The organism is Limimaricola hongkongensis DSM 17492 (genome assembly GCF_000600975.2).
Lineage (GTDB): Bacteria > Pseudomonadota > Alphaproteobacteria > Rhodobacterales > Rhodobacteraceae > Limimaricola > Limimaricola hongkongensis.
Map to the genome: position 1 here is coordinate 1 of NZ_KK088650.1, position 442488 is coordinate 442488.

Consider the following 442488-nt stretch of genomic DNA (forward strand, 5'->3'; position numbering starts at 1 on the left):
CGCGTAGAGCAGGATCGGCGCGATCGAGGCGTAGATCCCCGCCTCTGGCGGCATGCCTGCGAGCAGCGCATAGGCCAGCGATTGCGGGATCAGCATGATCGTCACGATCACCGCGGCGACCATGTCGCCGGTAAAGGCCGAGCGGTCGTAGCGCCGTCCCCAGTCGAGGATCGGCAGGTAACGCGACAGCGGGGGCAGGGTCATCTCGGTCCGTCCGGCATGTGGGGAATGGTAAGCGGGCGGCCAACAGGCCGCCCGGGAGGGCCTCAGTCGAAGCGGTTCACCGGCAGCTTCAGGTAGTGATGGCCGTCATCCTCGGCCTCGGGCAGCCGCCCACCGCGCAGGTTGATCTGCAGCGCCGCAAGGATGCGGTTCGGCAGCGCCAGCGTCTTGTCACGGGTCTGACGGCGCTCGATGAAGGCTTCGCGCTCGGTGCCATCCTTGACGTGGATGTTGTGCGCACGGTGCTCGTCGACCGTGGCCTCCCACATCGGCTCCTTGCGCTCCTTGGTGCCGTAGTCATGGCCCACGTTCAGGCGGGTGTTGCCGGGCAGAGCGAGGATGTCCTGAATCGAATCCCACAGCTCGGCGGTCTTGCCACCCGGAAAGTCCGAGCGCGAGGTGCCGGCATCGGGCTGCATCAGCGTGTCATGCACGAAGGCCGCGTCGCCGCAGACATAGGTGATCGAGCCCAGCGTGTGGCCGGGCGAGAGCATGACCTTCGCCTCCAGATCGCCGATCTGGAAGGTCTCGCCCTCTTCGAACAGGTGATCGAAATCGCGGGAGGGCGCGAAGGCCTCGGGCAGGTTGTAGATGTCTGCCCAGATCTTCGCGATCTCGGGCACCAGCGCGCCGATCGCGTTGGGGGCGCCGGTGCGCTCCTTGAGATGCGCCGAGGCCATGACGTGATCGGCATGGGGGTGGGTGTCGAGCACCCACTGCACCTTCAGGTCGTTGTCGCGCACGATGTCGAGGACCTGATCCATGCTCTCCGTGGAGAAGCGGTAGTTTTTCGGGTCGAAGTTCCACACCACGTCGATCAGCGCCGCCTGACGGGTCGCGGGATCGGCGCAGATATACTGGATCGATCCGGTGTCGGGCTCGTAGATGCCCCAGACGTCGGGGCTGCCTTCGCCGGTCGAGGGCGAATGGCGGACGACGCGGCTCTTGAGGGGGTCGGTCATTGGGTGGCTCCTTTGCTGAGGGGCATGGAGAGGTCGGGGGTATGCCGGGCCAGCCACATGCCGGCCAGCATGAAGGGCACGAAGATCAGCGTCCCGGTCGCCGCGATCGGCAGCGCGGTGAGCGCCGGGCCGGGGCAGAAGCCGCCGAGCCCCCAACCGGTGCCGAACAGCACCGCGCCGGTCAACAGCTTGGGGTCGAGGTCGGTGCGGCTCGGGATGCGGAACTCGGTGTCGAAGAACGGGCGCGAGCGGCTGCGGGTGAGCCAAGCAAAGCCCGGCGCGGTCACCGCGATGGCGCCGCCCATGACGAAGGCGAGGCTCGGATCCCAGGTGCCGAACACGTCGAGGAAGTTCAGCACCTTGGCCGGGTCGGACATGCCCGAGATGATCAGGCCGAAGCCGAAGATCAGGCCGGAGAGAAGCGCGAAAACCTGTTTCATCTCAGCCTCCGATCAGGTGACGGGTGACGAAGACCGTGACGAAGGCCGCGGCCATGAAGGTGACGGTGGCGGTGATCGAGCGCATCGAGCCGCGGCTGATGCCGCAGACGCCGTGGCCGGAGGTGCAGCCATTGCCATAGGTGGCGCCGAAGCCCACCAAGAGACCCGCGGCGGCCATCAGGAGCGGGCTCGACGGCACCCATTGCTGCGGCCATTCGCCCGAGACCAGCAGCCAGATCGGCGCGGCGAGCAGCAGGCCCAGCACGAACAGCGCCGAGACGCCGCGCGCCTCGCCATCGGTGGCGCGCGCGAAGATCCGCGAGGTGAGACCGCTGATGCCGGCGATGCGGCCATTGGTGGCCATCAGCAGCACCGCCGAGGCCCCGATCATCATGCCGCCGCCGAGCGACAGCCATGGGGTGAACTCTGTTTCCATCTCTCGACTCCGTGATACGACGGCCAACGCCGTCGGACTTGTCTTGTTTCAGAACATCTATATATTCCTGATGAGTAATATTCAATGGGGCGCATATGAAAATCACCGACGATTTCCTCGACGGCGACATCACGGGTGCCGCGGCGCTGATGGGGATGCTGGCCTCGGAAGCGCGGCTGCAGATCCTGTGCCGCCTTGTCGATGGCGAACGGTCCGTGGGGGAGCTGGCCCGGATCTGCGACATGTCGCAGCCGACCATGTCGCAGCAGCTCAAGCGGCTGAAGGAGGCCGGGCTGGTCGAGGGGCGCCGCGACGGTCAGACGATCTACTACAGCGTGACCGGCGACGAGGTCGCCGCTGTCCTCGAGACGCTGCACAAGCTCTACTGCGCACGCTCCGCGGACTGAGAGCCTGCGCCCGGACCTTCCGGGTGCAGGGTAGGGATCAGGCCCCGGATTTGCGGTCGGCGTAGGCCTTCACGAACTGGCCGATCTGCTCCTGCGACAGATCGAGGCCGTTCTCGCGCCCCATGTCTATGACTGCGTCGCCATCGAGGCCCTTCTCCGCCGCCAACGCCATCAGCGTCATCGCGCCCGCGCGCTTGCCAGAGGCGCAGTGCAGCAGCACGGGTTGGGGCAGGTCGTCGAGGGAACGGCGGAAATCATCCACCAGCGCGTCGTCGAGCGCCTCCGGCGAGACCGGGTGATGCAGGTAGGTGAGCCCGGCGTCTTCGGCGATGCGCCGTTCCTCGTCAGGTGCGACCTCCTGCTTTTCTTCCGCGGTGCGGAAGTTCACGACGCTGCGAAAGCCCTTCTCGGCGGCCTGACGCAAGGCGGCCTCGTCGGGGGCAAAGCGGGCGATGCTATGATTGCTGTCAATCTCGACGACATTTTCCATCTTGATCCTCATGTGTTGCCTGGGGTTTCGGTCGGGTAGCCGGCGGCGCTCCACGCCTTCCAACTGCCCGGCACGTTGTGGATGTTCTCGAAGCCGTGCGCCGCGAGCAGGCTCGACGCGATGCTCGCGCGAAAGCCGCTGGCGCAGTAGGTCGCGTAGGGCGCGGAGCGGTCGAGATCGTTCATCTTCTCGCGCAGCTTACCGAGGAAGGCATGCGTCGCGCCCGGCACGTGGCCACCCTCCCATTCGTCGGGCTTGCGCACGTCGAGCGGGGTGAGGTCCTTCGCACCCTTCAGTTCATGCACCGAGATCTGCGGGATCTGCGCGAAGTCGCGCCCCGCCTCGCGCCAGGCGCTCATGCCGCCGGCGAGATAGCCGCCGAACTCGGTGAAGCCGGTGCGCCACAGCAGCTTCACGACCTCGGGCAGGTCGCCGTCATCGCCAAGCACGAGGTGGATGGGCTTTTCCGGGTCGAGCAGCCAGCCTGCCCAAACCGACAGCTCGGGCCGCGCGCCGATGTTGAGGCTGCCCTTCACGTGGCCTGCACCGAAGTCCATCATGTCACGGGTGTCGACGATTTGCGCACCGCGCTCAGTGGCCTTGGAGAACTGCTCGACCGTCAACGGCGGCACGCGCGGCAGGTTACGCAGCACCTCGGGGCCCTTGGCGTTCACCTTCTTGAGCCGGGGGTAATGCGTCGGCACCGGCGGCGCGTCCGCCTGCATCACCTTCTTGAACTCCTCGAGGCTCTCGATCTTCGCGTAGTCGTTGAAACGCCGCTCGTAGCCGATGGTGCTCGACATCCGGTCGCCGATGTCGGGCCCGCAGGCCGAGCCCGCGCCGTGGCAGGGATAGATGATGACGTCGTCGGGCAGGGCCATGAACACGTCGCGCACCGTGTGGAACAGCTTCTCGGTCAGCTCCTCGGTCTGGTCGTCGCCCATCAGGTCCGGCCGTCCGATGCTGTCGACGAAGAAGGCGTCGCCTGAGAGCACACCCCAGGGCGTCTCGGTATCGCCGTCATACAGGAAATAGGACATGTGCTCCGGGGTATGGCCGGGGGTGAAGCGCGCCTTCATCCGCAGCCCGCCAAAGCGGAACTCGTCGCCGTCGCGCACCGTCTCATGGTCGAAGCCGTATTCGGCGCCGCCCTCGGTGCTGACGTAGAGCTTGGCCTGCCCGCCGAGCCGGTCGACCAGCTCGCGCGCGCCGCTCATGAAGTCGGCGTGGATGTGAGTTTCGAAGACATGGGTGATGGCGAGGCCGAAGCGCCGCGCCGCCGCGAGGTAGATCTCGACGTCCGGGCGGGGGTCGACGATGGCGCAAACATGCGCGGCATCGTCACCCAGCAGGTAGGAGCATTCGGCGACGCCGTCGGCCAAAATCTGTTCGAAGCGCAGGGTCATGGCGGGTCCTCCTTTATATGCGAAAACTGGAATGCATCGGGCGGGGTTCCATGGCGGGTGAGGCAGTGGCGCCTCCCCGCCGAGGCCCGAGACAAAGCTGGACAGGTGACCAATACGTAGTTGAATGTGTGAATGCGTCGAAATGGCGCAGCCGGACGGGCGCAGCAACGAGCGCCGCCCCAGTCCGGCGCGGTGGGGCATGCCGCCCATGCCCGCTCAAGGGAGGACGAGATGACGATACTTAAACGGATGCGTGGCGCCCTCGCTGCCGGGCTGGCGGTGCTGACCCTGATGGCAACCGGGCCTGCCGCGGCCGAAAGCGATCGCTACGGCCAGCAGAAGGTGGTCTACCACATCAACGGTATTGGGGGTGAGGAGGACAAGGCCTATCGTGGTGCGCTGCGCAATGTACAGAACCACATCAACGCTGTCGGGCGCGACAACATCGAGGTCAAGGTCGTGCTGCATGGCAATGGCGTCGGACTCCTGCAGAACGCGATGAGCAACGAGCAGCTGCAGATGGACGTGACCAGCCTGCGCGGCCAGAACGTCTCCTTCCTCGTGTGCAACAACACCCTTGTCGGGCGCGACATCAGCTACGAGGAGGACCTGTTCGAGGTGTTCGAAGACCAGATCGTGCCCTCGGGCGTGGCCGAACTGAGCTACCTGCAGGGGCAGGGCTACACCTACGTCAAGCCGTGACTTTGCTGCTGGGCCGCGACCTGCGGCTCAGCGCCCCTCGGCCACGGTCAAGCCGAGAAGGCGCCAGACCTGCATTCCGCCCCGGTAGTAGTTGATCTTCTCCGCCGGATAGCCCGCACCGATCATCGCGCGAATCGCGGTGGGCGACTGGCCGCACCATGGGCCGTTGCAGAACAACGCGACCTCGGGCGCTTCGGAACAGTCCCAACCCTCGAAATCCGGCTCGCAGCCCAGCTCGCCCAGTTGGTCGGTGATGCGCTCCCATGGCATGTGGATCGCGCCGGGAATGGTGCCGCCCTCGAACCATTCGCGGGTGCGGCTGTCGATCACCACCGCCTCCGGGTCCTCCAGCATGTCGAGCAGCTCCAACTCGCCGATCGTGGTGACGCCCTCGGCCGGCGTCATTGGCTGGATGCAGAAGGGCGGGCAGGCGCGCGAGGTCTTAGCGAAATCGCCGGTGATGACGGCGTCGTTGTCCTGTCCGCGCATGATTTCGATCGGCCCGTCGGGCGTCTCGACCGTGATGGCCATGCGTTCGGCGTCGATGCCGACCGGGTCGGCCAGGGCCGGGGCGGCGAGCAGGGCGAGGGCAATTGCGATGCGGATCATGGTGATCTCCCTTATTGCGCGGCCATCGGCACGCGGGCGATGCGGCAGCGGTCCCAGAGCGTCGCCAGCGCCGAGGTGAGCCGGTCGAGGTCAGCCTCGGAATGCACCGGCGAGGGCGTGATGCGCAGCCGCTCGGTGCCGCGTGGGACGGTGGGGTAGTTGATCGGCTGGATGTAGATGCCGAATTCGTCGAGCAGCAGATCCGAGATCCAGCGGCACTTCACCGGGTCGCCCACCATCACCGGCACGATATGGCTGGGGTTGGGCTGGTGCGGGATGCCCACCGCGTCCAGCCGTTCGCGCAGCGAGGCGACCCGTCCGGCCTGCAGGCGGCGCTCGGTGTCCGAGGTCTTGAGATGCCGCACCGCGGCCTGGGCGCCCGCGGCGACGGCCGGGGGCAAGGCCGTCGTGAAGATGAAGCCCGAGGCGAAGCTGCGCACGAAATCGCACAGCGCGGCGGAGGCGGCAATATAGCCGCCCATCACGCCATAGGCCTTTCCCAGCGTACCCTCGATCACGTCGATGCGCCCCATCAGCCCCTCGCGCTCGGCGACGCCGCCGCCGCGGGGGCCGTAGAGGCCGACGCCATGCACCTCGTCGAGATAGGTCATCGCGCCATAGCGCTCGGCAAGGTCGCAGATGCCCGCGATGGGAGCGATGTCGCCATCCATCGAGTAGACGCTTTCGAAGGCGACGATCTTGGGCGTCTCGGCCGGCAGGGCGGCGAGCTTCGCCTCTAGATCGGCGAGGTCGTTGTGCTTCCAGATCACCTTCTTGGCGCGACTGTGGCGGATGCCCTCGATCATGCTGGCATGATTGCCAGCATCCGACAGTACCACGCACCCGGGAATGCGCGATGCCAGCGTGCCGAGCGCCGCCCAGTTCGACACGTAGCCGGAGGTGAACAGCAGTGCCGCCTCCTTGCCGTGCAGATCGGCCAGCTCGCGTTCGAGCGCCACATGGTGGCGCGTCGTGCCCGAAATGTTGCGGGTGCCGCCGGCGCCCGCGCCGACCTCGTTGATGGCCGCGTGCATCGCGGCCAGCACCTTCGGGTGCTGGCCCATGCCGAGATAGTCGTTCGAGCACCAAACCGTCACCGTGGAGGGAGACGGTCCGTCATGCCGGGTGGCGGCGGGAAAGGCGCCGCGATGGCGCTCCAGTTCGGCAAAGCGGCGGTAGTTGCCCTCGTCGCGAAGACGATCGAGCTCGGCGTTGAAGAAGCTGTCGAAGGCCACCCGCTACTGCCCCGCCGCCTCTTTGGCGATGTCGTCGAGCAGCGCCTGCACCTCCTGCATCGGGCCGTCGGGCATCGCCCGATAACCGATCTCGACCGCGCCATCTTTGTCGGTGACGAAGATCCCGTAGGGGCAGTGCGCGATGTTGGCCGGGTCGGCCTCCATGACCTTGCGCGACACCACCGCCGAGCAGAACAGGAAGACGTCGGCGGCGTCGAAGATGGTCACGTCGCTGCCCACGTCCTCGCCGGTGCGGTTGAGCATCTCGCCGACATGGCTGACATAGTCGACCACCAGCCCCTCGCCGACGATGGCGCTCTCGACGCTGAAGGTCGCGTCCTCGAAGCTGCCGTCGAAGGGGTATGTGACGATCTCCTGCGCCGAGGCGACGCTCCCCGCGACGGCGGCGGCCGCCGCCCAAAGGAATACTCTCATGGTCTTCATCCTCCCCTGTTGCGAGTCGGGCCGGGCATGGCCCGGCTGTCTCCCCTGCCGCGCTCGGCGGCGATGCGGATGGCCCGGCGCGGGCCACCCGGAATGGCTCACTCGCCCTGCGCCTCGAGGAAGGCGGTGATGGCGGCGATGTCCTCCTCGCTGCGCAGCCCGGCGAAGGACATCTTGGTGCCCTTCATGTAGCCGCGCGGATCGGCGAGGAAGCCCGCAAGGCTTTCGTGATCCCAGACCAGCCCGTTGGCACCGGCCTCTTCCATCGCGCCGGAGTAGCGGAAGCCCTCGACCGTCCCGGCGGTGCGGCCGACGATGCCGTTGAGCTTCGGGCCGCTGCGGTTCGTGGCGTTCTCTCCGACCTGGTGGCAGGCGGCGCATTTCTTGAACACCCGCTCGCCGGCGGCGACGAGTTCGGGGTCGGGCCCGGCGCTCGCCTCCTCGACGGGAGCGCCCTCCGACGGGGCCGCTTCCGCGTCGGCGGCCTTCGGCGGAGGCTTGGCCTGCCTCGTCTTCCGCGGCCGTGGGCTGGTCGCCCGCCACCGCCTCTTCGGCCGGTTCCGCATCCGCGGGCTGCGCCTCGGCCTGTTCCTCGACCTCGATCGCCGTCTCCTCGACCGAGGCGTCGCCCTCGTCCGAGCCCGGCGTCACGTCGAGCACGGCGGCGCGCATGGTGATCTCGACCTCGTCTTTGCAGCCCTCCATGCAAGCTTCTCCGCCGAAGGCGGCCAGCTCGGTCTCGGGCCGGTCATCGGGCTTGAAACCCTCGACATTGGGCATCTCGACCTCGGCGAAGTTCTCGCTCGAGAGCTCGAAGTCGTCCTCGACCACGTTGTTGAGGTAGAGCAGGTAGGCGGTGATCGCGTAGACCTCGTCCGGCGTGAGCGACTGCGCGTCGCCGAAGGGCATGGCGCGGTGGACGTAGTCCCAGACGGTCGAGAGATAGGGCCAGTAGGAACCGATGGTCTTGACCGGGTCCTTGCGGTCAAGCGTGCCCATTCCGCCGGCGAGTTGCGGCCAGCGGCCAACGGCCTCGCCGAAATCGCCGTGGCACGAAGCGCATTTCGCGACGAAAACCTCCTCGCCGGTCCAGACGTCGCCTGAGCCCACAGGCAAACCCTCTCCATCCGGGCGGATGTCGATGTCCCAGGCGGCGATCTCTTCGGACAGCGCCTCGCGGCCGAGCCCGTAGCCGCCTTCGCGGGCAGGGGCAGGGCTCTCCGTCGGGCTGGCTTGAGCCAATGTTTCCGTAGCGGGGGCTTCGGGTTGAGCTTCGCTTTCCTGCGCGTTTGCGGAGGCCACGAAGGACACGCGCGCGGGCGCGGGCATGTCGACCACGAACTGGTCGGCCAGCACGTAGGCCAGTGTCAGCACGCTTGCCGTGCCGGCGGAGGCGGGAGCGAGGATCTTAAGAAACTTCGACATTTTCCGCCTCGCCGCGTTCGTTGACATGCCAGGTCTGGATGCCGTTGTTGTGGTAGATGGAGTTCTCGCCGCGGATCTGCCGCAGCTCGTCCTTGGTCGGCTGGACGTAGCCGGTGGAATCATGCGCCCGGCTCTGCAGCAGCAGCGGTTTCCCGTCCCAGTCGAACTCGAAGTAGAAACGGTGCATCGACTTGTCGAAGCTCGGCCCCGACATCCGCGCCTGGTGCCAGTTCCTGCCGCCGTCGAGCGTCACGTCGACCCGCGGGATGGTGCCGCGGCCCGACCAGGCGATGCCGGTCAGCACGGTCGGCCCCTTGGAATGCAGGATCGGCGCCTGTGGGCTGGGGTTGGTGATCACCGACTTGGCGTCCATCTCCCAGGTGAAGCGGCGGGCGATGCCGTTGTCGAGAAGGTCGGTGTATTTCGACGTCTCCTCGCGGTGGTGCCAGGGCTGGTCGCCGACCTCGATCCGACGCAGCCACTTGATCCACATGTTGCCTTCCCAGCCCGGCACGACGAGGCGGACCGGGTAGCCCTGCTCGGGGCGCAGCGCCTCGCCGTTCATCTTGAAGGCAACGAGGCAGTCGTCCATCGCCTTTTCGATCGGGATCGAGCGGGTCATCGCGCTCGCGTCGGCGCCCTCGGGCATGATCCACTTGCCGTTGGTTTTCACGCCCGCCTCTTCGAGCAGCAGCCGCAGCGGCACACCGGTATAGACCACGTTGTGGATCATGCCGTGCGTGTACTGGCAGCCATTGAGCTGCGCGCCGGCCCATTCCATGCCGGAATTGGCCGCGCATTCGAGGAAATAGACCCGGTTCTCGCGCGGGAAGCGCATCAGGTCTTGCATGGTGAAGACGAGCGGCTTGTCGACGAGACCGTTGATCATCAGCCGGTGCGCGGCGGGGTCGACATCGGCGATGCCCGCATGGTGTCGCTCGAAGCACAGCCCGTTCGGGGTGATGATGCCGTCGAGCTCGTGGATCGGCGTGAAGTTCACCGAGGAGACCGGGTCGGCGGTCAGCCACTCGACGTTGCGGCGCACCACATGCGCCTCGTGCTGCGAGGGCGTGCCATAGGGCCGGGCGTCGACGCCGTCGCCCAGATACTGCATCCAAGGCTGCAGCTCAGTGATCGCGGGATCGGGCGCCTGCGCGGCCACGCGGCTGCCCGCGATCGCACCGCCGGCGGCGAGCGCGCCGGTCAGGAAGCCGCGCCGCGAGGGGGCGGGATCTTTGCTCATGCTCGGGGTCCTCTTGTCTTCTGTATCGGTGCGGCGGCTCATCCGGCCACCACGTCGACGCTCGTGTTGGGGTCGATGGACACGGTGCCCTGATTGCGGATGTGGCTTTCGACCACGTCCCAAATCGCCGGGCCCTCGGTGCCCTCGTTGACGCTGGCCCATCCGGCCACGACGTAGGTCTTCGACGGATCGATCTTCTCGCCCGACGACAGCAGCGTCATCTCGGTGACCCGGCTGCCGACGGGCTGGCCGATATCGATCCGGTAGCCCATGCCGCCGACGCGGACCATGTCGCCACCCTGCTGGTAGTAGGGGTCGGGGTTGAACAGGTTGTCGGCCACGTCCTCGAGAATGAGCTTCAGCGTCTCGCCGGTCATTTCGGAGCGGTAGGCCTCGGGGTAACTCATCGCGGTGGCGTTGAAGACGTCCTCGCGGGTGATCTCCTGGCCGGGCATCAGCGAAGCGCCCCAGCGGAAGCCGGGCGAGAGCGCGATGTCGGCCTCGCGCTCGGAGATCAGCGCGTTGCAGATCAGGTCGTCCCAGGTGCCGTTGAAGTTGCCGCGCCGGTAGAGCAGCGACTCGGTGGTGCCGAGCACCTCGGCCATCTCGTCCTTGAACGGGGCGCGGGTCTCCTCGACCAGCGCGGTCATCTCCGGGTCGGGCGCGATCACGTCCGAGAAGATCGGGATGAGGCGGTGCGTCAGCCCCTTGAGCGCGCCGTCCTGCACGTCGAGATCGACGCGGGAGACGAACTTGCCGTGGCTGCCCGACGCGATCAGATGCGTGTTGCCGACCAGCACCGGCTCGGGCAGGGCGTCATGGGTGTGGCCGGTCAGGATCACGTCGATGCCGGGCACCTGCGCGGCCATCTTGCGGTCCACGTCGAAGCCGTTATGCGACAGCACCACCACGACCTCGGCGCCGGCGTCGCGGGCCTCCTGCACCACCTCGGCCATCCGCTCCTGCCGCACGCCGAAGCTCAGATCGGGGAACATCCAGCTCGGGTTGGCGATAGGCAGGTAGGGGAAGGCCTGGCCGATCACGGCGATCGAGGTGCCGCCGCGTTCGAACAGCTTGAACGGCTCATAAGCCGGTTCGTCCCACATCGCGTCGAAGATGTTGGCGCCGAGGAAGGCGGGGTCGAGCTCGGTCTCGATGATCTCGTTCACGCGGTCGATGCCGAGCGTGAACTCCCAATGCGAGGTCATCGCGTCGGTGCCCAGCGCGTTGAACAGCCGCACCATGTCGGCGCCCTCGGTCCTGAGCGCGGGCAGCGAGCCCTGCCAGGTGTCGCCGCCGTCGAGCAGCAGCGCGTCGGGGCGCTCGGCCCGGATCGCCTTGAGGACGGTCGCGATGCGGTCGAGACCGCCCATGCGCCCGTATTCGCGGCCTAGGGCCACGAAGTCATCATAAGTCAGCGCGTAGTCGAGCGGCGAGCCGTCCTCGATGCCGTAGAGCTTGCGGAAGGCGGCGCCGGTCACATGCGGCACGAGCCCCTGCGCCTCGCCGACGCCAAGGTTGATCTCGGGCTCGCGGAACCAGATCGGCTGGGTCTGGGCGTGGATGTCGGTGATGTGGATCAGCGTGACATTGCCGGGGCCACCCGTGCCGATCAGGTCGTCTTGGCCGAGCCGCTGCTGGGCCGCGAGCCGGGACCAGTTGCCGAAGCCAGAAGCGCCCCAGAGGGCGGAGGCGGCGAGGCCGGCCTGAAGAAAGTGGCGGCGGGCGATCATGGGCGGTTCCCTGTCATCAGATGCGTATTATTGAATATGTTCGGGCGAAAGCACCCCGCCGGGCGAGAGCCGGGCGGGGTGTCGTTCAGTTGCGGACCGAGGGACCCTCGACCGAGAGGCCGTTGCCGCGCGAGGCGACATAGAGCTCCAGCGCCACGAATTCGGGGCTGCCCGGTGCGAAGGTCTCGGCGCGGGTGTCGCGCACGCAGCCCTTGAACCGGTCATGCACGGCGTTGAGCTTGCCGTTCTTCAACCGGTAGGTCGGGAAGCCGTTGATCTGGCCCTGGCTCAGATGGTCGGCCCGGATCATGTTGTCGTAGTTGTCCTCGTGGCAGTTCGCGCAGGCGAGCTCGAGTTGGCCGTAGCGGGTGTAGTAGATCTCCTTGCCCTGCTCCCAGGTCTCCTGAGCGGGGCCGTCGATCGCCACGTTCACCGGCATGCCGCGCGAAACAGACGAAATCAGCGCGACCATTTCGGTCATCCGGTCGCCGGTGTAGTCCCAGGCCTCGGCGCCCGCGCGCTCGGTCACGCATTCGTTGACCTGCATCTCAAGCGTCTGCACCTCGCCCTTGGCCTCGTCCCACTTGGGATAGACCGCGCGCACGCCTTCGAGCGCCTCGGGGGTATCGTGGCAGGATGCGCAGGACTGTCCGTCCGCACCCATGGCGGTGTCGAAATCGGCGCGGGCGTTGTCGACGCCGATCATGCCGGGGTTCTCGAAATCGTCCATCTGCAGCGTCTGCGTCTCGGGCGAGCGGTATTCCCAGCCTGAGAAGATCTCCCGGACGTATTCCATGTGCTCGGGCGCCGGCGCCCGCGTCACGATCTCGATCTCGTCGTTGATGACGAGGTTCGTTTCCTGCGCCATCGCGGTGGGGGCAAGGGCGGCCGACCCGGCCAGCCCGAGCGCCGCCCACGCGGCCCCGGTCCTTAGCATCTGTCTCATCAAGGTCTCCTCCCTTGCCCTGTTCGCGTCGAGCCGTCAGGCGACGGCGATCTCCTTGGTGTCCTCGTAGGTCGACCCGTCATCGTCGATCCAGGTGAAGGTGAAGGTGCCGCTCTCGGGGACCTTGGCCTGGAACTCGAAATACGGGTTGGTCGAGATCGCAGGCTCCATCGCCACGTCGATCACGGTCTTGCCGTTGAACGTGCAGGTGAAGCGGTTGATGATCGAGCGCGGGATGAGGTTGCCGTCCTTGTCCTTGCGCTGGCCCGACTCCATCGGGTGGCTGATCAGGGTTTTGATGGTGATGACCTCGCCGGCGGCGGCCTCCTTGGGGACGCGGACGCGGGGGGTGACGTTCTCTGCCATGTCTCTTGCTCCTTGTCCCGAACTCAGCCGCCGCAGCCGCCGATGGTCACCTTCACCTCCTGCGCGGCGCGCGCGAAGCTGCCGTCGGACATCTTGGCGATGGCGACGACCTCCTGCGTGCCGGCGAGGCGGATCCGGGTCGAGGCCATCTGCGCGCCCGCAAGGGGGCCGAAATGGAACACGCCCACATCGGGGTTGGGGTTGCCGGTGGCCAGCAGGATGATGGCCTCGGCGCCGGGGGCGTCGACCTCCACTGGAACGGTGTTGCCGTTCTCGGCGATCTCGGGCGCGGTGAGGGTCAGACCCTCGCCGGTGATCTCGGCGCCGCCGGTGAAGTTGGCGATCAGCTCCTCGGTCGGCGTGGCTAGCGCCATGCGCCCGCCCAGCATCACCGAGAGCCCGCTGCCGGCCATGATGGCCAGGGTCTGTCTGCGTGAAAAGCTCATTTCTCTCCTCTCCTGCCGCGCGTTCACTCGTCGCGCAGCGTCATCAGGTAGGCGACCACGTCCTCGACCTGCTGCGCGGTGAGCAGCGGCGGCAGCGGCTCGGTCCCGGCCTTGCCGGTGAAGCCGTCGCCGGGACGGATGAAGCCCGTGGTCTTGTAGAAGGCGGGCATGATCGTGCCGGGGAAGGTCATCTTGGCGTTCGCCACGATCCCGCGCAGGTCCGCCTCGGTCCAGCGATCGGCGGCACCGTCGAGCGGCGGGCCGACCTCGCCGTGGAACGGCACCTCCTCGAGCGTGCCGACCGCATGGCAGGCGACGCAGTTGCCCAGGCCCCGATTGGCCATGACCTCGGCGCCCGCCTTCGGATCGCCGGGGGTGCCGCTGAGGGAGGCCTCGATGGCGCCGTATTCGCCATAGGCCACCTCCTGCGGCGCGACCTCGGCCTGCGCGGCTGCGCCGATAAGCGCGAGCGCCACGGCAAGGGTGATTTGTCGCGACATAAGTCCTCCCTGCGGCATTTTGTCCTCCAAAGCGACGTTACTCTGGACCGAGCGTTCCAATCAACATCATATTTAATTTCTTGAATACGGCTTGGGTCGGCCTGAAGCCAAGCTGCTATTCAGCTTGGCTTTCAAGCATTCGAGCGTGGTATTTCTGAAACGGCTCGTCGCCCGCGTAGCCATGCTCCAGCACCCAGCGCAGCAAGTTGCGGGTGGTTGCGGGGCCGAACGCGCCCGGCATGATCGCCACTGCCGACTCGGCCGCCATGCTCTCCTGCGGCACTTGTTCGGGCAGGAACATCATCGTCGGCGTGAATAGCAGGCCCCAGCGCGCAATCATCTCCTTTTCCGGCAGGATGGTGCCGTCGAAATCGGTCACCTCAAGGTCGCCGAACATGTTGAGCTGCACCACGAAGTAATCTTCGTCCAATGCCTGCGCGATCTCGGACAGGGCGAAGACCTCCTCGTGCATCTTGCGACAGTAGATGCAGCCGCGCTGCTCCACGAGCAGCATCAGCCGCCGCCCTGCGGCGTTCGCCTCGGCGAGATCCTCGCGCAGGTCGAGAAAGGTCTGGCGCATCCAGGACGCCTTGTGGAGCCCGTCATCGCCCAACTCCGCCGCGGCGGGCAGGGCGGAAAGGAGAAGCAGCGCGAGCGCGTATCTGAAGCGGATCATGGCGGGCTCCTGTCATCCATAGCGGCTGAAGATGGTGAATTCGTCGAGCATCCATTGCGCGATCAGGTTCACCGAGTCGGTGGCGATCAGCAGCCCGAAGGCCACGAGCAGCGCGCCGGTCAGTTTCTCGATGGCCCCGAGGTAGCGCCGGAAGCGGCGCATGAGGCGGGTAAAGGGAGCCACGAAGACCGCCGCCAGCAGAAAGGGCAGGGTCATGCCGATTCCGTAGGCCAGCAGCAGCCATGCGCCCTGCGCGGCGGTCTGCAGGCTGCCTGCGGTGAACAGGATCACGCCGAGCACGGGGCCCACGCAGGGCGTCCAGCCGAAGGCGAAGGCCAGCCCCATGATGAACGCACCCGCAAGCCCGATGTCGTGAGCGGACCCTGTGCCCCCGTCGAGGCGGAACTGCCTATAGAGGAGGCCGATCGGCAGCAGGCCCAGAAAGTGAAACCCCATCAACATGATGATTGCAGCCGCGATCCAACGCAGCAGGTCGAACCAGTCGCGCAGGAACTGTCCAGCGAAAGATGCCGAGGCGCCAAGCGCCACGAAGACGGTGATGATCCCGGCCGAGAACAGCGCGGTGAAGAGCAGCGTCCGGCCGCGTCCGGGCGGGGTGGCACCCATTTCGGCCTGCCGCGCGCCGGTGCCGGCGAGATAACCGAGATAGAAGGGCACCATCGGCAGGATGCAAGGAGATAGGAAGGACAGCAGCCCCGCCAGCACCGCGCCGCCCAGCGTGACCTCGAACATGCCGCCTCCGATTGCTTATATCATATTGCAATACTATTATGGGATGGCGGCGGTCAGTCAATCGAGCGCCGCCCCCGCCCCGATCGAGGATCCGCATGTCGCGCGTTGCAGCCATCTGCCTTTGCCTGTTCATGGCCGTCCAGCCCGGTGTCGCTGCAGCGGCGCTGGAGCTCGTCATGGTCGAGCAGGTTGGGTGCCCTTGGTGCGCGCGCTGGAACGACGAGATCGGGCCGATCTATCCTAGGACCGACGAGGGCGAGGCCGCGCCATTGCGGCGGATCGACATCGGCGAGCTGCCGGGTGGCATGGAACTCGACGGCAAGGTGGTGTTCACCCCGACCTTCCTTCTGGTCGATGACGGCCGCGAGCTGGGCCGGATCGAGGGCTATCCGGGCGAGGATTTCTTCTGGGCTCTGCTGGCACGTCTCCTGGGCGAGACGCTGGGCGCGACTTTGGTGCCTCAGGACCGATCCAGATGACCGGATCGCATTGTTATGCGGGGCCTGAGACCATAGATTGCTGGCCTGACATCGGGCGGAGCCGCTTCGCCGAAACGGAGAGCGCAGCGATGGCCCTGCCGAAGATCACGGAGAGTATGAGCGAAGCCGACATGGACCTCATGATGCGCAACGCGCAGGAGGCCTCGGACTTTCTCAAGGCGCTCGGTCACGAGGGCCGGCTGATGATCCTGTGCCACCTCGTCACCGGAGAGAAATCCGTGACCGAGCTGGAGCAGCTGCTCTCAGCGCGGCAGGCTGCCGTCTCACAGCAACTCGCGCGGCTCAGGCTCGAAGGGCTGGTGACACCGCGCCGCGAGGGAAAGACCATCTACTACAGCTTGACCGATGATCGGCCGCGCCGGATCATGGAGCTCGTCTACGAGCTGTTCTGCCGCTCGGCTTGACAGGCGCGCCGGGGAGGGCGCGCAGGGAGGATCTCGATATGCTGGATTGGCTCGACGAGCCGACCGTCGCCGCGCTCATCGGCATGGGCAGCGGCGCGGTGCTGGGTGCGGCCGCGCGGCTGGGACGCTTCTGCACGCTCGGTGCCATCGAGGACGCGCTCTATGGCGGCAGCCTTGGGCGGCTCAGGATGTGGGGCATCGCCATCGGCGTCGCGGTGATCGTGGCCTTCGGACTGATGGCCGCAGGGCTGTTCGACCCAATGGACAGCTTCTACCTCGCCCAAGGCTGGAGCCTGCCGGGCACGATCCTTGGCGGGCTGGTCTTTGGCTACGGCATGGCGCTGGCGGGCAATTGCGGCTACGGCGCACTGGCGCGGCTAGGCGGCGGCGACATGCGCTCCTTCGTGATCGTGCTGGTCATGGGGCTCGCGGCATACGCGACCCTCTCAGGTCCGCTCTCCGGGCTTCGGGTCGCGCTCTTCGCGCCAGGCGAAGGGCCGACGCCGGGCATCGGACACTGGTTCGCGCAGGCCTCCGGCCTGCCGCTCTGGACCTGCGGTGTGCTCGTCGGTCTGGCTATCCTCGCCTTGGCGCTTCGGAGCGGGGCGGCGCTGGGCCGGGGTGCCCTCTTCTGCGGCGCGTCCGTCGGGCTGGCCATTGCCATGGGATGGGCGGGTACGGCCTGGCTGTTCCGGACCGGGTTCGACGCGCTGCCCGTCGCGTCGCACAGCTTCTCGGCGCCCCTGGGCGAAACCATGCTCTATACCATGACCTCGAGCGGCACCGCGCTGAGCTTCGGCGTCGGATCGGTGGTCGGCGTGCTGGCGGGCGCCTTCGCGGGCAGCCTCTGGAAGGGGCATTTCCGCTGGGAAGCCTGCGAGGACCCGCGCGAACTCAAACGCCAGATCCTCGGCGCGGGGCTGATGGGATGGGGCGCGGTGACGGCGGCGGGCTGCAGCATCGGCCAAGGCATCACTGCCTTCTCGGTCCTCGCGATCAGCGCCCCGGTGACGTTGGCCGCGATCGCATTGGGCGCCGCGATCGGGCTGCGGCAATTGATCGACGGCTTCGCGATGGCCGAGTGATCCCCCTCGACGCTGCAACGATTTGCATGCAATGATGCGAATGTGTTTTTTCGGGGAGGGGTGATGAGGATTACTAGACGCAAGGTCTTGCGTGGCGCGGCAGGGTTCGGCGCCACCGTCGTCTTTGGTCGTGCTTGGGCCGCGACAGAGATGGATCTCGGCGATCTGCGGATCACGACGCTGAGCGACGGGCACCTGCAACTGCCTGAGAGCTTCTTGATTGGCGACCTCCCGCAGGACGAAGCGCGCGCGATCCTCGACGCGGCTGGTGTGGCGGCGGGGGGCTATGAGCCGCCTTGTAATGTGACGCTTCTACGATCGGGCGAGGATGTCGTACTGTTCGACGCCGGCGCCGGTTCTACCTTCATGCAAAGCACTGGGCGGCTACCCGAAGCGCTCGCCGCTCTCGACCTGTCGCCGGACGACATTACCCATGTCGTGTTTACCCATGGCCACCCGGATCATCTCTGGGGCGCGATTGATGATTTCGACGAACCCCTGTTCGTGAATGCGCGACATCTCATTGGTCGGATCGAGCGCGACTATTGGGTTGATCCCGAGACGCCGGAAACGATCGGCGCCGAACGGCAGAGTTTCGCCGCGGGTGCCGCGCGCCGGATCGAACTGCTCGCAGACAGGCTGGAGACGTTCGAGGACGGGGACGAGGTGCTGCCCGGCGTCGTGGCGCGGGCCAGTTTCGGACATACGCCGGGGCACATGTCTTTCGAGATCGGCGGTGGCCAAGCGTTGGTTGCTGGTGATGCCATCGGCAACGCGCATCTGGCCTTCGCGCGCCCCGAATGGCCAATGCCCGCCGATCAGGATCCGGAGAAGGCCGCCCGGACCCGCTTGGCTTTGTTGCAGGACTTGGCTGAGCGTGGGGTGCCACTAATCGGTTTCCACCTTCCAGCGGGCGGAATGGGCAGTGTAAAGAAGAACGGCGACGGCTATGCGTTCGTCCCAGGGAGGTAGTTTCTGAGATTGTACGAGTGGTTATCGTACCTTGTCCGTCGTCAGATGATTTGGGACATGTTGGTCTGATGCCGAACGGATGCTCCGGTTGTCGATGCCACTCCTCGCTTCCGACTAGGTGAGTTCGAGCGAATGTGGGCGGCTACGTGGATTCACTTGTTGTCAGTCGAGGCCGAACACTCGCGGGAGCCGTTCGATGGCGGGTCTGAGGATGCTGATGGGTAGCGTGTCCCCATAGCGCTCCTCGGTCTCGTCGCGCCCCGCATGCCCGACGAGATCTTTCTCATGGCCCGCCTTGAGTTCAGGATCTCGCTTGAGCTGGTTGATCACGTAGTGGCGAAGAGAGTGGAAAACCTGTTCTGGTGAATTGCCGTTCTCCTCGTTCCCGAGTTGTTGCGCGACGATCCTTCTCCAGTTTCGATCAAGCCGATCACCATAGATGCCTTTGGCGTGCTTCGGCCGCATGTCGGGGAATAGCTCGGCGCCTTTCGATTTCCTCTGGGTGTTCAGGAGCTCGATCAATCCAAGCTCGATGAGGTGACTGTGAACCGGCACCTTGCGGATCGACGCTTCGTTCTTGAGACGTCGAAGATTTGAAAAACGGATATCGAAAAACCAGAAGCCATTCTCGTCTTGGCGCAGATCATCGATCGAAAGGCCGGCGATTTCAGCTCGACGAGCGCCGGTATATGCAGCAATGAGGGGAACCCAGAACAGGCCGTCCTTGATGACCTTTTCGCCCGGAAGTAGGCGGCGGGTGGATCCGCGGCAACCTGTCCAGACGGGATGCTCGAAGACCTTGCGGATCTCGCTAATACTAAACGGCTTTCGGTCGTCACGGGCCCGGCGATGGGATCGAACGCGCAGTTTGTCTAGCTTGATACTTGAGCTAATCGGAATGCCGTCGCTTTCCGCTCTGTCGAGCAACTGTTTCAGCAGGCCGATATTACGGTTGATGGTTGCAGCGCTCAGTCCTTTTTTCTCGGCAGGCAAGTGCGTTGCAGCCTCGATGATCTGTGGCACCGTTAGCTCACGATCTTTCGGGCTTTTTCCCCAGCTTTTGGGAAGCTTGTGGTGAGAGTCCCGGAAGCGGGCGCAATGCCTGTGGTTCAAGTCTCGGACATCTCTGATATCTGTGACCTGCTGAAGGATGCGGGCCGCAGTCATGATCTGCGTTTGGAATTTTTCGTCGACGCCATCTCGGCTTTTGTCGTCGATCAAACGAGCACAAACTGCATCGATCCGGCTGTCGTATTCGAGATCGTTGGAAAGCACGCCTTCATTGGTTTTCGCAATCGCCGATACATTGCCTGGGCCCTCAGGCGTACGCGCCTCGTTCTTCCCTTCGGACTGGGCTTGTAACGGAATGGTGCTATGATCCGTTGCTGGAACCGCGCAAGGCGGGGCGTAGGCTACGCTTGTTGCTTCTCTCCTGATTTCAGCAGCGAGAGTGATCGCAGGGTTGATATCGTCCGAAGCATTCGAGGCCACGCTTTCGAGATAGGCGGCGGCGCGCCCTTTCAAAATGATCTGTCGGGCATTGATCAGATCGAGGGAAGACAGGTTTCGCCGGCCAATGGCGTCAAAGGCCTTCCGACCGATCAGGCCCGCCCATGATTCAGAGAAATACACATCCCGCAGGACATCCATATGTGCGGCGACGGCACCGCATTCCTTCTCGCTCAAGCCCTCTCGTGCAAGAGACTGCCTTTCCTGTTCGCCGAGGCGTGCCGACTGGCCGCGGATCGCCATCAGCCTATGCGCATGTCCCGACACGAGATCGGCCCGGCGTTCCGCTTCGGCTGCGTTCGGCGCGCCATCTGCGAGGGCGAGAAGCTCTTGCTTTGCAATCTTAGCCTGCGCGTCGCGCAAGCTATGCTCCAGCAAACGCCGGGCCTCTTCGGGGGAAAGGTTTTCGTGTTCCATGGCCCAAAATACAGCTTCGCTCTGCGCTGTCACAATAGCGGCGAGACGCCTAGCTGCCGGTAATCCACAGGTTTGTAAGCTCAACTGCATTGCGGCAGGCGCTCCACGCCTGACCAGCGTGCGAGGCAGTCGACGGCGCCACGTATAGACGGCGCCTCTTCGGAAGACATGGTTCATTGCGGTCATGCCGCCCTCCATCGAGAGCAGGCCGTCCGAGATCCCCGTCATCCAGTGCTGCACCGTGGTGTGACAGCTCTGTGTGACATGCCCCAGTCACGTTTCGGGACATCAACAATATCAATGACTTGGGGAAAACCTGGCTGGGGTGGTAGGATTCGAACCTACGGTACACGGTACCAAAAACCGCTGCCTTACCACTTGGCTACACCCCAGCAGGTGTGGCGGCTGTCTAACCTTGTCGGCTGGGGGCCGCAAGAGCCGGAAGCAGGATTTTTCGACTTCCGCAGGGGCATTTTTCATGGCGACCCCTGCGCATGACCGCGGGCCTGTAGGGCCCGCGGCGCGGCGGTTCACAGCCGGATCGGATCGGCCTTGGCGAGACGGTCGAACCCCATCAGCGTCTCGATCAGCTTTGGCATCTGGTCGATCGGGATCATGTTCGGCCCGTCCGACGGTGCCGTGTCGGGCGCCTCGTGGGTCTCGATGAACACCGCCGCGATGCCGAGGGACACGGCGGCGCGCGCCATGACGGGGGCAAACTCGCGCTGCCCGCCCGAGGCGCCGCCAAGCCCGCCGGGCTGCTGCACCGAATGCGTGGCATCCATCACCACCGGGTAGCCGGTCTTCATCATCTCGGGCAGCGACCGCATGTCGGCCACCAGCGTGTTGTAGCCGAAGGAGACGCCGCGCTCGGTCAGCATGAGGCGGGTGTTGCCGGTCGAGGCGATCTTCTCGGCGACGTTCGCCATGTCCCACGGGGCGAGGAACTGGCCCTTCTTGACGTTGATCGCGGCGCCGGTTTCGCCCGCCGCCAACAGCAGGTCGGTCTGGCGACACAGAAAGGCCGGGATCTGCAGGATGTCGGCCACCTCGGCCACCGGCGCGCAATGCTCGGCCCCGTGGATGTCGGTCAGCACCGGGCAGCCGACGGCGCGCTTGACGCCCTCGAGCACCTTGAGCCCCGCCTCCATCCCGAGACCGCGCTTGCCCGAAAGCGAGGTGCGGTTGGCCTTGTCGTAGCTGCCCTTGAACACGAACTGCGCGCCATGCGCGGCGCAGGCCTCGGCCATGCGGCCGGCGATCATCTGGGCGTGATCGTCGGATTCGAGCTGGCAGGGCCCGGCGATCAGGGTGAGCGGGCGGTCATTGCCGACCGTGAGATTGCCGATTTGGACGTCGATCATGGGAGAGGTGCCTTTCGCTGCGCGGTCCGGCCTTGGTCTAGCGCGCGCGGCGGGCGGCGTCACGCGCCGCCCGCACCGGGCCTAGCCCGAAACCTGTTCGCGCAGGATCGACACGGTGAGCGACAGCATCAGGTAGATGCCCGAGAAGATCAGCAGCGCCAGCGCCGTGTTCTCCAGCGCCTTGGGATAGGTCGCCTCGTCCGGGGCCACCGGCTCCACCCCGAGCGACAGGTAGCGCACCTGCCGGTTGGCCTCGATCTGCGCGGCCTCCATCTGCTGCAGCGCCTGCTGCACCAGAAGCGTCTGGAAGCCGTAATCCTCCTCGGCAAGCCGCAGCTCGGTGTTGCGCGCGGCCAGCGACGAGCCCGCCTCGGAGGCTTCGGTCATCTGGCGGCGCAGATCCGCGATCAGCGCCTCGATCCCCGAGATCTGGCTGCGCAGGGAATTCACCTGCGCCTCGTTGGGACGGCGCACCGCGAGCCGGGTCTGCAGCTCCAGCTGAAGCTGCTGGCGCTGCGTCTCCAGCGCCGAGATCTGCTGGGTGCGGGCCGCGGTTTCGCCCACCGGGTCGATCTGCTGCACCTCCTGCTGGATTTGCAGCCAGTTGTCGAGCGCCTCGGCCCGGCGCGCCTCGGCCGCCTCGTAGCTGTCGCGCGCGCCTTGCATCTGGTCGTTGCGTAGCCGCGCGGTGAGCTGGTCGACCTGCTCCTCGGCATAACCCAGAAGGGCTTCGGAAAACCGCTGCGAGGTGTCGGGGTCGGGGGCGATCACCTCCATCTTCACGATGCCCTCGGTCGGGTCGTAGGAGATCTGCACGTGATCCTGGTAGACCGCGTAGGCCGCCTCGTTGGTCGCGGGCGGCGACAGCCGCTGCAACGGGTCGATCGCGGGGTCCGAGAACACCTCCTTGAAGCCTTCCTCGCGGTCGAGCCGCAGCATGGCGGCGCGCGAGGTGAGATAGGACTGCACGGTGATGCTGTCTTGCTGGGTCGCCATGGAGGTGCCCTGAAACAGCCCGCCAAGCCCGCCGCCCGCCTGCGGTTCGGCCTGCTGGATCACGAATTCCGACCGGGTGGCGAACATCGGCGTCGCCACGGCGAAGAAATAATACCCCGCCAGCACCGTCGGCAGCGCCACCAGCAGCATCAGTCGCAGTCCCAGCATTGCCATGCGGCGGCGGCGGCGGCGGGCGAGATCGCGCTGGATGCCGCGGATTTCCGAGGCGCGGCGCTCGGCCGGATCGGCGCGCTCGGTCGAGGGCAGGGTGCGGTCGGGGTCGGGCAGGGTGGAGGGCAGCTGCACCCGCGGCTCGGCCGAGGTCTCCGGCGCGTCCTCCGGCCTCGGCACCACCAGTTCGAGAATGTTGGAGCGCTGGAACGGGTCGATGCCGAGATCGCGCAGCTGCCGCACCGCGTCGTAATCCGACGCGATCCGCAGCCCCTGTTTCTGCGCCACGCGGCGCGCCATGCGCAGCTGCCGTCCCGTCAGCCCCTCCTGGCGGATACTTTCGACCCGTGCGCCCTCATCGCCCCCGGTGCTTTCCGGCGGCGGGGGCGGCGGCGGTTCGGGCCGGGTCGCCGTGAGTTCGTCCGCCGGGGCGGCATCGGCCCGCTGTTCTTCGGCGACCCATTGCTGCACGGGTCGCATCGCCATCGCGGTGCCGGTGCGGCGGCGCGCCGTGTCGTCCTCGCTTTGCGCGACGGTCTCGTCGGAAATCTCGTCGGCGGAGGCGATCCGTTCGGCGGTGTCCGGCGCGAGGGGCGCGCCCGCCCGAAGCCGGTACCGCGTCACCCTAGGCTTGGTAGTCATAAAGCTCGCGCGCCTCCTCGAGACTGTCGAACATCCGTAGCCGGCCATGCCGCAGCACGGCGGCGGAGCGGGCAAAGCGCTCCAGCGTCTGCGGCTGGTGCGAAACGATGATGACGGTGGTGGTCTCCAGCCGTTCGCGCAGGATCTCGCCCGCCTTGCGGTTGAACTCGGCATCCGTGGTCTGCGGCATGCCCTCGTCGATCAGGTAGATGTCGAAATCGAGCGCCAGCATCAACGAAAAGGCAAAGCGCGCGCGCATGCCCTGGCTGTAGGTGCCGACGGGGCGGTCGAAATACTCGGCGATGCCGCAGAGCCAGCGGCAGAACGCCTCGACGTAATCGGGGTCGAGCCCGTAGAGCCGGGCGATGTAGCGGGCGTTCTCGCGCGCGCTGTGGCGCGGCACGACGCCGCCCATGAAGCCCAGCGGAAAGGAAATGCGCGCGCCGCGGGTGATCCGGCCCTCGTCGGGTTTTTCCAGCCCCGCCATCATGTTGATCAGCGTCGTCTTGCCGGTGCCGTTGGGCGCGAGAATGCCGAGCGAGCGGCCAAGCTCGACGCGGAACGACGCCCGGTCGAGGATCACCTTGCGCTGCGTGCCGGTCCAGAAGGACTTGCTGACCTGATCGAATTCGAGCATCCGCTCCTCGCTTTGGGCCCTCGCCGGCTGACCCAACCACACAGGTGGCGCCGGGGTTGCCCTGCCTGTGTGATCTAGGCGGGGTTTATGGCGAAAGGGCGCCGAAATCCTTACCAAACTGGGGGAATGTTTCCAGCGTTCCGCCGCGCGACACGGGCGGCGTCATGGACCCTTGGCGGGGGCCTGCGCGTTTGGCGATCAAACCCCGTTCACCGCAGGAGACATGTCATGCGCAAGCTCTTCAAATATGTCGCGATCTGGAAACTGGTCCGCAAGGTGCTGCGCCGCGGGCGCCGGGCCTGAGGCGTGGTCTTGCGCGACGTCCTGCGCGATGACGCCGCGCGCGCCGGGCGCATGTGATGGAGCAGCTTCGGACCGAGCTTTCCGCCTGCCGCCTGTGCGCCGACCGCTTTGCCGCCACCGCCACGCGCCATGCGCCGCGCCCGGTGGTGTGGTTCCGCCCCGGTGCCCGGCTCTTGATCGCGAGCCAGGCGCCGGGGCTGCGCGTGCACGAGGCGGGCACGCCGTTCTGGGACCGGTCGGGCACGCGGCTGCGCGACTGGCTCGGGCTCGACGAAGAGAGCTTCTACGACCGGTCGCGCGTGGCCATCGTGCCGATGGCCTTCTGCTTTCCCGGCTATGACGCCAAGAATTCGGATCTTCCGCCACCGCCGATCTGCGCGCGGGTCTGGCGCGACCGGGTGCTGTCGGAGCTGACGGATATCCGCCTGACCGTGCTGATCGGCGGCGCGGCGATGAACTGGCATCTGGGCCGCGGGCCCGGCGTCACCGAACGGGTCCGCGCGTGGCGCGACCATGCGCCGGACCTCTTTCCCTTGCCACATCCGTCATGGCGCAATACCGCGTGGCTCAAGCGCAACCCGTGGTTCGGCGAGGAGGTGCTTCCCGCGCTGAAATCGCGGGTCCGCGAGGTGATGGAGGACGCATGATGGAAACCGGTCTCGACGTGGCCTCGGCCGCCATGGATGCCGCGCCCGAGGATGACGCGGCGCGGCTGCGCTATTACGGCCGTCTCGCGGATGCCGAGCTTTACATGCTGCTCTCCGAGGCGGCGGAGGAAGACAGCGTCTCGCCGGTGCTGATCGAGGAAGACGGGCAGAGCTACGCCGTGGTCTTCGACAGCGAGGAGCGGCTGTCGGACTATGCGGGCGGCGCGGCCTACCACGCCGCGGTGCCGGGCCGGGCGCTGGCGCAGATCCTGGGCGGGCAGGGGCTTGGCCTCGCGCTCAACCCGCGCGTGGCGCCCTCGGCGCGGCTTTTGCCGCCCGCGGCGCTGGGCTGGCTGGCCGACACGCTGACCCATGCGCCGCGCGAATCCGCCGACCGCCCCGTCGCGGTGAACCCGCCCAAGGATTTCCCCGAGACGCTTCTCGCCGCGCTCGACGAAAAGCTCACCTCGGCGCGCGGCATGGCGCGCGAGGCGTGGCTGGTGCGGGTCGAATATGCCGATGGGCGCGAGGCGCCGCTTCTGGCCTTTCTCGACCCCGCGCCGGTGGCCGAGCGCGGCCTTGCCGTCGCCGTTGGCGAGGCGCTGACATTCTCCGGGCTGGAGGAGGGCGCGCTCGATGTGACCTTCTTGTCGAGCGGTTCGGAAACCGCCCGCCGCATCGCCCGCGTCGGCCTGCGGCTGAAGCTGCCGCAGCCGCATGTCGCGCCCGGCCGGAAAGCCCCCGGCACCGACCCCGACAAGCCGCCGCGCCTGCACTGAGGCCACTTTGTTCCCCAAATACGCAAATTCCCCGGCCGCCCCGCGCGGCCGGTGTCAGTAACCGCGCGCCCGGTCCACCAGATACAGCAGCGGCGCGCCCGCCTCCGAGCGCCGGATATTCTCCACGATCACCTGCGCGGCGGTGGCGGGTCGCGTGGCCGAGGCGACATGCGGTGTCACGGTGACGCGCGGATGCGCCCAATAGGGGTGATCCGCGGGCAGAGGCTCGGTGCGGAACACGTCGAGCGTCGCATGCCCGATCCGGCCCGCATCGAGCGCCGCGAGCAGCGCCGCGTCGTCGATCAGCGGCCCGCGCCCGGGGTTGATCAGCGCCGCACCGGGGGCGGGCAGGGCGAGGCGGCGCGCGTCGAGCAGGTTCTCGGTCCCGGGCGTCAGCGGCAGCAGCGTCACCACGATCTCGGCCCCGGTGAGCGCCCGTTCCAGCCCGTCTTCGCCCGACAGGCAGCGCAGCCCGTCGATCTGCTTTTGCGTCCGGCTCCAGCCCGTCACCGGAAAGCCCAGATGCGCCAGCGTCTGCGCGCAGGCCCGGCCCAGAGCGCCGAGCCCCAGCATGGTCACGGGCCTGTCGGCGGCAAGCGGCGGTGCCACCGGGCGCCAGCCGCATCCGGGGTTCACCACATGCGCGTCCATGCCGAGATGATGGCGCAGCACGTGACCGGTCACGTATTCGACCATGCCGCGCTCCAGCCCGGCATCGACCATCCGCGTCAGCGGCTGGGTCAGGGTGGCGTTGCCGACGATCCTTTCGACCCCGGCCCAGAGGCTGAGCACCGCGCGGGTGCGGCTGTAGGGCGTGAAGTCGCGCAGGTCGTCATTGGGCGCATAGACGATGTAGTCGATCGTTTCGGGCGCGGCCTCGCGCACCAGCTGCGCCTCGATCCCGGCCTCGGTCAGCATGTGTGGCAGCAGGTCGCGATAATCGGCCCAATCGCTGTCGGGCGCGGAAAACAGGATCTTCATGTTACCTCGGCTTGTGGACATGGGCGCTTTGTACCAGCCCGAAGGCCAGAAGCAGCACCAGCATCGCCGATCCGCCATAGCTCACCAGCGGCAGCGGCACGCCGACCACGGGGGCAAGCCCCATCACCATCGACATGTTCACCGCGAAGAACAAGAAGAAGGTCATGGTGATGCCGAGCGTGAGCAGCGAGGCAAAGCGGTCGCGGTTGTTCACCGCCGAGACGACGCAGAAGAAGATGATCAACGCATAGAGCGCCAGAAGGGTCGACGCGCCGACGAAGCCGAACTCCTCGGCCAGCGTGGTGAAGATGAAATCGGTGTGCTTTTCGGGCAGGAAGTTCAGCCGCGACTGCGTGCCCTGCATGAAGCCCCGCCCGGTCCAGCCGCCCGATCCCAGCGCGATCTTGGCCTGGGTGATGTGGTAGCCCGCGCCCAAGGGATCGTTGGAGGGGTCGATGAAGGTGTCGATGCGGCGGTACTGGTAATCCTTCAGAAGCTGCCACGACGTCCCGCGCGAGACGAACACCGCATAGACCGTGCCGAGCCCGGCGGCGATCACCGTCAGGAAATAGGCCCAGTGGACCCCGGCGGCGAACATCACCGTCGCCCCGCCGATCAACAGCAAGAGCGCGGTGCCCAGATCGGGCTGCGACAGCGTCAGCAGCGTCGGGATCGAGATGAACACCACCGGCAGCAGCACCCAGAAGATATGCGAGGTACGCCGGATCGGCAGCCAGTCGTAATAGGCGGCGAGAAACATCACGAGGCTGACCTTCATCAGCTCGGAGGGTTGCAGGCGAATGGGGCCGAGATCGATCCAGCGCTGCGCGCCCATGCCGACCTCGCCGAACATGTCGACCGCCACCAGAAGCGCGAGCGAGCCGCCATAGGCCAGCAGCGCCATGTTGCGCCAGAACCAGATCGGCACCATGGCGACGACGATCATCGCCACCATGCCGACGCCAAAGCGCTTCATCTGCGGCTCCATCCAGGGCCGGGGCGAGCCGCCCGCGACCGAGTAGAGCATCAGGAAGCCAAAGCTGCACACGGCCGCGATCAGCAGGATCACCGGCCAGTTGAGATAGAGCAGCTTGCGAAAGCCCGTGGGGACGAACTTGGCGTTGGTTTCGAGATAGCTCATGTCAGGCCCTGTCCGAGGCGCTGGTGCCGCGCGCCACGTGGTTCTCGATGCGCTTTTGCTGCTCGGCGATCTCGTCGCGCAGATGCGACGGGTAGGCGTCGAGCGGCGGCGGCCCGTCATAGAGCGCCTGCAGCGTCACGTCGCGCGCGATCGGCGCCGCGACCGAAGAGCCGCCGCCGCCATGCTCGACCACCACGGCCACGGCGTAGCGCGGGTTGTCATAGGGCGCGAAATTGACCCACAACGCGTGGTCGCGCCGCTCCCATGGCAGGTCGGCATTCGATGTCACGCCACGCGCCCGTTCCTCGGCGGTGATGCGGCGCACCTGGCTGGTGCCGGACTTGCCGGCCATCTCGAAGCCCTCGGCCACGATCCGGGCGCCGAACCCGGTGCCGCGCCGGGCGTTGGAGACGTCGTTCATCGCCGCGCGCACCCGGCGCAGGTAGTTCTCGTTGAGCCCCATCGGTTCGCCCGCGCCCGAGGGCTGGATCTCGCCGCCGATCGAATGGATCAGCCGGGGCCGCACGTCGCGCCCCGTGGCCAGCCGCGCCGTCATCACGGCGAGCTGCAACGGCGTCGCCAGAACGTAGCCCTGGCCGATCGAGGCGTTGACCGTGTCGCCGATGCGCCAGCTTTCGCCATAGCGGTCGCGCTTCCACTTGGTGTCGGGGGCGACGCCCTCGCTCACCGCCGACATCGGCACGTCATGCGCGACCCCGATGCCGAGACGGCGCGCCATCTCGGCGATCCGGTCGATGCCGATCTTCTGGCTCACCTCGTAGTAATAGACGTCGCAGCTTTCCTGCAGGGAGCGGTGCATGTTGACGTTGCCATGCCCGCCGCGCCGCCAGCAATGGAACCGGGTGCCGCCGACCTCGGTATAGCCGGGGCAGTACTCGGTGTCCTCGGGGCCGACGAGCCCCGATTCCAGCGCCGCCAGCGCCACCACCATCTTGAAGGTGGAGCCGGGCGGATAGGCGCCCTGCACGGTCTTGGCCGAAAGCGGGCGATACTTGTTCTCGTTCAGCCCGGTCCAGTCCTTGACCGAGATGCCGCGCACGAAGAGGTTCGGATCGAAGGTGGGCGCCGAGGCCACGGCGCGCAGATCGCCGGTCTCCAGATCCATCACCACCACCGAGGCGCTTTCGCCTTCGAGCCGGGCCTCGGTGTAGCTTTGCAGCTTGCTGTCGATGGTGAGCTGGATGTCGGCGCCGGACTTGCCTTCCTCGCGGTCGATCTCGCGCATCACGCGGCCCGCGGCGTTGACCTCGATCCGCTTCGTGCCGGCGGCGCCGCGCAGCGGTTCCTCGAACTTGGCCTCGACGCCGGTCTTGCCGATCTGAAAGCGCGGGATCTGCATCAAGGGGTCGGGGTTGTCCATCTTCGACAGGTCGTAATCCGACACCGGGCCGACATAGCCCACCACATGCGCGGTGTCCGAGCCGCGCGGGTAATGGCGCGACAGCCCGACCTCGGCGGTGATGCCGGGCAGGGCGGGGGCGTTGACCGTGACGCGCGCCACGTCGTCCCACGGCACCCGTTCGGCCACGGTGACGGGCACGAAGGCCGAACGCCGCCGCATTTCGGTCTTGGCGCTTTCGATCGCTTCGGGGGGCAGCGAGATCAGCCGCGCCAGCCGGTCGAGCGTGTCGTCGACATCGCCCGCCTCCTCGCGGGTGATGACGATGCGGTAATTCTGTTCGTTGACCGCGAGCGGCACGCCGTTGCGGTCGAAGATCAGCCCGCGGGCGGGCGGAATGAGCCGCATGTTGATGCGGTTCTCCTCGGCGAGCGAGCGGTAGATCTCGCCCTCCTCGACCTGCATGGAGCGCATCCGCCAGCCCAGCACGCCGACCATGCCGAGCTGCGCCGCGCCGATGACGAGACTGCGCCGCCCGATGCGGCGGGCGCTTTCGGCGGTTTCCTTCGGCGGTCGCTTCATGCGGAGATCCTCCGGCGGGTGTCGGTCGGGTTGCGGTCGAGACGCAGCAGCCAGCGCGCGGCGACGGCCACGACAGGGGTAGACCAGCGCCGTCGCGATCGCCTGGCTCGTCACCAGCGCCGCGGGCGGCGCGGGCACCATCGTCACGAGCAGCACCAGCTGCGCCGCGGCGAGGATGCCCGCCACCGCGAGACCGGCCGCGCCCCATTCGACCGCGAAGCCGCCCGCGCGCAGCCGGTGATGCCGGCGCCGGAGCATCTCGGTCGCGATCACCGTCAGCGCCGCCATCAGCCCCGGCGGGCGCTGGAACAGGAAATCGGTCAACAGCATGATCGCCGCCACGAGCCAGACCGGCGCCAGCGCCGGGCGCCGCAGGGTCCACAACAGCACCACCGCGAGCAGCAGGTCCGGCCCGGCCCAGCGCGGCGGCAGCGTGTCGAGCGGCAAGAGCCGCAGGAAGATCAGCCCCATGGCGAGGCCCGCGAAGCCCGCGCGCCCCAGCCAGAGCCGGGCCTGGCGCGGGTTAGCCATCGCCGGCCTCCTCCGCCGCGTCGGGCGTGTCGAGGGCCGGGGCGGGCGGGCCGAAGACCTCGCGCGGCTCAGGCACGATCAGGCGGCCCGTTTCGTCCACCGTCTCGGCCTGGTGGCTGCGCAGCACCCGCAAAAACTCCAGCCGTTCGTAATCGGCGGCCAGCCGGATCCGCAGCCGCCCGTCGGCGCCCATCGTCACCTGTCCGACCAGCAGGTCGGCGGGAAACATGCCGCCATCGCCCGAGGACACGACCCGGTCGCCGGGGCGCACGAGGTCGGGGTTCTCGAGAAAATCGATCGGCGGATAGATCGTGTTGTCGCCCGCGAGGATCGCGCGCTGCCCCGAAGGCTGGATCGTCACCGGGATGCGGCTCGACGTGTCGGTCAGGAGCAGCACCCGGCTGGTGGCGTGGCCCACGCCCGAGATCCGGCCCACCAGGCCGATCCCGTCCATCGCGGGCCAGCCGTCGAGCACGCCGTCGCGCGCCCCGACATTGACCAGCACCGATTGCCGGAAGGGCGATCCGCTGTCGGCCATCACCACGCCGGTGATGTAGGTCAGCCGCGGATCGAGCCGGACATTGTTGAGATCCAGAAGCTTGGCGTTCTCCTGTTCGAGCTGCAGCGCCGCCTCGCGCCATGCGCGCATCTGCTGCAATTCGCGCCTGAGCTGCTGGTTCTGCTCGTGCAGCCCGGCATAGCTGTGGAAATTGCCGACCATGGTGACCAGCCCGGTCACCGGCGCCAGCGCCCAGTCGAAGGAGGGCAGCACCCGGTCGACCACCTCCGCGCGCATCCGTTCGACGCGCGGGCTGTCGATGCGCCACAGCGCGAACAGCGCCAGCAGCGCCAGCAAAAGCAGCCCGACCAGCAGCCTGCGGATCGGGCGGGCAAATTCCTCGCCGCTGTTCTTAGGTCTCGCCAAGGAGCGCGCACCCCCTCGTGATATGGCATGTCAGCCCCCGCGGGGGCGGGGACGGGACACCCGGGCCGGGTGCCGCGATCAGCTGTCGTAGTCTATCACATGGCGCAGCTGTTTTTCGTATTCCAGCGCCTTGCCGGTGCCCAGCGCCACACAGTTGAGTGACTCGTCGGCCACGGAGACCGCAAGCCCGGTCTGCTCGCGCAGCGCGAGGTCGAGCTGCCCCAGAAGCGCGCCGCCGCCCGTCAGCATCACGCCGCGATCGACGATGTCGGCGGCGAGATCCGGCGGCGTCGCCTCGAGCGCGGTCATCACCGCCTCGCAGATCTGCTGCACCGGCTCGGCCAGCGCCTCGGCGATCTGCGCCTGTGAGATCTCGGTTTCCTTCGGCACGCCGTTCAGGAGGTCGCGGCCCCGGATATGCATCGACTGGCCGCGCCCGTCATCGGGCATCCGCGCGGTGCCGATCTGGGTCTTGATCCGCTCGGCCGTGGCCTCGCCCACCAGAAGATTGTGCTGACGGCGCAGGTAGCTGACGATCGCCTCGTCCATCCGGTCGCCGCCGACCCGCACCGAGCGGGCATAGACGATGTCGCCAAGCGAGAGCACCGCGACCTCGGTGGTGCCGCCGCCGATGTCCACGACCATGTTGCCGGTGGGATCGGTGATCGGCATGCCCGATCCGATCGCCGCGGCGATCGGCTCGGCGATCAGGCCCGCGCGCCGCGCGCCCGCCGACATCACCGATTGCCGGATCGCGCGCTTTTCCACCGGGGTCGCGCCATGCGGCACGCAGACGATGATCTTGGGCTTGGAGAAGGTCGTCCGCTTGTGCACCTTGCGGATGAAATACTTGATCATTTCCTCGGCGACGTCGAAATCGGCGATCACGCCTTCGCGCATCGGCCGGATCGCCTCGATCGAGCCCGGCGTCCGGCCCAGCATCAGCTTGGCGTCCTCGCCGACGGCGAGCACCTTCTTGACGCCGTCCTTGACGTGGTAGGCCACCACCGAAGGCTCCGACAGCACGATGCCGCGGCCCTTGACATAGACCAGCGTGTTCGCCGTGCCGAGGTCGATCGCCATGTCAGACGAAAACAAGCTGCCCAATCCGAACATGGCGTGATCTATCCCGCTTCCAGTGCTGTGATGTTCCGCGACTCCGAGCGCCTGCGGACCTCGGGCCTTATAGGCATGACGGCCCCTCGCGGAAAGGCCTGCAACCGATGCGGTCAGCGCATTTTCGCCGTTTCCCGCAGTGTCGTTGCGTTCCGGCCCCGGCCCCGACCCCGGACGCCCCCGGCTCTGGGCGGCGCCGATGCGCCGCCCGGGGCCGGGGACACCGGCTCAGCTGTTCGCGTCGTAATAGCCGATATCCTTCATGTCGGCCCCCGGCGCGGTCTTTTCGCGCCGCACCAACAGCCGGTTCACGGCGTTGATATAGGCCTTGGCCGAGGCGACGACGGTGTCGGTGTCGGCCGACTGGCCGGTGCCGATGCGCCCGTCCTCCTCGAGCCGGACCGACACGGTGGCCTGCGCGTCCGTGCCTTCGGTCACCGCCGCCACCTGGTAGAGCTGCAGCCGCGCCTCGTGCGGGAACAGCGCCTTGATGGCGTTGAAGGTGGCGTCGACGGGGCCGTCGCCGGTCGCGTCGATCGAGCGGTCCTCGTCGTCGATGCTCAGCGTCATCTCGGCATGCTGCGGGCCTTCGGTGCCGCAGATCACCTTGAGCGATTTCAGCCGCACCCGGTCCGAGACCGCCTCGTTCTGGCGCACCAGCGCGATCAGGTCCTCGTCATAGACCTCCTTCTTGCGGTCGGCCAGCTCCTTGAACCGCACGAAGGTGTCGTTGAGCTGGTTGTCGGCCATCTCGAAGCCCAGATCCTTGAGCTTGGCGCGCAGCGCCGCGCGGCCCGAATGCTTGCCCAGCGGCAGCGAGGTGCCCGACAGGCCCACATCCTCGGGGCGCATGATCTCGAAGGTCTCGGCGTTCTTGAGCATCCCGTCCTGGTGGATGCCGCTTTCATGCGCGAAGGCGTTCTTGCCGACGATCGCCTTGTTGAACTGCACCGGGAAACCCGAAACGGTCGCGACGCGGCGCGAGATGTTCATGATCCTGCGCGTGTCGACGCCGGTGTCCCACGGCATGATGTCGTGGCGCACCTTGAGCGCCATCACCACCTCTTCGAGCGCGGTGTTGCCCGCGCGCTCGCCCAGGCCGTTGATCGTGCATTCGATCTGCCGCGCGCCGCCCTCGACGGCGGCCAGCGAATTGGCCGTCGCCATGCCCAGATCGTTGTGGCAGTGGGTCGCGAAGATGATGTCCTCCGCGCCCGGCACCTCCTTGATCAGCCGGCGGATCAGGTCGGCCGATTCAACCGGGGCGGTATAACCCACCGTGTCGGGGATGTTGATCGTCGTGGCGCCCGCCTTGATCGCGATCTCGACCACGCGGGCGAGGTAATCCCATTCGGTCCGGGTCGCGTCCATCGGCGACCACTGCACGTTGTCGCACAGGTTGCGCGCATGGGTCACGGTCTCGTGGATCCGCTGCGCCATCTCGTCCTGCGACAGGTTGGGGATGGCGCGGTGCAGCGGCGAGGTGCCGATGAAGGTGTGGATGCGCGGCGAGCGGGCGTGCTTCACCGCCTCCCAGCAGCGGTCGATATCCTTGAAATTGGCGCGGGCGAGGCCGCAGATCGTGGCCTGCTTCGACTGCTTGGCGATCTCGCTCACCGCCTTGAAATCGCCCTCCGAGGCGATCGGGAAGCCGGCTTCGATGATGTCGACGCCCATCTCGTCGAGCAGCTCGGCGATCTCCAGCTTCTCGGCATGGCTCATGGTGGCGCCGGGCGATTGCTCGCCGTCGCGCAGCGTCGTGTCGAAGATCAGGACGCGGTTCTCGGGGCGGGTGTCTGGGGTCGTGATCATGTCGGATTGTCCTTCTGGTCCGGGTGCTTGTCCGGCGCGTTCATCCCCTCTGAGCGGTCGCGCCGAATGGCACGCTCAGAGGCGCGTAAGGAGAAGGAGGGTCCGAAGCGCGAACGGGGCCGCAGGGGACGAAAGGGAAATGTTCCGGCTCATGAGCGGGACTATATCGCCCGATTCCGCGATGAAAACCCCTAAGAGACGAGAAGTCCCAACTCCGCATCCGAGGCGACGCGGTCATACTTGTCAGACGGCGGCATCGGGCGGTCGCGCCAGTCCGGCTCGAACGCGAAGCTCGACCTCTCGCGCCCCTCGGGCCGCGCGCCGTTGCCCGACCCAACGGCGTAATCGTAATAGAGCTTGACGATCTGGTCGTAGCGCACCTGCTGCGCCGCTTCGTGATCGAGGCAGGCCGCGCGCCAGCGCCGGACCCGCGCGAACTCCGGCGTGTCGGGCAATTCGAAGCCCTCGTAATGATCGAGAAACCAGAACCGCATCATCAGCGGCGTGTAGACGATCTCGGGCAGGCCGAAGCGGTCGAACAGCCACGTGCCGTCAGGGTTGTGCCGCTCCAGCATGTCGCCGAGCCAGCGGTAATGGCCGAGCAGCGCCGCGCGCTTGTCATCGGTCCGGGTCCGGTCGGTGTTCATCACGAAGCCGTAGCCCGCCATGCCGAACGGCCCCTCGCGGGTGATGAACAGCCGCTCGATGCCGCGCTCGAACGGGTCTTCGCGGGCGATGCGCGGCGTGGCCCAGCGTTCCTCGACATAGCGCAGGATCACGAGGCTTTCCTTGAGGATGCCGCCCCCTTCGGTCTCCAGCACCGGCAGCGCGGTGGTGCCGCCGGTCTTCTCCAGAAGCCAGCCGGGGCGTGGCTCGGTGATGTCGATGACGCGGAACGCGACCGCGTCGGACAGCCCCTTGAGCGCGAGCAGGATCTCCACCCGTTGCGAAAACGGGCAGACCGGGATGTGGTAGATGACCGGCTTGTTCATGAACGCCCCTCCCTCGTGCGCCATCATGCCACGCTGCACCGATGCCTGCCAAGAATTGACCGGCGGCGGGGGGCGGCTAGGTCGCTCTGACATGACACAGGACATCAAACGGGCGCTCGTCACCGGCGGCGCGAAGGGCATCGGGCGCGGCATCGTCGCGCGGCTGGTGAAGGAGGGCTGGCAGGTCGCGGCCATGGATCGCGACGCGGCGGCGCTTGCCGATCTGCCGACCGGCGCGCGCGGCATCGAGGCCGATGTCTCGGACGAGGCGCAGGTCGCGGCCGCCATCGCCGCGACCGGCTGGGACGGGCTCGACCTTCTGGTCAACAATGCCGGGCTGGCCAGCCCGGAGGTCGGCCCGATCGAGGAGTTGGACCTCGCGACGTGGAACGCCTTCATCGGCACCAATCTCACCGGCGCCTTGCTGATGGCCAAGCATGGCGTGCCGCTCTTGCGCGCGCGGCGCGGCGCCATCGTCAACATCACCTCGTCCCGCGCGGTGCAGTCCGAGCCGCAGACCGAACCCTATGCCGCTGCCAAGGGCGGTCTGACCGCGCTGACCCACGCGCTCGCCGTCTCGCTCGGCCCCGAGATCCGGGTGAACGCCATCGCGCCGGGCTGGATCGTCACGACGGGCTGGGACGAGCTGCGCGAGATCGACCACGCCCAGCACCCGGCGGGCCGCGCAGGCCGCCCCGAGGACGTGGCCGAGGCGGTGCTGTGGCTGGCGCAGGCGGGCTTCATGACCGGCGAGAGCATCCTTCTCGACGGCGGCATGACCCGAAAGATGATCTATGCCGAGTGACGCCCCCGCCACCGCGCTGGTGATCGGCGCCTCGGGCGGCATCGGCGCCGCGCTTGCCGCCGCGCTGGAGGCGCGCGGTTCGGCGGTGACGCGGCTGTCGCGCAGCGCCGACGGGTTCGACGTGACCGACCCGGCCTCGGTCGAGACACATCTGGGCGGGCTGGGCGGTTCGTTCGAGCTGATCCTCGTCGCGGTGGGCCTCCTCGCGCCAAAGGGGCAGGGGCCCGAGAAATCGCTCGATGCCATAGAGGCCGGGACGATGGCGCGGGTCATGGCGGTCAACGCCATCGGCCCGGCGCTGATCCTGCGCCATGTGCCGCGGCTTCTGGCGGCGGGTGGGCGCTGCGGCGTGTTGTCGGCGCGGGTCGGCTCGATCGGCGACAACGGTATCGGCGGCTGGCATTCCTACCGCGCGTCCAAGGCGGCGCTGAACCAGATCGTGCACGGCGCCGCGATCGAACTGAGGCGCCACGACAAGGGCGCGGTGCTCGCCGCGCTGCATCCCGGCACGGTCGAAACGGCGTTCACCGCCCCCTATGCCGGACGCCACAGCATGGTGACGGCGAAAGAGGCGGCGCAGAACCTGCTGCGGGTCATGGGACGGCTCGGCCCGGCGCAGTCGGGCGGATTCTTCGACTGGCGCGGCGAAGAGGTGCCGTGGTGATACCGGCGCCGGCGTGGCAGGTGCGGTCTCCGATGTAGATGCCGCGCGGGGCTGAACGCTAGTTCGCGGTCGTCTCGTCGGTCTGCGCCTCGGCTGCCTCGTCCTCATCCCCGTCCGGGGCAGGGGCACCGTCTTCGGGCGCCGTCTCGCCGGTCTCCGGCGCATCGGTCGCGCCGTCGGTGCCGGGCGCGGCCTCGTCGGCCCCGGCGGGAGCGTCCGGGGTGCGCGGTGTCTCTTCCGCGCCATCCTGCGGCGCGTCTTCCGTTTCGGCGTCGCTCTCGACCGGGGCGTTGCCGACAAAGGCGCCGTCGCGCCAGCCGCCATCCTCGGTCTCGCCGGTGGCATAGCGCATCACGCCGCGCCCCTGCCTGCGCCCGTCGCGGAACGCGCCTTCGTAGACGTCGCCATTGGCATAGGTCGCCACGCCTTCGCCCTCGATTTCACCTTCGGACCACTGGCCTTCATAGGTGAAACCGTCGGGCATGGTGATCTTGCCTTCCCCGTGCCGTTGCCCGTCCTCGAAGCCGCCTTCATAGACGGTGCCGTCGGCATAGGTGGCGATGCCCTGTCCCTCGCGCTGGCCGCCGACCCAGCCGCCTTCATAGCTGTAGCCGTCGGCATAGGTCATCCTGCCCTGCCCGTGGTTCTGCGCGTTGAGGAATTCGCCCTCGTAGACGAGACCGTTGGCGTATGTGGCGGTGCCCGTGCCCTCGATCACGCCCTCGCGCCAGTCGCCCTCATAGGTGGAGCCGTCGGGATAGGTGATCTTGCCGGTGCCGTGGGCGAGATCGTTCTCGAACCGGCCCTCATAGACCGACCCGTCGGGATAGGTGACCTTGCCCATCCCCTCGATCCGCCCCTCGGCCCAGGCGCCGACATAGCGGTAGCCATCCGTGCCGGTGAAGCTGCCCTGCCCATGGCGGCGGTCATTCTCGAAATTGCCTTCGTAGACGTCGCCATTGGCGTATTCGACCCGGCCCTCGCCTTCGCGCTTGCCCGCGACGAAGCGGCCTTCGTAGACATCGCCATTGGGCTGTTCGAGCCGGCCTTCGCCCTCGATCTGCCCGTCGCTCCAGCCGCCTTCGTAGACCAGCCCGTCGGGCATTTCGAGACGGCCCTGGCCGTCGCGCTCGCCGCCCCTGAGCGTGCCCGCATAGGTGGAGCCGTCGGGATAGGTGATTTCGCCTTCGCCTTCCTTGACGCCGTTGATCCACTGGCCGTCATAGACATAGCCGTCCGGGCTGGTGAGCGTGCCGCTGCCGTGATGCATGGCGTTGCGGAATTCGCCCTCGTAGCGGGTGCCGTTGGCGTATTCGGCGGTGCCGCGGCCGGTGATCTTGCCGTCCTCCCACTCGCCCTCATAGGTGCCGCCATCGGCAAAGGTGATCCGGCCCACGCCCTCGGGCTTGCCGCGCGCGAACTGGCCCTCATAGACCGAGCCGTTGGGAAAGGTGGCGCGGCCCTCGCCGCGGATTTCGCCTTCGAACCATTCGCCCTCGTAGGCATAGCCATTGGGCAGCCGGTAGCTGCCCTGACCATGCTGGCGGCCATTGAGAAAGGTGCCCTCGTAGACGCCGCCATCCTCGTATTGCTTGGTGGTGATCTCCTGCGCATGGGCGCCCGGCGCCTGCGCAAGCGTCGCCGCCGCCGCGAGAGTGAACGCGCGCATGGCTCGTGCCGACATGACCGATTGCCCCCGATCGCTGGGCCCGGTTCGACCGGTCCCTGTTTCCGCTTTCGCGTTAGAGTAGCGGTGCCCCCGGCCCAAGACAACAGCCCCCGGCAGGCGCGCCGGGCGGGCTTGCGCCGGCGCCGCGCGCCTCTAATCTGCGATCGACCCCGACCGTTGCCGGAAAAGCCGCCATGCCCGAGAACAAGACCATGCCCACCGGCGCAAGCGTGTCCGCCTTTCTCGACGCGGTGACGCCCGAGCGCAAACGCGAGGACGCGCAGGCGCTCGATGCGCTGTTTCGCGAGGTGACGGGCTACGTGCCGCAGATGTGGGGGCCGTCGATCGTCGGCTACGGCGCCTATGACTACGTCTATGACAGCGGCCGGACAGGGCGTTTCCTCGCCACCGGGTTTTCGCCTCGAAAGGCGAACCTCGTGCTCTACATCATGCCCGGCTACGACGCGGCCAACCCGATCCTCGACCGTCTGGGCAAGCATCGGCTGGGCAAATCGTGTCTTTACATCAACAAGCTCGCCGATGTGGATCGCGGCGTTCTGGCACAGCTGATCCGGCACGGGCTCGACCGGCTGGCGGGCTACTGGCCGGTGCATCCGATCTGATCCGGGCCCGCCCGCAAGGACCGACATGACAGAAGACGACACGCCCCTCAGGGGCCGCTGGATCGCCATGGCGGCGCTTTTGGTGGCGGGGTTCATGAACCTGATCGACGTGACCATCGTCAACGTCGCGATCCCGTCGCTGCAGGCGGCCTTCGATGCCACCGACAGCCAGATCGAATGGGTCGTCGCCGCCTATATCCTGAGCTTCGCGCTGTTCTTGCTGCCCGCGGGCCGGCTGGGCGACGTGGTCGGGCGGCGGCGGATGTTCGTGATCGGGGTCACGGTCTTCACCATCGCCTCGGCGCTGTGCGGGCTCGCGCCGGGCATCGGCGGCCTCGTGGCGGCGCGGGTGTTGCAGGGCATCGGCGGCGCGATGATGACGCCGCAGACGCTGGCGCTGGTGCCCGCGCTGTTCCCGCCGCGCGAACGCGGCGCGGCCTTCGCGCTGTTCGGCCTTTCGGCGGGGCTTGCGAGCGTCACCGGGCCGGTGCTGGGCGGGTTCCTGATCGGCGCCGACATCGCGGGGCTCGACTGGCGGCCCATTTTCCTCGTCAACATTCCCGTGGGCGTGATCGCGGTTCTGGCCGCGATGCGCTTCGTGCCGAAGATCCCCGGCGACAAGGCGCTGCGCCTCGATCTCGTCGGCATGGCGCTGGCGGGCACGGGGCTGATGCTGCTGCTGTTTCCGCTGATCGAGGGGCGCCAGCTCGGCTGGCCGCTGTGGTGTTTCGCGATGATGGCCGCCGCCATGCCGGTGGGCGTGGGCTTCGTGCTGTGGCAACGCCGCCAGGCCCGCGCGGGCGCGCCGCAGCTGATCCCGGCAAGCCTTCTGGCCAATGGCGACTATGTGACGGGCTCGATGCTGGCGACGCTGCTCTTCGCGGGCATCCCGGGGTTCTTTCTCGTCTTCGCGATCTTCCTTCAGGTGGGCTTCGGGCTGACGCCGCTGCAATCGGGGCTCACCACCATGCCGTTCTCGCTCGGCGTGCTGGGTGCGTCGGTGCTGTCGGGCCGCCTCGGCACGCGCTGGCCGCGCGAGCGGATCACGGCGGGGGCGGTGCTTCTGGTGACCGGGATGACGGCGCTGCGGCTGGTGCTGCCCGACGAGGACGGGGCGCTGTCGCGCCTGGCCTTCGTGCTGCCTCTGGGTCTTGCCGGGCTCGGGCTCGGCACCGCCGTCTCGCCGTTGTTCCAGACGGTGCTCGCCAACGTGGCCGACCGCGACACCGGCGCGGGATCGGGCGCGCTGCAAAGCTTTCAGCAGGTCGGCGGCGCGCTGGGCGTGGCGGTGATGGGGCAGCTGTTCTTCGGGATGCTGCGCGCGGGCGGCGGCCACCCGGACGCGCTCTCGGCTTCGCTGTGGTTCAACGCCGCCGCCTTTCTCGCCGTGGCGCTGCTGGTCTGGCGGTTGCCGGAACCGCGCCTCGTGCCGGGGCGGGGCACGCCGGGGCAGGGCGGCAGGTCCGCCCCCGCCCCGGCGGAGTGATCAGAGCGTCAGCTGGTAGCTGTGCGGCACCCATGCAAAGCCGTCATCCACCGCCATGACATAGCCCGCTCCGGGAAAGGGCATGTGGTAGCCGATCACCGGCATCTTGCGCTCGGCCGCCATCGACAGCACCCGGCGCCGGGTCTCGACCGCCATGTCCTTGTCGGTGTCGAAGCTGACATGCCAGTCCGGCTCGCCCACCGACCAGACGTAATGGTTGGCGGTATCGGCCATCAGCAGCAGCTCGCCCTCGCTTCCCGTCACGGTGAAGACGAGGTGGCCCGGCGTATGGCCAAAGGCCGCCATCGCGGTGAGCGGGCCGAGCTGGTCGCCATCCTCGATGAATTGCAGCTCCGCCTCGAGCGGCCGTACCTTGGCCTCGAAGCCTTCGTTGTCCTGCCCGGCCCAGTGGTCGAACTCGACCCGCCCGGCGTGGTGCGAGGCGTTGGCAAAGGTCTTTTCCCCGGCCTCGGTCATCAGCCCGCCGATATGGTCGCCATGCATGTGGGTCAGCACCACATGGGTGACATCCCCGGGCGAGCGGCCTGCGGCCTCCAGCGCGGCGGTGATGCCCGCCGCGTCGAGGCCGGTATCGACGAGGATCACGTTTTCGCCCGCCTCGACCAGCACCGGGTTGAAGAAGAACCGCGCCTCCTCGGAGGGGATGAAGTTCTCCTCGCTGACCTGTGCGAAGGTCGCGTCGTCGACATTGAGCCCGAAGATGGCGTGCGGCTCGGGCACGACGCGGCTGCCGGCGAGCAGGGTGGTCACCTTGACGTCGCCCAGCGTGAAGGCGCGGTGCGTCGGAAGCGCGACGCCGTTCTCGGCCGGGGCGGACTGGGCGCGGGCGGTGCCGGGCAGGCCCGCGCTCGCGGCCAGTGGCAGTGCCGCACCGGCCATGAGCGCCGCGCGGCGGCTGATGGAATGGGACATCTGAGGTCTCCTCTGCGGTATGTCCCGCCAGAGGATAGGGCGCGCCGGGGGCTTTCCCAGCGTCAGCTCGCACGCAGGTTGTGCGTCACAGCCACCATTGATCGATCGCGGCGATGTCGTCGTCGGACCAGCCGAAATGATGCGCGAATTCATGCACCGTCACATGCGCCACCATCTCGGCCACCGTGACATCGCCGCGCTCGGCCCATTCGTCGAGGATCGGCCGCCGGAACAGCCAGACCACGTCCGGCCCGTGCGGCACGTCCCAGTTGGATTTCTCGGTCATCGGAATGCCGTCATAAAGCCCGGTCAGCTCGAACGGCTCCATCTCCATCTGGTCGAGAATGTCGTCGGGGGCGAAATCCACCACCCGCAGCGCCACCGCGCGCGCCGCCGCCCGGAACGGCGCGGGCAGGGTGTCGATCACGTGGCGGGCGATCGCCTCCATCTCGTCGAGAGAGGGGGCGAGCGGGCTTTGGGCAAAGGGGTCGGGCGTGCTCTCCATGCCCCCGATATGGACAAAACGCCGTCCTTGTGAAAGAGCCCATGGCGAACAGGAGAGCCCCATGACAACGACCCGTTTCGCCCCGTCCCCCACCGGCTGGATGCATATCGGCAACCTGCGCGCCGCGCTGTTCAACCACGCCATCGCGCGGCAACAGGGCGGGGAATTCATCCTGCGCATCGACGACACCGACCAGGAACGCTCCAAGCCCGAATATGTCGACGGCATCCTCGAGGCGCTCGACTGGCTTGGCATCACCCATGACCGGGTGGAGCGGCAGTCCGACCGGATGGAGCGCTACACGGCGGCGCGCGAGAAGCTGGTCGCCGACGGGCGGCTCTACGAATGCTTCGAGACCCCGGCCGAGCTGGATCTCAAGCGCAAGAAGCAGCTCAACATGGGCAAGCCGCCGGTCTATGACCGCGCCGCACTCGACCTCAGCGACGCCGAGAAGGACCGCCTGCGCGCCGAGCGCGGCAGCCATTGGCGCTTCAAGCTCGACCGCGAGCGGATCGAGTGGGAGGACGGCATTCTCGGCCCGATCTCGATCGACGCGGCGAGCGTGTCGGACCCGGTGCTGATCAAGGAAAGCGGGCAGGTGCTCTATACCTTCGCCTCCTCGGTCGACGACGCGGAAATGGGCATCACCGACGTGGTGCGCGGCTCGGACCACGTGACCAACACCGCGACCCAGATCCAGATCATCCGCGCGCTGGGCTTTGAGCCGCCGCGCTTCGCGCATCACAGCCTGCTCACCGGACCGCAGGGCGAGGCGCTCTCCAAGCGGCTCGGCACGCTGAGCTTGCGCGATCTGAAGGACGCGGGCATCGAGCCGATGGCGATCCTGAGCCTGATGGCGCGGCTGGGCTCGTCGCAGCCCGTGGAGCTGCGCCAGACGCCCGAAGAGGTGATCGAAGGGTTCGACATCGCCAGCTTCGGCGCCGCGCCGACCAAGCTCGACCCCGCCGATCTGGAGCCGCTCACCGCGCGCTGGCTGTCGCAGCAACCCCTCTCCGAGGTGCGGGCCGATGTCGCCGCCGCGGGCGTGCCGGACGACTTGGCCGAACCGTTCTGGGCGGCGGTGCACGAGAACCTCAAGACCCGAGCCAGCCTCAAGGAATGGTGGGCGGTGTTCCGCGACGGCCGCGCGGGCCGAGCCGAGCCCGAGGATGCCGAGTTCGTGGCGCAGGCGCTGGGCCTTCTGGGCGAGCCGCCCTACGGCCCCGAGACGTGGAAGCAGTGGACCGATGCCGTGAAGGCGGAGACGGGCCGCAAGGGCAAGGGGCTGTTCTTGCCGCTGCGCCGCGCCGTCACCGGCATGGATCACGGCCCCGAAATGGCGGGCGTCATGGCGCTGATGCAGGTCAAGCCGCAGCTCTGATCCGAAACGCGACCGGCACCGCCCGCACCCAATGGGAGGCGGGCGGGGCCGGTCATTTTTCCTACCATGGCCGACCGGCGCGCCGCAGGGCGACCCGCCGAACCGGGCCGGTTCAGTCCTGCGCCCTGAGCACCTGCGCCGGGCGGACCTTCAGGGGCCGCCACGCAAAGCCCAGCCCCGCCATCAGGCTGGCGATCGCCCCACCCAGCACGATGCCGATGGCCGAGGTCCAGATCACCGCGAAATCCGTCTCCATCACGAAGCGCGCCACCGCCCAGCCGCCAAGCACGCCCGCGCCGAGCGCCACCAGCCCGGCGGCGGCGCCCAGGAGCGCCGCGCGCAGCGCAAAGCTCGCGAGGATGCGGCGGCGCGAGGCGCCGAGCGTCTTGAGGATCGCCGCCTCGTAGGTGCGCGACCGCTCACCCGCCGCCGCCGCCCCGATCAGCACCAGAAACCCGGTGAGCAGCGTGGCCGCCGCGCCATAGCGGGTGGCCGCCGCGATGCCGTCGATCACCCGTGTCACCTGCGCGATGGCGTCGCGCACGCGGATCGCGGTGATGTTGGGATAGGCATCGGCCAGGTCGCGCAGGATCGCGGCCTCGGCCTGCTCCTCGGCATAGACGGTCGAGATCCAGCTATGCGGTGCCCCCGCGAGCGCGCCGGGGTTCATCGACATCACGAAGGCGATGGCCGCCGATCCGAAATCGACGCGGCGCAAATTGGCGATGGTCGCCGTCACGTCGCGGCCCAGTACGTTGACGGTGATCTCGTCGCCGACGCCGAGCCCGATCTCCAGCGCCTCTTCCTCGGCAAAGCTGATCAGCGGCGGGCCGTCATAGCCTTCGTCCCACCATTCGCCCGCGACGATCTCCTCGTCCTCGGGCGGCGTGGTCGAATAGGTCAGGCCGCGGTCGCCATGCAGCACCCAGTGATCGGCCACCTCGCGCGCGGGGCGGCCATTGATGCCGGTGATGATGCCGCGCAGCATCGGCGCGCTGTCGACGCGGGAGACCTGCGGATCGCCGTCGAGCCTTTCGCGAAAGCCGTCGATCTGCTCGGGTTGGATGTCGACGAAGAAATAGGCGGGCGCGACCTGTGGCAGATCGTCGGTAATGGCGCGGCGCAGGTTGCCGTCGATCTGGCCCACCGCGGCCAGCACCGACAGGCCGAGCCCGAGCGACAGCACCACCGAGCCGGTTTCACCGCCGCGCTTGCCGATCGCGCCGAGTGCCAGCCGCAGGCCGGGCCGCCCGCGCAAGCCCCGCCCGAAGCGCCGCGCCAGCGCCTGCACGCCCAAGGCCGCGAGCGACAAGAGCACCAGCGCGCCCGCGATGCCGCCCGCGGTCGACAGCGTCAGCCGCCATGTGCCCGAAAACAGCACCGCCGACGCCAGAAGCACCGCCACGAGCCCGAGGATGGTGCTTAGGTAACGCCGCCGGGGCAGGGCGCCGCCCGCGCCCATCGCGTCGCGAAACAGCGTCGCGGCGCGCACGTTTTCCGTCCGCGCCAGCGGCCAGAGCGTGAAGATCCCCGCCACCAGCGCGCCGTAAAGCGCCGCCTCGACCAGCGGGCGCGGATAGATCCCGAACTCCGCCGGGATCGGCAGCCGCGCGGTGATCAGCGGCGCCAGCGCCAGAGGAGCCAGCACCCCGAGCGCCAGCCCGATGGCAAGGCCCAGAAGCGTCAGCGCGCCGATCTGGAAGAAATAGGTCAAAAAGATCGTCGACCGCGTGGCCCCAAGCGTCCTGAGCGTGGCGATGGTCGCGGTCTTGCCCGACAGATAGGCCCGCACGGCGGCCGAGATGCCGACCCCGCCCACCGCGAGACCCGACAACCCGATCAGCACGAGAAACGAGCCGAGCCGGTCGATGAACACCTCCGTGCCGCCCGCGCCGCGCCGCGCGTCGCGCCAGCGCAGCCCGCTGTCGCGAAACCGCGTCCCTGCCTCGTCCTCGAGCGCCTGAAGATCGGCGGCGGGGGGCAGGTCCATGCGGTACATGGTCGAGAACAGCGTGCCTTCGGCCAAGAGCCCCGACGCCGCCAGATCCGCGCGCAGCACGAGGCTGCGCGGCCCGAAGTCGAAGCCGCCCGAGGCGCTGTCGGGATAGCGCGCGAGCACCGCCGAGAGCACGAAATCCTGCGTGCCGAGCCGGACGCGATCGCCGGGCGACAGCGCCAGCCGGTCCACCAGGGCCCGCTCCATGACGATGCCGGGCAGGCCGTCTGCACCCGCGAAGGCCGCCTCGAGCGGCATCTCCGGCTCCAGCCGGACCTGTCCGATCAACGGATAGGCATCGTCCACCGCGCGGATCTGGGTCAGCGCGCGCTCGGCCTCGCCGCCGCGATCGACCACCGCCATGGAGCGGAAATCGACCACCTCCGAGACGGTTTCGGCCACGCCCCGCATCCAAGCCAGCTCGTCATCGGTGGCGTAGCGATAGGTCAGCTCGATCTCGGCGTCGCCACCGAGGATCGCGGCGCTTTCGCGCTCCAGCCCGGCCTGGATCGCGGAGCGGACCATGCCGACGGCGGCGATGGCGGCAACGCCGAGCGCGAGGCAGGCGAGAAAGATGCGAAAGCCGCGCAGGCCGCCGCGCAGTTCGCGCCGCGCGAGGCGGGCCGACAGCGCGAGGCTCATGCCGCCACCCGCCCGTCATCGAGCCGCACCACCCGGTCGCAGCGTTCGGCCAGCTCGGGCGCATGCGTCACCATCACCAGCGTCGCGCCATGCCGGTCGCGCAGATCGAACAGGAGATCCATGATCTGCGCGCCGTTGGCGGCATCGAGATTGCCGGTGGGCTCGTCGGCCAAAAGGATCTTGGGATGCGGCGCGGTGGCGCGGGCCAGCGCCACGCGCTGTTGCTCGCCGCCCGACAGCTGGCCGGGATAATGGCCCGAGCGATGGCCGAGCCCGACCGCCTCGAGTTGCGCCTCGGCACGATCATGCGCATCGCGCAGCCCGGCAAGTTCCAGAGGGATTGCAACATTTTCCAGCGCGGTCATTGTCGGGATCAGGTGGAAGGACTGGAACACCACACCCATATTGTCACGGCGGAACCGGGCCAGCGCGTCCTCGTCCAGCGCGGTGAGATCATGGCCCAGCGCCGCGACGGAGCCGCCGGTGGCGCGCTCCAGGCCGCCCATGAGCATGAGGAGAGACGACTTGCCAGAGCCACTCGGACCGACGAGCCCCAGCGTCTCGCCCGGCGCCACGTCGAGCGTGATCCCGTGCAGGATCTCCACCGGGCCGGCATTGCCCGACAATGTCAGCTCGGCATCAAGAAGGGAGAGGACGGGGTCGGTCATGGCTCGGGCCTTTCATCGCGCACGCCCCGAGCGATATGGCGCAAGCGCCGCGATGCGCAAGCTGTTGGCGTTGCTGCTGATCGCCGCAGCCCCCTTGGCCGCGCAGGCCGAGGATCTGGTCATCGCGGCGCTGGGCGACAGCCTGACCGCGGGCTACGGGCTGCCGCAGGATGACGGGCTGGTGCCGCAGCTTCAGGGCTGGCTCGACGCGCAGGGCGTGGAGGTGCGGCTCGTCAATGCGGGGGTGTCGGGCGACACCTCGGCGGGCGGGCTGGCGCGGGCCGACTGGACGCTCACGCCGGAGGTCGACGCGATGATCGTGGCACTGGGCGGCAATGATTTCCTGCGCGGGCTCGACCCGGACGCGATGGCGGCCAATCTCGACGGCATTCTCGACAAGGCCGAGGCGGCGGGGGTCGAGACGCTTCTGGTGGGGATCAAGGCGGGGCCGAATTACGGGCCCGATTATGCCGCGGAGTTCGACGCGGCCTATGCCGACCTCGCCGCCGCGCATGGCGTGCCGCTCTATCCCGATTTCTTCGCACCGCTGCAAGGCGGGCGCGGCGTCGAGGCGGCGCGGCGGGCCTATCTGCAGGCCGACGGTATCCACCCCAACGCCGACGGCGTGGCGCTGATCGTCGAGGCGCTGGGGCCCGAGGTGCTGAAGCTGGCCGAACGGGCGCGCGGCGATGGATCGCGGGCCGAGGCGCGCTAGATCTGAGGAGGTCGCAACAGGGAGGATCACGTCATGTCCGTCGCCAAGGTCACGGAGATCATCGCCGCCTCGCCCGACAGTTTCGACGACGCCGTGCGGCAGGGGATCGCGCGGGCGTCCGAAACGCTCAAGGGCATCACCAGCGCCTGGGTGTCCGAGCAGAAGGTCGCGGTGGAGAACGGCCAGATCAGCGAATACCGCGTGACGATGCGGGTCACCTTCATCCTCGGAGACTGAGCCCGAACGAGAACGGGCGCGGCCATGGCCGCGCCCGTTCCGAGATCCTGGCGAAAGGGGCGCGCGGCCCCGCCGCTTACATCGGCTTGAGGTTCACCGCCGATTCGCGGCCATCGCGGCCGGCTTCGATGTCGAAGCTGATCTTCTGGTTGTCGGCGAGGCCGGTCAGGCCCGAGCGCTCAACGGCGGAAATGTGGACGAAAACGTCCTTGCTGCCGCCATCGGGGGCGATGAAGCCGTAGCCTTTGGTGGTGTTGAACCATTTCACGGTGCCGGTAGCCATCGTGCTGTCTTCCTTACAAGTCTCCGCGCGCGGTATTGCGGCGGTTTCGGCTCTGTCAGTGCTGATCGAGGGACTGAGGCCGTAAAGGAGACAGTGGTCGATAGAGGTAACGTCGCCTTGTCCAGTTAATCCGAATCGGCCAGAAAATCAATTCGCATTCGGGGGCCGTTCGGGCCGGTTCGGCGGGTCTTCGCCCGGATCGCGCGCCGCGCCGGCCGCCGCGGGGGGAGCGCGATGAAAAGCGAGATCTGCATCTGGCGCCGCGATGGCGGCGTGACGCTGCGCCATGGCTGCGAGGGCCGGGTCGAGGCGCCGAACTGGTGCGCGGACGGGTCGATCCTCGTCAATGCCGCGGGGCGGTTGTGGCGGCTCGCACCGGGCAGCGCACGGCTCGACCCGGTCGAGACCGGCTTTGCCGACCGGCTCAACAACGATCACGCCCCGTCGCCCGACGGCACGCTGATCGCGATCTCCGACAAGGTCGAAACCGGCGCTTCCTGCATCTACCTGGTGCCGATGGCGGGCGGCGCGCCGCGCCGGATCACCCGCACCGTCCCGTCATGGATGCATGGCTGGAGCCCGGACGGGCGCTGGCTGGTCCATGCCGGGGCGCGGGGCGGCGGGCCGGTGGGGATCTATCTCACCGAGGTGGAAACCGGCGCGGAGCGCTGCGTGACGGATGAATTCGACCACGCCGACGGGCCGGATTTCTCGGTCGACGGGGCGTGGATCTGGTTCAACGGCGAACGCGACGGCGCGGTGGACATCTGGCGCATCCGCCCCGATGGCACCCGTGCCGAGCGGATGACGCGGGGCGCGGGCGTCGACTGGTTCCCGCACCCTTCGCCCGATGGCCGCGAGGTCGTGCATCTGCGTTATCCGCCGGGCACGGTCGGGCACCCCGCCGATCTCGACGTGGCGCTGTGGCTGATGCCGCAATCGGGCGGGCCGGGCCGCGAGATCGCGCGGCTGCGCGGCGGGCAGGGCAGCCTGAACGTGCCGTGCTGGGCGCCCGACAGCTCGGGGTTCGTGTTCATCCGGTACCGGGCATGAGCGCGGGCTGGCCGCGCGGGCGCGCCGGGCAGGCGATCGGGCTCTTGGGCGGGTCGTTCGATCCGGCGCATGAAGGCCACATGGCGATCACGCTGGAGGCGATCCGCCGGTTCCGGCTCGACCGGGTGTGGTGGATGGTGAGCCCGGGCAACCCGCTCAAGACCCGCCGCCCGGCGCCGATGGCGCGGCGTATCGCGCAGGCCGAGCGGGTGGCGCTGCACCCCAAGATCCGCGTCACCGACATCGAGGCGCGGCTTGGCACGCGCTATACCGCGCAGACCATCGCCCGGCTCACCGCGCGCTATCCGGGGGTCGATTTCGTCTGGCTGATGGGGGCCGACAACCTCGTGCAACTGCATCGCTGGCAGGATTGGCGCCAGATCGTGGACACGGTGCCGATGGGCGTCTTCGCGCGGCCCGGCGACCGGCTGGCGGCGCGGCTGTCGCGCGCGGCCCGCGTGTATCGCGGCGCGCAGCTGCCGATGCGCGCCGCCGAGGGGCTGGCCCGCGCCCGCGCCCCGGCATGGTGCTTCGTGAACCTGCCGATGTCCGCCGTCTCCTCCACCGCGATCCGCGCCGGCGGAGACTGGCCCGCCGGGTGAATTCTTGCGAAAGCGTGAGACGCAAGCCGTTGCCCCGGCCATCCGGCGCGCTCTATCTATCGGGTATGAAAGCACGACTGACCCGACGCGGGCTGCTCATGGGTGGCCTATCGATGACCGCCTCCGCCGCGATGGCGCAGGCGCCGCTCACCGCGCTGCGCCCGCGCCCGCGGCCCGGAGGCGCGGAGGCGACGGACGCGGCCCCGAGCGGGCTGCGCCCCGTGGCACGCGATTCCACCGCCCGCTTCGTCGAGGAGGCGCGGCTGGGCGGCCGGACCGGCTATGTCGCGCTCGATGCGCGCTCGGGCGAGATCCTCGACCAGCACGACGCCTATACCCGCCTGCCGCCCGCGAGCGTGGCCAAGTCGATCACCGCGCTTTACGCGCTCGAGACGCTGGGCGGGGATTTCCGGTTCGACACCACCCTCGTCGCCACCGGCCCGATCGAGAACGGCATCGTGCAGGGCGACCTGGTGCTGGCGGGCACGGGCGATCCGACGCTGGACACCGATGCGCTCGACGGCATGGTCGCGCGGCTCAAGGAGATGGGCGTGCGCGGGGTCGCGGGCGGTTTCGCGGTCTGGGGCGGCGCGCTGCCGCAACAAAGCCAGATCGACCCGGTGCAGCTGGCGCATCTGGCCTACAACCCCGCCGTCTCGGGGCTCAATCTCAACTACAACCGCATCTATTTCGGCTGGTCGCGGGGCGCGGAGGGTTATGAGCTGACGCTCGATGCGCGCGGCACCAACAGCCGGCCCGAGGTCGGTCTCGCCACCATCGAGGCGGTGGATCGCGGCACGCCGGTCTATACCTACGCGCAACAGAACGGCCGCGACGTCTGGACCGTGGGCCGCCGTTATCTCGGCGACAGCGGCGCGCGCTGGCTGCCGGTGCGGCGGCCCGCGCTCTATGCCGGGCAGGTCTTCGCGGCGCTGGCCGAGGCCGAGGGCATCGATCTCGGCCCCGTCTCCGAGGCGGCTTCGGCACCGCGCGGCACGGTGCTCTTGCGCCACCAGAGCGCCGAGCTGACCCGGCTCGTGCGCGACATGCTGCTCTATTCGACCAACCTGACCGCCGAGCAGATGGGTCTCGCGGCCTCGGTGGCGCGCGGCACGGGGGTCGCCGACCTGCCGGGATCGGCGCGGGCGATGTCGGACTGGGTCGAGGCGCGGTTCGGCGCGACGCCCGAGCTGGTGGATCATTCGGGGCTGGGCGGCGCGTCGCGGATCAGCGCCATGCAGATGGCCAAGATCCTCGCCGATCCGCTCTCGCGCGAGGAGCTGAAGCCGCTGTTGAAATCGATCCGTCTTTACGGTCCGCGCGGCGAGGCGCTGCCCAAGCCGCCGGGCGTGGTGGTGGCCAAGACCGGCACGCTCAATTTCGTCAGCGCGCTTGCGGGCTATGAGCGCACGCTTGGCGGGCGCGACGTGGCCTTCGCGATCTTCTCGGCCGATGTGGAGCGCCGGATCGACGCGCAGGACGACGAGGAGGAGCGCCCCGAGGGCGCGCGCAGCTATAACGGCCGGGCGAAATGGCTGCAGCAGAGGCTGTTGCAGCGCTGGGGCATCGCCTATGAGGCGCGGGCCCAAACCACCAACTAAGGCAGGCCACCGATTGGGGCGGACAGCCGATCAGGCGGTCGGATCAGATCCGGGCGCCGCGGCCGCGCGGCCCCATGAAGAACCACACGATCAGGCCGAGCACCGGCAGGATCAGGATGGCGAGTGTCCAGATCACCTTCTTGGCCGTGGAGGTCGAGGAGGTGATGACGTTCCAGATCGCGTAGAGGTCGAGCAGGAAGACGATCAGTCCGAGGATGCGCATGGCGTGGTCCTTTCAGGAGGTGCTGCGCCTGAAACGCCTCCCGCCCGGTCGCGGGTCCGTCAGAGCGTCAGGTGCCGCGCCCGCGCGCCGCGCTCGATCGCGGCGGCGTGCAGCCGGTCGACCTTCAGCTCGTAGCGGATCTCCTCGAGCATCCGGCCTTCGCCCTCGGTGACGTTGCCATCGGCGGCGGCGACGTCGCAGGCCAGCGCATAGGCGGTCTCGTAGAGCCGCTCGGGCAGCGCCTCGCGGATCAGCCCGAACAGCGCGTCGAGCCCGTCCTCCTGTTCGAGCAGGTCGAACACGGTGCTGGAGATGCCCGACAGGTTGTCGCCATACTCGGCGAAGACCGGCAGGTGATTGACCATGTTGGAGATCTTCACCAGCTCCGAGGTGCGGATGTTCTCGTCAGAGGCCGAGACGGCGATCATCAGCGCCACCAGCGCATCCTGCGCGGTCAGGGAAGGGGTGTCGCTCATCGGTCGGGCTCCTTGTGTTCACGGCCCAATTTATTGACGCCGCGACCCCCCCGCAATAGGAGAGCCGGATCATTCCCAAGAGGTGACACGATGTCCGAATTGCGCGACGTGGCGATGCAGAGCAAGGCCTGGCCCTTCGAGGAGGCGCGCGCGCTGTTGAAACGGCTGGGCGGCAAGGCGCCCGAAAAGGGCCACGTGCTGTTCGAGACCGGATACGGCCCGTCGGGCCTGCCGCATATCGGCACCTTCGGCGAGGTGCTGCGCACCACGATGATCCGCCGCGCCTTCGAGGTGATCTCGGACATCCCGACGCGTCTGGTCTGCTTTTCCGACGATCTCGACGGCATGCGCAAGGTGCCCGAGAACGTGCCCCAGCAGGAGATGATGCGCGACAACCTGCAGCGCCCGCTCACCTCCGTGCCCGATCCCTTCGGCACGCATGACAGCTTTGGCGGCCACAACAACGCCATGCTGCGCCGGTTTCTCGACACGTTCGGCTTCGACTACGAGTTCATCTCGGCCACCGAGTTCTATGGCTCGGGCCAGTTCGACGACACGCTGCGCATGGCCACCGAGCGCTATGACGACATCATGGCGATCATGCTGAAGAGCTTGCGCGACGAGCGGCGCGAGACCTATTCGTGCTTCCTGCCGATCCACCCGGAAACGGGGCGCGTGCTCTACGTGCCGATGAAGCATGTCGATCCCAAGGAACACACCGTCACCTTCGACGACGAGGAGGGGCGCGAATGGACGCTTCCCGTCACCGGCGGCAACGTGAAGCTGCAATGGAAGCCCGATTTCGGCGCGCGCTGGGCCGCGCTGGGCGTCGATTTCGAGATGTATGGCAAGGACCATTCCACCAACACGCCGATCTATGACGGCATCTGCAAGGTGCTGGGCGGCCGCGCGCCGCATCACTTCACCTACGAGCTGTTCCTCGACGATCAGGGCCAGAAGATCTCCAAGTCCAAGGGCAACGGCCTGACCATGGACGAATGGCTGAGCTACGCCTCGACGGATAGCCTGAGCTACTTCATGTATCTCAAGCCCAAGACCGCCAAGCGGATGCATTTCGACGTCATCCCCAAGATGGTCGACGAATATCACCAGCAGCTGCGCGCCTATCCGGGGCAAGATCTCAAGGCGCAGCTCGCCAACCCGGTCTACCACATCCATCAAGGCGACGTGCCCGAGAGCGACATGGTGGTGCCGTTCCAGATGCTGCTGAACCTCGTCTCGGTGTCGGGCGCCGAGGACCGCGAGACGCTGTGGGGCTTCATCCGCCGCTACGCGCCCGAGGCCGCGCCTGAAACCCATCCCGGTCTCGACGACGCGGCGGGCTTCGCGATCCGCTATTACGAGGACCGCGTGAAGCCGACCAAGACCTACCGCGCCCCGACCGAGGAAGAGCGCGCGGCGCTCGAGGACCTGCGCGCGCGTCTGGCCGCGTGGCAGGGCGGGGCCGATGCCGACGGGCTGCAATCGGAGGTCTTCGCGGTGGGCCGCGAGCGGCAGTTCGAGCCGATGCGCGCATGGTTCAAGGCGCTCTACGAGGTGCTCTTGGGCGCCTCCGAAGGTCCGCGTTTCGGCGGCTTCGTCGCGCTTTACGGGGTCGAGAACACGGTTGCGCTGATCGACCGGGCGCTGTCGGGCGAATTGTCGGGCTGACGCCCCGCCCGGCGCCGGGGCTGCGCGATGCGCGCCCTTTCGCCGCCGGGCTCTCCAAGCCGTGATGCCCCGAATCCGGCGTCTTTTCCGCCGGTTGCGCCGCCCCGGACAGGGGCGGGGCGCCGGGGGTGAAACCTTCCGGCCTGCCGCGACGTAGCTTCTACAGGCAAAACAGGGGAGGATGGGCGATGCGGATGACAGCGATGGCACTGGCTCTGGCCGCGATGCTGCCGGGCGCGGCGGTGGCGCAGGCAAAGCCGGACGGCGCGATCACGGCGGTGATCGGCGACCAGCTTGCGGATTTCACGGCGCGCGATCTCGACGGGGCGTTCGATCATGCGAGCCGGACCATCCGGCGGATCTTCGGCAGCCCGGAGAATTTCGGCCGCATGGTCGAACGGGGCTACCCGATGGTCTGGGACCACGCCGAGGCGCGTTACCTCGACCTGCGCGAGCAGGGCGGGGTGTGGTGGCAAAGGGTGCTTTTGCGCGATGCGCGCGGCGTGCCGCATGTGCTCGAATACAAGATGATCGAAACCGAAGATGGCTGGCGCATCGACGGCGTGGCGCTCTTGGCGGGGCCCGATCTCGGCGTCTAGGCCGTTGCGCGCCCGGGCCGGGCACCGCGCGCCGGCATAGCGGCGTCTTCATGCCGGTGGCGTAGAGCTGTCGCCTGTCCGACGGCCCCGAGGGGCGCGGACGAGGGACCGGGCGGGCCGGTGGGCGGCGGGCAGGGGGGGCCTTGCCGCCCCTGACCCGCCCCAGCGACAGGGGCCAGACCGCCATGCCGATTTCAGATGCACTCAACCCGACGCCGTTCGCCGATGGTCTGGAGGTCTGGTCGCGCGGCGACGGCACGCCCGGATCGGACACCTATGCCCAATCGGGCGCGGGCGTCTTCGTGCCCGCCGATCAGGATTTCGGCGGCGCGCTGGAGATCCTCAAGACCGCTTCGGTGCAAAAGCTGCGCTACATGGGCGAGACGCCGATGCGCCCCGGGCTTTATGTCCGCGTCACCGCGCGGGCCAAGGCGCTGTCGGGGCCGCTGCCGGGTCTGCGCATCGCGGGCTGGGCCGGGCGCGGCGATGGCAGCCATCTGGGCGGGGTGAGCGAGACCGGCCCGGTGACGCAGCTCGACGCCTATGGCGTCGTGGCCGAGGTTTCGGCGATCATCGGGCCGGGGCGGCAGCCGGGGGGTCGACCTCGTCTGGACGGGGGGCGGATCTGGGGCATCTCGGGCTCGATCTCACCGGGCCGTCGGGCGGGGTGGTGCGGATCGACGACCTGGTGTTCGAGGACGTCACCCATCTTTTCGCCGCCGATCTGGCCGGGCTCGTGGACGTGCGCGATTACGGCGCGCGCGGCGACGGGACCGGCAACGACGCGGCCGCCTTCGAGGCCGCCGATGCGGCGGCGGGCGGGCGAACGGTGCTGGTGCCCGAGGGCCGCTTTCGTCTCGCATCCGATGTGACGTTCCGCAGCCATGTGCGTTTCAACGGCACGGTGGAGCCGGTCGGCGCGGCCAAGCTGATCCTGCAGCGCGATTTCCGTTTCGGCGCCTATCTCGACGCGCTGGGCAACGAGGAGCTGGCCTTCACCAAGGCGTTCCAGGCGCTGCTGAGCTTTTCGGATCACGATGGGCTCGATCTCGAAGGCCGCCGGATCGGTCTGTCGAAACCCTTCGACATGGCCGCCGCCGTGCCGGATCGCGACAGCTTCGCCACGCGGCGGGTGATCCGCAACGGCCAGTTCCAGCCGATCGAAGGCCCCGGCTGGACGCCCACGAGCCTGACCGCGCAGGCGAGCTACAGTGCCGCCACGCCGCTCCGGCTCGACGATGTGGCCAACATCGCCGCGATCGCGCCGGGCAGCCTCGTGACCGGCAACGGGGTGGGGCGCGAGGTCTATGTGAAATCGGTCGACGTGGCGAACCGCCGGATCACGCTGAGCCAGCCGCTTTTTGATGCCGAAGGGGTGCAGCCCTTCACCTTCACGCGGTTTCGCTACCTGATCGATTTCTCGGGCTTCGGGGATCTGAGCCAGTTCACCTTCGACGACGTCGAATTCCAGTGCAACGGCGTGGCCTCGGGCATCCTGTTGCCGCCCGCAGGCCTCACCTTCCACCTGCGCGACTGTTTCGTGACCCGCCCGCGCGATCGCGGGCTCACCTCGCATGGCGGCGGCTGCCAGGGGATGATGATCGACCGCTGCCAGTTCCTGTCGAACGAGCAGGGGCTGCCGGTCGAGCAGCGCCGCACGCTGTGCTTCAACGCCAACGCCAACGACGTGAAGATCCGCGACAGCCGGATCGTGCTGTTCGAGCATTTCTGCGTGCTGGCGGGGACCGGCAACCTCGTGGCGAACAATCACTGGTTTCACGGCGATTCCGTCTCGGACGGGGTGCGCAAGGGCGGGATCATACTGACCCGGCCCAACCCGGCCTCTCTGATCGTCGGCAATTACATCGACAACAATTTCATCGAATGGAGCAACGAGCACGACGAAAGCCCGGCACTGGGCCAGCAGTTCAGCTTCGGCGGGCTGACGGTGAGCGGCAACATCTTCATCTGCACGGATGCGGCGCGCTGGTTCAACTGGATCGTGGTCAAGCCGCGCGGGCCGGGGCATTTCATCCACGGGCTGCACGTCACCGGCAACGTGTTCCGCACGTTCAACGGCAATATCGACCGGGTCGAGCATGTCGACACCGGTTTTGCCGATCTCGATTACGGGCGGATGCGCGACATCACCTTTACCGGCAACGCGTTTCACGGCGTGAACCAGCCCGCCCGCAACCCCGTCAGCCTGACCCATGCCGAGGCCACGCCCGAGCGGATCTGGGTGGTCGACACGGCGCCGCATCTGCCGTTCGGCGGGCGGGCGCGTGTGGTGGAGGCGGCGGTGCCGGTGGGGCGGCTCGCGGATGGGGCGGGCCAGAGCGTCTATGAACAGCCCTGGATCGATCCCGAGCATGGCGGCGACAAGCGGCGCTTTCGCATCGTGTTCGACACGCCCGTCTCGGGCGAGATGCGGTGCAGTGTGCGGATGGATCGCCCCGTGTGACACGAAAAGGGCCGGGGGAACTTTGGCGGGGCTGGCGCGTCATGTCCGGTCAGCCCGCCTTCGCGGGCCTTTGCCCCGGAGCCACTGATGAGCAAGATCGCGACCCCCGCCGAACTGGTGCGCACCTCGATGACCTTCTGGACGCTGATGGCTGAAACGCAGGCCGTGATGGCCTATCGCGTGATGGGCATGGCGGGGATCTGGGCCGTCACCGGCACCGAGAACGCCCGCATGGTCGACGAGAAGGGCCCGGCCTTTGCCGAGGCGATGCTGGCGGGCAGCCGCGCGGCATGGGGCGGCAAGCGGCCCGACCAGATCGCCATGGCCGCGATGCAGCCGCTGCAGCGCCGTACCGCCTCGAACAACAGGCGCCTGTCGCGGCGCGGCCCGAACGTCCCGCGCTTTCCGCTCTGAAAACCGGCCCGCCAAACCCGCCGGAATGCGGCCTGACGGCGCATGCAAAGACATGGGCCGTGCCGCGCCGTGTCGTGTTCGAAGGGGGAGAATTTGGTGGAGTCGAGGGGGATCGAACCCCTGACCTCGTCATTGCGAACGACGCGCTCTCCCAACTGAGCTACGACCCCACTGGCGGCGTATCTGGCCTGTCTGCCGCCCGGTGTCAAGCCGGTCGGTTCAGTTTTCCAGATCGGCGGGGACCAGATCGAAGGCGCGCCCGAAGCCGCCCACCAGAAAGCCGCGCCGCAGCGTGAGCCGCAGCAGCCGGAAATCGGCGAAATCGTAATACAGCGCCGCCTTCGGGTGCCGGTCGAGCCAGATGTCGCGCAGCGCCGCCTTGTCCGCCGCAGTGGCCTGCAGGGCGAGCGTCAGGCGCGGCGCGGCCAGCGGATCGCCCATTGGGCCCGGCTCCCCGATCAGCAGCGAACACTCGCCCCCGGCGTCGAGCGCGGCCCAGTGGCGCGACAGGGTGGAGACCAGCGTCAGCAGGTCGACCCCCGCCGGGCACAGCGCCACGCGGCTGACCTGCGGGGCGCCGGTGGCCGGGTCGATCACGCCCAGCGCGCCGTGGCGGGCCGCGGCGAACAGGCGCCGGGCCTGTTTGCGGGCGCCGTCATCGGTGGGGCGGATCGGGTCGGTCATGCCCGAAGCCTGTCGCGCCGCGCTGGCGCGATCAAGCCCCTAGAAGCGCCACCATGTCTCGACGCTCAGCCCGGCATCGGGATCGCCGGTGATGGCGCGGCTCAGCCCGATCCGCAGGTCGAGATCGGGCGCGACATGCAGCACAGCGGATGCGCCGAGCTTGGCATAGGCGTCTCCGTCCAGCCCGTAGCCGACCTGTCCTTGCAGCATGCCGGTCCAGCGCGGCGACAGGCTCTGCCCCCATGTGGCGTCGATCTTGGCCTCGTGCGACAGGCTGGAGAGCGCGAGCAGGGCCTGCGCGTCGATCGACAGCCAGCCTTCTTCGATCCCGCGCCCCCAATGCAGGCCAAGCCGCGCCGCGGCCTCGGTGTCGTCCTCGTCGACCAGCACCGCCCCGGCCCCCGCCGAGATGGCCGCGACATCGCCGTTCGCCCCGGTCGCCAGCGGCAGCCGCGCCCAGCCGAACAGGTTGCCCGAGCCGCCGTCATCGGCGGCATAGCCGTCGAGCCCGAGCGTCAGCCGTTCGGTCAGGCCGTATTCGAGGTAGATCGTCGGATCGATCCGCGACAGCGCGCCGTCCTCCTCGGACAGCGCGACGATGCCGCCAAAGGACAGGAACGTCTCGCCCGCCTCGCGGGGCCAGGCCCCGGCCTGCGCCGCGCCCCCCGCGAGTCCGGCCCAGGCGGACAGCAGCATGACCGGGACAAAGGCTCGTTGCATCGGCACCCTCACTTGCGCTCCCGATCAAAGGTTTCGCCGTCAGCTTTACGGGGTGCCGGGTGCCGCCGCAACCGCCACAGGTAGAAGGCGCAGGCCGGAATTTCGCGCAGGCCCATGCGGATCTGCACCGCCACTCGCGCGCCGCCGCGCGGGGCGCTGCCGCGCGCGACGAGACCGAGCCTGCGCGCCACCATGAGCGCGCGGGGCAGATGCTGGGGCGTCGGTGACGATGACGACCCGCCGCGCGCCGATCCGGTCGAGGATCGGGCGCGCGTTGCGGATGTTCTCGAGCGTGTCGCGCGAGGCGGTTTCAGGGTGGATCGCCGTCTCCGGCACGCCCGCCGCGACCAGCAGTTGGCGCATCGCCTCGCCCTCGCTCGGCGGGTGGTTCCCCAGCCCGCCGCAGGGCACGAGATGCGACACCCGCCTTGCGTGAAAGAGCGATGCCGCATGACCGGTGCGCCGCCGGAGCGTGGGGGAGGGGCCGTCCTCCCAGACGGCGGCGCCGAGGATCAGCGCGGCGGTGATGTCGTCGCTTGTCTGCACGGGCGGAACCTAGCGCCCGCCACCGCCGCGCCAAGACGGCTTTTCCGGCCCGCGCCGCGCGCTAGGCTCGGGGGGACGGAACGGGAGAAACGCGATGGAAGAAGTGTTGCAGGGCATCGGGATCGTGGCGCTGGTGGTGCTGGCGCTGGTCGGGTTGGCGGTGGGCTGGCTGGCGAGCCTGATTTCGGGCGGGCGCAGGCGGGCGCTTTACATGGGGGTCGGGGCGCTGGCGGCGATGGCCACGCCCTTCGTGCTCGCGGCTCTGGGCGTGACGGTGCTGGCGGCGGGCGGGCTGCTGCTCGTGGTGGTGGTGGCGCTGATCGGCGCGGGGCTGGCGCTGGCGCTGCTGCGCGCCATCGCCAAGTGAGGGCAAGCCGCGCCTAGCGCGGCTTGCGGTTCTTGGTCCGGCGGGTGGTGCCGCCGCGCTGGCCGGGCTTGCCGGCGGTGGAGCGGCCTTGCGACTTGGTCGCCTCGGCGCTGGCGCGCTCCACCGCCTGCTGGCGCGCCATGGGATCGTCCGACACCATGAGATCCACCGCTTCGAGCCGTTTCACCTCGTCGCGCAGCCTTGCCGCCTCCTCGAATTCGAGGTTCTCGGCGGCCTTGCGCATGTCGGTCTTGAGCCCGTCGAGCACCGCCTGCAGGTTGGCGCCCGCCATCGGCTTGTCGACCTTGGCGGTGACGCGGTTCATGTCCACGTCGCCCTTGTAGAGACCGGCGAGAATGTCCTCGACGTTCTTCTTCACCGTGGCCGGCGTGATGCCATGCGCGGTGTTGTAGGCGATCTGCTTTTCGCGGCGGCGCTCGGTCTCGGCCATGGCGCGCTCCATCGACCCGGTGATCCGGTCGGCATACATGATGACCCGGCCTTCGGCGTTGCGCGCGGCCCGGCCGATGGTCTGCACCAGCGAGGTTTCCGAGCGCAGAAAGCCTTCCTTGTCGGCATCGAGGATCGCCACCAGACCGCATTCGGGAATGTCGAGCCCCTCGCGCAGAAGGTTGATGCCGATCAGCACGTCGAAGGCGCCAAGCCGCAGGTCGCGCAGGATCTCGATCCGCTCGATCGTGTCGATGTCGGAATGCATGTAGCGGACCTTGATGCCCTGCTCGTGCAGGTACTCGGTCAGGTCCTCGGCCATGCGCTTGGTCAGCGTGGTGCACAGCGTGCGGTAGCCATTCGCCGTCACGCGCCGGATCTCGTCGAGAAGATCGTCCACCTGCGTCTTCACGGGGCGGATCTCGATCTGCGGGTCCAGAAGGCCGGTGGGGCGGATCACCTGCTCGGTGAACACCCCGCCCGCTTGGTCAAGCTCCCACGCCGCGGGGGTGGCGGAGACGAAGATGGATTGCGGGCGCATCGCGTCCCATTCCTCGAATTTCAGGGGCCGGTTGTCCATGCAGGACGGCAGGCGGAAGCCATGCTCGGCCAGCGTCATCTTGCGCCGGAAGTCGCCCTTGTACATGCCGCCGATCTGCGGAACCGAGACGTGGCTTTCGTCGGCGAAGACGATGGCGTTGTCGGGGATGAATTCGAACAGGGTGGGCGGCGGCTCGCCCGGCGCGCGGCCCGTCAGGTAGCGCGAATAGTTCTCGATGCCGTTGCACACGCCCGTCGCCTCCAGCATTTCGAGATCGAAATGCGTGCGCTGCTCCAGCCGTTGGGCTTCGAGCAGCTTGCCCTCGCCCTGCAGCTGTTCGAGCCGGATGCGCAGCTCTTCCTTGATGCCCTTCACCGCCTGGTTCATCGTCGGGCGGGGCGTGACGTAGTGGCTGTTGGCGTAGATGCGGATGCGCTCGAATTCATCGGTCTTCGAGCCGGTGAGCGGGTCGAACTCGGTGATGCTCTCCAGCTCGTCGCCGAAGAAAGACAGCCGCCACGCCCGGTCTTCGAGGTGGGCGGGCCAGACCTCGAGGCTGTCGCCGCGCACCCGGAAGGAGCCGCGCTGGAACGCGGCGTCGTTGCGCTTGTATTGCTGCGCCACGAGATCGGCCATCACGGCGCGCTGTTCGTAATTGTTGCCCTTGTGCAGGTCGACCGTCATCGCGCCATAGGTCTCGACGCTGCCGATGCCGTAGATGCACGACACCGAGGCGACGATGATCACGTCGTCGCGCTCCAGAAGCGCGCGGGTGGCCGAGTGGCGCATCCGGTCGATCTGCTCGTTGATCTGGCTCTCCTTCTCGATGAAGGTGTCCGAGCGCGGCACATAGGCCTCGGGCTGGTAGTAGTCGTAGTAGGAGACGAAGTATTCCACCGCGTTGTCGGGGAAGAACCCCTTGAACTCGCCATAGAGCTGGGCCGCGAGCGTCTTGTTCGGGGCGAGGATGATGGCGGGGCGCTGGGTCTCCTCGATCACGCGGGCCATGGTGAAGGTCTTGCCGGTGCCGGTCGCGCCCAAAAGCACCTGGTCGCGTTCGCCCGAGGTGACGCCGCCGGTCAGCTCCTCAATCGCGGTGGGCTGGTCGCCCGCGGCGCTGAATTCGGTCTGCATGCGAAACCGCTTGCCGCCTTCGAGCTTTTCGCGGTCGCTCACCTGCGGGGCGGGCGCGTGCAGCATCGGCATCTGCTGGGGCGAATTGTTGTGCATCGGGGGCCTCCTTCGGTGCGAACCAATCTGGTCGCTTTTCGTTCCCGTGCAAGAGGGGGCGGCGTCTTTGCCGCCTTGCATGACGCCCCGGTTTTGCCGATAACGCCGCCCAGACCAGAAGGGATGCACAGATGCGCGCACGGATCTACAGACCCGCCCGGACCGCGACCCAGTCCGGCTCCGCCAAGACCGAGGCCTGGATCCTCGAATTCGCGCCCGCCTCGAAGCGCGAGGTCGATCCGCTGATGGGCTGGACCAGCTCCACCGACACGCAAAGCCAGGTGAAGATGAGCTTTGACAGCCGCGAGGCCGCGGTCGCCTATGCCGAGGCGCACGGGCTCGACGCGATCGTGCAGGAGCCGCAGCTGCGCAAGCACAACATCCGCCCCGGCGGCTATGCCGAGAATTTCTCGACCACGCGGCGCGGGGCGTGGACGCACTGAGGTTGTAAACCGCAGCCAAGCCGAGGCGGCTTCGCGGTCGGGATCCGGCGAAGGGGCCGGGCGGCCCGACATCGGGTGTTCGACCGATCGGATGCCACAGACTTCTACCGAGGGCGGCCTGACGGCCGCCCGTTTCGTTTCAGGGATCAGCCATGACCATCACCCATCTCGTCACCCATTCGGGCGGCTTTCATGCCGACGAACTCCTCTCCTCGGTCATCCTGACCCGGCTGTTTCCCAAGGCGGAGCTTGTCCGCAGCCGCGACAAGGCGTGGATCACCCCCGCAGAGGAGCGGATCATCTACGACGTGGGCGGCCAGTTCGACGCCGAGGCGCGGATCTTCGACCACCACCAGAAGCCTAACCCGCTGCGCGAGGACGGCCAGCCCTACAGCTCCTTCGGGCTGGTCTGGGCGCGGTACGGCCGCGACTACCTGCGCGCGCTGGATGTCCCTGAGCATGACGTCGAGAAGATCCACGCCTCGTTCGACCGGGGCTTCGTGCTGCCCGTGGACCTGCTCGACAACGGCGCGGTGGACGCCTCCGCCGCGGGGCCGCTGTTCTCGGGGCTGACGCTGCCGGCGCTGCTCGAAAGCCTGAAACCCGCCTTCGACGACCGCGAAGAGGGCGCCGACGACCGCGCCTTTGCCGCCGCCGTGCCGGTCGCGCGCGCCTTCGTCGAAGCCCGCATCCGCCGCTCGGCCGCGAAATACCGCGCCGAGGCGATGGTGCTGGCGGCGATCGAAGCGGCGGGCGAGGGGCGCGTCCTCGAGCTGCCGATGGGCATGCCCTTCCGCGCCGGTGTCGAGGCGGCGGGGGCCGATCAGCTGCTGTTCGTCGTCCATCCGCGCGGCGCGGACTGGGCGCTGACCACGATCCGCACCGGCGACGACACCTTCGAGACCCGCGCCGACCTGCCCGCCGCATGGGCGGGGCTGACGGACGAGGCACTGGAAGCGGCGTCGGGCGTGAAAGGCGCGAAGTTCTGTCACAATGGCCGCTTCATCGCCGTGGCCGACAGCCGCGAGGCGATCATGGCGATGGCGGAGCTGGCGGTGGCGGAGAATTCCGTCCGCTAGCCTCCGCCCAAGGCGGCGCGCGGGCCGGTGTCGTGCCTCGGACCGCGCCGCGCAGCCGCGCGCGCAGCCGGGCGGGGCCGCTTGGCGATATCCTGCCGTGCCGCCCCGGCGTCCCGTCCGGCCGCGCGCACGCGGCCAATCCGGGTGAGGCGGCGGTAACGTCTTGGCGGGCGCCCCTGTTTTCGGCCCCTGCATGGCCCCCCTTGGCTCGGTGACGGGCCGGGGGCGCGCCACCGGGCCAGGGGGCGGGCCGAAAGTCACGGCGCCGGGCTCTTCCCGAACCGCCGGAATTGTGGCTTATGCGCCGGCATGATCTCCCGGATCCTGCAACTTCTCGTGCTGATCGGCGTCGTGCTCGGCGTCACGCTGCCGCAAAGCTCGGCGGCGCTGTCGGCGATTCGGTTGATCGACGCGCGGACGGTCGTGATCTGCACCGGCCACGGGATCGAAGCGATCACGCTCGACGCCGATGGCAACCCGGTCGAGGCGGGCGCAAAGCTGCCGCATCACTGCCTGCTCGTGGATGCGGTGGGCACGGCGCAGCCGCCGCGGATGCCGTCCCGCCCGGTCCGGGCAGCCCCCGTGGCGACCCTGTCGCGCATCGACGGGCCGGCGCTCGCGTGGCGCGGCCATGACGGGCAGCCCCGCGCACCGCCGCCGGCGTGATGTCGACACGATCCACCTGACATCATGCATTGCCGGTCGCGGCCCCGCCCGCCGGCCAGACGGAGTTTTCCGATGACATCGCATTTCGCGACAGCGCCCCGCTGCGTTCGTTTTCCTTTGGGCGGCCACGCCGCCAGCGCCGGTCAAGAGGCCCGCCCGTGACCGCCATCGACACCACCCCCGCCTCTTCCCCGAGCACCGATCCGGGGCGCAGTGCCAGCCTCTACCGCGCCGCGTGGCGCTGGCACTTCTATGCCGGGCTCTACGTGATCCCGTTCTTCCTGATGCTGGCGGTGACCGGCATGGCGATGCTCTGGATCGCCTGGATCGACGGGCGCGACGGCGAACGCACGCGCGTCGTGCCGCAGGAGACGGCGCTGCCGCTGTCGCGGCAGGCCGAGGCGGCGCAGGCGCTCTGGCCCGAGGGCGAGATCGCGCAATACATCGCGCCGCGCGGCGACGATCTCGCCGCGATCTTCCGGGTGAACACCGATGACGGGGCGATGATGGCCGTGATCGATCCCTATACCGGCGAGGTGCTGGAGAGCTTTGCGCGCCGCAGCGGCTGGTACGACCGGATGGAGAGCTTTCATGCCGATGTGATGCTGGGCGTCACCGGCGACCGGATGATCGAGCTTGCGGCCTCGCTCGGCGTGGTGCTGCTGGCGACGGGTCTCTACCTGTGGTGGCCGCGCGACGGGCAGGGGCTTCGGGCGCTGTGGCCACGTTTCGGCGCGCGCGGGCGGGCGCTGTGGAAGTCGCTGCATGTGACCATCGGCATCTGGGTGTCGGTGGCGCTGCTGTTCTTTCTGGTTTCGGGCCTGTCCTGGGCCGGGATCTGGGGCGAGAAGATGGTGCAGGCCTGGTCGAGCTTTCCGGCGGGCAAGTATTCGGGCATCCCGGTGAGCGACGTGTCGCATGCCAGCCTGAATGGCGGCCGCCACGAGGTGCCATGGGCGCTCGAACAGACGCCGATGCCGGCGTCGGACCCGCATGCCGGTCATGGCGGCGGCGGGCATGTCGCGCCCGTGGCCGAGGACCGCTCCGCCGGGGCGATGCCCGATGCCGACGCGGTCGACCGGTTTGCCCGCGAGATCGGGATGACGGGCCGCTACCAGCTCAACTGGCCCAAGGGGGAAACCGGCGTCTGGACCCTGAGCCGCGATTCCATGAGCACCGACAGCCTCGATCCGACCAGCGACCGGGTCGTGCATCTCGACCGTTACTCGGGCGCGATGCTGGCCGATATCCGGTTCTCGGATTACGGGCTGATGGGCAAGGCGATGGCGATCGGCACGGCGCTGCACATGGGCACGCTGGGGCTGTGGAGCGTGCTGGCCAACACGCTCGTCTGCCTGTCGGTGATCTTCTTGTGCCTGTCGGGCATCGCGATGTGGTGGAAGCGCCGCCCCGGCGGACGGCTGCGGCTGGCCGCGCCGCCCGCGCCGCGCGACATGCCGCAATGGAACGGGGCGATGGGCGTCGCGCTGGCGCTGAGCCTTGCCTTTCCGGTGGCGGGGGTCGCGCTGGCGGCGGTGCTGCTGGTCGACGGGCTGGTGCTGCCGCGCCTGCGCCGGGCCTGAATGCGCGGGGGGCCGCCCGATCCGTCGGGCGGCCCCCTTCGTCGGTTCAGCCGTCGCGCAGCAGCGGCTCGATCGTGCGGGCCGAGGCCAGCAGCGCCTCGTCGGCCCCGTGGCCCGCGACCAGCATGAGGCTCAGCAGCACGCCCGCGTGGCGATAGGGCAGCGCGATGCTGCAGCCATCGCCGATATTGGCCAGCGTGGTGTTGCGCAGCGCCAGGAGGTTCAGCCGGTTGAACGCCGCGTCATCGGCAAGATCGCTCGGCGCGGGCGGCAGGATCGCCACCGTCGGCAGCAGCAGCGCCTGGCCGTCGAGCGCCGCCGACAGCGCCGCGGCAAAACGGGTCCGGGCATTAAGCGTCTGGCGATAGCTCACCGCCGACACTTCGTCGGCGCGCCCCATGCGGGCATGCACGCGCGGATCGAACTGCGCCGCCTCGGTCTGGAAGGCCGTCTCGTGATGCGCCCGGCATTCGACCGAGGTGAGATGCCAGGGCGGGATCGCGGCATAGTCCGACAAAAGCGGCAGCGGCGTGTCGTCGATCTCCACGCCTGCGGCGCGCAGATGCGCCAGCAGCGCCTCGAAGCCCGCCGAAACCTGCGGGTCGAGATCGTCGAAGCCAAAGCCCCGCGCCACGCGCAGCCGCAGCGGCGCGGGCGCTGTCTCGGGCGCGTCCCGCCCGGCCATCACCCGCCATGTCGCGGCGCAGCCCGCCACGTCGCGGGCGATCGGGCCGAGGCTGTCGAGGCTGTCCGAAAGGGTCACCGTGCCGTCGCGCGGCACGCTCGACTGGGTCGGCTTGAATCCGGTCAGGCCGCAGAACGCCGCCGGGATGCGCAGCGAGCCGCCCGTGTCGCTGCCGATCGCCACGTCGGCGAGCCCCGCCGCGACCGAGGCCGCCCCGCCCGAGGTCGAGCCGCCGGGGATGCGCCCCGGCCAGGCCGGGTTGTCGGCGGTGCCGTGATGGTCGTTCAGCCCGAGACCGGAATAGGCCAGCTCGGACATCGCGGTATGGCCGGTCATCACCGCGCCGGCCGCGCGCAGCCGCGCCACGGCGGGGGCGTCCGTTTCCGCCGCAGGATTCTTTTCGAGAAAGCGGGTGCCGGCATGGGTCACTTCGCCCGCCACGTCGTAGAGCCCCTTGACCGACACCAGCGCCCCGGCGAGCAGGCCGTCGGCGCGCGCGGCCCGCGCCGCGTCCTCGCGCGCGTTCTGCGCGAAGACGGAGGTGTAGATGCCGCGCGGGCCACCTTCTGGCCCGAGCCGGTCAAGCAGCGCTTCGAGCCGGGCCGGGGCCTTGGCCGCGCTCCAGCCCGCGCCGTTCATGCCATCACCGGCAGCACGCGGATCGCGTATTCGGTCGCGATCTCGCGGCCCAGCACCGGGTCGGTCAGCCGCATCCGGAACCGTTCGGCCGGGCGCACGCCGCCCTTTGCGCCGAGCGTGCCGCACAGCATCGCGCCGCCATCGGCCAGACCGCCACCCTGCGCCAGGTCGGCCAGCGGCCGGATCGAGGCCAGCGTGCCGCTCTGGTAGACGACCCAGGCGCCGTTCTCGAAGATCTCGGAGGCCAGCTCGATCCGGTCGAGATGGTCGGCCACCTCGTCGAAATCCCAAAGCGCGGCGGCCACCGGCTTGGGGCAGACCTGCTTGGAATGGGCGACCGAATGCGCCTCGAGCGCGCGGTCGGTCTGGTCCGAGCCGAGCCCGAGCCATGTCTTGCCATCGGCGCGGATCAGCAGCGGCTCGGCCTCGCCCGAGGTGTCGGGGCCGAGCACGTCGATGCGGTCGGACTGCACCAGAAGCTCGGGGCCGCAGCGGTAATAGAGCGGCACCTGGCTTGGCGGGGCGACACCGAGCGCGGCCAGCTCCTCGATGTGGTGGTCGACGGCGGCGCGGTCGCGGCCGGTCCAGCCGGCGACGATCAGGTCGGTGAGGGTCACGTCGAGCGCGCCTTGGGTCGTGTCGAACTGCATGTGATGCGTCCTTCGGGGTCAGCGGTGTCAGAATGTCGAGGGCAAATAGAGCGCGAGCCACGGCGCGATGATCAGCATGCCCACCATGGCCAGCATCACCAGCGCGTAGGGAATGCAGCCCAGCATCACGTCGGTGAAGGGCCCCTTGCGCGCCGATTGCACGACATAGAGGTTGAGCCCGACCGGCGGGGTGATCAGCGCCATCTCGACGAGGATGATCATCAGCACGCCGAACCAGATCTTGTCATAGCCAAGCTCGACCACGATCGGCACGATGATCGGGATCGTCGCCACCATCAGCGACAGCGTTTCGATGAAGAAGCCGAGCACGATGTAGATCGCGATGATCACGAACAGCGTCGCCAGCGGCGAGATGTCGAGACCGCCCAGCATCGATTGCAGTGCCCGGCTGACGCCGGCGGCGGTCAGCACGTAGTTCAGCACATAGGCGCCGATCACCACCAGCATCACCATGGCCGAGGTGCGCACCGCGCCGCGCAGCGCCTCGCGCAGCATGGTGAGCGACAGCGCCTTTTGCTGCGCCGCGATCAGCACCGCGATGGCGACGCCGATGGCCGCGGCCTCGGTGGGCGTGGCCCAGCCGGCATAGATCGAGCCGACGATCGCCACGAACAGCCCGAGGATGGGAAGCAGGTCGGCAAGGCTGCCGATCCGCGCGCGCCAGCTGAATTCCGGGCGCGGGCCGCCGAGGCTCGGGCGCCACAGGCACAAGATCGCGGTCATCGCCATGAAGGCCAGCGCCATCAGAAGCCCCGGCAGAAGCCCCGCGAGAAACAGCTGCGGGATCGAGCTTTCGGTGAGAAAGCCGTAGACGATCAGGTTGATCGAGGGCGGGATCAGGATGCCCAGCGTGCCGCCCGCCGCGATGGCGCCGGAGAACAGCCTCTGGTCATAGCCCAGACGCTCGGCCTGCGGCATCGCCACGGTGGCGACGGTGGCGGCGGTCGCCACCGAGGAGCCGGAGGTGGCCGAGAACAGCGTCGAGGTCGCGATGTTGGCGTGGATCAGCCCGCCGGGCAGCCACGACACCCAGGTGTTGAGCGCCTCGTAGGTGCGCGCGGCGACGCCGCTGCGCACGAGGATCTCGCCCAAGAGCACGAAGAAGGGGATGGCGATCAGCGTGGCGCTGTTGGAGGACGACCAGACCACCTGACCCAGACCGCGGATCAGCGGAAAGGGGCTGAAGAAGATGTCGAGCCCGAAGCCCAGAAGGAACAGCACGATCCCGACCGGGATCGACAGCGCGAGCAGGCCCAGAAGGCCGATGGCGGTAAAGGCGATCATGTCGCGGTCTCCGTTCCGACGATAGTCTCGACGCTGTCGAAGCGTCCTTTCAGCATCAGCACCACGGCGCCGATCGACAGCACCACCGCCGAAAACGCGAACCAGCTCCAGCCGGCCCACCAGATCGCCTGCGGAATCCACAGCGGCGTCTCGAGCGCGGTGTTGGCGCGCGCCCCGGTGCCGAGCGTCTTGTCCAGCACGCCCCAGCCATGCCACGCGGTGATCAACGCGACCCCGGCCATCGACAGCATGGCGAGGCAGTCCATGCCCGCGCGAAAGCGCGGCCCGCCCTGCACCCGCAAAAGGTCGATGCGGACATGCGCGCGTTCGGTCAGCGCGTAGCTGATGCCCCAGCTCGTCACGCCAGCCATCACGTAGCCCGAGATTTCGTCGGTGCCGCCCAGCGGCGCGCCGAAGCGGCGCGCCACGATCTCGGCGAGGATCAGCACGACGCAGGCCAGAAGGCCGAAGCCCGCCAGCAACGCGACGCCGTCATTGATCCGGCCCAGCCATCGGATGATCCTCGCCATGACCGGTCAGCCCCCGATCGACACGCCGACCACCTGGCCGACGCTGTCGTTCCAGCGCTGCGCCCAGTCGTCGCCGGCGCGCGCCGCCCAGTCGGGCAGAACCTCGGAGACCAGCGCCTCGCGCGCGGCCTCGTTGTCCTCGGCGGTCGCCTCGACCAGCGTCATGCCGCGGGCCTCGCCCGCCGGGCAGTCGCCATTGCCGGTCAGGCAGGCGATGTCGTTTTCGAGCGCGTCCTGCGCGGCGTCCCATGCGGGCTCCTGCAGGTTGTCGACCACCGCCGTCTCCAGCTGCTGCTGCTGTTCTTCGGAGAGGCTGTTCCAGCGGTCCATGTTGACCGCCGTCACCACCGGGTCCCAGCCGCCGAGCGGCAGCGGCAGAAGATGGGTCGACACCTCCCACCAGCCGGCGGAATAGCCCGAGCCGGCGCCGGTCACGGCGCAATCCACCACGCCGCGCTGCAACGCGCCGGGCACTTCGCCGAAGCTGACATTGACGCCCTCGGCGCCGAGCGCCTCCAGAAGCTTGGCGGTCATGCGGCCCGAGGCGCGGACCTTCTTGCCCTCCAGATCGGCAAGGCCGGTGATCTCGCCGTTGCAGAACACGACCTGCGGCGGGTAGGGCGCGATGCCGAGCACCTTGGCGTTGAAGACCTCGGCATAGATGTCGTCGACCATCGGCCGGGCCGCGTCGACCATGGCGCGCGCGGTGGCGGCGTCGGGGGCGACCAGCGGCACGTCGAGCGATTCCAGCGCCGCGCTGTCGGCCACGGCGTAATCGGCCACGGTCATGCCGATGTCGAACACGCCGTCGCCCAGCATCCGGTACACGTCGCCGCCATCGATGCCCATCTGGTCATGCGTGGTCAGCGTCGCGGTCAGCGCGCCGCCGGTCGCCTCGGGCAGCGTTTCGGTCCACAGCGGGGCCTCGTATTGCTTGTGCAGCGGCAGGCCGCTCCAGCTGCCGACCACCGACAGCTCCTCGGCGTGCAGCGCGGTGCCGCCCATGAGCGCCGCGGTAGCGCCCAGTGCAAGAAGGGTGCGTGTCATTGTTCTGTTTCTCCCTGTTGTCATTCGTTGTCGTCGTCGTGGCCCGTGCCCGAGCCTGTGCCCGTGCCGTCGTCGCGGTCGGTGATCAGCATCGCGCCCGGCGCGTGGCTGATGCACAGCGGCAGGCGCGCGCGCATCATCGCCACCTGCGGTGTCACCCCGCAGGCCCAGAACACCGGCAATTCGTCGCGGCCGACCGGCACCGCGCTGCCCCAGTCGGGGCGGTCGAGATCGATGCCGATCGCCGCCGGGTCGCCGACATGCAGCGGCGCGCCATGCGCCATCGGAAAGCGCGCGGTCAGGTCGCGCACCTCGTCGATGCGGTCGCGGTGCACCGGGCGCATCGACACCACCACCGCGCCGCCGAACGGGCCCGCGGGGGTGGTCTCGATGGTGCTGCGATACATCGGCACGGTCACGTCGCGCTCGATGTGGCGCATCGGGAACCCGGCCTTCAGAAGCGCCGCCTCCATGGTGAAGGAGCAGCCGATGGCAAAACCGACCATGTCGTCGCGCCACAGATCCGAGATGTCGTGCGGCCGGTCGACCAGCGCGCCGTCGCGGTAGACGTGATAGAGCGGCACGTCGCGGCGCAGGTCGATGTCGCGCCCCAGCGCCGGAAATCCCGGATCGCCCGCAGCGCTCTGCCCCGCGAGCGGGCAGGGCACCGGGTTCAGCGCGCAGAATTCCTCGAAGGCGCGCGCCTCGGCCAGCGGCATGATGGCGAGATTGCATTGCAGGCGGCCCGGCGCGAGCCCGGCGGTGTGCCCGCGATAGCCGCCGTCGCGGAAGACGCGGCGCAGGGCCTGCGGATCGAGCCCGGCGAGATCGGCGCGGCGAAGTGCGTCTGGCATGGCGGTCCTCCTTTGGCCGACACGCTAGACAATTCGCCGCTATAAGATCAAATCGTGATTTTCTGTAAGATGTGATCCAATAATTCGATCACTTCGCTTTGCACCGCCGATCATCAGCCCCGCACAGGAGACCGCCGCCATGACACTCGACCAGCTCAACACCTTCTTGTGGGTCGCGCGTCTGGGCGGCGTGCGGCGGGCCGCGCAGCAGATGAACCTGTCGCAGCCGGCGATCTCGGCGCGGATTTCGGGGCTGGAGGAGACGCTGGGCGTGGCGCTGTTCACGCGCGGGCCGCGCGGCGTGACGCTGACCCGGCAGGGGGTCTTGCTGCGCAACCATGCCGAGCAGATCGCCGCGTCGGTCGAGCGCATCCGCGCCGAGATCGTGCCACCCGCGAGCCTGTCCTCGCTGCTTCGGATCGGCGCCGCCGAAACCATCGTGCAGACTTGGCTTCCGGCCTTTCTGAGCCGCCTGAACGCCACCTATCCCAAGCTCAAGATCGAGGTGATGGTCGACATCTCGATCAACCTGCGCGAGGCGCTGCTCGACCGGGCGCTCGATCTGGCGCTGCTGATGGGGCCGGTCTCCGAATACAGCGTCGACAATATCGAGCTGCCCAAGGTGTCGCTGGCATGGTACCGCCCGGTGGCCATGACCGAGCCCGACATCTCGCAGGTGCCGGTGATCACCTACAACCGGCAGTCGCGGCCGCATCGCCACCTCGCGGCGGAGCTTTATGCACGCCACGGTGGCACGGCGCAGATCTTTCCGTCGAACTCGCTCTCGACCGCGATCGAGATGGTCGCCGCCGGTCTCGGCGTCGGGGTGATGCCCGAGGTGCTCGGGCGGCGTCACGTGGCGGCGGGCCGGATCGTGGAGTTCGACCCCGGCTGGCGGCCCGACGCGCTGCAATTCTCGGCCTCCTTCATCGGCGACACCGAGGACGCGCTCGTGCAGGGCGCGGCGCGGTTGGCGCGCGAGGTGGCCGTCGACTACGGCTGACCGGAGGCATGGCCGTGTCGCCGGGCGGCTCGGACATGGCGCCGGGAGGCGGGGCCTTTCGCTCGCAAGGCGCGCCGTGACGGGTGGGAAGCCCGGCGCGGCGCGAATATTGCCTTGATGTCAAGGACGGGTTTTTGCACCTTCGCGCAAGCCCGAGTCGGGTGTGAACACCCGCCCCGGATGGCCGGGGCAGGGGCGCGCGGTCCCATAGCTCAACTGGATAGAGCAGCCGACTTCTAATCGGCAGGTTCGGGGTTCGAGTCCTCGTGGGACCGCCATCTTTTCACGACATCTCTGGCCGACGCCCGGATCTCAGCCCTTTTTCTGCAGGCGCGCGGCGCGCAGCGCGGCGGTCTTGGCGCTGCGGCTGGCGGCTTCGGCGTCGAGGATCTCGCGCGCGGCGCGGGTCGTGATGTCGCCCTTGGTCTCGGGGGCGGCGGCGGGCGCGGGGCGCGGCGCGGCGGTGCCGGCGGCGCGGTTCATGCGGGCTTCGAGATTGGCGAAGGTGGTTTCAAGGGCATTCATTCAAAGCGTCCTTTGGTCGGTTGAGCGAGGCGCCGCAGCGACGTGCCGGGGCGCCGCCCTGCCATCATGCAACCTATACCGGCCAAGACGTTCGGCAAGCTCTCGCGCATGCGCGGGCGGGCGCGCCCAAAAGCGGATCTGCGCGCGAATAGGGCTGTGGCCGCGCCCCGGCCCGGTGTAGAACCGGCCCCGCAAACGGCACCAAGACCAATCAACGGGACAGAGCAGATGATCACACGGGCAATCATGGCGGCGGCATTCGGCCTCGTCGCGGCAGGGGCGCAGGCGCAGGGCTTTGCCGGCGGCGTGCTTTCGGTCGAAACCTCGGCCTTCTTCGAAGAGGGCGATATCGGCTACACGACCTATGCGGGCGGGCTGCAATTCGACATCGGCGCGGGCTTCGGCGTCGAGGCCGATCTCGCCTCCTACGGGTTTTCGGGCTTTGGCTCGGATGGCAGCAACGCGACGCTGCACGCGATCTTCGACATCGGCCCGCTGATGGTGCTGGGCGATACCAGCGTCGGCGCCTTCGTCGGCCGCGACGGCTATGACGACGGCGATTCCACGATCTTCGGGATCGAGGGCAAGGGCGAGCTTTACGGCCTGCGCAGCGAGGCCTATCTCGCGCGGCATGACGGCGATCTGGGCGAGATCACCCTGGCCGGCCTGGGCGCGCGCTATGACATCACGCATGACATCTATGCCATGGGCGATCTCGGCCTGGCCGATGGCGGCGGCGAGGGCGAATTGCTGCGCGCGGCGCTGGGCGGCGGCTACCGCATCGATGGCGGCCCGCGGCTGTGGGGCGAGCTGGGCCGGATCGAGGCGGATGACGATGCCTTCACCGGCGACGAGACCTATCTCGCCATCGGGGCCGAGATCGGCTTCGGTCCCAATGCGGGCACCACCTTCGGCAGCCGCAGCCTGTTCGACATAGTGCCGGGGCTGTGACCGGTCAGGGCGCGGCCTGGTCCGCGCCCGCATGCCCCGTCGCGCGCAGGAATTGCGCGACATGGGCGGCCCAGTCTTCGGGCCGCTCGGCCGGGGCGAGATGGCCCGCGCGACGGATGATCTCGAACCGCGCGCCGGGGACCAGCTCCACGGTTTCGCGCATCAGGTCGGCGGGCACGGAGCGGTCCTCGGACCCCGCGAGGCCCAGCACCGGCAGGCGCAGCCCCGACACGGGCGTCCAGAAATCGGTGCCCGAAACGGCAGCACTGGCGCCCACATAGCCTTCGATCGCGGTGCCGGTCAGCACCCGGCGCGCCCGCGCCGCCACCGGGCCGTGGCGCGCGTCCCGCCCGAGCCAGCGGTCGAGCACGGCGTCGGCCTGCGCCGCGATCCCGGCGCGGCGGATCGCGGCGATCCGCTCGTCCCAGAGCTTCGGCGTGCCGATCTTGGCCGCGGTGTTCGACAGAACCAGCCCGCGCACGAGGTCGAGCCGCTTGACCGCCAGCCCCTGCGCCACCATCCCGCCGAGCGACAGCCCGGCGAACACCGTGTCGCGCAGGCCGTGCGCCTCGATCACCGCCTCGGCGTCGGAAATCATCTGCCCCATGGCATAGGGGGCCTCGGGCGCGTCCGAGCCGCCATGGCCGCGCAGGTCGTAGCGCAGCACCCTCACGTCGCCCGGCAAGAGCGGCAGCACCGCGTCCCACAACGTCATGTCCATGCCGAGCCCATGCGCCAGCACCAGCGCGGGCGCGCCTTCGGGTCCCTCGATCCGGGTGGCGAGGCGGCAGCCGTCGCGCGCCGTGACGATCACGTCGCCCGCTCCAGCGCGCGCGCGAATATCGGCGCGTCGACATTGCCGCCCGTCGCCACCGCGATCACCGTGTCGCCCTGCGCCGCCTCGGGGCGGAACAGCGCCGCCGCCAGCGCCACGGCGCCGCCCGGCTCGATCACGATCTTCAGGTGGCGGAAGGCGAGCGCCATGGCGCGCAGCACCTCGTCCTCGGTGACGACGAGGCCGGGGCCGCAGAGCCGCTTCAGGATCGGGAACGTGATGTCGCCCGGCTGCGGCGTGATGATGGCGTCGCAGATCGACCCGTTCAGCCGGTCGTTGCGCCGGATCTCACCGGCGGCGAGGCTGCGCGCGGTGTCGTCGAAGCCATCGGGTTCGCAGGGGCGCACCCGCAGGCCCGGCGCCTCGGCCTCCAGCGCCAGAGCGATCCCGGCGGTCAGCCCGCCACCGCCGCAGCAGACCAGCACATCGGCCTCGGCCACGCCCAGATCGGCGGCCTGTTCGGCGATCTCCAGCCCCGCCGTGCCCTGTCCCGCGATCACCAGCGGCGCGTCGAAGGGTTTGACCAGCGTCAGGCCGCGCTTTTCGGCCAGCGCCGCGCCCATGGCGTCGCGGTCGTCGGTCTCGCGGTCGAAATGCACGATTTCGGCGCCCAGCGCGCGGGTGCCGTCGACCTTGGCGCGCGGCGCATCCTTGGGCATCAGGATCACCGCCGGGATGCCGTGTTCGCGCGCCGCATGCGCCACGCCCTGCGCGTGGTTGCCCGACGAGAACGCGATGACGCCGCGCGCGCGGCGTTCCTCGGGGATGGCCGAGATCGCGGACCAGCCGCCGCGCGCCTTGAACGACCCGGTGACCTGCAGGCATTCGGCCTTGACCAGAACGCGCCGCCCGGCCACCGCGTCGAGCGCCGGAGAGGACAGGATCGGCGTGCGCCGCAGGTGTGTGCCGATACGCGCGCGCGCGGCGCGGATCATGTCGATGTCGCTCAAGCCTCGTCTCCCCTTGCGGCGCGGCAGCGCGCCAGCCAGTCGTTCAATGCCGCGAGCGCCTGCGGTTCGTCAAGGAACGGCACGTGACCGCGGCCCGGCACTTCGGCAAAGATCATCTCGGGGTTGCGTTCGCGCATCCGTGCGGCGGTGTCGGCGCTCAGAAGTTCGGAATTCGCGCCGCGGATCAACGCCGTGGGCAGGGTCGTGGTCGCGTCGAAGAGCGGCCAGAGATCGGGGGCGGGCTGCACCGCGCCGCCCAGCACCGCGTTGCGCAGCCGCGCGTCGTAGCGCAGCTTCAGCCCCTCTGGCGTCTCCTCGTACTGGCCGCGCACCTCCGCCAGCCAGCGGTCATGCGGCACGCCCTCGAAGCCGGTCCACGCGCGGGCGCGGGCGCGGGCCGCCGCCTCCCATGTCGGCTCGCGCGGCGGCAGGCCGAGATAGCCCTTGATCGTCTCCAATCCTGCGGGCGCGATCTCGGGGCCGATATCGTTGAGCGCCACGCCCGAAAGCCGGTCGCGCGCGGTCGCGGCCAGCACCATCGCGATCAGCCCGCCACGCGAGGTGCCGAGGATCGCGGCCCGCCGCAGCCCGAGATGATCCATCAACGCCAGCACGTCGCGCGCCTCCTGCGCGACCGTGTAGGTCGAGGGATGGGCCCAGTCCGACCGACCCCGCCCGCGATAATCGGGCCGGATCAGCCGGACGCCGCCCAGATGCGGCGCCACGTGGTCGAAATCGGCGGCGTTGCGGGTCAGGCCGGGCAGGCACAGGACCGCCATCCCCGTGCCTTCATCGAGATAATGCAGCCCGGTGCCGTCCTCGGCCTCAAGCCGGGGCATCGGCGAACTCGGCCAGATGGGTGAGATCGGGCAGCACGTGGGTGGGCCGCGACCAGAGCCGGTCGCGTGGCTCGCCGCTGCGGTTCACCCATGCGGTGGTGAAGCCATAGCCGGTGGCGCCCGCCACGTCCCAGAAGTTGGAGCTGACGAACAGCACCTCCTGCTTTTGGCAGCCGAACCGCTCCAGCACGAGGTCGTAGACCCTCGGATCGGGCTTGTAGACGCCCGCCTCTTCGGCCGAGAGCACCGCGTCGAGGCTGTCTGCGATGCCGGCGGATGTCACCGCGCTGTCGAGCATTTTGGGCGAGCCGTTCGACAGGATCGCGACGTTGCGATTCTTGGCCTTCAGGTCGGCCAGGACCTCGCGCGCCTCCGGGTAGGCGGGCAGCGTGTCGTAAAGCGCCAGCAGCCGGGCGCGCAGGTCCGGGTCCGACAGCCCGGATTTTTCGAGCGTCCAGGTCAGCGCGTCGGCGGTGACATGCGCGAAATCGACATGGTTGCCGCTGATCGTGCGCAGCCATGTGTATTCGAGCTGCTTGATGCGCCAGTCGCGCGAGACCGTCTCCCAGTTTTCCGCCAGGGCTTCGCCGCCCGGCTCGGCGCTGGCGATGCGGGCGGCGCCCGCCACGTCGAAGATCGTGCCATAGGCGTCGAAGACGATGGTGCTGATGGTCATGAAATCCCCCTTGTCAGGGCGAGGCTGGCATGCCCCGCCTCCTAGGGAAAGACTTCTGGGGGCGATCGGGTTGCGAACAGCGCCAAGGCTTCCTACCTAGGGCGTGACCCAAGAGGAGCACCCGCAAGCGGCGGCCTCCGGAAATTCACCCTACGATCCCAGCTCAAGGAGAGGCTCATGACGCAAGTCAAGCAGGGCGACACCGTGCGCATCCATTACACCGGCACTCTGAATGACGGCCAGACCTTCGATTCGAGCGAAGGCCGCGAGCCGCTCGAATTCCAGGTCGGCTCCGGCCAGATCATCCCCGGTCTCGACAACGCCATGCCCGGCATGGAAGTCGGCGAGAAGAAGACCGTCGAGGTCGCCTGCGACAACGCTTATGGCCAACCCGACCCGAACGCGCGCCAGGCCGTGCCGCGCGATTCGATCCCGGCCGACATCCCGGTCGATCCGGGCACCCGCCTGCAGATGCAGACCCCGCAGGGCCAGGTCGTGCCGGTGACCGTCATGGAAGCCACCGAGGAGCAGGTCGTGCTCGACGCGAACCACCCGCTCGCTGGTCAGGATCTGACCTTCAACGTCGAGCTGGTCGGCGTCGACCCGGCCTGAGCCGCGACATCATGTTCGGGAAAAGGCCCCGGCAGCACCCGCTGCCGGGGGCCTTTTTCATGTGAAACCCGGCACGAAAGAGCCTAAGGGGGCGCATGCAGAGCCTGACCCTTTACCTCCTCGCGGCGCTTTTCGAGATTTCCGGCTGTTTCGCGGTCTGGGCGTGGTGGCGCGCCGGGGCCTCGATGCTGTGGCTGGCGCCCGGCGCCGCGGCGCTGGCGGGCTTCGCGTTGTTGCTGGCGTTCAGCCCCGCCGCCTTCGCGGGCCGCGCCTTCGCCGCCTATGGCGGGGTCTACATCGCCGCCTCGCTGGGCTGGCTCTGGGTCGTGGAGGGGCAGCGCCCCGACCGGTTCGACGCGGGCGGGGCGCTCGTGTGCCTGATCGGCGCGGCGCTGATCCTGTGGGGGCCGCGCGGTTAGCCCTTTTGCGCCGCCATCATGGCCTGCATCTTCTCGGCATCCATCCAGCCGGTCTCCAGCACGTTGCCGTCCGGGTCGCGGATGGTGCGGCCATACATGACATCGCCATGCTCGACCTTCTTGCCGGTATCGGCGCCGCCATGCGCCAGCGCGGCCTCGACGATGGCATCGACCGCGGCGCGGCTGTCGCGCGGGATCGCGACCAGCACGCCGGTGCTCTCGCGCGGATCGGCGACCGGGCCGGGCGCGAAGCCCGCAAAGGTCTCGCGGTCGAGCAGCATCAGGCAGGCGCCGTCGGTGATGCGGATGCAGGTGGTGTGCTCGCCGGTGAACTGCGCCACCACGGAAAAGCCCAGGCCTTCGTAGAAGGCGCGGGCGCGCGCGGCATCGGCCACGGGCAGGTTGATGTAGACGGTCTGTGACATGAAAAAACTCGCGACAGGTGAACCCTGCCGCGAGCTTATCCTGCCCGCGTCACCGCGCAAGCGGTCAGAGGTTCTCGCTCTGCGGCATGCCGAGCACGTGGTAGCCGCCATCGACATGCACGATTTCGCCGGTGGTGCAGGCCGCCGCGTCCGAACACAAATAGAGCGCGGTGCCGCCCACCGCCTCCAGCGTCGCGTTCGAGCGCATTGGCGCGTTGGCGTCGGTGTGCTTGAAGGTCTTGCGCGCGCCGCCGATCGCCGCGCCCGCCAGCGTCTTCATCGGACCAGGCGAGACCGCGTTGACGCGGATGCCCTCGGGGCCGAGATCGTTGGCGAGGTAGCGCACGGACGCCTCCAGCGCCGCCTTGGCCACGCCCATGACGTTGTAGAACGGCGTCACCTTGTTCGAGCCCTGATAGGTCAGGGTGACGATCGAGCCGCCGGCGCTCATCAGCGGATGGGCGCGCCGCGCGATGTCGATCAGCGAGTAGCAGGAAATGCCGAGCGAATTGCGGAAGTTCTCGCGGCTGGTGTTGATGAACCGCCCCGTCAGCTCGTCCTTGTTGGAATAGGCGATGGCGTGGATCACGAAATCCAGCCGGCCCCAGCGCTCCTCGATCTTCTTGAAGGCCGCGTCGAGCGAGGCGTCGTCGGTGACGTCCACGTCGAGCAGGAAGTCCGAGTCGAGCTGCGCCACGAGCGGCGCGACGCGCCGCCCGAAGGTTTCGCCCTGATAGGAGAAGGCCAGCTCCGCCCCCGCGCCGTGCAGCGCCTTGGCGATGCCCCATGCGATCGAGCGGTCGTTCGCGACCCCCATGACAAGGCCGCGCTTGCCCACCATCGACATCATGTCCGTCTCTCCCGCCTCTGCGTCAGTCTTTGTAGCGCGACAGCAGCATCGAGCCGTTGGTGCCGCCGAACCCGAAGCTGTTGGTCATCACCGTGTCGAGGCCGGCATTCTCGCGCAGCTCGGTCGCGATTTCGCCTTCGTTGATGCCTTCGGCGAGGTTCTCGACGTTGATCGACGGCGCGATGTAGTCGCCCTTGAGCATCAAGAGGCAGTAGATCGCCTCCTGCGCGCCGGTCGCGCCCTGGCTGTGGCCGGTCATCGACTTGGTCGAGGAGATCGGCGGGGTGGCGCCGGTCCCGAAGACGCGGCGCACCGCCTCGACCTCGCCCACATCGCCCACCGGCGTCGAGGTGCCATGCGCGTTGATGTAATCGACGCTGCGGCCTTCGGGCAGGGTGGACAGCGCGATGCGCATCGCCCGCTCGCCGCCTTCACCCGAGGGCGCGACCATGTCGTGCCCGTCGGAGGTCGCGGCGAAACCGGTCACCTCGGCATAGATCTTGGCGCCGCGGGCCTTCGCATGCTCCAGATCCTCGAGCACCACCATGCCGCCGCCACCGGCGATGACGAAACCGTCGCGGTCGCGGTCGAACGCCCGGCTGGCCTTTTCGGGGGTGTCGTTGAACTTCGACGACATCGCGCCCATCGCGTCGAACAGGCACGACAGCGTCCAGTCGAGCTCCTCGCCGCCACCGGCGAACATCACGTCCTGCTTGCCCATGGCGATCTGCTCGGCGGCGGCACCGATGCAGTGCAGCGAGGTCGAGCAGGCCGAGGTGATCGAGTAGTTGATGCCCTTGATCGCATAGGCGGTCGACAGGTTGGCCGAAACCGTGGACGACATGCCGCGCGGCACCATCAGCGGGCCGATCCGCTTCGGCGAGCCGGATTTCAGCACGGTCTGGTGCGCCGAGAACAGGTTCGAGGTCGACGGCCCGCCCGAGCCCGCGATCAGGCCGGTGCGCTCGTTCGAGATCTCCGCCTGCTCGAGCCCCGCATCGGCGATGGCCTGGCGCATCGAGAGATAGGCATAACCCGCGCCCGGCCCCATGAAGCGCAGGGTGCGCTTGTCGATCTCGTCCTTGAGATCGACCTTCAGCGTGCCCGCGACACGGCTGCGAAAGCCGTATTCGGCCATTTCCTCGGAGGCCTCTATCCCTGAGCGGCCCGCGCGCAGCGCGGCATCCACTTCGGCGGCCGAATTGCCGATGGGCGAGACGACCCCGAGGCCGGTGACGACGACGCGACGCATGGCGCCTCCTTCCTTGACGGGTTCAGCTCTCGGAGAGAGCGACCTTCATGTCCTTGACGAGATAGATGGTTTCACCGTCGGCCTCGACCCGGCCATCGGCGACGCCCATGGTCAACCGGCGGGTCTGCACGGCCTTGGTGAAATCCACGTAATAGGTGAGCTGTTTGCGATCGGGGCGCACCATGCCGGTGAGCTTGACCTCGCCGACGCCGAGCGCGTAGCCGCGGCCCTTCCAGCCGCGCCACCCGAGGTTGAACCCGGTGAGCTGCCACAGCCCGTCGAGCCCGAGGCAGCCGGGCATGATCGGGTTGCCCGGAAAGTGGCAGTCGAAGAACCACAGGTCGGGGGTGATGTCGAACTCGGCCACGACATGGCCCTTGCCATGCGCGCCGCCATCGCCGGAAATGTCGGTGATGCGGTCCATCATCAGCATCGGCGGTTCGGGAAGCTGGGCGTTGCCCGGGCCGAACAGTTCGCCCCGCGCGCATTTGAGAAGCGCGTCCCTATCGAACTGGGTCGGATATTCTGACATGGGGCCCCGTCGGTGTCTTGTGGTTTGTCTGACCCAAGCCTCTACCACCGTGCCGCGCAATAGGGCAAGGGCGCCGGGGTGGCGGGGGGTGTCGGGCGACATTGAATTCGCGGGCGATAAAGGGCATATCTTGACGGACATGACGCACACGCCTCCTTCACGCGCCCGCCGCGGCGCCGACTGGCTCGCCACGGCCGGGCTGCGCCCGACGCGGCAGCGGCTCGCGCTCGCCACGCTGCTCGTGGGCGACGGGCAGAACCGCCACGTCACCGCCGAAAGCCTGTTCGAAGCGGCCTGCGGGGCGGGGCACAAGGTCTCTCTCGCCACGGTCTACAACACGCTCTCGGCCTTTTGCGCCGCAGGGCTGATGCGCGAGATCACGGTCGATGGCTCCAAGAGCTATTTCGATACCGACATGACCGATCATCCGCATTTCTACTGGGAAAACGACGCGCGCCTGTCGGACGCCCCCGCCGACCAGCTGGTGATCGCGCAGCTGCCCGACGCGCCCGACGGGGCGGAGATCGCCAAGGTCGACGTGGTGATCCGGCTGCGCCGCCGCTGATCCTTTTCACCATTCCTTCAATACGCATGGCGCGTCACCGGCAGCGGGGCGCCCGGCCGGGATGTCGGAACAATGCGTATTTATGGAATGGTGAAACGGGGAAGGGTGCCCTGACCTTTGACCATGCCCCGAATACGCCGCGCGCGGCCGGTCTTGCGCGGGCCTTCGGGGCATCTGCTTGCAGCCCGGCCCGCGCGCGCCTAGCCTCCGGCGCAAACTCAACGGAGGATGCGCCATGCAGATGGAAGACGTTGCGCGCCGGGGCCTCGTGCTCCTTGGCTGCGGCAAGATGGGTTCGGCGATGCTGGCGGGCTGGCTCGAAGGCGGGCTGCCGAAGCAGTCGGTCACCGTGCTCGACCCCAAGCCCTCGGAGTGGCTGCAAAGCCAAGGCATCCGGCTGAACGAGGATCTGCCCGAGGATCCGGCGATCGTGCTGGTCGCGGTCAAGCCGCAGATGATGGGTGACGCGCTGCCCTCGATGCAGGCCAAGGGCAACGGCACCACGCTGTTCGTCTCGGTCGCCGCGGGCACCCCGATCGCCAAGTTCGAACAGGCGCTGGGCGACAAGACCCCGATCGTGCGCGCCATGCCCAACACGCCCTCGGCGATCGGGCGCGGCATCACCGCGATCATCGGCAACGCCCATGCCAGCGCCGAGCAGGTCGATCTCGCCGAGGCGCTGCTGAAAGCGGTGGGGCAGGTCGTGCGGCTCGACAGCGAGGACCAGATGGATGGCGTCACCGCCGTCTCCGGCTCCGGCCCGGCCTATGTGTTCCACCTGATCGAGACGATGGCAAAGGCGGGCGAGGAGCAGGGGCTGAGCCCCGAGCTGGCGCTGCAGCTGGCCTCGGCCACGGTGGCGGGGGCGGGCGCGCTGGCGGATGGCTCGGAGGAGCATCCGGGCAAGCTGCGCGAGAACGTGACCTCGCCCAACGGCACCACGCAGGCCGCGCTCGACGTGCTGATGAACGAGACCGACGGCTTCCCGGTGCTTCTGAGCCGGGCGCTCAAGGCCGCCGCCGACCGCTCGCGCGAGCTTGCGAATGGGTGAAGCCCCGTCCCCGGAGATCGTCTTCGACGATTTTGCCAAGGTGGACATCCGCGCGGGCATCGTGACCCGCGCGGAGCCCTACCCGGAGGCCCGCAAGCCCGCGATCAAGCTGTGGATCGATTTCGGTCCCGGTCTCGGGGAAAAGCGGTCCTCGGCGCAGATCGCGACGCATTACGACCCCGCCGACCTGGAGGGGCGTCAGGTTCTGGCGGTGGTGAATTTCCCGCCGCGCCAGATCGGCAAGTTTCTTTCCGAAGTGCTGGTGCTCGGCCTGCCCGACGCGGATGGCGCGATCGTCCTGATCGAGCCGGACCAGCCCGTGCCGTCTGGGGGGCGGCTGTCATGAAGAAGACCCTACTCGTCACGCGGCCCCTGCCGCAATCGGTGCTCGACGCCTGCGCGCGGGAGTTCGACGCCACCTTCCGCGACGCCGATCATGGCCTGACCGAGACCGAGGCGGCCGAGGCGCTGGGCGCCTATGACGCGATCCTGTGCACGCTGGGCGACCGGTTTAAGGCGCAGGCCTTCGCGCAGGCGGGCGAGATCCGCTGCGGCGTGCTGGCCAATTTCGGCGTGGGCTACAACCACATCGACGCAGCCGCCGCGCGCGAAGCCGGTGTCGCGGTGTCGAACACGCCCGACACGGTCACCGACGCCACCGCCGATATCGGCCTGACGCTGCTTCTGGCCACCGCGCGCCGCGCGGGCGAGGGCGAGCGGCTGGTGCGCGCGGGGCAATGGTCCGGCTGGGCGCCGACGCAGATGCTGGGCAGCCACGTCACCGGCAAGACGGTGGGCATCGTCGGCATGGGCCGGATCGGGCAGGCGGTGGCCAAGCGCTGTGCGCTGGGCTTCGACATGCAGCTTCTGTATCACAGCCGCTCCTCCAAGGCGGTGCCGCTGCCGGCGATGCAGGTGGACGATCTCGACGAGCTGATGGGTTCGGCCGATTTCATCGTGGTCACCGTGCCCGCGACGCCACAGACGCATCACCTGATCAGCCGCGAGATGATCGGGCTGATGAAGCCGGGCGCCATTCTCATCAACATCTCGCGCGGCGACGTGGTCGATGAGACGGCGCTGATCGAGGCGCTTGAGGCGGGGGCCATCGGCGGCGCCGGGCTCGATGTCTACGAAAACGAGCCGGAAGTGCCCGAGCGGCTGCGCAAGCTCGACAACGCGGTGCTGCTGCCGCATCTCGGCACCGCGGCGCTCGAGGTGCGCGAGGCGATGGGGCGAATGGCGCTCGACAATGCCCGCGCCTGGGCCAAGGGCCTGACGCTGCCCAACCTCGTCAACTGACCCTCACGCGGGGCGGTCGCCGATCGCCTCGCGGAAATGCCGACGGCACAGAGAGACGTAGCGGTCGTTGCCGCCGATCTCGACCTGGTCGCCCGCCATCGCCACCCGGCCTTGGGCATCCTTGCGCACCACCATCGTCGCCTTGCGCCCGCAATGGCAGATCGTGCGCACCTCGCGCATCTCGTCGGCCAGCGCCAGCAGCGTGGCCGAGCCGGGAAACAGCTGGCCGAGGAAATCGACGCGCAGCCCGTAGCACATCACCGGCACGCGCAGATCGTCGACCGCGCGGGCGAGCTGCCAGACCTGGTCGGGCGACAAAAACTGCGCCTCGTCGACGAAGACGCAGGCGCAGGGGCTTTCCAGCCGTGTCCTGATCTTTTCGAACAGATCGTCGCCCGCGTCGAAGGTGTCGGCCTTCGACCCGATGCCGATGCGGCTCTTGATGAAGCCTTCGCCGGCGCGGTTGTCGAACTTGGCGGTGAGCAGGTAGGTCTGCATCCCGCGCTCGGCATAGTTGTGCGCCGCCTGCAACAGCACCGTCGACTTGCCGGCGTTCATCGTCGAGTAATTGAAATAGAGCTTGGCCATGGGCCGGTCACATACAAAGGGCGGCGCGTCGTGACAACGCGCCGCCCGTTCGGGAGGCGGGAGTTTTGCAAAACTCCCGCACCGATCCTTGCAAGGAGCCGTCTCAGGCGTGGGAGGGCACGTCGCCGTTCATCTGCATCTGGCGGATCGGGCGTACGGAGCTTGCCTGCGGCCCCATGCCGTTGGCGCCGTCATCGACGATCGACAGCTCCACCGGCGCGCCTTCCTCGAGCTTGTCGAAGGCGTCCTCGGCGACGCTGGCCTTGTGGAACCAGATGTCGCGCCCGTCGAGAGTTTCGATGAATCCGTATTCGGTGAAAAGCTGGCGCACCCGGCCCTGCGGCGGGCCGTCATGCGTCTTCACGTCGCCCTGCACCTTCTGCGCCGCGTGTTCGAGCTGCCGCTCCATCGCGTAGAAGGCATCGCGCACCGCGAGATAGGGATCGTGCTTGTCGCCCTTGCCGGGGTCGTGGCTGACCACCAGCTCCTTGCCCGGAACGCGGGCCTCGACGCGCACATGATAGCCCTGGGCGCCCGCCTGGCTGCGGTTGGGGACCTCGACCACGACATGGCAGCTGGTGATGTGGCCGTGAAAGCGCTCCAGCTTGGCGGCGCGTTCGCGGATGCGGGCCTCCAGCCCGTCCGAGCTGTCCATGTTGTGGAAGGCGATCTCGAGGGGGGTGTCCATGCGTCTCTCCCTTCTGCTTGGTCCGGGAGAAACGCATGGGTCATCGTGCCGTTCCGGGTGACGTCACGCCTGCAGCGACCTCACGCCGACCTCGCCCTCCTGCCGCGCCAGCATCGCCTGCGCCGCGGCCTGCGCCGCGGCGGCGGTGGTGAAGTAGGGGATCTTGGCATGCAGCGCCGCCGAGCGGATGTCGCGGCTGTCCTCGATCGCCTGCGCGCCTTCGGTGGTGTTCATCACCAGCGCGACATGCCCGTCCTTGAGCCGGTCGACGATGGTCAGCCCGCCCTCGTAGAGCTTGTTCACCAGCTCCGCCTCGATGCCGTTTTCCTTGAGCCAAGCCAGCGTGCCGCGGGTGGCGAGGATCGACAGCCCGAGCCCGGTGACGCTGCGCGCCGCCTCGGCCATGGCGGGGGTCTTGTCGCCGTCGCGGATCGACAGGAACACCCGGCCCTCGCGCGGCAGGTCCGAGCCCGCGCCCATCTGCGCCTTGAGGAAGGCCAGCGCGAAGCTGCGATCCCAGCCCATCACCTCGCCGGTGGAGCGCATCTCCGGCCCGAGGATGGTGTCGACGCCGGGGAAGCGGGCAAAGGGCAGCACCGCCTCCTTGACCGAGAACCACGGCATGTTCGGGTCCGCCAGCGTCATCGGGTCGGCATAGGGCAGGGGCGTGTCGTAATCGACGTTCTCGTAGGCCGGGCGGAAGGGGAAAGCCGAAAGCTTCTCGCCCGCCATCAGCCGCGCGGCGATGCTCGCGATGGCGCTGTCGGTCGCCTTGGCGACGAAGGGCACGGTGCGGGAGGCGCGCGGGTTCACCTCGATCAGGTAGACGGTGTCGTCCTTGACCGCGAACTGCACGTTCATCAGGCCCACCACGCCGAGCGCCAGCGCCAGCGCCTGCGTCTGGCGGCGGATCTCGGCCTGAATGTCCTCGGTCAGCGAATGCGGCGGCAGGCAGCAGGCGCTGTCGCCCGAATGCACGCCCGCTTCCTCGATGTGCTGCATGATGCCGGCGACATGCACCTGTTCGCCGTCGCACAGCGCGTCGACATCCACCTCGGTCGCGCCCGAGAGATAGCTGTCGAGCAGCACCGGGCTCTTGCCCGACACCACGACGGCGTCGCGGATGTAACGCTTGAGATGGTCCATGTCGCGGACGATCTCCATCGCCCGGCCGCCCAGCACGTAGGAGGGACGGATCACCAGCGGGAAGCCGATGCTCTCGGCGATGTCGAGCGCCTGTTCGTCGGTCGAGGCGATGCCGTTCTTGGGCTGCTTGAGCCCGAGCCGGTTCACGAGATCCTGGAACCGCTCGCGATCCTCGGCAAGATCGATCGCGTCCGGCGTGGTGCCGAGGATCGGGATGCCTTCGGCTTCGAGATCGTTGGCCAGTTTCAGCGGCGTCTGGCCGCCGAACTGCACGATCACCCCGTGCAGCGTGCCCTTTTCCTGCTCGACGCGCAGGATTTCCATCACGTGCTCGAAGGTCAGCGGTTCGAAATAGAGCCGGTCGGATGTGTCGTAATCGGTCGAGACGGTCTCGGGGTTGCAGTTGACCATGATGGTTTCATAGCCCGCATCGGTCAGCGCGAAGCAGGCGTGGCAGCAGCAATAATCGAACTCGATGCCCTGTCCGATCCGGTTCGGGCCGCCGCCCAAGATCACGACCTTCTTGCGGTCCGAGGGGCGCGCCTCGTCCTCGACCTCGCCCATGACGGGGGTTTCGTAGGTCGAATACATGTAGGGCGTCTGCGCCTCGAACTCGGCGGCGCAGGTGTCGATCCGCTTGAACACGGCGTTGACGCCGAGATTGCGGCGCGCGCGGCGGATATTGGCCTCGTCGCGCCCGGTGAGGGTGGCGAGGCGGGCATCGGTGAAGCCCATCATCTTGAGGTGGCGCAGGCCGTCCTCGGTGACGGGCAGGCCGTCGCGGCGGATCCCGGCCTCGGTCTCGACGATCTCGCGGATCCGGGCGAGGAACCACGGGTCGAACTTGGTGACGGCCTGGATCTCGTCATCCGAGAGCCCCTCGCGCATCGCCTGGGCGATGACACGCAGCCGGTCGGGGGTGGTCTTCGACAGCGCCTTGGTGATGGCGGCGCGGTCGGGCGCGCCCGCGATCTCGATCTCGTCGAAGCCGGTCAGCCCGGTTTCCAGCGAGGCTAGCGCCTTTTGCATCGACTCGTGGAAGGTCCGGCCGATCGCCATCGCCTCGCCCACCGATTTCATCGCGGTGGTCAGATGCGGCTCGGCGCCCGCGAATTTCTCGAAGGCAAAGCGCGGGATCTTGGTGACGACGTAGTCGATGGTCGGCTCGAAGCTCGCGGGCGTGACCTTGGTGATGTCGTTGTCGAGCTCGTCCAGCGTGTAGCCCACGGCGAGCTTGGCCGCGATCTTGGCGATCGGGAAGCCGGTCGCCTTGGAGGCCAGCGCCGAGGAGCGCGAGACGCGCGGGTTCATCTCGATCACCACCATGCGGCCATCGGCGGGGTTCACCGCCCATTGCACGTTCGAGCCGCCGGTCTCGACGCCGATCTCGCGCAGCACGGCGATCGAGCCGTTGCGCATGTGCTGGTATTCGCGGTCGGTGAGGGTGAGCGCGGGCGCCACGGTGATCGAATCGCCGGTGTGCACGCCCATCGGATCGACGTTCTCGATGGCGCAGACGATGATGGCGTTGTCGGCGCGGTCGCGCACGACTTCCATCTCGTATTCCTTCCAGCCGAGCAGGCTTTCGTCGACGAGGATCTGGCCCACGGGCGAGGCATCCATGCCGGTGCGGCAGTAATGTTCGTATTCGGCGCGGTTATAGGCCACGCCGCCCCCCGTTCCGCCCAAGGTGAAGGCGGGGCGGATGATCGCCGGAAGGCCGATCTCCTCGAGCGCCTCGACGGCGAGGCTGACGCCCGCGTTCAGGTCGCGCTTGCCGTTGTCGAGCTTGGGCGCGGTGATGATGGTCGCCTTGGGGTTTTCGAGCCCGATCCGGTCCATCGCCTCGCGGAACAGCTTGCGGTCCTCGGCCATCTCGATGGCCTCGCGGTTGGCGCCGATCAGCTGCACGCCGAACTTTTCCAGCACGCCCATGTCGGCCAGCGCGAGGGAGGTGTTGAGCCCGGTCTGACCGCCCATGGTGGGCAAGAGCGCGTCGGGGCGTTCCTTCTCGATGATCTTGGCGACGACCTCGGGGGTGATCGGCTCGATGTATGTGGCGTCGGCGAGACCGGGATCGGTCATGATCGTCGCGGGGTTGGAGTTGACGAGGACGACCCGGTAGCCTTCTTCGCGCAGGGCCTTGCAGGCCTGGGCGCCCGAGTAGTCGAACTCGCAGGCCTGGCCAATGACGATCGGCCCCGCGCCGATGATCATGATCGAGCGGATATCGGTTCTTTTCGGCATGGGACCCTCGTGTTTCTCGCGCGGCCTCAAGGGGAGGGGGCTGCGCAAATCGTCGCGGTTATAGAGATGGGCGGGCGCGTTGCAAGACCTCGCGGTCCCGCTAGGGAAAGCAATTGCCCCGCCCCCTGTCGCCTGCGCCCGCGGCGATGTATCGGAGAGGCGCAAAAGAGTGTGGGCGAACATGCGGATCGGCTTCGACAGGGGCCCCGGCGGCGGGGCGGTGCGGTTTTCGCGGCCAAGGCGGCTGATCGAGGCGTGGCAGCCCGCGGGCGTGCCGCTGGCGCTCGCCGCCGCCGAGGCGGCGCGGGCCGAGGGCGCGTGGATCGCGGGGTATGCGAGCTACGAGCTTGGCTATGCGCTGGAACGGCGGCTGACGCCGTTGATGCCCGAAAAGCGCCGCCTGCCGCTTTTGCGGTTCGGCGTGTTCGAAAAGGGCCCCGAAGACTGGAGGCCCGCGCCCGGCCCGGCCGGCTTGGGCGAGTTCACGCCGCGCTGGCAGGCCGCGGATCACCGGGCGGCGCTGGAGCGGGTGCGCGGCTATATCGGGGCGGGCGACATCTACCAGGCGAACCTGACCTTTCCGCTCGATGCGGCCTGCTCGGGCAGCGCCGAGGCGCTCTATACCGCGCTGTCGCGCGGCCAGCCGGTGGCGCATGGCGCGCTGGTCGAGCAGGAGGGGCTTCCGGCGCTGGTGTCGCGTTCGCCCGAATTGTTCTTTGCCACCGACGGGGCGGGGGGCATCGAGACGCGCCCGATGAAGGGCACGCGCCCGCGCGGCGCGACCGAACAGGAGGACGCCGCGCACCGCGCCTTTCTCGCCTCGGACGACAAGAACCGCGCCGAGAACCTGATGATCGTCGATCTGCTCAGGAACGACCTGAGCCGCGTGGCGCAGCCCGGTTCGGTCGCGGTGCCAAAGCTGTTCGACATCGAGACCTATGCCTCGGTGCACCAGATGGTCAGCCACGTCACCGCCCGCCTTGCGCCGGGTGCGGGGCTGGCGGCGATCCTCGCGGCGCTGTTTCCCTGCGGCTCGATCACCGGCGCGCCGAAGCTGCGCGCGATGGAGATCATCCGCGAATTGGAGCCTTGGCCGCGCGAGGCCTATTGCGGCGCGATCGGCTGGGCCGCCCCCGATGGCCGGTCCTCGTTCAACGTGGCGATCCGCACGCTGTTGGTCGAGGCGGGCCGCGCGACGCTCAATGTCGGCGGCGGCATCGTGTGGGACAGCGAGGCCGCGTCGGAATGGGACGAGGCGTTGTGGAAGACGCGCTTCGCCCGCATTCTGGGCTGATCCGTTTCACCATTCTCCAAATACGCAAAGACCGCCGATGCCGCCCGAGACGCCGCCGAAGATCATCGAGACGCTGGGCGCCCATCCGGGCGAGGGCCCGCGCCGTCTGTCCGCGCATCTCGACCGGATGGCGCGGACGGCGGCGGTCTTGGGGTACCCGTTCGAGCGCATCCGCGCCGAGGCTTTGCTCGATCTCACGCCCGAAGCGCCGCTGCGCTGCCGGTTGACGCTCGATCCGGCGGGCGAGCTGGATCTGACCACCGCGCCGCTTGGCCCCAACCCGTCCGAATGGCGCGTGGCGATCCACCCCGAGCGGCTCGACGCGGATGATCCGTGGCTGCGGCGCAAGACGACGCGCCGGGCGCTGTATGACGATGCGCGCGCGGATCTGCCCGATGGGGTGGACGAATGGCTGTTCCTGAACCGGGCAGGCGAGGTCTGCGAGGGCACGATCACCAATCTCTTTGCCGGGGAGGCCACACCCGCGCTGTCCTGCGGGCTGCTGCCCGGCGTGCTCCGGGCCGCGCTTCTGGGCCGGGGCTGGCGCGAGGCGGTTCTCCATCCGGGCGATCTCGACGGGGTGGGCTTTTGCATGGGCAATTCGCTGCGCGGTCTCATTCCGGCGCGTCTCGTCGCCGCCTGACCCCTCGGCTTGCTTGACATCAAGGCCCCAACCCGGTGTATCGGCGCGACACCCGCCACAAGGGATATCCTTTCATGCACGCCTACCGCACCCACACCTGCGCCGCCCTGACCTCTGACAATGTCGGCGATACCGTCCGGCTGTCGGGCTGGGTGCATCGGATCCGCGATCATGGCGGCATCCTGTTCATCGACCTGCGCGATCATTACGGCATGACGCAGGTGCTGTGCGATCCCGACAGCGCCGCCTTCGCCGATGTCGAAAAGCTGCGCTCGGAATGGTGCATCCGCATCGACGGCGAGGTGAAGGCCCGCGCGCCCGAGCTGGTGAACCCCAAGCTGCCGACCGGCGAGATCGAGGTCTTCGTGCGTTCGGTCGAGGTGCTCGGCGCGTCGAAGGAGCTGCCGCTTCAGGTCTTCGGCGACCAGGAATACCCCGAGGAGACGCGGCTCAAGTACCGTTACCTCGACCTGCGCCGCGAGCAGATGCAGGCCAACATGACGCTGCGCTCGGACGTGGTGCGTTCGATCCGCCAGCGGATGTGGGACCAGAAGTTCCGCGAATACCAGACCCCGATCATCACCGCGTCTTCGCCCGAGGGCGCGCGCGACTTCCTCGTGCCGAGCCGCCTGCATCCGGGCAAGTTCTACGCGCTGCCGCAGGCGCCGCAGCAGTTCAAGCAGCTCCTGATGGTGTCGGGCTTCGACAAGTATTTCCAGATCGCGCCGTGTTTCCGCGACGAGGATCCGCGCGCCGACCGGTCGCCCACCGATTTCTACCAGCTCGACATGGAGATGAGCTTCGTCGAACAGCAGGACGTGTTCGACACGATCCAGCCGGTGATGGCGGGCGTGTTCGAGGAGTTCGGCGGCGGCCGCAAGGTCGACCAGGAGTGGCCGCTGATCTCCTACAAGGACGCGGCGCTGTGGTACGGCACCGACAAGCCCGACCTGCGCAACCCGATCAAGATGCAGGACGTTTCCGAGCATTTCAAAGGTTCGGGCTTTGCGATCTTCGCCAAGCTCTTGGAGCAGGACGGCACCCAGATCCGCGCCATCCCCGCGCCGACGGGCGGCAGCCGCAAGTTCTGCGACCGGATGAACGCCTTTGCCCAGAAGGAAGGCCTGCCGGGCATGGGCTATATCTTCTGGCGCGATCAGGGCGACGGCATGGAAGCCGCCGGCCCGCTGGCCAAGAACATCGGCCCCGAGCGCACCGAGGCGATCCGTCAGCAGCTGGGTCTCGGCGTCGGCGACGCGGCGTTCTTCCTCGGCGGCAAGCCCGAGGCGTTCGAGCGCGTCGCGGGCAGGGCGCGGGTGGTGATCGGCGAGGAGCTGGGCCTGACCGAGACCGACCGCTTCGCCTTTGCGTGGATCGTCGATTTCCCGATGTACGAGAAGGATGACGAGGGCCGGATCGACTTTTCGCACAACCCCTTCTCGATGCCGCAGGGCGGGATGGAGGCGCTTCAGGGCGATCCGCTGGAGGTCTTGGGCTACCAGTACGACCTCGCCTGCAACGGCTACGAGCTGATTTCGGGCGCGATCCGCAACCACAAGCCGGAGATCATGTTCAAGGCGTTCGAGCTGGCGGGTTACGGCGAAGACGAGGTGCGCAAGCGCTTCGGCGGCATGGTCAACGCGTTCCAGTACGGCGCCCCGCCGCATGGCGGCTGTGCCGCGGGCATCGACCGGGTGGTGATGCTGCTCGCCGACGAGGCCAACATCCGCGAGGTCATCCTCTTCCCGATGAACCAGCGGGCCGAGGACCTGATGATGGACGCGCCCTCCGAGCCCAGCAACGAGCAGCTGCGCGAGCTGCGCCTGCGCGTTCTGCCGCCCGAGAGCTGATCGGTCTTCGCATCGAGACAACGGCCGCGCCCCCGGGCGCGGCCTTTTTCGTGCCGCTGGGTCGCGGCGCGCGGCCTAGAACACCAGCCCGCCCAGCACGCACAGCCATGCGAGGCCCACGGCCGCGCCCGCCACGGCGACGGCGGCGGAGCCGGAATCCTTGGCCTGCTTGGCCAGCGCGCGCCGTTCTTCGGAGACGTCGTCGACCACCCGTTCGATCGCGGTATTGAGGCATTCGAAGGCCAGCACCATGACCCCGCCCATCAAGAGCATCCCGCGTTCGCCCGCCGAAAGCGGCAGCAGGAAGGCGAGGCCCGCCGAGACGATGTTGGCCCACATCCATTGATGCAGGCTGCCTTCGGTGTTCCAGACATGCCTGAGCCCCTGCCAGGACCACAGCGCACGCAGGCGCACGCGTTCGAAATGTTCGCGCATGGGGCGCCTCTCGGTTCGGTTCGCGCAAGATGGCGCCTGCAAAGAACAAAGCCAAGGCCGCAAGAGTTGCGCGTTTCGGCGATGACACGCGGATGTGTCACCACATATCCGCATGCCCCCCTGCACGCCGCCCGCAAACGGGCTAGATTTGTCGCATGACACCACAGCATGACGAATACCCTGCCTATGCGCGCTCCGAGCGTATCGCCGATGGCGTGATCCACGCGCTCGGCGTGACCTTCGCCTTGACCGGCGCGGTGCTCTTGATCGTGTTCTCGGCGCTGGCCGCGGAGGCGAGCGCCGATCGGATCATCGCCGTCGCCGTCTATGGCGGCGCGCTGATCGCGACCTTCACGGCCTCGGCCTTTTATCACATGACGCCATGGACCGGGCTGCGCCCGGTGCTGCGCCGGTTCGACCACGCGGCGATCTATCTCAAGATCGCGGGCACCTACACGCCGCTGGTGGTGCTGATCGGCTCGGCCTTCGCTTACGGCGTGCTCGCGGTGGTCTGGGCGGTGGCGCTGGGCGGGGCGGTGGCCAAGCTGTTCTTCTGGAAAAGCCCCGGCCGGCTCGGGCCGACGCTGTATCTCGTGCTGGGCTGGCTCAGCGTGGCGCTGGTCTGGTCTCTGGCGCTGACCCTGCCGGTGGCCTCGACCGCGCTGGTGGTGATCGGCGGGCTGCTCTACTCGGCGGGGGTGATCTTTTTCTTGTGGGAAAAGCTGCGCTTTTCCAACGCGATCTGGCACGGCTTCGTGCTGGCCGCCTCGGGGTGCTTCTTTGCGGCGATCGCAATGGGGGTGCTCGGCTGAGCCCCCCATCGCCGCGGCTCAGAGCCCGGCGGCGGTGCGCCGGACGATTTCCATGCGCTGCGCGTTCGGCGGGTGGGTGCCGAGAAACCGGTCGCCGGGATCGGGAATGCGCAGGAAGAACTGCGCGCCCCTGACCGGATCGTAGCCCGCGCGCTTGGCGATGGTCGCGCCGAGCGCATCGGCCTCGAGCTCGAACTCCTTGGAATAGCTGCGCGCGCCGACGCCCGCGCCGATCTGCTGGGCGGTGCGCACCAGGCCTTCGTTGCCACCGCCGAGCCCTGTGGCGAGCTGGCCGAACACGGTGGCGCCGATCGCGGCGTTGCGGCTTTGCCGGTCGAGATGGCCCGCGATGTGGTGCGCCGCCTCGTGGCTGAGCACGAAGGCCAGCTCGTCGGCGTTGCGCACCTCGTTCAACAGCGCGACGGTAAAGGCCAGCAGTGGCCGGCCCTGCGCGTCGCGGGTCTGAAAGGCGTTGGCGGGCTGGCCGGGGCGGTCATCGACGACGATACGGAAATCGCAGTCGAGCTGCGGCGCGTTGACCCGGCAGACCTGTTCGGCCACCGGTTCCAGCCGCTCGACCACGGCGACGAAATTGCGCGCGGCGCTGCGCGCGGCCGCCGGATCGGTCACGGCGCCGGGGCCCTTGGAGATGCGCACATCGGCGGGAGCGGGGCTGCCGGGGCGGGTGACGGTGGTGGTGCGCTGCGGGCCGGTGGCGACGACAACGGGCGGCGCGCAGGCCGACAGCCCGAGACCGGCGGCCAGGGCGAGAGCAGTGAGACGTGACAGCATCGGCGGGGATATCCGGTTGTCTGAAATGCGGTTAGGCCGATCCTAGCCGCCCCCCGGCGGCCCGGCCAGCCCCGCGCGGGCCCGCTTCACGCGATCGGCATGGGCCCGCCGCCAATGCTTGCGCCGCCCCGGCGCCGCGCCTAGGCTCGGGGCATGTTCACCATCGAGCACGATTTCGACGCCACCGTGGTCACGCTCGTCGACGAAGGCAGCGTGTCCTTGCAGGAGGACGTCACCGTCTGCGCCTTCGAGGATTGCGTGACGGTCGAGCAATACGATCCGCGCCGCGACGCGGTGGTGCGCATCACCCTGTCGCTGCACCAGGCGCGCGAACTGGCGGCGGCGCTGAACCTGCCCGAGGGCGTCTACCGCGCCAAGGGAGGGGCCTGAGGCCCCCCGTGGCGCGCGCGCTTGCCTTTCACCATTCCCCAAATACGCATCGATCCGCCGACGCCGGCGTGACCTTGAAGGTGCCACGCGACGGCAGCCATCCGCCATGCGTATTTGAAGAATGGTGAAAAGGGGGCGTCAGCGCGTTTCGGACCCGGCGGGCACGGCCTGGCCCGCATCGCGCCAGATCTCGGCGCCGCGCCGCGCCAGCGGGGTGAGCGCGTCGGCCTCGTCCGTCTCCATCATCGCGAAGAGCCGGTCGCGCATGCGCGGCTCCCAGAAGCTGCGCAGATGCGCCGCCACCCGTTCGGCGCGGTCGCCCTCGGGCTGGCTTTCGAAGAAGGTGGCGATCTGGTTGGCCATGCGGATCAGCTTGAGATCGGTGCTAGAGGACATGGGCGCTTCCGATGCGGTTGGGGTGGGTATAAAGCCGCGTGCCGTGGCGGTTATGGGTGACGAGCGCGATGCCCGCGGCCTCGGCGAGCCGCACGGCATGGGCCGTGGGCTGCGACACCGACAGCAGGACCGGCGCGCCGATCATCGCCGTCTTCTGCACCATTTCGAGCGACAGCCGCGAGGTCAGCACCACCGCGCCCGCGCCCGGATCGATCCCGGCGGCGGCCATCGCGCCCGCCAGCTTGTCGAGCGCGTTGTGGCGGCCGACATCCTCGCGCGCCAGCACGATGCCGTGGCCGGGACGGTAGAAGCCCGCCGCGTGCACGGCGCGGGTTTCGTCGTGGAGCGGCTGCAACGCCCGCAGCCCGTCGAGCGCGGCGGCTACTTCGGACGGCGCCAGCACGAGGGAGGAGGCGGGGACCGCACGCACCTCGCGCGCCGCTTGCGCGAGGCTGTCGATGCCGCACAGCCCGCAGCCGACGGGGCCCACCTGCGCACGGCGGCGCGCGTCGAGCGCGGCGCGGCGGGTCTCGGGCAGCCAGATCCGGGCCTCGATGCCATTGGGCTGATCGACGATCTCGACCTCGCCGATCTCGGGCGCCTCGGCGAAGCCCTCGGTGATGGTGAAGCCGCGCGCGAAATCCGCGATATCGGCGGGGGTGGCCATCATCACCGCCTGCGTCGAGCCGTTATAGACCACCGCCACCGGGGTCTCCTCGGGCAGCGAGACGGGGCCGGACGGGGCCGCGCCCGCATCATGCGCCGTGACGCGGGCGAAGGGCGGCGGCGTCCCGGTCATTCCGCCGCGGGCAGGATGCGGCGCGACTTTTCGGCCTGCGCCTCGTAATCCTGCTGCCACTCGGAGGGACCGTTCGACGGGCTGACCTGCACCGCCGTCACCTTGTATTCCGGGCAGTTCGTGGCCCAGTCCGAGAAATCGGTGGTGATGACGTTGGCCTGCGTCGTCGGGTGGTGGAAGGTGGTATAGACCACGCCGGGGCTGACCCGGTCGGTGATCTCGGCCCTGAGCGTCGTCTCGCCCGAGCGCGAGGCGAGGCGGACGAAATCGCCATCCTTCACGCCGCGCGTTTCGGCATCGTGCGGATGGATCTCCAGCACGTCCTCCTCGTGCCACGCCACGTTGTCGGTCCGCCTTGTCTGCGCGCCGACATTGTATTGCGACAGGATGCGGCCCGTGGTGAGCAAGAGCGGAAAACGCGGGCCGGTCCTTTCATCCGTCGCCACGTATTCGGTGCGGATGAACCGCCCCCGACCGCGTACGAAACCGTCTATATGCATGAGCGGCGTGCCCTCGGGCGCGGCGTCGTTGCAGGGCCACTGCACCGAGCCCTTCTCCTCCAGAAGCTCGTAGCTGACATGGGCAAAGCTCGGCGTCGTCGCGGCGATCTCGGCCATGATCTGCGCGGGGTGGGTGTAGGTCCAGCCGCCGCCCATCGCGTTGGCCAGAAGCTGCGTCACCTCCCAGTCGGCATAGCCGTTCTTCGGGGCCATCACGCGGCGCACGCGGTTGATGCGCCGCTCGGCATTGGTGAAGGTGCCGTCCTTTTCGAGAAAGGTCGAACCGGGCAGGAAGACATGCGCGTAATTCGCGGTTTCGTTCAGGAACAGGTCCTGCACGATCACGCAGTCCATCGCGGCGAGACCGGCGGCGACGTGCTTGGTGTCGGGGTCGGATTGCAGGATGTCCTCGCCCTGGCAGTAGAGCCCCTTGAAGCTGCCATCCACCGCCGCATCCAGCATGTTGGGGATGCGCAGCCCCGGCTCATGGTCGATCTCGACGCCCCAGAGGCTTTCGAACACCTCGCGCGCCTCACCGCCCGAGACGTGGCGATAGCCCGGCAGCTCGTGCGGGAACGACCCCATGTCGCAGGAGCCCTGCACGTTGTTCTGGCCGCGCAGCGGGTTCACCCCCACGCCCTTGCGGCCGATATTGCCGGTCAGCATGGCGAGGTTGGCGATGCCGATGACGGTGGTCGAGCCCTGGCTGTGCTCGGTCACGCCGAGGCCGTAATAGATCGCGCCGTTGCCCCCCGTGGCATAGAGCCGCGCCGCCTCGCGCAGCTCCTGCGCCGGCACGCCGGTCAGCATCTCGACCGCCTCGGGCGCGTGGCGATCCTCGGCCACGAAGGCGACGTAGTCCTGAAATTCCTCCCAGTCGCAGCGGCTGCGGATGAACTCCTCGTCGTAGAGCCCTTCGGTCACGATCACATGTGCCATCGCGGTGACGACGGCGACATTGGTGCCGGGGCGCAGGGCCAAGTGATGCGCGGCCTCGACATGCGGGGAGCGCACCAGATCGATCCGGCGCGGGTCGATCACGATCAGCTTCGCGCCCGCGCGCAGCCGCTTCTTCAGGCGGCTGGCAAAGACCGGGTGGCCGTCGGTGGGGTTGGCGCCGATGATGACGGCGACATCCGTGTCCTCGACCGAGTCGAAATCCTGCGTGCCAGCCGAGGTGCCGTAGGTCTGGCCCAAGCCATAGCCTGTGGGCGAATGGCAGACCCGGGCGCAGGTGTCGGTGTTGTTGTTGCCGAAGACGGCACGCGCCATCTTCTGCACGAGGTAGGTCTCCTCGTTGGTGCAGCGCGACGAGGTGATGACGCCGATCGACTTCTTGCCATGGGTCTTCTGGATGCCGCGCATCCGGTCGGCGGCAAAGCCGATCGCCTCCTCCCACGACACCTCGCGCCACGGCTCGTCGATGCGGTCGCGGATCATCGGGTTGAGAATCCGGTCGCGATGCGCGGCATAGCCATAGGCGAAGCGGCCCTTGACGCAGCTATGGCCGCGATTGGCCTTGCCGTGCTTGTAGGGGGTCATGCGGACCAGCTCGTCGCCGCGCATCTCGGCCTTGAACGAACAGCCGACGCCGCAATAGGCGCAGGTGGTGACGACGGCGCGGTCCGGCGTGCCGATCTCGGCCACCGATTTTTCCTGAAGCGTCGCGGTGGGGCAGGCCTGCACGCAGGCGCCGCAGGACACGCAGTCCGACGTCATGAAATCGTCGAGCTTCATCCCCGCCGAAACCCGGCTGTCGAAGCCGCGCCCTTCGATGGTCAGCGCGAAGGTGCCCTGCACCTCGTCGCAGGCCCGCACGCAGCGCGAGCAGACGATGCATTTCGACGGATCGTAAGTGAAATAGGGGTTGGAATCGTCCTTGGGGGTGAATTGCGGGTTGGCGATGCCCTCGGGCTGGCGCAGCCGCGCCTCGGCCTGGCTTCGCGCGCCGGTGCCCGACGGGTCGTAATGGTTCTGGCCGGGCGTGAAGCGCACGTCGCGCAGGCCGACGGCGCCGGCCATGTCCTGCAATTCGCAATCGCCATTGGCCGCGCAGGTCAGGCAATCGAGCGGGTGGTCGGAGACGTAAAGCTCCATCACCCCGCGCCGCAGGCGGCGCAGCTTCTCGTTCTGGGTGCGCACCACCATGCCCTCGGCCACCGGCGTGGTGCAGGACGCGGGCGTGCCGCGACGGCCCTCGATCTCGACCACGCAAAGACGGCAGGAGCCGAAGGCCTCCATGTTGTCGCTGGCGCAAAGGCGGGGCACCTCGATGCCGATCTCGGCGGAGGCGCGCATGACGCTCGTGCCCTCGGGCACCGTCACCTCGAAACCATCGACCGTCAGCGTCACCATGGTGGCCGAGACGCGGGCGGGCGTGCCCATGTCGGTGTCGTTCTTGAGCCCGGTGCCGCCGGGCCCGTCGAAGGGGATCAGGAAATCCTTCATTCCGCCGCCTCCTTGCCGCGTGCGTGGAAATCATCCGGGAAATGCATGAGCGCCGACAGGACGGGGTAGGGGGTGAAGCCGCCCAGCGCGCAGAGCGATCCGTCCTTCATCGTATCACACAGATCGGTCAGAAGCGGGATCGCGTCGGCGTCGCCGCGCGCGATCCGGTCCACCGTCTCGACCCCGCGCACCGCGCCGATCCGGCACGGCGTGCATTTGCCGCAGCTTTCGACCGCGCAGAACTCCATCGCGAAGCGCGCCATGCCGAGCATGTCGGCCTGCTCGTCGAACACCACCACGCCCGCATGACCGATCAGCCCGCCCTCGCCGTCGAACTCCTCGTAGCCGAAGGGCGTGTCGAACAGCGCGCGCGGGAAATAGGCCCCCAAGGGACCGCCGACCTGCACCGCCTTGACGGGGCGGCCCGAGGCGGTGCCGCCGCCGATCTCGTCGACCAGCGCGCCCAGGGTGGTGCCGAAGGCGGTCTCGAACAGCCCGCCGAACTTCACGTTGCCCGCGATCTGGATCGGGATGGTGCCGCGCGAGCGCCCCAGCCCGAAATCGCGGTAATGCGCGGCGCCCTTTTCGAAGATCACCGGCACGGTGCCGAGCGAGATGACGTTGTTGACCACCGTGGGCTTGCCCAAGAAACCCTCGATCGCGGGCAGCGGCGGCTTGGCGCGCACCACGCCGCGCTTGCCCTCGAGGCTGTTGAGAAGCGAGGTTTCCTCGCCGCAGACATAGGCGCCCGCACCGACACGCACCTCCATGTCATAAGCGAAACCCGAGCCCAGCACCGAGGCGCCCAAGAGCCCGTGCGCGCGGGCGATGCGGATCGCCTCGCGCATGACATGGATCGCCTCGGGATATTCCGAGCGCAGGTAGACATAGCCCTGCGTCGCGCCGACACAGATCCCGGCGATGGCCATGCCTTCGATCAGGCTGAAGGGGTCGCCCTCCATCAGCATCCGGTCGGCGAAGGTGCCGCTGTCGCCCTCGTCGGCATTGGCGACGATGTACTTTCTGTCGGCTTGCGCCTTCTGCACGGTGTCCCACTTGATGCCGGTCGGGAAACCGGCGCCGCCGCGGCCCCTGAGCCCGCTTTCCTTCATCTCCTCGATCATCTCAGGCCCGGTCATGCCGAGCGCACGGCGAAGCCCCTTGAGCCCGCCATGCGCCTCGTAAGCCTCCAGCGAGAGCGGGTCGATCACGCCGACGCGGGCAAAGGTCAGCCGGGTCTGGCGCTTCATCCAGTCGATCTCCTCGGTCGGGCCGAGCGCGAGCGCGTGATCGCCCCATTCCGCGTCGAACAGCGCCGCGACATCGCGCGGGCTCACCGGGCCGAAGGCATGGCGCACCCCGTCGCGCTCCACCTCGACCAGCGGCTCCAGCCAGAGCATCCCGCGCGAGCCGTTGCGCACGAGTTCCACCTCGGTGCCGCGGATCTTCGCCTCGGCCAGCACCGCCTCGGCGACCTTTTCGGCATCGACCGCGAGGGCGGCGGCATCGCGGGGGACGTAGAGCTTCAGGCTCATGCCTCGACCTCCGCCAGAAGCGCGTCGAGCCGCGCCTCGTCCACCCGCGCCACGACGCGGCCATCGAGCATCACCGCCGGGCCGGTGGCGCAAAGCCCGAGGCAGTAGACCGGCTCAAGCGTCATGCCGCCGGTCGCCGTGGTCTCGTGCCAGTCGATGCCGAGCCTGGCGCGCGCCGCGTCCTCGACCGCGCGGCCACCGCGCGCCTGGCAGGCCTCGGCGCGGCAGACCTTGAGCATGTGGCGCCCCGCCGGAGCCTCGCGGAAATCATGGTAGAAGCTGACCACGCCATGCAGTTCCGCCCGGCTGATGTTCAGCGCCCCCGCGATGATCGGCAGCGCCTCTTGCGGCACGTGGCCCCATTCGGCCTGCACCGCGTGCAGGATCGGCAGCAGCGGTCCCTCGCACGCGGCGTGATCGGCGAGGATCGCGCCGAGGCGGCCCTCCAGATCGGCGAGAGCGGGCGGTGTCGGCATCGGCTGGCTCCTCATCGGCTTGCGCGATGATCAAGCCGGGTTTCGAGTGGTATATCAATATCGCGGTTCCGTTTCGCGATAGAGAAAGCCTATCGATCACGGGCAAATCTTCGCGCTTCGGACAGCAGCGCGTCGAGCAGCGGCGTGTGCGGCTCGCGCCATGGCGCGATGAGCCCGATTTCATGCGCGGCGTCGGGCGCGGTGAGCGGGCGCGCCAGCAGCGGCTGGCCGTCGAGAAAGATCGCGGCGCCGCGTTCGGGCAGGATCGTGATCCAGCCGGTGGCAAGCACATGCGAGATCAGCGCGACGGTCGAATTGGTCTCCAGCACGGGCCGCACCTCGACCCCGGCGGCGGCGAGATGGCCCGCGACGATCCGGCGGTTCTGCATGTCCGGCGTCAGCAGGCACAGCTCGGCGCCCGACAGGTCGGCCCATCGCAGCCGCTCATGCGTCGCCAGCGGCGCATCGGCGCGCATCACCGCGACGTAGCGCTCGGTATAGAGCGGCACGGTCACGACCCGGCCCAGCGGTTCGTTGTCGAGATAGCCGATCCCGGCATCGGCCTCGTGATCCTCGATCATCGCCAGAAGCTGCGCCGTGGTGGCCGAGCGCACCGAAAAGCGCATCTTCGGATGCGCGGCGGCGAAACGCTGGCAAAGCGGCGCGATCGCGCCCAGCGCCGTCGGCACCACCGCGAGCCGCAGCATCCCGCTCAGCCCTTCGCGCGCGGCGCGCAGCTCGTCCTTCATGCCACGCACATCGCCCGAGATGCGCCGCGCCCAGCCCAGCACCCGTTCGCCTTCGGGCGTCAGCCCCTGGAACCGCGAGCCGCGCCGCACCAGCATCACGCCGAGGCTGTCCTCGAGCTGGCGGATCGCCGCCGACAATGTCGGCTGCGTCACCCCGACCGCTTCGGCGGCACGGCCGAAATGTCGCGCCTTGGCGAGCGCGATGAACATCTCCAGCCGGTCGATCATGCGCGCCCCCCGATGCCGGGCCGGGGCGGCGGGCAGGCACCGGGCGCGCGCCATGGATTCGCGCGATCCGGCGCCGCGAGGCGCGGCGAGGGCGGGGCGGCGGGGCTGTCTGGCAGGCGCATGGGTCAGGTTCTCCTTGCCTGAAGGCAGGCGGTTGGCGGTCCCGGCGGGCCGGTCGCGGAAATTCGCCGCCCGGCATCGATCACGATTTTAGGCGCGACAGGCCGGTCTTGAAACGCGAAGTTGTCGGCGCGGGTGTTGCGCCCGCATCATTCGTTCGAAAGCCGCGCCGGATCCGCCGGAAGGTTGCGCCGGGTGGGTGACGTTGCGGAAGCCGGGCGGTCGTGCTGTCGCGCGGTCATTCGGCGATATGTCTTGCATTGCAAGGCGCATCGCAAAAGGATCGTGCCACAACCACGCCCGCAAAGGGCGGATCTCCATCCGGCGGCGGGGGCGACCTCGCGCCACAGACACAGGGATGACCTCATGACCTTGAAGACCCATCTTCTCGCGGGCACCGCGGCGCTCTTCGCGCTGAGCGGCGCGGCCCATGCCGAAAGCCACGCGATGATGGAGCACCCCGAGACCGGGGAGAAGCTCGCCGCCGACCAGACCTTCACCTACCGCGTGCTGGATGAATTCCCGTCGATCGACCCGAACCTGATCGAGGACGTCGAGGGCAGCCATATCGGCCGCAACCTGTTCGAAGGCCTGATGAACCAGGACGAGACGGGCGAAGTGGTGCCCGGCGTGGCGACCGGCTTCGAGGTTTCCGAAGATGGTCTGACCTACACCTTCACCCTGCGCGACACCGCCAAGTGGTCGAACGGCGAGCCGGTCACCGCGAACGACTTCGTCTATTCGTGGCAGCGCGCCGCCGATCCGGCGACCGCCTCCGAGTACCAGTGGTACATGGGCCTGATGAAGATCGCCAACATCGACGAGGTGATCGCGGGCGACAAGGCGCCGACCGAGCTCGGCGTCAAGGCCGTGGACGACCACACGCTCGAGGTGACGCTGTCGCAGCCGTTGCCCTATTTCCCGCAGATGGTGACGCACACCACGACCTTCCCGGTGCCGCAGGCCACCATCGAAGAGCATGGCGACGCCTGGACCCAGCCCGGCAACATGGTCTCGAACGGCGCCTATGTGCTGTCCGACCGCGTGCCGCAGGAATACCTGACGATGACCAAGAATCCCGAATACTGGGATGCCGAGAACGTCATCATCGAGGAAGTCACCGCGCTCGTCATCAACGACGAGAACCAGGCGCTGACCCGCTACCTCGCCGGCGAGTTCGACCAGACCGACGTGCCCGCGGGCCAGTTCCCGCGGCTGAGCGAGGAATATCCCGAGCAGGCGATCTCGGTGCCGAATCTCTGCTCCTACTACTACAACCTGAACGTCTCCGATTCGGGCCCCGAGGCGCTGGCCGATCCGAAGGTGCGCGAGGCGCTCTACCTCGCCATCGACCGCGACGTGATCACCGAGAACGTGCTCGGCGGCGGCCAGGAGCCGGCCTACACGCTGACCCACTGGGCCACGGCGGGCTTCGAGGTGCCGTCGATCGAGGTCGCGCAGATGAGCCAGCAGGAGCGCAACGCGCGCGCCATGGAGCTGATGTCCGAGGCCGGCTACGGCAAGGACGGCGAGGCGCTCGAGCTCGACATCCTCTACAACACCTCCGAGTCCCACAAGCAGGTCGCCACCGCGGTCAGCCAGATGTGGAAGCAGACGCTGGGCGTCGACACCACCATGGCCAACATGGAGTGGCAGACCTTCCTGACCGAGCGTCACGAGAAGAACTACGAGGTGGCGCGTGCCGGCTGGTGCGCCGACTACAACGAGGCGTCGTCCTTCCTCGACATCATGCAGACCCAGTCCTCCTACAACGACTCGGGCTTCACCAGCGAAAAGTATGACGGGCTGATGGCCGACGCGACCACCGCCGAGGATCCGCTGCCGCTCTACACCGAGGCCGAGACGATCCTGACGCAGGAATTCCCGATCCTGCCGATCTACCATTACGCGACCGTGTTCATGATGGACGAGAACATCAAGGGCTACCCGCTGGAGAACGCGCAGGACAACTGGTACGCCAAGGATCTCTACCGCGTCGCGGCCGAGTAACTCCTGACAGAAAGAATGCCGCGCCCCCTGGCTTGCGCGCCGGGGGGCGCAGTCCATTTCCGCAAGGCGCGGAAACGAGGTATCATCCCCCATGCTGAATTACGTTCTCAGGCGCATCGCCATCGCGATCCCGACGATCCTGTTGCTCGTCGTCATCTCCTTCGTGCTGATGTACGCGGCCCCCGGCGGCCCCTTCAATTCCGAGCGACCGCTGCCGGCGCAGGTCATGGCGAACATCGAGGCGCGCTACGGGCTCGATCAGCCCTATTGGAAGCAGATGGCGAACTACGTCTGGAACGTGGTCGTGCATTTCGATTTCGGGCCGTCCTTCCAGTACCGTGACCGCACGGTCAACGACGTGATCGCCCAAGGCTTTCCGGTGACGCTCACCTACGGGTTCTGGAGCTTCATCTTCGCGCTCGTGGTGGGCGTGGCGCTCGGCGCCGCCGCCGCGATCAAGCACAATTCCTGGCTCGACTACCTCGCCGTCGGCATCTCGATCGGCGCGCAGGTGCTGCCCAACTTCGTGATGGCGCCGATCCTGGTGCTCGTGTTCACGCTGTGGCTGGGCTGGCTGCCGGGCGGCGGCTGGCAGGGCGGGCAGATCGAATACCTGATCCTGCCGGTGATCGCGCTGTCGACCTCCTACATGGCCTCGATCGCGCGGATCACCCGCTCCTCGATGCTCGAGGTGCTCAATGCCGGTTTCATCCGCACGGCCCGCGCCAAGGGCCTGCCCACGAGCCGCATCATCTGGAAGCACGCGCTCAAGCCGACGATGCTGCCGGTCCTGTCCTATCTCGGGCCCGCCTTCGTCGGCATGATCACCGGCTCGGTGATCATCGACGTGTTCTTCTCCACCGGCGGCATCGGCCAGTTCTTCGTCAACTCTGCCTTCAACCGCGACTACTCGGTCATCATGGGGATCACCATCCTCGTCGGTGTGCTGACCGTCACGTTCAACCTCGTGGTCGACCTGCTCTATGCGTGGATCGATCCGAAGATCCGCTACTGAGGAGGGGTCCCATGTCGCTCAATCCCGATCCCGACACCGCCGACCGCCTGCTCGCCGCGCAGGCCGCCGCCGACGTCAAGGGCCGCTCGCTGTGGAAGGACGCGCGCCAGCGTTTCATGCGCAACCGCGCCGCCGTGGCCGGTCTCGTGGCGCTGGTGCTGATCTGCATCTTCGCCTTCTTCGGCGGGTTCCTCGCGCAATACGAACCCGATTACGTCGATTTCTCGCTGATCGGCGCCAACGCTTCGCAAGGCGTGCCATCCTTCGAGACGGGCCATTATTTCGGCACCGACAGCTCGGGCCGCGATCTTTACGCGCGCACCGTGCAGGGCACGCGGATCTCGCTGCTGGTCGGCATCGTCGGCGCCGGCGTCGCGGTGATCGTCGGCACGCTCTACGGCGCGATCGCGGGCTATACCGGCGGGCGCACCGACGGCGCGATGATGCGCAGCGTCGATATCCTGATGTCGGTGCCGTACATGTTCGTGCTGATCCTGATGCTGGTCATCTTCGGCCGCTCGATCCTGATGCTGTTCATCGGCATCGGCCTGATCTCGTGGCTCGACATGTCGCGCATCGCGCGCGGCCAGACGCTGACCATCAAGGGCAAGGAATTCGTCGAGGCGGCGGTCGCCACCGGCGTGCGGCCGATGACCATCATCCTGCGCCACATCGTGCCGAACCTTCTGGGCCTGGTGATCGTCTATGCCACGCTTCTGGTGCCGCAGATGATCATCACCGAAAGCTTCATCAGCTTCCTCGGCCTCGGCATCCAGGAGCCGAACACCTCGCTCGGCGCGCTGATCTCGAACGGCGCGAGCAACATGCAGTACGGGGTGATCTGGCAGCTGGCCTTCCCGCTCTTCTTCTTCGTGATCACGCTCTTCGCCTTCTTCTTCGTAGGCGATGGCCTGCGTGACGCACTCGACCCCAAGGATCGCTGATGGCACTGCTCGACATCGAAGACCTCCGCGTCACCTTCACCACCGGCGACGGCGAGGTGAACGCCGTCAACGGCGTGAACTTCTCCATCGAGGAGGGCGAAACGCTCGCCATCGTCGGCGAAAGCGGCTCGGGCAAGAGCCAGACCGCCTTTGCCGCGATGGGCCTTCTGGCGCGCAATGGCCGCGCCACGGGGCAGATCCGCTATGACGGGCGCAACCTGCTGGAACTCAAGCAAAAGGAGCTGAACCGGGTCCGCTCCGAGGAGATCGGCATGATCTTCCAGGACCCGATGACCTCGCTCAACCCGTATATGCGGATCTCCGAGCAGATGGCCGAGGTGCTGACCCTGCACAAGGGGCTGAGCAAGAAGGCGGCCATCGACGAGGCCACCAAGATGCTCGACGCGGTGAAGATCCCCGACGCCAAGAACCGCATCACCATGTTCCCGCACGAGTTTTCGGGGGGCATGCGGCAGCGGATCATGATCGCCATGGCGCTGCTGTGCCAGCCGCGGCTTCTGATCGCCGACGAGCCGACCACCGCGCTCGACGTGACGGTGCAGGCGCAGATCATGGAGCTGATGGCCGAGATCCGGCAGGAATTCGGCACCGCGATCATCCTGATCACCCATGATCTCGGCATCGTCGCCGACACCTGCGAGCGCACGCTCGTCATGTATGGCGGCCAGATCATGGAAAAGGGCCCGACCGAGCAGCTGTTCGAGCGGCCGACCCATCCCTACACGCTGGGGCTTTTGCGCGCCGTGCCGCGAATCGACCGCGACGACGAGACGCTGTCGACCATCGCGGGCGAGCCGCCGGACATGTCGAGCCTGCCCAAGGGCTGCCCCTTCACGCCGCGTTGCAGCTTTGCGCATGGGCCGTGCCCGACGGTGCGCCCCGAGCTGGTGCCCGCCGATGGCTTCCCGGCGCTGCGCCGCGCCTGCCATGCCCCCGTTGCGGAGGTGAAATGATGACCGATCCCACCGATCCCAAGAACGACAAGTTCACCAAGGCCAGGGGCCGCGACGAGGCGGGCGACCCGCTCCCCGCGGCACCGCCCGCCTCGGGTACCCCTGTCGCGACCCCGCCATCGCCGGCGCCTTCGGACGTCGCGCACAAGGACGCGCCCGTTGCCGCCGACGGGGGGGCGCACGCCCCCGCGCAGCCCACCGGCGCGATCGAAAAAACCGATCCTGCGGGTCGACGACCTGCGCGTCGCCTTCGACATCCGCCCGCGCGGCGCCTGGCCCTGGACGCCGTCGAACAAGCTGCACGCCGTGGGCGGCATCAGCTTCGATCTCGCGCCGGGCGAAAGCCTTGGCGTGGTGGGCGAAAGCGGCTCGGGCAAATCGACCCTGGCGCGCGCCATCGTCGGCACGATCCCCTCCACCGGTGGGCGGATCGAATTCGAGGGGCAGGACCTCGCCTCCATGTCCGACCGGCAGCGCCGGGTGCACCGCAAGGACGTGCAGATGGTGTTCCAGGACCCTCTGGCTGCGCTCAACCCGCGCATGACCGTGGGCGACATCATCGCCGAGCCGCTGGTCACGCACGAGCCCAAGACCCCGCGCAAGGAGGTCCGCCGCCGGGTGGCCGAGCTGATGGAGCGGGTGGGCCTGCTGCCCAACCTCGTGAACCGCTACCCGCATGAATTCTCGGGCGGCCAGTGCCAGCGCATCGGCATCGCCCGCGCGCTGATTCTCAAGCCCAAGCTCCTGATCTGCGACGAGCCGGTCTCGGCGCTCGACGTCAGCGTGCAGGCGCAGGTGGTGAACCTTCTGAAGGAGCTGCAGCGCGACATGGGGCTGGCGATGATCTTCATCGCGCATGACCTCAGCGTGGTGAAGCACGTCTCCGACCGGATCGTGGTGATGTATCTGGGCCGGGTGATGGAAGTGGCGAAATCCAAGGCGCTGACCACCAACCCCGAGCACCCCTACACGCAGGCGCTGATCGCCTCCGTTCCGATCCCCGACCCGGTGCTGGAGCGCCAGCGCCAGCGCCCGGTGCTCGGCGGCGAGCTGCCCTCGCCGCTCAGCCCGCCTTCGGGCTGCGTGTTCCGCACCCGTTGCCCCAAGGCGCATCCCGATTGCGCCGAGCGGCCGCCGCGCATGGTCGATCTGGGCGACGGGCACCGCGTGGCCTGCCCGTATCACCAAGAGCCCAGCGTGCTCGACGCGGCGCGGCAGATGGCGGGCTGACCGTGTGCGCGATCGCCCCCCCGTGGGGCGGCCGCGATACATTTTCGACCATGGCGTGAAGGGGCCCGCAGGAGCGGGCCCCCGCGCGTTTCAGCCGCGCAGCGCCGCCCGCGCCGCGGCGAGAAGCTGGTCGGGATCATAGGGTTTTTGCACGCAGCGATGCGCCGCGAAGGCGCCCGGCAGCCCCGCCGCCGCATAGCCCGTGGCGAAGATGAACGGCGTGTTGTCGCGCGCCAGCCGCTCGGCCACCGGGTAGCTGGTTTCATTGCCGAGATTGACGTCGAGGATCGCCACGTCGAAGGCGATCTCCTCGGCCGCCCGCAACGCTTCGCTCAGCCGCATCGCCACCGTGACCTCGCAGCCCGCCTCGCTGAGCACGTCCTCGCCCAGCATCGCGACGAGGCTTTCATCCTCGACGAACAGCACCCGGATGCCCTGAAGCGTTTCATCCATGCGCGGCTCCGGGCGCCGGGTCGAGCACCACCGGGTCGGGCAGCTGCGGCAGCAGCATCTCGATCCGGCAATGCAGCCCCTCGGGGCGGAACTCCACCCTGGCCGTGCCGCCGAACTCCATCGCGACCTGCCGCTCGATCAGCCGCAGCCCGAAGCCCTTGCACGTGGGCTCGGCGACGCGCGGTCCGCCGTGCTCGGTCCATTCCAGCACGAGCGCGGTGCGGCCTTCATCGGCGGGGGCGGCGGTCCAGGCCAGCGTCACCTCGCCCTCGGGCCGGCTCAGCGCGCCATGGGCGAGGGCGTTGACGCCCAGCTCGTGCATCGCCATCGACAGGCTGACCGCCGCCTTGGGGTGGATGTCGAGATCGGGGCCGTTCACGACGACCCGCTCGGGGGCGATCTCCGCCGCCACGGCGTCGGCGATGACGCGCAGCGGCGCGCGCGCCCACGCGGTTTCGGTCAGCACGTTATGCGCCCGCGACAGCGTCGTCAGCCGCCCCGAGAACCGCTCGAAGGTCGAGGCGTCGCTGCTCTTGAAGCTCTGCCACGCAATCGATTGCACCGTCGCCAGCGTGTTCTTCACCCGGTGGTTCAGCTCGTTGACCAGCAGCCTCTGGCGTTCCTGCGCGCGCTTCTCCTCGGAGATGTCGCGCACCTCGATGATGGTGCCGATGGTCTGGCTTTCCTCGTCGCGGATCGGGCTGGCGGTGAAGCCGACGGGATAGAAATGCCCGTCGCGATGCACGAAGACCTCTTCGCCCTGCGTCTGGTTGTATTCGGGAAAGGCGCGGTCGATGGCGCATTCGTGCAGCGGAAAGGGGCGGCCATCGGGATAGGTGTGGTGGATGATGTCGTGCAGCGGCCGGTCGAGCGCCATGACCTCGTCGAGCGACCAGCCCGTCAGCTTCTCGGCGGCGCGGTTCATGTAGACGCAGCGTTGCCGGTCATCCATCAGGAAGATCGAGACGGAGGCGTTGTTCAACACGGCCTGAAGCCGTCTTTGGGCGTCGTCGAGCGGGCGCGCCTGCGGGGTCTGCATCTGGTCCGGGTCTCCATCGGGGCGCCACCCGTACGATCATGCCCCTTGGGTGCGATCGCGGCCAGCCGCCATTTGTCGTCGATCTAGCGCGCGACGCCGGGCGGCAACACCGCCCCGGCGTCACATGCGATCAACTCCCGACCATGCGGCCCCAGAGGTCGTATTCATCCGCCTCGTCCACCTCGACGGTGAGCATGTCGCCGGGCTTGAGGATGTCGTGGCCGTCATCGATGAACAGGTTGCCGTCGATCTCCGGCGCGTCGGCCATGGTGCGGCAGGTCGCGGCTTCCTCGTCGACCTCGTCGACGATCACCTGCAGGTGCTGGCCGACCTTGGCGGCGAGCTTGGCCTCGGAAATCGCCTGCGCCTTCTGCATGAACCGTTCCCAGCGCTCCTGCTTGACCTCTTCGGGCACGTGATCGGGCAGGTCGTTCGAACGGGCACCGGCGACGTTCTCGTATTTGAAGCAGCCGACCCGGTCGAGCTGCGCCTCGTCGAGCCAGTCGAGCATGTAGTCGAACTCGGCCTCGGTCTCGCCGGGGTAGCCGACGATGAAGGTCGAGCGCAGCGTGATGTCGGGCGCCATCGACCGCCACGCCGCGATCTCGTCGAGCGTCTTTGCGGACGCCGCCGGCCGCGCCATGCGCTTGAGCACGTCCGGGTGCCCGTGCTGGAACGGGATGTCGAGATAGGGCAGCAGGCCGGAGTTCGGATCGGCCATCAGCGGGATCAGGTCGCGCACATGCGGGTAGGGGTAGACGTAGTGCAGCCGCACCCAGGCCCCGAGCGAGCCCAGATCGCGCGCCAGATCGGTGATGTGGGCGCGGTGCCCGCGATCCTCGGCGTGGCGGATGTCGAGCCCGTAGGCGCTCGTGTCCTGGGAGATCACCAGCAGCTCGCGCACCCCCGCCTCGACGAGCTTTTCCGCCTCGCGCATCACCGCATGGGCGGGGCGCGACTGAAGCCGCCCGCGCATGTCGGGGATGATGCAGAACTTGCACTTGTGATTGCAGCCCTCGGAGATCTTCAGGTAGCTGAAATGCCGCGGCGTGAGCGAGATGCCGCGCGCCGGCAGCAGATCCACGAAGGGATCGGGCGCGGGCGGCACCGCGCCATGCACCGCGTCGAGCACCTGCTCGTATTGATGCGGGCCGGTGACGGCGAGCACGCGTGGATGCGCGCCGGTGATGTAATCGGGCTCGGCCCCGAGGCAGCCGGTGACGATCACCTTGCCGTTCTCGTTCAATGCCTCGCCGATCGCGTCGAGGCTTTCGGCCTTGGCGCTGTCGAGAAAGCCGCAGGTGTTGACGATCACCGCGTCGGCCCCGGCATAGTCGGGGCTGATCGCGTAGCCCTCGGCCCTGAGCCGGGTCAGGATGCGTTCGCTGTCGACCAGCGCCTTGGGGCAGCCGAGCGACACCATGCCGATGGTCGGCTGGCCGGGACGGGCGACATCGTTGAAGCGCGCCTTGGGGGCGAGGTCGGGACGGAGATCGGGAGGATTCTGCATCCGCGCGATCTAATCGCTCTCAGCCCGTCTGGGAAGCCCTCCCGTTCTCGGCCCGGCGGATCGTGATCGACTTCCAGACAAAGGCCATGATGAAGATCAGCGTCAGCCCGAGGATGATCGTCGGCGCCGGCGCGCTGTCGATCCAGAAGCTGGCATAGACCCCGCCCCAGCTCGCCACCAGCGTCACCGCCACGGCGACCATGAGCATCGCGCCGAAGCGGCGGGTGACGAGAAAGGCGATGGCGCCCGGCGCGATCAGAAGCCCGATGGCGAGGATGATGCCCACCGCCGAGAGCGTGCTGACGATGGTCAGCGACAAGAGCCCCAGCAGCCCGTAATGAAACAGCCCCACCGGCATCCCAAGCGCCCGCGCCTGTCCCGGATCGAAGGCGTGCAGCATCAGGTCGCGCCAGCGCGCCATCAGCGCAAGGCTGACCAGCCCGCCGACGATTCCGGCGGTCCACAGGTCGGTCGCATCGATGCCGAGCATGTTGCCGAACAGGATGTGGTCGAGATGCACCTCGCTCTCGATCCAGGTGTAGAGCACGAGGCCGATCCCGAACATGCCCGAGAAGACCACGCCCATCACCGTGTCCTGCTTGATCCGGCTGTGATCGGTCAGAAACCCGGTGGCGAGCGCGCAGGACATGCCCGCGACAAAGGCGCCGATCAGCAGCGGGATGTTCAGGATATAGGCCAGCACCACGCCGGGCAGCACCGCGTGGCTCACCGCGTCGCCCATCAGCGACCAGCCCTTGAGCACCAGGAAACACGACAGAAGCGCGCAGGGCACCGCGATCAGCCCGGCGATCACGAAGGCGTCGCGCATGAAGTCGAGCTGGAAGGGAAGCAGAAGCTCGTTCATAGCGCCGCCCTCGCGCGGGCCTTTGCTGCGAGCCAGCCATGCTTGGGCGCAAAGACGAAGGCCAAAAGGAAGATCAGCGTCTGCAGCGAGATGATCACGCCGCCCGTGGCGCCGTCGAGAAAGAAGGAGATATAGGCCCCGAGAAAGCTGGTGACGCTGCCCAGCGCGACCGCGATGGCGATCAGCCGCGGGAAGCGGTCGGTGAGAAGATAGGCGGTGGCGCCGGGCGTCACCACCATCGCGATCACCAGAAACGCGCCCACCGTCTGCAGGGCCGCGACGCAGGCCGCCGACAACAGCACGAAGAACACGAAGCGCAGCAGGCCGGGCCGCAGCCCGACCGAGCGGGCATGGGTTTCGTCGAAGAAGGCGACCATCAGGTCCTTCCACTTCAAGAGCAGCACCACCATGCAGACCGCGCCGATGATGGCGAGCTGGAGCGTGTCCTCGGGCGTGATGGCAAGGATGTTGCCCAAGATGATGGTCTGCACGTCCACCGGCGTGGGCGAGACCGAGACCATGAACAGCCCCAGCCCGAAGAAGCCGGTGAAGATCAGCCCGATGACGGTGTCTTCCTTCAGCCCCGTGCGCTGGTTGAGAAACAGCATCGCGCCCGCGGCCAGACCGCCCGACAGGAACGCGCCCAGCGCGAAGGGCAGGCCGAGCATGTAGGCGCCGGCGACGCCCGGCACGATGGAGTGCGACAGCGCGTCGCCGATCAGCGACCAGCCCTTGAGCATGAGATAGGCCGACAGGAACGCGCAGACCGCGCCGACCAGCGCGGAGACCCACATCGCGTTGAGCATGTAGCCATAGGTGAAGGGGAGCAGCAGTGCCTCGATCATCGGCCGCCGCCCCCCGAGCGGTGCTGGTCGTCGTAGAACACCAGCGGGCGTTCGTCGTCCGACAGGATCCGCAGCTTGCGCGCATCCTCGTCCTGGTGCAGCTCCGCCCCGCCCAGCACGAAATGCCGCAGCACGCCGCCGAAGGCGTGCTCCAGATTGTCCCGCGTGAACACGTCGCGCGTCGGCCCATGCGCCAGAACCGTGCCCTTCACGAGCACGGTGCGGTCGCAGAACTCCGGCACGCTCCCGAGATTATGGGTCGAGACCAGCATCACCCGGCCCTCGTCGCGCAATTCGCGCAAAAGCCGGATGATCGCTTCCTCGGTGGCCACGTCGACGCCGGTGAAGGGCTCGTCCAGAAGGATCACCCGCCCGTCCTGCGCCAGCGCGCGGGCGAGAAAGACGCGCTTGCGCTGGCCGCCCGACAACTCGCCGATCTGGCGGTGGCGAAAGGCGGTCATGTTGACCCGCTCCAGCGCCGCCGAGACGGCCTCGTGGTCGGCCGCGCGCGGGCGGCGCAGAAAGCCCATGCGCCCGTAGCGGCCCATCATCACCACGTCCTCGACCAGCACCGGAAAGGACCAGTCGACCTCCTCGGCCTGCGGCACATAGGCGACGAGGCCGGATTTCAGCGCCCGCTTCACCGGCTGGCCGAGGATCGAGATCGACCCCCTGGCCAGCGGCAGAAACCCCATGATCGCCTTGAACAGGGTGGATTTGCCCGCGCCGTTGACACCCACCAGCGCCGAGATCGTGCCGACCGGCAGGGCAAAGCTCGCCTCGCGCAGCGCCGTGACGCCGTTGCGGTAGGAGACGGTGACCCCGTCCGCGGTCAGCCCCGCGCCCGTGGCCTGCGCATGTTCGGGAAAGGCGCGGGCATCCATCATTCGCCCCCGTTCAGGCCGCGCGCGACGGTTTCGGTGGTGACGCGCAGAAGGTCGAGATAGCTCGGCACCGGGCCGCCTTCCTCGGACAGCGAATCGACGTAGAGCTCGCCGCCATAGCTGGCGCCGGTTTCGCGGGCGACCTGTTTCGCCGGGTCGGTGTTGACCGTGCTTTCGCAGAACACCGCCGGAATGTCGTGCTCGCGCACCCCGTCGATCACCCGGCGCACCTGCTGCGGCGTGCCGGTGGCATCGGCGTTCATCGGCCACAAGAACAGCTCGCTGAGCCCCAGGTCGCGGGCGAGATAGCTGAAGGCCCCCTCGCAGGAAACGAGCCAGCGCTTTTCCTCGGGCACGCGCTCGATCTCGGCCTTGAGCGGCGCGATCATCGCGGCGATCTGCTGCTTGTAGGCATCGGCGTTGGCGGCGTAGGTCGCGGCGTTGTCCGGGTCCGCCTCGCTCAGCGCCTCGCGGATGTTGTCGACATAGATCACGGCGTTGTCGGGGCTCATCCAGGCATGCGGGTTCGGCTTGCCGTCGTAATCGCCGCCCGAGATCGAGATCGGCTCGATCCCGTCCGAGATGACGGCGGCGGGCCGCTCGCCCGCATTGTCGAGAAACTGCTCGAACCACAATTCGAGGTTCAGGCCGTTCCACAGCACGAGATCGGCGTCGCGCACGCCCAGGATGTCGCGCGGGGTCGGCTGGTAGTTGTGGATCTCCGCGCCGGGCTTGGTGATCGACACCACCTCGGCGGCCTCGCCCGCGACGTTGCGCGCCATGTCGGCGATCACGGTGAAGCTCGTCGCCACCTTGATCTTGTCATCGGCGGCGGCGGGCAGGGCCAGCAGCGATGTGCCGAGGGCGAGAAGGGGCAGGATGCGCATGTGGGTCTCCGGGTGATGTGAACCTTCGCGGGCATAAGATGCGAACCATTCGCAAGAAGTCAACTGGATTGCGAATAATTCGCAACTTTGGCCTTTCTCCGCCGCGGCGCCGTCGACAGGCGGGGGCGGCCACGAAAAAGGGGGCCGCGCGGTGGCGGCCCCCTTCGGGTCGTTCCTTGAAGATCGGCTCAGCGGCGGCGATCGCGGCGCGAGCTCATCGGCTGGAAGGCGACGCCGACATGCGCCTCGCAATAGGGCTTGCCCGATTGCGTCGGCAGGCCGCAGAACCAGAAATTGTCGGTGGCGGGATCGCCCACCGGCCATTTGCAGGTCTTTTCGGTCAGCTCCATCAGCGTCAGCTTCTTGGCGCCCTTTTCCACCTCGGAAACCTTGGCGAGCGCCTCGGGGCTGATCTCGTTGGCCGAGGGCTGCGGCGGCAGCGGCTGGCCGGCGGGGATGATGGCGCGGCGCGCGGCGCTCATCGGGATCGGGCTGTCGTCCTCCTCCGCGGGCTTGGCGGCTTCGGGCGCGGCGGCGGGTTCGGGCCGTGCGGCGGCGGGCGCCGCCGGCTGGGCCGGGGCGGGCGCCGCCTGCGGGGCGGCGGGGGCGGGCTGCGGCGCCACGCCGGTGCGGTTCGACAGGCCGAGGCGATGCACCTTGCCGATCACGGCGTTGCGCGTCACGCCGCCGAGCTCCTTGGCGATCTGGCTCGCCGACTGGCCCTCGTTCCACATTCTCTTGAGCGTTTCGACGCGCTCGTCGGTCCAGGACATGCAATGCCTCCGATCGGTTGGGCGGTGGCCCGCCGTTTCAGTTGCGACGTGCCGATTTACCCGGCCAGACGCCGCAGTTCAACCCGCACCGCGCGTCGCGATGCGATCATCTGCGCCGCACCGGCCTTGTCACCGACCGCATGGCGGCTACAACCCCGACCGCAGGAGGCGCACAACATGAGCATCGACACAGATCAGGGACTCCGCCGTTTCGGCCGGTTCAACAGCCTGGGCACCGCGACGCTGGCGCATCGCGAAACCCGCCGCTTTCTCAACGTCTGGGCGCAGACGGTGATGGCGCCGCTGATCAACGCGGCGTTGTTCCTTCTCATCTTCACCATCGCGATCGGCCCGCGCCGCGGCGACGTGATGGGGGTGGAATTCCTGCATTTCCTCGCGCCCGGCCTGTTGATGATGACGGTGATCCAGCAGGCCTTCGCCAACACCTCGTCGTCGCTGGCCTCGGCCAAGGTGCAGGGCAACATCGTCGACACGCTGATGGCGCCCTTGTCCTCGGCCGAGATGCTGGCGGGCTATGTCGCGGGCGCGGTGGCGCGCGGGCTGATCGTCGCTGTGGTGATCGCGCTGGGCGTGTGGATCTTTCTCGGCGTGGGTCTGGCGCATCCGCTCTGGGCGCTGACCTTCTGGCTTCTGGGCTCGGTCTTCATGGGGGCGCTGGGGCTGATCGCGGGGATCTACGCGCAGAAATTCGACCAGCTCGCCGCGATCACCAATTTCCTCGTGACGCCGCTGGCCTTCCTGTCGGGCACCTTCTACTCGATCGAGGCGCTGCCGGGCGTGATGCAGACCCTGAGCCGGATCAACCCGTTCTTCTACCTGATCGACGGCGCGCGCTACGGCATGATCGGCGTCTCCGACGGCTCGCCCTTTCTGGGCCTCGCGGTGATGCTGGTCTCCTGCGCGGCGATCCTCGGCTTTGCCTGGACCTGGCTCGAACGCGGCTACCGGCTCAAGCCGTGAGCCTGCTGCGCGCCGCCGTTCCCGCCGATTTCGAGCGTCTGGCGGTCGGGCTGCCGCCGCAGGGGCTGTTTCTGCCCGAACCGGGTCTGGTGACGGCGCCGGTGGCGATGCTGCTGGCGCGGCGCTGCGAGGATCTGCGCGCGGCGCAGGGCTGGGGCGCCTGCCTGATCGTGGAGGACGACCTGCTGGTCGGCTTCGTGGTGCCCAAGCTCCCCGATTCCCGCGGGCTGGCCGAGTTCGGCTATGCCGTCTCGCCCGCGCAGCGCGGGCGCGGGCTCGCGGGGCGCGCGGTGGCGGCGTTTTGCGATCTGGCGACCGCGCGGGGGCTGGCGGCGCTGACCGCCCGGACCGATCCGGGCAACGCCGCCTCGATCCGGGTGCTGGAGCGCAACAGCTTCACCCCGGTCGCGCCATGTCCCACGGGCCTGCTGCGCTGGCGGCGCTATTTGCGCCGGTAGAGCCAGAGCACCAAGGGCGCCAGCGCCAGCGTCAGCAGGGCGGGCGACAAGAGCGCGAGGCCGATCTCGGGCAACGCGGCCGTGCCCGCCATCAGCGACCGCATCGCCGTGGTCATGCTCGAAATCGGGTTCACCGCCACGAAGGCCTGCAGCCAGCCGGGCATGGTCGCCGGGTCGACCATGATGTTCGACGCGAAGGTGACCGGGAACAGCACCGCGAAGCCGAGCGTCATCACCGTCATCGGCGTGCGCAGCACCAGCCCCAGCACGATGAAGATCCAGCCCCAGCCGAACCCCACCGCCATCAGCAGCAGCCACGAGCCGAGAATGCCCGAAAGCCCCGCCTCGGGCCGGTAGCCAAGGCCCAGCCCGATCCCGAGGATGATCGCGCCCGCGATGGTGTGGCGCAGCATGTCGCCCGCCATCAGCCCGGCAAAGGGCGCCAGCGACCAGATCGGCAGGCTACGGAACCGGTCGAACAGCCCCTTGGACAGGTCGGTCGACAGCCCCATGCCGGAATAGACCGTGTTGAACACCGTCGTCTGCACGAGAATGCCGGGAATGAACCATTGCAGGTAGGCGGTCGACGACCCCGCCAGCGCGCCGCCGAAGATGAAGGTGAACAGCAGCGTGAACATGATCGGCGTCATCACCAGATCGAACAGCTGCTCGGGCACGTGCCGGAACTTCAGCACCGCGCGCCACGCGAAGGTCAGCGCCGTCGAGGCGGGCGAGGGGGCGGCGGGGCGCGGGCCGCGGGGCAGGGGGATGCTCATGCCGCCTCCCGGCCCGTCAGGGCAAAGAACACCTCGTCGAGGCTGGGCGCGCCGAGAGAAAACTCCGCCAGCCGGATATTCGCCTCCGCCAGCCGGGCCAGATGCGCCGAGGCCTCGGCATCGTCGGCCACCGGCACCGAGATCCGCCCGCCCTCGGGGTCGGACTGCGCCGCCTCGCCCAGAAGGCCGAGCGCGATCTGGCGGTTGCCCGGATCGAGCGGCGTGACATGCAGCATGCCCGAGCCGGTCTGCGCCTTCAGCTCGCGGCTGGTGCCTTCGGCGATCTTGCGGCCATGGTCGATCACCGCGATCCGGCCCGCCAGCTGGTCGGCCTCCTCGAGATACTGGGTGGTGAGCAGGATCGTCACGCCTTCGGCGGCGAGCCCGCGGATGAGCCGCCAGACGCCCGCGCGCGCCGACGGGTCGAGCCCGGTGGTCGGCTCGTCGAGAAACAGCACGCCGGGTGTCACGATCAGCGAGGCGGCGATGTCGAGCCTGCGGCGCATGCCGCCCGAATAATCCTTCACCTGCTTCTTCGCGGCATCCGAAAGATCGAAGGCGGCGAGCAGCTCGGCGGCGCGTCCGCGCCCCGCGCGCCAGCCAAAGCCCCACAGCCGCGCCAGCATGACGAGGTTCTCGTGCCCGGTCAGGTCTTCGTCGAGCGAAGCGAACTGCCCGGTCATGGCGATGGCGGCGCGCACCCGTTCGGGGTGGCGCGCGAGATCGTGGCCCATCACCTGCGCCGTGCCGTCATCGGGCCGGGTCAGCGTGGCGAGCATGCGCAGCAATGTCGTCTTGCCCGCGCCGTTCGGCCCGAGGATCGCGAAGATCATGCCGCGCGGCACGTCGAGATCGATGCCGTCCACCGCCTTGAGGTTTCCGAAGGCGCGCCGCAATCCGCGCGCCCGGATCGCCAGATCCGTTTCCATGCCGTCCCCCGTGCTTTTGCGCCGACGCTAGCACGCCCCGGCGCGGGCCGCGCGATTTTGCGCTTTCCATCCCCGATTTCGCCGCCTAACGTCGCCATGATGACGCAGATCGCCGCATATTCCGCGCCCCGACGCCGACGCTGAAGCCCCAATTCGCTTCGCGGCGCGGCCAATCGCGTCATGCCCCCACCCGACAATTGACTCGCCCTTGCCGCTGCGGCACCAACGGGGCCTCTTACAGGACCATTGCCATGATCTCCTCGATCCTGCCGACCTACAACCGTGCGGACCTCGCCTTCATCAAGGGTGAGGGCGTCTGGCTGGAGGCCGAGGACGGGCGGCGATATCTCGATCTCGGCGCGGGCATCGCGGTCAACGCGCTGGGCCATGCCAACCCCGATCTCGTGGACGCGCTGACGACGCAGGCGGGGGCGCTGTGGCACGTCTCCAACCTCTACCGCATCCCGGCGCAGCAGCGGCTCGCCGATGCGCTGGTCGAGGCCACCTTCGCCGACACCTGCTTCTTCACCAATTCGGGCACCGAGGCGATGGAGCTCGCCGTGAAGATGGCGCGCCGCTACTGGCACGATCACGGCCAGCCCGAGCGGACCCGCATCCTGACCTTCGAGGGCGCCTTTCATGGTCGCTCCTCGGCGGCGATCGCCGCGGTCGGCACGGAAAAGATGACCCATGGCTTCGGGCCGCTGCTGCCGGGCTTCACCCAGCTGCCTTGGGGCGATCACGACGCGCTGCGCGCCGCCGCCGCGCAACCGGATGTCGGCGCGATCCTGATCGAGCCGGTGCAGGGCGAAGGCGGCATCCGCCCGGTGCCGGATCACTGCCTGAAGGGCCTGCGCGAGATCTGCGACGAGACCGGCACGCTGCTGATCTTCGACGAGGTGCAATGCGGCATGGGCCGGACCGGCAAGCTGTTCGCGCATGAATGGGCGGGCATCGCGCCCGACATCATGATGGTCGCCAAGGGCATCGGCGGCGGCTTTCCCCTTGGCGCGGTGCTGGCGACCGAAAAGGCCGCCGCGCCGATGACGGCGGGCACGCATGGCTCCACCTATGGCGGCAACCCGCTGGCCTGCGCGGTCGGCGCGAAGGTGATGGAGATCGTCTCTGACGAAGGCTTCCTTGAAGCCGTGCGCGCCCGGTCGGGCCAGCTGCGCCAGGGCCTCGAAAGCCTCGTCGCCTCGCACCCGCAGGTGTTCGAGAGCGTGCGCGGCACGGGGCTGATGCTGGGGCTGAAATGCAAGGGCGCGCCCGCCGATCTGGTGCAGGCGGGGTACGGCGAAGCCGTGCTCACCGTGCCTGCCGCCGACAACGTGGTGCGGCTTCTGCCGCCCTTGAACATCACCGCCTCGGAGATCGACGAGGCGCTGTCCCGGCTCGACCGGGCGGCGGCGCGGGTCGGGTCCGATGCCGGGTAGGTACCGCTTCAGGCCGCTGGTCGCCTCGGACCGGCGGCTGTTCGACCGCTGGCTGGCCGAGCCGCATATCGGCGGCTGGTGGGGCGACGCCGCGACCGAATGGGCCGAGATCGAAAACGACTGGACCACCGGCAACACCGGCACCGACATGCGCATCGTCGAGCATGAAGGGCACCCCTTCGCCTATGTGCAGGATTACGAGGCGCATTTCTACGACATGCCGCATTACGCGCATCTGCCCAAGGGCGCGCGCGGCATGGACATGTTTCTGGGCGACCCCGCCTATCTGGGCCGCGGCCACGGCGCGGCCTTTTTGCGCGAGCGGGCGTTGCAGCTGATGGCGGCGGGGGCGCCGCTGGTGGCGGTGGACCCGTCACCCGACAACGCCCGCGCCATCGCCGCCTATCTGCGGGCCGGTTTCACGGGCGAGGCGATCCTGCCTTGCGAAGACGGCACGCCGATCCGGCTGATGACGCTGGGTCCGGCATGATTTCACCATGCCTCACACACGCCGGGGGAAGCCGCGCCAGCGGCGCGGGGCTGCCCCCTCTCCGCCATTCGATCCGAAAGACTGACATGACCCATTTTCTCGACATCCTGCCCACGCCCACCGCCGATCTGCGCCAGATGATCGACCATGCCCGCGCCATGAAGGACGCGCGGCAGGGCCGCCCGCGCGGCATGCGCGACGACGAGACCCCGCTCGAGGGGCGGATGGTCGCGCTGATCTTCGAAAAGCCCTCGACCCGCACGCGGGTGAGCTTCGATGTCGGCGTGCGGCAGATGGGCGGCGAGACCATGGTGCTGTCGGGCGCCGACATGCAGCTCGGCCATGGCGAGACCATCGCCGACACGGCCCGCGTGCTGTCGCGCTATGTCGATCTCATCATGATCCGCACCTTCGAGGAGCAGACCCTGATCGAAATGGCCGAGAACGCCACCGTGCCGGTGATCAACGGTCTGACCAACCGCACCCACCCGTGCCAGATCATGGCCGACATCATGACTTTCGAGGAGCATCGCGGCCCGATCAAGGGCCGCAAGGTGGTCTGGTCGGGCGACGGCAACAACGTCTTCGCCAGCTTTGCCCATGCGAGCGCGCAGTTCGGCTTCGACCTGGTCTTCACCGGGCCCAAGCCGCTCGACCCCGAGCCCGAGATCATGGAGGCCGCGCGCGCCGCGGGCGCCAATATCGAGATCATCCGCGACCCGATGGCCGCGGTCGAGGGCGCCGATCTCGTCGTCACCGACACATGGGTGTCGATGCACGACCCGCAATCCGCCAAGGAGCGGCGCCACAACCAGCTGCGCGGCTACCAGGTCAACGCCGAGCTGATGGGCCGGGCCAAGCCCGACGCGCTGTTCATGCATTGCCTGCCCGCGCATCGCGACGACGAGGCGACAAGCGAGGTGATGGACGGCCCCGCTTCGGTGATCTTCGACGAGGCCGAGAACCGGCTGCATGCGCAAAAGGCGGTGATGCGCTGGTGCCTGGGCGCGTGACGCCCGCCTTTCGCCTCGTGCCGCTCGAGGTCGACGACGCCGAGGCGCTGTCGGCCTTCGAGCTGGCGAGCCGCGACTGGTTCGAACGGCGCGTGCCGCCGCGCCCGGCGGGCTATTTCGACCCCGGCACGCTGCGCGGGATCCTGCGCGAGATGCTGGAGGGGCCGGAGGCCGAAAAGGCGCGCTTCTTTCTCGTGCGGGCGCCGGAGGGCATGATCATGGGCCGGGTCAACCTGACCGGCATCACCGACGGGCCCGGCGGGCGGCGGGCCGAGGTGGGCTACCGGATCGGCCCCGACCATGCCGGGCGCGGCCTGGCGCGCGCGGCGCTGGGGGCGGCGATCCACGTGGCGCGCGAGATCGGGCTCGACCGGCTGGAGGCGAAGGTGGCGGCGGGGCACGCCGCCTCGATCCGGGTGCTGGAGGCCAATGGCTTCGAGCGCACCGGGCAGGCGCTGCCGCAGGCCGAGCTGCACGGCGCGCCGCTGCCGCTCTTGCACTATGCCCGCGCGCTGTAGCGCGGCGCGCGGTCAGGTGCCGCGCGGCTTGGCGCGCAGCGTCGGCGCGGCTTCGGTCGGGTCTTCGGGCCAGGGGTGGCGCGGGTAGCGGCCGCGCATGTCGCGGCGCACATCCGCATAGGAGCTGGCCCAGAAGCCCGGCAGATCGTCGGTCACCTGCACCGGGCGGCCCGCCGGCGACAGCAGCGTGAGCTTGAGCGCGGTGCCGCCCACGCTCGGGTGGTGGGTCACGCCGAACAGCTCCTGCAGCCGCAGCGCGATCTCGGGCGGCTGGCTGTCGTAATCGATCGGCACCTTGCGCCCCAGCGGCGTGGTGAAGGCGGGCGGCGCCTCGCGGTCCAGAAGCTGCGTCTGCCCCCAGTCGAGCATCGCCCGCCACGGGCCGAGAAGGTCGAAGCCCTTCCAGTCGGCAGCATTCCTGACGCCGCCGAGAAACGGCAAAAGCCAGTCTTCGAGCGTCTCCATCAGCGCGGCGTCCGACAGGTCCGGCAGATCCGCGCCGCCCGCGCGCACCAGCATGACGCGCGCGCGGAACCGTTCGGCGGCGGGCGAGGGGCGCAGCCCGAGCTGGCGCACCCCGTCGAGCATGGCGGCCGCCACCTGCTCTTCGGGCGCGTCGCGCCAGATCCGGTCGCTGAGCGCGATCGCGCCCAGCCGCTCCTGCAGCCGCGCCACCACCCGGTTGTCGCGCTTCGACCATGCGCAGGCGGCGACCTCCTCGATCCGGTCGCCGAAGAGATCGCGCAACTCGGCTTCCTCGATCCGCGCGGCGAGCCGGATCTTCGCCTCGGGCACGTCATTCGACAGGTCCGTCGCCACGATCAGCCGCGCGCCCGCCAGCGCGTCCGCGCCCGCCATCGCCGCGCCGCGCCCGCCCGACAAGAGCCAGCGCGGATCGTCGCCCGGACGGCGCAGCCCGATCCGGTCGGGATAGGCCAGCGCGGCCATCGCGCCGGGCGACAGGGCGGGGCCCTGCGGGCGGCCCCGCGACAGGCGTTTCGCCTCGTCGCGGATGCGGGCCAGCGCGCCCATGTCCGGGGCACCCGGCAGGTCGCGGCGCCCGGCGATGGCGGCGAGCCTGTGGCCCAGGTCGCAGCCCGCGCCGCGCAGCGGGTCGCGCTCGCCCATCAGCGCGGCCAATGGCGCGGCCTGCGCGCCCGCCACCTCGAGCATGTGCCCAAGCCGCGGATGCAGCGGCAGCGCCGCGAGACGGCGGCCATGCGCGGTGATCGAACCCGCCTGGTCGAGCGCGCCCAGATCGCGCAGCAGGCTCTGCGCCTCGGCCAGCGCCGGGGCAGGGGGCGGCGTCAGGAAAGGCAGGTCCTGCGCCCCCCATTGCGCCAGCTCCAGCGCCAGCGGCCCGAGATCGGCGCTGGCGATCTCGGGGTCGGGAAAGGCCGAAAGCGCGCCGTCCTCGCCGCGGGTCCAGAGCCGGTAGGCCACGCCCGGCGCGACCCGGCCCGCGCGGCCCGCGCGCTGCGCGGCCTCGGCGCGCGTCACCTTTTCGGTGACCAGCCGCGACATGCCCGATCCGGGATCGAACCGCGCCCGCCGTGCCTTTCCGGCGTCGACCACGACGCGGATGTCGGGGATGGTGAGCGAGGTCTCGGCAATGGCGGTGGCCAGCACCACGCGGCGGCCCGCGCCCGGCTCCAGCGCCTCGGCCTGCCGCGCCGGGGGCAGCGCACCGTAGAGCGGCAGGACCGGGCAGCCCAGCCGCCCCTCCAGCGCCGATTGCACGCGCCGGATTTCGCCCTCGCCGGGCAGAAACACGAGAATCGAGCCGTCATTCTCGCGGGCCGCGCGTTCGACCAGCGCCGCCGTCTCGGCCTCCAGCCGCGCGCGCGGCGCGAGCGGACGGTCGAGCCAGCGCGTCTCCACCGGGAAGCTGCGGCCTTCGGAGACGACCACCGGCGCGCCCATCAGGTCGGCGACCGGCTGCGCGTCGAGCGTCGCCGACATCGCCACGAGCACCAGGTCCTCGCGCAGCGCCGCCCGGATTTCGAGACACAGCGCCAGCCCGAGATCGGCGTTGAGCGAGCGTTCGTGAAACTCGTCGAAGATCACCGCGCCGATGCCCGGCAGTTCGGGGTCGGATTGCACCATCCGGGTCAGGATGCCCTCGGTCACGACCTCGATCCGGGTCGCCTTCGACACCTTCGCCTCGCCACGGATGCGAAACCCCACGGTGCCGCCGGGCTTTTCGCCCAATGTCGCCGCCATGCGCTGCGCCGCCGCCCGCGCGGCGAGCCGGCGCGGCTCCAGCATCACGATCCGGCCGGGGATGCGGTCGAGCAGCGCCAGCGGCACCCGCGTCGTCTTGCCCGCGCCGGGCGGCGCCATCAGCACCGCCTGCCCGTCGCGCTCCAGCGCCGAGAGCAGGTCGGGGATCGCGTCGTCGATCGGCAGTCGGGTCATGGCGCGCCCTCGTCAGGCCGGGCAGGGGGCGCTGCCCCCGTCGCCTGCGGCGACTCCCCCGGCGTATTTGGGGAATGGTGAAGGGAAGACGCGAAAAGGCCCGGCGCCTCGATCGAGGGCCGGGCCTTGCATTCGCGGTCCCCGAGGGATCAGGCGGTCGCCGAAGCGGCCTTCGCGAGCTCTTTCTTGACCTTCAGCGCGGCGGCCGAGAGATCCTCTTCCTTCGCCTTGGCGAGGAAGGCGTCGAGACCGCCACGGTGATCGACCGAGCGCAGCGCGTGCGACGAGACGCGGAACTTGAAGCCCCGGCCCAGAGCGTCGGACAGCAGCGTCACATCCTGCAGGTTCGGCAGGAAGCGGCGGCGGGTCTTGTTGTTGGCGTGGCTGACATTGTTGCCAGTCATCGGGCCTTTTCCGGTCAGTTCGCAACGGCGCGACATGGTCTCATCCTTCGTGTCTCGGGGCCTGGCAGAAATCCGAGCCCGCAGGCACGGATACGGCGTCGGCAACGGGGCCGGGCCATGAATTCGGTCAGGGGGCCTTACGGGGATTCCTCGGGCGCGTCAAGCGTCCCGCAACGCCCGCGCCAGCGGATCGAGCGCCGCCCGCGCCGCCGCCCCCGGCGCCGCGCGGCCCGCCTCCACCTCGCCGCGCAGCCGGTCGAGCCGGGCGGTGAGATCGGGATCAAGCGCCAGCAGCGCCTCGATGCCCGCGCGCAGCTCGTCCTCGAACCACTGGCCCGCCTGCGCGGCGCGCAGCCGCGCGGTCACGCCGCTGTCGCGCCGCCACGCCGCCAGCCGCTCCACCTCGGCCCATGCCTCTGCCAGCCCGTCGCCGGTCAGCGCCGAGATCGTGCGCGCCGCCGGGATGCCCTCGGGGTCGGTGTCGCGCCTGCGCATCAGCCGCAGCGCACCGGCGTAATCGGCGCGGGTCCGCATCGCCTGCGCCGCGAGACCGCCGTCCGCCTTGTTGACCAGCACCAGATCCGCGATCTCCATGATGCCGCGCTTGACGCCCTGCAGCTCGTCGCCGCCCGCCGGGGCCAGCAACAAAAGGAACACGTCCGTCATGCGCGACACCAGCGTCTCGGACTGGCCCACGCCCACCGTCTCGACGATCACCACGTCGAAGCCCGCCGCCTCGCACAGCATCATCGCCTCGCGGGTGCGCCGCGCCACGCCGCCCAGCTGGGCCGCGGCGGGAGAGGGGCGGATGAAGGCCTGCGGGTCGCGGCTCAGCCGCTCCATCCGCGTCTTGTCGCCCAAGATCGAGCCGCCCGAGCGGGCCGAGGACGGATCGACCGCCAGCACCGCCACGCGGTGACCGGCCCCGGTGAGCCGCAGCCCCAGCGCCTCGATCACGCTCGACTTGCCGACGCCGGGCGTGCCCGACAGCCCGACCCGCAGCGCCATGCGCGACGGGTCGGCCAGCCGGTCGAGCAGCGCCTCGGCGCGGGCGCGATGCTCGGGCCGGGTGCTTTCCACCAGCGTGATGGCGCGCGCCAGCGCCCGCCGTTCGCCCGCCGCGACCCGCGCGGCCAGCTCCTCGATCTCGATATTCATGGGGGTGTTGTCGCGGGGCGCGGCGCATGTGTCCAGAGGGCGCGCGCCCCGTCCCGTTTCAGCGGCAGATCGCCTCGGCCCGGTTGGCAAAGGCCTTGTAGCGGCTCCAGAACGCGCCCGAGCCGTCCTCTTGCCGGGTGTCCTGCGCCCGTTGCGGATCGTCGAAGAACTTTGCCGCGCGCCGCTGCTCGCTGCCCGACAGGGTCGCGTCCGCCGCGCCCTGCACGCAAGAACACAGCGCCACGTTGGCGCCGGGCCGGTCGCTCGCCTCGCAGGCGCGGCTGATCGGACCCGAAGGCCGCCCGCTGCCGCAGGCCGCCAAGGCCGAAAGCGCGATGATGGAAATGATGATGCGCATGCCCGTAATCCCCGTCTGGCCGGCCCGGGTTCTGCCCGGATCGCGGTGCTGCTCTGCCGAAAGCGCCAAGATGCCGCACTCCGGGGGGCGGTGCAATTCGACCGCGGGGCGGCTGCGCCCCGCCTGCCTCACGATGGCGTGAGCCATTGCCGACCATGCCACCGGCACGCCCCATTGACCGAACGCCCGAAGCCCTGCATATGCGGGCCATGACCGAGCTTTCGCACATCCGCAACTTCTCCATCGTGGCGCATATCGACCACGGTAAATCGACGCTTGCCGACCGGCTGATCCAGTCGACCGGAACGGTGCAGGACCGCGAGATGAAGGCCCAGCTGCTCGACAGCATGGACATCGAGCGCGAGCGCGGCATCACCATCAAGGCGCAGACCGTCCGCATCGACTACAAGGCGCTCAACGGCGAGACCTACGTGCTCAACCTGATCGACACGCCCGGCCATGTCGATTTCGCCTACGAGGTCTCCCGCTCCATGCGCGCGGTCGAAGGCTCGCTGCTGGTGGTCGATTCGACCCAAGGGGTCGAGGCGCAGACGCTCGCCAACGTCTACCACGCGCTCGACGCGGATCACGAGATCGTCCCCGTCCTCAACAAGATCGACCTGCCGGCGTCGGAGCCCGACCGGATCAAGGAGCAGATCGAGGACGTGATCGGCATCGACGCCTCCGAGGCGATGCTCGTTTCGGCCAAGACCGGGCAGGGCATCCGCGAAACGCTCGAAGCCATCGTCCACCGCCTGCCCGCGCCCAAGGGCGACCGCGACGCGCCCTTGAAGGCGATGCTGGTCGATTCGTGGTACGACCTCTATCTCGGCGTGGTCGTGCTGGTGCGGATCATGGACGGCAAGCTGCGCAAGAACGACCGCATCCGCTTCATGCAGAACGGCACCGTCCACCAGGTCGACCGGATCGGCGTGTTCAAGCCCGGCATGCTGCCGGTCGAAGAACTCGGTCCGGGCGAGATCGGCTTTCTCACCGCCTCGATCAAGCAGGTGCGCGACACCAAGGTCGGCGACACCATCACCCACGAGAAGAAGGGCACCGAAACGCCGCTGCCGGGCTTCGCCCCTTCGGTCCCGGTGGTGTTCTGCGGCCTGTTCCCGGTCGACAGCGCCGAGTTCGAGGATCTGCGCAACGCGATCGAGAAGCTCGCGCTCAACGACGCCTCCTTCTCCTACGAGATGGAAACCTCCGCAGCGCTCGGCTTCGGCTTCCGCTGCGGTTTCCTCGGGCTGTTGCACCTTGAAGTCATCCGCGACCGGATCGACCGCGAATACAACATCGACCTGATCACCACCGCGCCCTCGGTCGTCTACAACGTCCACATGAAGGACGGCGAGATGATCGAGCTGCACAACCCCGCCGACATGCCCGACCTGACCCATGTCAGCCATGTCGAGGAGCCGCGGATCAAGGCGACGATCATGGTCCCCGACGATTACCTCGGCGACGTGCTCAAGCTGTGCCAGGACCGGCGCGGCATCCAGCAGGAGCTGACCTATGCCGGCTCCCGCCCGCTGGTGGTCTATGACCTGCCGCTCAACGAGGTGGTGTTCGATTTCTACGACCGGCTGAAATCGGTGACCAAGGGCTATGCCAGCTTCGACTACCAGATCACCGGCTACCGGCAGGACAACCTCGTGAAGATGTCGATCCTCGTCAATGACGAGCCGGTCGACGCGCTGTCGATGATGGTGCATCGCGACCGGGCCGAGATGCGGGGCCGGGCGATGGTGGAAAAGCTCAAGGAGCTGATCCCCCGCCACATGTTCAAGATCCCGATCCAGGCCGCGATCGGCGGCAAGGTGATTGCGCGCGAGACGCTCTCGGCGATGCGCAAGGACGTGACGGCGAAATGCTATGGCGGCGACGCGACCCGCAAGCGCAAGCTTCTGGACAAGCAGAAGGCGGGCAAGAAGAAGATGCGCCAGTTCGGAAAGGTTGACATTCCGCAGGAAGCGTTCATCTCTGCGTTGAAGATGGATAGTTAATATGTTCTGAAAGGATGACCTATATGCTCGCTGACTGGATTGACTTCGGACAGGTCTCGGCTGAGCGTGATGAGAACCTTTCAGAATACTTCTTCGAGAACGGCGTACTAGAGGCGGTTCTCGGCGATCGTCACCAATTTCTCGTGCTTGGGCGAAAAGGCGCAGGAAAAACCGCTGTTTTCCAGCATTTCAAGAATAACCCACGCAAGTACATTGGCGTGGGTGACTTCTCTGATAGCCTATCGCTCCAAGATTACAGTTGGGATGTGCACTCGCTTTTGGCCTCCAAGGGCAAGGCAACGTCGTTAGCTTATATTCAGTCTTGGAAGTATGTTATTTATCTAAACGCGATAAAGTGCCTGCATAAAAAAGGCGCACGCGGGAAAAAGATAGATGCCGCCATCAAGTTGGTGCAGAGAATATATAGCTCGCCGAGCCCTACTCTTTCTCAAATGATTGGCAGTAAGATATTTCAGCTTACTTCATTGAAGTTGCCGGCAGGTGGAGTGGATCTAGCGGAGGGTAACCTCGATGCGCTTAGCGTTAGCGGTGGCGAGATTAGTTTTTCCGATGTCCAGAAAGATGAAAGTCTTCAGAATTCTCTGAATCAGTCAATTGAACGGCTTTCTGAAATTTTTGAGGAAGCTCTGCTCGATACCATATCAGAGGAATCTAAAGTCTTTATTACATTTGATCGTGTGGATGAGGCTTGGGATAGGGATTCTTTTGGGGAGAGCCAGAAGGTTATTGCGGGCTTGATAGGGGCTGCGGAAACTATAACGTCCAAGTTCCGCGGCGCCCTGCGTCCAGTTGTTTTCCTACGTGAGGACATATTTGACTCACTGGATATTAACGACAAGAACAAGCTGAGAGCAGATTGCGGTCAACTACTTGCTTGGACCAAGGATAGTCTGTCGCGAATGTTGCTCGAAAGGGTGAACTACTTTGCCAGAAAGAGCGGCGTTGCTGAGTATGAGAAAGTAGATGCACTTTTCGATCGCCCTCAAATGAGACAGGGCAGGGCGCCGTTTGACTATATTAATCTGCGCACGATGGTTCGCCCAAGAGACTTCATACGCAGCTTTCAGCTCATTAAAGGGGACATGCTTTCTAGAAAGGAGAATCCTTACGATCCTGAAGCTGTTAATGAGGAGTATCTGGAGTGCCAGTCGATATATAACTCAGAAAGCGCTTATTCAGAGTGGCTGGTTGAAGAGCTGAAAGATGAATGGCGGGTTCAGTATCCGGCGATAAATGATCTATTTGCAGCCCTCCAGAATAATGGAGCTACAACTCTGTCAATAGGGGATTTGTCGGATAGTCTTGCAAAGGCTGGAATAAAATCTGGTCGATCAGATCTGACATCGTATTTGAGATTTCTTTACGACAATTCTATTATTGGGTTTCGTGTTGGCGCTTCCCAGCAGTGGAGGTTTAGGTGCTTTTTTAAGGCGCAGGGATTTATTGAGGCCGACGTTTACAAGGTCCATGATGGCTTGCATCGAGGCTTGAATCTCACGGAAAGCCGTAGTCCTAGCCAGAAAAAGTAGGATTTAGTGGCGGGGGTCACCCCCGCCCACTCTTCTCCTGCAACTCATCGATCCGCTCGCTGGCTTCGGCCTTGGTCAGCCCGTCATCGAACTCTTCCCCGGCCTCCTCGCACAGCGTCTTGAGATAGCTCGCCTGCGCGCCGGTCATCTTCTCGTCGCCGGTCACCCAATCCTCGGGGTCCTTCTCGGCATTGCCCTGCGGATGGCTCTTGGGGTCGTCAGTCATGTCGCGCTCTCCTGTGATGGAGTTCGTACAATGTTCCGCGCCGCGAAGAGTTCCCCGCGCCACCCGTCACGGCGGCGCGGGGACATGTTCAATCTTCCAGAAAACCCCTGACCGCCGCCTCGACCTCGCGCGGCTTTTCCGCGTGCAGCCAGTGCCCCGCGCCCTCGATCACCTCGAAGGACGGCGTCGGAAACAGCGCCCGGATCGCGTCGTGATGCCGCTCCTCGACGTAAGACGAGTTCGCCCCCGACAGGAACAGCGCCCGCCCGTCGAACCGCCCCTCGACCTCCGGGAAGCCCAGAATGGTCTCCATGTCGCGCTCCAGCACGTCGAGGTTCAGCTTCCAGCGTTTCTCCTGCAGGTCGAGCGATTGCAGAAAGAACGCCGCCGTCGCGGCCTCCAGATCCTCGCCCATCATCTCCGCCGCCTCCGACCGGCTGGCGATGGCCTCCAGGTCGACCTGTTTCATCTTGCGGATGTTGTCGATCTGGTCGTGGCCGTATGCCACCGGCGCGATGTCGGCGGCGACGAGACGGCGCACGAGATCGGGCCGGGTCAGCGCCAGCACCATCGACGCCTTGCCGCCCATCGAATGGCCCAGCACGTCGGCGGGCCCGTGCACTTCGAGCACCTCGGCCAGATCCTCTGCCATGCCGAAATAATCATGGCTCTCGGTCCAGTGGCTGTCGCCGTGGTTGCGCATGTCGACCGAGATCACCTGGCGGTCGGTCCCGAGGCGGCGCGCGATGACGCCCCAGTTGCGGGCCGAGCCGAACAGGCCATGGACGATCAGGAGGGGCGGGCGGTCGGAGGGCTCTCCGGTGAGGATGGTATTGAGCATGACCGCAGTTGTAGCGCACCGCGCGATCGGCGCCAGCCCCACGCCGCCCATTGAGTGCCGGGGCAGGGGGCGCTAACAAAAGACATGGACCGCACCACGATAACCGGCTGGACGCGCGAGATTTCCCGGCTTCTGTCCGACAGGGCCGGGGTGGAGGGTCGCTCCTTGGGCGATTGTCTCGACCGCGCCGCACCCGCCCTGCCGCCAGAGATCCTGTCGCGCGCCCGCTTTCTCGCCGCCGCCGAAGCCGTGGCCCGGCTGCCCGGACGCGCCGAGGCGATCGACATGGAACGGGTCGAAACCGCCTATGTCACCGTGCAAAGCTGGCTGATGGCCGAAGAGCCCGACGAGCTGCGCCACGCGCTGCGCCGGGCCGTGTGGATCAAGCGCGCGCGCACCGCCGCCACGATCCTGATCGCCGCGATCATCGCGGGCGTGCTGTGGCGCGAGGTCCTCTGACCCCGCGCCCGCGTTTTCAAAGCTCGGGGTAGAGCGGGAAGCGCTTGCAAAGCTCTTCCACCTCGCCGCGCACCTTGGCCTCGACCTCCGAATTGCCCTCGGGCCCGTTCTTGGCGAGCCCCTCGGTCACCTCGACGATCCAGTCGGCGATCTGCCGGAACTCCGCCTCGCCGAAACCGCGCGTCGTGCCCGCCGGGGAGCCGAGACGGATGCCCGAGGTGATCGCCGGTTTCTCCGGGTCGAACGGGATGCCGTTCTTGTTGCAGGTGATGTGGGCCCGGCCCAGCGCGTCCTCGGTCGCGTTGCCCTTCACGCCCTTGGGGCGCAGGTCCACCAGCATCAGATGGCTGTCGGTGCCGCCCGTCACGATGTCGAGCCCGCCCTTCATCAGCTGATCCGCGAGCGCCTGCGCGTTCTTCACGACCTGTTCCTGGTAGGTCTTGAACTCGGGGCGCAGCGCCTCGCCAAAGGCCACGGCCTTGCCGGCGATGACATGCATCAGCGGCCCGCCCTGGATGCCCGGGAAGATCGCCGAATTGACCTTCTTGGCGATGGCCTCGTCATTGGTGAGGATCATGCCGCCGCGCGGGCCGCGCAGGGTCTTGTGCGTCGTCGTGGTCGCCACATGCGCATGCGGGAAGGGCGAGGGGTAGATGCCCGCCGCCACCAGCCCCGCGAAATGCGCCATGTCGACGAGCAGATACGCGCCCACGCTGTCGGCGATCTCGCGCATCCGGGCGAAATCGATGATCCGCGGAATGGCCGAGCCGCCCGCGATCAGCATCTTGGGGCTATGCTCGGTGGCCAGCTCCTGGATCCGGTCGTAGTCGATCTGCTGGTCCTGCTGGCGCACGCCGTATTGCACGGCGTTGAACCACTTGCCCGACTGGTTCGGCTTGGCGCCATGGGTCAGGTGGCCGCCCGCATCGAGGCTCATCCCGAGGATGGTGTCGCCGGGCTGCAAGAGCGCCTGGAACACGCCCTGGTTCGCCTGTGAGCCGGAATTGGGCTGCACGTTGGCGAATTCGCAGCCGAACAGCTCCTTCGCGCGGCTGATGGCGAGGTTCTCGGCCACGTCGGCGAATTCGCAGCCACCGTAATAGCGCCGGCCCGGATAACCTTCGGCGTACTTGTTGGTGAGCACCGACCCTTGCGCTTCGAGCACGGCGGCCGAGACGATGTTCTCGCTCGCGATCAGCTCGATCTCGTGGCGCTGGCGGCCCAGCTCGTCGGTGATGGCTTGCGCGAGCTCGGGGTCGCGGGTGGCCAGCTTCTCGGTGAAGAAGCCGTCGTCGCGGGTGGGGGCATTCATCTCGGACACCTCGTGAGGGATTGCGTCGCCGCCCTCTTAACCCAGCGACAAGGAGGCCAAAAGCCCCGAAACCGTCGCAGCCCGGGCCATTCGCGGCAGGGCGGGCGCGCCGCTTGCCTTTCGCGGGGTGGTGGCCGACAACCTATGGGCCGCATTCGAGGGGGGACACGACTTGGGCACCGACCGCATCGCCTTTCTGGCCAGCGAAACCGCCGTGGCGCAGGACACCCGCGAGCGGCTGGCGGCGCGTTATGGCGACCATCCCCTGCAAGAGGCCGACATCGTGGTGGCGCTGGGCGGCGACGGCTTCATGCTGCAGACGCTGCACGCCACCGAGGCGCGCGACCTGCCGGTCTACGGCATGAACCGCGGCACCGTCGGCTTTCTGATGAACGCGTTTTCCGAAGACGATCTGCCCGACCGGCTCGCCGCCGCCGAAGAGGCGATCGTCAACCCGCTCGCCATGACCGCCGAAACCGTCACGGGAAAGGTGCATCGCGGGCTCGGGATCAACGAGGTGAGCCTGCTGCGCGCCGGGCCGCAGGCCGCCAAGCTCAAGGTGATCGTCGATGGGCGGGTGCGGCTCGAGGAACTGGTCTGCGACGGCGCGCTGCTGGCGACACCGGCGGGCTCGACCGCCTACAACTATTCCGCCTACGGGCCGATCCTGCCGATCGGGGCCGATGTGCTGGCGCTCACCGCGATCGCGCCGTTCCGGCCCCGGCGCTGGCGCGGGGCGCTTCTGCCGACCCGCGCCACCGTGCGCTTCGAGGTGCTGGAGGCCGAGAAGCGGCCCGTCATGGCCGATGCCGACAGCCAGCTGGTGCGCGACGTGCTCGCGGTGGAGATCCGCTCCGAGCCGCGGGTGCGCCACCGCATCCTGTTCGACCCCGGCCACGGGCTGGAGGAACGGCTGATCCGCGAACAGTTTGCCTGACCGCGATCAGCCCACCGCCGCCGGGCGCGCCCCGTAGCCCAGCGGCGCGATCGCCGCGCGCAGCTCGTCGAGGATCGCCGGATCGTCGATCGTCGCCGGGATCGCGACATCGCCGCCATCGGCGATCTGCGCCATGGTCGCGCGCAGGATCTTGCCCGAGCGCGTCTTGGGCAGCCGCTCCACCACCACCGCCAGCTTGAACGCCGCCACCGGCCCGACCCGCTCGCGCACCAGGTCCACCGCCTCGCGCACGATCTCCTGCGCCGGTCGCGCGCAGCTGCGGTTGAGGCACAGGAATCCCATCGGCAGCTGGCCCTTGAGCGGATCGGCCACGCCGATCACCGCGCATTCGGCGACATCCGGGTGATCGGCCAGCACCTCCTCCATGCCGCCCGTCGACAGCCGGTGCCCGGCGACGTTGATCACGTCGTCGGTCCGCGCGAGGATCGAGACATAGCCATCCTCGTCGATCATCCCGGCATCGCCCGAGGCGTAATACCCCGGATAGGCCGAAAGATAGCTGCGCCGGAACCGGTCCTCGTCGCCCCAGATCCCCGACAGCGTGCCCGGCGGCAGCGGCAGCCGGATCGCCACCGCGCCAAGGCTGCCGCGCGGCTTGTCCTGGCCCGCCTCGTCGAGAATGTGCACGTCGTAGCCCGGCATCGGCACCGTGGCCGATCCGTCCTTCACCGGCAGCTTCTCGATCCCCACCGGGTTGCCGGCGATGGCATAGCCGGTCTCGGTCTGCCACCAGTGGTCATAGACCGGCACGCCCGCCACGTCGCGCGCCCAGGCCACCGTGTCCGGGTCGGCCCGTTCGCCCGCAAGAAAGATCGCGCGCAGCCCCGACAGGTCGTGTTCGCGCGCCAGCCGCCCGGTGGGATCCTCGCGCTTGATCGCGCGCAGCGCGGTCGGCGCGGTGAAGAAGCTGCGCACCTTGTTGCGCGCGATCACCCGCCAGAACGCCCCGGCATCGGGCGTGCCGACCGGCTTGCCCTCGTAGATCAGCGTCGTGTTGCCATGCAGCAGCGGCCCGTAGCAGATATAGCTGTGGCCCACGACCCAGCCGACATCCGAGGCCGCCCAGAACACCTCGCCGGGGTCGGTGTCATAGACGTTCTTCATGGTCCAGTGCAGCGCCACGAGATGTCCGGCCGTGGGGCGCACCACGCCCTTGGGCTTGCCGGTCGTGCCGGAGGTATAGAGGATATAGGCCGGGTGATCGGCCTCCACGGGCAGGCAATCGGCGGGCTCGGCCTCTTCCTGGAAATCATGCCACTCCATGTCGCGGCCATGCTCGATACCGGCCATCGCCTGCGGGCGTTGCAGGATGACGCAGAAATCGGGCTTGTGATCGGCCTCGCGCAGCGCCGCGTCCAGAAGCGGCTTGTAGGCGACGACGCGGTTCGGCTCGATCCCGCAGGAGGCGGCGAGGATCGCCTTGGGGCGGCAGTCGTCGATCCGAACCGCCAGCTCGCGCGCCGCAAAGCCGCCGAACACGACGCAGTGGATCGCGCCGATCCGGGCGCAGGCCAGCATCGCCTCGATCGCCTCGGGGATCATCGGCATGTAGATGACGACCCGGTCGCCCTTGGCCACGCCGCGCGCCTTGAGCGCGCCCGCCAGCCGGGCGACGCGGCCCAGAAGGTCGGCATAGGTGATCTCGCTGCGGGTTTCGGTGACCGGGCTGTCATGGATGATCGCCACGTCATGCGCGCGCCCCTCGGCCACGTGCCGGTCGAGCGCGTTGTGACAGCCATTCACCATGCCGTCGGGATACCAAGTCGGCACCGGGCCCGCCTCCTGCGACAGCGCCCGGCTCGGGAAGCGGTGCCAGTCGATGGCGCGCGCCGCCTGCAACCAGAAGCCTTCGGGGTCGGCGCGCCAGCTCTCGTAGACGTCGGTATATGTCATGTCCGTCCTCCCTCGGGACGGAATCCTACGCCCGCCCAAGGGCTTCGGGCAAGCGCCACGCGCATGGGGCGGGGCGCGCGCAAGGGCCGGCGCGCGCGCATGGGGCGGGCGGCGGAGTGTGCGTATTTGAAGAATGGTGAAAGGGGGGAGGGGCGCTCCCCCCTTTTTGGCAAGCGCGCGGCGTCAGCCGTAATGCGCGACCGGCGTGCCCGCGATGGCCGACATGTTGAGCAATCCGCGCGCGGTGATCGACGGCGTCACGATATGGGCGCGGTTGCCCATGCCCATCAGCACCGGCCCGACCTCCAGCCCCGCGCCCTTCATCTTCAGGATGTTGCGCACGCCCGAGGCCGCGTCGGTATTGGCAAAGACGAGGCAGTTCGCCGCGCCCGAGAGCCGCGCGCCGGGCAGGTTGCGCGCGCGCAGCGCGGGGTCGAGCGCGGCGTCGACATGCATCTCGCCCTCATAGGCGAAATCGCGCGGCTGCGCGTCGAGGATCTCCAGCGCCGCGCGCATCCGCCGGCCCGAGGAAATGTCGAGATTGCCGAACTGCGAATGCGAGCACAGCGCGATCTGCGGATCGATGCCAAAGCGGCGGATATGGCGCGCGCAGCCCTCCACCGTCTCGGCGATCTGCTCGGGGCTGGGCTCGGCATGGACCTGCGTGTCGGCCACGAAGAGCGGGCCGTCCTCGAGGATCATCAGGCTCAGCGCGCCGACCGGGCGCAGCGCTTGGGTGCCCAGCACCTGCTCGATATAGTTCAGGTGCCACAGATACTGCCCGAAGGTGCCGCAGATCAGGCTGTCGGCCTCCTCGCGCTGCACCATCACCGCGCCGATCGCGGTGGTGTTGGTGCGCATGATCGCCTTGGCGAGATCGGGGGTCACGCCCTTGCGGGCCATGATCTCGTGATAGGTGCCCCAGTAATCGCGGTAGCGCGGGTCATTCTCGGGGTTCACGATCTCGAAGTCGATGCCGGGGCGGATGGTGAGGCCCGCGCGCTCGCAGCGGGTTTCGATCACCTCCGGCCGCCCGATCAGGATCGGCGTGTCGGTGGTCTCCTCGATGATCGCATGGGCGGCGCGCAGCACCCGCTCGTCCTCGCCCTCGGCAAAGACGATTCGGCGCTCGGCCGAGCGGGCGGCGTCGAAGACCGGCCGCATCAGCAGCGCCGATTTGAACACCGAGCTGTCGAGCCGGCGCTTGTAGGCCTCCATGTCGGCGATCGGACGCGCCGCGACGCCGGTTTCCATCGCGGCCTTCGCCACGGCAGAGGCGACGACGCCCATCAGCCGCGGGTCGAACGGCTTGGGGATCAGGTAATCGGCGCCGAAGCTGAGCTGCTCGCCGCTATAGGCGGCGGCGGCCTCGGCGCTCGTCGTGGCGCGCGCCAGCGCCGCGATGCCCTCGATGCAGGCGATCTTCATCTCGTCGTTGATCGTCGTCGCGCCGACATCGAGCGCGCCGCGGAAGATGAACGGAAAGCACAGTACGTTGTTGACCTGGTTCGGAAAATCCGACCGGCCCGTGGCGATGATCGCGCCCGGCTGCACCTCGCGGGCGAGATCGGGCATGATCTCGGGCGTCGGGTTGGCCAGCGCGAAGATGATCGGCCGCTCGGCCATCCGCCCGACCATTTCGGGCTTGAGCACGCCGGGGCCGGACAGGCCGAGAAACAGGTCCGCGCCGTCGATCACGTCATCGAGGCTGCGCGGCCCGCCGGGTTGCGCATAGGCGGCCTTTTGCGGGGTCATGTCCGCCTCGCGGCCCTCATGCACGAGACCGGCGAGATCGCACAGATAGACGTTCTCGCGGCGCACCCCGAGCTTCAGCAGCATGTCGAGACAGGCGATGCCCGCCGCCCCGCCACCCGTCGAGACGACCTTGATGTCGGCAAAGCTCTTCTTCGCCACGCGCAGCGCGTTGCTGGCGGCGGCGCCGACCACGATGGCGGTGCCGTGCTGGTCGTCGTGAAACACCGGGATGTTCATCCGCTCGCGGCAGATCTTCTCGACGATGAAACAGTCGGGCGCCTTGATGTCCTCAAGGTTGATCGCGCCGAAGGTCGGCTCCAGCGCGCAGACGATCTCGGCGAGCTTCTCGGGGTCCTTTTCCTCGAGCTCGATGTCGAAGCAGTCGATATTGGCGAATTTCTTGAAGAGCACCGCCTTGCCCTCCATCACCGGCTTGGAGGCCAGCGCGCCGATATTGCCAAGGCCCAGCACCGCCGAGCCGTTGGTGACCACCGCCACGAGATTGCCGCGCGAGGTATAGTCGCGCGCGGTGTCGGGGTCGGCCTTGATCTCGAGACAGGCCTCGGCGACGCCGGGGGAATAGGCGCGGGAAAGGTCGCGACCATTGGCCAGCGGCTTGGTGGCGCGGATCTCCAGCTTGCCGGGCTTGGGCAGCCGGTGATAGTCGAGCGCGGCCTGGCGCAGCCCGTCCGGGCCCCCGCGGGCTGTGTCGTCTTTGCTGTCGGCCATCGCGTCGTCTCTCCCCTGATCGGAATGGTTCAGCATTAAACCTTTCTGACGGGGGCGCGAAAGACCTATCGCGCGTCGCGCTCGTCCTGCAACGCGCGGATCCGCTCATCCGCCTGCGCCTCGGTCAGCGAGGCGTCGAATTCCGCGCCGGTCTTGTCGCACAGGTCGCGCAGCAGCACCGCCTGTTTCGGATTCATCGGCGCGTCGGGATCGTCTGGCGTGCGGGCCTCGGTCTCGGGCAGCACGGATTTGGTCGGCTCGATCATCGCTCATCCTCCGGGGTTGGGCCGCAAGGGCCAAACCCCTCCATGCGGGGCGAGGTTCCGCGAGGGTGGGCTTGCATCAAAAGGGGCCGCGCGACACAGTTTCCGGCAAACCGCCCGGAGGAGGATCCCCATGTCGCTGGTCGACGATGCGCGCCGCGTGCGCGAAAACGCCTATGCTCCCTATTCCAACTTCAAGGTCGGCGCCGCGATCCGGGCCGTCTCGGGCAGCGTCTATCTCGGCGTCAATGTCGAGAACGTGGCCTATCCCGAAGGCACCTGCGCCGAAGCCGGGGCCATCGCCGCGATGTGCGCCGCCGGAGACGCCGAAATCGCCGAGGTCGCGGTGATCGCCGACAGCCCGGTGCCGGTCTCGCCCTGCGGCGGCTGCCGCCAGAAGCTGGCCGAGTTCGGCCGCGGCGACGTGAAGATCACGCTGGCGACCACCGACGGCACCACCACCGAGACCACGCTCGGCGCGCTGCTGCCCGGCGCCTTCGACCAGAGCCAGATGGAGCGCGCCTGATGGATGCGCGCCGCCTGATCGCCGCGCTGCGCCGGGGCGAGACGCTCGCCCCCGACGACATCGCCGCCTTCGCGCGCGGCCTCGCCGATGGCACCGTCTCGGACGCGCAGGCCGGGGCCTTTGCCATGGCCGTCTGTCTCAACGGACTCGGTGAGGCAGGGCGGGTCGCGCTGACCACCGGCATGCGCGACAGCGGCGACCGGCTGTCATGGGACCTGCCGGGGCCGGTGCTCGACAAGCATTCGACCGGCGGGGTGGGCGATCCGGTGTCGCTTTTGCTCGCGCCCGCGCTCGCCGCCTGCGGCGTCTATGTGCCGATGATCTCGGGCCGGGGCCTGGGCCATACCGGCGGCACGCTCGACAAGCTCGAGGCGGTGCCGGGGCTGTCGACCCAAGTTGACGAAGCGAAGCTGCGCGAGATCACCCGGCAGACGGGCTGCGCCATCGTCGGTGCGACGGGCCGCATCGCCCCCGCCGACAAGCGGCTCTATGCCGTGCGCGACGTGACCGGCACGGTCGATCACGTCGATCTCATCACCGCCTCGATCCTGTCCAAGAAGCTCGCCGCCGGGCTCGAAGGTCTCGTGCTCGACGTGAAGGTCGGCTCCGGCGCCTTCATGAAATCTGAAGCCGAGGCGCGCGAACTGGCGCAGGCGCTGGTGGCGACGGCCAATGGCGCGGGCTGTCCGACCGCGGCCTTCCTGACCGACATGGACCAGCCGCTCGCCCCCGCCTTGGGCAACGCGACCGAGATGGCGGTGATCATGGCCGTGCTTTCGGGCGACCGGCTCGCCGCGCCGCGGCTGCACGACCTGACCGTGGCGCTTGGCGGGCGGCTGATGGCGCTCGCGGGCGGCGCCGAGGGTGAGGGCGAGGAGAAGATCGCCGAGGCCATCGCCTCGGGCCGCGCCATGGAGCGTTTCGCGGCGATGCTGCATGATCTCGGCGGCCCCGCCGACATGGCACAGAACTGGCGCGCGCATCTGCCACAGGCCCCGGTGGTGCGCGAGGTGACGGCGACCGAATCCGGCCATCTCGCCGCCATCGACGGCGAGGCGCTGGGCCATGCCGTGGTCGCGCTCGGCGGCGGGCGAAAGGTCGAATCCGACCGGATCGACCCGGCGGTCGGCCTGTCGGATGTGGCGCGGCTCGGGGCAAGGATCGCCCCCGGCGACCCGCTGGCCCGCATTCATGCCGCGACCGACACGGATGCCGACGCCGCCGAGGCCGCGCTGCGCGGCGCCATGACGATCGGCGATGCGCCGCGGCTCAATGATCTGGTGAGAGGAAGGGTGGACCCATGACGCGCGTATTCCTGCTGGTGATGGACAGCGCCGGGATCGGCGGCGCGCCCGATGCCGACAAGTTCTTCAACGGCGATGTGCCCGACACCGGCGCCAACACCATCGGCCATATCGCCGAGGCCTGCGCCGCCGGAAAGGCGGAGCAGGGGCGTTCGGGGCCGCTGGCCCTGCCCACGCTCGACGCGATGGGTCTGGGGCGCGCGATCGCGCTGGCCTCCGGGTTCGATGCGCCGCATCTCGGGGGCGAACCGACCGGCGCATGGGGGGCCGCGACCGAGGTATCGATGGGCAAGGACACGCCCTCGGGCCACTGGGAACTCGCCGGCGTGCCGGTGCCGTGGGAATGGCACTATTTCCCCAAGGAAACCCCCGCCTTCCCGACCGAGGTGACCCGCGCGCTGATGCAGGCGGCGGGCACCGACGGCATTCTCGGCAATCGCCACGCCTCGGGCACCGCGGTGATCGAGGAGGAGGGGCCCGAACACCTCCAGACCGGCTGGCCGATCTGCTATACCTCGGTCGACAGCGTGTTGCAGATCGCCGCGCATGAAGAGAGCTTCGGTCTCGACCGGCTTTTGGACATGTGTCGCGCCGTGGCGCCGATGCTGCACGACATGAAGGTGGGCCGGGTCATCGCGCGGCCCTTCCTGGGCGACGAGGCGACCGGTTTCACCCGCACCGCCAACCGCCGCGATTTCGCCATCGCCGCCCCCGGACGCACGCTCCTGGACAGCGCCAGGGCGGCGGGGCGCGACGTGCACGCGGTGGGCAAGATCGGCGACATCTTCTCGATGCGCGGCATCACCGACCTGCGCAAGGGACCGGACGCCAAGCTGATGGACCACCTGTCGGATCTGGTGGACGAGGCCGCCGACGGCGCGCTGGTCTTCGCCAACTTCGTCGAGTTCGACACCAATTTCGGCCATCGCCGCGACGTGTCGGGCTATGCGCGCCAGCTCGAATGGTTCGACGCCGCGCTGGGCCGCATCCTGCCGCGGCTGCGCGAGGGCGATCTCGTGATCGTCACCGCCGATCACGGCAACGACCCGACCTTCACCGGCACCGACCACACGCGCGAGCGGGTGCCGGTGCTGTGCCACGGGATCGGGGCGCAGGAGCTCGGGCTGATGGGCTTCGTCGATGTCGGCGCGCTGGCCGCCCGGCATCTGGGCATCCCGGCCCCCGACCCGGACGCCGCGCCATGAGCTGGCGCGCGCTCCCCAAGGTGGAGCTGCACCTGCATCTCGAAGGCGCGGCGCCGCCCGCCTTCATCAAGGGGCTCGCGCGCGAGAAGTCGATCGACATCTCGCGCATCTTCGATGATCGCGGCGGCTATGTCCGCGGCGATTTCGACTGGTTCCTGAAGGCCTATGACGCGGCCTGCACGGTGCTGCGCGGCCCCGAGGATTACCGCCGCCTGATGGCCGCCGTGCTGGAGCAGAGCGCCGGGCAGGGCGTGGTCCATACCGAGCTGTTCCTGTCGCCCGATTTCTGCGGCGGCGGCGATCTTTCGGCGTGGCGCGATTACGTCGACGCGATGGCCGATGCCGCCGAAACGGCCGAGCGCGACCTCGGCATCACCGCGCGCGGCATCGTCACCTGCCTGCGCCATCTCGGCCCCGAGGCCGCGAAACCCATCGCCCGCTGCGCCGCCGAGACGGCGGGCGGCTTCGTCACCGGCTTCGGCCTTGCGGGCGACGAGATGATGCACCGCCCCGGCGATTTCGGCTGGGCTTTCGACTGCGCGCGCGAGGCGGGGCTGGGGCTGACCGCGCATGCGGGCGAATGGGGCGGGCCGGACATGGTGCGCGAGACCGTCGATCTTCTGGGCTGCAGCCGCATCGGCCACGGCATCAACGCGGTGGGCGATCATGCGCTGTGCGACCACCTGATCGAAAAGGGCGTGACGCTCGAGGTCTGCCCGGTCTCGAACCTCGTGCTCGGCGCGGTCAGGGATTGGAAATCCCACCCGATCGAGATCCTGCGCGATCGCGGCGTGCGCGTGACGGTCTCGACCGACGACCCGCCATGGTTCGGCACCTCCATGAGCCATGAATACGACATGCTGGAGCGGCATTTCGGCTGGGAGGAAGAGCGGCTGCGCCGCGCCAACGATGTTGCCGCCGGGGCCGCTTTCTGCGACGAGGACACACGCGCACAGATCCTGAAGAAACTGGAGGCGGCATGAGCCACACAGACACCCATTTGACCGTCGTGACGCACCCCTTGGTGCAGCATAAGCTCACCCTGATGCGCAAATCCGACGCCTCCACCGCGAGCTTCCGGCGGCTGTTGCGCGAGATCAGCCTGCTTCTGGCCTATGAGGTGACGCGCGACCTGCCGGTCACCATGACCACCATCGACACGCCGATGCAGCCGATGCAGGCCCCGGTGATCGAGGGCAAGAAGCTGGCGCTGATCTCGATCCTGCGCGCGGGCAACGGCCTGCTCGACGGCATCCTCGAACTGGTGCCCTCGGCCCGCGTCGGTTTCGTCGGCCTCTACCGCGATCCCGAAACGCTCAAGCCGGTGGAGTATTACTTCAAGGTGCCCGGCGGGCTCGACGAGCGGCTGACCATCGCGGTCGACCCGATGCTGGCCACCGGCAACTCCTCGGTCGCGGCGATCGACATGCTCAAGAAGAACGGCGCCAAGGACATCATCTTCCTGTGCCTTCTGGCCGCGCCCGAAGGCGTCGCCCGGATGAAGGAGGCGCACCCGGATGTGCCGATCGTGACGGCGGCGCTCGACGAGCGGCTCGACGATCACGGCTACATCGTCCCCGGACTGGGGGATGCGGGTGACAGGATCTTCGGAACCAAGTAGCGCCAGCTTTACAGCGCAGCGGGGCTGCGCCATGGTTTCGGAAAAACATCCCGAGGGCAGGGCGCAGCATGTTCAGGACGATACTCGCCGTGTCGGCGGCGGCGTTGGCCGTGGCCGGACCGGCCATGGCGCAGGACCGGCTTCCGGCGGAATTCCCGCCCGAAAGCTACGCCGCCAACCAGTATGTCGACAGCAAGGGCTGCGCTTTCATCCGCGCCGGCATCGGCGGCATGACCAACTGGATCCCGCGCATGAGCCGCGACCGCGAACCGCTTTGCGGGTTCCAGCCAAGCGGCGTCGCCGCCGTTGCGGAGGCGCCCGCGCCCGCAGCCGAACCGGCCGAGGCCCGCCCCCCGGCGGCCAAGCCCGCGCCCACCCGCCGCGCCGAGGCCGCGCCCGCTTCGCCCCGGCCCGCCCCCGCTTCGCCCCGGATCGTCACGCCCGCGCCCGCCGCCGTGCGCCCCGCGCCGCCGGTGCTCACCCGGGCCGCGTTCTGCGAAGGGCGCGAGGGGCCGCAGCCGGGCTATGTCAGCAGCCGCACCGGCGAGACCATCATCTGCGGCGACACCCGCGCGGCCGCCGCGCCCCGGCCCGGGGCGCCGCTGCGCGGCGCGGTGACGCTGGCCGCCGTCTGCGCCGACATGGCCGCGACCGGGCGGCGCTACGTGCTGCAAGACAGCGGCGCACCGGTGAGCTGCGGGCCGCAGGACGCCACCGCGCCCCGGCCCGGCACCCGGCTGGCCGCGACGCGTCTGCCCGCGCCGCCCGCCGCGCCGATGGCCCCCGCCATGGCGGGGCAGGCCGCGGCGCCGCGCGTGGCGAGCGCCAGCATCACCGCCTGTGATCTCGGGCCGGAATCGGGCTTTGCCCTTCTCGGGCCCGCCAGCCGTCCGCGCCGCTGCGGGCCGCAGGCGCAGTCGCCCTCCGGGCTCGGCAACGCGGCCCGTCTCGCGCCGCAGCCGACCGGCGTGGCGGGGGCGATGCGGTTTCTCGACCCGCAGGCCGGTCTGCGCCGCGCCGCCGGGGCCGTGCCGCTGCCCGACCCGGTCGCACCGCCCCCCGGCTATCGCAGCGCCTGGGAGGATGGCCGCCTGAACCGCCATCGCGGCGTGCGCATCGTCGAGCGCCCCGATGCCGGTCAGCTGCGCGCCCCGGTGGAGGCGGCGCCGGTCACGGTGCCCGAGGCGCTGGTGGGGCGCGTCTCGACCCGCTCCACGCCCGCCAATACCCCCGCGGCCACGCAGGGCCGTTTCGTGCAGCTCGGCGCCTTTGCCGTCGCGGCCAATGCGGATCGCGCCGCCGCACGGCTGCGCGCGCTCGGCCTGCCCGTGGCGAAGGGCCGCCTCAATCGGGACGGGACCGAATTGCGGGTCATCGCGACCGGCCCGTTCGCGGATGCGGGAACGCTTGGCCGGGCCTTGGGGGCGGTGCGCGCGGCGGGATACGCCGACGCCTATGCCCGCAGATAGAACCGGAACCGGCGCCGGGGCTCAGCCCCGGCAGATGCCCTGAAGGCTGACCCAGTCGCCATCCGACAGCACCGGCCCGGCGGCGCTGGCCGGTTCCGCCGCGACCAGCACCGCCGAATCCGGGTCGTCGGCGGCCGTGGCCTTGGCCCACGGGCCGATCGGCACCCCGGCGGCGGCAAAGCGGTCGAGCAGCTGCGCGTCATCGGCGCGCGGGGCGGGGGTGTCGACCAGGTGCCGCGCCTGCGCCTGCAGCTTTTCGGTCGCGATGTCGCCCGTGGTCAGCAGCCGCAGCACCGTGCCGAACCCCGCCTCGCGCAGCAGCGCGTCGAGCGGATCTATGGTCTCCCGGCTCGCCGCGGTGGCAAGGACATGGCCCGCCGCCACCGCCGGATCCTCGGTTTCCGTCAGCACCGCTTCGGGCAGCACGATGATGCCGCCGGGCAGATAGAGCGGCCCGGCAAGCCCCTCGGGCACCACCACGATCTGGCCGCCGCCGCGCCCCAGAAGCCGGTCGCGCATCCGGCCCAGCGCCTCGCTGCCCAGAGGATCGCGGCAGGTCGGGCCGGTGATCTCCTGCACCATGCCCAAGAGCGTCGCGCCGAATTCGGATCGCTTGCCCTGCGGCACCACGCTCAGCGTCTGCTGCATCAGCGCGCCGGGCAGCCAGAACGCCGCGAGGCCGAGCGCCAGCGCCGTGCCGCCCCAGATCGCGCCCTGCCGCAGCCGTCCGGGGCGCGGCTGGCGGGCGGCCACGGCGTGGCGCACTTTTTCGAGCGCGCCGACCATGATGTCGTCATCGATCTCCAGCGTTTCGCTGGCCTCGGCATCGGGGGCGTAAAGCGCCGGGCTCTTGCCGGGATTGAGCCGGTGCAGCGCCGGCAGCGACCAATGCGTCACCGGCAACCCGCTGTCATCCGACAGCACCAGCGTCGCCTCGCCGAAGGAGACCGTGACGCCACGCGGTTCGGCGTCGGGCGCGGCGCGCCAGCTGCCGAGCGTCTCGAGCCGGGAGAATTCCTTCAGTGCGGTCATCGGTCCTTTCGCGGCCCGTCGCTGCGCCGGGTCGTTCAGGGCGACCATAGCCGGGTGAATCGTAGAGGAACAGGGGCCTGCGTGGCCCGGGCGCCGGGATTCGCATCCCGCCCGGGACAGCGGGGCAGGCGGCGGCGCCGGGCCGCCGCCTGCCGGTGGGCCTCAGGCCGCGGCGGCGCGCCCGTCGCCAAAGCGGTCGTAGAAGGACGCGCCCTGCGCCGCCATCTCGCGCAGGAGCTCGGGGCAGGCAAAGCGCGGCCCGTGCGCCTCGGTCAGCGCGTCGCAGCGCTCGGCGGCAAAGCCCGCGCCGATCATGTCGAGCCACGAGAACGGCCCGCCCGACCACGGCGCGAAGCCCCAGCCGAGGATCGCCGCCACGTCGCCCTCGCGGATGTCGGTCAGCACCCCGTCCTCGAAGGCGCGCACCGCCTCGAGCACCTGCGCGAAGATGAGCCGCTGCTGCACCTCCACGAGGTCGGGCTGGTCCTCGGCCACGGCAAAGCGTTCCGACAGCCCGTCCCACAACCCCGTGCGCTGGCCCTTGTCGTCATAGGCGTAAAAGCCCGAGGCCGACTTGCGCCCCATCCGGCCCTGATCGGCCATCCAGAACAGCACCTCGTCCACCGCCCCGTCCGGGTAGGCGTCGCCCATCGCGGATTTGGTCGCCTTGGCGATCTTCACGCCCAGATCGATCGAGGTCTCGTCGACGAGCTGCAGCGGCCCCAGCGGCATGCCGACAAGGCGCGCCGCGTTCTCGATCAGCGCCGGTTCGACCCCCTCGGCCACCATGCGGATGCCTTCGTTGATATAGGGGATGATGCAGCGGTTAGCGTAGAAGAACCGCGCGTCGTTGACGACGATCGGCGTCTTGCGGATCTGCCGGGTGAAGTCGAGCGCCTTGGCTACCGCGACGTCGCCGGTCTTTTCGCCCTTGATGATCTCCACCAGCATCATCTTGTCGACGGGCGAGAAGAAGTGGATGCCGATGAACCGCTCGGGGCGCGCGCTGGCCTTGGCCAGCTCGGTGATCGGCAGGGTCGAGGTGTTGGTGGCAAAGATCGCGTCCTCGCCGATCACCGCCTCGACGCGCCTGGTCATCTCGGCCTTGACGCCGACATCCTCGAACACCGCCTCGACAATCAGGTCGCAGCCCTTGAGCGCCTCGATCTCGGTGGTGGCGTTGATCCGGCCCAGCACCTCGTCCTTCTTCTCAGGGCTCACCTTCTTGCGCTTGATGCCCTTGTCGAGCAACGCCTCGGAATAGGATTTGCCCTTGTCGGCGGCGGCCTGTTCGCGGTCGATCAGCACCACCTCGATCCCGGCATTGGCCGAGACATAGGCGATGCCCGCGCCCATCATGCCCGCGCCGAGAATGCCGACCTTCCTCACGCTCTGGTCGGGCGCCTCGGGCCGGTTCGCGCCCTTCTCAAGCGCCTCCTTGTTGAGAAAGAGCGAGCGGATCATCGCGGTGGAGGAGGGGTCCATCAGCACCCGCGTGAACCAGCGCGCCTCGATCTTGAGCGCGGTGTCGAACGGCACCAGAGCGCCCTCGTAGACCGCCGAGAGGAGCGCCTTGGCCGCCGGGTAGACGCCCTGCGTCTTGCCATGCACCATCGCGGAGGCACCGACGAAGGTCATGAAGCCCGCCGGGTGATAGGGCGCGCCGCCGGGCATTTTGTAGCCCTTGGCGTCCCACGGCTTCACCAGGTCGGCGTCCTTGGCCCCGAGCACCCAGGCCTTGGCGGCGGCCAGCGGATCCTCGACCACCTCGTCGATGACGCCGAGCGCCTTGGCCTTCCTGGGGTCGTTCATCTTGCCTTCGAGCAGCAGCGGGCTCGCCCCCATCGCGCCGAGCTTGCGCACCAGCCGGGTGGTGCCGCCCGCGCCCGGAAAGATGCCGACCATGATCTCGGGCAGGCCGATCTTGGCCTTGGGGTTGTCGGCCACGAAGATCCGGTGGCAGGCCAGCGGGATCTCCAGCCCGATGCCCAGCGCCGTGCCGGGCAGGGCGGCGGCGATCGGCTTGCCGCCCTTGTTGGTCTTGGGGTCGAGACCGGCGCGCTCGATCTTGCGCAGCACGCCATGCATCCGCATCACGCCGTCGAACACCGCCTTCGCGGGCTCGTCGCCGCCCGCCTGCTTCATCCCCGCGATCACGCCGAGATCCATGCCCCCGGCGAAATCCTTCTTGGCCGAGGTGATGACGATGCCCTTGACGGCCTCGTCGGCGAGCGCCTCATCGATCAGCGCGTCGAGTTCCTCGAAGCCCTGCATCGACATGACGTTCATCGAGCGGTCGGGCACGTCCCAGGTGATGACGGCCACGCCCTCGGCGTCGCGCGCAATGGTGAAATCGGTCATGACGACCTCCTGTTCGCGAAATGTTTGGAAGAATGGCGGCGGAGGGGCCGCGTCAGTCGTTCGGGTCCGGCGCCGCGCCGAACTCGATCATCTCGATCACCGGCCGCGGCGTGTCGAGGCGGCAGTAATAGATCACCGCCAGGTCGACCCGGTCGCAGCCGGGATTTTCGAAGCTGCGCTCGATCCAGACCCGGAACTTGCCGGCGCGCGGCAGCTCCAGCGTGTGAATGCGCAAGGTCTCCTCGTGCAGCTCGCGGGTGCCCAGGTCGCGCTGCCAGCCCTGCAGCCATTCGCGGTAGGTGTCGCGGGTGGCCAGCACCTTCAGCCCGTCCGCCCCCTGCACCGCCAGAGGGTAGTCGCAATCGTCGAGCATCTCCTCGATCCGTCCCTCGCGGAACAGGCGCGCGTGGCGTTCTATGAACTCCGACATCAGGCGGGACATGGCAACGGCCCTCCGAAGCGATCGATTGAGGCGTCCGGCAAAGGGTAATCCGCCGCGAGGCAAAGTCCATCTGACGGCGCCCCCCGCAAGAGGCGCCGGGGGCGCATGACGGCATGTCTCAAACCCGCTCGATGATCGTGGCCGCGCCCATGCCCGAGGCGACGCAGAGCGTGGCGAGACCGGTCGACCGGCCGCTGCGCTCCAGCTCGTCGAGCAGGATGCCGATGATGATCGCGCCGGTCGCGCCCAGCGGATGGCCCATCGCGATGGCGCCGCCATTGGGGTTGAGCCGGGCCGGGTCGATGTCGAAGGCCTGCTGGAACCGCAGCGCCACCGCCGAGAAGGCCTCGTTGACCTCGAACAGGTCGATGTCCGAGATCGCCATGCCGCTGTCGGCGAGGATCTTCTCGGTCACCGGCACCGGGCCGGTGAGCATGATGGTCGGGTCGGTGCCGATCTTGGCGGTGGCGCGGATGCGCGCGCGCGGCGTGAGCCCATGCGCCTTTCCGAACGCGGCATCGCCGATCAGGATGCCCGCGGCGCCATCGACGATGCCCGACGAATTCCCGGCGTGGTGGACGTGGTTGATCCGCTCCAGATGCGGGTATTTCATCAGCGCGACCTTGTCGAAGCCGGGCATGACCTCGCCCATCGCCTTGAAGCTGGGATCGAGCGCGCCGAGCGCCTGCATGTCGGTGCCCGGCCGCATGTATTCGTCATGGTCGAGGATGGTCAGCCCGTTGGCATCGCGCACCGGCACCACCGATTTCGCGAAATGGCCCGCATCCCATGCCGCCTTGGCGCGGCGCTGGCTTTCGACGGCAAAGGCGTCGGCCGCCTCGCGCGAAATGCCGTACTGGGTCGCGATGATGTCGGCCGAGATGCCCTGCGGCACGAAATAGGTCTTCATCGCGATCGACGGATCGACCGCGATGGCCGCCCCGTCCGATCCCATGGGCACGCGGCTCATCGCCTCGACCCCGCCCGCGATATAGGCGCGGCCCGCCCCGGCGCGGACCTGATTGGCGGCAAGGTTCACCGCCTCCATGCCGCTGGCGCAAAAGCGGTTGATCGACAGGCCCGGAATGCGCTCGTCGAGATCCGAGGCCAGCACGGCCGAGCGGGCGAGACAGCCGCCCTGTTCGCCGACCTGCGTGGCGTTGCCCCAGATCACGTCCTCGATCACGTGGCCCTCGATGCCGTTGCGCTCCGCCAGCGCGTCGAGCACGCCCGCAGAGAGCTTCAGGCTCGTGACCTCGTGCAGCGACCCGTCCTTGCGGCCCTTGCCGCGCGGCGTGCGGATCGCGTCGTAGATGAAGGCGTCGGTCATGTCGTCTCCTTTTGCGCCCCATCGGCGGGCGCGTCTTTGTCCGCCCGGTCGGCGGGCGAGCCGGGCATCAGGTCATAGGGGTGTTTCCAGCCGGGCAGGGCCGCGATGCGGTCGAGCCAGCGGTCGGTGTTGGGGTGCGCGGCGCGGTCGAAGCCGAAAGGCTCGGGGTAGAACAGGTAACCGCAGCAGGAAAAATCGGCATGGGTCGGGCCGTCGCCCACCAGCCAGTCGCGGCCCGCGAGCCCGCGCTCCAGCGTCTCGTAGGCGGGCTTCAGGCGGCCATGCAGCCACTTGATAACCTGCTCTGGCCGCTTTTCGGGCGGCAGGAAATGCATCAGGAAGCGCAAGGATCCCGCCTGTCCCGAAAGCTTGTGGTTGTCCCACAGCACCCAGCGCAGCACCTCGCGCTGCAAGGCGCGGTCGGTCCCGCCGCCAAAGCGCCCGGTCTTCTCGGTGATCCAGTCCTGGATCGCGCCCGACTGGCTCAGCCGCAGCCCGTCGCCGGTCTCCAGCACCGGCACCTCGCCCATGATGTTGAGCGCGCGGAACGCGTCGCTGCGCGCGGCACCGGCGAAGAAGTCGACCTTCACCGGTTCCCAGTCGAGCCCCGACAATTCGAGCGGCAGCGCCGCCTTGTAGGCGTTGCCGCTTTCGCCAAAGCAATGCAGCCGGATCATTGCGCCTCCCTGTCTCGTGGCACCCGGCGGACACCGGGCGTTTGCGTATTTGGAGAATGGTGAAATGCAGGCGCCGGGCTTAACACCCCGTCAATCTTTGCGCTGCATCCTCGGCCTCGCGGTACAGGCTGGCGAGCCGATGACCGCGAGTGGTGAAACCCGGACCGTGCGTCGCGCGAAGCGATCCTCGTCCGGTCCGGGTGGATCGCCGGCCCTTTCACCATTCTAAAAATACGCAGTTCCTCCATCGGCCCTCCCCGTGGCCGTCCTACCGCTTGCGCGCCTCCAGCTCGGCGTTGAACAGCCGCAGCCTGTGGCCGAACCTCTCCTCGTCGAGCACGCTGTCGAAATTCTCGAACAGAAAGGACAGCGCCTCGCCCTCGTCGAGCCCGGCCTCGCGCGCAAAGCGTTTGAGGCGGCGATAGCCGTCCTCGCTCATCGCGACGGGAAATCTGCGGGTCAGTCTCAGGCGCTTGGGCATCTCGTCCTCCGGTCATGTCCGGGGCGAGCCTCGCCCCGGACACGGCCTTCGTCCATCAGAAAGCGTCGGCCTCCAGCGCCATCACCGGCGCGGCGCCGCTCTCGATCCGGGCGAGATGCATCTTCGTCGCCGGAAGCTGGCGCGCCATGTAATAGCGCCCCGTCGAAAGCTTGGTCTCGTAGAAGGCGCGGTCGCCCGTGCCCGCCGCAAGGCCCGCCTGCGCCGCCCTGGCCATCCTGGCCCAGGTCCAGCCCAGGCAGACATGCCCCATCAGGTGCATGAAATCGGTGCTGCCCGACAGCGCGGCGTCGGGATCCTTCATGCCGCTTTGCATGAAGAACATCGCCGCCTGCTGCATGTCCTTGGAGGCGGATTTCAGCGGCTCGATGAAGTCGCGCGCGAACGCCTCGTCACCGGCGTTCTGCTTGCAGAACACCTTGATCTCCTCGATCAGCGTCATCATCGGCCTGCCGCCCTGCGCGGCGAGCTTGCGGCCCACCAGATCGAGCGCCTGCACGCCGTTGGCGCCTTCGTAGATCATCGCGATCCGGGCATCGCGCACGAATTGCGACATGCCCCATTCCTCGATGTAGCCATGCCCGCCGAACACCTGCTGGGCCTGCACGCACATCTCGAAGCCCTTGTCGGTCAGGAACCCCTTGATGATCGGGGTGAGCAGCGAGATCGTCGCCTCGGCCTCCGCGTCGCCGGTCTTGTGGCTGCGGTCGATCAGCGAGGCGCCCCAATAGGTGAAGGCGCGCGCCGCCTCGTTGAAGGATTTCTGGTCCATCAGGCTGCGGCGGATGTCGGGGTGCACGATCAGCGGATCGGCCGCGCCCTCGGGGTTCTTGGCGCCGGTCACGGCGCGGCCCTGCAGCCGGTCCTTCGCATAGGCCAGCGCGTTCTGGTAGGCGGCTTCGGACTGCGCCCAGCCCTGCAGGCCGACGCCGAGACGGGCCTCGTTCATCATGGTGAACATGGCGCGCATGCCCTTGTGCGCCTCGCCCAAGAGATAGCCCTCCGCCTCGTCGTAGTTCATGACGCAGGTGGCGTTGCCGTGGATGCCCATCTTCTCTTCGAGATTGCCGCAGGCGACGCCGTTGCGCGCGCCCAAGCTGCCGTTTTCGTTCACGAGGAACTTCGGCACGATGAACAGCGACACGCCCTTGATGCCCTCGGGGCCGCCGGGGATCTTGGCCAGCACGAGGTGGACGATGTTCTCGGCCATGTCGTGCTCACCCGCCGAGATGAAGATCTTCTGCCCCGAGATCCGGTAGCTCCCGTCCTCCTGCGGCACCGCCTTGGTGCGCATCAGGCCGAGATCCGTGCCGCAATGCGGCTCGGTCAGGTTCATCGTGCCGGTCCATTCGCAGGACCCAAGCTTGGGCAGCCAGCGCGATTTCTGGTCGTCGGTGCCGTGGATGTTGATCGCCGTATAGGCGCCGTGGGTCAGGCCCTGATACATGTTCAGCGCCATGTTGGCCGACACCATCGGCTCGTTGGCGGCGGTGTGCATGAGGTAAGGCAGGCCCTGTCCGCCGAACTCCTCGGCGACGTCGATGGCGGTCCAGCCGCCGTCGCGGATCTGGTCGAAGGCGGCCTTGAAGCCTTCGGGCGTGCGCACCACGCCGTTGTCGAGGCGGCAGCCCTCGCGGTCGCCCGACAGGTTCAGCGGCGCCAGCACCCCCGAGGAGAGCTTGCCCGCCTCCTCGAGGATCGCGGCCGTGAAATCGGCGTCGAGATCCGCATATCCCGGAATGTCCTGGCCCGAGATGTCGAGCACCTCGTGCAGGACGAACTGCATGTCACGGATCGGCGCGGTGTAGCTTGGCATTCCCTTGGTCTCCTCCGGCGGGCATGGCTGGCCCGGTCTGGTCCGATACACGCGGCCCGGGCTCCCCCGCCCGGACCGCGCCATGTCATCTCGACCAGTCGAAAGGAGAGGGCGGTCAGGCCGCCTTCGCCCGTGCGCGCAGCTGGTTCAGCCGCTCCGCACCCCAATTCATCTGCGCTTCGAGCTCCCGGATCGCTTCGTCCAGCGCGGCGCGCTGCTCCTGCATCTCCTTGAGATGCCGTTCGGCCACCTCGTAGGTGCGCGCAAGCTGCACCTCCTGCTGGTCGTCGGTCTCGTAGAGATCGAGCAGCTGGCGGATTTCCTCGAGGCTGAAGCCAAAGCGCTTGCCGCGCAAAATCAGCTTGAGCCGGGCCCGGTCGCGCCGGGTGAAAAGCCGCTTCGTGCCTTCACGAATGGGAAACAAAAGCTCCTTTGCCTCGTAGAAGCGTAATGTGCGGGGCGTCACATCGAAGCTGTCGCACATCTGGCGGATGGTCATGGTCTGGTCGGTCATATTTTTAACCCTCGGTGTCCGGTCAGACGATCCACCTGAAGGCTCTGAAGAGACCATACAAGCAAAGGTGACGCGAACGTAAATATGACGCCACGTCAGAGATCGAATGACGAAAGGTCAAGAAAAATGTGGGGCTTTCGGAGAAACTTTGTTCTCTTGGTCAAATTTGGCAACACGACCGCGGGTTGCCCGACCGGGGGGAACTTCACCCCAAAGATGCGACGGATTCGTCGCGCAGCTTGCGCAGCTCGCGGATCGTGTCCTCGAGCTCGTCGCGCTGCTTTTCGAGCACGCCGAGCTGCCGGTTCGCCATGCCGACCCAGACCTCCATCTGCCCCTTGGTGCCCTCGACCTCGTAGATCATCAGGAACTGCCGGATTTCCTCGAGCGAAAAGCCGAAACGGCGGCCGCGCAGGATCAGCGTCATCCGCGCGATCTCGCGGCTGCCGTAGAACCGCGACCGCCCTTCCTTTCGGGGCGCCAGCAGCTCGATGTATTCGTAATAGCGCAAGGTCCGGGGGGTCACCTCGAAGCGGTCGCACATTTCCTTGAAATTCAGAGTGGTATCGGACATTTCTGGCGCTCCTTCAGGCGGACTTTCGAGCCGGGATGCCGTGACGGCAACACACCCCCAAGCCTTCTCTTTGCCAGATAACGCTTGCGAGCGTCACCCGGATCGCCAAGCTGACGTCATGAGCTCCGATTTCAACCCCGATCCCGATCACGACACCGATCTTGCGCGTGCCCAGCAATTCATCGACGCCCTGCCGCATGCGCAGGCGCTCGGGCTGCGCATCCGCGCGCTGCACGATGGCCATGCCGAGATCACCATGCCCTACGACGCCAAGCTGGTGGGCGACCCGGCGACGGGAGTGATCCATGGCGGCGCCGTCTCGGCGCTGATGGACACCTGCGCGGGGGCGGCGGTGATGTCGCATCCCGCCGCCCCGCTGAGCACCGCGACGCTCGATCTGCGGATCGACTACATGCGCCCCGCGACGCCGGGCCAGAAGGTCACGGCCCGCGCCGAATGCTGGCACGTGACCCGCTCTGTCGCCTTCGTGCGCGCCATCGCCACGGATGAGGACGAAGCCCGCCCCGTCGCCACCGCCACCGGCGCCTTCACCATCGAGAAAAAGGCCGACACCGCATGAACCGCCCGCGCCCCGAACCGGTCCAGGTCATCAAGACGCGGCGCGACGCCGCGTTGCAGCGACTCGTCGAGGGCGTGCCCTACATCGCCTTTCTCGGCATCCGCTTCGAGCGACACGGCGATGAGCTGACCGCCGTGATGCCCTATGCCGACCGGCTGATCGGCAACCCGATGCTGCCGGCGCTGCATGGCGGCGCGACGGCGGCGTTTCTGGAAACCACCGCCATCGTCGAGCTGGCCTGGAGCCGGATGTGGAGCCTGATCGAGGCCGGCACGCCCGAGGCGCAGGCCGAGGCCGAGGCCCGGCCCAACTGGCCGCGCACCATCGACATCACCGTCGATTACCTGCGCTCGGGCCTGCCGCGCGACGCCTATGCGCGCGCCCGCATCAACCGCTCGGGGCGGCGCTATGCGAGCGTCCATGTCGAGGCATGGCAGGACAACCGCTCGCGGCTTTTCGCGCAGGCGACGGGGCATTTCCTGATGCCGGGGCGGGATGGCTGACACCGCCCTGCCGCCGGGCCGCCCGCTGACCCATACCCGCGTCCTGAAGATCGCGCTGCCGATCGTGCTGTCGAACGCCACCGTGCCGATCCTCGGCGCGGTCGACACCGGCGTGGTCGGGCAGATGGGGGCGGCGGCGCCGATCGGCGCGGTGGGCATCGGCGCGGTGATCGTCTCGGGCATCTACTGGATCTTCGGCTTTCTGCGGATGGGCACGACCGGGCTCGCGGCGCAGGCGCTGGGCCGGGACGACCGGGCCGAGGTGTCGGCGCTGCTGAGCCGCGCGCTGATGATCGCCTTCGCGGCGGGCGCGGCGCTGATCGCCTTGCAAAGCCTCGTCTTCACCGCCGCCTTCGCCGTGGCCCCCGCGAGCGACGAGGTCGAGGGGCTGGCGCGCGACTACCTCGCGATCCGCATCTGGTCGGCGCCCGCCGCCATCGCGATCTACGGGCTGACCGGCTGGCTGATCGCGCAGGAGCGCACCGCTGCCGTGCTGGTGCTCCAGCTGTGGATGAACGGCGTCAACATCGCGCTCGACCTGTGGTTCGTGCTCGGCCTCGGCTGGGGCGTGCCGGGGGTGGCGGTGGCCACCTTCCTCGCCGAATGGTCCGGCCTCGCGCTCGGCCTCTGGCTGTGCCGCGACGCCTTCGCCACGCCCGCGTGGCGCGACAGGCTGCGGGTGTTCGACCCGGCGCGGCTCAGGCACATGGCGGCGGTCAACACCGACATCCTGATCCGCTCGGTGCTGCTGCAATCCATCATCATCAGCTTTCTGTTCTGGGGCGCGGGCTTCGGCGACGTGCCGCTCGCCGCCAACCAGGTGCTTTTGCAGTTCCTCAACATCACCGCCTTCGCGCTCGACGGCTTCGCCTTCGCCGCCGAGGCGCTGGTGGGCCAGGCGATGGGGGCGCGGGCGGTGATGCGCCTGCGGCGCGCGGCGATCCTGTCCTCGATCCATGGCGGGGTGGTGAGCCTCGCGCTCGCGCTGGGCTTCTGGGTTTTCGGGCCGAGGGTGATCGACCTGATGACCTCCGCGCCCGAAGTCCGCGAAGCGGCGCGGGCCTACCTGCCATGGATGGTGGCGACGCCGATCTTCGGGCTGATCCCGTGGATGCTCGACGGCATCTTCATCGGCGCCACCCGAAGCCGCGACATGCGCAACATGATGCTGCTCTCGGCGGCGATCTATTTTGCCGCCGCGATCCCGCTCACCGCGACCTTCGGCAATCACGGGCTCTGGGCCGCGATGCTGGTGAGCTACGTGGCGCGCGGCGCCACGCTGGCCGCGCGCTACCCGGCGCTGGAACGGGCGGCGGCCTAGAGCCAGTCGGCCCGGCCCGTGCCCACGGCCTCGGCCACGCTGGCAAAGCCGTCGCGCTCCAGCAGCGCGTCGAGCCCGCGCGCGATGTCCCCCGCGAGGCTGACGCCGCCATAGACCAGCGCGGTGTAAAGCTGCACCGCGCTCGCGCCCGCGCGGATCTTGGCATAGGCCTGCTCGGCCGAGCCGACCCCGCCGACGCCGATCAGCGGCAGATCGGTGAGCGAGGACAGCCGCGCCAGAACCCGGGTCGACCGTTCGAACAGCGGCTGGCCCGACATCCCGCCCATGTTGTCGCGCTGCGGATCGGTCAGCCCCGCGCGCGACAGCGTGGTGTTGGTCGCGACGATGGCCGAAAGGCCGGTTTCCCCGGCCACCCGCGCCACGTCCTCGATCTCGGCTTCCGACAGGTCCGGCGCGATCTTGAGAAAGACGGGCAGGGGCCGGGCCAGACCGGCATTGGCGGCCATGACGCCGTTCAAAAGCGCGCTGAGCGCCGCGCGCCCCTGCAGGTCGCGCAGTTTCTCTGTGTTGGGCGAGGACACGTTGACGGTCGCGAAATCGAGATGCGGGCCGCAGCGGCTCAGCACGGTGGCGAAATCGGCGGCGCGGTCGGCGCTGTCCTTGTTGGCCCCGAGATTGAGCCCGATGACACCGGCGGGCCGCCGCGCCAGCCGCGCCGCGATCGGCTCCATGCCCTCGTTGTTGAAGCCAAAGCGGTTGATCGCGGCGCGGTCCGCCGCCAGCCGCCACAGCCGGGGGCGCGGGTTGCCCTCCTGCGGGCGCGGCGTGGCGGCGCCGACCTCGACGAAACCGAAACCGGTGCGCGCCAGCGCGTCGAGCGCGACCGCGTTCTTGTCGAACCCCGCGGCGAGCCCCACCGGGTTGGGCAGGTCGATCCCGGCCAGACGGGTCTTCAGCCGCGCGCTCGTCACCGGGCCGCCCTTGGGGCCGAACCCGGCGCGCAGCGCCTTGAGCGCCAGACCGTGACCGGTTTCGGGGTCGATCCGGTGCAGCGCCGCGAGTCCGATCCTTTCAAGCGTGCTCACGCCATCTCCTCCGGAAAGTCGTGCCGCCCCTGCACGAGAGGCAGGTCTTTCGACCACAGCACCTCCGCGCGGCGCAGCGGCCTGTAAAGATGCGGGAACAGCTGCCCGCCGCGCGACGGCTCCCATGTCAGGTCGTCGCCCAGAGCCCCGGCCTCGATCGCGGCGAGGATCAGCCCGTCCTCGCCCGCGAAATGCTTTGCCGCCGTCTCGCGCGCCTGCGCGGCGGTGGAAAAATGGATATAGCCGTCGGCGAGATCGACGGGGGCGCCGCGGGTCTGGCCCGCCTGCTCCAGTTCGGCCCATTCGGGCGCGCGGAAAATCTTGTAGATCAGCATGACCGCCTCATGGCCGCGCCCCGCCGCCACGTCAAGCGGCACGGCAGCGCGGGCGCCCTGCCGCTAGGGCAGCTTCATCCCGGCTTTGACAGGCGCGCCGCGCTTGGCGCAGGCTCTCAACCATAACGAAACCGACAGGGGCACCACCATGAAACTCGGATTTCTGGGCACCACCGCCGCGCTCGCGCTCGCGGCCGGGGCCGCGCAGGCGGAGTACAGCCTGACCATCCTGCACACCAACGATTTTCACGACCGCTTCGAGCCGATCTCGAAATACGATTCGACCTGCGCGCCCGAGGACAACGAGGCGGGCGACTGCTTCGGCGGCATCGCGCGGCTCGTCACCGCGGTGCAGGAGGCGCGCACCCGGGCCGGGGACAACATGTTGCTGGTCGATGGCGGCGACCAGTTCCAGGGCACGCTGTTCTACACCTATTACAAGGGCAAGATGACGGCCGAGTTCATGAACCGGCTCGGCTATGACGCGATGACCGTGGGCAACCACGAATTCGACGACGGCCCCGAGGTGCTGCGCGCCTTCGTCGACAATGTCGAGTTCCCGGTGTTGATGTCGAATGCCGACGTCTCTGGCGAAGAGCAGCTCGCCGACGCGATCCAAAAATCGACCGTGATCGAGCGCGGCGGCGAGAAGATCGGCCTGATCGGCCTGACCCCCGAGGACACCGACGAGCTCGCCAGCCCCGGCCCCAACGTGATCTTCACCGAGCCGGTCGGCGCGGTGCAGGCCGAGGTCGACCGCCTGACCGAGGAGGGCGTCAACAAGATCGTCGTGCTGAGCCATTCGGGCTTCGAGACCGACAAGCGCGTGGCCGAGGAGACCACCGGCGTCGACGTGATCGTCGGCGGCCACTCCAACACGCTTTTGTCGAACGAGCAGGAAGGCGCGGTCGACGTCTACCCGGTGATGATCGGCGACACGGCGATCGTGCAGGCCTATGCCTATGGCAAGTTCCTGGGCGAGCTGAACGTGACCTTCGACGATGAAGGCGTGATCACCGAAGCCGTGGGCGAGCCGGTGCTGATCGACGGCCAGGTGGCCGAGGACCAGGCGGCGGTGGACCGCGTGACCGAGCTGGCCAAGCCGCTCGACGAGATCCGCAACCGCGTCGTCGCCAACTCCACCGGCCCGATCGAGGGCAACCGCGACGTCTGCCGCGCGCAGGAATGCGAAATGGGCAATCTCGTCGCCGACGCCATGCTCGACCGGGTGAAGGATCAGGGCATCGTCGCCGCCATCGCCAATTCGGGCGGCCTGCGCGCCAGCATCGACGAAGGCGAGGTGACGATGGGCGAGGTGCTGACCGTGCTGCCGTTCCAGAACACGCTCTCGACCTTCGAGGTGACCGGCGCCGACATCAAGGCGGCGCTCGAAAACGGCGTCGGCCAGATGGAGGAGGGCGCGGGCCGCTTCCCGCAGGTCGCGGGCATGAGCTTTGCGGTCGATCCCGCCGCCGAGGCCGGCAACCGCATCTCGGACGTGATGATCGCGGGCGCGCCGCTCGACCCGGAGGCGAGCTACGGTCTCGTGTCGAACAACTATGTCCGCAATGGCGGCGACGGCTACAAGATGTTCGTCGATGCCGACAAGGCCTATGATTTCGGCCCCGATCTTGCCGATGTGACCGCCGAATACATGGCGGCGCAGGGCGATTACAAACCCTACACGGATGGCCGGATCACCGTGAAGTAAACCGCCCCGACAGGTGGCATTGGGGCGCGCGCCGGTGACGGCGCGCGCCTTTTGCTTGGGAATGGCGGTGCTCGGAGCGCCCGCGTCGCGGGCAGGGCGCCATGCGGCGCGCCGGTCAAAGATCCGACAGGTAATCCTCGGAGACGTGCCCCGTGATCCCCGGCGCATCGGCGAGCGAGACGCGGCACCACAGCTGGCCCACCTCGGTCACGCAGTCGCGCCGGATGAGCCGGGTGCCGTCCGGCAGGCCGAGAATCACGTTGTAGCCAAGCCCCGGCCCGGCCCGCAATTTCAGCAATTCGTCGGGGCCGGCCCCGTCGACCACCGTCTGGCGCCCGGACATCCCGCAACCGGAAACGAGCATCAATGTCAGGATCGCGGCAATGGCGGGGCGGTGCATGGGAGGACCTCGGCTATCTGCTTTCCAAACCCTTCTGTCAGCCGGATCGCCGGGCGTGAAGCCCGAACTTGCCGGATCGCGGCGGCAGATGTTTCGCGCGCGAAACATCTGCCGCCGGTGGCTACCTCGCCATGCCGCATCGGTGCTATGCCTTGGCAAAGCGACAGGAGCCCCCCGATGTGCGGACGCATGGCCATCACGCTGCCCCATGACGCCATGGCGCGGATCTTCGACGCCAGCCCGGCCAACGACCTGCCGGACGTGCCCGATTACAACGTCTGCCCGACCGTGCAGGTGCATTGCGTCACCTCGGATGCGGAGGCGCGCCGCCTGCGCCCGATGCGCTGGGGCTTCATCCCGCATTGGTACAAGGCGCCGGGTGACGGCCCGCTGCTGATCAACGCCCGGGCCGAGACGGTCGCCGAAAAGCCCGCCTTTCGCGCCGCCGCGCGCGCACGGCGCTGCCTGATCCCGGCGAGCGGGTTCTTCGAATGGACCGTGGATGCCGAAGGCAACAAACTGCCATGGTTCATCCACCGCGCGGATGGCGATCCGCTGGCCTTCGCGGGGCTGTGGCAGGACTGGGAGCGCGAGGGCGAGCGGCTCACCACCTGCGCCGTCGTCACCACCGCCGCCGCCGGGGCGATGCGCGACATCCACACCCGGATGCCGGTGATCCTCGAGCCGCGCGACTGGCCGCTCTGGCTTGGCGAGGCGGGGCATGGCGCGGCGGTGCTGATGACCGCCAACCCGGATCCGCTGGCGTTTCACCGGGTCGATCCCAAGGTGAACTCGAACCGGGCGCGCGGGCCCGGGCTGATCGAACCGATCGACGCAGATTGACGCGCCGGGCGTCTTGAAGCCCCCCGCGCGAGCCGCTATCAACACCCCCGAAGCGGGCGTGATGTAGTGGTAGCCTGTCAGCCTTCCAAGCTGAACGTGCGGGTTCGATTCCCGCCGCCCGCTCCAATCCCCATCCAGACGACCGGCTCCATCCAGGCGACCGAGCGGGCAGGGGCGGACAGGCCGCCCCCGCGGCGTGTCAGGCCGAAACCGATGTCGGGCGCGGGCCGGGCTGCGCGCTCTCCTGCCAGTCGCCCTCGAAATCGCGCGGCACCAGCAGGTTGTGCGCGCCGAGATCGGCCACGTCGCGCTCGCCGCACAGCGCCATGGTGAGATCGAGCTCCTTGCGGATCACCTCGAGCGCGGTCGTCACGCCCCGCTCGCCCATCGCGCCGAGACCATAAAGCCAGGCCCGGCCGATCATCGTGCCATCCGCGCCCATCGCCAGCGCCTTGAGCACGTCCTGTCCCGAGCGGATGCCGCTGTCGAGCCAGACCTCGGTTTCGCCCTTCACCTCGCGCAGAATCGACGGCAGCACCCGGATCGAGGACAGCGCCCCGTCGAGCTGCCGCCCGCCATGGTTCGACACCACGATCGCATCGGCGCCGCACTCCACCGCGCGGCGCGCGTCATCGGCGTCGAGAATGCCCTTCAGGATCAGCTTGCCGTCCCATTTCTGCGCGATGCGGCGCACCTTGTCCCAGTCGAGCTTGAGATCGAACTGCTCGGCGGTCCATTTCATCAGCGAACTGGCATCCTCCACATCCGCCGCATGGCCGACGATGTTGCCGAAAAAACGCCGCTTGGTGCGCAGCATCTCCAGGCCCCATGTCCACTTGGTCGACAGGTCCAGAAGCGTGGCGGGGGTGAGTTTGGGCGGGGCCGAAAGCCCGTTCTTGAGATCCTTGTGGCGCTGGCCCAGAAGCTGGAGATCCAGCGTCAGCACCAGCGCCGAGCAACCGGCCCGCTTGGCGCGTTCGAGAATCCGGTCGACGAAATCCTCGTCGCGCATCACGTAGAGCTGGAACCAGAACGGCGCCGACGTGTGCTCGGCCACGTCCTCGATCGAACAGATCGACATGGTCGACAGCGTGAAGGGCACGCCGAACTTCTCGGCGGCGCGCGCGGCCTTGATCTCGCCATCGGCGTTCTGCATGCCGGTCATCCCCACCGGCGCGAGCGCGACCGGCATCGCCACCTTCTCCCCCAGCATCCGGCCCGCGGTGGAGCGGTCGGACATGTCCACCGCCACCTTCTGGCGCAGGCGGATCCGCTCGAAATCGGTGGTGTTCTCGCGGAAGGTCTGCTCGGTCCAGCTGCCGGATTCGGCATAGTCGAAGAACATCTTCGGCGCGCGGCGCCTGTGCAGCCGCTTGAGATCCTCGATGCTGGTGATGACTGGCATGGCGCTCCCCCCGATTGGTAAGGATGAATTACCAGCCGTCACCGGGCGCCGCAACGTCAGACGGCGCCGCGAAGGGGCGCCGTCGACCGTCACCGGGCGCTGCAACGACAGACGGCGCCGCGAAGGGGCGCCGTCTGATTTGCGTATTTGCGGAATGGTGAAAGGATCAGGCGGAATGCGCCCCGTCGGCCAGCGCCTTGACGAAATCGAGGATCTCCGCGACCGGCTTGCCTTCGGCGATCTGGTTCACGATGGCCGAGCCGACCACGGTGCCGTCGGCGATGCCGGCGATCGAGCGGGCGGTGTCGGGCGTCTTCACGCCGAAACCCACGATGATCGGCAGGTCGGTCTGCGACTTGATCCGCGCGACCTCGGGGGCGACGGCGTCGGCCTGCGCCTCGGCGGCCCCGGTGATGCCGGTGATCGAGACGTAGTAGACGAAGCCCGAGGTGTTCTGCAGAACCTTGGGCAGGCGCGCGTCGTCGGTGGTCGGCGTGGCGAGACGGATGAAGTTCAGCCCCGCCTTCTGCGCCGGGATGCACAGCTCCTCGTCCTCCTCGGGCGGCAGGTCGACCACGATCAGACCGTCGATCCCGGCATCCTTGGCCTGTTCGAGGAATTTGGGCACGCCGCGCGAATGGATCGGGTTGTAATAGCCCATCATCACGATCGGGGTGGTGGTGTCGGTCTTGCGCAGATCGCGCGCGATCTCGAGCGTCCGGTCAAGCGTCATGCCCTGCGCCAGCGCCCGCTGACCGGCAAGCTGGATCGTCGCGCCATCGGCCATCGGATCGGTGAAGGGCAGGCCCAGCTCGATGATGTCGACGCCCGCGCCGGGCAGGCCGCGCACGATCTCCTTGGAGGTCTCGAAATCCGGGTCGCCGGCCATGACATAGGCCACGAAGGCGCGGCGTCCTTCGGTCTTCAGCCGCGCGAAAGTGTCGTCGATGCGTGTCATGCCCGTCCCCTCTGGCCCGTTGCTTTCGGGGTTTGGGCCAAAGGGGGGCGGAAATCAATGGGGGCTCAGGTGTCGGGCTGGTCCGGCATGGGCGCTTCGACGCCGATCATCCAGCGCGTGCCAAAGCGATCGGTCAGCGTGCCGAAGCCCTCCGACCAGAAGGTCTTTTCGAAATCCATGTGGATCTGGCCGTGATCGGCCAGCGCGTCGAAGGCGGCGCGGGCGCGCGCCACGTCCGGCAGATCGACCGCGATCGAGCAGCCCGCCATCTCGGGCGCGCCGCCCATGATGTCGTCGCTGGCATAGAGCCAGCCGCCGCCGATCTTCAGCGCCGCGTGCATCACCGCCTGCGGGCTGGCCTCGGGGATGGAGTCGCGCATCTCCTGCGGCGCCTCGGAAAAGGTCATCACGCTGGCGGGGGGCGCGTCGAAGATCCGGGCATATTCGGCCAGCGCCTCGGCGCAGTTGCCGTGAAAGGTCACATAGGGAATCGGGATCATCTAAGGCGCCTCCTTGCTGTCTTGTCGTCGGGCAAAGCATGGCACGCGGCCCCCGGCGCACCAAGCCTTGGCTTGCGCGAGGCCGCCCGTGCGGATAGGACCGCCGCGATGTGCTGATAGGAGGCGTGACATGGGCTTTCGCATGGGGATCGTGGGGCTGCCGAATGTCGGCAAGTCCACCCTGTTCAACGCGCTGACGCGCACCGCAGCGGCCCAGGCCGCCAATTTCCCGTTCTGCACGATCGAGCCGAATGTCGGCGACGTCGCCGTGCCGGACCCGCGGCTCGACAAGCTGGCCGAGATCGCCAAGTCCAAGCAGGTGATCCCGACCCGGATGACCTTCGTGGACATCGCCGGGCTGGTGAAGGGCGCGTCGAAGGGCGAAGGGCTTGGCAACCAGTTTCTTGCCAATATCCGCGAAACCGACGCCATCGCCCATGTGCTGCGCTGCTTCGAGGATGGCGACGTGGTGCATGTCGACGGCCGCGTCGACCCGGTGGCCGATGCGGGCGTGATCGAGACCGAGCTGATGCTCGCCGATCTCGAATCGGTCGAAAAGCGACTGCAGAACATCACCCGCAAGGTGCGCGGCGGCGACAAGGAGGCCGTGGACCAGGAGCGGCTTTTGAAGGACGCCCTCGCGATGCTGTCCGACGGCAAGCCCGCCCGCATGGTCGAGGTCGCCCCCGAGGACGCCAAGGCGTGGAAGATGCTGCAACTGATCACCGCCAAGCCGGTGCTCTATGTCTGCAACGTCGAAGAGGCCTCGGCTTCGTCGGGCAACCAACATTCCGCCAAGGTGGCCGAGATGGCCGCCGCCGAGGGCAACGCCCATGTCGTGATCTCGGCCCAGATCGAGGAGGAGATCAGCCAGCTCGACGCCGAGGAGGCCGAGATGTTCCTCTCGGAGATGGGGCTGGAGGAGGCGGGTCTCGACCGGTTGATCCGCGCGGGCTACGATCTTTTGCATCTCGAGACCTATTTCACCGTCGGCCCCAAGGAGGCCCGCGCCTGGACGATTCGCCAGGGCACGCTGGCGCCGCAGGCCGCCGGCGTGATCCATGGCGATTTCGAGCGCGGCTTCATCCGCGCCGAGACCATCGCCTATGACGATTTCGTAAGCCTGGGCGGCGAGTCCGCGGCCAAGGAAGCGGGCAAGATGCGCGCCGAGGGCAAGGCCTATACCGTCAAGGACGGCGACGTGATGCATTTCCTGTTCAACACCTGAACGGGATCGGCGCGGCGCGGCCTGTTGCGCCGCGCCGCCCGAATCTGGCAGGCCTCTCTCCGTCGTCGAGAAAGGAGCCCTGCCATGCCCAAGCTGACCACCCGCCGGAACCGCGAGGGCGATCTTGCGCCGCTGGCCCGGCTTCTGGCCGATCCCGATGATCTCACCCTCATCAACCCCAATGCCGGCCAGCCCTTCGATCCGCGCGAATGGCAGGAAAAGTGGCTTGGCGATCTCGACGACACGTCCTTCTACGTTCTCGACGAGGCGGGCCGCGAGGTCGGATTTTTCGCGCTGCGCGTCGGCATCGGCCCGGAGGTGCGGCACCTCACTTACGTCTTCCTCGAAGAGAGCGTGCGCGGCGGGGCGGGGGCGGAGCTGACCGCCCTGATCGAGCAGGCGGCGCGCGATCTCGGTGCTCTGTCGATCACGCTCAAGGTCGAGCTCGACAACGCGCCCGCGCGCAACGCCTATCTTTCGGCGGGTTACGAGGAGCTGGGCCGCAGCAACGGCATGGCGACGATGCGGCGCGATCTCGGCTGAAGCTCAGGCGGTGCGCAGCGCCTCCAGATGCGCCTGTGCGGCGCGCAAGTCGGCGCGGAACTTGTCGGTTTCCGCCTCGCGCAGCGCCGGGTCGGGCAGGCGCAGCAGGTAGGAGGGGTGGACCGTCAGGAAGACCGGCACGCCGTCTTCCGTCGCCTCGATCGAGCCGCGGCGCGCGAGAATGCCCTTGCGCGATCCGGTCAGGCTTTCGGCCGCCGTGCCGCCCATCGACAGGATCAGCCTCGGGCGGATTAGCTCGATCTCGGAGGTCAGCCAGAAGCGGCAGGCCTTGATCTCGCCAGCGTTGGGGTTCTGGTGGATGCGCCGCTTGCCGCGCGGCGTGAACTTGAAGTGTTTCACCGCGTTGGTGACGAAGGCTTGCGCGCGGTCGATCCCGGCCTCTTTCGCGATGCGGTTGAACATCTGGCCCGCGGGCCCGACGAAGGGCCGACCGGCCAGATCCTCCTGGTCGCCCGGCTGTTCGCCCACCACCATCAGATCGGCGTCGCGTGGACCGATCCCCGGCACCGCCTGCGTTGCGGTCTCGTAAAGCGGGCAACGGGTGCAGGCGTTCTCTTCCGCCTTCAGTTGATCGAGATCGTCGGCCATCGGGCGCGGAACGCCGGGCGCGGCAAGCCGTTCGGTGATCTTGGCTGCGCGCAGCGGCGGCAGGGTCGGGGCGGCGTCCTGCATGGCGCGGGCGCGGGGTTCGGCGCCCGCGATCATCTCGGGGATGTGCCGCGCCTCTGGCAGGTTCTTCCAGTATTTCTTCGGCATCTCCGAGGTCATCGCCCCGATCTTGAGCCGGGCGGGGTTGAAGATGTTGCGAAAATAGGTGCCCCAGAGCTCCTCGGTCGCGTCCTCGGGAATGTCGGGCTTGGGCTGGCCCTCGGCGAAGCCGAGTTGGCCACCCTCGAAGATCGCCGTGAGATCCGGCGTCGCGATCATCCAGTCCATGTCGGCAAAGCGGCGCGCAAAGAACGGCGCGGTGGGCTCCAGCGTGTGATGCGTCGGCTCGAACCACGCGGCAAAGCGGCGGCGCGCGGCATCCGGCGCGCCGATTTCGCGAAACCGCACGAAGGCGGTCATCTTGTGGCGATCCCGGCGCACCGCCTTTTCCATCGCGCGCAGCTTGGCAAGACCGGCATCGCCGCGATCCTCCATCAGGCCCTTTTCATGCCTCAGCCGCCACAGCACGGCGTAGAGCCGGGCGAAGCGCTCGGGGTCGCTGTGCCAGACCACCGTCCTGGCCAGATCGACGAAGTCGCGCGGCACCTTGATGGTGGATCGCGCCGGCGCGACCGCCTCGGGCGGGGTGGCGAAGAGATCCTGCGCCGCGTCGCCCCGGCTCCACGTCACCTCCTCTGGCGGCACGCCGCGCGCCAGAAGCCCCCGTGCGGCGTCGCGCCATGCGGTGTCGGTCTCGGTCCGGGGGAGGGCGATATGCGGCATGGGCGGCAAACGTCAGAACAGCGAGAGCTGTTCCGGCCGGGGCGCGAAACGCGCGGCGAGATCGGGGCTGTCGAGCAGCGCGCCGGGCGTCCAGTCCGCGAGCGTCACGAAGGGGCGGGCGTTCTTCATGTTGGCGCCCATCCGCGCCAGGTCGTCCCAGCGCAGCCGCCGGTGCCGCCGCGTGTCGATGATCCGCTGCACCGTGCGCGCGCCGAAACCGGGCACCCGCAGCAGCGTCTCGCGATCCGCCCGCATCGGATCGACCGGGAAGGCATGTCGATTGCGCAGCGCCCAGGCCAGCTTGGGGTCGATCGAAAGATCGAGATTGCCATCCGTCCCGGCGGTGATCTCGCCCGCATCGAAGCCGTAGAACCGCATCAGCCAGTCGGCCTGGTAGAGCCGGTGCTCGCGCATCAAGGGTGGCTTGATCAGCGGCAGCTTGGCGGTGGCGTCGGGGATCGGCGAGAAGGCGGAGTAGTAGACCCGCTTGAGGCCGTAGGAGCTGTAGAGCCGCGTCGATTGCCCGAGGATGGTCGCGTCCGAGGAGCCGTCGGCGCCGATGATCATCTGCGTCGACTGCCCGGCGGGGGCGAATCGGGCGGGGCGCCTGCCGGTATGGCTGCGATCCTTCGACGCCTCCTTCCTGAGCCGCACATCGGCCATGGCGCGGCGGATCGTGTCGGGCTTCTTCTCTGGCGCGTACTGCGTCACGCTGGCATCGGTCGGCATTTCCACGTTGATCGACACCCGGTCGGCATAGAGCCCGGCCTGCTCGATCAATTCGGGAGAGGCCTCTGGGATGGTCTTGAGGTGGATGTAGCCGCGGAAGTTTTCCTCTTCGCGCAGCTTTCTGGCGATGCGGACCATGTCCTCCATCGTCCTGTCGGGGCTCTGGATGATGCCCGAGGACAAAAACAGCCCCTCGATGTAGTTGCGCCGGTAGAACTCCAGCGTCAGCGTCACCACCTCGTCGACGGTAAAGCGCGCCCGTTCGGTGTTGGACGACACCCGGTTCACGCAATAGGCGCAGTCGAAGATGCAGAAATTGGTCATCAGGATCTTCAAAAGGCTGATGCAGCGTCCGTCCGGCGCGTAGGCGTGGCAGATGCCCGACCCTTCGGTCGAGCCGAGGCCCTTTCCGTCCTTGGAATCGCGCCTGGACGTGCCCGACGACGCGCAGGAGGCGTCGTAACGCGCGGCGTCCGAGAGGATGGCGAGCTTGCGCTCAAGGCTGTGCGTTGTCATGGTGTTCATATAATGTTCCTCTCCATGCGAGGCAAGCTCATGCGCTGTGATCCCGCGATCCCGTGATCCCCGTCGCGCGCCGGGTCCGGGCGGGATCCGGGCCGGGTCTGGGCCGGCCCCGAACCGCGGCAGCCGGCTTGGCCGCTGGCCCTATGCCGCGGCCTTGTCGGCGAAGGTGCCGCGATCCGGTCGGGCGTCGGCGTGATCCGGCAGCGATCGGCGCATGGCCGGTTCGTGCCTGCGGCAGCGTGCGTGGCCATCGGTGCAAAACATTGCCGGGCAGGTTGGTTTTCCCCTTGTTTCCCGTTGGCCGCTTGCATAGACACACCGGCGGAGACGTGGCCGAGTGGTCGAAGGCACACCCCTGCTAAGGGTGCAGGCGGGAAACCGTCTCGAGGGTTCGAATCCCTTCGTCTCCGCCATTTCCCCTTTCATCCAGCAGTGGAATGCATGGCATCGCGGGCGTTTCCGGGATGTGTCGGCAGGCCTGTCCGCCAGCGATGCGGGCCGGGGCTTCGTTTCGACCTGCCGCGCCGCGCGAAGGGCTGCGTTGCGCACAAGGCCGCCGGGGCGTGCGGACCGTTCCTTGCCCGACCGGCGGGGCATGCGTTGGTCGCATGGCGGCATTGACTGGCTTTTGGCGGGGGATGGGGCCATTTGGGAGGCGTGGGCGATGAAGCCCGCAGATGTTCCCAAAGAGCCGAAGATGACCCAGATCGTTCGCTACACCCACCCGACCCAAGCCGAAATCGAAGCCGTCATGGCCGAAGCCCGCGAAATGCGCGCCGCGTTCATCGCGCGCTTTTTCCGCGATCTCGGCCAGAAGCTGCGCGGCTTTCATGCCGGCGGCAAGGCGCCCGCCGCGGCCTGATCGCGACCGGCGGAGCGGCACGGCGCCGCTCCGCCGCGCCCACGCGGCTCAGGCCAGCTTGGCGCGCAGCGCCTCGACGCGGGGCTTCACCCGCGACACCGCCTCGGCCTTGACCGGGCCGAAGCCCCGGATCTCCATCGGTGCCGCGAGCAGCGCCCGGCTGGTGTCGAGATCGCCGCTTTGGGCCGCCTTGCGGCCATCCGACATGACCGCTTCGAACCAGCCGATCAGGTCGCGCTCCATGCGCCGCTCGGCGGTGTAGCCGAACGGGTCGAGCGCGGTGCCGCGCAGCCGCTTCATGCGCGAAAGCATCCGGAAACCCGGCTTGATCCACGGGCCGAAGGCGCGCTTGCGCGGGCGGCCCCGGCTGTCGGTCCCAAGCGGCAGAAGCGGCGGGGCGAGGTGGTGCTTCACGGTGAAATCGCCCTCGAACTCGGCCTTCAGCCTGTCGTCGAAGCCGGTCTCCTCGTGCAGCCGCGCGACCTCGTATTCGTCCTTGTAGGACATCAGCTTGAACAGCGATTTCGCGGCGAGGATGGTCAGCTCCTCGACCTGTTCGGCGGGCAGGTCGAGCCCGGTGCGGAACGCCGTCAGACGGTCGTGGTAGCGTTGGGCCCAGGCGCCGTCCTGATAGTCGGCGAGAAAGTTGCCGCGCCGCTCGATCACGTTCTGCATGGTCTCGGCTTCGGCAGGCTTGCGGTCCAGCGCCGTGTCGAGCGCCGCCGGGGTCGCGGCCAGAATCCGCCCGTAAGCCAGCGCCAGGCGGTTCTTTTCGATCGCGACGCCGTTGAGTTCCACCGCCTGCTCCAGCGCGGCGAGGCTGACCGGCACCATGCCGCTCTGCCACGCATGGCCGAGCATCATGACATTGGAAAAGACGCTGTCGCCCAGAAGCGTCTCGGCCACGGCGTTGGCGTCGAAGGCGTCGAGCCTTTCGGCGCCGACGGCCTGCGCGATCGCCGCCTCGCGGGCGTCGACCTTCAGATCGGCGTCGCGGTGCAGCACCAGATCGCCCGTCGGCATCTCGGCGCGGTTGAGCACCACGCGCGTGCCCTTTCGGTAGCAGACGCTGGCCTTGGGCGAGGAGGAGGCGACGATGTCGCAGGCGATCACCGCATCCGCCGTGCCGGCCTCGATGCGGACCTGATGGATCTCCTCGGGGCTGCGGGCGAGGCGGATATAGGACAACACCGTGCCGAATTTCTGCGCGAAGCCGGTGAAGTCGAGCACGCTCGACCCCTTGCCCTCCAGATGCGCGGCCATGGTGATCAGCGCGCCCACCGTGACGACGCCGGTGCCGCCGACGCCCGAAACCAGAAGCTCGTAGGGTTTCGAGAGGCTGGGCAGGTCGGGCAGCGGCAGCTCGCGCGCCAGCGCCAGCGCGTCGATGCCGGCACCCTCGCGCTTGCGGCGCGTCGCGCCCTCGACGGTGACGAAGCTGGGGCAGAAGCCTTCGAGGCAGGAGAAATCCTTGTTGCAGCTCGACAGGTTGATCTTCCGCTTGCGACCGAACTCGGTCTCCTTGGGCTCGACCGAGAGGCAGTTCGACGCGACCGAGCAATCGCCGCAGCCCTCGCAGACGAGCTCGTTGATATAGGCGAAGCGCTTGGGGTCCTCCATCGTGCCGCGCTTGCGGCGGCGGCGCTTTTCGGTGGCGCAGGTCTGCTCGTAGATCAGGACGGTGACGCCGGGGATCTCGCGCAGCTCGCGCTGGATGCGGTCGAGCTCGCGGCGATGGTCGATGGTGGTGCCGCGCGGCAGCTCCGAAGGCTCGAACTTCATCGGGTCGTCCGAGACCAGCGCGATCCGCTCCACGCCCTCGGCGCGGCAGGATTGGGCGATGGCCTGCACGCTGACCGGCCCGTCGACCGGCTGGCCGCCGGTCATGGCGACGGCGTCGTTGTAGAGGATCTTGTAGGTGATGTTGGTTTTTGCGGCGACGGCCTGCCGGATCGCGAGCGACCCCGAGTGGTACCACGTGCCTTCGCCCAGGTTCTGGAAGATGTGGCGGTTGCCGTTGAACTTCGAGGTCACGGCCCAAGGCACGCCTTCGCCGCCCATCTGCGCGTAGCCCAGCGTCTCGCGGTCCATCCACGACGCCATGACGTGGCAGCCGATGCCGGAATTGGCCTGGCTGCCCTCGGGCAGCTTGGTCGAGCTGTTGTGCGGGCAGCCCGAGCAGAAATAGGGCGTGCGGGTCGCGCCCGGGATCGTCAGCACCGGGGGCGGCGTCTCGGTCAGGGCCTTCGCCTTGGCCGGGAAGCCCTCGCCGGGGAACAGCTTGTCGAGGCGCTGGGCGAGAACCGGCAGCAGCACCTTGGGCGACAGCTCGCCCGTCCATGGCAGGAGCGCGTTGCCCGGCCCGTCGGACTTGCCGACCATGCGCTCGGGCTTGTGGCCGGGCCAATCGTAGAAATACTCCTTGAGCTGGCTTTCGATGATGCCGCGCTTTTCCTCGACGACGAAGACCTCCTGCTTTTCCTGCACGAAGTCGAGCGCCGCGCGGCGCGCCAGCGGCCAGACCATGCCGACCTTGTAGACGTCGATGCCGAGCCGGCGGCATTCGGCCTCGGTCAGACCCAAGAGTCGCAGCGCCTCCATCAGGTCGAGATGGCCCTTGCCGGTGGTGACGATGCCGAAGCGGGCGTCTTCGATGCCCCAGATCGCGTGGTCGATCGGGTTGGCCTCGGCAAAGGCCTGCACGGCGGCGAGCTTGTGCTGCATCCGCGCCTCGATCTGCGGCGAGGGCAGGTCCGACAGCCGCACATGCAGCCCGCCTTCGGGCGCGGTGTAGTCGGGCTGGGCGAAGTCGCGCGGCGGCAGAAGCTCCACCGACTGGCCGCTCTCGACCGTCTCGGACACCGCCTTGAAGCCGACCCATGTGCCGGAAAACCGCGACAGCGCGAAGCCCCATTCGCCGAAAGGAAGGTATTCGCCGACCGAGGCCGGGTTCAGCACCGGCATGAACCACGACATGAAGGCGACGTCGGACTGGTGCGACATCGACGACGAGACGCAGCCATGATCGTCGCCCGCCACCACCAGCACGCCGCCCCTGGCCGATGAGCCATAGGCGTTGCCGTGCTTGAGCGCGTCGCCGGAGCGGTCCACGCCCGGCCCCTTGCCGTACCACATGGAGAACACGCCCTCGACCTCGCGCTGCGGGTCGAGCGCGACCTGCTGGGCGCCGAGCACCGCCGTGGCGCCGAGATCCTCGTTCACCGCGGGCAGGAACTCGATGCGGTGGTCCTTGAGCTGTTTCTCGCCGCGCCACATTTCCATGTCGAGCGCGCCCAGCGGCGAGCCGCGATAGCCCGAGACGAAGCCTGCGGTGTTCATCCCCGCCGCGCGGTCGCGCCGGGCCTGGTCGAGCATCAGGCGCACCAGCGCCTGCGTGCCGGTCAGGAAGACGCGGCCCTCGGTCCGCTTGTAGCGGTCCGACAGCTTGTAGCTTTGGAAGCTGTGCGATTGATCGGTCATGGCGAGGTCCTCCCTCAAGGCTCCGGCTGGGGCCAGCATGGACTCCACGGGCTGGATATTGCTTTCAGTTTCGCGCGATCAGCGGTAGTTTGCGGAAAGCTGTTTCGCAGAAATCCCCATTCCCGGAATGCCATGGTCACGCCGCTCGACCCCGCCGATATCCGCATCCTGACCGCGCTTCAGGAGGATGGCCGGCTGTCCAATGCCGACCTGGCGGAGCGCGTCGGCATGTCGGCCTCGTCCTGCTGGCGGCGGGTGCGGGCGCTCGAGGAGGCGGGCGCGATCGAGCGGCCGGGCGTGCGGCTCAACCCCGAGGCCTGCGGGCTGGGCTTCCAGGCGATCGTGCATGTCAGCCTCGTGCGCCACGAGATGCGGCCCGTGGAGGATTTCATCCGCGCGGTGCGGGCGCGGCCCGAGATACAGGAATGCTACGCCACGACCGGGCAGGCGGATTACCATTTACGCGTGCTGTGCCGCGATCTCGCCGCCTATAACGCGTTTCTGGAGGAATTCCTGTTTCGGCAGCCGGCGGTGGCGAGCGCGCAGACCAACATGGTGCTGCGCGCTATCAAGACGCGCGGCGTGCTGCCGATCTAGTCGTTCGGCGTGGCGAGGTATTTGGGATCATAGGCCGGGGCCTCGATCCGTTTGCGGCCCGCTTCGGCGCGGGGCAGCGGATCGCAGGGCGCGAGCTTTTCGCCCGCCTCGGCGGCGAGCCGGGTGTAGATCGCGGTGCCCTGGCTTTTCCACGCGACCTCGTCCTCGGTCAGCTCGCGGATCACCTTGGCGGGCATGCCGACGACCATCGAGCGCGGCGGGATCTGCATCCCGGCCTTCACGAAGGCCAATGCCGCAACGATGCTCTCGGCCCCGACCACCACGTCGTCCATGACGACCGCGTTCATGCCGATCATGGCGTTTTCGCCGACGCGGCAGCCATGCAGCACCGCGCCATGCCCGACATGGCCGCGTTCCTCGATCACCACGTCCTTGTTCGGAAAGGCGTGCATGACGCAGGTTTCCTGCAGGTTGGCATTGGCGCCGACGATCACCCGCCCGAAATCGCCGCGCAGGATCGCGCCGGGGCCGACATAGGCGCCGGGTCCGACATGCGCATCGCCGATCAGCACCGCCTCGGGGTGGACGAAGGCCGACGGATCGACCACCGGGACCACCCCGTCATAGGCATAGACACGTCCCATCAGAGATCGCGCGGCTCTTTGGCGACCAGCGTCAGCACGTCGTATTGCGCCACCACCTCGGCATCGTCGCGCAGCACGGTGCAGTCCCAGCGGACCTCGCCGTAATCATCCGTTTCGCGCGGGTTGATCTGCTTGGCGGTGAGCTGGACGCGCAAGCTGTCGCCCGCGTTCACCGGGGTCATGAAGCGCAAGCTGTCGACGCCGTAATTGGCGAGCACCGGGCCCTCGTCGGGCTGCACGAACAGCCCGGCGGCGAAGGAGACGATCAGGTAGCCATGCGCGACGCGGCCCTCGAAGAACGGGTTCCGCGCGGCGGCGTCCTCGTCCATGTGGGCGTAGAAGGTGTCGCCGGTGAAGTTGGCGAAATGCTCGATGTCGTCGAGCGTGACCTTGCGCGCCTCTGTCACGATGGTGTCGCCGATCTCCAGCTCTGCCAGCGATTTGCGGAACGGGTGGATGTCGGTTTCGCGGCGGGATGCGCCGGGCATCCACTGGCCGATGATGGCGGTGAGCTGGTCCGGCGTGCCCTGCAGCGCGGTGCGCTGCATGAAGTGCTTGACCGCGCGCATGCCACCCAGCTCCTCGCCGCCACCGGCGCGACCGGGGCCGCCATGCACCATCTGGGGCAGGGGGGAGCCGTGGCCGGTCGAGGTCTTGGCGCTGGCGCGGTTGCCGAAGAGCACCCGGCCATGCAGCTTGGCGATGCCGCGGCCCAGCGTCTTCGCGACCTCCGTGTCGTCGGTGAAGACCGAGGCCACGAGCGAGCCCGCGCCGCGATTTGCGATGGCGATGGCGTCCTCGAGCGTGTCATAGGGCATCAGTGTGCAGACCGGGCCGAAGGCCTCGATCTCGTGCGGCGCCTTGGCGGTGAGCGGCTCGTCGCAGACCAGCACGCAGGGCGACACGAAGGCGCCTTTCTCCGGCACCGGCCCCGGTGCGATGGCGACGCGGGCCTCGGCGCCGATCGCCTCGACGGCATTTCGCACCTCCTCGACCTGATCGGTCGAGGCCAGCGCGCCCATGCGGGTGGCGGCGTCGCCGGGATGGCCGATGGTGGTCTTCTCGATCCGGGCGCGCAGCGCCTCGATGGCCGGCTCAACCAACGCGCGCGGCAGGATGGCGCGGCGGATCGCGGTGCATTTCTGGCCCGCCTTGGCGGTCATCTCGCGATGCACTTCCCTGACGAACAGATCGAATTCAGGGCTGTCGGGGGTGGCGTCCGCCCCGAGGATGCAGGCGTTGAGGCTGTCGGCCTCGGCGGTGAAGCGCACCGCGTTCTCGATGATCGCCGGGGTATTACGCAGCTTGCGCGCGGTCGCCGCCGAGCCGGTGAAGGTCACGACGTCCTGACAGGCCACGCGGTCCAGCAGGTCGCCGGTGCGGCCGCAGATCAGCTGCAGCGCGCCTTCGGGCAGCTCGCCGGTTTCAAGGATCAGCCGCACGCAGGCCTCGGTCAGGTAGGCGGTCTGGCTGGCGGGCTTCACGATGGCGGGCATGCCCGCGAGCCAGGTGGGGGCGAGCTTTTCCAGCATGCCCCAGACCGGGAAATTGAAGGCGTTGATGTGGATCGCCACGCCTTCGAGCGGCATCAGGATGTGCTGGCCGATGAAGCTGCCGTCGCGCGACAGGATCTCGGGCGCGCCATCGGGGATGACATGGGCGTTGGGCAGCTCGCGGCGGCCCTTCGAGGCATAGGAGAGCATCGTGCCGATGCCGCCCTCGATGTCGATCCAGCCATCCGAGCGGGTGGCGCCGGTGGCGGTGGAGATCGCGTAAAGCTCCTCCTTGCGCTCCATCAGCGCCAGCCCGATGCGCTTCATCATCATGGCGCGCTGATGCGTCGTCATCTCGCGCAGGGCGGGGCCGCCGACCTCGCGGCCATGGCGCAGCATTTCGCCCATGTCGATGCCGGTCGCATCGATGCGGGCGACCGGGTCGCCGGTCGCGGCATCCGCGACGACCTGTCCCTCGCCGGTGCCGGCCTGCCAGCGGCCCGCGACATGGCTTTCGAGGCGGCGCGGTTCGGTGGGGATGGCGTCCAGCATGGCTCAGTGTCCTTCGTATTCGATGACGATCTCGTCCGAGAGCGGCAGGCACTGGCAGGTCAGCACCAGCCCGTCGGCCACCTCGTTGTCCTCGAGAGCGTAGTTCTGCATCATCTCGACCTCGCCCGATTTTACCCGGCCGATGCAGGTCGAGCAGACCCCGGCCTTGCAGGAGAAGGGCGCGTCGATGTCGTGTTCGCGCGCGGCATCCAGCACCGATTGGCCGCTGCGCGGCATGGTGAAGCTGCGCGACACGCCGTCGAGGATCACGGTGGCGCGGACCATGTCGCCGCTGTCGCGCGCGGCCTGCGCCGCTTCGCGCATCTTGGCGCGGCCCGGCTGGGCGGCGCCGAACAGTTCGAACTTGATCTTTTCCTTGGGCATGCCCGCCTCTTCGAGCGCGCCCGCCACGTCCTTCATCATCGCCTCGGGGCCGCAGATGAAGGCCATCTCGGCCTTCGGGCTGACCCATGGGCCGAACAGCGCGTGGCATTTCTCGGCGTCGATCCGGCCCGAGAACAGCTCGATCTCCTGCGCTTCGCCCGAGAAGACATGCACGACGTTCAGCCGGTCGAGATAGCGGTCCTTGAGGTCGCCCAGCTCGGACTTGAACATCACCGACGACAGCTGCCGGTTGCCGTAAACCAGCGTGAAGCGGGCCTGCCGCGAGCCTTGCAGGATGCTCTTGGCGATCGACAGGACGGGGGTGATGCCCGATCCGGCGGCGAAGCCGAGGTAGTGCTTCTCGCCCGCCTCCTCGGGGGCGTGGAAGCGGCCCTGCGGCGGCAGTGCGTCGAGCGTGTCGCCGACCTTCAGCTCGTGCTTGGCAAAGCTGGAGAACGCCCCGCCATCGACCTTCTTGATGCCGACGCGAAGCCCCTCTTCGGGGGTGGCGCAGATCGAGTAGGAGCGGCGCAGCTCCTCGCCATCGAAGTCGCGGCGGAAGGTGAGGTACTGGCCGGGGCGAAAGCGGAATGTCTCGCAATCGCCCTTGGCGGGGGCGAGAGAGACGACGACCGCGTCGCGCGTGTCGTGGTCGATGCCGGTGACGGTCAGCGGGTAGAACTCTTGCATCAGATCGCCTTGAAATAGTCGAAGGGCTCGCGGCAGTCGCGGCACCGGAATTGCGCCTTGCAGGGGGTGGAGCCGCGCGCCGCGATGGCTTCGGTGTTTTCCGAGCCGCATTGCGGGCAGGCGGCGGTCTGGGCCGAGAGCATGCCCGCGCAGTTGGCCGCATTCAGCTGCGGCGGGGCGATGCCGTAATCGAGCAGCTTCTGCCGCCCCTCGGCACTGATCCAGTCGGTCGACCATGCGGGCGACATCTTGCGGCGCACGTCGATCTTGTCGATGCCGCGTTCGCGCAGCGCCGTCTCGATGTCGAGCGCGATCACCAGCGTGGCGGGGCAGCCCGCATAGGTCGGCGTGACGTCGACGACCAGCGTGTCGTTCTCCCAAGCCACGTCGCGGACGATGCCGAGATCGACCACCGAGATCGCCGGGATCTCGGGGTCGGGCACCTCGCCCAGCCAGTCGCGCACGGTGTCGGTGTCGGGCCGCATCGCGATCACCAGCGGGCGTCGGGGAAGGTGCGCGGCACCGACTGCATCTCGGCGAGGATGTAACCCATCGTTTCGGTGTGGATGCCGGTGCGGCCGCCGGTGCGGGCATGGCCGTTTTCGGGGATGGTGAGCGTCGCGCGGTCGAGCGTGGCGGCGGTTTCGGCGTCGAACGCGCGGCGCACCCGATCGAGCCCCGGCAGTACGCCCTGATCGGCCAGCGCCGCCTCGACCTCGTCGGTCGCCATGAGGTCGGCGGCATAGGGCCAGAGCGCGTCGAGCGCGGCCTGCATCTTGGCGCGGCTTTCGTCGGAGCCGTCGCCCAGCCGTACGATCAGGTCGCGCGAGCGGTCGATGTGGTAGCGCACCTCCTTGACCGATTTCTGCGCGAGGTCGCGGATCGCCTCATGGCCGCTGTCGCACAGCGCCTCCTGCATCGGCAGGTGCCACGCGTCGAACAGATATTGCCGCATCAGCGCGTGGGCGAAATCGGTGTTGGGCCGCTCGACCAGCTGCGCGTTGAGAAACTGCCGCTCGGTGCGGAAGAAGGCGAGATCGTCGGGCGTGCGGCCCTTTCCCTCGGTCTGGGCCGCGATCTCGTACCAGAGCTGGGTCTGGCCGATCAGGTCGAGCCCCATGTTCGCAAAGGCGATGTCCTCTTCGAGCACCGGCGCATGGCCGCACCACGCCGCTGTCTGCTGGCCGAGGATCAGCGTCGTGTCGCCCATGCGCAGGCAGAAGGTGACGAGCGGCTCCATCACATCGCTCCCACGTCGTCGGGGATCTCGAAGAAGGTCGGGTGGCGATAGACCTTGGATTTCGGCGCGGCGAAGTTGTGCTCGGCGGTGTCGGGATCGAAGGCCGCGATCTTGTTGGATTCGACCACCCAGATGCTCACGCCCTCGTTGCGGCGGGTATAGACGTCACGCGCGTTCTTGAGCGCCATCTCGCTGTCGGGCGCGTGCAGGCTTCCGACATGCCGGTGCGACAGCCCGTGCTGGCCGCGAATGAAGATCTCCCACAGGGGCCATTCCTTGCTCATCTCGTTCACTCCGCCGCGATGTGTTGGATCTGTTTCTCGGCATGGGCGGTCAGCCCGTCGCGAAACCACGCGCCGTCGTCCCAGGCCTTGTTGCGGGCCGCGAGACGGTCGCGGTTGCACGGGCCGTTGCCCTTGATGACCTCGAAGAACTCGGACCAGTCGGGCTCGCCGAAATCGTAGCCGCCCGTCTCCTCGTTCCATTTCAGGTCGGGGTCCGGCACGGTCAGGCCGAGCCATTCGGCCTGCGGCACGGTCTGGTCGACGAATTTCTGCCGAAGCTCGTCATTGGTGTTCTGCTTGATGCCCCAGCGCATCGATTGTTCGGAATGCACCGAATCCTTGTCGGAGGGGCCGAACATCATCAGCGACGGCCACCACCAGCGATTGAGCGCGTCCTGCGCCATCGCCTTTTGCTCCTCGGTGCCCTCGCAGAGCTGGCGCATGATGTCGAAGCCCTGCCGCTGGTGAAAGCTCTCTTCCTTGCACACGCGGATCATCGCGCGGCTATAGGGGCCATAGGAGCAGCGCTGCAGCGGCACCTGGTTCATGATCGCCGCGCCATCCACGAGCCAGCCCACGGCGCCCATGTCGGCCCATGTCAGGGTCGGGTAGTTGAAGATCGAGGAATACTTGGCCTTGCCCGACAGAAGCTGCGCGGTCATCTCGTCGCGGCTGATGCCGAGCGTCTCGGCGGCGCAGTAGAGATAGAGCCCGTGCCCGGCCTCGTCCTGCACCTTGGCCAGAAGGATCGCCTTGCGCTGAAGGCTCGGCGCGCGGGTGATCCAGTTGCCTTCGGGCAGCTGGCCGACGATTTCGGAATGGGCGTGCTGGCTGATCTGGCGGATCAGCGTCTTGCGATAGCCCTCGGGCATCCAGTCATTCGCCTCGATCCGCACGCCGCGGTCGATCTTCTCCTGGAACTCACGGTCCTTTTCCGAAGCCTCGGCGGCGCCGGTCTCGACGAGCTGTGCGTACATGTCGGATCTCCTGCGGCTGGCAAAATCCCCTCACGGGAATCGCTGTGCGTTGCAAAATATGTGACATGTGAAGTGGCACATTTCAAGTCACAAGATCTGTCATGTGTGATGTATTGCGTCATGGTTCCGCATGGCGGAACCGCCATGCCGTTTCAGTCGTAGGAGAGATCCGCGATGCGCCGCGCGATGCGGGTCGGGTCGGCCCTGAGCGGGCCGTCGCGATCGACGAAATCGCGCGCCACGGCGGCATCGGCGCCGGGGGTCAGGTGCAGGTAGAGCCGCGCGAAAAGCGCGCGCACCGCCGGGCCCTGCCAGCCCTCGGGCAAGAGACCCAGCGGCAAGGCGGGGTCCGACAGCGCGATGTCGCGGTAGACATGCACCAGCAAAAGCCGCAGCCCGAGCGCCTCTTCGGGGCTGCAGGACACGTCTTCGAGCGGCGCGAAACCTTGCATGAAGCGCGCCATCCGTTCGGCCAGCGCGTCGAGCGGCCAAGCGGCGCGGGCCATCTCCGTGAGATCATCCTCGGTGGTGGCGCAAAAATGCGGCGCGCCCAGCGGGGGCAGGGGATCGCCCCGGTCGGGCAGGATCGCGAGATAGGGCTCGGCCATGCCGAAGCGCAGCCGCGTCAGCCGCGCCACCAGCGCCTCGCGCCCCGGCCCCTGCGGCAGCGCCACGAGGTGCCAGCCCCTGAGCGGGGCGGCGCGCGGGCGGCGATAGATCAGCCGGGCGGCGCGCTGGAACTCCTTTTCCGCCGACGGGGTGAGCCGGTAGAAGCTGCGCCGCCCGTCCTTCACGCCTTCGATCCGTTCGGCGGCGACGAGCCGCGAGACGGCGGTGCGCACCCGGCTTTCGCTCAGGCCGACGGCGGCGCAGGCGGTGATGATGTTGCCCATCCAGATCTCGCCGCCGCGCGGCGCCACCACGTCGCCATAAAGCGTGACGATGAAGGCGCCGGCGCTGACCGGGTGGGCGGCGAGGGCGTGGTCGAGGGCGTCAGGCGACATGTCGGCTCCGGGTTGTGCGCGCGCACTTGTGTAAGGCGCGCGCAGGGCGGGCACAATTCAGCCTTTGGGCCGCGCGTCGACGACGCGTTTCGCCTTGCCCTCTGAGCGCTGGATCGTGCCGCAGGGCTGGATCTCGACCTTGCACGACACGCCGACCACGCTTTTCACATGGCCGATCAGCTCGCGCGCGGCGGCCTGCGCCCCGGCCTCGTCGCCATCGACCTTGCACTCGCAATGGATGCACATCTCGTCCATCCGGCCCTTGCGCGACAGGTGGATCTGGTAATGCGGGGCGAGGCCCGCGCATTTCAGGATCTGCTCCTCGATCTGGGTCGGGAAGACGTTGACGCCGCGCAGGATGATCATGTCGTCGCTGCGCCCCGTCACCTTCTCCATCCGCCGCATCGATCGCGCGGTGCCCGGAAGCAGCCGCGTCAGGTCGCGGGTGCGGTAGCGGATGATCGGGAAGGCCTCCTTGGTGAGCGAGGTGAAGACCAGCTCGCCTTCCTGTCCGTCCTCGACCGGCTCGCCGGTCTCGGGGTCGATGATCTCCGGGTAGAAGTGATCTTCCCAGATATGCAGCCCGTCCTTGGTCTCGACGCATTCCTGCGCCACGCCCGGTCCCATCACCTCAGACAGGCCGAAGATGTCGACCGCGTCCATGTCGAAGGCCTGCTCGATCTCCTCGCGCATCGCGTTGGTCCAGGGCTCGGCGCCGAAGATGCCGGTCCTGAGCGAGCTTTCGCGCGGGTCGAGCCCGGCGGCGCGGTAGGCGTCGAGGATCGACAGCATGTAGGAGGGCGTGACCATGATGATCGAGGGCTTGAAATCCTCGATCAGGGTGATCTGCCGCTCGGTCATGCCGCCCGAGACCGGGACCACGGTGCAGCCCAGACGCTCGGCCCCGTAATGGGCGCCAAGGCCGCCGGTGAACAGGCCGTAGCCATAGGCGACGTGGCAGATGTCGCCCGGCGCGCCGCCCGCGGCGCGGATCGACCGGGCCATCACGTCGGCCCATGTGTCGATGTCGTTTTGCGTATAGGCCACCACGGTCGGCTTGCCGGTGGTGCCCGAGGAGGCGTGCAGCCGCGCGATCTGGCTTTGCGGCACGGCGAACATGCCGAAGGGATAGTTGTCGCGCAGATCCTGCTTCACGGTGAAGGGGAATTTCTTCAGGTCCGACAGGCTGTGCAGGTCGTCGGGGTGGACGCCCGCCGCGTCGAATTTCGCGCGGTAGAAGGGCGAGCCCTCATAGGCGCGCTGCAAGGTCTGCTTCATTCGTTTCAGCTGCAGCGCCGCGATCTCGTCGCGCGAGGCGGTCTCGATCGGATCGAGGGGCGCGCGCGCCCCGGTGGGTCTGGTGAGCATGTCGTCCTCCCTCTGGCGCCCTCCCGAGGCGCCGCATCTGTTCACTTGGCGCGCGGTGTCACCACGCGCGAATTGCCGCGAAAGCTGGCGATCAGCGTGCCGTCCTCGCGGTGCACCGCCACGTCGTAGAGCCCCGACCGCCCGGCCCGCGTCACCTCCCGTCCGGTGCCGGTCAGCACGTCGCCCAGACGCCCCGGCGCGTGGTAGGTGATGTCGCATTGCACGCCGACGGCCCTGTAATCATAGCTGTTGGCCGCGAAGGCAAAGACGCTGTCGGCAAAGGCGAAGGTCAGCCCGCCATGCAGCGTGCCATGGCCGTTCACCATGTCCTCGCGCACGCGCATCCGCATCACGGCGGTGCCGGGGCCGACCTCCACGAGCTCCATCCCCATCGCCTTGCTGGCGGTGTCCTCGTCCCACATTTCCTGCGTGCGCTTTTCGGCCTGCGCCTGCGGGGTGAGCACCGTTTCCACCGCGCCGCTCATTGCGCGCGCCCGGTGAAGACCGGCTCCCGCTTTTCGGTGAAGGCGCGCACGCCCTCGGCGTAATCGGGCGAAAACCCCGCCTGGCGTTGCAGGTCGCGTTCGAGGTCGAGGCTCGCGTCGAGATCCTGACCGCCGGCGGCCTGGATCGCCTGCTTGGTCAGCCCGTAACCATGGGTCGGCCCCTTGGCCATCGACGCGGCCAGCGCGCTGGCCTCCTCCATCAGTGCCGCATCCGGCACCGCGCGCCAGATCAGCCCCCATTCGGCGGCCTGGGAGGCGGGCAGGGGGGCGCCGGTCAGCGCCAGCGCCTTGGCCCGCGCCTCGCCCAGCGCCCGGGTCAGGGTCCAGGTGCCGCCCGAATCCGGCACGAGGCCGAGCTTGGCAAAGGATTGGATGAAGCGCGCGCTTTCGCCCGCCAGAACGATGTCGCAGGCGATGGCGAGGTTCGCGCCCGCGCCCGCCGCCACGCCGTTGACCGCGCAGATCACCGGTTTCGGCAGCGCCCGGATCGCGCGCACCAACGGGTTCCACAGATTGCCGATCGTCTCGCCGAGATCGGGCGCGCCGCCTTCGGCGTCGGGGTGCCGCTGACCCAGATCCTGCCCGGCGCAAAACCCGCGCTCCGCACCGGTGAGCAGCACCGCACGCACCGCGTCATCCTTGGCCGCCCGACCGATCGCCGCGCGCAGGGCCGCGTGCAGGTCGGGGGTGAAGGCGTTCAGCCGCTCGGGCCGGTTCAGCGTCAGGCGCAGCACGCCATCCGTCAGGTCTTCGAGCAGAACAGGCTCGGTCATGGTCCCTCCCACAGGTCGTGCAGGCCCCGGTTTCGCGCCGGGCCTTCTCCTCAAAGGGGCACGGAAACGAGGTTTCTTCGGAAAAAATGTGTTGCATGGGGGACGCGGCTGGTCAATGAATAAAGCGTCACGGAATGCCGAAAATGCTTTGCCGGATGTGACGAAAGGGAGGAATGACATGACAAGACAAGCCGTTGCCGCCGGCATCTCGGCGCTGGCCCTGCTGGCGGGCGCCCCCGCCCTGGCCGAGATCAGGATCGGCGCCTCGCTCGCCATCACCGGCCCCGCCGCCTTTCTGGGCGACCCCGAGGCAAAGACGCTGGAGATGCTGGTCGAGGAGCTGAACGCATCGGGCGGCATCAACGGCGAGGAAGTCGAGCTGATCGTCTATGACGACGGCGCCGACCCCAACAAGGCGCGCACCTTCGCGACCCGTCTCATCGAGGAGGACGAGGTGGTCGCGGTGATCGGCGGCTCCTCCACCGGGGCGACCATGGCGATGGCGCCGCTTTTCGCCGATTACGAGATCCCCTTCATCAGCCTCGCGGGCGCGGTGGTCATCATCGACCCGGTGCAGGAATTCGTCTTCAAGACGCCGCATACCGACCGCATGGCCTGCGAGAAGATCTTTGCCGACATCACGTCGCGCGGGCTCTCCAGGGTCGGGCTGATCTCGGGCACCGGCGGCTTCGGCGCCTCCATGCGCGAACAATGCCTGTCGGTGGCCGAGGCCTCCGGCGTCGAGATCGTCGCCGATGAAAGCTATGGCGGCTCCGACAGCGACATGACCCCGCAGCTCACCAACATCGCCGCCACCGACGGGATCGAGGCGATCGTGAACCCCGGCTTCGGACAGGGCCCGGCGGTGGTCACCCGCAACTACGCCCAGCTCGGTCTCGACCTGCCGTTCTACCAAAGCCACGGCGTCGCCTCGGACGAGTTCATCAAGCTCGCCGGTGACTCGGCCAACGGCGTGCGCCTGCCCGCCACGCCGCTCTTGATCCCCGATCAGCTCGCCGAGGACGACGTGCAGCGCCAGCCGGTGCAGGACTACATCGCCGCCTACGAGGAAGCCTACGGCGAAAAGCCCTCGACCTTCGGCGGCTATGCCTATGACGCGTTCCACCTGCTGGTCGACGCAATCGAGCGGGCCGGATCGACCGATCCGGTCGAGATCCGCGATGCGCTCGAGGCGACCGAGGGGCATGCGGGCGTCACCGGCGTCTATTCCTTCTCGCCCGAGGACCACATGGGCCTCGACCTTTCGGCCTTCCGCATCCTCGAGATCGAGGATGGCGGCTGGACGCCGGTCGAACAGTAAAAGGGACGCATCTTGTCGGAGCTTCTGCAATTTCTCGTCTCGGGGCTCACGGTGGGCGCGATCTACGCGGCCATCGCCCTCGGCTTCACGCTGATCTACAACGCCTCGGGCGTGGTGAACTTTGCCCAGGGCGAGTTCGTGGTGATCGGCGGCATGACGGCGGCGGCGCTGATCGGCGCGGGCGTGCCGGTCTGGATCGCAGCACCCCTGGCGGTGGTCGCGGGCATGCTGGTGGGCGTCGCGCTTTACCGCGCCGCGATCAGGCCCGCGCGCGAGGCGCCTCTGGTCTCGCTGATCATCATCACGATCGGCGCCAGCATCTTCCTGCGCGGCGCCATGCAGGCGGTCTTCGACAAGCAGATCCATCGCTATGACGGCTTCTCCGGCGACGCGCCCCTGCGCGTCGGGGGGGCCACCATCCTGCCGCAGAGCCTGTGGATCATCGGCGGCAGCATCGCGGTCTTTGCCTTTCTCGCGTGGTTCCTGAACCGCACGCGGGCCGGGCGGGGCATCAAGGCCACGGCTTCGAACCGCATGGCCGCGGCGCTGGTCGGCATCAACACCGGGCGGGCAATGAACCTGTCCTTCGCGCTTTCGGCCGCCATCGGCGCGCTGGCGGGCGTGCTGGCGACGCCGGTCACCTTCACCAGCTACGATGTCGGCGTTCTGATGGCGCTCAAGGGCTTTTCGGCCACCATGCTGGGCGGCGTCGGCTCGCCGCTGGGTGCGCTGGCGGGCGGGCTGCTGATCGGGCTGATCGAGGCGATGACGGCGGGCTACATCTCGTCGGACTACAAGGACGCCTCCGCCTTCGTCGTCATCCTCCTGGTGCTGTTTTTGCGACCCCAGGGCCTGTTCGGCGCGCGCATCACGGAGCGGGTGTGATGGCGGGGCAGGGGACGACCACCGATGCCGCGCCGGCCGACACCGGGCGCCATGCGTATTTGAAGAATGGTGAAGCAAGACGGCCGCGCATCGGGCCGGGGCTGCGCACCTTCCTGATCTTTGCCGTGCTGGTGGGCCTGGGCGCGCTCATCTTTCCATCGAGCTACTTCTACCGGGTCGGCACGCTCGTGTGGATCAACACGCTTGCCGTCACCGGCATCGTCGTGCTGCTGGGCTATGTCGGCCTCGTCAGTCTCGGCCATGCGGGGTTCTTCGCCATCGGCGCCTATGCCACCGCGATCCTGCCCAGCTATGGCATCCCCTCGCCGCTGGCGATGCTCGCGGGCGTGGGGATGGCGGGGGGGCTGGCGCTCATCGTCGGGCGGCCGATCCTGAAGCTCTCGGGCTATTACCTCGCCATCGCGACGCTGGGCTTGGGCATGCTGATCTGGATGGTGCTGTCCAAGGAGGCGTGGCTCACCGGCGGGCCTGACGGCATGGTCGTGTCGGGGATGAATGCGCGCAACCTGTTCAAGCTGGTGGGGCTGAAGCTCAAATCCGCCGAGGCGTGGTACTGGGTCGCGGGTTTTGCCGCCGCCACCGGCGCGGCGATCGCCGTGAACCTCGCAAGGAGTCCCTCGGGGCGGGCGCTGCGCGCGATCCACGACAGCGACGTCGCCGCGCGCTCGCTCGGCGTCGACGTGGCAAGGGCCAAGTCGCGCGCCTTCGTGATCTCGGCCATCTACGCCGCCGTGGCGGGCGCGCTCTTGGCATTGGCCAACGGCTACATCACGCCGGAGACCGGCGGTTTCATGCATTCGGTCGAAATGGTCACCATGGCGGTGCTGGGCGGCGCGACATCGGTGTTCGGCGCGCTCGTGGGCGCGCTGATCCTCACCGCGCTGCCGCAGGTGCTCACCGTCTTCGCCGATTACGAGCACATGGTGCTGGGCGGCATCATGGTCGTCACCATGATCGCGATGCGCCGCGGCCTCGTGCCCTTCATCGCCGACCTGTGGAACCGGAGGAAATCATGAGCCTCGAGATCGACGGCATCGGCATCGCCTTCGGCGGCATCAAGGCGGTGGATGATGTGAGCTTCACCGCCAAGCCCGGCGAGGTGACATCGATCATCGGCCCCAACGGCGCGGGCAAGACGACGCTCTTCAACCTCGTCTCGGGCGTTTATACCGCCAGCGCGGGCCGCGTGCGCATCGACGGGCAGGACGTGACCGGCCTGCCGGCCCACGCGCTGGCACGCCGCGGCATGGCGCGCACCTTCCAGAACCTGCAGGTCTTTCCGCAGATGTCCGCGCTCGACAACGTCATGACCGGCTGCCACATGCAGGAGAAATCGAACCTGCTGGCCGACCTGCTGGGCCTTGGCTCGGCACGGCGCGAGACGCAGAAAAGCCGCGCCAGCGCCATGGCGGCCTTGGCGCGCGCGGGGCTGGCCGAGCTGGCGCACCGCCCGGCCTCGGAAATGTCCTATGGTCAGCTCAAGCGGCTCGAGATCGCCCGCGCGCTCGTCACCGGCTGCACCATCCTGCTGCTCGACGAACCGGCGGCGGGCTGCAACGCGGTCGAGACCCGCGAGGTCGACGACCTCATTCATGCCATCGCCGCCGAAGGAAAGACCGTGGTGCTGATCGAACACGACATGCGCATGGTCATGCGCATCTCGTCGCATATCGTCGTGCTCGACCAGGGCCGCAAGATCGCCGAAGGCGGCCCCGAAGAGATCCGCCAGAACCCCCACGTCATCGCCGCCTATCTCGGCGCCCATGGCGCCGCCGAAGCCGAGGCCGCCGCCCATGCATGATCCGCTATTGTCCATCGAGGGCCTGCGCACCGCCTATGGCCCGATCGAGGTGCTGCACGGGGTCGACCTCATCGTCAACGAGGGCGAGATCGTCTCGCTCGTCGGCGCCAACGGCGCGGGCAAGACCACGCTGATGCGCTGCATCTCGGGCGTGCAGCCGGTGAAGGCGGGCGCGATCCGGCTCGCGGGCGAGGATCTCACCCGGCGCCCCGATCACGCGCGCGCGGGCTTGGGCATCGCGCATTCGCCCGAGGGGCGGCAGATCTTCGGCGATCTGAGCGTGGCCGAGAACCTGCGGCTCGGCGGCTATCACCGGACCGACGATCTCGGCGCGGATCTGGAGGAGGTCTATGGCCTTTTCCCGATCCTGCGCGACAAGGCGGCGCTGCCCGCGGGCGGGCTCTCGGGCGGGCAGCAGCAGATGCTCGCCATCGGCCGCGCCATCATGGGGCGGCCCAAGCTCATGCTGCTCGACGAGCCGTCGATGGGCCTCGCGCCGGTGCTGGTGGACCAGGTTCTTGCGGTCGTGAAATCGCTGCGCGATCGCGGCGTCACGCTGCTGATGGTCGAGCAGAACGCCTATGCCGCGCTGTCGATCGCCGATCGCGGCTATGTCATGGAGCAGGGCGAGATCACGCTCTCGGGCGCAGCGTCGGAGCTGATCGCCGATCCGCGCATCCGAGAGGCCTATCTCGGGGCCTGACGGGCGGGGCTTGTTTCGCCTGGAAATTGCGAGGAAGGTCGCCCCGACAGATCTGGCGGGGGACCTTCGAGCATGACGATTTTCACCGGCCTCTCGGCCTTTCCGATCACCCCGGCGGACGAGGCTGGCCGCATCGACACCTATGTGCTCTCGCGCCTGCTGGACCGGCTCTGCGTGGCCGGGGTCGATTCCATCGGCCTTCTGGGCAGCACCGGCAGCTATGCCTATCTGTCGCAGGCGGAACGCGGGCGCGCGGTTGCCGCCGCCGTGGAGGCCGTGGCGGGGCGGGTGCCGCTGATCGCGGGCGTCGGCACGCTGCGCACCGATGACGCCGTCGCGCTGGCGCGGGACGCAAAGCGGAAAGGGGCCGACGGGCTGCTTCTGGCGCCCATCTCCTATACGCCGCTGACCGAGGGCGAGGTGTTCGAGCATTTTCGCGCCGTCGCCGCCGCGACCGATCTGCCGCTGTGCATCTACAACAACCCCGGCACCACGCATTTCACCTTTTCCCTGCCGCTGCTGCGGCGGCTCGCCGATCTGCCCGGCATCAGAGCCGTGAAGATGCCGCTGCCGGGCGAGGGCGGTCTGACAGAGGATCTGGCCCGCCTGCGCGGCGCGCTGCCAGAGGGTTTCTCGATCGGCTACAGCGGTGACTGGGGCTGCGCCAAGGCGCTGCTTGCGGGCGCGGATGCGTGGTTCAGCGTCCTGGGCGGGATGCTGCCCGAAACGGCGCTGAAGCTCACCCGCGCGGCGCAGGACGGGCAGAGCGCCGAAACCGCGCGGATCGACGCGGCGCTTGGCCCGCTTTGGGCGTTGTTCAGGGAATTCGGCAGCCTGCGGGTGGTCCATGCGGCGGCCAATCTCATGGGGCTGACGCAGGCGCAGCCGCCCCGCCCGATCCTGCCGCTTCAAGGGCGCGATCTCGACCGCGTCGCGGCGGCGCTCGATCCTCTCGGCCTCCGCTGAACGAAAAACGCCGCCCCGAAGGGCGGCGTCCGGCGACAGGCGCAAAGCCTCCGCCGGTTTCAGCTTTCGGGCGCATCCGCCGAAGGTACGCCGTCGCCCTCGGGAAAGAAGCAGGCCGATTTCTGCACGGCCCCGTCGAGCAGGGGGCGCGTCTTGCGGCACTTGTCTTGCGCCTTCCAGCAGCGCGGCGCGAAGGCGCAGCCCTGCGGCACCGCCAGCGGCGAGGGCAGCTCGCCCTCGAGCTTGATCCGCTCCTTGGCGGCCTCGGGGTCGGCGCGCGGCGTCGCCGAGAGAAGCGCCTTGGTGTAGGGGTGCTGCGGGTTGTCGAAGATCATGTCCTTCGGGCCCGTCTCGACCGCCCGGCCCAGATACATCACCTTCACCTCGTCGGCGACGTGGCGCACCACCGACAGATCGTGGCTGATGAAAAGATAGGCCAGCTGCATCTTTTCCTGCAGGTCGATCAGCAGGTTCAGCACCGAGGACTGGATCGACACGTCGAGCGCCGAGACCGGCTCGTCGAGCACCAGCACCTCGGGCTCCAGCATCAGCGCCCGGCCGATGGCGATGCGCTGGCGCTGCCCGCCCGAGAACATGTGCGGGTAGCGGTCGAAATGCTCGGGCCGCAGACCCACGAGGCGCAGCATCTCGCGTGCCTTTTCCTCGCGCTCGGACGCCGGCATCTGGGGGCGGTTGATGAGCAGCGGCTCCATCAGGATCTGGCCGATCCGCTGGCGCGGGTTGAGCGAGCCGTAGGGGTCCTGGAACACGATCTGCACCTTGGAGCGCAGCCCCTTCCACGCATCCGGCGTGGCATTGGTGCCCGAGATCGACAGATCGCCGCGGGTCGGCTCCTCGATCAGCGTCACGACGCGGGCGAGGGTGGATTTGCCGCAGCCCGATTCACCCACCACCGCCAGCGTGCGGCCCGGCGTCAGCTCGAAATCGAGATCCGACAGCGCGCGCACGGTGCGGGGCTTGGAGAACAGCCCGCCGCCCACCTCGTAGTGGCGGGTGAGGCCGCGGGCGGTGACGACGGGGCCGGTCTTGGCGGTCGGGGCGTCTGTGGTCACGGCACTCACGAGGCGAGCCTTTCATCGGTGTTGAGCGGGTAGTGGCAGCGCGCGAGCCCGAGATCGGCCCCGCGCGGCGTGGGCGGCACTTCGCGGCAGTGATCATCCGCGAACTGGCAGCGCGGCGAGAACAGGCACCCCTTGGGCCGGTCGAACTGGCCGGGCACCACGCCGGGAATGGTCGGCAGCCGCTTGTCGGTGGCCCGCTCGGGCAGGGCCGCCAGAAGCGCCGAGGTATAGGGGTGGTGCGGCGCGCGGAACAGCGGGCGCACCGGCTGTTCCTCCACCTTCTGGCCCGCGTAATGCACCGAGACCCGCTGCGCCGTCTCGGCCACCACGCCCATGTCGTGGGTGATCAGCACCAGTCCCATGCCGGTCTCGTCGCGCAAGCGGACCAGCAGGTCGAGGATCTGCGCCTGGATCGTCACGTCGAGCGCGGTGGTCGGCTCGTCGGCGATCAAAAGCTTGGGGTTGCAGGAGATCGCCATGGCGATCATCACCCGCTGGTTCATGCCGCCCGACATCTGGTGCGGAAAGGCTTTCAGCCGCTGCTCGGGATCGGGGATGCCGACCAGCTCGAACAGCTCCACGGCGCGGGCCTGCGCCGCGCGGCGGTCCATGCCGAGATGGATGCGCAGCGCCTCGCGGATCTGGAAGCCCACGGTGAAGCAGGGGTTGAGCGAGGACATCGGCTCCTGGAAGATCATCGCCAGATCCTTGCCGACGATCTTGCGGCGGGCGCGGGCCGACATCTTCGACAGGTCGTGCCCGTCGAAGACCATCTCGTCCGCCGTCACCTTGGCGGTCCAGGGCAAAAGCCCCATCAGCGCCAGCATCGACACCGATTTGCCCGATCCGCTTTCGCCGACGATGGCGAGCACGTCGCCCTTGTCCACGTCGAGATCGACCTGGTCGACGGCGCGGAAGCGGCCGCCGGTGGTCGCGAATTCGACGCTGAGGTTGCGCAGTCTCAGAAGGCTCATGAGATCAGCTCCGCTTCAGTTTCGGGTCGAGCGCGTCGCGCAGGCCGTCGCCCATCAGGTTGATGGCCAGAACGGTGATCAGGATCGCGAGGCCGGGCAGGGTGACGACCCACCACGCGCGCAGGATGAATTCGCGCGCCTCGGCCAGCATGGTGCCCCATTCGGGGGTCGGCGGCTGCGCGCCCATGCCCAGAAAGCCCAGGGCGGCGGCGTCGAGGATCGCGGTCGAAAACGACAGCGCCGCCTGCACGATGATCGGCGCGAGGCAGTTGGGCAGCACGGTGACGAACATCAGCCGCCACAGCCCGGCGCCCGCGACGCGGGCCGAGGTGACGTAATCCTTGCCCATCTCGCCGATGACGCTGGCGCGGGTGAGGCGCACGTAATGCGGCTGCAGCACGATCGCGATGGCGATCATCGCGTTGGTCAGCGACGGGCCGAGGATCGCCACCAGCACCAGCGCCAAGAGCAGCGACGGGAAGGCGAGGATGATGTCCATCAGCCGCATGATCAGCGCGTCGAGCCATTTCGGCGAAAAGCCCGCCAGAAGGCCCAGAAGGATGCCGCCGGAGGCGGCGACCACCACCACGACGATGCCGACGAAGAACGAATAGCGCGCGCCGTTCAGAAGCCGCGACAGCATGTCCCGACCCAGAGGGTCGGTGCCCAGCGGAAAGGTCCAGCTGCCGCCCTCCTGCCAGACGGGGGGCAGAAGGGTGAACTCGCGGAACTGCTGGGTCGGGTCGTGCGGCGCGATCCACGGCGCGGTGGCGGCGATGATCACGAAGACGACGAAGACGTAAAAACCGAACACGGCGCCGCGGTTCTCGCGGAAATAGAACCAGAACTCGGCGAGGCGACCGGGGCGCTTCTCGACCTGGGTTTCCACCTCTTTGGAAAGTGCGTGGTCCATCAGCGTTTCCTGATCTTGGGATTGATGAGGCCGTAGAGCAGGTCGACGGTCAGGTTCACCACCATCACCATCACGGCGATCAGCAGCAGACCGCCCTGCACGACCGGGTAGTCGCGGCGGAAGATGCTATCGACCATCCACTTGCCGATGCCCGGCCAGCTGAAGATGGTCTCGGTCAGGATCGCGCCCGCGAGCAGCGTGCCGACCGACAGACCGATCACGGTGATCACCGGGATCAGCGCGTTGCGCAGCGCGTGCATGCCGTTGATCCGGCCCGGCGGCAGGCCCTTGGCGCGGGCGGTGCGGATGTAGTCCTCGCCCAGCACCTCGAGCATGGCCGAACGGGTCTGGCGCGCGATCACCGCGAGCGGGATGGTGCCCAGAACGATGGTCGGCAGGATCAGGTGCCGCACGGCGGAGGTGAAGGCGCCGTCCTGCCCCGACAGCAGGCTGTCGATCAGCATGAAGCCGGTGGTGTCGGGGAAATAATACAGAAGGTCGATCCGGCCCGAGACCGGCGTCCAGCCGAGATTGCCCGAGAACACGATGATCAGCAGCAGCGCCCACCAGAAGATCGGCATCGAGTAGCCGACCAGCGCCGTGGACATCAGCGTCCGGTCGAAGAACTTGCCGCGGTTCATCGCCGCGATCACGCCCGCCGGCAGGCCCAGCGCCACGGCGAAGATCATCGCGCAGATCGACAGCTCGAGCGTCGCCGGGAACAGCGCGAAGAATTCGTCCCAGACCGGGCGCTTGGTGACGTAGCTGTTGCCCAGATCGCCCTGCAGCACGCCGGTCAGGTAGTCCCAGTATTGCGACAGGATTGGGCGGTCGAAGCCGAACTGGGTGACCAGCTCGTCATAGCGCTCCTGCGTCATGCCGCGTTCGCCCGCCATGACGATGATCGGATCGCCCGGCAGCACGCGGATGAAGGCAAAGGAAATGAGGGTCACGCCGATGAAGGTCGGCAAAAAGGTCGCGAAGCGCGACAGCATGTAGCGCAGCATCTAGCGGCCCGCCTTGCTTTGGCCCGGGCGCGCGGAGGCGGCGGGGCCGGTGAATGGGAGGATGACCATGCCGGTACGGGTCTCCTGTTGCTTGGCAATCGGGGTCTCGGACGGCGGCGGCCCCGTTCGGGCCGGCCCATGAAGCGCGGCGCATATCACGCGTATCAAGGATCTGTCGAGTTTTCGTGATCCCTGACGCGGGGTCTGTTTCAGACTGCGCCCGGGCTGACGCCTCGGTCAAGCGGCGCGGGCCGGATACGCGAAGGGTCCGGGGCCTTCACGGCCCCGGACCCTGTTGTCGATCCCGCGCGGATTACTCGGCGATCGAGACGTTGTCGAAGATGTGGCCGCCCAGCGGGTGGACGACATAGCCTTCGACCTCGGAGCGCATCGGCATGGCGACGACCGAATGGGCGATGGTGGCCCAGGGCGCCTGCTCCTTGAAGACCTGCTGCGCCTGCTCGTAGAGCGCGGTGCGCTCCTCTTGCGAGCTCTTGGTCTTGGCGTCCTGGATCAGCGCCTCGAACTCCTCGTTGCACCACTGCGCGCGGTTGGAGCCGCCGACACCGTCACAGCCCAGCAGCACGGCGAGGAAGTTGTCCGGGTCGCCGTTGTCGCCGGTCCAGCCCAGAAGCACCGCGCCGTCGCGATCCTCGTCCTTGGAGCGGTCGAGATACTCGCCCCACTCGTAGGAGACGATCTCCACGTCGACGCCGATCTCGGACATGTCTTCCTGGATCAGCTCGGCCATGCGCCGCGCGTTGGGGTTGTAGGGGCGCTGCACCGGCATCGCCCAGATCTTCATCGACAGGTCCGAAACGCCGGCCTCTTCGAGCATCGCCTTGGCGGCCTCGGGATCGTAGGCGTCATCCTCGACCGCGTCGTTGTAGGACCACATGGTCGGCGGGATCGGGTTCTTGGCGACCTCGCCCGAGCCCTGAAACACCACGTCGAGGATCGCCTGCTTGTCGATCGCCATGTTGAGCGCCTTGCGGACCTCGGGCTGGTCGAACGGCGCCTGCTTGGTGTTGTAGGCGAGGTAGCCGACGTTCAGGCCTTCCTGCTCCATCACCTCGATATCCGCGTTTTCCTTCATCGCGGAAATGTCGGCGGGGTTCGGGTAGGGCATGACGTGGCATTCGCCCGCCTGCAGCTTCTGGTAGCGCACGGAGGCATCCGGCGTGATCGCGAAGATCAGGTTCTCGACCTTGGCGGGCTCGCCCCAGTAGTCGTCGAAGCGCTCGAAGCGGATCACCGCGTCCTTCTGGTAGGCCACGAACTCGAACGGGCCGGTGCCGATCGGCTGCTGGTTCAGCATCTCGGGGCTGTCGGCCACGGCGTCGGCGTATTCGGCCGAGAGGATCGAGGCGAAATCCATCGCGAGGTTGGCGATGAAGGGCGCCTCGGGGCGGGTCAGCTTGAACTTGACGGTGTAGTCGTCGACCTTCTCGATGCTCTCGATCAGGTCGGGCATCGACATGCCCTGGTAATATTCCCAGGTGCCGCCCGAGGCCATGTGGAACGGGTGGTCCTCGTTGCCCTGGCGCTCGAAGGTGAACAGCACGTCATCGGCGTTGAAGTCGCGCGACGGCGTGAACCGGTCGTTCGAGTGGAACGGCACGCCCTGGCGCAGCGTGAAGGTGATCTCGGTGCCGTCCTCGGAGACCTCCCAGCTCTCGGCGAGGCCGGGAACCACCTCGGTGGTGCCGGTCTTGAACTCCACGAGCTGGTTGTAGACCGTGTGCGACGAGGCGTCGAAGGTGGTGCCGGAGGTGTAGAGCGCCGGGTCGAAGCCCTCGGGGCTGCCTTCCGAGCAATAGACGAGGTTCTGCGCCTGGGCGGCGCCCGCGAGCGCGAGGGTGGCGGCGCCGGCGGCGAGCCATGTCTTCATCTTCATGTCGTTCTCCCTGTCAGCCCGGCCATTTCCGGCGCGCGAGGCGCCGATCGGCCGATGCGTTGTGACGGCAGGTTGTCCCAGCCGGGCGCGTCAGGCAAGACCCTGTGTCCCTCTGACCCTGCGGAAACGGGACGGATCGCCCGCATTCGGGGGCATCGCCTTCCTTGCTTGCGGCGGCTGTCGCGCCCGGTCATGGTGCGCGGCGCATATCCCCGGACCCGCATCATGGTATTCCCGTTCCGCCCCTCCGCCCGGCGTTCCGCGCCCGCCGCCCCCGTTGCGCGCGGGACGGGCGGGCGCGCCGAACCGCTGCTCGGCGCGGCGCTGATCGCGCTGACGGTTCTCGTGACGCTCGATGACTGGGCCCCGGGCCAGCGGGGCGGGGCGGGCCGCGGCGCTGATGGTGCCGCCGGTGGTGCTGCTGCTGGCGCTCAGGCTTCGGGGGCGGCGGCTCGGCTTCGTCTGGGTGGCGCTGGCGGTGACGGCGGCGCTCTGGGCGCAGGGCGGCGACTGGGGCGCCAGGGTGATGGCGGGCCTGGGCGCGGCGGCCTTCATCGGCGCCTTCTTCTCGGCGCTCGCCACGCTGCGCGCCGCCGCCGAGACGTCGCCCGCGATCCGCGCCTGCGGGCAATATCTCGCGGCGCAGCCGCCGGGGCGGCGCTATCTCGCGCTGACCACCGGGGCGCAGGCCTTTTCGGTGCTGCTCAATTACGGCTCCATCGCGCTTCTGGGCAGCCTTTCGGTCGCCAGCTCCGAGCGCGAGAGCGATCCCGAGATCCGCTTTCACCGCACCCGCCGGATGCTGCTCGCGATCCAGCGCGGCTTCGTCTCGGTGCTGCCATGGTCGCCGCTGTCGTTTTCCGTGGCGATCACCGGCGCGCTGCTGCCGGGCGCGCCCTATCGCGACACGGTCGGCCCGGCGCTGGTGACGGGGCTGATCGTCGCCGGGACCGGCTGGGCGATGGACCAGATCTTCAAGCCGAGGCTCAGCCGTCCGCCACGGCGCCACAAGCCCGAGGGCGGGCCGTCGGCGCTGTTGCCGCTGGCGCTGCTGCTGGCGCTGCTGGGCGGGCCGGTCTGGCTGCTGCATGTGGCGTTCGGGGTGCGGGTCGTCGGCGTAGTGCTCCTGGTGGTGCCGCTCCTGGCGCTGGGCTGGGTGATCTTGCAGGAGGGCGCGGGCGGTGCCGTGCGGCGGGCCGGGCGTTTCGCCGCGCAGGAGGTGCCGCGCTACCGCCCCGAGCTGACGCTCCTGATGATGGCGGGCTATATCGGCACCGCCGGGGCCGGGCTGCTGGCGCCGCACATGGCCGGTGTCGCGCCGGTGATCGCGGCGCTGCCCGGCCCGCTGATCCTCGGGCTTCTGGTGTGGTTCATCCCGGTCACAGGCCAGCTCGGCATGAACCCGATCCTGGGCGTGACGCTGCTGTTTCCGCTCCTGCCGCCGCCCGAGGCGATGGGGGTGAGCCCGGTTGCGCTGTTCATCGCCATCACCGCCGGCTGGGCGCTGTCGGGCATCACCTCGCCCTTCACCGCGACGACGCTGCTGACGGGCAATTTCGCGAACAAGAGCGCGCTGCATGTCGGGCTGAAGTGGAACGGAGCCTATGCCGCCGTGACCGGCACGCTGCTGACGCTCTGGGCGGTGGGTTTCGGGCTGTGGGCGTGACGCGCGATCTGGAACTTTGCCCGGCGCCGCTGTATGAGGCAGCTCCAACCGGCTGACGCGAGGTGAAGCACATGTTCGAGACACGCATCATGCGCGAGGAACTCGCGCGGCATTACGACCTCGCGCCATCGGTCGAGGCCGCCGAGCGGCAGGCCGATCTTTTCGCGCGCATGGACAAGGTGCTCAGCCCGGTCGACTGGGCCATGCACGCCCCCTATGTGGAGGCGATCAACAAGCTCAAGCGCGAGCGGGGCGCGGTGATCCTCGCCCACAACTACATGACGCCCGAGATCTATCACGGCGTGGCCGACGTGGTGGGCGACAGCCTGCAGCTCGCGATCGAGGCGACCCGCGTCGAGGCGCCGGTGATCGTGCAATGCGGCGTGCATTTCATGGCCGAGACCTCGAAGATCCTGAACCCCGCGAAAACCGTGCTGATGCCCGACATGGAGGCGGGTTGCTCGCTGGCCGAAAGCATCACGGCAGAGGGCATCGCCGAGATGCGCGCGAAATATCCCGGCGCGCCGGTGGTGAGCTACGTCAACACCACGGCAGAGGTGAAGGCGGCGTCGGACATCTGCTGCACCTCGTCCAACGCGCTGCAGATCATCGAGGCGCTCGACGCCGAGACGATCATCATGACCCCCGACCAGCATCTCGCGCGCAACGTCGCCAAGGCGTCCTCGAAGCGCATCGTCTGGTGGGAGGGCAGCTGCATCGTGCACGAGCAGTACACGGCGGAGGAAATGCGCGCCTATCGCGAGGCCGACCCCGAGGTGAAGATCATCGCCCACCCCGAGTGTACCACCGAGGTCACGGCGGAAGCGGATTTCACCGGCTCGACCAGCGGCATCATCGACTGGATCGACCGCGAGCGCCCGAAGAAGGCGCTTCTGGTCACCGAATGCTCGATGGCCTCGAACATCACCGACGCCTTCCCGGACGTGACCTTCCAGAAGCCGTGCAACATGTGCCCCTACATGAAGATGATCAGCCTCGAGAAGGTGCTGTGGTCGCTGCATACCATGTCGCCCGAGGTCGTGGTGCCCGAGGAGGTCGCGATCCCGGCCCGCCGCGCGGTGGAGCGGATGATCGAATTGTCGCGCAGCCTGGCGAAGGCCTGAGCTTGGCGATGACCCGCCTGCGCACCGAGCGCATCGTCATCATCGGTGCCGGTCTTGGCGCGATCTCGGCGGCGCTGGCGCTGGCGCCGCGCCCGGTGCTGATGATCGCGCCCGAGCCGCCGGGGCAGGGGGCAAGCTCGGCCTGGGCGCAGGGCGGCGTCGCCGCCGCCATGGCCGCGACCGACAGCGCCGCGGCCCATGCCGCCGACACGGTGGCGGCGGGGGCGGGCACGGTGGACGCGGCCATCGCCGACATGGTCACCCGCGCCGCGCGCGAACACATCGCCGAGCTGACCGATCTCGGCACGCCGTTCGACCGCGACGCGCAGGGCGGCTACGTGCTGTCGCGCGAGGCGGCGCACAGCGCCGCCCGCGTCGTGCGGGTCAAGGGCGACCAGGCGGGCCGCCAGATCATGGACGCGCTGATCGCCGCCCTGGCGCGCACGCCGTCGGTGCAGGTGCTGCCCGGCGCGCTGCTCACCGGGATCGAGGCGCGGGATGGCCGTGCCACCGGCGTGGTGATCGAGGCGGCGGGCGGCTCGGCCCCGGTCACCATCGAGGCGCCCGCCGTGCTGCTGGCGGGCGGCGGATCGGGCGGGCTGTGGCTGCACACCACCAATCCGCCCCGCATCCGCGGACAGGTGATCGGCGCGGCGGCCCGCGCCGGCGCGGTGATCGCCGACGCCGAATTCGTGCAGTTCCACCCCACCGCCATCGCCAGCGGCGAAGACCCGCTGCCGCTTGCCACCGAGGCGCTGCGCGGGGAGGGGGCGTGGCTCGTCAACGATAACGGCGACCGCTTCATGACGGCGATTCACCCCGACGCCGAGCTGGCCCCGCGCGACATCGTCGCCCGCGCCGTATTCGCCGAGCGGCAGGCCGGGCGCCACCCGGCGCTCGACACCCGCGCGGCCTTGGGTGCCAGCGTGGTGGAGCGGTTCCCGGCGGTGGCCGAGGCCTGCGCGCGCGCGGGCATCGACCCCGTGCAGGGCACCATCCCCGTTGCCGCGGCGGCGCATTACCACATGGGCGGGATCGAGACGGATGCGCGCGGACGCAGCAGCCTCGAAGGTCTCTGGGCCTGCGGCGAAGCGGCCTCGACCGGGCTGCATGGCGCCAACCGTCTTGCGTCGAACGGGCTTCTGGAGGCGCTTGTCTTCGCGCGGCGCTGCGCCGGGGACATCCTTGCCGAAACGCCCGCCCCGGCGCATTGCCCGGAGGTGGAGATCGCCTTTGCCCCCGGCGGCCACGCCCCCGCGCCCGAGGCCGTGGCCCGGCTGCGCCGCCTGATGACCGACCATGTCGCGGTGCTGCGCGATCGTGCCGGGCTGCGCCGGGCGCTGGCGGGGATCGCCACGCTGGAGGCCGAGGAGCCCGCGCCGGTCTTTCACGCCATGACCGCGACCGCCACGCTGATCGCCGCGAGCGCGCTTTCGCGCACCGAAAGCCGGGGCGGCCATTGCCGCACCGATCACCCCGAACCCGATCCCGCGCAGGCGCGCCGCAGCCGCCTGACGCTCGACGACGCCCTGAGCATCCGCGCGACCTGCGCGGCCACGGAGACCGCATGACCCAGATCCCCGACCTGCTGTTCGAACCGATGCTGCGCCACGCGCTGCACGAGGATCTCGGCGTTTACGGCGACGTCACCACCCGCGCCGTGATCCCCGCCGGCACGACCTATGCCGCGCGGATCAACGCGCGCGAGGCGGGCGTGGTCTCGGGGCTTCAGATCGCCGCCATCGCGTTCCGTCTCGTCGATCCGGCGCTGAAGATCACGCCCCGTGTCTCCGACGGCCAGCCCTGCACCCCCGGCGACACGCTGATGGAGATCGAAGGCGCGGCGGCGTCGATCCTCTCGGCCGAGCGGGTCGCGCTCAACTTCGCGGGACGGCTTTCGGGCATCGCCACGCTGACCGCGAGCTTCGTGGCCGAGACGCGCGGCACAAAGACCCGCGTCACCTGCACCCGCAAGACCACGCCCGGCCTGCGCGCCGCCGAGAAGCTCGCGGTGCTGCATGGCGGCGGGTTCAACCACCGCTACGGGCTGTCGGACGCGATCCTGATCAAGGACAACCACATCGCCGCGGCGGGCGGCATCCGCGCCGCGCTGGCGGCGGCGAGTGCCTCGGCCTCGCACATGCTGAAGATCGAGATCGAGGTCGACACGCTCGACCAGCTTTCCGAGGTGCTAGAGGTCGGCGGCGCGGATGTCGTGCTGCTCGACAACATGTCGACGCCCGATCTCGCCCGCGCGGTCGAAATGGTCGCGGGCCGTCTGGTCACCGAGGCCTCGGGCAACATGAAGCGCGAGCGGGTGGCCGAGGTCTGCGCCACCGGGGTCGACTACGTGTCGTCGGGCGCGCTGACCCATTCGGCGCGCACCCTCGATCTCGGTCTCGATTTCTAGGCGGCGCGCGCCAGCCCCGCGGGCGGTGTCGGGGCCGGGACGGCGCGGGCCGCGCCGCCGCGGTCGGCGGGCCAGTGCTGCCGCGCCGCCGCGAAGGCGAGCTGCAACGCCAGCCCCGCGCCGAGCATCATGGTGTCGAGCGCGAAATTCTCGCCGGTCCCGGTCTTGATCCCCTGGATCAGGTAGATCGAGATCGAGCCCAGCGCGAAGACCGGCAGCGCCTGCCGCCCCAGCAGCGCGAAAGGCGCCGCCGCGCGCGACGCGCAGGCGTCCCGCACCGCGCTCCACGATGCCAGGACGTAGAACAGCGCCAGCAGGTGCAACAGGCGCGGCAGGTTCAGATAGGGCTTGTTGAAGCTGGTCATGAAGCCCGGCACGCCGTTCTGGTTGGCCATCCACAAAAGATGGTTGCCGGTCTTGCCGATCACCGGAACGGTCATCCAGGCCAGCGACAAGAGCAGGAACGCCACCGCCAGCGCCATGATCCAGCGCCGGGCCGGAACGAGACGGCGGCCTTGCTTGGCGGCGATCCCGGTGACGAGGCCGAGCACGAACAAAAGCTGCCATGCGGGTGGGCTGAACTGCCATCCCCCGGTGGGATAATTGGGCAGGGTCAGCCGGAAATACGTCGCCGCCAGCCACAGCGCGACAGAGGCCGCGAGCGTCCAGAGCGGGCGGCGCACCGCGCACCAGATCACCAGCGGCGCCGCCATCAGCAGCACGAAGTAAAGCGGCAGGATATTGGCATAGCCGATCTGGAAGCCCAGCGTCGGCACGCCGATCAGGAACCCCAGAGGGTCGCGGAACAACAACCCGATGCCGTGCTTCCACAGCATCGCGGGCATGTCGGCGAACACCGCCAGCGCCGCCGCGATCGCCAGCGCCCCGAAGGTGACCAGAAGATGCACGAGGTAAAGCGTCCAGGCCCGGCGCCAGATCTTCGCCACGCCCTGCCAGGGCCAGCGCACCCGGAAGCCCGAGGAATAGGCGAGACCGGCCGAGATCCCGGCCATCAGCACGAAGCCCTCGGCGGCGTCGGAAAAGCCGAAATTGCGGCTGGTCCAGTCTTCCCAGAAATTGCCCGGCACGTGGTTGATGAAGATCATCACCAGCGCGATGCCGCGCAGCACGTCGAGCCGCGGATCGCGAAGCTTGGGCTGGCCGCGCGCCACGGGGATCGAGACGGGGGCGTCAGACATGTTGCGGCTCCTGCGCGGGCGCGGCGGTCGCGGGGGTCTCATCGGTGCCGGGGGCGGGGCCGCGGCTCCAATCGGCCATGATCGCGTCCTGCCGGGCGAGAATCGGGTCCGGGCGGGTTTCCGACGGCACGGCAAAAAGCGCGCGCGAGGGCAGCGAGGTGGCCCAGATCACCAGCGGCGCCGCGATCATCGGGCCCGCCACCGGGATCAGCCAGCCCACCAGCTCGGGCGACAGCCGCCACGTGATCGCCAGCCCGGCCAGCCCGACGACCGAGATCCAGCGGCTCGCTTGCCAGCTTTCGATCAGGCCGAGCCGCCCTTCGCCGCGCGCCGAGGCCGGCCAGCCGCCATCGCGGCCCGACAGCACCTGAAGCACCGATCTGGTCTGGAACATCAGGAAGATCGGCGCGGTGACGCTCGACAGGGCGATCTCGGCCAGGGTCGAGCCCATCAGCCGCGCCGCCCCGCCAAAGCCCGCCGCCCGGCCCGAGCGGATCGCCTGCACGGCGATCATCAGCTTGGGCAGGATCAGAAGGCCGAGCACGCCGATGATCAGCCCGGCGGTGCGGGTGGTCTCGTTCGGCGGCAGCACCGGAAAGGACCAGCCGTCGAGCGGAAAGTAATCGGGTTCGACCCGCAGCGCCGGGGCGAGGATCGTGGTGGCGAGAAAGCCCAGCCAGAACAGCGAGGAGACATAGGCGAGGATGCCTTGCACGAACACGAAACGGCTCCATGGGCGCAGCCCCGGAGCGGCCAGAAGCCGCGCGTGCTGCAGGTTGCCCTGGCACCAGCGCCGGTCGCGTTTGGCATGGGCGAGGATGTTCTCGGGGCCTTCCTCGAAGGAGCCCGAAAGATCCTCGTCGAGCCGCACGATCCAGCCCGCGCGCGCCAGAAGCGCCGCCTCGACATAGTCGTGGCTCAGGATATGGCCGCCGAAGGGCGGCGGCCCGGCAAGATCGGGCAGCGCGCAGCTTTCGGCGAAGGCGCGCACCCGCACCATGGCGTTGTGGCCCCAAAAGGGGCCCGTCTCGCCCTGAAGCCGGGCGACGCCGCGCGCGAAAATCGGCGAATGCAGCGCCGCCGAGAATTGCATCGCGCGGCCGAAGACCGAACTCGCGCGGATCACGCCGGGCAGGCTTTGCAGCAGGCCGAGCCGCGGTTCGGCCTCCATGCGGCGCGCCATCTCGATGATGGTGTCGGGCGCCATCAGGCTGTCGGCATCGAGGATCAGCGCGAATTCATAGGCCGCGCCGGAGGTTTTCAGGAAATCCTCGATATTGCCCGCCTTGCGGCCCGCATTCGAGCTGCGGCGGCGATAGAAGATGCGGCCTTCGGCGTCGCGGCTGCGCAGCAGCTCGAGATACCACGCCGCCTCGCGCGCGGCCCCGTGCGCCGAGCGGGTGTCGGACAGGATCGCGATGTCGAACAGCCCGGCCTGCGGCGTGTCGGCCAGCGCGGCGTCCATCGCGGCGATGCGGGCGAAGGTGGCCTGCGGGTCCTCTTCATGCACCGGCACGAGGATCGCGCAGCGCCCGCGCGGCGTGGCGCGGCGCGGCTGCGGGGCGGGGGCGGGCCAAAGCCCCAGCGCCGCCTGCGCCGCGCCCCATGCGAGCCAGAAGGTCGCCATCAGGATCAGCAGCGCGCGCGTCAATTCGACCCACAGCCCGCCGGTCTGGCGCTGGGCGAAGAACAACGCGAACGCGCCCGCGGCCAGCGCCAGGCTTGCCCCCAGCGCCACCATGCGGGCCCGGGTCACCGGGCCGATCGAGCGGGTCATCTCAGGCGTCCAGCCGTGGCGTCAGCAGCGCCCGCAGGCGGGCCAAAAATGCCGGGGCGAGATCGCGTTCGAGCTGCTGGCGCGGCATCGCGAGCGGCGCATCGGGCAGCGCGCCGCGGCGGGCGGCCTCGGCCTGCGGGGCCGGGGCGTCGGGGCGGTGGGTGGTCTGGTCGAGCATCAGGCGTTGATCCACTGGTAGAGCCAGGTTTCCGAAAGCTTGCGGCCGAACCCGGCCACATGCGCGCTCAATTCGACCGTGGCCCCTTCGGGCGCGGCGACGTCGAGCACCGCGCGCCACTGGCCGCTGGCCTCGATCCGCTCCAGCGTCTGCGACAGGATCTCGCCGCCTTGGGCCTGTGCCCGCAGCGCGATCTGCGCATCCGCCGTCAGCCGGTCGAGCGCGCCGCCTTCGAGATCGATCACGAACTTGCGGGTGCCGGCCTCGCTTTCGACGCCGGACACGCCGCCGGCACCGGCGCGCGTTTGGGCCACATAGGCAATCTCGGCGTCGGGGCCAGGGGGCAGGTCGCCCCAGCGCATCCGGTAGGCGAATTCACGCTCGTCACCGGCGGCGATCTTCGCTTCGGGCACCCAGAAGGCGACGATGTTGTCATTGGCCTCGAGCTCGGTCGGGATCTCCACCAGCCGCACCGCGCCGCGGCCCCAGTCGCCGATCGGCTCGATTCTCAAGGAAGGCCGCCGGTCATAGCGCGCGCCGCTGTCTTGGTAGGAGGCAAAGGCGCGGTCGCGCTGGTGCAGCCCGAAGCCGCGCGGGCTTTGCTCGCCGAAATAGGAGCTGGCGAGCCGCGGCGGGTTGCTGAGCGGACGCCACAGCACGTCGCCGTCGCGCCGTTCGATCCTGAGCCCGTCGCTGTCATGCACGGCGGGGCGGTAATCGTCGAAATCGGCGCGGTTGGTCTCGGAGAACAGGTACATGGAGGTCAGCGGCGCGATGCCGAGCTGTTCGGGCGCACGGCGGAAGAACAGCCGCGCCGTCACCTCGATCTCGGTCTCGGCGCCGGGCCGGACCACGAGCCTGTAGGCGCCGGTCAGCGTCTCGCTTTCGAGCGCGGCATAGATCGTCACGGTTTCGGCGCCCGGCTCCAGCCAGAACCGGGTGAAGCGGGGGAATTCCTCGGCGTTCGAGGTGGCGGTGTCGATGGCCACGCCGCGCGCGCTCAGCCCGTAGCGGCTGTCGCGGCCCAGCGCCCGGAAATAGCTCGCGCCGAGAAAGGCGACCAGCTCGTCCTCGCGGTCGGGCCGGTTCAGCGGCGCGTTGAGCCGGAAGCCCGCGACGCCGGGCAGCTCGGCCACGTCGCGGGCCTTCTCTGCCAGGCGGCCGTGATACTCGAAATCCTGCGTGCCGAATTCCATCGGGTGCGCCATGCCGTCCTGCAGGTGGTAAAGCTGCACCGGCTCCTCGAACAGCCAGCCCATGTGAAAGGCATGAAGCTTGAACGGCGTCTTGGCCTCGCGCCAGCGGGCGCGTTCGGGTTTGAAGCCGATCAGGCGATAGTCGTCATAGCCCAGCGGGCCAAGCGGCAGGGCCGGCTTCTCGACCGGGGCGGGGTCGCGCGCGGCGCGCGCGCGCATCTGCGCGGTCAGCATGTCGAAATCGAACGGCGTCGGCGCGTCCGTCCCGGCCGGCGGGATCACCCGCGGCGCCTCACCCTGGGCGCGCAGCGGGGCGCCGCCGAGACCGGCGAGCAGCGTGGCGGAGGCCCCGATGGCGCGCAGCAGGGAACGTCGGTCGAAACGGGGAGGCGAAGTCGAAAAATCGGGCATGGCTGGTCTTTTAGGCATGGGGGGTGGCGGGGAAAGCTCCCCGCGCTTTGCGTCTTCCCATGATCCAGACGGGCGCCTGTTGCAATGCGTGAGTGCCGCGGTCGGCCATGCACCGCCACTTCGGGCGGCAGGTGATCAAGCGGGCAGCGGCAAATGGATCTCGTGCCGCATTCCGGGCAGGCTGCGGCTGTCGATGCGGGCGCTGATCTGCGCGCAGAGCCCGGCCACCAGCCGCGTGCCAAGGCCCGACCCCGCAGTCGAAACGGCGGATCGCTCGGGGCCGCGCCCGTCATCCTCGACCACCACCAGCACGCCGCCATCCGCGGTGCGCGACAGCCGCAGCGCGATCCGGCCGCCGCCCTGCGGAAAGGCGTATTTGATGGCATTGGTGACCAGCTCGTTGACCACGATCCCCAGCGGCACGGCCCGGTCGAGGTCGAGCTCGACCGCCGCGGCGTCGCAGTCGAGCGCGATGCCGGTGCCCTCGAGCACCGAGCGGCGCAGCTTGGCCGCGAGATCCCTCAGATAGGCCCCGAAATCGACCCGGCCCGGCCCCTCGTCGAAATCGAGCTGGGCATGCAGCGCGCTGACCGCCTCGATCCGCTCGATCGCCGCGGCAAAGGCCTTGGGGCCCGGATCGCGCCCGGCTTCGAGCCGCAGCATCGATAGGATCAGGTGCAGGTTGTTCTTCATGCGGTGGTTCAGCTCGGCCAGAAGCGTCTGGCGATGCGCCAGCGCCGCCTCGCGTTCGGCCTCGATCCGCTTGGCCTCCGTGATGTCGGTGATCGCGCCGATCAGGCGCCGGCTGCCATCGGCCAGCCGCACCATCCGGCCACGCGTGCTGACCCAGCGCAGGGCGCCGCCGCCGGGCGACAGCCGGTAGGTGCGCGACGCCTCGCCGCCCTCGGGGCAGCCGCCCAGAAGATCGCGCAGCGCCGCGCGGTCGTCGGCGTGCACCTGCCCGAGATAGGTCTCGACCGGCCGCGGCGCGGAGGCGGCGGGCAGGCCGAACATCTCCTGCGTGCGGGCCGAGGCAGTGACGAGACCGGTTTCGGGGTCGAACTCCCAGGTGCCGATGGCGGCGATCTCGAGGCTCATGCCAAGCATCATCGCCGCGCGTTCGCGCGCCGCCTCGCGGTCGCGCTGCGCGGTGATGTCGAGCATGACCCCGTCCCAGACCAGCGCCCCGTCGGCGCGCGGATGCGGGCGCGCAACCGAGCGGATCCAGCGGTCGGGGCCGTCGGGCCGCCGGAACCGCGCCTCGCAGTCGAGCCGTTCCATCGATGCCGCGGCCTCGGCATAGCGGGCGGCCATGGCGGGGCGATCCTCGGGATGGATCAGCGCATCCGGGCTTTCGGGGGGGACAAAGGCGTCCGGGGCGCCGCGAAACAGCGGGTACTCGCTGCGCCCGTCGGGGTGGACGACGCGCCGGAAGATGTAGCCGGGCAGGTTCTCGGTCACGCTGCGCAGCCGCGCCTCGCTTTCGGCCAGCGCCGCCTCGGCCTCGCGCCGCGCGGTGATGTCGACGCAGCTGCCGATGAAACCGGTCAGCCGCCCCTCGGGATCGAAGCGCGGCGCCCCGGAATCGAGCATCCAGCGCCATGCCCCGTCATGCCGCAACAGCCGGTATTCCACCTGGAAGGCGCGGCCCTCGGACAGCGCGTCGGCGTAATCGCCCAGCCCGTCGAGATCCTCGGGATGGATGCCGCGCAGCCAGCCGCCGCCGATCTCCTGCGACAGGTCGCGGCCCCGGAAGGCGAGCCAGGCGCGGTTGAAATAGCTGCCCTCGTAATCGGCATCCGACAGCCACATCGGAAGGGGCGACTGGTCCAGCGCCGCGAGAAAGGCCGCGTCCTCGGGCTGCGGGGCGCAATGGCGGAGATCTTCTGCGCTGCTCGTATCCATCCAAACGCCCACTGCCCGATCCCATACTTTGGTATAGCCTCATCCCTGCGTTGCAGCCAAGCTTTGTCATGCCCGGCATGGAACCGGCGGGTTCCCGCCATCCCCGCCCCGGCCCCGGCGGGATATCGCCCAATCGCGAAGGTCGTTTTCGAACCTGCAGGCGCCGCCGATGGCATTGACCGGGGCGGGCGCGCCGGGCTCGGCTGGACCGGGATGCAGGAGGGCTTCATGGGACCGCACGCCGCCGCTTTCGATCGCGCCGAATACGACCGCCGCCTTGCCGCGACCCGCGCCGCGATGGCGCGGGCCGGGATCGACATTCTCTTCGTCACCGACCCGTCGAACCAGAACTGGCTCACCGGCTATGACGGCTGGTCCTTCTACGTGCATCAGGGCGTGATCCTGCCGCTCGACGGCGATCCCTGCTGGTGGGGCCGGATGCAGGACACCGCCGGGGCGCAGCGCACCGTCTGGATGCCCGAGGCCTGCATCCTGGGCTATGACGACCGCTACGTGCAGTCGGCCACCCGCCACCCGATGCAGGATCTCGCCGCGCGGCTGATCGGCATGGGGCAGGGCCGCGCGCGGATCGGCGTGGAGATGGACAATTACTATTACTCGGCCAAGGCCCATGCCGTGCTCGGGACGGCGCTGCCCGACGCGGCGCTGGTGGATGCCACCGCGCTGGTGAACTGGCAGCGGCTGGTGAAATCGCCGCCCGAGATCGCGACGATGCGCCGCGCGGCCCGGATCTCCGAGCGCATCGCGCGGCTCGCGATCGAGCTGGCCGAACCGGGATTGCCCAAGAACGAGCTGGTGGGCGAGGTGATGCGCGCCGCCGTGCGCGGCGTCGGTGACGATTGGGGCGATTACGCCGCCATCGTGCCGCTCATGCCCTCGGGCGCGGATGCGAGCGCGCCGCACCTGACGTGGAACGGCGAAGCGATGCGGCGCGGCGAGGCGACCTTCTTCGAATTGTCGGGCTGCGTGCGCCGATATCACGCGCCGTTGTGCCGCACCGTGCATCTGGGAACGCCGCCCGACGAGATGGCCCGCGCCTCGGACGCGCTGTGCGAGGGGCTGGAGGCCGGGCTTGCCGCGGCGCGGCCCGGCAACACCACGCAGGACATCGCCGCCGCGCTGCACGCGCCGCTCCGGCGGATCGGCATCCACCGGCCCAATCGCTGCGGCTACCCGGTCGGGCTGAGCTATCCGCCGGATTGGGGCGAGCGCACGGCGAGCCTGCGCAAGGGCGACCTGACGGTGCTGGAGCCGGGCATGACGTTCCATTTCATGCCGGGGCTGTGGATGGAGAGCTGGGGGCTGGAGACCACCGAGACGATCCTGATCCGCGAGGACGGCCCGGCGGAGACGCTGTGCGATCTCGACCGCACGCTGTTCGTGAAGCCATGAGCAGATTTGAGGAGACCGTCGCGCTGCTGGCCGAGATGATCGCGCATCCGACGGTGTCGGACCGGTCCAACCGCGATCTCGCCAAGCTTTTGGCGGCCCGGCTCGGGGAAGCGGGCGCGCGGTGCCGGTTGTTGCCCGATGCTTCGGGGGAGAAGGTCAATCTGCTGGCCTCGCTCGGCCCCGAGGCGGAGGGCGGGCTGATGCTGTCGGGCCATCTCGACGTGGTGCCCGCGGGGGCGGGCTGGTCCTCGGACCCGTTCCGGCTGCGCCGTGCCGATGGGCGGCTGTATGGTCGCGGCAGCTGCGACATGAAGGGCTTCGTCGCCGCCTGCGTGGCGATGGCGCCGCGGCTCGGGGCCTGCGGCGTGCCGGTGCATGTCGCGCTGACCCATGACGAGGAGATCGGGTGCCTCGGCGCCCGCGCGCTGGCCAGGGCGATGGCGCGCGACGGGCCGCGCCCGGCCATGGCGATCGTGGGCGAGCCGACGCGCATGGCGGTGATCGACGGGCACAAGGGCTGCTTTGAATACACCACCCGCTTTACCGGGCGCGACGGCCATGGCTCGGCCCCCGACCGGGGGATCGATGCCGGGCTGGCGGCGGCGCGCTTCGTGCTGCGGCTCGACGCACTGGCGCAGGAGCTGAAGCGGCTGCGCCCCGAGGGCGCCTTCGATCCGCCATGGGCCACGATCAACCCCGGGCGGATCGTGGCCGGGGCCGCGCGCAACGTGATCGCGGGGCAGGCGGAGGTGGACTGGGAGATGCGGCCCGTGACCGAAGCCGAGGCGTCGCACGTGAAACGCGCGCTCGCCGCCCATGAACGGGCCGAGAGGGCGGCGCATCCGGGGCTTGGGATCGAAACCGAAACCCTTGGCGAAGTCGCGGGGCTGGAGCCGCGGACGGCCAACGCGGCGCGCGACCTGCTGACCGGGCTTTTGGGCGGGACGGCCGGACGGGTGCCCTTCGGCACCGAGGCGGGGCTCTGGCAGGGGGTGGGGATCGACACGGTGCTGTGCGGCCCCGGCGATATCGCGCAGGCGCATCGCCCCGATGAATTCGTCGAGGAGGCGCAGATCGCCGCCTGCCTCGACATGCTGGACCGGGTGGCGGCCCGGCTCGGAGCCGGGCCGGGGTGAGGGTCTATTCGGCGGTGTCGTGATCCATCTCGCCGTGATTCATGTCGTCATGATCCATCTCGTCGTGATCCATCCCGGCGGCGCTGGGGTCGGGGCGCGGCTCGACATTGAACTCGACCGCGATCTCGCCCGCCTTTTCGAAGACCAGCGTGGCGTCGAAGGACTCGCCGATCTCGAACGGCGCCTCCAGCCCCATGAACATCACGTGCCCGCCTTCGCCGGGGGCAAGGGTCACGGTGTCGCCCGGCGCGATCTCGATCCGCTCGAGCGGCTGCATCGTCATCATGCCGTCGGCCTCGACCGACGTGTGCAGCGCCACCTTCGGGAAATCGGCCTCGACCGCGATCAGCGTGTCGGCGGTGTCGCCATCGTTGCGGATCTCGAAATACCCGGCGCCGGTGGTGGCGCGCGCGGCGGTCTCGATCGCGAAGGGATGCAGCACGGTCAGATCGCCGGCCTTGTAGTCATGCGCCTGCGCGGCGGTGGCGAAACCAAGGACGGCAAGAACGGCGAAAGGGCGAATGGTCATGAGATCTTCCTTGAGGCGAATGCGCCGAAGGCGCTCGGTCTGCACATAACAGCGTCGTCGCATGCGGAAAAAGCGGCCACTCGTCGCATCGCGTTCAAATCGCGGGGTGCCGCGCATTGACCATGCGCCCTTCCTCTGCGCCTCTGGCGGCCTAATCTGATGCACGACACCGACGAAAGGGCCCGATGCCATGACCCAGCCGACCGTATCGCCGCCCGCCGCGACCGCGCTTGCGCCCTTTGTCGGCGCGGTGGCGCGCGGGCCGGGGCGGGGCCGCCAGCTGTCGCGCGAGGAGGCGGCAGAGGCGCTGCGGCTGATCCTCGACGGCAGCGCGGCGCCCGAGGCGGCGGGCGCATTGCTGATGGTGATGCGCTATCGCGGCGAGGGACCGTCCGAGATCGCGGGCTTTGCCGACGCGCTGGCCAGCGGCGCGGATTGGCGCCGCGCCGCGCCCGATCTCGACTGGCCCTCCTATGCCGCCGGGCGCACCCGCGGCCTGCCGTGGTTTTTGCTCGCGGCCAAGCTGGTGGCGGGGGCGGGGCACCGCGTGGCGCTGCATGGCTGGAACGCGCATCGCGTTGAGATCCGCGACGCGCTGCCCGGTCTCGGCATCCCCGTGGCCGAGAGCGGCGCGGCGCTGGCCTCGGCGCTCGACGCGGCCTCCATCGCCTATGTGCCGCTGGAAGCATGGTCGCCCGGCGGCCACAAGCTGATCCGCCTGCGCGAGGTGTTCGGGCTGCGCTCTTGCATCAACACGGTGCTGCGCGTGGCCAACCCCTTTGGCGCGGGCGCGCAGGTGCAGGGCGTGTTCCACCCCTCCTATCGCGGGTTGCAGACCGACACCGGCGCGCTGCTGGGCCAGCGCAACCTGATGATCCTCAAGGGCGCGGGCGGCGAGTTCGAACGCAACCCGTCAAAGGAGATCGAGCTGTTCGGCCTGCTCGACGGCGCCGAGGTGGACCTGACCGCGCAGGCGCTCCGGGACGAAACCCGCCGCCTCGCCGATCCGGGCGGGCGGCCCGGCGATTTGCAGCGGCTCTGGCGCGGCGAGAGCGACGATGCCTTTGCCACGGCGCTGGTCACCGGCACCGCGGCGCTGGCGCTGCTGGCCTTGGGCGCGGCGCCGGGCCTCGCCCGGGCCGAGGCGCTGGCCGAGGCGCTGTGGCAGGCGCGCGACCGCGACGCGCTGCCCGCGGGGGCGGCGGCATGAAGGCTTTTCCGATGTTTCTCGCCACCTCCGGGCGGCGCATCGTCATCCTCGGCGGCGGCGAGCAGGCGGCGCAGAAGGCCCGGCTCGTGATCCGCACCGATGCCGAGATCGTGGTGGCGGGCTTCGAATTCGACGACGAATTGCATGCGCTGGCCGATGAAGGCCGGGTGCGGCTGGTCGATGCGCACGAGATCCACGCCGATTTGTTCGAGGCCGCGGCGATCACCTTCGTCGCCACCGGATCGGCGGGCGCCGACGGGGCGCTGCACGCGCTCGCCAAGAGCCTGGGCGCGCCGGTGGTCAACGTGGTCGACCGGCCCGCGCTGTGCGACGCGCTGACGCCGTCGATCGTCGATCGCGATCCGGTGGTGGTGGCGATCGGCACGGAAGGCACGGCCCCCGTGCTGGGCCGCCAGATCAAGACCGCGGTGGAGACCATGCTGGAGCCGCGGCTTGGCGCGCTGGCGGCGCTGGCGGGGCGGATGCGCGGCGCGGTGGGACAAAGGCTGTCGGCCCGCGCCCGGCGCGATTTCTGGGTCTGGGTGTTTTCGGGCCCGGTGCGCCGCGCCCATGCGGCGGGCTCCGAGCGGCGCGCGGCGCAGATCCTCAAGGCGCGGCTGGAGCAGGGGCCGGGCCCGTCCGAAGGGTCGATTGCCTATGTCGGCGCGGGGCCCGGAGAGGCGGATCTACTGAGCCTGCGCGGCGTGCGGCGGATGCAGGAGGCCGACCTGATCGTGCATGCGCCGGGGCTCGCGCCCGAGATCCTCGAACTGGCGCGGCGCGACGCGGAACGGCAGGTCGCCGCCGACCCGGTCGCGGCGGCGCTGGCGGCGGCGCGGGAAGGCGCGCGGGTGGTGCTTCTGGTGCCGGGCGGCGCCGCCGAGCTGCCCTCCGCCTTGCGCGACGCGGACACGCTGTCGGTCGAGCACGTGCCCGGAATCGCCTGACCCCGCGCGGGGTCAGACCACGGTGACGTGGCTGCCGATCGACACGCTGTCATACAGCGCCATCACGTCCTCGTTGCGCAGCCGGATGCAGCCATTCGACACCGAGGAGCCGATGGTCTCGGGGTTGGTGGTGCCGTGGATGCGGTAATAGGTGTCGCGCCCGTCGCGGTAGAGATAGAGCGCGCGCGCCCCCATGGGATTGTCCGGCCCGCCGGGCACGCCATCGGCGTATTTCGCATATTTGTCCGGCTCGCGCGCGATCATCGCGTCGGTCGGGCGCCATGACGGCCATTCGGCCTTGCGCTGGATCACCGCCGCGCCCTTGAATTCCAGCCCGGCCCGGCCGACGCCGACACCGTAGCGCATCGCCACGCCGGGGCGGCGGATGTGATACAGGTGGAAATCCTCGGGGATGACGTAGATGTCGCCCGGCGCAAGCCCTGGATGCACCCGCACCTCGGTCGGCAGGAGCCCGCTGCGCTGTTGCGCGGCGAGCGGGCGCGACAACGGCGTGGCCAGCGCCGCGAGAAGCAGGCTGCGACGTGTGATGCTCATGGCGATCCTCCTGTCTGTCGGTTCTGTGGCGTCCGCGCCCCCGATATGAGCGGGCGCGGGGCGGCCCGGTCAAGCGATGCCCCTTGTTATCGGATGACAGGCGCCGGGCGGGCTTGACCTTCCCGTGACTGGAACCTTTATCTGTCTTGCGGACCAGCCAGAGGATCGCCGGATGACCGCCCAGCCCACCATTTTGCGGATCGACAACATGTCCTGCGCCTCTTGCGTGGGCAGGGTCGAGCGCGCGCTTGCCGCCGTGCCCGGCGTGACCGAAGCGCAGGTCAATCTCGCCACCGAGGCGGCCACGCTGCGGGGCGGCCAGCCGGGCGAGATCGTGGCCGCGCTCGACCGGGCGGGCTACCCGGCCCGGCGCGACAGGGTGCGGCTCGGGATCGACGGCCTGTCCTGCGCCTCCTGCGTGGGGCGGGTCGAACGCGCGCTCGCCGCCGTGCCGGGCGTGATCGAAGCGCGCGTCAACCTCGCCACCGCGACGGCAGAGGTGGATCGCCTCGCCGGGGGGGCGCCGGTGGCCGAGCTGATCGCGGCGGCGCAGGCGGCGGGATACGCGGCGCGCGACGCCGATGACCGCCCGTCCGGCAACGGCGCGGGGGCCACCGGGGACCGCAAGCCCGCCGAGGCCGGGCAGCTCATGCGGCGCGCCGGGGTGGCGGCCGTGCTGACGCTGCCGGTCGTGGGGCTCGCCATGGGCGCGCATGCGATCCCGGGCGTTCACGCGGCCATCGCGCAGGGCATCGGCCACTGGACCAGCTGGCTGATCCAGTTCGTGCTGACGACGCTGGTGCTCGCCGGGCCGGGGCGGATTTTTCTGATGCGCGGGCTGCCGGCGCTGTGGCGCGGCGCGCCCGACATGAACAGCCTCGTGGCGCTGGGCACGTTGGCGGCCTGGGGCTATTCGACCGTCGCCACATTCGCGCCGGGGCTGCTGCCCGAGAGCGCCCGCGCCGTCTATTTCGAAGCGGCGGGCGTCATCGTCACGCTGATCCTTCTGGGCCGGGCGCTGGAGGCGCGGGCCAAGGGGCGCACCGGCGCCGCGATCCGGGCGCTGGTCGATCTGCAGGCGCCCGTGGCCCGGATCGAGCGCGGCGGCGAGACGGTCGAGATCGACGCGGGCGCGCTGCGCCCCGGCGACGTGATGCTGGTGCGCCCCGGCGACCGCATTGCCACCGATGGCGAGGTGATCTCGGGCGAGAGCCGGGTCGACGAGGCGATGCTGACCGGAGAGCCGGTGCCGGTGGCCAAGCGCGCGGGCGATGCCGTCACCGGCGGCACCGTCAACGGCAATGGCGCGCTGCGCGTCCGCGCCACCGCCGTGGGCGCCGAGACCCGGCTTGCCGAAATCATCCGCATGGTCGAGGCGGCGCAGGGGGCAAAGCTGCCGATCCAGGGCCTCGTCGACCGGATCACCGCGTGGTTCGTGCCCGCCGTGCTCGGTCTTGCGGTGCTGACGGTGGCGGCGTGGCTTCTTCTTGGCCCCGCGCCCGCGCTGACCCATGCGCTGGTCGCGGGGGTGTCGGTGCTGATCATCGCCTGCCCCTGCGCGATGGGGCTCGCGGTGCCGGTGTCGATCATGGTGGGCACGGGGCGGGCGGCCTCGCTCGGGGTGCTGTTTCGGCGCGGCGATGCGCTGCAGGCGCTCGACGGGGTGCGCGTGGTGGCCTTCGACAAGACCGGCACGCTGACCCAAGGACGCCCGGCGCTGACCGATCTCGATGCGCTGGCCGGGCAGGACGAGGCCGCGATCCTCGCCGATGTCGCGGCGCTCGAGGCGCAGTCCGAGCATCCGATCGCGGCGGCCATCGTCGCGGCGGCCCGCGCGCGCGGGCTTGCGCCGCAGGGGGCCGAAGGCGTGGAGGCGGTGCCGGGGCGCGGGCTGAAGGGGCGGGTCGGCGGGCGCGCGGTGCTCGTCGGCAATGCGCGGCTTCTGTCAGAGGCGGGGGTCGATCCCGCGCCGCTCGAAGATCTGGCCCGCGCGCAGGCCGGGCGGGGCCGGACGCCGGTGCTCGTCGCCATCGACGGCGCGCCGGTGGCGGCGCTCGCGGTGGCCGACCCGCTGCGGCCGGAGGCGCGCGCGGTCGTCGGCACGCTCAGGTCGATGGGGGTCGAGGTCGCGATGATCACCGGCGACAGCCGCGTCACGGCCCGCACCATCGCCGCCGAGCTGGGCATCGATCTGGTCGAGGCCGAGGTGCTGCCAGAGGGCAAGGTCGCCGCGGTGCAGGCCCTGCGCGACCGCGGCCCGGTGGCTTTCGTGGGCGACGGCATCAACGACGCGCCGGCGCTGGCGGCGGCGGATGTCGGCATCGCCATCGGCAGCGGCACCGAGGTCGCCATCGAAAGCGCCGAGGTGGTGCTGTCATCCGGCCGGATCGGTGCGGTGGCCGACGCGCTGTCGATCAGCCGCCGGGTGATGCGCAACATCCGCCAGAACCTCGGCTGGGCCTTCGGCTACAACATCGCGCTGATCCCGGTCGCCGCCGGGGCGCTTTATGCGGTAAACGGCATGATGCTGTCGCCGGTGCTGGCGGCGGCGGCGATGTCGGTCTCCTCGGTGCTGGTGCTGACCAACGCGCTGCGGCTGCGCGGCATGCAAAGGATCGTGGAGGAGGGGTCATGAATATCGGAGAGGCCGCGACGCGGGCCGGGCTGCCCGCCAAGACGATCCGCTACTACGAGGAGATCGGCCTCGTGGCACCGCCGCGCGACGGCAATGGCTATCGCCGTTTCGGCGAGCGGGAGGTGCACAAGCTGGCCTTTCTCGCCCGCGCGCGGTCCTTGGGCTTTTCGATCGAGGATTGCCGGGTGCTCTTGTCGCTCTACGAGGATCGCGACCGCGCCAGCGCCGAGGTGCGCCGCCTCGCGCAGCGCCATGCCGAGGAGATCGAGGCGCGCATCGACCGGTTGCAGCAGATGCGCGCCACGCTGGGCGACCTGATCGAATCCTGCGCCGGCGACGACCGGCCCGATTGCCCGATCCTCAAGGATCTGGCGGGGAAATGACGGCTCAGAAGTCGCGCGGGGCGTTGCCGTCCTGCCAGGGCTTCACGAGGTTGCCGAAACGGGTGAAGCGGCCCTCGAAGCTCAGATCGACCGAGCCGATCGGGCCGTGGCGCTGCTTGCCGATGATGACCTCGGCGCGGCCATGCAGGCGCTCCATCTCGTCCTGCCAGACGGCCATCTTGTCCATCTCGTGGTCGCCGGGCTTCTCGCGTTCCTTGTAGTATTCCTCGCGGAACACGAACATCACCACGTCGGCATCCTGCTCGATCGAGCCGGATTCGCGCAGGTCCGACAGCTGCGGCCGCTTGTCCTCGCGGCTTTCCACCTGGCGCGACAGCTGCGACAGCGCGACCACGGGAATGTCGAGCTCCTTGGCGATGGCCTTGAGGCCCTGGGAGATCTCGGAGATCTCGTTGACGCGGTTGTCGCCCTTGCCGGTGCCCTTCACCAGCTGCAGATAGTCGACGAACAGCGCGTCGAGCCCATGCGTCCGCTTGAGCCGCCGCGCCCGCGCCGCGAGCTGGGAAATCGGCAGGGCAGGTGTGTCGTCGATATAGAGCGGGCAGCTTTCGAGCTGCTTTGCGGCATCGACGAAGCGGCGGAACTCGGCCTCGGTCATGTCGCCGCGGCGGATCTGCTCGGACGGCACCTCGGAGGCCTCCGACAGGATACGCGCGGCGAGCTGTTCGGCCGACATCTCCAGTGAATAGAAGCCGACGACGCCGCCATTGACCGCGCCTTCGGTGCCGTCATGCGTCATGCCGCGCTTGTAGGCCTTGGCGATGTTGAAGGCGATGTTGGTCGCCAGCGACGTCTTGCCCATCGAGGGACGCCCGGCGAGGATCAGAAGGTCCGAACGGTGCAGGCCGCCGAGCTTCTTGTCGAGATCGACGAGGCCGGTGGAGACACCGGCGAGACCGCCATCGCGTTGATAGGCGGCGTTGGCCACCTTCACCGCGTCGGTGACGGCGCGCAGGAAGGACTGGAAGCCCGACTCCGAGCTGCCCTGCTCGGCCAGCTTGTAGAGCTTCTGCTCGGCCTCGACGATCTGCTCCTTGGGCTCCGACGACACCTCGACCTTGGCGGCGCGGTCGGCGATGTCGCGGCCCAGACCGATCAGCTCGCGGCGAATCGCGAGGTCGTAGATCATCTGCGCGTAGTCGCGCGCGGCAAAGCCCGAGATCGCGGCGCCGGCGAGGCGCGCCAGATAGGCCGGGCCGCCGAGCTCCTTGAGCCCCTCGTCGTCTTCGAGAAAGGTCTTGAGCGTCACCGGCGAGGCGAGCGCGTTCTTGGCGATACGCTGGGCCGCGACGTCGAAGATGCGGGCGTGAACCGGATCGTAGAAGTGATCCTTCGACACGATCATCGCGATCCGGTCGAACACGTCGTTATTGGTCAGGATCGCGCCCAGAAGCTGCTGCTCGGCCTCGATCGAATGCGGCATCTGGTCCGGTTTCGCCTCTTCGAGCGCGCCCGGACGGAATGTCGTGATCTCGTTCATCGCTGCTACCCCTTGGCCCGCGCGCCGTGCCCGCGACGCGTATCGCCGCTGATAGACAACGACGGGGCGGGGACGCAACTTGTATAAGGCTGTGGATAACCTGTGGAGACGCCGCGCCCTGCCATATCTTGGCGCGGTCGCGGGGTTCAGGTCAACATCTTGTTTACGTAAGGGCAGGCGGGTCGGCTATTCCAAGCCGACCGTCACCTCTCAGCCACGCGCCGCGGCCCATCCGGCGGGGTTGCGCAGGTAGCGCTCCACCTCGTCGAGGGTGGCCGCGTCGAAGGCCTCGCTGCTTCGCGCCTCGGCCAGGACGTCCCACCAGGTGCACAGGTGAATGAGCCCGATGCCATGTTCGGCGAGGGATTCCGTCACGCCTTCGAAGATGCCGTAATAGAAGATGACGGCGGTCCAGTCGCAGGTCGCGCCGGTGTCGCGGATCGCCTCGACGAAGCTCAGCTTGGAGCCGCCATCGGTGGTCAGATCCTCGACCAGAAGCGCGCGCTGGCCTTCGCTCATCGCGCCCTCGATCCGGGCGTTGCGGCCATAGCCTTTCGGCTTCTTGCGCACATAGCTCATCGGCAGCGCCATGCGCTCGGCCACCATGGCGGCAAAGGGAATGCCCGCCGTCTCGCCGCCCGCAATGTTGTCGAACGCCTCGAAGCCCGCCTCGCGCATGATCTGGATGCTGAGGAAATCCATCACCGTGGCGCGGATCCGCGGGAAGGAAATGAGCTTGCGGCAATCGACATAGGTGGGCGCCTGCTTGCCGGAGGCATGGGTGAAGGGCTCGGTCGCGTTGAACTGGACCGCGCCGATCTCCAGCAGCATGCGCGCGGTCAGCCGCGCGATCTCGTCCTTCGGGGGGTAGCCGGTGGGAATCATCATTGTCTCTTTGTCGTGAGGGTCAGTCTTCGACGCGCCAGTGCAGCGCGAATCCGGGATCGAACACGGTCACGGGGCCGTCGCCGGTCTCGATCCGCTCGGGGTAGGTGACGGGCGCGCCCTTGACCAAGGTGATCGTGTCGTCATTGACCGGCAGCTTGTAGAAACGCGGCCCGTTGAGCGAGGCAAAGGCTTCGAGATGGTTCAGCCGACCCGCGGCCTCGAACACCTCGGCCAGGCAGGACATGGTGTTGGGCGCGGTGAAGATGCCCGCGCAGCCGCAGGGCTGCAGCTTGGCCGGATCGCTGTGCGGCGCGCTGTCGGTGCCGAGGAAGAACCGCGGATCGCCCGAGACGGCGGCCTGCACCAGCGCCACGCGGTGGCGTTCGCGCTTGGCCACCGGCAGGCAGTAGTAATGCGGCTTGATGCCGCCCGCGAGGATGTGGTTGCGGTTGATGATCAGGTGATGCGTGGTGATCGTCGCGGCGAGGTTGCGCGGGCTGTCGCGCACGTAATCCACCGCGTCGGCGGTCGTGACGTGCTCCATGACGACGCGCAGATCCGGCACCTTGCGGCGCAGCGGCTTGAGCACGCGGTCGATGAACACCGCCTCGCGGTCGAAGATGTCGACAGTGCCGTCGGTCACCTCGCCATGCACGCAAAGCGGCATGCCGATTTCGGCCATCGTCTCCAGCACCGGGCGCACGCGGTCGAAATCGCGCACGCCGGAGGCGGAGTTGGTGGTCGCCCCCGCCGGGTAGAGCTTCACCGCGGTGGCGATGCCGTCGCGATGGGCCTGGCGCACATCCTCGGGGTCGGTGTCCTCGGTCAGGTAAAGCGTCATTAGCGGCGTGAAGCGGCTGCCTTCGGGCAGGGCGGCGCGGATGCGGTCGCGATAGGCGGCGGCCTGCTGGGCGGTGACCACGGGCGGCACGAGGTTGGGCATGATGATGGCGCGGCCGAAATGGCGGGCGCTTTCGGGCGCCACGGCGTCGAGCATCGCGCCGTCGCGCAGATGCAGGTGCCAGTCATCGGGGCGGCGGAGGGTGATCCGGGTGGGGCGTGCGTCTTTCATGGGCGTTGTCCTACACCGGCCCGCCGGGCCTGACCATAGGTCACGGGCCGCCCGGCCGCCGGGTCAGCCGGCGCGCGACACCGGGCCCGCCGGACGGGGCCGGGCCACCGGCGGGGTCTTGAGCTTCGAGGCGAAATGCTGCGCCTCGGAGGTGGTGAGCCCGTGGCGGCACAGCCGTTCGGCGCGGCCCGGATGGCCGCTCTGTTCGAGCTGGCGCAGCAGGCCGCGCAGATACAGCGCATTGTCGCGCCGCGCCCGCCAGATCCGGGCAAAGGCCGCGCGGTCGAGCCGGTCCTCCATCGCCAGCTCCAGAAGCGGCGCGAGCGCGCCGGCCTGTTCGAGGATGGGGTCGAGCCGGCTGCCGGCATGGGCGGCGCGCAGCCGCGCGACATTGCTCCGGCGAAACAGCGCGGCATGGACCGCGTCGGCGGCGTGGTTGGGGTCGAAGATCACGGTGACGCGCTCGGCCGCCTCGGCCATGTCGGGCGCATAGCCGTAGCGGCTGTTGAAATCGAGCCGTCGCGCGGCGAGATGGCGCCGGTCCCAGCCCGCGATCTCGGGATCGAGCGTGGCGACCGGGCGCAGCGCCAGCACCCGCGCGCCGGGCGAGGCGACCGAATAGGCGGCGGCGGCATAGCCGGTTTCGTGGTGACCGAAGAACAGCACCCGCTCGAAATCCTCGAAGAAGCCCTCATCCACCAGCCGGTCGACATAGCCCCAGACGCGCGGCGCGCGAAACCAGCCTGGCCCGTCCGAGATCAGCACCAGGACCGACCAGCCCATGCGCGTGGCCATCTCGAAGCCGCGGGGCCGGGCGCCGGGCCTGCGCCGGATCTGGTCGCGGGTCTCGAAGCTGACCATGAGCCGCGGCCCGGCATCGATGAACAGCGCCGCGTGACCGGGGCCGAGCCGTTCGTAATAGCCATGCTCCTCGCCGATCCGGTCGAGACTTGCCTGCCAGTCGTCGACGGGCAGGCCGCTCAGATCGGTTTCCAGATCAGGCAACATTTCGGTCATCTGGCGCTCCAAGTCGCGAGGCCGCGATGCGCGGTCCCCTGGCTTGTTAAAATCCTGCGCGAATACGGCGGAAATTGGCAAGGGCGGTGCTCTTTTTCCGTCTGTTTTCGTGCAGCCGCAGCCGATGGCAGCGGCGTGTTATTGCATAGCATGGCCCCGCCGGGATCCATGGCGCGGCTGTCCGCGTTGCACCGGCAATGCCTGTCCCGCCGCGAGGCGCAGGGCGGCCCGAGAGGAGAAATTCATGAAACGAAGCTATCGCACCACCACGGCGCTGGCAGCCGGCCTGTCGCTGATGCTGCCGCATCTCGCCCCGATTGCCGCGGCCCAGCAATCGGGCGGGGCGCTGTATTGTCTTGATGGCGACACGCCGCCTTGCGACGACGAAGCCGTGACGCAGGGTGTGCCCCTGGCCGATCTGAAGCCCAAGGTGCTTCAGCGACTTGCCGAATCCGGCGAGATCGACGCCGAGGCCGCGGCGCAGGCCGGGCTCGATTTCGAGCTGTTGACCAGCGGCGATCGCAAGGCGATCCGCCAATCCCTGCGCGCGCTGCGCGGCGATGCGGATGATGCGGTTTCCGACCTCACCGACGCCGTGGAAGACGCCGCCGAAGCCGCGACGTCCGAGGTTCGGGCCGGTGCGGACGAGGCGCAGGCCGCGACCGAGGCCGCCGAAGCCGAAGCTGCCGCCGCAGCCGAGGCGCAGGCTGCCGCCGAGGCGGAACAGAAAGCCGCTGCCAAGGCCGAGGAGAAGGCCGCGAAGAAGGCCGCGCGCAAAGCTGAAAAGCAGGCCGAGGTCGAAGCACAGGCCGCCGAAGAGGCGGCGCGCGAAGCCGAACTGCAGGCCGAGGCGGACGCTCAGGCCCAAGCCGAGGCAGACGCTGCCGCACAGGCGGAGCAGCAGGCCGTGGAGCAGGCCGAGGCGGAGGCCCAAGCCGAGGCAGACGCTCAGGCCGAGGCCGAAGCCGAAGCTCAGGCTGCTGCCAAAGCGGAGCAGAAGGCCGCCGACAAGGCCGCGCGCAAGGCTGAAAAGCAGGCCGAGGTCGAAGCGCAGGCCGCCGCTGCCGCCGAGGCGGAACAGCAGGCCGCCGAAACCGCCGAGGCGGATTCCGACGCCGAGGCGACCGATGAGACCGCGGCGGGCAAGCTGACCAAGGAAGAGCGCGCCGAACGCCGCGCGAAGCGCGAAGCGCGCCGGGCCGAGCGCCGGGCCGAGCGCGACGACGTCGACCCGACCGCCGATGAGCCGCAGACATCCGTGGCCGCCGCCGCGTCGGACGAATCCGCCGCCGCCGAGGTCACCGAGACCGAGATCGACGAGGAGAACTCGCGCCAGAGCGACGAGGAATTCGAGGCCGAGGTCGGTGCCGAGGCGAACGCCGAGGCCGAAGCCCAGCAGGAAGCCAGGAAGGACAAGGATGACGGGCTGTCGGATTTCCAGAAGGCCCTGATGCTCGGCATCGGCGCCGTGGCCGTCGGCTCGCTTTTGAACAATGGCCGCGAGGTCGTGGCCAATACCGGCGACCGGGTCGTGGTCGAGGGCGATGACGGGCTCGAGATCTACCGCGACGACGACGCGCTCTTGCGCCAGCCCGGCGCCGAGATCCGCACCGAGAGCTTCGATGACGGCTCCAGCCGCACCACGCTCACCCGCGAGGACGGCACCAAGGTGGTGACGATCCGCGACGCGCAGGGCCGCGTGCTGCGCCGCAGCCGGGTCTTTGCCGACGGCACCGAGATCGAGCTGTTCGACGATCTCGCGCAGTCCGAGCCGGTCGATGTGCGCAGCCTGCGCGAAGCGGAACCGGCGCCGGTCACGCTGACCACCGCGGAGGCCGACCGCGCGGCGCTGATCGAGGCGCTGCGCGCCGAGGCGGCGGTCGATACGGGCCGCAACTACAGCCTGCGGCAGGTGCGCGAGATCGAAGCGGTGCGCGCGCTCGTGCCGGCCATCGATCTCGACACGCTGACCTTTGCCACCGGTTCGGCGGCGCTGCGCCCCGAGCAGGCCGCGACGCTGGTGGATCTGGGGCTCGCGATCGAGGACCGGCTGGCCGAGAACCCGCGCGAGGTGTTCTTGATCGAAGGGCACACCGATGCCGTGGGCAATGACGCCTACAACCTCGCCTTGTCGGATCGCCGTGCCGAAACCGTGGCGCTGGCGCTGACCGAAACCTTCGACATCCCGCCCGAGAACCTCGTGGTGCAGGGCTATGGCGAACGGTTCCTGAAGATCGAGGATGAGGGCGACGTGCAGGCCAACCGCCGCGCCACCGTGCGCCGGATCACGCCGCTGCTGCAGCAGGTGGCCTCGGCGCAGTAAGGCCCCGGCCTGACATGAGAGGATGACGGGCCGCCCTTCGGGGCGGCCCGTTCGCGTTTGCGGGCGACGGCGCAGCGGCGGGGGAGGCTGGCGGGCCCTGCCGTGCGCCATGCGCCGGGCGCCGGGGGCGTCGACGGGCCCGCCATCATGCGCCGGGCGCCGGTGGGGCATGGTGGCCCTGCGCGGCTTCGGCGGGCCGGGACGAAAAAGGCCGCCCCGAAGGGCGGCCTCTGGCATCGGCGGCTTGGCACGACGCGGTTATTTCTGGCTCGGCCCGATCATCATGACCATCTGGCGGCCTTCCATCTTGGGCATGTTCTCGACCTTGCCGATCTCGGAGACGTCGCTGGCGACGCGCTGCAAAAGCTCGCGGCCCAGTTCCTGGTGCGCCATCTCGCGGCCGCGGAAGCGCAGCGTGACCTTCACCTTGTCGCCCGCCTCGAGAAACTTCAGGACGTTCCGCATCTTCACGTCGTAATCATTCGTGTCGGTGTTGGGGCGGAACTTGACCTCCTTGATTTCAAAGGTCTTCTGGTTCTTGCGGGCCTCGGCCTCTTTCTTCTGGGTCTCGTATTTGAACTTGCCGAAATCCATGATCTTGCAGACCGGCGGCGCGGCGTTGGGCGAGATCTCGACGAGGTCGAGACCGGCCTCTTCGGCGAGAGCCAGGCCACGCTCGGGGCTGACGACGCCGATGTTTTCGCCGTTCTGTCCGATCAGTCGGATTTCGGCCACGCGGATACGATCGTTGACGCGGGGGCCGGTGTCGCGCGTTGGCGGCGCGTTATGAGGTCTGCGGGCTATGGTGCAAGTCCTTCGGTTGTTCGATTGGCTGGTCGAAAGGTAGTCGCCCCGGTAGAGCGTTTCAAGCCGCAAAACAAGGGCGGAACGCCATCCGAATGCGGCCCGCGACATGGCTTCTGCTGCCGCGCGTGCTATGACATCGGGCAAAGCTTCAGGAATTTCAGCAAGGATGAGCACAATGATGAAGATACTCGGTATCGTCGCCGCCGCGGTGCTCGCGGTGATCGTGGTGACCACGCTTTGGGGGGGCGACGAGACGGAGCTGTCGACCGGCGACGACGACATCGGCCAGCTGGCCGAAACGCCCACCGCCGATATCGGCGACGAGGGCGAGGGCGAGATCAACCCCGATCCGGTCGAGGACATGGGCGAGGAGCCGGTGCCGGCGATCGACCAGCCCACCACCGAGGCGCTGACCGACGAAGTCGAGGAAGAGACCGTGCCCGCCCCCGAAGGCAATGAGCCGACGATCCTCATGGACGATGTCAACCGCGCCGAGGAGGTCGAGGAGGCCGCCGAGGACGCCGCGGGAACCGAGGCCGCGGGCACCAATGAGGGGCTCGCCATTCTCGAAGAGGCGCTGCGCCCCGAAAGCTTCGATTACGAGGCCGTGCAGCAGGCGATCTCCGACAGCGCGCTCGAGCAGGACCGCAAGGACCAGCTGGCCACGGCGCTGGAGCGGGCCCGCCGCTATCCCGCGATCCGCGATTCGCTTCTGGAGGACATTCGCGTCGAGCTGGGCGTCGAGTGATCCGCCCCCCGCGCGCCGCGTCGTCCGGACGCGCGGGGCCGCAAACGAAAACGCCGCGCGGATCGCTCCGCGCGGCGTTTTTGTTCGGCGCTGACGGGCGGATCAGCCGACGAAGGCCTTTTCGATCACGAACTCGGCCGGGTCGGAATTGGCGCCCTCGCGCAGCCCAGCCTGCTCCAGCAGCGCCTTGATGTCGAGGTTGAAGGCGAGGCTGCCGCAGACCATGGCGCGGTCGGTGGCCGGGTCGAGCGGCGGCAGGCCGAGATCGGAGAACAGCTCGCCATTCTCGATCAGATGCGTGATGCGGCCCATCTTCGGGCTCTCTTCGCGGGTGGTGGTCGGGTAGTAGACCAGCTTGTCGAGGTTTTCCTCGCCGATCAGCTCGCGCAGCATCTCGTCGGATTTGACGCTCTCGACCAGTTCGCGGCCATAGGTCAGCTCTGCCACGTCGCGGCAGGTATGGGTGACGATCACCTGCTCGAACTTCTCGAAGGTTTCCGGGTCGCGCAAGAGCGAGGCGAAGGGCGCGAAGCCGGTGCCGGTCGAGAACAGCCACAGCCGTTTGCCGGGCACCAGCGCGTCATGCACCAGCGTGCCGACGGGCTTGGGCCGCAGGATGATGTGGTCGCCTTCCTGGATGTGCTGAAGCCGGGAGGTGAGCGGGCCGTCGGCGACCTTGATCGAGTAGAACTCCAGCTCCTCGTCCCAGTTCGGCGAGGCGATGGAATAGGCGCGCATCAGCGGCTTGCCGTTGTCGCCCATCAGGCCGATCATCACGAATTCGCCCGAGCGGAAGCGCAGGCTCGCGGGGCGGGTCACGCGGAACGAGAACAGGCTGTCGGTGTAGTGACGCACGGCGGTGACGACCTGCGCGTCGGGGGATTTGGCCACGTGGGTGGCGTTGGTCTGGGTCACGGGGCTTTGCTCGGTCATTACTCTCTCGCTCGGCTCAATAGGGTATGGGGCGCGAAAAGGACAGGCGGCTCAGCCGCGCAGCCGCGCCTGGTAGTTGTGCGATTGCCAGTCGGCGCGGGCCAGCCACTGCTCTTCGGCCTGGCGCGCGGCCAGGTCGTCGGAGATCTCGACCTCGTCGAACCCCGACCGGCGGGCCATGGCGTATTGATCCGCGATCACGTGGCCGGCCGCGCGCAGCCGCCCCGTGAAGCCCAGGGAGCGCAGGTCGCGCGCATGGGTGAACCCGCGCCCGTCGGAAAAGGCGGGGAAGGTCACGCGGATCGCCGCGATTTCGCCCAGACGGCCCACCAGCTCGCGCGGGTCGTCGGCGGGGGCGATCTCGACGGCGGTGTCGGTGTCGCCGAACTCGGCCAGCGGCACGAAGCCGCCTTCGAAATCATCGGGGCCAAAGCCCTTGTCGGTCACGATCACGGTCATCTCGTCCTCTCGGGGCCGCGCCCCTGTTCATCACTCCGAAAAATACGCAGGTCCGGCGTGTCGGTTTCAGGCCTCGGCGGGTTTGCCGCGCACCATCTTTCCGTTCACGAAATGGATGCCGCATTCTTCCTTGTCGCTGTCGCGCCAGCGTCCGGCGCGGGGGTCTTCGCCGGGCGCGACCTTGCTGGTGCAGGGCGCGCAGCCGATCGAGGGGTAGCCCTGCGCCACCAGCGGGTGCCGCGGCAGGCGGTTCTCGGCGATATAGTCCTGCAGGTCGGTGCTGGTCCAGTGGGCCAGCGGGTTGATCTTGACCCGCAGGTCGTCCTCGTTCTCGAAGAAATCGAGGGCGGCGCGGGTCTTGCCCTGGTAGCGCTTGCGCCCGGTGATCCAGCTGTCGAAGCCCGACAGCGCGCGTTGCAGCGGCTCGGTCTTGCGGATCGCGCAGCACAGGTCGGTGTTCGATTTGTGCAGCACGCCGTCGGGGTCGTGCTCGGCCAGCGCCTCGGGCCGGGCGCGGATGGTGCGCACGTCCTTGAGGTTCAGCCGCTCGGCAAGCTCCATCTGGTAGGTCAGGGTTTCGGCGAACAGCATCTCGGTGTCGATGAACAGCACCGGGGTGGTGCGGTCGATCACCGAGACGAGGTGCAACAGCACCACCGATTCCGCGCCGAAGGAGCTGACCATGGCGATCCGGCCGAGCGCGTGCTCGGCCAGCGCCTTTTCGAGAATGGCGGTCGCGCCGTGGTGGCGGTAGCGGGCGTTCAGGTCACGGACGGTCTCGTCGATGCGGTGCGGTGTGTCATGCAGCATCGGCCCGCTCCGGTTTCGCCGCCTGCTCGGGGTAGAGCACGGATTTGAACGGCGCGGGCCCGAGGCGGCGATAGGCGTCGAGGAAGGTCTCCTCGGGGCCTGCGCGCAGGTCGAGATAGCCCAGCACCAGCCGCTCGATCGCGGGCACGATCTCGTCCGCCGAGAAGCCGGGACCGGCGCGCTCGCCGATGCTCGCCGTCTCGTCGCCCGAGCCACCCAGCGTCACCTGGTAGTTCTCGACGCCGGCGCGATCGAGCCCGAGGATGCCGATATGGCCGACATGGTGATGGCCGCAGGCGTTGATGCAGCCCGAGATCTTGATCTTGAGCGGGCCGACATCGTGTTCGAGCTTCAGCTCCTCGAAGCGCAGCGCGATCTGCTGCGCGACCGGGATCGAGCGGGCCGTCGCCAGCGCGCAGTAATCCATGCCGGGGCAGGCGATGATGTCCGAGACCAGCCCGATATTGGCCGCCGCGAGATCGTGCTTGCGCAGGGCGGCATGCAGCGCCGGCAGGTCGTCCTTGTGGACATGCGGCAGGATCACGTTCTGCTCGTGGCTGATGCGCAGCTCGTCATGGCCATAGGCTTCGGCCAGATCGGCCAGCACCCGCATCTGTTCGGCGGTGGCGTCGCCCGGCGTCTGGCCCGGCTTCTTGAGCGACACGCTGACGATGGCATAGCCTTGGGCGCGGTGCGCGGTGAGGTTGGTGTCGGCCCAGCTGCGGAACAGCGGGTCGGCGGCATAGGCCGCGTCATAGGCGTCGGTCGGGGCCGCGCGGAAGGCGGGCGGGGCGAACTGGGCGCGGATCTCTTCGAACAGCTTCACGTCCACGCCCGAGAAGGCGGGCTTGGTGCGGGTGAACTGTTCGTTCACCGCCGCTCGGAAACCGTCGAGACCGTTTTCGAACACGGTGATCTTGAGCCGCGCCTTGTACTTGTTGTCGCGCCGGCCCAGCAGGTTGTAGGCGGCGACGATGGCCTCGCAATAGGGCAGCAGGTCTTCCTGGCTGACGAAGTCCTCGATCACCTTGCCGATCATCGGGGTCCGGCCGAGGCCGCCGCCGACCAGAACCTTGTAGCCGATCTCGCCCGCGGCGTTCTCGACGATCTGGATGCCGATGTCATGCGCCTGGATCACCGCGCGGTCGGCGCTGGCGCCGGTCACGGCGATCTTGAACTTGCGCGGCAGGAACTGGAATTCCGGGTGGTCGGTCGACCACTGGCGCAAGAGTTCGGCGACGGGGCGCGGATCGGCGATCTCGTCCTGCGCGGCCCCGGCGAAGTGGTCGGCGGTCACGTTGCGGATCGTGTTGCCCGAGGTCTGGATCGCGTGCAGCCCGACATCGGCCAGCGCCTGCAGCATGTCCGGCACGTCGCGCAGGGCGGGCCAGTTGTACTGGATGTTCTGGCGGGTGGTGAAGTGGCCGTAGCCGCGATCCCATTTCTCGGCCAGAAGCGCCAGCGTGCGCATCTGGTCCGAGCGCAGCGTGCCGTAAGGGATCGCCACGCGCAGCATGTAGGCGTGAAGCTGCAGGTACAGTCCGTTCATTAGCCGCAGCGGACGGAACTCCTCCTCGGTGAGCGAGCCGTCGATCCGGCGCTCCACCTGGCCGCGGAACTGGTTGACGCGCTCTTGCACGAAGGCGCGGTCGAAGTCGTTGTAGTGGTACATGTTCAGAGCTCCACCTGCTTGCCGTGGGCGTAGTTCGACGGACCGCGGGTGCGGAAGGTTTCGCGGAAATGCGTGGGCTCGGGGCCGTCGGCACCCGGCACGGCATCGGCGAGATAGGGGCCGACGACGATGTCGGCCTGGGCCTGTGCCGCCAAGAGCCGCAGCTCGGCATGGGCTTCCTCGTCGAGAAGCTCGGCCTCGCGCATGTCCGGGGTCCAGCGCCCGTCGGCGGTCAGCCAGACGGCATCGCCTTCGAGAAGGCGGTTGGCGGTCACGACCTTGGGCGTGAACTTGCGGGGCATGGCGCGATCTCCGTCCTGTGTATTGGCCCTGATATAGGACGAATGTCTTGCTTTTGGCCACCGGGCCGGGCAGATAAGGAATGTGTGTTCCGTCATGCTCGCCTGGGCGGACATGCGTTCCAATATCGAGGAGAGCCACGAATGTCGTTCCAGCCCGACGAGATCGACCGGAAGATCCTGATCGAGTTGCAGCGCGATGCCGGGCGGTCGCTCGACGAAATCGCCAAATCGGTGGGATCGTCCAAGACGCCGGTATGGAACCGGATCCGCAAGATGCGCGAGCGCGGCATCATCGGGCCGCAGACCGTGGTGCTCGACGCCGAGGCGCTGGGCTTCGAGGCGTGTTTCTTCGTGCTGATCCGCACATCGGCCCACGAGGCCGATTGGCAGGCCAAGTTTCTCGCCACGCTGCGCGACCGGCCCGAGGTGCAGGAGGCGCACCGGCTGGCGGGGGATATCGACTACATCCTGAAGGTACGGGTGCGCAACGCGCGCGCCTATGACGCCTTTTACCAGGCGTTGATCGCCGAGGTGCGGGTGCAGAGCGTCACGGCGCTCTTGTCGATGGAGGAGATCAAGTCGACGGTGGCCCTGCCGCTCTGAAAGAGCGCACTAAGCCTGCCGCTCTGAAAGAGCGCGCCAAGCCTGCCGCCCTGACGGCGCGGAAAGGCGGCGGCGCTAGAAGGCGCGCACCATCAGCCGCTCCAGACCGTGGAAATGGTAGAGATCGGCATAGCGCGGCGTCTCGGCGAGCGCGAGGTCCGGGCAATGGCGCATCAGCGATGACAGCGCGATCCGCATTTCCAGCCGCGCGAGCGGCGCGCCGACGCAGAAATGGATGCCCGCGCCGAAGGCCAGATGCGCGGGACCGCCCCGGCCGGGATCGAAACGATCCGGGTCGGGATAGACGGCGGGGTCGCGATTGGCCGCGCCCAGAAGGCAGCCGATCCTGTCGCCGCGCGCGAAACGCTGGCCGAAGATCTCCAGATCCTCATAGACCCAGCGGGTGAACATGTGCAGCGGCGGGTCGATCCGCAAAAGCTCGTCGACGCAGGCCGCGTCGATTTCGCGGTGATCGTGCTCCAGCAACGTCTTCACCGCGTTGCCGAGCCCGTGCACCGTCGCCTCGTGGCCCGCGTTGAGCAGCAGGATGCAGGTCGAGACCAGCTCGTCCGTGCTCAGCCTGTCGCCCTGTTCTTCGGCGGCGATCAGCTCCGAGATCAGGTCGTCGGCGGGGTTGCGGCGCTTTTCGGCGATGTAGACGGCGAGAAAATCGCAAAAGGCCTGCGTCGCCATTTCGGCGGCGTCTTCCTTTGTCCGGCTGCGACCGGCCTGGTACATGCCGACCATGGCGTTGGACCAGGCGAGCAGCTCGTCGACCCGGCTTTCGGGCAGCCCCATCAGCCGCGCGATGACGATCACCGGCACCAGCTTGGCATAGCTGTCGATCAGGTCGAAGGGCCCGCGCGGAAAGCCGTCGATCAGCCGGTGGCACAGATCCTCGATCCCCGGCGCGAGCGCGTCGATGCGGCGCGAGGTGAAGGCGTGCAGCACCAGCTTGCGCAGGCGGGTATGGGCGGGCGGCTCCAGCTCCAGCATGGAATGCGCCTCGCAGGCGTAGAAGGCGGCGAGATGCTGGGGAATGTCGGGGGCGCGTCCGACCGGCGCCTGGCGGCCCATGCGCCGGTCGCGCAGGATCAGGGACACCGCCTGATGCGAGCTGGCGCAGGCCATGCCGTAATCGGCCCAGCGAAACAGCGGCCCGGCGGCGCGGGCGCGGTCGTAGAACGGGTAGGGGTCCTGGACGAAATCGGGATCGGTGGGTGATTGGGTCAATTCCTGCATGAAGATCAGCGTGGCGCGTGGCACTGGTCTTGGCAAGCGCGCAGGCGATATGATGCGCCGATGAATGCTTCGCGGATCAGGCGCGCCTTGCGGGCGATCGGGTTTCTGGCGCTGGTGGCGGCGCTGGCGCTGGCGGTGCAGCATTGGGGGTTTCGCGCCGCGCTGGCCGAAATGTCGCGCCGCGGCACCGCCGATCTGGCGCTCGCCTCCGACCGGCTCACCGGGGAGCTGCAACGCTACCGCCAGCTGGCGGTGCTGACCGCGCGCCATCCCGATCTCGCGCCGCAACCCGGCGATGACAAGGGCCGGGCCGGGGCGCTGTTGCGCCGCACCGCCGACGTGACAGGCGCGCTCGACATCGTGCTCCTTGACACGCGCGGCCGCGAGATCGCCGGGGCGGGGCGCGCGGCGCCGCGCGGCCATGCGGGCATGGCGTGGTTCGAACGGGCGATGGACGGGGCGCTGGGCGTTGCGCATCTGTCGAGCCGCCGCTACGGGCGCCGGGTCTTTTTGTTCGCCGCCCCGATCTTTTCCGAAGCCGGGCCGGTCGCGGGCGCGGTGGTGGTGGTCACCGACATCGAGGCGATCGAGGCGGGCTGGCGCGGCGACCGCCCGGCGCTGTTCTTCACCGACCCGGCGGGCCGGGTCTTCGTGTCGAACCGCTCCGAGCTTGTCGGGCGCGCCGATCTGGGGCGGGTGTCGCGTGCGCGCGTGGCGGGCCACGAGGTCTGGCGCATGCGGGCGGGGCCCTATCTGCCCGAGCGCGGCCTGCACCTGACGCAGCCCTTGCCGGTGATCGGGCTGACCGGGGAGGCGCTGCTCGACACCGCGCCGGCGCGGCGCATCGCGCTGTTGCAGGCCGCTGCCGCCGCAGCACTCTGTCTCGCCTTCGGGGCGATGCTGTTTCTCGCCACGATCCGGCGGCGCACGCTGGCGCGCGCCAATGCGCGGCTGGAGGAGCGGGTGGCGCAACGCACCGTGGCGCTGCAGGCGGTCAATGCCAACCTGCAGCGCGAGGTGGCCGAGCGCGCCGCCGCCGAGTCAAGGCTCCGGCAGGCGCAGGCCGATCTGGTGCAGGCGGGCAAGCTGTCGGCGCTGGGCCAGATGTCGGCGGGCATCAGTCACGAGCTGAACCAGCCGCTGATGGCGATCCGCAGTTTCGCCGAGAATGCGGGCACCTTTCTGGAGCGCGGCAACGCGCAGGCGGCGGGCCGCAACCTCGAGCGCATCTCGGAGCTGGCGCGCCGCATGGGACGGATCATCCGCAACCTGCGCGCCTTTGCCCGTCAGGAAAGCGAGGCGGTGGTCGATGTCGATCTCGGCGCGGCGGTCGACGCGGCGCTGGAGATGGCCGCCGCCCGCGCCCGTCAGGCCGAGGTGGAGATCATGTGGACCGCGCCGCGCCCGCCGGTGATCGTGCGCGGCGGCGAGGTGCGGCTTCAGCAGGTGGTGCTCAACCTCGTCGGCAACGCGATCGACGCGATGGAGGGCCGCGCAGAGAAGCGGCTGGCGCTGTCGATCACCCGCGAAGGCGGGCGGGCGCGGCTCACGGTGCGCGACAGCGGGCCGGGGATCGGCGCGCCGGACCGGATCTTCGATCCGTTCTACACCACCAAGGAGGTCGGCGCCTCGGAGGGGATGGGCCTCGGCCTGTCGATCTCCTACGGGCTGGTGCAGAGCTTTGGCGGCGCGATACGGGGCCGCAACCACGAAGAGGGCGGGGCCGAGTTCACGGTGGAGCTCGATCTCGCGCAGGCGAGCGAGGCGGCATGACGATCAGGGTTCTGCTGGTGGATGACGACCGCGCCGTGCGCGAGGCGCTGGGACAGACGCTGGAGCTGGCGGATCTCGACCCGATCCTCGCGGGCTCCTATGTCGCGGCCAAGGATCACATCGCGCCGGATTTCGACGGCGTCGTCGTCACCGATATCCGCATGCCCGGACGCGACGGGTTCCATCTTCTGGAGCGGGCGCGCGAGGTCGATCCCGATCTGCCGGTGATCCTGCTCACCGGCGAGGGCGACATTCCGATGGCGGTGCGGGCGATGGAGCGCGGCGCGCATGCCTTTCTCGAAAAGCCCTGCGCCCCGGCGGAGCTGGTCGCGGCGGTGAAGCGGGCGCTGGGCCTGCGCGCCGAGGTGCTGGCGGCGCGGCGCGCCCGCGCCGCCAGCGTGGCGGGGGATGCGGCGCGGCGGATGCTGGTGGGCCGCTCGGCGCAGGCCGAGGCGATGCGCGAGCGGGTGCGCGCCATCGCCCGCGCCTCGGCCGAGGCGCTGGTCTGCGGCCCGCCCGGCTCCGGCACCTCCAAGGTGGCCGAGGTGATCCATCTCATGTCGGCCTCGGCCCGCGCGCCTTTCGTCAAACGCGCGGGCGCCGGGCTCGACGAGGCGGCGCTTCGGGCGGCGTTCGAGGAGGCGGAGGGCGGCACGCTTTATCTCGACGAGATCACGGCGCTGCCGCCGGGCACGCAATACGCGCTGCTCGACCGGCTGGAGGGGGGCGGCGCGCGCCCGCGCGTGATCGGCGGCAGCACCCGCGATCCGGGCGCCGAGGCCGAGGCGGGGCGGCTCAACCCCGAACTCTACTGGCGGCTCGACCTGATGCGGGTCACGATCCCGGCGCTGCGCGAGCGGCCCGACGACATCCCGGTGCTGTTTCGCCATTACGTCGCGCAGGCCTGCGAACAGGCCAACCTGCCAATGCCCGAGATCGGGCCCGAGCTGCTCGCCCGGCTGATGGCGCGCGACTGGCCCGGCAATGCCCGCGCGTTGACCTCGGTGGCGATGCGGGTGGCGATGGGGCTCGACCCCGGTCTCGACGCGCCGCAGCAGGATGCGGGCGCGCCGGGCCTGACCGAGCAGCTCGCCCGCGTCGAGCGGTCGCTTCTGATCGAGGCGCTGCGCCGCCATGCCGGCCACGCCACCCGGACGGCCGAGGCGCTGAAGCTGCCGCGCAAGACCTTTTACGACAAGCTGGCCCGCCACGATCTGCGCCCCGAGGATTACCGCCGCGATTGAGTGTGTGGATTTCCACACATTCACCCCCTGCCGTTGTGCGGATTGTCGCGCATCAAGGCGGGGCACCCCGCCGATCCCGTGCAAAGACCGGCTTTCAACCGCCTGTTTTTCGGTCGCTTTCCGGATCCTTTGCGGATGCGCGGTTTCCGGCTTGAGCGGCGAAGATCCCGGCTGTCTTGTCGTCACGACGCAACGACAGTCTCATGGGAGGAGACACATGAAATACCTTTCCCTCGCCGCCACCGCCGCCGCCCTGTCGATCGCCGCGCAGGCCGCGCAGGCCGACCCGATGGGCTGTGACGCGGGTGAGACCGTGGTCAAGTTCAGCCATGTCACCAACACCGACAAGCACCCCAAGGGCATCGCCGCCGAGCTTCTCAAGACCCGCGTCAACGAGGAGATGGACGGCACGATGTGCATGGAGGTCTTCCCGAACTCCACGCTTTACACCGACGAGCAGGTGATCGAGGCGATGCTGCGCGGCGACGTGCAGATGGCCGCGCCCTCGCTGTCGCTGTTCGAGAGCATCACCAAGGCCTACCGCCTGTTCGACCTGCCGTTCCTGTTCGACGACATCGCCGCCGTCGACGCGTTCCAGGCCTCCGAGGAGGGCCTCGCGATGCTCGACAAGATGCAGCGCCGCGGCGTGCAGGGCCTGGGCTTCTGGCACAACGGCATGAAGCAGATGTCGGCCAACACGCCGCTTCTGGAGCCGGGCGATGCCGAGGGGCTGAAGTTCCGCGTGCAGCCCTCCGACGTGCTCGTGGCGCAGATGGAGGCGCTCGGCGCCAGCCCGCAGCCGATGGCCTTTGCCGAAGTCTACGGCGCGCTGCAGACCGGCGTCGTCGACGGGCAGGAGAACACCTGGTCCAACATCTATGGCCAGAAGTTCTTCGAGGTGCAGGACGGCATCACCGAGACCAACCACGGCGTGCTCGACTACATGGTCGTGGCGAGCGTCGACTTTCTCGACAGCCTCGACCCGGCGGTGCGCGACCAGCTCGTGACCATCACCGAGGAAGTGACCGCCGAGCGCAACGCCGCCGTCACGCAGGTCGATGCCGAGGCGCGGCAGGCGATCCTCGACGCGGGCGGCGAGATCCGCGAGCTGTCGGACGAGCAGCGCGCGGCCTGGGTCGAGACCATGAAGCCGGTCTGGGCGCAGTTCGAGGACGAGGTCGGCGCCGACATGATCGAGGCGGCCCAGAGCGCCGGCCAGTAAGCACCGGTCATGGAAAGCAGGGGGCCGGGCCGCCGCCGCGCGGCCCGGCCCCTTGCATGTCCGGGGCCCGCAACACGCCGCAAATTGAGGGGAGAGAGGGGATGAACGCCGTCCACACCACGCCCGGCAGGGGGCGCCTGGGGCGCATCGTCGAGGAGTTCGAGGAGGGCATGATCGCCTTCCTGCTCGGGGCGATGACGCTTTTGACCTGCACCAATGTCATCATGCGCTACGGCTTCAACAGCTCGATCATCTGGAGCCTCGAGACCGTGCTGATCCTGTTCGCCTGGCTGGTGCTGTTCGGCATCGCCTACGGCTTCAAGATCACCGCGCATCTGGGCGTGGACGCGGTCATCAACCTGCTGCCCGCCCGCGGCCGGCGGGTCGTGGCGCTGATCGCCTGCGCCGCCTCGCTCGCTTACGGCGTGCTGCTTTTGAAGGGCGCGTGGGATTACTGGGCGCCCTTTGCCGACCTGCCCAAGACCACCGGCATCTGGCTGCCCACCGGGTTCGACACGGCGGCCCGCACCACGTCCTATTTCGAGACCGACCAGATCCCGATGTTCGACTGGCTGCGCTTTCTCGAAGGCTGGATCAACTACGACGAGCGCTATTCCAAGATGCCGCGCGTGATCCCCTACCTGATCCTGCCGATCTCGGCCGCGCTGATCCTGTTTCGCCTGATCCAGGCCACGATCCGCATCTGGAAGGGCGAAGCCGAGAGCCTGATCGTCAGCCACGAAGCCGAGGACGCGGTGGCCGACGCCGCGCATATCAACCGGGAGATCTCCTGACCCATGGAAGTCGCAATCCTCTTCCTGATGATCGTCGGGCTGTTGCTGATCGGCGTGCCGATCGCCATCGCGCTGGGCCTGTCCTCGATCGTCTTCCAGCTCGTGTTCTCCGAAACCTCGCTCGCCTCGATCGCGCAGTCGCTCTATCAAGCCATGGCAGGGCATCCCTCGCTCTTGGCCATTCCCTTCTTCATCCTCGCCTCCTCCTTCATGTCGACGGGCGGCGTGGCGCAGCGGATCATCCGTTTTGCCATCGCCTGCGTCGGCCATTTCAAGGGCGGGCTCGCCATCGCGGGCGTGCTGGCCTGCATGATGTTCGCCGCCCTTTCGGGCTCCTCTCCGGCCACCGTGGTCGCGATCGGCTCCATCGTCATCGCGGCGATGCGGCAGGTGGGCTATACCCGCGAATTCGCCGCGGGCGTGATCTGCAACGCCGGCACGCTGGGCATCCTGATCCCGCCCTCGATCGTGATGGTGGTCTATGCCTCGGCCACCGACGTGTCGGTGGGCCGGATGTTCCTCGCCGGTGTCATCCCCGGCATCCTCGCGGGCGTGATGCTGATGATCACCATCTACGTGATGGCGCGGATCAAGGACATGCCCGCGGGCGACTGGCTCGGCTGGGGCGAAATCTGGGCCAGCTTCCGCGAGGCCTTCTGGGGCCTGTTCCTGATCGCGATCATCATGGGCGGCATCTATGGCCATCCGTGGGTCGATTTCTCGGGCGGCTTTCCGATCGTCTGGGCGCCGGGCGCCTTCACCCCGACCGAGGCCGCCGCCGTCGCCGCCGTCTATGCCTTTCTCGTGGCCACCTTCGTCTATCGCGACATGGGGCCGCTGGCAGCGAAGGCCGAGGGCGACCGCCCGACGCCGCTCTACCGCGCGCCATGGGCGCTGGTGACGGGCTTCGTGCACCGCGACACGCGCAAGACGCTGTTCGAGGCCGGCAAGCTGACCATCGTGCTGATGTTCATCATCGCCAACGCGCTGATCCTCAAGCACGTGCTGACCGACGAACAGATCCCGCAGCACATCGCCGAGGCGCTCTTGGGCGCCGGTCTCGGCCCGATCACCTTCCTGATCGTGGTCAACGTGATCCTGCTGATCGGCGGCCAGTTCATGGAGCCCTCGGGGCTTCTGGTGATCGTGGCGCCGCTCGTGTTCCCGATCGCGATCGAGCTGGGGATCGACCCGATCCATCTCGGCATCATCATGGTCGTCAACATGGAGATCGGCATGATCACGCCGCCCGTCGGCCTCAACCTCTTCGTCACCTCGGGCGTGGCGGGGATGTCGGTGATGGGCGTGGTGCGCGCGGCGCTGCCGTTCCTCGCGGTGCTCGCGGTGTTCCTGTTGATCGTGACCTACGTGCCGTGGATCTCCACCGCGCTGCCCAACGCCACGATGGGGCCGGAGATCATCGTCAACTGACGTCCCGGCCACCAGGAACGCGAAAGGGCGCCCCGCGGGGCGCCCTTTTTCATGTCCGGCAAAACCGTGTCAGACGGTGGATTCGAGCGCCGAGATGATCGGCGAGAAATCGGTGGATTTCAGGCTCGCCCCGCCGACCAGCGCGCCGTCGACATTCTCGACGGCAAAGATCTCGGCGGCGTTGTCGGGCTTGACCGAACCGCCATAGAGCAGGCGGATGCCGTTCCCGTCCTCGCCGAAGCGCTCGGCCAGCCTGGCGCGCAGCGCGCCGTGCACCTCGCCGATCTGCGCGGTCGAGGGCACCTTGCCGGTGCCGATCGCCCAGATCGGCTCGTAGGCGACGACGGTGTTGGCGGCGGTGGCGCCATCGGGCAGGGAGGCGGCGAGCTGGCCCGCCACCACGTCGAGCGTCTCGCCCGCCTCGCGCTGCGCGAGGCTTTCGCCAAGGCAGACGATCGCGGTGAGACCGGCCTTGTGCGCGGCCTCGGTCTTGGCGCGGACCATGTCGTCGGTCTCGCCGTGATCGGCGCGGCGCTCGGAATGGCCGGTGATCACGTAGCGCGCGCCCGCATCCTTGAGCATCTCGGCCGAGATGTCGCCGGTATGGGCGCCGCTTTCGGTGGCGTGGCAATCCTGCCCGCCGACGCGGATCGGCTGGCCGCCGAGCGAGAAGGCCATGCGCGAAACCAGCGTCGCGGGCGGGCAGACCACGATGTCGACGCGGGGTGCCGCCCACGCGATGCCCAGCGCCTCGATCTCCTTGAGATCGGCGTTGGTGCCGTTCATCTTCCAGTTTCCCGCGACCAGTTTGCGACCCATGTGCCGTCCTTTCCTGTGTGAAGAGTTGCGCCTGTGTAGACCAATTGCCGTTTGGGCAAAAGCCGAGGGGCCGGCCCCTCGCGGAACCGGCCCCCTCGAATGCCATGCGGCGGGCGGTCTCAGCCGATCCCGCGCTCCGCGGCCAGCTCGTTCACATCCTTGAACTTGATCGATTCGCCGCAGCCGCAGGCGTCCTCGACATTCGGGTTGCGGAACTTGAAGCCGCTTTCGAGCAGCGAGGTTTCATAGTCGATCTCGGTGCCGAACAGGAACATCTGCGCCATCGGCGCGATCATCACCCGCGCGCCGTCCTGCTCGACCGTCTCGTCATTGGGATCGGCGGCATCGACGTAATCCATGGTGTATTCCATGCCCGCGCAGCCGCCTTTCTTGAGACCGATGCGCAGCCCCGCATGGCCGCCCTTTTCCATCAGCCGGGCGATCTGCTTCGCGGCGGCGGGGGAAATGCTGACGGCCTGCTTGCCGGGAATCGAGAACATGCGTGCCTCCTGTTTGGGCTCGCCTTCTACATAAGGGCAGGGGGCGCGCGTCTCAAGCCGGGCTCAGGCGCTCTCTGCCGGGGTGGCCTGCGGGAACATCGAACGTCCCTGGCCTTCCAGCTCGGCCATCCGCTCCAGCAGCTTTTCGCGCATCGCGCAGGAGGTGGTCCACGAGCCGTTGGCATCGGCGCAGGCGGTGCAGAAGGTGACGGTCTTGCCGAACACGTCATGCCCGGTGGTCAGCACCATGTGGCTGTCGCGCTCGCCCAGGCCCTCGATCTCGCCTGAATCGACGAACTCGTAGAAGGCGATGCGCAGCGCCTCGACATCGGCGTCATGCGCCAGCCGGATCTCGACCTTGCGGATGATCGAGGGCTCGCGCATGGTCCAGTTCTCGAACGGTTCGGCCACGAATTCCGACACCGGCACCACGATCCGCGCGCCGGTCCAGCTTCGAAGCTGGACATAGGTGAAGTTGATCCGCTCCACGTTGCACCAGTAATCGCGGTAAAGCACCGTGTCGCCGATCTTGGCCGAGCGGTTCATCGCGATCTGCAGGCTCGACAGGATGTTGCCGAGGATGTGCCGCGCGGCAAAGCCCAACAGCAGCGTCAGCGCCCCCGCCGAGGCGAGGAAGGAAATGCCGAGCGCGCCGGTCAGGTTGGCCTCGGCCAGAACGATGCCGCCGCCGATCAGCGTGATCAGCACGATCAGGATGCGCCGCCCGGCGGCGAGACGGGTGGCGAGGTTGCGGCGGTTTTCCATGCTGGCGTCGAACAGCTGGTCGTCGTCGAAGGGCACGATGCGGTTGAGCACCGCGTCGACGCCGTTCAGCACGAAGATCACGGCGGCTGCGGTGAACCCCACCGCGATCAGCGGCGTCAGCACCGTGTCGATCCGGCCCGAGAAGACGAAGATGGCATCGGTGATCAGCATCACCGCCCCGGTCATCACCGCGAGGATGATCGGCATGCGGGTGGCGCGCAGGATATCGGTGAGCGAGCGCGAGCGCACCAGATGCGCGACCGCCGCCTGCGCCTGCCCGGTGAGCCAGCCGGCGAGACCGGCCAGCGCGAACATGATCGGCAGCCCGGCCAGTTCCCACCACATCAGCCCCCAGGCCACCTCGGCGCGCCAGCTGCCGGGAAGCTCTTCCTCGAGCCAGCTTGGCCCGTAGAGCGCGTGCATTTCCGGGATGTTGGCCACGGTCTGCCGCGAAAACACCCAGACCGGGTCGCCATCGGCTGGCTTGAGCCGGTTCAGGCGGATCGCCACGGGCCGGCCCGGAAGATCGACGAGATCGATCAGGATCGAACGCTGTGCCTGGCCCGCCACCGGGTTGTCGCTGCTGCCGCGCGCCTCGAGCGAGTCCGGGCGTTCGAGAAGCTCGGACCAGTTGATCACCGCCTTGCGGTCGAGCACCTGAACGAGATCCGCGGCAAGGCGGGGGCCGCGTTTTTCCTGCTCCTCGGGCGGAATGTCCGACAGGTCGAGCAGATGCGCCGCCGCCGCGCGCTCTCCCGCCGCCATGAGATCGAGCAGCGCCTCCATGGAGGATTGCGGCGTGGCGCGATCGAGACCGTCCGGCGGAGCGCCGAGCCCCTCGTTCAGGGTTTCGATCTCGAAATAGCCCGATCCGTCCTGCGCTGCGGCACCGCAGGCCGTGACGAGCCAGATCAGGGCGACGGCGATCAGGCGCCACGGGGCAATCGGCGTGTTCAACATGCGAAGGCAACAGGCCGGGGCGGTCGGGGTTCCCTGACATCGCATGCGATGTGCGGGCCCGTACCGCGCCGCACGCCTGTCACGGTCACGAAAAAGGGCGCCCGAAGGCGCCCCATGTCAGTCCGTTGCAAACGTCGCCGCGCTTACATGAAGCCCAGTTCGAGCCGCGCCTCGTCGGACATCATCTCCATGCCCCATTGCGGCTCCCAGACCAGCGCGACGTCGACCTGCTTGACGCCTGGCACGGCACCCACCGCGTCGGCGACCCAGCCCGGCATTTCGCCGGCGACGGGGCACCCCGGCGCGGTCAGCGACATCTTGATGTCGACCGCGCTCTCCTCGTCGATATGGATCGTGTAGATCAGGCCGAGATCATAGATGTTCACCGGGATCTCGGGATCGTAGACCGAGCGGCAGGCCTCGACGATCTGGTCGTAGAGCGCGTGGTCGGTCGTGGAGGGCGCGATCAGCGGCGTGCCTTCGAGTTGGGTGTCGGGCATGGGCTGTCCTTGGGCTGGAGCGGGGCGCGCTTTGGCGGCGCCGATACCTGAGCGATCATATAGGAAAAGAGGGGCACGGGGTAAAGGGCGGCGCGGCGGGACGGGATGTCGCGCATGGTGGCTGGTGGCGGGATCTGCGTATTTGGGGAATGGTGAAAGGGGATCGCGCCCCCCGGATGCGCGGCGCATGGATCATGGGCGCGCCGTGTTCCATTTCACCATTCTCCAAATACGCAAATCCGCCCGTTGCGGCCGGAGCCGCCGCCCGGGCCCCGAAGCGCTCAGCCGACGCGGCGCCCGTCGGCGTCGATCACCGGCGTCCCGTCTTCCTTGAAAAGCGGGCCGGGCGGCAGCGCGTCGAGCAGGTCGAGCACGGTTTCGGACGGGCGGCACAGCCGCACCCCCTTGGGGCTCGCGACGATGGGCCGGTTCACCAGCACCGGATGCGCGACCATGGCGTCGAGCAGCGCGTCGTCGCCGACGCTCTCGTCCAGCAGCCCAAGCTCGGCCGCGGGCGACTTCGAGGTCCTGAGCGCCGCCCGCGGGCTGAGACCGGCGGCGGCGAACAGGGCGAGAAGCTGCGGTTTCGTCCAGCCGGTGTCGAGATATTCGATCACGACCGGCTCCGTGCCCGAGGCGCGGATCAGGTCGAGCACGTTGCGCGAGGTGCCGCAATCGGGGTTGTGATGGATGACGATGCTCATGCGGAGGTCTCCTGTCGGGCGTTCGGGGCAAAGAGCCAGCCCGCCACCGCCACGCCGATCATCGCGCCCGCCAGCTGCGCCACGACGAAGCCGGGCAGGTCGAAGGGCCGGATGCCGGAAAAGGTGTCGGTGAAGCTGCGCGCGATGGCGACGGCGGGGTTGGCAAAGCTGGTCGAGGCGGTGAACCAGTAGGCGGCGGTGATGTAGAGCCCCACCAGCCACGGCACCGCGGCGGGCGCCTGCCGGACCCCGGCAAGGATGGTGAAGACGAGGCCGAAGGTCGCCACGATTTCCGCAAGCCATTGCGGCCCGCCGGTGCGGATCCTGGTCGCGGTCTGCAATACCGGCAGGTCGAACATCCCGTGCGCCAGCAGCGCCCCCGCGATGCCGCCCGCCACCTGCGCGAGGATATAGGGCGCGACCTCGCTCCACGGCGCCTGTCGGCGCACCGCGAAGGCCAGCGTCACGGCGGGGTTGAAATGCGCGCCCGAGATCGGCCCGAGACAGGTGATCAGCACCACGAGGATCGCCCCGGTGGGCAGCGTGTTGCCCAAGAGCGCCAGCGCCACGTCGTCGGTCAGGCTTTCGGCCATGATCCCCGAGCCGACCACCGCGCAGACCAGCAGGCCGGTGCCCAGCGCTTCGGCGAACAGACGGCGCGCGAGGCTCATGCTTCCGCTCCGGGGCGGCACAGCTCGGGCTGGCCGCCGCAGCAATCCTCGACGAGGAAATCCACCAGCGCGCCGACGCACTCCATCCGCGCGAAATAGCGGATGGAGCGGCCTTCGCGGCGGCTGTCGACCAGCCCGGCGCCGTGCAGCACCGACAGGTTGGCCGACATGGTGTTCTGCCGCGCGCCAAGCGCCTCGGCGATCTCGCCCGCGGCAAGCCCCGAAGGCCCCGCCTTGACCAGAAGCCGGAAGGCATCGAGCCGCGAAGGCTGGGCGAGGGCGGCGAGGGCCGTGATGGCGTCTGTCTGTTCCATGAATCTGGAATTATCGATATGATAGGCCCCCGTCAAGCCATGCCGATTGCGCGGCGCCGCGTTGGGCGCTATCGCCGGACCATGAGCTTTTCCTTTTCCCTGAACGCCACCGATGGCGCCGCCCGCACCGGGGTCATCTCGACCCCGCGCGGCGAGATCCGCACCCCCGCCTTCATGCCGGTCGGCACCGCCGCCACCGTCAAGGCGATGATGCCCGACAGCGTGCGCCAGACCGGCGCCGACATCCTTCTGGGCAACACCTATCATCTGATGCTGCGCCCGACGGCCGAACGGATCGACCGGCTCGGGGGGCTGCACAGGTTCATGAACTGGGATCGGCCGATCCTCACGGATTCGGGTGGATTCCAGGTGATGAGCCTGGCGTCCCTGCGCAAGCTCACCGAGCGCGGCGTCACCTTCAAGAGCCATATCGACGGCTCCAAGCACGAGATCACGCCCGAACGCTCGATGGAGATCCAGAAGCTTCTGGGCTCCGACATCGTCATGGCCTTCGACGAATGCCCGGCGCTTCCGGCGGATCGCGAGCGGATCGCGGAGTCGATGCGGTTGTCGATGCGCTGGGCGCAGCGCAGCCGCGACGCCTTTGGCGACCGGCCCGGCCACGCGCTGTTCGGCATCCAGCAGGGCGGTCTGGAGCCGGATCTGCGCGAGGAGAGCGCCGAGAAGCTGCGCGAGATCGGCTTTGAGGGCTACGCCGTGGGCGGGCTCGCGGTGGGCGAGGGGCAGGAGGCGATGTTCGGCTGTCTCGATTACGCGCCCGGCCAACTGCCCGAAGACAAGCCGCGCTATCTCATGGGGGTGGGCAAGCCCGACGACATCGTCGGCGCCGTCAAGCGCGGCATCGACATGATGGATTGCGTGCTGCCGTCGCGATCGGGGCGGACGGGGCAGGCCTGGACCCGGCGCGGGCAGGTCAATTTGCGCAATGCCCGCCATGCCGACGATCCGCGTCCCCTGGATGAAGACTGCACCTGCCCGGCCTGCCGCAACTACAGCCGCGCCTATCTGCACCATGTCGTGCGCAGCCAAGAGATGATCGCGGGCATGCTGCTGACATGGCACAATCTGCATTACTACCAGGAGCTGATGGGCGGGATGCGCGATGCCATCGCGGATCACGATTTCGAAGGCTTCGAGGCGCGGTTTCACGCCCGGCGCGCCGAGGGGGATATCGAGCGGCTCTAGGGCAGGGACGGGATTTGCGTATTTTTTGAATGGTGAAAGGGGATGCCGGCGGGCCATCGTCGCCGGTTCCTCCGCCTGTGGTGCGCGGACGCACAGCAATCCGCGCGAAGCCTCCGTCTTGCGGCGCTGCAGCGACGGCATAGCTCGGGTCCAACCTTTTCACGAGGATCCGAGAATGACCGACAAGCTGTTCACCCCCGGCACGCTGGGCGACGTCGAGCTGAAGAACCGCGTCCTGATGGCGCCGCTGACCCGCAACCGCGCCAGCCGCGAGGGCGACGCGCCCTACGACATCCATGTCGAATATTACCGCCAGCGCGCGGGCGCGGGGCTCATCATCACCGAGGCCACGCAGATCACCCCCGAGGGCAAGGGCTATATCCAGACCCCCGGCATCTACAGCCGCGAACAGATCGACGGTTGGAAGCGGGTCGTGGACGCCGTGCATGGCGAGGGCGGCAAGATCGCCCTGCAGCTGTGGCATGTGGGCCGGATCAGCCATGTCTCGCTGCAGGAAAACGGCCAGAAACCGGTCGCGCCCTCGGCGATCAAGGCCGAGGCGCAGACCGTGACCGAAGAGGGCTTCGTCGACGTGTCCGAACCGCGCGCTCTGGAGACCGGCGAAATGCCGCGGCTCGTGGAGGATTACCGCCGCGCGGCGCAGAACGCGCGCGAGGCGGGCTTCGACATGGTCGAGATCCACGCCGCCAACGGCTATTTGCTCGACCAGTTCATCCGCGACGGCGCCAACAAGCGCGACGACGCCTATGGCGGCAGCCCCGAGAACCGCGCGCGGCTGATCCTCGAGGTGGTCGACGCGGTGGTCGAGGTCTATGGCGCCGGGCGCACCGGCATCCGCCTGTCGCCGCTGATCGAGGTGGCCGGGCTGAGCGACAGCGACCCGATGTCGGTCTATGGCTATCTCATCCCCGAGCTGAGCCGGCGCGGCATCGCCTATGTCCACATGGTGGAGCCGGGCACGCAGGGCGATCTCGACCAGGATCTCGGGCACAAGACCGCGCAGCTGCGCGAGCTGTTCGACGGCGCCTACATCGCCAATGCCGGCTATGGGCGCGACAGCGCGATCCGCGTCACGAACAGCGGGCAGGCCGATTTCGTGGCCTTCGGGCGGCCCTATATCGCCAACCCCGATCTGGCGCGGAGGCTGGAGATCGACGCCGAGCTGAACGAGGGCGACCAGTCGACCTATTACGGCGGCGGCGTCGAGGGCTATCTCGATTATCCGACGCTCGAACAGCAAAAAGCCGCCTGACCGATCACCGGGCGGGCGGGGCATCGCGCCTTGCCCGCCCCCGCTCCGCCGGGCACATTGCCGCGAGAGCCGCGCGACACGCGCTTGAACTGGCCGGTCGGTTCACCCAAGTAACACCCCGGACAGGAGACGGTCACAAGGCTGCCGCACAGCGGGGTCAGACCGTCTTGCCAAGAACAAGGATACAAAGAGCATGCAAGAGTCCCTCAGCCCCTCCTACCCGGTGCTGCCTCTGCGCGACATCGTGGTGTTCCCGCACATGATCGTGCCGCTCTTCGTGGGCCGCGAGAAATCGGTGCGCGCGCTGGAAGAGGTCATGGCCGATGACAAGCAGATCCTGCTGTCGAGCCAGGTCGATCCCGGCGTCGACGAGCCGAGCTCGGAGGGCATCTACAAGGCCGGCGTGCTGGCGAACGTGCTGCAGCTTCTGAAGCTGCCCGACGGCACCGTGAAGGTGCTGGTCGAAGGCAAGACGCGGGTGCGCATCACCGAGTTCGTCGACAATGACAGCTTCTTCGAGGCCCGCGCCGAATACCTGACCGAGACGCCCGGCGACCGCGACATCGTCGCCGCGCTGGTGCAGAGCGTCGCGCAGGAATTCGAGCGCTATTCGAAGATCCGCAAGAACATCCCCGAGGAGGCGCTTTCGGCCGTCACCGAGGCGAGCGATCCCGACAAGCTGGCCGACCTCGTCGCCGGTCATCTCGGCATCGACGTGAAGCAAAAGCAGGATCTCTTGGAGACGCTCGACATCGGCGAGCGGCTGGAGAAGGTCTATGGCCTGATGCAGGGCGAGATGTCGGTGCTGCAGGTCGAGAAGAAGATCAAGACCCGCGTCAAGAGCCAGATGGAGAAGACCCAGCGCGAATATTACCTGAATGAGCAGATGAAGGCCATTCAGAAGGAGCTGGGCGACGGCGAGGAGGGCGAAGGCGAGGTCGCCGAGCTCGAAAAGCGCATCGAGGAGACCAAGCTTTCGGACGAGGCGCGCGAAAAGGCGCAGGCCGAGCTCAAGAAGCTCAAGAACATGAGCCCGATGTCCGCCGAAGCCACGGTCGTGCGCAACTATCTCGACTGGCTGCTCTCGATCCCGTGGAACGCGCCCTCGCGCACGAAAAAGGATCTCGGCCACGCCCAGAAGGTGCTCGACGACGACCATTTCGGCCTCGAGAAGGTCAAGGAGCGGATCGTCGAATACCTCGCCGTGCAGCAGCGCTCGAAGAAGCTGAAGGGGCCGATCATGTGCCTCGTCGGCCCGCCGGGCGTCGGCAAGACCTCGCTCGGCAAATCGGTCGCGAAATCGACGGGGCGCGAGTTCATCCGCATCAGCCTTGGCGGCGTGCGGGACGAGTCCGAGATCCGCGGTCACCGCCGGACCTATATCGGCTCCATGCCGGGCAAGATCATCCAGGCGCTGAAGAAGGCCAAGACCTCGAACCCGCTGATCCTGCTCGACGAGATCGACAAGATGGGGCAGGACTTCCGCGGCGATCCGGCGAGCGCGATGCTCGAGGTGCTCGATCCCGAGCAGAACGGCACCTTCGTCGATCATTACCTCGAGGTCGAATACGACCTGTCGAACGTGATGTTCCTGACCACGGCGAACTCCTACAACATGCCGGGGCCGCTTCTGGACCGGATGGAGATCATCAGCCTCGCGGGCTACACCGAGGAAGAAAAGCGCGAGATCGCGCGCCAGCACCTGCTGCCCAAGGTTCTCAAGAACCACGGGCTGAAGGACAAGGAGTTCGCGATCGACGACGCGGCGCTCACCGAGATGGTGCGCACCTATACCCGCGAAGCCGGCGTGCGGAACCTCGAGCGCGAGCTGTCGAAGATCGCCCGCAAGGCGGTGACCAAGATCGTCCGCAAGGAGGTTACCTCGGTCGAGGTGACGCCTGCGAATCTCGACGACTTTCTCGGCGTGAAGCAGTTCCGCTACGGGCTGGCCGAGAAGGAGGACCAGGTCGGCGTCGTCACGGGTCTGGCCTGGACATCGGTGGGCGGCGACCTGCTGCACATCGAGGCGCTCAAGCTGCCGGGCAAGGGCCGGATGAAGACCACCGGCAAGCTCGGCGACGTGATGAAGGAATCGATCGACGCGGCGTCGAGCTACGTGCGCTCGATCAGCCCGCAGATCGGGGTGAAACCGCCGCGCTTCGACCGGATGGACATCCACGTCCACGTCCCGGACGGGGCGACCCCGAAGGACGGGCCCTCGGCCGGTCTCGCCATGGTGACCTCGATCGTGTCGGTGCTGACCGGGATTCCGATCCGCAAGGACATCGCCATGACCGGCGAGGTGAGCTTGCGCGGCAACGCCATGCCGATCGGCGGTCTGAAGGAAAAGCTGCTCGCCGCGCTTCGGGGCGGCATCAAGACGGTGCTGATCCCGGAGGAGAACGAGAAGGATCTCGCCGAGATCCCCGACGTGGTGAAGCAGGGGCTGGAGATCATCCCCGTGACCCACGTGTCCGAGGTGCTCAAGCACGCGCTGGTGCGCCAGCCCGAGCCGATCGAGTGGGACGAGGAGGCCGAAGAGGCCGCCGCCGCCGCCCGTGCGCTCGAAGGCCGCGATGGCACCGGCAGCACGGCCCATCACTGAGCCGCCGCCATGATGCGACGGGAAAGGGCGCCCCTCGGGGCGCCCTTTTCGTTTTTCGCCAGATTGCCGCAGGGGAGGTCTTGCGCCCTGCGCCGCGGGGCGCTAAACGACGCGCCAACGGGTGATTAGCTCAGTGGTAGAGCGCTTCGTTCACATCGAAGATGTCAGGGGTTCAAATCCCTTATCACCCACCATGATACGGAAGGCGCGCCCATCGGGCGCGCCTTTTGCGTTTCACCCCTGCGGCACCCGCGCCAGCACCGCGCGCATCAGCCGCGCCGAATTGGTCGCCGCCACCGACAGGAAGGCCGCGATCTCGTTTTCGCCGTCGCCGCCGCCCGCGAGGTCTGACAGCGACCGAAACGCGATGAAGGGCACGGCGTTGGCATAGGCCACCTGCGCGACGCTGGCGCTCTCCATGTCGAGCACGCGGGCCTCGAACATCTCGAAGGCGTGGTCACGAAAGCCGGCATTGTCCATGAAGACCGGCCCCGAGACGCCATTGCCGCCGATCACCACCTGCGGCGCGGTCTCGCCGACCTGTTCGAGCACGACGCCCTGGGCCGCCGCCTGCGCAATCTCCATCAGCGCCGGGTCGCTGTCGAACCAGAACCGGCTTTCGGGCGCATGGCCGCCCGGCGGTACCACGTCGACGCCGCGCGTGTGGATCATGCCGTAATTGGCCACCGGCGCGCCCATCCAGCCGGGCAGCGCGTAGCCCTGCGCCGTCTCGCGGGCAAACGCCCCTTCGAGGTAATGCGCCCAGCGTTCGGCTACCACCACGTCGCCGATGCCGAGGCTCGGGTCGACGCCGCCGGCGATGCCGGAAAACAGGATCGCGGTGACGTTGAAATGATCGAGCGCGGCTTGCGTCGTCATCGCGGCGTTGACCATCGAGATGCCCGACAGGAACAGCACCACCTCGCGCCCTTCGAGCCGCCCGGTCAGGTAGGTCGCAGGCCCGATGCGCCGAGTTTCGGGCGCCTCCAGCGCGGCTTCGAGAAGCGCGATCTCGGGCGCAAAGGCCGAGATCACCGCGATTCGCGGCAGGCGGTCGGGCGGCGCCGAGGTCAGGGGCTGCGCCTGCGCGATGGCGTCTGCGCCGAGGGGGAACTGGGTCATGCGAACTCCGCGATGCTGGTCGGTCGGCCCAGCTACGGCGCGCGGGCGGCGCGCGTCCAGCCCCCGCGCACGCCGCGGCCCGTCAGAAAAGCCGCCCGCCCGGTCCCGCCAGCCGCTTGCAGGGATCGGCGTCGGGCTCCAGCCCGATGTCGCGCGCGAGGTGCCGGTTCAAACGCAGCTCGCGCAGCCGCAGCACCTGCTGGGCGTGACGCATCGATTGCAGCTCGTCGCACAGCGCGGCGTCATGCGGGTCACGGGCGCGGCCACGGGGCGCGAACACCCCGGCAAGGCGGCGCAGTGGGTGGAACGGGCGGGGCAGGGTCATCGTCATGGTCTTGGCTCCTCGGAGGCTTGCGATTCCGCTTGGGAGCCCTCAACCTGCGACCTCAAGTAAGGTTGAGGTCAAGCGTCATGCCGAGAAAACCCGTCCCCTCCGATCTCAGCGTCGGGCAGATGGCCGCGCGCGCCGGGGTGCCGGTTTCGACGCTGCATTACTACGAGGCCGAGGGGCTGATCCGCAGCTGGCGCACGGAGGCCAATCACCGCCGTTATGACCGGCGCGAGCTGCGCCGCGTGGCGATCGTCAAGGTGGCGCAATCGGTGGGCGTGCCTTTGTCCGAGGTGCGGGCGGTGCTCGACCGCCTGCCGCGCGACCGCGCCGTGTCGGCGCGCGACTGGGCCGAGGCCGCGGCGCCGTGGCGCGCGCTGCTCGACGAACGGATCGCGCTGATGACCCGGCTACGCGACCAGATGGGGCATTGCATCGGCTGCGGCTGCCTGTCGCTCGATGCCTGTCCGCTTTATAACGGCGAGGATCGGCTGGGCCGCTTTGGCCCCGGCCCGCGCCGCTGGACCGGCGGCAGGGGAGAGCGCGCGTGAGACTGCCCGAGATCTACGTGTTGCGGCATGGCGAGACCGAGTGGAACCGCGCGCGGCGGATGCAAGGCGGGTTCGATTCGCAGCTGACCGAAACGGGCCGGGCGCAGGCCCGCGCCATGGGCCGGATGCTGGCCGCGCGCGGCGTCGATGCGGCGAGCCACCGATTGCTGTCTTCGCCGCAGGGCCGCGCCGTGGAGACCGCGCGCCTTGCCTTCGGCGTAGCACCCGAGCCCGATCCCCGGCTGCGCGAGATCGCCATGGGCGATTGGTCCGGGCTTGAGCGGGCCGAGATCGATGCGCGCTGGCCCGGCCCGCCGGGCGAGCATTTCATCGATTTCTACGCCCGCGCCCCGAACGGCGAGGGATTCGCCGCGCTCTGGGCGCGCTGCGCCGATCTTCTGGCCGATCTCGACCGGCCCGCGATTCTCGTGACCCACGGCATGACCTCGCGGGTGCTGCGCACCATCGCGACGGGCGGCACGCGCGCCGATCTGGCGCGGCTGCCCGGCGGGCAGGGGGTGGTGTTTCGTTTGAAACAAGGGCGGCACGAGCGGCTCGTGGCCCCACTTGCAGCCGGGCAGGCGGGCCGCTAAACGGAACCGCGCGGGTGGTTAGCTCAGTTGGTAGAGCGCTTCGTTTACACCGAAGATGTCGGGGGTTCGAGCCCCTCACCACCCACCATCCCTTTCAGCTCCTTCTGCCAAGCCGCCGGGGTCGCGACGCGATTGCGGCGCTGCTTTCGTGGCGTCTTCCCCCTGTCCGGGGTCTTGCCCCGAGGTCAGGGCAAACAATCTCGCAAAGGGGGCGATTTTGCACGGATCGGCGCTTGACGCCCCCCGCCACTGTGCCTAGAACCCGCCTCACGTTCGGTGCTACCGGACGACGAGATGCGCGGTTGTAGCTCAGTTGGTTAGAGTACCGGCCTGTCACGCCGGGGGTCGCGGGTTCGAGCCCCGTCAACCGCGCCATTCTCGTTCGTTCCAGATGCTCCGGGCCTTGTGCGCGGTTGTAGCTCAGTTGGTTAGAGTACCGGCCTGTCACGCCGGGGGTCGCGGGTTCGAGCCCCGTCAACCGCGCCACTAGACGCCATCACGGCCCCGCCGCTCATTCGAGCGCGGGGCCGTATGCGTTTCGACGCCATTCGCGATCTCATGCGGCGCGCGGGCCGATGCCGTTGGATCCGCGTATTTTCGGAATGGTGAAACGAGAGCGCGCGCGCATCCTTCACCATTCTCCAAATACGCATGGCGACCGGCGGGCCGCCTTGCGCGCCGGTTCCGTCCCCTCGCGCTCAGCCCCGCTCGGCCAGTACCGCGAGGATTCGCGCCCAGGAGCGGATGCCCTTGTGAAAGCTGCGCAGGTCGTATTTCTCGTTCGGGCTGTGGATCAGGTCGTCGTCATTGGCAAAGCCGACCAGCATCGAATCCATGCCCAGCTCGGTCTTGAAATACCCCGCGATCGGGATGGAGCCGCCCGCGCCGACAAAGGCCGCCGGGTTGGGCCACTCGGCGCTGAGCGCCTGCCGCGCCGTCTCGAAGGCCGGGTCGTCGGTCGCCATGACGCTGGCCGGCGCGGCGCCATGGCCATAAAAGTCGACCGTGCAATCGGGCGGCAGCATCGATTGCACATGGGCGCGGAACGCCGCGCGGATCTTCTGCGGATCCTGCTGCCCCACGAGGCGAAAGCTGATCTTGGCGCTGGCCTGGCTTGGCAGCACGGTCTTGAAGCCCGCCCCCGCATAGCCGCCCGCGATGCCGTTCACCTCGCAGGTCGGGCGCGCCCAGATCATCTCGAGCGCGGTGCGGTCGGCTTCGCCCGCCGGGTGGCTCAGCCCGACACCGCCGAGAAAGGCGCCCTCGTCGAAGCCCAGGCCCTCCCACTGGGCGCGCAGCTCGGGCGTGATCTCGGGCACGCCGTCGTAAAAGCCGGGCAGGGTGACGCGGCCATGATCGTCGTGCAGCGCCGCGATGATCCGCGCCAGCACCCGGATCGGGTTGACCGCCGGGCCGCCATAGGCGCCCGAATGCAGGTCGCGGTCGGGGCCGGTGATGACGATCTCCTCGCCCACGAGCCCGCGCAGCATGGTGGTGATCGCGGGGGTGTCGCGGTCGAACAGCCCGGTGTCGCAGATCAGCGCGAGATCGGCGCGCAGCGCGTCGGCATTCTCGCGCAAAAACGGCACCAGCGAGGGCGAGCCGGATTCCTCTTCGCCCTCGAACAGGATCGAGACCCGCGCGGGGAGCTGCCCATGCACCGCGACCCAGGCGCGGCAGGCCTCGACGAAGGTCATCAGCTGACCCTTGTCGTCGCTCGCGCCGCGGCCGCGGATGACGCGGCCCGCGGGCGTGTCCTCGACCGAAGGTTCGAAGGGCGGGGTTTTCCACAATTCCAGCGGGTCGGCGGGCTGCACGTCGTAATGGCCGTAGAACAGCAGCTGCGGGCCGTTCTCGCCCATGTTGCCGGTGACCATCGGGTGGCCGGGCGTGTCGCGCCGCGCCGCGTTCGAAAAGCCGATCGATCGCAGGTCATCGACCAGCCAGTCGGCGGCGGCGCGGCAATCGTCGCGGTTGGCCGGATCGGTCGAGATCGAAGGGATCCGCATGAGCGCCATCAGCCGCGCGGTCGCGGCCTCGAGATCGGCGTCGATGCGGGCAAGGACGGGGTCGAGTGTCATGGGAACTCCTGCTATGCTTGGCCGCAGACTGGCCGTGCCGCGTGGCCCTGTCCAGCATTCGGGCAGCCTTGCGGCCCGTGCAGGGCCAATATGCGGCAGGGTGGCAAATTGTAGCGTGTTCTCCGGGCGCAAGATTGCCTATATGCCAGCCAACGGCCAAATGCCGGGGCCGTGCCGCCCCGTGAGACGAAAAGGGGAAGGATGCCCGTGGATTACGAAGCAGGGCTCGACGCCGCCATCGGCAAGCTGCACAGCGAAGGCCGCTACCGCACCTTCATCGACATCGCCCGTCGCAAGGGCCAGTTCCCGCACGCCACATGGCACAAGCCGGACGGCACCGAGGCGCCGGTCACGGTCTGGTGCGGCAACGACTATCTCGGCATGGGCCAGCATCCGGTCGTGCTTTCGGCGATGCACGAGGCGCTCGACGCGGTCGGCGCGGGGTCGGGCGGCACGCGCAACATCTCCGGCACCACGGTCTATCACAAGCGGCTCGAGGCCGAGCTTGCGGATCTGCATGGCAAGGAGGCGGCGCTTTTGTTCACCTCCGCCTACATCGCCAACGACGCGACGCTGTCGACGCTGCCGCGGCTGTTTCCGGGGCTGATCATCTATTCCGACGCGCTCAACCACGCCAGCATGATCGAGGGCGTGCGCCGCAATGGCGGCGCCAAGCGCATCTTCCGGCACAACGACGTGGCGCATCTGCGCGAGCTTCTGGAGGCCGACGATCCCGACGCGCCCAAGCTGATCGCCTTCGAGAGCGTCTATTCGATGGATGGCGATTTCGGACCCATCGCCGAGATCTGCGATCTCGCCGAGGAGTTCGGCGCGCTCACCTATATCGACGAGGTGCACGCGGTCGGCATGTATGGCCCGCGCGGCGGCGGCGTCAGCGAACGCGACGGGCTCGCCCATCGGATCGACCTGATCAACGGCACGCTGGGCAAGGCGTATGGCGTGATGGGCGGCTATGTCGCCGCCTCGGCCAAGATGGTCGACGCGGTGCGCTCCTATGCGCCGGGCTTCATCTTCACCACCTCGCTGCCGCCGGCGGTGGCGGCGGGTGCTGCGGCGAGCGTCGCGCATCTCAAGACCGATCAGCTTCTGCGCGAGCGCCACCAGACCCAGGCGAAGATCCTCAAGACCCGGCTGCGGGCGCTGGGCCTGCCGGTCATCGACCATGGCAGCCACATCGTTCCGGTGATGGTCGGCGATCCGGTCCACACCAAGCTGATCTCTGACATGCTGCTTGCCGATTACGGTATCTACGTGCAGCCGATCAATTTTCCGACCGTGCCGCGCGGCACCGAACGGCTGCGCTTCACCCCGTCGCCGGTGCATGGGCCGTCCGAAATGGACGCGCTGGTGCGGGCGCTCGACGGGCTGTGGTCCCATTGTGCGCTAAATCGCGCCGAATTGACGGGGTAACCATATCTCACGGTGCGGTGCGTCGAGCCCCGTGCTACACTGAACCCCAAGACCTCTCGGGAGTTGTATGAAAAGACAGCCCCGGCAGGTCATCGGGGGCGGGCAGAGACGGGATAACTCGATATGATCGGGCGGAGCTTCAGGCGTGCCAACGCCGCGGAAGAGGCCGAAGCCAAGGGCTTCGATGCCTTCGAATTGCGTCTGGGCGACCTGATGCGCGGCGAACGCGCGACCATGGGCAAGAGCCTGCTCGACGTGCAGCGCGAGCTCAAGATCAAGGCCGCCTATATCGCCGCCATCGAGAACTCCGACCCCGGCGCCTTTGACACGCCCGGCTTCATCGCCGGTTATGTGCGCTCCTATGCGCGCTATCTCGGCATGGATCCCGACACCACCTACGAGACCTTCTGCCGCGAATCCGGGTTCACCACCGCGCATGGCATGTCCGCCGCCGCCTCGATCGTGCGGCCCGACCGCGCGGTGCAGAGCACCAGCCTCGGCAAGGACATCTTTTCCGACTCCGCGACCCCCTTTTTGCCGCCGGCCGAGCGTATCCTCGCGGGATTCGAGCCGCGCGCGCTCGGCTCGGTGGCGGTGCTGCTCTTGCTGATGGGCGGTCTGGGCTATGGCGGCTGGTCGGTGCTGCAGGAGGTGCAGAAGGTGCGTCTCGCGCCGGTGGAGCAGACGCCCGCGATCCTCGCGCAGGTCGACCCGCTCGCCGGGGGCGGACGCCCCGAGACCGGGGCGGCGGGCGCGACCGAAATGGCCGCGCTGGCCCCCGCCGCGCCCGAGGCGCTCGACCGGCTCTACCGGCCGCAGGCGCTCGACGTGCCGGTCATGACCCCGCGCGACGGCCCGATCGCCGCGCTGGTGACCCAGCCGCGCCACCCCGGTCAGGACGCGCCGCAGGTCCAACTGGCCTCGGCCGGCGGCGATGCTGACACCGATGACGCCTCCGACCGTGAGCCGAGCCCGATGCTCGCCGCGCTCGACGCCGTCGAGACGCCCGCCGTGTCCATTCCCGACGACATCGCCCTTGCGCTGGCCGAGGCGGGCGTCGACGCGCCGGCCGTGCGCGTGACCGAGGACCCGGCCCCGACCGTCAGGATGGTCGCGGTGCGCCCGGCCTGGGTGCGGGTGAAATCCGCCGATGGCACGACGCTGTACGAAGGCATCATGAATGGCGGCGATTCGTGGGAGGTGCCCGCGCTCGAGGACGCGCCGTCGCTGCGCGTCGGCGAATCCGGCGCCGTCTATTTCGCGGTGGCGGGCCAGCATTACGGCCCGGTCGGCGATACCGGCACCGTGACCTCGAATGTGGGCTTGTCGGTGGACAATCTGACCACCAGCTATCAGGTTGCCGATCTGGAGCGCGACTCCGACCTGGCAGAGCTGGTCCGGGTCGCCGAGGCCGCCCCCACCGAATGACGCCGCGCCGGCCCCGCGCCCCGCGGCCCTGAACCGCGAGAGGTTATCCATGTCCCTGAACGCCGTGCGCCCCTGGCGCGAGATCCAGCGTCGCAAGTCGCGCCAGATCATGGTGGGGCGCGTCCCCGTGGGTGGCGACGCGCCGATCTCGGTGCAGACGATGACCAACACCGACACCACCGATGTGCGCGCCACGATCGACCAGATCACCCGCGCCGCCGAGGCGGGCGCCGACATCGTCCGCGTGTCCACCCCGGACGAGGACAGCACCCGCGCGCTGCGCGAGATCACGCGCGAAAGCCCGGTGCCGATCGTCGCGGACATCCATTTCCACTACAAGCGCGCCATCGAGGCCGCCGAGGCGGGCGCGGCCTGCCTGCGGATCAACCCCGGCAATATCGGCGATGCCAAACGCGTGGCCGAGGTGGTGCGCGCCGCCCGCGATCACGGCTGCTCGATCCGCATCGGCGTCAATGCCGGGTCGCTGGAGCGGCACCTTCTGGAAAAATACGCCGAGCCGTGCCCCGACGCGATGGTCGAAAGCGGGCTCGACCACATCAAGCTTTTGCAGGATCACGACTTCCACGAGTTCAAGATCTCGGTAAAGGCCTCGGACGTGTTCCTCGCCGCCGCCGCCTACCAGCAGCTGGCCGACGCGACCGATGCGCCGATCCATCTCGGCATCACCGAGGCGGGCGGCCTGACCTCGGGCACGATCAAATCCGCCATCGGCATGGGCAACCTGCTGTGGTCGGGCATCGGCGACACGATCCGCGTCAGCCTCTCGGCCGACCCGGTCGAGGAGGTGAAGGTCGGCTTCGAGATCCTCAAATCACTCGGCCTGCGCCATCGCGGCGTCAACATCATCTCCTGCCCCTCCTGCGCGCGGCAGGGCTTCGACGTGATCAAGACCGTCGAGGCGCTGGAACAGCGGTTGGAACACGTGAAGACGCCGATGTCGCTGTCGATCATCGGCTGCGTGGTCAACGGCCCCGGCGAGGCGTTGATGACCGATGTGGGCTTTACCGGCGGCGGCGCCGGCAACGGCATGGTCTATCTCGCCGGCAAGCAGAGCCACCGCATGTCGAACGACCAGATGATCGACCATATCGTCGAGCAGGTCGAGAAGAAGGCCGCCGAGATCGAGGCCCGCGACAAGGCCGCCGAAGCCGCCGAGTGAGCCGATCCGGATCGGGCGGGGCGGTCGATTTCCGCCGATGGATCGGCCATTTCCCGCCTGATTCTGGGGGGTTGTCCGATTGGGCCGTGAACCCCGCCGCCCCGTCCGCGTTTCTTGTCCAGCCGCGCCGCCCGAGGGTGGCGCTTCATTGGAGAAGAGACAACAGATGACCAAGCAATCGCTCCTGATGACGACCGCCGCCGCCCTCGTGGCCGCGATGCCGGCCTTTGCACAGACCGCCACCGCGACCACGGAGACCACGGCCGAGACCACCGCCAACGCCGAAACCGCGATGGCGGGCACCACCGCCACCGCCGCGACCGAGCTGAACCTGCGCGCGGGGCCGGGCCCGGACATGGAGATCGTCGATGTCATCCCCGCCGATGGCGAGGTGACGGTCGAGGGCTGTCTCGACGACTCCAACTGGTGCCGCGTGACGCTCGATGGCACCACCGGCTGGGCCTATGGCGATTATCTCACCGTGACGACGGCCGAGGCCGCCGAGCCGGTCGTGGTGATCGACAACCGCGCCGAGCTGGAAATCGAGACCGTCACCTATGACAACGCGGCCAACAACGCCGCCGCCACCGCCGCCGGTGCTGGGGCCGCCGCCGCCGGGGCCGCCGCTCTCGCCGCCGGCCCGGTCGGCATCCTCGGGGCCGCGGCGCTCGGCGCGCTGGCGGGCGACGCGGCCACGCCGAACGACGAGACCATCACCTATATCCGCGAGAACCCGGTGGAACCGGTCGTGCTCGGCGGTGAGGTCGTGGTCGGCGCCACCGTGCCCGCCGAGGTCGAGCTGACCCCGGTGCCGGAGGCCGAGTACAGCTACCTCTATCTCAACGGCACCCCGGTCGTGGTGGAGCCGGGCGAGCGCAAGATCGTGCACGTCATCCGGTGATCCCCGACCCGCTCGAAAAACGGAAAGGGCGGCCGAAAGGCCGCCCTTTTCGCATGTTGCGATGTCGCGATCGGTGTCATTCGTCGCGCTGCGCCGATACCAGCTCGCGCATCTGCGCCAACGGCAGGTAGCCGCGCAGCATCTGGTCGCCCATCACGAAGCTCGGCGTGCCGCTGACCTGCATCGCCTGCGCCAGCTGGCGGTTCTCGGCGATGACGCGGGCCACCTCGGGGCTTTCCATTTCCTCGCGCACCGCCGCGAAATCGGCGCCAAGGCTGTCGGCCAGGGTTTCGAGCGAGGCTTCGGAGACATCGGCGCGCATCGTCATCAGCGCGTCATGCGCCTGCTTGTAGGCCGCGTCGCCCTCCAGCCCGCGCACCGCGATCGCGAATTGCGACGCCATCAGCGACTGTTCGCCGAGAATCGGGAATTCCTTGAGGATGTAGCGGATGTTGCCGTCGCTCTCGACCAGCTCCTTCACCTCGGGAAAGGCGCGGCGGCAATAGCCGCATTTGTAGTCCATGAACTCGACCACCGTGATGTCGCCATCGGGGTTGCCGCCGACCCAGTCGCCCTCGTAGTCGAACAGCGCCTCGGAATGCGCCGCGATCATCGCGCTGTCGCCCTGCGCCGCGGCGTCGGCCTGGCGCTGGTCGAGCACCGCGATCGCCTCCATCAGCACCTCGGGGTTGTCGAGCAGATAGGCGCGCACCTGCGCGCCGAAAGTCTCGCGCTCGGCCTCGGTCATCGCGTCGAGATCGAGCGCCATGGCCGGGCCGGAAAGCGCCAGCGTGACGGGCAAAGCGCGGGTGAGCATGCGCAGCATGGGATGTCCTTTCCTCGTGTCGAAGCCGTGCAGACCACATCGCGGCCCCCCTGCCAAGTTCCCGCGCAGAAAGGCGCGGGACCATTGACGGCGGGGGCGCGGGGTTGGCACAACCCGGCCAAACCTTACGGAGCGGATCATGCGAAACTCAAGGCGCGGGGACGTCGATCCCTTCATCGTGATGGACGTGATGGAGGCGGCACGGCAGGCCGAGGCGGCGGGCCGGCACATCATCCACATGGAGGTCGGCCAGCCCGGCACCGGCGCCCCGCGCGAAGCGGTCGAGAAGGTCGCGCGCGAAATGGCGTCCGGGCCGATGGGCTATACCGTGGCGCTCGGCCTGCCGGAGCTGCGCGCGCGCATCGCGCGCCATTACGGCGAATGGTACGGCGTCGATCTCGACCCCGCCCGCGTCGTCGTCACCTCGGGCGCCTCGGGGGCGTTCCTTCTGAGCTTCACCCAGCTGTTCGACACCGGCGCGCGGGTGGGGCTGGGGGCGCCGTGCTACCCGTCCTATCGGCAGATCCTCAAGGCGCTCGACATGGCGCCGATCGACATCGCCACCCGGCTCGACAGCCGGATGCAGCCGGTGCCGGGCGATGTCGAGACGCACGCGCTCGACGGGCTGGTGCTGGCCTCGCCCTCGAACCCGGCGGGGACGATGCTCGACCGTGACGGGATCGCGGCACTGTCGGAGGCCTGTGCTGCGCGCGACGCGGCGCTGATCTCGGACGAGATCTATCACGGCATCGGCGGGCGCGGGACATCGGCGCTGGAGGTCACCGACGAGACCCATGTGATCGGCTCCTTTTCCAAGTATTTTTCGATGACCGGATGGCGCGTCGGCTGGCTGATCGTGCCGCCCGAACATGTGCGCGGCATCGAGCGGATCGCGCAGAACATGTTCATCTGCACCTCGCATGCCTCGCAGCGGCTCGCGCTGCACGCGATGGACTGCACCTCCGAGCTGGAGGCCAACGCCGCCGTCTATGCCGCCAACCGCCGCCTGATGCTGGAGCGGCTGCCGAAAGCGGGCTTTGCCCGTTTCGCGCCGCCCGATGGGGCGTTCTACGTCTATGCCGATGTTTCGGCCTTCACCGATGACAGCCGCGCCTTCGCCGCCGAGATCCTCGACGAGGCGGGGGTGGCGGTGACGCCGGGGCTCGATTTCGACCCGCGCGAAGGGCATCGCTGGATCCGCTTTTCCTATGCCCGCGCCACCGCCGACATCGAGGAGGGGCTGGACCGGCTCACCCGCTTCATGGCGGCGCACGGCCATGCGGAGGCGGGCACCGCATGACGCCCCGGCGCGGCGCGCGGGGCCGACCGGGCATGCGTATTTGGGGAATGGTGAAGGGGATCGGTCTCGCGCTCATGCTGGCCGGGCCGCTCGCCGCGCAGGAGTTCTCGGGGCTGGCGCGGCTCGATGCGGGTCAAAGCCGCGTCGAGGACAGCAGGCGCGGTGTCGAGATCGATCTTGCGCTCAGCCAGCCGGTGCCGTGGCGGGTCTTCACCCTCGACGACCCGCGCCGTCTCGTGCTCGACTTCGCCGAGGTCGACTGGGCCGGGGCCGATCCGGCGGCGCTTTTGTCAAAGGGGCGGGCGACGGCGCTGCGGCTTGGGCGCGGGCGGCCGGGATGGTCGCGTCTCGTGCTCGATCTGGGCGCGCCGATGGGGATCGACAGCGCCGGGATGCGGGCCCTTGGCTCGGGGGCGGCGCGGCTGCAGCTACGGCTGTCGCCGGTGACCGAGGAGGAATTCGCGGCACGGGCGAGGCCCGCCGATCCGGCGGGGGAGATGCTGCCCGCGCCGGCGCGGCCGGGGGCGGGGCCGCTGGTGGTGGCGGTGGATGCCGGGCATGGCGGCGTCGATCCGGGCGCGATGCGAGAAGGCCTGGTCGAGGCCGACCTGATGCTGCGGCTGGCGCGCGAGACGGCGGAGGCGATCAACCGTTCCGGCAACATGCGCGCCGTGCTGACCCGCGACAGCGATGACTTCGTGCCGCTGTCCGAACGCATGACCATCGCCCGCGCGGCGGGGGCGGGGCTGCTGCTGTCGCTGCATGCCGACGCGCTCGAAGAGGACGCGGCCTCGGGCGGGTCGGTCTATACGCTGTCGGACGCGGCGAAGGACGCGGCCTCGGGCCGGATGGTCGAACGGCACCAGAGAAGCGATCTTCTGTCGGGGCTCGATCTCAGCCAGCAGGACGACCGCGTGGCCACGGCGCTGATGGATCTTGCCCGGCTCGACACCGCGCCGCAAAGCGACAGGCTGGCTGGCGCGCTGGTCGCGGCGCTGCGGCAGGCGGGGGCGCATCTGAATTCGCGGCCCCGGCGCAGCGCGCCGCTGGCGGTGCTCAACGCCGCCGATTTCCCGTCGGTGCTGGTCGAGGTGGGGTTCTTGTCGAATGCGGGCGACCGGGCCCGCCTGACCGATCCGGCGGGCCGCGCGCGCATCGTCGCGGGGCTGGTCGCCGGGGTGCAGGGCTGGGCCGCCGAGGAGGCCGCCCGCGCGCCGCTGCGGCGGCGCTGAAACGCGCCCGGCCCGCGCGGGTGGGGCGCGGGCCGGTCAAACCAACCCGTGGCGGGGATCAGCTTCGCTTGGCGGGTTTCTGCCCCTCTTCGCGCGGCAGCCCGTCGAACCGGGCGAGCCAGACCGAATGCATGCCGCAATCGGGATCCTCGGGGATGAAGGCCAGCGGCTTGAAGCCGTGCATCTCCAGAAGGCCCTTGTAGGTCTTGGGGCTCAGGCTTTCGTGGAAGATCGGCTTGCCCGCCACGTCGCCGATCGCGGTGCCGGCGGAGGGGCCGGAGGTGAACATCAGCGCGCAGCCCGGCGCGGCATGCGCCGCGAAGGTCGGGAACATCGCCTGCTGGTCGGGACCGGCGAGGTGAAAGAAGCTGTCCCAGGCGAGGATCGCGTCGAAGGTCTCCGACAGGCGCAGCCCGCGCATGTCGTGGTGAAAGGCGCGCGCCTCGGGCAGGTTCTTCTGGAACATGCCGAGCATGACGCGGCTGGCGTCGACGCCGGTGACGTCGGCGCCGCGATCGGCGATGTACTGCGCGATCGGCGCGCCGGTGCCGCAGCCCAGATCGAGCACCCGGCGGCGCCCACCATTGCGCGGCGCGGCGGCCAGCATCCGGTCGATCCAGCGCCGCTCGATCAGCCGGCGGTCGCGCGCCTTGGCCCAGTCCGGGCCCACGGCGTCATAGGTCGCGACCACGTCGTCCGGCGTGGCGCGGCGGGAGGGTTGGGTTTCGGTTGCCATCATGTCCGCCCTTTTGGGTCCCAGCAGTCGCGAGCGCAATCCCCTCGCCAAAGCGTGACCCTGCTTTCCGGCGTTTTCGCGCCGATTTCAAGCCCTGCGCTTTTGACCCCGGGCGGGGGCTTGCCTATAAGCCCAGCAGTCCTCCCGGAGAAAAATCGTGCTGCGCTTCATAATGTCCTTCTTCGGCGGCATCTTCTCGATGCTGACCCTCGGCCTTGCCATGGGGGCGCTGACGCTTGGCGCGATCTTCTATGTCTATGGCCGCGACCTGCCAAGCTACGAGACGCTGGCGCAATACACGCCGCCGACGATCAGCCGGGTCTATGACGGCGAAGGCGACATCCTCGACGAATTCGCCTCCGAGCGGCGGCTGTTCACCCCCGCCGCCGAGATCCCCGACCTCGTCAAGCATGCCTTCGTCTCGGCCGAGGACCAGAATTTCTACGTGCATGGCGGCTTCGACATCAAGGGCATCGGCGCCGCCGCCGTCGAGGCGGTGCGCTCGCGCGGGCAGGAGCTGCGCGGCGCCTCGACCATCACACAGCAGGTGATGAAGAACTTCCTGCTCGACGGCTCTCGCACCGTCGAGCGCAAGATCAAGGAGCTGATCCTTGCCGTGCGCATCGAAGGCGCGATGGACAAGGAACGCATCCTCGAACTCTATCTCAACGAGATCTTCCTCGGTCAGAACTCCTATGGCGTCACCGCCGCCGCGCAGAGCTACTTCAACAAGCCGCTGGCGCAGCTGGAGCCGGGCGAGGCGGCCTATCTCGCCGCGCTCGCGCAGCGGCCCGGCAACCTGCACCCGGTGCGGCAGTATTCGGACGCGGTGAACCGCCGCAACTACGTGCTGCGCCGCATGTGGGAGGATGGCTATATCGACGAGGCGGCCTATCGCGACGGCCGGGGCCGCACGCTCGACACCGTGCAGTCGGGCGACATCGAAAGCTTCCGCGCCGCCCTGCCGCCGCGCGATTATTTCACCGACGAGGTGCGCCGCCAGCTTTCGGCCGAGTTCGGCGAGGACGAGTTCTTCGGCGGCGGCCTGTCGATCCGCGCCACGCTCGACGGCGAATTGCAGATCGAGGCGGCACATGCGCTGCAGCGCGCGCTGGAGCAGTTCGACCGGGGGCGGGGCCGCTGGCACGGCACCGGCAAGTCGATCCCGGTCGAGACGCTCGACGACGAGATCGCCTGGCGTAAGGCCCTGTCCGAGGTCGACGTGCCGCGCGACGTGACGCTGGAAAGCCCGTGGCGCCCGGCGGTGGTGATGGAGATCGGCGATCAGGACATGCGCCTCGGCATCGAGGGGCTGGCCGATGACGGCAGCGAGCCGCACGTCGTGCCGCGCGACGACATCTCGTGGATGCGCGGCAGCTTTGCCGATAATTTCGAACGCGGCGACGTCGTGCTGGTGCGCCGGATGATCACCGATGATGGCGGCGACTTCATCCGCTGGACGCTGCGCCAGACGCCCAAGGTGCAGGGTGCCTTCATGGCGATGGACGTCAACACCGGGCGCGTGCTCGCCATGCAGGGCGGCTTTTCCTACCAGGACAGCGTGTTCAACCGCGCCACGCAGGCGCAGCGCCAGCCCGGCTCCTCGTTCAAGCCCTTCGTCTATGCCGCCGCCCTCGACAGCGGCTACACGCCGGCGACGATCATCGTCGACGCCCCGATCGAGATCAACACGCCGCAGGGCATGTGGCGGCCGCAGAACGCGTCGAACCGCTTCTATGGCCCGACGCCGCTGCGCACCGGCATCGAGCGTTCGCGCAACATCATGACGATCCGTCTCGCGCAGGAGGTCGGCATGGACACGGTCGCCGATTACGGCGAGCGGTTCGGCGTCTACGACGATCTCGGCCCCTACCTGTCGAACGCGCTGGGCGCGCAGGAGACGACGCTGTTCAAGATGGTCGCGGCCTACGCGATGTTCGCCAATGGCGGCGAACGGGTGGAGCCGACGCTGGTGGACCGGGTGCAGGACCGCTACGGCAACACCGTCTATCGCCACGATCAGCGCAACTGCGTCGATTGCGGCCTCGCGGCGCTGCCCGCGGGCAAGGCGCCGACGATCCAGTCGAACCGCGAGCGGATCATGAACGCCGTCACCGCCTACCAGCTCACCTCGATGATGCAGGGCGTCGTGGAGCGCGGCACCGCGCGCGGCATCAACCTGCCCGTGCCGATCGCCGGCAAGACCGGCACCACCAACGACGCCAAGGACGTGTGGTTCGTGGGCTTTTCGTCGAACATCGTCGCGGGCTGCTACATCGGCTACGACAACCCGCGCTCCCTCGGCTCGGGCGCGTCGGGCGGGGGCATCTGCGGCCCGGTGTTCGAAAGCTTCATGAAAAAGGCGATCTCGCGCTTTGGAGGCACCGCCTTCCCGGTGCCCGAGGAGTGCCAGTTCATCAAGATCGACCGCTTTTCCGGCGCGCGGCTGCCCGACAGCGCGTCGGGCGACAACGTCATTTCCGAATGCTTCCGCATGGGCGAGCAGCCGCTGTTCGGCGTGGCCTTCGATGGCGGCTTCGAGATGTCCGGCGACCTGCCGCTCTACGAGGAGGCGGGCGGCAACAAGCCGGCCAAGAACGTGCGCAACTCGACCGGCGGTACCGCGACGGTCGGCCCCAAGGCGAGCTTCGGCACGCTGTCCTCGGGCGGTCTTTACTGAACGGGGCGCGCCTCACTTGCCGGGACAGGTGGGGCGCGGTATCACGCCCCACAATTCCACGCCTCACCGCCAGCCAAGGGACCGATCATGCGCGCAGAAACGCAAGCCAACATCGCCGCCATCGAGAAGTCGCTGCAGCTGCTCGCCAAGCGCATGGACCGCGAGACCGCGGCCCACCGGCTCGAGGAGTTCGACGCACGGGTCGAGGACCCGACCCTGTGGGACGACCCGGCCGCGGCGCAAAAGCTGATGCGCGAGCGGCAGATGCTGCTCGACAAGATGGGCACCTACGACCAGATCGCCCAAGGTCTCAAGGACAACGCCGAGCTGATCGAGCTCGGTGAGATGGAGGGCGACGAGGAGGTCGTCTCCGAGGCCGAGGCGGCGCTCCGGGCGCTGCGCGAGACCGCCGCCTCCAAGGAGCTCGAGGCGCTCTTGGACGGCGAGGCCGACGGCAACGACACCTTCATCGAGATCAACGCAGGTGCGGGCGGCACCGAGGCCTGCGACTGGGCGCAGATGCTGCAGCGCATGTATGTGCGCTGGGCCGAGAAGCGCGGCTACGAGGTCGAGATGCAGTCCGAGGAAGCCGGCGGAGAGGCGGGCATCAAGTCGGTCGCCTACAAAATCTCCGGCCCCAACGCCTATGGCTGGCTGAAATCCGAAAGCGGCGTGCACCGTCTCGTGCGCATCTCGCCCTTCGGCAAGGGCACGCGCGAGACCTCCTTCGCGAGCGTCTGGGTCTACCCGGTGGTCGACGACAACATCGAGATCGAGGTGAACCCCTCGGACATCCGGGTCGACACCTACCGCTCCTCCGGCGCGGGCGGCCAGCACGTCAATACCACCGACTCGGCGGTGCGGATCACCCACATGCCCACCGGCATCGTCGTGACCTCGTCCGAGAAGTCGCAGCACCAGAACCGCGACATCGCGATGAAGGCGCTGAAATCGCGGCTCTACCAGCAGGAGCTCGACCGCCGCAACGCCGAGATCAACGCCCAGCACGACGCCAAGGGCGATGCCGGCTGGGGCAACCAGATCCGTTCCTACGTGCTGCAGCCCTACCAGATGGTCAAGGATCTGCGCACCGGCCACGAGACCTCTGACACCCAGGGCGTGCTCGACGGCGCGCTCGACGGCTTCATGGCCGCGACCCTGGCGGGCCAGGTCTCGGGCAAGAGCCGGGCCGAGGCTTCGGCCGAGGACTGATCCCCGCCGCGCCGCCAGCTGCATGGCGGCCTCCTTATAGCGGCGCCCTTTCACCATTCCCGAAATACGCCGGGGTCCGGGGCAGCGCCCCGGTCCCGCTGGCCGGGCCGGGGCGCAGACGCTTGCCCCGGTCGGCGCGGCATCGCGGCAATGGCCAGCGCGCTTCCCATCATCCCCGCGATACGAAAAGGGCGCCCCGGTTTCCCGAGGCGCCCCAGATCCGTCGATCCCGTGACCGGCGGCGTCAGTCGTGCCCGCCCTCGGCGGCCGAGGGCTTGGGCAGCGGCTTGGGCGCGCCGGTGGTGTTGAGCGGGTCTTCCTGCCGCTGCACCGAGCCTTCGAAATGCGCGCCGCTCTCGATCGCGATGGTCTTGTGGATGATGTCGCCCTCGACGCGGGCGGTCGAGGTGAGCCGGACCTTGAGGCCGCGCACCCGGCCGACGATGCGGCCGTTGATGACGACGTCATCGGCGACGAGTTCGCCGCGCACGGTGGCGCCTTCGCCGACGGTCAGCAGGTGGGCGCGGATGTCGCCCTCGATCTGGCCTTCGACCTGGATGTCGCCGGTGGTCTTGACGTTGCCCTTGATGTGCAGATCGGCCGAGAGCACCGAAGCCGGCGGCTTGGCCTTGGGGGCGGCGGGACGATAGTCCTGCTGGCCCTGCGGCTGGGCGGGCTTGGTCGGTGCGTCCATGGGGGCGGTCCCTTCGTTGGTCCTCGGTCCGGGCTCGTTGATCTTGCTCTTAGAAAACATCTTTTCCAGCTCGTATGTAGGTCATGGGATTGACGGGAGTCCCACCGACGCGCACCTCGTAATGGAGGTGGGGTCCGGTCGATCGTCCGGAGTTGCCCATATCACCGATCCGTTCGCCGCGCGATACCCTTTGACCGACCTTGACGCTGATCTTGTTGAGATGTGCGTAACGGGTCTCGATCCCGAATTCGTGCTGGATCTTGACCAGGCGGCCATAGCCCGAGGCCCAGCCGGCGCTGACCACCACGCCGTCGGCGGTGGAGTAGACCGGGGTGCCGATCGGGGCGGCGAAATCGGCGCCCGCATGCAGCCGGCCCCAGCGCTGGCCGAAGCCAGAGGTGAAGCGGTAGGAGGATTTCACCGGCGTGGCGAAGGGCGCCTTGGACGCGGCGATGCGGTAAAGGTTGATCTCGTCCATCTTGTCCAGAAGCGCGTTGGCGCGCTCGGCATCCTGGTCGGCATGGCCGGCATGCGCCCCCATGGTCGAGAACTGGATCGGGGTCAGCGCGCCGCCACCGATGCCGCTATAGCCCTTGCGCACCTTCTTGATCATCGCGTCGGGATCCATGCCTGCGGCGCGGAACATGTCGCCCAGCGGTTCGACCGAAACGGTCATCGCCTCTTCGAGCTGGCGGAAGATCTCGTCGTTGCGCTCGGTCATCAGCCGCAGTTCGAGCTGCATCTCGTTGGCCTGCTCGAAGGCCAGCTCGGCATCCTCGGCGATGCGGTCGCGCTCCTCGGCGGTGTCGGCCAGCGCGCCCGAGAGAATGTCGAGCGTGCCCTCGACCGAGGCCGCGTCGGTGCCGCCGGGCAGGGCGCCGCCATCGGCCATCGCCAGCTTCAGCTCGGCGGCGGCGTCGCGCGCGGTCTCGCGTTCGATCATGGTGCGGCGCAGCGCGGCCTGCACCACGTCGAGCCCGGTCTCCATCTCGCGGCGGCGGTCCTCGGAGGCCAGAAGCTCGCTCTGCATGGTCGAGATCTGCGCCAGCGCGGTCGAGAAGCGCTGCTGTGCGGCGGCGGCCTCGGCGGCGCGCAGGTCGCGCTCGGCGGACAGCGCGTTCAGCCGGTCTTCGTAGATCATCTGGTCGCGCTGCGCCTGAGCGCGGAAATTGCCAGAGCCGATCGAATCCATCAGCAGGATCGCGGTGGCGGTGATGGTCCAGCCGACCACCAGCGTCACGCCGGTCCAGGCGGCGAGCTGGGTCGAGGGATGAAGACGGATGAACCGGGTTTCGGTGTCCGAGCGCAGAAACAGCCGCCGTTCGGGAAAGCGGCGCTCCAGCGCCGCGTGAAGTTTCTGTGCCAGCCTTGTCCGCACCCGTCCGTCCCCGTGTTGTCCCGGTCACAGCCTCTCTTTTTCGAGAGTGCCGCGCTTGAGGTGTTACCGAGGCGGGGGCGAGGGGGCAACAGGCTTGGCCGGGATCGGGCAAAGCCGGGGCGAATGCGGCGCCAAAGCGGCAAGATACCGCCTATGCCGCCGCCTTTCCGCCGCCTGTGGCCTGCGTGCAACGCATTGTGGCGCCAGCGCAATCAGCCGTCGCGCCGGGCGCCATCCTCGGCCAGCGGCCAGTAGAAATCGGGCGGTATCCCGGCCTCGGCGCGCTTTTCCTCGTTGAAGGGCGGCTTGAGCCCGCCATGGAAATGCTTTCGCACCAGGTCGCGGAACAGCGGCGCCGGATCGTGGTCGTGGCGGCCGCAGAGAAAGTGAAACCACTTCGACCCGTAGGAGACGTGGTGCACCTCCTCGGCATAGATGATCTCGAGCGCGGCGACCGTGTCGGCGTCCTCCGCCTTGCGGAAGATCTCGATCATGCCGGGCGTGACGTCGAGCCCGCGCGCCTCGAGCACCATCGGCACCACGGCGAGCCGGGCCATCAGGTCGCCGGCGGTATCCTCGGCGGCGCGCCACATGCCCGCATGGGCGGGCAGGGCGCCGTAATGGCTCCCCAACGCGTCGAGCCGGTCGCACAGCAGGTTGAAATGCTTCGATTCCTCGTCCGCCGCCTGCACCCAGTCGTCGAAATACCCCAAGGGCAGCGGCGTGCCGGCAAAGCGTGCCACCGCGTCCCAGTGCAGATCGACCGCGTTCAGCTCGATATGCGCGACCGCGTGGATCAGCGCGATCCGGCCATGCGCGGAGCCGGGCCTGCGGCGCGGCATGTCGCGCGGCGACAACAGCTCGGGCCGCGCGGGCCGGGCCGGGCGGTCGGGCGGCGTGGCGGTGCCGATGTCGAGCGGTGCGCCCGCGGCGCGGCTGTCGCGCCACAGCCTGGCGGCGGCGTGGCTGCGCGCGGTCTTCTCGCGGCCATCCGCCGTGCTCAGCACCTCGACGGCCAGCTCGGTCAGCGTCCGGTTCACAGCGCGCGCACCGCGTCGAGAACCTCCTCGACATGGCCGGGCACCTTCACCTTGCGCCAGACCCGCGCCACGCGGCCCGCGGCGTCGATCAGGAAGGTGGTGCGCTCGATCCCCATGAAGGTCTTGCCGTACATCTTCTTTTCGACCCAGACGCCGTAGCGTTCGCACACCTCGCTCTCGGCATCCGACAACAGCGTCACCCCGAGCCCGTACTTGTCGCGGAACTTCTCGTGCTTGGAGACGGTGTCTTTCGACACGCCGAGCACCCGCGCGCCCAACAGCTCGAATTCGGCGCCGCGCGCGGTGAAATCCTGCGCCTGCCTGGTGCAGCCGGAGGTGTCGTCGCGCGGGTAGAAATAGAGCACCACGGGCGCCCCGTGATGGGCCGACAGCCGCACCTCTTCGCCGCCATCGCGGGGCAGGGCGAAATCGGGGGCGGGCTGGCCCGGCTCGGGGTTGGCGGGCGTCATCGTGTCGCTCATGGCGCATCCTCGCTGTCATGGACGGGCGGCAGTGGCCCTCGCGCGGCAAGGGATCTACGCTGGGGCGGACGAAATCAAGGGGCAGCGGGCCGTCTTGCACCATCGACCGATCAGCGCGAAGACCACGCGCCGCGCCGCCCCCCGGCGGGCGCGGGGGACGGCGCTGGCCGGGTGGCTGCGGCGCGGGGTCGGCGTGGCGCTGACGCTGGTGACGCTGCCGGTGGCTCTTGCGCTGGGGGTGCCGCTCCTGCTGATCGGGCAGACCGTCACGGCGCCGAGCTGGATCACCGAGCGGATCGAGACGCAGGCCGGCACGCTGCTCGCGGGCGGGGATCTCGACTTTGGAAGCATCGCCCTGACGCTGGGCACCGATCTGCATCCGCGCGTGACGCTGCGCGACACGGTGCTGCGCGATGCCGGTGGCGCGGTGCTGGCGCGGGTGCCCGAGATCGACGCGCTGGTCAGCCCGCGCGGGCTTTTGTTCGAGCGCAGCGTGCTGGCGCAGGAGGTATGGCTGCGCGGTGCCGAGATCGGGCTGGGCCGCGATGCGGCGGGGCGGGTCGAGATCCGCTTCGACCGGCCCGACCCCGCGCCGGTACCGGCCTCCGGCCCGGATGCCGGCGGTCTCGCCGGGCTGCTCGCGCGTATCGACAGCGTGCTTGACCGGCCCGTGCTCGACGCGCTGGAGCGGATCGAGGCCGAGAATCTCTCGATCGATTACAGCGATGCGCGGGCCGGGCGGCGCTGGCGCGCCGGGGGCGGGCGGCTGTCGCTCGACCTGACGGGAGGGATGCGGCTGTCGGGGCGGCTGTCGCTGCATGCGCAGGGCGCGCCGGTCACCGATCTCACGCTCGGCTACGACCGCGCGGCGGGGGCGCGGGATGCCGAGCTTCGGATGACGCTCGACAACGTGGCCAGCCGCGACATCGCCACGCAGCACCCGGCGCTGAGCTTTCTGTCGGTGCTCGATGCGCCGCTCTCGGCGCGGCTGCGCGGCCGGATCGGCGCGGACGGCGTGCCGGGGGCGTTCAGCGCCGCGCTGCGGATCGGCGCGGGCGCGATCGCGCCGGGAGAGGCGCGGACGGTGCAGCAGGGGGCGCAGCAAGGGGCGCGGTCGGGCAGCGAGCCGCTGCGTTTCGACAGCGCCGAGCTGGCGCTGCGCTACGCGCCCGACGCCGAACGGATCACCTTCGAGCGCATCTCGGCGGTGGGGGATCTGGGTCGCATCGACGGGCATGGCCGGGCCTGGCTGCGCGAATTCGAGGCGGGCTGGCCCGGCGCGCTGGAGGCGCAGGTGATCTTCGACGAGGTGGCGCTGTCGGAGCGGGCGGGCCTGCCCGAGCCGGTGGCCCTGCGCGATGCATGGGCCGACCTGCGGCTGCGCCCGCGCCCCTTCGATCTCGATATCGGCGGCTTCGGGGCGACGGATGCGCAAAGCGGCGCGCGGATCGGCGGCAGCGCCAGCATCGGTCATGCCGGGGCGGGCTGGCGCGCCGCGCTCGATGCGCGGACCGACCGGCTGGGGCGCGACCGGCTGCTCGCCTATTGGCCCGAGACGCTCAAGCCCAAGACCCGCGGCTGGATCGAGAACCGCATTCCCGCCGCCGTGCTGCGCGACGTGAGCGTGGCGCTGCGCCGCGCGCCGGGACAAAAGCCCGAGCTGGCCCTGACCCACGGGTTCGAGGCGGCGACCATCCGGCCGCTCGACGGGTTGCCGCCGATCACCGGGGCCGCGGGCCATGGCAGCCTTGGCGGCGGCGCGTTCTCGGTGCGGCTGACCGAAGGCGGCGCGCAGGCGCCGCAGGGCGGGCGGGTCGATCTGGCGGGGACGAACTTCACCATCCCCGTGCTCGGCGGCCCGCGTCCCGAGGCCGAGATCGGCATCGAGGCCGGCGGCCCGGTCACCGCGATGCTGTCATTGATCGACCAGCCGCCGTTCCGGTTCCTGCAAAAGGCGAACAAGCCGGTGGACCTGATCGAGGGGCGGGGCCGGGCCAGCGCCGAGATCGGGCTGCAGCTCGGCGCGCCGGTCGCGCCAGAGGATGTGGCGTGGTCGGTCACGGGCAGGCTCGACGAGGTGTCGAGCCGCGCCATCGTGCCGGGCCGGACCCTCGCGGCGCAAGGGCTCGACGTGGCGGTGGGGCCGCGCGCGCTCAAAGTGTCGGGCCCGGTGACGATCGACGGCCTGCCCGCCGATGTCGCGTTTCGCCAGCCGCTGGGCGCCGGGGCGGGGGCCGCGACGCTCGACGGCAATGTCGAGCTGTCGCAGCGCTTTCTCGACACCTTCGGCATCGCGCTGCCCGACCGGACGGTTTCGGGGCGCGGGCGCGGGCAGGTCGCGATGCGGCTGGCGCGCGGGGCGCCGCCGCAGGTGACGCTGTCGAGCGATCTCGCCGGGCTCGGCCTGTCGATCCCGGCGCTGGGCTGGTCGGTGGCCACCGGCACGACGGGGCGGCTCGAGATCGAGGGCGTGCTGGGCGATCTGCCGCGTCTCGACCGGATCGCGCTCGACGCGGGCGGGCTGTCGGCGCGCGGCACGCTGCGGCTGCGTCCGGGCGGTGGTCTCGACCGCGCCAGCTTTACGCGGCTGCGCCTGTCGGACTGGCTCGACGTGCGGGCGGATCTGGTCGGGCGCGGGCCGGGCGAAACGGTGGGGATCGAGATCGGCGGCGGCGCGCTCGATCTGCGCCGCGCGGGGTTCGGCAAGGGCGGCGATGGCAAGGGCGGACCGATCCGGCTCGCGCTCGACCGGCTGCGGGTCACGGATGCGGTGGCGCTGACCGGGCTTCGGGGCGATTTCTCGACCGTGGGGGGCTTTTCGGGCCGGTTCGACGCCACGGTCAATGGCGGTGCACCGGTTGAGGGGCTGGTGGTGCCGGACCGGGACGGCACGGCGGTGCGGATCACCGGGCCGGATGCGGGGGCGGTGCTGCGCTCGGCCGGGCTTTACGGGACGGCCACGGGCGGTGCGCTCGACCTGACATTGCTGCCCGAGGGGCGGCCCGGCCATTACAGCGGCGATCTCGACGTGCGCGGGCTCAGGGTGCGCGACGCGCCCGCCATGGCGCAGCTGCTCGACGCGATCTCGGTGGTGGGTCTGTTGCAGCAGCTCGACGGCAAGGGGCTCGCCTTCGACCGCATCCGCGCTGGGTTCCGGTTGACGCCGGAGGTGCTGGAGATCGCGCAGGCGAGCGCGACCGGGCCGGGTCTTGGCATTTCGCTCGACGGGCGCTACAGCCTCGCCTCCAGACGCATGGCCTTCGAAGGCGTGGTCTCGCCCTTCTACCTCGTCAATTCGCTGGGCTCGTTCCTGACCCGGCCCGGCGAGGGGCTGATCGGCTTCAACTATACTCTTGGCGGCACGCCCGATGACCCCGCCGTCTCGGTCAACCCGCTTTCGGCGCTGACACCGGGCATGTTCCGCGAGATCTTCCGCAGGCCACCGCCCACCTGACCTGACTTGGGGAATTTCATGAAGCTCTCGGATTTCGATTTCGACCTGCCCGAGGAGCTGATCGCCACCCGGCCCGCGCGACCGCGCTCTTCGGCGCGGCTGCTGCTGGCGCAGGGCGACGAGATCGCCGATCGCGTCGTTTCCGACCTGGCGTCGATCCTGCGCCCCGGCGACCGGCTCGTGCTCAACGACACCAAGGTGATCCCGGCGCGGCTGTCGGGCGTGCGCACCCGGCCCGGTGCGGCGGGCGAGGGGGCCGCGAAGATCGAGGTGACGCTGCTTGCGCCGCGCGCCGACGGCGCGTGGTCGGCGCTGGTCAAGCCGCTGCGCAAGCTGCGCGAGGGCGAGGTGGTGGTGTTCTCCGACCGCCTTTCGGCCGAGCTGGTGGGCCGCGAGGCCGACCAGGCGGTGCTGCGCTTCGATCTGGAGGGCGAGGATTTCGACGCCGCGATCGCCGAGGTCGGCGCGATGCCGCTGCCGCCCTATATCGCGGCCAAGCGCGCCGCCGATGACAGCGACCGCGAGGATTACCAGACCGTCTGGGCCGCGCGCCCCGGCGCCGTCGCGGCGCCGACCGCCTCGCTGCATTTCGATGCGCCGCTGATGGCGGCGCTCGATGCGCGCGGCGTGTCGTTCACCCATGTGACGCTGCATGTCGGCGCGGGCACCTTCCTGCCGGTCAAGGTCGACGACATCCGCGACCACAAGATGCACGCCGAATGGGGCGAGGTGAGCGAGAAGGCCGCCGCCGAGATCGCCGCCACCCGCGCGACGGGCGGGCGTGTGATCCCGGTCGGCACCACCGCGCTGCGGCTGATCGAGAGCGCCGCGCGCGGCGGCCGGATCATGCCGTGGGTGGGCGAGACCGACATCTTCATCACGCCGGGTTTCGAGTTCCGGGTGGCGCATGGGCTGATGACCAATTTCCACCTGCCGAAATCGACGCTGATGATGCTGGTCTCGGCGCTGATGGGCGTGGAGGAAATCCGCCGGATCTACGATCACGCCATTGCGAATCGCTACCGTTTCTTCTCCTACGGGGATGCCTCGCTGCTGCTGCCGCGCGGCGCGCGCTGACGCCGCTTCGCTTCCGTCGCATTTTTCGTCGCATTGCTGTGAGACCCGCGCTGACGCGACGGGGTAGCCGGGCCGTGAAGCCGGCAGAAAGGAACAGGCCATGATACAGGTTCTCGGGAGCTCCTGGGCGCTTTTGCTCGGCATGTTCATGCTGATGATCGGCAATGGCTTGCAGGGCACGCTGCTGGGCCTGCGCGGCGAGGTCGAGGGATTCTCGACGATCGAGATGTCGATCATCATGTCGGCCTATTTCGCGGGGTTTTTGTTCGCGTCGCGCTACGCGCCCAAGATGATCCGCCGGGTCGGCCATGTGCGCGTCTTCGCAGCATTGGGCTCGACCATCTCGGCGGTGCTGATCCTGTATCCGGCGCTGACCGAACCATGGGCTTGGACGCTGGGCCGGGTGGTGATCGGCTTTTGCTTCTGCGGGGTCTACATCACCGCCGAGAGCTGGCTCAACGACGCCGCCTCGAACGAAAGCCGGGGCAAGGCGCTGTCGCTTTACATGATCGTGCAGATGGCGGGCATCGTCATGGCGCAGTATCTCGTGACGCTGGGCGACGTGTCGGGCTATATCCTGTTCATCATCCCGTCGGTGCTGGTGTCGATGGCCTTCGCGCCGATCCTGCTGTCGGTGAGCCCGGCGCCGGTCTTCACCACCACGAAGCCGCTGCCGATCAAGCAGCTGATCGAGGCCTCGCCGCTGGCCTGCATGGGCATGTTCCTCCTGGGCGGCGTCTTTGCCGCGCAGTTCGGCATGTCGGCGGTCTACGGCGCGCGGGCCGGGCTGACGGTGCCGCAGATCTCGCTGCTGGTCTCGATCACCTATATCGGCGCGCTGGTGGCACAGTTCCCGATCGGCTGGCTGTCGGACCGGATCGACCGGCGCTGGCTCATTCTCGGGCTGTCGGGGGTGGGCGGCGCGGCAGCGCTGACGGCGTTCCTGATCCCGGGGCAGGTGACGCTGATCCTGGTGTCGGCGGCGGTGGTGGGCGGCAGCTCGAATCCGCTCTACGCGCTGCTCATCGCCTATGCCAACGACTACCTCGACCGCGAGGACATGGCGGCGGCCTCGGGCGGGCTGTTGTTCATCAACGGCGTCGGCGCCATCGCCGGCCCGCTGGTGGTGGGCTGGATGCTCGACAATGTCGGCGCGCACGGCTTCTGGGGCTTTGTCGCGGTGCTGTTGCTGGGGCTGGCGGGCTATGCCGGCTGGCGCATGCTGCGCCGCCCGGATCGCGGCGTCGAGGTGGGCGACTCGGTCAGCTACGCGCCGATTTCGGCGACCGGCACGGCGGTGGCCGCCGAGGTCGCGCAGGAGGTCTATATCGAGCACGAGATCGAGCAGATGGAGGAGGCGCGCGACGAGGTCGCCTGAGCCCGCGCCGGGGGGTACGCCGCGTGAATCCGGTGCGGCGCGCCTTCGCGCTTGACCCGGCGCGGGGTTGGGGCAGGTTTGGGGGAACGACGTTTGAGGAGGACCGCCATGACCGCCACCCCCGTCACCGCGCAGGCCGAGCCGCCATCCGAGGCCGAAAAGGTGCTGGCCTTCTGGCTCGAGGAGGTCGAGCCGAAGCAATGGTACATCGCCGATGACGATCTCGACGCGACGATCCGCGACCGCTTCGGCGCGCAGTGGGACAAGGCCGCCGAAGGGGCGCTTGGCCACTGGTTGACCGAGCCCAACGGCGCGCTGGCCTATATCATCGTCACCGACCAGTTCGCGCGCAACATCTGGCGCGGCGACGCGCGCGCCTTCGCGCTCGACGACCAAGCTCGCTCGGTCGCCAAGCTCGCGGTCGACAACGCCTGGGACCGCGAGATCGTGCCGCCGGGGCGGCAGTTCTTCTACCTGCCGCTGATGCATTCGGAAAACCTCGTCGACCAGGACCGCGCGGTGCGGCTGTTCTGCGACCGCATGCCCGGCGCCGACGACAACCTGCTGCACGCCCGCGCGCATCGCGAGGTGATCCGCGAATTCGGCCGTTTCCCGTTCCGCAACGCCGCGCTCGGGCGCCAGACCACACCGGCGGAACAGGCCTGGATGCAGGATGGCGGCTACGGCGCGGTGCTCGAGCGGCTGAAGGCGAAAACCTGACATCGCGCCGGGACGCAGGGCTGCCATGCGCCGGGCCGTCTGGAAGCCTGGTGCAAATTAGTTTAGCGTCAAACCAATTTTCAGGGGACCACCAGGAGGGACACCTATGGCCGCCAAGAACTTCGACCTGATCGTGATCGGGGCCGGCCCCGGCGGCTATGTCGCCGCGATCCGCGCCGCCCAGCTGGGCCAGAAGGTCGTGATCGTCGAACGCGAAAATCTCGGCGGCATCTGCCTCAACTGGGGCTGCATCCCGACCAAGGCGATGCTGCGCACCTCCGAGGTGTTCCACCTGATGCACCGCGCCAAGGAGTTCGGGCTCAAGGCAGAGAACATCGGCTACGATCTCGACGCGGTGGTCAAGCGCTCGCGCGGGGTGGCCAAGCAGCTCTCCTCGGGCATCGGCCACCTGATGAAGAAGAACAAGATCGAGGTGGTGATGGGCGAAGCCACCATCCCCGCCAAGGGCAAGGTCACGGTCAAGACCGAGAAGGGCTCCGAGGAGCTGACCGCCAAGAACATCGTGCTCGCCACCGGCGCGCGCGCGCGCGACCTGCCGGGGCTCGAGGCCGATGGCGATCTGGTCTGGTCCTACCGCCACGCGCTGGTGCCGCCGCGCATGCCCAAGAAGCTGCTGGTGATCGGCTCGGGCGCGATCGGCATCGAGTTCGCGAGCTTCTACAACACGCTCGGCGCCGAAACGACGGTGGTCGAGGTGATGGACCGGATCCTGCCGGTCGAAGACGCCGAGATCTCGGGCTTCGCCAAGAAGCAGTTCGTCAAGCAGGGCATGAAAATCATGGAAAAATCCGTGGTCAAGCAGCTCGATCGCGGCAAGGGCAAGGTGACCGCCCATATCGAAAGCAAGGGCAAGGTTGAGACGCAGGAGTTCGACACGGTGATCTCGGCGGTCGGCATCGTCGGCAACACCGAAGGGCTCGGGCTCGAAGAGCTGGGCGTCAAGATCGACCGCACCCATGTCATCACCGATGAATACTGCCGCACCGGGGTCGAGGGGCTCTATGCCATCGGCGACATCGCCGGCGCGCCGTGGCTGGCGCACAAGGCGTCGCATGAAGGCGTCATGGTGGCCGAGCTGATCGCCGGCGAAAAGCCGCACCCGGTGAAACCCGAAAGCATCGCGGGCTGCACCTATTGCCAGCCGCAGGTGGCGTCGGTCGGCTATTCCGAGGCCAAGGCCAAGGAGCTGGGCTTTGATGTCAAGGTCGGCCGCTTCCCGTTCATCGGCAATGGCAAGGCGATCGCGCTGGGCGAGGCCGAGGGCATGGTCAAGACCGTGTTCGATGCCAAAACAGGCGAGCTTCTGGGCGCCCACATGGTCGGCGCCGAGGTGACCGAGCTGATCCAAGGCTATGTCGTGGGCCGCACGCTCGAGACCACGGAAAAAGAGCTGATGGAGACGGTGTTCCCGCATCCGACGCTCTCCGAGATGATGCATGAAAGCGTGCTCGACGCTTACGGTCGCGCGCTCCATTACTGAGCCCCGCCGCCGCGCAAGGTGACGAACGCCCCCCGGTCCGAGCGGCCGGGGGGTTTTCATGTTAGGATGCAGCCTCGGGAAGTTGTTTTCGGTAAGGGGTGCATCATGCGTATTTCAATTCTCTGCCTTGCCGCGGGGCTGGCCATGTCCGTGGCACCCGCGCAGGCCATGCTGCCGGATCGCGACGAGACCCTCGAAATCCAGCTGCTGCTGCGGCATCTGGGCTATGATCCGGGCGCGCTCGACGGCTTGCACGGGCCGCACCTGTCGCACGCCATCAGCGGCTTCGAAGCCGATCAGGGCCTGCCTGTGACCGGGCAGGCCGACATGGCGCTCAATGCACGGCTGCACGATCTGATCGCCGCCGGGCCGTCTCGGGCGCTTCTGGCGGCCACCGCGCCGCCCCGTCGCGGCTTCTGGCAACGCCACGCCTGGCCCGCGCGGATGGGCGGGCTCTGAACCCGGCCTGACCGGCGCCCCGGCGCCGTGCCGCATCCCGGCCCGCACCGGCGCCGGGATGCGGCATTTCGCGCAGCCCTGCCATGTGTTACTATTTTGTTCTCATTTCGCGGTTGGAGATCGGGTGGCTTGGCCCTATCTTCCGGGCTGGACATTGGTGGGGACCTGCATGCCGGAACTGAAGCATATCGAGGTGCGTGGCGCGCGCGAGCACAACCTCAAGAACATCGACGTGGACATCCCGCGCGACGAGCTTGTCGTGATCACGGGGCTTTCGGGCTCGGGCAAGTCTTCGCTGGCCTTCGACACGATCTATGCCGAAGGCCAGCGCCGCTATGTCGAGAGCCTCTCGGCCTATGCGCGGCAGTTCCTCGACATGATGGAAAAGCCCGATGTCGATCATATCTCGGGGCTGAGCCCCGCGATCTCGATCGAGCAGAAGACGACGTCGAAGAACCCGCGCTCCACGGTCGGCACCGTCACCGAGATCTACGATTACATGCGGCTTCTGTTCGCCCGCGTCGGCACGCCGTACTCCCCCGCCACCGGCCAGCCGATCGAGGCGCAGCAGGTGCAGGACATGGTCGACCGGGTCATGGCGATGGAGGAGGGCACGCGCGGCTACCTGCTCGCGCCTATCGTCCGCGACCGCAAGGGCGAGTACAAGAAGGAGTTCATCGAGCTTCGCAAGCAGGGCTTCCAGCGGATCAAGGTGAACGGCGAATTCCACGAGCTGGAGACCCCGCCGACGCTCGACAAGAAGTTCCGCCACGACATCGACGTGGTGGTCGACCGGATCGTGGTGCGCGAGGGGCTGGAGACGCGGCTCGCGGACAGCTTTCGCACCGCGCTCGATCTCGCCGACGGCATCGCCATTCTCGAAACCGCGCCGAAGGAGGGCGAGCCCGAGCGGATCACCTTTTCGGAGAAATTCGCCTGTCCCGTCTCGGGCTTCACCATCCCCGAGATCGAGCCGCGGCTGTTTTCGTTCAACGCGCCCTTCGGGGCTTGCCCGAAATGCGACGGTCTCGGGGTCGAGCTGTTCTTCGACGAACGCCTCGTGGTGCCGGACGTCACGCTGAAGGTCGCCGACGGCGCCATCGCGCCGTGGCGCAAGGGCAAGACGCCCTATTTCCTGCAGACCATCGAAGCGATTTCCAAGCATTACGGCGTCTTCAAGACCGCCCGCTGGAAGGATCTGCCCGAAAAGGTGCGCGAGGTGTTCCTGCGCGGCTCGGGCGAGGAAGAGATCGCGTTCCGCTACGATGATGGCGGCCGGGTCTACAAGGTGTCGCGCCCGTTCGAGGGCGTGATCCCCAATCTCGAACGCCGCTACCGCGAGACCGACAGCGCCTGGGTCCGCGAGGAGATGGAGCAGTACCAGAACAACCGCGCCTGCGGCAGCTGCCACGGCTACCGGCTGCGCGAAGAGGCGTTGGCGGTGAAGATCGGGCCGCGCGACGATCTGCGCCATGTCGGCCAAGTGGTGAAGATGTCGATCAAGGAGGCCTTCGACTGGTGCGAGACGGTGCCCGCCGCGCTCACCAACCAGAAGAACGAGATCGCCCGCGCCATCCTCAAGGAAATCCGCGAGCGGCTCGGCTTTCTCAACAATGTCGGTCTCGAATACCTGACCCTGTCGCGCAATGCCGGGACGCTGTCGGGCGGCGAAAGCCAGCGGATCCGGCTGGCGAGCCAGATCGGCTCGGGGCTGACCGGCGTGCTCTACGTGCTCGACGAGCCGTCGATCGGCCTGCACCAGCGCGACAATGACCGGCTGCTGACCACGCTCAAGAACCTGCGCGATCAGGGCAACACTGTGATCGTGGTCGAGCATGACGAGGAGGCGATCCGCGAGGCGGATTACGTCTTCGACATGGGGCCGGGCGCGGGCGTGCATGGCGGTGCGGTGGTCGCGCGCGGCACGCCCGCCGAGATCATGGCCAACCCGGACTCGGTCACCGGCCAGTATCTCGTCGGCACCCGCGAGATCGCGGTCCCGTCGGAGCGGCGCGAGGGCAACGGCAAGGCGCTGACCGTGGTGAAGGCCACCGGCAACAACCTGCAGGAGCTGACGGTCGACTACCCCCTGGGCAAGTTCGTGGCCGTGACCGGCGTGTCGGGCGGCGGCAAGTCGACGCTCACCATCGAGACGCTCTACAAGAACGCCGCGATGAAGCTCAACGGCGCGCGGCAGGCGCCGGCACCTTGCGAGACCATCAAGGGCTTCGAGCATCTCGACAAGGTCATCGACATCGACCAGCGCCCGATCGGCCGCACGCCGCGCTCGAACCCCGCGACCTATACCGGCGCCTTTACCCCGATCCGCGACTGGTTCGCCGGGCTGCCCGAGGCCAAGGCGCGCGGCTACAAGCCGGGGCGGTTTTCGTTCAACGTCAAGGGCGGGCGCTGCGAGGCCTGTCAGGGCGACGGCGTCATCAAGATCGAGATGCACTTCCTGCCCGACGTCTACGTCACCTGCGAGACCTGCAAGGGCGCGCGCTACAACCGCGAGACGCTCGAAGTGCAGTTCAAGGGCAAGAGCATCGCCGACGTGCTCGACATGACGGTCGAGGACGCGCAGGCGTTCTTCTCCGCCGTACCCTCGATCCGCGAGAAGATGGACGCGCTGTGCCGCGTCGGCCTTGGCTACATCAAGGTCGGCCAGCAGGCGACGACGCTTTCGGGCGGCGAGGCGCAGCGGGTGAAGCTTTCCAAGGAGCTGGCGCGTCGCTCCACGGGGCGCACGCTCTACATCCTCGACGAGCCGACCACCGGCCTGCATTTCGAGGATGTGAGGAAGCTTCTGGAGGTGCTGCACGAGCTGGTGGAGGCGGGCAACACGGTGGTGGTGATCGAGCACAATCTCGACGTGGTGAAGACCGCCGACTGGATCATCGACATCGGCCCCGAGGGCGGCGATGGCGGCGGCACGCTGGTCGCGACCGGCACGCCCGAACAGGTGGCCGAGGTCGCGGCGAGCCATACCGGCCATTACCTCAAGCCGATGCTGAAGCCGCGCAAGATCGCCGCCGAGTGATCGGGGCGCGCCGCGGACGAAAAAGGGCCGCCCTTCGGGGCGGCCCTTGTCATGCGGGTTTCGCGGTCGGGTTCAATAGCCGGTCTGGCCGTTGAACAGCGCCGGATCGCCATCGCGCCGGGCCGGGGCGGCCTCGGCCAGCACCGGCTGGCCGGGGTCGGCGTCCGGGGTGGCGATGCCGCTTTCGGCCTGCACGATCTGCGGTTCGGTGCTGGCCAAGGTCGCGGAGCTGGCCGTTGCGGGGGCCGCCGTGCTGGTCACGCGGCGGGCCACCGGGCTGGTGTCGGGCGCGGTTTCAGGCGTGGTGTCGAGCGCCGAGGTCTCGATCCGGGCGCCGTCCTGCACGGTCGTCACGGGCGGCGTCTCAATGCCCTGGGCGGTCTCGAACGCCACGGGGCGAAGCTTGGGACGCTCGGCCACGCGCAGCGGTGCATGCGGACGGGGCCGGGGTGGCCTGTGCCGTCGGGCGCGCGGCGGCACCGCCGGTCGCCGCGGCGGCCACGGTGCTGAGCGACACCGGCACCCCGGCCCGGCGGGCGGCCTTGCGCAGCTTTCTCTCGGCCTTGTGCACCTCCTTGGCATCGCCGGAGATCGCCGCGCCCAGCATCTGCATCACCGCGCCGCCCTGTCCCCCGAGCCGGGGCTCGGCCTGAAGGGCGAAAGGGGCGGTGGCGATGGTCAGCGCGGTGCCGAGGCCGATGATCGTTTTCATGAAATCGTCTCCTGAGCCGGATTTGCCGCGTCAACGGGCCCGGATGCGGCGGCGTTCCCTGCTGGGCGATCACGTCGGCGAAACCCCGCGCGCCACCGCCGCGGGGCGGGCCAGCCGGGGGCGACGACAGGGCCGGAGGATGAAGACGGAACCGGGGCGCGCGACAACCGTCAGGCGACGGTGATCATGCCGCGCATTCGCGGGTGGAACGCGCATAGGTAGGGGTAGCTGCCGCGTGCCGAAAAACTCAACCGCACCGACTGATTGTTGCCCAGCCGCCCGCTGTCGAACAGCCCGCTCTCCGAGGTGGCGGTGTGCGGGGCGCTGTCGCGGTTGGTGAAAACCACCGTGTCGCCCGGCGCGATAGTGATCTGCGCGGGCACGAAGGCAAAGCCGCGGATCTCGATGGCGTGGAGCTGTCCCATGGCGGGACGCGCCCCCCGGCGCGGCGGGGGGCGGGGGGCGAAACGGCGGCGCCGCCGCCGCCCGCCCGTGCGGCAAACGCCATCAGAGGCAGGGCGGCAGCGGCGGCAAGGCCGCGCAGGATCAGGTCACGACGCGTCGGCATGGCGGGATCTCCGGGCGCAAAATGCGCGATGGGGACAGCGTCCCGCGGACGCCGCCCCCTGTCGAGCCACATCGCCGTGAGGCGTCAGGCGTCAGTCCATCGGTTTGAAGTTGAACTCGCCGCCATCCTTGATGCCCGACGGCCAGCGGGCGGTGACGGTCTTGGTCTTGGTATAGAACTTGAAGCTGTCGGTGCCGTGCTGGTTCAGGTCGCCGAAGGCCGATTTCTTCCAGCCGCCAAAGCTGTGATAGGCCAGCGGCACCGGGATCGGCACGTTGATGCCCACCATGCCGACATTCACCCGGTTGGCGAAATCGCGCGCCGCGTCGCCGTCGCGGGTGAAGATCGCGGTGCCGTTGCCCATTTCGTGATCCATGGCGAGCTTGAGCGCCTCTTCGTAGGAGGCCGCGCGCACGGTGGACAGGACGGGGCCGAAGATCTCCTTGCGGTAGATGTCCATGTCCGGCGTCACGCGGTCGAACAGATGCGCGCCGACGAAGAAGCCCTCTTCGTAGCCCTGCAGCCGGAAATCGCGCCCGTCGACCACCAGCTCGGCGCCCGCATCGACGCCCGACTGCACGAGGTTCAGGATGTTCTCCTTGGCCGCCGCCGTCACGACGGGTCCGAAATCCACGTCGTCGCCCGAGGTATAGGGCCCGACCTTGAGGCTTTCGATCCGCGGCTTGAGCGCGGCGATCAGCCGGTCCGCCGTCTCCTCGCCCACCGGCACCGCGACCGAGATCGCCATGCAGCGTTCGCCCGCGGCCCCGTAGCCCGCGCCGACCAGCGCGTCGGCGGCCTGCTCCATGTCGGCATCGGGCATGACGATCATGTGGTTCTTGGCGCCGCCGAAGCACTGCACGCGTTTGCCATGCGCGCAGCCCTTGCCATAGATGTACTCGGCGATCGGGGTGGAGCCGACGAAGCCGATCGAGGCGATGCCCTCATGCTCGAGGATCGCGTCCACCGCTTCCTTGTCGCCGTTGACGACCTGCAGGATGCCCTTGGGCAGCCCGGCTTCGAGCATCAGCTCGGCCAGCATCAAGGGCACCGAGGGCGCGCGCTCGGAGGGCTTGAGGATGAAAGCGTTGCCGCAGGCGATGGCGGGCGCGAACATCCACATCGGGATCATGGCCGGGAAGTTGAACGGGGTGATCCCCGCCGAAACGCCAAGCGGCTGGCGCATCGAATACATGTCGATGCCCGGACCCGCGCCGTCGGTGTATTCGCCCTTCAGAAGATGCGGCGCGCCGACGCAGAACTCGACCACCTCGAGCCCGCGCTGCACGTCGCCCTTGGCGTCGGGGAGCGTCTTGCCGTGCTCGCGCGACAGCGCCTCGGCCAGCTTGTCCATGTCGCGGTTCAGAAGCCGCACGAATTCCATCATCACCCGCGCCCGGCGCTGCGGGTTGGTCGCGGCCCATTTCGGCTGCGCGGCCTGCGCGATCTCGACCGCGTGGTCGATCTCGGCGCGCGAGGCGAGCGGGGCGCGCGCCTGCACCTCGCCGGTGGCGGGGTTGTAGACGTCCGAGAAGCGGCCCGAGCCGCCCTGCACGTGGTCGCCATCGATGTAATGCGTCAGGTCCTGCATGTCCGGTCCTCCCGAGAACGGTGTCTGTCGATCCCGAAGATAGTCTTGCACAAATGGCGGTAAAAGACACAGGGTATCAAAATGGTTTTGCATTTTTGCAATATGACGGGGGCGGGATCATCGAGAACTGGGACGATATTCGGGTGTTTCTCGCGGTGGCGCGGGCCGAGAGCCTGTCGGGGGCCGCGCCGGGGCTGCGCATGGATCCCGCGACGCTGGGCCGGCGCATCGCGCGGCTCGAAGAGCGGCTCGGCACGGCATTGTTCGTGAAAAGCCCGCAGGGCTACGCCTTGACCGCGCGGGGTGAGCGGCTGCAGGCGCATGCGGCCCGCGCCGAAGCGGCGCTGGCGCTGGCGGGCGAGGCGGGCGGGCCGGATCGCGGGCTGTCGGGACAGATCCGCATCGGCGCGCCCGATGGCTGCGCCAATTTCATCCTGCCGCAAGTCTGCGCCTCCATCCAGGCCGCGAACCCGGATCTCGAATTGCAGATCCTCGCTTTGCCGCGCGTGGTGAACCTCTCCAAGCGCGAGGCCGACATGGCCGTCACCGTCAGCCCGCCGGAGGCGGGGCGGCTCACGGTGCAGAAGATCACCGATTACCGGCTCAGCCTCGCGCAGCGGGCCGACGCGCCGGTGCCCGGCGGCCTGTCGGATCTGAAGCGCCCCCTCGTCGGCTACATTCCCGACATGATCTTCGACCGGGAACTCGATTACCTCGGGGCCTTGGGGGCCAAGGGCGTGCCGCTGGCGTCGAACTCGGTCTCCGTGCAGCTGCAGATGCTGCGCCATGCGGGCATCGGCATCGTGCATGATTTCGCGCTGCCCTTCGCGCCCGAATTGCGGCGCGTGCTGGAGCACGAGCTGCGGCTCACCCGCGCCTTCTGGCTGGTGCGCCACGCCGCCGACCGCCGATCGGCCCGGCTGACGCGTTTCGCGGCGGCGCTGGCGGCGGGGGTGCGGGCCGAGGTGGCGCGGCTCGAGGCGGAATGCTTGACAGCGGCCCGCGCCCGGCGCGACGGTTGACGCATGGCCCCCGGCCAGCGGGGGCGCCAGCCAAGGAGTGCGCCATGCTCGTGCAACAGATCCTGAAATCCAAGGCCAGCGACGCGGTCGCCACCGTCGCGCCCGACACCACCGTGGCCGAGGCCGCGCGGCAGCTGTCGGAAAAGCGCATCGGCGCGCTGGTGGTCTCTCAGGACGGAAAGCGCGCGCTTGGCATTCTCTCCGAACGCGACATCGTGCGCGAGATCGGGCGACGCGGCACCGAGTGCCTGACCGAGAAGGTGTCCGAGATGATGACCGCCGACCCGGTGACCTGCCACCGCGACGAGGTGGCCGATCTGGTGCTGGGCCGCATGACCGAGGGCCGGTTCCGCCACATCCCCGTGGTCGATGGCGAGGAGATGGTCGGGCTCATCTCGATCGGCGACGTGGTCAAGGCGCGGCTGTCGGAATTGTCGATGGAAAAGGACGCGCTCGAAGGGATGATCATGGGGCACTGATCCCTTGCGCGCACACGACACCATGCCGGGCCGGGCCCTTGCATCCCGGCCCGGCATGGTGTCGTGTGCGCGCGCAACATGCGGCGGGGAGGCGTCATGCGCATCGGTCTTTATCCCGGAACCTTCGATCCGGTCACTCTGGGGCATACCGACATCATCCGCCGGGCCTGCACCCTGGTCGACAGGCTGGTGATCGGCGTGGCGATCAACCGTGACAAGGGCCCCTTGTTCTCGCTCGACGAGCGCGTGGCGATGATCGAGGCGGAGACCGCGCCGATTGCCGCCGCCTGCGGCTGCGAGATCGTCGTCCACCCCTTCGAGAACCTGCTGATCGACGCGGCCAATGATGTCGGCGCGCAGATGATCATCCGCGGCCTGCGCGCGGTGGCGGATTTCGAATACGAATACCAGATGGTCGGCATGAACCGGATGCTCGACAAGTCGGTCGAGACGGTGTTTCTGATGGCCGAGGCGCGGCATCAGGCGATCGCCTCCAAGCTGGTCAAGGAAATCGCCCGGCTCGGCGGCGACGTGTCCTCCTTCGTGCCGCCGGGGGTCGAGGACGCGCTGAAGCTGCGTTTGGGGCTCTAGGCGCGGACCCCGGGACGGGGCGGCGGCGTTGATCCGCGAACCGCCGCCCGAGGAGCCCGCGATGCGCCGAACCCTGTCCCTTGTTTCCCTTTCCGTCCTTGCCGCGACCGGGGCGTTGGCGCAGCAATCCGGCACGAGCGAAAGCGCCGCCGACATCGCCGCCGAAACGCGCGAGCTGCTGCAGGGAACGGGCGATGCCACGGCCAGCGGAACGACGGGGTCGCAGACCGTTCCGCAAAGCCCGCCGCAGGACGACGCCGGGGCCACCGCCGGATCGACCATCGGCACGGGCAGCGCGGCCCAGCCCGAAACGCTGCAGATGCTGGAGCAAAGCGGCGCGCGACCGGTCGAAACCCAGCAGGGCGGCGCGGCGTCGACCGGCGCCGATACCGGCAGCGCGGACGCCACCGCCACCACCACCACGCGCGGCGAAACCGGCGCCGTGCCAATGGCGTCCGGCTCCGCCGGCGGGCCGCCGACCCCGGAGCGGATCGAGGCGGCGACCTACGGGGGCGGGCCGCTGCCCGACGGGCAATCCGCGATCACCGCCAAGACGCAGATCCTGCTCGACCGGGCGGGGATTTCGCCCGGTATCATCGATGGCTGGAAGGGCGGCATGAGCGAAAGCGCCATTGCCGCCTTCGAAACCCGCGAAGGCTTTGCCGTGGACGGTCAGCTCGACCAACAGGTCTGGGACGCGCTCACCGCGACCCAGCCCGCGCCGATGCTGCAACGCTACACGATCACCCAAGAGGACGCCGCCGGGCTCAGCGCGCCGCTGCCCGACGATTACGCCAAGCTCGCCGAGCTGGACCGGCTCGGCTACACCAGCATCGCCGAAAAGCTGGCCGAGCGGTTTCACATGGATCAGGGCTTTCTCGAAACGCTCAACCCCGGCGCCGCGTGGCAGGCGGGCACCACCATCGCCGTCGTCGATCCCGGCCCGCGGCTGGAGACCAGGGTGGCGCGGATCGAGATCCGCAAGCCGTCGAGCCGTCTCGCGGGGTTCGACGCCGAAGGGCGCATGGTGCTGAACTACCCGGTGACGGTGGGCTCGGCCGCGACGCCGTCTCCCTCCGGCACGGTCGAGGTCGTGGCCGTGGCGCTTGATCCGACCTACAGCTACGACCCCGACAAGAATTTCCAGCAGGGCGACAATGACGAGTTCCTGCTGCTGCCGCCCGGCCCGAACGGCCCCGTGGGCTCGGTCTGGATCGACCTGTCGAAGCCGACCTACGGGCTGCACGGCACCTCCGACCCGGATTCGCTGTTCAAGGCGGCCAGCCATGGCTGCGTGCGGATGACCAACTGGGACGCCCAGGAGCTGGCGCATCTCGTGTCCGAGGGCGTGACTGTCGAGTTCGTGGAATGAGGCGCGCAGTCGCAGCAACGCTGGCCGCGCTGCTCGCCGCGCCGGTGATGGCGCAGCAGACGCCTCCGACGGAGGTGCCCCTGCCGCCCGAGCGCCCCGCCGACCTCGTGCCGCAATCCGCACCGGATGAGGGGCAGGAGGCCGAGACCGAGACAGGCGCGCCGGGGACCGTGCCGTCGCCCGAAGCGCGCCCCGACGCTCCCGGTTCCGCCGAGCAAGGCGGGGTGGACGCGGGTAAGGCGGGAGAGGATTTCTCCGAGACCGAGACCGAGACCGAGACCGAGACCGAGACCGAGACCGAGACCGAGACCGAGACCGAGACCGGGACCGGGACCGGGACGCCCGATGCCGGGCTGGCACGCGAGGCAGTGCCACCGATGCCCGAGCGGCTCGCCGTCACCGAACCCGAGCGCGAAGCCTGCATGGCGGAGCTGGACGCGCTCGGCGCGGTCTACGAGATCGGCGCGCCGGTGGAGGATCCCGATCAGGCCGATTGCGGCATCGCCCATCCCCTGACGCTGTCCGAGGTGCTGCCCGGCGTGGCGCTGACGCCACCGGCGCCGATGCGCTGCGAAACCGCGCTGGCGCTGGCGCGCTGGACCCGCGATTTCGGCCAGCCCGCAGCCGATCGGCTCGGGCGCGGCGCGCTGGTCGAGATCCGGCAGGGCACGGTCTACAACTGCCGCAGCCGCAGCTCGGACCCCGACACCATGTCCGAGCACGCCTTCGGCAACGCGGTCGACATAATGTCCTTCGGTTTCGCCGATGGCGACCCCGTGGCGGTCGAGCCGCGCGAGCGCGACGGCACCATGGCCGAGGCGTTCCAGGACGCGGTGCGCGCGAGCGCCTGTCTCGAATTCACCACCGTGCTCGGGCCGGGCTCCGACGCCGCCCATGCCGATCACCTGCATCTCGACGTGAAGTCGCGGCGCGGCGGCTTCCGGCTCTGCCAATGAAAAAGGCCGCCCCCGGGGGGGGCGGCCTTTCGCGTCTCTGCCTGCGGTCGGGTCAGCCCAGCTTGCCCATCGCCACGGCGGTGTCGGCCATGCGGTTGGAGAAGCCCCACTCGTTGTCGTACCAGGTCAGGATGCGGCACATGGTGCCTTCCATGACCTTGGTCTGGTCGGTGTGGAACACCGAGGAATGCGGGTCATGGTTGAAGTCCGAGCTGACCAGCGGCGCATCGGTGAAGCCGAGGATGCCCTTGAGCGGGCCGTCGCCGGCCGCCTTGCGGATCGTGTCGTTGATCTCGTCCACCGTGGTCTCGCGCGAGGCGATGAAGGTCAGGTCGACGACCGACACGTTCGGCGTGGGGACGCGGATCGCGACGCCGTCGAGCTTGCCGTTCAGCTCGGGCAGGGCGAGGCCGACGGCCTTGGCGGCGCCGGTCGAGGTCGGGATCATCGACAGCGCGGCGGCGCGGCCGCGGTAGAGATCCTTGTGCATCGTGTCCAGCGTCGGCTGGTCGCCGGTGTAGCTGTGGATCGTGGTCATGAAGCCTTTTTCGATGCCGATGGCATCGTTCAGGACCTTGGCCACCGGCGCGAGGCAGTTGGTGGTGCAGGACGCGTTCGACACGACCTTGTCCTCGGCGGTCAGGCTCTCGTGGTTGACGCCGTAGACGATGGTCTTCTCGGCGCCCGAGCAGGGCGCGGAGACGAGAACGCGCTTGGAGCCGTTCTCCAGATGCATCGCGGCCTTTTCGTGGCTGACGAAGATGCCGGTGCATTCGAGCGCCACGTCGACGTCGGACCAGGGCAGCTCCTTGGGATCGCGGATCGCGGTGACGCGGATCGGGCCGCGACCGACATCGATCGTGTCCTCGGTGGTGGTCACCTCGTGCGGGAAACGGCCATGCACGCTGTCATAGCGCAGCAGGTGGGCGTTGGTCTCGACCGGGCCGAGATCGTTTATGGCCACGACCTCGATATCGGTGCGGCCGGATTCGATGATGCCGCGCAGGACGTTGCGCCCGATGCGGCCGAAGCCGTTGATTGCTACCTTGACAGCCATGGGGATCTCCTCGGGAATTGCCGGGCTTGGGTTCGGCGCCAAGATCGGCATTTGTGGCGCGGCGTCAACCGAAGATCGGCCTGCGGCCCCCCTGTCACCGGCCTGTGAGCACCACCACCCGCGCCGCCACCCGTGCCAATGGGCGCGGTTTCGGCGCCGGGCGTCCGCCGACGCCCCCCAGCGCCCCCGCGCGGTAGTGGTCGGCAATCAAAGCCGCTAGGGTGAAACAGAACAGCAGGACGGCAAAGGAGACGCCCATGCTCGCGCGCCTGGATCGCGACCCCGCCGCAAGCCAGACCGCAAGGATCCGGGCGCCGCGCGCGGATGACTGGCTGCTGCTGGTCGGCCGCCTGCTTCTGGCGGGGCTGTTTCTCGGCGGTGCGGCGCAAAAGGCGTTCGATCCCGCGCAGGTGGCGGTCCTCTTGTCGGGCTGGCATCTTCCGGGGCTGCTGGTCTGGCCGGCGCTGGCCTACAACGCCGCCGCCGGGCTGGCGCTGGTGTTCGGCGCGGCGGTGCGGCCCGTGGCGCTGTCGCTGGCGCTCTACTGCGCCGTCACCTCGCTGTTCCATTTCCTGCCGGACGACCCGTGGCAGATGACGATCTTCGTCAAGAACTGGGCAATCGCCGGCGGCTGCCTCGCGCTGGCGGTGGCGGGGGCGGGCCGGATCGCGGTGCGGCTCAACTGATCGGATCGCCCCGAAACGCCGCATGCCACGAAAAAGGGCGGCCCGAAGGCCGCCCCCATGCGTTCGCGATGCGCCGCGGCTCAGAGCAGCGACTTCACCTTCTCGGCCACGGCCTCGGCCGTGATGCCGAACTTCTCGTAGAGCGTTTCGGCCGGGGCGGAGGCGCCGAAGCCCTCCATGCCGACGAAGCCCGCCTTGGCTTCGCGGCCACGCTCGCCCAGCAGCAGCCGGTCCCAGCTCTGGCGCACGCCCGCCTCGATGGCGACGCGGACCGGGCCCGCGGGCAGCACGCGCTTGCGGTAGGCTTCGTCCTGCGCGGCGAACAGCTCCATGCAGGGCACGGAGACGATCCGCACGCCGATGCCCTCGGCTTCGAGCATGTCGCGCGCCTTGACCGCGATCTCCACCTCGGAGCCCGACGCCATGAGGATCGCACGGCGCTTTTCGCCCGCTTCGCGCAGCACGTAGGCGCCTTGCTCGGTCAGGTTCTTGGTCTTGTGCTCGACGCGCACCGGCGCGAGGTTCTGGCGGCTCAGCGCCAGCACCGAGGGACGGTCGGTCGCGCTCAGCGCGATTTCCCAGGCCTCGGCGGTCTCGACCGTGTCGGCGGGGCGGAACACCAGCGTGTTGGGCGTGGCGCGCAGCATCGACAGGTGCTCCACCGGCTGGTGGGTCGGGCCGTCTTCACCCAGACCGATGCTGTCATGCGTCATCACGTAGATCACCGGCTGGTGCATCAGCGCCGACAGCCGCATGGCGCCGCGCGCGTAATCGGTGAAGGCCATGAAGGTGCCGCCATAGGGGCGCAGGCCGCCATGCAGCGCGATGCCGTTCATCGCCGCCGCCATGCCGTGCTCGCGGATGCCGTAATGGATGTAGCGGCCCGAACGGTCCTCGGGCGAGAACACGCCCATGTCGCCCGACTTGGTGTTGTTCGATCCGGTCAGGTCGGCCGAGCCGCCCACCGTTTCGGTCATCACCGGGTTGATGGCGTTGAGCACCATCTCCGAGGATTTGCGCGAGGCGACGGATTTGCCCTCTTCCACGGCCTGCTTCTTGAAGGCGCGGATCTTCGAGGCGAGCGCTTTCGGCGTCTCGCGGGCGAAGGCGCGCTCGAACTCGGCCTTCTTGCGGTCCGACAGCGCGTCGAAGCGCTCTTTCCACGCGGCGTGGGCCTGCGCGCCGCGCGCGCCCATCGCTTCCCATTGCGACTTGATGTCCGCCGGGATCTCGAACGGGCCGTGCTCCCAGCCATAGGCGGCCTTGGTGTCGGCGATCAGCTGGCCGTCGGTCAGCGCGCCGTGGCCCTTGGCGGTGTCCTGCGCCGAGGAGCCCAGCGCGATATGCGTCTTGCAGGCGATCATCGAGGGGCGGTCATCGGCCTTGGCGGCCTCGATCGCGGCGTCGATCGCCTCGGGGTCGTGGCCGTCGATGGACTGCACGTGCCAGCCCGAGGCCTCGAAACGCTTCACCTGGTCGGTGACGTCGGCGATGGAGACCTTGCCGTCGATGGTGATGCCGTTGTCGTCGAAGAACACGACGAGCTTGGAGAGCTTCTGCATGCCCGCCAGCGCGATCGCCTCCTGGCTCACGCCCTCCATCAGGCAGCCGTCGCCGGCCATGACCCAGGTGTGGTGATCGACGATCTTGGAGCCGTATTTCGCGCGCAGCATCTCTTCGGCGATGGCGAAGCCGACCGAGTTGGCGATGCCCTGGCCGAGCGGGCCGGTGGTGGTCTCGACCGCGTCGAGATACTCGCTCTCGGGGTGGCCGGCGGTCTTGGAACCCCACTGGCGGAAGTTCTTCAGCTCGTCGAGCGTGACCTCTTCGTAGCCGGTCAGGTGCAGCACCGAGTAGAGCAGCATCGAGCCGTGCCCGACCGACAGGATGAAGCGGTCGCGGTCGGCCCAGAGCGGCGCCTTGGGGTCGAATTTCACGTGCTTGTCGAACAGCACCGTCGCGACATCGGCCATGCCCATGGGCATGCCGGAATGGCCGGAATTGGCGGCGGCGACGGCGTCGAGGGTGAGCGTGCGGATGGCCGCGGCCTTGTTCCAGTGCTCGGGATGCTTGTCGCGCAGGGCGGCGATGTCCATGGGTGTCCTCCGGTTTGGCGTCGAAGCCGCGGCGCGGCCCCCGTGTCGCGCATGGTATTGACAGGGGGCGGGGACGAGTTCAAGCGCGCGGGCCGGGCCTGCGCGGTTTGCGGGCCGCCGGGGCGTGGTTTAGGTTTTTGCGAAGCCCTGTGCGATTCGGACGGTCCCACGCGCCGCCCGGCGCCGGAACAGGGCAGGGCAGGCAGGGGCATGATGACCGACATCACCGAATTGGAAAGCCGCCTTTCGGCGGCGCTGGACCGGATCGGCCAGGGGCTCGACCGCATCGAAAGCAGCCCGCGCGACGGCGGCGACGACGCGGCGGGGCTGGGTGCCGCGCTCGATGCGCAGCAGCAGGCCAATGCCGAGCTGGAAGACCGCCTCAAGGCGCTGCGCGACGAGCAGGACAACCGCCTCGCGGCCTTCGAGGCGCGGATCGAGGCGCAGAACGCCCAGATGGCGGATCTCGACGGGCAGCTGCAATCGCTGCGCCGCTCCAATGCCGAGCTGCGCGAGGTCGCGGGCGAGCTGCGCGACGCGATGGCGGCCGAGCTGGCCGACCCGACGCTGATCGACCGGGCCATGGCCGCCGAGCTGGACGCGCTGCGCGCCGAGCGCGACGCCGAGGTGGCCGAGCTGGACGCGGTGCTGTCCGAACTGAAACCGCTGGTCGAGGAGCGCGACTGATGCCGCAGGTTGAAATCACCATCGGCGGGCGGGAGTTCACCGTCGCCTGCCAGTCGGGCGAGGAGCCTTATCTCGAGGCCGCCGCGCGGCTGCTCGACGAAGAGGCCGCCAACCTCGCGCATCAATCCGGGCGCATGCCCGAGAGCAAGATGCTGCTGATGGCCGGGCTGATGCTCGCCGACCGGACGGCGGGGCTCGAGGACCGGCTGCGCCAGACCGAGAATTACGCCCGGCAGGTGGAAAAGCGGCTGAGCCAGACCGAGGCGGCGCTCAACAAGTCGCGCTCGGACCCCGAGAGGGTCGAGGTCGAGGTGCCGGTGATCCCGCACGGGCTGGTCGAGATGCTGGCCGAGATGACGGCGCGGGCCGAGGCGCTGGCCGAGCGGGTCGAGAAGGCGGGCGTCTGATCGGCGCCTAGCCCGCGCCTTCGTGCACCTCGATGTAGTCGGGCCGCCCGGCGCGGCCGATGACCCGGACCCAGACGTAATGCCCGCGCCCGCTGCGGATGTCGTCGAGGATATAGGCCGGCGCGCCCGGCCCGCGCGCGTAGAGATCGGGGATGCGCGCGCGCATGTCGCGCGAGGCGAACAGCCCGTCGCCCCCGTCGCCCTCGTCGCGCCGCCCGAAACGATGGAAGTTCGCGCGGTCCTGCTGAAGGATCGCGCCGATCCCGGAAAGACGGACCCCGCGCGAGTTCACCATGTCGTTGGGGGACAGCCATGCGGCGTAGGAGGTGATCACCTCCTGCGCCAGCGCGGGCGGCGCCAGCATCGCCAGCGCGGCGGCAAGGACCAGGGATTTCATCGCAACACCTCCACCAATCGAAAACCTGCGAGAAACTGTGCAGGCCGCGCCCGGTTGACGCAAGGGAAGGTTGCGCGCAAAGAAAAGGCCGCGATCGCGAGGATCGCGGCCTTCGAGGTCTCTCGCCGGGGGCGTCAGCCCTTGTTGGCTTCGCGGATCTTCTCGGCGGCGTCGCGGTCGAAGGCCACGCCGTTCTGCTCCAGCATCTGGTCCAGCTCACCCGACAGCGTCATCTCGGTGATGATGTCGCAGCCGCCGACGAACTCGCCCTTGACGTAGAGCTGCGGGATGGTCGGCCAGTCGGAGTAATCCTTGACGCCCTGGCGGATGTCGTTGTCCTCCAGCACGTTCACGTCCCGGAAGTCGAGGTTCATGAAGTTGAGCACGCCGGCGACGCGGCTGGAAAAGCCGCATTGCGGCATGGTCTTGGTGCCCTTCATGAAAAGCACGACGTCGTTCGACTTGACGATCTCGTCGATGCGGCTCTTGGCGTCGGTCGCGTTGTCCTGCGCGGTCATAGCTCGTGTCCTTTGCGGGAATGGGGGGGTCAGTCGGGCGCCTTGGTGGTCAGCGCCAGCGCGTGCAGATCGCCTGCGGGGCCGTCCATGCGGCCCTTGAGCGCGGCGTAGACGGCGCGTTGCTGCTGCACCCGATTCTGGCCGCGAAAGCTTTCGTCGATCACCTCGGCGGCGTAATGATTGCCGTCTCCGGCGAGATCGGTGATGGCAATCTTCGCCTCCGGAAAGCTCTCGCGGATCAGATCCTCGATTTCCTGTGCGCTCATCGCCATGGGGTCGTCCTCGCAGTTTGTGTCGCTTCAGATGTAGGCGGCGCCCCGGCGGCACGCAAGGCCGCCGCCGGGGCAGTGAGAGGGCCGGGGGTCAGACCGCCAGCTCGGCCTCGGCGTCCGGGATGTGCAGCGCGGTCTCGAAGGCGGTGCGATAAAGCCGCGACAGCCCGTCCAGCGGCGCGGTGGCCCCGCCAAGCGACACGGACCCGCCGCCGAACCGGCCGACGCGCGCCAGCGGCAAACCCGCCGCGCCCGCCGCCGCCTCCAGCAGCGCCGCGTTGTCTTCGTCGGCGGCGATCAGGTAGCGGCCCTGATCCTCGCCGAACAGCGCCGCGGTGCCGGTGACGCCGATCTCGACGCCCAGACCCGCGCCTTCGGCCATCTCGAAGGCCGCGAGCGCCAGGCCGCCATCCGACAGGTCGGTGCAGGCGCGGATCGCCGCGTGGTTGTCGCGCACGAAGAGCCCATGCGCGCGCTCGGCGTCCAGGTCGACATGCGGCGCGTCGCCCTCGTCGCGGCCCAGCATCTCCCAGATGAGCGCCGAGCGGCCCAGATGCCCCTCGGTGGTGCCCAGCACCAGCGCCACGTCGCCATCCTGCGGCGCGGTGCCGATGGCGCGGCCCGCCGTCTCGATCAACCCGACGCCGCCGATGGTGGGGGTGGGCAGGATGCCGGTGCCGTCGGTTTCGTTGTAGAGCGACACGTTGCCGGACACGATCGGCATGTCGAGCGCTTTGCAGGCCTCGCCGATGCCCTTGATGGCGCCGACCAGCTGACCCATGATCTCGGGCTTTTCGGGGTTGCCGAAGTTGAGGTTGTCGGTCGCGGCCAGTGGCTTGGCGCCGGTGGCGATCAGGTTGCGATAGGCTTCGGCCACCGCCTGCTTGCCGCCCTCATAGGGGTTCGCCTTGACGTAGCGCGGTGTGACGTCCGAGGTGAAGGCGAGCGTCTTGTCGGTGCCATGCACCCGCACCAGACCCGATCCCGCGCCCGGCGCGCGCGCCGTGTCGCCCATCACCATGTGGTCGTACTGCTCCCAGACCCACGACTTGCGCGCGTGGTTGGGCGAACCGATCAGCGCGCGCAGCCCGTCGATGGCATCGACCTCGTCGACCGGGCCGAGCGGCGCCGGGGCGGGGGTTTCGACCCATGGCCGGTCATATTCCGGCGCGGTGCCCGACAGCGCCTTCAAGGGCAGGTCGGCCTTGGTCTCGCCGCCATGCACGATCAGGAAGCGGTCCTCGGGGATCGTCTCGCCGACGATGGCAAAGTCGAGATCCCACTTGTCGAAGATCGCCCGCGCCTGCGTTTCCTTCTCGGGGCGCAGCACCATGAGCATCCGCTCCTGGCTTTCCGACAGCATCATCTCGTAGGCGGTCATCGCGTTCTCGCGGCAGGGCACGCGGTCGAGATCGAGCCGGATCCCGAGGTTGCCCTTGTCGCCCATCTCCACCGCCGAACAGGTGAGCCCGGCGGCCCCCATGTCCTGAATGGAAATCACCGCGCCAGAGGCCATCAGTTCGAGACACGCCTCCATCAGCCGCTTTTCGGTGAACGGGTCGCCGACCTGCACGGTGGGGCGCTTTTCCTCGATCGTGTCGTCGAACTCGGCCGAGGCCATGGTCGCGCCGCCGACGCCGTCGCGGCCCGTCTTGGCGCCCAGATAGACCACCGGCATGCCGACGCCGGAGGCGGCCGAGTAGAAGATCGCGTCGGCATCCGCGAGGCCGGCGGCAAAGGCGTTGACGAGGCAGTTGCCGTTATAGCTGGGGTGGAACCGCACCTCGCCGCCGACATTGGGCACGCCGAAGCAGTTGCCGTAGCCGCCGACACCCGACACGACGCCCGAAACGAGGCGGCGGGTCTTGGGGTGGTCGATCTCGCCGAAGCTGAGCGCGTTCATCGCCGCGATGGGGCGCGCGCCCATGGTGAACACGTCGCGCAGGATGCCGCCGACACCGGTGGCCGCGCCCTGATAGGGCTCGATATAGCTCGGGTGGTTGTGGCTCTCCATCTTGAAGACCACGGCCTGGCCGTCGCCGATATCGACGATGCCCGCGTTCTCGCCGGGGCCGCAGATCACCTGGCTGCCCTCGGTCGGCAGGGTCCGCAGCCATTTCTTCGACGACTTGTAGGAGCAGTGCTCGTTCCACATGGCCGAGAAGATGCCGAGCTCGGTAAAGCTCGGCTCGCGGCCGATGATCTCTAGGATGCGCGCGTATTCGTCGGGCTTGAGCCCGTGCGCGGCGATGAGGTCGTCGGTGATCTGGGGGTCGGACATGCGGGCGCTCTCCTGCTGGTCGCGCGCGTCATACAATCAGGCCGCCGCAGGGGAAAGCGGCTTTCGGCCGGGCGTGGCGGATCAGGCGGCGGTTTCGCGATGGCGCGCCGCCAGCCAGCCCCGCGCGCAGAACAGCACGAACAGCAGGACGCCCGCGTTCAGCGGCAGGGCCGGGGCGGGCGGATAGGCCAGAACGAGCGCCCCGAGGAGCGCCAGAAGCACCAGCGCCAGCGATCCGCGGCGGCTGCCGGGGCCGGGCCGCCCGACAAGGCCGCGCGGCGTCAGCAGCGTCAGCCCGGCGCCGGTCAGCGCCACGCTAAGAAGCAGCAGCGGGGGGATGTGGCCCAGCATCCAGTCGCGCGGCCCGGCCAGCCCGGCGAGATGCAGCGTTTCGATCAGCGGCGCGCAGAGCAGGGTGAACAGGTTGATCCCGAGCGCGATCCCGTCCGGCGCCCGCCGCCGCCATGCCAGCGCCGCGAAGACCGTGAGCGCGAGGGTGGCGCCGGTCCAGCCCGCAGCGCGCAGGTCGCCGGTGAACAGCCAGAGGGCCAGAAAGCCCAGACCCGGCCAGCTTTCGATAAAGGGCGGCAGGGGCTTGGATGGGGGCATGGCGGATCGCTCTCGAAAAGACACAACTATAAGGAGTGAACCGGAGAGCGATGCGCCGGGTCAAGCGTCGCCATTCCTCGGGCGATCAGCGTTCCTCGCAAAACCGCAGCCGGTTGGAGAAGGGGTCGATCACGATCATCTCGTCGCCCCATGGCCGGGTTTCGATGTCGGGGCGGGCGTTCGGGTTGCGCTTGGCGTGCAGCGCGTCGCGAAAGGCGCTCAGCCCCTCGACCGGAAGATAGGCCGCGGCGCCGGGGCTGGCATCGCCGTTATGGCCGGTCAGGTGCAGCACCGCGCCGCCGCGCGCGATCTCGGCGTAAAGCGGCCTTCCGGGGGCGAAGCGGTGCTCCCACTTCACGCGAAACCCGAGGAAATCGATGTAGAAGCTGCGGGCCAGCGCCTCGTCGAAAATCCGGAAGATCGGCACCGGCATCGCGAATCTGGGGGGCTGTGATTTCGGGTCGAAGTTCCGCATCGCGCCGCCCTTTCGTGCCGGTTGGCGACAGGGTGCGCCGGGCAGCGGGTCTCGGGCAAGCCGACAGGGCAAAAAAAAGCCGGGCACAACGGCCCGGCAAGTCCAACAGGGAGGTATGAAGCGATGCGCCGCAAAGCAGCATCGGCTTCGAAAGGTGAAATAGTGGGCACCAAGTGAACGATCAAGTTCAAAACCCCTGACATGGCGGCAACTCCGCCATGCGCCATGCGCATGACTGTTTGCCGGGCAGTTTTCGGGCGGTTTGCCTAATCCTGCGCCTGTTCGCGAAGTTTGCGGCGATGCGCCTGCACCTCCTCCTGCACGAAATCGCGAAAGGCGCCGACGCGCTTGGATTGGCGCAGCTCCTCGGGATAGGCGAGAAACACCGGCACCTCGCCGGATTCGAGATCCGGCAGCACCCGCAGCAGTCCCGGGAAATGCTCGTTGAGGTAATTGGGCAGCACGCCGACGCCGAGATTGTTGAGCACCGCCTGCAGCACCCCGAAATAGTTGTTCACGGTAAGCGTGGAGGGGATGTTGTGGGCCATCAGCTCCTGCACCATCGCCGCCCCGGCGGAGACCTGCGCCGAGCTGGGATTCTGACAGATCAGCCGGTGGTGTTCGAAATCCTCGACCCGCGCGATCGATCCCGCTGTGTCGAGATATTGCTGTGTCGCGTAAAGCCGCATCCGCACGTTCATCAGCCGCTTGCGGATCAGGTCGGCCTGGCTCGGCTCCTTCATGCGGATGGCCACGTCGGCCTCGCGCATCGGCAGGTCGAGCACGCGCTCCTCGAGGATCAGGTCGATCTTGAGGTTGGGGTAGCGTTCATAGAGCTTGGGCAGGCGCGGCGCCAGCCACAGCGTGCCGAAACCGATCGGCGTGGTCACCCGAAGCTCGCCGAAGACCTCTTCCTCGCTGTCGCGGATGCGCGCGGCGGCGGCGTCGAGCCGCTTGGTCATCGCCCGCGTCGCGTCGAACAGCAATTCGCCCTGCTCGGTCAGGATCAGCCCGCGCGCATGGCGGTGAAACAGCGTGGTGTTGAGCTGCTCTTCAAGGGCGCGGATCTGCCGGCTGACCGCCGACTGGCTCAGATGCAGCGAATCGCCCGCATGGGTGAGGCTGCCCGCATCCGCCACCGCATGAAAAATCCGCAGCTTGTCCCAGTCCATCGTTTCTCGCCCCGCCTGCTGTCATCCATCCGGACATCTATGGCCCGGTGCCGCGCTTGCAAAGCGCTTGCGCCGATTTCCGCCTTCACGCCAGAGACACCCCGCATACCATACCGGCAAAATATGGAATTTGCCGAATTTCTTGCCGTTGCCGGCGGGCGGGCGTCATCCCTGTGCCCTGCCTGTCTCACCGATCCGCCGCCGCCCGCCGCCATCCGCCGCCGTCCGGTCCGGGGGACGGACAAAGCACTGATGGATTTCCCCGGCAAAGCCCCGTATGTCCTTGGCCCTGAAGCCCGGCCGGAACCGGGCGTGAAAAGACGTGGCGAAAGGCGGGGTTGCGCGATGGCGGTCGGGATTTTCGATAGTGGCCTTGGCGGGCTCACGGTGCTGGGCGCGATCGAAAAGCGCCTGCCCGAGCTGCCCTTGGTCTATTACGGCGACAACGCCCATGCGCCCTACGGCGTGCGCACCGCCGACGACATCTATGACCTGACCACGCGCGCGACCGAGCGGCTGTTCGACGCGGGCTGCGATCTGGTGATCCTTGCCTGCAACACCGCGAGCGCCGCCGCGCTGCGCCGGATGCAGGAGGGCTGGGTGCCCAAGGGCAAGCGCGTGCTCGGCGTCTTCGTGCCGCTGATCGAGGCGCTGACCGAACGGCACTGGGGCGACAATTCGCCGCCGCGCGAGGTGGACGTGAAACATGTCGCGCTGTTCGCCACGCCCGCCACCGTGCGCTCCCGCGCGTTCCAGCGCGAGCTGGCCTTTCGCGCCATCGGCGTCGATGTCGAGGCGCAGGCCTGCGGCGGCGTGGTCGACGCGATCGAGGAGGGCGACCTGATCCTCGCCGAGGCGCTGGTGCGCAGCCATGTCGACGCGCTCAAGCGCAAGATGCCCGAACCCGACGCCGCGATCCTCGGCTGCACCCATTACCCGCTGATGGCCGAAACGTTCCAGGAGGCGCTCGGCCCGCGGGTCAAGGTGTTCAGCCAGGCCGATCTGGTGGCCGAGAGCCTTGCCGATTACCTTGTCCGCCGGCCCGAAATGGTCGGGCCGGGCACCGAGGCCGGGTTCCTGACCACCGGCAATCCGCGGCAGGTCTCGACCCGCGCGACCCAGTTCTTGCGCCGCAAGATCGATTTCGTCGCGGCGTGATGCCGCACGGTTTCGGCCGCGCCCGGCACTGGCGCGCGGCCTTGATGCTTCCCATCTGATACTCCGACAGGAGCCACGCCATGACCCATTCCGCCGCCATTCTCGGGGCCTCCGGCTATACCGGGGCCGAGCTCGTCCGCCTGATCGCGACCCATCCGGGGCTCGAGGTCGCGGCGCTGTCGGGCGACCGCAAGGCAGGCATGGCGATGGGCGAGGTGTTCCCGCATCTTGCGCATCTCGACCTGCCGGCGCTGTGCAAGATCGAGCAGATCGACTTCTCCGCCATCGACATCGTGTTCTGCGCGCTGCCGCACGCGATGAGCCAGGCGGTGATCGCGGATCTGCCGAAGGATCTGAAGATCGTCGATCTCTCCGCCGATTTCCGGCTGCGGGGTGATGGCGAATACGAGAAGTGGTACGGCAAGCCCCATGCCGCGATGGATCTGCAGGCAGAGGCGGTCTACGGCCTGACCGAATTCTACCGCGACGAGATCCGCGCGGCCCGGCTCGTTGCAGGAACGGGCTGCAACGCGGCGACCGTGCAGTTCGCGCTGCGTCCGCTGATCGAGAAAGAGCTAATCGATCTCGACGACATCGTCTGCGACCTCAAGAACGGGGTCTCGGGCGCGGGCCGCTCGCTCAAGGAAAACATGCTCTTTGCGGAGCGCAGCGAGGACGTGCTGGCCTATTCGGCGGGCGGCACGCATCGGCACTTGGGCGAATTCGATCAGGAATTCTCGGCCATCGCGGGGCGCGACGTGCGCATTCTCTTCACCCCGCACCTGGTGCCGGTGAACCGCGGCATCCTCGCCTCGTGCTACGTGAAGGGTGACGCGCAAGCCGTTCACGAGGCGCTGACATCGCGCTACGCCAATGAGCCGTTCCTGCGCGTGCTGCCCTTCGGCAAGCTGCCGGGGATGAGCCATGTGCAGGGGTCGAACTTCTGCCATCTGGGCGTCGCGGGCGACCGCGTCTCGGGCCGCACGCTCGTCGTCTCGACGCTCGACAATCTGTGCAAGGGTTCGTCGGGGCAGGCGCTGCAGAACGCCAATTTGATGCTCGGCCTGCCCGAAACCGAGGGGCTGATGCTGGCCCCGGTGTTTCCCTGATGCGCGGGCTGAAGAAGACCCGCCGGATCCAGGTGCTGGCGCTGGCCGCCGTGGCGCTGGTGCTCGCCACCGGGATCATCGGATACGCGATGCGCGACGGCATCAACTTCTTTCGCTCGCCCGCGCAGCTGGTGGCCGAGCCGCCCGCGCCGAACGAGGTGTTCCGCCTTGGCGGCCTGGTCGAGGACGGCACGCTGAAGCGCGGGCAGGGCGAAACGGTGACGTTCTCGGTCACCGACGGCACGGCCTCGGTGCCGGTCGCCTATACCGGCATCCTGCCAGACCTCTTCGAAGAGGGGCAGGGCATGGTCGGGCAGGGCCGCTGGACCGGAGAGCGGTTCGAGGCGATCGAGATCCTCGCCAAGCATGACGAAAGCTACATGCCCAAGGAGGTGATCGACGCGCTCGAAGAGCAGGGCGTCTACAAGGCACCGAACGCCGCGGCGGCGTCGAATTAACGAAGCTTAGGCACTCTTGCGTCCGGGATCACCGAAGGGGCGCGGAATGAAAAGCGTGGAAGAGATCGCGGCACGGATCGTCGCGCGCGAAGGCGGATATGTCGACGACCCCGACGATCCGGGCGGGGCGACGAAACACGGCGTCACCATCGGCACGCTGCGGCGGCTCGGGCTCGATCTCGACGGGGATGGCGCGGTCACCAAGGCCGATGTGAAGCGGCTGACACCCGCGCAGGCCACCGACATCTTCATCGAGCATTACTACCGCCGCCCGCGCATCGACGCGCTGCCCGAAAGCCTGCGGGCCTCGGTGTTCGACATGTATGTCAATTCCGGCGCCCACGCGGTGAAGATCCTGCAACGGCTTTTCGTGGCGATGCGCATTCCGGTCGCGGTCGACGGCATCATCGGGCCGCAGACCATCGCCGCGGCGGCCCGCGCGCAGGCGGCCGCGCCCGATCATCTCGCCGACGCCTACGGCATCGCGCGGCGCAACTACTATTACAGCCTCGCCGATCGCCGCCCGGCGAGCCGCAAATACGCCCGCCGCCGCGATGGCGGCAAGGGCGGCTGGATCACCCGGGCCGAAGAGTTCATCTCGCCGCGCTATCACCTGAGCGAGGCGGCGCATCGCGAACGGGTGGCGGCATGGGGATGACCGGCGGGGGTGATCGGCGGGATATTCACCACGCTGTTCGGGGCGCGCCGCAACATGGTGGTCGACACGGTCGAGGCGTTTCGCGAAAACGCCGAAGGCCGGGCGGCGCGTGCCGCCACGCAGCGTTCCGAGGCGCTGGCGCAGTTCGCCGCCGAAATGGCGCGCGCGCGGCGCGGCGGCTGGGACCGGTTCATCGACGGGCTGAACCGGCTGCCGCGCCCCATGATGGCCTTCGGCACGCTGGGGCTGATCGGGGCGGCAATGGCCGACCCGGCCTGGTTCTCCGCCCGGATGCAGGGGCTGGCGCTGGTGCCCGAACCGTTGTGGTGGCTGATGGGGGCGATCGTCAGCTTCTACTTCGGGGCGCGGATGCAGAGCCACGGCCAGAGCTTCGAGCGCGAGATGGCCGCGGCGCTGGCCCGGATGCAGACGCGGCCCCCCGCCCCTGCGGGGCATGGGCCGCCCCGCGCGGACGCCAACCCGGCGCTCGAGGACTGGTGGCGCACGCAGGCGTGACCGCTGCGGCGCTTTGGCGCGACGATCCGCTCCCGGCGCGCGATAGCGCCGGGCGGGCGGATCGGTTACAAGCTTGGCTATGTTGATCGAACTCGGACATTTCGCCCTGATTCTGGCCTTTGCCACCGCCATCGTGCAGATGGTGGTGCCGCTCATCGGCGCACAAAAGGGCTGGCGTGGCTGGATGGGCGTGGCCGAGCCCGCCGCCACCGCGCAATTCGCGCTCACCGGTTTCGCCTTCGCGGCGCTGACGGTGGCCTTCGTCACCTCGGACTTCTCGGTAAAGCTGGTGGTGGACAATTCCCATTCGCTCAAGCCGATGCTCTACAAGATCAGCGGCGTCTGGGGCAACCACGAGGGGTCGCTGCTGTTGTGGCTGCTGATCCTCGCGGGGTTCGGCGCCAGCGCCGCGTGGTTCGGCGGCAACCTGCCAGACCGGCTGCGCGCCCGCGTGCTGGCGGTGCAGGCCTCGATCGGCGTGGCCTTCGGGGCGTTCTTGCTGTTCACCTCGAACCCGTTCCTGCGCGTGGCCACGCCGCCCTTCGACGGGCGCGATCTCAACCCGCTCCTGCAGGACCCCGGCCTCGCCTTCCATCCGCCGTTTCTCTATCTCGGCTATGTCGGTCTCTCGATGGCGTTTTCCTTCGCCGTCGCCGCCCTGATCGAAGGCCGGGTCGATGCCGCCTGGGCGCGCTGGGTCCGGCCCTGGACGCTGGCGGCGTGGCTGTTTCTGACCGTCGGCATCGCGCTGGGCTCCTGGTGGGCCTATTACGAGCTGGGCTGGGGCGGCTTCTGGTTCTGGGATCCGGTCGAGAACGCCTCCTTCATGCCATGGCTGCTCGCCGCCGCGCTCCTGCATTCGGCGATCGTCACCGAAAAGCGCGAGGCGCTCAAAAGCTGGACCGTGCTTCTGGCGATTCTCGCCTTCAGCTTCTCGCTCTTGGGCACCTTCATCGTCCGCTCCGGCGTGCTGACGAGCGTGCATGCCTTTGCCACCGATCCGGCGCGCGGGGTGTTCATCCTCGCGATCCTCGCGGTCTTCACCGGCGGCGCGCTGACGCTCTATGCGGCGCGGGCGCATGCGATGGAGGCCAAGGGCGTGTTCGGGCTGGTCAGCCGCGAGTCCGCGCTGGTGGCCAACAACGTGCTGCTCGCGGTGTCGGCCATGGTGGTCTTCGTCGGCACGGTCTGGCCGCTGGTGGCCGAGATGGCCTTCGACCGGGTGCTCTCGGTCGGCCCGCCCTTCTTCGACGCGGCCTTCACGCCGTTCTTCGTGGCGCTCGGGCTGCTCTTGCCCTTTGGCACGCTGCTGGCGTGGAAGCGCGCGACCGGGCGCCGGGTGCTGCGCCAGCTCTGGCCCGCCGCCGTGCTCGCGGGGGCGCTGCTGCTCATGGGCTATGCGCTGGGGTCGGGCCGCTCGGCGCTCGGGCCGCTGGGCCTTGCGCTTGGCGGCTGGGTGATCGGTGGCGCGGGCGTCGATCTGTGGTCGCGCACCGGGCGCGGCGGGGCGGTGGCGCGGCTTGGCCGCCTGCGGCGGCTGCCGCGCGCCGATTGGGGGCGCGGGCTGTCGCATGGCGGGCTCGGCGTCACCATCATCGGCATCGCGGGGCTGCTCGCCTGGCAGCAGGAGGACATCCGCATCGCCGAGATCGGCGACAGCTGGACCCTCGGGCGCTATGAGCTGACCCTCGACGCGGTGCGCGAGACCGAGGGGCCGAACTACATCACCACCATGGGCGATCTCACCGCGCGGGTGGACGGCGAAAAGATCGCGACGCTGCACCCCGAAAAGCGGTTCTACCCGGTGGCGGGCATGCCCACCAGCGAGGCCGGGATCGATGGCGGGATCTGGCGCGATCTCTACATCGTCATCGGCGATCCGCAGGAGGGCGGCGGCTGGGCCGTGCGCAGCCACATCAAGCCGATGGCGGCGTGGATCTGGGGCGGCTCGATCCTGATGGCGCTGGGCGGCGTGGTCTCGCTGTCGGATCGGCGGATGCGCGTGGCGGCGGGGGCGCGGCGCAAGTCGCCCGCGCCGGTGGCGGCGCAATGAGGCGGGCGGCGCTCCTGCTCGCGGCGACGCTCGCGCTTGCCGCGCCCGCCTTCGCGGTCGAGCCCGACGAGGTGCTCGACGATCCGGCGCTGGAGGCGCGCGCGCGCGACATCAGCGCCGGGCTGCGCTGCCCGGTCTGCCGCAACGAGAGCATCGACGAAAGCAATGCCGGCGTGAGCCGCGACCTGCGCCTTTATGTGCGCGAGCGGCTGCTGGCGGGCGACAGCGACGCGCAGGTGATGCGCGCCGTGGTCGATCGCTACGGCGAATACGTGCTGCTCAGGCCCGATGCGTCGGGCGCCAACCTGATCCTGTGGCTCGCGGCGCCGGGGCTGTTGATCGTCGCGGGCGGCGTGGCCTTCGTGTCGATCCGCCGCCGCGCCTCGGGCCCCGAGGACCGGTTGTCGGAGGAGGAGGAAGCCAAGCTCAGGGATATCCTGAAACCCTGACGGTTTCCCGGCGCCCGTCCTGACGCTTGGTTGCCCCTTTCGCCGCGCGGGCGCGCCTGTAGGCTTCGCGCGGGACTTAGGGGAGACCATCCATGGAATACCAGACGATCAGCCTCGCGCTGGAGGACGGCGTGGCGCTGCTGACGCTCGACCGCCCGGCGGTGATGAACGCGCTCAACACCCAGATGCGGGCCGAGATCACCCATGCGCTGCGCAATCTCGACGCCGCGGCGCGGGTGCTGGTGCTGACCGGGGCGGGGCGGGCCTTCTGCTCGGGGCAGGATCTGGGCGATACCGGCAATGCCAACGCCACCGATCTCGAACGGGTGCTGCGCGACGAATACGTGCCGATGCTCATGGCGCTGCGCGACCTGGCCGTGCCGAGCATCGCCGCCGTCAACGGCGCGGCGGCCGGGGCGGGGGCCAACCTCGCGCTGGCCTGCGACGTGGCGATCGCCTCGGAGGCGGCGCATTTCACCCAAGCCTTCACCCGGATCGGGCTGATCCCCGACGCGGGCGGCACATGGACCCTGCCGCGGCAGGTCGGCACGGCGCGGGCGATGGGCGCGATGCTGTTCGCCGACCGGATCCCGGCGCGGCAGGCGGCGGATTGGGGAATGATCTACGAGGCGGCGACGGAGGCCGATTTCGAGGAGCGCTGGCGCGCCCGCGCGGCCCAGCTCGCGGCGGGGCCGACCGAAACCTACCGCCAGCTGCGCGAAGCGATGCGCGCGAGCCCCGAGGCCAGCTTCGAAGAGCAGCTCGCCACCGAGGCGCGCCACCAGGGCGTCTGCGGCCGCAGCCGCGATTTCAGGGAAGGGGTGGTCGCCTTCGTCGAAAAGCGGGCGCCGCGCTTCGAAGGCCGCTGAGCGCGGCTCAGGCGGCGTTGCCCAGCGGCGCCGCCAGACGCGACACGAATTCGTCGAACACGCCGCCGAAGACCGACCCGTCGGTCGAGGCCGCGACCCGGTCCCGGCGCGCGGGGCGGGCGGGCAGGCAACCTTCGATCACGAAACCCGCGCAGGGCGCGTGGTTCGCCGCCGTCGGCACCAGGTGCAGCGCGAAGGCCCGGCCCGCCAGGTCGTCGAGCGTGATGCTCAGGCTGTCATGCGCGAGATGCACGGCGGTGTCGCGCGGCGCCCGACCACGCTGCGCCTGCTGCGCCCGGCAGAAGCTGGCGCCGCAATCGAAGCCACGCGCCGCGTCGCCGGTGGCCCGCACCCGCCCGGCCGAGAAGTTCTGCCCGCGCAGCCGCGGCCCGGTCAGGCTCAGCCCCGCCAGCAGTTCGTGATCGGCGAAATCGAACACCAGCGCGGCAAGCCCGAGCCCCTGGCCCGCATCGTCGTTCATCCGCAGGTCGATCGTGATCCCGCCATCGGCCGTCTCATGCAGAGCGACATGCACCTGAACGTCCCGGCCGAAAGTGGCGTCGGCGGATTCGGGGGTGGGGGTGAACTGCATCGCGATATGAGCCGACATTGAACTATCCTTTCGGTCGAACCTGAAGATCTGCACTCGTTGAAGTGAACGCATTCTGTATCGCCGCGAATTGCGGCATTCAGGTGGCAAGGTTCGCTCTGGGTCTGAAAATGCCCTTTTTCTCCAATCACTTAGCCCAATGGATAGGTCTCCACGGTATAGGTCATCTATACGAAAGAGAGCGGCTGCGAGATTTCTTCAGGAAAACGGAGTCTCTTCCGAGAGACCTGTATCGGGGGACATGTCCCGATGGACAGGTGTCCGCGTGAACAATGAAATTCGCAGGTCGCGATTGGTTCGCGACCTGCCCGCCGCGTCAAAAAGGGCCGAATACGGTGTCGAAACGTGGCGCAAAGATGGCGTTTCAGCCCGGTGCCGCAACGTGAAAAGGGCCCGGCGATTCCGCCGGGCCCTCTCATGCATCCTGTGCCGAACCGGAAAACGGATCAGCGCTTTTCGATGTCGACATAGTCGCGCTGCGCCTCGCCGAGATAGAGCTGGCGCGGGCGGCCGATCTTGAGCTGCGGATCCGCGAGCTGCTCCTTCCACTGCGACACCCAGCCGACGGTGCGCGCCAGCGCGAAGATCGGCGTGAACATCGAGGTCGGGAAGCCCATCGCGTCGAGGATGATGCCCGAGTAGAAATCGACGTTCGGGTAGAGCTTCTTCTCGGCGAAGTAGGGATCCTCGAGCGCGACGCGCTCCAGCTCCTTGGCGACCTGAAGCGTCGGATTGTTCTCGACGCCGAGCAGGTCGAGCACCTCGTCCGCGCTCTCCTTCATCACCTTCGCGCGCGGGTCGAAGTTCTTGTAGACCCGGTGGCCGAAGCCCATCAGGCGGAACGGATCGTTCTTGTCCTTCGCGCGGGCGATGAACTCGGGGATCCGGTCGGGCGTGCCGATCTCGCGCAGCATCTCGAGGCAGGCCTGGTTGGCGCCGCCATGCGCAGGGCCCCACAGGCAGGCGATGCCGGCCGCGATGCAGGCAAACGGGTTCGCGCCCGAGGACGAGGCCAGCCGCACGGTCGAGGTCGAGGCGTTCTGCTCGTGATCGGCATGCAGGGTGAAGATCCGGTCCATCGCGCGGGCGAGGATCGGGTTCACCTCGTATTCCTCGGCCGGGACGCTGAAGCACATGCGCAGGAAGTTCGACGCGTAGTCGAGATCGTTGCGCGGATACACGAAGGGCTGACCGATCGAGTACTTGTAGGCCATCGCCGCGATGGTCGGCATCTTGGCGATCAGGCGGATCGAGGCGACCTCGCGCTGGTGCTCGTCGTTGATGTCGGTGCTGTCGTGGTAGAAGGCCGACATCGCGCCGACCACGCCGACCATGGTGGCCATGGGATGCGCGTCGCGGCGGAAGCCGCGGAAGAAGTTGTGCATCTGCTCGTGGATCATCGTGTGACGCGTCACCAGCGTCTCGAATTCCTCGAGCTTGGCGGCCGAGGGCAGCTCACCGTAAAGCAGCAGGTAGCACACCTCGAGGTAATGCGATTCCTTGGCGAGCTGACCGATCGGATAGCCGCGATGCGTCAGCACGCCCGCTTCGCCATCGATATAGGTGATGGTGCTGTCGCAGGACGCGGTCGAGGTGAAGCCCGGGTCATAGGTGAAGACGCCCGCCTGCGCATAGAGCTTGCGGATGTCGATGACCTCGGGCCCGTCGGTGGGGGCGTACATCGCCAGATCAAAGCTTTCGCCGTCGATCGTCAGCTTGGCGGTTTTCGTGGTTTCGGCCATTCAGGTCCCCTTCATGTTCCCGCCGCCGCCACGGGCGGCGCGCGACTCAGATCTCTCGATGCCGCGCTGCCACATAGTTTCGGGCGGAAGGCGGGCCAGTCTCTCAGGCCGCCGCGTCCCCGATCCGTGCCACGCTTTCGTCGCGGCCGAGCACAAGCATCATGTCGAATACGCTGGGGCTGACCATGCGCCCCGCCAGCGCCGCGCGAAGCGGCCCTGCAATCTTGCCCAAGCCAAGGCCATGCACCTCGGCCAGAGCGGTCACAACCCCCTCCAGCGCCTCCCGCTCCCAGCTAGCAGTTTGCAGCTGCGGCGTCAATTCTGCCAGTATACCACGGGATACATCATCCAGCGCCTTGGCCGATTTCGCATCCGGCTCGATCGGCCGTTCGGTGAGGACGAAATGAGCCTTTTCAAGAAGTTCCGGGAAAATCTTGGCCCGGTCCTTGAGATGCGGCATCGCCCGCAGGAGCCCGTCGCGCTGCGCCCGGGTCAACGAAAGCTGCCCCGTCGCGTCGAGGAAAGCTTCGGTTTCATGCAGCAGCGCGGCATCGTCCGCGACGGCGATGTGCTGGCGGCAGAGGTTTTCGAGCTTCTTGGTATCGAAGCGCGCCGGCGATTTGCCGATGCCGCCCAGATCGAACCAGTCGCGCGCCTCGGCATCCGAGAAGAACTCGGCGTCGCCATGGCTCCAGCCGAGCCGGGTGAGATAGTTGCGCATCCCCGCCGCCGGGTAGCCCATCTGCTGGTATTCCGCGGCCCCCGTCGCACCATGGCGCTTCGACAGCTTCTTGCCATCGGGTCCGAAGATCAGCGGCACATGGGCGAAGACCGGCAGGTCCCAGCCCATGGCGCGGTAGATCATCGCCTGCCGGAACGCGTTGGTCATGTGGTCGTCGCCCCGGATCACGTGGGTCACGCCCATGTCGTGATCGTCGACGACGACGGCGAGCATGTAGACCGGCGAGCCGTCCGAGCGCAAAAGCACCATGTCGTCGAGCTGGTCGTTGCCGATGGTGATTTCGCCCTGCACCTCGTCGCGGATGGTGGTGGCGCCGTCGCGCGGCGCCTTGATGCGGATCGCGAAGGGGGCGTCGGGGTGATCGGCCTCGGCCACGTCGCGCCAGGGCGAGCGGAACAGCGTCGAGCCGCCCTTGGCACGGGCCTCCTCGCGGAACGCCTCGATCTCTTGCTGGGTCGAAAAGCACTTGTAGGCCGTGCCATCGGCCAGCATCCGGCGGGCCACCTCGGCGTGGCGCTCGGCGCCCGCCGCCTGGCTGATCGGTTCGCCGTCCCAGTCGAGCCCGAGCCATGTCAGCCCGTCGAGAATGGCCTGCGTGTTCTCGGGCGTGGAGCGGGCGCGGTCGGTGTCCTCGATGCGCAGCAGGAACTTGCCGCCGCGGCCACGGGCATAGAGCCAGTTGAACAGCGCGGTGCGCGCGCCGCCGATATGCAGCGCGCCGGTGGGAGAGGGGGCGAAGCGGGTGACGACCGGGGTCTGGGACATGTCGGGGAGATTTAACCTTTCGCTAACCATGCTGGGCGCAGCCTTGCTTGCATGGGGGATACTCAGGTCGGGGCACGGAAACAAGCATGGCTCATCGGGGCGGTTTTGGCCTGCTTCGCGCGGGGCGCGGCGGCGCTGGCGCGGCAGCGCGGATCGCTCGCCTGCTGGGCGCCGGTCTGTCTTGGCGCCGGGATCGGCCTCTGGTTCGCGCAGCATGACGAACCGGGTGCCGCCGTCTACGGCGCCGCGGCGGGGCTGGCGGCGCTGTGCGTCATGGCGCGGTTCGTGTTGCGGCGCTCGGCCTATGCGGCGCTGGCGACGGGCGGGCTGCTGGTCTGCGCGGGGTTGTTGCTGGCGGGGGCGCGGGCGCATGGGCTCGCCGCGCCGGTGCTGGGATTTCGCTATTACGGCCCGGTGGAGGGGCGGATCGTCGAGATCGACCGCGCCCAGAGCGACGTGCTGCGGATCACGCTCGACCGGGTGCGGCTCGACGATGTGCGCGGCGTGCCCGAGCGGGTGAGATTGTCGCTGCACGGCCCGGTGGTGGCGCCGCTCGCGCCCGGCGCGCGGGTGATGACGACCGCGCATCTGTCGCCGCCGCCGGGCCCGGCGGAGCCGGGAGGCTTCGATTTTCGCCGCCACGCGTGGTTCGCCCGGCTCGGCGCGGTGGGCTATAGCCGGGTGCCGGTGCTGCTGGCCTCGACCCGCGGGGCCGATGGCGCATGGCTGGCGCGGATCAGGGCCCGGCTCAGCGCCGCGATCCGGGCGCGGATCGACGGCGCGGCGGGCGGCTTTGCCGCCGCCGTCACCACCGGCGACCGCTCCGGGCTGGGGCGCGCGGCGAATGACGCGATGCGCGAGGCCAATCTCTATCACCTCGTCTCGATCTCGGGGATGCACATGGCGATGCTGGCGGGCTTCGTGTTCTGGCTGGTGCGCGCCGCGATCGCCGCCGTGCCGCCGCTGGCGCTCCGGCTCGACGCGCGCAAGATCGCCGCGGCCACGGCATTGCCCGCCGCCGCCTTCTACCTCGCGCTGGCGGGGCGCGACGTGGCGACGGAACGCGCCTTCGTCATGGTCGCGGTGAGCTTGGGCGCGGTGCTGGCCGACCGGCGGGCGCTGTCCTTGCGGGGGCTCGCCATCGCGGCGCTGATCGTGCTGGGGCTGCGGCCCGAAACGCTCCTGAACCCCGGTTTCCAGATGTCCTTTGCCGCGGTGCTGGCGCTGGTGGCCGTCATGGGCCGCCTGCCGCCGGGCTGGCACCGGCCACGCGGCCTCGCGCGGCTGTGGATGCCGGTGGCGTTGTTGTCGCTGACCTCGATCGTGGCGGGCGGCGCCACCGCGCCCTTCGCCGCCGCGCATTTCAACCGCGTCGCCCATTACGGGCTGATCGCCAACCTCGCCGCCGCGCCCGCCATGGGCATTCTCGTCATGCCCGGCGCGGTGATCCTCGCGGTGACCGGGCCGCTCGGGCTCGACCAGCCGGCGGTGTGGATGATCGATTACGGCGCGCGCTGGATATTATGGGTGAGCGCGCGGATCGCCGCGCTCGACGGGGCCAGTTCGGCGGTGATCGCGCCGCCGGGCGTGGTCGTGACGCTGGTGGCGCTGGGCGGGCTGTGGCTGGTGCTGTGGCAGGGGCGGGGCCGGGTGGCGGGGCTGGTGCCGCTGGCGCTCGCCGCCGGGCTCTGGCTGCGGGCCGACCGGCCCGACCTGCTGGTGAGCGACAGCGGCGCGCTGGTCGGGCTGATGACCGGGGAGGGGCGGGCGCTGTCGAAGCCCAGGGGCGATGGTTTCGCCGCGCGGGCCTGGCTGGAGAATGATGGCGACGGGCGCGCGCAGGCCCAGGCGCATGATCCGCGCGCCCTGCGCCGGGTCGAGCGGGTGCTGCGGCTGCGGCTGGGCGAGACGACGATCGTTCAGGTGACCGGCAAGACCGCGCTGGCCGCGCTGAGAGGCTGTGGCGGCGCCGATATCCTGATCGCCAACCAGCCCGATCCCGCGCCGCGCCCCTGCCTGCGCTTCGACGCGCGCCGGCTGCGCGACACCGGCGCGCTCGCGCTCCGGTTCGGGCCGGAGGGGCTGCGCATCGAGACGGTGGCCGACCGCGCCGGCCGCCGCCTGTGGGTTCAGTAGCTGCGGATCAGCCCGACCAGCCGGCCCTGCACGCGGACCTGTTCGTCGCTGTAGATCCGGGTTTCATAGGCCGGGTTCGCGGCTTCGAGCGCGATGCGCTTGCCGTTGCGGCGGAACCGCTTGAGCGTCGCCTCCTGATCCTCGATCAGCGCCACGACGATGTCGCCATTGTCGGCGGTGCCGGTTTCGCGGATCACCACCACGTCGCCGTCATTGATCCCGGCCTGGATCATCGAATCGCCCCGCACCTCGAGCGCGTAGTGATTGCCGGAGCCGAGCATCGTGCCGGGCACCGCGATCTCGTGGCTCACCTCGCTGATCGCGGAGATCGGCACACCGGCGGCGATCCGGCCCATCACCGGCAGGTTCAGCGCCAGCGCCGCGATGTCGGCGGGCATGTCGGCGGGCTTGGGATCGGGTTCGGGCGCCGCGTGCTCGGCGGCGAGCCGCGCCTCCATCGCCTCGGGCAGCTTGAGGATTTCGAGCGCCCGCGCCCGGTGCGCGAGACGGCGGATGAAGCCACGCTCCTCGAGCGCGGTGATCAACCTGTGGATGCCGGATTTGGACCGAAGATCGAGCGCGTCCTTCATTTCGTCGAAGGAGGGCGGAACGCCGTCGGCCTTGATCCGCCGGTGGATGAATTCCAGCAGGTCGGATTGTTTACGGGTCAGCATGGTTGCCCCTTTATGCGCGCAGACGGTTGGGGATCCGTTCTATGACTGTTCCCGTTTTGTGTCAAGCCCTTCAAAGCGCTATGACATCGACCGTTTCGCCCGCGGCGCGCGCGGGATCGTGCGGTGGTTGCACGATCAGGCAATCGGCCTGCGCCAGCACCGACAAAAGCGAGCTGTCCTGCTTGGAAAACGCGGTGACGCCATCGGGCCCGGTGGCGGCGCGCAGGTAATGTTCGCGCGGGCCGTTGGCGGCCAGCGGCGCGGCCAGCCGGGCCAGGCGGCGCGGGGCGGGCGCGGGGGCGAGACCCGAGAGCGCGCGGATCAGCGGCACCAGAAACACATGCGCGCAGACCATCGACGAGACCGGGTTGCCCGGCAGCCCCAGAAGCAACGCTTCGCCGAAACGGCCCGCCATCAGCGGCTTGCCCGGGCGCAGCGCGACCTTCCAGAAGGCGCGTTCCATCCCGGCTTCGGCCGCCGCGTCGCCCACGAGATCATGATCGCCGACCGAGGCGCCGCCGATGGTGACGACGATGTCGGCGCCGCGCGCCAGGTCGAAGGCCTGTGCCAGCGCGCCCATGCTGTCGCCCGCGATCGGCAAAAGCCGGGCCGTGCCGCCCGCCTGCTCGACGATGCCGTGCAGCCCATAGGCGTTCGACGCGATGATCTGGTCGGGGCGCGGATCGCCGCCCGGCGCCACCAGCTCGTCGCCGGTGGCGATGATCGCCACCTCGGGGCGGCGCGACACGGTAAGCCGGTCGGCGTTCATCGACGCCGCAAGCGCGATGTCGGCGGGGCCGAGCAGGCGCGGTGCGCCAAGCGCGTCACCGGCGCCAAAATCCACGCCCGCGGGCCGGATGTTGCGGTTGTCGGAGATGCCGTCGCCAAGGATGACATGGTCGCCGTCGCGGCGCGTGTCCTCCTGGATCACCACGCGGTCGGCGCCTTCGGGCACCGGCGCGCCGGTGAAGATGCGCAGCGCCTCGCCGGGGCCGACCCGCCCGGCAAAGGCGTGGCCCGCCGCGGCCTCGCCCGCCACCAAAAGCCGCGCGCCGGGGGCGAGATCGGCCTCGCGGATCGCGTAGCCATCCATCGCCGAGGCGGCAAACGGCGGCTGGTCGCGCATCGCTATCACCGGGGCGCGCAGCACCCGGCCCCGTGCGGCGGTCAGCCCGACCTCCTGTGTGGGCAGCGGCGAGACCAGCGCGAACAGCCGGTCGAGAGCCTCGGAGACCGGGATCACGCCTCCCAGCGCCCCGATTTCCCGCCCTCTTTGAGCGCGAGCCGGATGCCGCCGATCTCCATGCCTTTTTCCGCCGCCTTGAGCATGTCGTAGATGGTGAGCCCGGCGACGGAGACGGCGGTGAGCGCCTCCATCTCGACCCCGGTGCGCCCCGTGGTGCGCACCGTCGCGGTGATCCGCACGCCGGGCAGATCCGCGTCGGGCTCAAGCTCCAGCGTCACCTTCGACAGCGGCAGCGGGTGGCATAGCGGGATCAGCTCGGCGGTCTTCTTGGCCGCCATGATCCCGGCGAGACGGGCGGTGCCCAGCACGTCGCCCTTTCCCGCGCGCCCCTCGCGCACGAGATCGAGCGTCGCGGGCGTCATCTTCACGACGCCTTCGGCTACGGCGCGCCGGTCGGTCACCTGCTTGTCGGTGACATCGACCATGTGGGCACGGCCCGCGGCGTCGAAATGCGTCAGCGGCATCAGGCGCCGCCCGGCGCGGTGAGCGGGCGCGACAACAGCGACCTCGTGGCCGAGGTCACGTCGTCCTGCCGCATCAGGCTTTCGCCGATCAGGAAGCTGCGCACGCCGTAGCGCGCCATCTCGGCGAGATCGGCGGGCGTCGACAGCCCGCTTTCGCCGACGATCATCCGGTCGACCGGCACGTGCTTGGCCAGCTTGCGCGTCACGTCGAGCGAGGTCTCGAAGGTGTTCAGGTCGCGGTTGTTGATGCCGATCATCTTGGAGTTCAGCTCGGCGGCGCGCTCCAGCTCGGCATGGTCGTGCACCTCGATCAGCGCGTCCATGCCCCAGCGTTCGGCGGCCTCTTCGAGCTCGCGCGCCTGCGCGTCCGACACGCTGGCCATGATGATCAGGATGCAGTCGGCCCCGAGCGAGCGGCTCTCGGCCACCTGCCACGGATCATAGAGGAAATCCTTGCGCAGCACCGGCAGCGAGGTCTCGTCGCGCGCCTGCACGAGATATTCGTCGGCGCCCTGGAAGGACGGCCCGTCGGTCAGCACCGACAGGCAGGCCGCACCGCCATCCTCATAGGCGCGGGCGAGCGCGGGCGGATCGAAATCGGCCCGGATCAGACCCTTGGAGGGGCTGGCCTTCTTGATCTCGGCGATGAGGCCGTAGCCTTCGCGCGCGGCCTCGGTCAGGCGGGCGGCAAAGCCGCGGGGGGCGGGGGCCTGCGCGGCGCGCGCCTCGATATCGGCCTGCGGCAGTTCCGCCTTGCGGGCCGCGACCTCTTCGAGCTTGTAGGCCTTGATCTTGTCGAGAATGTCCATGGGGTGGTTCTACCGGCAGAAAAGGGGGTTGGAAAGCGTTCAGACGGGGGCGCACCAGTCGATCGGAGCATCCTTGCGCGCCACCAGCCAGTCATTGACGCGCCCGAAGGGGCGCGAGCCGAAAAAGCCGCGCCGCGCCGAGAGCGGCGAGGGGTGGGCGGTTTCGATCACGAGATGATCGGGGCCCAGATGCGGCGCCGCCACCTTCTGCGCATGCTTGCCCCACAACACGAAGGCGCAAGGCCGCTCGGCGACGCGGGCCAGAACCTGCGACACCAGCACGTCCCAGCCCCAGCGCGTATGGCCGCCCGCATCCCCCGGCTCGACCGACAAGGCGGTGTTGAGCAGCAGCACGCCCTGCCGGGCCCATGGCGTCAGGTCGCCATTGGCCGGGGCGCAGCCGAGATCGTCGCGCAGTTCCGCGTGGATGTTGCGCAGCGAACGCGGCAACGGCGCCAGATCGGGCGGCACCGAAAAGGCGAGACCCGTGGCGTGGCCCGGCGTCGGGTAGGGGTCCTGGCCGAGGATCACCACGCGCACCGCCCCGGGCGGGGTCAGCTCCAGCGCCCGGAACCTGTGCGCGGGCGCGGGTTCGACCATGGGACGCGCGGCGAGCCGGTCGCGCAGCGCGGGCCAGTTCTCGGCAAAGAAGGGCAGGTCGCCCCAGCCCTCGGGCGGCGCGCTCACGCCACCCCTGAGGAAATCGCGGCGAGCCGGTCGATGGCGCGGCGCGCGGCACCGCTGTCGATGCTCGTCGCGGCCATCGCGGCACCCGCGCGCAGATCCTCCACCCGGCCCGCGACGAGCAGGGCGGCGGCGGCGTTGAGCAGCACCGCGTCGCGATAGGCGCCCGGCGCCCCGTCGAGCAGCGCCGACAGCGCGCGGCCGTTCTGCTCGGGCGTGCCGCCGAGGATCGCTTCGAACGGGTGCTCGGGCAGGCCCGCATCCGACGGGCTGATCTCGAACCGCTCGACCTTGCCGTTTTCGAGCGACGCGACCTCGGACGGCCCGCAGATCGACAGCTCGTCGGTGCCGTCGCCGCCATGCACCAGCCAGGCCCGCTCCGAGCCGAGCCGGCCCAGCGTTTCGGCCATCGGCGCGATCAGGGCGGGATCGTAGGCACCGGTGAGCTGGCGCTTGACCCCCGCGGGGTTGGTCAGCGGCCCGAGAATGTTGAACAGGGTGCGGATGCCGATCTCGGCGCGGATCGGGCCGACATGCTTCATCGCCGGGTGGTGCATCGGCGCCATCATGAAGCCGATCCCGGCCTCGCGGATCGCGCGTTCGACCACTTCCGCGCCGACCATCACCTGCACGCCCATCTGGCCCAGCGCATCCGCCGTGCCCGATTTCGACGACAGGTTGCGGTTGCCATGCTTGGCCACCGGCACGCCCGCGCCCGCGACGACAAAGGCGGTCGCGGTCGAGATGTTGAGCGTGTTCTTGCCGTCGCCGCCGGTCCCGACGATGTCGATCGCGCCTTCGGGCGCGCGCACCTTGAGACAGCGCGCGCGCATCACATGCGCGGCGGCGGCGATCTCGGCCACGGTTTCGCCGCGCATCCTGAGCGTGACGAGAAACGCCGCCATCTGCGCCGGCGTGGCGTCGCCGTCGAACAGGATGGAAAACGCGGCCTCGGCCTCATCGCGCGACAGCGGCCGGGTCAGGGCGGTGGCGATCAGCGGCTTCAGGCGGTCGCTCATGCTGCCACCGGGGCGCCCGGCGCGCGGTCGGGGGCCTGCCCCGGCAGCCGGTCGAGAAAGTTCTTCAGCATCCGGTGACCATGTTCCGAGGCGATGCTCTCGGGGTGGAACTGCACGCCCTCGATCGGCAGGTCGCGATGCGCCAGCCCCATGATCGTGCCATCCGCGAGCCGGGCGGTGATGTCGAGACAATCGGGCAGGCTGTCGCGCTCGACCACCAGCGAATGGTAGCGCGTCGCCTTGAACGGCGAGGGCAGCCCGGCAAAGACGCCGCCGCCCTCGTGCAGCATGTCGGCGGTCTTGCCATGCACGATCTCGTGGCAGCGCACGACCCGGCCGCCAAAGGCCTGGCCGATGGTCTGGTGGCCGAGGCAGACGCCCAAGAGCGGCATCCCGGCATCGGCAGCGGCGCGGGTCAGGTCGAGACAGATCCCTGCGCGGTCGGGATCGCAGGGCCCGGGCGAGAGCACGATGCCGTCGGGCCGCAGCGCCATGGCCTGCGCCACGTCGATTTCGTCGTTGCGCTTCACCACGACTTCGGCGCCCAGCTCGCCCAGATAATGCACGAGATTCCAGGTGAAGCTGTCGTAATTGTCGATCAGGAGAAGCATCGTCCCTCCGCACCGCTCGCGCGGCCGTTGAAATTCGGGGCTACCGCTTGGCGGTGGTCCGTTGGTAAGGTCGGCCCATAAATGGGACCGCAAGGCGGGAAACGTCAAGGTCCGGGGACTATTGCGACACCGCGCGGCGCGGTGCAGCGGGGCAGGACACGTGGGATCGGGGTTCATCAGCGGTGGGATCTGGGGTCTGATCGTCTCGGCGGGGGCGCTGGCGGTGGCCTCGCTCATCGGCGATCCGCCGCGCCGGGACATGACAGCCGACAGCCCGGCCTTGGTGCCGAGCGAGGCCGCGATGCCGGATGGGGCGGATATCGCGCCCGAGGCGCCGCGCAGCGACACGCCCGAGACGCCCTCTGATCCCATCGCCGACCGCGCGCCCGACGCGGCGGCGCCCGGCGCGCCGGACGAGTCGGAGACCGTCATCGAGCTTACCGGCGATGTGCAGGTCCTGCCGGGGGCGCCTTCGGACCGGCCCGGCGCGGAGCGGGCCGCCCTGCCGCAGGTGCCGCAGGAGCCCGAAACCCCCGGTGCGTTCGACGCGCCCGACACCACCCCCGGTGGCGCAGACGGGCAGGGCGCCGCCACGCCCCCGCCACCGGTCAGCGCCGAGGCCCCCGCCGCGCCGACCGGCTCGGCGGCGATGACCGAGATGCCGCTGGCACCGCGCCCGGACACGGGCCGCGACGTGCTGCCATCGACGCCGCGCGCCGACGTGCCCGCCGGGCGCGGCGTGGCGCCCTCCGCCGACACCGTCCCCGATGCGCGCCCGCGCGCCGAGGCGGGCATCGCCGCGCCGGGGGCGGCGCCCGACATCGTCCGAACGCCGCGCATCGATCCGGGCGCGGAGGAGCCGGTGCTGCCCGGCCCGCAATCGCGGGTGATCGAGATCCCGGCGAACGAGGCCGACATCGCCGTGGTCACCGACCCGCCGCCGCCGCCCTCGCGATCGCCGCGCGTGGTGGCCGAGACGGAGGCCCCCGGACGGACGCCCGAACAGGCTGTCGAAGAACAGGCCCCCGAAGACGCCATCGCGGCTGCGCCCGCCGATGGCGGCGCGCCGACAGCGCCCACGGGCCCGGCCGCGCCCCCAAGCCCCGATCAGCCCGCCCCGGGCACCATCACCGTGCTGCCCAGTCCCGACAGCGCCGACCGGCCCCTGCCGGGCCGGGTCGCGGGGCTGTCGGGCGAAGACGCGGTGACGATCCGCCGTCCCGGCGCCGCGACGGACGAGCCGGAGGGCGCCGCGCCCGCCGAGCTGGGCGAGGACGCCCCGGCGCTGCTGCGCTTTGCCGCGCCGGACATGGCGGATGCGGGCGCGCCGCGCCTGTCGGTGGTGCTGGTCGATACCGGCGCGATCGACGCGCCGGTCGCGGCGGCGTCGAGCATTCCCTTCCCGGTCTCCATCGGCATCGACCCCGAAGCGCCCGACGCCGCCGCCCGCGCCACGCGCTGGCGCGAGGCGGGCTACGAGATCGCGGCGCTGGTCCGGCTGCCCGTGAGAGCCACGCCGTCGGATGTCGAGGTGGCCTATGAGGCGGCCTTTTCGACGCTGCCCGAGTCGGTGGCGCTGCTCGATGCGGGCGGGGCCGGGCTCGACAGCGATGGCGACGTGACGGCGCAGGCGCTCGACCGGCTGGCGCGCGACGGGCGCGGTCTCGTGGCGCTGCCGCACGGGCTGGCGACGCCGCTGCGCCAGGCCCGCGCGCGCGATGTCCCGGCGGTCGAGATCTACCGCGATCTCGGCGAGGTGGGGCAGGACGACCGGGTGATCCGGCGCTTTCTCGACCAGGCGGCGTTTCGCGCGCGCCAGCAGGGCAGCGTGGCGCTTCTGGCCGAGCTGAACCCCGAAACCATCACCGCGCTGACGCTGTGGGGCAACCGCGCCGACCGCGAAGGCGTCGCGCCCGCGCCGGTGAGCACGCTGTTGCGGATGCAGCAGGTGGGGCCGGGGAAATAGCCGTCCCAGGACAAGATCTGCGTATCGGCGCACAGGATCGGTGATTTGACCGCCGCCCGGGCTGGGCGCATCTGTTGGCCATACACGCCACAACCAGACGGATCGATCGCATGACCACCACGCCCCAATCCGGCCTCGCCGCCCGCGCCCCCGAAATGCTCAGCGTGCTGCGCATCGTCAGCGCGCTGATCTTCACGCTGCATGGCAGCCAGAAGCTGTTCGCCTTTCCGCCGACCGATCAGCAGCCGCCGCTGGCCTCGCTGATGGGCGTGGGCGGCCTGCTCGAACTGGTGGGCGGCCTGCTGCTGCTCGTGGGGCTGTTCACCCGGCCCGTGGCCTTCGTGCTGTCGGGCATGATGGCGGTCGCCTACTGGATGTTCCACGCGCCGGGCAACCTGTTCCCGACGCTCAATGGCGGCGACGCGGCGATCCTCTACTGCTTCGTGTTCCTCTACATCTTCGTCGCCGGTCCGGGCCGCTGGAGCCTCGACGGGCTGCTGCGCCGCGGCTGAACCGTCAGACCCGCCGCGACAGGCGGCAGCGACAAAGGAAAGGGCGGGAAAAATTCCCGCCCTTTCGCGTCTCAGCCATTGCCGTCGGGGCGGAACATCGCCGCATCCGCCGCCGCGCGGCGCAGCGCGTTCGATTTGTGCACCGTTTCCTGGTACTCGGCCTCGGGGTCGCTGTCATGCACCACGCCGCCGCCCGCCTGGATATAGAGCTTGGCGTCCTGCACCACCGCGGTCCTGAGCGCGATGCACATGTCCATGTCGCCACCGGCGCTGAAATAGCCAAGCCCGCCGCCATAGACGCCGCGCTTTTCGGGCTCCAGCTCGTCGATGATCTGCATCGCCCGTACCTTGGGTGCGCCGGACACCGTGCCCGCGGGCAGGCCCGCCAGAAGCGCCGAGAGCGCGTCCTGATCCTCGCGCAGCTCGCCCACCACGTTGGAGACGATGTGCATCACGTGGGAATAGCGCTCGATGATGAACTTCTCGGTCGGGCGCACCGTGCCGGGCTTGGCGACCCGGCCCACATCGTTGCGGCCCAGATCGAGCAGCATCAGGTGCTCTGACAGCTCTTTGGCATCGGCCAGCAGGCTTTGCTCGTTCGCGCGGTCCTCCTCGGGGGTGGCGCCGCGGGGCCGGGTGCCGGCGATGGGCCGGATCGTTACCTCGCCGTCCATCACCCGCACGAGGATCTCGGGGCTGGCGCCGACCACCTGGTAGCCGCCGAAGTTGAAGTAGAACATGAAGGGCGAGGGGTTGGTGCGCCGGAGCGAACGATAAAGCGCGAAGGGCGGCTCGGGAAAATCCTGGGTCCAGCGCTGCGCCGGGACCACCTGGAAGATGTCGCCCGCGCGGATGTAGTCCTTGGCCTTCTCCACGGCGGCGAGATAGCCGTCATGTGTGAAGTTCGACACCGGCTCCGAAAGCGGCGCGGGCGCCTGCAGCGCGCGCGCCTCCTGCGGCACGGGCCGGTCGAGCGCGCGGCGCGCTTCGGTCACGCGTTCGGCGGCCTGCGCGAAAGCGGCGCGGGCGGAGCGGTCCTGACCGGCCCAGACCGGGGCGACGAGGATCACCTCGCCCTTCACCCCGTCGAGCACCGCGACCACGGTGGGGCGCAGCATCACCGCGTCGGGCAGGCCGAGCGGGTCGGGGTTCACGTCGGGCAGCTTTTCCACCAGCCGGATCATGTCGTAGCCCAGATAACCGAACAGCCCGGCGGAGGCGGCGGGCAGGTCTTCGGGCAGGTCGATCCGGCTTTCGGCGAGGATCGCGCGCAGCGTGTCGAGCGGATGGCCTTCGAGATCCTCGAAGGCATCGTCGTCATAGCGCGCGGCGCGGTTGACGCGGCTGGTCTCGCCCCGGCAATCCCAGATCAGGTCGGGATTCATGCCCACGATCGAGTAGCGGCCCCGCAGCTCGCCGCCCGTCACGCTTTCGAGGATGAAGGCGTGCTTTCCGGCATTGGCGAGCTTGAGCATCAGCGAGACCGGCGTGTCGAGGTCGGCGGCGAGGCGGGTCCAGACGACCTGGTTCCGGCCCGCCTCGTAGCCTTTCTGGAACGTCTCGAAATCGGGGCTGAGCATGGCGTCTTACCTGAAGGAGGAATGGACCGCCTGGACGGCGGCGTCATCGATGCGGATCTCGGTGCCGGACTGCACCGCGTTGGCGAAGGCGGCGTAGATGTCCTGCGCGAGCCCGGTGCCGAGCCGCTGCTCGATCGCTTGGCGTTCGGCGGCGACGCCCGCGTCGTCCTCGGCCGGGGGCGCCACGGCGTCGAGCCGGACCACGGCGGTGAAGCCGTCGCCGCCGATCACCCGAACCGCGCCCTCTTCCATCTCGAACACGTCGCGCACGAAGCCGGGGCCGGTGCCCTCGACGAAGGCGCGGCGGGTCAGGTTGTCGGCGTCGCGGGGCGCGAGGCCGGCCGCCTCGAAGCTGTCGCCGGCGGCGATGCGCGCGGCCAGCGCCTCGGCCCGCTCGGCGCGCAGCCGGGCGCGGGTCTCGGACTCGACATCGGCGATCACCTCGTCGCGCACCTCGTCGAGCGGGCGCAGCGCCGGGGGGGTGACGCCATCGAGCCGGACCGCGAACACCCCGCCATCCTCGAAGCCCAGAAGCTCGGGGAAGTCGCCTTCCTGCACGGTGGCGGCGGCCTCGCGGAACGGCGCGTAATCGGCGATGCCGCCGGTCGCGCCCTCGCTCCAGTCGACGGAGCCCAGCTCCATGCCGGCGCGCTCGGCCAGATCCTCGAGCGCGGCGCCGCCGGCGATCAGGTCGGTGATTTCTTCGGAGCGGCGTTCGATCTCGCGGCGGGCGCGGGCGCGGGCCAGCTCGTCGCGCAGGTCGGGCGCGGCCTCGTCGAACGACACCTCCTCGGCGGCGAGCACGGCGTTGACCCGGAACAGCGCCGGTCCGAGACCGGTCTCGACCGGGCCGACCACGTCATTGGCCGAGGCGGCGAAGATCGCATCGGCGGCATCGTCGAGATCGCCCTTCGCCACGTCGCCCAGATCGACCGCCTCCAGCGTCAGGCCGCGCGCCGCGACCAGATCCTCGAAACCGGCCTCGCCCGCTTCGAGCCGCGCCAGCGCTTCGGCGGCGGCCTCTTGGTTCGGATAGACGAGACGCTCGACGAGGCGGCGCTCCTCCTGCACGTATTCGGAAATCCGCTGCTCGTAGAGCGCGCGCACCTCATCCTCGGCAATCTCGATGTCGTCGGCCACGTCCTCGGGGCGCAGCCACGCATAGCTGATCTCGCGGATCTCGGGCGCGGTATAGGCCTCGGGGGCGGCGGCATAGCGCGCCTCGATCTCGGCCTCGGTCGGGGCGGGGATCTCGGCGTCGAGCAGGATTTCGGGCAGGATCACCCGCGGGCGGCCATCATCGGCGACCGGGGCGGGCGTGGCCGCGAGCGTCACCGGCGCCCAGGTGATGTCGCGGCGCGACATCATGAAATCGATCATCGCCGCGACATGGGTGTCGGAGGCGCCGACACCGCCCGCCACGGCCGATTGCAGCAGCGCGCGGGCCTCGCCCTCGCGCAGGCTCTGTTCGAACTCGGCCACGGTGAGCCCGTTGCGCTGCAGCGCGTCGCGGTAGGACTCGCGGTCGAAGCTGCCATTGAGCCCCTGGAAGGCAGGAATGGCGAGCACCTGGTCGCGCACCGCCCCGTCGCCGACCGACAGGCCGAGCGCCTCGGCCTCGGCATCGAGCACCCGCTCGGTGACGATCTGGCCGAGCACGGCGCGGTCGAGCCCGATCTGCTGGGCGCGGGCGATGCTGACCGGCTCGCCGGTCTGGCTTTCGAGCGCGCGGATGCGGCTTTGCAGCGCGCTGGCATAGGTCTGGGTGTCGATGTCCTTGCCGCCGACGCTGCCGAGCCGGGTCGCATGGCCGGTCAGCCCCGTCGCGCCAAAGCCGATCAGGCCCACGAAGAGCAGGATCAGGATGATCCAGACGAATACGCGGTTGCCCTTGCTCGATGCCATTGCGGTCTCCCTGTCGCGCCCCATTGGCGTGTGGCGTTGAATAGGCAAGCGGGCCGGGCCGTGCAAGCGGATGGCGCCCGGCTTGCTCGGCCCGGCCCGGTCCCCGGCTCAGGCGCCGGGCAGGGCGGCGAGCCGCGTCTCCATCTCGGCGATGCCGCCCGCATCGACATTGGCAAAGGCGATGCGCAGCTGGCGGCGGCCCGCCTCGCTGTCATCGGGCGTGAACATCGTGCCGGGCAGGAGCAGCACGCCCGCCTCGCGCACCAGCCGCCGGGCCAGCGCGTCAGAGGCTTCGGCATAGGGGTGTTCGATCCAGCCGAAATAGGCGCCGCAGCCCATCAGCCGCCAGCCTTGCGGCGCCAGCCGCTCGAAGCTCGCCTCCATGGCGCGGCGCCGGGCGATGATCTCGGCCCGCTCCTGCGCGAGCCAGTCGCCCAGGTTCTGCATCCCCCACAGCGCCGCCTTCTGGCCGAGGCTGGTCGGGCAGATCGTCACCGTGTCGAGAAACCGCTCCATCTGCGCGATGCGCTCGACGCTCGCGGTGACCGCGCCGACGCGGTGGCCGGTCAGGCGGTAGGCCTTGGAAAAGGAATAGAGCTGCACCAGCACGTCGTCCCAGTCGGGATCGGCAAAGAGGTCATGCGCCGGGCCTTCGCGGCTGTCGAAATCGCGATAGGTCTCGTCGAGGATCAGCGTGAGCCCGCGGTCGCGGCACAGGTCGCGGAACGCGGCGAGAAGTTCGGCGGGATATTCGACGCCGCCGGGGTTGTTGGGGCTGACCAGCACGATGGCGCGGGTGGCGGGGGTGATCAGCGAAGCGGCCCGGTCGGGGTCGGGCAGCAGGGTCGGGCCGGTTTCCAATGGTATGGTGCGCACGCCCGTCATGTCGTTCCACATGCGGTGGTTGAAATACCACGGGCTGGGCAGGATCACCTCCGAGCCTTCGCCGCACAGCGCCGCGATGGCGGCGCAATAGGCCTGGTTGCAGCCCGAGGTGACGGCGACCTGGTCGGGGGTCACATCGCCGCGATAGTCGCGGCGCCACAGCGCGGCGATCTCGGCGCGCAGCTCGGGCAGGCCGAGAACGGGGCCGTAAAGATGGGCGCTCGCATCCTGCATCACGATTTCGGCCATGGCGCGGCGCAGCGGCTCTGGCGGCGGATCGACCGGCGCGGCCTGGCTCACGTTCAAAAGCGGGCGTTCGGGCGGGAACGACACCCCGTCGAGCCAGCGGCGGGCCTCCATCACGGGCGGAGAAAAGGTGGATGCGGTGCGCGTGTCGCTCATGGAGCCTCCCTGGGATGTCGCGCGGACGCTAGACGCGGGGAGGGGCGGGCGCAATCGCTCCCGCAGCGAACGCGAAAGGCCCCGCCGGTCGGGCGGGGCCTTTCGAAGGTTCCGGGCGCGGTTCAGTCCTTGCCGCGATAGGGCTCGACATATTGCAGCGCCATGTCCCACGGGAAGAAGATCCAGGTGTCCTGGCTCACCTCGGTGACATAGGTGTCGACCTGGCCGTTGCCCATCGGCTTGGCATAGACGGTGGCGAAATGCGCGTTCGGGTAAAGCTCGCGCACCAGCTCCAGCGTCCGGCCGGTGTCGACCAGATCGTCGACCACGAGAATGCCGGTGCCGTCGCCCATCATCTCGGCGTCGGGGGCCTTGAGAACCTTGGCGCCGGACTGGTTCTGATGCTCGTAGGACTTGACCGAGATCGTGTCGACGGTGCGGATCCCCAGCTCGCGCGCGACGATCATCGCGGGCGCCATGCCGCCGCGGGTGATCGCGACCACGGCCTTCCAGGCGCCTTCGGAATCGGGGCCGCGCCCGTCGAGCCGCCAGGCGAGGGCGCGGCTGTCGCGGTGCAGCTGGTCCCAGCTGACATGGAAGCCTTTTTCATGCGGCAAACGGTCGGTCATCGCTCTCTAGCCTTTCGTGATGTCGGGCGCGTCCGGGTTCTTCATGCCGATCACGTGGTAGCCCGCATCGACATGGTGGACCTCGCCGGTAACCGCGCTGCCCAGATCCGACAAGAGGTAGAGGGCGGATTTCCCGACCTCGTCCTGGGTGACCGTGCGGCGCAGGGGCGAATTGTACTCGTTCCACTTCATGATGTAACGGAAATCGCCGATGCCCGAGGCCGCCAGCGTCTTGATCGTGCCGGCCGAGATGGCGTTGACCCGGATCGCGTCGCGGCCCAGATCCTCGGCGAGATAGCGCACGCTGGCCTCGAGCGCGGCCTTGGCCACGCCCATGACGTTGTAATGCGGCATGACCCGCTCGGCGCCGTAATAGGTGAGCGTCAGGCACGACCCGCCCTCGTTCATCATCGCCGAGGCGCGCTTGACCACCGAGGTGAAGGACCAGACCGAGATGTCCATCGACATCAGGAAGTTGTTCTTAGAGGTGTCGACATAGCGGCCGCGCAGCTCGGACTTGTCCGAAAAGCCGATGGCGTGGACGATGAAGTCGAGTTTGCCCCATTGTTTCTGCAGCTCGGTGAACAGCGCGTCGATGCTGTCCTCGTCGCCGACGTCGCAGGGCAGCACGATATCGGAGCCGACCTCGGCCGCCAGCGGGCCGACCCGTTTCTTGAGCGCCTCGCCCTGATAGGAAAACGCCAGCTCGGCGCCGGCATCGGCGCAGGCCTTGGCGATGCCCCAGGCGATCGACTTGTCGTTGGCGAGCCCCATGATGAGTCCGCGTTTTCCCGCCATCAACTGCGATGTCATGAATGTTCCTCTTGCCGATCCGGCGCCGTTTCGATCCGGTGTAGGCGATCGGCGGCAAGGCATCAAGGCCATGGCCTACGCCACGTCATGGCTGGGCCCCAAGAAGACAGGACGCCAGAAAGGTGAAAATGAGCTATACTCCTCGTGTACGAGTGAACGGATTGGTATGATGGACACGCGCGTCGGCATCTTCGCCGGAGAAGATCCCTTTGTCATTGCACGGCGTTGGCTGGCCGAGGCGGAAGGCCGGGAGATTTCCGATCCCAACGCGATGGCGCTGGCCACGGTCGATCCCGACGGGATGCCCGATGTGCGCGTCGTGCTGCTCAAGGAGATCGAGCCCGCGGGGTTCGTGTTCTATACCAACCTCGAAAGCGCCAAGGCGCGGCAGCTCGACAGCGGCGGCAACGCCGCCTTCGTGATTCACTGGAAAACCCTGCGGCGCCAGATCCGGGTGCGCGGCCCCGTCGAACGCGTGGGCGACGCGATGGCGGACGCCTATTTCCGGTCGCGCCCGCGCGAAAGCCGGGTCGGGGCCTGGGCCTCGCCGCAAAGCCGCCCGATCGCCTCGCGCGGGGCGCTCGAGGCCGAGGTGGCGCGGCTCGACGCCGAGCTGGGCGCCGATCCGCCGCGCCCGCCCTTCTGGGGCGGTTTTCGCATCAGACCGCTTGAAATGGAATTCTGGGCCGATGGCGCGCACCGGCTTCACGACCGGTACAAATGGTCGAGACCCGCGCTAGATGCCGACTTTGACGTGATACGTTTGGGACCGTGATTTCACATGGAATGAAATTCGGCGCTTGTCGCGGCCTCTCGACTGTGCTGCACAGGCGCCCGGAACGGAACGGGCCGCGATACGGCCCCTGGAGGCGGAGATGAACGACATGCTGGATAAGCAGGCGGAGGACCGCATCGAGATCGCGGGCCACGTCAAATGGTTCGATCCGGCAAAGGGGTTCGGGTTCATCGTGCCCGACGAAGGCGGGTCCGACATTCTCCTTCACGCCAACGTGCTGCGCAATTACGGCCAGAATTCCGTCGCCGACGGCGCCCGCATCCGCATCCTCGCGCATCGCACCGACCGGGGCGTGCAGGCGGCCACGATCCTGTCGCTGGAGCCGCCCAGCGATGCGCCGGCGGCACCGCTCGCCGATTTCGCCGAGTTCGATCCCGACTATCTCGCCAACCGGCCGCTGGAGCCCGCGCGGGTGAAATGGTTCGACAAGGCCAAGGGGTTCGGTTTCGCCAACGTGTTCGGCGCGGGCGACGACATCTTCTTGCATGTCGAGGTGCTGCGCAGCTCCGGCCTGTCGGATCTGGAGCCGGGCGAGGCGGTGACGCTCAAGGTGATCCAGGGCAAGCGGGGCCGCATGGCGACCGAGATCCTGCCATGGGACGCCGCGCTGAAGCAGCACCCGGACGAGGACGAGGCGTGAGCTTTCTGCGCGCCGCGGCGCTGGCGGTCGCGGCCTGCCTGCCGCTGGCCGCGCAGGCGTCCGATTGCGCGCCCGACCGGCTGACGGTGCGCGGCGACTGGGGGCAGGCGGGTTTCGCCGTCGAGGTGGCCGACGATGCGCGCGCGCGCGCGCAGGGGCTGATGAACGTGCCGGAGATGCCGCGCATGGCGGGGATGCTCTTTGTCTATGACGCGCCGCAATCGGTCGCCTTCTGGATGCGCAACACGCTGATTCCGCTCGACATGATCTTTGCCGGGCCGGATGGCACGGTGCGCCGCGTCCACGACCGCGCCCAGCCGCATGACGACACGCCGATCCCCGGCGGGCCGGGCATCCAATACGTGCTGGAGATCAATGGCGGCATGGCCGCGCGGCTCGGGATCGCGCCCGGCGACACGCTGCGCCATCCGGCCATCGGCAGCGACACGATCCCCGCCGCCGATCCCTGCGATTGATCACGCAGGCGCTTGCGCCTGCGGGCGGAGCGGCCTAGAAGGGCGACGGTTCGGGGCGTAGCGCAGCCTGGTAGCGCATCTGTTTTGGGAACAGAGGGTCGCAGGTTCGAATCCTGCCGCCCCGACCAATCCTCCTCTCTTGCTCGCTCGCATTCTCCCCCGCCTTGGCGGGCGGTTTCGCGAATCTCCCCCCCGCATCCGGGCGGCTTGCCGCGACCGGCCGGTCCGTGCCGCCGATCGGGGCCGAAAACGGCGCTGTGGCCGCTATGCCACGCCGCGCGGTGGACAAGTTCGGGCGTGGTTTCCCACCGCCTGTGGATCGTTTCCCACCCGTCCCGGATGCGGTTGCATCCCCCCGCGTCACCCGGCGAAATTTTCCAGCAGGGCTTGGCGATGCGCGTCGCGATCCGGCGCGCGGGGCCTGTGGATAAGCCTGTGGGGCAACGGCGAATTGCGGTGGGCGAATCCCTGCCCGTTTTGGCGGGGTTCGAGGATTCGTCGGCGCCGCCCGCGCGCCGCGTTGACCGTGCCCGCCATGCTGCACAGGGTCGTCCAATTCCGGCGTGCAATGGCCATGCCCGGATCACGGGACGAAGCGGAGCCAGGCCATGCGGATCGATCGATGCTACACCCTGCCGGGGCAGGATGCGCTTGCGGATCTGCCGATGCGGCGCGTCGCGCTGACCGGTGGCGGGGTGGTGCGGGTGCCGTCGGACTGGCCGCAGCGCGCGGCGCGCGCCGTCGCGACCCGGGCGCCGGGCGGAAGCGGCGAGGACGGGCTGCGCGCGACGATCGAAACGCTGGTGACCGGGTTGCGGGCCGCGGCAGCAAAGCAGGGCCGTCTGGATGACGCGTCCGCGCAGGCCTGGGGCGACGAGATGCGCCACATGGTCGTTCACCGGATCGTCGCGCTCGACCCCGGCCTGTGGGGCGTGCGCGGATCCGGCCGCCCCGCCGCGCCGCTGCCCTTGCCGGTGCGGATGGCGGGGGCCGGCGCCACCGCCACGGCGCGGCTGGCCGAAGCCGCCTGCGACGGCGCGCCGCTGGGCTTCGATTTCGGCGCCGGGCAGGCCTTGGCCACGCCGCGTGCCGTGCTCGACCTGCGCCGTTTCGTGACCGATGGCGCCATCGCGGTCGAACCATTGGTGCATGCGGTGCGGGTCTGGACGCTGGCGCTGGCGCTGCGCGGCGCGGGGGATCTGGGGCTGGCGGGGGTCGGCGGGGCGGTGATGCGGCTCGGGCGCGGTTTCGCCAGCCGCGAAGGCCGCCTGGCCGGGGCGGCGCTGGCGGCGCTGGCCGATGCCGCGCGCGCCGCCACCGCCGCCGAGCTGGGGCTGGCGGCGGGGGCGGGCGATGCGCGGGCGGCGGCAGGCTTGTCGCGGCTGTCGCGGCAGCCCGGGGCGGCCCCCTTGCGCGCGGCGCTGGAGCGGGCCGCAGGGCTGCGGCGCGCGGCGGCGCGGGCGCGGGGCGACGGCACGGCCGCGCCCCGGATCGCGATCGCGCCGCTGGGCGACCTGGCGGCGATCCTCGGGCTCGGCGCGGACCCGCTGGCGCCGGTGGCGGCGCTGTGCGTCGACGTCGAAACCGGCACGGACGGCCATCGTCATGAGGCCGCGCCGGAGCTGCGCGCCGGGCTGGCGGCGCAAGGGCACGCGCCCGACCGGATCGCGGCGCTGCTGCGGCACGTGGCCGGTCATGGCAGCCTCGTCGCCGCGCCGGGGATCGATCATGCCGCCCTGCGGGCCCGCGGGCTCGACGCGGACCAGATCGCCCGGATCGAGGCGGCGCTGCCGGAGGCGCGCGACCTGCGCGCGGTGATCACGCCGTGGCGGCTTGGCCCCGCCTTCTGCGCGGCCCGGCTCGGGCGCGACGCCGAGGCGCTGCCGGGGCACGGGCTGGGGCTCCTGTCGCGGCTGGGCTTCACCGAGGCGCAGATCGAGGCGGCCAACCGCCACGTGTTCGGCACCGCAAGCCTGCGCGGCGCGCCGGGCATGGCGCCGGGCGATGCCGCGGCCTTCGATGGCGCGCTCGCCACCGCGCCGCGGGCGCGCCTTGCCATGGCGGCGGCCCTGGCCGGGGCGATCGGCGGGCCGGTGACGGCGCTTCTGCCGCTGCCCGACGCGGCCGCGCCCGACCGGCTGCGGCTTGCGATCCGCGCCGCCCGGCGCGCGGGGCTCGCGGGGCTGGTGCCCGCGCGGGATGAGCCGGCGCTGGCGCCGCGCCTGCGCGAGATCCTCGCCATGCTGCCGCCGGGCACGCGGCCCGGAGACGCGCCCGGCGAGGTGATCGAGCTGATCGAGGCGGCGGGGCGGTCGCGTCCCGAGGCGCGGCGCCACGCGCGGGCGCTGCGCGACCGGCTGCTGGCCGATCCGCTGCCGCGCGAGCGGCCCATGCCGCGCGGCGATGCCGCCGCCTGGCTCGGCGCGATCGCCGCGCGGCCCGACCGGCGCTGATTGGAACGTCATCGCAGCCGCCGTGTTGCTGCCATGACGAGACAAGGCGGGAGAGCGCGATGACGACGCGATCACATGCGGTCGAGGACATCCTCGACAGGTTGGCGCAGGAGGGCCGGGACGATGACCGGGCCACGGTCGGCGATGTCATCGGGGCGCTGGGCGGTCGCGGCTTCGGGCCGTTCCTCTTCGTGCCCGCGCTGATCGAGGTGTCGCCCATCGGCGGGGTGCCCGGCGTGCCGACGCTGCTGGCGCTGATCATCGCGCTGTTCGCGGTGCAGATCGTGATGGGCCGCGACGAGATGTGGCTGCCGGGATTTCTGGAGCGCCGCTCGGTGCAGGGCGACAACCTTCTTGCCGCCGCCGACAAGCTGCGCGGCATCGGGCGCTGGCTCGACCGGTGGTTTCATGGTCGTCTCGAGGCGCTGACCGGCCCGAAGGCCAGCCGCATCGCCGGGATCGCGGTGCTGCTGTTGTGCCTGACCGTGCCGCCGCTTGAGCTGGTGCCCTTTGCCTCGACCGCGCCGATGGCCGCCATCGCTGCCTTCGGCCTTGCCATGACGCTGCGCGACGGGGTGCTGATGGGGCTGGGCTTTGCGCTTTCCGTCGTGGCGGCGGGGGTGGGCCTTGGCATGATCGGCGGCGGCTGAGCCCCGGGGGGCTGGCGTCCGGGGCGCGCGCGCGGCATGGTCCTTGCGCCCGCAATGCTGGAGAGACCGACGTGACGAGCAAGCCAATGGGCGCGGACGCCTTTCATTCCCTGCACCGGCACGGCTTTGTCCGCGTCGCCACCGCGACGCCGCGGGTCCGGCCCGCCGACGTGGTTTACAACCGCGACGCGGTGATCGCCGAGGCGCGGCGCGCGCATGACGCCCGCGCCGATCTCGTGGTGTTTCCCGAGCTGTGCCTGTCCTCCTACGCGATCGACGACCTGCATCTTCAGACCGCGCTCAACGACGCGGTGGAAACGGCGCTCGGGGCCGTGGTCGCGGCGAGCGAAACTCTCGCGCCGGTGCTGCTCGTCGGCGCGCCGCTGCGCCATGAGGGGCGGCTTTACAACTGCGCCGTCGCGATCTCGTGCGGGCGCATCCTCGGGGTCGTCCCCAAGAGCTTCCTGCCCAATTACCGCGAATTCTACGAAAAACGCTGGTTCGCCGAAGGGCGCGGCGTCACGGGGCGGGTGATGCGGCTCGGGGCCGCGGAGGTGCCGTTCGGCACCGATTTGATCTTCGAGGCCGAGGATCTGCCGGGGCTGATCTTTCACACCGAGATCTGCGAGGATTTCTGGGCCCCCGTGCCACCCTCCAGCCATGCCGCCACCGAGGGCGCGCTGATCCTCACAAACCTTTCGGCATCCAACATCGTGATCGGCAAATCCGACGACCGGCACGTGCTGTGCCGCAGCCACGGCATGCGCAGCTTTGCCGCCTATGCCTATTCCGCCGCCGGTCCCGGCGAGAGCACAACCGATCTGGCATGGGACGGACAGGGCGCGGTCTACGAGATGGGCGACCTCTTGGCCCAGTCGGACCGCTTCGATCTCGAACCCGAGCTGTGCATGGCCGATGTCGACACGCAGCGCCTCTTGAACGAGCGGATGCGCACCGGCACCTTCAACGATGCGGGCAAGGGGCGGGAGCGGGCCTTCCGCCGCATCCGCTTCGAACACCGCCCGCATGTCGAGGATGTCGGGCTGATCCGCCCGATCCGGCGCTTTCCCTACGTGCCGAACCGCGAAAGCCACCTCGATCTCGACTGCTACGAGGCCTTCAACATCCAGGTCGAGGGGCTGCGCCGCCGATTCGAGGCGGTGGGCGGCGGCAAGCTGGTGATCGGCATCTCCGGCGGGCTCGACAGCACCCATGCGCTGATCGTCGCGGCCAAGTGCTGCGACAAGATGGGCCTGCCGCGCGACACCATCCTCGGCTACACCATGCCCGGCTTCGCCACCGGCGACGCGACGAAATCCAACGCGTGGAAGCTGATGCGCGCCATGGGCATCGCCGCCGCCGAGATCGACATCCGCCCCGCCGCGCGGCAGATGCTGTCCGACATGGGGCACCCCTTTTCCGAGGGCGAGCCGGTCTATGACGTGACATTCGAGAACGTGCAGGCGGGGCTGCGCACCGACTACCTGTTCCGGCTGGCCAACCAGAACCGCGGCATCGTCGTCGGTACCGGCGATCTCAGCGAGCTGGCGCTGGGCTGGTGCACCTACGGTGTCGGCGACCAGATGAGCCATTACGCGGTCAATGCCGGCGTGCCCAAGACGTTGATCCAGTATTTGATCCGCTGGTCCGTCACCTCCGGCCAGTTCGACCCGGCCACGGATGCGATCCTGACCGCGATCCTCGACACCGAGATCTCGCCCGAGCTGGTCCCCGCCGAGGCCGATGGCGGGATGCAGTCAACCGAGGAAAAGATCGGGCCCTATGCGCTCAACGATTTCTTTTTGTTCCACACCATGCGTTACGGCCTGCCGCCGTCGAAGGTGGCGTTCCTGTGCTGGCACGCATGGCGCGACGCCGAGGCCGGGCTCTGGCCGATCGGTTTCCCGGAGGACAAGCGGCGCGCATACGACCTCGCCGAGATCCGCCACTGGCTGGAGCATTTCCTGAAACGCTTCTTCGGGTTTTCGCAGTTCAAGCGCTCGGCCCTGCCCAATGGGCCCAAGGTCTCGGCGGGCGGCGCGCTTAGCCCTCGCGGCGACTGGCGCGCGCCATCGGATGCGAGCGCCGCCGTCTGGGTCGCGGAGCTGCACGAAAACGTGCCCGAAGGCTGATCTTTTCCGTCCCTTCGGGATGCGTTAGACGGGGTCGCCCGGAATGGTCCGGGCACCGGTCGCAGCCTACCCGGTCAAAACAAGGACGGATCAAATGAAAACCTATGTAATCTGCTCTGGCGGGCTCGATAGCGTGTCGCTCGCCCACAAGGTCGCCGCCGAACACGAGCTGGCCGGCCTCATCTCCTATGACTACGGCCAGCGCCACGCCAAGGAGCTGGACTTCGCGCGGGCCTGCGCCGAGCGTCTGGGCGTGCCGTTCCACCTGATCGACATGCGTGGGGTCGGCGCGCATCTGACCGGCTCGGCGCTGACCGACGATGTCGATGTGCCGGACGGGCATTACGCCGAAGAGACCATGAAATCGACCGTGGTGCCGAACCGCAACGCCATCATGCTCGCCGTGGCCTTCGGCCTCGCTGCGGCGCAGAAGGCCGACGCGGTGGCGACGGCGGTGCATGGCGGCGACCACTTCATCTATCCCGATTGCCGGCCCGAATTCACGCAGGCCTTCGAGGCGATGCAGAAACAGGCGCTCGACGGCTATGCCGATATCCGGCTCTACACGCCTTTCGTGCACGAGCCCAAAAGCGCCATCGTCACGGCGGGCGCGCAGCACGGCACGCCGTTCGCCGAGACGTGGTCGTGCTACAAGGGCAATGATCTGCACTGCGGCCGCTGCGGCACCTGCGTCGAGCGGCGCGAGGCGTTCCACCTCGCCGGCGTCGAGGACCCGACAACCTATGCCGATCCCGATTACTGGATCGAGGCGATCGAGAAGGGGGCCAACTGATGTTCACCATCACCAAGGAATTCCACTTCTCCGCCAGCCACCAGCTGTGCGACCTGCCCGAAGACCACCCCTGCGCGCGGCTGCACGGTCACAACTACATCGCCGAGATCGAGCTTCAGGCCGAAACGCTCGACGAGAACGGCTTCGTGCTCGATTACCGGGCGCTGAAGCCGCTCAAGTCGTGGATCGACGATCACCTCGATCACCGGCATCTCAACGAGGTGTTCGGCCATGACCACGTGACCTCGGAAGTGCTGGCCAAGGAGATCTTCGACTGGGCCCGCGCCCGCTGGGATCAGGTCAGCGCCGTGCGCATCTCCGAGACGCCGAAGACATGGGCGGAATATCGGCCCCGGCGGAGCGCGGCATGAGCATGCTGCGCGTTTCTGAAATCTTCGGCCCGACGATCCAAGGGGAAGGTGCGCTGATCGGGCAGGCGACGGTCTTCGTGCGCCTGGGCGGCTGCGATTACCGCTGTTCGTGGTGCGACAGCCTGCATTCGGTTGACAGCGAATACCGCCACACATGGGCGCCGATGGAAACCGAAGAGGTCTGGGCCAAGGTCGCCGAGCTGTCCGGCGGTCGGCCTCTCACCGTGACGATCTCGGGCGGCAACCCGGCGATCCAGGATTGCGGCCCGCTGATCGAGCGGGGCCGGGCCCTGGGTTACGGCTTCGCGCTGGAGACCCAAGGCTCGGTCGCGCGCGACTGGTTCTCGCGGCTGGCGCCCTTGGTGCTCTCCCCCAAGCCGCCCTCATCGGGCGAAACGCCAGATTGGGACCGTTTCGACGACTGCCTCGCGGCGGCGGGGCAGGCCGAGGCGATCCTGAAGATCGTGGTGTTCGACGAGACCGATTACGCCTGGGCGCGCGACGTGGCCGCGCGCTACCCGCAGCTTCCGGTCTATCTTCAGCCGGGCAACCACACGCCGCCGCCCGCCGATGCCGAGGATGCGGTGATCGACATGGACGGCATCACCGACCGGATGGACTGGCTGGTGAACCGGACGCTGGCGGATGGCTGGTTCGCGGCGCGCGTGCTGCCGCAGCTGCACGTGCTGATCTGGGGCAACAAGCGCGGCGTCTGATCTCAGCCGGCGCGCAGCCCCCGCAGCGTCAGCACGAAGCCCGACAGGAAGGCGGCCTCGGCAAACAGCTTGGCCGCCTCTTCCGTGATGGTCATCGCATCGCGCCAGAGCGGCCGCGCCGCTTCGGCCACGGCAAGCCAGTCGAGCCATTCGTCCCGGTTCGAGATCACGTCGAGCCCGACCTGCAGCGCGAGGATCGCGAACCCGGCGCCAAGCCAGGGCAGCAGCCTGCCGAAACGCTTGAGCTCCGCGCGGCACAGCCACAGCACCAGAAGACCCGCCAGCCCGTAAAGCGCGATGATCAGGTCATCGAGCCGGTCGGTCAGCGCCGTCGCCTCGGCCCCCGCGAGGCTGTGGATCAGCTTGTCGAGATTCTCGTGCACCTGCGCCAGATCGTCGAGCGCGAGAAAGGCAAAGCCCGCGCCGATGGCGGTCCAGACCGCGCGCGGATCGCGCCAGAGCGGGCGGGCGCGGTCGCGGCGGATCCTGCCGATCGCAAAGCTGGTCCATGAAATCAGCCCCAGCAGGATCACCGAGCCATAGGTGACGATCCCGCTTTCGCGGAACTGCCGGTCGAGCTGGCCTTGCAGCAGGCCCAGCCCCACCGCGAGACCGAGCAGCGCCGCAACGCCGATGAAAAGGCCGGGAACGGGAATGCGGGCTGGTCCGCGGGGCGGGGAATGCATCTGTGTCATGCCGCCGTTACATAGCGTCCGCCGCGCGCCGCGCAATGCGGTCATGGCGGCACAATTCTTCGGAGTGCGACGCTTGACCGCAGGCCGTGACGCGCTCTCATTGTCGTGAAGAGGGCCACGGCGCCGCATTCACGGATGATAGATGACCCGCAACACCCGTGCCCGACATGTCCGTTTCTTGCGCTCCGGATGGCTGCTTTTGCTTGTGCCGTTCCTGTTGGCGGGCTGCGACGGGCGGCAATCCGTTCTGGTCGATGGCGGCGCCGATGCGCGCATCCTGACCGACCTGTTCTGGGTGATGCTGACCGGGGCGGTGGTGCTGTGGATCGGCATGAACGGGCTGTTCTACTGGGCCACCCGCCGCAGCCCGGCACCGCATTCGCAGCGCATGGCCAACTGGCTGGTGATCCTCGGCGGCATTCTGTTTCCGACCCTCACGCTCGGCGCGCTGCTGGTCTACGGGCTCACCCTCATGCCGGACCTGCGCGCCACCGGCGACGGGCCGGTGATCCGGGTGACCGGCGAACAATGGTGGTGGCGGGTGGACTACACGCGCGATGACGGCAGCATCGTCACCACCGCCAACGAGATCCGCCTGCCAGCCGGTGTCCGTTCGACCTTCCTGCTCGACAGCAAGAAGGTGATCCATTCCTTCTGGGTGCCCTCCTTGGGCGGCAAGATGGACATGTTTCCGGGCCGGGTGACCGAGATGACGCTCGGCCCCGAACGCCCCGGCATCTATCGCGGTCAATGCGCCGAATTCTGCGGCGAAAGCCATGCTTGGATGGCGTTCGAGGCCGAGGTGATGGCGCCCGAGGCCTTCGAAGCATGGCTCGACGCCGAGGCCGCCCCGGCGGTGGCCCCGACGAGCGCCGAGGCCGGGCGGGGCGCCGCGCTGTTTTTGTCGCAGGGCTGCGGCGCCTGCCACGCGGTGCGCGGCACGCCCGCCACGGGGCGGGTGGGGCCGGACCTCACCCATGTCGGATCGCGCCATTCGCTCGCCGCAGGCCGCCTCGGAACCTCGGTCGAGGATTTCGCCAAGTGGGTCGCCAATCCCGGCGCGTGGAAACCCGGCGCCGAAATGCCCGCCTATGACCATCTCACGGACGCGCAGATCGGTGCGATCGCCGCCTATCTCGAGGGCCTCGAATGACCGATCACCGCATTCCCGCAGGCGATCTCGCGCCCGAGGGGATCTATCCGCCCACCGAGGAGATGCTGCGCGCGCCGGTGCCCGACGCGGTGCAGGCGCGCCAGAAGGAGAACCTGCGCCGCGCGTGGAAGACGCCGCAGGGCTGGCGTTACTGGACCGCCGTCAACAACTCCGAGGTCGGCGTCTGGTACACCATGACCGCCTTCGTGTTCATGCTGATCGCGGGGGTCATGGCGCTCCTGATGCGGTTGCAGCTCTGGGTGCCGGAGAACGACCTGATCTCGGCCGATCTGTTCAACCAGCTCTTCACCATGCACGGCTCGGCGATGATGTTCCTCTTCGCCGTGCCGATGTTCGAGGCGATCTCGATCCTGATCCTGCCCGCTTTCCTGGGCGCGCGCGACATGCCGTTCCCGCGGCTTTCGGCCTATGGCTACTGGGCCTTCCTGATCGGCGGCATCTTCGTGATCGGCTCGATCCTGTTTTCGGCGGCACCCAAGGCGGGCTGGTTCATGTACCCGCCGCTCGCCACGCTGGAGCCGGGGATCGGCTCGGACATCTGGCTTCTGGGCCTGTCGTTCATCGAGGTGGCCTCGATTGCGGCGGCGGTCGAGCTGATCGTCGGCGCGCTGAAATGCCGCCCCCCCGGCATGCGGGTCAACGTCATGCCGCTCTACGCGTGGTACGTTCTCGTGGTGGGCGGCATGATCCTGTTCGCCTTTCCGCCGCTGATCGCGGGCGATTTCCTGTTCGAGCTGGAGCGCTCGTTCGACTGGCCCTTCTTCGATCACACCCGCGGCGGCGACCCGATGCTGTGGCAGCACCTGTTCTGGATCTTCGGCCACCCGGAGGTCTACATCATCTTCCTGCCCTCCATCGCCATCGCGGCGATGGTGGTGCCCACCGTCGCCCGCCGCCCGATCCTGGGCTATTCGTGGATCGTGCTCTCGGCGGTGGGCACCGGGTTCCTGAGCTTCGGGCTCTGGGTGCATCACATGTTCACCACCGGGTTGCCCAACATCTCGCTGGGGTTCTTCTCGGCGGCGTCCGAGGCGGTGGTGATCCCGACCGGCATCCAGCTTTTCGCCTTTGTCGCCACGCTGATCGCGGGGCGGGTGAAGATGACGCTGCCGATGCTGTGGATCGCAGGCGCTCTGGCGATCTTCACCGCCGGTGGCCTGACCGGCGTGATGGTCGCCATCGCGCCCTTCGACTGGCAGGTGCACGACACCTATTTCATCGTGGCGCACCTGCATTACACGCTGTTCGGCGGCATGATCTTTCCGGTGATCGCGGGGGTCTATTACTTCTTTCCATTCTTCAGGAAGAAGATGCTGTCGGAGCGTCTGGGCCGCTGGTCCTTCTGGCTGATCTTCACCGGTTTCAACATCACCTTCCTGCCGATGCATCTCACCGGTCTTCTGGGCATGCCGCGCCGGGTCTATACCTATCCGCAAGGGCTCGGAATCGACTGGCTGAACCAGATCTCGACCGTGGGCGCGTTCATCGTGGCCGCGGGCTTTGCGGTCTTCGCGTGGGACATCGTGCGCCCGAAGAAGAACCAGCCGCAGATCGCGCGCAACCCGTGGGGGGCGGGCACGCTGGAATGGAGCCACGAGATCCCCGAGACCAAATGGGGCGTCCGCTCGATCCCGCACATCACCACGCGCTACCCGCTCTGGGACCAGCCCGATCTTGTCGCGCGGATGGATGCCGGGCGCTATTACCTGCCCGATGCCGAGGAAGGCCTGCGCGAAACCATCGTGACATCGGTGATCGATGCGCGCCCCATCCAAGTGCAGCGCGTGACCGGCCCGGCCTATGTCACCATTCTCGCCGCGGGGTTCACCGGCGGTGCCTTCATCTTTCCGACCTTCCACCTCTACCCGCCCGCGATCATCTGCGCGGCCTTCGCGGTGGTCTCGATCCTCTATTGGCTCTGGACCACCACGGCGCGCCCGCCGGAAAAGGACATGAAGGATGTCGGGCTGGGTCTCAGCCTGCCGACCTATGCCGCGGGGCCGCAGGCGGTCGGCTGGTGGGCGGTGTGGATCACCATGCTGGGCGATGCCACGGCCTTTGCCTCTCTGGTGTTCGGGGTGTTCTTCTACTGGACCTCCAGCACCGCCTTTCCGCCGCCGGGGGCCGCGCATGCGAGCGGCTCTCTCGTGGCGCTGGCCACCGCCGCCCTTGCGCTGTCATGGGCGCTGACGCGCGGCGCGCGCGGGCTGAACCGGGCGGGGCGGGTCGGGCTGGCGCGCGGCGCGCTGGCGCTGGCGCCGCTGCTGACGCTGTCGGGGATGGGCGGGTTCATCCTGTCGGTGATCGATCTCGATCCGACATCCCATGTCTACCCGGCGATGATGTGGGCGCTGATGGTCTGGATCGTGGCGCATGGCATCGTCGGGACCATCATGCAGCTTTATTGCCTTGCGGGGTCGATCTTCGGCAAGCTGACGCCGCGCTACGACGCCGATCTGTGGAACGTCACGCTGTTCTGGCATTTCCTGGGGCTGACGGCGCTGGTGACCGGCGCGATGATCGGCCTCGTGCCGCGGCTGATGTGAGGAGGACGCCGATGCGCGACAGCGATCACGACCGCCAGCCGCACCCGCGCGGGGATGCGCATGAATTCGCCGAGGAGCGCGAAAGCCTGTGGCGGATCACGCTGGCGCCGACGATCTGGGCGTTTCACTTCGTCATCAGCTACGCCGCCGTGTCGGTCTATTGCTTTCGCTACGACCATCTGGCGGCGATGGGCACGCTGCGCGCGGCGCTGATCGCGATGACGGCCCTGATGCTGGCGGCGATCGCATGGATCGGCTGGCGCGCCTTCCAGCGCTGGGACGTGCGCGGCACCGGCGAATTTTCGAACCCCGAGGGCAACGCCGAGGACCGGCACCAGTTTCTGGGCCATGCCGGGTTCCTGCTGGCGCTCATTTCCTTCATCGGCGTGGTCTATGACACGCTGCCGCTGATCGTGCTGGCGTCATGCCGGTAAGGCCCGTGCCGCTGACCCTCGGGCTGGGGCTGCTGGCCGCGATCTGGGTGGCGCCGGTGGCGATGTGGCTCGGCTCGGCCTTTGCGGGGCACATGCTGCGGCACATGGTGCTGGTGGCGCTGGCCGCGCCGCTGCTGGTGCTGGGCTGGCCCGCGATGGGCCGGGCGCTGGCGCTGGGGCCGCTCGCGGCGGCGGCGCTCGAATTCATCGTGATCTGGTCGTGGCATCTGCCGCGCGCGCATGGGCTCGCCTACCGCTCGGATGCGGGCTTCGTCGCCGAACAGGCGAGCTTTCTCATCGCGGGGCTTCTGGTCTGGTCGGGCTGCCTGCGCGCGGCCCATCCGCTGGCCGGGGCGGGGGGGCTCCTGCTCACCTCGATGCACATGACGCTCCTGGGCGCGCTCCTGATCCTCGCGCCGCGCGATCTTTATGCCGCGTGGTGCGGGCTCATGCCCGATCTGGGCGGCCAGCAGATCGGCGGCATGCTGATGCTCGGCATCGGCACGCCGGTCTATCTGGTGGCGGGGCTGTTGCTGACCGCCCGCGCCGTGAAGGAAAGGGAGGCCGCCGCATGAGGCAGCGGACGAAGACGGTTCTCGCCACGTTGGCCGTTCTGGCCGGTCTGGGCGCCGTGGCCGGGGGCGCGACCGTCGCCTTCGGGCTCTACAACGTCTCGGCGCGGGCGGGGCATCTGCCGCCGGTGCGCTGGGCGCTGCACACGACCTATCGCAACGCGGTCGATCTATATTCCGGCGCGCCCGAAACGCCCGCGCCCGATCTTCGCGACCCGGCGCTGATCGAGCTTGGCGCCCGGCATTTTGAGACCGCCTGCGCCATGTGCCACGCGATGCCGGGACGCGCGCGCAGCGCGACGGTGCGCGGCATGAACCCGCCGCCGCCGCACATCACCGACGCGGTCGGCGGCTGGAGCCCCGAAGAGCTGCACTGGATCGTCTTCGAAGGGGTCAAGATGTCGGGCATGCCGCCATGGCCGTCTTCGCGCGAGGATGATGTCTGGGCCGTCGTGGCCTATCTGCGCGCGATCCAGACGGGCGCGGTGACGCCCGCGCGGCAGGCCGGGATCACCGCCCGCGCGCAGATGGACGGCCCCGAGGACGCGGCGTGGTGCGCGGGCTGCCATGGCGGGACGCAGGCGCATGTGCCGCGGCTCGATATCTTCGAGACCGGCTACATCGAGGCCGCGCTCATGGCCTATCGCGAGGGGCGACGCGAAAGCGGCATCATGCAGCACGCCGCCTCGCGGCTGCGCCCCGAACAGCTGTCCGAACTGGCGGAGTGGTTCGCCAGGGGGGCGGCTTCGCCGGGCAGGACGACCGCCGCCGCCCCCGATCTCTTGGCGCAAGGCGAAACGCTGGCCCGCGCGGGTACCGATGACGTGCCCGCCTGCACCGCCTGCCACGGCCCCGGCCCGCGCGATCTGAGCGGCTTGGGCGGCGAGGATCCGAAGGGGCGTTTCCCGCCGCTCGCCGGTCAGGACGAGGCCTATCTAATCACCCAGCTGCGGCTTTGGCGCGACGGGGTGCGCGGCGGCACGGAGGCGTTCAACCTGATGCGCGTGGCGGCGCGGGAGCTGAAAGAGGCGGATATCGCGGCGCTGGCGGCGTGGTATGCGTCGCTCGATCCATCCGAGCGGACGCAGGCGGGACCGGGCGCGACAAAGGCCGCCGAGGATCGCGGCGCCGCCGCGCCCGACCCGCTGCGACAACCCGCAGATCACTGAGCCGCGCCCGCCTGCCGCCCCGCCCGTCGCCCCCCATATTGCAAGGCCCTGACATTTTGGTGTGTTGCGCCGGTTCCGGCGCAAAGGCACTACCCTGACGACGAGGCCGGGCGACACGACCCGGCGCGACCGACAGGAGGATGACATGTTGCGGATGATGGCAGGGGTCGGCGGCGCGCTGATGCTCACGGCGGGTCTGGCGCAGGCGCAGGACGGCAATGCGCTGCTCGGCATGAGCTGGGACGAGATCGTCGAGACCGCGCGCGGCGGCGAGGTCAACGTCTTCATGTGGGGCGGCGCCGACAACATCAACGCCTATGTCTCCGACTATGTCGGCGGGCTGCTGGAGGAGGACTACGACATCGCGCTCAACCGCGTGCCGCTCACCGACACCGCCGAGGCCGTCAACATCGTGCTGGGCGAGGTCGAGGCCGGGGCGGCGGCGGGCGCGGTCGACATGATCTGGATCAACGGCGAGAATTTCCGCACCATGAAGCAGGCCGATCTGGCGTGGTGCGGCTATGTCGACAAGCTGCCCAACGCGGCGCTGGTCAATTTCGACAACCCCGCCATCGCCAATGATTTCGGCACCCCGGTCGATGGCTGCGAGGTGCCGTGGAGCCGGGTGCAGTTCGCCTTTGCCCACGACACCGCCCGCACGCCCGAGCCGCCGCGCGCGATCCCCGAGCTGCTGGCATGGGCCGCGGCCAACCCGGGCCGCTTCACCTATCCCGCGCCGCCCGACTTCACCGGCGCGGCCTTCGTGCGCCACGTCTTCACCCATGTCGCGGGCGGCGCAGACGCGCTGGTCGGCCCCTTCGATCAGGCGAAATTCGACGAGGTGGCCGAGCGGACATGGGACATTCTCAACGAGCTGGAGCCGCATCTGTGGCGCGAGGGGCGGACCTACCCGACCTCGATCACCCAGCTGCAGCAGATGTTCGCCAACCAGGAGGTGGATCTGTTCTTCACCTATGATCCCGCCGAGGTCGGCACCGCCGTCGTCAATGGCATCTTCCCCGAAACGGCGCGCTCCTACGGGCTGAGCGACGGCACGCTTGCCAACACCAACTACATGGTGATCCCGGTCAACGCCGCGAACAAGGCCGCGGCGCTGGTGCTGCAGAACCTGCTTTTGTCGGGCGAGGCGCAGCTTGAAAAGGCGCAGCCCGAGATCTGGGGCGCGGCCACGGTGATCGAGCCGGACCGTGCGTCGGAAAAGGTGCAGGCGGGCTTTGCCGCGCTGGAGCGCCACCCTTCGGTCGTCTCGATCGAGGAGCTGGGGCAGGCGGCCTTGCCCGAGCTTCAGGCGGACTGGACCTCGGCCATCGAAGATGGCTGGATCGCCAACGTCGGCAACTGAAGATGATCGGACGCGGGCACCCTTGGGCCTCTCTGGCGCCCGCGCTTTGCGTGATCGCGGTGCTGTTCGGCGGCGGTCTCGCGCTCGGCCTCGCGGGGTCGTTCGGGGCCGGGCGGGGCGGCGGCTGGTCGTTTGAAGCGTGGATCGCGGTGCTGTCGGAGGGCCGGGTCTGGCGCTCGCTGGCGCTGTCGCTGTGGATCGCGCTGGCCTCGACCGCGCTGGCCTGCGGGCTCGGGCTCGGAGCGGCGCTATTGCTGCGGCGCAGCTTTCCGGGGCAGGGGCTGGCGCGGCTGCTGTTCCAGATCAACCTGACGATCCCGCACGCGGTCGGCGCGCTGGGCATCCTGTGGCTTTTGTCGCAATCGGGCTTCTTGGCGCGGCTCGCGGGCGGGGCGGGGCTGATCGATGGGCCCGCCAGGTTCCCGGCGCTGACGCAGGACCATTTCGCCATCGGCATCATCGCCCATTACGTCTGGAAGGAGGTGCCCTTCATCGGGCTGATCCTCCTGGCCAACATGCACAGCCTCGGTGACGACCCCGAGGCCGCGGCCCGGTCGCACGGCGCGACCCCCTTCGCGGCGATGCGCCTCGTCTTGCTGCCGCTCCTGATGCCCGCGCTGATCCGCGCGGGCGCCATCGTCTTCGCCTTTTCCTTCGGCGCCTGGGAGGTGCCGGTGCTCTTGGGCCAGAGCGCGCCGCCGGCGCTGCCGGTGCTGGCATGGCAGCGCTTCACCGATCCCGATCTCGCCGCGCGGCCCGAGGCGATGGCGATCGCCATGCTGATCGCGCTGGTCTCGGCGCTGCTGATCCGCGCCGCCTTCGCGGGGCGCGGGCGATGAACGGGCGTCTGCGCGCGGCGCTGGGCCTGGCCCTGATCGCGGCGCTGGTGGCGCCGCTGGTGCCGCTGGGGCTGTGGTCGGTGGCGCGCGGCTGGTTCTATCCGCAGATCCTGCCCGCGACATGGACGCTGGAGCCATGGGCGCGGGCCTTCGCGCCGCGCTCCGACATTCCCGGCGCGTTGATGACCACGACGCTGATCGCGCTCGCGGCCTCGGCTCTGGCGCTGGCGCTCGGCATTCCGGCGGGGCGGGCGCTCGGGCTCTACCGGTTTCGCGGCAAGGCGTTGGTGGAGCTGGCGCTGCTGGCGCCCGTCATCGTGCCGGGCATCGCGGTGGGGCTTGGCATCCACGGCGTGTTCCTGCGGCTCGGCCTGACCAATTCGGCGCTTGGCGTCGTGCTGGTGCATCTCGTGCCGACGCTGCCTTACGTGATCTTCGTGATGTCGGGCGTCTTTTCCAATTACGACGCCGAGGCCGAGGCGCAGGCGCGCAGCCTCGGGGCACGGCCCTTGCAGGTGCTGTGGCACGTCATGCTGCCCGCGATCGCGCCGGGCGTGATGGTGGCGGGGCTGTTCGCGTTCCTCGTGTCGTGGTCGCAATACATCCTGACGCTCACGATCGGCGGCGGGCGGGTGGTGACGCTGCCCTTGCTGCTCTATGCGCAGGCGGGCGCGGGGCGCAACGATCAGGCGGGCGTGCTCGCCATGCTCAGCCTCGCGCCCGGCCTCGTCATCCTCGCGCTGGTGGCGCGGCAGATCGGCGGGCGCGGCATGGCATTCGGAGGGACGCGGTGACGCGGCTGACGCTCGACAATCTCGACCTGCACCACGCGGGCGCGGCGCGCCCGGCGCTGTCGAACCTGTCGCTCGACGTGGCGGACGGCGAAATGGTGGCGCTCTTGGGCCCGTCGGGCTGCGGCAAGACGACGGCGCTGCGCGTCATCGCCGGGCTGATCGCGCCCGATGCAGGCGCGGTCCGCTTCGACGGGCGTTCGGTGCTGCACCTGCCGCCCGAACGGCGCGAGGCGGTGCTGGTGTTCCAGTCGGGCCAGCTCTTTGCGCATATGGATGTCGCCGCCAATGTCGGCTTTGGCCTGCGGATGCAGCGCCGCCCCCGCCGCGAGATCGCCGACCGCGTGGCCGAGGCGCTGGCGCAGGTGCAGCTCGACGATCTGGGCCACCGCAAACCGCACGAGCTGTCTGGCGGTCAGCGGCAGCGCGTGGCGCTGGCGCGCGCGCTGGTCCTGAAACCCGGCCTGCTGCTTCTGGACGAGCCGCTCTCCTCGCTCGACGCGCATCTGCGCACGGAAATGCGGGCGCTGATCCGCCGCCTGCAGCGCGAAACCGGGATCACCACGCTGGTCGTCACGCATGACCAGGAAGAGGCGGCGGTCCTGGGCGACCGGGTGGCGCTGATGCTGGGCGGGCGCATCCACCAGATCGGCGCGGGCGCTGCGCTGTGGAACCGGCCTGCCGATCTCGACGTGGCGCGTTTCTTCGGCGGCTGCAACTTCATTCCCGGAACCTCGACCGGCGGCGTGTTCGACTGCGCGCTGGGGCGGCTGGCGCTGCCCGATGGCGCGCCCGAGGGACAGGGCTGCCTGACGCTGCGCCCCGAGGCGATCGAGCCGGGACCGGGCGAGAACGCGGTGGTGATGCGCGTCACCGAAACCCGGTTCGAAGGGCTTTTGACGCGGATCGGCGCCGAGGCGGGCGGGCTCAGGCTCGAAGCCCTGATGCGCGCCGGCGCGGCCCGCAGCGCCCGGCCCGGCGCCGAAACGCTGTGGCGGCTCCCGCGGGAGGCGCTGTGGGTGCTGCCCGGCGTCTGAGACCGGGCGCGGCGCCTGTCACAATCGCCCACGACCACGTGAGAGCGCCGTTGGTGACGGCGGTTTCGGTGACTGATACCGTCTTGTGAGCAAAGGAGTCTGCCACATGTTCTCAGCCGAGATGATCCTCGACGCGACGCTGCTGCCTGCGATGATGATCGCCCTGACGGCGGGACTTCTTTCCTTCCTCAGCCCCTGCGTGCTCCCGATCGTGCCGCCCTATCTCGCCTATATGGGCGGGGTGTCGGTGACCGAGCTGTCGGCGCCCGCGCGCGAACGCCGCCGCGTGATGACGGCGGCGCTGTTCTTCGTTCTGGGGCTGTCGACGGTGTTCTTGCTGCTTGGTGTCGCCTTCTCGGCGCTGGGGCGGATGTTCCTGCAGTTCCAGGACTGGTTCAACGTGATCGCCGGGATCACGATCATGATCTTTGGTGCGCATTTCACCGGCGTGCTGCGCATCCCGTTTCTCGACCGCGAAGCACGTGTCTCGGGCGGCGACCGGGGCGGCTCGGCCTTTGGCGCCTATGTGCTGGGGCTGGCCTTCGCCTTTGGCTGGACGCCCTGCCTCGGCCCGATCCTCGGCACGATCCTCGGGCTGGCGGCGACCGAGGCCGAGGTGACGCGCGGCGCGGCGCTGCTGGCGGTCTATGCGGCGGGCCTGGGCATCCCGTTCCTTCTGGTCGCGGCGTTCTTTCCCAAGCTCACCGGCGCGATGGCGTGGATGAAGCGGCACATGGGCCGGATCGAGCGCACCTCGGGGCTGCTGCTCTGGACCGTCGGCCTGATGATGCTGACCGGGCAATTCTCGGATTTCAGCTTCTGGCTGCTCGAAACCTTCCCCTCGCTCGCGGCGCTCGGCTGACGCCCGCAAAAGGCCTTATGACCGCCCGCTTCCTCGTCTAGTCTGGCCCGGATGAGAGGGCAGGCGATGGACGGATCGGCAATGCGGCAGCTGCGCAGGCGGCGGGTGTTCTACATCCCCGGCTTCGACCCGATCCACCCGCGCCGCTACCGCGAGCTGTACCGCCGCGAGGCGGCGGCGCAGGCGGCGCTGTCGGGGTTCGACCTGACGCTGTCGCCCGCCAATGGCCGCCGCTTCGGCTGGACCGTCGCGGCCCGGATCGAAGGCGGGGAGGTCCACGCCGAATTCGAGGTGCTGGTCTGGTCGGACATCGTCCGCGACCAGATGCGCGGCGGCGTCGTCGCGACCTATGGGCAGCTTGTGCGCACCGCCTGGACCTATATCGCGAGCGGCGCTCTGGGGCGGCTGATGCGGCTGCGCAAGGGGCCGGTGATCGCGGCGCTCTACCCGGTGGTGATGCTGCTGGTGCAGCTGGCCGTGGCGTTCGGGCTCGGGGCCCTTGCGGGCGGGTTTGCCGCGCGGGCCGCGGCTTGGGCCGGGGGGGCGGGGGCCTTGGCGTTCTGGCCGGTGCTGGCGCTGGTTGCGGCCGGAATGCTGCAGCTTTTCCGGCGCCATGACCGACGCCTCTTCGCCTATTACCTGATGCATGACTACGCCTTTGCCGCGCGCTGGGGCGGGGCCAACCCGCCCGCTCTGGATGCGCGGCTGGCCGAGTTCGAAACCCGCATCGCCGCGGCGCTGACCGAGGATGTCGACGAGGTGCTGGTGGTCGGGCATTCCTCCGGCGCGCATCTTGCCGTGTCGGTGCTGTCGGGGCTGATCCGCGCGGGCCGGGTGCCCGAAGACGGGCCCGCACTGGGCTTTGTGTCGCTGGGGCAGGTGGTGCCGATGATGTCGTTCCTGCCCGAGGCGCGGCGGCTGCGCGCCGATCTCGCCTATCTCTCGACGCGCGAGGAGCTGGCCTGGGTCGACGTGACCGCGCCGGGCGATGGCTGCGCCTTCGCGCTGTGCGATCCGGTGGCGGTGTCGGGCGTGGCGCCCAAGGACCAGCGCTGGCCGCTGGTGATCTCGGCGGCCTTCACCCAGACGCTGAGCCCGGCGCGCTGGCGCGAACTGTGCTGGCGCTTCTTCCGGCTGCATTTCCAGTATCTCTGCGCCTTCGACCGGCCCGGCGATTACGATTATTTCCGCGTCACCGCCGGGCCGCTGACGCTGGCCGAACGTTTCGCGGGCCGCGCGCCGTCGCGCTCGGCGATCCGGCGGGCCTTGTCGCCGCACGTCACCGTCGCCGCATGACCCCGTTGCCGCCCAAGCCGGTCGCGCGCGCGGCGCGGGTGTCCTTGTGGCGGCACCTGAAGCTGTTTCGCGCCGACATTCTCTCGGCCCAGCCCGCGCGGCTCTACCGGGCGTGGATGGCCGAATTCCGCACGCCGTTCTTCCGCTCGGTGCTGGTCAACGACCCGGCGCTGCTGCGGCTGGTGCTGCGCAAAAGGCCGGGCGATTTTCCGAAATCCGGGCGGATCGGCGCCGGTCTGCGCCCGCTTCTGGGCGCATCGGTGTTTCTCACCAACGGCGCCACGTGGAAACGGCAGCGGCGGATCATCGACCCGGCCTTCGAGGGCGGCAGGCTCAAGGACAGCTTCGCGGCGATGCGCGCGGCGGCGGATGCGGCGGTGGCGCGGCTGGCGCCGCTGGCCGGTGGCGCCCCGGTCGAGATCGAGCCGCAGGCAAGCCATGCCGCCGCCGATGTGATCTTTCGCACGCTGTTCTCGATCCCGATCGAACACGACACGGCGGCGGCCACTTACCGCGCCTTTCACGCGCATCAGCGCAGCCAGCCGCTGTTGAACCTCGCGGCCTTTGTCAGGGGCCCGCGCTGGATGCCGCGCCTGCATTCGCGCGAGACGCGGGCGACGGCGCGGCGCATTCGCGGGCTGATCGCGGATCTGGTGGCGCGGCGCGCCGCGGCGATTGCCGATGGCAGCGCGCCGCCCGATCTCGCGACCAGGATCATGACGACGCCGGACCCCGAAAGCGGCGCGTGCTTTTCGCCCGAGGAGATGGTCGACCAGGTGGCGATCTTCTTTCTGGCAGGGCACGAGACCAGCGCGTCCAGCCTGGGCTGGACGCTCTACCTGCTGGCCACGCATCCCGAGATCCAGGCGCGCGCCGCCGCCGAGGCGTTGGCATTTTCCGGTGATTTTTCGGGGCTGTCGGGCCTGAAGCTCATCCGCGACTGCACGCGCGAGGCGCTGCGGCTCTACCCGCCGGTGCCGATGATGGTGCGCGAGACGGTCGCGCCGGAGCGGTTCCGCGACAGGGGGCTGCCGCGGCGCACGCAGGTGGTGCTGTCGCCGTGGCACCTGCACCGGCACGAGCGGTTCTGGGACGCGCCGGACGCCTTCGATCCCGACCGCTGGTCGCGCGAAGAAGGGCGGGCCTCGGCGCGCCGGGCCTACATGCCATTCAGCGCCGGGCCGCGCGTCTGCCCCGGCGCGGGCTTTGCCATGGCCGAGGCGGCGGTGCTCTTGGCGGCGCTTCTGGCGCGGTATCGCTTCGCGCCGGTCGAGGGCGACGTTCCGGTACCTGTGGCGCATCTGACGGTGCGGTCGAAAAACGGCATCAGGTTGCGCGTAACGCCGCGGGAGCAGCTGAAATCTTGCAAGATTTCAGGCGCGAATTCTTGCAAGAATTCGATCAGAGCAGGCGTCTGAGCGGTTCGCGATTGCAGAAGACAACGAATTGCCCGGCATTCTCGATCACCGAATAGCCGCGCCGTTGCATCTCGGCGAGAAAGGCCGCGCGTCCGACATAGCGCTCCACGTCGCGGACGCTGCGGCGCAGCACGCCGCCGGAAATGGCGGACTTGGCGCTGAACATATGGGCCAGCCAGTGATCGGGCGACATCGGTGCGGGCAGGTTGCGCATGCTCACATCAGCACACGCGGATCCTTAAGACTTGGTAAACTGCCGCAGCACGAAGACCCGGATCGCCGAGGCCAGCCCGACATCGCCCCGACCTTCGTCGATCTCGGCGGCGAGCCCGTTGATGGTGCGCCCCTCCGCCGCCGCGATCTCGCGGAAGGCGCGCCAGAACGCGTCTTCGAGCGAGACGCTGGTGCGGTGCCCGCGCAACGTCAGGGAGCGTTTGACAGGCCGGCCGTCAGTCATCGTCGCGGCGGTGTCCATCGAGCCGCCTTGCCGCCGCCTCGGCTTGGGCCGCATCGCGCGCCTTTTCGGCCCTGGTCCGGCCGAACTTCGCGGCGTTGGCGTCGGCGCGGGCCGTCTTCTCGGCCCGCGCCTTTCGTTTCCTGAACTGGTTCAGGTTCACCGGCTTCATTTCGGGCCGATCATCTCCTCGGGGCGCACCACGCGCTCGAAGGTCTCGGCATCGACGAAGCCGAGGTTGATCGCCTCCTCCTTGAGCGTGGTGCCGTTCTTGTGCGCGGTCTTGGCGACCGTGGTGGCGTTGTCATAGCCGATGGTCGGCGCCAGCGCGGTGACCAGCATCAGGCTTTCGCGCATCAGCTTGTCGATCCGCGCCTCGTCGGCGGCAATCCCTGCGACGCAGTTGTCGGTGAAGGCCACCGCCGCATCGCCCAGAAGCTGCATGCTCTGCAGCACGTTATAGGCCATCATCGGCTTGTAGACGTTGAGCTCGAAATGGCCCTGGCTTCCGGCGAAGCCCACCGCCGCGTCGTTGCCCATCACATGCGCGCAGACCTGCGTCAGCGCCTCGCACTGGGTCGGGTTGACCTTGCCGGGCATGATCGAGGAGCCGGGCTCGTTCTCGGGCAGCATCAGCTCGCCAAGGCCGCAACGCGGGCCGGAGCCCAGAAGGCGGATGTCGTTGGCGATCTTGAACAGCGAGCCCGCGACCACGCGCAGCGCGCCCGACATCTCGACCATCGCGTCATGCGCGGCCAGCGCCTCGAACTTGTTGGGGGCGGTGACGAAAGGCAGGCCGGTGATCCGGGCCATGTTCTCGGCCACGGTCTCGCCCCAGCCGTGGGGCGTGTTGAGCCCGGTGCCCACGGCGGTGCCGCCCTGCGCCAGCTCGTGGATCGCGGGCAGCGCGGCCTTCACCCGGCGGATGCCCATCGCGACCTGGTGCGCGTAGCCGCCGAATTCCTGGCCCAGCGTCAGCGGCGTCGCGTCCATGGTGTGGGTGCGGCCGATCTTGATGATGTCCTTGAAGGCCTCGGCCTTCTCGGCCAGCGCGGCGTGCAGCTTTTCCAGCCCCGGCAGCGTCACGTCGCGCGCGGTGGTGGCGGTGGCGATGTGCATCGCGGTCGGGAAGGTGTCGTTCGACGACTGCCCCATGTTGCAGTGATCGTTCGGGTGCACCGGCTCCTTGGAGCCGATGGTGCCGCCCAGGATCTCGATCGCGCGGTTCGAGATCACCTCGTTGGCGTTCATGTTCGACTGGGTGCCCGAACCGGTCTGCCAGACCACCAGCGGGAAATGATCGTCGAGCTTGCCGGCGACGACCTCGGAGGCGGCCTGGATCATCGCGTCGGCGATCTCGGGCTCGATCTTGCCGCGCGCCTTGTTGGCCTCGGCGCAGGCCTGCTTGATCACGCCGAGCGCCCGGACGATGGCCACGGGCTGCTTTTCCCAGCCGATCGGGAAGTTCTGGATCGAACGCTGCGTCTGCGCCCCCCAATAGCGGTCGGAGCGAACCTCGAGCGGGCCGAAGCTGTCGGATTCGGTGCGGGTGGGGGTGGTCTGGCTCATCGCGATCTCCCTGGTATGCCGTCGCATGCCATCTACCGCGCGGGCCGCCTCAGGGGCAATTGCCTATTTGCGTGAGAGCGCTCAGGACTTGCGGAAGCTGTCGAGGCTGACGACCTGCGCGGCGCCTTTCCGGGGGGCCTCCTCCTCGGGCTCGGCCATCTCCTGCATCGGCGCCTCGTCCTCTTCCTCGTCCTCCTCCTCGTCCTGGTTCTCGAACCGCAGGCCGAACTCGACCGAAGGGTCGACGAAGGTGCGGATCGCGTCGAAGGGGATGTAGAGCGGCTCGGGGCTGTCGCCGAAATTCAGCGTGATCGAAAAACCTTCCTCGGTCACGGTGAGTGCGTCGAACCAGTGCTGGATCACGATGGTCATTTCGCCCGGATAGCGGTCCGAAAGCCAGTCGGCGATCTCCACGTCGGGATGCATGGTGTCGAAGGTGATGAAGAAGTGGTGCTTGCCGGGCAGGCCTTCGGAGGCCACGCGCGTCAGCACCTCCTGAATCAGGCTGCGCATCGCCCGATGCATGAGGTTTCCATAGTCGATCGAGCGGTTGGCAGGCCGGGTCACGTTACGTCATCCTTTCGCGGTCGGGCCAAGCATAAGGGATTCGAAGCCGGATGAAAGGGGGGGGTGGCGGCTCAGGGCCGATCGTGGCGGCCGACCACCCGGACCAGTTCGCGGCGCAGCTTGATGCGGATCGCGCGGGGATAGTCGCGATGGCCCCGCGCGGTGATCACGAAACCGTCGCGTGTGGCGATGCGGTTGCGGTAGAAGCCGGTGATTGCCATGCCGAGGCTTTCGATCGCCAGCCCGTTGACGGTGACGCCCATCGCCTCGGCCTGTCTTTGGGCGGCGCCGACATCGCCACCGTCATTGGGCGTGCCATCGCCCGAGACGTCGATCACCCGGCGGTGGCAGTCGGGCGCGCGCGCCATCAGCGCCATCGCCGCCGACAGCGCCTCTGCCGGGGCGGTGCCGCCCATGATGAAGGCGCGCGGCGTCGCGCGGATCTCGGCCGAAAGCGCGGCCAGCGCCACGCGGTCGGGCGGCTGGCGCCAGTCGGTGGTGACGACCTGCTGGGTCGAATCCGACCATTGCAGCACCGAGATCGCGACCCGGCCCATCAGCACGGCCTCGACCACCACCGGGTCCGACAGCGCGTCGGCCAGACCGTCGACCTGCAGCCGGTATTCGGCGTCATCGACGGAATTGGACACGTCCATCGCCAGCAACAGCGCCGTGTCGCAGGCCCGCAGGGTCGCGGGCCACAACGCGCAAAGAAGGGCGAAAGGCAGGAGCCGGGCCATTCTGCCATGCTGCACCGGGCGGTGCACGCGGAGCAAGAAACTTGTCCATGCGGAACTGCGCGGGGGGAGAGGGGGGAAGTGCAGGCTTCTGTTGCCAGGTGCCTGCGAACCCCGCCTAACGCGGCTAGGCGCTAGGACTTAAGTTTCGGCGGACCGAGACTGCTTAGGCAGCCACAGCCATTGCCGGAGCACGGTTGTCGTTGGCAACTGTACAATTTTGGACCGATATCGGTGGTACCTCACCGAGACAAAGCAGACCTCTTTACACGTTCGTCGATCCTGTTTCGGCCCCATCTGCCCCCAACGAGGGATGTGTGGTGGAGCCGCCGGGTACCGCCCCCGGGTCCGATCCGCTTATTACAGGCGCGTTTATGTCCATAGTCCCCGAAAGGACATGACGAATATAGGCGCGGGGATCGGCGGTGAAAAGGGGGGCGGGCCTGAAAACCCGCCCCTGTCGCCGGGTCAGAACCCCGACTTGATCATCTCGAAGGTCTCGGCGTGCTGCTCGCGCCGCGCGTTGGGGATCGGCAGCTGCGCCAGCACCGGCACCTCGATCGTCTCCAGCCCCGAGGCCGCGAGCTCCTTCTGGCCGATCTCGCCCAGCGCGGCGGTGTTGGAGGAGCCGTAGCCCGCTTCGAGCAGGGGGCGCGCCGAGTCGGGCGACAGCATCGCGTTGATGTAGTCGTAGGCCAGATCCTCGGAGCCCGGCGCGTCCTTCATCTTCACGTAGCCGCACAGCCACAGCGAGGAGCCTTCCCGTGTTTCGCGCGCGAAACCTATCGGCCGGCCTTCCTCGACCATGGCGGGATAGGTCTCGTTCCAGGCCCAGCTCACCAGCACCTCGCCGGTGGACAGAAGCTGGCTCAGCTCGGCGGGGTCGGTCCAGTAGGTGCGCAGGTTGGGATGCACCTCGCGCAGCCAGTCGCTGGCGGCCTCGAAGGCGGCGTCGTCGGCCTGGGTCCAGTCGGTGGTGCCGGTGGCGAGATAGGCCAGCGCATAGGCGTCGTCGACATTGTCGGGCAGCGTCATGCGCCCCGCATAGGCGGGGTTCTTGAACACCTCGAGCGAGGCCACGTCCTCCTCGGGCACCTCCTCGGGGTTGTAGGCGATGGCGGTGGAGCCGAAATCGGTCGGGATGAAATAGACCTCCTCGCGCGCGCCGCCGACCTTCTGCCCGGTCAGGTTCTGGTCGAGATCGCCCCAGGCGTCGATCCGCGCGGTGTCCCACGGCACCAGCAGCCCGCTATCGACCCATTTGGTGACCGAGCCCGCGCAGATATGGGTGATGTCGGCGCGAAAGCCCGAGCGCAGCTTCTGGAACGCCTCTTCCTCGTCGCCGAAGAAGGAAAACTCCGGCGCGCCATGCGCGTCGACATAGGCGCCGTGAAAGGCCGGGTCCTCGAATCCCGGGTAATCGAGGACGGTCAGGCTGCCGTCCTGCGCGGCGGCGGTGCCGGCGAGAGCGGCCAGTGAGACGGCCAGCGAGGCGGCCCCGAGGTGGCGGAGGTGATTCATGCAATGGCTCCGGTTGGTTGCGCGGGATGCGCGCGGCAATCGAAGCCTAGAAGCGCATCCCTGCCGCATCAAGCGTCACGAGAGGCCCGCGATTGCGCCGCGGGGCGCGACGTGCATTCATGCGGGCCGGAACGCTGTTGCCGCGAGGGAGGATGCCCATGTTCAAGGCGCTTTTGGTCGAGAAGGACGAAGGGGGCGCGACCCGCGCCTCGGTGCAGGAGCTCGATGACGACCGGCTCCCCGAGGGCGAGGTGACCGTCGCCGTCGAATATTCGACGCTCAACTACAAGGACGGGCTGTGCATCGGGCCGGGCGGCGGGCTGGTGCGGCAGTATCCGCACGTGCCGGGCATCGATTTCTCGGGCACGGTCGAGACCTCGGACGACCCCCGCTACGCGCCCGGCGACAAGGTGATCCTCACCGGCTGGCGCGTCGGAGAGGCGCATTGGGGCGGCTATGCCACCCGCGCCCGGGTCAAGGCCGACTGGCTGGTGCCGCTGCCCGAGGCGCTGTCGGCGCGCGACGCGATGGCGGTCGGCACCGCCGGTCTGACCGCGATGCTGGCGGTGATGGCGCTGGAGCGGCACGGGCTCAGGACCGGGCAGGGGCCGGTTCTGGTCACCGGGGCGGCGGGCGGCGTCGGGTCGGTCGCGACCGCGATTCTCGCCTCGCTCGGCCACGAGGTCGCCGCCGTCACCGGCCGGCCCGAGACCGAGGATTACCTGCGCGATCTGGGCGCCGCCTCGATCGTGGCCCGCTCCGAGCTGAACGAGACCACGAAGAAGCCCCTCGAAAGCGAACGTTGGGCGGGCTGCGTCGACGCGGTCGGCGGCGCGATGCTGGCGCGGGTGCTGGGGCAGATGAATTACGGCGCCTCGGTCGCCGCCGTCGGTCTCGCGGGGGGGGCGGATCTGCCCGCCAAGGTGATCCCGTTCCTGCTGCGCGGCGTGAACCTGCTCGGGATCGACAGCGTCATGCAGCCCTATGACAACCGCGTCGCGGCGTGGGACCGCATCGCGCGCGACCTGCCGATGGAGAAGCTGCGCGCGATGATAAGGCCCGCGCGGCTGGACGACCTGCCCGCGCTGGGCGCCGAGATCCTCAACGGGCAGGTGCGCGGCCGCGTCGTGGTCGACGTCGCGGGCTGAAGCCCGCCCGCGCGCCTTCCCGCCGGGAGGGCGCGCGCAGGAGGCCGCGCGGAACCGGTCGTCATGGCCCGCCTTTCGGGGGGCGGGGGTGCCGCGTCCTGGCGGCCGGCGCTTGCGGGGCGGGGCGGTGATGCGGCCCCGAAAGGCCCTGTGGGGTCGCATTTCGTGCTAGGATGTGACAGACGCAGGATTTCTTGACCTTCCCCGGCCGGGGCTAGGTATCCGTGATACATACAGCATTGGGGGTGACGATGACGACGCCGGACACAGATCCGAACGCCGTGGAGGAACCACGGCTCATCGACGAAACCGACTATGAGGTCGGCCAGGACAACATCCAGACGCAGATCGGCCCGTTCGGCCTGGATATTCACAACCCGGTCTTCCTGATCGCCGGTCTGGGCATCGTGGCCTTCGTTCTCGGCACGCTGATGGTGCCCGAAGCCGCGACCGCCCTGTTCGAGAGCGTGCGCGACTGGCTCACCTCGAACTTCAGCTGGTTCTTCATCCTGGGCGGCAACATCTTCGTGCTGTTCGGCCTGCTGCTGATCGTGACGCCGCTGGGCTCGGTGCGTCTGGGCGGCGTCGATGCCACGCCCGATTACGGCTATGCGGGCTGGTTCGCGATGCTGTTCGCCGCCGGCATGGGCATCGGCCTGATGTTCTACGGCGTCTCCGAGCCGCTGTCGCATTTCTCGACCTCCTTCGCCGAAAGCGCGGGCACGCCCGAAAGCTGGGCGCCGCTGGCCGGGGCCGCGGGCGACGCCGAAGAGGCGCGCATGCTCGGCATGGCCGCGACGATCTACCATTGGGGCCTGCATCCTTGGGCGATGTATGCCGTGGTGGCGCTGGGCCTGAGCCTGTTTTCCTACAACCAGGGCCTGCCGCTTTCGATCCGCTCGGCCTTCTACCCGGTCTTCGGCGACAAGGTCTGGGGCTGGACCGGTCACATCATCGACGTGGTCGCGGTCTTCGCGACGCTGTTCGGTCTCGCCACCTCGCTGGGCTTCGGCGCCGAGCAGGCGATCGCGGGCATGGACTTTCTGTTCGGCACCGGTGACACCGCCGAGAACACCCGCGCGGTGTTCGGCCTGTCCTACAACAACCCGCTCTTGAACCCCGAGGGCGACGAAATCGGCCGCACCGGCGCGGGGCTCAAGATCCTGCTGATCATCGGCATCACCGCGGTCGCGCTGGTGTCGGTCATGGCCGGTCTCGACGGCGGCGTGAAGCGCGCCTCCGAGATCAACATGATGCTGGCCTTCGCGCTGCTGCTGTTCGTGCTCTTCGTCGGCCCGACCGGCACCATCATCTCGACCTTCTTCGGGTCGCTCTGGGCCTACATCACCAACTTCCCGGCGCTGAGCCAGCCGTTCGGCCGCGAGGACGCCAACTTCAGCCAGGGCTGGACCGCGTTCTACTGGGCGTGGTGGATCTCCTGGTCGCCCTTCGTCGGCATGTTCATCGCCCGCGTCAGCCGCGGCCGCACCGTGCGCGAGTTCATGATCGCCGTGCTGCTGGTCCCGAGCCTCGTCTGCGTGCTGTGGATGAGCGTGTTCGGCGGCACCGCGATCACCCAGGTGGTGCAGGACGGCTTTCAGGGCGCGGCCGAGGCGGCGCTGCCGGTGCAGCTGTTCGAAATGCTGAGCCAGCTGCCGCTGGCCAGGATCACCTCGATGATCGGTGTCGTGCTGGTGATCGTGTTCTTCGTGACCTCGTCGGATTCCGGGTCGCTGGTGATCGACACCATCACCGCCGGCGGCAAGACCGACGGTCCGCTGCCGCAGCGGGTGTTCTGGTGCGTGTTCGAAGGCCTCGTCGCGATCGCGCTGCTGCTGGGCGGCGGTCTCGCGGCGCTGCAGGCGATGGCGGTGGCCACCGGCTTTCCGTTCACCTTCGTGCTGCTGTTCATGTGCGTGACGATCTTCATCGGCCTGCGCAACGAGCGGCGCAACACCGCGAAGTAAGACATTTGCGGCGGCCCCCTGCCGGGGCCGCCGCTTTCGCGCAGCCCTTGAGCCAGGCGGTTCGGGCGGCGTTCCGGGAAGAAAACCCCGGACCTTGACCGAAGATTTCCATCCCTCGCGCCCATCCCTCGCGGCCGCCTCCGGCGGGGCGCGCCGGAAGGTCGCGCTTGATTGCGGGGCGGGGGCGCTAGCTGGCGATTGCAAACGCCCGAGGAGATCCCGACATGACCGCCCCGATCCTGATCTGGCTGCGCCGCGACCTGCGGCTGGCCGACCACCCGATGCTCACCGAGGCCGTGGAGACCGGCGCGCCGCTGATCCCGGTCTTCGTGCATGACGAGGTGGTCGAGGAACAGGGCGCCGCGCCGCGGTTCCGGCTCGGGCTGTCGGTGGAAAGTTTCGCGCGCGATCTCGACGCGATCGGATCGAGGCTGGTGCTCCGGCGGGGCCGGGCGCTTGGCGTGCTGCGCGCGCTGGCGCGCGAGACCTGCGCGCGCGCCGTGTGGTGGAGCCGCGCCTACGACCCGGCCGCGCGCGCCCGCGACGCCGAGGTGATGGAGGGGTTCGACGCCGAAGGCATCGAGACGCGCGATTTCGGCGGGCACCTGCTGTTCGAACCCGAGAGCGTCGAAACCGGGACGGGCGGGTATTACAAGGTCTACACGCCCTACATGAAGGCGGTGCGCGACCGCGATCCCGGCGCGCCCTTGCCCGCGCCGTCGCGGCTCCTCGCGCCGGAAGACTGGCCCGAGAGCGAGAGGATCGAGGACTGGCAAATGGGCCGCGACATGCGGCGCGGCGGCGCGGTGGTGGCGAAATACCTCACCGTCGGAGAGCAAGCGGCGCGCGCCCGTCTCGACCGTTTCATCGCCCGAGGCATCGAGGATTACGCCATCGCCCGCGACCGGCCCGACATCGAGGGCACATCGGGATTGTCGGAAAACCTGACCTATGGCGAAATCTCGATCCGGACCTGCTACCGCGCCGCGCTAGCTGCGCGCGAGGCCGGGGCAGAGGGCGCCGAGCATTTCCGCAAGGAGCTGGTCTGGCGCGAGTTCGCCTATCACCTGCTGCACCACACGCCGCGGCTCGTCTCGCGCAACTGGCGGGCCGAATGGGACCGGTTTCCGTGGTCCGAGGAGGCCGACAGCGAGGCCGTCACCGCGTGGAAGCGGGGCCGCACCGGCATGCGTTTCGTCGATGCCGCGATGCGCGAGCTTTATGCCACGGGGCGGATGCACAACCGCGCCCGGATGATCGTCGGAAGCTACCTGACCAAGCACCTGATGACGCATTGGAAGATCGGCCATGACTGGTTCGCCGAGTGCCTCGTCGACTGGGATCCGGCCAACAACGCGCTGGGCTGGCAGTGGATCGCGGGCTCCGGCCCGGATGCCGCGCCCTATTTCCGGGTCTACAACCCCGAAACCCAGCTGGGCAAATTCGACCCCGACGGTGCCTATGTCGGCGCCTGGATCGCCGAAGGGCAAGAGACGCCGCCCGAGACGGCCCGCGATTTCCTCGCCGCCGTGCCGCGCCGCTGGGGACTGTCGGCCGGGATAACGTATCCCGATCCCATCGTCGGCGCGGCGGAGGGGCGCGACAGGGCGCTCGCGGCCTACAAGGCGCGCGGGAATTGAGCCCTGCCATGGATTTGTCCGCATGGCGCCACGTGACAAGACCGCTTCGATCCGTAAGCTGGAGCCGGAGAGCGGGGAGGCGCGGATGCGATGATCCTGACCGGCACCGAAGGGCAAGACGACCTGCCGCGCTATTTCGCGCAGGTCTTCGAGATGACGCGCATGATCCGGCACGGGCGGCTCGACATCGTGCTGCCCGACGGGCGGCGGTTTCGTGCGGCGGGCGGGGCGCCGGGGCCGCAGGCAGAGATCCGCATCCACGACCCCGATTGCTTCGCCCGGCTGATCCGCGAAGGCGATCTGGGGTTTTCCGAGGCCTATGTCGAGGGGGGGTGGTCCTCGCCCGATCTTCTGGCGCTGCTCGATCTGGTGCATGACGAGGTCGAGGTGCTGTTCGACGGGTTTCCGGGGCGCGGCCTGTTGCGCACCTATGAGCGGCTGCGCCACTGGCTGCGCGCCAACACCCGCGCGCAGGCGCGGCGCAACATCAGCCACCATTACGATCTGGGCAATGATTTCTACGCGCTCTGGCTCGACCCGTCGATGACCTATTCCTCGGCCCTGTTCGAGGGCAGCCAGCAAAGCCTCGAGGCGGCACAGCGGCGCAAATACGAAAGCCTCGTCGACCGGATGGGGGTGCGTCCGGACGAGCATGTGCTGGAAATCGGCTGCGGCTGGGGCGGTTTCGCGCAATACGCCGCCGCCGAGCGGGGGCTGAAGGTCACCGGGCTGACCATCAGCCGCGAACAGCTCGACTATGCGCGCGCCCGTATCGCGCGGGCGGGGCTGTCGGAGCGGGTCGAGCTGCAGCTTCTCGATTACCGCGACGCGCGCGGCCAGTATGACGGCGTCGCCAGCATCGAAATGTTCGAGGCGGTGGGCGAACGCTACTGGCCGGTCTATTTCGACGCGCTGCGCGATCGGCTGCGCCCGGGGCGGCAGGCGGCGCTGCAGGTCATCACCTTGCAGGATCACCGCTTCGCGCAGTATCGCGGCGGCGTCGATTTCATCCAGAAATACATCTTTCCCGGCGGCATGCTGCCCAGCCCCGGCGTGCTGCGCCGGCTGAGCGAACAGGCCGGGCTGCGGCTGACCGGGCAGATGGCCTTCGGCGACAGCTATTCGCGCACGCTGCGCCAGTGGCACGCCAGCTTCAACGCCCGCTGGGACGAGGTGGCGCGGCTGGGCTTCGACGCGCGGTTTCGGCGGATGTGGAATTTCTATCTCTGCGCCTGTGCCAGCACCTTCCGCTCGGGCAATTGCGACGTTACCCAGTTCAGCATGATCCGCCCGGCCTGACCGCCCGGCCCTCCGGGCCGGCCCGAGGAGAGACGTCGATGCCCACCGCCGCCAAACTCGTCGCAGCCTTGCTGTTCGCCGCTCTGGGCTTCGTGGCCTCCGAGCTGGCGCTGCCCCTGCTCGACGGGATGTTCAGGGCGCCCCATGCCAGCACGATCAATGCCGGGATCGGGGCGCTTGTCGGCTGGTTCGTCGCCGGTCCGCGCGCCGGGGGCGGCGTGCTCGAAGGGGTGAGCAACGGGCTGACCGCGGCGCTGATCGGCGCGGCGCTGATCCTCGTGACGCATGGCGTGATCTTCATGATGCGGACCGGGATGCGCGGCCGTTACCGCGACCCGGTCGACGCGCTGGAGGCGATGGTCCGTTTCATGCTGGACAGCGCGCAGCGCCTCGCGACGCCGCAGCAGATCGCGATGCTGGTGCTGGGCGGGATCGGCATCGGGCTGTTGCTCGAACTGACCCAGTCGCGCGCGGCGTGACCCCCGTGGAGCTGTTCGTGTTCGGGCCGCTGGCCGAGGCCGCGACCTTCGAGGCGGTCACGGGGCGGCCCCCGGGCGGCCGCCCGGCATGGCTGCCGGGGCACGCGATGGTCGGCGCGCCGGACGCCGAACCGGCGCTGGTGGCGCAGGAGGGCGCGGCGGTCGAAGGGCTGCTGGTGCCGCCCCTGACCGGGGCCGAAGCCGCGCGGCTCGCCGCCTATGGCGCGGCGCTGGGCCACCGGGGACGCGCGGCGCGGGTGATCCCTGAGGGGGACGCGCCGCGCATGGCCCGGCTGCAATCGCCGGAGGCGGCGCCGGGCGCGCCCGCATGGGACCGGTCGGCATGGCGGGCGGGGCAGGGCGCGCGCTGGGCGTTCATGGCGGGCGAGATCGCCGATCACGCGCCGCCGCTCAGCCCGCAGAGCTTTGCGCGGCAATCGGCGATGATCGCGGCGCGGGCCAGCGCGCGGTGCCGCGCGGCCCGTGCCCCGGCGCCCGCGACGCTGCGCCATGACGCGGCACCACAGGACGCCGCATGGCGGCTCGACGCGCCGCTGTCGGGCGAGTTCTTCAAGCTCGCGACGATGCGCGTGTCGCATCGCCGCTTCGATGGCGGCCGCAACGAAGCGCTGCCGCGCGAGGTGCTGGTCGGCGTCGACGCGGCGCTGGTGCTGCCCTATGACCCGGCCCGCGACCGGGTGCTCATGGTCGAGCAGTTCCGCAGCGGGCCGATGCGGCGCGGCGCGGCCAACCCGTGGAGCCTCGAGCCGGTGGCGGGGATCGTCGATGCGGGCGAAACCCCGCAGGAGGCCGGGCTGCGCGAGGCGCGCGAGGAGGCGGGGCTCGATCTCGGCACGCTGATCCCGATCTTCGACGGCTATCCCTCGCCGGGGGCGAGCTCCGATCATTTCCACTGTTTCCTCGCGATCGCGGATCTGCCGCAGGAAGAGAGCTGGCGCGGCGGGCTGCCCGAGGAGCACGAGGATCTGCGGCTGCATGCCGTGCCGTTCGAGCGGGCCATGGCGCTGGCGCAGAGCGGGGAAATCGACGTCATCCCGATGCTGGCCATGCTCTATTGGCTGGCGGGTCAACGCGCGCGGTTGCGCGCCGAGGCGCGCGGGACTGTGCCTTGAGTTTGCGTGCCGCGCTGCATATTGCTCGGGACAACACGAGGAAAGGTTGCCCCATGGACATCAAATCCGATCTCGCCGCCGCCGTCGGCAACACCCCCCTGATCCGGCTGCGCGCCGCCTCCGAGGCGACGGGGTGCGAAATCCTGGGCAAGGCCGAGTTTCTCAACCCCGGCCAGTCGGTCAAGGACCGCGCCGCGCTGTGGATGATCCGCGACGCGGTCGAGAAGGGCACGCTCAAGCCCGGCGGCACCATCGTCGAGGGCACGGCGGGCAACACCGGCATCGGGCTGGCGCTGGTGGGCGCGTCGATGGGCTTCAAGACGGTCATCGTCATCCCCGAGACCCAGAGCCAGGAAAAGAAGGACATGCTGCGGCTGGCCGGCGCCGAGCTGGTGCAGGTGCCCGCCGCGCCCTACCGCAACCCCAACAACTATGTCCGCTACTCGGGCCGCCTGGCCGAGGAGCTGGCCCGCACCACGCCCGAAGGCGTGCTCTGGGCCAACCAGTTCGACAACATCGCCAACCGGCAGGCGCATATCGACGCCACCGGCCCCGAGATCTGGGAACAGACCCAAGGCAAGGTGGACGGTTTCATCTGCGCGGTGGGCACCGGCGGCACGCTGGCCGGCGTCGGCATGGCGCTGCAGCCCCGCGGCGTGAAGATCGGCCTCGCCGATCCCGAGGGCGCGGCGCTGCACAGCTTCTACACCACCGGCGAGCTGAAATCCGAGGGCGACTCGATCACCGAAGGCATCGGGCAGGGGCGGATCACCGCCAACCTCGAAGGCTTCACCCCCGATCACAGCTACAAGATCCCCGACGCCGAGGCGCTGCCGATCGTGTTCGACCTGCTCAAGCATGAGGGGCTCTGCCTTGGCGGCTCTTCGGGGATCAACATCGCCGGGACGATCCGGCTCGCGCGCGAGCTGGGGCCGGGCCATACCATCGTGACGATCCTGTGCGATTACGGCACGCGCTACCAGTCCAAGCTGTTCAACCCCGATTTCCTGAAATCGAAGGGCCTGCCGACGCCGGATTGGCTCGGCAAGGGCCCGTCCTCCATTCCGGGCGTCTTCGAGGACGCATGAGCGCCCGCATCCCGGCGATCGCCAGGCGCGCGCGTCATGCGGCCCGTCTGGTGCTGTCGGCATGGCTCGTTCTCGGGGCGGGGGGCGCCGTGGCGCAGGGCATCGCCCCCGCGACGGGCGGGCTGTTCGACGCGGCCCCGCAGGAGGAGCCCGCCGCGCCGGAGGTGATCCCGCCGGATGGCCCCGCCGCCAGCGTCGAAGAGGCGCTGAGCCCGGCGGCGCCCGAGGACGGGGCCGGGTCGGAGCAGGCGGAGGCCGACCGGGCCGCGCCGGAGGCGTCCGCCCCCGCCCTGACCCCGGTTACCGCCTACAGCCGGGCCGAAACCAGCCTGCCGGGCACCGGGCCGCTGTCGGCGGTGCTGACCGAAAGCGGCGTGAACTGGGAAAGCTGGGAACGCATAGCGGCGCGCAGCGAGGCCATCTCCGAACGCGGGCAGGGGTCGGATTTCGCGCTGCAGCGGCTGCGCGAGGAGCTGGTGATCTGGCGCGACCGGTTCCAGCAGGCGCGCGGCGCCAATGGCGCGCGCATCGGCACCGTCGAGGCGCAGCTTACCGCGCTGGGCCCGGCGCCCGAGGCGGGGGGCGAGAACGAGGACATCGCCGCGCGCCGCGCCGCGCTGAGCGACAAGCTGATGCGGCTGCGCGCGCCGGTGCGGCTTGCCGATGAATCCTATGCCCATGCCGACGGGCTGATCCGCGAGATCGACCGGCTGATCCGCGAGCGGCGCGGCCGGGCGCTGGGCGATCGCGGGCCGTCGCCGCTCAATCCGGGGCTCTGGCCCGGCGCGCTGATCGTTATGTATGAACGGCTGGAGGCGCTGGGCACCGAGATCTGGGCTGGCTGGCTGTCGCCGTCGCGGCGCGCCGATCTGGGCGCGGTGCTGGCGGAGGTGCTGCTTCTGGGGCTGCTGGGCGGGCTCCTGATGCGGGCCGGGCTCTGGGCCCGCCGCCTGCGCCGCCGCATCCTGGAGGCGGATCGCCGCGGCGCGCGGGCGCTGGGCTTCTTCGTGTCGCTGGGGCAGGTGGCCTTGCCGTTCGGCGGGCTGGTGCTGATCGCGCGGGCGCTCGATCTCGCCGGGCTGACCGGGCCACGCGCCGGGCCGCTGCTGATGGTGCTGCCGCTGGCGGGGATCGCGGTGCTGCTGGCGCGCTGGATGGCGGGGCAGTTCTTCGGCCCCGAGGCGGCGCAGGCCGATCGCGGGCATCGCCGTGGCCCGGCAGACTGCCGGGCCCGGCGGCAGGTGATGTGGCTTGGCTGGGCGATCGCGCTGGCGCAGGTGTCGCAGGCGCTGATCTCCACCGCCGCCGCCCCCGAGGGCGCGCAGGCGGTGCTGTCCTTGCCGCTGCTCTTGTTCGTGGCGGTGCCGCTGTTCTTGCTCGGCCAAACCCTCGCGGGGGTGGCGCGCGACACGGCGGCGGCCACCGCCGCGCCCTCGGCGCTGCCCGAGACGTCGCGCCGCGACACCACCGGGTTCCGGCAGGGGCTGTTGTCGGTGCTGGGCAAGGTGGCCATGGCCGTCGCGGTGGTGGCGCCGGTGCTGTCGGTTCTGGGCTATGCCGCGCTGTCGGACGCGATCCTCGTGCCCGCGATCCAGACCATGATGCTGATCGGGGTGCTAGTGCTTTTGCAGCGGCTGGTCTTCGACGTCTGGACGGTGGCGACGGGGTCCGAGGACCTGGCGCGCGACGCGCTGGTGCCGGTGCTGATCGGGCTGTTCCTGATCCTCGCCGCGGTGCCGGTGGGGGCGCTGATCTGGGGCGCGCGCCCCGAGGATCTGGCCGAGGTCTGGACCCGTTTCCGCGAGGGCTATTCCTTCGGCGACACCCGGCTTCAGCCGACCGACCTGATGTGGCTGATGGTGATCTTCGTGATCGGCTACGCGCTGACCCGGCTGGTGCAGCGGGCGCTGCGCTCGGTGGTGCTGCCGCGCACCAAGCTCGACATCGGCGGCCAGAACGCGGTCGCCGTGGGCTTTGGCTATGTCGGCATCACCGCGGCGGCGATTCTCGCGATCACCACCGCCGGGCTCGACCTGTCGAACCTCGCCATCGTCGCCGGTGCGCTGTCGGTCGGGATCGGTTTCGGCCTGCAGAACATCGTGTCGAACTTCGTGGCCGGGATCATCCTGCTGATCGAGCGCCCCATAGGCGAGGGCGACTGGATCGAGGTGGGCGGCCAGTCGGGCTATGTGCGCGACATCTCGGTGCGCTCCACCCGGATCGAGACCTTCGACAAGACCGACGTGATCGTGCCCAACGCCGATCTCGTCTCGAACCAGGTGACCAACTGGACCCGCGGCAATTCGGTGGGCCGGGTGATCGTGCCGGTCGGGGTGGCGCATGGCAGCGATCTCGTGCGGGTGCAGCAGATCATGCAGGAGGTGGCCGACCTGCATCCGCTGGTGCTCGCCAACCCCGAGGCGGCGGTGCTGTTCCGCGGCTTCGGGCCCTCCAGCCTCAACTTCGAGATCCGGGCCTTCCTGCGCGACATCAACTTCATCATCGCGGTGCAGTCGGAGATGAACCACGAGATCGCGCGCCGCTTTGCCGAGGAAGGCATCAAGATCCCGTTCCCGCAGCAGGATCTGTGGCTGCGCAACCCCGAAACGCTTCGCGCCGCGCGCGCCGATGGAGAGGAGCCGGACGCGCAGGGGTGAGGGCGCCGGATACCGCAAGGGCCGCCCGGCCGGGGCGGCCTTTCTTTCGGCGTCGGGGGTCAGGCGTTGGGCGGCGGTGCCGGTGTGATCTCGGGCTCGGGCAGGCCCTCGCGCGACAGCAGGATCGCCAGCGGGCGCAGCGCCGGGATCTCGGAGCAGACGATCATCGCGGCCACGGTGATCGGCACCGACAGGAACATCCCCGGAATGCCCCAGACCGCGCCCCAGAAGGCGAGGGAGATGATGATCCCGAAGCTCGACAGCCGGAGCGCGCGGCCCATCATCATCGGGTCGAGCACGTTGCCGTTGACGAACTGGACCACCCCGGTGATCGCGAAGATCGCCGCCGTCGCCGCTGGGTCGCCGAGCTGCACATAGGCGACCAGCGCCACCATGGCCGTGGCCACGATCGAACCGATATTGGGGATGTAGTTCAGCAGGAAGGTCAGGATGCCCAGGGGCACCGCCAGTTCGAGCCCGAACAGCCCCGCCAGCGCCCAGACCATGATCCCGGTCATCACCGACACCAGCGTCTTGACCGCGAGGTAGCGGTTCACCCGGCGGATGATCGAGCCGATGATCCGGCCCACCCGGTCGGCCTGCACCGGGTCGCCGGTGAAGTTCACCAGCTTGGTCGAGAACCAGACCCGTTCGGCAAAGAGAAAGCCGACGAACAGGATCACCAGCACCGTGCCCTGCATCAGGTTGCCCGCCTGGCTGGCCAGCGCCCGGATATAGCCGCCCAGCTCGACCGTCTGCAGCGAGTTGAGCACCGCGGCCTCGGTGTTTTCGCCCAGCCACGAGAACAGCGCCGCGATCGCCTCGGGGGCGCGGTCGGCATAGCTCAGCGTGGTGATCAGCACGGTGTTGATCTGCGCCAGCACGATCGAGGTGAGCGACAGCAGCGCCGCGGCGATGGCCACGACCGCGGCGATCGAGGCGAGCCAGTTGGGGATCGCGAGCGGCCCGATCCGGGCCCGCGCGATGAAGCTGATCGCGTCGCTCATCAGCGAGAAGATGACGATGGCGGTGACCAGCGAGATCAGCAGGAACCGCGCCTGCACCAGCAAAAACAGCACCACCGCGAAGGCGATGATGATCAGGGCCACGTCCTGCACCCGGTGCGGATCGCGCGGCACGGGCGCGCGGTCGCGGTCATCGGATCGCAGCGGCAGGCGGGGCGGTTGGGTCATCAAGGCGGTATCTCGTGCAGTCTCTGAGGCACCTACTATGCGGGACCGGCGGGGCGGGCACAATCAACCGCGGAAATAGGCGTGTTCCGGCCCTTGCAAAGCCGCCGCGGCTTGGCTACTAGGCCCGCAACGGAGCGGTGGCCGAGTGGTCGAAGGCGCACGCCTGGAAAGTGTGTAGGCGGGGAACCGTCTCGAGGGTTCGAATCCCTCTCGCTCCGCCATATCACCAGACAGGTTGATCGTCCGACGCGGTTTTGCCGGGGCTTCGTGCCACGCGGCCCGGGGTGCCGCCTGCGGGTTCGTGCGACGAAATCCGGGTTGTCACGCTGCGTCAAAACCGGGGAACTCTCGCTGTCGGGTTGAAGCCGTGCCGCCGCAATATACTTCGAGATACAGGCTTCGAACTGGATGATCCCCGTGTCCCAGATGACAAAGGCGCAATCCGAGGCGATTGCTCATGAAATCGCAGCGCTCGCAGATGACTTCGCCAAGACGCGGTCCAAGGAGGAAAGCGGTGCCACGAATGCCGCCCTGGTCCTGCTGATCGAGGCGTTGCTTGCGAATGGCGCGCTGACCCCCGCGCAGCTCGGGGCGATCTGCAACATGCTCAACGACGGGGCCGCGGCCGCCCCCCGCTCCGAATACGGGCGCGGCGGCGAGACACTGGCGCGGCTGGCCGAACGGATCCGCGGCACGGTCTAGGCGGCAATGATCGCCGGGCGGGCGGCGCGGCTTCTACCGCCTGCGCCCGGTGACGGCGCGCGCATGGCGCACCGCCCGATCGGCCCGTGTCCGCTCCGTGCCCGGCCCGTATCCGGACCACAATATCACCACAAAGTGCCGGTTCTGTATTGATCAGGGGATGGCGCCCTGATGTTAGAAGCTCTTGGTCCAGCGACAATTTCCATAATCGAGGCAGGCAGAACGCATGCTCCACCCTTCGACGAAGACCGCGGGAGAGACGGGTTTCGTGCCCTTTCCCCAGACCTATCCGGGACGGCTTTACTATATCGCGGCGGACCCGGATAAATCGTTCGAGCAGAAGGCCAACGAGCTGCTGGCGATCGGCTGCGAGGCGCTGGGGCTCGACCTGGGCATCATCAGCTTCGTCGAGGGTGGCCGCTACGAGGTCATCCACAGCTACGGGGAGGCGCCGCCCGCGCCGGGGACGCCGTTCAACCTGTCCGAAACCTATTGCTGCCACACCCTCGTGGCAGAGGATGTGACGAGCTTTCATCACGCCGGGGCCTCGCGGATCGCGACCCATCCTTGCTATCTCAATTTCGGGCTGGAGAGCTATATCGGCACGCCGCTGGTGGTGAATGGCGACGTGTTCGGGACGCTCAACTTCTCCTCGGCGCGGCCGCGCAGCCGGGCCTTCGACGCCGATGAGCACGCGCTGGTGCGGTTCTTCGGGCGCTGGTTCTCCAAGGAATGGGAGCGGGCGATCCAGACCGCCGAGCTGGAGCGCAAGACGACGCTGCTCGAAGCGGTCTTCGAGGCCATTCCCGGCTCGGTGATCGTGGCCGACCAGGAACGCCGGATCACCATGACGAACAGCACGGTGCGCGAGATGTTCGGCTTTCGGCCGGAGGATCTGCAGGGGCGGCAGACCTCGATCCTCTATTCCGATTTCGAGCAGTACAACCAGGCCGGCGCGCGCCGGTTCAACGCCAAGTCCACCGGCGGGTTCGAACCGTATGAAATGCGGTACCGGCGGCAGAACGGAGAGGAGTTCACCGGCGAAACCCATGCCACGCTTCTGACCACGCGCGACGGCAAGCGGCTTGGCTACCTGGCGGTGATCCGCGACGTGACGCAGCGCAAGCGCGTCGAGCGCCAGCGCGATCACGCGATCTCGGTGGTCAGCCACGAGATCAAGACGCCGGCCTCGACGATCTCCGGGTCGCTCCAGCTGCTGGGCCGCTTTTCCGATCACCTGCCCGAGCGGGGGCAGCGGCTTCTGGAGATCTCGCTGCGCGGCACCGAACGGCTGAACCTGCTGATCGACGACATCCTCGATTCGGGGCGGCTGCAATCGGGCCAGCTTTCCATGACCACGCAGGCCACCGATCTGGGCGCGCTGCTGCGTGACAGCGTGCGCGATCACGCGGTCATCGCCAGGGACAACGCGGTCCAGTTGAAGATCGTCGGGGAGGACGCGGCGGCGGTCATGGTCGAGGCCAACCCGACCCGGCTGGCACAGGTCGTCGACAACCTTCTTTCCAACGCGATGAAGGCGTCGCCGGCTTCGGGGACGGTCGAGCTCGGGCTGCTGCGCGGGCCCGCGGGGTTCTGGATCAGGGATCACGGCGTCGGCATCCCCGAGCAGCTTCAGCCCGTGCTGTTCGACCGGTTCACCCGCAGCGAATCCGAGACCTTCCGCTTCGGCGGCGGCAACGGGCTTGGCCTGAACATCGTGAAGGCCATCGTCGACCAGCACCGCGCCAGGATCTCCTTCGAGACCGCCGAGGGCGAGGGCACGACCTTCCGGGTGGTCTTTGCGGATGACGCGGCCCGGTGACAGGCCGGGCGCGGCAAACGGGCAACAGCCGCGCGCCCGGCCTGTCCTTGACGGCACGGGATCGAGAGCCGCGGCGGCCGCATTGTGCTAGAGCCTTGCAGAACATGACGGAGCGTTAAAATTGACCGATTATGCCGAGAAGGTACTCCAGATCCGCCACAGATTCCTTGCGAATCTCGAGCAGAGACTGGGGGGGATCGAGGCCGAGATCCGGCGGGTGGAGCAAGGCGCGCCCGGTGCCGCCGCCGATCTGCATCTCGCGCTGCACGACCTGACCGGCAATGCCGCGATGCTCGGTCTCGACGAGATGACGGCCGAGGCGCGGCGCGGGCTCGCGGTGCTCGAAGGCGGCCGGCTGGAGGCCGAGGCGGGCCGGGCCGCCGCGCTGGACGACATTCGCGCCTCGGTGGCGCGGCTTCTCGAACTGAAGAAATGATGCGGACTGTCTGAATGAGTTTTACCAGCCTCAGGGCCCTGATCGTCGCCCTGGCCATCCCGACCTGCGGTCTGGCGCAGGTCGCGGCCCCCGACGCCCCCGATGGCGATGCCGCAGCCGGCCGTCTCGTCCGCAAGATCGACCTCGCCGAGATCGGTTATCCTTCGGGGCTGGAATTCCAGCAGCTCTCCGGCGAGGCGGTCGCGTTCTTTCCGGTCGGCGCCCGCGCGGCGATCGAGGGCATGACGCTGCGGCTCGATCTCGTGCATGGGCAGACGCTCGACGTCACCCGGCATCTCAAGCTGCGCGTGAACGACGTGATCGCCCATGCCGAGCCGCTGCCCGCCGACCAGACGCGCGGCACCATCACGCTGGAGCTGCCGCCCGAGGCCGCGCAGAACGGCTTTGTCAAAATCGGCATCGCCTATGCGGGGGCCAGCTCGGACAACATCTGTTTCGACGAACGCTCCTCGGGCGATTTCGCGCAGATCCTGCCGGGCTCGTCGCTCACCCTCGCGCTGGACCGCGCCGCGCTCGACACGATCGACCGGGTCGCGCAGGTGATGCCGCCGGCCAAGATCCTCGAGGCGGGCAGGGGGGTCGATGCCGCCCGCGCGCTGCCTTTCGCCTTGCGGGCCGCGGCGCTGTACGACGCCGAATACGGTCTGGTGACCGCCGGGCGGGCCGAGGCGGGCCCCGAGGCGGGCACCGCGCCGGGCTGGAGCTCCGTGACCTTCGCTCTCGACGACAAGGCCACCGGCGCCGAAGCCGGGTCGGTGACGCTGGCGGGGACCGCCAGGCCGGGGCTGAGCTTCGGCAGCGCGGACCCCGAGCTGGGGCTGGCGCTCGCGGCCAGCCGCTGGCGCGCGCTGGCGCAGAACGGCGGCGGCGCGACGACGCTCGCCCCGCCGCGCGACGGGGCCGGGGAGACGGTCAGCTTCGCCACGCTCGGCACGCCCCAGCTGCAGCAGATGGTCACCGGCAGCAGCACCTTCGACTTCAGCTTTGCCGCCGATGATTTCGCCGCCGGCCGGCTGCCGGACGGGGTCGAGCTTCTGGTCGGCGCGGCGCGTTCGCCCAACGGGCGCGGCGTGACGGTGTCGGCCTATCTCAACGGCAGCCTGCTGGGCAGCCGCCCGCTCGACGATGCCGAACCGGTCTGGATGGAATTCGCGATCCCGGACGGGCTGGTCGGCCGCGAGAACCAGATGCAGATCCTCGTGCAGCGGCAGGTCGAAGGCGGCAACTGCCTGTTCAAGCCGCAAGGCTACCCGGCGCAGATCCTGCCGCAAAGCCGGTTCACCCTCGGCGAGGCGCCAAAGGCGGCGAATGATTTCTACCTGATGCGGCAGGCGTTCTCCGGCGGGGTCGACATCGTGACGGCGCCGGATGCGCAGCTTGGTGACGCCATGCCGTGGCTTTTGCCGATCGCCGGGGCGCTGTTGCCCGACGCCGCCGATCTCACCATGCGCGACACGGTCACGGCCACGCCGGAGGAGGCGGCATCGCGGCCCTTCCTCTATATCGGGCAGACCGCGCCCGAGGGGGCCGAGGCCGGGCTGCGGTTCGACCAGGGGCGCGTGGAGGTCCGCGACGGCACCGGCGACACGCTGTATGCGGGTGCGGCGATGGATGCGGCGGCGGTGGTGCAGATCGTCGAGATCGGCGACCGGCCCGGCATCTGGCTGCGTCCGGGCACCGGGCCCGCGCCGCGCCCGACCATGGACACGCCGCTCCTGCTCGACCGGGGCGATCTCGCCTTCATCGACGACCGGGGCGTGGCGCTGGTCACGTCGACCCGGCGCGGCGATCTGGTCGACATCACCTATCCCGACCGGCGCGACATCATGCAGGTCATCGCGCAGTACCGCCCCTGGATCATCGGCGCGGCCTGGCTCGCGCTCACCCTCGTGGTCGTGCGCTTCCTGCAGGGCGTGTACCGCAGGGCCCGGCGCGGCAAAGAGAGCTGACGAATGGCGCTCGACGGCGACAGCGCGGCGATCGGAGAGCTGCTGCTCGACCGGGGTCTTCTGACCCCGGCGCAGCTCGACGAGGCGACCGCGCGCGCCGAGGAATGGCATGTCGGGCTGATCGAGGTGCTGCAAAGCCGCCGCTGGCTCAAGCCCGGCGAGCTGTATCGCGCGCTCGCTTTCTATTACGACCTGCGTCTGGTCGATCTCTTCGAGGCGCCGCCCGACATCGATCTGGTGCGGCAGCAGGACGTGACGGCGATGACCGACGCGCTGACCATCCCGGTGCGCCGGATGGCAGGCGGCACGCTGGTGGTCGCGACGGCCCGGCCCGGCCCGCGCACGCTGCTGCACATCATCGAGACCTATCCCGGCGACGTCGAGATCGTGGTCGCCCCGCAGCTCGACATTTCCTGGGCGCTGCAGACCGCCTTTCGCGAAGAACAGCTGCACCGCGCGGTCTACGGCCTGGCCGATACCGACCCGGTGATGTCCGCCAAGAGCGTCATCACGCCGCCGCAGGTGGTCGCCATCTACCTGATGATCAGCGCCTTGCTGGTCGGGTTCGCCACCGCGCCCGTCGCCAGCCTGATCGCGCTCAACGTGGTCATGACGCTGTTCTACACCGGCAATTTCCTGTTCAAGGCGGTGCTCGTCTGGGTCGGCGGCGAGGTGCAGGAGCGTTACTCCCGCGCGATCGCGGCCGAGGCGGCGGCGATGCGCGACGACGACCTGCCGGTCTATACCGTGCTGGTGCCGATGTTCCGCGAGCCCGAGGTGCTGCCGATCCTCACGGCCGCGCTGCGCAAGCTCGACTATCCGCTGGCCAAGCTCGACATCAAGATCGTGCTCGAAGAGACCGACGACGAAACCATCGCCGCGGCGCGGGCGCTCGAACTCGAAGGCGTGTTCGAGATCATCCAGGTGCCGCAGTCGCACCCGCAGACCAAGCCCAAGGCCTGCAACTATGCGTTGCAATACGCGCGCGGCGACTTTCTCGTGATCTTCGACGCCGAGGACAAGCCCGAGCCCGACCAGCTCAAGAAGGTGCTCGCCGCCTTCCGCCAGCGTTCGCCCAACACCGCCTGCATCCAGTGCCGCCTGAACTACTACAACGCGCGCGAGAACTGGCTGACGCGGATGTTCACGCTCGACTACTCGCTGTGGTTCGACCTGATGCTGCCGGGGCTGGAGCGGCTCGGCGTGCCGATCCCGCTGGGCGGCACCTCGAACCATTTCCGCATGGACGTGCTGCGCGAGCTGAACGCGTGGGACCCGTTCAACGTCACCGAGGATGCCGATCTCGGCATCCGGCTGACGCAGAAGGGCTACCGCGTCGGCGTCATCGACAGCACCACCTACGAGGAAGCGAACGTCTCCATCCCGAACTGGATCCGGCAGCGCAGCCGCTGGATCAAGGGCTACATGCAGACCTTTCTCGTGCACACGCGGCGCCCGATCCACCTGTATCGCAGCGTCGGCCTGCCGGGCGTGATCGGTTTCGTCTTCTTCATCGGCGGCACCTTCCTGTCGGGGCTTCTGAACCCGATCTTCTGGGCCACCTTCCTGGTCTGGATGATCTTCGGCGCCGACGCGATCGAACCGTTCTTCCCGCCGATCCTGCTCTACATGTCGCTTCTGAACCTGCTGGCCGGCAACGCGCTGCTGGTCTACCTGACCATGGTGGCGCCGTTCCGCCGCCGCTGGACCGATCTCGCGCCGTGGGGGATCAGCGTGCTGGGCTACTGGGTGCTGATGACCATCGCCTCCTATAAGGCGCTCAAGCAGCTGATCAGCAACCCGTTCTACTGGGAAAAGACCCAGCACGGCCTGTCCAAGCAGACCGCGAACGAGCTGGACGCCGCCAAGAGCGACGCCGAGGTGGCGACATGACCCGGCTGCTGCGCTTTGGCATCTACACGGTGCCGCTGTTCGGGCTGCTGCTGCTGCCGGTGCTGTGGGTCGAGATGCACGGCTTCGTCTCGGATGCGACCGTGCAGATGTGGGCCAAGACGATCCTCCAGGTCGAGGGGCCGCAGGCCTTCCGCGGCACCGATCCGTTCTATCCGCCGCTGCCCTATGCCGTCACGCTGGTGGTGCAGGCGCTGGTGCCGCGGACCGGCATCCCGGTGCCGCTGCTGGTCTCCGCGGCGATCGGGGCGCTGCTGCTCTATGCGTGGTTCGGCAATCTGCGCGAGCGCGGCGCCTATGACCGGGTGTCGGCGGGGCTGATCGTGGCGCTTCTGGCGATGAACCCGTTCTTCTTGCGCGCGCTGGTGAACGGGCCGGGTACGATGTTCCTGCTGCTGGGGTTCTGGATCTATGCGCGGGGGCTGTTGAACCTGCGGCTGAACGGCACCGCGCCCGACATGATGAAGGTCGCGGTCGGGCTGCTGATCATGCCGGTTTCGCATGGCTACGGGCTGATGCTGACGCTCGGGACCTTGCCGTTCATCGTCATCGCCGCGCGGCCGAGCATGCTCGCCGCCTCGTCCTTCGGCTATATCGTGTCGATGTTCTTTCCGGCGGTCGCGGCGATCGGCTCGCTCGTCTTCGTGGCCTCGGTGCTCGACACCGAGATCTTCCCGGCCGGTGCCGTCGCGGCCGGCGCGCGGTTCGAATTCGACGCGCTTTTGCCCACGCTGTGCGCGCTGGCCGTGGTGGCCGCGGCGCTGTGGCGCACGCGCGGCGTGCCGCGGTTTTTCCTGCCGCTGTTGGCGGGGGCCTGCAGCCTGATCGGCGGGGCGGTGCTCAATCTCGGCTACGGGCTCGAGGCGGACCCGGTCGTGGTCGCGGCCCCGGCGCTGGGGCTCGTCATCGTCGCGATCCGGTCATGGCCGCCCAGCGGGTTGCGCGCCTCGGTGATCGCGGCGGTGCTGGTGGCGTCGGTGCCGCTGGGGCTTTGGTCGATCCGGGCGGGCGGCGGCGCCGAAAGCCTGCGGCTGTTGCAGGCGGCGCGCGGCGTGGCGGTGGCCGACACGCGCGCCGCCGACCGGGCGGCGGCGGCGTATCTCGCCGGGCGCGACGGGGTGCTGGCCGATGTCGAACGCAATCCCGGCCTCGTCACCGCGATGGGGCGGATCGATGGATTGCTGGTGGCCGGTCAGACGGCCTACGATGTCACGCTGCAGGGCGGGCGGCCGCGTGGCGACTGGATCGCGGTGCGCCATTTGCCCGACGCGGTGTCCCAGCCCGACCGGCTGCTCGGGGCGTTTCCACAGCTTGCAGAAGACGGGTCGCCGGCTTTCGCGCTCAGGTTCTCCCATGCGCCTTGGCGAATTTTCCAGATCATTGAACAGGATTGAGCGATGTCGAGAAAGATTGTTGCGGTTGATGATTCAGACATCGCACGGGAACTGGTGGTCGCGACCCTCGCGGATTTCGGCTATGACACGGTCGAAACCTTTTCCGACCCGATACAGGCGCTCGAAACCCTGTCGGGGCAGAGCGAGACGGCGGATCTCGTGCTGCTCGACATCATGATGCCGGGCATGGACGGGATCGAGCTGTGCGCGCGGCTGCGCCAGGTCGAAGCCTGGCGCGACGTGCCGATCGTCATGCTGACCAGCCGCACCGACAAGGGGTCGCTGTCGCGCGCCTTCATGGCCGGGGCCAATGACTATCTGATGAAGCCGTTCGACCGGGTCGAGTTCCAGGCCCGGCTGAAGGCGCAGCTGCGGCTGAAATCCGAGCTGGACCGGCGCAAGTCCCCGGCCGATCCGGCCGCCATGACCGCGGCGGCGCCGCCGCGCCGGTCGCATGTGCCGGGGCTTCTGGGCGACCAGCACACGCTGCTCGACGCGCTGACGACGCTGGACGGGAGCGAGCCGCTTTGCGTCTATGCCTTGTCGATCGACGCGCTGGCCAGCAATGCCACCGATTTCCTGCCCGCGGATCGCGATGCGATCATCGCCGCCGTGTCGCGCTGTCTCGCCGCGATCGAGATGCCGGCCGGCGACATCCTCGTGCGCTGGGAAGATGAGAGCTTCTGCGGCGCGAGCCTGGGGCGCAGCCGCTCCGAGATGGTCGCGCGGCTGGAGCGCGTGGCCGGTCGGGTCGAGACCGCGCTGTCGGGGCTGCGGGACCGGCTTCGTGGTGGCGAGACCACCGTGAGCATCGCGCTCGCGGTCGGCGATCCCGGCTGCCGGTCCTCCGAGGTGCTCGGGGACGCGTTCCGCACGCTGGAGGGCGCGCGCAATGACGGGGCGGGCCGCATCCATGTCGCGGCGCCCCATGGCGCATAGGATCAATCTCGGCGGGTTCCATGCTTTCGGCCAGGTCGCCCAGGCCGCCACCCGGCAATCCCGGCGCCTGATCCTGCGCGCCTCGGTTCTGACGCTGGCGGTCGCGCTGTTTCTCGGCGCGCTGATCTATCTCGACTACCAGCGCACGATCGAGTCGGGCCGCCAGCGGCTCAACCATGTCGCGTCGCTGTTCAACCAGACCTTCCTGAGCTCGCTCGATCTCGCCACGGTGCAGATGACGGGGGTGATCGAGGAGCTGAGCCGGCGCGAGCTGCGCGGCATCGAGGATTTCGAAGGCACCTACGGGGGACGGCTGCAACGCATCGCCCGCCAATCCGAGCAGATCGGGGTCATCGCCGTGGTGGACCCCGGTGGCATCGTCTTGTGGTCCACCCTGCCGGGGCTGATCGGGGTCGACGTGTCCGACCGAGCCTATTTCCGCAACGCGCTCGACCTCGCCCCCGGCGCCTACACGCTGGGCAAGCCGATCATCGGCCGCCCCACCGGCGCCTCGGTGACGCCCGTGGCCTGGCCGATCGCCAACGACACGCAGCCCGTGCGCGGCGTGATCGCCTCCTCTCTGGACGAGGACTATTTCGAGGCCCTGCTGGCCGACACGCGCTATGACCCCGATATGGTCATCGAGATCGCTTCCGATGACGGCCCGATCGCGTTCAGCTCGGCGGCCGGGGACACGCCCGCCACCGGAGCGCGGCTGGAAAGCCGGGCCCGCATCCGCGGCTCGGACCTCGCCACCAGCGTCTCCGTGCCGCGCGCGTCCGTGCTGGCCGGGCTGGCGATGCGGTCGGCGGCCTTCGCCATGATCTCGGCGTTTCTCTATGCCTGCGCCATCGCCGCGGCCTATATCGCCGAAAAGCGGTCGCTGGCGCTGGCCGAGGCCTTCGAGCGGTCGCGGACCGAAGCCCTGCGGGCGGTCCAGGCCCGCAACCAGTTCCAGGCCATCTTCCAGAGCGTGGAGGACGGGATCGTCGTCTTCGACGAGCGCGGCCAGCTGGAAAACGCGAACCGCCGCGCCCGCGACCTGCTCGACGTGCCCGACACCCGCTCCGCGATCGCCATGCTCAGGCCGCACCGCCCGGTCATCGGCGGCGCCAACGGGGCGGCGGCCGGGGGCGCGCGCAGCACCGTCCGGCTGGGCACGATGAAGAACGGCCAGCGCCGCGAGATCCGCTGCCGCATGAGTCGGGTCGACCACCTTCTCGGGCAGGCCTATTACTGCCTGCTGACCGATGTGAGCGCCGAGGAACGGCTGACCAACACCCGCGTGCAGTTCATCGAATCGATCAATCACGAGCTGCGCACGCCGCTCACCTCCCTGAGCGGATCGCTGAACCTGTATCTCGACCGGTTCGGCGACACGATGACGCCGAGCGGGCGCAAGCTGATCGACATGGCCAAGCGCAATGCCGACCGGCTGCTGATGTTGGTGAACGACGTGCTCACCTTGCAGGCCGTCGATCACGAGCGGCTGGTGATCACGCTCGGGTCGGTGTCGACCGGCGAGGTCGTCGCCGAGGCCGTGGCCGCCATGCGCGGCTATGCCGACAGTTTCGGCGTGCGGCTCTGCATCGCCGAGGATCTCGTCGATCTGCCGATCCGCGCCGATGAGCGGCGCCTGCAACAGGTGCTCGGCAACCTGATCTCGAACGCGGTGAAATATTCGCCGCGTGCCGGCACGGTCGAAATCGGGGCCATGCGGGGCGATGACGATACCGTGAAGATCTGGTGCCGCGACACCGGACCCGGCATTCCCGCCCATGCCCGGAACTCGATTTTCGAGCGTTTCGCCCAACCGGCGCACGAGCCGACGGTGCAGGCGACGGGCACGGGGCTGGGGCTCGCCATTTCCAGGGAGCTGGTCTCGCGGCAGGGCGGGCGCTTGGAACTCGACACGATCCATGTCAACGAGCCGGGCGGCAAGACGGCGCACGGAACGACCTTCAACGTCGTCCTGCCCATCGAGCGCGGCGCAAGAGTTGAAGAAAAGGTGGGTTAGCCATGAAGATCCTGTTCGTGGACAACGAGGAAGACATCGTCTCGCTGGTCGAGATCGCGCTCGAGATCGAGGACGACATCGACCTGACGACCGCGACCTCGGGGACGGTCGGGTTCGAATTGATCGATGCCACCGAGTTCGACGGTTTCGTCTTCGACCTGATGATGCCCGAACCCGATGGCCGCGCCATGCTCGGCCGGGTGCGCGGGTCGGCGCTCAACCGCGACAAGCCGGTCATCATGTGCACCGCCAAGGCCGAGGCGAGCGCCGCCGACGACCTACGGCGCGCCGGGGCCACGGCCGTCATTGCCAAGCCCTTCGACCCGCTGAGCTTTGCCACCACCATCCGGCAGCTGATCAAGGCTGCCTGAACGGGGCCGCCTGAACGGGGCCGGCGGGCGATCGGGACGCATGGCCGGTGCGGGGGGCGTGTGCGACCGGCCGCCCGCACCGGGGCGCGTGGCGTTTTCGCGCCCCGCGGCGCGATCATTTCCATATGAAAGACAGATTATTTCCCCGCGCGCCATGATCGCGGGGGTGTAACCCGCCCGCCGGCGGGTTCAGCCGATGCGTGCGGCGGCGCGGGATCGGCAGCGGGGCAGGCGCCCGCGCGCCCCCGGCCGGGGCCGGGACGACCCCCGCGCGAAGAGCCTCACGCCCGGCTCCCTGAAACATGATGTGTGACGCATGGTAAATCTCCGTGATTTGCCAGATCGCCATCACCACATAATATGATGGAAAGAAAAAGATTCGCCTGTGGGGGACGGGACTGCGCGCGGCTTGCGCGCCAACCGACGAGAGAATGGGCCGATGGATGTCTTTACCCGCTACGCCGAAAGCTATGCCAGCTCGCGCACCGAGGAGCTGAGCCTGCAGGAATACCTCCTGCGATGTCGGGAGGACCCGTCGGTGCGCGCCACCGCCGCCGAGCGCATGATGCGCGCCATAGGCGAGCCCGAGATGGTCGACACGAGCCATGATCAAAGGCTGGGTCGGATCTTTCTCAACCGCACCGTCAAGATCTACCGCGCCTTCGAGAGCCTCTATGGCAACGAGGAGGTGGTCGAGCGGATCGTCGGCTTCTTCCGCCATGCCAGCCAGGGCCTGGAGGAGCGCAAGCAGATCCTCTACCTGCTCGGGCCCGTGGGCGGCGGCAAATCCACCATCGCCGAGATCCTCAAGGCGCTGATGGAAAAGGAGCCGATCTATGTCCTGAAGGCGGGCGACCAGCTCAGCCCGGTGTTCGAAAGCCCGCTGGGCCTGTTCGACCGCGACCGCTTCGGCGATCTTCTGGAGGACAAGTACGACATTCCGCGCCGCCTGCTGACCGGGCTGATCTCTCCTTGGGCGGTCAAGCGGCTGGAGGAATATGGCGGCGACATCTCGCGCTTTTCCGTGGTGCGGATGCAGCCGTCGCGGCTGCGCCAGATCGGCGTGACCAAGACCGAGCCGGGCGACGAGAACAACCAGGACGTCTCGGCGCTGGTCGGCAAGCTCGACATCCGCAAGCTCGAACACATGGGGCAGGACGATCCCGACGCCTACAGCTACTCGGGCGGGCTCAACCGCACCACGCAGGGGCTTTTGGAATTCGTCGAGATGTTCAAGGCGCCGATCAAGGTGCTGCACCCGCTTTTGACCGCCACGCAGGAGGGCAGCTACACCGGCACCGAGAACATCGGCGCGATGCCCTATCAGGGTCTGATCATCGCCCACTCGAACGAGGCCGAGTGGCGCCAGTTCAAGGGCAACCGCAACAACGAGGCGTTTCTCGACCGGATCTCGGTGGTGAAGATCCCCTATTGCCTGCGCGCCACCGAAGAGGCGCGGATCTATTCCAAGCTGTTGCGCGAAAGCTCGCTCGGGGCCGCGCCCTGCGCGCCCGAGACGCTGCCGATCCTGGCGCGCTTTTCGGTGCTGACGCGGCTGCAGGAGCACGAAAATTCGACGCTGCACGCCAAGCTTCGGACCTATGACGGCGAAACGCTCAAGCACACCGACCCCAAGGCGCGCAGTTTGCAGGAATACCGCGACGCGGCGGGCGCCGACGAGGGCATGACCGGCGTGTCGACCCGCTTTGCCTTCAAGGTGCTGGCCGAGACGATCAACCACGACGTCGAAGAGGTCGGCGCCGATCCGGTGCATTTGATGTATGTGCTCGAACAGGCGGTGCGGCGCGAGCAGTTCGCCGAGGAGGTGGAGGCGCGCTATCTCGATTTCCTGAAATCGGACCTCGCGCCGCGCTATGCCGAGTTCATCGGCGAGGAGATCCAGAAGGCCTATCTCGAAAGCTATTCCGATTACGGCCAGAACCTGTTCGACCGCTACATCGCCTATGCCGATGCGTGGATCGAGGACCAGGATTTCAAGGATCCCGACACCGGGCAGATGTTCGACCGCGACGTGCTCGAGGCGGAGCTGGCCAAGATCGAGAAACCGGCGGGCGTGTCGAACCCCAAGGATTTCCGCAACGAGGTCGTGAAGTTCGTGCTGCGCGCGCGGGCCGAGAACGAAGGGCGCAACCCCGATTGGCGCGGCTATGAAAAACTGCGCCGGGTGATCGAGAAGCGGATGTTCAGCCGGGTCGAGGACCTGCTGCCGGTGGTGAGCTTTGGCGCCAAGCGCGACAAGGACACCGATGCCAAGCACACCGAATTCGTCGAGCGGATGGGCGAGCGGGGCTATACGCCGCGCCAGGTCAGGAGGCTCGTCGAGTGGTACATGCGGGTGAACAAGGCGGGATGAGGAGCGCCCGGCCATGACGCATTTCATCGACCGCCGTCTCAACCCCAAGGGCCGCAGCACCGGCAATCGCCGCCGCTTCATCGGCCGCATCAAGGCGCATGTGCGCGAGGCGGTGGATGCCTCCGTGCGCAAGCGCGGCATCACCGACATGGAGGCGGGCACCGATGTCGCGGTGCCGCGCGACAGCCTCTCCGAGCCGAGCTTTCATCACGCCACCAAGGGCGGCACGCGCGAAGGCGTGCTGCCGGGCAACCGCGAATACCGCGCGGGCGATGAAATTCCGCGCCCGCCGCCGGGCGGCGGCGGGGCGGGGCGCAAGGGCGCGCCCGATGGCGAGGGCGAGGATGATTTCGTCTTCGCCCTGTCGCGCGACGAGTTTCTCGACATCTTCTTCGAGGATCTCGAACTGCCCGACCTCGTGAAACGCTCTCTCGCGGGCAGCGCGGTGCGGCGGCCGCGCCGGGCCGGGCTGTCGGTCACCGGCGCGCCCGCCAATCTCAACGTGGGCCGCACCATGCGCCGCGCCATGGGAAGGCGCATCGCGCTGCGCCGCCCGTCTGACGCGCATCTCGACGATCTGCGCGACCGGCTCTTCGCGCTCGAGGCGGTGTTCGAACCCGATGCGGCGCAGCGCGCGGAAATGGCCAGACTTCAGGCCGAGCTGGAGGCTGCGACCGCGCATCGCAAGCGGGTGCCCTATCTCGACCCGCTCGATTTGCGCTACAGCCATTTCGAACCCCAGCCCGAGCCGCGCGCGCAGGCGGTGATGTTCTGCCTGATGGATGTCTCGGCCTCGATGGGGGCGCGCGAAAAGGATCTCGCCAAGCGGTTCTTCGTGCTCTTGCACCTGTTTCTCACGCGGCGCTACGAGACGGTGGATCTCGTCTTCATCCGGCACACGCATCTCGCCTCCGAGGTCGACGAGCAGACCTTCTTCTATTCGCGCGAAAGCGGCGGCACCATGGTCTCGACCGCGCTGGCGGAGATGAACCGCGTGCAGTCCGAACGCTACCCGGCCTCGGAATGGAACATCTATGCCGCCCAGGCCTCGGATGGCGACAACTACCAGGGCGACAGCCGCGATTGCCAGATCTGGCTCGAAAGCGAGCTTTTGAAGATCTGCCAGCACTTCGCCTATGTCGAGATCATCGGCGAGGCCGAGGCGCGCATCCTGCGCGATGCGGCGCGCGGCACCGAGCTGTGGATGGCCTACCGCGAGGTGGCCGAGCGATGGCCGAATTTCGCGATGCGCCGCGTGGCGGGGTCGGCCGACATCTACCCGGTGTTCCGCGATCTCTTTGCCCGCCGCAGGGAGGTTGCCCATGGCTGATCTGTTGTTCGACGGGCCCGACTGGAATTTCGACACGCTGCGGCGCACCACCGACGCGATCGAGAAGATCGCGCGCGAGGATCTCGGGCTCGACACCTATCCCAACCAGATCGAGATCATCTCGACCGAGCAGATGCTCGACGCCTATTCGGCCACCGGCATGCCGCTGATGTATCGCCACTGGTCCTTCGGCAAGCAGTTCATCCATCACGAGCGGCTCTATTCCAAGGGCGCGCAGGGGTTGGCCTACGAGATCGTCATCAACTCCGACCCCTGCATCTGCTATTGCCTCGAAGAGAACACCATGCCGATGCAGGCGCTGGTGATCGCCCATGCCGCCTTTGGCCACAACCATTTCTTCAAGTCCAACCACCTGTTCCGGCAATGGACCGACGCGCGCGGCATTCTCGATTACCTCGATTACGCGCGCGGCTTCCTGAGCCAGTGCGAGGAGAGGTACGGGCCGGGCCGGGTGGAGCGGACGCTCGATGCGGCGCATGCGCTGATGAACGCATCCGTGTTCCGGCATCGCCGCCCGGCGCAGCCGTCGCTTCGGGCCGAGGCCGAGCGCGCCGAAAAGCGGATCGAGGAGGACGAGCGGGCCGCGCATTACCTGTGGAGCCGGATCGAGGCCGAGCATCGGTCGCCGGGCCATGAAAACGCCAGCACGGAGCGGCGCCACGCGCTTGGCCTGCCCGAAGAGAACCTGATCTATTTCCTCGAACGCCACAGCCCGGTGCTGGAGCCGTGGCAGCGGCAGGTGCTCCGGATCGTGCGCAACCTCGCGCAGTATTTCTATCCGCAGCGCCAGACGCAGGTGATGAACGAGGGCTGCGCCTGCTTCGTGCATTTCCATATCCTGAGCAAGCTGCACGAGCAGGGCCGGATCGGCGATGGCGCGATGCTCGAAATCCTGCACAGCCATTCGAGCGTGCTGTTCCAGCCGGGCTATGATCATCCGGGCTATTCGGGCATCAACCCCTATGCGCTGGGCTTCGCGATGATGCGCGACATCCGCCGCATCTGCGAGAGCCCCGAGCAGGAGGATCGCGACTGGTTTCCCGCCATCGCCGGCTGCGGCGACTGGCGCGGGGTGCTGAAAGATGCCTGGGCCAATTTCCGCGATGAAAGCTTCATCCAGCAATTCCTGAGCCCCAAGGTGATGCGCGACCTGCGGCTGTTTGCGCTGCGCGACGCCGAAAGCGAGGACACCATGAGGGTCACGGCGATCCACGATGCGGGCGGCTACCACGCGCTGCGCGACACGCTGGCGCACAGCTATGACCTGTCGCACCGCGCGCCCGACATCGAGATCGTCGACGCCGACCTCGCGGGCGATCGGGTGCTGCGCCTGCGCCACGTGCTGCGCAACGAGGTGCCGCTCGATGCGCGCGACCGCGAGGCGACGCTCGATTGCCTGCGCGAGCTGTGGGGCTACGAGGTGGAGATCGACGAGATGGTCGGCTGACCCCGCGCGCCGGCTTGGCGACCCGGCCCCTGAAATGCTTTAGGCAAATATATTTTAAACTTGAAATGAATCGCGGCCCGGCCTAGCGTTTTCCTGTCAGCTCGGGGAGGGGCCATGAGGATCGCGTGCATCGGGGGAGGACCGGCGGGGCTCTACTTCGCCATATCGGCCAAGCTGCGCGATCCCGCGCACGAGATCGTGGTGATCGAGCGCAACCGCGCCGACGACACCTTTGGCTGGGGCGTGGTGCTGTCGGACGAAACGCTCGACAATCTCGCGGCCAATGACGCGGTTTCCGCCGCCGCGATCCGCGCGCATTTCGCCTATTGGGACGATGTCGCGGTGGTCAAGGACGGCACCCGCATCACCTCCACCGGCCATGGGTTCTGCGGCATCGGGCGCAAGCGGCTGCTGCTGTTGTTGCAGGAGCGGGCGCGCGATCTGGGCGTGGAGCTGCGCTTCGAAGCGGAGGTGGGCAGTGCCGCGGAGTATGCCGCCGATTACGATCTCGTCGTCGCCGCCGACGGTCTGAATTCCCGTACCCGAACCGAGTTCGAAGAGGTGTTCCGCCCCGAGATCGACCGCCGCCGCTGCCATTTCACATGGCTCGGCACGACCCAGACCTTTGCCGACGCCTTCACCTTCATCTTCGAGCGGACCAGGCATGGCTGGGTCTGGGCGCATGCCTACCAGTTCGAGCCGGGCACCGCGACCTTCATCGTCGAATGCGCGCCCGAGACCTATGAGGCCTGGGGCTTCGACGCGATGAGCCAGGAGGACTCCATCGCCGTGTGCGAAGAGATCTTCCGCGATCATCTGGGCGGTCATCCTTTGATGACCAATGCCCGCCACATCCGCGGTTCGGCCTGGATCAACTTCCCCCGCGTGCTGTGCGAGCGCTGGTACAGCGACAACATCGTGCTGCTGGGCGATGCCGCCGCGACCGCGCATTTCTCGATCGGATCGGGGACCAAGCTGGCGCTCGAAAGCGCGATCGCGCTGGCCGACGAGATCACCGCCGCGCCGGATCTCACCACCGCGTTCGAGAGCTACGAAGAGGCGCGCCGGGTCGAGGTGCTGCGCCTGCAATCGGCGGCGCGCAACTCGATGGAGTGGTTCGAGGAGGTGGGCCGTTACCTCGATCTCGACCCGGTCCAGTTCAACTATTCGCTGCTCACCCGCAGCCAGCGGATCAGCCATGAAAACCTGCGCCTGCGCGATCCCGACTGGCTCCAGGATGCCGAGCGCTGGTTCCAGGCCCGCGCCGGGCTGCCCGATGACGCGCCCGTTCGCGCACCGATGTTCGCGCCCTACCGGATGCGGGGGCTGGAGCTGAAGAACCGCGTCGTCGTCTCGCCCATGGCGCAGTACAAGGCCGTGGACGGCGCGCCGACCGACTGGCATCTCGTGCATCTGGGCGAGCGGGCCAAGGGCGGCGCGGGGCTGGTCTATACCGAGATGACCTGCGTGTCGGCGCAAGGTAGGATCACGCCGGGCTGTCCGGGGCTCTATGCGCCCGAGCACGAGACGGCATGGAAACGGATCGTCGATTTCGTCCATGCCGAGACGCAAGCGAAGTTCTGCTGCCAGATCGGCCATTCGGGGCGCAAGGGCTCGACCCAGCTTGGCTGGGAGGAGATGGACGCGCCGCTGAAGGCGGGCAACTGGGAGACCATCTCGGCCAGCCCGATCCCGTGGTCGGACAACAATCCCGCGCCGCGCGAGATGACGCGCGGCGACATGGAGGAGGTGACGGCGCAGTTCGTGGCCGCGACCGAAATGGCCGAACGCGCGGGCTTCGACATGATCGAGCTGCACGCCGCGCATGGCTACCTCGTGTCGTCCTTCATCTCGCCGACCTCGAACCGGCGCACCGACGACTACGGCGGATCGCTGGAGAACCGGCTGCGCTGGCCCTTGGAAGTGTTCCGCGCGATGCGCGCGGCTTGGCCCGAGAACAAGCCGATGTCGGTACGGATATCGGCCAATGACTGGGTCGGCGCGGATGGCGTGACGCCCGACGAGGCGGTCGAGATCGCGCGCGCCTTCGCGCAGGCCGGGGCCGACCTGATCGACGTCTCGGCCGGGCAGACCAGCGTCGAGGCCAAGCCGGTCTATGGCCGGATGTTCCAGACGCCGTTTTCCGACCGCATCCGCAACGAAGCAGGGCTGGCGACCATGGCGGTCGGCAACATCTACGAGGCCGACCACGTCAATTCGATCCTGATGGCGGGCCGCGCCGATCTCGTCGCCATCGCGCGGCCGCATCTCGCCGATCCCTACTGGACGCTGCACACCGCGACGCAGATCGGCGACCGGGCCGAGCATTGGCCCGACCCCTATCTTGCCGGGCGCGATCAGGCGTGGCGGCTCGCGGACAAGGCCGATCAGACCGTGGGGCCGGTCTGATGCGGCTCGAGGGACATCACGCGCTGGTCACCGGCGGCGGCACCGGGGTGGGGCGCGCCATCGCACAGGCGCTGGCCGCCCATGGGGCCCGCGTCACGATCACGGGTCGGCGCGAGGCGCCGCTTCGAGAGACCGCCGAGGGACAGGCGGAGATGGGATGGATCACGGGGGACGTGACGCGCGCAGGTGAGGTGACGCGCGTCGTGGAGCAGGCGTCGCAAGAGCGCGGCCCCGTGACCATCGCCGTCGCCAATGCCGGTGCGGCCGAGAGCAAGCCCTTTGCCAAGACCACGGCGCAGGATCTCGACGCGATGCTGGCCGTCAACCTGCACGGCGTGTTCAACCTGTGGCAGGCGGTGCTGCCGGGGATGCGCGAGGCGGGGCGCGGGCGGCTCATCGCCATTGCCTCGACCGCCGGGCTCAAGGGCTATCCTTACGTCTCGGGCTATGTCGCGGCCAAGCACGCGGTGGTCGGGCTGACACGGTCGCTGGCGCTGGAGCTGGCGAAGACGCCGATCACCGTCAACGCCATCTGCCCCGGCTTTGCCGAAACGCCGATGCTGGAGGAGAGCATCGACAACATCGTCGCCAAGACCGGGCGCTCGCGCGAGGAGGCCGCCAAGGCGCTCGCCTCGGGCAACCCGCAGGGCCGCTTCGTGCGTCCCGAGGAGGTGGCCGACGCGGTGCTGTGGCTCGCGGGCGATGGCGCCGGCGCGGTGACCGGGCAGGCGATTTCGGTCTCGGGGGGCGAGGTATGAGCGTCGAGGTGCAGGCCAAGATGGGCAAGACGCGGCTCAGGCTGTGGCTCAAGCTGCTGAAAACCTCGAACGCGGTGGAAACCGCGCTGCGCGACCGGCTGCGCACCGAGTTCGGCACCACCCTGCCGCGTTTCGACGTGATGGCGGCGCTGGCGCGCAGTCCCGAGGGGCTCAAGATGTCCGAGCTGTCGCGCCGCCTGCGCGTGTCGAACGGCAACGTCACCGGCATCGTCGACCGGCTTGAGACCGAGGGCCATGCCGAGCGCCGCGCCGTGGCAGGCGATCGGCGGGCGATGGAGGTGCGGCTCACCGGCGAGGGGAAGGTGCATTTCGACACGCTGGCTGCGGCGCATGAGACATGGGTGAACGAGCTGATGGGCGCGATCACCGAAGCCGAGGCGATGCGGATCATGGAGGATCTCGACATCGTCTCCCGCGATCTGGAGGAGAAGCGATGAGCGCGCATTTCAAGCTGGAGCGCGAAGGCGCGGTCGCGGTGGTCCGGCTCGACCGGCCCGAACGCAAGAACCCCTTCACGTTTCAAAGCTACGCGGCGCTGCGCGACTGGTTCCGCGACCTGGCCTCGGATGACGAAACCCACGCCGTCGTCATCGCCCCCAATGGCGGCAATTTCAGCTCGGGCGGCGATGTCGAGGACATCATCGGCCCGCTCACCGAGATGGACATGAAGGGCCTGATGGGTTTCACCCGGATGACCGGCGATCTGGTGAAGGCGATGCTGACCTGCGGCAAGCCGGTCGTCGCCGCCGTCGACGGCGTCGCGGTCGGCGCGGGCGCGATCCTTGCCATGGCCTCGGACATCCGCATCGCCACGCCGGAGGCCAAGACGGCCTTCCTGTTCAACCGCGTCGGCCTCGCGGGCTGCGACATGGGCGCCTGCGCCATGCTGCCGCGCATCATCGGGCAGGGGCGGGCGGCGGAGCTGCTTTATACCGGGCGGGTGATGAGCGCCGATGAGGGCGAGCGCTGGGGCTTTTACAACCGTCTCGTCGGCGCGCAGGAGCTGGAGGCCGAGGCGCTGAAGCTGGCGTCCCGCATCGCCGCCGGGCCGCGCTTTGCCAACATGATGACCAAGACCATGCTCTTGCAGGAATGGGACATGGGGTTGGAGCGCGCGATCGAGGCCGAGGCGCAGGCGCAGGCGATCTGCATGCAGACCGAGGATTTCCGCCGCGCCTACCGCGCCTTCATGGCAAAAGAAAAACCCGTCTTCGAGGGGGACTGACATGGCCGACCGCTCCTATCTCGACTGGCCCTTTTTCGAAGAGAAGCACCGCGAGCTGTCCGATGCGCTGGAGCGTTGGGCCGGGCGGCGCCTGGGCGAGATCGACCACGCCGACACCGATGCCGCCTGCCGCGACCTGGTGGCCAAGCTGGGACAGGGCGGCTGGCTGGAGCACGCGGCCTCCGAGGACGGCAAGCTCGATGTGCGCAGCCTGTGCCTGATCCGCGAAACGCTGGCGCGGCATGACGGGCTGGCCGATTTCGCCTTCGCGATGCAGGGGTTGGGCTCGGGCGCGATCACGCTGTTCGGCTCGGATGCGCAAAAGTCCGAATGGCTGCCGAAGGTGCGCAGCGGTGCGGCGATCTCGGCCTTTGCGCTGACCGAGCCGCAATCGGGATCGGATGTCGCCAACCTCGCCATGACGGCGCGGCGCGACGGCGATGACTGGGTGCTCAGCGGCGAGAAGACCTGGATCTCGAATGGCGGCATCGCCGATCTCTACGTGGTCTTTGCCCGCACCGGCGAAGGGCCGGGCGCCAAGGGGCTGTCGGCCTTTGTCGTGCCCGCCGACACGGCCGGGCTTGGCGTGGCCGAGCGGCTCGACACCATCGCGCCGCACCCGTTGGCGCGGCTGTCCTTCGAAGATGTGCGCCTGCCCGCCGACGCCATCATCGGCGCGCCGGGCGAAGGCTTTCGGATCGCCATGTCGGTGCTCGACGTGTTCCGCTCGACGGTGGCGGCGGCCAGCTTGGGCTTTGCCCGCCGCGCCATGGATGCGAGCCTCGATCGGGCGTCCTCGCGCGAGCTGTTCGGCGCGCCGCTGTTCGAGATGCAGATGGTGCAGGGCCACATCGCCGAGATGGCGCACGGCATCGATGCGGGCGCGCTGCTGACCTATCGCGCGGCGTGGATGAAGGACATGGGCGCGCCGCGCGTCAGTCGCGAGGCGGCGATGGCCAAGCTGTTCTCGACCGAGGAAGCGCAGAAGATCATCGACGCGGCGGTGCAGCTTCATGGCGGCGACGGGGTGCGATCGGGCTCGGTGCCCGAGACGCTCTACCGCGAGATCCGCGCGCTTCGGATCTACGAAGGCGCGAGCGACGTGCAGAAGATCATCATCGCCCGCGCCGCCATGGCGGCGCATGACAAGGGCGGCGCGGCCAACGGGGCCTAGGGACAAGGCACCGCGCTGCCGGGGAAGGGGAGAGCCCCGGCGGTGCGGATCAGGGAGGAAAGACAGATGCTTGGACCGACGGCGCATGAGGACGGCTTCGCGCGCGACAACCTGCCGCCATTCGACCAGTGGCCGGAGCTGCTGACGGAGGGCTTCGACTACCCCGAGCGGCTCAACGCCGGGGTCGAGCTGTGCGACCGGCTGGTCGAGCGGGGGCTTGGCGATCATACCGCGCTGATCGGCAACGGGCGCCGGCGCAGCTACAAGGAGCTGATGGACTGGACCAACCGCATCGCGCGGGTGCTGGTCGAGGATTACGGGGTCAAACCCGGCAACCGGGTGCTGATCCGTTCGGCCAACAACCCGGCCATGGTCGCCTGCTGGTTGGCGGCGACCAAGGCCGGCGCGGTGGTGGTCAACACCATGCCGATGCTGCGCGCGGGCGAGCTGTGCAAGATCGTCGATAAGGCCGAGGTGAGCCTTGCGCTGTGCGACACGCGGCTGATGGACGAAATGGTCGCCTGCGCCAAGCGCAGCCCGCATCTCGCCAAGGTGGTGGGCTTCGACGGCACCGCCAACCACGATGCCGAACTCGACCGCGCGGCGCTCGACAAGCCGGTGACGTTTCACGCGGTCGAGACGGGGCGCGACGACGTGGCGCTCTTGGGCTTCACCTCCGGCTCGACCGGGGTGCCCAAGGCGACCATGCATTTCCACCGCGACCTGCTGATCATCGCCGATGGTTACGCCAAGGAGGTGCTGGGCGTCACGCCCGACGACGTCTTCGTCGGCTCGCCGCCATTGGCCTTTACCTTTGGCCTCGGCGGTCTCGCGGTGTTTCCGCTGCGCTTCGGGGCGGCGGCGACGCTTCTGGAGACGGCTTCGCCGCCCAACATGATCGAGATCATCGAGCGCTACAAAGCCACCATCTGCTTCACCGCGCCCACGGCCTACCGCCACATGCTGCGCGCGATGGAGGAGGGGGCGGACCTGTCGAGCCTGCGCTGCGCCGTCTCGGCGGGCGAGACGCTGCCCGCGCCGGTCTATCACGAGTGGATGGAAAAGACCGGCAAGCCGATGCTCGACGGGATCGGCGCGACCGAGCTTTTGCACATCTTCATCACCAACCGGCTCGACGACAGCCATCCCGGCTGCACCGGGCGGCCCGTCACGGGCTATGTCGCGAAGGTGGTCGATGACGAGATGAACGAGGTGCCGCGCGGCACGGTCGGGCAATTGGCCGTGAAGGGGCCCACGGGCTGCCGCTACCTCGCCGACGACCGGCAGCGCGACTATGTGCGCGACGGCTGGAATCTCACCGGCGACGCCTTCGTGCAGGACGAGGCGGGGCGCTTTCACTTCGCGGCGCGCTCGGACGACATCATCCTCTCGGCGGGCTACAACATCGCGGCGCCCGAGGTCGAGGCGGCGCTTCTGTCGCATGAGGCGGTGGTCGAATGCGCCGTGGTGGGCCATCCCGACCCCGATCGCGGACAGATCGTGCAGGCGCATGTGGTGCTGGCCGAGGGGGCCGAGCGCGGCGCGGCGATGACCAAGCTTTTGCAGGACCACGTGAAGGCGCAGATCGCACCCTATAAATATCCGCGCAGCGTTATCTTCTGCGACACACTGCCCAAGACCGAGAGCGGCAAGATCCAGCGGTTTCGCCTGCGCGAGGAGGCCAAGTGACCGACGATCCCGTCATGAAATTCGCGGACAAGATGTCCTACACGGATTATCTCGGCCTCGATGCCGTGCTCACCGCGCAGCACCCGCGCACCGACCAGCATGACGAGATGCTATTCATCGTGCAGCACCAGGTGACCGAGCTGTGGATGCGGCTCGCGCTGCACGAGCTCGACGCGGCCCGCAGCGCCATCGCCGAGGACCGGCTGCGTCCCGCCTTCAAGATGCTGACCCGCGTGGCGCGGATCTTCGAGCAGATGAACGCGGCATGGGACGTGCTGCGCACCATGACGCCGAGCGAATACACCCGTTACCGCGACGCGCTGGGCCAGTCCTCGGGGTTTCAGTCGTGGCAATACCGGCTGATCGAGTTCACCGTCGGCAACCGCAACGAAGCGATGCTCGGCCCGCATGAGCACCGTCCCGACATCGTCGAAAAGCTGCGCGCCGAACTGGCGCGCCCCAGCCTCTATGACACCGCCATCGGCTGCCTCGCGCGAGCGGGGTTCGACGTGCCCGAGACGGCGTCCCACCCGGATGACCGGGTGATGACCGCCTGGACCGAGGTCTATCGCGATCCCGAGACGCATTGGCCGCTCTACGAGCTGGCCGAGAAGCTGGTGGATTTCGAGGATTACTTCCGCCGCTGGCGCTTCAACCACGTCACCACGGTGGAGCGGGTGATCGGCTTCAAGCGCGGGACGGGCGGCACGGGGGGTGTCAGCTACCTCAAGCGGATGCTCGAAATCGAACTCTTTCCAGAGCTTTGGCACTTGCGTACCAATCTATGACCGGCATCAAGACCGGCATCCACAGGGAGACGAGAATGACCAGATTTCTGACGACGACCGCGCTGGCGCTGTCGATGATGGGCACGGCAGCCATGGCCGAGCCGGTGAAGGTCGGCATGATCACCACGCTGTCGGGCGGCGGCGCCAGCCTCGGGATCGACACGCGCGATGGCTTCATGCTCGCGGTGGAAAAGGCGGGCAACCCCGATCTGGAGGTCCATATCGAGGACGACCAGCGCAAGCCCGAAGTGGCGGTGCAGCTGTCGGACGAGATGATCCAGTCCGAGGATGTCGACGTGCTGACCGGCATCGTCTGGTCGAACCTCGCCATGGCGGTGGTGCCGGGCGCGGTGCGGCAGGGCAAGTTCTACCTGTCGACCAATGCCGCGCCCTCGCAGCTCGCGGGCAAGGGCTGCCACGAGAACTACTTCTCGGTCTCCTACCAGAACGACAATTTGCACGAGGCGGCGGGGCAGTATGCCACCGACGAGGGCTTCGGCCGCATGTTCATCATGGCGCCGAACTACCCCGCCGGGCAGGACAGCCTCTCGGGCTTCAAGCGGTTCTACGAGGGCGAGGTCGCGAACGAGGTCTACACCCAGCTCGGCCAGACCGACTACGCCGCCGAGATCGCGCAGATCCGCGACAGCGGCGCCGACGCGCTGTTCTTCTTCCTGCCGGGCGGCATGGGCATCTCCTTCATGAAGCAATGGGCCGAGGCGGGCATCGACATGCCGGTCGTGGGCCCGGCGTTTTCCTTCAGCCAGGATATCCTGCCCGCTATCGGCGAGGCGGCGGTCGGCGTGAAGAACACCGCGCAGTGGTCGAAGGACATCGACAACGAGGCCAACGCCGCCTTCGTCGCCGCCTTCGAGGAAAAATACGACCGCCTGCCCTCGCTCTACGCGGCGCAGGGCTACGACACGGCGCGGCTGCTGCTCTCGGCGATGGAGAAGGCCGACGTCTCGGACGCCGACGCCTTCCGCGAGGCGCTGCGCGCGGCCGAGTTCGACAGCGTGCGCGGCGACTTCGCCTTCGGTCCGAACCAGCACCCGGTGCAGGACATCTACGTGCGCGAGGTGATCTCGGAGGAAGGCCAGCTCACCAACAAGATCGTCGCCACCGCGATGGAGGATCGCGGCGACGCCTACGCCGAAGAATGCAGCATGTAAGCCCCTGCGCGGCGGGCCGGACCGGCCCGCCGCACCCCTGACGAAAGCGAGCCGATGTCGACGATCCTCTTGATAGAGCAGCTTCTGAACGGGCTTCAGTCCGGGCTGATGCTGTTTCTCATGGCCGCGGGCCTGACGCTGGTCTTCGGCGTCATGGGCCTGATCAACCTCGCGCATGGCTCGCTCTACATGGTGGGCGCCTTCGCTTGCGCCGGCGTCGCCGCCGCGACCGGCTCGTTCTGGCTCGGCCTCGCCGCCTCGATCGCCGCCGCCGCCGCGGCGGGCGCGATCGTCGAGGTGGCGGTGATCCGCAGGCTCTATGCGCGCGACCATCTCGACCAGGTGCTCGCGACCTTCGCGCTGATCCTGATCTTCTCGGAAGGCACGCGCTGGCTCTACGGCTCCTTTCCGCTCTATCTCAACGTGCCGCCCAGCCTGTCGGGCAGCGTCACCCTGCCGGGCGGCATCCAGTATTCGCTGTTCCGCCTCGCCATCATCGGCGCGGGGCTCGCCGTGGCGGTCGGGCTGTTCCTGCTGATCGGCAAGACCCGGATCGGCGTGCAGGTCCGCGCCGGCGAGGCCGACCGCGAGATGATCGCGGCGCTCGGCGTCGACATTCGCCGCCTCTACACGCTGGTCTTCGCGCTGGGCGCGGCGCTCGCCGGCATGGCCGGCGCGCTGGTCGGCACGATCCAGTCGGTGCAGGTCGGCATGGGCGAGCCGGTGCTGATCCTCGCCTTCGTGGTGATCGTCATCGGCGGCATCGGCTCGATCAAGGGCGCTCTGGTGGGCGCGCTGCTGGTGGGCCTGACCGACACGATGGGGCGGGTGCTGCTGCCCTCGATCTTCGGTCTCTTCATGGAAACCTCGGCAGCCACGAGCGTCGGCGCGGCGCTGGCCTCGATGGCGATCTACATCCTGATGGCGCTGGTGCTGATCGTGAAGCCCGGCGGCCTGTTCGGAGCGCGGGCATGAGCGCGGCGGAGGTGACGGCAATGCCCGAGGGGCGGGGAGGGCGCATGACACGCGCGCAGATCGTCAACGCCGCGCTGGCGCTCGGGCTGATCGGCTTCGGCCTCGGCGCATGGGCGATGGACGAGACCTTTCTCGTCACGCTGGCGACCAAGGTGGCGATCCTCGCCATCGCGGGCGCCGGGCTTAACCTCGTCTTGGGCTTCGGCGGGCTCGTCTCCTTCGGCCATGCCGCCTATTTCGGGCTGGGGGGCTACGCCTCGGGCATCCTCGCGCATCACGCGCTGAACTACACGGCGATGTTCGAATGGCCCTTCGTCTTCGAGGGCACGACCTCGATGCCGGTGATCTGGCTCACCGCCATGGCGGTGGGCGCCTTGGCGGCGCTGGTGATCGGGGCGCTGTCGCTTCGGACCACGGGCGTCTATTTCATCATGATCACGCTCGCCTTCGGGCAGATGATCTTCTACTTCGCCATCTCCTGGCCCGCCTATGGCGGCGAGGACGGGCTGCCGATCTATGTGCGCAACGGCTTTCCGGGCCTGAACACGCTCGACCCGGTGCAATTCTTCGGGCTCGTCTGCGTCGTGCTCTTCGCGATGCTGGGCCTCATCTCCATGCTGGCGCGCTCGCGCTTCGGCCTGGCGCTACAGGCGGCGCGGCAGAACCGGCAGCGGCTGATGGCGGTGGGCATCCGGCCCGGCGGCGTGCTCTTGGTGGCCTTCGTCATCTCGGGCGCGATCACGGCGCTGGCGGGCGCGCTTTATGCCGATCTGAACCGTTTCGTCAGCCCGTCGATGCTGTCGTGGCATCTCTCGGGCGAGCTTCTGGTGTTCCTGATCCTCGGCGGCACGGGGCGGCTGTTTGCGCCTCTGGCGGGGGCGGGGCTCTATATCGCGCTCGAACACCTGCTGGGGGGCGTCAGCGATCACTGGCAGTTCTTCTTCGGGCTGCTGCTCCTGGGCGTCGTGCTGTTCGCGCGCGGCGGCGTCATCGGGTTCCTTGCGGGGGGCAAGCGCCATGGCTGATCCGATTCTCGACATCCGGGGCCTGAGCCGAAGCTTCGGCGCGCTCAAGGCGACCGACGACGTGTCGCTCGACCTGCGCGCGGGCGAGATCCACGCGCTGATCGGGCCGAACGGCGCGGGGAAATCCACGCTGATCAAGCAGATCTCGGGCGAGATCGCGCCCGATGCGGGCGAGGTGCGGCTGCGCGGCCGGAGCCTCGCGGGCGTCGATGCGGCGGGACGGGCCCGGCTGGGCATGGCGCGCAGCTTTCAGGTGTCGTCGGTCGCGCCCGAGTTCACGGTGCTGCAGAACGTGGTGCTCTCGGCGCAGGGCGCCTCGGGGGCGAGTTTCCGCTTCTTCCGCCCGGTGATGCGAGATGCGGGGCTGCTGGGGACGGCGCATGATTGCATCGCGCAGGCGGGGCTTTCGGGCCGCGAGGCCGTGCCCGCCGCCGAGCTTGCGCATGGCGAGCGGCGCAAGCTGGAGATCGCGATGGCGCTGGCTCTCAGGCCCGCCTTGTTCCTGCTCGACGAGCCGATGGCCGGGATGGGGACGGAAGGTGCGACCGCGCTTGGCGACCTGCTCGACGGTTTGCGCCACCGCGCGCCGATCCTGCTGGTGGAGCACGACATGGACGCGGTGTTCCGGTTGTCGGACCGGGTGTCGGTGCTGGTCTATGGCCGCGTCGTCGCCACCGGCACGCCGGACGAGATCCGGGCCGACCCGGAGGTGCAGCGGGTCTATCTGGGGGAGGAAGCATGAGCGCGCTTCTCGAAGTCGAGGATCTGAACGCCGCCTATGGCGCGAGCCAGGCGCTGTTCGGCGTGTCGCTCGCCGTCAAGGAGGGGCAGGCGCTGGCCTTGATGGGGCGCAACGGCATGGGCAAGACCACCACCATCGCCTGCATCACGCGGATGATGGCGGCGCGGTCGGGGCGCATTTCCTTTGCCGGGCACGATCTGGGGCGGCTGCCGTCGCACAAGGCGGCGCGGCTGGGGCTGGGGCTCGTGCCCGAAGGTCGCCGCGCCTTTGCCGGGCTGACGGTGCGCGAGAACCTGATCGCCGCCGCGCGCCGCGGCGCGTGGAGCTTCGAGAAGGTGTGCGACCTGTTTCCGCGGCTTGCCGAGCGGGCCGGGCAGCGGGCCGAGACGCTGTCGGGCGGCGAGCAGCAGATGCTGGTGATCGGCCGGGCGCTGATGACCAATCCGAAGCTTTTGATCCTCGACGAGGCGACAGAGGGGCTCGCCCCGGTGGTGCGGGCCGAGATCTGGGCCGCGATCCGCGCGCTGAAATCGCAGGGCCAGTCGATCCTCGTGGTCGACAAGTCGCTGCGCGAGCTTTCGAGCGTGGCCGATGACTGCGTGGTTCTGGAGCGCGGGCGCGATGTCTGGCACGGGCCGCCCGCGGCGCTTTCGGGCGATCTCGCGCAGCGCTATCTGGGGGTCTGAGATGAGCTTCACGACCACGCGCAAGGTGCGGTTCGAGCATTGCGACCCGGCGGGGATCGTCTTTTACCCGCGTTATTTCGAAATGCTGAACGCCTGCATCGAGGACTGGTTCGACGCGCGGCTGGGCCATTCCTTCGGGGCGATCCATGTGGGTGGCGGCCATGCCGTGCCCACCGCGCGCTGCGAGGTGCGCTTCAGCGCGCCGAGCCGGATCGAGGACCGGCTGGCGCTGGTGCTGCGGCCCACCCGGCTGGGGCGTTCCAGCCTCGATCTTCGGATCGACATTTCCAGCGAGGGCGAGGCGCGGCTGCACGCGGATTTCACGCTGGTCCATGTCGCGCAGGCGACGGGGCGCCCGGTCGGCTGGCCCGCGCCGCTGCGCGCCGCCATCGAGACGGAGATCGCCCGCGCGGGCGACGCATCACTCACCCAAGGAGAAGCCCCGCATGGCTCATGAGATCATCCACCCCGAGGGCTGGGCCCCGGCCAAAGGCTATGCCAACGGCGTGATGACGCCCGAGGGTCATCTCTTCGTCGGCGGCCAGATCGGCTGGACCGCCGAACAGGTGTTCGAAAGCCATGATTTCATCGGCCAGATGGAACAGGCGCTGCGCAACATCCTCGCCGTGGTCGAGGCGGCGGGCGGCGGGGCCGAGCACATCACCCGGCTGACATGGTTCGTGATCGACAAGCGCGACTATCTCGCGCGGCAAAAGGAGGTGGGCGCGGCCTATCGCCGGGTGCTGGGGCGCCATTTCCCGGCGATGACCATGGTGATCGTCGCCGGCCTGGTGGAGGACGAGGCATTGCTCGAGATCGAGGCGACCGCCGCGATCCCGCGCTAGGCGCCCGGTTCGGGGCGCAGCGGCTGGCGCCCTTCGGGCGTGAGCAGCCAGACCTCGCGCCCCTCGATCACTGCCGCGGCGAGCGGGCGACCATAGGCCGCGCCGCCATCGAGGTTGACGCGGTTGCCATGGTGGCGGGGGTGTTCGAGCGCGGTGTGGCCATGCACCACGAGCGGGCCGTGATCGCGCCCGTCCTCGAGCCAGCCCTCGCGGATCCAGACGAGGTCGGTTTCGGTCTGCTCGCCCATGGGCACGCCGGGGCGGATGCCCGCATGCACGAACAGCGCCTCGCCGCGCAGATGGTAGAGCGGCAGGCGCGCGAGAAAGTCGCGATGCGCGCGGGGCACCTTGTCGAGCGCCTCGCGATGCACCTCGTGGCGGTCACGGCCCGCAACCTCGGCCACGCCGTAGCTTTCCAGCGTCGTGTCGCCGCCGAGCCGCGGGTTGAGCCAGCCGAGATCGGCCCGCAGGCCGGGGTCCTGCCAATCGGGATCGTCGAGAAACTTGCGGAACATGCGGTCGTGATTGCCGAGCACCACGGTCCACGGCGCGCCGCCCTCGATGCCGTCGATCAGCATCTCGATCACGCCGCGGCTGTCGGGACCGCGATCGGTGAGATCGCCAAGATGGATCACCGGGCTCTGATCGTCGCCGGTGCGCGCGCGGTCGGCCGCGATGAGGTCATGCGCCACCCGGAGTTTTTCCGGGTGGCCGTGGATGTCGCCGATGGCGTAGCTGCGTGTGCTCATGACCGCGAGCCTAGCGCCGAGGCGGGGGCTGGCAAGATCAGCCGGGCAGGGCGGCGCGGTCGAGCGTGACGACGCGGTCGATCTCGACCTCGTGCGGGCCGGTGACGCTGCCGTCGGGCCATTCGACGGTGACGCGCGCCGCGCGCGCCGCGCCCAGCCCGACATGCAGCGGCCCGAGCCGCCCGCCGGCATGGCCGCCGCCGATGGTGCGTTGCACCACCTGCCGCCCGGCATCCGTTTCGACCGTCACCACCGCGCCGATGGCGTCGCGATTGCCCCCCGGTTGCGCGAGGTCGATCCCGATCCAGTGGCCCGTGCCTGCGGTCACGTTGCGCCACAGCTCCATCGGTGCGCGGCGGTTGACGACGACGAGATCGAGCCGCCCGTCGCCGTCGAAATCCGCGAGTGCGGCGCCGCGCGAGCGTTCGGTGGTGGCGATCCCGGCCTCGACCGAGGCTTCGGCAAAGCGGCCATCGGTCTGCTGCATCAGCAGGTTGTTGGGATCGCGCATGGCGTTGGACGGCATCTGGTCGACATTGCCCTTGGCGATGAACAGGTCGGCGCGCCCGTCATTGTCGATATCGCCGAACTCGGCGTGCCAGCCGGTCGAGGGCCGGCCATCATCGCCGGTATGCGGTCGCTGTGCGTAGGAGCCGATGGAAAACGGCGCGGCGGCATAGCTGCCATCGGGCTGCGCCAGTTGCAAAAGCTGGTCGCCCATCGAGGTGAGCATCACCTCGTCGCGCCCGTCGCCGGTCAGGTCGCGCGACGCGATGCCCATGCCCCAGAGCGACACGGCGGGCCAGCCATCGTCCGCGCCCAGAAAGCGCCGCTCACCGATGTCCCACATCTGCTCGTATCCGCCGCGCACGTAGTAATGCCGGTCGTTGGAAATCCGCAGGCTTGGCCTCCCGCGCGCATCGCGTGCCGCCAGCATCGACAGCGCGCAGAAGCCCGGTTCCAGCGGCCCTGCCTGCCATCGGCGCCCTTCGGGCCGCAGGATCGCGTTGTCGTCGCAGGCCTCGAAGGGGCCATCGGGATCGTCGCGGTCGACATAATTGCCAACCGCCATGACGGGCCGGGCGTCATCCTCCCACCACGCGGTGAAGGCGGTGGTCCAGCCTTCGCCCGGTGGCAGGCCCATGGCGTCGGTCGCGTCCTCGAACCGGCAATCGCCGCGCCCGCGCAGCAGCCGGTTCGGACCGGCGCGCATCACGAACAGGTCGGGGTGCCCGTCGGCATCGGCGTCGAGCGGGTAGGCCCCGGTCACGCCTGTGAGATCGGGCAGGGGCGCCGTTTCGAAGACGAAATCGCCGCGATTGCGCATCAACGTCGCGCGGGCTTCGCCGCCTGCCGCGAAGATGTCGGGCCGCGCGTCGCCGTCGCAGTCGAACACCGCGACGCCGCCGCCCACGAAATGCGCCCACCCGCCCGAATAGACATGCGCGGGCAGGGTGGCGGAGCGGTCTTCAAAGCGGGGCTCGGCCATGCCCGTCCCGGCCACCAGCGCCGTGGCCAGCCCGAAAAGCGCGCCCTTCCATTCACCATTCCCCAAATACGCATGGCGTCCGGCCTGCCCTGCGCGCGCGGCCCGGATCTGTCGCGCGCTCATGCCGCCCGCGCCTCGGCCAGCACGGTTTCGGTGACGGCGGCGAGCGCGAGGGCGCTGGCGCCACGGGCCCAGACCAGATCGCCCCAAGCGTGCAGCTCGACCCGTGCGGGCGCGCGCCCCTCGACGAGGGTGAGCGCCCGCATCTCGTGCAGCACCTCCTCGGCATAAAGGTAATCATAGCGCATCCGCTCCCCCGACAGGATGACCAGTTCCGGGTCGAACAGCTGGATCACGTTGGACAGCCCCAGCGCGAGATATCGCCCCGCGCGATCGAAGATCGAACGGGCGGCGCGGTTGCCGGATTTGGCCTCGGCGTAAAGCGCGTCGAGCATGACCTGCGGGCTTTGCGGCGCGCGGCCCAGCGCCGTGGCCGCCTCGCGCGCGAGCGCGTAATCGGCGACATAGGCTTCGAGGCAGCCGCGCTTGCCGCATCGGCACAGCGCGCCGTCGAGCTGCACCTTGGTGTGGCCCAATTCCAGCCCCATGCGGCGTTCGCCGCGATACAGCCGGTTGTCGATGACCAGCCCCATGCCGAGGCCATGTTCTATGGTGACGACCGCGAAATCCGACCTTTCCCGACCGACGCCGAACCACAGCTCGGCCAGGGTGAGCATGTTGGCGTCGTTGTCGATCATCACCGGCAGGCCGAAGCGGCGGGTGGCCTCGGCGCCGAGCGGCATGTCGGGGCCCAGATGCGGCGACCAGAGCACGGTGCCGGTTTCGTGGTCGACCATGCCCGACAGCCCGACGCCCACGGCGAGCAGTTCCTCGCGCGGGCGGCCCGCCTGGGCCAGAACCGCGTCGATCAGCGCGCCGATCTCGTCGCAGGTCTGGTCGAGGCTGCGGCGCATCGGCGGGGCGGGGCGGGCCGCATCGGCGAGGATCGTTCCGGCGAAATCGACCAGCACGGCGGTGTTGCGTTCATCCGAGATCTTGATGCCGATGACGAGCCGCCCCTCGGCCACCAGTTCGAGCGCCACGCGGGGACGTCCGCGTGTGGTGATGGCGGGGCTTGCGTTCTCGACCTCGCGCAGCAGGCCCATGCCGATCAGTTCGGAGGTGAGCGTGGTGACAGAGCCCGCGCTGACGCCCAGCGCGCGGCTGATCTCGGCGCGGGCGACGCGGCCCACGGCGCGGACATGTTCGAGGATCTGCTGGCGCAGGGGCCGGACCTCGCGCTGGGCGCCGGGCAGCAAGGGGCCGACGCCTTGTGGCGGTGTGACCCCGGAGGCGGCCCTCCCGGCGGCATGCGAGTCGTTCATAGTTCGATCCCTGAATTATCTCCGGGTCTCCTCTGGCCATATACAGTGAATATTCCCGAATACGGCGCGCCCGAATTTTATTGTTACCGGCATGCACGATGAAATGGCAAAATATATTTTGACAAGCAAACTAAGTGTGGCAAGGTGCCGGGCAACCGGCATCCTCTTGGGGTGTCGGCATCCCGGTGGGACGGGAGCCATGTTAGGGAGGAAACACATGCGCAACGCAATTCTGGCCGCCGTCGTCGCGACGGCCGGCTTCAGCACGGCAGCGATCGCCGAACAGCACGGCATGACCGTCGGCGTCAGCTGGTCCAATTTCCAGGAGGAGCGCTGGAAGACCGACGAGGCCGCGATCAGGTCGGCGCTCGAGGCGGCCGGTGCCGAATACGTCTCGGCGGACGCGCAGTCGTCCTCTTCGAAGCAGCTTTCGGATGTCGAAAGCCTGATCGCGCAGGGGGTCGACGCGCTGATCATCCTCGCGCAGGACACGCAGGCGATCGGCCCGGCCGTCGACGCGGCCTTCAACGAGGGCATCCCGGTCATCGCCTATGACCGCTTGATCGAGGACGACCGCGCCTTCTACCTGACCTTCGACAACGTCGAGGTGGGCCGGATGCAGGCCCGCGCCGTGCTCGAGGCCGCGCCCGAGGGCAACTATGTCATGATCAAGGGCTCGCCCACCGATCCCAACGCCGACTTCCTGCGCGGCGGCCAGCAGGAGGTGCTGCAGGAGGCGATCGACAGTGGCGCCATCACCATCGTCGGCGAGGCCTATACCGATGGCTGGCTGCCCGCCAACGCCCAGCGCAACATGGAGCAGATCCTGACCGCGCAGGACAACCAGGTCGACGCCGTGGTCGCCTCGAATGACGGCACCGCCGGCGGTGCCGTGGCGGCGCTGACCGCGCAGGGCATGGACGGCATCCCGGTCTCGGGTCAGGACGCCGATCACGCCGCGCTCAACCGCGTGGCGCAGGGCACGCAGACGGTCTCCGTCTGGAAGGACAGCCGCGAGCTGGGCCGCGAAGCGGGCGAGATCGCGATCGAGCTGGCCTCGGGCACCGAGATGAGCGCGATCGAGGGCGCCGAGGAATGGACCTCGCCCGCCGGGACCACGCTCAACGCCAAGTTCCTCGACCCGGTGCCGGTGACGCTCGACAATCTCGACGTCGTGGTCGATGCTGGCTGGATCGACCAGGAGACGCTGTGCCAGGGCGTGTCCGGCGAGGTCGCCGCCTGTAACTGACGCATGACGCCCCCGGCCCGGACACCTGGGCCGGGGGCGCAGGCCGATATCCGCGCGCGCCGCCCGCGCGCCGCCCCTCCGTTCAGGAGCCCCCGAAATGTCCGATACCGATACCGTCCCCAACGCCGCGCCTCCGGGGCAGCGGCCTGCGGACAAGGCGCCCGCGCGCTCCTTTCTCAGCCAGCTCGAGCTCGACCTGCGCCTTCTGGGCATGGTCGGCGCCTTCATCGCCGTCTGCGTGGTGTTCAACCTGTTGACCGATGGCCGCTTTCTCACGCCGCGCAACATCTTCAACCTGTCGATCCAGACCGTCTCGGTGGCGATCATGGCCACGGGCATGGTGTTCATCATCGTCACCCGCCATATCGACCTGTCGGTCGGCGCGCTGCTGGCGACCGCGTCGGCGGTGATGGCGATGATGCAGACCCGCTGGCTGCCCGACATGATGGGCCTGCCTCTGGGCCATGCGGCGCTGCCGTGGCTGTCGATCCTCGCCGGGCTGATCACCGGCGCCGTGATCGGCGCGTTCCAGGGCTGGCTGGTGGGCTATCTCACCATTCCCGCCTTCATCGTGACGCTGGGCGGTCTGCTGATCTGGCGCAATGTCGGCTGGTACATCACCTCCGGCCAGACCATCGGCCCGCTCGACGAGACGTTCCAGGCCTTTGGCGGCATCAACGGCACGCTGGGCGCGCAGTGGAGCTGGATCTTCGGTCTCGTCGCCGCGGCGGCGGCGGTGCTGGCGCTGATCTCGGCGCGGCGCAACAAGATCGGCCACGGCTTTCCGGTGAAGCCGGTCTGGGCCGAGGCGGTGGTCATGGCCATCATCGTCGGCGCTATCCTCGGCTTCGTCGCCATCCTCAACGCCTACGAGATCCCGAGCCGGGTGCTGGCGCGCGATTTCGCCGCCCGCGGCGCCGAGATGCCCGAAGGCTTCACCGCGTCCTACGGCATTCCCTATTCGGTGCTGCTTTTGATCGCGGTGGCGGTGGTGATGACGGTGATCGCCCGCAAGACGCGGCTGGGGCGCTATATCTTCGCCACGGGGGGCAACCCCGACGCGGCCGAGCTGTCGGGCATCAACACCCGGCTGCTGACGGTCAAGGTGTTCTCGATCATGGGCATCCTCGTGGCGATTTCCGCCGTGGTCGCCTCGGCCCGCCTGACCAACCATTCGAACGACATCGGCACGCTCGACGAGCTGCGCGTCATCGCCGCCGCCGTCATCGGCGGCACGGCACTGTCGGGCGGCATCGGCACGATCTACGGCGCCATCCTGGGCGCGCTGATCATGCAGTCGCTGCAATCGGGCATGGCGATGGTCGGCGTCGATGCGCCCTTGCAGAACATCGTGGTCGGCACCGTGCTCGTGGCCGCCGTGCTGATCGACATCATCTATCGCCGCCGCGTCGGAGGGAAGTGAGATGACCATGACCGAAACCGCGAAGGCGGACCCGCGCGCCAACGGCGCCAAGCCACTGGTGGAACTCAAGGATATCCGCATCGCCTTTGGCGGCGTGCAGGCGGTCGACGGGGTGTCGCTCGATCTCTACCCGGGCGAGGTGGTGGGGCTTCTGGGCCATAACGGCGCCGGCAAGTCGACGCTGATCAAGATCCTCTCGGGCGCCTACAAGGCGGATTCCGGCGAGATCCGGATCGAGGGCCAGAAGGCGACGATCAACAGCCCCCGCGACGCGCGGCGCTACAACATCGAGACGATCTACCAGACGCTCGCCCTGGCCGACAATCTCGACGCCGCCTCGAACCTGTTCCTGGGGCGCGAAATCACCACCAGGGCGGGTTTCGTCGACGATGCCAAGCAGGAGGCCGAGACGCGCAGGATCATGGCGCGGCTCAACCCCAATTTCCGCAAGCTCTCCGAGCCGGTCTCGGCGCTGTCGGGCGGGCAGAGGCAATCGGTCGCCATCGCCCGCGCGGTGTATTTCAACGCCAAGATCCTGATCATGGACGAGCCCACCGCCGCGCTCGGCGTGCACGAGACGGCGATGGTCGCGGATCTGATCAAGGAGCTGAAGGCGCAGGGTCTCGGCATCTTCCTGATCAGCCACGACACGCGCGAGATGATGGATCTGTGCGACCGGGTGTCGGTGATGAAGAACGGCCAGCTGATCGGCACCGAGCGGGTCGAGGACGTCACCGAGGACGACATCCTGTCGATGATCATCATGGGCAAGAACCCCAAGCGCGACGCCGCCTGACCCGGATCGCCCTGCACCGAAACAACGGCCGCCTCACATTGAGGCGGCCGTTTTTCCATCCTGACATGTCAATGGGTTATGCCGCGCGCTTTTCGTGAAGGCCCGCCGGAGCGCTTTGAACGCGGCGGAACGGCTTGCCGCCACGGCAGGGGCCGCTAGGGTCTGCGGCGCGCGTCCGGTGCGGGCCATGGAGCGACAGATGCAGACCGAACAGTTTCGACAGATCGTGGAAGAGGCGCGCAGCGCGCCCTCGGCGCTGAACACCCAGCCCGCCCGCTGGCGGCGCAAGGGCGACACGATTCTGATCGGCTGCGACCCGGCGGCGATGCTGCCGGTGTCGGACCCGCACGGGGTGGCCGCCGGGCTGGCCTGCGGCGCCGCGGCAGAGGCGACATCGCTGGCGCTGTCGGCGCGGCGCATCGGGGCGCGGTTCACCGACCTGTGGGCGCAGGACGACCACGAGACGCTGCCGGGGCTGCGGCTCGCGGCGCGGATCACGCTCGAGGCGCAGACCGATCCCGACCCGCTGGCGCGGCAGCTGGCCGAACGCTTCGGCCATCGCGGCCCCTATGAGGCGGGGGAGGTGGATCTCTATGGCTGGACCCGGCGCGACGCGATCCTCGTCACCGATCCGACGCGGCGCGACTGGCTGGCCGAGCTGCACGAGACGGCGATGATGGCGCATCTGGGCCGCCGCGCGGCGCGGCGCGAGCTGGTGTCGTGGCTGCGGCTCAGCCCGCGCCACCCGCGCAAGCATCTCGACGGGCTCGACCGCACGGCGCTTCGGCTCAGCCCGCGCGCGGCGGTGGAGGCGCGCGCCGTGCTCGGGCCGCTGTGGCGCCCGGCGCGGATGCTGGGCCTGACCGAACGGATGGCGGGCGAGGCGGCGCAGATCCGCAGCAGCGCCGTGGTCGCGCTGTTCCACCGCCCGGCGAGCGACGGCCCCGTCCGGGCCGGGCGCGCCTATCTGCGGCTGCTGCTCGAAGCCTCCAAGCTGGGGCTGGCGGGCTGGCCGATGGGGGTGCTGACCGCCGACCGGGCCGCGCGCGAGCAGATCGCGCAGCGGGTCGGGCTCGGCCCCGACAGGCGGCTGGTGCAGGTGATCCGGCTGGGCCGGGCGGGCGCGCGCCCCGATCGGCTGGTGCGCCGCCCGGTCGAGGAGCTGATCGTCTGAACGGTCAGTCGTGGCGCAGATCGGCCCAGATCGGCAGGTGATCCGAAGCTGCGGGCGCGGGCTGCGTGTGCCAGACGCCGCACGCCTCCAGCACGAGACCCGCGCCGACGGCGATCCGGTCGAGGGCCGCGACCGGGCGGCGGGCGTGAAAGCTGCGCCCCGGCGCGTGGATCGCGAAACGCCGCGCCAGCCGGCCCAGCCCCACCCGTTCGGACCATTCGTTGAGATCGCCCGCCAGCACCGTGGGCCGGTCGGGCATCCGGTCGAGCTCGTCCACGATATGGGTCAGCTGCAGCCGGCGCGAGCCGCGCAACAGCCCCAGATGCAGCCCGCCGACCCGCAACGGCCCGGCGGGCGTGTCGAGATCGGCGGCGATGGCGCCGCGCGGCTCGAAGCCGGGCAGCACCATCCGGTGCAGCGCGCCCACCTCGATGCCGTCGCGCACCAGCATGGCGTTGCCATGCCAGCCGAGGCTCTTGGCCGACTGCCCGAAATCGACCACCCGCAGCCCGTCGAGCTGCGCCAGCTCGGTCATCGGGATCGCCGTGGGCCGCGCGCCGAGCCGCAGGTCGGCCTCCTGCAGCACCACGATGTCGGCCTCCATCGCCGCGATCACGTTGCAGATGCGGGCCGGGTTTCGGCGCCGGTCGGTGCCGAGCGCCTTGCGGATGTTGTAGCTCGCCAGCCTGAGCCTGCCGGGGCGAAGATGCGGATGGGTCATGGCCTGCGTCCTTAAAGCATCGGCGCGCCGAGGCGGAACACCCCTTCGGCGAGGCGGCGGCCGAAACCGGCCCGGCGCACGCCTTCGCGGCACAGCGCCGTTTCGGTCGCGAACCAGTCCGACAGCAGCGCCACCGACGCCGCATCATACATGAACACCGCCACCTCGAAGTTCAGCAGCATCGAGCGCACGTCGAAATTGGCCGACCCGGCCCAGGCGGTGTCGTCGATCACCCCGGCCTTGGCATGGGTCATCTGGCGCGGCAATTGCAGCACCCGCCCGCCCGCCTCGTCGAGCGCGCGCAGATAGGCGCCGCGCGCGAAATCGGCGATCCGCTGGTTCGAGCGCGACGGCACCATCACCCGCACGTCGACCCCGCGCCGCGCCGCGGTGCACAGCGCCGCGTTGAGCGGCTCGGTCGGCAGGTAATAGGGCGTGGCGATCCAGACCCGGCGGGTCGCGGTGTGGATCATCTGCACCAGCACGTCGTGCAGCGGGTCGAGATGAGTGTCGGGGCCGGAGGGGACGACCTGCACCTGCGCCTCTCCGGGCCGGGCCTCGACGTGCAGTTCGGGCAGCGGTTCGGTTTCGCCCTCGGCGGTGCCCCAATCGGCGCGGAACAGGTCCCACAGCACCTCGACCGAGGGGCCTTCGAGCGACAGGGACAGGTCGCGCCACAGCTCGGGCGCCGTGGCGCCGGGGCGGGCGTGCCGGGGAAATCCCATGTATTCGCTGCCCACGTTGCGCCCCCCGGTCCAGGCGCGGGCCCGGTCGGCGATGATCATCTTGCGATGGTTGCGCAGGTTCATGTGCCCCTTGAGCGGCCAGTTCAGAAAGGGTTGGTGCCAGCGCAGCGCGCCGCCCGCCGCCTCGAAGCGCGACAGCGCGTCGCGCGGGCACCAAAAGCCCCCCAGCCGGTCGATGATCAGCCGCACCTGCACGCCCTGTTCGACCTTGGCCGTCAGCCGGTCGATGAAATCGCGGCCGATCTCGTCGTCGTGGATCAGGTAGAAGGTGATGTCGAGCTCGTGCGCGGCGCCATCGACCAGGTCGCGCATCGCCTCGCGGGCATGGGCGGCGTCGCGGTGCAGCTCGATCCGGTTGCCGCCGCACGCGGGGGGGACGCCATAGGCGCGGAAGGCCTCGGAGGGCCCGCCCGCCGGGTCGGGCCGGTCGCAGACACCGGGCGAGGAGAAGCGGATGAAGGGGTGGCGCGCGCGGGTCTTGCGAAAGCCCAGCGCGAAGAACAGCGGAATCGCGGCCCATGGCATCAGGATGATGGCGAGGATCCACGCCGCCGCCGATTGCGGCGTGCGGCGCTGCTGCAACAGCATCACCGTCGCGAGAAGGGCCAGCCCGACGCCGAACAGCGTCAGCAGAAACGTGTCGTAGGAAAACAAGCGCCCGAAATCCTTATGCGTCCCCAAGCTGTGGTCGAAACGCCGTCGCCGCGCAACGGGGTTCCGCGTCTCTTTGGCGGGACGCACAGCCGTTGCGCGGCAGCGGCGATTGGACCGGCGGGCCGGTGCGGCTAGCTGTGGATCACCGCAGATGGAGAACGGCATGGAACTGGGTCTTTACACATTCGGCGATGTCGGCACCGACCCGGTCACGGGCGCGCGGGTCGACCCCGCGCTCAGGCTGCGCCAGCTGGTCGAGGAGATCGCGCTTGCCGACGAGGTCGGGCTCGACGTGTTCGGGCTGGGCGAGCATCACCGCCCCGATTACGCCGTCTCGGCCCCCGCCGTGGCGCTGGCGGCGGCGGCGGGGCGGACATCGCGCATCAGGCTGTCGAGCGCGGTGACGGTGCTGTCCTCGGATGATCCCATCCGGGTGTTCCAGCAATTCGCGACGCTCGACGCGCTCAGCGATGGCCGGGCCGAGATCATCGCCGGGCGCGGTTCCTTCATCGAAAGCTTCCCGCTTTTTGGCCATGACCTCGACGATTACGAGGACCTGTTCGAGGAGAAGCTGCAGCTTCTGACGGCGCTGAACGAGGGCGAGGTGATCCGCTGGCCCGGCAGCACCCACACCCATGAGATCCCCGGGCGCGGCGTCTATCCGCGACCCGTCCAGGAGCGGCTGCCGATCTGGCGGGCGGTCGGCGGATCGCCGCGATCGGTGGCGCGGGCGGGGCGGCTGGGTCTGCCGATGGCGCTCGCCATCATCGGCGGGGAACCGGCGCGCTTCGCACCGCTGTTCGACCTTTACCGCAAAAGCGCGGCGCAGGCGGGGCATGACGCGAAGGCCCTGAAGACATCGCTCAACGTGCATGGCTTCGTGGCCGAAACCAGCCAGCAGGCCGCCGACATCATCTATCCCGCGCAGGCCGAGGTGATGAACCGGATCGGCCGCGAACGCGGCTGGGGTCCGACCAGCCGGGCGCAGTTCGACGCGGCGCGCGGCCCAGATGGCGCGCAGTTCGTCGGAAGCCCGGCCGAGATGGTCGACAAGATATTGAGGATGCACGAGATTTTCGGGTTCGACCGGATGCTGATCCAGATGGCGATCGGCGTCTATGACCACGCGCAGCTGATGAAGGCGATCGAGCTTCTGGGCACGCGCGTCGCGCCAGAGCTGCGCCGCGCGGTGGGCTGACGCGGAACGGCCCGTGCCTGGCTCCGTCCGCGCACGGATGCCGCGCTGCAGCGTACGCGATGGGTTGTCACGGCATCAGCGCTCTCGTAGGTTTCATGTAGTAGAATGCAATTCCACTATGCGAAACTTCAGGGAGGAGACTGAAATGACGCGATTTCTGAAGGCGGCGCTCGCCTCGACGATGCTCGCCGGGGCCACGCTCGGCTCCGTCGCCCATGCCGAAACCACGCTGTTCTTCGGCGAGGCCGGGCCCAACCGCGGCGCCCGCGCCGAGGCGCTGAACTGGTTCGTCGATGACGTGAAGGCCCGCACCGATGGCGAGCTGAACTTCGACGTGCAGTGGGGCGGGGCGCTGTTCAAGGCCAATGCCGCAGCCCAGGCCGTGGCCGATGGCGTGGCCGATGCCGGCACCATCATCGGCGTCTATTTCCCGCAGGAAATGGTGGCCTACGGCATCGCCGACCTGCCGGTGCAGAACCCCGACCCGTGGGTCGGCATGAAGGCCACCGACGCGCTGATGCGCGGCTCGGAGGCGATCCAGGCCAACCTGGCCGACCAGAACCTCGTCTATCTTGGCACCTACACCACCTCGGCGGTGCATATCGGCTGCAAGGGCACGGCGATCCGCTCGGTCGAGGACATCGAGGGGCTCAAGGTCCGCGGCGTCGGCGCCTATGGCAAGACCTTCGCCGATTTCGGCGCCAACCTCGTCAACATGTCGATCTACGACGCCTATCAGGGCCTCGATTCGGGCCTGCTCGATTGCAGCCAGGGCTATTCCTACGCGGTCGGCGCGCTGAACCAGCAAGAGGTCATGGACAGCTACACCATGCTCAACTGGGGCCAGGTCGGGGCGCTGGGCATCTTCATGAACAAGGATGCCTACGACTCGCTGCCCGAGGATCAGCAGCAGGCGCTGATGGAGGCGGGCAAGGGCCTCTCCGACGAGTTCGGCCGTCTCGTGAGCGCGGATAACGACGCCGCCATCGAGAAGATGAAAGAGGCGGGCGTGGAGATCATCGAGCTGCCCGACACCGAGCGCGCCAAGCTCGTCGAAAAGGGCAACACCTATCTCGAACAATGGGTCGAACAGGCCAATGCCGCCGGTCTCGACGGCGCGGCGCTGCTCGATGAATACCGGTCGCTGATCGAGGCCTTCGGCGCCGAGCGCGACGAAAAGGGCTACCCCTGGGAGCGTGGCTGAACCACGCCCCACGGGGTTCGGGACGGCGCGCCTCACCCGCGCCGTCCCCATTTTTCCACTGATATCCGCGGATGACCGGCGGGGGCGCGCCCCCCGTCTGGCAAGGGAGTGCCGATGCTGAGCCGTATCGAGAGTTTCCTGCTCAATCTCGCCGCCGTGGCGGTGATCGGGCTAGGGCTTCTGATCACCACCAGCGTGCTTTTGCGCGCGACGCTGAATTCGGGCATTCCCGACACGATCAACATGGTGCGCGAGCTGATGGTCGCGGCCATCGTGCTGCCGCTGGCGGCCACGGCGGCCGCGCGCGGCAACATCGTGGTCGAAGTGCTGTCCGAGCGGCTGCCGCTGCGCGTGCAGGACTGGCTCGTGGTGCTTGGCTCTGTGGTCGGTCTTCTGGCGCTGGCGCCGCTGATCTGGGCCGGCTGGAACGAGGCGGTGCACACGCTGCAATCGGGCAGCTACTTCTTTGGCCAGCTGTCGCTGCCCAAATGGCCGGGCCGCGTGATCTTCCTGTTCGGCGTCTCGTTCTGCTGGCTGCGCCTCGCGGTGCAGATGGTGGGCGACATCCGCACGATCCGTTCGGGCGGACGCATCCTCGCCGATCCCTCCAAGCACTCTCCCCACGAAGAGGTCTGAGACCATGGACGGCACTCTCATCGGTCTCGTGGCCTTCGGCGCGGTCCTGTTCCTGCTGGCGCTGCGCGTGCCGATCGCCTTCGCGCTCGCCGCGATCGCGACCATCGGCACCTTCGTCATCTTTGCCTTTCGCACCGGCGCCTTCGCGCCCGAGCGGGCGATCCGCCCGACCACCTCGCTGGTCTTCTCCAACAGTTTCGATCTCATCCACAGCTACGATCTGTCGATGATCCCGCTCTTCGTGGCGCTGGGCCACATCGCCTACCGCGCCGACATCACCACCAAGATCTACCACGCGGCGCGCGTCTGGCTCGCCAAGGTGCCCGGCGGCGTGGCGATGGCCTCGGTCGTCGGCTGCGGCGGGTTCTCGGCGATCACCGGATCCTCGATCGCCTGCGCTTCGACCATGGGCCGGATCTGCACGCCCGAGATGCTCTCGGTCGGCTATGACAAGCGTCTCGCCACGGCGAGCGTGGCGGCGGGCGGCACGCTGGGCTCGCTCATTCCGCCATCGGTGCTGTTCATCATCTATGGCATCTTCACCGAAACCTCGATCAGCGCGCTGTTCCTCGCGGGGATCCTGCCGGGCCTGGTGTCGCTGCTGGGCTTTCTTCTGGTCATCTTCATCTGGGTGAAACGCGATCCCGACGCGGCGCCCGCCTATACCGGTACCATCACCATGGCCGACCGGGGCCGCGCCGCGCTCGAAAGCTGGCCCGCCGTGCTGCTCTTCGTGATCATCGTCGGTGGCATCTATGGCGGCATCTTCACCGCCACCGAGGCCGCCGCGGTCTGCGTCTCCGCCGCCGTGCTGATCGGGCTGGTGCAGCGCAAGCTGACCCTGCGCGACATCTGGGAGTCCTTGCGCGAAACCTGCATCCAGACCACCTCGATCTTCCTGATCGCGGCGGGGGCCAAGATCTTCGTGGCCTTCATCGCGCTCACCGGCGTGGCGCCCGACATCGTCGAGGCGGTGACCGCGGCCGAGCTGTCGCCGATCCTGCTGATGGGCGCGATCGCGCTGATCTATCTCGCGCTGGGCATGTTCCTCGATCCGATCGGCATCATGGTGCTGACGCTGCCGCTGATGATCCCGTTGATCGAGACCTATGGCTTCGACCTGATCTGGTTCGGTGTCGTGGTCATCAAGCTCCTGGAAATCGGCCTGATCACGCCGCCTGTCGGGCTCAACGTCTTCGTCATCGCCGGCGTGGTCGGGCGCGACGTGCCGATCGACCGGATCTTCGCGGGCATCGCGCGCTTCCTGTCGGTGGACGTGCTCGTCCTGATCCTGATCATGTCGGTGCCGGCGCTGTCGCTGCTGATTCCCTATTCGATGTGAGGCCTGCATGAAGATCACCGATGACAGCCAGGACCGCCGTTTCGCCACCACGCTGGCGCGTGGGCTGTCGGTGCTGCGGGCCTTTCGTCCCTCGGATGACGGGCTCGGCAATGCCGAGATCTCCGAGCGCACCGGCCTGCCGAAAAGCACCGTGTCGCGGCTGACCTTCACGCTGCAGAGCCTGGGCTATCTCACCCATGCGCGGCGCCACGACCGCTATCGCCCCGGCCCGGCGCTTCTGGCGCTCGGCAACGTGGCGAGCGCGTCGATCTCCTTCGTGGAGCTGTCGGGGCCGATCATGCAGCGGGTGGCCGACGAAACCGGCACGCTGGCGCTGTTGTCGGTGCGCGATCGCGGACGGGTGCTGATCACCAAGACATGGCGGCCGCAGGGCGTCTCCTCGATCTGGCTGGAGGTCGGCCACCGGCTGCCCTTCAAGGGGTCGAGCTCGGGCCACGCGATGCTGGCGGCGCTGTCGGAAGAGGGCTTCGCCGAGGCCGTGGCCGACGCGCAGGGGCATCGCGGGCTCGACGAGGAAAACGCCCGCGCGGCCCGGCGCGCGGCCTATACCCAGCTCGTCACCGAAGGCTTCGTGATCGCCGATCCGGCGGTCTACTTCGCCGAAAACATCCACGCCGTCTCGGTGCCGTTCCAGTCGCGCGACCTGAGCGAAGCGGTGATCTTCACCTGCGGCGCCATGCCCAAGGATCTGAGCATGGAGCGGATGCAGACCGAGGTGGGGCCGCGGCTGCAGGCCGCCGTGCGCGAGCTGGAGCGGCTCATGGGGCAAGGGCCGTTCCTGACGCGGCACGATATCTGATCGGTGAAAATTGCCGTTATAAATTCTGCATAGTGGAATTCAGATTTACATATTGAAACGATGAGGGCCAATCGACTAGGTTGGCTGTCGAGAGGGAGGACCAGATGGCAGGAACAGTGCATTTCGAAAGCCGGGACCGGATTGCGGTCATCACGGTCGATCACGCGCCGGTCAACGCGCTGGGGCGCGACGTGCGCGCCGGGCTCGTGGAGGCGATCGAGCGGTTCGAGGCGGACGCCGCCGAGATCGCGGTGATCCACGGCGCGGGGCGGCTCTTCATCGGCGGCGCCGACATCTCCGAATTCGGCAAGCCGCCGCAGGCGCCGTCGCTGCCCGACGTCGTCAACCGGATCGAGGCCTGCACCAAGCCGGTGGTCGCCGCGATCCACGGCGCGGCTCTGGGTGGCGGCCTGGAGATCGCGCTCGGCGCGCATTACCGCGTCGCCGTTCCGGGCGCCCAGCTCGGCCTGCCCGAGACCAAACTCGGCGTCATCCCCGGTGCGGGCGGCACGCAACGCGCACCGCGGCTCGTCGGGGCCGAGGCCGCCATCGAGATGGCCACCACCGGCACGCCGGTTGCCGCCCAGAAGGCGGTCGAGCTGGGTCTGGTGGACCGTCTGGGCGAGGGCGAGGCGCTCGATGCCGGTCTCGCCTATGCCGAGGAGCTGCTGGGCCAAGGTGCTGCCCCGCGCCCGGTGCGCGACATCGCGGCCCCGGCGCATGACGCGGCGATGTTTGACGCCCGCCGTGCCGCGCTTAAAAAGAAGCTGCGCGGCGAAGTGGCCCCTCTGGCCGCGCTCGACGCGATCGAGGCCGCGACCAAGATGGGCTTCGACGAAGGTCTCGCCGAAGAGCGTCGCCAGTTCATGAAGATGATGGAGACGCCGCAGCGCGCGGGGCTGATCCACGCCTTCTTCATCGAGCGCAAGGTCGCCAAGCTGCCCGAGATCGAGGGCATCAGCCCCCGCGACGTGTCGGCCATCGGCGTGATCGGCGGCGGCACCATGGGGGCGGGCATCGCCACCGCGGCGCTCTTGCGCGGGCTGACCGTGACGCTGGTCGAGCGCGACGAGGAGGCCGCTGGCCGCGCCCGCGCCACCATCGAGAAGAACCTCGCGGCGGCCGTGAAACGCGGCAAGCTGAAAGAGGACAAGCGCGACGCAATCCTGTCCGGCGCGCTGTCCTGCGTCACCGGCTACGACGCGCTGGGGCAGGCCGACGTGATCGTCGAGGCGGTGTTCGAGAGCATGGACGTCAAGAAGGAGGTCTTCGCCGAGCTCGACCGGGTGGCGAAGCCCGGCGCGGTGCTGGCCACCAACACCTCCTATCTCGACATCGACGAGATCGCGCAGGCGACATCGCGCCCCGAAGACGTGATCGGGCTGCACTTCTTCTCGCCCGCGCACGTGATGAAGCTTCTGGAGGTCGTCGTCGCCGACAAGACCGCGCCCGAGGTCACCGCCACGGCCTTCGCGCTTGGCAAGAAGCTGGGCAAGGTGTCGGTGCGCGCCGGGGTCTGCGACGGCTTCATCGGCAACCGCATCCTGTCGCATTACCGGGCTGCCGCCGATCACATGATCCTCGACGGCGCGAGCCCCTACCAGATCGACAAGGCGCTGCGCGACTTCGGCTTCCCGATGGGGCCCTATCAGGTGGGCGATCTCGCGGGGCTCGACATCGGCTACATGACGCGGCAGCGCAAGGCGGACCAGCGCCACGAGCGCGACCGCTACCCCGGCTGGGCCGACACGCTCTACGAGATGGGTCGTTTGGGCCAGAAGACGCAGCGCGGCTACTACATCTATGACGAGGACAGCCCGCGCGGCCGCCCCGACCCGGAGGTCGAGGAGATCATCGCCAAGGAGCGCGAGAAGCAGGGTGTCACGCCCCGCGACTTCACCGACGCGGAAATCGTCGAACGCTACATGGCGGCGATGGTCAACGAGAGCGCCCGCGTGGTCGAGGAGGGCATCGCGCAGCGCCCGCTCGATGTCGATGTGACGCTGCTCTACGGCTACGGCTTCCCGCGCCATCGCGGCGGCCCGATGCACTACGCCGACGCGCAGGGAGTCGCGACGATCCGCGACCGTATCAAGCAATACGCCACCGAGGACGATCACTTCTGGAAGGTCGCGCCGCTGCTCGACCGCCTCGCCGACCAAGATTCCACATTCGCCAGCCTGAACGGCTGAGAGGGAGAGACGACATGACCGACGCCGTCATCGTATCCACCGCCCGCACCCCCATCGGCAAGGCCGCACGGGGCGCGTTCAACATCACCCATGGCGCCGACATGGCGGGCCACGCCGCCCGCCACGCGGTCGAGCGCGCCGGCATCGATCCCGCGATGATCGAGGACAGCATCTTCGGCTGCGGCTACCCGGAATACGTGACGGGCGGCAACATCGCCCGTCAGGCGATCATCCGCGCCGGCATGCCGGTGTCGATCGCCGCGACCACGGTGAACCGTTTCTGCGCCTCGGGCCTGCAGGCGATCGCCATGGGCGGCCACATGATCAATCAGGAGGGCGCCAAGGCGATCCTCGTCGGCGGCGTCGAGAGCATCTCGATGGTGCAGCCGCCGGTGCGCCATTCGCGCAACGCGTGGATCGAGGAGCACAAGCCCGAGCTCTACCACGCGATGATCGAGACCGCCGACACGGTGGCCAAGCGGTACGGCATCTCCCGCGAGGCGCAGGACGAGCTGTCGCTGCAAAGCCAGATGCGCACCGCAGAGGCGCAGAAGGCCGGTCATTACGACGCCGAGATCGCGCCGATGGAGGTGACCAAGGCCGTCAAGGACAAGGAGACCGGCGAGGTCTCTCACGTCACCGAGACGATCTCGATGGACGAATGCAACCGCCCCTCGACCAATCTTGAGGGTCTTCAGAAGCTTCAGCCTGTGCGTGGCGAGGGCAACTTCATCACCGCCGGTAACGCCAGCCAGCTCTCCGACGGCGCCGCCGCGCTGGTCATGATGGACCGCAAGGAGGCCGAGCGCCTCGGGCTCGACATCCTCGGCGCCTTCCGCGGCTTCGCCGTCGCGGGCTGCGAGCCCGACGAGATGGGCATCGGCCCGGTCTTCGCCGTGCCACGCCTTCTGGAGCGTCAGGGTCTCACCGTCGACGACATCGACCTGTGGGAGCTGAACGAGGCCTTTGCCTCCCAGGCGCTTTACTGCCGCGACAAACTCGGCATCGACAATGACAAGCTCAACGTCTCGGGCGGCTCGATCTCGATCGGCCATCCCTTCGGCATGACCGGCGCGCGGATGACCGGCCACCTGATGATCGAGGGCCGCCGCCGCGGCGCCAAGCTCGGTGTCGTCACCATGTGCATCGGCGGCGGGCAGGGTGCCGCCGGCCTGTTCGAGATCTACTGAGAAGGGGCCCGGCAATGGACCTGAACTTCACCGAAGAGCAGAAGGCCTTCCGCGCCGAGGTGCGCAGCTTTCTGGACGAGAAACTGCCCAAGCGGCTGTCGGACAAGGTGCGCCTGGGGCAGCGGCTGACCAAGCAGGACTACGAGGAATGGCACGCCATCCTCAACGAAAAGGGCTGGCTTGCGGGCAACTGGGCCAAGGAATATGGCGGCGCGGGCTGGAACGCGGTCGAGCGGCACATCTTCGAGGAGGAGACCACCGCCGCGAGCGCGCCGCGCATCGTGCCCTTCGGCCTCGCCATGCTCGGGCCGGTGCTGCAGAAGTTCGGCTCCGAAGAGCAGCAGCAATACTGGCTGCCGCGCATCCTCAACGGCGATGATTGGTGGTGCCAGGGCTATTCCGAGCCGGGTGCGGGCTCGGACCTCGCCTCGGTCAAGACGACGGCGGAGCGCGACGGCGACCACTACGTCGTCAACGGCCAGAAGACATGGACCACGCTGGGCCAGCACGCCAACATGATCTTCTGCCTCGTGCGCACTTCGAAAGAAGGCAAGCCGCAGGAGGGCATCTCCTTCCTGTTGATCGACATGGACGATCCGGGCATCACCGTGCGCCCGATCGTGCTGATCGACGGCGAGCCCGAGGTGAACGAGGTCTTCTTCGACAATGTCCGCGTCCCCGCCACGAACCTCGTGGGCGAGGAAAACAAGGGCTGGACCTATGCCAAGTACCTGCTGACGCATGAGCGCACCAACATCGCCGGTGTCGGCTTTGCCAATGCGGGGCTGTCGAACCTCAAGCGGATCGCGCGGCTCGAGCAGTCGGGCGGCCGCCCGCTGATCGAGGATCCGCTGTTCGCCGCGCAGATCGCCGAGGTCGAGATCGCGCTGATGGCGATGGCCACGACCAACCTGCGGGTGGTCTCGGCCGCCGCCGCCGGTCAGGCGCCGGGCGCCGAAAGCTCGATGCTCAAGGTCAAGGGCACGGTGATCCGGCAGGAGATCAACGCGCTGACCAAGGTGGCGGTGGGGCCTTATGCCATGCCCTTCGTCTCCGAGGCGCTGGAGGCGGGCTCGAACGAGGGCCCGGTCGGGCCGGACTACGCGATGGCCGCGACGCCGCATTACCTGAACAACCGCAAGCTCTCGATCTATGGCGGATCGAACGAGGTGCAGAAGACGATCATCGCCAAGGCGATCCTGGAACTCTGAGGGAGAGCGGGACATGAATTTCCAACTGACCGAAGAGCGGCAGATGCTGCAGGACGGGCTGCGCCGCTATCTGGCCGATGCCGTCACCCCCGAGGCGCTGAAGGCCGACGAGGCCGAGGGCGTGGCGCCCGAGCTGTGGTCCGGGCTGTCCGAAATGGGCGTCGCGGGCGCGCTGTTCACCGAAGAGCAGGGCGGCTTCGGCGGGCACGGCTTCGACCTGATGACCGTGTTCGAGGAGCTGGGCCGCGCCGGCGCGCCGGCGCCGCTGGTCGAGCTGCTGCTCGCGGGCGGGCTGATCGCCGAAACGGGATCGGAGACGCAGCTGGCGCTGGTCGAGCAGGCGGTCGAGGGCGCGGTCCAGCTCGCCTTCGCGCATGGCGAACCGGCCAGCCGCTTCGACATCGACCGGATCGAGACCCGCGCCGAGCGGTCGGGCGAGGGCTGGACCCTTTCGGGTCGCAAATCGGTCGTTGTCAACGGCGCGCAGGCCGATCACATCGTCGTCTCCGCCCGCACCTCCGGTGCGCCGGGCGAGCGCGAGGGGATCAGCCTGTTCGTGCTGCCCAAGGGCACCGAAGGCGTCGAGATCCGCGACTACCCGCTGAGCCAGGGCGGCCACGCCGCCGAGATCGTGTTCGACGGCGCGACGCTGCCCGAGGATGCCCTGCTCGGGGCCGAGGGCCAGGCCCATGAGGCGATCGAGACGGCGCAGGCCCGCGCCACGGCGGCGCTGTGTGCCGACGCGCTCGGCGCGATGGAGACGGCGCGCGCGCTGACCGGCGACTATCTCAAGACCCGCAAGCAGTTCGGCCAGCCGATCGGCAAGTTCCAGGCGCTGCAGCACCGCGCCGCCGACATGCTGATCGAGATCGAGCAGGCGCGCTCGGCGGTGATCAACCTGTGCGGCCATCTGGAGGCCGACCGCGACACGCGCGAGATCCACGTCTCCGCGACCAAGCACCTCGTGGGCAAGGTCGCGCGGCTGGTCGCCGAGGAGGCGATCCAGATGCATGGCGGCATCGGCATGACCGAGGAATACGATCTGGGCCGTTTCGCGCGGCGCCTGTCGATGCTCGATCAGCGCTTTGGCGACGCGACCTATCACCTGGGGCGCTTCGTCCGGCTTCGGGCCGCCTGAGATGACCGGGGAGGGGATCATCGAAGGTGAGACCGGCGCGCAGCGGCTCATGGGCTACGTGCTCGATGTGGGGCAGGGCGACGGGCGCGCGCGCTGCCACCTGACGGTGGGGCCGGGGCACACCAATCGGCACGGCATGCTGCATGGCGGCATCGTCGCGACGCTTCTCGACAACGCGATGGGCGCCACGGGCAGCCTGTCGCGCGATCCGGGCGGGCGTCACCCCTTTCTCACCATTTCGCTCAACACCCAGTATCTCGGCCCCGCCCGCGAAGGCGAGGCGTTGATGGCGGTGGGCCGCATCACCGGCGGCGGGCGCAAGATCATGTTCATCGAGGGCGAGCTGCGCGCCACCGCCGACAATCGCCTGGTGGCCACGGCCACCGGCGTGTTCAAGCCATTGCCGCAGCCGAAAACGGAGGGCGCGGCATGACTTTGGCACGGATCGAGGATCTCGGCGACCGGCTGGTGGTCTGGAACCTGAACGCGGCGCGGCGCGGCGCTCTGTCGCCCGACTATTACGCGGCGCTGCACGAGGCGCTGGTGCAGGCGGCCTACACGCCGCGCATCGTGGCGGTGATCCTTGCCTCCGAAGGCGGGTTCTTCTGCTCGGGCGGCGATCTCAATCTGCTGGCGACGCGGGCCGAACAGACCGAAGCCGCGCGGCGCGGCAACATCGACAAGCTGCACGACCTGATCCGCGCGGTGATCGGCTGCCCCAAGCCGGTGATCGCGGCGGTCGAGGGCGGCGCCGCCGGGGCGGGGCTGTCGCTGGCGCTGGCCTGCGATTTCACCGTCGCCGCCGACGATGCGCGCTTCACCGCCGCCTATGTGAAGGCGGGGCTGGTGCCCGATGCCGGGCTTACCCATTTCCTGTCGCGGCTGCTGCCGCGCGCCATGGCCACCCGCATGCTGCTTTTTGGGGGAGCCGGTCGGGGCGGATCGGCTGCACGCGCTCGGCGCGCTGTCCGAGCTGGCGCTCGAAGGCGGCAGCTTCGACGCGGCGATGGCGCTGGCCGACCGGCTGGGGCGCGGCCCCTCGGCCACGCAGGGCACGATCAAGGCGCTGGTGAACAGCGCCGCGACGCAGGACGTCTTCACCCAGCTCGACGCCGAACGCGATGCCATGGCGCGCGCCCAAGGCAGCCCCGAGGCGACCGAGGGCATCGGCGCCTTTCTCGACAAAAGAGCCCCCGATTTCGAAAAACTGAGGAGCGCGACATGATCGACCCGGCCTTCGATACCGCCGTCACCCGCGCCTATGGCACCCGTCTGCCGGTGGTCGCGGGCGGGCTGATGTGGCTTTCGGACGCGGCTTATGTTTCGGCCTGCGCGCGCGCCGGGATCGTGGGGTTCATCACCGCCGCGAGCTTTCCCGACCCCGAGGCCCTGCGCGCCGAGATCCGCCGCACCCGCGAGATGGCCGATGGCGGGCCGTTCGGGGTCAACGTCTCGATGCTGCCCAAGCTGGTGCCGGGCGAGCGGACCGAAGAGATCTTCGCGCTGATCGCCGATGAGGGCGTGCGCTTCGTCGAAACCTCGGGCCGCAACCCCGAGCCGTGGCTGCCGATGCTCAAGCAGGCGGGCATCACCGTGCTGCACAAGGTGCCGAGCGTGCGCTTTGCCGAAAAGGCGCAGTCGGTCGGGGTCGACATGGTGTCGATCGTCGGCGCCGAATGCGGCGGCCATCCCGGGCTCGACCTCGTCGGCAGTTTCGTGAACCTCGCGCTGGCGGAGCGGCGGCTGAAGATCCCGTTCCTGATCGGCGGCGGCGTCGGCCATGGCGGCCAGATCGTCGCGGCGCTGGCGGGCGGCGCCTCGGGCGTGGTGGTCGGCACCCGGTTTCTCGTGGCCGAGGAGGTGACGGCGCATCCCGATTACAAGCGGGCGCTGGCCGGTGCGCGCGAGACCGACACCATGCTGAGCATGTCGAGCGTGCGCAACACGATCCGCACGCTGAGAAACGAGACCTCGGAAACGGTGGCGCGGATGGAGGCCGAGAACCCCGAGATCGGGATCGAGGCGCTGATGCCGCATGTCGCGGGCCGGATCGGGCGGCAGGCCTACGAGACCGGCGACGTGTCGCGCGGCATGCTCTCGGCCGGGCAGGCGCTCGGGCTGACGGGGGAAATCGCACCGCTGGCGCGGATCGTCGGCGGTCTGGAGGAGGAGGCGCGGGTGGCGCTGGCGCGGCTGCGCCCGGCGCCCGCGCGGATGCAGGAGGAAATCGCGGTATGACGAGCGCGAAGATGGCCCCGGCGCCGCAGGCCGGAGAGACGGCGCGGCGCATCCACGAGCTGATCGGGTGGCAGGCCGCCCGGCGCGGCGCCGCCCCCGGCCTCGTCGATTGCGACGGGCGGGTGCTGAGCCATGCCGAATACGACGCGGCCATCGCCGAGATGGCGGCGCTCTTGCGCGGGCGTGGCGTGGCGGGCGGCGACCGGGTGCTGATCGTGGCCGAGAACTGCGCCGCGACCGCGCTGGCGATCTTTGCATCCTCGCGGCTCGACGCGATCGCGGTGCCGGTCAACGCCCGCATGACCGAAGCCGAGCTCGACCGCATCACCGCCCATGCCCGTCCGCGCGCGATCCTCTATACCAGCCACGTCTCGCCCGAGGCGCGCGCCCATGCCGGGACGGCAAAGGCCGAAGAGGTCGCGACCGCCACCGGCGACATCGCCGTGGCCGCCGGGCCGGGCGGCACGTCCGAGCCGGTCGGCGCAGGCGCCGGGCAGGTCGGTGTCATCCTCTATACCACCGGCACCACGGGCGATCCCAAGGGCGTCATGCTGACCCATGCCAATCTTCTCTTCGCGGGCGCGTCGAGCGCGGCGATGCGCGGCATGCTGCCCGAGGACCGGATCTATGGCGCGCTGCCGCTGACGCATGTGTTCGGGCTTGCCTCGATGCTGATGGCCGGGGCCTCCTGCGGCGCCTGCGTGCAGCTGGAGACCCGCTTTGCCCCTGATCGGCTGCTCGCGGCGCTGAAGGATGGCACGACGATCCTTCCGGCGGTGCCGCAGATGCACGCGCTGTTGATGAAGCACACCGCCTCGCTCGGTCTCGACCGGCTGGAGGGGGCGAAGCTGCGCTATGTCTCGTCCGGCGCGGCGCCGCTCGACCCGGCGTGGAAACGCAAGGCGGAGGCGTTCTACGGGCTGCCCTTGCAGAACGGCTACGGCATGACCGAAAGCACGGCGGGCATCTGCGGCACCCGCAACCCGATCGGCACGCCCGACGTTTCGGTCGGCCCGGCGCTGCCCGGCATCGAGATCCGCATCGATCCGCAGGCGCAGGACGCCGAAGGGGTGGGCGAGATCCACACCCGCGGCCCGCATGTGATGAAGGGCTATTACCGCAACCCGGAGGCCACCGCGCAGGTGATCGACGCGAAGGGCTGGCTCAGGACCGGCGATCTGGGGAAGATCGACGCCGAGGGGCGCCTGCATGTCGTTGGCCGCTGCAAGGAGCTGATCATCCGTTCGGGCTTCAACGTCTACCCGCCCGAGGTGGAGGCGGCGCTGAACGATCACCCGCAGGTGGTGCAGGCCGCCGTGGTGGGCCGCGCGCGCGGCGGCAACGAAGAGGTGCTGGCCTTCGTGCAATGCACCGATCCCGCGCCCGCACCTGCGGCGTTGAAAGCCCATGTCTCGGAACGTCTTTCGAGTTACAAGCGGCCATCGAAGATTTTGATCGTGGACCGGCTGCCCGCGGCGGCGACCGGCAAGATCCTGAAACACAAGCTGCTCGGCACCTTTGCGGATCGCCTGGCGGCACTCGACGCGGAGGAGAATTGAGATGCCCAAGGACATGCAGGGCCACGGCCCCGAGCTCGGCCAGTTCGACTGGTCCGATCCGTTCCTGATCGAAAGCCAGCTCGATGAAGACGAGCGGATGCTGCGCGACGCGGCCCGCGCCTTTGCCGAAGACAAGCTCGCGCCGCGGGTGGCACAGGCCTACCGCGAGGAGACGGCCGATCCGTCGATCTTCCGCGAGATGGGCGAAGCCGGTCTTCTCGGCGTCACCGTCGAGGAGGAGCTCGGCGGCCTCGGCGCGAGCTACGTCACCTACGGGCTGATCGCCCGCGAGGTCGAGCGCATCGATTCTGGCTATCGCTCGATGATGTCGGTGCAATCCAGCCTCGTGATCTACCCGATCGACGCCTATGGCTCGGACGAACAGCGCAGGAAATACCTGCCGGGCCTGTGCTCGGGCGAGCTGATCGGCTGCTTCGGCCTGACCGAGCCCGATGCGGGCTCGGACCCCGCCGGCATGAAGACCGTCGCCAAGAAGACCGAGAATGGCTACCGGCTGTCGGGTTCGAAGATGTGGATCTCGAACGCGCCCTTCGCGGATGTCTTCGTGGTCTGGGCCAAGTCCGAGGCGCATGACGGCAAGATCCGCGGCTTCATCCTCGAAAAGGGCATGGAGGGGCTTTCGGCGCCGAAGATCGGCGGCAAGCTCTCCTTGCGCGCCTCGACCACCGGCGAGATCGTCATGGAGGGCGTCGAGGTCGGCGAGGACGCGCTCTTGCCGAACGTGCAGGGGCTGAAGGGCCCGTTCGGCTGTCTCAACCGCGCGCGTTACGGCATCTCGTGGGGTGCGATGGGCGCCGCCGAGGCCTGCTGGCATGCCGCGCGGCAATACGGCCTCGACCGCAAGCAGTTCAACAAGCCGCTGGCGCAGACCCAGCTGTTCCAGAAGAAGCTCGCCGACATGCAGACCGAGATCTCGCTCGGGCTTCAGGGCAGCTTGCGTCTGGGCCGGCTGATGGATGAAGGCCGCGCTTCGCCCGAGCTGGTCAGCCTGATGAAGCGCAACAATTGCGGCAAGGCGCTCGAGATCGCGCGCCATGCCCGCGACATGCATGGTGGCAACGGCATCTCCGAGGAATTCCCGGTGATGCGCCACATGATCAACCTGGAAACCGTGAACACCTATGAGGGCACGCATGACGTGCACGCGCTGATCCTGGGCCGCGCCCAGACCGGCCTTCAGGCGTTCTTCTGAGACAGGAGCAGAACATGAAAATCCTTGTCCCCGTGAAGCGGGTGATCGATTACAACGTGAAGGTCCGTGTGAAGTCGGACGGGTCCGGTGTCGATCTTGCGAATGTGAAGATGTCGATGAACCCGTTCGACGAGATCGCGGTCGAAGAGGCGATCCGGCTGAAGGAGGCGGGCATCGCCTCGGAGGTGGTCGCGGTCTCGATCGGCGTCAAGCAGGCGCAGGAGACGCTGCGCACCGCCCTGGCGATGGGCGCGGACCGGGCGATCCTCGTGCAGGCCGCCGACAGCCCCGATCAGGACATCGAGCCGCTGGCGGTGGCCAAGATCCTCGCCAAGGTCGTGGAGGAGGAGCAGCCGCAGATGGTGCTCTGCGGCAAGCAGGCGATCGACAACGACATGAACGCCACCGGCCAGATGCTTTCGGCGCTCTTGGGCTGGTCCCAGGCCACCTTCGCCTCCGAAGTGAAGATCGACGGCGAGCACGCGCAGGTCACCCGCGAGGTCGATGGCGGCCTGCAGACCATCTCGGTCAAGCTGCCGGCGATCGTGTCGGTGGATCTGCGCCTGAACGAGCCGCGCTATGCCTCTCTGCCGAACATCATGAAGGCCAAGAAGAAGCCCCTCGACGAAAAGACCGCCGCCGATTACGGCGTCGACGTCACGCCCCGGCTGGAGGTGGTGAAGACCGCCGAGCCGCCGGCGCGCAAGGCGGGGATGATGGTCGGCTCGGTCGACGAGCTGGTCGAGAAGCTCAAAGATCTGGGGGTGGTGTGATGTCGGTTCTGCTTCTTGCCGAGGTGACGGATGGCGAGCTGGGCCATGACGCCACCGCCCGCGCCGTCGCCGCGATGGCGCTGCTTGGCGACGTGACGCTTTTGTGCGTCGGGGCGAGCGCGAAGGCCGCCGCCGAGGAGGCCGCGCAGATCGACGGCGTCGCAAAGGTGCTCTGCGCCGAGGACGGGCTTTACAGCCACCGGCTGGCCGAGCCGGTCGCGGCGCTGATCGCGCAGCTGGCCGAGGGGCACGATCACGTGGCCGCGCCCGCGACCACGGACGCCAAGAACATCATGCCGCGCGTGGCCGCGCTTCTGGACGTGATGATCATCCCCGACGTGCTGGCGGTGCATGAGGACGGCAGCTTCGACCGCCCGGTCTATGCCGGCAACGCGGTGCAGACGGTGCGGTCCAGGGACGCGACCAAGGTCATCACCATCCGCACCACCGGTTTCGAGCCGGCGGGCGATGGCGGCTCGGCTTCGGTCGAGGATGTGGCGGCGGCCTCCGATCCCGGCCTGTCGGCCTGGGTCGAGGACAAGCTCGCCGAGAGCGACCGGCCCGAGCTGACCAGCGCGGGCATCGTGGTGTCGGGCGGGCGCGGCGTCGGCTCGGAGGAGAACTTCGCGCTGATCGAGACGCTGGCCGACAAGCTCGGCGCCGCCGTCGGCGCGTCGCGTGCCGCGGTCGATTCGGGCTTTGCGCCGAACGACTGGCAGGTCGGCCAGACCGGCAAGGTGGTGGCGCCCGCGCTTTACGTCGCGGTCGGCATTTCCGGCGCGATCCAGCATCTGGCGGGCATGAAGGACAGCAAGGTCATCGTGGCGATCAACAAGGACGAGGAGGCGCCGATCTTCCAGGTGGCCGATTACGGCCTCGTCGCCGACCTGTTCACCGCGCTGCCCGAGCTGACCGAAAAGCTCTGACGCCGCACGACGTCAAACCGAGGCCCGGCGCGGACCCCCCGCGCCGGGCCTTTTCGTGCCCGCGTCATGGCCACTTTGTTCCCCAAAATACGCAAACCGACCGGCCAGCCACGGGGGCGGCGTCAGGCCTTCATGCGCTGCGCCGTGAGGCTGCCGGTCATCGGCCCGAGCGGGATCAGGCAGGCCTGCAGGGCGTGGTAGAGGTCTGGCTTGCCGAAGAACGGGTTTGACGAGGGCCGCCCTTGCGCGTCGATCTGCGGATGCCAGCCGCCGTTTTCGCGGTCGATGAACTGCGCGGCCGCGACATCCCAGAAGCGGCGATACCAGGTCTCGTACAGCGGATCGCCGTCGAGCTCGGACAGCGCGTGGGCCGCGCCGATGCCTTCGCAGACCGGCCACCAGTAGCGTTCGGCGATGGCCGGGCGGTCGTCCCAGCCCAGCGTGTAATAGAGCCCGCCCTTGTCCGTATCCCAGCCATCGGTCACGGCGCGATCGAACAGCGCGCGCGCCGCTTCGGGCATCCAGCCGAGGCGGCGGCCACCGGTCTGGTGGAGCTGCACGAGAAGCCGCGCCCATTCGAGCGAATGGCCCGGCGTCAGCCCGGCGGGGCGGAACATCGGGTCGCCGTCATAGCCGCGATCGACGCTCCAGTCGGCGTGGAAATGCTCGGCCAGCCGCCAGCCGTTCTCGCGGGCGCGGCGGTTCACGATCAGCTCGGCGATCCGCTCGGCCATCTCAAGGTGCCGGGTATCGCCGGTGGCTTCGTATGCGGCCATCAGCGCCTCGGTCAGGTGCATGTTGCAGTTCTGGCCGCGATAGGGCTCGGTCTCGCGCCACTCGGCGTCGAAACCTTCGCGGATGGCGCCGGGCTCTTCTTCCCAGAACCGCTCCCGGATCAGCTGCGTCACGTCGTCGAGCAGGCGCTGCGCGTCCGGGTGCCCGGCCATCCTGGCGCTGGCGGCGGCGAGCAGGACGAAGGCGTGGCCATAGCCGGTCAGCCGCGGATCGGGCACGGCGTCGGCGGTCACGCCCCAGGCATAGCCGCCGTTCGGCTGGCGGTGCCGGTTCCACAGGAAACGCATGCCGTGATCGACCATGGCCATGGCGCCGGGGCGGCCCATCAGCGCGGCGATGGCGTAGCAATGCACCATGCGGGTGGTGGCGTGGATTTCGCGCAAGGGATCGTCGCGCAGGGCGCGCCCCGCCGTGTCGAGCGCGAAGAACCCGCCCGCCGGGTCGAGGCTTTCGGCTTCGAACAGGCGCAGCAGGTCGTCCGCCTCGCGGGCGAGCCAGTCGCGGTGGTCGGGCAGGGTGGTCCATCGTGTCGTCTGGGGCATCGGGGTCTCCGGGAATCAATGCGGCGGGGGCGGGGCGGTGGTGTCGCGGATCACGAGCGTGGCCTCGACATGCCGGGTGACGGGGGCGGCGGCGGGATCGGCAAGCCGGGCCAGCAGGCGGTCGGCCAACAGGCATCCGAGATCGTAGGGCGCGACCGACAGCGTCGTCAGCGCAGGCGTGGCAAGCGCGGCGTCGGCCACGTCGTCAAAGCCGATCACCGAGATTTCGCGCCCCGCCATCTCGCCCCGGCGGGCGAGGCCGAGGCAGGCGCCGAGCGCGACCATGTCGCCGTTGCAGACCACCGCCGTCACGTCGGGCCGCGTCTCGCGCAGGGCCAGCATGGCGGCGAGCCCGGCGGGTTTGCTGTCGTCGCAGGGCAGCACATGCGGCGGGCCGAGGCGATGCGCCGCGAGGGCCCGCGCATAGCCATCGATCCGCTCGGAACGCGGCGCGCGCGGCGTGGTGCCGCCGAGAAAGGCGATGTGGCGATGCCCCAGCCGGGCAAGGTGATCCACCGCGCGGCCCAGCGCCGCGGCGTCGCGCAGCCCGACATGGTCGAACCCCTCGCTCACCCGGTGCAGCAGCGTCACCACCGGCAACCGCTGCGCCGTCAGCAGGTCGAGCGTCGCGGCATCGGTGCCGCTGGCGGGCACCCAGATCAGCCCGCCGCGCCGGTTGCCGATCAGCGCGCGCAGGTTGCGCGTCTGCCGGTCGGCATCGTCGCGCGAATCGAGCACCGAGACGAGATGCCCGTCCCGTTCGAGCCGGTCGCTGACGCCGCTGATGAGCTCGGCGTTGAACGGGTTGGCGAGGTGGTGCAGCACGAGCCCGATTTCATGGTTTTCGCCCGAGCGCAGCGCCGCGGCGCGCCTGTCGGGCAGGTAATTGACCGCGCGGACCGCCGCGAGCACGCGTTCGCGCGTCCGGGCGGAAATCCGGCCCGTGCCGCGCAGCACCTGGCTGACCGTGGCGGTGGAGACGCCCGCGGCGGCGGCCACTGTGCTGAGCTTGGGGCGTTCGGCCATGATCATGGTTCCGCAAGGGCAACAACCTGTTTCCACCTCCCTGATACAACGTTATACCAAAACGGCGCAACGCCTGTCTGCCGCGGCGTGACGCGCTTGGCCCATCGTCAGGGAGGAGTTCCGATGACGCCCGTTTCCACGCCCGCCGCCGATCCTGGCGGTTTTCTCGAAAGCTTGTTCGCCGCCGCCGTGGCGCGGGCCGATCCGATGCAGGTGATGGCCGCGCATCTGCCGCCGCGCCCGGAGGGGCGGCTCGTGGTGATCGGCGCCGGCAAGGCCAGCGCCCGCATGGCCGAGGCGGTGGAGGCGGTCTGGGGCCCCTGCGAGGGTCTGGTGCTGACGCGCTATGGCTATGCGCGCCCCTGCGCGGGCATCGAGATCGTCGAGGCGGCGCATCCGGTGCCGGACCAAGCCGGGCTCGAGGCCACGGCGCGGCTTCTCGATCTCGTCGAGGGGCTGGGGCCCGCGGACACGGTGCTGGCGCTGATCTCGGGCGGCGGTTCGGCGCTGCTTTGCGCCCCGCCCGAGGGCGTGACGCTCGAGGACAAGCAGGCGGTGAACAGGGCGCTTCTGGCCTCTGGTGCGCCGATTTCGGCGATGAACGTGGTGCGCAAGCAGCTCAGCCGGGTGAAGGGCGGGCGGCTCGGGGCGGCCTGCGCGCCGGCGCGGCTTTTGACGCTGGTGATCTCGGACGTGCCCGGCGACGACCCGGCGGAAATCGCCTCGGGTCCGACGGTGGCCGATGCCAGCACGCCCGAACAGGCGCGCGCGATCCTCGATCGCTGGACCATCGCGGTGCCGGCTTCGGTCCGCGCGGCGCTGTCCGCTGGGGTCGAGCCGGTGCGGCCCGGCGACCCCCGGCTCGCGCGGGCCGACACCCGGATCGTCGCGGCGCCGTCGCAATCGCTGGAGGCCGCCGCCGAACTGGCGCGGCAGGCGGGCTGCGAGGTGCGCCTTCTGGGCGACGCGATCGAGGGCGAGGCGCGCGACCTGGCCCGCGCGCAGGCCGCGCAGGCGCGCGAGATCGCCGCCGCCATGGCGCCGGGCGCCGCGCCGGTGCTGCTGTTGTCGGGGGGCGAATGCACGGTGACGCGGCGCGGCGACGGAACGGGCGGCCCGAACGCCGAATTCGCGCTCGCCGCCGCGATCGCGCTGGACGGCGATCCGCGCATTCACGTGCTGGCCTGCGATACCGACGGCGTGGATGGCGCCGCCGAGGTGGCGGGGGGCCGGGCCGGGCCGGACACGCTCGAGCGGGCGGGCCGCGCGGCGGCGCAAGCGGCGCTCGACGACAATGACGCGCATGGCTTCTTCGAGCGCGTGGGCGGCCAGGTGGTCACAGGGCCGACGCTGACCAATGTGAATGATTTCAGGGCCGTCTTGATCCTGCCCGGGGCCTGAACCGGGGGGGCTCCGGCGCGGCGGGGCAAGGCGCCCCTCCCGACCGGTTCCGGCCCGCGCATGCCGCGCCGCGGCGAAGGCCGGCGCGTGATGTAACGAAATATCGTTTGCCGAAACCGGTTTCGGAAACGAGCTTCGAATCAAGGGAGATTCGACGCAATGCAAAGGACCGAGGATCTGGCGGGGGCCGGTATGCGCCGGGGGCGGGTGACGATCACCCAGCTCTCCGAGGCGCTCGGGCTGAACAAGAGCACGGTGAGCCGCGCGCTCAACGGCTATGCCGACATTTCCGAGGGCACCCGGCTTCGGGTGCGGCGCCGGGCCGAAACCATGGGCTATCGCCCGCTCAGCCACGCGCAGGCGATCCGCACCGGGCGGGTGCAGGCGCTCGGGCTGGTGATCCAGATCGGCGACCACGATTCGCAGCGCCCCTTTCTCGCCGATTTCCTGGCCGGGATCTCCGCCACGGCGAGCGCCGAGGGCTGGACCCTGACCGTGGCCACCGCCGACAGCGAGGCGGACGCGGTGCGCACCATGGAGCAGCTGGTCGAGGACCGGAAGGCCGACGGCTTCATCCTGCCGCGCACCATGTCGCGGGACATGCGCGTGGCCTTGCTGCGCGCGCGCGACGTGCCTTTCGTGATGTTCGGCCGCACCGCCGAGCCCGAGGGCTGCGCCTGGTTCGACGTGCTGGGCGAAGACGCGATGCGCGACGCGGTGGTGCATCTGGCGGGGCTTGGCCATCGCCGCATCGCCTTCGTGAATGGCGGCGCGCTCTACAATTACAGCCGGGTGCGGCTCGAAGGCTACCGCGCCGGGCTTGCCCGCGCGGGGCTCGATGAGGACGCTGCGCTGATCCGGGAAGACGCGTTGCGCACCGAGGACGGGGCGCGGGAGACGCGGGCGCTGCTGGCGCTGCCGTCGCCGCCCACGGCGGTGGTCTTTGCCATCGATCACGCGGCGCTGGGCCTCTACCGGGTCTGCGCCGAAAAGGGGCTCGCCGTCGGGCGGGATCTTTCGGTGATCAGCTATGACGGCGTGCCCGACGGCGCCTATGCCGAACCGCCATTGTCGTCCTTTACCGTCGACACCCGGGCGGCGGGGCAGCGGCTGGCCCGGCTGCTGATCGCCCGGATCAGGGGGGCCGCGCCCGAAACACTGCGCGAAACGGCGCCCGCGACCTTCGCCGATCGCGGATCGGCCGGGCCGCCGCGCCTGACCAGCGCGGCGCTGGCGGCGCGGCTGTCGCAGACATCATGACATCTACCAAGGGAGGAGAGACCATGACCACGACCCACAAGACACGCCTTCTGGCGGGCGCGGCGCTGATCGCGCTGGGCGCCGGGGCGGCGCAGGCCGAGAACCTGCGCTTTTGGACCACCGAGGAACAGCCCGAGCGGCTCGCCGCGCAGCAGGAGCTGGCCGCCGAGTTCGAGGCCGCCTCGGGCCACAGCGTCGAGGTGATCCCGGTCACCGAGAGCGATCTCGGGACCCGCGCCACCGCCGCCTACGCGGCGGGCGACCTGCCGGACGTGATCTATCACACGCTGCAATACGCGCTGCCCTGGGTCGAGGCGGGCATTCTCGACATCGACGCCGCGACCGACGTGATCGAGAATCTCGGCGGGGACACCTTCGCCCCCGGCGCGCTGGAGATGGCCGCGCTCGAGGGCGGCGGCTATGCCAGCGTCCCGGTCGATGGCTGGACCCAGATGATCATCTACCGCAAGGATCTGTTCGACGAGGCCGGGCTCGAGGCGCCGTCCTCCTTCGACGCGGTGCGCGCGGCGATCGAGGCGCTGCACAATCCGCCCGAGATGTACGGCTTCGTCGCCGCCACCAAGGTCGACGAGAACTTCATGAGCCAGGTGCTCGAGCACGTGTTCCTCGCCAATGGCGTCTCGCCGGTCGGCGCGGACGGCGCGCAGCCGCTCGACGAGGCGGCGACGACCGAGGTGCTCGAATTCTACAAGGCGATCGCCGAAGCCTCGCCGCCGGGCGAGCTGTACTGGGACCAGTCGCGCAGCCTGTATTTCTCGGGCGACGCGGCGATGATCATCTGGTCGCCCTTCATCCTCGACGAGCTGGCGGGCCTGCGCGACAGCAACCCGCCGACCATCAATGATGACCCGACCTCGCCCGAGCTGGCCTCGAAGACCGGCATCGTCACCAATTTCTCGGGCCCCTCGAACCCCGACGGCGCGGCCTGGGCCGACATCCGCTATTTCGGCATCACCAACGACGCGGCGACCGATGCGGCGATGGAGTTCGTCGAGTTCTCGATGAACGAGGGCTACACCAAGACGCTGTCGATCGCGCCCGAGGGCAAGTTCCCGGTGCGGCGCGGCACCGCCGACAACCCGACCGCGTTCCTCGACGACTGGGCCGGGCTGCCGATGGGCGTCGACCGCAAGAAGCCGATGGCCGAGCTCTACGACCAGGCGATGATCGACGAGATCGTCGGCGGGCTCGACGTGGCCAAGCGCTGGGGCGTCGAGGAGGGGCAGCTGGCGCTGGCGTCCAAGATGATCAACAGCCAGGCGATCAACCGCGTCGTGCGCCAGTATATCGACGGGCAGATCGACGCGCCCGCCGCCGTGCAGGCAATGAACGACGAGCTGGCCGCGATCCAGTGATCGCGGCCCGGCGGCCCTTCGCGTCCCTCCCCGCGAGGGGCCGCCCCCCACGCCCCAAGGCTCCCTTTCCCATCCGCCATCCGCGAGGACCGGACCATGACCGCCCAGACCCCACGACGTGGGCCTGTTCCGCTCGACCATAGCAAAGGTCGGAACGCGCCCGCCCCACGGCCCCCCAAGGGCCGCAACCCGCTCGAACGCCGCGAGGCGCGGCTGGCCTGGGGGCTCTTGCTGCCCACGATCGCCGCCGTGACCCTCGTGGTGGTTCTGCCGCTCATGGCGATCTTCTGGATCAGCGTGAAGCCGGTCGGGCTCGCCGATCTGCGCCCGCCCGCGCCGATCGCCAGCGAAGACCTGCGCGGCCGCCCCGAGGCGGTGGGCGACGACGCCACGCTGCGCTACCGGCTGCGCAATTCCAGCCAGGACCAGCCGATCACCGGCGTGGTTCTGACCGACACGCTGCCAGAGGGGCTGGAGATCGGCGAACTCGACCCGCGCTGCGCGCTCGACGGCCTCGCCCTGACCTGCGACCTGGGCGATTTCGAAGGCGGCCACCGCGAGACGATCGAGATCCCCGTCACCATCGGGCAGGCCTTTGCCGATGCCGGGATGGCGCTGCCCGACAGCCCGCCGGGCCTGACGGGGCGGGCCTCCAACGTGCTGACCTCGGACGAGTTCACTCTCGACAACTTCGCCCGCATCTTCGATGGCGGCGAATTCTGGGGCGTGCTCTGGGTGACGCTGGTCTACACCGTCTTCGGCACCATCGGCGCGCTGCTGTTCGGCCTCTTCGCGGCGCTGCTTCTGGACAAGTCGTTCAAGGGGCAGGGCGTGCTGCGCGGGCTTTACCTGTTTCCCTATGTCGCGCCGGTGATCGCCGTCGCCTTCACCTGGATCATCCTGTTCGACCCCTTTTCGGGCTCGGCCAACGCATTGCTGATCCAGATGGGCGTGACGACCGAGGCGATCAACTTCTTCGGCCAGCGCCCGCTCGCGCTGATCATGGTGATCCTGTTCGAGGTCTGGCGCTATTTCCCGCTGTCGTTCCTGTTCATCCTCGCCCGGATGCAGTCGATCGACAGCGACATGTTCGAAGCCGCCGACATGGACGGCGCCAGCCCGTTCCAGCAGTTCTGGTATCTGTCGATGCCGCAGCTCCTGGGCATCCTGTCGGTGCTGTTCCTGCTGCGCTTCATCTGGACCTTCAACAAGTTCGACGACATTTTCCTGCTCACCGGGGGCAACGCCGGCACCCGCACCCTCACCGTCAACGTCTATGAACAGGCTTTCGCCGTCTCCAACATCGGCGCGGGCGCTGCCGTGGCCGTGGTGATCTTCGGCTGCCTGCTGGCCTTCAGCTTCCTGTTCTTCCGCTTCATCAGCCAGGAGGAGGGGCTATGAGCATGATCCGTCACGGATATGTCGCGGGGCCGCTGCTGGGGCTCCTCTGGGCGCTGGTGATCGCCACCACCGTCGCGGTCGCCTTCTCCTTCGCCACCGGCGGGGCGTTTCGCCCCGGCGGGATCGGGTCGGCGCTTCTGGGCGCGGGTCTGGGCGCGCTTGCCGTGGCCGCGCCGCGGCTCGCGGGGCCGGTGGGTCTCGTCCTCGGGGCGGCGCTCGCGCTCACCCCGCTTGCCCCGGTCGTCACCGGCGCCGACGTGGCCGTCTGGCTGGCGCTTCTGGCGGGCGGAACGATGGGCGCGGCCACCGGCTGGCCCATCGCCGCGATGATGGCGGAGTGCCGGACCGGCGCGCTCACCCGGCACGAATTCGAGGGCGCGGTGATCCGGTTTCTCACCGGCTTCGGCTACATCTTCTTCACCGCGATCGTCGCCATCCCCTTCTACGTGATGGTGATGACCTCGCTGAAGAACCAGTCCGAGCTGATCCGCAACCCGCTCGACTTCTCGATCGATCTCTCCAAGGGCTGGGACCTGTTTCGCAGCTATTCCGAGCTGTTCGGCCAGTTCAACTTCGGCAGCTACCTGTGGACCTCGTTCCTCGTCTCGGTGCTGACCGTGGCGATCACGCTTCTCTTCGCGGTGCCGGGCGCCTACGCGGTGGCGCGGCTGCGCTTCACCGGCCGGGCGGCGATCTCGCGCTCGATCCTGCTGATCTACATGGTGCCGATGATCGTTCTGGCGCTGCCGATCTACATCGCCTTCTCGATGCTCGGCCTGCGCAACTCGATCTTCGGCATCGTCATGATCTACCCGGTCACGACCATCCCGGTCGCGCTCTACATGCTGCAAGGCTACTTCCGGGGGCTTCCGGCCGAGATCGAGGAAGCCGGGCTGATGGACGGGCTGAGCCGTCTGGCGGTGATCTGGAAGATCACCCTGCCGCTGTCGATGCCGGCGATGGCGAGCGTGTCGCTCTATGTCTTCATGATCGCGTGGAACGAGTTCCTGCTCGCCTTCATGCTGCTCGACGACCCGTCGAAATTCACCCTGACCCGCGGCATCGCCGCGCTCAACTCCTCCGAAATCCCGCGCCAGCACCTGATGGCCGGTTCCGTGATCGCCACGGTGCCGATCATGGCGCTGTTTCTCGGGCTCGAACGCTTCATGACCAAAGGCCTCACCGCAGGCTCCGTCAAAGGATGACTTTCATGACCACTCATCGCATCTCTTCCGCGCTGGACGATCAGGCCCGCGCCATCCTGCAAGGCAACGACCGCGGCGGCTATACCATTCCGACCGACGGGCTCTATCCCTACCAGTGGAACTGGGACAGCGCCTTCGCGGCCTGGGGCTTTTCGACCTTCGACCTGGACCGCGCCTGGACCGAGCTGGAGACGCTGTTCTCGGCGCAGTGGGATGACGGCATGGTGCCGCACATCATCTTCCACAAGCAGGATCCGGGCTATTTCCCCGGTCCCGAGGTCTGGGGCACGAACAAGACGCCCGCCACCTCCGGCATCAGCCAGCCGCCCGTCGCCGCGACCATGGCGCGGCTGATCCTCCAGGCCGACCCCGAGGCCGGGCGCGAGCGGATCGCGGCGCTCTGGCCCAAGATCGTCGCGTGGCATCGCTGGTGGCGCGACTATCGCTGCGGCACGGGCGTGGTGGCGATCACCCATCCGTGGGAGTCGGGGCGCGACAACTGCCCCGACTGGGACATCGGCATGGCGGGCGTCGACGGCTCGAATGTGGGCGAATACACCCGTCGCGACACCGGTCATGTCGATCCCTCGATGCGACCCGGCAAGGCGGAATACGACCGCTACATCGCCATGGTGCAGTTCGGGCGCGCCTGCGGCTGGGACCAGCGCGAAATCGTGGCGAACGGCCCGTTCCTGATGGAAGACCCCGGCATCACCTTCATCCTGACGCGGGCCAATGACGATCTCGCGGCGATGGGCCGCGATCTGGGCCACGACGTCTCCGAGATCGAGGGCTGGGCCGCCGATCTGCGCGCCGCGGCGCCCAGGCTGTGGAACCCCGAAACCCGCGGCTTCGACGCCCGCGATCTGAAGACCGGGCGCTTTGCCGACCGCATCGCCTCGGCCGCCTTCCTCGCCTATCTCGCGGGGGTGGAGACGCCCGAGCTGGCCGCCCGCATGGACGGGATCTGGGACGCGGTGCGCTATGGCTTTCCCTCGGCCGACCCGGCTGCGGACAGCTTCGAGCCGCGCCGCTACTGGCGCGGGCCGAGCTGGCCGGTGGTCAACGCGCTCCTGGCGATCGGCCTGAAGGATCGCGGGCTCGACGCCGCCGCCGAACGGCTGCGCCGCGAAACCGCCGAGCTGATCGAGGCGCATGGCTTCTTCGAGTATTTCGATCCCATCGACGGCACGCCCTGCGGCGGCGATGCCTTCACCTGGACGGCGGCGATCTGGCTCACCTGGGCGGGCGCGGACGATCCTGCGAAAGGAGCTGCGTGATGGCGTCCATCGAGCTGAAAGGAGTCGAGAAATGGTTCGGCGAGGTGCAGGTCATCAAGGGCGTGGATCTCGCCATCGAAGAGGGCGAGTTCGTCATCTTCGTCGGCCCCTCGGGCTGCGGCAAATCCACGCTGTTGCGGATGATCGCCGGGCTCGAGGGCACCTCGCGCGGGCAGATCATGGTCGGCGGGCGCGACGCCACCGCCGAGCCGCCCTCCAAGCGCGGGCTGGCCATGGTGTTCCAGTCCTACGCGCTCTACCCGCACATGTCGGTGGCCGAGAACATGGGCTTTTCGCTCAAGGCCGCCGGGGTCAAACCCGATGAACGCGCGCGCCAGGTGGCCGAGGCGGCCCGCGTGCTCCGGCTCGAGGAGTATCTCGACCGGCGGCCCCGCGACCTGTCGGGCGGACAGCGCCAGCGCGTCGCCATCGGCCGCTCGATCGTCCGCGACCCGACGGCGTTTCTGTTCGACGAGCCGTTGTCGAACCTGGACGCCGCGCTGCGCGTCGAGATGCGCTACGAGATCGCCAAGCTGCACCAGACGCTGAAATCGACGATGATCTACGTCACCCACGACCAGATCGAGGCGATGACGCTCGCCGACCGTATCGTCGTGCTCGAGGCGGGGCGCATCGCGCAGGTCGGCACGCCCAAGGAGCTCTACGAGCACCCGGCCAACCTCTTCGTGGCGCAGTTCATCGGCAGCCCGAAGATGAACGTGATGCCCTGCCGCACGGCGGGCGGCGAATGGCGGATCGAGGGCGGGCGCGGCGGCGCCTATCCGGGCGCGCGCGACGCGGTGACGCTCGGCATCCGGCCCGAGCACATCGCGCTTCTGCCCGAGGGCGAGGGGGCCTGCGACGGCACGGTGGACCTGCTCGAATATCTCGGCGCGGACACCTATGTGATCGTCGATTGCGGCGGCGAGGTCGGGCGGATCACGCTGCGGGTGATCGGTGGCACGGATCTGCGGCCGGGACAGCGCGTGGGTCTCGGCTTCGACGCGGAGCGGCTGCATTTCTTCGATGCCGAGGGGCAGGCCGCCCGCTGAGATCCGCGCCCGCGCCGCGCCGCCGGGCGGTCGCCGCGACCGGCGGAGACCGAAAGCAAGCGGCTCCCCCGGCGCGTCGGTGCGCCGGGGAAACGCGTGCGGCATGCGGCCGTCTTCCGCCCGGTGGTGTGGCGCGCGGAGCCGGCCCGAAACCCGGCCCGGAACCCGGCCTGTCACCGGGAACGGGACGGGCGACCGGCTGGTCCGCGACCTCCGCATCATCGCCCGCACCGGGTGCCGTTCCGGCAGCCAGCCGTCTTCAGCCGGTCGCGCAGCGCGCGGCGTCTTGACGGCAAGACCAACAGCGGCCACGGTCCCACGCGATGGTTCCCGCGCGCCGCAACAGGCGATCGGGATGAAAAGGGAACACGGTGCGGTGTAGCCATCAGGCGCCAAATCCGTGACTGCCCCCGCAACTGTAAGCGGCGAGCCCCCGGCATGACCACTGGACCGCACCGGTCCGGGAAGGGTCGGGACGGCCACGACCCGCGAGTCAGGAGACCTGCCATCGCTGTTTTGTAACCCATCGGGCGGGGTGTCCCGGGGAGGAAAGGCGATGAGCATATCGGCCGATCGGCCGCGCATCCGTCCCGGCGCCCCCAAAGGGCAGTGGCGATGCGCATCATGTTTCACCTGATTTTCGGGCCCGATCCGGGCCGGTGGCGCCTCGGGGCGACCACCCGTTGCCGCCTGCGCGGCCGGGCCGCGATGCGCCGCTTCGGTCGAAGCGCGCCGGTTCGGAAAACAGGCCGCCCCGCCCCCCGAACCCTTCATTATCGGAGCCTTCGCATGATCCCCCGCCTCCTCGCCGTGACGATTGCATTCGCCGCCCCCACCGCCTTCGCGCAGGCGGCCGAGATCGAGACCTGCCACGGCCCCCAGTCCTTCGAGACGGCGCCGACGCGCGCGATCACCCTGAACCAGCAGGCGACCGAGGTGATGCTGGCGCTGGGCCTCGAAGACCGCCTGATCGGCACCGCCTACATGGATGACGAGATCCCCGAGGCGTGGCGCGCGGCCTATGACAGCGTGCCGGTCCTGTCCGAGAAATACCCCGCGCGGGAAATCGTGCTGGCCGAGGAGCCGGACTTTCTCTTCGCGGGTTTCGGCTCGGCCTTCGGCGCGGACAATCTCGGCGCGGCCGGGGACTGGCAGGATCTCGGCATCGGGACCTATCTCGCGGACGCGTCCTGCAGCGCGCATCATCCCGAGGACGAAGCCCTTGGCATCGAGCCGGTGTTCACCGACATCGCGACGATCGGCGACATCTTCGGCGTCGAGGACCGCGCGGCGACCGTGGCGGACGAGCTGCGCGCCCGCTTCAAAGCGGTCGAGGGCGCCGCCCCCGGCGACGGCCTGACCGCCTTCCTGTTCGACAGCGGCGAGACCGCGCCCTACACCGCCGGCTGCTGCGGCGCGCCGGCGGCGCTGATGAAACAGGTCGGGCTAAAGAGCATCACCGCCGACGTCGAGGGCCACTGGGCCGAGGTGAGCTGGGAAACCATCGCCGCCGCCGCGCCCGACGTGATCGTGCTGATCGAAGCCGACTGGTCCACCGCCGAGGCCAAGCGAAGCCACATGGAAAACGACCCCGTCCTGTCGCAGCTCTCCGCCGTGCGCGAAGGCCGTTTCGTGACGGTGCCGTTCTCGCAGACCGTGCTGGGCATGCAGTTCGTCGACGGTGTCGAGACCCTCGCGGCCCAGCTCGATGCGTTGAAGTGACGTCGGCGCGCACCACGCTGCTCTGGCCGGTGTCGCTCGCGCTGCTGGGCGCTTCGATGCTGGCCGGGGTGTTCTGGGGCACCGCGGCGATCGGCTGGGCCGACCGCTGGGCGATCCTGACCGGCGATGCGGACGCGCCCCGGTCGCTGAGCCTGATCGTCTGGCAGTGGCGGCTGCCGCGCGTGCTGGCCGTCGCGCTGATCGGCGCCGGGCTGTCGCTCGCGGGGGCGCTGATGCAGACGGCGCTGCGCAACCCGCTGGCCGACCCCTACCTGATGGGCCTGTCCTCGGGTGCTTCGGCGGCGGCGGTGGCGATGATCATCTGGGCCCCGGCCTGGATCGTCGCGGCGCTGGGCGTGCCCGCCGCCGCCTTCCTCGGCGCCTGCGCGGCCTTCGCGATCACGCTGGGGCTGTCGGTGCGGCCCGGCCGGATGCTGTCGCCGCTCGTCGTCATCCTCGCCGGGGTCGCGGTGTCGCTGATGTTCCAGTCGCTGACCGCGTTCTTTCTCTATCTCGGCGACCCACAGGCCACCCGCGCCGCGCTCGGATGGCTGATGGGCACCGCGGCGGGGACCGGCTGGGGCGACCTGCCGGTGCCGCTGGTCGCCACGGCGGTCGTGGCGGCGGGCGCGCTGTGGCGGGCGGGCGACCTCGACATGCTGCTCCTGGGCGACGAGCGCGCGGCGGCGCTCGGCCTTCGGGTCGCGCCATTGCGCCTCGCGATCTTCGCCGGGGCGGCGCTGCTCACCGGGCTGTCGGTCGCGCTGGCGGGGATCGTCGGCTTCGTCGGGCTGATCGTGCCGCACATGGCGCGACTTTTGACCGGCGCGCGGCACCGGCGGCTTCTGCCGCTAGCGATGCTCTTGGGGGCGGTGGTGCTGGTCTGCGTCGACCTGCTCTGCCGCACCCTGCTCGCGCCCGAGGAGCTGCCGCTCGGCGTGCTGCTGGCGCTGTTCGCGGCGCCGCCCTTCATCTTCATCCTGCGCAGGGTCCGCGATGTCCTCTGAACCGCTGCTGCGCATCCGTGACCTGCAGGTCGAGGCCGGGGGGCTGCCGCGGGTGCACGGCGTCTCGCTCGACGTGGGCGAGGGGTGCTTTCACGGGCTGCTGGGGCCCAACGGGGCGGGCAAGACAACGGTGCTGCGCGTGCTCTACCGCGCCGCCCGCGCGCGGGCGGGCACGATCGCGCTGGCGGGGCGCCCCATGCGCGACTGGACACCGCGCGACTGGGCCCGCGCCACCGGCGCGTTGGTGCAGGAAAGCGGGTTGCTGTCGGGCCTGTCGGTCCGCGACGTGGTGGAGATCGGCCTGGCCCGGAGTGGTCTGCCGCCCGAGGCCTGCGCCGCCCGGATCGACGAGGCGCTGGCGCTGGTCGGTCTCGCCGAGCGGCAGGATCAGGACGCCTCGACGCTGTCGGGCGGCGAGCAGCAGCGCACCCACATGGCGCAGCTTCTGGCGCGCGACCCGGCGCTCTACATCCTCGACGAGCCGACCAACCATCTCGACCTGCATTACCAGCTGGTGCTGCTCGACGAGGTCAAGCGGCGCGGCCGGACGGTGCTGGCGACCTTCCACGATCTCGCCATGGCCGCGCGCTACTGCGACAGCGTCACGGTGATGGCCGATGGCCGCTCCGTCGCCTCCGGCGCGCCCGGCGCCACGCTCACGCCGGAGCTTCTGCGCCGGGTCTACAGCGTCGAGGCGCAGCTCGACGGGGCGCTGCTGCGGCTCGATGGCCCGGTGCGCCGCGATCCGCGCTGACCGCCCCGGAAAACGCCGAGAGCCGGTCACGGGACAGGGTCTTGCGTTCGGCCCGGTCGAGCCGGGCGAGGATCATGTCATCGGTCGCGCCCTCGCGCCGCGCCTTGAGCCAGATCTTCCGGCAGGAGGCGGGCGACCAGGGCAGGGCCGCCTGCGCCAGCCACGCCCGCAGCGGCGCGGGCAGCGCGTCATAGGCCCGCATCGGGTCGCCCTCGCGGCTGCGGCGGCGCAGCGTGGTGGAAAGGTTGCGGTTCATGGGATCGTCTTCGAATCTGGGGGCCGGGTTCGGGGCCGTGGCTGGGGCAGGGGCGATGGCCTCGGCCATGCCCGCGGCGCGGGCGCCGCGTTGCCCGGCCCCCGATCGGCCCCATGGCTCGCGGATCGGCGCGTGTTCTCCCTGCGCCCCGCCCTGGCCTGCGATGCGGCGGGGCGGGGCGCGGTGGTTCAGGAGGCGCAGCCGGCGATGTCGTCGGCGATGGCGCGGATCAGCTCGGGGTAGAAGCCCGGCCCCGGCTCGAGATCGAAGCCGAGCGGATCGATGACCGCAGCCTTGGCCTCGGTGCCCTCGGTGACGGTCGCGACGAGGCTCTGGTTGAACTGCGGCTCGGAGAAGACGCAGGCAACGCCGAGATCGCGGACCCGGTCGCGCACCTCCTCGATCCGGGCCGGGCTCGGGTCGGAGGCATCGCTGAGCGAGATCGCGCCGGCGGCCGAGAGGCCGAAGCGGGTCTCGTAGTAGTGGTAGGCGTCGTGGAACACGACGAAGCCGATCTCGCCCGCCGCATTGAGCGTCTCGCGCGCCCCGGCGGTCGCGGCGTCGATCTCCTCGCGGCCCGCGGCGGCATTGGCGCGGTAGGTCTCGGCGTTGTCGGGGTCGAGCGCGGCGAGCTCATCGGCGATCAGGCCGAGCCAGACCTTGCCGTTCTCGGGGTCGAGCCACGCATGCGGGTCGATGCCGTCATGGTCGTGGCCCTCATGGCCGCCATCCGCGTGGTCCTCGTGGTCGTCATGCCCGTGGTCGTCATGATCGTCATGCGCGTGTTCGTCATGGGACGCCTCGTCCTCATGCCCGGCATGGTCATCCTCATGCGCGTGGTCGGCGTGATCTTCGCCTTCGTGATCGGCGTGATCCTCTTCGCCTTCATGCCCGGCGTGCTCCTCATCCGCATGCGCCTCGCCATGCTCGTGATCGTGGTCGTCGAAGACCGCGCCCTCGCGAAACGCCAGCACGTCGAGACCCGGCGCGTCGAGCAGCTCGACCACCAGCGCATCCGCGGCCAGCGTGTCGATCGTCTCGTCGAGCCACGGCTCGAGCGCCGGGCCGACCCAGAACACCGCGTCCGCCCGGTCGAGCGCGCGCGCCTCGGAAGGGCGCATCGCGTAGTCATGCGGCGAGCTGCCGGGCTGCACGATCAGGTCGGGCGTGCCGAGACCCTCCATCACGCGGGCCACGAGGCCATGCACCGGCGCGATGTCGGTCGCGACGCGCGGCGCTTCGGCGGCGGCGCCCGAGGCCACGGTCAGCGCGAGGGCACAGCCGATCAGCGATCGTTCGGGGGTCATGGACATCGAAGGCTCCTGTGATTATATAACACGCAGCGCCTTGTAGGCTGTATGATATAACATATCAACCCCAATCCGAGCAGGAGATCGCGATGACGAGCCAGGCGTTCGAAGCGCATGACCATCGAAGCTGCATCGCCGAGGGCGTGGCCTCGGCCGTGCAGATCTGCGCCGAGCGCAATCTCCAGCTCACCAAGGCGCGCCAGCGCGTGCTGGAGATCCTGCTTTCCGAGCATCGGGCGATGGGCGCCTACGAGATCCTCGAAGTGCTGCGCGCCGAGGGGCTGGGCTCGCAGCCGCCGGTGGCCTACCGGGCGCTCGAATTCCTGACCAAGCACGGCTTCGCGCATCGGATCGAGCGGCTCAACGCCTTCATTGCCTGCACGCATGTCGATAATGCGCATGCGCCGGTCTTCCTGATCTGCCGCGCCTGCGAGCGCGTGGTCGAGGCCGAGGCCGATCCCGCGCAGGGCGAGATCGACCGCGCCGCCAGACAGGCGGGCTTCGTCGTCGAGCGCGCCGTGCGCGAGGCCGAGGGGCTCTGCCCCGCCTGCGCGAGCGGGGCCTGATCCGCATGGCACATCCCCTGGTCAAGGCGCGCAACCTGACCGTCCGCCACGGCGAGACGACGGTGCTGCACAATGTCGACCTGCATGTCGATGCGGGCGAGATCGTCACCATCGTCGGCCCCAACGGCTCGGGCAAATCGACGCTGATCGCGGCGCTGCTGGGCGGCGTGCGCCCGGTGACGGGCGGGGTCGAGCGGGCGCGCGGCCTGCGCATCGGCTACGTGCCGCAGCGGCTGGTGCTCGATCCGACCCTGCCGATGACGGTCGAACGGTTTCTCGGCCTGCCGCGCCGGGTTTCCTCGGCCCGCGCGGCCGAGGCGCTGGAGCGCGCGGGCGTGCCCGATATCGGCGACCGGCAGATGGCGGCGCTTTCGGGCGGGCAGTTCCAGCGGGCGCTTCTGGCCCGCGCGATCCTCGAGGAGCCGCAGCTGCTCATCCTCGACGAGGCCACCGCCGGGCTCGACCAGCCCGGCTCGGCCGCCTTCTACCGGCGGATCGAGGAGGTGCGCCGCGACACCGGCTGCGGCGTGCTGATGATCAGCCACGATCTGCACGTGGTGATGAGCGCCTCGGACCGGGTGATCTGCCTCAACGGCCATGTCTGCTGCGAGGGCACGCCCGAGGTCGTCGCCGCCGCCCCCGATTACCGGCGGCTGTTCGGCGCGGGCACCCGCGGCGCGCTGGCGCTCTATCGCCATCACCACGATCACGAACACGACCACCCGCATCATCACCATCACCACGATCATCCGCAGGACGCCGCAGAATGATGCTCGACGATTTCATGACCCGCGCCGCGCTGGCCGGGATCGGCACCGGGCTCGCCGCGGCGCCGCTGGGCTGCTTCGTGGTCTGGCGGCGCATGGCCTATTTCGGCGACGCGACCGCCCATGCCGCGATCCTCGGCGTGGCGCTGTCTCTGGCGTTGTCGCTGCCGGTCTTCGTGGGCACCTTGGTGGTGGCGCTGGTGATGGCGACGATCGTCGCCGTGATCTCGGGGCGCGGCTACGCGATGGACACGCTTCTGGGCGTGATGGCGCATTCGGCGCTGGCCTTCGGCCTTGTCGGCGTGACCTTTCTCGACGGGGTGCGCATCGACCTCATGGCCTATCTCTTCGGTGACATCCTGTCGGTGTCGCGCGGCGATCTGGCGGTGGTCTGGGGCGGCGCGGCGCTGGTGCTGGCGTTGATCGGCTGGCGCTGGTCGGCGCTGCTGACATCGACGCTCAACCCCGATCTCGCCCGCGCCGCCGGCATCGACCCCAAGCGCGAGCAGCTGGTGCTGACGCTCGCGCTCGCCGTGGTGGTGGCGGTGGCGATCAAGGTGGTGGGCGTGCTGCTGATCACCGCGCTGCTGATCATCCCGGCCGCCACGGTCCGGCCCTTTGCCTCGACGCCCGAGCGCATGGGCATTCTCGCGGCGCTCGTGGCGATGGTCTCGGCCTGGGCAGGGCTGCGCGCCTCTTATGCGCTCGACACGCCGACCGGCCCCACCATCGTCTGCGTCACCGCGCTGCTGTTCAGCCTGTCGACCGTGGCCTCGGGGCTGCGCCGCGCGGGGTAGGCCCGGCGCCGCGTTCCGCCGACCGGGGCCGGCCCCGGCCGCAAGCGGATGGCCGGAAGGCGCGTGTTCAATCATCCTCGCCCAGAAACAGCCGCGCGAGGTCGCGCGCGACGGCGCGATGCCGGGCGGCTTCGGGCCGCCCGTCGCGGGGCGCCATGACGATGTGGCGCACCACCGGGCGCAGCGCCTCGATCATGTCGGTCGTCACGAAAAGCGGGTCGTCGCCAAGCCGCCCATGCCCGAGCCGGACCGGCAGCACGACCAGCGTCACCGGCACGCCAAGCTGCGCGATCAGGCTGCGCATGCGCATGCTCCAGGCCACGCGCAGCTCGTCGCGCACCAGCGCAAAGCGCGCCTCTTCGTGGCTGTGCAGCGATTCGAGCATGTGCCGCACGAAGCAGAAATCCGTGAAGTCGATCTCGGGATACAGCGCGCGCAGCTTGGCCGAGGCGCGCAAAAACCGGTCGTTGCGCCGCGGGTGGACGCTGTAGAACCGGTTGGCCAGCCCCTGCGCGCCCGTGACCTGAAGCACCACCCTCTCGGCGCCCTGGCACATCGCCAGCAGCGCCGCATCCCCGAGCAGCGCCCCGATGCCCGCGTTCAGCGTGCCGAGATTGACGCAGGCCCGGCCCGTGCTGCGCTCCAACAGCGCGGGAAAGGGCTGCTCCAGCCCGGGGCCGAAGGTTTCGGTGCCCCCCGGACAGGCGATGTAGCCCCGGTCGATGCGTCGCAGCGGTCCCCGGACCTCCAGCCGCGATGCCGCGTAGCGCCCGCGGGGCGGCGGCCCCCCGCGGGCGGCGCCG

At 68.9% G+C, this 442488-nt stretch carries 422 protein-coding genes, 11 tRNA genes, 1 other RNA gene, 1 pseudogene and 1 riboswitch (1 of these 436 only partly in view); of the genes and pseudogenes, 229 read left to right on the top strand and 206 right to left on the bottom strand.

What is annotated here, in order from left to right; all coding sequences use genetic code 11:
• The 4 genes from LOKHON_RS04595 to LOKHON_RS04610 form a co-directional block, all read right to left on the bottom strand.
• The coding region (locus tag LOKHON_RS04595; protein WP_036082363.1) for a SulP family inorganic anion transporter at positions 1-204 on the bottom strand (204 nt) is incomplete at its 3' end.
• Positions 205-266: 62 nt separating this feature from the next.
• On the bottom strand, positions 267-1184 hold the full coding sequence (locus LOKHON_RS04600) for an MBL fold metallo-hydrolase (RefSeq protein WP_036082366.1): 918 nt from the start codon (positions 1182-1184) through the stop codon (positions 267-269).
• Positions 1181-1624 carry a YeeE/YedE family protein gene (locus tag LOKHON_RS04605; RefSeq protein ID WP_017928083.1) on the bottom strand — a complete coding sequence of 148 codons (444 nt, stop codon included), beginning with the start codon at positions 1622-1624 and terminating at the stop codon, positions 1181-1183. The genes LOKHON_RS04600 and LOKHON_RS04605 overlap by 4 nt, the downstream gene beginning before the upstream one ends.
• Before the next feature lies 1 nt (position 1625).
• Positions 1626-2060 carry a YeeE/YedE family protein gene (locus LOKHON_RS04610; RefSeq protein ID WP_017928084.1) on the bottom strand — a complete coding sequence of 145 codons (435 nt, stop codon included), beginning with the start codon at positions 2058-2060 and terminating at the stop codon, positions 1626-1628.
• Positions 2061-2155: 95 nt separating this feature from the next.
• Between LOKHON_RS04610 and LOKHON_RS04615 the strand changes: the two genes are divergently transcribed.
• Positions 2156-2467, top strand: coding sequence for an ArsR/SmtB family transcription factor (locus LOKHON_RS04615; RefSeq protein ID WP_017928085.1), 312 nt, complete (start codon positions 2156-2158; stop codon positions 2465-2467).
• Positions 2468-2504: 37 nt separating this feature from the next.
• On the opposite strand, the gene LOKHON_RS04620 is transcribed toward LOKHON_RS04615, so the two are convergent.
• A complete protein-coding gene (locus LOKHON_RS04620) occupies positions 2505-2969 on the bottom strand; it encodes a protein tyrosine phosphatase family protein (protein ID WP_245631431.1) in 465 nt (154 codons plus the stop codon).
• Positions 2966-4363 (bottom strand): MBL fold metallo-hydrolase, encoded by a 1398-nt coding sequence (locus tag LOKHON_RS04625; RefSeq protein ID WP_017928087.1) that lies wholly within the window; start codon positions 4361-4363, stop codon positions 2966-2968. The genes LOKHON_RS04620 and LOKHON_RS04625 overlap by 4 nt, the downstream gene beginning before the upstream one ends.
• A 231-nt stretch (positions 4364-4594) precedes the next feature.
• Between LOKHON_RS04625 and LOKHON_RS04630 the strand changes: the two genes are divergently transcribed.
• Complete coding sequence (locus LOKHON_RS04630; RefSeq protein ID WP_110549215.1) at positions 4595-5065, top strand: DsrE family protein; 471 nt, start codon at positions 4595-4597, stop codon at positions 5063-5065.
• Positions 5066-5092: 27 nt separating this feature from the next.
• Here the strand turns inward: LOKHON_RS04630 and LOKHON_RS04635 are convergent, their stop codons facing one another.
• The 13 genes and pseudogenes from LOKHON_RS04635 to LOKHON_RS04695 all read right to left on the bottom strand — a co-directional run bounded on the left by LOKHON_RS04635 (position 5093) and on the right by LOKHON_RS04695 (position 15441).
• The gene (locus LOKHON_RS04635) at positions 5093-5674 is read right to left on the bottom strand and encodes a rhodanese-like domain-containing protein (RefSeq protein ID WP_017928089.1); all 582 of its coding nucleotides are present in this window, start codon (positions 5672-5674) and stop codon (positions 5093-5095) included.
• Between the two features lie 11 nt (positions 5675-5685).
• Positions 5686-6909 carry a 5-aminolevulinate synthase gene (gene hemA / locus LOKHON_RS04640; RefSeq protein ID WP_017928090.1) on the bottom strand — a complete coding sequence of 408 codons (1224 nt, stop codon included), beginning with the start codon at positions 6907-6909 and terminating at the stop codon, positions 5686-5688.
• Positions 6910-6912: 3 nt separating this feature from the next.
• Positions 6913-7344 carry a DUF302 domain-containing protein gene (locus LOKHON_RS04645; protein WP_017928091.1) on the bottom strand — a complete coding sequence of 144 codons (432 nt, stop codon included), beginning with the start codon at positions 7342-7344 and terminating at the stop codon, positions 6913-6915.
• A 107-nt stretch (positions 7345-7451) separates the two neighbouring features.
• A complete protein-coding gene (locus LOKHON_RS16660; protein ID WP_051585576.1) occupies positions 7452-7745 on the bottom strand; it encodes a c-type cytochrome in 294 nt (97 codons plus the stop codon).
• A gap of 505 nt (positions 7746-8250) precedes the next feature.
• Positions 8251-8805, bottom strand: a pseudogene (locus LOKHON_RS16665) (c-type cytochrome); the annotation flags it as partial.
• On the bottom strand, positions 8762-10021 hold the full coding sequence (gene soxC, locus LOKHON_RS04660; RefSeq protein WP_017928093.1) for a sulfite dehydrogenase: 1260 nt from the start codon (positions 10019-10021) through the stop codon (positions 8762-8764). The gene soxC and the pseudogene LOKHON_RS16665, both read right to left, overlap by 44 nt.
• 38 nt (positions 10022-10059) lie before the next feature.
• Positions 10060-11754, bottom strand: a complete 1695-nt coding sequence (gene soxB / locus LOKHON_RS04665; protein WP_017928094.1) for a thiosulfohydrolase SoxB — start codon at positions 11752-11754, stop codon at positions 10060-10062.
• Positions 11755-11839: 85 nt separating this feature from the next.
• Complete coding sequence (gene soxA / locus LOKHON_RS04670; RefSeq protein ID WP_017928095.1) at positions 11840-12700, bottom strand: sulfur oxidation c-type cytochrome SoxA; 861 nt, start codon at positions 12698-12700, stop codon at positions 11840-11842.
• A 36-nt stretch (positions 12701-12736) separates the two neighbouring features.
• A complete protein-coding gene (gene soxZ / locus LOKHON_RS04675) occupies positions 12737-13066 on the bottom strand; it encodes a thiosulfate oxidation carrier complex protein SoxZ (protein ID WP_017928096.1) in 330 nt (109 codons plus the stop codon).
• 23 nt (positions 13067-13089) lie between these two features.
• Positions 13090-13512, bottom strand: a complete 423-nt coding sequence (gene soxY, locus LOKHON_RS04680) for a thiosulfate oxidation carrier protein SoxY (RefSeq protein ID WP_017928097.1) — start codon at positions 13510-13512, stop codon at positions 13090-13092.
• Between the two features lie 23 nt (positions 13513-13535).
• Entirely contained in the window at positions 13536-14012 is a 477-nt protein-coding gene (gene soxX / locus LOKHON_RS04685) for a sulfur oxidation c-type cytochrome SoxX (protein ID WP_017928098.1), read from the bottom strand.
• 115 nt (positions 14013-14127) lie between these two features.
• Positions 14128-14688 (bottom strand): thioredoxin family protein, encoded by a 561-nt coding sequence (locus LOKHON_RS04690; RefSeq protein ID WP_017928099.1) that lies wholly within the window; start codon positions 14686-14688, stop codon positions 14128-14130.
• 12 nt (positions 14689-14700) lie between these two features.
• Entirely contained in the window at positions 14701-15441 is a 741-nt protein-coding gene (locus LOKHON_RS04695) for a cytochrome c biogenesis CcdA family protein (RefSeq protein WP_017928100.1), read from the bottom strand.
• A 95-nt stretch (positions 15442-15536) separates the two neighbouring features.
• Here LOKHON_RS04695 and LOKHON_RS04700 point away from each other — a divergent pair, with 95 nt between their 5' ends.
• The 4 genes from LOKHON_RS04700 (at position 15537) to LOKHON_RS04715 (ending at position 18402) form a co-directional block, all read left to right on the top strand.
• Positions 15537-15920 carry a thioredoxin domain-containing protein gene (locus LOKHON_RS04700; RefSeq protein WP_017928101.1) on the top strand — a complete coding sequence of 128 codons (384 nt, stop codon included), beginning with the start codon at positions 15537-15539 and terminating at the stop codon, positions 15918-15920.
• 89 nt (positions 15921-16009) lie between these two features.
• On the top strand, positions 16010-16345 hold the full coding sequence (locus tag LOKHON_RS04705; protein WP_017928102.1) for an ArsR/SmtB family transcription factor: 336 nt from the start codon (positions 16010-16012) through the stop codon (positions 16343-16345).
• A gap of 38 nt (positions 16346-16383) precedes the next feature.
• On the top strand, positions 16384-17430 hold the full coding sequence (locus LOKHON_RS04710) for a YeeE/YedE family protein (protein WP_017928103.1): 1047 nt from the start codon (positions 16384-16386) through the stop codon (positions 17428-17430).
• Between the two features lie 63 nt (positions 17431-17493).
• Complete coding sequence (locus LOKHON_RS04715) at positions 17494-18402, top strand: MBL fold metallo-hydrolase (protein ID WP_017928104.1); 909 nt, start codon at positions 17494-17496, stop codon at positions 18400-18402.
• A gap of 162 nt (positions 18403-18564) precedes the next feature.
• Here the strand turns inward: LOKHON_RS04715 and LOKHON_RS15625 are convergent, their stop codons facing one another.
• From LOKHON_RS15625 to LOKHON_RS04750, 5 genes are all read right to left on the bottom strand, one after another.
• Positions 18565-20568, bottom strand: a complete 2004-nt coding sequence (locus LOKHON_RS15625) for a DUF6538 domain-containing protein (protein ID WP_162561755.1) — start codon at positions 20566-20568, stop codon at positions 18565-18567.
• Between the two features lie 77 nt (positions 20569-20645).
• A tRNA-Gln gene (locus LOKHON_RS04735) sits at positions 20646-20720 on the bottom strand.
• Between the two features lie 138 nt (positions 20721-20858).
• Positions 20859-21692, bottom strand: a complete 834-nt coding sequence (kdsA, locus tag LOKHON_RS04740; RefSeq protein ID WP_017928108.1) for a 3-deoxy-8-phosphooctulonate synthase — start codon at positions 21690-21692, stop codon at positions 20859-20861.
• Between the two features lie 81 nt (positions 21693-21773).
• The gene (locus LOKHON_RS04745) at positions 21774-23501 is read right to left on the bottom strand and encodes a KpsE/RkpR family capsule polysaccharide export protein (RefSeq protein ID WP_033315492.1); all 1728 of its coding nucleotides are present in this window, start codon (positions 23499-23501) and stop codon (positions 21774-21776) included.
• Positions 23485-24138: an ABC transporter ATP-binding protein gene (locus tag LOKHON_RS04750; protein ID WP_017928110.1), complete on the bottom strand. Its 654-nt coding sequence runs from the start codon at positions 24136-24138 to the stop codon at positions 23485-23487. Before LOKHON_RS04750 ends, LOKHON_RS04745 begins: the two co-directional genes overlap by 17 nt.
• Before the next feature lie 359 nt (positions 24139-24497).
• Between LOKHON_RS04750 and LOKHON_RS04755 the strand changes: the two genes are divergently transcribed.
• A complete protein-coding gene (locus LOKHON_RS04755; RefSeq protein ID WP_017928111.1) occupies positions 24498-25088 on the top strand; it encodes a uracil-DNA glycosylase family protein in 591 nt (196 codons plus the stop codon).
• The gene (locus tag LOKHON_RS04760) at positions 25088-25867 is read left to right on the top strand and encodes an SseB family protein (protein ID WP_017928112.1); all 780 of its coding nucleotides are present in this window, start codon (positions 25088-25090) and stop codon (positions 25865-25867) included. The genes LOKHON_RS04755 and LOKHON_RS04760 overlap by 1 nt, the downstream gene beginning before the upstream one ends.
• Before the next feature lie 54 nt (positions 25868-25921).
• On the opposite strand, the gene LOKHON_RS04765 is transcribed toward LOKHON_RS04760, so the two are convergent.
• The 7 genes from LOKHON_RS04765 to LOKHON_RS04795 form a co-directional block, all read right to left on the bottom strand.
• Positions 25922-26848 carry a 2-hydroxyacid dehydrogenase gene (locus LOKHON_RS04765; RefSeq protein ID WP_017928113.1) on the bottom strand — a complete coding sequence of 309 codons (927 nt, stop codon included), beginning with the start codon at positions 26846-26848 and terminating at the stop codon, positions 25922-25924.
• Position 26849: 1 nt separating this feature from the next.
• Positions 26850-27989, bottom strand: coding sequence for a rod shape-determining protein RodA (gene rodA / locus LOKHON_RS04770; RefSeq protein WP_017928114.1), 1140 nt, complete (start codon positions 27987-27989; stop codon positions 26850-26852).
• Position 27990: 1 nt separating this feature from the next.
• Positions 27991-29931 (bottom strand): penicillin-binding protein 2, encoded by a 1941-nt coding sequence (mrdA, locus tag LOKHON_RS04775; RefSeq protein WP_017928115.1) that lies wholly within the window; start codon positions 29929-29931, stop codon positions 27991-27993.
• Between the two features lie 523 nt (positions 29932-30454).
• Complete coding sequence (mreC, locus tag LOKHON_RS04780) at positions 30455-31387, bottom strand: rod shape-determining protein MreC (RefSeq protein ID WP_017928117.1); 933 nt, start codon at positions 31385-31387, stop codon at positions 30455-30457.
• 78 nt (positions 31388-31465) lie between these two features.
• The gene (locus LOKHON_RS04785) at positions 31466-32503 is read right to left on the bottom strand and encodes a rod shape-determining protein (RefSeq protein WP_017928118.1); all 1038 of its coding nucleotides are present in this window, start codon (positions 32501-32503) and stop codon (positions 31466-31468) included.
• Positions 32504-32731: 228 nt separating this feature from the next.
• Complete coding sequence (locus LOKHON_RS04790) at positions 32732-34315, bottom strand: 2-isopropylmalate synthase (protein ID WP_017928119.1); 1584 nt, start codon at positions 34313-34315, stop codon at positions 32732-32734.
• A 191-nt stretch (positions 34316-34506) separates the two neighbouring features.
• The gene (locus tag LOKHON_RS04795) at positions 34507-35307 is read right to left on the bottom strand and encodes a glutathione S-transferase family protein (RefSeq protein WP_017928120.1); all 801 of its coding nucleotides are present in this window, start codon (positions 35305-35307) and stop codon (positions 34507-34509) included.
• Positions 35308-35398: 91 nt separating this feature from the next.
• On the opposite strand from LOKHON_RS04795, the gene LOKHON_RS04800 reads away from it, so the two are divergent.
• Together LOKHON_RS04800 and LOKHON_RS04805 are read left to right on the top strand one after the other, a co-directional pair.
• Entirely contained in the window at positions 35399-36112 is a 714-nt protein-coding gene (locus LOKHON_RS04800) for an SDR family oxidoreductase (RefSeq protein ID WP_017928121.1), read from the top strand.
• Positions 36102-36776, top strand: coding sequence for an SDR family NAD(P)-dependent oxidoreductase (locus tag LOKHON_RS04805; RefSeq protein ID WP_017928122.1), 675 nt, complete (start codon positions 36102-36104; stop codon positions 36774-36776). Before LOKHON_RS04800 ends, LOKHON_RS04805 begins: the two co-directional genes overlap by 11 nt.
• A gap of 58 nt (positions 36777-36834) precedes the next feature.
• Here LOKHON_RS04805 and LOKHON_RS04810 read toward each other — a convergent pair whose 3' ends face one another.
• Entirely contained in the window at positions 36835-38445 is a 1611-nt protein-coding gene (locus LOKHON_RS04810) for an MORN repeat-containing protein (protein ID WP_017928123.1), read from the bottom strand.
• A gap of 194 nt (positions 38446-38639) precedes the next feature.
• Between LOKHON_RS04810 and LOKHON_RS04815 the strand changes: the two genes are divergently transcribed.
• Complete coding sequence (locus LOKHON_RS04815) at positions 38640-39068, top strand: DUF1801 domain-containing protein (RefSeq protein ID WP_017928124.1); 429 nt, start codon at positions 38640-38642, stop codon at positions 39066-39068.
• Between the two features lie 25 nt (positions 39069-39093).
• Positions 39094-40554, top strand: coding sequence for an MFS transporter (locus tag LOKHON_RS04820; protein WP_017928125.1), 1461 nt, complete (start codon positions 39094-39096; stop codon positions 40552-40554).
• On the opposite strand, the gene LOKHON_RS04825 is transcribed toward LOKHON_RS04820, so the two are convergent.
• Both LOKHON_RS04825 and LOKHON_RS04830 read right to left on the bottom strand, forming a co-directional pair.
• Positions 40555-41487 carry an MBL fold metallo-hydrolase gene (locus LOKHON_RS04825; protein WP_017928126.1) on the bottom strand — a complete coding sequence of 311 codons (933 nt, stop codon included), beginning with the start codon at positions 41485-41487 and terminating at the stop codon, positions 40555-40557.
• An 85-nt stretch (positions 41488-41572) separates the two neighbouring features.
• Positions 41573-41992, bottom strand: a complete 420-nt coding sequence (locus tag LOKHON_RS04830; RefSeq protein ID WP_017928127.1) for a metallopeptidase family protein — start codon at positions 41990-41992, stop codon at positions 41573-41575.
• Positions 41993-42053: 61 nt separating this feature from the next.
• On the opposite strand from LOKHON_RS04830, the gene gltX (LOKHON_RS04835) reads away from it, so the two are divergent.
• Positions 42054-43373 carry a glutamate--tRNA ligase gene (gene gltX / locus LOKHON_RS04835; RefSeq protein WP_017928128.1) on the top strand — a complete coding sequence of 440 codons (1320 nt, stop codon included), beginning with the start codon at positions 42054-42056 and terminating at the stop codon, positions 43371-43373.
• Between the two features lie 112 nt (positions 43374-43485).
• Here the strand turns inward: gltX (LOKHON_RS04835) and LOKHON_RS04840 are convergent, their stop codons facing one another.
• Together LOKHON_RS04840 and LOKHON_RS04845 are read right to left on the bottom strand one after the other, a co-directional pair.
• A complete protein-coding gene (locus LOKHON_RS04840) occupies positions 43486-46011 on the bottom strand; it encodes an ABC transporter permease (protein ID WP_017928129.1) in 2526 nt (841 codons plus the stop codon).
• Positions 46008-46679, bottom strand: a complete 672-nt coding sequence (locus LOKHON_RS04845) for an ABC transporter ATP-binding protein (RefSeq protein WP_017928130.1) — start codon at positions 46677-46679, stop codon at positions 46008-46010. The genes LOKHON_RS04840 and LOKHON_RS04845 overlap by 4 nt, the downstream gene beginning before the upstream one ends.
• Here LOKHON_RS04845 and LOKHON_RS04850 point away from each other — a divergent pair.
• Together LOKHON_RS04850 and LOKHON_RS04855 are read left to right on the top strand one after the other, a co-directional pair.
• Complete coding sequence (locus LOKHON_RS04850) at positions 46678-47394, top strand: arylesterase (RefSeq protein WP_017928131.1); 717 nt, start codon at positions 46678-46680, stop codon at positions 47392-47394. The two genes, LOKHON_RS04845 and LOKHON_RS04850, sit on opposite strands and share 2 nt — an antisense overlap.
• Before the next feature lie 33 nt (positions 47395-47427).
• Positions 47428-47631: a dodecin family protein gene (locus LOKHON_RS04855; protein WP_017928132.1), complete on the top strand. Its 204-nt coding sequence runs from the start codon at positions 47428-47430 to the stop codon at positions 47629-47631.
• Positions 47632-47707: 76 nt separating this feature from the next.
• Here LOKHON_RS04855 and LOKHON_RS04860 read toward each other — a convergent pair whose 3' ends face one another.
• Complete coding sequence (locus LOKHON_RS04860) at positions 47708-47914, bottom strand: cold-shock protein (protein WP_017928133.1); 207 nt, start codon at positions 47912-47914, stop codon at positions 47708-47710.
• 234 nt (positions 47915-48148) lie between these two features.
• Between LOKHON_RS04860 and LOKHON_RS04865 the strand changes: the two genes are divergently transcribed.
• The 3 genes from LOKHON_RS04865 (at position 48149) to dacB (ending at position 51170) form a co-directional block, all read left to right on the top strand.
• A complete protein-coding gene (locus LOKHON_RS04865) occupies positions 48149-48967 on the top strand; it encodes a TolB family protein (RefSeq protein WP_017928134.1) in 819 nt (272 codons plus the stop codon).
• Positions 48964-49569: a nicotinate-nucleotide adenylyltransferase gene (locus LOKHON_RS04870; protein WP_017928135.1), complete on the top strand. Its 606-nt coding sequence runs from the start codon at positions 48964-48966 to the stop codon at positions 49567-49569. Before LOKHON_RS04865 ends, LOKHON_RS04870 begins: the two co-directional genes overlap by 4 nt.
• Before the next feature lie 113 nt (positions 49570-49682).
• Positions 49683-51170 (top strand): D-alanyl-D-alanine carboxypeptidase/D-alanyl-D-alanine endopeptidase, encoded by a 1488-nt coding sequence (gene dacB / locus LOKHON_RS04875; RefSeq protein WP_017928136.1) that lies wholly within the window; start codon positions 49683-49685, stop codon positions 51168-51170.
• Between the two features lie 43 nt (positions 51171-51213).
• Here the strand turns inward: dacB and LOKHON_RS04880 are convergent, their stop codons facing one another.
• Positions 51214-51393, bottom strand: a complete 180-nt coding sequence (locus LOKHON_RS04880) for a PLD nuclease N-terminal domain-containing protein (protein ID WP_017928137.1) — start codon at positions 51391-51393, stop codon at positions 51214-51216.
• 59 nt (positions 51394-51452) lie between these two features.
• Positions 51453-51869: a tellurite resistance TerB family protein gene (locus LOKHON_RS04885; protein ID WP_017928138.1), complete on the bottom strand. Its 417-nt coding sequence runs from the start codon at positions 51867-51869 to the stop codon at positions 51453-51455.
• Positions 51870-51959: 90 nt separating this feature from the next.
• Between LOKHON_RS04885 and LOKHON_RS04890 the strand changes: the two genes are divergently transcribed.
• The 4 genes from LOKHON_RS04890 (at position 51960) to LOKHON_RS04905 (ending at position 57017) form a co-directional block, all read left to right on the top strand.
• Complete coding sequence (locus tag LOKHON_RS04890) at positions 51960-53540, top strand: lysine--tRNA ligase (RefSeq protein WP_017928139.1); 1581 nt, start codon at positions 51960-51962, stop codon at positions 53538-53540.
• Positions 53541-53728: 188 nt separating this feature from the next.
• Positions 53729-54139, top strand: a complete 411-nt coding sequence (locus LOKHON_RS04895; protein ID WP_017928140.1) for a DUF4864 domain-containing protein — start codon at positions 53729-53731, stop codon at positions 54137-54139.
• A 670-nt stretch (positions 54140-54809) separates the two neighbouring features.
• Positions 54810-56603, top strand: coding sequence for a glycosyl hydrolase family 28-related protein (locus tag LOKHON_RS04900; RefSeq protein WP_245631433.1), 1794 nt, complete (start codon positions 54810-54812; stop codon positions 56601-56603).
• A gap of 87 nt (positions 56604-56690) precedes the next feature.
• The gene (locus LOKHON_RS04905) at positions 56691-57017 is read left to right on the top strand and encodes a hypothetical protein (RefSeq protein ID WP_017928142.1); all 327 of its coding nucleotides are present in this window, start codon (positions 56691-56693) and stop codon (positions 57015-57017) included.
• Positions 57018-57111: 94 nt separating this feature from the next.
• Here the strand turns inward: LOKHON_RS04905 and LOKHON_RS04910 are convergent.
• The 4 genes from LOKHON_RS04910 to LOKHON_RS04925 all read right to left on the bottom strand — a co-directional run bounded on the left by LOKHON_RS04910 (position 57112) and on the right by LOKHON_RS04925 (position 58967).
• Positions 57112-57187: transfer RNA gene (locus LOKHON_RS04910), tRNA-Ala, on the bottom strand.
• A 49-nt stretch (positions 57188-57236) separates the two neighbouring features.
• Complete coding sequence (locus LOKHON_RS04915; protein WP_017928143.1) at positions 57237-57701, bottom strand: pyridoxamine 5'-phosphate oxidase family protein; 465 nt, start codon at positions 57699-57701, stop codon at positions 57237-57239.
• Positions 57702-57740: 39 nt separating this feature from the next.
• The gene (locus LOKHON_RS04920) at positions 57741-58421 is read right to left on the bottom strand and encodes a hypothetical protein (protein WP_162561756.1); all 681 of its coding nucleotides are present in this window, start codon (positions 58419-58421) and stop codon (positions 57741-57743) included.
• A 45-nt stretch (positions 58422-58466) separates the two neighbouring features.
• Entirely contained in the window at positions 58467-58967 is a 501-nt protein-coding gene (locus LOKHON_RS04925; RefSeq protein WP_342670089.1) for a YdcF family protein, read from the bottom strand.
• A gap of 94 nt (positions 58968-59061) precedes the next feature.
• Between LOKHON_RS04925 and LOKHON_RS04930 the strand changes: the two genes are divergently transcribed.
• Positions 59062-59334, top strand: a complete 273-nt coding sequence (locus LOKHON_RS04930; protein WP_017928146.1) for a hypothetical protein — start codon at positions 59062-59064, stop codon at positions 59332-59334.
• Positions 59335-59347: 13 nt separating this feature from the next.
• Here the strand turns inward: LOKHON_RS04930 and uvrB are convergent, their stop codons facing one another.
• On the bottom strand, positions 59348-61555 hold the full coding sequence (gene uvrB / locus LOKHON_RS04935) for an excinuclease ABC subunit UvrB (RefSeq protein ID WP_017928147.1): 2208 nt from the start codon (positions 61553-61555) through the stop codon (positions 59348-59350).
• A 131-nt stretch (positions 61556-61686) separates the two neighbouring features.
• On the opposite strand from uvrB, the gene LOKHON_RS04940 reads away from it, so the two are divergent.
• The 4 genes from LOKHON_RS04940 (at position 61687) to LOKHON_RS04955 (ending at position 65326) form a co-directional block, all read left to right on the top strand.
• Positions 61687-61998, top strand: coding sequence for an ETC complex I subunit (locus tag LOKHON_RS04940; protein ID WP_017928148.1), 312 nt, complete (start codon positions 61687-61689; stop codon positions 61996-61998).
• 152 nt (positions 61999-62150) lie between these two features.
• Positions 62151-63077 carry an MYG1 family protein gene (locus LOKHON_RS04945; protein WP_017928149.1) on the top strand — a complete coding sequence of 309 codons (927 nt, stop codon included), beginning with the start codon at positions 62151-62153 and terminating at the stop codon, positions 63075-63077.
• A 309-nt stretch (positions 63078-63386) separates the two neighbouring features.
• Positions 63387-63743, top strand: coding sequence for a hypothetical protein (locus LOKHON_RS04950; protein ID WP_017928150.1), 357 nt, complete (start codon positions 63387-63389; stop codon positions 63741-63743).
• 158 nt (positions 63744-63901) lie between these two features.
• A complete protein-coding gene (locus tag LOKHON_RS04955; protein WP_017928151.1) occupies positions 63902-65326 on the top strand; it encodes a PepSY-associated TM helix domain-containing protein in 1425 nt (474 codons plus the stop codon).
• Between the two features lie 46 nt (positions 65327-65372).
• On the opposite strand, the gene LOKHON_RS04960 is transcribed toward LOKHON_RS04955, so the two are convergent.
• From LOKHON_RS04960 to LOKHON_RS04985, 6 genes are read right to left on the bottom strand one after another with little or no spacing between them, the layout of a single operon-like run.
• Positions 65373-66650, bottom strand: a complete 1278-nt coding sequence (locus LOKHON_RS04960; RefSeq protein WP_017928152.1) for an amidase family protein — start codon at positions 66648-66650, stop codon at positions 65373-65375.
• Positions 66647-67300 carry a DUF2848 domain-containing protein gene (locus tag LOKHON_RS04965; RefSeq protein WP_017928153.1) on the bottom strand — a complete coding sequence of 218 codons (654 nt, stop codon included), beginning with the start codon at positions 67298-67300 and terminating at the stop codon, positions 66647-66649. Before LOKHON_RS04965 ends, LOKHON_RS04960 begins: the two co-directional genes overlap by 4 nt.
• 27 nt (positions 67301-67327) lie before the next feature.
• Complete coding sequence (locus tag LOKHON_RS04970) at positions 67328-68605, bottom strand: TRAP transporter large permease (RefSeq protein ID WP_017928154.1); 1278 nt, start codon at positions 68603-68605, stop codon at positions 67328-67330.
• Complete coding sequence (locus tag LOKHON_RS04975) at positions 68602-69135, bottom strand: TRAP transporter small permease subunit (RefSeq protein ID WP_017928155.1); 534 nt, start codon at positions 69133-69135, stop codon at positions 68602-68604. The genes LOKHON_RS04970 and LOKHON_RS04975 overlap by 4 nt, the downstream gene beginning before the upstream one ends.
• 6 nt (positions 69136-69141) lie before the next feature.
• Positions 69142-70182, bottom strand: a complete 1041-nt coding sequence (locus LOKHON_RS04980) for a TRAP transporter substrate-binding protein (RefSeq protein ID WP_017928156.1) — start codon at positions 70180-70182, stop codon at positions 69142-69144.
• Between the two features lie 20 nt (positions 70183-70202).
• On the bottom strand, positions 70203-71036 hold the full coding sequence (locus LOKHON_RS04985) for a putative hydro-lyase (RefSeq protein ID WP_017928157.1): 834 nt from the start codon (positions 71034-71036) through the stop codon (positions 70203-70205).
• A gap of 139 nt (positions 71037-71175) precedes the next feature.
• Here LOKHON_RS04985 and LOKHON_RS04990 point away from each other — a divergent pair, with 139 nt between their 5' ends.
• Together LOKHON_RS04990 and LOKHON_RS04995 are read left to right on the top strand one after the other, a co-directional pair.
• Positions 71176-72039 carry a LysR family transcriptional regulator gene (locus LOKHON_RS04990; protein ID WP_017928158.1) on the top strand — a complete coding sequence of 288 codons (864 nt, stop codon included), beginning with the start codon at positions 71176-71178 and terminating at the stop codon, positions 72037-72039.
• Positions 72040-72240: 201 nt separating this feature from the next.
• Positions 72241-72317, top strand: a tRNA-Arg gene (locus LOKHON_RS04995).
• Between the two features lie 34 nt (positions 72318-72351).
• On the opposite strand, the gene LOKHON_RS05000 is transcribed toward LOKHON_RS04995, so the two are convergent.
• Entirely contained in the window at positions 72352-72564 is a 213-nt protein-coding gene (locus LOKHON_RS05000; RefSeq protein ID WP_017928159.1) for a hypothetical protein, read from the bottom strand.
• 228 nt (positions 72565-72792) lie between these two features.
• Between LOKHON_RS05000 and LOKHON_RS05005 the strand changes: the two genes are divergently transcribed.
• Positions 72793-73515 (top strand): hypothetical protein, encoded by a 723-nt coding sequence (locus tag LOKHON_RS05005; protein ID WP_017928160.1) that lies wholly within the window; start codon positions 72793-72795, stop codon positions 73513-73515.
• A 4-nt stretch (positions 73516-73519) separates the two neighbouring features.
• Here LOKHON_RS05005 and pcaD read toward each other — a convergent pair whose 3' ends face one another.
• The 4 genes from pcaD to LOKHON_RS05025 are packed head-to-tail and all read right to left on the bottom strand — an operon-like array spanning position 73520 to position 76815.
• Complete coding sequence (gene pcaD, locus LOKHON_RS05010) at positions 73520-74329, bottom strand: 3-oxoadipate enol-lactonase (protein ID WP_017928161.1); 810 nt, start codon at positions 74327-74329, stop codon at positions 73520-73522.
• Positions 74326-75300, bottom strand: coding sequence for a threonine ammonia-lyase (locus LOKHON_RS05015; protein WP_017928162.1), 975 nt, complete (start codon positions 75298-75300; stop codon positions 74326-74328). The genes pcaD and LOKHON_RS05015 overlap by 4 nt, the downstream gene beginning before the upstream one ends.
• On the bottom strand, positions 75297-76139 hold the full coding sequence (locus LOKHON_RS05020; protein ID WP_017928163.1) for an alpha/beta fold hydrolase: 843 nt from the start codon (positions 76137-76139) through the stop codon (positions 75297-75299). Before LOKHON_RS05020 ends, LOKHON_RS05015 begins: the two co-directional genes overlap by 4 nt.
• Positions 76126-76815 carry a haloacid dehalogenase type II gene (locus LOKHON_RS05025; RefSeq protein ID WP_017928164.1) on the bottom strand — a complete coding sequence of 230 codons (690 nt, stop codon included), beginning with the start codon at positions 76813-76815 and terminating at the stop codon, positions 76126-76128. Before LOKHON_RS05025 ends, LOKHON_RS05020 begins: the two co-directional genes overlap by 14 nt.
• Positions 76816-76992: 177 nt before the next feature.
• Between LOKHON_RS05025 and LOKHON_RS05030 the strand changes: the two genes are divergently transcribed.
• Both LOKHON_RS05030 and LOKHON_RS05035 read left to right on the top strand, forming a co-directional pair.
• Positions 76993-77427 carry an FKBP-type peptidyl-prolyl cis-trans isomerase gene (locus LOKHON_RS05030; protein WP_017928165.1) on the top strand — a complete coding sequence of 145 codons (435 nt, stop codon included), beginning with the start codon at positions 76993-76995 and terminating at the stop codon, positions 77425-77427.
• Between the two features lie 95 nt (positions 77428-77522).
• Entirely contained in the window at positions 77523-77846 is a 324-nt protein-coding gene (locus LOKHON_RS05035) for a YnfA family protein (RefSeq protein ID WP_017928166.1), read from the top strand.
• Here LOKHON_RS05035 and LOKHON_RS05040 read toward each other — a convergent pair.
• The 4 genes from LOKHON_RS05040 to fabA all read right to left on the bottom strand — a co-directional run bounded on the left by LOKHON_RS05040 (position 77843) and on the right by fabA (position 80905).
• Entirely contained in the window at positions 77843-78271 is a 429-nt protein-coding gene (locus tag LOKHON_RS05040) for a VOC family protein (protein ID WP_017928167.1), read from the bottom strand. The genes LOKHON_RS05035 and LOKHON_RS05040 overlap by 4 nt on opposite strands.
• Positions 78272-78335: 64 nt before the next feature.
• Positions 78336-79121, bottom strand: a complete 786-nt coding sequence (locus tag LOKHON_RS05045; RefSeq protein WP_017928168.1) for an enoyl-ACP reductase FabI — start codon at positions 79119-79121, stop codon at positions 78336-78338.
• A gap of 22 nt (positions 79122-79143) precedes the next feature.
• Positions 79144-80373: a beta-ketoacyl-ACP synthase I gene (fabB, locus tag LOKHON_RS05050; protein ID WP_017928169.1), complete on the bottom strand. Its 1230-nt coding sequence runs from the start codon at positions 80371-80373 to the stop codon at positions 79144-79146.
• Between the two features lie 22 nt (positions 80374-80395).
• Entirely contained in the window at positions 80396-80905 is a 510-nt protein-coding gene (gene fabA, locus LOKHON_RS05055) for a bifunctional 3-hydroxydecanoyl-ACP dehydratase/trans-2-decenoyl-ACP isomerase (protein WP_017928170.1), read from the bottom strand.
• Positions 80906-81044: 139 nt separating this feature from the next.
• Between fabA and irrA the strand changes: the two genes are divergently transcribed.
• The 4 genes from irrA (at position 81045) to LOKHON_RS05075 (ending at position 83823) form a co-directional block, all read left to right on the top strand.
• Positions 81045-81470: an iron response transcriptional regulator IrrA gene (gene irrA, locus LOKHON_RS05060; RefSeq protein WP_026147439.1), complete on the top strand. Its 426-nt coding sequence runs from the start codon at positions 81045-81047 to the stop codon at positions 81468-81470.
• A gap of 235 nt (positions 81471-81705) precedes the next feature.
• Positions 81706-82521 carry a pyrroline-5-carboxylate reductase gene (gene proC, locus LOKHON_RS05065; RefSeq protein ID WP_017928172.1) on the top strand — a complete coding sequence of 272 codons (816 nt, stop codon included), beginning with the start codon at positions 81706-81708 and terminating at the stop codon, positions 82519-82521.
• Positions 82514-82867 (top strand): tRNA-binding protein, encoded by a 354-nt coding sequence (locus LOKHON_RS05070; RefSeq protein WP_017928173.1) that lies wholly within the window; start codon positions 82514-82516, stop codon positions 82865-82867. Before proC ends, LOKHON_RS05070 begins: the two co-directional genes overlap by 8 nt.
• The gene (locus LOKHON_RS05075; protein ID WP_017928174.1) at positions 82864-83823 is read left to right on the top strand and encodes a 2-hydroxyacid dehydrogenase; all 960 of its coding nucleotides are present in this window, start codon (positions 82864-82866) and stop codon (positions 83821-83823) included. The genes LOKHON_RS05070 and LOKHON_RS05075 overlap by 4 nt, the downstream gene beginning before the upstream one ends.
• A gap of 3 nt (positions 83824-83826) precedes the next feature.
• Here LOKHON_RS05075 and LOKHON_RS05080 read toward each other — a convergent pair whose 3' ends face one another.
• The 3 genes from LOKHON_RS05080 to carB all read right to left on the bottom strand — a co-directional run bounded on the left by LOKHON_RS05080 (position 83827) and on the right by carB (position 88492).
• A complete protein-coding gene (locus LOKHON_RS05080) occupies positions 83827-84411 on the bottom strand; it encodes a thymidine kinase (protein WP_017928175.1) in 585 nt (194 codons plus the stop codon).
• A gap of 103 nt (positions 84412-84514) precedes the next feature.
• Positions 84515-85099 carry an HPF/RaiA family ribosome-associated protein gene (locus LOKHON_RS05085; RefSeq protein WP_017928176.1) on the bottom strand — a complete coding sequence of 195 codons (585 nt, stop codon included), beginning with the start codon at positions 85097-85099 and terminating at the stop codon, positions 84515-84517.
• A 63-nt stretch (positions 85100-85162) separates the two neighbouring features.
• The gene (carB, locus tag LOKHON_RS05090) at positions 85163-88492 is read right to left on the bottom strand and encodes a carbamoyl-phosphate synthase large subunit (protein WP_017928177.1); all 3330 of its coding nucleotides are present in this window, start codon (positions 88490-88492) and stop codon (positions 85163-85165) included.
• A 181-nt stretch (positions 88493-88673) separates the two neighbouring features.
• Here carB and LOKHON_RS05095 point away from each other — a divergent pair, with 181 nt between their 5' ends.
• The 3 genes from LOKHON_RS05095 to aspS all read left to right on the top strand — a co-directional run bounded on the left by LOKHON_RS05095 (position 88674) and on the right by aspS (position 92279).
• Positions 88674-89786 carry an aminodeoxychorismate synthase component I gene (locus LOKHON_RS05095; RefSeq protein WP_017928178.1) on the top strand — a complete coding sequence of 371 codons (1113 nt, stop codon included), beginning with the start codon at positions 88674-88676 and terminating at the stop codon, positions 89784-89786.
• A gap of 37 nt (positions 89787-89823) precedes the next feature.
• Positions 89824-90429: an aminotransferase class IV family protein gene (locus LOKHON_RS05100; RefSeq protein ID WP_017928179.1), complete on the top strand. Its 606-nt coding sequence runs from the start codon at positions 89824-89826 to the stop codon at positions 90427-90429.
• Positions 90430-90503: 74 nt separating this feature from the next.
• Complete coding sequence (aspS, locus tag LOKHON_RS05105) at positions 90504-92279, top strand: aspartate--tRNA ligase (RefSeq protein ID WP_017928180.1); 1776 nt, start codon at positions 90504-90506, stop codon at positions 92277-92279.
• Positions 92280-92354: 75 nt separating this feature from the next.
• On the opposite strand, the gene LOKHON_RS05110 is transcribed toward aspS, so the two are convergent.
• Complete coding sequence (locus tag LOKHON_RS05110; protein ID WP_017928181.1) at positions 92355-92714, bottom strand: diacylglycerol kinase; 360 nt, start codon at positions 92712-92714, stop codon at positions 92355-92357.
• Positions 92715-92869: 155 nt separating this feature from the next.
• On the opposite strand from LOKHON_RS05110, the gene trhA reads away from it, so the two are divergent.
• Positions 92870-93526, top strand: a complete 657-nt coding sequence (gene trhA, locus LOKHON_RS05115; protein WP_017928182.1) for a PAQR family membrane homeostasis protein TrhA — start codon at positions 92870-92872, stop codon at positions 93524-93526.
• A gap of 18 nt (positions 93527-93544) precedes the next feature.
• Here the strand turns inward: trhA and LOKHON_RS05120 are convergent, their stop codons facing one another.
• A complete protein-coding gene (locus LOKHON_RS05120) occupies positions 93545-94318 on the bottom strand; it encodes a M48 family metallopeptidase (protein WP_017928183.1) in 774 nt (257 codons plus the stop codon).
• Between the two features lie 153 nt (positions 94319-94471).
• Here LOKHON_RS05120 and LOKHON_RS05125 point away from each other — a divergent pair, with 153 nt between their 5' ends.
• Positions 94472-94708 carry a hypothetical protein gene (locus tag LOKHON_RS05125; RefSeq protein WP_017928184.1) on the top strand — a complete coding sequence of 79 codons (237 nt, stop codon included), beginning with the start codon at positions 94472-94474 and terminating at the stop codon, positions 94706-94708.
• A 138-nt stretch (positions 94709-94846) separates the two neighbouring features.
• Here the strand turns inward: LOKHON_RS05125 and LOKHON_RS05130 are convergent, their stop codons facing one another.
• The 6 genes from LOKHON_RS05130 to LOKHON_RS05155 all read right to left on the bottom strand — a co-directional run bounded on the left by LOKHON_RS05130 (position 94847) and on the right by LOKHON_RS05155 (position 101839).
• Positions 94847-95104: a formate dehydrogenase subunit delta gene (locus LOKHON_RS05130; RefSeq protein ID WP_017928185.1), complete on the bottom strand. Its 258-nt coding sequence runs from the start codon at positions 95102-95104 to the stop codon at positions 94847-94849.
• The gene (fdhD, locus tag LOKHON_RS05135) at positions 95094-95903 is read right to left on the bottom strand and encodes a formate dehydrogenase accessory sulfurtransferase FdhD (protein WP_017928186.1); all 810 of its coding nucleotides are present in this window, start codon (positions 95901-95903) and stop codon (positions 95094-95096) included. Before fdhD ends, LOKHON_RS05130 begins: the two co-directional genes overlap by 11 nt.
• Positions 95900-98851, bottom strand: a complete 2952-nt coding sequence (gene fdhF, locus LOKHON_RS05140; protein WP_017928187.1) for a formate dehydrogenase subunit alpha — start codon at positions 98849-98851, stop codon at positions 95900-95902. Before fdhF ends, fdhD begins: the two co-directional genes overlap by 4 nt.
• Complete coding sequence (locus LOKHON_RS05145; protein WP_026147440.1) at positions 98848-100380, bottom strand: formate dehydrogenase beta subunit; 1533 nt, start codon at positions 100378-100380, stop codon at positions 98848-98850. Before LOKHON_RS05145 ends, fdhF begins: the two co-directional genes overlap by 4 nt.
• Positions 100381-100382: 2 nt before the next feature.
• Positions 100383-100862, bottom strand: a complete 480-nt coding sequence (locus LOKHON_RS05150; protein ID WP_017928189.1) for a formate dehydrogenase subunit gamma — start codon at positions 100860-100862, stop codon at positions 100383-100385.
• A gap of 89 nt (positions 100863-100951) precedes the next feature.
• Positions 100952-101839, bottom strand: coding sequence for a LysR family transcriptional regulator (locus LOKHON_RS05155; RefSeq protein ID WP_026147441.1), 888 nt, complete (start codon positions 101837-101839; stop codon positions 100952-100954).
• A 486-nt stretch (positions 101840-102325) separates the two neighbouring features.
• Here LOKHON_RS05155 and LOKHON_RS05160 point away from each other — a divergent pair, with 486 nt between their 5' ends.
• The 5 genes from LOKHON_RS05160 to LOKHON_RS05180 all read left to right on the top strand — a co-directional run bounded on the left by LOKHON_RS05160 (position 102326) and on the right by LOKHON_RS05180 (position 108132).
• The gene (locus tag LOKHON_RS05160) at positions 102326-103969 is read left to right on the top strand and encodes a peptide ABC transporter substrate-binding protein (protein WP_017928191.1); all 1644 of its coding nucleotides are present in this window, start codon (positions 102326-102328) and stop codon (positions 103967-103969) included.
• 91 nt (positions 103970-104060) lie between these two features.
• Entirely contained in the window at positions 104061-104984 is a 924-nt protein-coding gene (oppB, locus tag LOKHON_RS05165; RefSeq protein WP_017928192.1) for an oligopeptide ABC transporter permease OppB, read from the top strand.
• Between the two features lie 11 nt (positions 104985-104995).
• Complete coding sequence (locus LOKHON_RS05170; protein ID WP_017928193.1) at positions 104996-105928, top strand: ABC transporter permease subunit; 933 nt, start codon at positions 104996-104998, stop codon at positions 105926-105928.
• Positions 105928-106902: an oligopeptide/dipeptide ABC transporter ATP-binding protein gene (locus tag LOKHON_RS05175; RefSeq protein ID WP_017928194.1), complete on the top strand. Its 975-nt coding sequence runs from the start codon at positions 105928-105930 to the stop codon at positions 106900-106902. The genes LOKHON_RS05170 and LOKHON_RS05175 overlap by 1 nt, the downstream gene beginning before the upstream one ends.
• 159 nt (positions 106903-107061) lie before the next feature.
• On the top strand, positions 107062-108132 hold the full coding sequence (locus tag LOKHON_RS05180; RefSeq protein WP_051585581.1) for an oligopeptide/dipeptide ABC transporter ATP-binding protein: 1071 nt from the start codon (positions 107062-107064) through the stop codon (positions 108130-108132).
• A gap of 90 nt (positions 108133-108222) precedes the next feature.
• On the opposite strand, the gene LOKHON_RS05185 is transcribed toward LOKHON_RS05180, so the two are convergent.
• From LOKHON_RS05185 to LOKHON_RS05220, 8 genes are all read right to left on the bottom strand, one after another.
• Complete coding sequence (locus tag LOKHON_RS05185) at positions 108223-108585, bottom strand: response regulator (RefSeq protein WP_017928196.1); 363 nt, start codon at positions 108583-108585, stop codon at positions 108223-108225.
• A complete protein-coding gene (locus LOKHON_RS05190; protein WP_017928197.1) occupies positions 108578-109624 on the bottom strand; it encodes a sensor histidine kinase in 1047 nt (348 codons plus the stop codon). The genes LOKHON_RS05185 and LOKHON_RS05190 overlap by 8 nt, the downstream gene beginning before the upstream one ends.
• A gap of 130 nt (positions 109625-109754) precedes the next feature.
• A complete protein-coding gene (gene rimO, locus LOKHON_RS05195) occupies positions 109755-111134 on the bottom strand; it encodes a 30S ribosomal protein S12 methylthiotransferase RimO (RefSeq protein WP_017928198.1) in 1380 nt (459 codons plus the stop codon).
• A 19-nt stretch (positions 111135-111153) separates the two neighbouring features.
• On the bottom strand, positions 111154-111999 hold the full coding sequence (locus tag LOKHON_RS05200) for a metal ABC transporter permease (protein ID WP_017928199.1): 846 nt from the start codon (positions 111997-111999) through the stop codon (positions 111154-111156).
• Entirely contained in the window at positions 111996-112844 is an 849-nt protein-coding gene (locus LOKHON_RS05205; RefSeq protein WP_017928200.1) for a metal ABC transporter permease, read from the bottom strand. The genes LOKHON_RS05200 and LOKHON_RS05205 overlap by 4 nt, the downstream gene beginning before the upstream one ends.
• Positions 112841-113728: a manganese/iron ABC transporter ATP-binding protein gene (locus LOKHON_RS05210; protein WP_017928201.1), complete on the bottom strand. Its 888-nt coding sequence runs from the start codon at positions 113726-113728 to the stop codon at positions 112841-112843. Before LOKHON_RS05210 ends, LOKHON_RS05205 begins: the two co-directional genes overlap by 4 nt.
• A complete protein-coding gene (locus LOKHON_RS05215) occupies positions 113728-114615 on the bottom strand; it encodes a metal ABC transporter substrate-binding protein (RefSeq protein WP_017928202.1) in 888 nt (295 codons plus the stop codon). The genes LOKHON_RS05210 and LOKHON_RS05215 overlap by 1 nt, the downstream gene beginning before the upstream one ends.
• Positions 114616-114803: 188 nt before the next feature.
• Complete coding sequence (locus LOKHON_RS05220; RefSeq protein ID WP_017928203.1) at positions 114804-115388, bottom strand: GcrA family cell cycle regulator; 585 nt, start codon at positions 115386-115388, stop codon at positions 114804-114806.
• Between the two features lie 177 nt (positions 115389-115565).
• On the opposite strand from LOKHON_RS05220, the gene LOKHON_RS05225 reads away from it, so the two are divergent.
• Complete coding sequence (locus tag LOKHON_RS05225) at positions 115566-116369, top strand: ABC transporter permease (RefSeq protein ID WP_017928204.1); 804 nt, start codon at positions 115566-115568, stop codon at positions 116367-116369.
• Positions 116366-116827 (top strand): GNAT family N-acetyltransferase, encoded by a 462-nt coding sequence (locus LOKHON_RS05230; RefSeq protein ID WP_017928205.1) that lies wholly within the window; start codon positions 116366-116368, stop codon positions 116825-116827. Before LOKHON_RS05225 ends, LOKHON_RS05230 begins: the two co-directional genes overlap by 4 nt.
• On the opposite strand, the gene LOKHON_RS05235 is transcribed toward LOKHON_RS05230, so the two are convergent.
• Positions 116812-117603 (bottom strand): ABC transporter permease, encoded by a 792-nt coding sequence (locus LOKHON_RS05235; RefSeq protein WP_017928206.1) that lies wholly within the window; start codon positions 117601-117603, stop codon positions 116812-116814. The two genes, LOKHON_RS05230 and LOKHON_RS05235, sit on opposite strands and share 16 nt — an antisense overlap.
• Positions 117600-118532: a daunorubicin resistance protein DrrA family ABC transporter ATP-binding protein gene (locus LOKHON_RS05240; protein WP_017928207.1), complete on the bottom strand. Its 933-nt coding sequence runs from the start codon at positions 118530-118532 to the stop codon at positions 117600-117602. Before LOKHON_RS05240 ends, LOKHON_RS05235 begins: the two co-directional genes overlap by 4 nt.
• A 251-nt stretch (positions 118533-118783) precedes the next feature.
• On the opposite strand from LOKHON_RS05240, the gene LOKHON_RS05245 reads away from it, so the two are divergent.
• The 4 genes from LOKHON_RS05245 to LOKHON_RS05260 all read left to right on the top strand — a co-directional run bounded on the left by LOKHON_RS05245 (position 118784) and on the right by LOKHON_RS05260 (position 121989).
• Positions 118784-119968: an aspartate aminotransferase family protein gene (locus tag LOKHON_RS05245; RefSeq protein WP_017928208.1), complete on the top strand. Its 1185-nt coding sequence runs from the start codon at positions 118784-118786 to the stop codon at positions 119966-119968.
• Complete coding sequence (locus LOKHON_RS05250; protein ID WP_017928209.1) at positions 119958-120458, top strand: GNAT family N-acetyltransferase; 501 nt, start codon at positions 119958-119960, stop codon at positions 120456-120458. Before LOKHON_RS05245 ends, LOKHON_RS05250 begins: the two co-directional genes overlap by 11 nt.
• Before the next feature lie 86 nt (positions 120459-120544).
• Positions 120545-121471 carry an ornithine carbamoyltransferase gene (gene argF / locus LOKHON_RS05255; RefSeq protein ID WP_017928210.1) on the top strand — a complete coding sequence of 309 codons (927 nt, stop codon included), beginning with the start codon at positions 120545-120547 and terminating at the stop codon, positions 121469-121471.
• Complete coding sequence (locus tag LOKHON_RS05260; RefSeq protein WP_051059644.1) at positions 121468-121989, top strand: GNAT family N-acetyltransferase; 522 nt, start codon at positions 121468-121470, stop codon at positions 121987-121989. Before argF ends, LOKHON_RS05260 begins: the two co-directional genes overlap by 4 nt.
• Before the next feature lie 12 nt (positions 121990-122001).
• Here LOKHON_RS05260 and hrpB read toward each other — a convergent pair whose 3' ends face one another.
• The 4 genes from hrpB to LOKHON_RS05280 form a co-directional block, all read right to left on the bottom strand.
• Positions 122002-124407, bottom strand: a complete 2406-nt coding sequence (hrpB, locus tag LOKHON_RS05265; RefSeq protein WP_017928212.1) for an ATP-dependent helicase HrpB — start codon at positions 124405-124407, stop codon at positions 122002-122004.
• Between the two features lie 149 nt (positions 124408-124556).
• Positions 124557-124847, bottom strand: a complete 291-nt coding sequence (gene rpmB / locus LOKHON_RS05270) for a 50S ribosomal protein L28 (RefSeq protein ID WP_017928213.1) — start codon at positions 124845-124847, stop codon at positions 124557-124559.
• Between the two features lie 123 nt (positions 124848-124970).
• The gene (meaB, locus tag LOKHON_RS05275) at positions 124971-125969 is read right to left on the bottom strand and encodes a methylmalonyl Co-A mutase-associated GTPase MeaB (protein WP_017928214.1); all 999 of its coding nucleotides are present in this window, start codon (positions 125967-125969) and stop codon (positions 124971-124973) included.
• Between the two features lie 58 nt (positions 125970-126027).
• Complete coding sequence (locus LOKHON_RS05280) at positions 126028-126327, bottom strand: hypothetical protein (RefSeq protein ID WP_017928215.1); 300 nt, start codon at positions 126325-126327, stop codon at positions 126028-126030.
• Between the two features lie 209 nt (positions 126328-126536).
• Between LOKHON_RS05280 and lepA the strand changes: the two genes are divergently transcribed.
• On the top strand, positions 126537-128336 hold the full coding sequence (gene lepA / locus LOKHON_RS05285; protein WP_026147444.1) for a translation elongation factor 4: 1800 nt from the start codon (positions 126537-126539) through the stop codon (positions 128334-128336).
• A gap of 23 nt (positions 128337-128359) precedes the next feature.
• Positions 128360-129886 carry a P-loop ATPase, Sll1717 family gene (locus LOKHON_RS16055; protein ID WP_162561757.1) on the top strand — a complete coding sequence of 509 codons (1527 nt, stop codon included), beginning with the start codon at positions 128360-128362 and terminating at the stop codon, positions 129884-129886.
• 16 nt (positions 129887-129902) lie between these two features.
• Here the strand turns inward: LOKHON_RS16055 and LOKHON_RS05290 are convergent, their stop codons facing one another.
• Positions 129903-130112 carry a DUF3072 domain-containing protein gene (locus LOKHON_RS05290; protein ID WP_017928217.1) on the bottom strand — a complete coding sequence of 70 codons (210 nt, stop codon included), beginning with the start codon at positions 130110-130112 and terminating at the stop codon, positions 129903-129905.
• Between the two features lie 88 nt (positions 130113-130200).
• On the bottom strand, positions 130201-130953 hold the full coding sequence (locus tag LOKHON_RS05295) for an alpha/beta fold hydrolase (protein ID WP_017928218.1): 753 nt from the start codon (positions 130951-130953) through the stop codon (positions 130201-130203).
• 84 nt (positions 130954-131037) lie between these two features.
• On the opposite strand from LOKHON_RS05295, the gene LOKHON_RS05300 reads away from it, so the two are divergent.
• Positions 131038-131412 (top strand): hypothetical protein, encoded by a 375-nt coding sequence (locus LOKHON_RS05300; RefSeq protein ID WP_017928219.1) that lies wholly within the window; start codon positions 131038-131040, stop codon positions 131410-131412.
• Between the two features lie 16 nt (positions 131413-131428).
• Here LOKHON_RS05300 and glyA read toward each other — a convergent pair whose 3' ends face one another.
• Complete coding sequence (glyA, locus tag LOKHON_RS05305) at positions 131429-132724, bottom strand: serine hydroxymethyltransferase (RefSeq protein WP_017928220.1); 1296 nt, start codon at positions 132722-132724, stop codon at positions 131429-131431.
• A 172-nt stretch (positions 132725-132896) separates the two neighbouring features.
• On the opposite strand from glyA, the gene LOKHON_RS05310 reads away from it, so the two are divergent.
• Positions 132897-133661 carry an NAD kinase gene (locus LOKHON_RS05310; protein WP_017928221.1) on the top strand — a complete coding sequence of 255 codons (765 nt, stop codon included), beginning with the start codon at positions 132897-132899 and terminating at the stop codon, positions 133659-133661.
• 6 nt (positions 133662-133667) lie between these two features.
• Here the strand turns inward: LOKHON_RS05310 and LOKHON_RS05315 are convergent, their stop codons facing one another.
• The 3 genes from LOKHON_RS05315 to LOKHON_RS05325 form a co-directional block, all read right to left on the bottom strand.
• A complete protein-coding gene (locus tag LOKHON_RS05315; protein ID WP_017928222.1) occupies positions 133668-135575 on the bottom strand; it encodes an AMP-binding protein in 1908 nt (635 codons plus the stop codon).
• A 183-nt stretch (positions 135576-135758) separates the two neighbouring features.
• The gene (locus LOKHON_RS05320; RefSeq protein ID WP_017928223.1) at positions 135759-138059 is read right to left on the bottom strand and encodes an NADP-dependent malic enzyme; all 2301 of its coding nucleotides are present in this window, start codon (positions 138057-138059) and stop codon (positions 135759-135761) included.
• A gap of 65 nt (positions 138060-138124) precedes the next feature.
• Positions 138125-138325 (bottom strand): DUF3072 domain-containing protein, encoded by a 201-nt coding sequence (locus LOKHON_RS05325; RefSeq protein ID WP_017928224.1) that lies wholly within the window; start codon positions 138323-138325, stop codon positions 138125-138127.
• 130 nt (positions 138326-138455) lie between these two features.
• Between LOKHON_RS05325 and LOKHON_RS05330 the strand changes: the two genes are divergently transcribed.
• The 6 genes from LOKHON_RS05330 to LOKHON_RS05355 all read left to right on the top strand — a co-directional run bounded on the left by LOKHON_RS05330 (position 138456) and on the right by LOKHON_RS05355 (position 144447).
• A complete protein-coding gene (locus LOKHON_RS05330) occupies positions 138456-138848 on the top strand; it encodes a cytidine deaminase (RefSeq protein WP_017928225.1) in 393 nt (130 codons plus the stop codon).
• Positions 138848-140152 (top strand): thymidine phosphorylase, encoded by a 1305-nt coding sequence (locus tag LOKHON_RS05335; RefSeq protein WP_017928226.1) that lies wholly within the window; start codon positions 138848-138850, stop codon positions 140150-140152. The genes LOKHON_RS05330 and LOKHON_RS05335 overlap by 1 nt, the downstream gene beginning before the upstream one ends.
• On the top strand, positions 140149-141357 hold the full coding sequence (locus LOKHON_RS05340; RefSeq protein WP_017928227.1) for a phosphopentomutase: 1209 nt from the start codon (positions 140149-140151) through the stop codon (positions 141355-141357). The genes LOKHON_RS05335 and LOKHON_RS05340 overlap by 4 nt, the downstream gene beginning before the upstream one ends.
• The gene (locus tag LOKHON_RS05345; protein ID WP_017928228.1) at positions 141354-142340 is read left to right on the top strand and encodes an adenosine deaminase; all 987 of its coding nucleotides are present in this window, start codon (positions 141354-141356) and stop codon (positions 142338-142340) included. Before LOKHON_RS05340 ends, LOKHON_RS05345 begins: the two co-directional genes overlap by 4 nt.
• The gene (gene upp / locus LOKHON_RS05350; protein ID WP_017928229.1) at positions 142337-142978 is read left to right on the top strand and encodes a uracil phosphoribosyltransferase; all 642 of its coding nucleotides are present in this window, start codon (positions 142337-142339) and stop codon (positions 142976-142978) included. Before LOKHON_RS05345 ends, upp begins: the two co-directional genes overlap by 4 nt.
• Before the next feature lie 68 nt (positions 142979-143046).
• Positions 143047-144447: an SPOR domain-containing protein gene (locus LOKHON_RS05355; protein WP_162561758.1), complete on the top strand. Its 1401-nt coding sequence runs from the start codon at positions 143047-143049 to the stop codon at positions 144445-144447.
• Between the two features lie 21 nt (positions 144448-144468).
• Here the strand turns inward: LOKHON_RS05355 and LOKHON_RS05360 are convergent, their stop codons facing one another.
• The 9 genes from LOKHON_RS05360 to LOKHON_RS05400 form a co-directional block, all read right to left on the bottom strand.
• Complete coding sequence (locus LOKHON_RS05360; protein ID WP_017928231.1) at positions 144469-145479, bottom strand: hypothetical protein; 1011 nt, start codon at positions 145477-145479, stop codon at positions 144469-144471.
• Positions 145480-145641: 162 nt separating this feature from the next.
• Positions 145642-147840, bottom strand: a complete 2199-nt coding sequence (locus tag LOKHON_RS05365) for a 3-hydroxyacyl-CoA dehydrogenase NAD-binding domain-containing protein (RefSeq protein ID WP_017928232.1) — start codon at positions 147838-147840, stop codon at positions 145642-145644.
• A 52-nt stretch (positions 147841-147892) separates the two neighbouring features.
• Complete coding sequence (locus LOKHON_RS05370) at positions 147893-148282, bottom strand: hypothetical protein (RefSeq protein WP_017928233.1); 390 nt, start codon at positions 148280-148282, stop codon at positions 147893-147895.
• A gap of 118 nt (positions 148283-148400) precedes the next feature.
• Positions 148401-149612 (bottom strand): acetyl-CoA C-acetyltransferase, encoded by a 1212-nt coding sequence (locus LOKHON_RS05375; protein WP_017928234.1) that lies wholly within the window; start codon positions 149610-149612, stop codon positions 148401-148403.
• Entirely contained in the window at positions 149609-150289 is a 681-nt protein-coding gene (locus LOKHON_RS05380) for a glutathione S-transferase family protein (protein ID WP_017928235.1), read from the bottom strand. Before LOKHON_RS05380 ends, LOKHON_RS05375 begins: the two co-directional genes overlap by 4 nt.
• Positions 150290-150557: 268 nt before the next feature.
• A complete protein-coding gene (locus LOKHON_RS05385; protein WP_017928236.1) occupies positions 150558-150770 on the bottom strand; it encodes a hypothetical protein in 213 nt (70 codons plus the stop codon).
• Between the two features lie 55 nt (positions 150771-150825).
• A complete protein-coding gene (locus tag LOKHON_RS05390) occupies positions 150826-152604 on the bottom strand; it encodes an acyl-CoA dehydrogenase C-terminal domain-containing protein (protein WP_017928237.1) in 1779 nt (592 codons plus the stop codon).
• 115 nt (positions 152605-152719) lie between these two features.
• Entirely contained in the window at positions 152720-153118 is a 399-nt protein-coding gene (locus LOKHON_RS05395) for a MerR family transcriptional regulator (RefSeq protein WP_017928238.1), read from the bottom strand.
• Positions 153119-153323: 205 nt separating this feature from the next.
• Positions 153324-153692 (bottom strand): MerR family transcriptional regulator, encoded by a 369-nt coding sequence (locus LOKHON_RS05400; RefSeq protein ID WP_017928239.1) that lies wholly within the window; start codon positions 153690-153692, stop codon positions 153324-153326.
• Between the two features lie 118 nt (positions 153693-153810).
• On the opposite strand from LOKHON_RS05400, the gene LOKHON_RS05405 reads away from it, so the two are divergent.
• The 3 genes from LOKHON_RS05405 to LOKHON_RS05415 are packed head-to-tail and all read left to right on the top strand — an operon-like array spanning position 153811 to position 156096.
• Positions 153811-154272: a PaaI family thioesterase gene (locus LOKHON_RS05405; protein WP_017928240.1), complete on the top strand. Its 462-nt coding sequence runs from the start codon at positions 153811-153813 to the stop codon at positions 154270-154272.
• Positions 154269-154775, top strand: a complete 507-nt coding sequence (locus LOKHON_RS05410) for a PaaI family thioesterase (protein ID WP_017928241.1) — start codon at positions 154269-154271, stop codon at positions 154773-154775. The genes LOKHON_RS05405 and LOKHON_RS05410 overlap by 4 nt, the downstream gene beginning before the upstream one ends.
• Positions 154768-156096 carry an MATE family efflux transporter gene (locus tag LOKHON_RS05415; protein WP_017928242.1) on the top strand — a complete coding sequence of 443 codons (1329 nt, stop codon included), beginning with the start codon at positions 154768-154770 and terminating at the stop codon, positions 156094-156096. The genes LOKHON_RS05410 and LOKHON_RS05415 overlap by 8 nt, the downstream gene beginning before the upstream one ends.
• Here LOKHON_RS05415 and LOKHON_RS05420 read toward each other — a convergent pair.
• On the bottom strand, positions 156093-157142 hold the full coding sequence (locus LOKHON_RS05420; protein WP_017928243.1) for a quinone-dependent dihydroorotate dehydrogenase: 1050 nt from the start codon (positions 157140-157142) through the stop codon (positions 156093-156095). The two genes, LOKHON_RS05415 and LOKHON_RS05420, sit on opposite strands and share 4 nt — an antisense overlap.
• Positions 157139-157477 carry a DUF952 domain-containing protein gene (locus LOKHON_RS05425; RefSeq protein WP_026147446.1) on the bottom strand — a complete coding sequence of 113 codons (339 nt, stop codon included), beginning with the start codon at positions 157475-157477 and terminating at the stop codon, positions 157139-157141. The genes LOKHON_RS05420 and LOKHON_RS05425 overlap by 4 nt, the downstream gene beginning before the upstream one ends.
• Positions 157478-157625: 148 nt before the next feature.
• On the opposite strand from LOKHON_RS05425, the gene LOKHON_RS05430 reads away from it, so the two are divergent.
• Positions 157626-159188 (top strand): bifunctional metallophosphatase/5'-nucleotidase, encoded by a 1563-nt coding sequence (locus tag LOKHON_RS05430; protein WP_017928245.1) that lies wholly within the window; start codon positions 157626-157628, stop codon positions 159186-159188.
• A gap of 115 nt (positions 159189-159303) precedes the next feature.
• Here LOKHON_RS05430 and LOKHON_RS05435 read toward each other — a convergent pair whose 3' ends face one another.
• Entirely contained in the window at positions 159304-159588 is a 285-nt protein-coding gene (locus LOKHON_RS05435; RefSeq protein WP_017928246.1) for an SH3 domain-containing protein, read from the bottom strand.
• 177 nt (positions 159589-159765) lie between these two features.
• Between LOKHON_RS05435 and LOKHON_RS05440 the strand changes: the two genes are divergently transcribed.
• Together LOKHON_RS05440 and LOKHON_RS05445 are read left to right on the top strand one after the other, a co-directional pair.
• On the top strand, positions 159766-160431 hold the full coding sequence (locus LOKHON_RS05440; RefSeq protein WP_017928247.1) for an SOS response-associated peptidase: 666 nt from the start codon (positions 159766-159768) through the stop codon (positions 160429-160431).
• 52 nt (positions 160432-160483) lie between these two features.
• Positions 160484-160557 (top strand) — tRNA-Gly (locus LOKHON_RS05445).
• A 73-nt stretch (positions 160558-160630) separates the two neighbouring features.
• Here the strand turns inward: LOKHON_RS05445 and LOKHON_RS05450 are convergent.
• From LOKHON_RS05450 to LOKHON_RS05460, 3 genes are all read right to left on the bottom strand, one after another.
• Complete coding sequence (locus LOKHON_RS05450; protein ID WP_017928248.1) at positions 160631-161836, bottom strand: alpha-hydroxy acid oxidase; 1206 nt, start codon at positions 161834-161836, stop codon at positions 160631-160633.
• A 166-nt stretch (positions 161837-162002) separates the two neighbouring features.
• On the bottom strand, positions 162003-162794 hold the full coding sequence (gene trpA / locus LOKHON_RS05455) for a tryptophan synthase subunit alpha (protein ID WP_017928249.1): 792 nt from the start codon (positions 162792-162794) through the stop codon (positions 162003-162005).
• Positions 162795-162859: 65 nt separating this feature from the next.
• Complete coding sequence (locus LOKHON_RS05460) at positions 162860-163294, bottom strand: VOC family protein (RefSeq protein WP_017928250.1); 435 nt, start codon at positions 163292-163294, stop codon at positions 162860-162862.
• A gap of 130 nt (positions 163295-163424) precedes the next feature.
• Here LOKHON_RS05460 and ychF point away from each other — a divergent pair, with 130 nt between their 5' ends.
• Both ychF and LOKHON_RS05470 read left to right on the top strand, forming a co-directional pair.
• Positions 163425-164522 carry a redox-regulated ATPase YchF gene (gene ychF, locus LOKHON_RS05465; RefSeq protein ID WP_017928251.1) on the top strand — a complete coding sequence of 366 codons (1098 nt, stop codon included), beginning with the start codon at positions 163425-163427 and terminating at the stop codon, positions 164520-164522.
• A gap of 84 nt (positions 164523-164606) precedes the next feature.
• The gene (locus LOKHON_RS05470; protein WP_017928252.1) at positions 164607-165065 is read left to right on the top strand and encodes a GNAT family N-acetyltransferase; all 459 of its coding nucleotides are present in this window, start codon (positions 164607-164609) and stop codon (positions 165063-165065) included.
• Positions 165066-165068: 3 nt separating this feature from the next.
• Here the strand turns inward: LOKHON_RS05470 and LOKHON_RS05475 are convergent, their stop codons facing one another.
• Both LOKHON_RS05475 and LOKHON_RS05480 read right to left on the bottom strand, forming a co-directional pair.
• A complete protein-coding gene (locus LOKHON_RS05475) occupies positions 165069-166517 on the bottom strand; it encodes a UdgX family uracil-DNA binding protein (RefSeq protein WP_017928253.1) in 1449 nt (482 codons plus the stop codon).
• Between the two features lie 12 nt (positions 166518-166529).
• Positions 166530-167771: a putative DNA modification/repair radical SAM protein gene (locus LOKHON_RS05480; protein WP_017928254.1), complete on the bottom strand. Its 1242-nt coding sequence runs from the start codon at positions 167769-167771 to the stop codon at positions 166530-166532.
• A gap of 323 nt (positions 167772-168094) precedes the next feature.
• Here LOKHON_RS05480 and LOKHON_RS05485 point away from each other — a divergent pair.
• Both LOKHON_RS05485 and LOKHON_RS16060 read left to right on the top strand, forming a co-directional pair.
• Positions 168095-168184 (top strand) — tRNA-Ser (locus LOKHON_RS05485).
• A gap of 284 nt (positions 168185-168468) precedes the next feature.
• On the top strand, positions 168469-168633 hold the full coding sequence (locus LOKHON_RS16060; protein WP_017928255.1) for an RSP_7527 family protein: 165 nt from the start codon (positions 168469-168471) through the stop codon (positions 168631-168633).
• A gap of 48 nt (positions 168634-168681) precedes the next feature.
• Here the strand turns inward: LOKHON_RS16060 and LOKHON_RS05490 are convergent, their stop codons facing one another.
• Positions 168682-172113 (bottom strand): indolepyruvate ferredoxin oxidoreductase family protein, encoded by a 3432-nt coding sequence (locus LOKHON_RS05490; protein WP_017928256.1) that lies wholly within the window; start codon positions 172111-172113, stop codon positions 168682-168684.
• A gap of 132 nt (positions 172114-172245) precedes the next feature.
• Between LOKHON_RS05490 and LOKHON_RS05495 the strand changes: the two genes are divergently transcribed.
• Positions 172246-172710, top strand: a complete 465-nt coding sequence (locus LOKHON_RS05495; protein WP_017928257.1) for an Lrp/AsnC family transcriptional regulator — start codon at positions 172246-172248, stop codon at positions 172708-172710.
• On the opposite strand, the gene LOKHON_RS16555 is transcribed toward LOKHON_RS05495, so the two are convergent.
• From LOKHON_RS16555 to paaG, 11 genes are all read right to left on the bottom strand, one after another.
• Positions 172707-173315 carry a hypothetical protein gene (locus LOKHON_RS16555; RefSeq protein WP_017928258.1) on the bottom strand — a complete coding sequence of 203 codons (609 nt, stop codon included), beginning with the start codon at positions 173313-173315 and terminating at the stop codon, positions 172707-172709. The genes LOKHON_RS05495 and LOKHON_RS16555 overlap by 4 nt on opposite strands.
• Positions 173315-175360, bottom strand: a complete 2046-nt coding sequence (paaZ, locus tag LOKHON_RS05505) for a phenylacetic acid degradation bifunctional protein PaaZ (RefSeq protein ID WP_017928259.1) — start codon at positions 175358-175360, stop codon at positions 173315-173317. Before paaZ ends, LOKHON_RS16555 begins: the two co-directional genes overlap by 1 nt.
• A gap of 3 nt (positions 175361-175363) precedes the next feature.
• Positions 175364-176434 (bottom strand): 2Fe-2S iron-sulfur cluster-binding protein, encoded by a 1071-nt coding sequence (locus LOKHON_RS05510; protein ID WP_017928260.1) that lies wholly within the window; start codon positions 176432-176434, stop codon positions 175364-175366.
• Positions 176434-176919 (bottom strand): 1,2-phenylacetyl-CoA epoxidase subunit PaaD, encoded by a 486-nt coding sequence (gene paaD / locus LOKHON_RS05515; protein ID WP_026147449.1) that lies wholly within the window; start codon positions 176917-176919, stop codon positions 176434-176436. Before paaD ends, LOKHON_RS05510 begins: the two co-directional genes overlap by 1 nt.
• A gap of 5 nt (positions 176920-176924) precedes the next feature.
• Entirely contained in the window at positions 176925-177674 is a 750-nt protein-coding gene (gene paaC, locus LOKHON_RS05520; protein ID WP_017928262.1) for a 1,2-phenylacetyl-CoA epoxidase subunit PaaC, read from the bottom strand.
• On the bottom strand, positions 177674-177958 hold the full coding sequence (gene paaB, locus LOKHON_RS05525) for a 1,2-phenylacetyl-CoA epoxidase subunit PaaB (RefSeq protein ID WP_026147450.1): 285 nt from the start codon (positions 177956-177958) through the stop codon (positions 177674-177676). The genes paaC and paaB overlap by 1 nt, the downstream gene beginning before the upstream one ends.
• A gap of 5 nt (positions 177959-177963) precedes the next feature.
• Entirely contained in the window at positions 177964-178935 is a 972-nt protein-coding gene (paaA, locus tag LOKHON_RS05530; protein WP_017928264.1) for a 1,2-phenylacetyl-CoA epoxidase subunit PaaA, read from the bottom strand.
• Between the two features lie 152 nt (positions 178936-179087).
• On the bottom strand, positions 179088-179939 hold the full coding sequence (locus LOKHON_RS05535; RefSeq protein WP_017928265.1) for a PaaX family transcriptional regulator: 852 nt from the start codon (positions 179937-179939) through the stop codon (positions 179088-179090).
• A gap of 57 nt (positions 179940-179996) precedes the next feature.
• Positions 179997-181307, bottom strand: coding sequence for a phenylacetate--CoA ligase PaaK (gene paaK / locus LOKHON_RS05540; protein WP_017928266.1), 1311 nt, complete (start codon positions 181305-181307; stop codon positions 179997-179999).
• 41 nt (positions 181308-181348) lie between these two features.
• Positions 181349-181792, bottom strand: a complete 444-nt coding sequence (gene paaI / locus LOKHON_RS05545) for a hydroxyphenylacetyl-CoA thioesterase PaaI (RefSeq protein WP_017928267.1) — start codon at positions 181790-181792, stop codon at positions 181349-181351.
• A complete protein-coding gene (gene paaG, locus LOKHON_RS05550; protein ID WP_017928268.1) occupies positions 181789-182586 on the bottom strand; it encodes a 2-(1,2-epoxy-1,2-dihydrophenyl)acetyl-CoA isomerase PaaG in 798 nt (265 codons plus the stop codon). Before paaG ends, paaI begins: the two co-directional genes overlap by 4 nt.
• Positions 182587-182764: 178 nt before the next feature.
• Between paaG and LOKHON_RS05555 the strand changes: the two genes are divergently transcribed.
• From LOKHON_RS05555 to LOKHON_RS05580, 6 genes are all read left to right on the top strand, one after another.
• Entirely contained in the window at positions 182765-183907 is a 1143-nt protein-coding gene (locus LOKHON_RS05555; protein WP_017928269.1) for an ABC transporter substrate-binding protein, read from the top strand.
• A gap of 12 nt (positions 183908-183919) precedes the next feature.
• Entirely contained in the window at positions 183920-184792 is an 873-nt protein-coding gene (locus LOKHON_RS05560) for a branched-chain amino acid ABC transporter permease (RefSeq protein WP_017928270.1), read from the top strand.
• Positions 184792-185829 carry a branched-chain amino acid ABC transporter permease gene (locus LOKHON_RS05565; RefSeq protein WP_017928271.1) on the top strand — a complete coding sequence of 346 codons (1038 nt, stop codon included), beginning with the start codon at positions 184792-184794 and terminating at the stop codon, positions 185827-185829. The genes LOKHON_RS05560 and LOKHON_RS05565 overlap by 1 nt, the downstream gene beginning before the upstream one ends.
• Positions 185826-186614 (top strand): ABC transporter ATP-binding protein, encoded by a 789-nt coding sequence (locus LOKHON_RS05570; protein ID WP_017928272.1) that lies wholly within the window; start codon positions 185826-185828, stop codon positions 186612-186614. Before LOKHON_RS05565 ends, LOKHON_RS05570 begins: the two co-directional genes overlap by 4 nt.
• Positions 186607-187317 carry an ABC transporter ATP-binding protein gene (locus LOKHON_RS05575; RefSeq protein ID WP_033315511.1) on the top strand — a complete coding sequence of 237 codons (711 nt, stop codon included), beginning with the start codon at positions 186607-186609 and terminating at the stop codon, positions 187315-187317. Before LOKHON_RS05570 ends, LOKHON_RS05575 begins: the two co-directional genes overlap by 8 nt.
• Positions 187318-187389: 72 nt before the next feature.
• Positions 187390-188283 carry a dihydrodipicolinate synthase family protein gene (locus LOKHON_RS05580; RefSeq protein WP_017928274.1) on the top strand — a complete coding sequence of 298 codons (894 nt, stop codon included), beginning with the start codon at positions 187390-187392 and terminating at the stop codon, positions 188281-188283.
• A 59-nt stretch (positions 188284-188342) separates the two neighbouring features.
• Here the strand turns inward: LOKHON_RS05580 and LOKHON_RS05585 are convergent, their stop codons facing one another.
• The 5 genes from LOKHON_RS05585 to LOKHON_RS05605 all read right to left on the bottom strand — a co-directional run bounded on the left by LOKHON_RS05585 (position 188343) and on the right by LOKHON_RS05605 (position 194156).
• The gene (locus LOKHON_RS05585) at positions 188343-189365 is read right to left on the bottom strand and encodes an ABC transporter ATP-binding protein (protein ID WP_017928275.1); all 1023 of its coding nucleotides are present in this window, start codon (positions 189363-189365) and stop codon (positions 188343-188345) included.
• Positions 189362-190339, bottom strand: a complete 978-nt coding sequence (locus LOKHON_RS05590; RefSeq protein WP_017928276.1) for an ABC transporter ATP-binding protein — start codon at positions 190337-190339, stop codon at positions 189362-189364. Before LOKHON_RS05590 ends, LOKHON_RS05585 begins: the two co-directional genes overlap by 4 nt.
• A 4-nt stretch (positions 190340-190343) precedes the next feature.
• Positions 190344-191252 carry an ABC transporter permease subunit gene (locus LOKHON_RS05595; RefSeq protein WP_017928277.1) on the bottom strand — a complete coding sequence of 303 codons (909 nt, stop codon included), beginning with the start codon at positions 191250-191252 and terminating at the stop codon, positions 190344-190346.
• Positions 191252-192259 (bottom strand): ABC transporter permease subunit, encoded by a 1008-nt coding sequence (locus tag LOKHON_RS05600; RefSeq protein ID WP_017928278.1) that lies wholly within the window; start codon positions 192257-192259, stop codon positions 191252-191254. The genes LOKHON_RS05595 and LOKHON_RS05600 overlap by 1 nt, the downstream gene beginning before the upstream one ends.
• A gap of 313 nt (positions 192260-192572) precedes the next feature.
• Positions 192573-194156, bottom strand: a complete 1584-nt coding sequence (locus tag LOKHON_RS05605) for an ABC transporter substrate-binding protein (RefSeq protein ID WP_017928279.1) — start codon at positions 194154-194156, stop codon at positions 192573-192575.
• A gap of 355 nt (positions 194157-194511) precedes the next feature.
• Between LOKHON_RS05605 and LOKHON_RS16065 the strand changes: the two genes are divergently transcribed.
• The 4 genes from LOKHON_RS16065 (at position 194512) to nadC (ending at position 199356) form a co-directional block, all read left to right on the top strand.
• Complete coding sequence (locus LOKHON_RS16065) at positions 194512-195822, top strand: hypothetical protein (protein WP_051585584.1); 1311 nt, start codon at positions 194512-194514, stop codon at positions 195820-195822.
• A 71-nt stretch (positions 195823-195893) separates the two neighbouring features.
• Positions 195894-196946, top strand: coding sequence for a quinolinate synthase NadA (gene nadA / locus LOKHON_RS05615; protein ID WP_017928281.1), 1053 nt, complete (start codon positions 195894-195896; stop codon positions 196944-196946).
• Positions 196947-196954: 8 nt separating this feature from the next.
• The gene (locus LOKHON_RS05620) at positions 196955-198517 is read left to right on the top strand and encodes an L-aspartate oxidase (RefSeq protein ID WP_017928282.1); all 1563 of its coding nucleotides are present in this window, start codon (positions 196955-196957) and stop codon (positions 198515-198517) included.
• Positions 198514-199356, top strand: a complete 843-nt coding sequence (nadC, locus tag LOKHON_RS05625; RefSeq protein WP_017928283.1) for a carboxylating nicotinate-nucleotide diphosphorylase — start codon at positions 198514-198516, stop codon at positions 199354-199356. The genes LOKHON_RS05620 and nadC overlap by 4 nt, the downstream gene beginning before the upstream one ends.
• Here the strand turns inward: nadC and LOKHON_RS05630 are convergent.
• From LOKHON_RS05630 to LOKHON_RS05645, 5 genes are all read right to left on the bottom strand, one after another.
• Positions 199353-200555, bottom strand: a complete 1203-nt coding sequence (locus LOKHON_RS05630) for an OpgC family protein (RefSeq protein ID WP_017928284.1) — start codon at positions 200553-200555, stop codon at positions 199353-199355. The two genes, nadC and LOKHON_RS05630, sit on opposite strands and share 4 nt — an antisense overlap.
• Positions 200548-202332 carry a glucans biosynthesis glucosyltransferase MdoH gene (gene mdoH, locus LOKHON_RS05635; RefSeq protein ID WP_017928285.1) on the bottom strand — a complete coding sequence of 595 codons (1785 nt, stop codon included), beginning with the start codon at positions 202330-202332 and terminating at the stop codon, positions 200548-200550. The genes LOKHON_RS05630 and mdoH overlap by 8 nt, the downstream gene beginning before the upstream one ends.
• A gap of 1 nt (position 202333) precedes the next feature.
• On the bottom strand, positions 202334-202510 hold the full coding sequence (locus LOKHON_RS16070) for a hypothetical protein (RefSeq protein WP_017928286.1): 177 nt from the start codon (positions 202508-202510) through the stop codon (positions 202334-202336).
• Positions 202510-204117, bottom strand: coding sequence for an OpgD/OpgG family glucan biosynthesis protein (locus tag LOKHON_RS05640; RefSeq protein WP_017928287.1), 1608 nt, complete (start codon positions 204115-204117; stop codon positions 202510-202512). Before LOKHON_RS05640 ends, LOKHON_RS16070 begins: the two co-directional genes overlap by 1 nt.
• Positions 204118-204252: 135 nt before the next feature.
• Positions 204253-206022 carry a PAS domain-containing protein gene (locus tag LOKHON_RS05645; protein WP_017928288.1) on the bottom strand — a complete coding sequence of 590 codons (1770 nt, stop codon included), beginning with the start codon at positions 206020-206022 and terminating at the stop codon, positions 204253-204255.
• Positions 206023-206250: 228 nt separating this feature from the next.
• Here LOKHON_RS05645 and LOKHON_RS05650 point away from each other — a divergent pair, with 228 nt between their 5' ends.
• A complete protein-coding gene (locus LOKHON_RS05650; protein ID WP_026147453.1) occupies positions 206251-207435 on the top strand; it encodes a M24 family metallopeptidase in 1185 nt (394 codons plus the stop codon).
• Positions 207432-208571 carry an acetylornithine deacetylase gene (gene argE, locus LOKHON_RS05655; RefSeq protein ID WP_017928290.1) on the top strand — a complete coding sequence of 380 codons (1140 nt, stop codon included), beginning with the start codon at positions 207432-207434 and terminating at the stop codon, positions 208569-208571. Before LOKHON_RS05650 ends, argE begins: the two co-directional genes overlap by 4 nt.
• A 4-nt stretch (positions 208572-208575) precedes the next feature.
• Here argE and LOKHON_RS05660 read toward each other — a convergent pair whose 3' ends face one another.
• Positions 208576-209100 (bottom strand): copper chaperone PCu(A)C, encoded by a 525-nt coding sequence (locus LOKHON_RS05660; protein WP_017928291.1) that lies wholly within the window; start codon positions 209098-209100, stop codon positions 208576-208578.
• 190 nt (positions 209101-209290) lie between these two features.
• Between LOKHON_RS05660 and LOKHON_RS05665 the strand changes: the two genes are divergently transcribed.
• Together LOKHON_RS05665 and LOKHON_RS05670 are read left to right on the top strand one after the other, a co-directional pair.
• Entirely contained in the window at positions 209291-210310 is a 1020-nt protein-coding gene (locus LOKHON_RS05665) for a glycosyl transferase family protein (RefSeq protein WP_017928292.1), read from the top strand.
• On the top strand, positions 210307-211257 hold the full coding sequence (locus tag LOKHON_RS05670; protein WP_081610573.1) for a siroheme synthase: 951 nt from the start codon (positions 210307-210309) through the stop codon (positions 211255-211257). Before LOKHON_RS05665 ends, LOKHON_RS05670 begins: the two co-directional genes overlap by 4 nt.
• Before the next feature lie 12 nt (positions 211258-211269).
• Here LOKHON_RS05670 and LOKHON_RS05675 read toward each other — a convergent pair whose 3' ends face one another.
• Positions 211270-211812: a L,D-transpeptidase gene (locus tag LOKHON_RS05675; protein ID WP_017928294.1), complete on the bottom strand. Its 543-nt coding sequence runs from the start codon at positions 211810-211812 to the stop codon at positions 211270-211272.
• Positions 211813-211984: 172 nt separating this feature from the next.
• Between LOKHON_RS05675 and LOKHON_RS05680 the strand changes: the two genes are divergently transcribed.
• The gene (locus LOKHON_RS05680) at positions 211985-214447 is read left to right on the top strand and encodes a heavy metal translocating P-type ATPase (RefSeq protein ID WP_017928295.1); all 2463 of its coding nucleotides are present in this window, start codon (positions 211985-211987) and stop codon (positions 214445-214447) included.
• Complete coding sequence (gene cueR / locus LOKHON_RS05685; RefSeq protein ID WP_017928296.1) at positions 214444-214830, top strand: Cu(I)-responsive transcriptional regulator; 387 nt, start codon at positions 214444-214446, stop codon at positions 214828-214830. Before LOKHON_RS05680 ends, cueR begins: the two co-directional genes overlap by 4 nt.
• A 4-nt stretch (positions 214831-214834) precedes the next feature.
• Here cueR and LOKHON_RS05690 read toward each other — a convergent pair whose 3' ends face one another.
• From LOKHON_RS05690 to LOKHON_RS05705, 4 genes are all read right to left on the bottom strand, one after another.
• Positions 214835-216331, bottom strand: a complete 1497-nt coding sequence (locus LOKHON_RS05690; protein ID WP_017928297.1) for a replicative DNA helicase — start codon at positions 216329-216331, stop codon at positions 214835-214837.
• A gap of 210 nt (positions 216332-216541) precedes the next feature.
• Positions 216542-217216 (bottom strand): orotate phosphoribosyltransferase, encoded by a 675-nt coding sequence (locus LOKHON_RS05695; RefSeq protein WP_026147454.1) that lies wholly within the window; start codon positions 217214-217216, stop codon positions 216542-216544.
• A 22-nt stretch (positions 217217-217238) separates the two neighbouring features.
• On the bottom strand, positions 217239-218291 hold the full coding sequence (gene pyrC / locus LOKHON_RS05700; protein WP_017928299.1) for a dihydroorotase: 1053 nt from the start codon (positions 218289-218291) through the stop codon (positions 217239-217241).
• A 63-nt stretch (positions 218292-218354) separates the two neighbouring features.
• Positions 218355-219308 (bottom strand): hypothetical protein, encoded by a 954-nt coding sequence (locus LOKHON_RS05705; protein ID WP_033315516.1) that lies wholly within the window; start codon positions 219306-219308, stop codon positions 218355-218357.
• A 244-nt stretch (positions 219309-219552) separates the two neighbouring features.
• Between LOKHON_RS05705 and LOKHON_RS05710 the strand changes: the two genes are divergently transcribed.
• Positions 219553-221631 carry an OmpA family protein gene (locus tag LOKHON_RS05710; protein WP_017928301.1) on the top strand — a complete coding sequence of 693 codons (2079 nt, stop codon included), beginning with the start codon at positions 219553-219555 and terminating at the stop codon, positions 221629-221631.
• A 258-nt stretch (positions 221632-221889) separates the two neighbouring features.
• Here LOKHON_RS05710 and infC read toward each other — a convergent pair whose 3' ends face one another.
• Entirely contained in the window at positions 221890-222366 is a 477-nt protein-coding gene (gene infC, locus LOKHON_RS05715) for a translation initiation factor IF-3 (protein ID WP_017928302.1), read from the bottom strand.
• A gap of 247 nt (positions 222367-222613) precedes the next feature.
• Here infC and LOKHON_RS05720 point away from each other — a divergent pair, with 247 nt between their 5' ends.
• Positions 222614-223186, top strand: coding sequence for a hypothetical protein (locus LOKHON_RS05720; protein WP_017928303.1), 573 nt, complete (start codon positions 222614-222616; stop codon positions 223184-223186).
• Between the two features lie 102 nt (positions 223187-223288).
• On the opposite strand, the gene LOKHON_RS05725 is transcribed toward LOKHON_RS05720, so the two are convergent.
• The 5 genes from LOKHON_RS05725 to LOKHON_RS05745 form a co-directional block, all read right to left on the bottom strand.
• The gene (locus tag LOKHON_RS05725; protein ID WP_017928304.1) at positions 223289-224119 is read right to left on the bottom strand and encodes a ferredoxin--NADP reductase; all 831 of its coding nucleotides are present in this window, start codon (positions 224117-224119) and stop codon (positions 223289-223291) included.
• Between the two features lie 51 nt (positions 224120-224170).
• Positions 224171-224578 (bottom strand): DUF934 domain-containing protein, encoded by a 408-nt coding sequence (locus LOKHON_RS05730; RefSeq protein WP_017928305.1) that lies wholly within the window; start codon positions 224576-224578, stop codon positions 224171-224173.
• Positions 224579-224644: 66 nt separating this feature from the next.
• Positions 224645-225388 carry a phosphoadenylyl-sulfate reductase gene (locus LOKHON_RS05735; protein ID WP_017928306.1) on the bottom strand — a complete coding sequence of 248 codons (744 nt, stop codon included), beginning with the start codon at positions 225386-225388 and terminating at the stop codon, positions 224645-224647.
• Positions 225378-227060: a nitrite/sulfite reductase gene (locus LOKHON_RS05740; RefSeq protein ID WP_017928307.1), complete on the bottom strand. Its 1683-nt coding sequence runs from the start codon at positions 227058-227060 to the stop codon at positions 225378-225380. Before LOKHON_RS05740 ends, LOKHON_RS05735 begins: the two co-directional genes overlap by 11 nt.
• A 2-nt stretch (positions 227061-227062) precedes the next feature.
• Positions 227063-227362, bottom strand: a complete 300-nt coding sequence (locus LOKHON_RS05745) for a DUF2849 domain-containing protein (RefSeq protein WP_017928308.1) — start codon at positions 227360-227362, stop codon at positions 227063-227065.
• A gap of 141 nt (positions 227363-227503) precedes the next feature.
• Here LOKHON_RS05745 and LOKHON_RS05750 point away from each other — a divergent pair, with 141 nt between their 5' ends.
• On the top strand, positions 227504-227965 hold the full coding sequence (locus LOKHON_RS05750; RefSeq protein WP_017928309.1) for an Lrp/AsnC family transcriptional regulator: 462 nt from the start codon (positions 227504-227506) through the stop codon (positions 227963-227965).
• A 75-nt stretch (positions 227966-228040) separates the two neighbouring features.
• On the opposite strand, the gene LOKHON_RS05755 is transcribed toward LOKHON_RS05750, so the two are convergent.
• The gene (locus LOKHON_RS05755; protein WP_033315518.1) at positions 228041-229207 is read right to left on the bottom strand and encodes a cytochrome P450; all 1167 of its coding nucleotides are present in this window, start codon (positions 229205-229207) and stop codon (positions 228041-228043) included.
• Positions 229208-229267: 60 nt separating this feature from the next.
• Here LOKHON_RS05755 and LOKHON_RS05760 point away from each other — a divergent pair, with 60 nt between their 5' ends.
• From LOKHON_RS05760 to LOKHON_RS05780, 5 genes are all read left to right on the top strand, one after another.
• Positions 229268-230980: an ATP-binding protein gene (locus LOKHON_RS05760; protein WP_017928311.1), complete on the top strand. Its 1713-nt coding sequence runs from the start codon at positions 229268-229270 to the stop codon at positions 230978-230980.
• Positions 230977-232224: a sigma-54-dependent transcriptional regulator gene (locus LOKHON_RS05765; RefSeq protein WP_017928312.1), complete on the top strand. Its 1248-nt coding sequence runs from the start codon at positions 230977-230979 to the stop codon at positions 232222-232224. The genes LOKHON_RS05760 and LOKHON_RS05765 overlap by 4 nt, the downstream gene beginning before the upstream one ends.
• Positions 232225-232441: 217 nt before the next feature.
• A complete protein-coding gene (locus LOKHON_RS05770; RefSeq protein ID WP_017928313.1) occupies positions 232442-233446 on the top strand; it encodes a DctP family TRAP transporter solute-binding subunit in 1005 nt (334 codons plus the stop codon).
• A gap of 101 nt (positions 233447-233547) precedes the next feature.
• Positions 233548-234240 carry a TRAP transporter small permease gene (locus tag LOKHON_RS05775; RefSeq protein ID WP_017928314.1) on the top strand — a complete coding sequence of 231 codons (693 nt, stop codon included), beginning with the start codon at positions 233548-233550 and terminating at the stop codon, positions 234238-234240.
• Positions 234241-234243: 3 nt separating this feature from the next.
• Positions 234244-235671 carry a TRAP transporter large permease gene (locus LOKHON_RS05780; RefSeq protein ID WP_017928315.1) on the top strand — a complete coding sequence of 476 codons (1428 nt, stop codon included), beginning with the start codon at positions 234244-234246 and terminating at the stop codon, positions 235669-235671.
• A 69-nt stretch (positions 235672-235740) separates the two neighbouring features.
• Here the strand turns inward: LOKHON_RS05780 and tpiA are convergent, their stop codons facing one another.
• The 7 genes from tpiA to LOKHON_RS05815 all read right to left on the bottom strand — a co-directional run bounded on the left by tpiA (position 235741) and on the right by LOKHON_RS05815 (position 240904).
• On the bottom strand, positions 235741-236490 hold the full coding sequence (gene tpiA, locus LOKHON_RS05785; RefSeq protein ID WP_017928316.1) for a triose-phosphate isomerase: 750 nt from the start codon (positions 236488-236490) through the stop codon (positions 235741-235743).
• A gap of 119 nt (positions 236491-236609) precedes the next feature.
• Complete coding sequence (locus LOKHON_RS05790) at positions 236610-236990, bottom strand: HesB/IscA family protein (RefSeq protein WP_017928317.1); 381 nt, start codon at positions 236988-236990, stop codon at positions 236610-236612.
• Between the two features lie 63 nt (positions 236991-237053).
• Positions 237054-238715 carry a mechanosensitive ion channel family protein gene (locus tag LOKHON_RS05795; RefSeq protein ID WP_017928318.1) on the bottom strand — a complete coding sequence of 554 codons (1662 nt, stop codon included), beginning with the start codon at positions 238713-238715 and terminating at the stop codon, positions 237054-237056.
• Between the two features lie 143 nt (positions 238716-238858).
• Positions 238859-239215 carry an SUF system Fe-S cluster assembly protein gene (locus LOKHON_RS05800; protein ID WP_017928319.1) on the bottom strand — a complete coding sequence of 119 codons (357 nt, stop codon included), beginning with the start codon at positions 239213-239215 and terminating at the stop codon, positions 238859-238861.
• 281 nt (positions 239216-239496) lie between these two features.
• Positions 239497-239919, bottom strand: coding sequence for an arsenate reductase (glutaredoxin) (gene arsC, locus LOKHON_RS05805; RefSeq protein ID WP_017928320.1), 423 nt, complete (start codon positions 239917-239919; stop codon positions 239497-239499).
• Positions 239916-240590 (bottom strand): MIP/aquaporin family protein, encoded by a 675-nt coding sequence (locus LOKHON_RS05810; protein ID WP_017928321.1) that lies wholly within the window; start codon positions 240588-240590, stop codon positions 239916-239918. The genes arsC and LOKHON_RS05810 overlap by 4 nt, the downstream gene beginning before the upstream one ends.
• Positions 240587-240904 (bottom strand): ArsR/SmtB family transcription factor, encoded by a 318-nt coding sequence (locus LOKHON_RS05815; RefSeq protein ID WP_017928322.1) that lies wholly within the window; start codon positions 240902-240904, stop codon positions 240587-240589. Before LOKHON_RS05815 ends, LOKHON_RS05810 begins: the two co-directional genes overlap by 4 nt.
• Before the next feature lie 81 nt (positions 240905-240985).
• On the opposite strand from LOKHON_RS05815, the gene tgt reads away from it, so the two are divergent.
• From tgt to LOKHON_RS05835, 4 genes are all read left to right on the top strand, one after another.
• On the top strand, positions 240986-242110 hold the full coding sequence (gene tgt / locus LOKHON_RS05820) for a tRNA guanosine(34) transglycosylase Tgt (RefSeq protein ID WP_026147456.1): 1125 nt from the start codon (positions 240986-240988) through the stop codon (positions 242108-242110).
• Between the two features lie 175 nt (positions 242111-242285).
• On the top strand, positions 242286-243383 hold the full coding sequence (locus LOKHON_RS05825) for an alkene reductase (protein ID WP_017928324.1): 1098 nt from the start codon (positions 242286-242288) through the stop codon (positions 243381-243383).
• A gap of 193 nt (positions 243384-243576) precedes the next feature.
• Positions 243577-245988, top strand: coding sequence for an endopeptidase La (gene lon / locus LOKHON_RS05830; protein ID WP_017928325.1), 2412 nt, complete (start codon positions 243577-243579; stop codon positions 245986-245988).
• Between the two features lie 119 nt (positions 245989-246107).
• Positions 246108-246182: transfer RNA gene (locus tag LOKHON_RS05835), tRNA-Val, on the top strand.
• Between the two features lie 40 nt (positions 246183-246222).
• Here the strand turns inward: LOKHON_RS05835 and LOKHON_RS05840 are convergent.
• Together LOKHON_RS05840 and LOKHON_RS05845 are read right to left on the bottom strand one after the other, a co-directional pair.
• Positions 246223-247110 (bottom strand): 5'-methylthioadenosine/S-adenosylhomocysteine nucleosidase, encoded by an 888-nt coding sequence (locus tag LOKHON_RS05840; RefSeq protein ID WP_017928326.1) that lies wholly within the window; start codon positions 247108-247110, stop codon positions 246223-246225.
• An 82-nt stretch (positions 247111-247192) separates the two neighbouring features.
• On the bottom strand, positions 247193-247441 hold the full coding sequence (locus LOKHON_RS05845) for a hypothetical protein (RefSeq protein ID WP_017928327.1): 249 nt from the start codon (positions 247439-247441) through the stop codon (positions 247193-247195).
• A gap of 80 nt (positions 247442-247521) precedes the next feature.
• Here LOKHON_RS05845 and soxR point away from each other — a divergent pair, with 80 nt between their 5' ends.
• The 5 genes from soxR (at position 247522) to LOKHON_RS05870 (ending at position 249068) form a co-directional block, all read left to right on the top strand.
• Positions 247522-247989: a redox-sensitive transcriptional activator SoxR gene (gene soxR, locus LOKHON_RS05850; RefSeq protein ID WP_026147457.1), complete on the top strand. Its 468-nt coding sequence runs from the start codon at positions 247522-247524 to the stop codon at positions 247987-247989.
• The gene (locus LOKHON_RS05855; RefSeq protein ID WP_017928329.1) at positions 247986-248582 is read left to right on the top strand and encodes a histidine phosphatase family protein; all 597 of its coding nucleotides are present in this window, start codon (positions 247986-247988) and stop codon (positions 248580-248582) included. Before soxR ends, LOKHON_RS05855 begins: the two co-directional genes overlap by 4 nt.
• Positions 248583-248594: 12 nt before the next feature.
• Positions 248595-248670: transfer RNA gene (locus LOKHON_RS05860), tRNA-Val, on the top strand.
• A gap of 210 nt (positions 248671-248880) precedes the next feature.
• Positions 248881-248957, top strand: a tRNA-Asp gene (locus tag LOKHON_RS05865).
• A gap of 34 nt (positions 248958-248991) precedes the next feature.
• Positions 248992-249068, top strand: a tRNA-Asp gene (locus LOKHON_RS05870).
• A 212-nt stretch (positions 249069-249280) separates the two neighbouring features.
• On the opposite strand, the gene LOKHON_RS05875 is transcribed toward LOKHON_RS05870, so the two are convergent.
• Positions 249281-250663 carry a M20/M25/M40 family metallo-hydrolase gene (locus LOKHON_RS05875; protein WP_017928330.1) on the bottom strand — a complete coding sequence of 461 codons (1383 nt, stop codon included), beginning with the start codon at positions 250661-250663 and terminating at the stop codon, positions 249281-249283.
• 207 nt (positions 250664-250870) lie between these two features.
• On the opposite strand from LOKHON_RS05875, the gene hemA (LOKHON_RS05880) reads away from it, so the two are divergent.
• From hemA (LOKHON_RS05880) to LOKHON_RS05895, 4 genes are all read left to right on the top strand, one after another.
• Positions 250871-252094 (top strand): 5-aminolevulinate synthase, encoded by a 1224-nt coding sequence (gene hemA / locus LOKHON_RS05880; RefSeq protein ID WP_017928331.1) that lies wholly within the window; start codon positions 250871-250873, stop codon positions 252092-252094.
• Between the two features lie 123 nt (positions 252095-252217).
• Complete coding sequence (locus LOKHON_RS05885; protein ID WP_017928332.1) at positions 252218-253522, top strand: helix-turn-helix domain-containing protein; 1305 nt, start codon at positions 252218-252220, stop codon at positions 253520-253522.
• Between the two features lie 49 nt (positions 253523-253571).
• A complete protein-coding gene (ispG, locus tag LOKHON_RS05890; RefSeq protein ID WP_017928333.1) occupies positions 253572-254702 on the top strand; it encodes a flavodoxin-dependent (E)-4-hydroxy-3-methylbut-2-enyl-diphosphate synthase in 1131 nt (376 codons plus the stop codon).
• Positions 254703-254868: 166 nt separating this feature from the next.
• On the top strand, positions 254869-255603 hold the full coding sequence (locus tag LOKHON_RS05895) for a DUF1236 domain-containing protein (RefSeq protein ID WP_017928334.1): 735 nt from the start codon (positions 254869-254871) through the stop codon (positions 255601-255603).
• A gap of 76 nt (positions 255604-255679) precedes the next feature.
• Here the strand turns inward: LOKHON_RS05895 and LOKHON_RS05900 are convergent, their stop codons facing one another.
• Positions 255680-256429, bottom strand: a complete 750-nt coding sequence (locus tag LOKHON_RS05900; RefSeq protein WP_017928335.1) for a DsbA family protein — start codon at positions 256427-256429, stop codon at positions 255680-255682.
• A 139-nt stretch (positions 256430-256568) separates the two neighbouring features.
• Here LOKHON_RS05900 and LOKHON_RS05905 point away from each other — a divergent pair, with 139 nt between their 5' ends.
• Positions 256569-257729: a pyridoxal phosphate-dependent aminotransferase gene (locus tag LOKHON_RS05905; protein WP_017928336.1), complete on the top strand. Its 1161-nt coding sequence runs from the start codon at positions 256569-256571 to the stop codon at positions 257727-257729.
• A gap of 32 nt (positions 257730-257761) precedes the next feature.
• Positions 257762-258961 (top strand): N-acetylmuramoyl-L-alanine amidase, encoded by a 1200-nt coding sequence (locus LOKHON_RS05910; RefSeq protein ID WP_026147458.1) that lies wholly within the window; start codon positions 257762-257764, stop codon positions 258959-258961.
• 58 nt (positions 258962-259019) lie between these two features.
• On the opposite strand, the gene LOKHON_RS05915 is transcribed toward LOKHON_RS05910, so the two are convergent.
• A complete protein-coding gene (locus LOKHON_RS05915) occupies positions 259020-259697 on the bottom strand; it encodes a class I SAM-dependent methyltransferase (RefSeq protein WP_017928338.1) in 678 nt (225 codons plus the stop codon).
• A 157-nt stretch (positions 259698-259854) separates the two neighbouring features.
• Between LOKHON_RS05915 and LOKHON_RS05920 the strand changes: the two genes are divergently transcribed.
• Both LOKHON_RS05920 and prfB read left to right on the top strand, forming a co-directional pair.
• On the top strand, positions 259855-262377 hold the full coding sequence (locus LOKHON_RS05920; RefSeq protein ID WP_026147459.1) for a penicillin-binding protein 1A: 2523 nt from the start codon (positions 259855-259857) through the stop codon (positions 262375-262377).
• An 87-nt stretch (positions 262378-262464) separates the two neighbouring features.
• Entirely contained in the window at positions 262465-263589 is a 1125-nt protein-coding gene (gene prfB / locus LOKHON_RS05925; RefSeq protein WP_017928340.1) for a peptide chain release factor 2, read from the top strand.
• 244 nt (positions 263590-263833) lie between these two features.
• Here the strand turns inward: prfB and LOKHON_RS05930 are convergent, their stop codons facing one another.
• From LOKHON_RS05930 to bcp, 4 genes are all read right to left on the bottom strand, one after another.
• Positions 263834-264343, bottom strand: coding sequence for a bactofilin family protein (locus LOKHON_RS05930; RefSeq protein ID WP_026147460.1), 510 nt, complete (start codon positions 264341-264343; stop codon positions 263834-263836).
• Positions 264333-265661 (bottom strand): M23 family metallopeptidase, encoded by a 1329-nt coding sequence (locus tag LOKHON_RS05935; protein WP_017928342.1) that lies wholly within the window; start codon positions 265659-265661, stop codon positions 264333-264335. The genes LOKHON_RS05930 and LOKHON_RS05935 overlap by 11 nt, the downstream gene beginning before the upstream one ends.
• A gap of 212 nt (positions 265662-265873) precedes the next feature.
• Complete coding sequence (locus LOKHON_RS05940) at positions 265874-266701, bottom strand: ferritin-like domain-containing protein (protein ID WP_017928343.1); 828 nt, start codon at positions 266699-266701, stop codon at positions 265874-265876.
• A complete protein-coding gene (bcp, locus tag LOKHON_RS05945; protein ID WP_017928344.1) occupies positions 266698-267183 on the bottom strand; it encodes a thioredoxin-dependent thiol peroxidase in 486 nt (161 codons plus the stop codon). The genes LOKHON_RS05940 and bcp overlap by 4 nt, the downstream gene beginning before the upstream one ends.
• A 193-nt stretch (positions 267184-267376) precedes the next feature.
• Here bcp and LOKHON_RS05950 point away from each other — a divergent pair, with 193 nt between their 5' ends.
• The 7 genes from LOKHON_RS05950 (at position 267377) to uvrA (ending at position 278812) form a co-directional block, all read left to right on the top strand.
• On the top strand, positions 267377-270637 hold the full coding sequence (locus tag LOKHON_RS05950; protein WP_162561759.1) for an AsmA-like C-terminal region-containing protein: 3261 nt from the start codon (positions 267377-267379) through the stop codon (positions 270635-270637).
• A gap of 18 nt (positions 270638-270655) precedes the next feature.
• Positions 270656-271714: a tRNA preQ1(34) S-adenosylmethionine ribosyltransferase-isomerase QueA gene (queA, locus tag LOKHON_RS05955; RefSeq protein ID WP_017928346.1), complete on the top strand. Its 1059-nt coding sequence runs from the start codon at positions 270656-270658 to the stop codon at positions 271712-271714.
• 100 nt (positions 271715-271814) lie between these two features.
• Positions 271815-273092 carry an MFS transporter gene (locus tag LOKHON_RS05960; protein WP_017928347.1) on the top strand — a complete coding sequence of 426 codons (1278 nt, stop codon included), beginning with the start codon at positions 271815-271817 and terminating at the stop codon, positions 273090-273092.
• Positions 273093-273200: 108 nt separating this feature from the next.
• Positions 273201-273812 (top strand): DUF924 family protein, encoded by a 612-nt coding sequence (locus tag LOKHON_RS05965; protein WP_017928348.1) that lies wholly within the window; start codon positions 273201-273203, stop codon positions 273810-273812.
• Positions 273813-273918: 106 nt separating this feature from the next.
• Positions 273919-275313, top strand: coding sequence for a dihydrolipoyl dehydrogenase (gene lpdA, locus LOKHON_RS05970; protein WP_017928349.1), 1395 nt, complete (start codon positions 273919-273921; stop codon positions 275311-275313).
• A gap of 105 nt (positions 275314-275418) precedes the next feature.
• On the top strand, positions 275419-275772 hold the full coding sequence (locus tag LOKHON_RS05975) for a peptidoglycan-binding domain-containing protein (protein WP_162561760.1): 354 nt from the start codon (positions 275419-275421) through the stop codon (positions 275770-275772).
• A 169-nt stretch (positions 275773-275941) separates the two neighbouring features.
• Positions 275942-278812 carry an excinuclease ABC subunit UvrA gene (gene uvrA, locus LOKHON_RS05980; RefSeq protein ID WP_017928351.1) on the top strand — a complete coding sequence of 957 codons (2871 nt, stop codon included), beginning with the start codon at positions 275942-275944 and terminating at the stop codon, positions 278810-278812.
• Positions 278813-278884: 72 nt separating this feature from the next.
• On the opposite strand, the gene LOKHON_RS05985 is transcribed toward uvrA, so the two are convergent.
• The 4 genes from LOKHON_RS05985 to LOKHON_RS06000 form a co-directional block, all read right to left on the bottom strand.
• Positions 278885-279166 carry a hypothetical protein gene (locus LOKHON_RS05985; RefSeq protein ID WP_162561761.1) on the bottom strand — a complete coding sequence of 94 codons (282 nt, stop codon included), beginning with the start codon at positions 279164-279166 and terminating at the stop codon, positions 278885-278887.
• Positions 279167-279176: 10 nt separating this feature from the next.
• Positions 279177-279524 carry a hypothetical protein gene (locus LOKHON_RS05990; protein ID WP_036082392.1) on the bottom strand — a complete coding sequence of 116 codons (348 nt, stop codon included), beginning with the start codon at positions 279522-279524 and terminating at the stop codon, positions 279177-279179.
• Between the two features lie 170 nt (positions 279525-279694).
• Positions 279695-279949: a cupredoxin domain-containing protein gene (locus LOKHON_RS05995; RefSeq protein ID WP_036082395.1), complete on the bottom strand. Its 255-nt coding sequence runs from the start codon at positions 279947-279949 to the stop codon at positions 279695-279697.
• Positions 279950-280183: 234 nt separating this feature from the next.
• Complete coding sequence (locus tag LOKHON_RS06000; RefSeq protein WP_017928354.1) at positions 280184-281683, bottom strand: CoA-acylating methylmalonate-semialdehyde dehydrogenase; 1500 nt, start codon at positions 281681-281683, stop codon at positions 280184-280186.
• A gap of 119 nt (positions 281684-281802) precedes the next feature.
• On the opposite strand from LOKHON_RS06000, the gene LOKHON_RS06005 reads away from it, so the two are divergent.
• From LOKHON_RS06005 to LOKHON_RS06025, 5 genes are all read left to right on the top strand, one after another.
• The gene (locus LOKHON_RS06005) at positions 281803-282705 is read left to right on the top strand and encodes a LysR family transcriptional regulator (protein ID WP_033315521.1); all 903 of its coding nucleotides are present in this window, start codon (positions 281803-281805) and stop codon (positions 282703-282705) included.
• Positions 282706-282749: 44 nt separating this feature from the next.
• Positions 282750-283184, top strand: a complete 435-nt coding sequence (locus tag LOKHON_RS06010) for a CBS domain-containing protein (protein WP_017928356.1) — start codon at positions 282750-282752, stop codon at positions 283182-283184.
• Positions 283185-283280: 96 nt separating this feature from the next.
• Positions 283281-283775: a pantetheine-phosphate adenylyltransferase gene (gene coaD, locus LOKHON_RS06015; RefSeq protein ID WP_017928357.1), complete on the top strand. Its 495-nt coding sequence runs from the start codon at positions 283281-283283 to the stop codon at positions 283773-283775.
• A 61-nt stretch (positions 283776-283836) separates the two neighbouring features.
• The gene (locus tag LOKHON_RS06020) at positions 283837-285147 is read left to right on the top strand and encodes a L,D-transpeptidase family protein (protein ID WP_245631435.1); all 1311 of its coding nucleotides are present in this window, start codon (positions 283837-283839) and stop codon (positions 285145-285147) included.
• Entirely contained in the window at positions 285144-286103 is a 960-nt protein-coding gene (locus LOKHON_RS06025; RefSeq protein WP_017928359.1) for an extensin-like domain-containing protein, read from the top strand. The genes LOKHON_RS06020 and LOKHON_RS06025 overlap by 4 nt, the downstream gene beginning before the upstream one ends.
• A gap of 52 nt (positions 286104-286155) precedes the next feature.
• Here LOKHON_RS06025 and gap read toward each other — a convergent pair whose 3' ends face one another.
• Positions 286156-287160: a type I glyceraldehyde-3-phosphate dehydrogenase gene (gene gap, locus LOKHON_RS06030; RefSeq protein WP_017928360.1), complete on the bottom strand. Its 1005-nt coding sequence runs from the start codon at positions 287158-287160 to the stop codon at positions 286156-286158.
• 257 nt (positions 287161-287417) lie between these two features.
• Between gap and LOKHON_RS06035 the strand changes: the two genes are divergently transcribed.
• The gene (locus LOKHON_RS06035) at positions 287418-287846 is read left to right on the top strand and encodes a DoxX family protein (RefSeq protein WP_017928361.1); all 429 of its coding nucleotides are present in this window, start codon (positions 287418-287420) and stop codon (positions 287844-287846) included.
• An 80-nt stretch (positions 287847-287926) separates the two neighbouring features.
• On the opposite strand, the gene tkt is transcribed toward LOKHON_RS06035, so the two are convergent.
• Complete coding sequence (tkt, locus tag LOKHON_RS06040; protein ID WP_017928362.1) at positions 287927-289942, bottom strand: transketolase; 2016 nt, start codon at positions 289940-289942, stop codon at positions 287927-287929.
• A 213-nt stretch (positions 289943-290155) separates the two neighbouring features.
• On the opposite strand from tkt, the gene LOKHON_RS06045 reads away from it, so the two are divergent.
• Both LOKHON_RS06045 and LOKHON_RS06050 read left to right on the top strand, forming a co-directional pair.
• Entirely contained in the window at positions 290156-290629 is a 474-nt protein-coding gene (locus LOKHON_RS06045) for a hypothetical protein (protein WP_033315524.1), read from the top strand.
• Positions 290629-291036, top strand: coding sequence for a cell division protein ZapA (locus LOKHON_RS06050; protein ID WP_017928364.1), 408 nt, complete (start codon positions 290629-290631; stop codon positions 291034-291036). Before LOKHON_RS06045 ends, LOKHON_RS06050 begins: the two co-directional genes overlap by 1 nt.
• Before the next feature lie 7 nt (positions 291037-291043).
• Here the strand turns inward: LOKHON_RS06050 and LOKHON_RS06055 are convergent, their stop codons facing one another.
• From LOKHON_RS06055 to LOKHON_RS06085, 7 genes are all read right to left on the bottom strand, one after another.
• Complete coding sequence (locus tag LOKHON_RS06055; RefSeq protein WP_017928365.1) at positions 291044-291433, bottom strand: hypothetical protein; 390 nt, start codon at positions 291431-291433, stop codon at positions 291044-291046.
• A gap of 134 nt (positions 291434-291567) precedes the next feature.
• The gene (grxD, locus tag LOKHON_RS06060; RefSeq protein WP_017928366.1) at positions 291568-291951 is read right to left on the bottom strand and encodes a Grx4 family monothiol glutaredoxin; all 384 of its coding nucleotides are present in this window, start codon (positions 291949-291951) and stop codon (positions 291568-291570) included.
• A gap of 29 nt (positions 291952-291980) precedes the next feature.
• On the bottom strand, positions 291981-292223 hold the full coding sequence (locus LOKHON_RS06065; protein ID WP_017928367.1) for a BolA/IbaG family iron-sulfur metabolism protein: 243 nt from the start codon (positions 292221-292223) through the stop codon (positions 291981-291983).
• 91 nt (positions 292224-292314) lie between these two features.
• Positions 292315-294504 carry a phosphoribosylformylglycinamidine synthase subunit PurL gene (gene purL / locus LOKHON_RS06070; RefSeq protein WP_017928368.1) on the bottom strand — a complete coding sequence of 730 codons (2190 nt, stop codon included), beginning with the start codon at positions 294502-294504 and terminating at the stop codon, positions 292315-292317.
• An 81-nt stretch (positions 294505-294585) separates the two neighbouring features.
• Positions 294586-295113 carry a hypothetical protein gene (locus LOKHON_RS06075; protein ID WP_017928369.1) on the bottom strand — a complete coding sequence of 176 codons (528 nt, stop codon included), beginning with the start codon at positions 295111-295113 and terminating at the stop codon, positions 294586-294588.
• Positions 295114-295198: 85 nt separating this feature from the next.
• Positions 295199-295588: a glyoxalase superfamily protein gene (locus LOKHON_RS06080; RefSeq protein ID WP_017928370.1), complete on the bottom strand. Its 390-nt coding sequence runs from the start codon at positions 295586-295588 to the stop codon at positions 295199-295201.
• 266 nt (positions 295589-295854) lie between these two features.
• Positions 295855-296760: a LysR family transcriptional regulator gene (locus LOKHON_RS06085; RefSeq protein WP_017928371.1), complete on the bottom strand. Its 906-nt coding sequence runs from the start codon at positions 296758-296760 to the stop codon at positions 295855-295857.
• 345 nt (positions 296761-297105) lie between these two features.
• Between LOKHON_RS06085 and LOKHON_RS06090 the strand changes: the two genes are divergently transcribed.
• The 8 genes from LOKHON_RS06090 to LOKHON_RS06125 all read left to right on the top strand — a co-directional run bounded on the left by LOKHON_RS06090 (position 297106) and on the right by LOKHON_RS06125 (position 304030).
• Positions 297106-297918 carry a glutamate racemase gene (locus LOKHON_RS06090; RefSeq protein ID WP_017928372.1) on the top strand — a complete coding sequence of 271 codons (813 nt, stop codon included), beginning with the start codon at positions 297106-297108 and terminating at the stop codon, positions 297916-297918.
• Positions 297919-297998: 80 nt separating this feature from the next.
• Complete coding sequence (argC, locus tag LOKHON_RS06095) at positions 297999-299027, top strand: N-acetyl-gamma-glutamyl-phosphate reductase (protein ID WP_017928373.1); 1029 nt, start codon at positions 297999-298001, stop codon at positions 299025-299027.
• A complete protein-coding gene (ccmE, locus tag LOKHON_RS06100; RefSeq protein ID WP_017928374.1) occupies positions 299027-299485 on the top strand; it encodes a cytochrome c maturation protein CcmE in 459 nt (152 codons plus the stop codon). The genes argC and ccmE overlap by 1 nt, the downstream gene beginning before the upstream one ends.
• A 46-nt stretch (positions 299486-299531) precedes the next feature.
• The gene (locus LOKHON_RS06105; protein WP_017928375.1) at positions 299532-300143 is read left to right on the top strand and encodes a holin-associated N-acetylmuramidase; all 612 of its coding nucleotides are present in this window, start codon (positions 299532-299534) and stop codon (positions 300141-300143) included.
• Positions 300144-300197: 54 nt separating this feature from the next.
• On the top strand, positions 300198-300659 hold the full coding sequence (locus LOKHON_RS06110) for a holin family protein (protein ID WP_051585588.1): 462 nt from the start codon (positions 300198-300200) through the stop codon (positions 300657-300659).
• Positions 300660-300738: 79 nt separating this feature from the next.
• Positions 300739-302712 (top strand): heme lyase CcmF/NrfE family subunit, encoded by a 1974-nt coding sequence (locus LOKHON_RS06115; protein ID WP_017928377.1) that lies wholly within the window; start codon positions 300739-300741, stop codon positions 302710-302712.
• Positions 302709-303161, top strand: a complete 453-nt coding sequence (locus tag LOKHON_RS06120) for a cytochrome c-type biogenesis protein (protein WP_017928378.1) — start codon at positions 302709-302711, stop codon at positions 303159-303161. The genes LOKHON_RS06115 and LOKHON_RS06120 overlap by 4 nt, the downstream gene beginning before the upstream one ends.
• A gap of 92 nt (positions 303162-303253) precedes the next feature.
• Positions 303254-304030 (top strand): enoyl-CoA hydratase-related protein, encoded by a 777-nt coding sequence (locus LOKHON_RS06125; RefSeq protein WP_017928379.1) that lies wholly within the window; start codon positions 303254-303256, stop codon positions 304028-304030.
• 7 nt (positions 304031-304037) lie between these two features.
• Here the strand turns inward: LOKHON_RS06125 and LOKHON_RS06130 are convergent, their stop codons facing one another.
• The 3 genes from LOKHON_RS06130 to gltX (LOKHON_RS06140) all read right to left on the bottom strand — a co-directional run bounded on the left by LOKHON_RS06130 (position 304038) and on the right by gltX (LOKHON_RS06140) (position 307889).
• Positions 304038-304640, bottom strand: coding sequence for a hypothetical protein (locus tag LOKHON_RS06130; RefSeq protein WP_017928380.1), 603 nt, complete (start codon positions 304638-304640; stop codon positions 304038-304040).
• A gap of 446 nt (positions 304641-305086) precedes the next feature.
• A complete protein-coding gene (locus LOKHON_RS06135; protein ID WP_017928381.1) occupies positions 305087-306382 on the bottom strand; it encodes a citrate synthase in 1296 nt (431 codons plus the stop codon).
• A gap of 103 nt (positions 306383-306485) precedes the next feature.
• A complete protein-coding gene (gene gltX / locus LOKHON_RS06140; protein ID WP_017928382.1) occupies positions 306486-307889 on the bottom strand; it encodes a glutamate--tRNA ligase in 1404 nt (467 codons plus the stop codon).
• A 51-nt stretch (positions 307890-307940) separates the two neighbouring features.
• On the opposite strand from gltX (LOKHON_RS06140), the gene LOKHON_RS06145 reads away from it, so the two are divergent.
• On the top strand, positions 307941-310025 hold the full coding sequence (locus LOKHON_RS06145) for a ComEC/Rec2 family competence protein (RefSeq protein WP_110549217.1): 2085 nt from the start codon (positions 307941-307943) through the stop codon (positions 310023-310025).
• On the opposite strand, the gene lexA is transcribed toward LOKHON_RS06145, so the two are convergent.
• The 7 genes from lexA to LOKHON_RS06180 all read right to left on the bottom strand — a co-directional run bounded on the left by lexA (position 310019) and on the right by LOKHON_RS06180 (position 315532).
• Entirely contained in the window at positions 310019-310699 is a 681-nt protein-coding gene (lexA, locus tag LOKHON_RS06150; protein ID WP_017928384.1) for a transcriptional repressor LexA, read from the bottom strand. The two genes, LOKHON_RS06145 and lexA, sit on opposite strands and share 7 nt — an antisense overlap.
• A gap of 70 nt (positions 310700-310769) precedes the next feature.
• Complete coding sequence (locus LOKHON_RS06155) at positions 310770-311942, bottom strand: molybdopterin molybdotransferase MoeA (RefSeq protein ID WP_017928385.1); 1173 nt, start codon at positions 311940-311942, stop codon at positions 310770-310772.
• Positions 311939-312409 carry a cyclic pyranopterin monophosphate synthase MoaC gene (gene moaC / locus LOKHON_RS06160; RefSeq protein WP_017928386.1) on the bottom strand — a complete coding sequence of 157 codons (471 nt, stop codon included), beginning with the start codon at positions 312407-312409 and terminating at the stop codon, positions 311939-311941. The genes LOKHON_RS06155 and moaC overlap by 4 nt, the downstream gene beginning before the upstream one ends.
• Positions 312409-313218: an indole-3-glycerol phosphate synthase TrpC gene (trpC, locus tag LOKHON_RS06165; RefSeq protein WP_017928387.1), complete on the bottom strand. Its 810-nt coding sequence runs from the start codon at positions 313216-313218 to the stop codon at positions 312409-312411. The genes moaC and trpC overlap by 1 nt, the downstream gene beginning before the upstream one ends.
• Positions 313219-313257: 39 nt before the next feature.
• Positions 313258-313905: a uracil-DNA glycosylase gene (locus LOKHON_RS06170; protein ID WP_017928388.1), complete on the bottom strand. Its 648-nt coding sequence runs from the start codon at positions 313903-313905 to the stop codon at positions 313258-313260.
• Positions 313902-314921, bottom strand: a complete 1020-nt coding sequence (trpD, locus tag LOKHON_RS06175; RefSeq protein ID WP_017928389.1) for an anthranilate phosphoribosyltransferase — start codon at positions 314919-314921, stop codon at positions 313902-313904. Before trpD ends, LOKHON_RS06170 begins: the two co-directional genes overlap by 4 nt.
• Entirely contained in the window at positions 314918-315532 is a 615-nt protein-coding gene (locus tag LOKHON_RS06180) for an anthranilate synthase component II (protein ID WP_017928390.1), read from the bottom strand. Before LOKHON_RS06180 ends, trpD begins: the two co-directional genes overlap by 4 nt.
• Before the next feature lie 160 nt (positions 315533-315692).
• Here LOKHON_RS06180 and LOKHON_RS06185 point away from each other — a divergent pair, with 160 nt between their 5' ends.
• A complete protein-coding gene (locus tag LOKHON_RS06185) occupies positions 315693-317498 on the top strand; it encodes a divergent polysaccharide deacetylase family protein (protein ID WP_017928391.1) in 1806 nt (601 codons plus the stop codon).
• A gap of 110 nt (positions 317499-317608) precedes the next feature.
• Positions 317609-318010, top strand: a complete 402-nt coding sequence (locus LOKHON_RS06190; protein WP_017928392.1) for a DoxX family protein — start codon at positions 317609-317611, stop codon at positions 318008-318010.
• A 71-nt stretch (positions 318011-318081) separates the two neighbouring features.
• Here LOKHON_RS06190 and trpE read toward each other — a convergent pair whose 3' ends face one another.
• From trpE to fabI, 5 genes are all read right to left on the bottom strand, one after another.
• Complete coding sequence (trpE, locus tag LOKHON_RS06195; RefSeq protein WP_017928393.1) at positions 318082-319590, bottom strand: anthranilate synthase component I; 1509 nt, start codon at positions 319588-319590, stop codon at positions 318082-318084.
• A 6-nt stretch (positions 319591-319596) separates the two neighbouring features.
• The gene (locus LOKHON_RS06200; RefSeq protein WP_017928394.1) at positions 319597-321495 is read right to left on the bottom strand and encodes a peptidylprolyl isomerase; all 1899 of its coding nucleotides are present in this window, start codon (positions 321493-321495) and stop codon (positions 319597-319599) included.
• 108 nt (positions 321496-321603) lie between these two features.
• On the bottom strand, positions 321604-322782 hold the full coding sequence (locus tag LOKHON_RS06205) for an aminotransferase (protein WP_017928395.1): 1179 nt from the start codon (positions 322780-322782) through the stop codon (positions 321604-321606).
• 122 nt (positions 322783-322904) lie between these two features.
• Positions 322905-323411, bottom strand: a complete 507-nt coding sequence (gene gpt, locus LOKHON_RS06210; RefSeq protein ID WP_017928396.1) for a xanthine phosphoribosyltransferase — start codon at positions 323409-323411, stop codon at positions 322905-322907.
• Positions 323412-323417: 6 nt separating this feature from the next.
• A complete protein-coding gene (gene fabI, locus LOKHON_RS06215; protein ID WP_017928397.1) occupies positions 323418-324224 on the bottom strand; it encodes an enoyl-ACP reductase FabI in 807 nt (268 codons plus the stop codon).
• 169 nt (positions 324225-324393) lie between these two features.
• Between fabI and pdxH the strand changes: the two genes are divergently transcribed.
• The 10 genes from pdxH (at position 324394) to queE (ending at position 333251) form a co-directional block, all read left to right on the top strand.
• On the top strand, positions 324394-324999 hold the full coding sequence (gene pdxH / locus LOKHON_RS06220; RefSeq protein ID WP_026147465.1) for a pyridoxamine 5'-phosphate oxidase: 606 nt from the start codon (positions 324394-324396) through the stop codon (positions 324997-324999).
• A 100-nt stretch (positions 325000-325099) separates the two neighbouring features.
• The gene (locus LOKHON_RS06225) at positions 325100-325660 is read left to right on the top strand and encodes a cold-shock protein (protein WP_017928399.1); all 561 of its coding nucleotides are present in this window, start codon (positions 325100-325102) and stop codon (positions 325658-325660) included.
• Complete coding sequence (locus LOKHON_RS06230; protein WP_081610579.1) at positions 325615-326136, top strand: DUF192 domain-containing protein; 522 nt, start codon at positions 325615-325617, stop codon at positions 326134-326136. Before LOKHON_RS06225 ends, LOKHON_RS06230 begins: the two co-directional genes overlap by 46 nt.
• Positions 326137-326187: 51 nt before the next feature.
• Positions 326188-326264 (top strand) — tRNA-Pro (locus LOKHON_RS06235).
• A 480-nt stretch (positions 326265-326744) separates the two neighbouring features.
• Positions 326745-328589, top strand: a complete 1845-nt coding sequence (locus LOKHON_RS06240; protein WP_017928401.1) for a vitamin B12-dependent ribonucleotide reductase — start codon at positions 326745-326747, stop codon at positions 328587-328589.
• Between the two features lie 59 nt (positions 328590-328648).
• Positions 328649-329239: an exopolysaccharide biosynthesis protein gene (locus LOKHON_RS06245; RefSeq protein ID WP_017928402.1), complete on the top strand. Its 591-nt coding sequence runs from the start codon at positions 328649-328651 to the stop codon at positions 329237-329239.
• A gap of 71 nt (positions 329240-329310) precedes the next feature.
• The gene (locus LOKHON_RS06250) at positions 329311-331371 is read left to right on the top strand and encodes an NAD(+) synthase (protein WP_245631436.1); all 2061 of its coding nucleotides are present in this window, start codon (positions 329311-329313) and stop codon (positions 331369-331371) included.
• A 94-nt stretch (positions 331372-331465) separates the two neighbouring features.
• Complete coding sequence (gene queC / locus LOKHON_RS06255; protein ID WP_017928404.1) at positions 331466-332164, top strand: 7-cyano-7-deazaguanine synthase QueC; 699 nt, start codon at positions 331466-331468, stop codon at positions 332162-332164.
• Positions 332164-332535: a 6-carboxytetrahydropterin synthase QueD gene (gene queD / locus LOKHON_RS06260; protein WP_017928405.1), complete on the top strand. Its 372-nt coding sequence runs from the start codon at positions 332164-332166 to the stop codon at positions 332533-332535. The genes queC and queD overlap by 1 nt, the downstream gene beginning before the upstream one ends.
• Positions 332532-333251 carry a 7-carboxy-7-deazaguanine synthase QueE gene (gene queE, locus LOKHON_RS06265; protein WP_017928406.1) on the top strand — a complete coding sequence of 240 codons (720 nt, stop codon included), beginning with the start codon at positions 332532-332534 and terminating at the stop codon, positions 333249-333251. Before queD ends, queE begins: the two co-directional genes overlap by 4 nt.
• Positions 333252-333253: 2 nt before the next feature.
• On the opposite strand, the gene LOKHON_RS06270 is transcribed toward queE, so the two are convergent.
• On the bottom strand, positions 333254-333937 hold the full coding sequence (locus LOKHON_RS06270; protein WP_017928407.1) for a hypothetical protein: 684 nt from the start codon (positions 333935-333937) through the stop codon (positions 333254-333256).
• 151 nt (positions 333938-334088) lie between these two features.
• Here LOKHON_RS06270 and LOKHON_RS06275 point away from each other — a divergent pair, with 151 nt between their 5' ends.
• The 12 genes from LOKHON_RS06275 (at position 334089) to LOKHON_RS06330 (ending at position 347447) form a co-directional block, all read left to right on the top strand.
• Positions 334089-335099, top strand: a complete 1011-nt coding sequence (locus LOKHON_RS06275; RefSeq protein WP_017928408.1) for a cytochrome c oxidase subunit II — start codon at positions 334089-334091, stop codon at positions 335097-335099.
• Positions 335096-337666, top strand: coding sequence for a cytochrome c oxidase subunit I (ctaD, locus tag LOKHON_RS06280; RefSeq protein ID WP_017928409.1), 2571 nt, complete (start codon positions 335096-335098; stop codon positions 337664-337666). Before LOKHON_RS06275 ends, ctaD begins: the two co-directional genes overlap by 4 nt.
• 11 nt (positions 337667-337677) lie before the next feature.
• Positions 337678-338100 (top strand): hypothetical protein, encoded by a 423-nt coding sequence (locus LOKHON_RS06285; protein ID WP_017928410.1) that lies wholly within the window; start codon positions 337678-337680, stop codon positions 338098-338100.
• Complete coding sequence (locus tag LOKHON_RS06290) at positions 338091-338675, top strand: cytochrome c oxidase assembly protein (RefSeq protein ID WP_033315494.1); 585 nt, start codon at positions 338091-338093, stop codon at positions 338673-338675. The genes LOKHON_RS06285 and LOKHON_RS06290 overlap by 10 nt, the downstream gene beginning before the upstream one ends.
• Positions 338672-339841 (top strand): c-type cytochrome, encoded by a 1170-nt coding sequence (locus LOKHON_RS06295; RefSeq protein ID WP_017928412.1) that lies wholly within the window; start codon positions 338672-338674, stop codon positions 339839-339841. The genes LOKHON_RS06290 and LOKHON_RS06295 overlap by 4 nt, the downstream gene beginning before the upstream one ends.
• Before the next feature lie 145 nt (positions 339842-339986).
• On the top strand, positions 339987-341204 hold the full coding sequence (locus tag LOKHON_RS06300; protein ID WP_017928413.1) for an ABC transporter substrate-binding protein: 1218 nt from the start codon (positions 339987-339989) through the stop codon (positions 341202-341204).
• A 2-nt stretch (positions 341205-341206) separates the two neighbouring features.
• Positions 341207-342043: an ABC transporter permease gene (locus LOKHON_RS06305; RefSeq protein WP_017928414.1), complete on the top strand. Its 837-nt coding sequence runs from the start codon at positions 341207-341209 to the stop codon at positions 342041-342043.
• Positions 342040-342837, top strand: a complete 798-nt coding sequence (locus LOKHON_RS15860; protein WP_017928415.1) for an ABC transporter permease — start codon at positions 342040-342042, stop codon at positions 342835-342837. The genes LOKHON_RS06305 and LOKHON_RS15860 overlap by 4 nt, the downstream gene beginning before the upstream one ends.
• Positions 342834-343871, top strand: coding sequence for an ABC transporter ATP-binding protein (locus tag LOKHON_RS15865; protein WP_017928416.1), 1038 nt, complete (start codon positions 342834-342836; stop codon positions 343869-343871). The genes LOKHON_RS15860 and LOKHON_RS15865 overlap by 4 nt, the downstream gene beginning before the upstream one ends.
• Positions 343872-343977: 106 nt before the next feature.
• Positions 343978-344733 (top strand): cytochrome c biogenesis CcdA family protein, encoded by a 756-nt coding sequence (locus LOKHON_RS06320; RefSeq protein ID WP_017928417.1) that lies wholly within the window; start codon positions 343978-343980, stop codon positions 344731-344733.
• A gap of 66 nt (positions 344734-344799) precedes the next feature.
• Complete coding sequence (locus tag LOKHON_RS06325; protein ID WP_026147467.1) at positions 344800-346029, top strand: hypothetical protein; 1230 nt, start codon at positions 344800-344802, stop codon at positions 346027-346029.
• On the top strand, positions 346026-347447 hold the full coding sequence (locus tag LOKHON_RS06330; protein ID WP_081610581.1) for a cytochrome P450: 1422 nt from the start codon (positions 346026-346028) through the stop codon (positions 347445-347447). Before LOKHON_RS06325 ends, LOKHON_RS06330 begins: the two co-directional genes overlap by 4 nt.
• On the opposite strand, the gene LOKHON_RS06335 is transcribed toward LOKHON_RS06330, so the two are convergent.
• The 8 genes from LOKHON_RS06335 to LOKHON_RS06370 form a co-directional block, all read right to left on the bottom strand.
• Positions 347431-347661 carry a hypothetical protein gene (locus tag LOKHON_RS06335; RefSeq protein WP_017928420.1) on the bottom strand — a complete coding sequence of 77 codons (231 nt, stop codon included), beginning with the start codon at positions 347659-347661 and terminating at the stop codon, positions 347431-347433. The genes LOKHON_RS06330 and LOKHON_RS06335 overlap by 17 nt on opposite strands.
• Positions 347662-347685: 24 nt before the next feature.
• Positions 347686-347904, bottom strand: coding sequence for a ribbon-helix-helix domain-containing protein (locus LOKHON_RS06340; protein ID WP_026147468.1), 219 nt, complete (start codon positions 347902-347904; stop codon positions 347686-347688).
• Complete coding sequence (locus LOKHON_RS06345) at positions 347897-348073, bottom strand: DUF4169 family protein (protein WP_017928422.1); 177 nt, start codon at positions 348071-348073, stop codon at positions 347897-347899. Before LOKHON_RS06345 ends, LOKHON_RS06340 begins: the two co-directional genes overlap by 8 nt.
• A complete protein-coding gene (gene fumC, locus LOKHON_RS06350; protein WP_017928423.1) occupies positions 348070-349470 on the bottom strand; it encodes a class II fumarate hydratase in 1401 nt (466 codons plus the stop codon). Before fumC ends, LOKHON_RS06345 begins: the two co-directional genes overlap by 4 nt.
• A gap of 81 nt (positions 349471-349551) precedes the next feature.
• A complete protein-coding gene (locus tag LOKHON_RS06355; RefSeq protein ID WP_033315531.1) occupies positions 349552-349995 on the bottom strand; it encodes an SspB family protein in 444 nt (147 codons plus the stop codon).
• Between the two features lie 113 nt (positions 349996-350108).
• Entirely contained in the window at positions 350109-350741 is a 633-nt protein-coding gene (locus tag LOKHON_RS06360; RefSeq protein WP_342670093.1) for a DUF1194 domain-containing protein, read from the bottom strand.
• 113 nt (positions 350742-350854) lie between these two features.
• Positions 350855-351210, bottom strand: a transfer-messenger RNA (tmRNA) gene (gene ssrA, locus LOKHON_RS06365).
• A gap of 32 nt (positions 351211-351242) precedes the next feature.
• Positions 351243-352295 carry an extracellular solute-binding protein gene (locus LOKHON_RS06370; protein ID WP_017928426.1) on the bottom strand — a complete coding sequence of 351 codons (1053 nt, stop codon included), beginning with the start codon at positions 352293-352295 and terminating at the stop codon, positions 351243-351245.
• A 158-nt stretch (positions 352296-352453) separates the two neighbouring features.
• On the opposite strand from LOKHON_RS06370, the gene acuI reads away from it, so the two are divergent.
• From acuI to LOKHON_RS06410, 8 genes are all read left to right on the top strand, one after another.
• Positions 352454-353443: an acrylyl-CoA reductase (NADPH) gene (gene acuI / locus LOKHON_RS06375; protein ID WP_017928427.1), complete on the top strand. Its 990-nt coding sequence runs from the start codon at positions 352454-352456 to the stop codon at positions 353441-353443.
• A gap of 251 nt (positions 353444-353694) precedes the next feature.
• Entirely contained in the window at positions 353695-355410 is a 1716-nt protein-coding gene (locus tag LOKHON_RS06380) for a BCCT family transporter (RefSeq protein WP_051059647.1), read from the top strand.
• A gap of 224 nt (positions 355411-355634) precedes the next feature.
• Entirely contained in the window at positions 355635-357050 is a 1416-nt protein-coding gene (locus LOKHON_RS06385) for a cryptochrome/photolyase family protein (protein ID WP_017928429.1), read from the top strand.
• Between the two features lie 90 nt (positions 357051-357140).
• Complete coding sequence (locus LOKHON_RS06390; protein ID WP_017928430.1) at positions 357141-358349, top strand: SAM-dependent methyltransferase; 1209 nt, start codon at positions 357141-357143, stop codon at positions 358347-358349.
• A gap of 38 nt (positions 358350-358387) precedes the next feature.
• A complete protein-coding gene (locus LOKHON_RS06395) occupies positions 358388-358828 on the top strand; it encodes a TrgA family protein (protein WP_017928431.1) in 441 nt (146 codons plus the stop codon).
• A complete protein-coding gene (locus LOKHON_RS06400; RefSeq protein WP_162561762.1) occupies positions 358825-359961 on the top strand; it encodes an NUDIX domain-containing protein in 1137 nt (378 codons plus the stop codon). Before LOKHON_RS06395 ends, LOKHON_RS06400 begins: the two co-directional genes overlap by 4 nt.
• Positions 359962-360014: 53 nt before the next feature.
• Entirely contained in the window at positions 360015-361049 is a 1035-nt protein-coding gene (locus LOKHON_RS06405; RefSeq protein WP_017928433.1) for a cysteine synthase A, read from the top strand.
• A complete protein-coding gene (locus tag LOKHON_RS06410) occupies positions 361046-363706 on the top strand; it encodes a DUF3772 domain-containing protein (protein ID WP_051585586.1) in 2661 nt (886 codons plus the stop codon). Before LOKHON_RS06405 ends, LOKHON_RS06410 begins: the two co-directional genes overlap by 4 nt.
• A 59-nt stretch (positions 363707-363765) precedes the next feature.
• On the opposite strand, the gene LOKHON_RS06415 is transcribed toward LOKHON_RS06410, so the two are convergent.
• Entirely contained in the window at positions 363766-364899 is a 1134-nt protein-coding gene (locus LOKHON_RS06415; protein ID WP_017928435.1) for an AI-2E family transporter, read from the bottom strand.
• Between the two features lie 131 nt (positions 364900-365030).
• On the opposite strand from LOKHON_RS06415, the gene LOKHON_RS06420 reads away from it, so the two are divergent.
• From LOKHON_RS06420 to LOKHON_RS06550, 27 genes are all read left to right on the top strand, one after another.
• A tRNA-Ser gene (locus tag LOKHON_RS06420) sits at positions 365031-365120 on the top strand.
• A gap of 196 nt (positions 365121-365316) precedes the next feature.
• On the top strand, positions 365317-365601 hold the full coding sequence (locus tag LOKHON_RS06425; RefSeq protein ID WP_162561763.1) for a hypothetical protein: 285 nt from the start codon (positions 365317-365319) through the stop codon (positions 365599-365601).
• 226 nt (positions 365602-365827) lie between these two features.
• Positions 365828-367423 carry an ATP-binding protein gene (locus tag LOKHON_RS06430; RefSeq protein WP_017928437.1) on the top strand — a complete coding sequence of 532 codons (1596 nt, stop codon included), beginning with the start codon at positions 365828-365830 and terminating at the stop codon, positions 367421-367423.
• A gap of 121 nt (positions 367424-367544) precedes the next feature.
• On the top strand, positions 367545-367859 hold the full coding sequence (locus tag LOKHON_RS06435; protein WP_017928438.1) for an Hpt domain-containing protein: 315 nt from the start codon (positions 367545-367547) through the stop codon (positions 367857-367859).
• 14 nt (positions 367860-367873) lie between these two features.
• Positions 367874-369829, top strand: coding sequence for a cellulose biosynthesis cyclic di-GMP-binding regulatory protein BcsB (locus LOKHON_RS06440; RefSeq protein ID WP_017928439.1), 1956 nt, complete (start codon positions 367874-367876; stop codon positions 369827-369829).
• A gap of 3 nt (positions 369830-369832) precedes the next feature.
• Positions 369833-371722, top strand: a complete 1890-nt coding sequence (locus LOKHON_RS06445) for a glycosyltransferase family 2 protein (protein WP_017928440.1) — start codon at positions 369833-369835, stop codon at positions 371720-371722.
• Positions 371719-373134: a hypothetical protein gene (locus LOKHON_RS06450; protein ID WP_017928441.1), complete on the top strand. Its 1416-nt coding sequence runs from the start codon at positions 371719-371721 to the stop codon at positions 373132-373134. The genes LOKHON_RS06445 and LOKHON_RS06450 overlap by 4 nt, the downstream gene beginning before the upstream one ends.
• Positions 373135-373137: 3 nt before the next feature.
• Complete coding sequence (locus LOKHON_RS06455) at positions 373138-374073, top strand: response regulator (protein ID WP_017928442.1); 936 nt, start codon at positions 373138-373140, stop codon at positions 374071-374073.
• Positions 374063-376090 carry an ATP-binding protein gene (locus LOKHON_RS06460; protein WP_162561764.1) on the top strand — a complete coding sequence of 676 codons (2028 nt, stop codon included), beginning with the start codon at positions 374063-374065 and terminating at the stop codon, positions 376088-376090. Before LOKHON_RS06455 ends, LOKHON_RS06460 begins: the two co-directional genes overlap by 11 nt.
• Positions 376091-376092: 2 nt before the next feature.
• On the top strand, positions 376093-376461 hold the full coding sequence (locus LOKHON_RS06465) for a response regulator (protein WP_017928444.1): 369 nt from the start codon (positions 376093-376095) through the stop codon (positions 376459-376461).
• Between the two features lie 439 nt (positions 376462-376900).
• Positions 376901-378835, top strand: coding sequence for a PrkA family serine protein kinase (locus LOKHON_RS06470; protein WP_017928445.1), 1935 nt, complete (start codon positions 376901-376903; stop codon positions 378833-378835).
• A 13-nt stretch (positions 378836-378848) separates the two neighbouring features.
• The gene (locus tag LOKHON_RS06475; protein ID WP_017928446.1) at positions 378849-380165 is read left to right on the top strand and encodes a YeaH/YhbH family protein; all 1317 of its coding nucleotides are present in this window, start codon (positions 378849-378851) and stop codon (positions 380163-380165) included.
• Positions 380158-381633, top strand: coding sequence for a SpoVR family protein (locus LOKHON_RS06480; protein WP_017928447.1), 1476 nt, complete (start codon positions 380158-380160; stop codon positions 381631-381633). The genes LOKHON_RS06475 and LOKHON_RS06480 overlap by 8 nt, the downstream gene beginning before the upstream one ends.
• Before the next feature lie 114 nt (positions 381634-381747).
• Positions 381748-384042, top strand: a complete 2295-nt coding sequence (locus LOKHON_RS06485; protein ID WP_017928448.1) for a bifunctional salicylyl-CoA 5-hydroxylase/oxidoreductase — start codon at positions 381748-381750, stop codon at positions 384040-384042.
• Entirely contained in the window at positions 384042-384800 is a 759-nt protein-coding gene (locus LOKHON_RS06490) for an SDR family NAD(P)-dependent oxidoreductase (protein WP_017928449.1), read from the top strand. The genes LOKHON_RS06485 and LOKHON_RS06490 overlap by 1 nt, the downstream gene beginning before the upstream one ends.
• Positions 384797-385258 (top strand): MarR family winged helix-turn-helix transcriptional regulator, encoded by a 462-nt coding sequence (locus LOKHON_RS06495; RefSeq protein ID WP_017928450.1) that lies wholly within the window; start codon positions 384797-384799, stop codon positions 385256-385258. The genes LOKHON_RS06490 and LOKHON_RS06495 overlap by 4 nt, the downstream gene beginning before the upstream one ends.
• Positions 385255-386046 (top strand): enoyl-CoA hydratase family protein, encoded by a 792-nt coding sequence (locus tag LOKHON_RS06500; RefSeq protein ID WP_017928451.1) that lies wholly within the window; start codon positions 385255-385257, stop codon positions 386044-386046. Before LOKHON_RS06495 ends, LOKHON_RS06500 begins: the two co-directional genes overlap by 4 nt.
• A gap of 1 nt (position 386047) precedes the next feature.
• Positions 386048-387220: an acyl-CoA dehydrogenase family protein gene (locus LOKHON_RS06505; protein WP_017928452.1), complete on the top strand. Its 1173-nt coding sequence runs from the start codon at positions 386048-386050 to the stop codon at positions 387218-387220.
• Between the two features lie 66 nt (positions 387221-387286).
• The gene (locus LOKHON_RS06510; RefSeq protein ID WP_017928453.1) at positions 387287-388909 is read left to right on the top strand and encodes an AMP-binding protein; all 1623 of its coding nucleotides are present in this window, start codon (positions 387287-387289) and stop codon (positions 388907-388909) included.
• Positions 388910-388923: 14 nt separating this feature from the next.
• Positions 388924-389697, top strand: coding sequence for a tryptophan 2,3-dioxygenase (kynA, locus tag LOKHON_RS06515; RefSeq protein WP_051059648.1), 774 nt, complete (start codon positions 388924-388926; stop codon positions 389695-389697).
• A gap of 35 nt (positions 389698-389732) precedes the next feature.
• Positions 389733-390869, top strand: coding sequence for an ABC transporter substrate-binding protein (locus LOKHON_RS06520; protein WP_017928455.1), 1137 nt, complete (start codon positions 389733-389735; stop codon positions 390867-390869).
• Positions 390870-390923: 54 nt separating this feature from the next.
• A complete protein-coding gene (locus tag LOKHON_RS06525) occupies positions 390924-391844 on the top strand; it encodes a branched-chain amino acid ABC transporter permease (protein WP_017928456.1) in 921 nt (306 codons plus the stop codon).
• A gap of 44 nt (positions 391845-391888) precedes the next feature.
• The gene (locus LOKHON_RS06530; RefSeq protein ID WP_017928457.1) at positions 391889-392869 is read left to right on the top strand and encodes a branched-chain amino acid ABC transporter permease; all 981 of its coding nucleotides are present in this window, start codon (positions 391889-391891) and stop codon (positions 392867-392869) included.
• A complete protein-coding gene (locus LOKHON_RS06535; RefSeq protein ID WP_017928458.1) occupies positions 392862-393611 on the top strand; it encodes an ABC transporter ATP-binding protein in 750 nt (249 codons plus the stop codon). Before LOKHON_RS06530 ends, LOKHON_RS06535 begins: the two co-directional genes overlap by 8 nt.
• A complete protein-coding gene (locus LOKHON_RS06540) occupies positions 393608-394297 on the top strand; it encodes an ABC transporter ATP-binding protein (RefSeq protein ID WP_017928459.1) in 690 nt (229 codons plus the stop codon). The genes LOKHON_RS06535 and LOKHON_RS06540 overlap by 4 nt, the downstream gene beginning before the upstream one ends.
• 1 nt (position 394298) lies before the next feature.
• On the top strand, positions 394299-394754 hold the full coding sequence (locus tag LOKHON_RS06545) for an acyl-CoA thioesterase (RefSeq protein WP_017928460.1): 456 nt from the start codon (positions 394299-394301) through the stop codon (positions 394752-394754).
• The gene (locus tag LOKHON_RS06550; protein ID WP_017928461.1) at positions 394744-395142 is read left to right on the top strand and encodes a RidA family protein; all 399 of its coding nucleotides are present in this window, start codon (positions 394744-394746) and stop codon (positions 395140-395142) included. Before LOKHON_RS06545 ends, LOKHON_RS06550 begins: the two co-directional genes overlap by 11 nt.
• On the opposite strand, the gene LOKHON_RS06555 is transcribed toward LOKHON_RS06550, so the two are convergent.
• From LOKHON_RS06555 to LOKHON_RS06565, 3 genes are read right to left on the bottom strand one after another with little or no spacing between them, the layout of a single operon-like run.
• A complete protein-coding gene (locus tag LOKHON_RS06555; RefSeq protein WP_017928462.1) occupies positions 395139-395891 on the bottom strand; it encodes a metallophosphoesterase in 753 nt (250 codons plus the stop codon). The genes LOKHON_RS06550 and LOKHON_RS06555 overlap by 4 nt on opposite strands.
• 37 nt (positions 395892-395928) lie before the next feature.
• Positions 395929-397503: a CRTAC1 family protein gene (locus LOKHON_RS06560; RefSeq protein WP_017928463.1), complete on the bottom strand. Its 1575-nt coding sequence runs from the start codon at positions 397501-397503 to the stop codon at positions 395929-395931.
• Positions 397500-398765, bottom strand: coding sequence for an ROK family protein (locus LOKHON_RS06565; protein WP_017928464.1), 1266 nt, complete (start codon positions 398763-398765; stop codon positions 397500-397502). Before LOKHON_RS06565 ends, LOKHON_RS06560 begins: the two co-directional genes overlap by 4 nt.
• Positions 398766-398982: 217 nt before the next feature.
• Between LOKHON_RS06565 and xylF the strand changes: the two genes are divergently transcribed.
• From xylF to LOKHON_RS16075, 4 genes are all read left to right on the top strand, one after another.
• On the top strand, positions 398983-400014 hold the full coding sequence (gene xylF / locus LOKHON_RS06570) for a D-xylose ABC transporter substrate-binding protein (protein ID WP_017928465.1): 1032 nt from the start codon (positions 398983-398985) through the stop codon (positions 400012-400014).
• Between the two features lie 97 nt (positions 400015-400111).
• Positions 400112-401437 (top strand): sugar ABC transporter permease, encoded by a 1326-nt coding sequence (locus tag LOKHON_RS06575; protein WP_017928466.1) that lies wholly within the window; start codon positions 400112-400114, stop codon positions 401435-401437.
• Between the two features lies 1 nt (position 401438).
• On the top strand, positions 401439-402233 hold the full coding sequence (locus LOKHON_RS06580; RefSeq protein WP_017928467.1) for an ATP-binding cassette domain-containing protein: 795 nt from the start codon (positions 401439-401441) through the stop codon (positions 402231-402233).
• Between the two features lie 199 nt (positions 402234-402432).
• Complete coding sequence (locus tag LOKHON_RS16075; RefSeq protein WP_017928468.1) at positions 402433-403407, top strand: nitroreductase family protein; 975 nt, start codon at positions 402433-402435, stop codon at positions 403405-403407.
• A 4-nt stretch (positions 403408-403411) separates the two neighbouring features.
• Here the strand turns inward: LOKHON_RS16075 and LOKHON_RS06590 are convergent, their stop codons facing one another.
• Both LOKHON_RS06590 and LOKHON_RS06595 read right to left on the bottom strand, forming a co-directional pair.
• Positions 403412-404128: an endonuclease/exonuclease/phosphatase family protein gene (locus LOKHON_RS06590; protein ID WP_017928469.1), complete on the bottom strand. Its 717-nt coding sequence runs from the start codon at positions 404126-404128 to the stop codon at positions 403412-403414.
• A gap of 11 nt (positions 404129-404139) precedes the next feature.
• Positions 404140-405528 (bottom strand): phospholipase D-like domain-containing protein, encoded by a 1389-nt coding sequence (locus LOKHON_RS06595; protein WP_017928470.1) that lies wholly within the window; start codon positions 405526-405528, stop codon positions 404140-404142.
• A 163-nt stretch (positions 405529-405691) separates the two neighbouring features.
• Here LOKHON_RS06595 and LOKHON_RS06600 point away from each other — a divergent pair, with 163 nt between their 5' ends.
• The 15 genes from LOKHON_RS06600 to LOKHON_RS06675 all read left to right on the top strand — a co-directional run bounded on the left by LOKHON_RS06600 (position 405692) and on the right by LOKHON_RS06675 (position 423168).
• A complete protein-coding gene (locus LOKHON_RS06600; protein ID WP_036082406.1) occupies positions 405692-406726 on the top strand; it encodes an LLM class flavin-dependent oxidoreductase in 1035 nt (344 codons plus the stop codon).
• A gap of 145 nt (positions 406727-406871) precedes the next feature.
• A complete protein-coding gene (locus LOKHON_RS06605; RefSeq protein ID WP_017928472.1) occupies positions 406872-407930 on the top strand; it encodes a C4-dicarboxylate TRAP transporter substrate-binding protein in 1059 nt (352 codons plus the stop codon).
• 114 nt (positions 407931-408044) lie between these two features.
• Entirely contained in the window at positions 408045-408566 is a 522-nt protein-coding gene (locus tag LOKHON_RS06610; RefSeq protein WP_017928473.1) for a TRAP transporter small permease, read from the top strand.
• Positions 408567-408570: 4 nt separating this feature from the next.
• Positions 408571-409908, top strand: coding sequence for a TRAP transporter large permease (locus LOKHON_RS06615; protein ID WP_017928474.1), 1338 nt, complete (start codon positions 408571-408573; stop codon positions 409906-409908).
• Between the two features lie 7 nt (positions 409909-409915).
• Positions 409916-410728: an IclR family transcriptional regulator gene (locus LOKHON_RS06620; protein WP_017928475.1), complete on the top strand. Its 813-nt coding sequence runs from the start codon at positions 409916-409918 to the stop codon at positions 410726-410728.
• Between the two features lie 104 nt (positions 410729-410832).
• Complete coding sequence (locus LOKHON_RS06625; protein WP_026147473.1) at positions 410833-412920, top strand: 3-hydroxyacyl-CoA dehydrogenase NAD-binding domain-containing protein; 2088 nt, start codon at positions 410833-410835, stop codon at positions 412918-412920.
• Between the two features lie 14 nt (positions 412921-412934).
• Positions 412935-414110: an acetyl-CoA C-acyltransferase gene (locus LOKHON_RS06630; protein WP_017928477.1), complete on the top strand. Its 1176-nt coding sequence runs from the start codon at positions 412935-412937 to the stop codon at positions 414108-414110.
• A gap of 14 nt (positions 414111-414124) precedes the next feature.
• Entirely contained in the window at positions 414125-415321 is a 1197-nt protein-coding gene (locus tag LOKHON_RS06635; protein WP_017928478.1) for an acyl-CoA dehydrogenase family protein, read from the top strand.
• Between the two features lie 13 nt (positions 415322-415334).
• Positions 415335-416459 (top strand): acyl-CoA dehydrogenase family protein, encoded by a 1125-nt coding sequence (locus tag LOKHON_RS06640; RefSeq protein ID WP_017928479.1) that lies wholly within the window; start codon positions 415335-415337, stop codon positions 416457-416459.
• A gap of 1 nt (position 416460) precedes the next feature.
• Positions 416461-416892: a PaaI family thioesterase gene (locus tag LOKHON_RS06645; protein WP_017928480.1), complete on the top strand. Its 432-nt coding sequence runs from the start codon at positions 416461-416463 to the stop codon at positions 416890-416892.
• Positions 416889-418697: a nitronate monooxygenase gene (locus LOKHON_RS16635; protein WP_342670094.1), complete on the top strand. Its 1809-nt coding sequence runs from the start codon at positions 416889-416891 to the stop codon at positions 418695-418697. The genes LOKHON_RS06645 and LOKHON_RS16635 overlap by 4 nt, the downstream gene beginning before the upstream one ends.
• Positions 418694-420256: a class I adenylate-forming enzyme family protein gene (locus LOKHON_RS06660; protein WP_017928483.1), complete on the top strand. Its 1563-nt coding sequence runs from the start codon at positions 418694-418696 to the stop codon at positions 420254-420256. Before LOKHON_RS16635 ends, LOKHON_RS06660 begins: the two co-directional genes overlap by 4 nt.
• A gap of 1 nt (position 420257) precedes the next feature.
• Positions 420258-421469: an acyl-CoA dehydrogenase gene (locus tag LOKHON_RS06665; protein WP_017928484.1), complete on the top strand. Its 1212-nt coding sequence runs from the start codon at positions 420258-420260 to the stop codon at positions 421467-421469.
• Between the two features lie 14 nt (positions 421470-421483).
• On the top strand, positions 421484-422242 hold the full coding sequence (locus tag LOKHON_RS06670; RefSeq protein ID WP_017928485.1) for an electron transfer flavoprotein subunit beta/FixA family protein: 759 nt from the start codon (positions 421484-421486) through the stop codon (positions 422240-422242).
• Complete coding sequence (locus LOKHON_RS06675) at positions 422242-423168, top strand: electron transfer flavoprotein subunit alpha/FixB family protein (protein WP_017929528.1); 927 nt, start codon at positions 422242-422244, stop codon at positions 423166-423168. The genes LOKHON_RS06670 and LOKHON_RS06675 overlap by 1 nt, the downstream gene beginning before the upstream one ends.
• 122 nt (positions 423169-423290) lie before the next feature.
• Here the strand turns inward: LOKHON_RS06675 and LOKHON_RS06680 are convergent, their stop codons facing one another.
• A complete protein-coding gene (locus LOKHON_RS06680; protein WP_017928839.1) occupies positions 423291-424505 on the bottom strand; it encodes an AGE family epimerase/isomerase in 1215 nt (404 codons plus the stop codon).
• 15 nt (positions 424506-424520) lie between these two features.
• Complete coding sequence (locus LOKHON_RS06685; protein ID WP_162561765.1) at positions 424521-425531, bottom strand: LacI family DNA-binding transcriptional regulator; 1011 nt, start codon at positions 425529-425531, stop codon at positions 424521-424523.
• 123 nt (positions 425532-425654) lie between these two features.
• Here LOKHON_RS06685 and LOKHON_RS06690 point away from each other — a divergent pair, with 123 nt between their 5' ends.
• The 10 genes from LOKHON_RS06690 to LOKHON_RS06735 all read left to right on the top strand — a co-directional run bounded on the left by LOKHON_RS06690 (position 425655) and on the right by LOKHON_RS06735 (position 437989).
• Positions 425655-426932: a glycerate kinase type-2 family protein gene (locus LOKHON_RS06690; protein WP_017928841.1), complete on the top strand. Its 1278-nt coding sequence runs from the start codon at positions 425655-425657 to the stop codon at positions 426930-426932.
• A 159-nt stretch (positions 426933-427091) separates the two neighbouring features.
• A complete protein-coding gene (locus LOKHON_RS06695; RefSeq protein WP_026147526.1) occupies positions 427092-428192 on the top strand; it encodes a LacI family DNA-binding transcriptional regulator in 1101 nt (366 codons plus the stop codon).
• Between the two features lie 23 nt (positions 428193-428215).
• On the top strand, positions 428216-429568 hold the full coding sequence (locus LOKHON_RS06700) for an ABC transporter substrate-binding protein (RefSeq protein ID WP_017928843.1): 1353 nt from the start codon (positions 428216-428218) through the stop codon (positions 429566-429568).
• Positions 429569-429664: 96 nt separating this feature from the next.
• On the top strand, positions 429665-430969 hold the full coding sequence (locus tag LOKHON_RS06705) for a sugar ABC transporter permease (protein WP_017928844.1): 1305 nt from the start codon (positions 429665-429667) through the stop codon (positions 430967-430969).
• Positions 430966-432174 (top strand): carbohydrate ABC transporter permease, encoded by a 1209-nt coding sequence (locus LOKHON_RS06710; protein ID WP_017928845.1) that lies wholly within the window; start codon positions 430966-430968, stop codon positions 432172-432174. Before LOKHON_RS06705 ends, LOKHON_RS06710 begins: the two co-directional genes overlap by 4 nt.
• Positions 432175-432179: 5 nt before the next feature.
• A complete protein-coding gene (locus LOKHON_RS06715) occupies positions 432180-433454 on the top strand; it encodes an MGH1-like glycoside hydrolase domain-containing protein (protein ID WP_017928846.1) in 1275 nt (424 codons plus the stop codon).
• Positions 433454-434506: an ABC transporter ATP-binding protein gene (locus LOKHON_RS06720; RefSeq protein WP_017928847.1), complete on the top strand. Its 1053-nt coding sequence runs from the start codon at positions 433454-433456 to the stop codon at positions 434504-434506. The genes LOKHON_RS06715 and LOKHON_RS06720 overlap by 1 nt, the downstream gene beginning before the upstream one ends.
• Positions 434507-434813: 307 nt before the next feature.
• A riboswitch (cobalamin riboswitch) is annotated at positions 434814-435030 on the top strand.
• Positions 435031-435295: 265 nt separating this feature from the next.
• The gene (locus LOKHON_RS06725) at positions 435296-436228 is read left to right on the top strand and encodes an ABC transporter substrate-binding protein (protein WP_017928848.1); all 933 of its coding nucleotides are present in this window, start codon (positions 435296-435298) and stop codon (positions 436226-436228) included.
• Positions 436225-437235 (top strand): FecCD family ABC transporter permease, encoded by a 1011-nt coding sequence (locus LOKHON_RS06730; protein WP_017928849.1) that lies wholly within the window; start codon positions 436225-436227, stop codon positions 437233-437235. The genes LOKHON_RS06725 and LOKHON_RS06730 overlap by 4 nt, the downstream gene beginning before the upstream one ends.
• Positions 437225-437989: an ABC transporter ATP-binding protein gene (locus tag LOKHON_RS06735; protein ID WP_017928850.1), complete on the top strand. Its 765-nt coding sequence runs from the start codon at positions 437225-437227 to the stop codon at positions 437987-437989. Before LOKHON_RS06730 ends, LOKHON_RS06735 begins: the two co-directional genes overlap by 11 nt.
• Here the strand turns inward: LOKHON_RS06735 and LOKHON_RS15635 are convergent.
• Complete coding sequence (locus LOKHON_RS15635) at positions 437892-438245, bottom strand: DUF6525 family protein (protein WP_342670095.1); 354 nt, start codon at positions 438243-438245, stop codon at positions 437892-437894. The two genes, LOKHON_RS06735 and LOKHON_RS15635, sit on opposite strands and share 98 nt — an antisense overlap.
• A gap of 188 nt (positions 438246-438433) precedes the next feature.
• Positions 438434-439558 carry a zinc ABC transporter substrate-binding protein gene (locus LOKHON_RS06740; RefSeq protein ID WP_017928852.1) on the bottom strand — a complete coding sequence of 375 codons (1125 nt, stop codon included), beginning with the start codon at positions 439556-439558 and terminating at the stop codon, positions 438434-438436.
• 86 nt (positions 439559-439644) lie between these two features.
• On the opposite strand from LOKHON_RS06740, the gene LOKHON_RS06745 reads away from it, so the two are divergent.
• From LOKHON_RS06745 to LOKHON_RS06755, 3 genes are read left to right on the top strand one after another with little or no spacing between them, the layout of a single operon-like run.
• Positions 439645-440121, top strand: a complete 477-nt coding sequence (locus tag LOKHON_RS06745) for a Fur family transcriptional regulator (RefSeq protein WP_017928853.1) — start codon at positions 439645-439647, stop codon at positions 440119-440121.
• Positions 440122-440126: 5 nt separating this feature from the next.
• Positions 440127-440891 (top strand): metal ABC transporter ATP-binding protein, encoded by a 765-nt coding sequence (locus LOKHON_RS06750; RefSeq protein WP_017928854.1) that lies wholly within the window; start codon positions 440127-440129, stop codon positions 440889-440891.
• Entirely contained in the window at positions 440891-441685 is a 795-nt protein-coding gene (locus LOKHON_RS06755; RefSeq protein WP_026147527.1) for a metal ABC transporter permease, read from the top strand. The genes LOKHON_RS06750 and LOKHON_RS06755 overlap by 1 nt, the downstream gene beginning before the upstream one ends.
• 67 nt (positions 441686-441752) lie before the next feature.
• Here LOKHON_RS06755 and LOKHON_RS06760 read toward each other — a convergent pair whose 3' ends face one another.
• Positions 441753-442488, bottom strand: partial view of a DUF6473 family protein gene (locus LOKHON_RS06760; protein WP_017928856.1) — the 3' portion only. It continues 17 nt past the right edge of the window; 736 of the gene's 753 nt are visible here — the last part of the coding sequence; its start codon lies beyond the right edge, outside the window; it ends in the stop codon at positions 441753-441755.

What these genes read in the sequence shown, in the direction of transcription:
- LOKHON_RS04600 (WP_036082366.1), bottom strand. Translation starts at nt 1,184, where the DNA reads ATGACCGACCCCCTCAAGAGCCGCGTCGTCCGCCATTCGCCCTCGACC.
- LOKHON_RS04605 (WP_017928083.1), bottom strand. Translation starts at nt 1,624, where the DNA reads ATGAAACAGGTTTTCGCGCTTCTCTCCGGCCTGATCTTCGGCTTCGGC.
- LOKHON_RS04610 (WP_017928084.1), bottom strand. Translation starts at nt 2,060, where the DNA reads ATGGAAACAGAGTTCACCCCATGGCTGTCGCTCGGCGGCGGCATGATG.
- LOKHON_RS04615 (WP_017928085.1), top strand. Translation starts at nt 2,156, where the DNA reads ATGAAAATCACCGACGATTTCCTCGACGGCGACATCACGGGTGCCGCG.
- LOKHON_RS04620 (WP_245631431.1), bottom strand. Translation starts at nt 2,969, where the DNA reads ATGAGGATCAAGATGGAAAATGTCGTCGAGATTGACAGCAATCATAGC.
- LOKHON_RS04625 (WP_017928087.1), bottom strand. Translation starts at nt 4,363, where the DNA reads ATGACCCTGCGCTTCGAACAGATTTTGGCCGACGGCGTCGCCGAATGC.
- LOKHON_RS04630 (WP_110549215.1), top strand. Translation starts at nt 4,595, where the DNA reads ATGACGATACTTAAACGGATGCGTGGCGCCCTCGCTGCCGGGCTGGCG.
- LOKHON_RS04635 (WP_017928089.1), bottom strand. Translation starts at nt 5,674, where the DNA reads ATGATCCGCATCGCAATTGCCCTCGCCCTGCTCGCCGCCCCGGCCCTG.
- LOKHON_RS04645 (WP_017928091.1), bottom strand. Translation starts at nt 7,344, where the DNA reads ATGAGAGTATTCCTTTGGGCGGCGGCCGCCGCCGTCGCGGGGAGCGTC.
- soxC (WP_017928093.1), bottom strand. Translation starts at nt 10,021, where the DNA reads ATGAGCAAAGATCCCGCCCCCTCGCGGCGCGGCTTCCTGACCGGCGCG.
- soxB (WP_017928094.1), bottom strand. Translation starts at nt 11,754, where the DNA reads ATGATCGCCCGCCGCCACTTTCTTCAGGCCGGCCTCGCCGCCTCCGCC.
- soxA (WP_017928095.1), bottom strand. Translation starts at nt 12,700, where the DNA reads ATGAGACAGATGCTAAGGACCGGGGCCGCGTGGGCGGCGCTCGGGCTG.
- soxZ (WP_017928096.1), bottom strand. Translation starts at nt 13,066, where the DNA reads ATGGCAGAGAACGTCACCCCCCGCGTCCGCGTCCCCAAGGAGGCCGCC.
- soxY (WP_017928097.1), bottom strand. Translation starts at nt 13,512, where the DNA reads ATGAGCTTTTCACGCAGACAGACCCTGGCCATCATGGCCGGCAGCGGG.
- soxX (WP_017928098.1), bottom strand. Translation starts at nt 14,012, where the DNA reads ATGTCGCGACAAATCACCCTTGCCGTGGCGCTCGCGCTTATCGGCGCA.
- LOKHON_RS04690 (WP_017928099.1), bottom strand. Translation starts at nt 14,688, where the DNA reads ATGATCCGCTTCAGATACGCGCTCGCGCTGCTTCTCCTTTCCGCCCTG.
- LOKHON_RS04695 (WP_017928100.1), bottom strand. Translation starts at nt 15,441, where the DNA reads ATGTTCGAGGTCACGCTGGGCGGCGCGGTGCTGGCGGGGCTGCTGTCC.
- LOKHON_RS04700 (WP_017928101.1), top strand. Translation starts at nt 15,537, where the DNA reads ATGTCGCGCGTTGCAGCCATCTGCCTTTGCCTGTTCATGGCCGTCCAG.
- LOKHON_RS04705 (WP_017928102.1), top strand. Translation starts at nt 16,010, where the DNA reads ATGGCCCTGCCGAAGATCACGGAGAGTATGAGCGAAGCCGACATGGAC.
- LOKHON_RS04710 (WP_017928103.1), top strand. Translation starts at nt 16,384, where the DNA reads ATGCTGGATTGGCTCGACGAGCCGACCGTCGCCGCGCTCATCGGCATG.
- LOKHON_RS04715 (WP_017928104.1), top strand. Translation starts at nt 17,494, where the DNA reads ATGAGGATTACTAGACGCAAGGTCTTGCGTGGCGCGGCAGGGTTCGGC.
- kdsA (WP_017928108.1), bottom strand. Translation starts at nt 21,692, where the DNA reads ATGATCGACGTCCAAATCGGCAATCTCACGGTCGGCAATGACCGCCCG.
- LOKHON_RS04745 (WP_033315492.1), bottom strand. Translation starts at nt 23,501, where the DNA reads ATGACTACCAAGCCTAGGGTGACGCGGTACCGGCTTCGGGCGGGCGCG.
- LOKHON_RS04750 (WP_017928110.1), bottom strand. Translation starts at nt 24,138, where the DNA reads ATGCTCGAATTCGATCAGGTCAGCAAGTCCTTCTGGACCGGCACGCAG.
- LOKHON_RS04755 (WP_017928111.1), top strand. Translation starts at nt 24,498, where the DNA reads ATGGAGCAGCTTCGGACCGAGCTTTCCGCCTGCCGCCTGTGCGCCGAC.
- LOKHON_RS04760 (WP_017928112.1), top strand. Translation starts at nt 25,088, where the DNA reads ATGGAAACCGGTCTCGACGTGGCCTCGGCCGCCATGGATGCCGCGCCC.
- LOKHON_RS04765 (WP_017928113.1), bottom strand. Translation starts at nt 26,848, where the DNA reads ATGAAGATCCTGTTTTCCGCGCCCGACAGCGATTGGGCCGATTATCGC.
- rodA (WP_017928114.1), bottom strand. Translation starts at nt 27,989, where the DNA reads ATGAGCTATCTCGAAACCAACGCCAAGTTCGTCCCCACGGGCTTTCGC.
- mrdA (WP_017928115.1), bottom strand. Translation starts at nt 29,931, where the DNA reads ATGAAGCGACCGCCGAAGGAAACCGCCGAAAGCGCCCGCCGCATCGGG.
- LOKHON_RS04785 (WP_017928118.1), bottom strand. Translation starts at nt 32,503, where the DNA reads ATGTTCGGATTGGGCAGCTTGTTTTCGTCTGACATGGCGATCGACCTC.
- LOKHON_RS04790 (WP_017928119.1), bottom strand. Translation starts at nt 34,315, where the DNA reads ATGATCACGACCCCAGACACCCGCCCCGAGAACCGCGTCCTGATCTTC.
- LOKHON_RS04795 (WP_017928120.1), bottom strand. Translation starts at nt 35,307, where the DNA reads ATGAACAAGCCGGTCATCTACCACATCCCGGTCTGCCCGTTTTCGCAA.
- LOKHON_RS04800 (WP_017928121.1), top strand. Translation starts at nt 35,399, where the DNA reads ATGACACAGGACATCAAACGGGCGCTCGTCACCGGCGGCGCGAAGGGC.
- LOKHON_RS04805 (WP_017928122.1), top strand. Translation starts at nt 36,102, where the DNA reads ATGCCGAGTGACGCCCCCGCCACCGCGCTGGTGATCGGCGCCTCGGGC.
- LOKHON_RS04810 (WP_017928123.1), bottom strand. Translation starts at nt 38,445, where the DNA reads ATGCGCGCGTTCACTCTCGCGGCGGCGGCGACGCTTGCGCAGGCGCCG.
- LOKHON_RS04815 (WP_017928124.1), top strand. Translation starts at nt 38,640, where the DNA reads ATGCCCGAGAACAAGACCATGCCCACCGGCGCAAGCGTGTCCGCCTTT.
- LOKHON_RS04820 (WP_017928125.1), top strand. Translation starts at nt 39,094, where the DNA reads ATGACAGAAGACGACACGCCCCTCAGGGGCCGCTGGATCGCCATGGCG.
- LOKHON_RS04825 (WP_017928126.1), bottom strand. Translation starts at nt 41,487, where the DNA reads ATGTCCCATTCCATCAGCCGCCGCGCGGCGCTCATGGCCGGTGCGGCA.
- LOKHON_RS04830 (WP_017928127.1), bottom strand. Translation starts at nt 41,992, where the DNA reads ATGGAGAGCACGCCCGACCCCTTTGCCCAAAGCCCGCTCGCCCCCTCT.
- gltX (WP_017928128.1), top strand. Translation starts at nt 42,054, where the DNA reads ATGACAACGACCCGTTTCGCCCCGTCCCCCACCGGCTGGATGCATATC.
- LOKHON_RS04840 (WP_017928129.1), bottom strand. Translation starts at nt 46,011, where the DNA reads ATGAGCCTCGCGCTGTCGGCCCGCCTCGCGCGGCGCGAACTGCGCGGC.
- LOKHON_RS04850 (WP_017928131.1), top strand. Translation starts at nt 46,678, where the DNA reads ATGGCTCGGGCCTTTCATCGCGCACGCCCCGAGCGATATGGCGCAAGC.
- LOKHON_RS04845 (WP_017928130.1), bottom strand. Translation starts at nt 46,679, where the DNA reads ATGACCGACCCCGTCCTCTCCCTTCTTGATGCCGAGCTGACATTGTCG.
- LOKHON_RS04855 (WP_017928132.1), top strand. Translation starts at nt 47,428, where the DNA reads ATGTCCGTCGCCAAGGTCACGGAGATCATCGCCGCCTCGCCCGACAGT.
- LOKHON_RS04860 (WP_017928133.1), bottom strand. Translation starts at nt 47,914, where the DNA reads ATGGCTACCGGCACCGTGAAATGGTTCAACACCACCAAAGGCTACGGC.
- LOKHON_RS04865 (WP_017928134.1), top strand. Translation starts at nt 48,149, where the DNA reads ATGAAAAGCGAGATCTGCATCTGGCGCCGCGATGGCGGCGTGACGCTG.
- LOKHON_RS04870 (WP_017928135.1), top strand. Translation starts at nt 48,964, where the DNA reads ATGAGCGCGGGCTGGCCGCGCGGGCGCGCCGGGCAGGCGATCGGGCTC.
- dacB (WP_017928136.1), top strand. Translation starts at nt 49,683, where the DNA reads ATGACCGCCTCCGCCGCGATGGCGCAGGCGCCGCTCACCGCGCTGCGC.
- LOKHON_RS04880 (WP_017928137.1), bottom strand. Translation starts at nt 51,393, where the DNA reads ATGCGCATCCTCGGACTGATCGTCTTCCTGCTCGACCTCTACGCGATC.
- LOKHON_RS04885 (WP_017928138.1), bottom strand. Translation starts at nt 51,869, where the DNA reads ATGAGCGACACCCCTTCCCTGACCGCGCAGGATGCGCTGGTGGCGCTG.
- LOKHON_RS04890 (WP_017928139.1), top strand. Translation starts at nt 51,960, where the DNA reads ATGTCCGAATTGCGCGACGTGGCGATGCAGAGCAAGGCCTGGCCCTTC.
- LOKHON_RS04895 (WP_017928140.1), top strand. Translation starts at nt 53,729, where the DNA reads ATGCGGATGACAGCGATGGCACTGGCTCTGGCCGCGATGCTGCCGGGC.
- LOKHON_RS04905 (WP_017928142.1), top strand. Translation starts at nt 56,691, where the DNA reads ATGAGCAAGATCGCGACCCCCGCCGAACTGGTGCGCACCTCGATGACC.
- LOKHON_RS04915 (WP_017928143.1), bottom strand. Translation starts at nt 57,701, where the DNA reads ATGACCGACCCGATCCGCCCCACCGATGACGGCGCCCGCAAACAGGCC.
- LOKHON_RS04920 (WP_162561756.1), bottom strand. Translation starts at nt 58,421, where the DNA reads ATGCAACGAGCCTTTGTCCCGGTCATGCTGCTGTCCGCCTGGGCCGGA.
- LOKHON_RS04930 (WP_017928146.1), top strand. Translation starts at nt 59,062, where the DNA reads ATGGAAGAAGTGTTGCAGGGCATCGGGATCGTGGCGCTGGTGGTGCTG.
- uvrB (WP_017928147.1), bottom strand. Translation starts at nt 61,555, where the DNA reads ATGCACAACAATTCGCCCCAGCAGATGCCGATGCTGCACGCGCCCGCC.
- LOKHON_RS04940 (WP_017928148.1), top strand. Translation starts at nt 61,687, where the DNA reads ATGCGCGCACGGATCTACAGACCCGCCCGGACCGCGACCCAGTCCGGC.
- LOKHON_RS04945 (WP_017928149.1), top strand. Translation starts at nt 62,151, where the DNA reads ATGACCATCACCCATCTCGTCACCCATTCGGGCGGCTTTCATGCCGAC.
- LOKHON_RS04950 (WP_017928150.1), top strand. Translation starts at nt 63,387, where the DNA reads ATGATCTCCCGGATCCTGCAACTTCTCGTGCTGATCGGCGTCGTGCTC.
- LOKHON_RS04960 (WP_017928152.1), bottom strand. Translation starts at nt 66,650, where the DNA reads ATGAACGGCGCGGGCTGGAGCGCGGCCAAGGCCCCGGCCCGGCTCGAA.
- LOKHON_RS04965 (WP_017928153.1), bottom strand. Translation starts at nt 67,300, where the DNA reads ATGCAGTTCGACACGACCCAAGGCGCGCTCGACGTGACCCTCACCGAC.
- LOKHON_RS04970 (WP_017928154.1), bottom strand. Translation starts at nt 68,605, where the DNA reads ATGATCGCCTTTACCGCCATCGGCCTTCTGGGCCTGCTCGCGCTGTCG.
- LOKHON_RS04975 (WP_017928155.1), bottom strand. Translation starts at nt 69,135, where the DNA reads ATGGCGAGGATCATCCGATGGCTGGGCCGGATCAATGACGGCGTCGCG.
- LOKHON_RS04980 (WP_017928156.1), bottom strand. Translation starts at nt 70,182, where the DNA reads ATGACACGCACCCTTCTTGCACTGGGCGCTACCGCGGCGCTCATGGGC.
- LOKHON_RS04985 (WP_017928157.1), bottom strand. Translation starts at nt 71,036, where the DNA reads ATGCCAGACGCACTTCGCCGCGCCGATCTCGCCGGGCTCGATCCGCAG.
- LOKHON_RS04990 (WP_017928158.1), top strand. Translation starts at nt 71,176, where the DNA reads ATGACACTCGACCAGCTCAACACCTTCTTGTGGGTCGCGCGTCTGGGC.
- LOKHON_RS05000 (WP_017928159.1), bottom strand. Translation starts at nt 72,564, where the DNA reads ATGAATGCCCTTGAAACCACCTTCGCCAATCTCGAAGCCCGCATGAAC.
- LOKHON_RS05005 (WP_017928160.1), top strand. Translation starts at nt 72,793, where the DNA reads ATGATCACACGGGCAATCATGGCGGCGGCATTCGGCCTCGTCGCGGCA.
- LOKHON_RS05020 (WP_017928163.1), bottom strand. Translation starts at nt 76,139, where the DNA reads ATGCCCCGGCTTGAGGCCGAGGACGGCACCGGGCTGCATTATCTCGAT.
- LOKHON_RS05025 (WP_017928164.1), bottom strand. Translation starts at nt 76,815, where the DNA reads ATGACCATCAGCACCATCGTCTTCGACGCCTATGGCACGATCTTCGAC.
- LOKHON_RS05030 (WP_017928165.1), top strand. Translation starts at nt 76,993, where the DNA reads ATGACGCAAGTCAAGCAGGGCGACACCGTGCGCATCCATTACACCGGC.
- LOKHON_RS05035 (WP_017928166.1), top strand. Translation starts at nt 77,523, where the DNA reads ATGCAGAGCCTGACCCTTTACCTCCTCGCGGCGCTTTTCGAGATTTCC.
- LOKHON_RS05040 (WP_017928167.1), bottom strand. Translation starts at nt 78,271, where the DNA reads ATGTCACAGACCGTCTACATCAACCTGCCCGTGGCCGATGCCGCGCGC.
- LOKHON_RS05045 (WP_017928168.1), bottom strand. Translation starts at nt 79,121, where the DNA reads ATGATGTCGATGGTGGGCAAGCGCGGCCTTGTCATGGGGGTCGCGAAC.
- fabB (WP_017928169.1), bottom strand. Translation starts at nt 80,373, where the DNA reads ATGCGTCGCGTCGTCGTCACCGGCCTCGGGGTCGTCTCGCCCATCGGC.
- fabA (WP_017928170.1), bottom strand. Translation starts at nt 80,905, where the DNA reads ATGTCAGAATATCCGACCCAGTTCGATAGGGACGCGCTTCTCAAATGC.
- irrA (WP_026147439.1), top strand. Translation starts at nt 81,045, where the DNA reads ATGACGCACACGCCTCCTTCACGCGCCCGCCGCGGCGCCGACTGGCTC.
- proC (WP_017928172.1), top strand. Translation starts at nt 81,706, where the DNA reads ATGCAGATGGAAGACGTTGCGCGCCGGGGCCTCGTGCTCCTTGGCTGC.
- LOKHON_RS05070 (WP_017928173.1), top strand. Translation starts at nt 82,514, where the DNA reads ATGGGTGAAGCCCCGTCCCCGGAGATCGTCTTCGACGATTTTGCCAAG.
- LOKHON_RS05075 (WP_017928174.1), top strand. Translation starts at nt 82,864, where the DNA reads ATGAAGAAGACCCTACTCGTCACGCGGCCCCTGCCGCAATCGGTGCTC.
- LOKHON_RS05080 (WP_017928175.1), bottom strand. Translation starts at nt 84,411, where the DNA reads ATGGCCAAGCTCTATTTCAATTACTCGACGATGAACGCCGGCAAGTCG.
- LOKHON_RS05085 (WP_017928176.1), bottom strand. Translation starts at nt 85,099, where the DNA reads ATGGACACCCCCCTCGAGATCGCCTTCCACAACATGGACAGCTCGGAC.
- carB (WP_017928177.1), bottom strand. Translation starts at nt 88,492, where the DNA reads ATGCCGAAAAGAACCGATATCCGCTCGATCATGATCATCGGCGCGGGG.
- LOKHON_RS05095 (WP_017928178.1), top strand. Translation starts at nt 88,674, where the DNA reads ATGCGGATCGGCTTCGACAGGGGCCCCGGCGGCGGGGCGGTGCGGTTT.
- LOKHON_RS05100 (WP_017928179.1), top strand. Translation starts at nt 89,824, where the DNA reads ATGCCGCCCGAGACGCCGCCGAAGATCATCGAGACGCTGGGCGCCCAT.
- aspS (WP_017928180.1), top strand. Translation starts at nt 90,504, where the DNA reads ATGCACGCCTACCGCACCCACACCTGCGCCGCCCTGACCTCTGACAAT.
- LOKHON_RS05110 (WP_017928181.1), bottom strand. Translation starts at nt 92,714, where the DNA reads ATGCGCGAACATTTCGAACGCGTGCGCCTGCGTGCGCTGTGGTCCTGG.
- trhA (WP_017928182.1), top strand. Translation starts at nt 92,870, where the DNA reads ATGACACCACAGCATGACGAATACCCTGCCTATGCGCGCTCCGAGCGT.
- LOKHON_RS05120 (WP_017928183.1), bottom strand. Translation starts at nt 94,318, where the DNA reads ATGCTGTCACGTCTCACTGCTCTCGCCCTGGCCGCCGGTCTCGGGCTG.
- LOKHON_RS05125 (WP_017928184.1), top strand. Translation starts at nt 94,472, where the DNA reads ATGTTCACCATCGAGCACGATTTCGACGCCACCGTGGTCACGCTCGTC.
- LOKHON_RS05130 (WP_017928185.1), bottom strand. Translation starts at nt 95,104, where the DNA reads ATGTCCTCTAGCACCGATCTCAAGCTGATCCGCATGGCCAACCAGATC.
- fdhD (WP_017928186.1), bottom strand. Translation starts at nt 95,903, where the DNA reads ATGACCGGGACGCCGCCGCCCTTCGCCCGCGTCACGGCGCATGATGCG.
- fdhF (WP_017928187.1), bottom strand. Translation starts at nt 98,851, where the DNA reads ATGAAGGATTTCCTGATCCCCTTCGACGGGCCCGGCGGCACCGGGCTC.
- LOKHON_RS05150 (WP_017928189.1), bottom strand. Translation starts at nt 100,862, where the DNA reads ATGCCGACACCGCCCGCTCTCGCCGATCTGGAGGGCCGCCTCGGCGCG.
- LOKHON_RS05155 (WP_026147441.1), bottom strand. Translation starts at nt 101,839, where the DNA reads ATGATCGACCGGCTGGAGATGTTCATCGCGCTCGCCAAGGCGCGACAT.
- LOKHON_RS05160 (WP_017928191.1), top strand. Translation starts at nt 102,326, where the DNA reads ATGACCTTGAAGACCCATCTTCTCGCGGGCACCGCGGCGCTCTTCGCG.
- oppB (WP_017928192.1), top strand. Translation starts at nt 104,061, where the DNA reads ATGCTGAATTACGTTCTCAGGCGCATCGCCATCGCGATCCCGACGATC.
- LOKHON_RS05170 (WP_017928193.1), top strand. Translation starts at nt 104,996, where the DNA reads ATGTCGCTCAATCCCGATCCCGACACCGCCGACCGCCTGCTCGCCGCG.
- LOKHON_RS05175 (WP_017928194.1), top strand. Translation starts at nt 105,928, where the DNA reads ATGGCACTGCTCGACATCGAAGACCTCCGCGTCACCTTCACCACCGGC.
- LOKHON_RS05185 (WP_017928196.1), bottom strand. Translation starts at nt 108,585, where the DNA reads ATGGATGAAACGCTTCAGGGCATCCGGGTGCTGTTCGTCGAGGATGAA.
- LOKHON_RS05190 (WP_017928197.1), bottom strand. Translation starts at nt 109,624, where the DNA reads ATGCAGACCCCGCAGGCGCGCCCGCTCGACGACGCCCAAAGACGGCTT.
- rimO (WP_017928198.1), bottom strand. Translation starts at nt 111,134, where the DNA reads ATGCAGAATCCTCCCGATCTCCGTCCCGACCTCGCCCCCAAGGCGCGC.
- LOKHON_RS05200 (WP_017928199.1), bottom strand. Translation starts at nt 111,999, where the DNA reads ATGAACGAGCTTCTGCTTCCCTTCCAGCTCGACTTCATGCGCGACGCC.
- LOKHON_RS05205 (WP_017928200.1), bottom strand. Translation starts at nt 112,844, where the DNA reads ATGATCGAGGCACTGCTGCTCCCCTTCACCTATGGCTACATGCTCAAC.
- LOKHON_RS05210 (WP_017928201.1), bottom strand. Translation starts at nt 113,728, where the DNA reads ATGGATGCCCGCGCCTTTCCCGAACATGCGCAGGCCACGGGCGCGGGG.
- LOKHON_RS05215 (WP_017928202.1), bottom strand. Translation starts at nt 114,615, where the DNA reads ATGCGCATCCTGCCCCTTCTCGCCCTCGGCACATCGCTGCTGGCCCTG.
- LOKHON_RS05220 (WP_017928203.1), bottom strand. Translation starts at nt 115,388, where the DNA reads ATGTCCTGGACCGACGAGCGCGTCGAAACGCTCAAGAGAATGTGGAAC.
- LOKHON_RS05225 (WP_017928204.1), top strand. Translation starts at nt 115,566, where the DNA reads ATGAGCATCGACACAGATCAGGGACTCCGCCGTTTCGGCCGGTTCAAC.
- LOKHON_RS05235 (WP_017928206.1), bottom strand. Translation starts at nt 117,603, where the DNA reads ATGAGCATCCCCCTGCCCCGCGGCCCGCGCCCCGCCGCCCCCTCGCCC.
- LOKHON_RS05240 (WP_017928207.1), bottom strand. Translation starts at nt 118,532, where the DNA reads ATGGAAACGGATCTGGCGATCCGGGCGCGCGGATTGCGGCGCGCCTTC.
- LOKHON_RS05245 (WP_017928208.1), top strand. Translation starts at nt 118,784, where the DNA reads ATGATCTCCTCGATCCTGCCGACCTACAACCGTGCGGACCTCGCCTTC.
- LOKHON_RS05250 (WP_017928209.1), top strand. Translation starts at nt 119,958, where the DNA reads ATGCCGGGTAGGTACCGCTTCAGGCCGCTGGTCGCCTCGGACCGGCGG.
- argF (WP_017928210.1), top strand. Translation starts at nt 120,545, where the DNA reads ATGACCCATTTTCTCGACATCCTGCCCACGCCCACCGCCGATCTGCGC.
- hrpB (WP_017928212.1), bottom strand. Translation starts at nt 124,407, where the DNA reads ATGACCCGACTGCCGATCGACGACGCGATCCCCGACCTGCTCTCGGCG.
- rpmB (WP_017928213.1), bottom strand. Translation starts at nt 124,847, where the DNA reads ATGTCGCGCCGTTGCGAACTGACCGGAAAAGGCCCGATGACTGGCAAC.
- meaB (WP_017928214.1), bottom strand. Translation starts at nt 125,969, where the DNA reads ATGAATATCGAGATCGAGGAGCTGGCCGCGCGGGTCGCGGCGGGCGAA.
- LOKHON_RS05280 (WP_017928215.1), bottom strand. Translation starts at nt 126,327, where the DNA reads ATGCGCATCATCATTTCCATCATCGCGCTTTCGGCCTTGGCGGCCTGC.
- lepA (WP_026147444.1), top strand. Translation starts at nt 126,537, where the DNA reads ATGACCGAGCTTTCGCACATCCGCAACTTCTCCATCGTGGCGCATATC.
- LOKHON_RS16055 (WP_162561757.1), top strand. Translation starts at nt 128,360, where the DNA reads ATGCTCGCTGACTGGATTGACTTCGGACAGGTCTCGGCTGAGCGTGAT.
- LOKHON_RS05290 (WP_017928217.1), bottom strand. Translation starts at nt 130,112, where the DNA reads ATGACTGACGACCCCAAGAGCCATCCGCAGGGCAATGCCGAGAAGGAC.
- LOKHON_RS05295 (WP_017928218.1), bottom strand. Translation starts at nt 130,953, where the DNA reads ATGCTCAATACCATCCTCACCGGAGAGCCCTCCGACCGCCCGCCCCTC.
- LOKHON_RS05300 (WP_017928219.1), top strand. Translation starts at nt 131,038, where the DNA reads ATGGACCGCACCACGATAACCGGCTGGACGCGCGAGATTTCCCGGCTT.
- glyA (WP_017928220.1), bottom strand. Translation starts at nt 132,724, where the DNA reads ATGAATGCCCCCACCCGCGACGACGGCTTCTTCACCGAGAAGCTGGCC.
- LOKHON_RS05315 (WP_017928222.1), bottom strand. Translation starts at nt 135,575, where the DNA reads ATGACATATACCGACGTCTACGAGAGCTGGCGCGCCGACCCCGAAGGC.
- LOKHON_RS05320 (WP_017928223.1), bottom strand. Translation starts at nt 138,059, where the DNA reads ATGGCCGACAGCAAAGACGACACAGCCCGCGGGGGCCCGGACGGGCTG.
- LOKHON_RS05325 (WP_017928224.1), bottom strand. Translation starts at nt 138,325, where the DNA reads ATGATCGAGCCGACCAAATCCGTGCTGCCCGAGACCGAGGCCCGCACG.
- LOKHON_RS05330 (WP_017928225.1), top strand. Translation starts at nt 138,456, where the DNA reads ATGTCGCTGGTCGACGATGCGCGCCGCGTGCGCGAAAACGCCTATGCT.
- LOKHON_RS05335 (WP_017928226.1), top strand. Translation starts at nt 138,848, where the DNA reads ATGGATGCGCGCCGCCTGATCGCCGCGCTGCGCCGGGGCGAGACGCTC.
- LOKHON_RS05340 (WP_017928227.1), top strand. Translation starts at nt 140,149, where the DNA reads ATGACGCGCGTATTCCTGCTGGTGATGGACAGCGCCGGGATCGGCGGC.
- LOKHON_RS05345 (WP_017928228.1), top strand. Translation starts at nt 141,354, where the DNA reads ATGAGCTGGCGCGCGCTCCCCAAGGTGGAGCTGCACCTGCATCTCGAA.
- upp (WP_017928229.1), top strand. Translation starts at nt 142,337, where the DNA reads ATGAGCCACACAGACACCCATTTGACCGTCGTGACGCACCCCTTGGTG.
- LOKHON_RS05355 (WP_162561758.1), top strand. Translation starts at nt 143,047, where the DNA reads ATGTTCAGGACGATACTCGCCGTGTCGGCGGCGGCGTTGGCCGTGGCC.
- LOKHON_RS05360 (WP_017928231.1), bottom strand. Translation starts at nt 145,479, where the DNA reads ATGACCGCACTGAAGGAATTCTCCCGGCTCGAGACGCTCGGCAGCTGG.
- LOKHON_RS05365 (WP_017928232.1), bottom strand. Translation starts at nt 147,840, where the DNA reads ATGACCGATTTCACCATTGCGCGCGACGCCGAGGGCGTGGCCGTCATC.
- LOKHON_RS05370 (WP_017928233.1), bottom strand. Translation starts at nt 148,282, where the DNA reads ATGTCCCGCCTGATGTCGGAGTTCATAGAACGCCACGCGCGCCTGTTC.
- LOKHON_RS05375 (WP_017928234.1), bottom strand. Translation starts at nt 149,612, where the DNA reads ATGACCGACGCCTTCATCTACGACGCGATCCGCACGCCGCGCGGCAAG.
- LOKHON_RS05380 (WP_017928235.1), bottom strand. Translation starts at nt 150,289, where the DNA reads ATGATCCGGCTGCATTGCTTTGGCGAAAGCGGCAACGCCTACAAGGCG.
- LOKHON_RS05385 (WP_017928236.1), bottom strand. Translation starts at nt 150,770, where the DNA reads ATGCCCAAGCGCCTGAGACTGACCCGCAGATTTCCCGTCGCGATGAGC.
- LOKHON_RS05390 (WP_017928237.1), bottom strand. Translation starts at nt 152,604, where the DNA reads ATGCCAAGCTACACCGCGCCGATCCGTGACATGCAGTTCGTCCTGCAC.
- LOKHON_RS05395 (WP_017928238.1), bottom strand. Translation starts at nt 153,118, where the DNA reads ATGACCGACCAGACCATGACCATCCGCCAGATGTGCGACAGCTTCGAT.
- LOKHON_RS05400 (WP_017928239.1), bottom strand. Translation starts at nt 153,692, where the DNA reads ATGTCCGATACCACTCTGAATTTCAAGGAAATGTGCGACCGCTTCGAG.
- LOKHON_RS05405 (WP_017928240.1), top strand. Translation starts at nt 153,811, where the DNA reads ATGAGCTCCGATTTCAACCCCGATCCCGATCACGACACCGATCTTGCG.
- LOKHON_RS05410 (WP_017928241.1), top strand. Translation starts at nt 154,269, where the DNA reads ATGAACCGCCCGCGCCCCGAACCGGTCCAGGTCATCAAGACGCGGCGC.
- LOKHON_RS05415 (WP_017928242.1), top strand. Translation starts at nt 154,768, where the DNA reads ATGGCTGACACCGCCCTGCCGCCGGGCCGCCCGCTGACCCATACCCGC.
- LOKHON_RS05425 (WP_026147446.1), bottom strand. Translation starts at nt 157,477, where the DNA reads ATGCTGATCTACAAGATTTTCCGCGCGCCCGAATGGGCCGAACTGGAG.
- LOKHON_RS05430 (WP_017928245.1), top strand. Translation starts at nt 157,626, where the DNA reads ATGAAACTCGGATTTCTGGGCACCACCGCCGCGCTCGCGCTCGCGGCC.
- LOKHON_RS05435 (WP_017928246.1), bottom strand. Translation starts at nt 159,588, where the DNA reads ATGCACCGCCCCGCCATTGCCGCGATCCTGACATTGATGCTCGTTTCC.
- LOKHON_RS05440 (WP_017928247.1), top strand. Translation starts at nt 159,766, where the DNA reads ATGTGCGGACGCATGGCCATCACGCTGCCCCATGACGCCATGGCGCGG.
- LOKHON_RS05450 (WP_017928248.1), bottom strand. Translation starts at nt 161,836, where the DNA reads ATGCCAGTCATCACCAGCATCGAGGATCTCAAGCGGCTGCACAGGCGC.
- trpA (WP_017928249.1), bottom strand. Translation starts at nt 162,794, where the DNA reads ATGACACGCATCGACGACACTTTCGCGCGGCTGAAGACCGAAGGACGC.
- LOKHON_RS05460 (WP_017928250.1), bottom strand. Translation starts at nt 163,294, where the DNA reads ATGATCCCGATTCCCTATGTGACCTTTCACGGCAACTGCGCCGAGGCG.
- ychF (WP_017928251.1), top strand. Translation starts at nt 163,425, where the DNA reads ATGGGCTTTCGCATGGGGATCGTGGGGCTGCCGAATGTCGGCAAGTCC.
- LOKHON_RS05470 (WP_017928252.1), top strand. Translation starts at nt 164,607, where the DNA reads ATGCCCAAGCTGACCACCCGCCGGAACCGCGAGGGCGATCTTGCGCCG.
- LOKHON_RS05475 (WP_017928253.1), bottom strand. Translation starts at nt 166,517, where the DNA reads ATGCCGCATATCGCCCTCCCCCGGACCGAGACCGACACCGCATGGCGC.
- LOKHON_RS05480 (WP_017928254.1), bottom strand. Translation starts at nt 167,771, where the DNA reads ATGAACACCATGACAACGCACAGCCTTGAGCGCAAGCTCGCCATCCTC.
- LOKHON_RS16060 (WP_017928255.1), top strand. Translation starts at nt 168,469, where the DNA reads ATGACCCAGATCGTTCGCTACACCCACCCGACCCAAGCCGAAATCGAA.
- LOKHON_RS05490 (WP_017928256.1), bottom strand. Translation starts at nt 172,113, where the DNA reads ATGACCGATCAATCGCACAGCTTCCAAAGCTACAAGCTGTCGGACCGC.
- LOKHON_RS05495 (WP_017928257.1), top strand. Translation starts at nt 172,246, where the DNA reads ATGGTCACGCCGCTCGACCCCGCCGATATCCGCATCCTGACCGCGCTT.
- LOKHON_RS16555 (WP_017928258.1), bottom strand. Translation starts at nt 173,315, where the DNA reads ATGGGACGTGTCTATGCCTATGACGGGGTGGTCCCGGTGGTCGATCCG.
- paaZ (WP_017928259.1), bottom strand. Translation starts at nt 175,360, where the DNA reads ATGCTGGACGCCATCCCCACCGAACCGCGCCGCCTCGAAAGCCATGTC.
- LOKHON_RS05510 (WP_017928260.1), bottom strand. Translation starts at nt 176,434, where the DNA reads ATGCAAGAGTTCTACCCGCTGACCGTCACCGGCATCGACCACGACACG.
- paaD (WP_026147449.1), bottom strand. Translation starts at nt 176,919, where the DNA reads ATGCGGCCCGACACCGACACCGTGCGCGACTGGCTGGGCGAGGTGCCC.
- paaC (WP_017928262.1), bottom strand. Translation starts at nt 177,674, where the DNA reads ATGGAGCCGCTCGTCACCTTCTGCCTGCGCATGGGCGACACGACGCTG.
- paaB (WP_026147450.1), bottom strand. Translation starts at nt 177,958, where the DNA reads ATGAGCAAGGAATGGCCCCTGTGGGAGATCTTCATTCGCGGCCAGCAC.
- paaA (WP_017928264.1), bottom strand. Translation starts at nt 178,935, where the DNA reads ATGTACGCACAGCTCGTCGAGACCGGCGCCGCCGAGGCTTCGGAAAAG.
- LOKHON_RS05535 (WP_017928265.1), bottom strand. Translation starts at nt 179,939, where the DNA reads ATGTCGCCTGACGCCCTCGACCACGCCCTCGCCGCCCACCCGGTCAGC.
- paaK (WP_017928266.1), bottom strand. Translation starts at nt 181,307, where the DNA reads ATGCTCACCAGACCCACCGGGGCGCGCGCGCCCCTCGATCCGATCGAG.
- paaI (WP_017928267.1), bottom strand. Translation starts at nt 181,792, where the DNA reads ATGAGCGGCGCGGTGGAAACGGTGCTCACCCCGCAGGCGCAGGCCGAA.
- paaG (WP_017928268.1), bottom strand. Translation starts at nt 182,586, where the DNA reads ATGACCGAGCCTGTTCTGCTCGAAGACCTGACGGATGGCGTGCTGCGC.
- LOKHON_RS05555 (WP_017928269.1), top strand. Translation starts at nt 182,765, where the DNA reads ATGACAAGACAAGCCGTTGCCGCCGGCATCTCGGCGCTGGCCCTGCTG.
- LOKHON_RS05565 (WP_017928271.1), top strand. Translation starts at nt 184,792, where the DNA reads ATGGCGGGGCAGGGGACGACCACCGATGCCGCGCCGGCCGACACCGGG.
- LOKHON_RS05570 (WP_017928272.1), top strand. Translation starts at nt 185,826, where the DNA reads ATGAGCCTCGAGATCGACGGCATCGGCATCGCCTTCGGCGGCATCAAG.
- LOKHON_RS05575 (WP_033315511.1), top strand. Translation starts at nt 186,607, where the DNA reads ATGCATGATCCGCTATTGTCCATCGAGGGCCTGCGCACCGCCTATGGC.
- LOKHON_RS05580 (WP_017928274.1), top strand. Translation starts at nt 187,390, where the DNA reads ATGACGATTTTCACCGGCCTCTCGGCCTTTCCGATCACCCCGGCGGAC.
- LOKHON_RS05590 (WP_017928276.1), bottom strand. Translation starts at nt 190,339, where the DNA reads ATGAGCCTTCTGAGACTGCGCAACCTCAGCGTCGAATTCGCGACCACC.
- LOKHON_RS05595 (WP_017928277.1), bottom strand. Translation starts at nt 191,252, where the DNA reads ATGGACCACGCACTTTCCAAAGAGGTGGAAACCCAGGTCGAGAAGCGC.
- LOKHON_RS05600 (WP_017928278.1), bottom strand. Translation starts at nt 192,259, where the DNA reads ATGCTGCGCTACATGCTGTCGCGCTTCGCGACCTTTTTGCCGACCTTC.
- LOKHON_RS05605 (WP_017928279.1), bottom strand. Translation starts at nt 194,156, where the DNA reads ATGAAGATGAAGACATGGCTCGCCGCCGGCGCCGCCACCCTCGCGCTC.
- LOKHON_RS16065 (WP_051585584.1), top strand. Translation starts at nt 194,512, where the DNA reads ATGACTGGGCCCCGGGCCAGCGGGGCGGGGCGGGCCGCGGCGCTGATG.
- nadA (WP_017928281.1), top strand. Translation starts at nt 195,894, where the DNA reads ATGTTCGAGACACGCATCATGCGCGAGGAACTCGCGCGGCATTACGAC.
- LOKHON_RS05620 (WP_017928282.1), top strand. Translation starts at nt 196,955, where the DNA reads ATGACCCGCCTGCGCACCGAGCGCATCGTCATCATCGGTGCCGGTCTT.
- nadC (WP_017928283.1), top strand. Translation starts at nt 198,514, where the DNA reads ATGACCCAGATCCCCGACCTGCTGTTCGAACCGATGCTGCGCCACGCG.
- LOKHON_RS05630 (WP_017928284.1), bottom strand. Translation starts at nt 200,555, where the DNA reads ATGTCTGACGCCCCCGTCTCGATCCCCGTGGCGCGCGGCCAGCCCAAG.
- mdoH (WP_017928285.1), bottom strand. Translation starts at nt 202,332, where the DNA reads ATGACCCGCTCGATCGGCCCGGTGACCCGGGCCCGCATGGTGGCGCTG.
- LOKHON_RS16070 (WP_017928286.1), bottom strand. Translation starts at nt 202,510, where the DNA reads ATGCTCGACCAGACCACCCACCGCCCCGACGCCCCGGCCCCGCAGGCC.
- LOKHON_RS05640 (WP_017928287.1), bottom strand. Translation starts at nt 204,117, where the DNA reads ATGCCCGATTTTTCGACTTCGCCTCCCCGTTTCGACCGACGTTCCCTG.
- LOKHON_RS05645 (WP_017928288.1), bottom strand. Translation starts at nt 206,022, where the DNA reads ATGGATACGAGCAGCGCAGAAGATCTCCGCCATTGCGCCCCGCAGCCC.
- LOKHON_RS05650 (WP_026147453.1), top strand. Translation starts at nt 206,251, where the DNA reads ATGGGACCGCACGCCGCCGCTTTCGATCGCGCCGAATACGACCGCCGC.
- argE (WP_017928290.1), top strand. Translation starts at nt 207,432, where the DNA reads ATGAGCAGATTTGAGGAGACCGTCGCGCTGCTGGCCGAGATGATCGCG.
- LOKHON_RS05660 (WP_017928291.1), bottom strand. Translation starts at nt 209,100, where the DNA reads ATGACCATTCGCCCTTTCGCCGTTCTTGCCGTCCTTGGTTTCGCCACC.
- LOKHON_RS05665 (WP_017928292.1), top strand. Translation starts at nt 209,291, where the DNA reads ATGACCCAGCCGACCGTATCGCCGCCCGCCGCGACCGCGCTTGCGCCC.
- LOKHON_RS05670 (WP_081610573.1), top strand. Translation starts at nt 210,307, where the DNA reads ATGAAGGCTTTTCCGATGTTTCTCGCCACCTCCGGGCGGCGCATCGTC.
- LOKHON_RS05675 (WP_017928294.1), bottom strand. Translation starts at nt 211,812, where the DNA reads ATGAGCATCACACGTCGCAGCCTGCTTCTCGCGGCGCTGGCCACGCCG.
- LOKHON_RS05680 (WP_017928295.1), top strand. Translation starts at nt 211,985, where the DNA reads ATGACCGCCCAGCCCACCATTTTGCGGATCGACAACATGTCCTGCGCC.
- cueR (WP_017928296.1), top strand. Translation starts at nt 214,444, where the DNA reads ATGAATATCGGAGAGGCCGCGACGCGGGCCGGGCTGCCCGCCAAGACG.
- LOKHON_RS05690 (WP_017928297.1), bottom strand. Translation starts at nt 216,331, where the DNA reads ATGAACGAGATCACGACATTCCGTCCGGGCGCGCTCGAAGAGGCGAAA.
- LOKHON_RS05695 (WP_026147454.1), bottom strand. Translation starts at nt 217,216, where the DNA reads ATGATTCCCACCGGCTACCCCCCGAAGGACGAGATCGCGCGGCTGACC.
- pyrC (WP_017928299.1), bottom strand. Translation starts at nt 218,291, where the DNA reads ATGAAAGACGCACGCCCCACCCGGATCACCCTCCGCCGCCCCGATGAC.
- LOKHON_RS05705 (WP_033315516.1), bottom strand. Translation starts at nt 219,308, where the DNA reads ATGACCGAAATGTTGCCTGATCTGGAAACCGATCTGAGCGGCCTGCCC.
- LOKHON_RS05710 (WP_017928301.1), top strand. Translation starts at nt 219,553, where the DNA reads ATGAAACGAAGCTATCGCACCACCACGGCGCTGGCAGCCGGCCTGTCG.
- LOKHON_RS05720 (WP_017928303.1), top strand. Translation starts at nt 222,614, where the DNA reads ATGATGAAGATACTCGGTATCGTCGCCGCCGCGGTGCTCGCGGTGATC.
- LOKHON_RS05725 (WP_017928304.1), bottom strand. Translation starts at nt 224,119, where the DNA reads ATGACCGAGCAAAGCCCCGTGACCCAGACCAACGCCACCCACGTGGCC.
- LOKHON_RS05730 (WP_017928305.1), bottom strand. Translation starts at nt 224,578, where the DNA reads ATGACCGTGATCGTGACCGACAAGGGCTTTGGCCCCGATGATTTCGAA.
- LOKHON_RS05735 (WP_017928306.1), bottom strand. Translation starts at nt 225,388, where the DNA reads ATGCTGCATGACACACCGCACCGCATCGACGAGACCGTCCGTGACCTG.
- LOKHON_RS05740 (WP_017928307.1), bottom strand. Translation starts at nt 227,060, where the DNA reads ATGTACCACTACAACGACTTCGACCGCGCCTTCGTGCAAGAGCGCGTC.
- LOKHON_RS05745 (WP_017928308.1), bottom strand. Translation starts at nt 227,362, where the DNA reads ATGCCCCGCAAGTTCACGCCCAAGGTCGTGACCGCCAACCGCCTTCTC.
- LOKHON_RS05750 (WP_017928309.1), top strand. Translation starts at nt 227,504, where the DNA reads ATGTCGTTCCAGCCCGACGAGATCGACCGGAAGATCCTGATCGAGTTG.
- LOKHON_RS05755 (WP_033315518.1), bottom strand. Translation starts at nt 229,207, where the DNA reads ATGCAGGAATTGACCCAATCACCCACCGATCCCGATTTCGTCCAGGAC.
- LOKHON_RS05760 (WP_017928311.1), top strand. Translation starts at nt 229,268, where the DNA reads ATGAATGCTTCGCGGATCAGGCGCGCCTTGCGGGCGATCGGGTTTCTG.
- LOKHON_RS05765 (WP_017928312.1), top strand. Translation starts at nt 230,977, where the DNA reads ATGACGATCAGGGTTCTGCTGGTGGATGACGACCGCGCCGTGCGCGAG.
- LOKHON_RS05770 (WP_017928313.1), top strand. Translation starts at nt 232,442, where the DNA reads ATGAAATACCTTTCCCTCGCCGCCACCGCCGCCGCCCTGTCGATCGCC.
- LOKHON_RS05775 (WP_017928314.1), top strand. Translation starts at nt 233,548, where the DNA reads ATGAACGCCGTCCACACCACGCCCGGCAGGGGGCGCCTGGGGCGCATC.
- LOKHON_RS05780 (WP_017928315.1), top strand. Translation starts at nt 234,244, where the DNA reads ATGGAAGTCGCAATCCTCTTCCTGATGATCGTCGGGCTGTTGCTGATC.
- tpiA (WP_017928316.1), bottom strand. Translation starts at nt 236,490, where the DNA reads ATGGGTCGCAAACTGGTCGCGGGAAACTGGAAGATGAACGGCACCAAC.
- LOKHON_RS05790 (WP_017928317.1), bottom strand. Translation starts at nt 236,990, where the DNA reads ATGTTCTCGATTCCCGGCAAGCAGGCCGTCAGCATTTCCCCCGCCGCC.
- LOKHON_RS05795 (WP_017928318.1), bottom strand. Translation starts at nt 238,715, where the DNA reads ATGTTGAACACGCCGATTGCCCCGTGGCGCCTGATCGCCGTCGCCCTG.
- LOKHON_RS05800 (WP_017928319.1), bottom strand. Translation starts at nt 239,215, where the DNA reads ATGCCCGACACCCAACTCGAAGGCACGCCGCTGATCGCGCCCTCCACG.
- arsC (WP_017928320.1), bottom strand. Translation starts at nt 239,919, where the DNA reads ATGAGCATCGTCATCCATCACAACCCCGATTGCGGCACCTCGCGCAAC.
- LOKHON_RS05810 (WP_017928321.1), bottom strand. Translation starts at nt 240,590, where the DNA reads ATGAGCCTCGCGCGCCGTCTGTTCGCCGAAGCGCTGGGCACCGGCCTG.
- LOKHON_RS05815 (WP_017928322.1), bottom strand. Translation starts at nt 240,904, where the DNA reads ATGGAACAGACAGACGCCATCACGGCCCTCGCCGCCCTCGCCCAGCCT.
- tgt (WP_026147456.1), top strand. Translation starts at nt 240,986, where the DNA reads ATGAGCTTTTCCTTTTCCCTGAACGCCACCGATGGCGCCGCCCGCACC.
- LOKHON_RS05825 (WP_017928324.1), top strand. Translation starts at nt 242,286, where the DNA reads ATGACCGACAAGCTGTTCACCCCCGGCACGCTGGGCGACGTCGAGCTG.
- lon (WP_017928325.1), top strand. Translation starts at nt 243,577, where the DNA reads ATGCAAGAGTCCCTCAGCCCCTCCTACCCGGTGCTGCCTCTGCGCGAC.
- LOKHON_RS05840 (WP_017928326.1), bottom strand. Translation starts at nt 247,110, where the DNA reads ATGACCCAGTTCCCCCTCGGCGCAGACGCCATCGCGCAGGCGCAGCCC.
- LOKHON_RS05845 (WP_017928327.1), bottom strand. Translation starts at nt 247,441, where the DNA reads ATGACGATGACCCTGCCCCGCCCGTTCCACCCACTGCGCCGCCTTGCC.
- soxR (WP_026147457.1), top strand. Translation starts at nt 247,522, where the DNA reads ATGCCGAGAAAACCCGTCCCCTCCGATCTCAGCGTCGGGCAGATGGCC.
- LOKHON_RS05875 (WP_017928330.1), bottom strand. Translation starts at nt 250,663, where the DNA reads ATGACACTCGACCCCGTCCTTGCCCGCATCGACGCCGATCTCGAGGCC.
- LOKHON_RS05885 (WP_017928332.1), top strand. Translation starts at nt 252,218, where the DNA reads ATGATCGGGCGGAGCTTCAGGCGTGCCAACGCCGCGGAAGAGGCCGAA.
- ispG (WP_017928333.1), top strand. Translation starts at nt 253,572, where the DNA reads ATGTCCCTGAACGCCGTGCGCCCCTGGCGCGAGATCCAGCGTCGCAAG.
- LOKHON_RS05895 (WP_017928334.1), top strand. Translation starts at nt 254,869, where the DNA reads ATGACCAAGCAATCGCTCCTGATGACGACCGCCGCCGCCCTCGTGGCC.
- LOKHON_RS05900 (WP_017928335.1), bottom strand. Translation starts at nt 256,429, where the DNA reads ATGCTGCGCATGCTCACCCGCGCTTTGCCCGTCACGCTGGCGCTTTCC.
- LOKHON_RS05905 (WP_017928336.1), top strand. Translation starts at nt 256,569, where the DNA reads ATGCGAAACTCAAGGCGCGGGGACGTCGATCCCTTCATCGTGATGGAC.
- LOKHON_RS05910 (WP_026147458.1), top strand. Translation starts at nt 257,762, where the DNA reads ATGCGTATTTGGGGAATGGTGAAGGGGATCGGTCTCGCGCTCATGCTG.
- LOKHON_RS05915 (WP_017928338.1), bottom strand. Translation starts at nt 259,697, where the DNA reads ATGGCAACCGAAACCCAACCCTCCCGCCGCGCCACGCCGGACGACGTG.
- prfB (WP_017928340.1), top strand. Translation starts at nt 262,465, where the DNA reads ATGCGCGCAGAAACGCAAGCCAACATCGCCGCCATCGAGAAGTCGCTG.
- LOKHON_RS05930 (WP_026147460.1), bottom strand. Translation starts at nt 264,343, where the DNA reads ATGTTTTCTAAGAGCAAGATCAACGAGCCCGGACCGAGGACCAACGAA.
- bcp (WP_017928344.1), bottom strand. Translation starts at nt 267,183, where the DNA reads ATGAGCGACACGATGACGCCCGCCAACCCCGAGCCGGGCCAGCCCGCC.
- queA (WP_017928346.1), top strand. Translation starts at nt 270,656, where the DNA reads ATGAAGCTCTCGGATTTCGATTTCGACCTGCCCGAGGAGCTGATCGCC.
- LOKHON_RS05960 (WP_017928347.1), top strand. Translation starts at nt 271,815, where the DNA reads ATGATACAGGTTCTCGGGAGCTCCTGGGCGCTTTTGCTCGGCATGTTC.
- LOKHON_RS05965 (WP_017928348.1), top strand. Translation starts at nt 273,201, where the DNA reads ATGACCGCCACCCCCGTCACCGCGCAGGCCGAGCCGCCATCCGAGGCC.
- lpdA (WP_017928349.1), top strand. Translation starts at nt 273,919, where the DNA reads ATGGCCGCCAAGAACTTCGACCTGATCGTGATCGGGGCCGGCCCCGGC.
- LOKHON_RS05975 (WP_162561760.1), top strand. Translation starts at nt 275,419, where the DNA reads ATGCGTATTTCAATTCTCTGCCTTGCCGCGGGGCTGGCCATGTCCGTG.
- uvrA (WP_017928351.1), top strand. Translation starts at nt 275,942, where the DNA reads ATGCCGGAACTGAAGCATATCGAGGTGCGTGGCGCGCGCGAGCACAAC.
- LOKHON_RS05990 (WP_036082392.1), bottom strand. Translation starts at nt 279,524, where the DNA reads ATGAAAACGATCATCGGCCTCGGCACCGCGCTGACCATCGCCACCGCC.
- LOKHON_RS05995 (WP_036082395.1), bottom strand. Translation starts at nt 279,949, where the DNA reads ATGGGACAGCTCCACGCCATCGAGATCCGCGGCTTTGCCTTCGTGCCC.
- LOKHON_RS06000 (WP_017928354.1), bottom strand. Translation starts at nt 281,683, where the DNA reads ATGCAGGACCTGACGCATTACATCGATGGCGACCACGTGCAGGGCGGC.
- LOKHON_RS06010 (WP_017928356.1), top strand. Translation starts at nt 282,750, where the DNA reads ATGCTCGTGCAACAGATCCTGAAATCCAAGGCCAGCGACGCGGTCGCC.
- coaD (WP_017928357.1), top strand. Translation starts at nt 283,281, where the DNA reads ATGCGCATCGGTCTTTATCCCGGAACCTTCGATCCGGTCACTCTGGGG.
- LOKHON_RS06020 (WP_245631435.1), top strand. Translation starts at nt 283,837, where the DNA reads ATGCGCCGAACCCTGTCCCTTGTTTCCCTTTCCGTCCTTGCCGCGACC.
- LOKHON_RS06025 (WP_017928359.1), top strand. Translation starts at nt 285,144, where the DNA reads ATGAGGCGCGCAGTCGCAGCAACGCTGGCCGCGCTGCTCGCCGCGCCG.
- gap (WP_017928360.1), bottom strand. Translation starts at nt 287,160, where the DNA reads ATGGCTGTCAAGGTAGCAATCAACGGCTTCGGCCGCATCGGGCGCAAC.
- LOKHON_RS06035 (WP_017928361.1), top strand. Translation starts at nt 287,418, where the DNA reads ATGCTCGCGCGCCTGGATCGCGACCCCGCCGCAAGCCAGACCGCAAGG.
- tkt (WP_017928362.1), bottom strand. Translation starts at nt 289,942, where the DNA reads ATGGACATCGCCGCCCTGCGCGACAAGCATCCCGAGCACTGGAACAAG.
- LOKHON_RS06045 (WP_033315524.1), top strand. Translation starts at nt 290,156, where the DNA reads ATGACCGACATCACCGAATTGGAAAGCCGCCTTTCGGCGGCGCTGGAC.
- LOKHON_RS06050 (WP_017928364.1), top strand. Translation starts at nt 290,629, where the DNA reads ATGCCGCAGGTTGAAATCACCATCGGCGGGCGGGAGTTCACCGTCGCC.
- LOKHON_RS06055 (WP_017928365.1), bottom strand. Translation starts at nt 291,433, where the DNA reads ATGAAATCCCTGGTCCTTGCCGCCGCGCTGGCGATGCTGGCGCCGCCC.
- grxD (WP_017928366.1), bottom strand. Translation starts at nt 291,951, where the DNA reads ATGACCGCGCAGGACAACGCGACCGACGCCAAGAGCCGCATCGACGAG.
- LOKHON_RS06065 (WP_017928367.1), bottom strand. Translation starts at nt 292,223, where the DNA reads ATGGCGATGAGCGCACAGGAAATCGAGGATCTGATCCGCGAGAGCTTT.
- purL (WP_017928368.1), bottom strand. Translation starts at nt 294,504, where the DNA reads ATGTCCGACCCCCAGATCACCGACGACCTCATCGCCGCGCACGGGCTC.
- LOKHON_RS06075 (WP_017928369.1), bottom strand. Translation starts at nt 295,113, where the DNA reads ATGCCCCCATCCAAGCCCCTGCCGCCCTTTATCGAAAGCTGGCCGGGT.
- LOKHON_RS06080 (WP_017928370.1), bottom strand. Translation starts at nt 295,588, where the DNA reads ATGCGGAACTTCGACCCGAAATCACAGCCCCCCAGATTCGCGATGCCG.
- LOKHON_RS06085 (WP_017928371.1), bottom strand. Translation starts at nt 296,760, where the DNA reads ATGGACTGGGACAAGCTGCGGATTTTTCATGCGGTGGCGGATGCGGGC.
- LOKHON_RS06090 (WP_017928372.1), top strand. Translation starts at nt 297,106, where the DNA reads ATGGCGGTCGGGATTTTCGATAGTGGCCTTGGCGGGCTCACGGTGCTG.
- argC (WP_017928373.1), top strand. Translation starts at nt 297,999, where the DNA reads ATGACCCATTCCGCCGCCATTCTCGGGGCCTCCGGCTATACCGGGGCC.
- ccmE (WP_017928374.1), top strand. Translation starts at nt 299,027, where the DNA reads ATGCGCGGGCTGAAGAAGACCCGCCGGATCCAGGTGCTGGCGCTGGCC.
- LOKHON_RS06105 (WP_017928375.1), top strand. Translation starts at nt 299,532, where the DNA reads ATGAAAAGCGTGGAAGAGATCGCGGCACGGATCGTCGCGCGCGAAGGC.
- LOKHON_RS06110 (WP_051585588.1), top strand. Translation starts at nt 300,198, where the DNA reads ATGGTGGTCGACACGGTCGAGGCGTTTCGCGAAAACGCCGAAGGCCGG.
- LOKHON_RS06115 (WP_017928377.1), top strand. Translation starts at nt 300,739, where the DNA reads ATGTTGATCGAACTCGGACATTTCGCCCTGATTCTGGCCTTTGCCACC.
- LOKHON_RS06120 (WP_017928378.1), top strand. Translation starts at nt 302,709, where the DNA reads ATGAGGCGGGCGGCGCTCCTGCTCGCGGCGACGCTCGCGCTTGCCGCG.
- LOKHON_RS06125 (WP_017928379.1), top strand. Translation starts at nt 303,254, where the DNA reads ATGGAATACCAGACGATCAGCCTCGCGCTGGAGGACGGCGTGGCGCTG.
- LOKHON_RS06130 (WP_017928380.1), bottom strand. Translation starts at nt 304,640, where the DNA reads ATGTCGGCTCATATCGCGATGCAGTTCACCCCCACCCCCGAATCCGCC.
- LOKHON_RS06135 (WP_017928381.1), bottom strand. Translation starts at nt 306,382, where the DNA reads ATGGCCGAAACCACGAAAACCGCCAAGCTGACGATCGACGGCGAAAGC.
- gltX (WP_017928382.1), bottom strand. Translation starts at nt 307,889, where the DNA reads ATGTCCCAGACCCCGGTCGTCACCCGCTTCGCCCCCTCTCCCACCGGC.
- LOKHON_RS06145 (WP_110549217.1), top strand. Translation starts at nt 307,941, where the DNA reads ATGGGGGATACTCAGGTCGGGGCACGGAAACAAGCATGGCTCATCGGG.
- lexA (WP_017928384.1), bottom strand. Translation starts at nt 310,699, where the DNA reads ATGCTGACCCGTAAACAATCCGACCTGCTGGAATTCATCCACCGGCGG.
- moaC (WP_017928386.1), bottom strand. Translation starts at nt 312,409, where the DNA reads ATGCCGCTGACGCATTTCGACGCCGCGGGCCGTGCCCACATGGTCGAT.
- trpC (WP_017928387.1), bottom strand. Translation starts at nt 313,218, where the DNA reads ATGGACATTCTCGACAAGATCAAGGCCTACAAGCTCGAAGAGGTCGCG.
- trpD (WP_017928389.1), bottom strand. Translation starts at nt 314,921, where the DNA reads ATGAGCGACCGCCTGAAGCCGCTGATCGCCACCGCCCTGACCCGGCCG.
- LOKHON_RS06180 (WP_017928390.1), bottom strand. Translation starts at nt 315,532, where the DNA reads ATGCTTCTCCTGATCGACAATTACGACAGCTTCACCTGGAATCTCGTG.
- LOKHON_RS06190 (WP_017928392.1), top strand. Translation starts at nt 317,609, where the DNA reads ATGACCACCACGCCCCAATCCGGCCTCGCCGCCCGCGCCCCCGAAATG.
- trpE (WP_017928393.1), bottom strand. Translation starts at nt 319,590, where the DNA reads ATGCTCAGCCCCGATTTCGAGACGTTCCAGAAAGGCTACGAGGCGGGC.
- LOKHON_RS06200 (WP_017928394.1), bottom strand. Translation starts at nt 321,495, where the DNA reads ATGGCATCGAGCAAGGGCAACCGCGTATTCGTCTGGATCATCCTGATC.
- LOKHON_RS06205 (WP_017928395.1), bottom strand. Translation starts at nt 322,782, where the DNA reads ATGAGCGACACGCGCACCGCATCCACCTTTTCTCCGCCCGTGATGGAG.
- gpt (WP_017928396.1), bottom strand. Translation starts at nt 323,411, where the DNA reads ATGACCGACCGTTTGCCGCATGAAAAAGGCTTCCATGTCAGCTGGGAC.
- fabI (WP_017928397.1), bottom strand. Translation starts at nt 324,224, where the DNA reads ATGACATCGCAGTTGATGGCGGGAAAACGCGGACTCATCATGGGGCTC.
- pdxH (WP_026147465.1), top strand. Translation starts at nt 324,394, where the DNA reads ATGGACACGCGCGTCGGCATCTTCGCCGGAGAAGATCCCTTTGTCATT.
- LOKHON_RS06225 (WP_017928399.1), top strand. Translation starts at nt 325,100, where the DNA reads ATGAACGACATGCTGGATAAGCAGGCGGAGGACCGCATCGAGATCGCG.
- LOKHON_RS06230 (WP_081610579.1), top strand. Translation starts at nt 325,615, where the DNA reads ATGGGACGCCGCGCTGAAGCAGCACCCGGACGAGGACGAGGCGTGAGC.
- LOKHON_RS06240 (WP_017928401.1), top strand. Translation starts at nt 326,745, where the DNA reads ATGCGGATCGATCGATGCTACACCCTGCCGGGGCAGGATGCGCTTGCG.
- LOKHON_RS06245 (WP_017928402.1), top strand. Translation starts at nt 328,649, where the DNA reads ATGACGACGCGATCACATGCGGTCGAGGACATCCTCGACAGGTTGGCG.
- queC (WP_017928404.1), top strand. Translation starts at nt 331,466, where the DNA reads ATGAAAACCTATGTAATCTGCTCTGGCGGGCTCGATAGCGTGTCGCTC.
- queD (WP_017928405.1), top strand. Translation starts at nt 332,164, where the DNA reads ATGTTCACCATCACCAAGGAATTCCACTTCTCCGCCAGCCACCAGCTG.
- queE (WP_017928406.1), top strand. Translation starts at nt 332,532, where the DNA reads ATGAGCATGCTGCGCGTTTCTGAAATCTTCGGCCCGACGATCCAAGGG.
- LOKHON_RS06270 (WP_017928407.1), bottom strand. Translation starts at nt 333,937, where the DNA reads ATGCATTCCCCGCCCCGCGGACCAGCCCGCATTCCCGTTCCCGGCCTT.
- LOKHON_RS06275 (WP_017928408.1), top strand. Translation starts at nt 334,089, where the DNA reads ATGACCCGCAACACCCGTGCCCGACATGTCCGTTTCTTGCGCTCCGGA.
- ctaD (WP_017928409.1), top strand. Translation starts at nt 335,096, where the DNA reads ATGACCGATCACCGCATTCCCGCAGGCGATCTCGCGCCCGAGGGGATC.
- LOKHON_RS06285 (WP_017928410.1), top strand. Translation starts at nt 337,678, where the DNA reads ATGCGCGACAGCGATCACGACCGCCAGCCGCACCCGCGCGGGGATGCG.
- LOKHON_RS06290 (WP_033315494.1), top strand. Translation starts at nt 338,091, where the DNA reads ATGCCGGTAAGGCCCGTGCCGCTGACCCTCGGGCTGGGGCTGCTGGCC.
- LOKHON_RS06295 (WP_017928412.1), top strand. Translation starts at nt 338,672, where the DNA reads ATGAGGCAGCGGACGAAGACGGTTCTCGCCACGTTGGCCGTTCTGGCC.
- LOKHON_RS06300 (WP_017928413.1), top strand. Translation starts at nt 339,987, where the DNA reads ATGTTGCGGATGATGGCAGGGGTCGGCGGCGCGCTGATGCTCACGGCG.
- LOKHON_RS06305 (WP_017928414.1), top strand. Translation starts at nt 341,207, where the DNA reads ATGATCGGACGCGGGCACCCTTGGGCCTCTCTGGCGCCCGCGCTTTGC.
- LOKHON_RS15860 (WP_017928415.1), top strand. Translation starts at nt 342,040, where the DNA reads ATGAACGGGCGTCTGCGCGCGGCGCTGGGCCTGGCCCTGATCGCGGCG.
- LOKHON_RS06320 (WP_017928417.1), top strand. Translation starts at nt 343,978, where the DNA reads ATGTTCTCAGCCGAGATGATCCTCGACGCGACGCTGCTGCCTGCGATG.
- LOKHON_RS06325 (WP_026147467.1), top strand. Translation starts at nt 344,800, where the DNA reads ATGGACGGATCGGCAATGCGGCAGCTGCGCAGGCGGCGGGTGTTCTAC.
- LOKHON_RS06330 (WP_081610581.1), top strand. Translation starts at nt 346,026, where the DNA reads ATGACCCCGTTGCCGCCCAAGCCGGTCGCGCGCGCGGCGCGGGTGTCC.
- LOKHON_RS06335 (WP_017928420.1), bottom strand. Translation starts at nt 347,661, where the DNA reads ATGCGCAACCTGCCCGCACCGATGTCGCCCGATCACTGGCTGGCCCAT.
- LOKHON_RS06340 (WP_026147468.1), bottom strand. Translation starts at nt 347,904, where the DNA reads ATGACTGACGGCCGGCCTGTCAAACGCTCCCTGACGTTGCGCGGGCAC.
- LOKHON_RS06345 (WP_017928422.1), bottom strand. Translation starts at nt 348,073, where the DNA reads ATGAAGCCGGTGAACCTGAACCAGTTCAGGAAACGAAAGGCGCGGGCC.
- fumC (WP_017928423.1), bottom strand. Translation starts at nt 349,470, where the DNA reads ATGAGCCAGACCACCCCCACCCGCACCGAATCCGACAGCTTCGGCCCG.
- LOKHON_RS06355 (WP_033315531.1), bottom strand. Translation starts at nt 349,995, where the DNA reads ATGCATCGGGCGATGCGCAGCCTGATTCAGGAGGTGCTGACGCGCGTG.
- LOKHON_RS06370 (WP_017928426.1), bottom strand. Translation starts at nt 352,295, where the DNA reads ATGAATCACCTCCGCCACCTCGGGGCCGCCTCGCTGGCCGTCTCACTG.
- acuI (WP_017928427.1), top strand. Translation starts at nt 352,454, where the DNA reads ATGTTCAAGGCGCTTTTGGTCGAGAAGGACGAAGGGGGCGCGACCCGC.
- LOKHON_RS06380 (WP_051059647.1), top strand. Translation starts at nt 353,695, where the DNA reads ATGACGACGCCGGACACAGATCCGAACGCCGTGGAGGAACCACGGCTC.
- LOKHON_RS06385 (WP_017928429.1), top strand. Translation starts at nt 355,635, where the DNA reads ATGACCGCCCCGATCCTGATCTGGCTGCGCCGCGACCTGCGGCTGGCC.
- LOKHON_RS06390 (WP_017928430.1), top strand. Translation starts at nt 357,141, where the DNA reads ATGATCCTGACCGGCACCGAAGGGCAAGACGACCTGCCGCGCTATTTC.
- LOKHON_RS06395 (WP_017928431.1), top strand. Translation starts at nt 358,388, where the DNA reads ATGCCCACCGCCGCCAAACTCGTCGCAGCCTTGCTGTTCGCCGCTCTG.
- LOKHON_RS06405 (WP_017928433.1), top strand. Translation starts at nt 360,015, where the DNA reads ATGGACATCAAATCCGATCTCGCCGCCGCCGTCGGCAACACCCCCCTG.
- LOKHON_RS06410 (WP_051585586.1), top strand. Translation starts at nt 361,046, where the DNA reads ATGAGCGCCCGCATCCCGGCGATCGCCAGGCGCGCGCGTCATGCGGCC.
- LOKHON_RS06415 (WP_017928435.1), bottom strand. Translation starts at nt 364,899, where the DNA reads ATGACCCAACCGCCCCGCCTGCCGCTGCGATCCGATGACCGCGACCGC.
- LOKHON_RS06430 (WP_017928437.1), top strand. Translation starts at nt 365,828, where the DNA reads ATGCTCCACCCTTCGACGAAGACCGCGGGAGAGACGGGTTTCGTGCCC.
- LOKHON_RS06440 (WP_017928439.1), top strand. Translation starts at nt 367,874, where the DNA reads ATGAGTTTTACCAGCCTCAGGGCCCTGATCGTCGCCCTGGCCATCCCG.
- LOKHON_RS06445 (WP_017928440.1), top strand. Translation starts at nt 369,833, where the DNA reads ATGGCGCTCGACGGCGACAGCGCGGCGATCGGAGAGCTGCTGCTCGAC.
- LOKHON_RS06450 (WP_017928441.1), top strand. Translation starts at nt 371,719, where the DNA reads ATGACCCGGCTGCTGCGCTTTGGCATCTACACGGTGCCGCTGTTCGGG.
- LOKHON_RS06455 (WP_017928442.1), top strand. Translation starts at nt 373,138, where the DNA reads ATGTCGAGAAAGATTGTTGCGGTTGATGATTCAGACATCGCACGGGAA.
- LOKHON_RS06460 (WP_162561764.1), top strand. Translation starts at nt 374,063, where the DNA reads ATGGCGCATAGGATCAATCTCGGCGGGTTCCATGCTTTCGGCCAGGTC.
- LOKHON_RS06465 (WP_017928444.1), top strand. Translation starts at nt 376,093, where the DNA reads ATGAAGATCCTGTTCGTGGACAACGAGGAAGACATCGTCTCGCTGGTC.
- LOKHON_RS06470 (WP_017928445.1), top strand. Translation starts at nt 376,901, where the DNA reads ATGGATGTCTTTACCCGCTACGCCGAAAGCTATGCCAGCTCGCGCACC.
- LOKHON_RS06475 (WP_017928446.1), top strand. Translation starts at nt 378,849, where the DNA reads ATGACGCATTTCATCGACCGCCGTCTCAACCCCAAGGGCCGCAGCACC.
- LOKHON_RS06480 (WP_017928447.1), top strand. Translation starts at nt 380,158, where the DNA reads ATGGCTGATCTGTTGTTCGACGGGCCCGACTGGAATTTCGACACGCTG.
- LOKHON_RS06485 (WP_017928448.1), top strand. Translation starts at nt 381,748, where the DNA reads ATGAGGATCGCGTGCATCGGGGGAGGACCGGCGGGGCTCTACTTCGCC.
- LOKHON_RS06490 (WP_017928449.1), top strand. Translation starts at nt 384,042, where the DNA reads ATGCGGCTCGAGGGACATCACGCGCTGGTCACCGGCGGCGGCACCGGG.
- LOKHON_RS06495 (WP_017928450.1), top strand. Translation starts at nt 384,797, where the DNA reads ATGAGCGTCGAGGTGCAGGCCAAGATGGGCAAGACGCGGCTCAGGCTG.
- LOKHON_RS06500 (WP_017928451.1), top strand. Translation starts at nt 385,255, where the DNA reads ATGAGCGCGCATTTCAAGCTGGAGCGCGAAGGCGCGGTCGCGGTGGTC.
- LOKHON_RS06505 (WP_017928452.1), top strand. Translation starts at nt 386,048, where the DNA reads ATGGCCGACCGCTCCTATCTCGACTGGCCCTTTTTCGAAGAGAAGCAC.
- LOKHON_RS06510 (WP_017928453.1), top strand. Translation starts at nt 387,287, where the DNA reads ATGCTTGGACCGACGGCGCATGAGGACGGCTTCGCGCGCGACAACCTG.
- kynA (WP_051059648.1), top strand. Translation starts at nt 388,924, where the DNA reads ATGAAATTCGCGGACAAGATGTCCTACACGGATTATCTCGGCCTCGAT.
- LOKHON_RS06520 (WP_017928455.1), top strand. Translation starts at nt 389,733, where the DNA reads ATGACCAGATTTCTGACGACGACCGCGCTGGCGCTGTCGATGATGGGC.
- LOKHON_RS06525 (WP_017928456.1), top strand. Translation starts at nt 390,924, where the DNA reads ATGTCGACGATCCTCTTGATAGAGCAGCTTCTGAACGGGCTTCAGTCC.
- LOKHON_RS06530 (WP_017928457.1), top strand. Translation starts at nt 391,889, where the DNA reads ATGACACGCGCGCAGATCGTCAACGCCGCGCTGGCGCTCGGGCTGATC.
- LOKHON_RS06535 (WP_017928458.1), top strand. Translation starts at nt 392,862, where the DNA reads ATGGCTGATCCGATTCTCGACATCCGGGGCCTGAGCCGAAGCTTCGGC.
- LOKHON_RS06540 (WP_017928459.1), top strand. Translation starts at nt 393,608, where the DNA reads ATGAGCGCGCTTCTCGAAGTCGAGGATCTGAACGCCGCCTATGGCGCG.
- LOKHON_RS06545 (WP_017928460.1), top strand. Translation starts at nt 394,299, where the DNA reads ATGAGCTTCACGACCACGCGCAAGGTGCGGTTCGAGCATTGCGACCCG.
- LOKHON_RS06550 (WP_017928461.1), top strand. Translation starts at nt 394,744, where the DNA reads ATGGCTCATGAGATCATCCACCCCGAGGGCTGGGCCCCGGCCAAAGGC.
- LOKHON_RS06555 (WP_017928462.1), bottom strand. Translation starts at nt 395,891, where the DNA reads ATGAGCACACGCAGCTACGCCATCGGCGACATCCACGGCCACCCGGAA.
- LOKHON_RS06560 (WP_017928463.1), bottom strand. Translation starts at nt 397,503, where the DNA reads ATGAGCGCGCGACAGATCCGGGCCGCGCGCGCAGGGCAGGCCGGACGC.
- LOKHON_RS06565 (WP_017928464.1), bottom strand. Translation starts at nt 398,765, where the DNA reads ATGAACGACTCGCATGCCGCCGGGAGGGCCGCCTCCGGGGTCACACCG.
- xylF (WP_017928465.1), top strand. Translation starts at nt 398,983, where the DNA reads ATGCGCAACGCAATTCTGGCCGCCGTCGTCGCGACGGCCGGCTTCAGC.
- LOKHON_RS06575 (WP_017928466.1), top strand. Translation starts at nt 400,112, where the DNA reads ATGTCCGATACCGATACCGTCCCCAACGCCGCGCCTCCGGGGCAGCGG.
- LOKHON_RS06580 (WP_017928467.1), top strand. Translation starts at nt 401,439, where the DNA reads ATGACCATGACCGAAACCGCGAAGGCGGACCCGCGCGCCAACGGCGCC.
- LOKHON_RS16075 (WP_017928468.1), top strand. Translation starts at nt 402,433, where the DNA reads ATGCAGACCGAACAGTTTCGACAGATCGTGGAAGAGGCGCGCAGCGCG.
- LOKHON_RS06590 (WP_017928469.1), bottom strand. Translation starts at nt 404,128, where the DNA reads ATGACCCATCCGCATCTTCGCCCCGGCAGGCTCAGGCTGGCGAGCTAC.
- LOKHON_RS06600 (WP_036082406.1), top strand. Translation starts at nt 405,692, where the DNA reads ATGGAACTGGGTCTTTACACATTCGGCGATGTCGGCACCGACCCGGTC.
- LOKHON_RS06605 (WP_017928472.1), top strand. Translation starts at nt 406,872, where the DNA reads ATGACGCGATTTCTGAAGGCGGCGCTCGCCTCGACGATGCTCGCCGGG.
- LOKHON_RS06610 (WP_017928473.1), top strand. Translation starts at nt 408,045, where the DNA reads ATGCTGAGCCGTATCGAGAGTTTCCTGCTCAATCTCGCCGCCGTGGCG.
- LOKHON_RS06615 (WP_017928474.1), top strand. Translation starts at nt 408,571, where the DNA reads ATGGACGGCACTCTCATCGGTCTCGTGGCCTTCGGCGCGGTCCTGTTC.
- LOKHON_RS06620 (WP_017928475.1), top strand. Translation starts at nt 409,916, where the DNA reads ATGAAGATCACCGATGACAGCCAGGACCGCCGTTTCGCCACCACGCTG.
- LOKHON_RS06625 (WP_026147473.1), top strand. Translation starts at nt 410,833, where the DNA reads ATGGCAGGAACAGTGCATTTCGAAAGCCGGGACCGGATTGCGGTCATC.
- LOKHON_RS06630 (WP_017928477.1), top strand. Translation starts at nt 412,935, where the DNA reads ATGACCGACGCCGTCATCGTATCCACCGCCCGCACCCCCATCGGCAAG.
- LOKHON_RS06635 (WP_017928478.1), top strand. Translation starts at nt 414,125, where the DNA reads ATGGACCTGAACTTCACCGAAGAGCAGAAGGCCTTCCGCGCCGAGGTG.
- LOKHON_RS06640 (WP_017928479.1), top strand. Translation starts at nt 415,335, where the DNA reads ATGAATTTCCAACTGACCGAAGAGCGGCAGATGCTGCAGGACGGGCTG.
- LOKHON_RS06645 (WP_017928480.1), top strand. Translation starts at nt 416,461, where the DNA reads ATGACCGGGGAGGGGATCATCGAAGGTGAGACCGGCGCGCAGCGGCTC.
- LOKHON_RS16635 (WP_342670094.1), top strand. Translation starts at nt 416,889, where the DNA reads ATGACTTTGGCACGGATCGAGGATCTCGGCGACCGGCTGGTGGTCTGG.
- LOKHON_RS06660 (WP_017928483.1), top strand. Translation starts at nt 418,694, where the DNA reads ATGACGAGCGCGAAGATGGCCCCGGCGCCGCAGGCCGGAGAGACGGCG.
- LOKHON_RS06665 (WP_017928484.1), top strand. Translation starts at nt 420,258, where the DNA reads ATGCCCAAGGACATGCAGGGCCACGGCCCCGAGCTCGGCCAGTTCGAC.
- LOKHON_RS06670 (WP_017928485.1), top strand. Translation starts at nt 421,484, where the DNA reads ATGAAAATCCTTGTCCCCGTGAAGCGGGTGATCGATTACAACGTGAAG.
- LOKHON_RS06675 (WP_017929528.1), top strand. Translation starts at nt 422,242, where the DNA reads ATGTCGGTTCTGCTTCTTGCCGAGGTGACGGATGGCGAGCTGGGCCAT.
- LOKHON_RS06680 (WP_017928839.1), bottom strand. Translation starts at nt 424,505, where the DNA reads ATGCCCCAGACGACACGATGGACCACCCTGCCCGACCACCGCGACTGG.
- LOKHON_RS06685 (WP_162561765.1), bottom strand. Translation starts at nt 425,531, where the DNA reads ATGGCCGAACGCCCCAAGCTCAGCACAGTGGCCGCCGCCGCGGGCGTC.
- LOKHON_RS06690 (WP_017928841.1), top strand. Translation starts at nt 425,655, where the DNA reads ATGACGCCCGTTTCCACGCCCGCCGCCGATCCTGGCGGTTTTCTCGAA.
- LOKHON_RS06695 (WP_026147526.1), top strand. Translation starts at nt 427,092, where the DNA reads ATGCAAAGGACCGAGGATCTGGCGGGGGCCGGTATGCGCCGGGGGCGG.
- LOKHON_RS06700 (WP_017928843.1), top strand. Translation starts at nt 428,216, where the DNA reads ATGACCACGACCCACAAGACACGCCTTCTGGCGGGCGCGGCGCTGATC.
- LOKHON_RS06705 (WP_017928844.1), top strand. Translation starts at nt 429,665, where the DNA reads ATGACCGCCCAGACCCCACGACGTGGGCCTGTTCCGCTCGACCATAGC.
- LOKHON_RS06710 (WP_017928845.1), top strand. Translation starts at nt 430,966, where the DNA reads ATGAGCATGATCCGTCACGGATATGTCGCGGGGCCGCTGCTGGGGCTC.
- LOKHON_RS06715 (WP_017928846.1), top strand. Translation starts at nt 432,180, where the DNA reads ATGACCACTCATCGCATCTCTTCCGCGCTGGACGATCAGGCCCGCGCC.
- LOKHON_RS06720 (WP_017928847.1), top strand. Translation starts at nt 433,454, where the DNA reads ATGGCGTCCATCGAGCTGAAAGGAGTCGAGAAATGGTTCGGCGAGGTG.
- LOKHON_RS06725 (WP_017928848.1), top strand. Translation starts at nt 435,296, where the DNA reads ATGATCCCCCGCCTCCTCGCCGTGACGATTGCATTCGCCGCCCCCACC.
- LOKHON_RS06735 (WP_017928850.1), top strand. Translation starts at nt 437,225, where the DNA reads ATGTCCTCTGAACCGCTGCTGCGCATCCGTGACCTGCAGGTCGAGGCC.
- LOKHON_RS15635 (WP_342670095.1), bottom strand. Translation starts at nt 438,245, where the DNA reads ATGAACCGCAACCTTTCCACCACGCTGCGCCGCCGCAGCCGCGAGGGC.
- LOKHON_RS06740 (WP_017928852.1), bottom strand. Translation starts at nt 439,558, where the DNA reads ATGTCCATGACCCCCGAACGATCGCTGATCGGCTGTGCCCTCGCGCTG.
- LOKHON_RS06745 (WP_017928853.1), top strand. Translation starts at nt 439,645, where the DNA reads ATGACGAGCCAGGCGTTCGAAGCGCATGACCATCGAAGCTGCATCGCC.
- LOKHON_RS06750 (WP_017928854.1), top strand. Translation starts at nt 440,127, where the DNA reads ATGGCACATCCCCTGGTCAAGGCGCGCAACCTGACCGTCCGCCACGGC.
- LOKHON_RS06755 (WP_026147527.1), top strand. Translation starts at nt 440,891, where the DNA reads ATGCTCGACGATTTCATGACCCGCGCCGCGCTGGCCGGGATCGGCACC.